Origin of the sequence: Wolbachia endosymbiont (group A) of Portevinia maculata, from assembly GCF_964028525.1 — a bacterium.
Classification (GTDB): domain Bacteria; phylum Pseudomonadota; class Alphaproteobacteria; order Rickettsiales; family Anaplasmataceae; genus Wolbachia.
The window spans coordinates 865,072-1,326,444 of the sequence record NZ_OZ034786.1 but is presented as its reverse complement, the minus strand read 5'-3'; the positions used below and the strand labels follow the sequence as shown (position 1 = coordinate 1,326,444).

The following is a 461,373-nucleotide window of genomic DNA, read 5'->3' as shown; positions in this document are numbered from 1 at the left end:
CACTCATGCTAATCTTTACTTTTACGCCACCTTGAACGATGACCCCTGCGGGCTTGTTTATAGCTAGTATATATTCGTCTTCATATAATATGTTCTCTCTTAGTAGATTCACTAACTTTTCATTATATTTGCGATCAGAATTAGCGTTCTCAATATAATTCAAGTGCTTCAGCGTTATAGTTTGTCCAGAATTTACTCTATCACTAGACTTTGCTTTGCAATCATCAACTTTGATTAACCCTTTCCTTAAAGATTTTTCAATTACAGATTGCTTTAGATCAGGAAAGATTCTTCTGATGTACCTATCCAGCCTAACGTTATCGTCTTTTACTGATATGGTTTTTATATTCTCCATTACTTTATTTGGATGTATGCTAATATCAACTGTTTGCATGACATAAAATAAAGTATAGCACAAGATATAAACCCTTCGGCTACATGTGCTATTTATTTAGTAGATTAAATATGAAGTTTAAAACTCTGCTGTCAACTTCCTGCAAAACTAGTGAAAATCAAACTTGCTTAAAACCACTTAATTAGTTATAGTCATAAGTTTGAGGTACAGTAAAATGACAGCTTTTGTCCCTTTGATTGTTTTTTTAATCTTGTACCTTGGAAGTGGTGCTTATTTTTCTTTTATCGGAACTGATAATCCACTTCATCAGGTTTCACCAGTAATCTGCTTGTTACCAGCACTATTTTTTGCTGTCTCACGTGGTACAAATAAAATTCAGCATAACATCGATACTGTTATCAAGGGCATGGGTGACAAAAATACCCTTACTATGTGTTTAATTTTTTTATTTTCTGGAGCATTTTCTGCGGTTACTCAATCAATTGGTAGCGCAGACACTGTTGCTAATTTAATTCTTAATTTCCTTCCAGCAAGATTAATGCTGCCTGGAGTATTTTTGGCTTCTGCTTTTATTTCAACTGCAATTGGTACATCTATGGGAGTTGTTGCGCTGATGGTACCTATAGCTGTTAATCTGGCAAAAAGTGGAGCTTTTGGCCTTGAAATAGGAACTGCAACTGTAGTAGGTGGTGCCGTGTTTGGTGACAACCTCTCAATGATATCTGATACCACCATTGCATCTGTTTCTTCACAGGGAGCTTCAGCAAAAGATAAACTTAAAATAAACTCTAAGGTTGCATTTACTGCAGGTATTATAACACTCACCTATCTGGCAGTGATTTCAAGTAGTACAAAAATTATTTCTATATCAAATTTAGATTATTATTCTATAATAAAAATTATTCCTTATATTTCTTTAATAATCATGGGGCTGCTTGAAGTCACCACTTTAGTAACAATAACTGTAAACATAATTATTGCTGGTGTGCTAGGAATAGCTTTTTTTGATTATGCCATCGTTCAATTTCCTCATGACGTGTACGACGGTTTCAAAAAAGTAAACGAAATAGTAATATTTGCTCTATTTATCGGTGGGTTGAGCCATATAATGTACAAACAAGGTCAAAAAGCGTTGCATAAACTCATCGATGAAAGCAATATCACAAAAACTAAAGCTGAATTTTTGATAGCAGGAATTGCGTCTATGTTTACTACCTTAGTTGCCAATAATACCATTGCTATTTTACTAAGTGGTGGCATTGCAAAAAGACTCGCACAGAAACACGATATTGTACCATACCGCAGTGCATACTTATTAGATGTTTTTGCTTGTGCTACAAAAGGCATCTTACCTTATGGTTCTCAACTATTGCTGGCAGGTAGCATCGCCTTTGTATCACCTGTTTCTTTATTAACACAGGTATATTACTGCTTTATTTTAGCAGCAGTTACAATAGGCGAAATAATCATCAACAGCAGAAAAGAGAAACATCGTGCGGCTGCAACTTAGAGTTTCTCTTTTTTTTACCCATAAGGAACGGAATTACTTGACAAGCTCCGCCAGCCCCCTTATCATGAAACTGAAGGTATTCAGTTATCTTCATCTGTGCAGATTAAACAGCAAGAAAACAACGTAGTTGGCGTCTTATTTTTAATTTTTTGCACTATGTGCACTCTATGTCTTCACAACATTTCTGGGTTTTTACCTATATAAGCTGAAACGCGCTTATAAGTCGTTTAAGACAGTATAGTACGCCAATTTGCAGGATTAGAGAGTGACAACTAGCTAACACGGGGTTTCTTTTGCCTTTTTTTCTGCTTAGTAAATTTCTTAAACATTTGCAGCGTAGGTTAGTTGCAATTAAAAGCAGCTAAATTGCAGTGTTTAAGACTTAAAAAACGCCAAATACTGAAAATAGACAATGACTAGGGCTTCTTTTGCCTTTTTTTTTCATTTGGTAAATTTCTTAAATATTTATGGCTAAACGACAACCGTCATCCCGCTACGTGTTAGCGGGATCTCTTGTTAGCGGCTGAGATACCGCGAATGAATCGCGGTATGACGGTTAAGTAGGGTGTCATCCCAGTCTGGAATCTAGTCTTGATTATGCAGCCACTTATTTAAAGTTAAGTTTCCTGGATCCCAGTGTCTGGGCACTGGGATGACGAGAAAGGAGCACTGGGATGACAGAAGAAGGAGGCTACTTACATGACATCATTCTTTTTCCTGGATCCAAGTAGTCTGGGCACTGGGATGACATCATAGAGGCGCTGGCCCTGACAATCGTCATCCCGCTACACGTGTTAGCGCCGCGGCGGTATAACGGTTAAGTAGGGTGTCATTCCAGTGCTTGACACAGTTGTCTAAGTGAGGAAAGTCACCAGTGGTTATATTATTGCTATATTTCTCACTTACCCAACAAACTTAGATTTTACACTAAACTGTGCTGCCACTAACTTTGCAACCGGTACTCTATAGGGTGAGCATGAAACATAATCCACCCCTGATTCGATGAGAAACTCTATAGATTTTGGATCTGCTCCATGCTCTCCACATATACCTAGTTTTATTTCTTTTCGGGTTTTTTTGCCTCTTTCAATGGCTATCTTGATTAACTCCCCTACCCCTTCGATGTCCAGCACTTCAAATGGATCATTGTCAAATATATTGCTTTCCTTATAAGAATCGAGGAAATTAACTGAATCATCTCTTGAAAGTCCCATGGTTGTTTGCGTTAAATCATTAGTGCCAAAACTAAAAAACTCTGCATGTTTTGCTAACTTATCAGCAATCAGTGCTGCTCTCGGTAGTTCTATCATCGTTCCAATTGAATAAGCCTTGTCTGATGTCATTCCAGCGCGTGACGCTGGAATCTGCGTCTGGATTCCAGCTGAGATGACAGAGGATTCTTTCTTTGCTAGCTCGCATATCAGAATAAATTCTTTCTCATTCATTATAAAAGGGATCATGATCTCAGGCTTGATTTCTACACTTTTTTCCTTTTTTAGCTCATTTGCAGCACTAAGTATTGCCCTAATCTGCATGCTATATATTTCAGGATGAGAAATGGCAAGTCTACAACCTCGATGGCCAAGCATTGGGTTCTTTTCTGACAACTGTGCTATTTTATTTTTTACTGATTCAACTGACTTACTAAGTGATTTGGCGATTTTTTCTATAGTAGACTGATTATTGGGTAAAAATTCATGTAAGGGTGGATCAAGCAACCGTATAGTGACTTCCCTACCCTCCATAATAGAAAATATTTCTTTGAAATCAGACTTCTGCATTTCTTCCAGTTTAATGAGCGCATTTGCCCTTTCATTTTCATCGTCAGCTATTATCAACTTTTGAATGAATTCGATTCTATCACTAGCGAAAAACATATGTTCTGTGCGACATAAGCCTATACCTTCTGCACCGAATTCTTTTGCAATTTTTGCATCTTTTGGAGTATCAGCGTTCGCTCTCACTTTGACCGTTTTGATTTCATCTATCCAGTTGATTATCGTTTTGAATTCTTGCGATAATTCAGGTGAAATTGTAGGAAGAATGCCAAGCATAACCTCCCCTGTTCCTCCGTTGATGGTAATTGGTTCACCTTTATTTACTTTTGTATCCCCCACAGAAAAGAAAGTTCCATCTTTATCGATATAAAGTCCACTTACACTGCAAATGCATGGCTTACCCATTCCACGGGTTACAACAGCAGCATGCGAGGTCATCCCTCCCCGTGCTGTTACTATGCCACTTGCAGCATTCATTCCATTAATATCTTCAGGACTCGTTTCTGACCTTACTAAAATCACTTTTTTACCCTGCTCTGCAGCTTTTTCAGCATCACTTGCACTAAACACTACATATCCAGAAGCAACCCCTGGAGAAGCCGGCAGTCCCTTCCCTATTACTTTTTGGTCACTCTTAACGTCAAGAACTGGATGCAATAAATTGTCAAAAGTTTTTGGATCAATTCTCAATATTCCTTCTTCTTTTGTAATCGTTCCTTCGTTTACCATATCAACTATTATGCGAATAGCAGCTTCAGCCGTGCGCTTGCCAGACCTAGTCTGCAAAATCCATAACTTACCGTCCTGCACAGTAAATTCGATATCCTGCATGTCTTTATAATGCCTTTCAAGTTTTTCACATACCACACATAATTCTCGGTAGACACTTGGCAGCAACTTCTCCATGGTGTTTTCTTGCTCTCCGTCAATTGGCATAGGAGTATAAACACCAGAAACCACATCCTCACCCTGAGCATTAACCAAAAACTCACCAAAAAGCTTTTTTTCTCCAGTTGAAGGATTTCGTGTAAATATCACACCAGTTGCAGAATTATCATTTAAATTACCGAAAACCATTGCTTGCACGTTGACCGCTGTTCCAAGGTTTTCAGGAATGTTATGTATTCTTCTATAGGAAACAGCCCTATCATTTTTCCAAGAGGTAAATACTGCATTAACTGAGTTTAACAATTGCTCTTCAACGTTCTGCGGAAAATGTTTTCCTGTTTTTTCATGTACTATCCTTTTGAAATTGTTAACAATTCTCTTTAAAACATCAACATCAAGATCAGCTAAGCTTTTTGCTCCACTCTTTTGCTGCTTATTATCAACAACATCTTGAAATAGGTGATGGTCAAGCTGTAGTACAACATTGGAGTACATCATAATGAAGCGGCAGTAGCTATCGTAAGCAAAACGTTCGCCACTTTTTTTTGCAAGCCCAACAACGGTTTCATCATTTAGACCAACATTTAAAATAGTATCAAGCATGCCCGGCATTGAACTAACACTACCAGAGCGTATTGAAACTAATAAGGGATTATTTAAATCCCCAAACTTACAACCGATGTCATTTTCGAGCATCGCCATGTAGTTTTTGATTTCACTACATATGTCATTCCAGTGCGTGACCACATTTTTTTCTGGATCCGAGTAGTCAGCTACTTGGATGACAGAAGATCTATTGTCTTGATAATAGACTTTGCAAGCAGAGGTGGAAATTGTGAAACCAGGTGGAACAGGAATGCCAACATTGCACATTTCTGCTAAATTTGCCCCCTTTCCTCCCAGCAGATTTTTCATTTCTGCATTGCCTTCGCATTTACCCTGGCTAAAGTAATGTATTAACTTTTCCCCCATCATTTTCTCCGGATTTTCACTGATAAACACATTGTACATATAGTTCCAATAAACCTGTGAAGACTTGAAACCTTAGGATAATAAATTTTACAAAATTTTGCAACAACGTTCCTTCTGGCAACATCAGTAAAGTTAACAAAAAAGATGACAAATTATTGAATTATTATCAATAAGAATATATAATATAAAGATACATTTAAAAATTTTTTTATGGCTCTTTCTAAATTTCTCGACCCCAAGAATGATGTTGCGTTCCGGCGTATTTTTGGTACTGAAAAAAATAAAGACATCCTCATTCACTTTCTCAATGATATTTTGGGGTTCACTGGCAAAGATGAAATAAAAGAAATAGAATTCCTCAGCACTATTCAAGATGCTGAAATTGCCTCTAAAAAACAAAGTATCGTTGATGTACTCTGCAGGGATGAAAATGGGGTGCAAGTAATAGTCGAAATGCAAGTTGCCAAAACTAAAGGCTTTGAAAAACGCGCTCAATATTACGCTGCTAAAGCTTATTCAAGGCAAGCTGATAAAGGTGATCAATATCATAATCTTAAAGAAATTATCTTTATTGCTATTGCTGATTGTATTCTCTTTCCTAATAAATCTGAGTATAAGTCAGATCATGTAATGTTAGACAAAGATAGCTATGAACATGATTTAAAAGATTTTTATTTTACATTTATTGAGTTACCAAAATTTCCTAAAACTAAAGAAGACCAATTGGAGAGTATAGTTGAAAAATGGATCTATTATTTTAAATATGCAGATGAAACTAGCGAAGAAGAATTGGAAAAGATAATAGGTAGTGATGTAATAATTAAAAAGGCATATGAAGAACTAAATAGATTCAACTGGTCAGAGAAAGAATTTATTGCCTACGAACAGGAAATAAAACGTATTCGTGATGAACGGGCTGTTCTTGAACAAAAACTTGATGATGCTAAAAAGGAAGGAAAAATTGAAGTTGCAAAAACAATGCTGGCTAATAATGTTGATGTCACCACTATTGTTAAGTTTACTGGCCTCTCCATGAGTGAGATCAAAGAATTGCAGAATTAAGTGGACCCGCAAACGGTTACACGAAATAATGCTGCAGCCTGACCAGGTGATAAGTACATTTAGCCTATTTATCTTTATACTTTCATGCCAATTTTATAAATCAAATTTATTTCTGTGAATAGCTACAATTTAAAGACCTTGCTTCATCAATGTAATGGAACAAAACCTTTTTAGTAAGTTCAAAACCTTCTAAAGTCTCTCCTTCGCATCTTGCTGTAATGCAGTTTTGCGTATTTGATACCCTAAGAAGCCACCAACCTTTATTATCGGTTACTTTAACACCATCAAGATCTGAAAATACAATATTTTGCTTCTCCAGTATTTTCTTTATTGATTCAATTATTTGAAATTTTTTCTCATCTTTCACTACAATCTTTACTTCATGAGTGATATATAACCTCGGTAAATCCTCAATTACCTGAGATAGGCTTTGGTTTTTCTTAAGCAAAATGTCAACTGCTTTAACAGCAGAATATAGCCCATCATCAAAACCTAGCTCAGAAAAGAAGAAGTGCCCGCTTAATTCACCAGCAAACTTTGCCTCTTCCTCTACCATCTTCTTCTTAACTAGTGAATGTCCAGTAGCGCAGGTAATAACTTGCCCTCCTAACTTACTAACAAAATCATGCACTTTCATACTCATTTTTACGTTGGCAATAACTTTGCTTTCTGGATATTCCTCCAACACTTCACGTGCAAAAATTATAAATAAATGGTCATTGGAAACAACACTGCCTTTATTATCAATTAAGCGCACCCTATCGCTATCGCCATCTAGCGCAATGCCAAGATCACATCCATATTCCTTCACAATGTCAATTAATTGAGCGAGATTTTTTTCCTCTATGGGATCTGGATCATGCAGTGGAAATGCCCCATCTATAGAGTTATTGGTTACGATGTGTGTATGACCAGGCAAGATCTTTTCAATATACCTTATAATTCCACTTGCTGGACTATTTCCACAATCCCAGGCTATTTTTAATTTCTGTGTAGTATCGTTCTTCACTGCACTTTTTAATATGCGAATGTACTCACTATATATATTTATGTTAATTAAGCTTCCAATCCTTGTACTGTCTTTAATTGGATTGCTTATAATTTCCTTTATCTCTTGATCTGAGAAGACTTTTTTATTACTAAAAAATTTAAAGCCATTGTATTCACTTGGGTTATGAGAAGCGGTTATTACAATACCAAGATCCGCCTGCGTGATTTGTGTTGCAGCGTAGAGCATAGGTGAAGAGCATAGTCCAACGCGTATAACATTTGCACCGGATAAAGTTAAGCCCCTAATTAATTCTCTTTCTATACCTGGTGAATCTATTCTGCTGTCGTAGCCGACACAAACACTAGCTACGGTTTGGCCAAACTTTCTACCTATCTCGTACCCATCATTAATCTGCAAATCTTTGCCTACTATACCTCTAATATCGTATTTTCTTATAATGGTATTGTCCATACTGCACTGCTTAAGGAGTAACTACTATATAACATAATGGACAAGTGCTCAAGTTTATTTACTCAACGATTAGTTGATTTTTTAAAAAAATCTGTTAATATTATAGTATACTTTTTAAAGATGCAAAATTATGCCACAGGAAAACGAAAATGTATTTATAGCTGAGAATCAAAGTCTAAATGTAGATGAACAGAAGAAAAATGATATTCTAAGTGTCATTGAATCTTGCAACGATCTTCAGGATTTTATTAAAAGACTGGAGGAAGAAAATTTAATCTGGTACTTTATTGGTCCTTTACGCAAAGATGAGGACATTACAGGACAGATAAATTTAAAGTGGGAAAAGGAGTTCCAAAAATTTGAGCAATCAATAAACACAATGCATAAAGAACTTAAGTCGTCTCTGCCTGGTCAAAATTTCTTAGCGTATTCAACAAAAGATAACGACTTCAAAATTAGATTTGAAAATGAAGAAAAACCAATAGAAATTAGCAATATTTTAAGAGCCAGCAGAGAAGGTAAGGTTTATAACATATCTTTAGAGAAAGATAGTCAAATAACTGCGACCAAAAAAGGCAGCGAAAGGCACTATGATTTTACTGGTTCAAGCTCATGTGAAATGACCATTAACTGGCAGGCTAAAGATTCTGAAGGTAACAGCATAGACTGTAGCATGATCGTAAAATTGGATTCTAGTGGTATACAAAGTGTCATTGGTGAGCCAAAGTTTGGTGATTTAAAGTTCACACCAGAGGAAATAAAAGATAAAATATTAAAATTAGTTGAGCAGAATAAAGAAGTTTTTATCAATGGAAAAACTCTGCATCAAGCTTTTACTGACATGTCCAGGAGTGTAGACGATCAGCAAGTACCAGCAGAGGAAATATTTACAAAAGATCCACATATATCACCACAGTCACCTACACCAAGCAGCAGTGGGTATTCCTCTCCTAGCACACCTTCTTCACGTAGAAGTTCTTTCTCTAGTGTTAGTGAATTTAGTGATGAAGATGAAATACTTGAGGATGATATGTCTAGTGATGAAGAAGAGCATGAACAAGAAGGAGCAAAAGGTGAAGTAGACGAAATTGAGGAATTAGAGAAAGAAAAAGAAACATTTGCTAAATATTTTGCAGCGCAGGCAAAGCAGCTTGAGGATCTAAGATTAGAACGTGACTTCTTGAGAGATGAAGTTAATGAACAACGGCAAGTTATATCTGAAAAAAATCAAAGAATAAAGGAACAAGGTACTTTAATTGAGTCGCTTATGAGTAAAGAGCAATTAAAGAATCAAGAGTTAGTTAAGGAATTAAATCAACTGTACAAAGAAAAAGAAGATTTAGAAATGGCAATTCAGCAATCTGGTATAGGTAAAAAGTCTCTTGCAGATGAGATAGAAGAAGTGGAGAAAAATGAGAAAATAGAGAGTTTGAGAAAAGAAATTAAGCAGAAAGATGAAAAGATACAGCAGATAGTAAGAGAGAGCCAGAAATTAGAAGGAAAGCTTCAAGATTTAAGGGCAAAGTATTCGGAAGTAAAAAACGAAGATAGTGAGTATATTGAAAATTTAACCCGTAAACTAAAACAAGCTGAGATTGAATTTATCGATAATAAAGATAAGCTGACTGAGCAAATAGAAAAATTGGCAGAAGAAAAGGAAAATTTATTTAGACAATTAAGAGCAAAAAGTACAGATTCAACATCGTTCAGAAAGCAACAATCAGAAATAGATAAGCTTAAACAACAGCTTAAGGAAAAGGAAGGGATGTTAACGTGTACACAGGAAGAGCTGGCATCTGTCAAAGAGAGTCTAGAGCAACTGCAGAACATATTACAGCAGGAAAAAGGTCAGGCAACTCAAACTGAAGTTGAATATGAAAGTAGAGGAACAAGCATGCAGCAGCAAGACCAAGGTACACAAGCTGTAAACAACAACTCAAGCAGAATAGCTAGTGGGTTAAGACAAGAAAACAAAAAATTGACTAGAGACAAACTAACTATATCTGAACAATTAAAACAAAAAATAAGAGAGATTGACGAGTTAAAGAAAAATTTAAAGCAATTACAAGAAGAAAATAAACAACTAAAACAAGAAGTTACTAAAAATGCAGGAGTTGATACACCATCTTCAACAGGTCAAAAAGAAGCTAAAGAAGCAGAAGTTATACCGCAAAACATTATGGATTGGCCTGTTCCAATTCCAGACGATAAACCGGAAGAGCAGAAAACTCCATTAGAGCCAATCAAGGTAAATACAGAATTATCAGATCCAAAATCAATCCCCGCTGAGGATCCAGAAAAATCTCCTCCTCTTTCAAAAGGATGAGTTTTGCTTCTATTGTTAACTATAGCTAAGACGTCATACCGCCACGGCGCTAACGAGTAGCGGAATGACGAGGTTATCGTCATTCCGCCGCGAACCGTCACACTGCCGCGGTATCTCACATAGATCCCGCTAACAAGCAGCGGGATGACAGCAATCCTACGTCATACAGCGATTCATTCGCGGTATCTCATCCGCTAACACGTAGCAGGATGACGATTGTCAAGGTGTCATCCGAGTAGCTTGACTACTTGGATCCAGAAAACTTAACTTTAAATAAGTGGCTGCATAATAAAGACTAGATTCCAGCGTCACGCGCTGGAATGACACCATTTTCGGTCTCTTAAATTGCTTTAGCTACAAACATTAAGAAATTTACCAAGCGGAAAAAAAGGCAAAAGAAGCCCCGTGGTGCGAGTTTTGACTCTATATTACTGTAAGTGGCGCTGTAATAATGTGCTAACGCTTAAAATAAGCGCGATTTGGCTGAATGTAGAAAAAATAAAAAAGACATGCAGCCGCTATAATTTTATGTAATCCGCCAATAAATACCTGAGTTTTTTACTGAATTTTGTCATTGAGCCTGCAGGTCAAAAACAAGTTTTGAGTCATAAATACCCTTATTGTCATAATAAGGGGGCTGGCGGAGTTTGTCAAGTAAGTTTTTTCGTTTCTATGGGTTAGTTGGTACGCGCTTTGCGTTTTAACAGATGTAAAAGCACAATTATTACGAACAACATTCCACCAATAACTGATATAGCTCCACCCGCAATAAAACAAGCACGTGCCAACATTGATGAAATACTTGGCAGATCTGCAACTTTTCTTAAGGCACCATATCCACCAAGCCATACAAGTCCAGTAATATGGAGAAAATACCCCACACTGTAAGCATAAATCTGTAATCTTACCATGGAACTTTTTACCTCTTTAAAGTTTAATTTAGGTAACAGCCAATAAATGAAATTCATAAAAGCTATAGTGATCCCAACTACAGAACCATGATAATGAGCGGGAATGGTGACATTTCCTTCAATAGTCAGCACTCCAAGCACATCTCCATAAATGAACAATAAAAATGAATGTAATAAATAGTTGCTTTTATCATTAGTAAAAGTCCTGATGTTGCAGCACACTAATATTATCAAAAAGCACGGCAAAACTGCTCCAGCAATTCTCATATGCCAAGTAAAAAACTGTATTAACTTGGCGCTATCAATTGGATAAACAAAATATATAAACGATGCACCCATAGCCAAAATTGTGTTTATAAATAGTGGTAAAATAGTAATTTTATTGCTTGAAGCTAAACTAGCATCGCTTAACATTATTAAATAGACTAAAAACATTCCTTGAGTAAAAGCAAACTGCAATAAATGTCCGCCTCCCCAAAAGAGATATTCGTAAAACAAATTCTTATCTGAGTGATATAGACCTGGAGGCATATTTTGATATGCTAAAACAAAGCAAAGAAATGACGAAACAAGTGTAATAACCAACCCAACTTGCCCCACAGAGAGAAATGAAACCTCTTTTTTTGATGTGTATGCTAGCATTGCATTTACTAATATACTGGTGGTAAACAAACCAAGACCAAATAAGAATAATTTGTTTTGTAACACGGGAATATAGTTACTTTTGATAACTTCAGTGTTTGGAACGAATGCAGATACAAACATCAGCAGCATCGAAAGGGTTGATAGAACCCATGAAAAGTTAAACCAACTATTGGTATTTTGTAGGTTTATGATAAAGAGCAGAGATATTATAGAGCACATCCACACCAAAATTGACAAATTCACGTGTATCACCAGCGCATTATCAAAGATATATTGTGCAGAAGGAACGAGAGAGGAGATAAAAGGCAATCGTAAAAAAATAACAATTATTGACAGTAACCCAGAGCAAGCAAGAGCACATACTGCTAAGAATATCCACTGTTTGCAAAGTGTAGCGTTATTTTGTATGTTGAGCACGGTCATTTTCTCTTTTTATTTTTGATTGATAAAGTATTATAATATAAAGCGCTATAAATTTTTCAAATTAATTGGCATTGATGAATAATATCACAGCAAAGCAGGTCATATCCTTATGGAATGCGCAAGTTGGTGGGTTTTTGCCGGACAAAAGAGAAATGGAGATTGTATAATATCTTCTTAATCTAATGCTTCAATGTTTCCGACATAGGAAAAGTATCATCTTTATTTTCTATAGAGGAAGGCACACTATTTTGATTATCACTATCAATTGGAGTAGTAGGGTGCATTAAAGCAACTTTCATAACTTCATCAATATTCTTAGCAAAAACTACGTTGATCCCCTCTTTGATGCTTGCCGGAATCTCTTGCATATCTTTCTCATTTTCACTTGGTATAATCACAGTTTTGATTGATCCTCTGAGCGCTGCAAGCAATTTTTCTCTTAAGCCCCCAATAGCTAAAACTCTACCACGCAATGTCACTTCGCCTGTCATAGCAACATTTTTGTTAACTGGTATATTCGTCATAAGAGAAACAATAGACGTACATACCGCGCCGCCAGCAGAAGGGCCATCTTTTGGTACCGCACCCTCAGGTACATGTAAATGTATATCATTATTTTGGAATTTTTCGGGCTTTATACCAAAAAACAAACAATTTGATCGAATATAACTATACGCAGCTTTTATAGATTCTTGCATAACCTCTCCAAGCTTTCCTGTGTATTTTATTTCTCCCTTGCCCGGAATTAGGACTGATTCTATCATCAAAATATCACCACCTGTTTCAGTATAGGCAAGCCCAGTTACTACTCCCACTAAACTCTCATTTTCTGCAATACCAAAGGTATATTTACGTACCCCTAAATAATCTTGTAAATTGTCAACCCCTACGGATATTTTCTTATTTTTATCAGTCAATATTTCTTTAACTGCCTTTCTCATGAGCTTTGCAAGCTCCCTTTCCATACTCCGCACACCACTTTCACGTGTATATAAACGTATCAACTTGTATAACGCCTCATTAGTTATGTCCCATTCCTTCTGATACAAACCATGCTCCTTCTTTAACTTCGGAATAAGGTGGTGTGTAGCAATACTGATTTTTTCATCTTCAGTATACCCGGACAATTGTATAATTTCCATCCTATCACGCAAAGGATGTGGCAAATTTAAGCTGTTTGCCGTAGCTACAAACATTACACTTGAAAGATCAAACTCAACTTCCAAGTAATGATCCGTAAAGTGTTTATTGTGCTCAGTATCTAAAACCTCAAGTAATGCAGATGCAGGATCGCCACGCGAATCAGAACCCATCTTATCTATTTCATCAAGCAGAAAAAGCGGGTTGCATGAATTAGCTTTTTTCATATGTTGAATAATTTTACCAGGCATTGAGCCAATATAAGTTTTCCTATGCCCTCGTATCTCGGACTCATCACGCACACCACCAAGAGCTATGCGAACAAAATCTCTTCCTACTGCTCCTGCCATAGACTTAGCTAAAGAAGTTTTACCAACACCTGGCGGTCCAACCAAGCAAAGTATAGGACCTTTTATCTCTTTTACTCTTTTTAATACTGCTAAAAATTCTATTATCCTATCTTTTACTTTCTCTATGCCATAATGATTTTCATCTAAGATTTTCTTAGCTGCATTTAAGTTAATTTTTGCATCTTTGTACTTTCCCCACGGCAAATCAAGTAACCAATGCAAGTAACTAGATATAACTGTAGCTTCAGGAGAAATGGGATTCATTTTCTTGTATCTCTTCAAATCAGTTATAGCTTTCTCTCTTGCTTCCTGAGAAAGCTTTGTTTCATTTATCTTTTTTTCAAATTCATTGAGTATATTCCCTTCATCACCATTCTCAAATTCGTCTAATTCTTTCTGTATAGCTTTCAATTGCTCGTTAAGGTAGTAAACTTTCTGAGTGCTTTCAACTTGCGATTTAATTGTCTTATATAAACGGTTTTGTGCGTTCAAAATACTTATTTCTCCCTCAATAAAAGCAAAAGCTTTTTTTAAACGCTCTTTTGGGTCATAAGCCTCAAGTATGCTTTGTTTATCCGATACTTTTATATTTAAATGTGAAGCTACCGTGTCTACAAGTTGATCAACTTCTTTGATTTGATCAATGGGGTTAATGGCAACTTCAGGCTGATTTTTCTTGTTTAGCTTACACCAGCTATCGAACGCGTCTATAACAGATCGCCTTAAAGCTTCTAAATCAATATTGTCTTCATCTTCTTTATAATGATTGTCTAACTCTACCCTGGCTTGTAATAAAGTATGAGAGCTAATATATTCTACAACTCTTCCCCTTCTTATCCCCCGGATTATAACTTTTACTGCATTGTCAGGCAATTTTATTAATGGTTGTATAATGTTTGCTAACACACCTACTTCATAAAGATCTTCAGGCTCTGGATTATCAACAGAGCCATCTTTCTGTGCTACAAGAAAAATCTCATTTTGGTGACTACTACTACTTGTTGCATATTCTAGTGCATTAACAGATTTTTCTCTGCCTATGAATAAAGGCACCATTATATTTGGAAAAATTACTACATCTCTTAAAGGTAATACTGGCAATGCAGTAAAACTAGAGCTCACAGCACGTTCAATGTTCATAATATATGCCTCAAATTAATCATTAACCGTTATAACATTGCCATTATTATTATGATTAACCGTTGCTTTTCCTAATTCTACCATTTTCTTAGTGATTACTATAGTGCTACCTTCAAAATCTCCGTTTCCAGCTGTATACATAACGTCAAGCAAAAGTGACTCCAAGATAGCACGTAACATTCTTGCACCTGTTTTATAGCTTATAGCCTTTTTAGCAATAGCTGATATTGCTTCATCTGAAAACTCAAGGTTTACTTTGCTAAACGCAAGCAATGCTTTGTACTGTTTTATTAGTGCATTCCTTGGCTCTGTCAACACATGTATTAAATCTTCATGATCCAACTCATCTAAAACAGCAGTTATTGGAACCCGCCCTACAAATTCGGGTATTAAACCGAATTTGATTAAATCTTCAGGTTGAACATCATGTAAAGCATTCTTTTTCTTTTGCTCTTTAGACTGACTTATATCTGCTCCAAAGCCAACTGACGTTCCCTTTTTTCTCGCTTCAATAATCTTATCGAGGCCTTCAAAAGCTCCTCCACAAATAAATAGTATGTTACTAGTATCCACTTGTATAAACTCTTGTTGTGGGTGTTTTCGCCCTCCTTGTGGCGGAACATAAGCAACTGTACCCTCCATAATCTTAAGCAGAGCTTGCTGGACCCCTTCACCTGAAACGTCACGGGTTATTGAAGTGCTTTCAGATTTTCTTGTAATCTTGTCTATTTCATCTATAAACACTATACCACGCTGTGCTTTTGCAACGTCATAATTTGCAGCTTGTAATAAACGCGACAACACGCTTTCTACATCATCACCCACATAACCTGCCTCAGTTAAAGTTGTCGCATCAGCCATGGCAAATGGCACATCTGAAACTTTAGCAAGTGTTTTGGCTAGCAAAGTCTTACCAGAACCAGTGGGACCAATAAGCATTATATTTGACTTCTCGATTTCAATATCACTTATAGCATGAAATTGTACCATGGATTGACAATGGTTATACATAGCTACAGATAAAACGTGTTGCGCGTGTTCTTGACCTACAACATGCTTGCTGAGAAAATTTTTTATATCCTCAGGTTTCTTTAGTAATAGCTTCATATCAGATATACGATCTGAATTAAAAGATCTATCTTTCTTTTGACTTATTGCTTTATGGGATAATTCTATGCACTCATTACAAATAAACACCTTTAAACCATCCGAGGAGTTAGTAATCAATTTATCTACTTCATCTTGCACCTTGTTGCAAAAAGAACAGTAGTGTAAATCATTATTGTTATCCATTAACCCACCTTTTGTTTAACTTTAATATTTTCAATTTCAATATCTGTACGCTCAGCTATCACCCTATCAATTAAGCCAATTTTCCTTGCTTCTTCAGGATCCATGAATTTATCTCTTTCCATCATTCCTTCAATTTTCTTCAGTGAATTTCCAGTATGTTTTTCATAAATTTGATTTAGTTTTTTCTTAACTCGCAAAATTTCATTAGCATGTATTTCTATATCAGTTGCTTGACCATGATAACCACCAGATGGCTGATGTATCATAATTCTTGAATGAGGTAGAGAGTAGCGCTTACCTTTTGTACCAGATGCAAGCAATAAGGAACCCATAGACGCAGCTTGACCTATACATAAAGTTGAAACGTCTGGGTTTATATACTGCATTGTATCGTAGATCGACAAACCAGCAGTTACAATACCACCTGGTGAGTTGATGTACATACAAATGTCTTTATCGGGATTTTCCGATTCTAAAAATAAAAGCTGTGCTACTATTACACTGGCCATGTTGTCCTCAATAGGACCTGTTACGAAAATTATTCTTTCTTTCACTAGTCTTGAATATATGTCATAAGCGCGCTCACCGCGACTAGTTTGTTCAACTACAATTGGTATAAGAGTCATACCTTTTCCTATTAAATATTACCAAACAATTCCTTTAATTCTTTCACAGAAATAATCTGCTCTTCTTTACTAACTTTTTCTATTATATAATCTGTCACTTTATACTCAAGCGCTTGCCCTCTAACTAATTCTTGAAATTGTTTATTTGATTCAAAATGCTTAAGTACTCTGTCAAACGGTACATCCTTACTGACATATTGATTTACAATAACATTCAAAACATCATTTTGAGTTAATGATATTTTATTTTCTGCACTAAATTTCATAAATAACATAGCAAGCTTTACACGTTTTTCAGCTTCTTTACAAGAATCATTTTGAGCACCCAGTTCTCCTTCCATTCTTTGTTGCTCCTGTTTTACTATGTCTGTGGGTAAATCAAAACTATAATTAGCATCCAAATAATCAAATAGCTCCTTTTTAATTAAGAGATTTCTCATTTCGGTGCACTGATCACCAATCATTTTTTTTGCATGACTTATTAGCAAAGAATAATCTTTAAAACCAATACTCCTAGCTATTTCATCATCATTTTCAAAATCTTTGGCAATTTGAATCTCATTAACTCGCACAGAAAAATCAGCTTCCTGTCCTGCAAGTGAAATGGCTTGGTAATTTTCAGAAAATTGCAACTTAAAGTCCTTTGTTTCTCCCTTTTTCATACCAGTTAATTGATCTTCAAAACCATTAATAAATGTGCCAGACCCTAAATTAACGGCAAAATTTTTGCTACTTCCACCCTGAAAGAGCTTATTCCTAATCCGCCCTTCAAAATCAATTATCAATTTATCCCCATCTTTCGCTTGATAAGAAGCATCATCAACAGAGGCGAAATTGGGGAACTTTGTTTTAATAGAATCAATAAATTCTTTTATATCTTCCTCTTCAATCTTTGCTTCAATTTTCTTTAAGTTTATTTTGTCAAGATCTATCATCGGTACTTCAGGCATCGACTCAAAAGATAGCTTGTATACAAAATTGCCCTCCTCATTTTCTTTGCCCAGATCTGGTAATGATATAACATCAACCTTAGGATAAATGTGAGACTTGACTTCAATTTTTTTCATCAAATCACTTGAGCAATAATCAATTGTATTATTTATCACATATTCCAAAGCTTCGTTTTTATAATTTGCAACAACAAGGTCATAGGGCATCTTTCCAGCCCTAAACCCAGGTGATTTTGCATTTTCTGCTATCTCTTGCAACCTGGAATTTACCTTTTGTTTTATATAATCACTACCAACTGTGATTTCATACTCATACTTTAGTTTATCTATACTAAGCTCTTTGTAGGTATATACGCTACTTACTTCGACTGTATTTTGAGGTATATTATTAGACATCATAATTCATTTATTAACATTTTAATTCATATCTTAATAGAGTCATTTTACCAGAATTTAAGTTAAACACAATCCTTAAGAACAGGTTTTTATACAAACAAAAGTGTATTCAGTGATTATAAATTTTCCCTTAAAACCTAAGTTACATGACTTTAAAGTGCGGATAGAGGGACTTGAACCCCCACGAGCAAGCTCACCAGGACCTAAACCTGGCACGTCTACCAATTCCGCCATATCCGCAAGAAATTTTCAGTACCCTATTATAGGTATTCCATTAAAAATATTCAAGGTTTAAAGTCTTACTTAATTTATAGTATTTACACAATCAAAAAAGCTTATTAACATTTCTTAATGAAAGCTCTAAATCCTGAAAATCAATAATGAGATTAATAACAAGCTTCTTACTTGCAATTTTTTTGATTACACAAAGTGGTTGCACAACCCTTATAATAGGTGGTGTGGTGGCTACAGCGACAGCAACAGCAATAACAATGCAGGACAAATCCTTGGGAAATATCATTGATGATACGACTATGGTCATCAGAATTAATAAGGGGCTCTTAAAACATGGGCTATTTTCATCCATAAAAGTTAAAGTAAGTGAAGGAAGAGTATTGCTCATTGGAAGTGTTGACACTCCTGAAAAACAACTTACAGCAGAAAAAATAGCTTGGCAGCAAAAAGAAATTAAAGAAGTGATAAATGAAATAAGAGTAATACCAATTCAAATGGCTTCCATGCTAGACACTACTGTAGATGGCATGATAACAGCGGAAATAAGAACAAGACTTCTGGGGAAAAGAAATATTAAATCAATTAATTATAGCGTTAATACGGTTGATAGAGTTGTTTATTTGATGGGTATAGCCCAAAATAAAGCGGAATTAAAAGCTGTAATATCAATTGCAAGAAAAGTAAAGGGAGTAAAACAAGTTGTAAGTTATGTACGATATAAGTACAGTAAATTACGCCATTAGGCAAAAATCGCCTTCAAATTATAACATTTGTACAGTTGTGACAATAGGTAGAGAACATAAATGAAAGTTGCCTTTCAGATGGATGAAAATATAAATTTTGAAACTGACACTACATTCGTGCTAATAAAGGAAGCACAAAGGAGGAAGCACGAAGTTTTTGTCTATGCTCCTAACAATTTAGCACTAAAGCTAAACCATCCAATTGCTCTTGCTCAGAAAGTCAGCGTTGATGATTTTAGTTTTATCTCTAAAGAGGATGTAGCAATCAACTTGAATGAAATGGACATCATATTTATCAGACAGGATCCACCCTTTGATATGCGCTACATTACAACAACCTATATCTTAGAAAAAACCAGCGCATTGGTAATTAACAATCCAACAGAAATAAGAAATTGTCCTGAAAAATTGATAACTTCATTATTTCCAGAGCTAATTCCGCCGACTTTGATCACTGAAAATATATCGATGATTAGAGATTTCTACCACAACTATCAAGATATTATTCTGAAGCCGTTGTATAGTTATGGAGGAAACGATGTAATAAGAATACGAGATGAAAACAGCATTCAAGTGGTAGTGGATCTCATGATAGCAAAATATGAATGTCCTGTAATTGCGCAATCATTTTGTAAAAACATAGATAAAGATAAAAGAATATTGCTACTTTATGGTCAACCAATTGGAGTAATGAAACGAGTTCCAAAAATCAGTGGAGAGATCAGAACAAACATGCGACTTGGAGCAAGTTTTGAGCCCGCTCAAATGAACGATAGAGACAATGAAATATGTAACAAAATTGGTCCTGAATTAAAGAAAAGGGGGCTAATATTTGTTGGTATTGATATTATAGATGACTTCCTGCTCGAAATTAACACAACTTCACCCACGGGAGTGGTTTATATCAATAAATTATATAATATATCGCTAGAAAAAGACCTTTGGGATGTGTTTGAAGAAAAAGCAAGCAGCCATCAACTAAACCTGTGAACAATTACCTTAACAAACTCAGTAGTCCCATTGGGAGTGTTAAATAAACTGTGTCAAACCGAAAAAAAAGTAATAAATTGATATAAAAAAATGGAGGTTTGACAATGAGTCAGAAAGTAGTAAACAGAACTACCGGTTTGGTAGATTATAAAGAATTAGAAACAAATATCCTGTCGTCTATACGAGAAGGAAGACCGTTGACAGGAAGAGATGGAGCATTAACACCGTTTATAAAAAAGTTGCTGGAGGTAAGCCTGGAAGGTGAAATAGAAAACCACTTGTCGGCTGAAAGCGAAGAGAATAATCGAAGAAATGGGAGGAATGCAAAGACTTTACGTACAAGCGCAGGGTCATTTGAGCTTTTGACGCCAAGAGATAGGGAAGGAAGTTTCGAACCACAAATAGTCAAAAAAAGGCAAACAAACTTACATCCAGAGCTTGAAACGAAGATTTTGAGCACATTTGCCAGTGGTATGGGCTATAGAGATATAGTGTCACATGTTGAGGAAATTTATGATCACAAAATATCGGTGGCAGAGATATCAAGTATTACTGACAAATTGCTACCAGTAATCAACGAATGGCGTAGTCGCCTGCTGCAGTCTGTATATCCGATAGTTTTCATGGTTTTTTAAAGTCAAAGAGGACGGGCATTGCGTAAGTAAATGCATGTATAACATATTAGGCATAGATCAAAATGGCAAAAAAGAAGTATTAGGTTTTTATTTGGCTGAAAGTGAAGGAGCTAACTTCTGGTTGGGAGTGCTAAATGACCTCAAAGAAAGAGGAGTAGAAGATATCCTTATTGCCTGCGTTGATGGGCTGAAAAGCTTTCCTGCAGCTATAAACAGTGTCTTTCCTAATGCGGAAGTGCAGATGTGTATAGTGCATCAGATACGCAACTCACTGAAGTATGTGGCCAGTAAAGATGCGAAGAGTTTTTTGAGCGATTTAAAGAAGGTATATCAAGCTTCAAGCAAGGAAATTGCCGAGAATTATCTGTTGGAATTGGATGAAAAATGGGGCACAAAGTACCCTATGGTTATAAAATCTTGGCAGAATAATTGGGAAAACTTGTCTGGTTATTTTAAGTATTCTGGTCCAGTTAGGAGGATAATCTACACCACCAATCCCATAGAGGGGCTACATAGGCAAATTAGGAAATTCACTAAGACCAAAGGCTCATTTACCAGCATAAATGCCTTGTATAAGCAGGTATATTGTGCTATAAAGAAGGCAGAGGAAAAGTGGACGATGCCTGTACATGATTGGGCATTAACTATCTCTCAACTTGATGTTTTCTTTCCTGGCAGATTGAAAATTGAGTTGAACTAAAAATGCGGTTTGACACAGTTTATTTAACACTCCCGTCCCATTCTTTATCCCTGTTTTTTTTGTATTATTGGTCATATCACGCAATTTTTGAGAATTATTTAATAGATCAAATAGTACCTCTGTTAGATTTTTTTTTGCTTCACTATTCTGCTCAACTATTACAGCTGCTCCCGAATCTTCAATATATTTTGCGTTATAAAATTGGTGATTATCTTTTGAGTCAGGGTAAGGAATGTATATAGCAGCGCGCCTAGCAAGAGTGATCTCTGCTATTGAAGTTGCTCCTGCTCTGCTAATTACCAAGTGAGCATTGGCCAATCTATTTTCCATATCATCAAAAAATTCACTCAATTCACAATCGATCTTTTCACTTTTGTATAGACTCTTGACCTTGTTTACATTTTTCTTCGTACATTGCTGCGTCACTCTAATTTTCTTTTTCATTTTAATAGGCAAATTACAAATTACGCTGCTTACTACATCATCAAAAAAATTTGCACCTTGGCTACCTGCTATGACTAATATGTTTAGGACTTTCTCAGTGCTAGAATGGCTCTGTGCTTTTATATCAATAAAATTTCCTGTAAAAATACATTTATTACCTTCTGTATATTTAGTCTCCGGAAAGCTGGTTGCAATTAATTTTGCACTCTTAAAAAAGAATCTATTTACTCTTCCTAAAACTGTATTTTGTTCATGTAAAATTATAGGTATAGAAAGAACCCTTGCTGCAAGAAGAGTTGGAAAAGAAGCATAGCTACCAAAACCAATTACTAATCTTGGCTTCAATTTTCTGATTTTATATATTGCTAGCACACAACTATACATTAATAAAAGAAAAAATTTAAATTTGTTGCCGCTTGGTCTACGTAATGGTAAAATATAGCTTTCTATGTCGATATTTTTATTTGTTTTTTTATCAGTGAATAATATGCAATTGTATCCTTGTGTCTTTAGTGCTTTTGCTAAGGCTATGGCCGGAAAGATATGCCCACCTGTGCCACCTGTTGCTAAAATAATATCCATCTGTAAATAACAAATTAACACTAGATTGTTAACTGTTATTTAATAATTTGCACGTAGAATTTTATTAAGCTTTATGATAGTTGAGTTAAAAATGCCTAAAAGTAATAGTAAAAAAGAACCTAATGAGAAAAATAAACCTCAAGAACAAAGAGAAGGCAGAAGCGGAGGTTTTTTAGAACTGCTAAAAAATATAATAAAAATTCTTTTCAATTCGGTTGTTGACCTACCTGAGCACGAGCAGCATAATAAAATGAAAAGCACTAATCTACAACAAGGTTTGGATACTAAAGGAAAAGGCCCAGAAGATCTTCATCCAAAGGCAAAGCTTAAAGTTAAAGAAGCAGCTAAGGGATTGAAAGAAGAGTTACAGAATTCTGATGCTGGTGGTAATCAATCTATTGAAACTAAAGTGCCTAATCAAACTACTACCCAAGACATTGACAACTCTAAAACGATGGAACGTTAGTTCAACTATTTAACGACTCATCATCTGCAGCAAGCACTGATTCGTGTATCATCTCTGAAATGGTTGGATGAGGAAAAATCGTAGATTTTATGTCGAAGTCTGTTCCTTCTAGTTGCTTTGCAAGAGCAAAATTGCTAATTAACTCCGTTACTTCTGCACCTATCATGTGGCTACCCAGAAGTTCGCCTGTCTTTTTGTCTATAATTGTTTTCACTAACCCTTCAGTTTCACTGAGTGCAATAGACTTACCATTAAAGTTAGAGTGAAATTTTCCTATTTTTACATCATACCCACCTCTTATTGCCTGTTCCTCAGTAAGGCCGATGCTCGCTATTTGTGGATGAGAATAAGTGCAATTTGGTATGCATTCTTTTTTTAACGCATGAGCACTTTTACCAGCAATCTTTTCAACGCAGATCACAGCTTCATGGCTCGCTTTATGTGCTAAACATGGTGGGCCAGCTACATCACCTATTGCATACACATTTGATTCACTAGTTTCATACCATTCATTCATTTCAATAAAACCAGAAGGGCTTAATTTAATTTTTGTATTTTCTAAATCTATATTTTCAATATTTGCTTGAATTCCAACCGCAACAATCACCCTATCAAATTCTTTGCTCTCGCCACTACTTAGTAGCACTTGAGCAGAGTCTTTACTTTTAGTAAGAGCTTTTACGCTACTGTTTGTATATATTTTTATCCCCTGTTTTGTGAATATTTCTTCTGCTAGGCCTGAAATGTCTTTATCTTCCAGCGGCAAAATAGTGCTCTTTATCTCTATGATTGTTACATCAACCCCCAAAGTACTATAAAAACTTGCAAATTCTATTCCAATTGCACCAGACCCTATGATTAGTAGTGATTTTGGTAATCTCTCTGGAGTCATAGCGTGCTGCGCATTCCATATTAAATCTCCATCTGCCTCTATTCCAGGCAGATTCCGTGCTCTCACGCCTGTTGCTAAAATGATATGTTTGGAAACAATTTCTTGTTCTTCCTTATCGCCAGCAACTTTTATAGTACTATTGCCTGCAAGTTTACCAAAGCCTTGATGAACTTTGATGTTATTTTTTTTCATCAAATATGCAACACCGCTTGACAATTTATCAACAACGTTTCTTGAGTATTTCACTATTGATTGTATATCAAAACTCGCTCCCTTTACTTCTATACCAAACTCTTTTGATCTTTTTATTAGCCTATAAACCTCAGATGCTCTAAGTAGTGATTTTGTTGGTATACATCCCCAATTTAAGCATATACCGCCTAAATTTTTTTCTTTTTCTACAATTGCAGTTTTAAACCCAAGCTGTGCCGCCCTAATTGCTGCTATATAACCACCAGGACCGCTACCTATAACCGTAATATCATACTCATTCATCAGTTTTCTTCGTATTCAAAAAGATTATATATAACAGATGGAACCCGTATGATCAATATTCAGGTAGCTGACAACATAGAAACGAAAAAACTTGCTTGACAAACTCCGCCAGCCCCCTTATCATGACAATAAGGGTATTTATGACTCAAAACTTGTTTTTGACCTGCAGGCTCAATGACAAAATTCAGTAAAAAACTCAGGTATTTATTGGCGGATTACATAAAATTATAGCGGCTGCATGTCTTTTTTATTTTTTCTACATTCAGCCAAATCGCGCTTATTTTAAGCGTTAGCACATTATTACAGCGCCACTTACAGTAATATAGAGTCAAAACTCGCACCACGGGGCTTCTTTTGCCTTTTTTTTCGCTTGGTAAATTTCTTAATGTTTATAGCTAAAGTAACTTAAGAGACCGAAAATGGTGTCATTCCAGCGTGTGACGCTGGAATCTAGTCTTTATTATGCAGCCACTTATTTAAAGTTAAGTTTTCTGGATCCAAGTAGTCAAGCTACTCGGATGACACCTTGACAATCGTCATCCTGCTACGTGTTAGCGGATGAGATACCGCGAATGAATCGCTGTATGACGTAGGATTGCTGTCATCCCGCTGCTTGTTAGCGGGATCTATGTGAGATACCGCGGCGGTATGACGGTTCGCGGTGGCATGACGATAACCTCGTCATCCTGCTACGTGTTAGCGGATGAGATACCGCGAATGAATCGCGGTATGACGTAGGATTGCTGTCATCTCGCTGCTTGTTAGCGGGATCTATGTGAGATACCGCGGCGGTATGACGGTTCGCGGTGGCATGACGATAACCTCGTCATCCCGCTACGTATTAGCGGATGAGATACCGCGAATGAATCGCGGTATGACGTAGGATTGCTGTCATCCCACTGCTTGTTAGCAGGATCTATGTGAGATACCGCGGCGGTATGACGGTTCGCGGTGGCATGACGATAACCTCGTCATCCCGCTACGTGTTAGCGGATGAGATACCGCGAATGAATCGCGGTATGACGTAGAAGCTATACTTTTATACTCACCAACTCAGTATCCAATCTGGATCCAAGTGTCAGCTACTTGAATGACACAGTTTTTGCTTAAACCCGTAACGTTCGTACATTTTGCTAAAAGTTCAAATATCAACATCATGCACGTTGAGTGCATTACTATTAATAAAATCACGGCGTGGTTCAACTATATCACCCATTAATATTGAAAATATGGAATCAGCTTCTTCACAATCTCTTATTTCAACCTTCAATAAAGTTCTAGCCTCAGGATTTAACGTAGTATCCCATAGCTGATCAGCATTCATTTCACCAAGACCTTTAAATCTCTGCAGAGTTAAACCTTTTTTACCATAGTCCATTATTATTTTTGCAAGCGTACTTGGAGAAGTGATTTTTATTTCAGTTTCTTGTGACTTTAAAAATGAATCACCATTAAATAAATTACTTATACCATCAAGCAAACTTAATATGTTTTGCATATCTTTGCCTTCAAGCATACTAAGTGCAAATATATATTTGTCTGCCAATCCTTGAAATAATTTAGAGATGTGAATTTCTTTTTCTTCATCCTTTATTTCTACTTCCCAAGTATATTCACTGTACATTAATTTTAAATACTTTAATATCTCATCAGCCGATGATAGAGCATTCTTTTTGCTTAAAATTAGCAATGACTCTAAGAGATTTTGTGGTATTTCTCTATCATAATTTTTGCTAATATTAGAAATGCTAACGCATTTATTCAAAATAAGGCGCAAGTCGTTAAATTCTGTAGCTGTACCACTTAGTGTTAATCTTTTAACTGCTGAGTTTATTATATACTCTTCAAAAGTTTCGTCATCTTTAATATAAGTGTCTTTAGCATTCTTTGTAACTTTATAAAGGGGTGGCTGTGCTATGTATAAGTAGCCTTTTTCAATAACTTCACGCATATGTCTAAAAAAGAAAGTTAGAATCAAAGTTCTTATATGTGAACCATCAACATCTGCATCTGTCATGATGATAATTTTATGATATCTAGCTTTTTCAATATTGAAGTGTTCACTCCCTATTCCAGCACCAATTGCAGTAATTAAAGAGCCTATTTCTGCAGATGAAAAAATACGATCTAAACTTACACGTTCTACGTTTAGAATTTTTCCTCTTAAGGCAAGCACTGCTTGTGTTTTACGATTACGCCCCTGCTTTGCAGTACCACCTGCTGAATTACCCTCTACTATAAATAATTCCGATAACTCAGGGGCTTTTTCCTGGCAATCAGCAAGCTTTCCTGGCAGAGTTGCAATATCAATATTGTTTTTGCTTTTAACTAACTCTCGTGCTTTTCTTGCGGCTTCTCTTCCTTTTGCTGATCTGATTGCTCTTTCTACTATATTTGCTGCCAATTTGGGATCAGTTTCAAGGATTGTGCTCAATTTATCAGAAACTATGCTCTCCACAACTGTACGCGCTTCAGAACTAACTAGTTTATCTTTTGTTTGTGAAGAAAACTTAGGATCAGGCATCTTGAGAGATAAAACACAAGTTAAACCTTCTCTAACGTCCTCTCCAGTTAAATTTACTTTTGCTTTCTTTAAAAACCCTTCATTAGTTGCATAGTTATTGATACATCTAGTTAGTGCAGATCTAAATCCTGCCAAATGCGTACCACCATCTCGTTGCCTTATATTATTCGTGAAGCATAACATATGTTCATAGTAGGAATCATTCCATTCCATCGATATTTCCAAGCTGATGCCAAGATCTTCTGCATCTCCTTTCATACTGGCAATTTTAGTTACATGTGTCTTATTCTTATCTAAGTACCGCACAAAATTCGCTGTACCAAAATTGTCTTTAGATTGATTGCTCTGATTGAAATGAGATTCTGTATATGGTTCATTGCGCAGATCACGTAAAGTAATGTCGATATTTGAATTTAAAAATGCTAATTCTCTTATACGACTTTCAAGCGTTGAGTAACTGAAATTAATGCCATTAAAAGTCTCTGTTGATGGCATGAACGTGACTTTAGTTCCTCTTTTGTTTGTATTTTCGTTGACTACCTTTAAAGGTTCAATAGACTCACCATCTTCAAAGCGCATAAAGTGTTCTTTCTTATTGCGCCAAATAGTTAATTCCAACCAGCTTGATAATGCATTCACAACTGAGATTCCAACACCATGTAATCCCCCAGAAACTTTATAGGTATTACTGTCAAATTTACCACCAGCATGGAGTTGAGTCATTATTACCTCTGCTGCTGATATTCCTTCTTCTTCATGAAGGTCAGTTGGAATGCCACGACCATTATCAGTTACAGATACTGAACCATCTTTATTTATGCTAACTTCAATTTTATCACAATATCCAGCTAAAGATTCATCTATTGCGTTGTCAACAACCTCATATACCATGTGGTGCAAGCCAGATCCATCGTCAGTGTCACCAATGTACATACCTGGACGTTTCCTTACAGCATCAAGACCCCTTAAGATTTTTATTGCATCGGCATTATAACTATTTTCCATTAGATTGCTTCGTTTATGAATGTTAATTAATATTACATCCAGATATACTAGTTAGCAACATTTTTAAACTGATAACCCATGTTAAAAGCACAACTTTACGAATGCTTATTTTTGAAGACAGCAAATAGTGTCATTCCAATGCGTCTTCCATAACTGTACGAACATTCATTTTTGAAGGTAAATTGCACAACAGATGATGTCATTCCTGTCTGGAATCCAGAAATTTTGCTTATAACTGAGCTGATGAGCTAAAGGTAGTTGTCTTACGCTAAAACAAACGTTTTTAATTAAGTTGCATAGAAGCTGGATCCCAGTGTCTGGGCACTGAGATGACACCTCACTGGTGGGAATTGCTCCCAAACTACAACGTTCGTACAGTTGTGTATGTCTTCCCATGGAGATTGCTCTCAAATCATAATGCTCATGCAGTTGCGTGCTCGACTAATTAACAGAAAAATCTATAATTCAGTTTACGTATTTTCTTATCTCAGCCAAAATCTTATCAGATTGACTTTCGTCTGAATTTAAATCAGCTGCAAAGTGTGTAACATATTTTCCTCCAGGGCCAATAAGATATATTATCGAAGAATGGTTGATTTCTTCTTCTCCGTCTACTTTGCTTGCATATACTTTATATTTCGCAACTACTTCGTCTATTTTTTCTCTTTCACCAGTTAACATTTGTATTCTATGGTCAAATTGCTGCTGAAATTCTTTAAGTCTTTCCGTGCTATCGCGCTCAGGATCAACTGTGATGAAGAATGTTTGTAGCTTGTTGTTAGTTTTCTCATCTAACTTTGCAAGTGTTTCTGAAATTATCCCAAGGTTCATAGGACAAATTCTTTTACATGAGGAAAATCCAAAGAAAATCATCATGTATTTATCTTTAAAATCACTACTGCGCAGAATCTGTCCGTCCTGATTAATTAAAGAAAAATCTCCGCCTATCTTAACTTCCGCGTTGTGAATCGCTGCCGGGGCAAATATGCCTTTTTTAGTGAAATAACAATAACCTAAAAAAACAACTGCTAATGCTGCTAGCACATTAGATAACAATCTTATAAACCTTACCATTAGAATGCTCTCAGTAAAATCAAATTGTATCTTTATTGGTTAACCTATTCAATATATTTATCCCAAAGTGTATTGTTAATTTTGTCTAACAGTTTCTTATGTTCATCAATTTCTTCACTATTTGGTGAATGTTCTCTGGGAGTTAGATTACGCACTTTATGCTGAACGAATGTAGAGTTACTGTCCTGATTGCATTCATTATCAAACAGAAAGGTTTGTAACCCTCCTGTAAGTTCAACATATACCTTTGCAAGCAATTGAGCATCAACTAGTGCTCCGTGCAATTCTCTATTCTCTAGCGATATATCAAAACGCTTACATAATGCATTCAAAGAAGCAGGTGATCCTACGAATTTTTTCCTCGCAAGAGGTAATGTATCTAGCACTCTATCTGAGGAAATTAACCCAGCATTCAGCTTGCTCAACTCCATGTTAAGGAACTTAACATCGAATTCAGCGTTGTGAATTACCAAAATATCATTAGATATAAAGTCAAGAAATTCAAGTGCAACATCTGAGAATAATGGTTTATCTTCTAAAAATTCTTCACTAATACCGTGAATCTTAAACGAGTGATAAGGTATATCTCTTTCTGGGTTAAGGTACCGATGGAGTACTTTACCTGTTGGAATACGATTAATTAATTCCACACACCCTATTTCAATAATTCGATGACCAGATCCAGTGTCAAGACCTGTCGTTTCAGTGTCAAGTACTATTTCGCGCAGCTTGCTTTCCATGGTTAACTCTAAATAAAACTAATCTTACTTGTCATTTGTCTTATCGTTATTTGTCTTTTTATAGTTAATAGAAACAAGCAACCAGCTTGGGTCTGATGAATTAACATTTTTTTTGAATTGCCATACATCCTCAACTTTATTAATGGTGGATGTGCTACCTGATATTATATTTTCTGAGCTATCTTTAATAAAGTTAATTTGCTCTGAAAGGAAATATACTGCAATAAACACTGTGTTTTTTACTAGCTTTATTTCTAAAATCTTTTGTGAAACGATAGAAACAATTATAGACTCGTGCACCTCTTTACGATGTTTAATCTTCTCTGCAAAATTATCATATAAGTCTTTATCGAGAAGTGGTTTTAACTGAGACAAATTTCCTTGATTGAAATACTTTATTATTAATTCAAAAGCTATGCTTGAACCTTCTATAAAGTGGGAAATAGAAAAATCTTTGTTTTTTTTTAATATTTGTTCATAAGTAACTTTTATTGAATTTTCATCGTTGCTATCAATGTAACCCTCAATGTTTTCTACTACATCTTCTTTACTTCGGCTTACATCCAACACACTAGTTAGCTTTTTTAGATTGAGATTGGCTGACCTTCCTAAAGAATTATACAAACGTGAAAAAATGAACGCCGCTAATAAAGTATATATTACAAGCTCTATCATAGTAACTCAACTCCTTGGCATATAAAGTATCCGAACATTATTAATTATTAATGAAAATATGTTTTTCATATCAACTTATAATCAGGTTTGCTATTCGTTTGTAAATGAATATATTATATAAGAAAGTATTAAATATCTCAACTTAATTAAAGGAGACGTAAGAAATGCCACAACAAAAAATGAGAATTCACGGTCAATATGTTAAAGATCTATCGTTTGAGAATCCGAATTCGCCATTCCTTTCTTCAAATAAAGCTCCCGATATTAATGTAATGGTTAATATCAATTCAGCGAAATTAGAAGGAATGGAAAACAAAGAAGGAGTAAATGAAGAAAAATCTTTCCATGAAATTACTTTACATATAGAAGTCAGAGCAACGATAAAAGATGAAGGTATAAAAGATGGCGTAGCTTTCATTTGTGAGACAAAATATTGTGGCATTTTTTCAATAGAAAATTTTAAAGAGTTGAGTGAGGAAGAGGTAAGACAAGCTTTGTTTATTGGCGGACCTACTTTTCTTTTCCCTTTTGCAAGAGAAATAATTGCAAGAGTTACAAGTAGTGGTGGATTTCCCCCACTAATGCTAGATCCCATAGATTTTGAAACTATGTACGAGCAGCAAAGTCAACAACAAAGAAGTAACGGTAGTAATTCCAATTTTAACTAATATGATGTAACCTGATGAATAATTCTTTAAACGCAAAAACGACTTTAAACATTGACGGGAAGTCATACAACTATTTTAGCCTAAATAGTGCTAGTGAATTTTTAGGAATAGATGTAACTAAATTGCCCTGCTCACTTAAGGTTCTGCTTGAAAATTTATTGCGCAATGAAGATGGAGTAAACGTAAAGCTGGATGATATAAAAATACTAGCAAGTTGCGTTAATAAACACGCTAATCATGAAATTAGCTACAAGCCAGCAAGGGTGTTGATGCAAGATTTTACAGGGGTTCCTGCTGTCGTCGATTTAGCTTCTATGCGGAGTTATGTCAAGAAAAATGGAGGCGATCCAAGCAGCATAAATCCGTCTGTGCCCGTTGATCTTGTGATCGACCATTCTGTTCAAGTAGATAGTTATGGAAGTGTTTCCGCATTCAGTAAGAATGTTGAGCTAGAAGTAAAAAGAAATTTGGAGAGATATCAATTCTTAAAGTGGGGAGAATCATCCTTCACAAATTTTAGAGTAGTACCGCCAGGTACTGGAATTTGCCACCAAGTGAATCTTGAGTATTTAGCGCAAGTTGTATGTAATAAGGATGGGGTTTTGTATCCTGATACTTTGGTTGGTACGGATAGCCATACTACGATGGTTAACGGGTTATCAGTCCTTGGTTGGGGTGTTGGAGGCATAGAAGCTGAGTCTGTGATGCTTGGTCAACCAATTAGTATGGTGATTCCAGAAGTAGTTGGATTTAAATTAATTGGCAGACTGCCGGAAGGAGTAACTGCGACTGATTTAGTGCTGACGGTTACCAATATCCTAAGAACAAAGGGTGTTGTTGGTACGTTTGTAGAATTTTATGGTGATGGTTTAGATTATTTATCTTTGGCAGATAGGGCAACTATAGCAAACATGGCCCCAGAGTATGGCGCAACTTGTGGATTTTTTCCAATTGATCAGAAAACGCTAGATTATTTAAGCTTAACCGGAAGGCCAGAAAAGCTAGTTGAGGCTTATGCGAAAGAGCAAGGATTGTGGCGTGGCAATAATGAGTTAGCATTTTTTGACATACTAGAGCTTGATTTATCAAGCGTGAAGCCAGTAATGGCTGGTCCCAAAAGACCACAAGATAAGGTTTTTCTTTCACAAGTGGCAGAGTCTTTTTCTAAATCATTTTCAGTTAACGAATTAAAGGAAAGTGATAAGCTTCAAGATGGATGTGTAGTTATTGCAGCAATAACAAGCTGCACTAACACCTCAAATCCAAGTGTAATGATTGCTGCAGGTCTTGTAGCTCGTAATGCAATTAAACTTGGATTAAAATCAAAGCCTTGGGTTAAAACTTCTCTTGCTCCAGGGTCACAAGTTGTAACAGAATATTTAGAAAAGTCTGGATTGCAGGTAGATCTAAATGCTTTGGGTTTTAATCTAGTTGGATATGGTTGCACAACTTGCATTGGGAATTCTGGTCCACTTAATAAAGATATAGAAGATGGCATTAAAAACAAAAATTTAACTGTTGCTGCAGTTTTATCCGGTAATCGTAACTTTGAAGGAAGAATTCATCCGTTAGTCAAAGCTAATTACTTGGCATCTCCTCCACTTGTTGTTGCATATGCACTTGCTGGTACTGTGCAAACTGATTTGACAAAAGATTCAATATGCAAAGATAAGAATGGAAATGATGTCTATCTCAAAGATATATGGCCAACAAACAATGAAATCGAAGATTGTGTTAAAAATGTGGTAACACGTGAGATGTTTATACAAAAGTATAAGGATGTTTTTTCTGGTGATGAACATTGGCGAAAGATAAAGTGTGAAAAAAGTGAAATCTATAATTGGGATGCAAACAGCACTTACATACAAGATCCGCCCTATTTTGATAATTTATCACCTAAAAATAATAAAGATAAAACAATCGATATAAAAGGTGCACAAATATTGGCAATGTTTGGCGATAGCGTAACCACTGATCACATTTCCCCTGCTGGAAATATTGCCTCAAGTAGTCCTGCAGGTATATATTTAAAAAATCTTGGAATTGAGCCACAGGACTTTAATTCGTATGGGTCTCGTCGTGGTAACCACAATGTAATGATGCGTGGGACTTTTGCTAACATTAGAATAAAAAATGAAATGGTAAGCATCGAAGGCGGCTATACAAAATATATTCCTTCTCAAGAAACTATGTCGATTTTTGATGCAGCAATGCGCTACAAGGAAACTCTCATCATTGTGGCAGGAAAGGAGTATGGCACAGGTTCAAGTAGGGATTGGGCAGCAAAAGGTACTTTATTGTTGGGGATTAAAGTTGTAATTGCAGAAAGCTTTGAGCGTATACATAGGTCCAACTTGGTCGGCATGGGTGTTCTTCCACTTATATTCCAAAATGGAATAACCAGAAAGATATTTGATGGTAGTGAGGTAATAAGCATAAAAGGTGAAATAGTGCCAGGTGGAAATCTAGAATGTATCATCAAAAGAAAGGATAATTCAAAGCAATCAATTCAACTCAAATGCTGTGTACAAACCGCAACTGAGATTAAATACTTAATGCATGGCGGAGTGTTAAGCTACATACTTGCACAATCCTTTTAAAGTTATTGCATGGACTTCTTTTAGCCAGCCCTGATCCCTTTATAAATAACAATTTGCTCTGTGCAAAGTTATGATATAATTTTACCTTACATATAGTAAAGGTGTTTTATAAATAATTATGATTACCTCTATACAAGAACCTAACGAATTGAGAAAACGTTTACAAGGATTTTATCGTGCTGATGAGAAAAGTTATGTACGCCGCCTTATAGAAAAAACAGAGCTTTCAGCTGATTCAAAAAGTAGAATTTATAATATTGCAAAACAAGTTATTGAAAAAATCAAACACAATAAATTAAGTATTGTAGATTCCTTTATGCAGCAATACTCGCTTTCCAATGATGAAGGAATAGCATTGATGTGCCTTGCTGAATCGCTACTTAGAATACCAGATGATTATACAATAGACGAAATAATCAAAGATAAAATTGCCAATCAGGAATGGAATAAATATTTAGGGCACTCTTCTTCGTTGTTTGTCAATGCTTCCACATGGAGCTTGATGATAGGTAGCAGTATATTGAGAGATAATGAAGGCGATTCGAAGTTCTATTACGCAATTTCTAAGTTACTTAAGAATTTAGGAGAACCGATCATTCGCAAAGCAGTAAAACAAGCAATGTCTATGCTTGGTAATCATTTTGTTGTTGGAGAAACCACAGAAGAAGCTTTAAGGTATGCAAAACTAGATGACAATAGTAAGTTTTTATACTCTTTTGATATGCTTGGCGAAGCTGCTCACACAGCTGAAGATGCAGAAGAGTATTTTAATTCATACATGCACTCAATAAAAGCTATAGGTGAATCCACTGAAATAAATGATTGTTTTAAATCGCATGGAATTTCAATCAAATTGTCTGCGTTACATCCACGTTATGAATTTGGTCAATTCGATAATATAGCTGAAGAGTTGAGAGCTAAACTGCTAGAGCTTTGTCATGAAGCAAAAAAATACAACATTTCATTATGCATAGATGCAGAAGAAACAGAAAGGCTTGAAATGTCCTTAATCTTGTTTGAACAATTACGGCTTGATGAATCACTTTCTGAGTGGGAAGGGCTTGGCTTGGCTGTACAAGCATATCAAAAACGTGCTTTATCTGTTCTTGACTTTGTAGAGGATGTTGCTATTCGATCAAATCATAAAATTATGGTCAGACTTGTAAAAGGTGCATATTGGGATTCAGAAATCAAGCGTACGCAAGAATTGGGATTAAATGATTACTCAGTATTTACAAGAAAAAGCTATACTGACGTATCTTACCTCGCGTGCGCACAGAAACTTTTGAGTAAACCAAACAGCTTTTACCCATGCTTTGGAACTCATAACGCCTATACTTTTGCTTCTATCATGGAACTTGCTGATAAAAACCACCCTGGATTTGAATTTCAACGCTTACATGGAATGGCAAAAGACTTATATGATTATGCAATGTCAGAGCTTGCAACAAATGTTAGCTGTCGTGTCTACGCACCCGTTGGGGAACATAGTGACTTGTTGCCTTATCTTATAAGATGCCTTCTTGAAAATGGAGCTAATAGTTCATTTGTTAATCAAATAAATGATTCTAACGTTAAAATTGATGAGTTAATTTCAGATCCACTGGAAAAAGCTATAAATTTTAATTATGAACCTCATCCAGGCATTCCGTTACCACAAGATATTTTGGGACCAGAAAGAAAAAATTCTTTGGGAATGGATATTAGTGACTCGGTGATAGTCTCACAATTTGCAGATGATATAAAGAGCTTTAGTGAAAAAAAATGGCAAGTTGGGCCGATAATTGACGGACAGTCACTTTTTGATGATGCCAAATTTACTGAAGTGGTGAATCCTGCACATTTAGAAAATGTAATTGGAGAAGTGTCAAATACAACAAGTGCTCAAGTTTTAAACGCTCTTGAAATAGCACATAATGCTTTTACTGAATGGCAGAATGTTTCAGCAGAAAAGCGCGCTAAATGCCTTGAAAAAGCTGCAGATTTGCTTGAAGAAAGGATGAAAGAGTTGATTTACATTCTGATCGTAGAAGCAGGAAAAATTTTATCTGATGCAATAGCGGAAGTAAGAGAGGCAGTGGATTTCTTACGTTACTACGCAACGATAGCAAAAAATGAACTGAGCGACTGGAAAAAATTGCCAGGTCCAACGGGTGAAGATAACTTCATCTTTTTTGAAGGCAGAGGAGTTTTCCTGTGTATATCACCATGGAATTTTCCACTTGCTATCTTCATTGGGCAGGTTTCAGCTGCACTTGCAGCAGGTAATGCGGTGCTGGCAAAACCGGCAGAGCAAACGCCGATTATTGCCTACGAAGCTGTTAAGATACTACATGAAGCTGGGATACCAAAAAATGTGTTACACCTCATTCCTGGGGATGGTGGATATTTAGGCAAAATATTAGTTCCAGACAATAGAATTGCTGGAGTAGCTTTTACTGGCTCAACACAAACTGCTCAAATAATTAATAAAATGCTTGCGGATAGGGATGGTCCTATTGTACCGCTTATTGCTGAAACAGGAGGGCTCAATGCTATGATTGTTGATAGCTCCGCTCTCTTAGAGCAAGTGACTACAGATGTTGTACTTTCTGCGTTTCGCAGTGCCGGCCAACGCTGTTCTGCACTTAGAGTGCTGTTTATTCAAGAGGACATAGCAGAGAAGCAGATAAAAATGATATGTGGTGCAGCGCAAGAACTCAAGATTGGTGACCCAATACAACTTAGTACTGATATTGGTCCAATAATTGACAAAGCATCTATCGATATGCTAACTCAACATACACAAAAAATGTCAGAGGACGAAGATTCAAATCTGTTATTTAAAGTACCCATGGATACAAATTCTCATAATGGTTATTTCTTTCCTCCATATATTTATGAGATACAAAAAATTTCGCAATTAAAGCAAGAAGTATTTGGTCCTATTTTGCATATCATACGTTTTAACAAGTCACAATTAAATGAAGTTATAAGTGATATAAACAATACAGGATATGGGCTTACATTTTCTTTGCAGAGCCGTATACAAAATCAGATCGATTTAATAAGCAAAAAAATATCAGTTGGAAATGTCTACATCAACCGTAACCAGATAGGTGCAGCAGCTGGGATACAACCATTTGGTGGTAGAGGACTATCTGGCACTGGGCCAAAAGCTGGTGGTCCTCATTATTTACAGCGTTTTTCTACAGAAAAAGTTGTAAGTGTTAACACTACAGCATTCGGTGGTAACACTACACTTATGTGTTTGGATTAATTTGCGGGCCCTAATTTTTCTCCTATCTTACCCCTAAACTAGACGTTCGTGCAGACAGCGCTAAAATCAGAAAAGGACCAGTTCATGCACTAGACTTCTTGCATAACCTAAACTAAGCAGAAAAAAGGTGTCATCCGAGTAGCCCCTTCGGTTTCATCTCAGTGCCTCTATGATGTCATCCCAGTGCCCTGACTACTTGGATCCAGGAAAAAGAATGATGTCATGAAAGTAGCCCCTATGATGTCATTCCAGTGCTCCTTTCTCGTCATCCCAGTAGCCTCCTTTTTTTGTCATCCCAATACCCCCCTCTTGTCATCCCAGTGCCCAGACACTGGGATCTCATTTTACTTTATGATAATGTCATGAAAGTAGCCTCCTTCTTGTATCTTGTCAAAAGCATCTAATGTTTTAAGCTTAAGCATTAGGTGGAGAAGGGAGGAACTCTGTGCTTCTTCTTAGATATAAAATCTGTAGAGGAGATAAGAATTCCCTTCTCAAAAGTATAGGCTGGACGGTATCGTAGAAAGACCTGAATGGTTCTAATTCTGTATTCACAAGACTAGCCTTACTTTTCATTTTTAATGGTAACGTATGGGGTTATATATGATCAACAACTTTTTGGGCATAGATATATCAAAAGATCGCTTTGATGTTTTTCTCTCATTTATAAGCAAAAAAGGAAAGCGTGAAACTAGAAAAAGAAGCTTTAAGAACGATGGTTTCAAAGTCTACTGAATTTTCTACACAAACATAATGTAGAAAAAGTAAAAACCTGCATGGAATCTACTGGTTGTTATAGCGAAGCACTGGCTGAATTTCTACACAATGCTGGACATTTTGTAAGTGTTGTAAATCCTTATTGCATAAAATCTTATGCAAGGAGTAAGCTGATACGACAAAAGAATGATCAGACCGATGCAGAAGTTATTGCTGATTATTGCCAAAGACAGGAACCTTCTAGTTGGACACCACCTTCTCCTGAAATGAAAAAATTAAAACATCTTTATCGTTGCTCAGTTGCGTTAAAAGATGAGTTAACATTAGTAAATAACCACTTAGAAAAAAAAGAGAGACTGCCTAAAGAAGTTGCAAATGCTTGGGAAGACCTTGCAATGAATATAGCTCAAAAAATAGAAACAATAAAAAACTCCGTACGTGAACTATTAAATCAACACAAAGAATTGTTGGAAAATTTTCAACTTCTATTGACTATTCCAGGCATAGGAGAAGAATCAGCAATAGCTATTTTAGCTGAAGTTTCTGATATAGAGGTTTTTAGAGATGCCAGGCAATTGGCAGCATATACAGGAGTTATACCACGAAATATGACGTCAGGTTCCTCTGTATATGCCAAACCCAGATTAAGTAAATCCGGTTCACAAACATTACGTAAGGCACTTTTCTTTCCTGCCATAGTAGCTAAGAATCACAATCCTATCATTATGAGCTTTTGCCAAAGATTAAAGGAAAAGGGTAAGCATAATATGGCCATCGTTGGTGCTGCAATGCGTAAGCTACTCCATATCATTTTCGGTATTCTGACATCCAAAAGTGCTTTTGATCCTAACCATATCAAAAACTACAGGGCTAGGAGGTTGACTGAAGGTTTAGTACTTTAAAATCAAAAATGCTTCCTATCTATCTTATGTAAAGTGGTATCTTACACAAATTTATTGAATGTTGTTGGTTAGTGGATATGTTGATAAGTAAACTTCATCTGTTTTGTGCGTATAAAACTAATTTACTTATCAACATATCCACTAACTATAATCTGTGTACTGTTACACAATTGGAAGTATTTTTTGATTTTATGATGCAACTTGGGAAATTTTTATAATTTTTTTGTTGACTAACAAGACGGTATCTCCTCTTTCTTTGAGGTCATTTAGCACTCCCAACCAGAAGTTAGCTCCTTCACTTTCAGCCAAATAAAAACCTAATACTTCTTTTTTGCCATTTTGATCTATGCCTAATATGTTATACATGCATTTACTTACGCAATGCCCGTCCTCTTTGACTTTAAAAAACCATGAAAACTATCGGATATACAGACTGCAGCGGGCGACTACGCCATTCGTTGATTACTGGTAGCAATTTGTCAGTAATACTTGATATCTCTGCCACCGATATTTTGTGATCATAAATTTCCTCAACATGTGACACTATATCTCTATAGCCCATACCACTGGCAAATGTGCTCAAAATCTTCGTTTCAAGCTCTGGATGTAAGTTTGTTTGCCTTTTTTTGACTATTTGTGGTTCGAAACTTCCTTCCCTATCTCTTGGCGTCAAAAGCTCAAATGACCCTGCGCTTGTACGTAAAGTCTTTGCATTCCTCCCATTTCTTCGATTATTCTCTTCGCTTTCAGCCGACAAGTGGTTTTCTATTTCACCTTCCAGGCTTACCTCCAGCAACTTTTTTATAAACGGTGTTAATGCTCCATCTCTTCCTGTCAACGGTCTTCCTTCTCGTATAGACGACAGGATATTTGTTTCTAATTCTTTATAATCTACCAAACCGGTAGTTCTGTTTACTACTTTCTGACTCATTGTCAAATCTCCATTTTTTTATATCAATTTATTACTTTTTTTTCGGTTTGACACAGTTTATTTAACACTCCCTTCACTAAGGTTATCTTGAATGTTCTAACTTGTATTTTTCTATGGAAGGCATTTTTATTGAGTGAGCAAGTGTCTTTCTAATATTGAATTCCTCATTTTTTTCATTTCGTTGCAGTAAGTTAATGTTATTTATTTTATTTACTAAATCTTTCCCTTTCTCCAGAGTCTTTAAATCACTTTCGTTAATGTGATGTTCATTGTAAAATTCTGCAACAATTTCTTTTCTTTTCGGGTGAGTATTTAAAAATTCCGACACCTGATGTTTAGCAACAGCTTGAATAAATTTCTTATTAAATCTTGAATCGTTATATAGATTTTCCAAACTTTTGTCATAATGTTTTGCTTCGTTTATAGTGAGTTTTATTATCTCTTCTATACCACTTAGAAGTTCCCTATACAATTTGTCATATCTATTGCCTGACACATGTGTAGCGAATGTTTGTTCAATGTATTTTGTTATGTAATTTTGCAGTGTGTTGTCTATTGTGCTTATGTTCATCAACCTACCTCAATGTTATATTAACTATTTTACATGTAGAAAGGTTAATATTGAGTTAATAGGGTACTTCTGAAGTCAAATTTTACTGAAAATTATAGTATTTAATATATAATTGTTAGCATGAAATAAAAACATAAATAAAATGGATCTTGTAACAAAAGTGAAGCTCAAGATAAAGATGAATAAGGGCAAAATCATAAATATACTTGTCATTTGTGGTGTAATTTTTTTCATATACCTTATTCATGAGCCAGTTGTAGATATGGTAGAAAAAATTATAAGTAAAATAAAAGGTCTCTTTTAAAAATAGAAAAAGTGAACTTTTTCCATCATCCAAACTTGAACCTGGAAAATTTAGTTAATGCATAAACTACTTATGTTGGCTATGAGTTCAACTGTATAAAATTCCGGTAAATTAAAATAAGTATTCATAAAAATATTGTTTTCTATAAACAGAGTATCTATAATACTAGCTTTGGGGTAAAGTACTGCAGAGGAATTTTTTAATCTGGTTGTTGGCGTCACTGTTTTATGCGTACCAATATATATTACGCGTAATTCCAAACATAATTGCGCCTGGATTGATAATAAAATTTAACATAAGTATTACAGATGTTGGCCAGTTTGGTGGGTTATACTATGTAGGCTATACGCTAGCTCATATACCTGTTGGTCTTTTCCTTGATAGATTTGGGCCAAAATTTGTTTTGCCTGCTTGTATTGTTTTAACATTTACCGGAACATTACCGCTTATATGTTTTGATGAGTGGTATTATTCAATACTTGGCAGAATAGTCGTTGGAATTGGGTCGTCCGCTTCAGCAATTGGGCTTTTTAAAGTTGCAAGCATGTATTTTGCGCAAGAAAAATCAGCAAGAATGGCTAGTTTATCCATAATTATAGGAACTTTGGGGGGGATATGTGGCGGATTACCGTTAGACTTCTTACTCAATAAATTTGGCTGGAATTATGTTATCTATACCTTCTCAGCATTCGGGTGTTTACTTGCTCTGTTACTGTTCTTAGTAACGCCTGAAAGCAATGCTCAACAGGAAAAAGTTAGCATTAGAGACTTGAAAAACATACTTTTCAACAAGCATATTATTCTAATTAGCTTTTTTGGTGGACTCATGGTCGGTCCAATGCAAGGTTTTGCTGATGGTTGGGCGAAAGCATTCTTTTTTGAAGTATATGAAATGAATGAAGGCTTGGCATCTTCTCTCTCTTCCGTAATATTGATAGGAATGTTAACAGGATCATTCTCTTTGGCTTATTTATTGGAAAAGTATAAAAATAAGCATTATGAAGTAATAATTTCATGCTCATTTGCAATGATCGCCGGTTTTCTATTACTTTTTACTCAGATTGGTGGCTTGTATGTTGTATTACCTACGCTTTTTATTATCGGCTTTGCATCTGGATATCAAGTAGTTACAATTTATAAAGCACTAAGTTATGTAAATAATAACTTAGTAGGCTTAGCTACAGCTGTGTCAAACATGATAGTCATGGGTTTTGGCTATTTTTTTCACACTGGAATCGCAAAAATAATAAATTTGTGTTGGGATAGAACAGTAATACAAGGAAATCCTGTGTATAGTGCTGAATTGCTGATAAAAGCAACATCTATTATTCCTGTATGTTTGCTAATAGCTGTTTTTGGGCTCTTATGGTTAAAAAAGCAGGATAAGTAGTCTTAAAATTGCTTGTGCATCTTAAAATTAAAGCGAGGTTTGATCTATGATGAGTGTTTTAAAAAAAATCTGTGGCTCTAAAAATAGTTTAAAGTCTTTTGATAACGAGGTTTATCAGTTTATAGAAAAAGAGTTACAACGTCAAAAGTCACAATTGCAATTAATTGCATCAGAGAATTTTGCAAGTAAAGCAGTAATGGAAGCACAAGGCTCTTTTCTGACTAATAAATATGCAGAAGGCTATCCAGGCAAAAGGTATTACTGTGGTTGTGAGCATGTGGACAAAGTTGAAAGTCTAGCTATAGAAAGACTTTGTAAGCTGTTCGGTGTTAAATTTGCAAACGTTCAACCTCACTCTGGTTCTCAGGCAAATCAGGCGGTATTTGCTTCACTGCTTACTCCAGGCGATACAATACTTGGATTATCACTGAGTTGCGGTGGACATCTAACTCATGGTGCGGCACCAAGCTTTTCTGGTAAATGGTTTAAGTCAATTCAGTATACAGTTAACAAAGACACTTATCTGCTCAATATGGATGAGATAGAAAAGCTGGCGCTGGAGCATAAACCAAAATTGATCATAGCTGGTGCTTCTGCTTATCCGAGAAAAATGGACTTCAAACGCTTTCGCGAAATTGCAGATAAAGTTGGTGCTTATTTGCTTGCAGACATTGCTCACTATGCAGGGCTTATTGCAGCGGGCGAATATCCATCTCCTGCTGAATATGCACATGTTATGACTTCCACGACTCACAAAACTTTGCGTGGTCCTCGTGGTGGAATAGTGATGACCAATGATGAAATATTACACAAAAAAATTCAATCTGCAGTTTTTCCAGGATTGCAGGGCGGGCCACTTATGCATGTAATAGCTGCAAAAGCTGTTGCATTTAAAGAAGCATTAGCGCCAGAGTTTAAGACTTATAGCAAGAAAATCGTGGAAAATGCGAAAGTACTAGCTCAAGAATTGCAAAAGCATGGACTCGACATTATAACCGGTGGCACTGACTCTCATATAGTGCTAGTTGACTTAAGATCGCAGAAATTAACTGGAAAAGACGTTGTAGATAGCCTTGAGAGGGCTGGCATTACCTGCAATAAAAACTCTGTACCATTTGATACAGAAAAGCCAACCATCACTTCAGGGCTCCGTTTTGGCACCGCTGCTGAGACAACACGCGGACTTGAGGCAGAAAATTTTAAAGAGATAGCCAGCCTAGTAAATGAAGTGGTTCAGGGATTAATCAGCGGAAATAGCTCAAGTGTCGAAAAAGCAGTAAAAACTAAAGTTGAAAAGATTTGTAGTAATTTTCCTATTTATTAATTTATGTGGTGTCATCCAAGTAGCTGGTAGAAACGAAAAAACTTACTTGACAAACTCCGCCAGCCCCCTTATTATGACGATAAGGGTATTTATGACTCAAAACTTGTTTTTGACCTGCAGGCTCAATGACAAAATTCAGTAAAAAACTCAGGGTATTTTTTGGCGGATTACATAAAATTATAGCGGCTGCATGTCTTTTAAATTTTTTCTACATTCAGCCAAACCGCGCTTATTTTAAGCGTTAGCACATTATTACAGCGCCACTTACAGTAATATAGAGTCAAAACTCGCACCACGGGAGTTCTTTGCCTTTTTTTTCATTTGGTAAATTTCTTAATGTTTATAGCTAAAAGAGCCCAAGAGAGGTGTCATCCCGCTGCTTGTTAGCGGGATCTATGTGAGATACCGCGGCGGTATGACGGTTAATTATTCCGCGCGGGATGACAAGAAAGGAGCAGCAGGATGACACCTCACCATGTCATTCCAGCGCGTGGCACACATCTGTACGAACATTGTTATAATAAGAGTTCATGAAAGATGTCATCTGGAATCTTGTTCCAATGTTAAACAACACAAAGTTGAAAAAGTAGAGCAAGAATTACTTACAATTCAATAATTCTCCAAAATCAATTATGTTTGAAAAGTAATCACTATCTATAACGTCATCACTCACACCGTTAACGTGAATAAGGACTGGACGACATGAAAAGCCTTTTGGACGCTTTAGTGTATCTATTTTCTTTTGTACTTCTTGTATTATTGAATGACCGATTTTATTTTTTGAAAATTTGATTTCGCAAATGTAGAGAGTGTTAAACCTTGTTTGAATCATGTAATCAATTTGACAACCAGCACCTGTCTTCCTCTGAAAAAATGGATTTTCGCTTACTATTCCATCAATTCTCAAGATATTATGTATGCTCTTTCTATTGTTAAGCACCAAATTTTCAAACTGAAGTCCAATAATTGTATGCCACTCTGGTAGAGATGTAAGTAACCCTATAGAGTAGGTGTCGCGATTAATTTTTCCTAGATTTTTTTCAATATATTTTAGATAAAACCTTAAATAATTATCTTGAAGTCTGTACTTCCTGAGTCGTGAATCAGTACCCGTTTTTATATCCCAAGTGTGATCCTTTGCAATAAAACCGGCAAGCTCGAGCTCATATAGATACTCAGAAATGCGTCCGTGTCTTGCAATGTTTAAAGCAGTACAAATTTCTTCCTGTTCTTTAGCTCCAGTAGAAAGAGCTCTCACTACTTGCTTATAAAAAGCTGTTTTTCGCATGAATAGATCTGAAAATATTTGGTCAAACTCCTCAACTAAAAACCCACCTTTTGTAAAACAAAGCTTTTTAATATTTTCTTCAGTACCATGTTTAAAATTTACCTCTTCTAAATATTTTGGAATTCCACCGGTTACTGCAAGCACCTTAAACTTTTCGTATGCTGAAATATTTTTTGGCCAAAATTCATTGCAATCAGAAAGTGATAACTCCCCGAGTGTTAAAGTCAACGATATTCTTCCTACAAAACCAGTACTACTAAGTATATTTTTTTCAATCCAGGATGAAGCTGATCCACAGACAACAAAAATTAGCTTGTTATTATTTTTTAGCTGTGTATCCCAAAAATTCTTTATTTTGCCTAAAAAAGTTGGATCTTTTGAGCCCATCCAAGAAATTTCATCAAGGAGCAATAATATTTTGCCAGATAGTAAACGTTCACCAACTGCCCATAGTAAGTCACTCCAGTCGTCATATCTAGCAAAAGATGTATTAAATTGTCTAGCAACTTGTCTAGAAAATTCATTAAGTTGGTGGGATGTTGTAGTATGCTTTTCTGGTGGCAAACCTGCAAATGAGTAATGTTGTTCGAAATGTTTACCAAACTCTTGAATTAAACGACTTTTTCCTATACGACGCCTTCCTTTGACTACTACAAAAGATGCAGTGTTTTTTTCCGTAAGCTCCAGCAGTTGCTTCAACTCGGTTTGCCTACCAATAAATGATGGAGACATAAAATACAAAATATAAATCTTTGTCTCCATTATACACAATGAAATTGGAGACGTAAATAAGTAAATTTCGATCTTTGTCTCTATAGTGCTATAGCTAAACTGACTTACGACAATTTGAAAAACCGTCATTCCGCTACGTGTTAGCGGAATCTATGCTGGGATACCGCGAATGAATCGCGGTATGACGGTTCGTGGCGGTATGACGGTTCGCGGTGGTATAGTAACTCGTCATTCCGCTACGTGTTAGCGCCGCGGCGGTATAGCTATAAATTGTTGATATCTTTTTTATATCACATTTTTAACTTACAATAGTTAGCCAGCGTTTCTTACATTAACCAAATCTTTCGAATTCTGCACTCACCACTACCTATAACTCACTTTCACGCAATATTGATCGTTCTTAAAAAGCAATCTAACATTTTTTATTCCTTGATTGCGAAGCTTTGATGCAGCTGATTTAGCAGCCTGAGCACTTTTAAAAAATGCAACATATCCCTTACTTTCTGCACTGTCTTGTTTCGGGTGACGTTTCTGCATTTCTTTTTCATATTGCTTTCTGTAATGCGGAGTATTTTGTATCAATTGTTCTGACATCTTTCTTAGGTATTGGACTTTTACCTTTGCAAGCCCTACTTTATGAAATCCTAAGACTTGAGCTGCTTTTTCTGATAAGTCTATTATTCTGCCTTCAATAAAAGGCCCTCTATCGTTAATCCTTACAACAAGCTTTCTTCCATTTTCTAAATTAGTGACAAGAGCAAAGCAGGGTAGGGGCAAAGTCTTATGCGCTGCAGAGATCAAGTGACGGTTAAACACTTCACCATTTGCTGTAAGCGTGCCATGATCTTCTATTCCATACCACGACGCTATCCCTATCTCTTCATAGTGTTTACAGTTTTTTGGATAATAAGTTATACCATTTATTGTGTAGCTGCAGCCAATTTTATAATGACCTGCAGTGCAATTAAACCTGTTGCTAAAACTGCAACTACTTATCAAAACAAATATTAGACATAGGAAGGCTAGGTTTTTTATCATTGTATTCGGTAAGAGGGTTCGATACTATGAGGATTTTAAATTATACTATAATAAATTTAGTAATGAGTAAACATCTACTGCTAAATATTAACAAAACTCAAAAAAGAATAATACATATAATTGGTATAGGTGGAATCGGAATGAGTGCCATTGCTGAAATTCTTCATAATTCCAATTACAAAGTTCAAGGCAGTGATGCACAATCAAACAACAATGTAGATAGATTACAAAGGCTGGGCATAGAGGTTTTTATTGGTCACAATGCTAATAATATAAGCCAAGCTCAAATAGTTGTACATTCTTCTGCGATAGAATCTGATAATGTGGAGTTAGTAACAGCGAGAAATAACAATAAAACCATTTTGCATAGATCAGACATACTTGCTGAAATTATGAAAGATAAATATGTGATAGCAGTTTCAGGTTCAAGTGGAAAGACGACAACAACGGCTATGATTGCTTCTATTTTTGATCATTCTGGCATTGATGCGACTGTAATTGTAGGAGGAATACTAAATTCGTATCAGAGTAATTCAAGACTTGGAAAGAGTGACATTTTTTTAATCGAAGCTGATGAGTCTGATGGAACCATGCTAAAAATTCCTGCAAATATTGCTGTCATAACGAGTATTAACGACGATCATATGGATCATTATGGTACATTCGACGATATTAAAAATGCGTTTTCTCAGTTTATAAGCAAAGCAGGTTTTGCAGTTTTGCCTGATTCTGTAGGCATTAATTATGATGCGAGTAATTCTATAACGTTTGGGTTTGAGAATGGTAGCATAAGAGCCAGCAACATTAAACAGCATGCTAACAGCATAGAATTTGACGTGTTGAACAACTGGATTCCAGCATCAGCTACTTGCATGACAAAAAAGCAGGTGTCATCCCATCACCTTCTGTCATCCCATCACCCTCTGTCATCCCAGTGCGTGACACTGGGATCCAGCCCTTTAAAAAACATAGTACTATCAAACGCAATAGGTATTCACAAAATGAGTAACGCCTTGGCTGCAATATCAGTTGCGATAAAGCTCGGGATTAGCAATGCAGAGATTAAAAAAGGCCTTTTGGAATTTCAAGGAGTAGCAAGAAGATTCTCTTTGATTGCCAATATTAAAGGTGTTAAGTTAATTGAGGATTATGCCCATCATCCAAATGAAATATATGCAACTTTAACGGCTGCACGTTCGATTACTAAAGGAAAAGTAATAGGAATTATCGAACCACTTCGTTTTGCTCGCGTTCGTAATTTTTTTGGTGAATTCATAAGGATCTTTATGATGTTTGACTATGTAATCCTTACTCCTATTCATCCCCCAGAAGACAAGCCTATTCCTGGTTGTGGGATTGATGATATACAAAAAGCTTTAATCAGTAATGGGTTTAATGATGTAAAGATTATGAATGATGCTCTACTCATTTCACATTTTATTAGTGATTCGACAAGTCCAGGTGATATAGTATTATTTATTGGTGCTGGTAGTAATATAGCTAAATTGGCAAAGGAAACTGCAGCACTTATTGCGGAAGTTAAGGTTTAATGCGATGAATAAGATAATCAACAACGTATTTGCAAGAGAAATTTTAGATAGCAGGGGTTACCCCACTGTTGAGGTGGAAATTGAACTCTGTGATGGAGCAATAGGTAGGGCCTCTGTACCTTCTGGAGCTTCAACTGGTAAATTAGAAGCCTTGGAACTCAGAGACCAAGATGAGAAAAGGTATTGTGGTAAAGGAGTGCTGAAAGCTGTTCAAGCTGTAAATGGAGTGATAGCAAATGAAATCATTGGCATGGATGCAACAAACCAAAGTGCAATTGATAAAGCATTAATTGAACTAGATGGAACAAAAAATAAATCTAAACTTGGAGCAAATGCAACTTTGGGTGTGTCTCTTGCGGTTGCAAAAGCAGCAGCAAACAGTTTCAAAATACCGTTGTATAGATATTTGGGAGGAGAGCAGATGCCGGTTCCACTCATTAACATAATTAATGGTGGAGTACATGCAGACAATAAGCTCGATTTCCAAGAATTCATGATTCTTCCGGTCGGTGCTGAGACTTTCAGTGAAGCAATCAGAATATCTGCGGAGGTGTTCCACAACTTACGTAGCATTCTTAAGAAAAAGGGTTATAGCACAAACGTAGGAGATGAAGGCGGTTTTGCACCAAATATTGAAAGTACTGAAGAAGCACTTGACTTGATCATATACGCTATAGAATCAGCAGGTTATTCAGCGCAAAGTGATTTTGCACTAGGCCTTGATGTTGCTTCATCTACTTTTTATGAAGATGGAATTTACAAATTTGAAAATAAAGAGCTTACTTCAAAAGAATTGACCGAATATTATTGTAGTCTTGTGGAAAGATATCCAATAATTTCTATAGAAGATGCAATGAGTGAAGACGATTACGAAGGTTGGAAATTACTTACTGCAAAATTGGGGAGTAAAATTCAATTGGTTGGGGATGATTTATTTGTTACAAATTGTGAACTAATAGGCAAAGGAATAGAAGAAAAAATGGCAAATGCTGTACTGATCAAGCCAAATCAAATAGGGACGTTAACAGAAACTTTTGCTGCTATTGAAATGGCAAAATCAAACAACTACAAAGCTGTTATTTCTCACCGCTCAGGTGAAACAGAAGACACAACAATATCTCATATAGCAGTTGCATCAAATTGCGGGCAAATAAAAACCGGGTCGCTGTCGCGTTCTGATAGGCTCGCGAAGTATAACGAGCTAATGAGAATAGAAGGCACATTAGGAAAAGATGCTAAATATTATCATGGGTTAGCATGGGTTTTATAGACGAAGTAAAATTGTACTTAAAAGCCGGTGATGGTGGTGACGGTTGTGCAAGTTTTCGTCGAGAAAAGTTCGTTGAATTTGGTGGTCCAAATGGTGGTAATGGAGGAAAGGGTGGAAACATAGTTTTCATCAGCGACGCTAATCTCAACACTTTGCTTCATTTTCGTTATAGAAGACACATTAAAGCAGATAATGGGAAAAATGGTGCAGGCAGGGATAGATCTGGCACAGCAGGGAAAGACGTTATACTTCGAGTTCCAGTCGGTGCACAAATAATTGATGAAGAAAGTGAAGAGATAATAGTAGATCTTGACAAGCCTGGTATGGAATTTCAAGTAGCACAGGGTGGAAAAGGTGGACTTGGAAATACTAATTTTAAATCTTCTACTAATAAGGCACCAAGACATTTTACTTACGGTCAGCCTGGCGAAGAAAAACATGTATTATTAAAACTAAAAGTTTTATCAGATGTTGGAATTATTGGCATGCCAAACGCAGGTAAATCAAAATTTTTGACTCGCTGCTCAAATTCCGATACAAAAGTAGGCGATTATCCATTTACCACCGTAAGACCCCACTTAGGTGTGACAAAAGTGGATGATAGCGAAGTTGTAATAGCAGATATTCCTGGAATAATTACTGATGCTCACCTTGGAGTTGGGCTCGGGCATAAATTTTTAAAGCACATAGAAAGGTGTCAAATTTTACTTCATTTAATCGATGTAACTCACGATGACGTTGTTTCGGCTTATAGTTGTATCCATAATGAATTGGAACTTTACAATAGTGATCTTGTTGAAAAAGAAGAGATTGTAGTATTAAACAAATGCGACTTATTGAGGGAAGCAGAAATTCTGGAAAAGAAGAATCACCTAGCTAATTATCTCAATAAAGAAGTGCTGTGCTTATCAATTAATGGTGATTTACAGCCTATTTTAAGATTATTAAGTGAAAAATTGAAAAAGAGTAATTCTAAGGAAATCGATGTATATGATCCTTTTAAGATGTGAATTTCATTTAGATAATTGATGTTTTTCATTTATTTTATCATATAACTAGAATATATGTGTACGAACGTTTGTTTTTGAAGGTGATTTGCACAGTAAATGGTCAGCGCGTGACGCACTGCCCAGTTCATGTTAGCTATAAATATTTAAGAAATTTACCAAACGAAAAAAAAGGCAAAAGAAGCCCTAGTCATTGTCTATTTTCAGTATTGGCGTTTTTTTATGTTTTAAATGTCTAATAACCGCGACTCAGCTGCTTTTTAATGCAACTAACCTTAGTTTAAATGTTTAAGAAATTTACTAAGCAGAAAAAAAGGCAAAAGAAATCCCGTGTTAGCTAGTTGTCACTCTCTAATCCTGCAAATTGGCGTACTATACTGTCTTAAACGACTTATAAGCGCGTTTCAGCTTATATAGGTAAAAACCCAGAAATGTTGTGAAGACATAAGGTGCACATAGTGCAAAAAATTAAAAATAAGACGCCAACTACGTTGTTTTCTTGCTGTTTAATCTGCACAGATGAAGATAACTGAATACCTTCACTATCATGATAAGGGGGCTGGCGGAGTTTGTCAAGGAATTTTTGCATTTAATTCGTTTCTGCGAGCTACCTGGTTTTCCTACTGAAATTTTGAAAAATGTAATCTACTTCTATATTCAAATATATCAAGCAGTAATTCAAAATTAGCCATTGCGCCTTTTGCGTTATTATACGCGAGATTGAGCAGCTCTTTGTCCTGATATAAATCAGCAAATTTAAATTCCATACATCCTGATTGTTTTGTGCCTAAAATATCTCCACTGCCTCTTAGCATCATATCCCTTTCAGCAATGTAAAATCCGTCCTGTGACTCACACATGATCTTTAACTTTGAAGATGAGCTTTTACTTAAATTATCGTATAATAATACACAAAAAGATGGCTTGTTTCCTCGCCCTACTCTGCCTCTTAACTGATGTAATTGCGATAACCCAAATTGCTCTGCATTTTCTATAATCATAATGGTTGCATCTGGCACATCTATACCAACTTCTATCACAGTGGTTGCAACAAGCAAAGAAAATTCATTTCTTTTGAAGGAAAACATAACTTGATCTTTCTGCTCCTGAGTCAATTTTCCGTGTATTATCCCGACTCTATCAAAAAATGTTTTTTGTAATTCCTGAAAACGCATCTCTGCTGCAGCAATATTGGTCTCTTCGTTTTCTTCTATATATGGACAAATCCAATATGCTTTTTCGCCCCTGTTTATAGCACCTTTTAGCTTTTCAATAACATCTGGCACCCTACTAATGTTCATAGTTACAGTTTTTATTGGCAATCTGGATTTTGGTTTTTCTCTCAAAATTGAACATTCAACGTCACCATACATAGCTTGCTGCAAGGTTCTTGGAATGGGAGTTGCAGTAACGAAAAGTATATCGGCATTTTCTCCTTTTCCTACCAAGCGATTTCTCTGCATCACTCCAAATCGCTGTTGCTCGTCTATGACTGCAAGCCCTAAATTTTTAAATGTAACGTTAGCTTGAAATAACGCGTGGGTGCCAATCACTATATTTAAAACACCACTTGCAAGTTCGTTCATGATAATCTTTCTTTCCTTGCGCGAAGTTTTACCAGTAAGCAGCGCAACTTTTATATCGGTACAGGATAAAACTTCCTCAATCCAATTATAATGTTGCTCCGCCAAGATAGTAGTCGGTGCCATTAGAGCTACCTGCATGTTGTTTTCTACCACATTTAGCATCGCAAAAAGTGCAACTACGGTTTTGCCACTACCAACATCACCTTGCAGCAAGCTCATCATGCGATACTTGGATTTTTGCCTCTCTGAAATTTCATCTATTGCACGAATTTGATCGTTTGTTAATTGAAACGATAATTCATTTAAAACTTGCTCTTTATATTTATTCAATACTATAAATTCTCTTCCCCTTTTTTTTACATGATTTTCTCTTGCAAGTTTCAGTGCTAGCTGATACGCAAACAATTCATCATAAGCAAGCCTTTTTCTACAAACCTCGGCTTCCGCCAATGAGCTTGGTCTGTGCAACTTTATGATGCTTTCCCTCCAACTTAGCCATTTTTTTTGCTTGATTAATGTATCATCTATCCACTCTGGCAAATCAGGCAATTCTTTCAGGTTAGAGCTTATTATGTTCCCTATGCTCTTATTGGTAATGCCACAGCATAATTGGTAGACTGGCTCTATGCGAGCTATTTCTTTAAATTGGTTGATGTCAAGCGACACGTAATCTGGATGAGTAATCTGCCAATGCTCAGCAAATTTTTCGAGTTTGCCACTGATGATTACATAGGCTCCAACTGGAAATAGTTTATATAAATACTTAACTGAGTGATTAAAAAAGACTATGAATATATACTGACTCTCACTTTCAACAACTATTTTATATGGTCTACCTCTAAAAGTGGGCGACTGATGCTCATAAACTTTTGCCATGAAAGTTGTAAATTCTCCAACTTGAGTATCAAGTAGTGACTTACTTCTATCTATATAACCAAGCGGCCTATAAAACAGCAGGTCCACCACTTTGTTCCCACCACAGAGTTTAGGTAATATTGCGGAATGGAACTTAAGCATATTTTCCAGCTTGCCATTTAGAAAAGCCAGCACATCTAATTGCTCATTGAGATTCATACATGTGTAAAAACTGTTTATCAATAATAGAGCCTTTTTAAAATCTTGTCACCTTATGGTCAGGTATGCACTATAGCTAGCACAGCTCTCTAACATCATACCACCGCGGTGCTAACAAGCAGCGGGATGACGTTTGTCGGTAAGCCTAAGTTACCCCTAACTATATTTGCTATCATAGGGCTTATAGCAGGTATTTTATTGAATTATTAATAATTTGTGATATAATTAATTATGATGTTAATAGGTCTATGATAGAAATGAATAGTACCAATCCAGTAGTTACATTAAGGGCTCAAGCAGAAGAGTTTGATTTTGGCAAATTAAGAGCTGGTAAAGATAATGCTGAAGCAAACTCTGGTGAACAGATGTATAAAGACATCAATAGAATGGATTTTGTTATTAATGGTAAAAGTATAGACCAAACTTTAACTAGTGCGTTGATGGAAGGAGCTAAGCAACGTGAATTCGATAAAATTTGGAGCGAATATTGTGAAAATGACAATACTCCTGATCATAAAAAAACTGACCAGTATGAAAAGGAATTTGAGAGATTTTACAATTTAGGCAAGGAGTATGCTCACCTATTACCAAAGGAAGAAGCCAGAAATTATCGCCCGTTTGCAAAAGAAGTTTTTAAGGAAATGTTTAAATATGCTGAAGCAAAAGTTCCAAGTGATTCTATTCTAGAAGAGCTAATTACTAATTGTAATCAAGCAGGGTATGAAGGCACTTTATTCACTGATGTTCTCTTTCAAGCATTTCGCCAGTCCGAATTTACGCTACTAAGTCCTCAAAAAACAATAGTTATTGATTGCACTGATCCAAATCATGTAAAAGTCAAATCTGATACCAATTCCCACTATGTAAAGAACAGATAGACAATAATGGGAAAGAAGTGATACTAAAGTAGATAAAATAGAGAGGTATAAATGGCATTAAGGTCAAAACTATTAGACGAAAAAGTTGTAAATTTGGCGAAAGAAATGTTAAAAAAGGTCAGAAATAACGCATATGTTTCAAAAAAGTTACAAGCGGTGATAGTAGGAAAAGAAAGTAGTATAAGCGCTGTGGCAAGAATATGTAAAATTTCAAGGACTGCTTTGACTGAATGGATAAAGCATCTAAAATTTGGTAGAGTAGAAAGATTATTTGCCCCGTCTCAACGGCGAAGGAAAAGCAAATTAAACAAAAATCAACGTGAGCAAATTGAAATATGGGTAGAAAGAAATCCAAATATTACTATTAAGGAAGTGCAAATAAAAATCTCAGAGGAATTTGGCCTAAACATTAGCAAATCAACAGTGCACCGTGAGATACAAAGGATGAAATTTTCTTACATAACACCGAGGCCAATTCACCATAAACAAGATAAAAAAAAGCAAGAAGAGTTTAAAAAATACTTCAATAAAATAGTCAATTCCCACCCTGAAAAGGAGGTATTTTTTTGATGAATCACGATTTGGAACTCATTCAAAAATCGGACACGGATGGTTTAAAAAAGGGGTCAGAACGCAGGTTAAAATGAAAATTGGTAGACAAAATTTCTATATCTACAGTGCAGTAAATCCAAGAAGTGGTAAGAAAATTAGCCTACTTGCTCCATATGTAAACACTGATTGTATGAATATATTTCTGGAGCAGATGTCGAAAGATTTAGGCACGAAAAAAGTCTTTCTTGTAATGGATTGTGCAGGTTGGCATAGATCAAAAAGTTTGAAATTTCAGGAAAACATTACCATTATATACTTGCCTCCTTATTCACCGGAACTGAATCCTGTTGAGAGGCTGTGGCAATATATCAAACACAATACTTTACGCAACAGAGTCTACGATACCATAGGCTTACTTGAAGATGTTCTGTGTAATTTTATTGTCAGTATTTCCAGCACTACTATTAAACGAGTTTGTAATGTTTCTTATTTGTTCGATTAGTAATGGAATTTGGTATGAGATGGCAGTGCCTACGGTAAAATCTGATAATCCAGAAGAAGAAGTTTGTCAGATAAATAGCTCATTAGAGTTTACACTTGCATTCCAAGATGAGAAAAATGATGTAACATATAAAGATGGTAAATTGTTACTTACTGCTCCTCGAGAACTGAAAAATTACAAAATTGATGGCAAAAATTTATTTGATATTATTAAAGAGTATTTCCAGAAATTTTGCGAGAAGTTAGGATTTAAGTTTGAAGCAGAGATAGAACATAGTTTAGGTAATCCACTAGAAGTAAACAGCCATCTGGAAAATATGGAACCGCCCATTCATAGCAATGAGCATGGAAATACACCTGGAAACTAACAATTAAAATATTTCAAGCGCTGTTAGCTCATTTGCACAATCAATTACTTCAGAACTTGGGAACTGGTTTTTAAACCAAGTGTACTGGCGTTTTGCGTAGTGTCTTGTGTTTGTTTGAGCAATCTGTATCGCTTCGTCTAAAGTAATCTCACCTTTCAAATACTTTACAATTTCTGGCACTCCATGTGCTTTCATAGCTGGCAAATGTGGAGCTAAGTTCATACTAAGTAGCTTTTTTACTTCATCAATTGCTCCATTTTCGATCATTTTGATAAAACGAGAATTTATTTTTTGGTATACATCCTCACGTTTAGGCAAAATTGTATATATCTTAAAATTATCGAATAAAGGAGGCTGTCTATTTTCTTGCCATACAAAGATTGTCTTACCAGTTTCAGTGATAACTTCAAGTGCCCTTGAAAGGCGGTGCGAGTCATTCATGAATACTTTACCTTGAATCCTTGGATCTTTGCTTAGCACTAATTTGTAAAACTCCTCTTTACTTAAATTTTTCCTTAATTCGCTTACATTTTTCCTTACTTTCTGACTTATTTGTGGCATTGATGATAAGCCTTTGATTAAACTGCTGATGTAAAGCCCGCTTCCTCCAGTGATGATAGGTATTTGAGCATTTTCTAATGCGTGATTAACTTCTTTTTCTAAATCCTCTAACCATAGACCCACGGAATAATTTTCTTTTGCTGAAACATAACCATATAATTTATAAAATTCTTCTTGCTTTAGTGGTTGAGCAGTAATTATGGGAATTTCTTCATATACCTGCTTTGAATCACAATTTATTATGCTGATATTATTATATTTTTTTATCAGGTTATCACACAATTCTGATTTACCTGAAGCTGTAATTCCTGTAATAATTACTATATTATTTTTCATTTATATTAATTTAATTAACATATGATAGAGTGTAGTAAAAATTTGGGTCCTACAATCTAAAGTTTGGAGATTTTTATGGCAGAAAACAACGACAATAATTCATTTATTAAGCGTTTCACAAACAGGACTCCTGGCGGTACAGGGGAAGGTTTTTCCAGTAAGTATTCGTCTCAAAACACCAAAGAACGGGCATTAGGGGAAAAAGGGGGAATTTCTGAATTAGCAAACAAAAAAACCGAATCCAAGGAAGCTTTTTCTGAAAGTGGCGGCATAAAAAGTAAAAGCAGAACTGTCAATGAAAGATCTTTTGCTGATGCAACAAAAAGAAGTAGGTCAGATCTTATATATTTAGTCCGTGGTAAAGATCGTGGAAAATCAGCGTGGCATTATGTATTAGTTGATAAAGAGAAAAGAGAAATGTTTCTAGCAAAAAGCAGAACTGGCTCTATAGATGTTGCAGACTATGGAGAGATTTTGTATTCAGGATGGGGAGAGGATCCACCACAGGCAATAGTTGATAAAGTCAATGAAGAGTTTGGGTTGTAGCAAGTCTGCATAACAAATGGTAAGCTGCGTTGCATTGCGTTCACAAAAACTAGCAGTTACTATATAAGATACAATGCAACAAAACTGATCTAGTTGTTATGAATAAGTTTTTAGCTATATGGTATCTAAAATAATAAATGCAATACAGAACAACTTGTTAGTGTGTTTTCCAACAGAAACAGTGTATGCTCTTGCTTGTAATGCATTAAATAATGAATCTATAGGAAAAATATATCAGATAAAGAAACGCTCTCAAAATAAACCACTGTCTATATTTGTTAGTGATATTTGCAGCTTGATGAGAATAGCAAAGCTAGAGAAAAAGTATATTGGTTTAGTAAATCACTTTTCTCCTGGACCGATTACCTATATTTTACCACTTAAAAACAATAATATATTGCCAAACGAATTCTTTAAAGATAGTATAGGCATCAGAATCCCTGAGCATCCTATTGCAATTTCAATACTAAACAAACTGAAAGTTCCAATAGTTGCAACTAGTATAAATATTTCAGGAGAAAAAAGTGTATGTAAGGCAGACGATATACCACAATCCATTAAGCAACATTTATCTGCAGTGATTGAAGATGATGAATTAGTTTCTGGTATAGAATCTACTATTATTGACTTAACCGAAGATAAGATTAAGGTTTTAAGGGAAGGTGCAATTTTATTACAAACAGTAACCAATGCATTTTCAAACTAAGATCTATAGGAGAAAGAATGAAAAAAGTAATAGGTCACAACCAGGCCAAAAAAAAATTAATGAACAACTTATCTGTTCAGTCTTGGCTGATCTGTGGTAAAAAAGGTATAGGAAAAGCAACACTTGCAAAATCCTTCTCCAATTGGTTACTCATAAAAAGCTATAATGAAGTAGCATTGGACTTACACATTGTTGAAGGTGATACTATCGGAATAGAAAAAGTCAGAGAAATGAAAAACTTTCTACACTTAAGTCCCATTCAATCAGAACACAAAATAGCTATAATAGATAGCTTAGAGGCAATGACTAATAACGCTAAAAACGCAATATTGAAAATATTAGAAGAGCCGCCAAAAAATTCTAAGATATTTATAATTAGCCATAAGCCATATGATATACAAACTACTATCCAGTGTAGGTGCTTTCAGCTAAATTTACTTCCATTAACTTATGACGAAACAAAGCAAGTTGCTTCATCTCAATGTAAATTTGATGATCAAACGTTTGACGAAATGATTACTTTATTTCCTGAAATGCCAGGAATGATAATAAATGCAATAAGTAGTGATGCTTATGAAGCATACAAATGCTTTTATAAATTTCTTCATGATTTAAAGAATCCCAATATGATTAATAAAGTAATTAATAGCGAAATCGAACTAGAACTAGCATCATATATAATTCAGGCCTTCATTTTAGAAAGCATAAAGAGAGAGGTAAATGGTGTTGAAATTTTACTAGGTCAGTGGAAAAAAATAGATGAACTTTTCGTTGTTGCTAAGCAACTTCACTTAGATAAAAAGCATGTTTTAGCTAATGTAGTTAATATCATGACATAAGTTTACAAAGTATAATACTTTTAACATAAATTCATGATAAAATTCTGTTAATTTAATACTCGAAGTATATAATTTGACTGATAATAAATTAACTGTATGGCAATCAATAGAAGTTTTGACGAAAGCCATACTAAACATGCAGAAAGAATTAAGTTCAATCAAGAATATAGCTTTAGACCAGGACGTCACCTTAGAAAAAGGAAAGGAGTTGTTAAGCGGCATTTATGAAGCAAATTTTAAGCTAAACAAGGCAATCAATATAGCTACTTTGCCAAAAATTGGCTATCATATGCTAAATGGTGAGCTTGTTGTACGTAATCATATCACGGAAGAGGAAGTAAAGATTCCTAGAGATTTTCATTACCTTAAAGTCGTTAAATCCGATCATGATGATTATAAATTAACGTTTTGTAATTTTTTAGGTAATGAGTTCTTTGAATATAAAAAGTATGATCCACAATATTCTGGCGTTTCAGATGAATATAAGTTTGTGGATTTTGGTAGTGTAAAAAAGACTCATAATCTAAAATTTAAGGAATACGTTGGTCATGCACCTAAGTTTTTTGCTGCAGAAGGGCCTATTGAGCCTGGATCTCAAAACCATGCAATTGATCTATTTGAGCTAGTCAAAAGTGGTAAAGGTAGCAAAGTGGGAACCCTCGCTGATGAATTTGGTTATTTTGATGATCAAAATAAATTACATTATTATAATTATCACAAAAGTGCTGAAAGTAATATTTACAATCCTGAAAATTTCAGTGTAAAAATGATCAATGTAGATGTGAGCAAAATCGATAAATTCTACCTTATTGCGGAACAAGGTGATATAATCATTCATCCTATTTTGGAAAATTTAGACATATTTTAAAGTTTTTTAGAGTATCTAATCTTATTGTTATTATAATTGGGTTTGGTAGCATTGTGTTATGGAAGATAAATTGCTTGAATCAGTAAAAAACAAAAGTTATTTCAGTAAAGCAGTCGAATGGTACTGCCATAGGTATCTGTTTTGTGTAGCAGAAAGATCTTGGATGGCATTAATAGTATCGCTTCTCCTAGTATGCTTATGTTTATTAATATTAAACATATACCTGTTATTTCCTGTTAAAAAAGATTTAAATTTTGTGAAGTACATGAACCACACAGAAGATGAGTTCTCTGCAATGCATAAGCTTAGTTTCAGTAAAAAGGAAGATGAATACACTTCCACAGCGAGGTACTTAATAAGTAAATACATTGAAATATACGAGTCCATTAAGATCGTTGAACCGAAGTACCAAGAAAATTTTATAAGAAACAATTCTATACATAAAATCTATCAAGGCTTTCAGGAAAAAACGAACAATGAAGCTGTTAGTTCACCTTCATCCAAAAGAAAAACTGCCAACATAAATGTAATAACATTATCTATTGATCGATCGACCAAGGACTTAGTTACATTTGCTGGAAATGCTACTGTAGTTTTTACAACCGAGCAAAATAAGGAGGTGAAAGATCATACTGTGGAGATTAGCTTCACTTTGTCGAGTATAAAAGCAACTCTGGCTGGTATAATACCATTTAAATTTATTGTTAATGGTTATAAATACAGATTTTAAAATATTACTTGGTAGCTAAAAAAAATAACTAAAGTGCATGTAGCAGTAATAACTGGAGGTAAAACTAGAAGAATTGGCGTTTTTTTAATAAAGTAATTCTGAGAAGGTTTTAAGAAAAAGGCATTGTAAATTATCGGTAAAAAGTACAGAGCGTTAAGTATAGTACTAACAATTAACACTAGAGTTACAAACACAGAAAGTATTACATTGCCAGAGTTGAAAACAGCTTGAAAAATGAGAAATTTACCCCAAAAAGTCGGAGCAGGCGGCACCCCTATCATAGACAATGCACCTATAGCAAATGCTGTCATGTTAATTGGCATACTGCGTCCTATACCGTGAATCTTATCTATATATTTCTCACCTGTTTTCGTTATTATTGCTCCGGCAATGAAAAACAAAGTGATTTTTGCAAATGCGTGGCAAACTAATTGAAAAATTGCAACCCTCATGCTGAGCTCACTAAAAATTGAAGCAAATAATATAATATACGACAATTGAGAGATGGTAGAGTAAGCAAGCAATTTCTTTAATTCTTTTTGCTTTAATGCAATCAATGATGCAGTAATAATAGTAAATCCAGCAGCGTACGGAAGCCACCCTCCAGCAAACCAATTTTGCTGCACAAAACGTTGTATGTTATCGACGCCGAAAGTGTATAATATAACTTTTATGATGATGAAAACTCCGGATTTCACAACAGCAACAGCATGTAATAGTGCACTCACAGGAGTTGGTGCAACCATTGCTTTTGGTAACCAAAAATGCATTGGCATTAATGCAGCTTTTCCTATTCCATAAATCAGCATAGCAAAACACACTGCAATGAAAGTGATGAGTGAAGTATCAAATTTGAATATTCCACCACTTACAAAGTCTAAAGTATGAAATTCACTATATAAAAGGCCTATTGCAGGAAAAAATAATACTAAAGAAGAGAAAAATAGCACGCCAAAGTAATAGCGCCCTGCAATCATTGATTCATTTGTTGAGTTGTAAGTAACCAGAGGGTATGTACTAATAGTTAGAAGCTCATAAAAAACAAATGTAGTGAGCAAATCTCCAGAAAAAGCAATAAACATTGCACAGCTAATCGATATTGAAAAAAAGCATAGAAAACTTGAGTGATTGCCATCAGCATAGTTATTCCGCATATAACATATTGCATATATACTGGTTAGTATCCATAAAAACGATATTAATAAACTGAATATTACTCCGGTAGACTCTAGCTTTAAACTAATGTGCAAATTATTACCAAAATCCATGAGAATAAATTGAGAATGATCACCATATACCCAATATAAAGTGCACAGACACGTATACGTAAACAGAAGTACAGAAGAAATGACAGTAATACTATTGTTCACTCCGGGCCATTTACCAGTAAAAAAGATAACAAAAGCACTTAAAAGCGGAATCAACGCAGTAATTAATAAGTAATTCTCAGTAATTGAAAATGGTAAGGAAAGATACATTAAGATATAGTCCATTAAATTTTCTGTTTAGGTAAAGCTAGAATTATACTCAAATCATAGAAAAACCGCCATGTTTTTTTGGCAAACTAGTTGTTTGTGTATGCTATAGCTATACCGCCGCGGTATCTCTAGATCCCGCTAACACGTAGCGGGATGACGAATTTGTCGTTACGTCATCCCGCGATTCATTCGCGGTATCTCATCCGCTAACTAGTAGCGGGATATGAGGTTATCGTCATACCGCTGCGAACCGTCATACCGTGATTTATTCACGGTATCTCTTAGCATAGATCCCGCTAACACGTAGCGGGATGACGAACTTGTCGTTACGTCATACCGCGATTCATTCGCGGCATCTCATCCGCTAACACGTAGCGGGATGACAAGCTTATCGTCATGCCACCGCGAACCGTCATACCGCCGCGGCGCTAACTAGTAGCGGAATGACGGTTTTTCAAATTGTCGGTAAACCTAAGTCAGTTTAGCTATATAGATAGCATAAAGTCAACTGCATAAATTGAAACAATATCTGCTAGACGCAAATTATAACAAATGCAGTAGCGTAATCTCCATCGTCACTCAGAGAAAGATGAATCTTGTAGTCCTTTGAGATGAAATCCTTTCTGACAGCAATATATGGTTTTCCTCTTACATCGCTGTATATTTCTATATCTTTCATTATAATGCCCTGGCTAAATCCAGTACCTCGTGCTTTAACAAAAGCTTCTTTTGCTGCAAAGCGTTTGGCAAAATACCTTGCTCGCATTTCTTGACTATTATACTTTCTACTTAGCTCTATTTCTTTTTCAGTGTAGATTCTATTGAGAAATTTTTCCCCGTATTTTTGTAATATTCTCAATACTCTTGGTATATATACTATGTCAGTGCCGATACCGCGTATCATTTTGTGCTAAAGCGATTTATTGCTTCCTCAATCTGCATTTCTTTTACCTCTCCAGTTGCTCTATTTTTTACTTCAACTATATTTTCATCTATTGCCTTTTTTCCAACAATTATTTGCCACGGCAAGCCTATCAGATCCATTCTAGAAAATTTTACTCCTATACTTCTTTCCGTATCATCGTAAAGCACTTCATCACTTTTCAAAGCTTTGTATATTTTATCTGCAGCCTCCGTTACTTTCGTTTGTAAATTGATTAAACCAATTCTGAAAGGAGCTACCGCTTCTGGCCAGATAATTCCCTTATCATCATGAAAAGCTTCTATTATTGCACCGACAAGCCTTGAAACCCCAATGCCATACGAACCCATATGCATGTTGACATTTTTTCCATCTTGAGAAGTAACACTTGCCTTCATAGGCTTTGAGTATTTGTCGCCAAAATAAAAAATATGCCCTATTTCAATACCTTTACTAACATTTAACTGCTCTTGCGGCACAAGGCAAGTTTTAGGGTCGTGCATATCATCTGCAACTGCATATATATTCTTCAAACTTTCAACATCTTCACTTTCCAGTAGTTCAGAAAATTTATTGTCATAATATAAAGTGCTCTCACCAGTGTTTGCCAATATATGAAACTCGTGGCTCAAATTTCCTCCAATTGGCCCAGTGTCCGCTCTCACTCCAATTGGAGTAAGTCCCATGCGTTTGAAGATTTTTATGTAAGTTTTGTACATCAAATTATATGAATTCAGTGCACCTTCGTAATCTACATCAAAACTGTATGCATCCTTCATCAGAAATTCCCTACCCCTCATAACACCATAACGTGGTCTTACCTCATCACGGAATTTCCACTGGATATGATACAAACAAAGTGGCAAATCTTTGTAACTTTTTACCACATCTCTAATTAGATCAGTTGCTACCTCCTCATGCGTTGGACCGAAAAGCATATCTTCCTCATGCCTATCCCTTATACGTAGCATTTCCTTACCGTAATCATCGTAACGTCCCGATTCTCGCCAAAGATTTGCTGGTTGCACACAAGGCATTAATGCTTCAATTGCACCAGATTTATCCATTTCATCTCTGATAATATCTTCAATATTCTTAAGCACGCGCAGACCAAGCGGCAACCACGTATAGATGCCAGATGCTATCTGCTTTATTAAACCTGCACGTAAAGAATATTGATGGGAGATAATTTTAGCATGGGTAGGCTTTTCCTTTAGAGTTGGTAGGTAATATTTGGATAAACGCATATAATAGACCTGATTGTATTAAGTAATCTTAATACAATCAGACCTGTAGGTAAACTTATTTTGAAAAAGAAGGGAAGTGTGTGGTACTTCCCTTGATAATTTTATAGCTACCGTGGTCTTGGTACAACATTTTCATCCCGCTAACAAGTAGCGGGATGACGATTGTCAGGGTGTCATCCCAGCGCCCCTATGATGTCATCCCAGTGCCCAGACACCTTAGACGGGAGTGTTAAATAAACTGTGTCAAACCGCATTTTTAGTTCAACTCAATTTTCAATCTGCCAGGAAAGAAAACATCAAGTTGAGAGATAGTTAATGCCCAATCATGTACAGGCATCGTCCACTTTTCCTCTGCCTTCTTTATAGCACAATATACCTGCTTATACAAGGCATTTATGCTGGTAAATGAGCCTTTGGTCTTAGTGAATTTCCTAATTTGCCTATGTAGCCCCTCTATGGGATTGGTGGTGTAGATTATCCTCCTAACTGGACCAGAATACTTAAAATAACCAGACAAGTTTTCCCAATTATTCTGCCAAGATTTTATAACCATAGGGTACTTTGTGCCCCATTTTTCATCCAATTCCAACAGATAATTCTCGGCAATTTCCTTGCTTGAAGCTTGATATACCTTCTTTAAATCGCTCAAAAAACTCTTCGCATCTTTACTGGCCACATACTTCAGTGAGTTGCGTATCTGATGCACTATACACATCTGCACTTCCGCATTAGGAAAGACACTGTTTATAGCTGCAGGAAAGCTTTTCAGCCCATCAACGCAGGCAATAAGGATATCTTCTACTCCTCTTTCTTTGAGGTCATTTAGCACTCCCAACCAGAAGTTAGCTCCTTCACTTTCAGCCAAATAAAAACCTAATACTTCTTTTTTGCCATTTTGATCTATGCCTAATATGTTATACATGCATTTACTTACGCAATGCCCGTCCTCTTTGACTTTAAAAAACCATGAAAACTATCGGATATACAGACTGCAGCAGGCGACTACGCCATTCGTTGATTACTGGTAGCAATTTGTCAGTAATACTTGATATCTCTGCCACCGATATTTTGTGATCATAAATTTCCTCAACATGTGACACTATATCTCTATAGCCCATACCACTGGCAAATGTGCTCAAAATCTTCGTTTCAAGCTCTGGATGTAAGTTTGTTTGCCTTTTTTTGACTATTTGTGGTTCGAAACTTCCTTCCCTATCTCTTGGCGTCAAAAGCTCAAATGACCCTGCGCTTGTACGTAAAGTCTTTGCATTCCTCCCATTTCTTCGATTATTCTCTTCGCTTTCAGCCGACAAGTGGTTTTCTATTTCACCTTCCAGGCTTACCTCCAGCAACTTTTTTATAAACGGTGTTAATGCTCCATCTCTTCCTGTCAACGGTCTTCCTTCTCGTATAGACGACAGGATATTTGTTTCTAATTCTTTATAATCTACCAAACCGGTAGTTCTGTTTACTACTTTCTGACTCATTGTCAAACCTCCATTTTTTTATATCAATTTATTACTTTTTTTTCGGTTTGACACAGTTTATTTAACACTCCCGAGCTTGGACCAGTATTCAATTCATCAGAAGACTCAGCTACTAAATTAGAGGCTTGAGATTCATGTATATCATGATTAATTGACCTACTTTCACTTCTTTCTTTATTAGTTTTCTTTTCTTGATTCTCCTGAAATCGTCTCATTAGCTCTTGTATTAACTCTTTTTGGCCCTCCATTAACTCTTTTTTAAAATCTTCCTTGTCTTGCTTCATTTGATTCATCCCTTCTTGATGTCTTTCCTCTGCTCTTTTCCTTTCTTGCTTCATTTGATTCATCTCTTCTTGATGTCTTGTCTCCGCTTCTTTTTTTGCTTTAGACATCTCTCTTATTAACTCTTTTAAGTTCTCTTGTTCAACTTTAGAATTCTCTCTTTCCTTTTTATACCTTTTTTCATCTTCCTCCGCTTGCTTCATTAAATCTTTTATCCCTTGTTCTAATTCATTAATCAACGCTTGATTCCTTCCCCCTGTTTCCTCCCCTTTTTTAACTGCTTCTTTCAACAGCTTTTGCAACCTTTCTGTTTCCTTTTGCAACTTCTCTCTTTCCTCCATAGACTTTTCTCTCTCCTCTTTAGATTTGTTAATTGATTCATTAAGTTTGTCTGTTAGATTTTTGTTTTCTTGTTTTATTGCTGCGATTGCAGAATTACACTCCTCTTTAACTTCTGTCAATTGTTTCTCAAAACTTTCTAACATTTGCTTATTCTCAGCTTCTAATTTTGATATCATTTCTTCCTTCTGAGATATGGTATTATTTTGCACAGCTATAGCGTTATCCTTCTCAGCTACAACATCCTCTAGTGTAGCTATAGTATTATCTCTCTCAGCTATAGCTCGATTTCCAGTAGCACTACCAACAATACCACCTAACACCACCAATAGCACTACCAACTGCAGCACCAGCAACTCCAGCAGCAATAACTGCAGTATCCACTCCAAACATATAACCTCCTCTTAAAATAAAAATTATTATGTATAACAAAATTGATTAGTAAGTCAACTACCTTTTCAAAAAATACTTTCAATAAAAATGTAAGTCAATTAGCACCACAAAAAATCTAATTATTGACTTTTTCTAAAATTGCAAAAAAGTACCTACCTTTGTGAGAACTTATTGGGTAAAAATAGGGTTGTGCAAATAAAGGTGTGAAATTTTTGCAATAAAGCTAGGTACGTTAGTTCGCACCTAAATATCACAAAAATAGGCTAATATAGCTGATTTTACGATATAGTAGAATTATTATATAGAAAAGTTCGCACAGAACAAGCGGTAGACCAATACATTCCAAAAAGAACTCTTCTCTCACTAGCTGGTTTTTAGTGATGGAGATGGTTATATTATTTAATTCATTAGCGATATATAATATTAAATTAATAGTAATTCATTTAACAATAAGTATTAAGATAAACTTATAAAAAACAGAATTTAAAATAAACAAAGTGTCATGTATCTCTCATATTAAGAGGCTTTTGTTGAGAGTTATTCAAGTCTAAAAAATTTTTCAAGTTGATGATTGACAAAACTTTAGATAATGGGATATTTTACTCGAAATGGTATCAAGTTACTATAGTGTATGTTAGACGTAACAGTTTCCATGTTTTTCCATTTATAGAGGGGTGATTATGCTGCATTCAGATATTCCAAAAGTTTTATTTTCGTCTATTAAAGAGGATGATCCCTATAGAGCGTCTAAGCTTTTTCAAATTGAACGCTGGTGCTATGCAAATTGGCGTTTACACCAAAAAAGTGGCAAGAAAGGACGTAATTTTCTTGCACAGGTATTGTCTAGTGAGGATTGTTGGAAAAAAGTAGACAATTTACATGAAGTTAAGCTTGATAGGCAAGTGGTAGGCAAAAAGTTAATTGCGCCAGATTCAGGTAATCTCTTTGATAAGTATGCTATTGCCTGTCAGTACTGTCTAGAAGAAGATATTATTGCTTTATTTGAGGAAAGAAAAGAGGAATTATCAGCTCAAGGTAAGAGTAGTCTATTGGAGTATGAGCACTTAGTTAGGTGTTGCGGGTCGGGTCTTTTAGCGCAGTTTTGGTCACATTTTATCAGTGGTTACATCTCTAAACTAAATTTAGATGGCTGTCATCCATATGAGTACGGGCTTAAATGTGCTATGAGTTTTAAGCAAGAGCAGGCAGTGGAATTCTTCTGGAATAAAATAAAATCATTACCTGAAGATGAAATGAACGCACAGAAAAAGGATGAGATCTTGATGAAAACAGCGGTATATGCAGCAGGTAGTCGTTGTAATAGTTATCCTGAAATATTCGAATTTTGTTTTAGCCAAATAAGTCCTGATAAATATCCAGAACTTCTAAAAAGAGATTTAGCTGAAAATGGTTATTATGGTAGTCTAAACACGCTACAAGGTGCACTTCGCTTTGATCAGTTTCAAAAATTGTTTGACTATTTGAAACCAAGTAATGTTTCAGAAGATAAATATCATGTCTGGCTACACCATATAAAAACAGAGAACAGCTCATATTATGCTGGTGAAGGTGCGAAGCTTTTTATGCATATGTGGACAAAGGAGGGATTTGATAGCCATCGTACTTGTGTGCTGAAGGAAGAAGTTTGTAGTAGATCTTGCTTTCTTGTTACAAGTTTATTAGTACCTTGGGTAAATCAAAATTACATGGAACCGGTGTGGGCAATATTAGATAAGGCTAATCCTGATCAAATCAAAGAATTTATGGATTCTAGACAAGCGGAGTATATACGATCTGTATTAGAGAAAAGAGATATTGATTCACTAAATAAATTTTTATCATACGGTAAGTCTATAGCTGAAGAGCTTACCAGCTTAACTGAGGTTAAATTAAGCAAAGCATGTGAGCAATTAGGGTTGAGTAATTAAGGTATTATAAGGTAATTCTATAAAGTAGGTGGTGATTTCTTGTCACTACTTTAGCTTGTTTAGCTTTCATTAAAAAGGTGTTGCATTACAATACAGATGTTATATATTCAAGTTGGTATGCAGGTAAAAATAGCTTATATTGTTGATATCTCTGATAATAAATAGTGGGTTTGGTATAATGTAATGAAGGGGGCTCTATGTTTAAGACACAATATCTAACAGATCATCTAGGCATTAATTCAAAGATTACTGAATCATCGGATGAGATACAATATATAGAGCAAGCTAAAGAAATTCCTCATTTCAAGCGTTATCGGAGATCTGATGTTGATTCCGAAAGTGGAAGTCGGATTAAGAGAATCGATGTTCCAGGAGACGGTAGCTGCTTGTTTTGGTCTGTTACTATGGCTTACTTAATACCTGTCAGAAACGACGATGCTTTATTTCGACAAAGGTATGAAGTACTATTTGGAAATGAAGGAGCTGTAATTCAAAATTTAGATCGTATTAGGAATTTGGTAAGGAATTTAAGTACTGCCAATTATGATGATACATTTGCAAACTTAGTAAGAAATGTATTTCACAATCGAGTAGTTGATCACATAAGTTCTCATGAAAGCGAGTTTAGAAATTTTGTTGAAGGTGAAAGTGGACTAAGTTTCAAAGATTACTTAGAAAACATGAGAAAACTTAATACTTGGGGAGGTGAACCTGAAATAAGAGCAATGAGTGGAATGCTTAGTGCAACAATTAGTGTTTCTGGTGAGGTTGAAACTCAATATGGTGATGGAAATATTCAAATACAGTTATTTCATGTTGGTGCTCCAGGCAACCGAAACCATTATAACTTTGGTCTTGAAAGGAATATTATCTCTAATAATAAAGAGCTTGCGAAAGGTTTAAAAAAAGTCATGGGTAAGGGAAGGCCACAAGATTTTGAATTAATACAGTTATTAATAGAGGAAGCAGATAAAGAAGTTGATATAAGCAGGCAAGATGAGGATTTTGAATCTTTTGAAACGAGATTTCAGTCATTTGTGGATCAGATTCCATCTTATTTACACTCTGTAGAAAAAGCAGGGTTTTTTACGCACTTCTTCCTAGGTAGTTTTTCTACTTTGCCGGATACAAAGATTGCAGAAAAGTTAAATATTAAAAAGATTTATTTTAGTTTTGATACTTCGAAAACTTTAAAAGTAGCTATTGTTAAAAATGGTCAAATTGGGAATGCTGAAGACGCTATTAATAATATAGATTTATTTTCCATTTCAGAAGGCAAACGTGGCCATCAGTTTACTGTTAATGAATTGGAGAACATATTAAGAAATAATATAGATAGGAGTAAGGTTAGAGATCGGGACGTTGAGAATGAGATCCTAAATATTAAGAATGAAATTCAAGATAGAATAAAATCCAGATTAGTACAGATCTATAAAGGAAAGGATGGTATTTTTGTTGATATGGAAACTAAAGGGATACTTGATTCTGCTACTAGCAAAGAATTTCATGAAATAAAAAAAGTAATATGGAATAATCCTGAAGGTGATATAGCGAAGCTATCTGATTCTGATGCGCAAACAGTTAGCATGTCTTTAAAAAAAGTTCTTGAAAAAATTAATAACGTTCATTCTGAGTATGTAGGATCAGTAGTCTATGATAATAGTGCACGTGAAGCAGCACATCATGGATTTATGGTAGGCGTTTTCATGAATTTCCACTATAGGTATAATCTTAGAGTTTATCCAGAGCAATTTGCAGGAAGGGGTTATGCAGATATTATCCTGCTAGCTTGTGGTCCTGATCGTGCATTAGACTCTATTCCTATCATTATTGAGCTAAAAGCAGGAGGAGGTCCTAATGTTACTCCAGATAAGGCTTTGCAGCAAGCAAAAAAGTATGCACAAGGGTTTCAACCAAATGTTCAGCGAGTTTTAACTACTGCAGATAACATTTTATGTGTTGGTGTCAATCTTGATAATCCATCTCCTATCTCTGATATTAAAGTATCAAATCGTGGAGAAGAAATAATCCCTCTTTTTCAAGATATGCTAAAATCTGCTGATGACTGGGATACGCAAAGGATTGGAACAATAGAATTAAAAGGACAGGTGAAAGATAATTTAGAGCGTATTTATCATACATTTCCTGGTACACCGGAGAAGGGAGATAATCATTATTTTAGCAGGTTTTTACTGGGGCAATCACTACTGTTAAATAGAATTGAAGATTTAAAAACTGGTTTCAAAAAATACATTTTTATCTATGGAAACAATATACCTACCGAGGTACATCCTAATCTTCGTGGGCCTGGACGTCTAGCAGCTCAAAGAAGCAGAGAAGCATTATCAACTAACCTTGATGCAAGCCACGCAGTTGTAACAATGGTGCTCATTCCAGAAAATACAAAGAAGTTGGTTTATGTGATAAATATTGTTGAAGCTAACAGAAAAGATGTTTTGAACGGGCTGAATGAAGAGCTCCCTCTTGATAGATTAAATAGAGAAATAGGGAATAGGCAAATAGTCGAATTAAATCTTAATTTTGATACTAGATACAAGTCAGATTTTAAAAGATATCTTACTATTTGGACTGAAAAATACAATTCTTTACAGGAATACAACAACGGAGCTGAGAGATTTCAAGGTACTTTCAAAGAAGTTCCTTATTCTAGTAAGTTAAAAGAAACATTTGATCAAGCATTAGATGCTCAGTCTTTATCAATAGACGAATATAATAAATTGTTAGAAAAAATTGGAGAAGGAATATTCCCTTTTAAGAGTCTCGTTAATAAAGAAGCTCATTTCCAAGGAATATTGAATGGAGTGTTTAGTTATTATAGCGACCTAAAATTACAAGAATCACCAGAAACTAGAGCGTTAGTTTTAACTGAGTTTCAAACTGGTAGAGGGGAACGTATTGATATGCTAGTTCATGGTATTAAGTTTGTAGCTCAAGGTGGAAATGCTGAGGAGTACACACCAATAAGGTTGGAACTTAAGACATCAAGGCAGGGCAAAGGAGCTCAAGCTTTATTGAGGGAAGCAAATGATCAAATAAATGAAGAATACAAAGAAGGTGTTACCTATAAAACACTAACAGATGGTGATGAGGTAAAATTTATCGGTGTTGTTTTTGATAAAGGGTCTGATGATCCGCGTAAACTGATTTTAACAAGCAGAACGAATAAGGAAGGGTTTATTTCTCTTAAAGTAGGTCATAGCTCTCATATTTTACGCCCTCATTTAAGGCAGTGTTCTAAAAGAGAATCTTCATCACCGGAATATCCACCAAGTAAAAAACCAAGAAGAGAAAGAAGTGTAAATATGGCCTGCATGGATTCATTTGATGAAGAAAAGATTACAGAGGAGGAAAAAGAACAGCGTATCAAAGAGTTATTCAATGCTGACAAGGTAGCAGAAAGAGTAAAGAATATTGAGTTTTATGATCAGCTTTTCAAGGTTTCTCAGAAGATATCTGAAGGTGAAATTATAGATAAAAATGTTGAAGAAGCATTTGTAGCAAAGATTAAAGATATAGATCTAGGTTCAATAGATCCAGAGATTAGGGATATTGTGAAAGAAATGAAGGATAATATAGAGAACAAAGAAGAAGTGAAAAATATTCTGAGAAGATCCGGAGTAGCAGAAAAAATAGGAAAAGTAGCAGAAGGTGCAGGTCTTGCCTTTACAGCATTTTTAGTTGGTAAGCATATAGCAAATGGAGACATAGAGGGATTAGGCTACGATGCATTAAATCTCTGGGTAATGCCAAAAATTGGTGAAAAAATCTCTGGAAAGATATTAGAGTTGGGAACAAAGCTTGATTCTCAGATGTTGAAGGGGTTTGCTCCAGTTATGGGGCGTGCTATAAGTAATTTTGCGGCATTTTTAGGGTTAGCGGAATCAATAAAAGCTCGTCAGAGTGCGACAGATCCTATAGATATGAAGATTGCTGACCTAAACATCGCAACTAATTCCATTTTTATAGCTGCAGATGTACCTGCAATTGTTACAGAAACAATGTCAGTAGCAGGTCTAGAAACTGGAGTAGTAGGAGAATTTGCTGGTCCAGTTGGTGCTGCTGTCTCAGTTGCTGTTATTGTCATATCACAGTTTATAGAAGCAGGGCTTGAGGTAGAAAAATTAGAAGAACAAATGAACCTTACAGATCAGGAAAAACATGATCTTTATTGGGATTTATTCTTGGGTAAAAAAGTACCTCATTATATAGAAGATAATATGGAAGTAAAAGAGATATATAAACAATATATATATCGAAGATTGTAGATAAGTTTAAGAATGATTATTCCAGGATAGCTATATCCTTACCTCCCATTTCAGTTAAGAAAATAGAGTATGCTACTAATAATCAGCTTCGTCAAAAGAAAAGAGGTGTAGTGGATGACATAGATAATTAAATGAAACATTTATTCGATGCTTGCCGCATTAGAACAAAGGTTGTTGATAGGGAATTTGATTTTAACTTTACTGCTGCTGTGTCTTCATCTAATACAGGATACACTGATCACTATTCTAGAATAGTTCCTCACTCTCTTGAAAACTATAATATTGTTTGTGGGTCACGTGGTGATAATATAAAAGAACAAGAAGTATCTAGGGAAACCTGGCATAAATTACCAAGTGAAGCATTATGCGATGATTCTTCACCACATAAAGGTAAAGTATTAAGTACAGTAAAAGAGAAATGGTCTTTACAAGAATATCCACCTCACTGCCAAAACGTAGTTGTGTATAAGAACGAGAGTCCTCACAAGTATAAAACTGATATGTATTACATAAAATCTTTATATACCGATATACATATAAGTGAAGAAGATAGCCTTAATCTTATTTTTTGGGGAACTCATGTATCTATTGCTGATTCAAGTAAAAAAGGAAGTGATAAAGTGGAAAATAGGTACTATTTTATGAGTCCGTTGGAGAGCTGTGATGTACAGAAATCAGGTAACAACTTCTTTTACATAGAGGATGATAGGCTTTCTTGTAACTTAGGAATAAATGGACAAAAAAACATAGTTGTAGTAAAAGGTGATTTTATAGATTCAAAAAATATACACTCTGTCATTGGCAGTAACGAAGCTAATCATATAGAAGTTTCTCATGCAGGTTACGTTGATGGTAAGGGTGGAAATGATGTAATAACAGCAAAAAACTTTACTACAATAAAGGGTTATTTTGGTGATTCCATTCATGGAAAAGGTTTAGTATTATTACCGATAAATTTTAATGATATAGATAACATAACCCACGTTAATAACATAACAACCATCTATAATAAAAGTGGGGCTTTTATAAGTGTAGATAAACAAACATCGGTAAAAACAGCAGATGGTTTATTTGTAACACCAACGAAAATAGATGATAAGACTGGCGTAGTAACAAACTTGCATGTGACAAAAAGCTTGAGAGGTGATATTGTGTTAGATGATGAATTAGATAATTTAAGAAAGATAGAAAATTCAAACTTTAATATTACAAAGCAATTATCAAGTGCCAATTATCATAGCACTATAGGTAGCTCCAGTAATCATATTTTTTATCCTGATAAAGAGCACCATAATTTTTACTGGGAAGCTCCAAGTAATATAAGTCATCTTTATCTTTTCGATAACAGAAACGCTAATATTACGATTGCTCAAGCAAATGGTATATTGGATTTTAGCCAATTAAATTGTACATTAGATGATATGCCATTTACAGAGAATAATGAAGGGGAAATAAAGATTAATAAAAATGGCCTAAATGTAACCCTGTTGCCGAATTATAAAGATGTTACAGTTACATTTGATGGGCAAGAATATTATAAATTTCAGGATGGGGAACTAGAGCGAGATTATTGCTCTCATAGCTTAAAAGTAGATGGAAGGTTTAGTGTTAATGGTACTGACTTGTTAAATCATCATAATTGTTTTACATTTGACTCAGATAAAGTGCTTTTTTTGAAACTAAATAATGATTTGTTATTGTTATCAGATAGAGGGGCATTATCAATATCAGATTACTATTCTTCTGTTCACAAAAGTTGGGATTTATCTATAGAGCTGAGTAACAAAATTATGGAACCAGGAGAATTTGGAGAAAGAGCTAATGGCTTTAGTTCTTTCAGGTATTATAAACCAGATGAACAAGGGTTACAGATTTATCATAATCAGCCTATTAATAATAATGATATTGGTTTGGTTGATTTGAAAGGTAAGTCTATATTAGATTTCGATATGAAAGTTATGAATGATACCTTATTGCTATCACATAAAAATAACACTCTTGTAAAAGTAGAGAACTGGAATACTTATCAACCGGCAAGAGAAATGATGTTCGGTTTTAGTGATGCAACAGTTTCTAACTCAAAGTGTATAGTTTCTACTTGTAAATCAGAAGATATTGTAGTAGAGTTTAACAGAGAAAAAGAGCAAACACAGTTAGATAAAGAACTGTCAGATGCAGTACAAAGTAATAGTTTTAGTAAAGTTAAAAGTCTTGTAAGTCGAGGTGCTAATATTAATGCTAAAGATAATGATGGTAACACTCTTCTACATAATGCTGCTAGGGAAAATCGCTTAGATGCAGTAAAGTGTCTTATAGATAATGGTGCTAACATAAATGTTAAAAATAATAGAAATTTGACCCCCTCTACAAGTTGTAGGTTCTAATAGTAATATAGAAAGGGTTTTGAGGCAAGCACACTTGGATAAAGAATTGTTACTTACTGTGAAAAGTGAAGAGGTTCTAAAGACAATTAATAATCTTATTGTAAAAGGTATTAACGGAGGCGAAGATAGACATGGTGCGTACTATTTTGCTTGGGCTGGTGACTTGGGTACAGTCAAGTTTATTGTTCAGAACGAGGGTGGTGTTAATGTTACTGATAAATATGGCTGTACACTATTACATTGGGCTGCATTGAAAGGTCATTCAGATATTGCTAAGTTTTTAGTTGATAAGGGAGCTAATGTGAATGCTAAGGACATACTTGGCAGAACTCCTATGCACTTTGCTGTTATGAATAATCACTTAGGCTTAGTAAGGTTATTTACAAATGCAAGGGCTGATATCAATGCTAAAGACAATAATGATCAAACACCTCTGTGCGTAGCTATTCAATATAATAGGTTGGATATAATTAACTTTCTGTTAGGTAAAGATACTAATATTGAAGCAAGTGACTTTAATGATAATACAGTGCTTAAGCTAGCCTATTGTATAAAGGAACTGATGGAGAAAACAAATAATAATCTACCGTTTGATATTGAAGAATTAAAAAATAAATTACCGGAATCAGTGAAGAATTTGGTGTTTGCATCAAAAGTATGTATTACAAATGTTCTTTTTAATGAATACTTATATGCTACTTATGGTTTGTATGATCAAGATAGGAGGACTGTATATACTTGGGTTCCATCAAGCAGTAATCTTTCGGGCTCATGTGGTGATGATAAGCAAGGTATGTGGAAGATTCAACCCTATGGTGATTACGTTTGTATTACAAATGTTCTTTTTAATGAATACTTATATGCTACTTATGGTTTGTATGATCAAGATAGGAGGACTGTATATACTTGGGTTCCATCAAGCAGTAATCTTTCGGGCTCATGTGGTGATGATAAGCAAGGTATGTGGAAGATTCAACCCTATGGTGATTACGTTTGTATTACAAATGTTCTTTTTAATGAATACTTATATGCTACTTATGGTTTGTATGATCAAGATAGGAGGACTGTATATACTTGGGTTCCATCAAGCAGAAGTGATCCTCCAGGTTCATGCGGTAATGATAAACAAGGTATGTGGAGGATTAAGGATTGCAGTTCTGTTCAAAAGAAACGTGATACACAAGAATTAGATAGTAAAGTAAGTTTAGATTCTGACTCCCTCGAAGCTATAAGGGCTGGAAACAAATCAAATGGCTCTCAGATCTTAGCGTTACCAGACAGGTTAGGTGATCACTTGCTAGGTGGCTCTAATCAAACTGGAGTTGGGGAGTTTGTGAGTCAAGTAGCTAATACTAAAGGTAATAAGGAAAAACCTTTACAACGCAGACGCCGTCATCACCATGGAGATCATGCTCGTTATCATATGTTGAGAAAACCACTTGCTATAGACCAACCTAAGATAGCAGCAAGCAGTGGCACAAGACCATCTTCATGGATAAATGTATTTGATTGGACAAGAAGGTCTGTGAGTGGGTTATTAGGTTCTAAACCTGTTCTGCCTGAAGGAGCATCAAGTACTACAAGTCCAACCTTACAAGTTGATGCACCAATTGATGTAAATGGTACAATAATGTTACTTGACTTATTGATTAGAAGATTTACAGGTCAGAAGTATATTTCTACTGTAGATCAGTCTATATCTTCACTAGAAGCACAGGGCTATGCACTCAATATTAAAAAGGGATTTGAGAAAGTAGTAGAGCAAGCTGGATTAAAAAGTGGTGTATCAATGCATCGATTAAATATTGATTATATGGGAATGCAGAAAGAGATTATTAGAAAAGTCATGAGAGGTCAATTTAATGAGATTTCGGGAGTTTTAAGCTCGTATTTAGAGAAAGCATGTCCTAGTAGAGAAGCAGGATGTCCTGGTAAGTTAAGTTCGAAGAAGTTTGACAAGTTTATGGTAGAGTTTCATAGCGGGCTGCTAAATCAATCAATAGAGCAGATATTACACAATGGAGATGGTAGATTAGAAGTTGATGGTGCAAAGCAAATGAGTTTAGAGCTTCAAAGTTATTTAAGTAATGCTTCCGTTCAAGGCCATTCAAAGAACAAAGTATCAACTTGTCTTTCTGATATAGGAGTAACTAAGCTTGTGAATAACCTCAGTAGGTAGACTAAAATATGAGAGATGGAGGTATAATATGCAAAATAGGGGAAAGTTTACAATAGGATTTAAAGTAAAGGTAGCTAAAATAATTAGGGAAACCAGTAGCAAGTTTGATGGTCCTAATACTAAAATGGATGAAATAGACATTAAATGCTAAGTGGTTAATGTGTTTTCCATATTGAACTTACAGCACGTAGCTTTGATATGGAAGTTTGGGTAACGTTATGATAGTAATTTATATAATTCTATGTGCAATCTTTATAGCTATTTTAGACAGTTCACTAGATTCTTAATTAGGGGATATGTCTAACTTAGAGAAGGTTTTCATAAATGTTAAAGTGAATAATTATGTTTTTTCTTTGAGTTGTGAAATTTCAGAATGAGAGAGGCCAGTAATTTGAGCTATAACATCAATAGAGACACCAGCCTTGAGTGAGTTTTTTGCAACTTCAATTTTACCTTCAATTTTACCTTTTTCATGGCCGATTTGGATGCCTTCTTGTCTACCTTCTAGTCTACCTTTTTCTTGACCTACTTTAAGACCCTCATCAAATTTTTGAGCTAAAGCAGCTATCTCATCCATTATGCGTTTTTTCATTTGTTCATATGCTAGTAACTCTTCTTCCGACCAATTAAACTTATTCATCTCTTCATAAGCTCGTTTTATGATGACGTCACTACCAACTATTTTATCTAGGTCTTCTTCGTTTGTTTCTGCTGCATATCGGAAAAAATAACACCATTTTTCTACTATATTTTCTAGTTGATCTTCTTTTGTCTTTGTAAATTTAGGTAGTTCTATGAATACGAAGTAAAAATCCTTTAAGTCATGTTCAAAGCTATTTTGATCTAAAATGACATGATTAGATTTGTACTCAGCCTTATCTGGAAAAATAATACAATCAGCAACAGCTATGAAGATAATTTCCTTGAGATTATGATAATTATCACCTTGATCAGCTTGACTTGAGTAGGCTTTAGCAGCATAATACTGAGCACGCTTTTCGAAGCCTTTGGTCTTAGTAAACTGCATTTCTATGATGTATCTTGAACCTTGAGAGTCTTTACAAAGAACATCGACAATACTTTGCTTTTTAGCGGCAATCTCAGGATCCAAAATGGTAGCTAAGAATTCAACATCGTGAATAGCAGCTAAGCCAGTAAAGCCTAAAATATCGTTCAAGAAATGAATGAGAATATCTTTATTCTTCTCGGTGCCAAATATTCTTTTAAAGGCATAATCATTGCGTGCATCAAGAAATTTAGAAAAAGCCATGATAAATTAACCTAAAAAGCATTAATAGTTATACACAATTCTGAAGAAATATTCAACTAAAATTCAAACATAGAAAGAAGCATCCCTTTTGTATATCTTTATTTGGTAGTATTAACCTATATAATATCTATTTTTGTATGGCAAAGCATACTACTGTTTCCATAAGGTACCAAATAGCACAAAAAGTAAGAAGCTGGAGGTTAAAACGAAAGTATACTCTGAAAGACTTAGTAGACAAAACAAGCATAAATTACCACACGTTGCTAAGATACGAGCAAGGAACATGTGGCATTCCAATTGAAAGGCTAAAAGTGATAGCAAATGCATTATCAATTCCTATTAAAAATCTCTTTCCTAGACGAAAAGTACTAAAAGAGAGCAGTTGTTTTGACGAATCTAGGAGCCAGGAAATGTATAGTTTCATAGAAAAAACAGGAGGAAGCAAAACAATTTATGCATTAACCAAATCTGTCCGAGCTGAGGAAGAAAGTAATATAAAAGCAGCAAGAATAAGAATTGCAAAGAATCTAGTTAAGGCAGGGTTTGATAATGACATTATCTATCGAGCAACGGGCTTATCAACTGAGGAATATGCTGATAAAGAGAGATACGAGCCAAACGGAGGACAAGAGATAAAAAAGTGGAGAATAATAAGAGGATATGCACAAGAAGAGTTAGCAAAAAAGCTTAATGTAGGACCCTCACAGATACATCACTATGAACAAGGTAGTGTCACCATTTTCAGTGAAAGGTTGTGGGAAATAGCAAAAGAATTATCAGTGAATGCTGAAGATCTGATAAAGGAATACAAAGAGAATGATTGCGAAGGAGAAAATGAATTATTAAGTTTGGCAAGAGAATATAGAAAAATTGACAATCAAGAATCACGAGATGAGCTAAATATATGGGTAGAATTTTTATTGCAAAGAAAGCAAATTTACAAAGAGAAGATTGATAAAATAGAGGGAATGAAAGTTGCAAATAATTTACTTCAGTTAGGTTTTTCTACTGATGTTATTTCTAAAATAATTGATTAATAACAATTTTTTTTACATAAAGAATTAATTTTCAATTAGATAAAATAAGTATCTATTAATATCTTTACCTATTGATGAAAAAATAAGTAAAAAAGATTGAAAAATTGATTTGACTTCACTCGAAAGCTATGGCTCTATGCCAATGCTGATAAAAAACAGCAGTAAATAATTAAAAACAATTTGTTATTAACGAGGAGTATATTTTATGAATAATGGTAAAAAACTTACAGAAGAAATAGAGAGAGTATTACAGAGTGGAGGAGGAAGTGCTCTGTTTGATCGTGAAATAATGGCAGTGCTTCTAGGAGCAGTTCATGACAGAAAGCAAGCACAAGATGTTACTAAAACTCTAATGGATAACTGCCCAGGAATAGGAGAAATTTTGGGACGAGAAATCGATGATCTAAAAATGATAGAAGGAATGACCGAACATGCAGCTGCAGCAATTGAATGTGTAAAAGAAGCTTATAAAAGAGCACTCAGAGAAGGATTAAAGAGAGGCCCAGTAATGGATAGCCAAGAAAAGCTGATAGAGTATGTAAGGGTAAATATAGGCTTTTCAGCAAAAGAAGCTGTCCAGATAATATATTTGGATAAACAGAACCGTTTGATAAGAGACGAAGTGTATTTTGGTACAATAGACGAAGTACACCTGTCTGAAAGAAAAGTGGTAAAAAAGGCGTTATCAATGGAAGCAGCATCGATAATATTATCTCACAATCATCCAGGAGGAAGTTTGGAACCGTCAGAAGATGATAAAGTAATGACTAGAGAGTTAGTATCAGCATGTCAAGGAGTGGGAATTGAGTTAGAGGATCACATTATTATGACAGACAAAGGATATTGCAGTTTTAAGGAAAGAGAGCTGTTATAAACCAAATTTCAATTGCTTGAGAAGTTTGGCTACTACACAGTAGCAAAAAAACTTAGTCAAGAATCTGAAGAGCAAGAACTGCACAATATAAAAGATCTTTGTATAGCTTGTATATTAAGTCGTGATTAAAGAATAAAAGTCCTAAAAAATCTATTCTTTTATTATAAATAGTTGCAAGATATACAAGATCTTTTTATAATTTGCGTATTCAGTTAATCATAAAGCAATAAATTGCTCTATAGACTTAAATAATATGCTTAATATAGGAGGGTATATGACTACTAAAAAAACAGTATCATTTGATGATACAGATGGAAATACTTATGAGTTAATCATTGATTCTAAAAAGTTACCAAAAGGACTATATAGTGCTATTGAAGGTATAAGGCGTACTGGCAAAAAAAATCAGCAGCCTATATTTGTAGACGAGACTGATCCGAAAATATTTGATGATAAAAGCAGGTTTGAGAAGCCTGAAGGTGTGCCTTCCCCTAGCGATGTTTCTGAAAAATCAATCAATCTTGGAGAAGGACGTGAGGTTTATAAAAAAAAATCTTCAAATCGTCAAAATCCGTTTATTCCATCTTTAAGCAAGATAGAGCCAAGTGCAAGTGAAAATGCAGAATTGAGGTGGTTTAAAAGTAGAGTGGTAAAGGCAAAAAGCGTAGAAGAACTGAACAAGACTATAGACCAAGCACTAAGTGCTGGAATCAGGATAAATGCGTATAGCGAAGGGCAGAAGAGTTTTGCTGATACAGTAATATCGAAAATGCCTTTGATCAAATGCAAAGAAAATGAGAAGGAAGACATAATATGTGAATTGATGCTAAATGGAGCAATATTCAGTTACGATCTATTGCAGGATAAGGGAATAAGTGAAATGTATAACAAACTGTATCAAGAGATTCGTCCACAGATAGATGAATGGCTTAAAGAACTGAGAGAAATCGGTGAAAGTGCTATTGAAAATGAAGGAATCATAGAAGATGTGGAAATAGACAATCAGACATTTTTTATGAAATTTTCTGAAAATAGTAAGGTAAATATTGCAAGAGTATTGGAAGGTACAAAAAATTTAGGGTTAACCACAGGAGAGGTAAAATTAGGAGGTGATGTTATAGAAATGGGAAATAGTAAGGTTGAGGTTAGAAGTGAAAAAGAAGGTGAGAGGAATTACGTTGATGTGTCTGACAATAGTGCTTTTGAGATAACATTTCCTACAAGTATTGGTAGCCTAAAAATTGTAGTATACCATAATGCGGAAAATGACAGTCAAGTAGAGGTCAGAGTAGCAGATAAAGAAATGTGGTCTGAACTACAAAAGAGAGGGGAAGTTATAGGAAAAGGTTGCTTTTTTGGAGGAATGACAGTCACAGAAGCGGTAGAAAAAGGAAGTTTCCCTAGGAGTGGTAAGTGGAGTAAAGAAAAGGCAAAAGAAGAAATAAGGGCGATTAGTAATAATGAAACATTATCATGGGTTAATAGGATATATGGAGGTAGTAAAGAGACCTCTCGGAAACTTTAAACAATGAGAAAGCTTCCCTTCTTACTTACAGCCATAAAATTGCAAACTCTTTATAAGCTAAATTTAGGTTATAGCAAACTAACAGATGTTTATTTCGGTAAAATTGTTACGATATGGTAAATATCTCTATAAGATACAAAATAGCACAAAAAGTAAGAAGCTGGAGGCTAAAACAAAAGTATACCCTAAAAGATTTAGTAGATAAAACCGGCATAAAATATCATACATTGCTAAGATATGAGCAAGGGATATGTGGTATTCCAACTAAAAAATTAAAAGTCATAGCGGAAGCATTATCAGTCCAAGTTGGTAGCTTATTTCCTAGACAAAAAGTACTGAGAGAAAATTGTTCTTTTAACAAAGAATGGATGATAGCAAAAATAAAGGGACAAGAGTCATGCAAGTTGATTCGCGATTTGACTGGGTTTATTCAAGCTGAAGAGGAAAATAATGTAAAAGCTGCAAGGGTAAACATGGCCAAGAACTTAGCGAAAGTGGGGTTTGATAATGATATTATCTATCGAGCAACTGGTTTATCAACTGATGAATATGATGAGAAAAAAGGCTCTGAGCATCAAAACGAGGGACAAGAGATAAAAAAATGGAGAATAATAAGGGGGTATACTCAAGAGGATTTAGCAAGAGAGCTAGACATAGGACCTTCACAAATACATCACTATGAACAAGGGAGTGCTACCATTTTAAGTGAAAGATTATGGGAAATAGCAGAAAAGTTATCAGTTAATCCTGAAGATCTGATGAAGAAATATGAAGAAGATAATTATAAAGCAGAAAACGAGCTATTAAGTTGGGTGAGAGAGTCTAAAAAGATTGACAATCAAGAATCACGAGATGAACTGGATATATGGGTAGAATTTTTATCGCAAAGAAAGCAAATTTACAAAGAAAAGATTTATAAAGCAGAGGCAATAAAAGTTGCGAATAATTTACGTATGTTGGACGTTTCTATTGATGCTATTTCTAAAATAACAGATTTATCGATTGATGAGCTTGAAAATTATGCTTTTAAAACTTAGCCTGGTTTAAAAACTGCAGTAGCTTACTGACTCATAAATAATACATTAAAATATCAATAAAATAGTTGTATATTTAATATATCTAAATTACTGAATGAAATTCTTGTGCTTCTGTATTTAATATATAATGTTCAAATAGATTGAAGTGAATTATAGCTTTTTTCACAATAATCCGAACGGACCGTAATATGCTACTGGCCTGCTATAGCCATAAACACATATCTTATCACATTCAGACTATTACAAGAAAGGCTATAACTAAATTAGGTACTAGAAATTTGCTTAATGTAATTCATTGGTATCACAAATGATTATCTTGAGTATGCCAATTTTTCTAAAAATATTGACGGTACTAAAAAAATAAGTTATCCTTTTAACAGATTTATTAAGAAGGTGTGTATGGTTAGTCATGAAAGGAAACATACAGTAGCATTTTGCATTTCAGCTATTGCGTTTTGTGTTGGCATCTCATTAATTGCAGCAGTACTTACAACAATAGCACCTTTAATTGCCATAATTGTTTCAACTATAATAGGGGCAATAACTATTTTGTCTGCTTGCCAAGCTATTGAAAGCTACTCAGTCATAAAAAATAGCAATAAGGTAACAAGTAGTTTGCATGAAATAAAAGAAGCTTTTACAGGAAAGGAAAGCGAGCTTTTTATTGAAAAGGTTTTTAACCATTTATGTGGATTTTTTAGTAGTGAAAAAGAAAGTAGTACACAAAGATAATAAGATTTCTCAACAAGGGGGAATGTTCAAAAAAGTGTTTCAAACCGAGAAATAAAATATAATTGAGATAAAAATGGAGGTTTGACATGAGTCAAAGAATAGCAAATAGAACTACTGGTTTGGTAGATTATAAAGAATTAGAAACAAATATCTTGTCGTCTATACGAGAAGGTAGACCATTAATGGGAAAAGAAGGTGCATTAACGCCATTTGTAAAAAGGCTACTTGAAGCAAGCTTGGAGGGTGAAATAGAACATCATTTATCTACTGAAAGCGAAGAAAACAATCCTAGAAACGGAAGGAATGGAAAAACTTTGAAGACAAGTGCAGGTTCATTTGAACTATTGACACCAAGAGACAGAGAGGGAAGTTTTGAACCACAGATAGTGAAAAAAAGGCAAACAAGCCTGCATCCAGAACTTGAAACAAAGGTCTTGAACATGTTTGCAAGTGGTGTGGGATACAGAGATATAGCATCATATGTGGAAGAAATTTATGACCATAAAATATCTGCAGCAGAGATATCTGGAATTACAGATAAATTACTACCTATAATCAATGAATGGCGTAGTCGTCCACTGCAATCAGTGTATCCAATAGTATTTATGGATGGGATGTTTTTTAAGGTAAAAGAAGACGGTCGCTGTGTAAGTAAGTGCATGTATAACATATTAGGAATAGACCAAAATGGCAGAAAAGAAGTACTGGGTTTTTACTTAGCAGAAAGCGAGGGAGCTAGCTTCTGGTTAGGCGTATTAAATGACTTGAAAGAGAGAGGAATAGAAGACATTTTGATAGCTTGTGTCGATGGCCTAAAAAGCTTTCCTGCAGCTATAAATAGCGTATTTCCTAATGTGGAAGTACAGCTATGTGTAGTGCATCAAATAAGGAACTCTCTGAAATACGTATCGAGCAAAGATGTAAAAGTTTTCATGAATAATTTGAAAAAAATATACCGTGCTACAAGTAAAGAAATTGCAGAAAATTATTTGCTTGAGCTAGAGGAAAAATGGGGCGAAAAGTATCCATTAGTTGTGAAATCTTGGCAGAACAATTGGGAAAGTTTATCTGGTTACTTCAAGTATTCAGGTCCTGTTAGAAGGCTAATTTATACCACTAATCCCATCGAGGGGCTACACAGGCAAATTAGGAAATTTACCAAGACCAAAGGCGCATTCACCAGCATAAATGCCTTGTACAAGCTGGTATATTGTGCTATAAGAAAGGTGGAAGAAAAATGGACGATGCCTGTACATGATTGGGCATTATCTATATCTCAACTCGATATTTTTTTCCCTAGTAGATTAAAAATTGAGTTGAACTAAAAATTCGGTTTGACACACTTTTTTGAACATCCTCTAAAGTTTATGATACTACTGTACAGAATTTATCTATTGCTTTTTGATTACATTCAATCATCGTTTGTGCTTCTTTTTTTAAACACTTGATATTTTCGTATGTTGTATTGTCCATCTCCGTTGATGCTACTTTTAGCTGCGATTGAATTCTGATATAGCTATTGTTAATAATCTGGTCTAACTGATAATTTACACAATCTAGTCCAGAGGCAAACATTACGTTTATCAATGGCTTAATCCAGGATATTTTGCCAAATCTTTTCGATCTGAGGTATTTAATGAAATGAGACGATCTGCCAGTACCGATGGAAAGAAGTACTACATCATCGTTAGGAAATAGCTTTCTGCTGCTTGCATAGCTATATGCTGCTGGATTATTGGCAAAAACTCCTCCATCTATTAATACCATTTCCTTTTGGTTGACTTTTAAATATTTAGGTGCAAAGTAAGTAGGTGCTGCAGTTGCTGCTCTCAATACATCCCTTAATTTAATAAAATTTCTATCCTCTTTCCAGCTTTTGAAGAAAAATGGGCAGTTATTGTGAATATCGTAACTCGTAATCAACACATTACTTAAAGTGTTTTTAAGGATATCATCGCCAAAATATTTATGAAGTACATACTCAATATTTTTACTGGGGTATTGTGCACCGTTAATCCAAGAAAATATTGATCTTCTTAGAAATGAAGACTTAAAAATATAAGGTCCGTACTCCTGATAAAGATTAACCAAGTCATCAGCTGAATATTGTAGCTTTCCTTTGCTATCTTTTTTACATAGTCCTGCTACAATAGTAGCACCAGTTGAAGTACCCACCAATAAATCAAAAATTTGAGAAATAGGTTTACCCGTTTTTTGCTCTATTCTGGATAATATCATTGCTGGAATAATTCCTCTTATTCCACCACCATCAATTGAGAGAATATATTTTGTCATTTGTACTAAACTTTAGATGTTTTTGAGTATCTTTATTACCTGGTTACTCAAAATTGCTGCTTGTTTTATAAGAGATAGATTCGCTGAACGTATAACTGATACCAAATTCCATTACTAATCGAACAAATAAGAAACATTACAAACTCGTTTAATAGTAGTGCTGGAAATACTGACAATAAAATTACACAGAACATCTTCAAGTAAGCCTATGGTATCGTAGACTCTGTTGCGTAAAGTATTGTGTTTGATATATTGCCACAGCCTCTCAACAGGATTCAGTTCCGGTGAATAAGGAGGCAAGTATATAATGGTAATGTTTTCCTGAAATTTCAAACTTTTTGATCTATGCCAACCTGCACAATCCATTACAAGAAAGACTTTTTTCGTGCCTAAATCTTTCGACATCTGCTCCAGAAATATATTCATACAATCAGTGTTTACATATGGAGCAAGTAGGCTAATTTTCTTACCACTTCTTGGATTTACTGCACTGTAGATATAGAAATTTTGTCTACCAATTTTCATTTTAACCTGCGTTCTGACCCCTTTTTTAAACCATCCGTGTCCGATTTTTGAATGAGTTCCAAATCGTGATTCATCAAAAAAATACCTCCTTTTCAGGGTGGGAATTGACTATTTTATTGAAGTATTTTTTAAACTCTTCTTGCTTTTTTTTATCTTGTTTATGGTGAATTGGCCTCGGTGTTATGTAAGAAAATTTCATCCTTTGTATCTCACGGTGCACTGTTGATTTGCTAATGTTTAGGCCAAATTCCTCTGAGATTTTTATTTGCACTTCCTTAATAGTAATATTTGGATTTCTTTCTACCCATATTTCAATTTGCTCACGTTGATTTTTGTTTAATTTGCTTTTCCTTCGCCGTTGAGACGGGGCAAATAATCTTTCTACTCTACCAAATTTTAGATGCTTTATCCATTCAGTCAAAGCAGTCCTTGAAATTTTACATATTCTTGCCACAGCGCTTATACTACTTTCTTTTCCTACTATCACCGCTTGTAACTTTTTTGAAACATATGCGTTATTTCTGACCTTTTTTAACATTTCTTTCGCCAAATTTACAACTTTTTCGTCTAATAGTTTTGACCTTAATGCCATTTATACCTCTCTATTTTATCTACTTTAGTATCACTTCTTTCCCATTATTGTCTATCTGTTCTTTACATAGTGGGAATTGGTATGATGCACTGCCTCTCACATTGACTTTAATAGAGTTGCTTAGTAACTTTGTAAAACAATTCTCATAAAACTAAGAAGGCACAGTAAAAAATTAGTGTAACTGTTTATAAGTACGCCACACAAACTGAAAGTACTTATAAACAGTTACACTAATTTATAGAAGGTATCAGCCTAAATTAAAACTTTTTGTTATTTTTTATTCTTTTTAGCTAAATAATTTGTTGACAATAAAGACGGTATCTGGTGAGCAGTAGATTACTCGCAACATCGGCCATAGTGCTTTCACCAAAGTATTTGTTGAGAATAAATTCCATATTTTTATATGAGTACTGAGAACCGCTGAGCCAAGAAGCGATTGATTTTCTCCAAAGTGATGATTGAAAGATATATGCTCCATACTCTTGGTAAAGTTCAACCAAATCATTGGCAGAGTATTGAAGTTTATTGCTTTTACAAAGTCCAGCAACAATAATTCCACCGGTTGAGGTGCCTGCCATTAAGTCAAAAATCTGGGAAATTGGCTTTTTTGTCCTAGATTCAATTTCTGCTAGAATAATGGCAGGAATTATTCCTCTAATGCCACCTCCATCTACAGATAAAATGTACTTTGTCACTGTAAAATTTATTTGTGTTTGTGAATAGCTTCAAGTTCGTTGACTTCTTCAGTGAGGTTTTTCACTCTCTCTTCAAGTCGATAGACTATTTCGATTAGTCCTTGGTTTTTTTCTATAAATTTATCATGGATGTGTACACGTAAGTCAAGTTTTGCCAACCACCATATGAATCCTACAGTCTGTAGAACTATTGTTATTATTACCGCTATTGGGATTTTTTGCTTTTTCATGTGAAAATATTAACTTGTTATGGACAGTTTTAGAAGTTTATATACAGATTATAGAAAACTTACAGCTTTAGCGATTACTTTTTGTTGATTCGTATCGGTCCTCTGCTTCTGCAAGTAGCTTTATTATTTGATCATAGGGCTTGTCTTTATTGTGTCGTGACCTTAGTGCGGCAATTCCTCTTGGTGTCTTTCCGTTATTATCTATGGTATTAGGGTTTGCTCCTTTCTCTAATAAAAACTCGATAACCTCTAAGTTTCCCGAGTGTGTAGCATTATGTAGTGCTGTACTTCCATACTTACTAGTAACATGTATATTTGCTTCTTTATCCACTAAAAATTTTACAACTTTTAGACATCCTGAATTTGATGCATAGCCAAGAGGTGTTAAACCAGAAGACCCTATTTCATCAACATATACTACATTTTTTCCTACCAAAAGCTCAATAACCTCATAACTGCAGCTTTCAGCCGCTGTCTGTAATATTTTCCTATAATAGGAGTTAGCTCTAGATTTTTGATAGCAATATGTAATAATAACACATACCATTAATATTATAAACCATACAAAATGTATTTTTTCTTTTTCATTACATTTCAGTTGACTCATATTCAGTAGTTTCTTTACATTGAATAGACTATATACTTATTTTTCCTTAACGTTACTTACTCAAAGATGCTGATAACATAGTAAGGTAGCCTGAGCTATTTAGAGTATGCTCCGCTCTATTAATTATCCATTCACCATCTACCGCTTGATTAAAACCTAGAAGATTAAGTTTAGCTTCTGCGAATAACTCTGGATTACCTGGTATTGTCATCTCTAAAGTCTCATTATTACGCTGCAGTTGCTTAAATCTGGCTTTTGCTGCACTAATTGCTGATTCTGCATTTGGATAAATTGTCTGTATGGCGTAACTTGGTTCACCGCTGCCTACTGTTTCTGATATTTGCTCTCCCTTTTCATAACTATACCATTTTGCTATCACTGAGTTGTATTTATTACGTACAGTAAAATGTACTTTCCAATTGATTGTGTCTTCAGGTCTGATAGTCGTTGTTCCTAAAACCTTTCCTGTTGCTGATTTTGCTGCACCTTTTGGAATAAATAATATATACCCACCAGCTAATTTTGCCATTGCTTCGCTTTCTATTGCTATTTTAGTTAACAAGCTGATATCACTTTCATCTATTTGGTTGATGTGGGGTATCAATATATCCTTAAATTCCTCAGCGACTTTGTATCCATATCCATATTTTTGAGCTATTTCTTTTACTAAGTTTTCTATGGTAATTTGGTGCCATTCTTTTGATACTTTTGCCTTCAAAGATATTCTTAAATTTGTTGCATGAGCTTTTATTAGTAGGGTCTTAGGTGGGCCTTGTATCGTAACTTCATTGACTGTATATACACCCATTGGAAAGATTCCCGTTTCCTTATAACCTAGTGCTATGTTCAATTCATTTGGAACTTCTACATTTTCATTGCCATAATCAACACATACCTCTGCGACATCATCTATAGTACCAGATTCATCAGTAAGATGCACCGATATTACATGATCTTTTATTCCTTCAATGCTAAATTCAGGTTTCATTTATTCCCACACTTTTAACTTCGATTTTTTTAATTGCTTTTGTATTGTAGGTAACTTGATCTTTAATCCTGTAGGCAAAAAACTTCCATACTCTGCAAGACCAGGATTAGCCTCCAATACTATTTCTACTGCTCCAGAACTATATCCATAGTGCTTAAAACATATGTAATCTAACATTTCATTTTCTCGGGTTATATAATGTACTGTCATACATAACTCCTTAAACTTAAGCTAAATTCAACCTTTTTTGGTAATCCACAGGGAAAATACGACGTTTGCTTTTCTTCTAACCGCACAATAACAAATCTTCCCAAAACATTCCCTAAATTGTCTACTAAGATACTTGGTTCATGATTTTTCTCAGCTTCTTTCATGCTTTTTAATTGATTTAAATCATTGAGATTATGGAAATAAATTACTCCTTCTAAGTCTATATTTTCTGCACCTTGACCAATATTTTGTAATGAAGGTATTTTACCAATACACTCAATTGTACTCCAACGATTTTCTTTACTATACCTTACACTTGTTGGAGAAAGCTTATGTTGACCAAGTGATAGCATTAGTAAATTGGTTCTATTGAATCAAATAGAACGTCTCGCGATTTTTCTCTTATTCTTTTTATCACTGCATCGGCAAGACTACGTACGTCTTGGTTAGATTCTGCTTTTATACTTATATTAAATGTAAAAGTTTGATTGAAAATTTTTTGTTCACACTTTTCACAGTCTTTTAAAACTTTCTCTGAATTATCTGCTACAGAACTTTTTTCCGTAATCACACTTTCAATAATATTCGTTCTACTATTTGAAACTCCACTAAAAGCATTATTATTCAATAAAGGATTTCCTTTACTAAAAACATTTCTATTTTCACTAGTTGCACTGCCTATTTTTGCTTCTACTGGTGTCTCTAATGCTTTTATTGGATTATCATTAAACAATTTTCCTATACCAATCCAATTTTCTATAGGTTTTGTAATTGATTTCCAGATACTTGAGAAAAAGTCCTTTACCTTTTGCCAATTAGCGATTACAAGTGCTGCACCAACTGATAGTCCAGCAATAGCAGCTCCTATAGGATTGGTTAGCGTTAAAGCTTTCAGTCCCATGATTACTGCTGGAATTACTCGTGCTGATAACGAAGTTAATACTGGCAAAAGTGTTCCATGCAAAATAGCATTGAAAGTTAATAGTCCACCTCCAGCCAATGCAAATGCATAACCAAAACCTACCACTGCAATCTTGCCAATAATAAGAGCTGAAATTATGCTCATAACTCCTGTAGTCAAAATTGGACACTTCTCTGCGAACCAAGCTATACCTGTAGATATAGACCTCAAAATCTTACTTATCCAATTTAAAGTAGGTAGCATAACTGACCCTAAGTTCATTCCTAGCTCTGCTATTGTATTTTTAAGTAGCTGCAAGTTATTTGCTGTAGTGCTTGCACGGTTATTAAATTCCTTTTGCATAGATTTGTTATACTTTTCTTTATCAGCCACAAAATCTATTGCTTTTTTATATTCTTCCAAACTCCCAACTATCAATGCAATATCATCTTGATATTCTTGACCAAAGAGATTGAGAAGGATTTGTGAACGTTCCTGTCTATCTACTTTTTCTAAAGTTTCAAAAAAATGAAGTAGAGCGTTTTGCCCGTTTTCAGCAACCTTTTGTGACATTTCCTCTGCAGTGATACCTATCGATTCCAATGCTGCTTTGAACTCTTTTCCTTGCCCTTCAGCAGTTTGAAGTTTAGAAAGCAGAGCATTGACAGCAGTTGCTGCTTTTTCAGGTTGTTTACCTAAACTAATGAAGGCATTTACTAAACTACTTGTCTGATTAATATCTAAACCAAATTGTTTTGCATTACCACCCACTCTAGCAAGTGCTTCAATCATATCGTTTGCCTTAGCTGCAGTATTATCTGATAGGTAATTTATAACATCACCAACTCCTTCCATCTTCTCTACTGCAATTCCATAAATGTTAGCGAGTTTAGCTATGGAATCACCAGCTTGTTCGGCAGACATATCAAATGCTGTGGCCATTTTAGCTACTGTTGTGGTAAATTCAAGTAGCTTACCTTTGTTGATACCAAGCTGTCCACCACTTGCAGCTATTTGTGCTAACTCTGCAGCTGATAATGGTATTTCACGGGATAATTTCTTCAATTTTTGAGCAAATTCTTCAGCTTCATTTGTACCAGAAGTAAAGTCTACGACCTTTTTAATATCAGCCATGGCACTTTCAAAATCAATCGCAACTTTAATTGGAGCTGCAAGTGAAAGACCTAGTCCTATAGTCTCCATTGCTTGTGACCTATAATGAGCTTTTTTTGCCAAAGCATTTTGCTGTTTTTGTATTACAGATCCTAATTTACTGTATTTTCCTTTTAGTATTTCAATAGATGAACCAAGTTTAGTTTGATCCCTCACTAAAGATTTAATATCCTTTCCACTTTTTCTGATTTCTTCATTTAATGTATGAAGTGCATCTCTCTTTTTAACATAAACCTCTTTTGCCTTTGATGCCGATGCTTTCAATTTTTCAAATTCATTTTTCAGTGCTTTGCTTGGTTCGTTTTTTTCCTTTTTTTCTTTAGTAATTGCTGCAGCTGATTCTTTTGCTTTCTTCTCCGCTTCCTTCCAATTCTTCATAGCTTCAAGGGCATCATGACTTAGTTGCTTAAATTTGGAAACAGATTTCATTGACGAATCAAGCTGCTTTATACTATCACCCAACTTAGAAAGCTTTGCTGCACTACCTTTCATTGCACTATTAAAACTGCCATCTAACGTTGCACCGATCTTTATTGAAAGCATTGACATTTTTTTGCTACTCCTTTACTTATTTCTATCCAGGATAAAAATTCATTTACATCCATATTAGTAATCTGCTCAATTCCACTTCCTGTTATTGAACTAAGTTTTAAAATATTGAATCTTAAGTCCTCTGTTCTAAAGGCGACAAAAAATCTTTTAGCACCTTTTGTATTTCTACATAATCTTTAATACATAAATCTTCAACTGCTTCTTTTGGTACAGATGCTAGATTAGCAATTAAAGCTACCTCTTTCAAAGCTTCGCCTTCTATGCGTTCTATAGCAAGTAAATCTCTTACTTTAGGTTCACGCATCGATAACTCTGAGACAGAGATACTATCAACTGTTATTGATTCACTAAGTGTAATTGTTTTCATATTTTCCTCTAAAAAAATAAAATTTCAAATAAGTTTTCATATTCCTAAAACCGTTTGTAGCAAGGCCATCTGATCAACACCATTTATCTTTCTTATCATATTTTCAGCATCGATTTCTATTAACTCATTACCACCTATAGTAAGTTTATAGTAATGAGCAGCTACAGTACACTTCAGCGTTGCTTTTTCAGCAGGTTTCCAGCTACCAAAATCAAATTCTTTAAAAATGCCTCTTAAATTGATTATTACTGCTTCAATATCATTGCTACCACTACCTTGCATTCCTCCACGGAGCGTTAAAGATACTGAGTTTCCATCTATCAAGCCAAAAAGTCTAAATAGTTCTGAATCATACTGGCTTTGTTGCATCGCTAGCTATGATGGATTAAAGATAAAAAAGATGGAGAATATCAGTAGCTTATTATTCTGGTATTTATAACAAGAACGGTCAGTGAATACCTAAATTTGAGTAAAAGAAATTTCACTACCACTCACTAATCCGGCTAAAATTCAAGAATTTCAATGCTTTAGCTATTTTCAATAGAATTAAGTTTATTAATATAAATAATAAATTACTATTCTTAAATTTGATCAGATTGATTGCAAAAAAACAAGATTTTCAATAGGTTGCTTATAATCCTAGCTATAGTTAGCCTTTCATAAGTAGCGATGCAACAAAGCCAATCATACTCAGCGAAAGTAAAGTCTGCTTCAAGCTTTTCCATGCCCATATCAATATTTATTGGAATATCCATACCACCAGCACGATACTCTTCTGTTTTTATGGTAAGTTTTGGTAGGGTAATTTCATCTATTTTTCCTGCATAACCCCGGCCATCTACGAATACATTAAAATTCTTTAAAATCTTTGGTAACATCTTTTCCCCTTTGTAAAATTTACAATATTTCGCTATTCACGAGATGTGACCTGAAAGTAATCTGCTCTGCTGGATATGGTGGCGTGAACTCAAAATCAAAAGACACTTTCCCGCTTGCAATATTTGCCGGTGTATTGAGTTCGGGAGTTGCATAACATTTTCCACTGATAATTGCTCCTTGGGCTTTTAAACTTGCAAGGTAAGAATTCACCCCCTCAATCACATCATCTATATAAGTTTTTGTGATATTGCGATCAACTGCCCATAAATGAGCTCGAAGTAGACTATCGTTAATTAAATCTGCAGTCCTTCTCACTGATAGAAAAGCCCATTTTGAGTCATTTGAACATGTTCTATTTCCCCAAAGCCTATAGCCATTTTGATGAATTATCGTTGTTACTTCATTTTCATTTAAATGGTTTGCTCTACAATTTGTATTACCGAGCGTAAAATCAATAGGCCTGCTTGTTCCAACAATACCATTTATCTCTTTGTTTGAAGGCGAATGCCAAAATCCTTGTTCGCTATCTACTTTTGCTATTAAACCAGCTACAAATGGGCTAGATGGCAAAGTTTCTTCTTTTCCTGCAATAAATACCTTAACCCACGGATCAACAACATAAACTCTTGAGCTGCCTACACTTTTTCTCCATTTTATTGCTTCTTCATCATTGGTATTTGGACCATCTGCTACTATTATAGCTCTTAATTTTTCTGCTATAGAAATTAATGCTGCAACTACTGGATTTTTGCCATCTTCTGGTAGTTGGTGAGTAAATTGAGGTGCAATGAGTATTCTTGGAGCAACATGAACTATACTTTCACTACTAAGAAATGCCTCAATTCCCTTATATTCTCCGGTTTCTTTATCAACTCCACCAATTATATTCTTCAGCGTCTCTTCTTCTTTTAATTTTGGATCACTTTCTTCAACTCGAATAACTACTACTGTTGCACCAATTTGGGAAAATACTCCATTTACTGCTGAAAAAAGAGTACCCTTTTTGCCAAGTTTTACCGCTTCTTTTAAGCTTCCTGCTATCAGTACTGGCTTATTCAGTGGAAATTTTTGCCCATCTGCTTCAGGTGCAGTACCAATTACACCTATCACTGATGATTTAGCTGTGCGTACTACCTTGGCCCCTGAGGTTACCTCAATAACATTTACACCATGTAAAAATTGCTCTGTCATTTTTTTTGCATTCTTTGTTTAAAATCATTGAGCAAAGCCTGTAGCTCTACTTCACTTTTAGCTTCTTCAATTTTCCTCTTCGCCATGTCTTCCAACTCCTCGCATTTCATTATTGCTTTTACTGCTTTCTTTACTTTTTCCTCAATTATTCTTGCCATTTCAATAACCGTAATACCACGGACTTTTGCTAGAGGTTCAATAACTTCTACATCTTTATCATTTAGGCGTGCTTCTTTAGTTGCTAAAATATTCTCCGCGGCTTTCGCTTGTATTGCATACGATCTAGATTTCTGATGAGAAGATCCTGCGTATTTGTTAGCATAATTATTAAAATAAACACGGATGCTATCAAGTGCAGAAAGCTTCGCATTTTCCAATAATTCCAGCTCAATATCTTCCTTATTCCTTTCAACAATTTTCTCTCCTTCTGTTAAACAATAACTTTTTTGCCAGTCAAAATTCTTTGGTGCTTCATACCAATCATTTCCTGTTGGCTTGTTTTCAAGTGTTGTTGTTTCAATCTGCTTGTGGTTTTCAAAACGTATATAAATAGTCATAAATTCCTCCTCATTGCCATATTTGATTAGTTCGTTCTAACCCTGGACATTGCCAAGCCCTTAGCGTTCTCTCTACATCTATCTCAAGCCCTGTAGTTAGAACATTGCTACGTATGTTATAAATCCCCCACTGAATAAATTGACCATAGTTGTGTACATAATTTGATGCAAGCATACCTTGACTAACTTGTGTTCTGGAATACAGATAAGATGATGTGTAAAGTAATATTGCAACTGTTTTTCCTGCTGTAATCTCCACATTACCAGATCCAGCTAATTTGCTATCAGAACTCGTGTATTGGTAAACATTTTTCCATATTATTCTTGAAATACTTGATTTATTAGAATTAGTATTATCAGGAGTTCCCACAAATAATCCTGCTCCCCCATACTCCGTACTCGAATACGATGATCCAACAAATTCTATTGCTTTATTTATGTTCACATTGGTTGTATTTTTTACAAATACTACTCCAAGTGCAGCATATGGGTAATAGTATATCTCATCATAACTACCCGAAAAGCTTTTTGTGCATAACTCTCCGTAAATAAATGTTCCCTTGCTTCCCTCTATAAAACTTAGTTGTCTTGGCCGATAAAAACTAACGTAGTCTGTATTGTACGTATGGCTACCTGCTAGTAGTTGTAACATATAGTCAGTTTTTGTTATATCACTACTCCACTTTCCAAGCTCTGTCGTAAAAGTTCCGTGGCCAAAATAATTATTTTTTCTGCCAAGTACACCAAATAAGAAAGGTAATGACCCTGGTTCAACCATGTTGCGCTTTCTTATTTCATTTATAAGAGACGCTTTTAACTGTTCATCCCGAGTTTTTACCTCATTAAGGATGTTTTCAATTCGAGTTTCTATTTCCCTAATAATTGATGAGCCACTTGGCACATCATTAACAGTACGGAAGTTATTCACTAAACCTTTAAGACCATCTTTATGACTGTTACTAATGCTATTTATTGCTGCAATATTGGCATTCTTTCTCGTATCAAGTAGCGATAAATTTGTTGTTCCTTTTTCATCAATTCTCTTTAATAACTGCTTCTCTGATTCAGAGATCACTGCTAAAGAACTAGCTTTTTTATTATCCAGATCAGTTAAGTGTTTTTTTGCACTATCAAGAAGTTCTTTTAGCTTACCATCAGTCATCTGTACAATTTCAGAAACTGCACTTTTGTCGACTATTGATTCCAATGCTTTAGTAAGATATGCTAATTGATCTGGTGTACTGTTTTCTGCTAAATCCTTAAGCCTCTTTTGTAGTGCATCAATTATCTCTTTTACCTCAGTCATCTGCACAATGTCAGCAATAGCTTTTTTATCTGCTATCAATTCCAGCGATTTTGCAAGATATGCCAGTTGATCAGGTGTGCTATTTGCTGCTAAATCCTTTATCCTTTGGTATATTGCTTCTTTCATTTCCAAAAATTTAAAAAAGTCTCAAAATTAAACCGCTCAAAATTACTCTTAAGTTGATTATGCTCATCTTCTCTTTCGGTAATATCTTCATCTATTTTCTCAATTGTGGTACGGATACGAACAACATCCTGCACAGCAATATTTTCTGGATGTGGTAGTGTATATCCTCGTTTGCTTTGGTCATTTGGCATTGATTCAAGTAATAATCACTCGCAAATTTTTGACTTTAGGACGATAGACAACTGTTCCACTTAAAACCAATTTTATCCTTGTCTCATTGCCATTAAAGTTTGTCAGTATGTGGACTCTCTCTACCCAATTTTCTCCAATTGGTTTTCCTGATGTTAAATTTACTAATTGCCAATCTACATTTTTTTGCACATATGCTTTTACATCTGCAGTGCCAGGTATTAGCGCATCATATGTTATGGTAATCTTAGTGTTAGCTCCTGCTGTAATGCTCCTAGTTACATAATCTCCTTTTTCCCCTATATTACCCATAACTAACTGTAACCCAGGATATAGCACTGGACTTTTTTCTCGCCCTCCTTTTAGGCTTGCTTTTACCGTTAATTCCCCATTTATTCTTTCACGCAGTGCAAGCGGCAAATTATCAGACAAAAAGTTTTCTCTTCCCTCTTCATCTGTTAAGATAAATTCTACATTGGTATCAAATGCTACTTTTTCGACGTTCGTCAAAACAATTAAATCTGATACATTATTTACAGTAACTTTGCCCAGATCAACAACATGAGAAACTTCACTAAATTTTGCAGCTAGTAGTCGAAACGTTAAATCTAAATTTTGATGTGGTGTCCAAGTACTTGCGTTGCTAGATGAAAGTAATACTCCTACTTGATATGGCTGACTTGTTACCCAACGGCTATTTACTGCATCATATTTGCCAAGTTCTGCTATCTTTACTGCAGTACCAGGATCATCAGTAAGCAGTACTATTGCATACTCCTCTCCTGCATGGCAAAACACTGGTGACCACTCTATACGTGTTGCTGTGCCATCTATCTTTATATCTTTTGGCTCAATATAACTTTCAGCAATGACAGTCTGCGAGGGCATTCCCACTGCTGTTTCTCTAATCTGCACAACAACACGTTTTTTGCCTTTATTTACAAACCATAGCTCCACGCCTCCTATGTGCCTACTTTCATTTAGCGTAAATGTTTGCGCTAAAGGATCAACTCTTCTTGCTGCGATAACTCTTCTTCTTTCCTCTATGGTAATTGTTTTTTTACCAGTATAAGTTGCTTCTCCATAACTGCCTTTATCACCGAAGAACTGCACTAACTTAGTCCCAGCAGGAATGTTTCTTGGTACAGTAAATCTTCCTTTTATTTTTCCTCTGTTATCAGCAATAAATGTTGCGATCATGTTTTTCTTTCAAATATTTTCTATGCTTTAGGTTGAATAAAAATTCCATCAAACTTTATCTCTTTAAGCTTCTCACTTGGCTCAAAACCTTCGATCTCAAAATTCTGTACTGCTTCTCTCATAAATTCAGTTTCGTATGAAGTACTTGACAGCAGCTCTGTCGTTTCTTTAACATTAAATACTCTGGTTACTGGACTTTTCCAATTTGTTTTTACCTCCGTCCAGTGATCAATGTTTTTATTTAGAGTAATTTGTGCCGGGACTGGATCAAAAGCTTGATATGGATTGATCTTTTCTCCTTTAGTCTGTAAAAGCTGCTCCAGTACCGGTTCAAGTTTATAAGGCAAAAGATATCTTTCCCCACCTTTTTCAATATCTGCAACTTCTACATCTATTGGCAGAACTAGCTCTCTATTTACTATTGCTGCAGACTGCGAAATTCCTTGATCACGCATATCATCATCAAAGAATGGGTCAACAAATACTCCTTTTTTGGTGGTAGGTTCTCTTGAATTTGCATCACTGCGTAGACGTTCCTGTGCAACCAGCGCATAAAGATCATTTATTCCTTTTTTCATTGCTTCAAGCTCATTCATCGGTACAGCATGAATAGCATTATTCACTATTTTTACCCCTTCGCCTTTTTTCCACGTCTGATGAATGTAGCAGAGCAAAAGTTGTCCGCTAGGCGCTTTTGGCATCGATGGTCTCCAAGAGTGGGAAATTCCTTTTATTCTTCTTACCACCCCTTTGCTATCGATAGTAATTAAATCAAAGCGTGGCATTTTCCAGCTATAATCTATCAAAACCAAGCTGTTATCAACTGCTCCTTTTACTTTACATCCCTTTTCATTTATATCTTCAGGGCTTACATGAGTGCGGCAGCGATAGGTTATTAGGTAACTACTCCCAGGAGCTGGCTCTTTACCAGGTAATGACCAATCGACGTTTCCTGCGTTTAACTTATAGTCTATACTATTTTCATAAATAACATTACCTTGTTTAACTTGAATAATCTCAAGTACTGCAGAATCAGGTATCGGATCAATAGCTCCAGAATATGAACCGTGAGTAACAGTAATGGTTTTCTGAACAGTTATATCTACTTTTTTAATTTCACTTATTGGAAAATCATTAACCTTCAGTTCCATTACTCTTTGGCTATTTGGCTGAAAAGTATGTGGTTCTGATTCAACTGATTTTATATCCGGATCTTCATCAAAAGAAACACGAATACTGTGAGGAAGTTCAATCTCATAGCCATCAACATGAGCTTTGCCCTCATTAATCACAAATATTTTTTTTCCTCCTTCTCCCTCTTCCTTTTGCAGGAACATTACTTCAAGACCATTTACGACGTAGGAACCATTTGCTTCTTTGTCATAACGAGCAAGAGCAGTAGTTACTATGTTTGCTTGTGGTGGCGGTGAATGTTCTATTAATACTCCATTTTCAATATTGTAAATTGGATAAAACTCTCCTTCAGAAAAACGTGGAGAAAGACCTTCATATTGATAACCCCAAATGGTGGAAACTTTAAGCCTTGCAGCTCCTACTTCCTGATAGTTTCTTCTACCAATAGCAGGATCACGAAGGTTTTCATCCTCAAGTTCTGTAATCGTAGATTCTACATAATAAACACCTATGCGAACTGTGGTACTCAGTGGAATAACAAATTCTTCTTTTTCAACTTTTCTAACTGCACCGCGCAGATAGATTTTTCCTGATTCAAGCGTAACTTTACCAGTTTCTCTATCTATAATACACTTGCTTCCTGTTATAACATCACCATCACGAAATATTGCATCACCTATGCCTTTAAGCTTAGAGAGAGCATACTCCTGAGTCTCGTTTAGTTCTGCTGACTGTAGACCTCTTCCTGCAAGAAACAAGCTTTTTTCGTATTCTTTATCAGGATTAAAGCGGTTGTAATAGCTGCTTAAGGTCATTAATTAACCTCTGCCTTATAAGGTATTATCACCATAATCTCCTCTATTTTATCTGCATTAGTTGCTTTTATAACCCAATCACTTTCTAGCTGAGTTACGGTTACTTTATGGGTATTTCTATCCCAAATATTACTACCAAGTTTTATATCCACCTGACTTTCATCTGAGATCTTTGGTATGAGGTAAACACCGTTATAACTTAAATCAATTTCTGGGTTTTTAATCTCTGCGGGAAAAGTAGGTTTAAACTTAAGCTCTGATGATTGTTTAAATTTTTTCCACTCTTCTTGATCAAACTCGCTTAACTTCACTGCCAGCATATCATAATAGTACTTCAGTTTTGGCAGAGCTTTTACTTTATTACTTAATTCTTTTCCACCGTTAAATGCTGTGTAATCAAGATGAATAATTACATCAGAAACCTTTTTAGCATTTGGTAGCTCTAAAATCCAATCAGATACCGCCCCTGTACCTTCAAATGGTAGATAACGTTCATCATTGAAGTTTAATTCAAATAATCCACTGTCTGCTTGGTTTCCTTTTGATATTGCTATCTGTTGACCTGTTTTCCAATTTACCCTTATCGACTCATTTGATTCATCATTTTCACCAAGTAATGATTTTATTGCCTCAATATCAGGTTTAAGTACTACTCTGTTGCCTGTTTGCTGCAAAGTAGCATGAATATCCTGATAAGGAGCAACTTCTGCTCTAATAGTGATCCTTATACTCTTGATCTTACGGCAATAATGACCTGGAAAGTCAAGATCAAACATCTTTTCTGTTAATGCAAACTTACAGCTTCCTTTTGTTTTTAAGTCATTGATTGCAATAGGACTTAAAGGCATTGTTTTAGTAATCTCCAAAGCTCTCTCATTATTATCAAGATACTCTTTAGTCATCTGCTCAAGAGCAAATTTTAAACTATGACCTGCAAGTAATCCTTCTTTTAAGCTATTCCAAGAGCTTGCTGTAATAAATACTCTATCATTATTCAACTCATACTGATAAGTTTTTTCCACCTGTTTTACCATCTCCAAGGCCATCTTATAAGCTTGGAAATATATTATCGCTATTTGTCCTTTCATCCAGTCATAGAGCTCTTTACTTGTAAACTTACTTTCGAAGAATTCTCTTTTTTCCTGGTTTTGCTTGATTGACTCTTGATGTACTTTTAATTCTTGCTCAGCAATAGCTTGGTTAATTTGATTAGCCTCTATTGTATGATTAATCTGCTTCACATCACAGGTAGCTAGCTTTTTCTGTAAATCCCAATCCTCAGCACGTCTTTGATAACTTGCCATAATATTACATAACTCAGCACTTTCTCTTATGGTATCTGCTGTAGTAGTGAAAGAGCTTGCTCCTGCTTCCACAGAAAAACCAGGGTGAAAGCCACCATTAGAAAAACCAAATATTGTAGGTGACCAATGGGTTAATGCTGCAGCTCCAAATATACCGGACGCTCCTGCACGAGCTGCAATTGCTCCAGCGTGTAAATCCACTCCCTTATATTCAAGAGACGACAAACCAGTCAACGATCCACCAGAAAGTAAATCACCAATAAATTGGAAAAAGTCAAATGCACTAGAATTCATTAAATTGTCATAATGTAATCTACACTCCTCAGCATTATTTAAACTTGCACTTAGTGCATCTTTTTCTTTCTTTAAGGCTTCTATGGTCCTTTCTTTAATCGATGAGATTAAATTACTGATTATTCCTTCTTGTTTGTTGTAAAAAATAGTTAATGATTCAGCATCTCTCTTTTCCAAAACATCTAGTAACTCTGAGCCAAATTGCATCACAGTTTCAACTATTGATTTTGCATAACTCACCATCTGACTGAATCGATAATGTGGTAGGTGTATTTGTGGTAATTCTACAGAATGGCCTCCAGTTACTGCTGATAGTTGCTTAGGATTAAGCGGTGGCTGGAATAAAGGCGGTACTGCTTTTTTGCCTCCCATATTTAAACAATGTCTTATCTTGTATAAACGATCTTCAACTTTATCCCAAAGACCAATAAAGCTCTTGTTTTCAGGCGTGCAGAAGTAATTGCTGTATTTGATAAGATCATGAGCTTCATCAGATTGAACTTCAGGTTGTGAACCAGAGGGTAGTTCTGTTTCCAGTTGCAATAAATCATGCTGTTTTAATTCATTGAAGGATTGAGGCTGAACTGAAAAATTTCCTTTTTTAATAGGTTTTGGGCCAAGTAAATCCCAAGCTCTAATGTATAACATCGTAGCTTGATTTAATGCTTCCCATGATCCTTTAGCAAAGAGCATATCTCCCCAATCGATGAGATTGTTTACGTAAGATATGATGATGTACTTTTCAAATGAAGTTACATGTTGTTTTGCAATGGTGTATGGGTCAAATGGATCAATTGCTAATTCTATAGCAGTTTGTGTATCACTTAGCGACTCAACAATATTATCACCATTATGTGCTTCAAAAGGCAAAAACTGCCATGCTTTATCATTGGTAGGGTTGAAGATATATTGATACCATTTTCTTGCTGTAGCAAAATCTTGCTCTTTGTGCAAATGCCAAGCAACCAGCATTGGAATGTGGAAGAATATCTCCCACAGATAAAGACCATAGGCACCACTAAAATCTAAAAGATCACTTGGACAATGAACAACACTATTCGTTGGGTTAAATCTTTTGAATTTAAGTTGTTCTATTTTCTGTGATTTTAGAGTTAAAATACTTTTTGGCCCTCCAGCATAAGCTTTTTGACGTAAATCACGCACATTGCCAGTGATGTTTAATCTGATGAAGGAAAATTTCGTATCTTGAAAGCTAGATTTTTGAGTTTCGCCAATATATTCAAACTCAAGTTTATCCTTATTTATCTTATAAGTTGATTGCTCACTAATTGCAGATAAGTTGTAATCTTTAGGTAAAAGCAAGAAAGATTCACGAATATTTTCACGCTCTAAGTTACCTTCAACAATAAACCATCCTGGCTTATTTATTACTTGGTGTGCTAGGGATTTTTTAAAATCATCTAACAATATTAATTGCTTAGTAGAGTCATTTTCATATAAAAGTGTAGCATTACCATCTTTATTGGTAACATTGGTCTCAAAGATGTTTTTGGTTTCTCCTAAATTAAGCTTACTATCACTATCCTTAATTGCATCATAAGATGAATACTGGATCTTATCTACTAGTATTTCATACTTTAACATATTTTTGTTTTCATCAGAGCCAATGAACGTTAATTTATTGCCTTGAATAATATGGCTATACAAATGTTTAACTTTAGTAGTTCTAGCTGTCCATGTATCAGTTTCGTCATCATAAATATCTATTCTTGAAGCATCAAATTTGTTAAAGAAAATAGCCTTCTGCCCACTACTACACTTTTTTGGAAGGTTGTGCTCTCTTGGCCACCGTCACGGGTTGCCCAACTTTTGGTTTCATCATTATAGATATCTATTTTTTTAGAACCTAAACCTAAACCCCCAAAGAAAATAGCTTTCTTGCCCACTACTGCTACCGCTACATATGTTCGTTTTTTACTAATGGTATGAGTAGTCCACTCTTTACCTTTATCAGCCTCGTCATCATAAATGTCTATTTGTGATGGATGATCATAAACACTAATATCACCTGCATCACCACTAAAGAAAATAGCTTTTTTACCGACTACTGCAACTGCTACCATATATCGTGCTTTACTGGCAGTACTAGTTGTCCACTGTTTTTTCTCATCATCATAAATATCTATCTGTGCAGAATATCCACGTTTCCCCATACCCCCAAAGAAAATAGCCTTCTTGCCGACTACTGCTACTGCCGCCTCTTTTCTTGCTTCACTAGTAATATGAGGTGCCCACCCTCCTGTTTCAGCGTCATAGATATCTACTTTTGGAGAGAGGTTATAAAATTTCTCACCCCCAAAGAAAATAGCCTTCTTGCCAACCACTGCAATTGCTGGATTGTGCCGTGCTTCACTGGCAGTATGAGTTGTCCACTTTTCACCAATTGCTTCATCATCATAGATATCTATTTGTGGAGAGCCACTGTCACAAAAGAAAATGGCTTTCTTGCCGACTATTGCAACATCTGATCTATACCCTGGCCTGCCTTTCATAAGGCAACTTGTCCATCCTTTAGTTTCGTCATCATAAATATCTATTTGTGCGGATTGACCATTACCTTTATCACCTCCAAAGAAAATAGCTTTCTTGCCGACTACTGCTACTGGTACAAAAATTCGCCCTTCACCAACAGTATGGGGTGACCATTCTCCTGTTTCATTGTCATAAATATTTACTTGTGAAGAGTATTGATCATCATCAATTTTACCCCCGAAGAAAATAACTTTATTACCAATGACAGCTTTTGATGAAAAAGGTAAAGGATCGAATTTTTTCTTTAAGTCAACAGTACAAGTTTTATAAGTAAAGTTATTAATAAACATTCCTTGCGGGCTTTTATTAGCAACTAAATCTTCATCAAGAGTAAATAGATTAGACGGGCTTTCACTATCAAACTTTGTTTCACCTATAATAACTACAATCCGTCTTTCTTCTCCACCTTGTTCTTTTAGATAAAAAACTGCTACTTTCTTCCAGTATAATTTTTTTGCTTCATCAACTGGATCTATTTTAATATCACTTGCAAGCTTTTGTGGTGCTGTCCAACTACCACTTGGCTTTTGAAAGATATAATTAATCGTTGCATCAACTCTTTTTTCGTTATCTTTCCCTTTTTCAATTTGCTGGACCCAAAATATAAATAATCTGTTGAACGCATATATTGGAGTAACTGTCTCAACTGGAATCGATGCTTCTATTTTCTCCCAGGCAGTCCAGTAGAGGATATTTTGGTTTTCTTCATCAAATATTGCTGTGCGGTAATAATAATCATAGGGTTGGGCAAGGGTGCGACCAATAACATATAAAGTATTTTTTCCTTCTACTCTTTCAAAACAACTATCAACTATCTTTAAGCTAGTCACTTGTTCAAAATCTTCAAAATACTTCATGTATGCATCACTTACTCCTTCATCAGTGATATTTCCCTGCATTAAGGTATTTTGTAGCTTTTTGTACTCTGGAGTTATAACTTTACGTAAAGTTGGGTTTAAGTAGTTTTCTGGATATAATTTTATCTTATTACTTGCTTCCCATTCTCGATAACTAGATAGCCATTTCCATTTTTCTTCAGTAAAGTCTTTATCAACCTCTACACCTTCTTCTATCTTCATCATAGCACGATGAATGTATAGCTGAATACTATTTAGTGCTGCTTTAATCGGCGAAATCTTTGAACATTCACTCATTTCAACATCTATCAGCAAGAACCCATAGAGATCCCTCATGTTTTTTAGGTCTGGATTGATATGTATCATGTACCTTGCAAGAATATCCCGTTTTTCACTTGCTAAATGCCCTTCATCTTTTTCAGTAATGAGCTCTAAATCTCCAGCAACATCTGTATATTTATTCCATTCATCTGCTGTTAAATTATATAAATCCTTGAGCTTTAGTAGAACTTTGACGTTGATTCCTGTGATATCCATAACAGATTTAATTCTCATCAAAGAATTCACTGGATCTTGCTTGCCAAAGCATTGCTTAAATACTTCGACTTTTTTAATAGCTTCGAGTGTATCTTCATTCCAACCAGTTAGCTGAACCATTTTTTCTATTATTTTGTCACTTTTGTAGTCATTTCCATATAGCCAGCTTATGTATTCTGGCAACTTAGAATATAATCCCTTTAGTGTTCTATAGTTTGCTAAAGTCTTGATTTGCTCAATTGACCAGGTTCCTTGTCCTCCATAGGCGCTTTTGTAACTTGTAATACCCTCTACTTCAAATTTTAGCGTTGAAAATACATCTACGTTATGAAGGAACTTTTCTAAAAATCCTCTGTCTGAAAATGATTGCGGATTCTCTGGATCAGCAGTAAATGTATAAATAGCATCTAGTATTTCAGGTTGAATATTACCTACAAACTTATACACCTCGTTATAGAAACTTTGCTGATCTTTTACTCCTTGTACTGAATTGTGCAATTGTTCTGCAAGTTGCTTACTTGAAGCAGGATTAATTAATCTGATTATTTGTTCAGTGGTAATTGTATGTTTCTTTAGCCAATCGTTAAATTCAACTACCTTCTCTTGATTTACTCCTTCTATCTTTAATTGTGACAAGAGTTCTGATATTGGTATGTTTATTAGTCTTGCAAGCAGAACTTCTTTGTATACTTCTAAAATTTCTTCCTTGAATACTTTTGTACCGTTGTGGTAGTTAATCAAAGAAGTTAATTCATTACTATTTACTCCTAAAATATTTTGTAATGCACTATAATTACTTGCTGTGGCAGCTAAATCTTTGAGGCTTTTTTGATTTAGAAGTGCTTTAAATTCTGGTAGGTTGTCAATTTTATTTGACACGCTCTCTGGTAAATTGTCAGCGCACAATGCAAATATTTTAGCTAAAGGTTGTTGAAATTTTTCATGTAGATTTTTAATCTTTGCTATTTTTTTCTGATCAATTTTACCCTCACTTAGTGCTTGAGTTAACTCGTCAAATGACCAGTTGAGTTTGTTTGCTAAACGAATAAAGCGATGTAGAAAGCTTAGTGCTTGGTTATCAAGGTTATCTATAATTTGTTTTTTGTGCTCATCTATAGTTTGTTCTATAACGGCAAGTATTATTGAACCTTTAATTTTATTATAGCTATCAAGTAATGACTGAAGTTTATCGTGTTCTATACCTGTTTGTACGATAAACTTATCAACATTGTTCAATTGATTTATTTCTGTTATTCCATATACTTCTTTTAAATAAGCTTCTGTTTCATTATCAGACGTAATTACTTCATATTCTTCTGGAGAAAGACCTAAAAACTCTGCATCAGTGTCAGCATTTTCAATGAGCATTTTATATATCTCTGCTAAGCTCGTCTTATGTTTCTTAAGGTAAGCACGTATACTCATTAGCGGAAAATTTGCTGGAAGATTAAAAGGATATTTGGCAGTTGCAAGTTTACTTAGAACATCATCTCCAAGATCATGCTTTAGCTTTTCCTCTATTATCTCATTTACGATTTCAAGATATAACTTCTCTTTGTTAGTATTGTCGCAATCTAGTTTTATGTCGTAGAGATCTGGACGACGTTTTTTAAGTAATTCAGGTGGGCAAATATATTTATTAACTATTTCCAATAACTTAACCAGATAAGCTGCTGGACTTAGTACTGATTGGCAACTTTCACACTGATTGTAATCATCAGTATTAAAGATTTTTGGTATATGCATGTTCTCCCCTATAAATTTTAATGTATGTTGCAGCAGCGTTGAGCTCGATAGTGAGGCTCAGAAATTTTCTTAGCATTTGCTACATAAACTGAAATAAACTTCTTTCTGGTTACAGCTTTTTGGTAGATATCCCGTGCCGTGCTTTCTAAAAATGTATCTTTTACTACTTCAACAAACCTATTCTCGGATAAGTCAGTAATTTTAAACACTGAGTCATATAAGAAGTTTTCATCGTCTTTAAAACTCAGTAGCTGCTCAGCAGTGGAATCATCAAGTCCCATCTTCTGTAAACGAATAAGCGCATCATTTGTCATTTCTTTTTCTCCTTTCATAAATTTTTTAAAATGTTACTACAAAGGCAAATGTTTCCCGGGTTGCTGCAGTTCTGATAAGTGGTACGGTGTGTTCTAAAACTAATAAGATTCCAGGATTTTCCACGTCTTTTGGTTCAAAATATCTCTGTCCTATAGGTTTTACTTTAGTACCAACCATAACCCCTAATTCCCTTATCACTTGATTTGCTGCGTCCGTGAAATCGAAAGTGAATTTGAGAAAAAGATTATTGGTTGGTACATTTGAGGGTCTAAACCTTCCAGAAGGGGTCAAAAGCTCTCCATTCTCATCACCTGTGCAGAATAGCACTTCGTCTGCAGTACATCTGCCAAGTTCATTGAGTAGTTTTTGAGAAGTAATAGGCTCCGGTGGTGTGCTTTGAACGTACTCTATAGTAACTGTACTACTCTCTACAATAGAGCTGTTTTCTGTACGCTGAATAACACCAGTACTGCTATCAACTATATAATCTATACTTGGCTGATAAGTTGTTTGTCCTGTAAAAACCCTTACATCTTTAATAGTGTGGTGATCTAGAGCTATTTCACCCTCAACAAAAACTTTTTCGACCTGATGGCTATTTCCAGAGCTTGAATCACCTGTTCCCCAAGCAAGATGGATAGATTGCTTTTTTATGCTGGCTGCTATTGCTGCTCTTCCTGATTGTGTAAGAATTGACACCTGTGATGAGTTTGAAAGGCTTATATAATATATATTCAGGATTTGGAAAATTTTTGTCCAAAAAAAATGAATTTTTGCCTAATTTTTTGTTGCAGTATTATTTAAAAATCGAACTGTATTATTCTCGAAAAAAAACAATAGAATATCAATAGGTTAAAAATTGCATCTGTATTATTTATTTTTGCTCCTGTCCTACAAAGTGCACCTATAAGTTCTCATCCTTAAAGCATTAATTGTTTTAGGGAAAAGTTATGAAACTAAAAACTGCCATAGTTGTTCAAAATATACGTTATCAAGCTAAGAGATTAAAACTTTTTGAATGCTTTGCTCATGAAACTCATGAAGATCTTGAGCAAGAACTTTTCTGTGAAATTTGGACTTATCTTGATAGATATGATGAAAGTAAAGGTAGCTTTAACACTTTTGTAGCAAGATTAACTGAACGTCGTGCCAATAACTTATTGGAGAAACAACTATGTATGAAGCGCAATATTAATAACTATGTCAATATTGAGAAAACAGAAGCTTTTGAAGATGAAGTAGCGAAACGTACTGATGTAGATTACATGATTTCAACGCTACCAAGAAAGATGCAAAAGATATGCGAACAACTCAAGTACTTTAACTTATATGAAGTTGCTAAGATGAACAACATATCAAGAACTACTTTAAATACTATGGTAAGAAAAATACGTATAAAACTCTCTTCCATCTACTACAAGAGCAAAAAGAAAAATTGAACATAAATTCTACCTTTCCTGAATATATAACATATACCATTGAGGTGAATAAATGACTTTTAAAATTTTAAACAATAATGAAAGATTGAAAACAACTACAGGCATAAAAGTAGTAATTTTTGGTCCTTACGGTATTGGTAAAACCAGTCTCTTAAAGACTATAAGTGAACCAACACTATGTCTTGACTTTGAAGCAGGTCTGCTTGCTGTTCAAGATTGGCAGGGAGATTCAATTAGTGTTCGTACTTGGAATCAAGCTCGGGATATTGCCTGCCTAATTGGTGGTCCGAACCCTGCACTAAAATCTGATCAAGCGTATAGCCAAAGACACTATGAGCACGTATCAAGTAAATACAATGAAGAGTTTTCTAAATATCGATGTATTTTTATTGATAGCATCACTGTAGCATCACGTCTTTGTCTCTTATGGGCAAAAATGCAACCGGAAGCTTTTTCTGAGAGAAGTGGAAAGCAAGACATGAGAGCTGCTTACGGAATACTTGCGCAAGAGATGATGGCATGGCTCAATCAATTTCAACACATCGGAGATAAAGACATCATCATAGTTGGCACATTAGGCCAATATCTTGATGATTGCAATCGCTCAACCTGGCTTCCTCAATGTGAAGGAGCAAAAACTGCTAGTGAAATTCCAGGTATTGTTGATGAAGTAATTAGTATGGTTGGAATCAAGAAAGATGATGGTACAGAGAAACGTTTATTTGTCTGTCAAACTATTAACTCTTGGGGATATCCAGCTAAAGATCGAAGTGGCTGCCTGAATATGGTTGAAGAACCGCATCTTGGTAAATTGCTTGCGAAAATTAAAGCCAAAACTTTGGCTCCTATTGCTTAATTAAAAATTGGAGAATAATTATTATGGAACAAAGCTTTTTCAATATCGGTCAAAAAATTCCCTTTTTCAGTGTGAAAGAATACTTGAATGATCAATCGCCAATACCAGAAGATATAATCTCACCAAGAATTTTAACAAAAAGAGGCTTATTGGTACTGGGTGGCCCTCCTAAGATTGGCAAAAGCGACTTTTTGATCTCTTGGCTTGTTTACATGGCTGCTGGTAGATCATTTCTTGGTATGACACCAAGTAGACCTTTGAAAATTTTCTACATGCAAACTGAAATTGAGTATGAATATATGAAAGAACGGTTGCAACAACTTCAACTGGATAACGAACTTTTGAATGTAGCTGCCAATAACTTAATTATCACGCCAAGAGTGCAATTATCATTTAGTAGTGAAGAAATAGATGAAATTAAAAATGTTGTCAAAGAGCGTTTCAAACCTGATATTATCGCCGTCGATCCTCTTCGCAACATCTTCAACTCAAGTGAATATGGTAATGAAAATGACAACAGCGCTATGCTATTCTTTTTGCAAAAAACGCTTGAAAGACTGAGGAACATTATTAATCCAGATGCAGGTATAATCCTCACTCACCACACAAAAAAACTTTCCAAAAAGATGCTGGAAGAAGATCCATTTCAAGGCCTAAGCGGTGCTGGATCTTTACGTGGATTTTATAGCACTGGCATGGTGATGTTTGCTCATGATGAGGAAAGCACTGTCCGTCAAATAGTATTTGAGCTTCGTAATGGTGAACGTGTAGCAAGTAAGCTTGTTGATAAGATAAATGGTCGTTGGAAACTTGTAGACCAATGGAGTTGATTCTTTTTTTACTTAATTTATAGGGAACAATATGCTAACAGATTTTTTAACTGATTTTAATACTGCAAAATTACAAAGTAATTTAATACCAAAAGGTACAATAGTCAAGGTAAAAATGGCAATTAAACCAGGAGGTTATGAAAATTGGTTCACTAAAAGCTACACTACTGGCAGCATCTATTTAAACGTTGAATTTACTGTCACTGAAGGTCCATATGCAAAACGCAAGATTTTTCAAGTAATTGGTATTAAAAGTGGCAAAGCAAGAGTTGAAGGAGAAGATACTTGGGGAGAATCTGGTCGTTCTATGCTTAGAAGTATTTTAGAGTCAGCACGGAACATTCATGCAAATGACACTTCAGAAAAAGCAGTGATTGCTAGAAAAATCAACTCTATAGCTGATTTTAACGGGTTAGAGTTTACTGCAAAAGTTGGTATTGAAGCCGACAGTAGATACGGAGATAGAAACAGAATTGCTACAGTTGTTACTCCAGAACAAAACAATGGTATTGAATCTGACTGGTTACCATTTTGAAGTACGACGAAGGAAAGTTATGGGCTGCTGTTATTACTAGAGCTCTTCAGGATGCAGCAGGAAGGAACCTAAAACTTAAAAAAGAGGCTTGTAAATGGATTCGATCACGATCCTTTGAAACTGTTTGTGAACTCGCCAATCTGGACTCTAAACGTTTAAAGAATATGTTGATTAAAAAGGAGGGAAATTTTATGGGTTTTTCATCTCAAAAAGAGATTAAATCATTGTTAATTGATAACATAAAAGAATGTGTATCTTACTTACTTCCGGGTGGAGAATTTTATCAAGATAGGTTCTATCTGGCAAATTTAGGTAAAGATAAGATAATAGTTGAAATAAAAGGAGAGAAAGCAGGAAATTGGAATGACATTTATAAAGAAAAGAAGGGAGACATACTCAGTCTTTGGACTTTAGTTGAAGGTAACATAGATTCTGCCAAAAAGTGGTTGAACGCTAAAAAAAATTCCACGTTACAAAACAATGGAGAAAAAGCATTTTCTGTAAGACACTACTTAAATGATAAATCACCAATGCCAAAAGATATAATAGGGCCAAGAATATTAACTCCAGGCGGTCTTTTGGTCATAGGTGGAACTCCCAAAATCGGAAAAAGTAATTTTCTTCTTTCCATGTTAGTACATTTAGCTGCTGGAGTATCATTTCTTGGTATGAAGCCTGCAAAGCCACTTAAGATATTCTATCTACAGAATGAAATGGAATATGATTACATAAGAGAGCGCTTACAGAAGCTAAGAATCAGAAAGAAAACCCTTGATGCAGGGACAGAAAACTTAGTCATCACTCAAAAAATAAAACTAACCTTGAATGTGGAAGAAATAAAAGAAATTATGTACGAAAATCTCGATGTAAAAACAGTTGACGTTATAGTGATAGATTCTCTTTTTGATTATAGGAGTATGATCTCTTTTCTGAAAAATGATGTTGATAAACTACGTTCTATAACTAATCCTATGGCCGGAGTAATCTTTACACATTATACCAAAAAAGTATCCACAACTACGTTAAAAAAGAATCCATTTCAAGCATTGAGTGGTGATAATGTTTTAAGAAGTTTATATACATCTGGAGTAGTAATATTTAAACCTAGTCAGCATAGAAATGTTCTGCAAGTAATGTATGAACTCAAAAATGGAAGACCCATACCAACAAAATTCATCAGTGAAGTTAACGGACACTGGAAAACAGCTTAGTTGAATTTCATAAGTTAAATTTTAAATATATTGGGGAATTTTATGGATATCTATTGTGATTTTAATACAGCAGCACCACATGGACATTACAAACCGTTAGTAGAAAAAGAACAGCTAAAAGCTCAGCTTTTGTTAAATATCAGATCATGCCTTTCATATCTATTACCAAGAGGGATATTTCGTGGTGATAAGTTTTATGTAGGCAATGTACAAGGTGATAAAGGAAAGAGTCTAGTAGTAGAATTAAGTGGTAGTGAAGCTGGACTATGGCACGATTTTGCAACAAAAGAAGGTGGAGATATAATTGATCTTTGGGCAGAAGTGCATAGAAAAAGTACGAGAACAGAGTTTACTGAAGTAATGGACTCTATAGCTGAATGGCTTGGTCATTTTAAAAAGCTCAAAACTGACAAAACTGCAGGTAATCCAACTGCATATTGGGATTATTACGATGAAAACGGCCAAGCTATTGTTAGAGTATATCGTCATGATGATGATAGTAGAAAGAGATATCTTCCTTTTGATATCAAAAAATCCACCTTTAGTGTACCAGAGATAAGGCCACTATATAATATTCCAGGTATTTTAAAGTCCGATAAAATTATTCTTGTAGAAGGGGAAAAGTGTGCAAATGCTCTCATAGAGCAAGGTATTACTGCCACAACTGCAATGTCTGGAGCAAATGCAGACCCAAATAAAACAGATTGGACACCACTCAAAGGTAAACATGTTATTATTTGGCCAGATAATGATGAACCAGGTAAGAAATACGCTGAAAAATCTGCTATGAAACTTACTTGTCTTGGAGTTGAAGAACTTTGCATTTTGGAAATACCTAAAGATAAACCAAAGGGTTGGGACGCTGCTGATTGCGTGAAAGAAGGTATAAATGTTGAAGAGTTCATCCTTAGTACAAAAAAGGCTCCTTCAAAAAAATCGTTGAGAATAGATACCAGAGCTTGGGCTAATATTGCTCCAGAAAGAGAATGGATTGTTAAAGATTGGCTTCCTATTGGAAGTGTTACGGCTCTCTACGGTGATGGTGGTATGGGAAAGTCTCTACTTGCTCAACAACTAATGACAGCAGCGAGCACAGGTAAATCTTGGTTGGGAATGGAAATTGAGCAGATGAAGACATATGGTGTATTTTGTGAAGATGATACAGAAGAGCTGTGGCGAAGACAGTGTGCTATAAATAGATTATATCAGTTAGATATGGAATCCTGTGACTTTCATGATAATATTGGCTTTTTATCGAGAGTGTGGAAAGATAATCTACTCATGGTATTTGATAACAAAGATATAGGTAAATTAACTCATTGCTTTGAAGAATTACTTGAAGATATTAAATTGTTTCAACCAAAGCTAGTAGTTTTAGATACAGCAGCAGACTTATTTGGTGGCAATGAAAACAATCGCTCTCATGTGAGACAATTTATTCAAAGTTGTTGTGGAAAAATAGTGAAAGTAATAAAAGGAGCTGTATTATTATGTGCTCATCCTTCTGATTCAGGAATAATACGTAAAACAGGTACAGGTGGTTCAACTGCGTGGAATAATACAGTAAGATCTCGTTGGTACTTGTCAAAGCCAGATAAAGCTGATGCTTCTGGTAATGAACGAGTACTTTGCCGTAAGAAGTCAAATTATTCTGCATCTAACGAAGAAAAGATTTCATTTTATTGGCATAACGGTGCGTTTTTACAATCTGATGATACATTAAATTCAGAAAGAATAGTAAGGTCTAGCTATAATACTAAATTGGATTTAGAACGTCTAAGAAGATGTGATATAATTTTAGAGTTAATCTCTAATGAAGCGTATAGAGGAGAAGTATATACTGCAGCTAGCTTTGCAAAGTGTTTTGAAGGAAAGTTCGGACTTGGTAGTGATCGTAGCATTCGTGAAAGAATTAGTAATCTTGCAATGATAGGTCATATAAAATTTTTCAAGAAGTGTGATGAATATGGATTATCAAACACAAGATCGAAGCATGGTTACCTATGTGTAAAAGACATGGAGCTAAAAATTGCTGAAAATCAGTATGTATTGGTAAAACCAGATTACTATCTTGTACCAAACAATGGAGCGACTCTACCTGTGGAAAATAGGGATGTATGGGTCTTACATAACTCTGAGAAATAATATGGGAAAGATAATATACAATGTTAATTATTATTAGTATAATGAAAATATAATGTTACTCAATCTTCATTATAGATAACATCTATAGGAAAGCTAAAGAAGCAAATAGCCTCTTTATAGATAGCAAACAAATTAGGGGTCTGAAACAAAAATTTTTTGGAAGTAAATACCCATTCAACAAAATAGCAAAGTAAATACAAATGCTAAAAAGATAATTATAGAACAGATATAAACATGTCTGGCAAGCCTTTTAAAAATATCTGAAAATTTGAATATAGTAGGACTAAGGAATTAAAGAGAGGAGAGAAAATACTATTTCAATGAGCTGCTTGAGAAAGATCAGGACCTAGGAGCACAGATTATACCAAAAATTTCCAAATTATTATCTTTTACCAAATGCAGTTAACAGCTAAAAACCAAGAAATGTATAACATTGCAAAAGGAGATAGTAGAATTATATATTAAGTTGGCAAGTTGGCAAACTGAAGAATCTGCCATTCTACCAACTTAAAATTGATAAAAATATAAGAAAATCAGTAGCTTAGAAAAAGTAATAAGTTGGTAGAATGGCAGAAAGTTGCCAACTTGAAATATGTTCCAAAGTTCCCTTCTATGGCTGATTTGAGCAAGTTGGCAGAATGGCAGATTCCTTTATATATATAATATATTACATATTAGTAGTATGTAATATATCTATTGTGATTAGATGTCACTTAGCACAGAAGCAGTTGAAGAAAAATTCATCTTGATAACAGTCTATTTTTTTAATTCCTATTTTTAATGCTTTTTAAAGTAATTATACCACTTGGTGGACCCAAATATAGGTTTAACCCAAAGAACTCTTGTAAACTACATTAAAAACCCAATGAGGGGCATGTGTAGCTTAACTCAATAGAAAACCTTGTGCAGCTATATCACGTTTTATTTTAGCTGTAAAGACTTAAGAAAAAACAAAAGCCTGAAAGAGACAAAAAACATACCTTATCTACAATAGGTGAATACTGTTTTTAGCAGGCTTGCATGTTTGGAAATCTCAACGAGTGAATCTTCTTTGAAGGAAAAAATTTGTCAATGCAAGGCAATATGAAGAGCAGTTAAAGCACCTATGCTGCAGGTGATATAAAACCAAAAGCTACTAGCCCTGCTCCAACTGTAAAATGGGAAACTATTTATAGGTGATTTGAACCGGAGAGACTTTAATCTACTTAACGAACTACTTTTATCAGCACAGTAAAAGGGTTAATACGGTAACCATAATCTTTACGCGATGATCCAGGCCAACCAACTGTTTGAATCACATCATTACGTTCGATGTTTAGTCCTAACTTTTTAGCTAAGGTGGTTTTTATTGTTCTTTGGATTGTGTTTAGTGGTTTTCTGATGTGATGTTCTGGATCTGCTTCTGGATCGAGATTTAGGCGCTTTTCTATTTCAGTTATGCTAAGCAACATGTGTTTTTCAGGAGGTAATTCTTTTTTACAATCATGCAAAAATTGTTCAAATAATATGCGAAAAACTTTCATACATGCTACAGCTTTCTTATTTAGAATCTCTATATTGTTTACGTAAAGTGAGCCCTCTATCAATTGCAACTCTAGTAATTCCTTCTCTTTAGGAGGTTCAATTAGATTAAGTGAAGTATGCAAAATTTGCATTGAAGTATTTGGTATTAACTCTGGTACTCCTCTTTGTACTGCTTCTTGAAATACTTCAATTAAAGTCTGATGCTGAAAGAAAAGGTCAACCATTTTTACTATGGGCAAATCAAGAGGTATGTTTGATGGATTTTTTCTCAGTATTATTAATATAGTTGGATTAGCTTTAAGCTTATCTATCGTTAAGAATGTTGGATTGGTGCAAAAATCAAGAACAATGAGATTTACAAATTGACCTTGGTCACCAGCATGATAAACTCCTCTTTCCACTTTTTGCCACATGAAATGCGTATTACTTAGCTGACCTTCAAACCAATTCATAAATTTCTCTGGGTTTAAATATGCAGATAAGCGGTGAAATCTTTGCTTCTTGTAGGTATTAGGTAAAATATCACGGTTGCAATTTTCACAAATTATATTATCGCATGCTTCGTTAAAGTCCTCATCAATGAAAATCTCATTGTTACAGTATGGATCAACTATATTTGGCCAATCTAATTTATCTTGTCTACGAGAGCAGATAATGTAAGACCTCTCTTGCATCTTAATTAATTCAAGATCTGACAAATACCTTGCTGCTTCGATGTAATTTTGATTTGGATTAATCCAAGAGCTGCCAGAATTAAGAAGATCAGAGATTTGCTCTTGGCAAGATTGTAAGACCATAAAATTGTTTTATGTATGCTTTAAAATCCTCTCTTTCCCTTTTATTCAGAGGATGTTCAGAGTAGTAAATTGCTATGTACTCATTACTTCGCTTGAAAAATAAGCCTATCTTTTTGCCTTGAAATATTACTTTAATCGATTCTATAAATGGCACTATTTCTCCTACAAATGGCTTTAAAACATGCAATTCCAGTGCAATAGGATCATATGGAGCAACAGTCAAAGTGATATTAGTATAGCTGTAATTGAAACGATTTGACTGAAACTTTAACTCAAAAACACGAATATTTGAATCAGATTCATTAATACAAGTTTCTATAAATTTATGCACCTGTTCCGCGAAATTTTTATCCTGCACATCTACAAAAATACATTCGCAACCAAAGTAACAACTTGCAATGCTATTTGCTATTTCTATAGCTTGATCAATGTTTCTAGCACCAAGATCTACCTGAGTGCCATTTAGTAGAAAATCCAAAATCATCCACTCTGCCTTATGGCCATGAATGACTTTGTTTGAATTTAACAACAAATCTATATCGCTAGCTTTGCGTATTAACACATATAAACGATTCTGATGATAGAAGAAACCTTGTAGTTGATTCTCGAAACTGTCATTTCTCTTAATGTTATCTTCTTTCAGTATTTGTTGTATGATTTCCTCTGAGATAAAGTCTTTAAATGGAGTACTTGGTCGTCTTGGTATTTTTTGTAAGGCAAAAGACATGAAACTCTTTCTTTGTATTTTTTCAAAGTGATAGACAGACTTTAAAAGATTGTAATCTGCATGAAACAGTAGAAACAGCAAAGACTTCTTATCATATTTATTATTATTTTTTACAAGGTAGGATTTCATGAGTTCTGTAGTTAATGCAGATCTTGCAATTTCACTGACAGTAACTTCTAGTTTTGCACGGTCAAAACAGGTAATCAAGTAGTAAGTAACGAGAGAATCGGAATAATTAGCAATCACTTTACGTTTGTATTGTACAGATGTATTATCGTAACTTTCATCATCAAAGAGTTGAGCATTTAATTTATCTTTAAAGGAGTTTTGAAAAATAATATTTAATTGCTTACCAGAAAGTGAATCTATCCAAGACTGACGTATTTTTGTATTGTGAAAACGATCAAGCAAATGGTTAACAGGGACTTCTAAATCATCTTCCCAAAATTTACGATTTGGATAAATGTTCATAAGAAACTAACCACACCATAATAACATAATAGACTACTTAAATAGTTAAGATAGAAATCTGAAAGTCTTGACCAATAATTATGCAAGGGCTGTTTACTGATTTTTAACCAAGTTTTTTCTAAAAAGTTTGCTTAAGAAGAAGATTTTTTGGACAAAAATTTTTCAAATCCTGAATATATATTATATAGCACTCTAGCGAAACAAATTCTGAATATAAATGTCAATCCTAACACTGGACCTTGGCAAGCAAACGGGCTGGGCAATTCTAACAGATGGAGTAATTGAAAGTGGAAGCAAAAGCTTTCATGGTAGCCGTTTCAGTGGAGGCGGTATGTGCTTCTTAAACTTTCGTAATTGGCTTAATTCTTTGAAGGACATTTCTGCAGTGTATTTTGAGGAAGTAAGAAGACATCTAGGAACTGATGCAGCGCATTGCTATGGTGGTTTTCTTGCAGTGTTGTCTGCTTGGTGTGAAGAACATCATGTGCCGTACAAAGGTGTTAATGTTAAAACTATAAAACGCTTTATAACAGGCAAAGGCAATGCAAGTAAGAGTGAAGTTATTGAAGCGATACGTGAAAAAAGTTTTTCACCTAGAGATGATAATGAGGCCGATGCTTTGGCATTAATGTTCTACGTTATGAATTTCAGTAAAGATTTTAACATATCAAAAATACCGTAAAAGTGGGTCCTTTCGGCCATAATGGCGGGTTTGATGGGTCAGACCCCAGGCCTTCTTTAGCGTCAGATATATTTTGAATATTAACTTTTTAATTATTAAGAATTTAAATTATATGAATTTAGCAATCCACTATTATCCTACTCGAAACCTAGTTGAATATGAGCGTAATCCGCGTAAAAATGACGATGTAGTCAACAGAATGTGTGCTTCAATCAGGGAATTCGGCTTTCGTATACCAATAGTTGCAAAAAGTGATGGCACTGTGGTTGATGGTCATTTAAGACTTAAAGCAGCAAGAAAACTTGGTATGGAGAGTATACCAGTTGTTTTAAGTGATAATTTAAATGAACCACAAACTAAAGCTTTTCGATTACTTGCCAATCAATCAGCTAACTGGGCAAAGTGGGATGATGATCTTTTGAAGGTGGAAATTCAAGAGCTAGAAGATCTGCAGTTTGACCTTAAAATGACTGGATTTGAATTGGAAAAAGTTCAACGATTTCTCGATGATTTTGATGGTGAAAAAGAAGATCTTTCTGACTTAGCTGGTGATGATAAAAAAGTAGAAGTAACAAAACCAGGGAATTTATGGATTTTAGGAAATCATCGAATCTATTGTGGTGATAGCTCTGTAATTGAATCATATAAAGCGCTGTTAGATGATAAAATGGTAGACATTACTGTTTGTGATCCTCCATATAACGTTGATTATGGTAATAGCCAAGACAAAAAGATATTAAACGATAATCAAGGTGAAAAGTATGAGCTTTTTCTCTATGATATTTGCAGTCATATTTTAGCATACACCAAAGGTGCGATTTATATCTGTGCATCATCATCAGAGTTTTCAACGTTGCAAAAAGCATTTGAGGAAGCGGGAGGAAAATGGTCAACATTTATCATTTGGGCAAAGAATCATTTTACACTAGGCAGATCTGATTATCAGAGACAATATGAAGCAATGCTCTATGGATGGAAAAGCGGCAATAAACGTGAGTGGCATGGAGGTAGAAATCAAAGTGATCTGTGGTTTTATGATAAGCCAACACATAACTCATTACATCCAACAATGAAGCCAGTAGAGCTAATGGAAAGAGCAATAGTTAATAGCAGTAGATCAGGAGATATCGTACTTGATCCATTTAGCGGCTCTGGAAGTACACTGATTGCATGTGAGAGAACAGGAAGAATTTGCAGGACAATAGAGCTAGATTCAAAATTTGTAGATGTAACCATAAAACGTTGGCAAATATATACCGGAAGAGATGCCCTTTTAGCCAGTACTGGTAAAACTTTTGCAGAAATTCAAGAAGAAAATTCGTAAAAAGGAGCAAAGGAGGAAAAGAGTGGAAAAAATCACGCAGACGGAATGGGCAAGAGAGATAGGAGTATCAAAGCAATATGTCTGTTATTTAGTAAAAAAAGGAATAGTTAAGTTGGAGGATGGTTTGATCGACCGAGAACAAGCAAATGAAGCAGTAGCGGCAATAAGAGATCCAAGTCAGCCACTGAGGAGGAAAAATCCAGAAAACGAAAATACAAGTAACCTTTCCACGATGTTGCTAAAAACTAGAATAAAAAATGAAATGGAACGAGGTAAACTTCTTGAGGCAAAGGCAAAAGCTGAGATTGGTGAACTTGTAGCAGTAGAGGAAGTAAAGCGCGAAGCATTTAATGTAGCAAGAGTTGTCCGTAATAATTTGCTTAATATTCCAAATAGAGTTTCAGCACTACTTGCATCACTGAGTGACACTGAAAAGATTCATATGGCGCTAACTGAAGAGATTACAAACTCATTACAAGAATTATCTAATACTAAATTTCAAATATAAAAAAGATTTTGAATATAAAATGGCTAAGTTTGGAGTTAATAAAGTGTCTCATCAATCAACCTGGATTAGATGTTAATGTTAGAGGATTAAATGGAAAGACACCACTACATTGTGCTATAGAATTTGATGAATTAAGCATGGTGGATTTGTTACTCACGAAGAAGAATATTAATCCTTTTGTGGAAGATAATGAAGGTAAAACATCTCTTGATTACGCCAAAGAAGGGAAAAAAGCAGAAATATTACAAGCGCTAATTAATAACAAATACGGATCAGAACAAGATAGTTTACTTCATTTAGCTGCAATGATAGGTGAAGTTAATGCAGTTAAGTATTTGATAGGAAAAGGTATTGACGTTAATGTACGAAATACTTTGCATCATACTCCATTACATCTAGCAGCAGGAATAGGACATGCAGAAGTTGTAAAGATCTTGATAAGAGAAGGAAAAGCTGAAATAGATGTCTTTGATGCACGAAATCAAACACCAATGCATTACGCAGTTAATAATAAAAAACTGGAAATAGTAAAGTTATTACTCGAGCTCGGAGTAGATGTAAATAGCACGCGCATAGGACAAAACTCAATGAAATTGTCACCTGTGCATATAGCTGTAAGTAATACTAATTATGATGAAAGGGATTTATGTCTTGATATTCTCAAATGCTTAATAAAGGAGCCTAATGCTCAAGTTAATTTACAAGACTACGAAAACAAAACACCACTACATTACGCTGAAAGACTTAAAACAATAGAGGTTTTACTAACTCGAGAGGATATAGATCCTTTAATCAGGGATGATAATGGTAAGACACCATTTGATTACGCTAAACCTGAGATAAAGAAGGCTTTGATGAGTAATAAATACGGTTCTGAGAAGAATAGTCTACTCCATTTAGCTGCACAAAAAGGAGAAGTTGAGCTTGTAGAATCTATTTTAAAGGAAGAAATTGATATTGATATTTCAAATAATAAGGGTCTATCACCGATTTACCTTGCTGCAGAAAAAGGGCATTTACATGTAGTAAAGTTATTGCTGAAAAAAGGAGCAAACTATACACCTGTTCTGCACTTAGCAATCAAGTCAAATAATTTAGAATTGCTAAAAACTTTATTTAAAGAAAAGAGTATCAAATTACCAGATGAGATAGGCAGATCTGTACCAATTTATTATAGGTGTATGGAGCATAGAGATGCAAAAGTAAGAAAATACAATAATGTAATCTGTGTTTCTACCTCAGTAAGTGCAGTAGCAATAGCGGTATATATAGGGTTAACAGCAATAACAATAAGCAATGCAATCATTTTTGCAACAATAACAGGGATATTTGCGCTTGTTATAGCAATAATGATAAGTGAGGTGAGCAAAAGATATATAGAAAAGGAATTTCAGAAAAAGATGCTTATGGAATTGGAGGAGTGTGGAGGAATAAACTCTACTGTTAATAATATTGAGATAGAACCAATTATGAGTAGATGCAGACAATGATATACGCCACATCTTTTTCTGAAGGTTTAAAACCAGATCCAGAGCTTAAAGTATCAGAGTGGGCGAATGAGTATCGAGTTCTAGCAGCAACTGCAGCATCAGAGCCAGGTAAATGGAGAACAGAAAGAACTCCTTATTTAAAAGAAATAATGGATTCACTATCACCATCTTCACCTGCAGAAAAAGTAGTATTCATGAAAGGAGCGCAGATTGGGGGAACAGAAGCTGGCAACAATTGGATAGGCTATATCATCGATCAAACACCAGGTCCAATGTTAGTTGTGCAGCCAACAGTTGAAATGGGAAAACGTTGGTCAAAAGGAAGATTTGCACCGTTAATAGAGAGTACGCCATGTTTAAAAAGTAAAGTAAAAGACCCAAGGTCAAGAGACTCAGGAAATACTGTGCAAAGTAAGGAATTTCCAGGTGGAATAGTAGTAATAACTGGAGCAAATAGCAGTGTAGGACTTAGATCTATGCCAGTAAAATATCTCTTTCTTGATGAAATAGATGCGTATCCAGGAGATTCAGGAGGAGAAGGAGATCCAGTTTTACTCAGCATAGCTCGTACCAATACATTTGCACGGCGAAAGATTTTTTTAGTATCAACGCCAACGATTCATGGAATAAGCAGAATTGAGAAGGAATTTGAAGCAACAGATAAGAGATATTTTTTTGTACCATGTCCGCATTGTAATTACTATCAAGTTCTAAAATGGTCACAAATAAAATGGGAAGATAAAAATCCAAATACAGCACACTATATATGTATAGAATGTGGTGAAAAGATAGAAAATCATCAAAAAACAGAGATGCTTGAACGTGGAGAATGGAGAGCTACTAATCCAATGAAAGGTGAGAAAAAAGGATTTCATCTTTCAAGTCTTTATAGTCCAGTTGGCTGGTATAGTTGGACTCAAGCAGTAGAAGATTTTCTCCATGCAAAAGAAAGTGAACAATTACTAAAAGTTTGGATAAATACCACTTTAGGAGAAACTTGGGTAGATAAAGGAGAAGTACCAGACTGGAAGCAATTATTTAACAGAAGAGAATTTTTTCAGATTGGCACAGTACCAAAAGGCGAAGTAGTTCTCACAGCAGGAGTTGATGTCCAAAAAGATCGTTTAGAAGTAGAAGTTGTAGCATGGGGAAAAAGCCGCGAAAGTTGGTCAATAGACTACCGAGTATTTGAAGGTGATACTGGAGGAGGAGAAGTATGGGGAAAACTTTCGGAGCTTCTGAGTCATCATTTTATCGGTGAAAATGGGCTTGAATACATGATAAGCATGATGGCAGTTGATGCAGGGTATGCAACGCAAGAAGTATATAACTGGGTGAGAAGTCATCAAGGGTCTGGAAGAGTAATGGCAGTGAAAGGTGTAAATAAAGCACTAGTGCCGCTGAGTAGCCCAAGCAGAGTAGATATAACAGTTGGTGGTCAAAAACTAAAGAGAGGAATAAAGCTGTGGCCAGTAGGAGTATCGATATTAAAGTCAGAGCTTTTTCAACTACTTAATGTTTTAAAAGAAGAAGAGAAAGTGCCAGCAGGATACTGTCATTTTCCCGAGTATGCACCTGAATATTTTAAGCAGCTAACAGCAGAGCAATTAGTCAGCAAAGTAGTGAAAGGATATACCAAACAAGAGTGGCAAAAGGTAAGAGAAAGAAATGAAGTACTAGATTGCCGAATTTATGCGAGAGCAGCATCTATTGCACTTGGAATTGATCGTTGGCCAGAGAGTAAATGGAATAGTTTGAGTGGAAAAATAGAAAGTAAAAAACCTAAAAAAGTAAGACAGAGTAAGTGGTTGGAAAATGTATAACGAAGAGTATTTAGTTCAAGTCGAAGAAGCGATAAAGAAGCTGCAAAACGGAGAGCGAGTAGTATCAATTGCATATGGTGATCATGTTGTGCGGTACGGGGAAGTTCAAATAAAGGATTTATTGAATTTAAGACAACGAATTAAGGCTGAGTTAAAAGTTGCAGGTATGAACCCAAAGAGGAAAATTGTTTTTTCAACGAGTAAAGGAATTTTATAAATGCTGCTAAAAACCTTCAAGCAATTGTTTAACAAACCAAAAATCAAAAGTTCTGCATGGGATGCGTCAGGCTCAGGAAGAAGAGTGATGTATTGGCAAGGAGAAACAGGAAGCATAAATAATTTACTTTCTCAGAGCCTTGGGCACTTACGTAGCCGCTCTCGGGATATGGTGAGAAAAAATCCATATGCAGCAAATATCATTGATACAATAGTAAGTAACTCTATTGGAATAGGAATAAAGCCGCAATCAAAAGCAAGAGATGGAGAATTTCGAAAGAAGGTGCAAGAATTATGGCTAAGATGGACAGATGAAGCAGATAGTAACGGAGTAAGTGATTTTTATGGATTACAAGCTCTGGTATGTAGGAGCATGATAGAAGGTGGAGAGTGTTTTGTACGCCTCCGACATCGTAAACTCGAAGATGGATTTTCTGTACCATTGCAACTTCAAGTATTGGAATCAGAGCATTTGGACAATAAGAGCAATCAAACACTAGCCAATGGTAATGTAATAAGAAACGGGATTGAGTTTAACAGGCTTGGGCAAAGAGAGGCATATTACTTATTTAGAGAACATCCAGGAGAAGGCTCGTTTGGTGAATCAGTGAGAGTGCCAGCAAATGATGTTTTACATATTTATAGACCATTAAGACCTGGGCAAATCAGAGGGGAGCCATGGCTTTCTAATATACTGCTAAAGCTTTATGAGCTTGATCAATATGATGATGCAGAATTAGTGAGAAAAAAGACAGCAGCGATGTTTGCAGGGTTTATTACGAGACTTGATCCAGAAGCAAATATCATGGGAGAAGGTGAAGCAAGTGAGCAAGGAGTAGCACTATCTGGATTGGAACCTGGAACAATGCAGCTTTTAGACCCAGGAGAGGACATAAAATTTTCAGAGCCATCAGATGTTGGAGGAAGTTATGAAGCATTCATGAGACAGCAACTGAGGGCAATAGCAATAGGCACAGGAATAACATATGAGCAGCTAACAGGAGATTTAACAAGCGTTAATTATTCATCCATTCGGGCAGGGTTGATAGAGTTTCGCAGAAGGTGCGCAATGTTACAGCATAACGTGATAGTATTCCAGTTTTGTCGGCCTATTTGGAATAGATGGCTAGAGTTAGCAGTACTTTGTGGAGAACTGAGTATAGATGAAAAAGTAGTAAAAGCAGCGAAAGAAGAAGTAAAATGGATACCACAGGGATTTGATTGGGTGGATCCTTTAAAAGACCAGCAAGCACAACAAATGGCAGTAAGAAATGGCTTCAAAAGTCGAGCAGAAGTAGTATCAGAAATGGGTTACGATGTAGAAGAAATTGACCAAGAAATAGCAGAAGATAATAAACGCGCCAATAGTCTCAATTTAATATTTGATTCTGATGTCGGGGGAAACAATGTTTCTAAGTAAACCATTAATGCTTGAACCAAAAAGTTTTGAACTACTATCGCTTTACAATCAAAAACATCCCATGTTTAAAAACATAAAGCACTCTATAAAAAGTAACGTAGAAAGAACTGCAATTATACCAATTCATGGAATTCTGACTAAAAAACCAGGAGCTTTTGACGTCTTTCTGGGAATGACATCATATGAGCAAATAGAAGCGCAAGTAAAGCAAGAATTAGCAGATAGTAGTATAGAGACTATTTTACTGGACATAGATAGTCCCGGAGGAGAGGTAAACGGTATATTTGACCTAGCTGACTTTATTTATGAATCAAGAGCAAAAAAGAGGATAATAGCGATAGCAAATGATGATGCATATTCTGCTGCGTACGCTATAGCCTCTAGCGCTGAAAAGGTATTTGTGAGCAGAACCTCAGGAGTAGGAAGCATAGGGGTAATTGCAAGTCATATAGATCAAAGTGGGTTTGACGAAAAACAGGGAGTAAAATATACAACAGTATTTGCAGGAAGTAGAAAAAATGATTTAAATCCACATGAGCCAATGACGTCTGAAAGTCTGGAAAGCTTACAAAAAGAAGTAGACCGACTATATGAAATGTTTGTGCAGCTGATAGCAAGGAACAGAGGTCTTTCAATTGAAAAGATTCGATCAACAGAGGCAGGGCTATATTTTGGGGAGAAAGCAGTAGAAATAGGCCTTGCAGACGGAATGACAATTCTTTCATCTATTAATAAAAACAGGAGTATTACTATGAATGAACAAACTACAACTGACCTAGAAACTGATAATTTAACTAATAAAATCAAGAATGACAGTTATCATGCTGAAGTTCTTGAATTAATACGTTTATGCAACTTATCACGAATGCCAGAGAAAATAGGAGAATTTATAGAGCAGAATGTTAGCAGCAAACAAGCACAAGAAATATTAATGTCGATACTTGCAGAACGAACAATGAAGACTGAAATTTTAAGCACATTACCACAGAATTCGTCAGAAGATTTAATGATGCAGGTAGCAAGAAGTCGTGCACAATCTGGCATTTAGAATATTCGTAGTATAACAAAAGTAGAAAATAAAGGAGAAAAGCAAAATGAGTACTATAACAGAACAAAATAACCTTGGGGATCTTCTGAAATACGAAGTTTCAAATCTATATTCAAGAGACCAAATAACAGTGGCAAAAGGGCAAAATCTTAAACTTGGTACGGTTGTTGGTCGTGATGAAGATGATCTAATTAAGATTGTAAACCCAACTGCAACAGATGGTACACAAACGGCGATAGGTGTAATAACAAGCGATGTAAATGCAAAGGAAAATACTAAAGGAGTAATTATTACTCGTGGTGGAATACTAGCAGACCATGCAGTTGTGTGGCCAGCAAATATCACTGAAGAACAGAAAGCTGCAGCAATAAAGCAACTTGAAGCACGAGGGATCATTATCCGCAAGGGAGTTTAACTAAAATTAATAAGGAGAAAAAGAATGCAAAATCCATTTACAAATACAGCATTTAGCATGACGGCGCTAACAAATGCGATAAATATATTGCCGATAAATTATGGACGTGTTGAAAATTTAAACTTGTTTCCAAGTAGGTCAGTAAGATTTAGACATATTACCATAGAAGAACACAACGGAGTTTTAAGTCTACTACCAACACAAGTGCCAGGAGCACCAGCAACAGTAGGAAAACGCGGCAAAAGAAAGGTAAGAACATTTACGATTCCACATATTCCACATGATGATGTAGTGTTATCAGAGGAAGTACAGGGAATAAGGGCATTTGGATCAGAAAGTGAACTGAAAGCGCTGGCAGACGTAATAACTGACCATTTACAGCTAATGAGAAACAAACACGCAATAACATTAGAGCATTTACGAATGGGAGCGCTGAAGGGAATTATTCTTGATGCTGACGGGTCAGAATTATTAAATCTGTACAACGAATTTGAAATCACGCCAAAAGTAGTAAATTTTGCACTAGGAACAGCAACAACAGATGTCAAGCGTAAGTGTCTGGAAGTACTCCGGCATATAGAAGATAATCTAAGTGGTGAATATATGACCGGAATTCATGCCTTGGTAAGCCCTGAGTTTTTTGATGCATTAACTTCGCATAGTAAAGTGAAAGAAGCATATGAAAGATGGCAAGAAGGAGCAGCGCTAAGGAACGATATGAGGTCAGGATTTACGTTCTGCGGAATCACATTTGAGGAATATAGAGGGCAAGCAACTGATCCTGAAGGAACGGTTAGAAGATTTATTGAGAAAGATACAGGGCATTGTTTTCCACTAGGAACAGCGAGCACATTTACAACATATTTTGCACCAGCAGACTTTAATGAGACAGTAAATACCCTTGGACAGCCACTATATGCAAAACAAGAGCCAAGAAGATTTGATAGAGGGACTGATTTGCATACGCAGTCAAACCCTCTGCCAATGTGCCATCGTCCGGCCGTTTTAGCGAAAATAGTAACAACATAGTAGGGTTGTATATTAAATCAAAGTCGCAAGACTATGACAAGCAAGGAGTGATACTGTCAACTGGGTTGATTGGTAAAAATCGTAGGGACCTTAGTACACTCCTAGCTTAAAATAATGTAGTACGAACGGTAGAAGGATCTAAAAGATCGAATTACAACCCTGTATAGCATTTACGTTATTATTTGATTATATTTATAGGTATAAAAATGGCTAGAATAGTTTTTATGGGTATTGATGTTTCAAAAAAAACACTTGATATCTCAATCGACAATAAACATCAGCGTATAGAGAATGCAGAAAGGGCTATATCTGAGTTTATAAGATCAAGAATGACTAACAATATATTTGTTAAGTTATGTGCAGTAGAATCAACAGGCGGTTACGAAAAACTTGTCATAAAATTGTTGCGAGAACATAACATAGCTGTTCATAGAGCTCACCCAAACCGGGTATATGCGTTCGCAAAAGCCTGCAACCACTTTGCAAAAACAGACAAATTAGATGCAAAATTGCTAGAAAAGTATGCCGAATTTATCACGAAAAATGATGAGGTAGTAGAATGCATAGTTTCACAAAAGCAAGAAGAACTAAAAGAATTAAGGGCAGTTGAGCGCAACCTAAACGACGATGTTCACGCAAATATGTGTCGTTTACATAAGGTTACAGGGAAAGCTAGGGAATATATAGAAAAACAGGTAGAATTTGCCAAAAAACAATTAGAGCAAATTAGACAGGATATAGAAGGTATAATAAACTCTGACCCTGATTTGAAGGAAAAAAGCAAACTGCTAACTAGCTATAAAGGTGTTGGACGAAAAATAGCAAGTATCCTACTCATAGAGGTACCTGAGCTTGGCAGGCTAGATAATAAGGAAATAGCTTGTCTAATTGGAGTTGCACCAAAAACCAATGAAAGCGGAAGGAAAGTGAGTAAAGCTCAAATCATAGGTGGCAGATTTTATGCTCGAAAAGCATTATACATGTCTGCCGTGGTTGCTATTCGTCATAATAGGAAAATGAAAGCACTTTACCAGCGTTTGGTTGACTCTGGTAAAGCCACTAAGGTTGCATTAGTTGCTGTGATGAGAAAAATCGTCGTTTGTTTAAATGCCATGATAAAAAACAACAATTTTTATCTTGATGCTTAAGACGGTAGGTCCCCACATAGAAAACTCTATTTATGACCTTTAAAATATACCATAAAAATATAAGATATGCAATATGTTTAAAATAATATGTAAAGACTTTTAGAAAAAATGGTATGCAGGAAAATATAAAGAGATTATTTAAAGATTGTTTTGCCCATTTAGGAGAAGTGGCTTTGTATAAATCAAAGGATAAGTCATATATGGTACAGGTATTAAAGCAACAGCCAGATAAATTATACGAGATTGGTGAAGGACAATTTGTAGGAGAAACTTTAGCGTTAGAAGTAAGTGCGTTTGATGTGTTAAAGCCAATAGTAGGAGATGTTTTTGTTATAGGTGATCGAAGATACAAAATACACACGCCACCACTTAGGGATAAGTCTGGAATGATCTGGAGAATCGAAGCATCTGGGGTGTAAAATGTCTGTGCATATAGAAGTTGAGGTAATAGAAAGTGTAAATGCTAAAAGAAAAAAAATAGAATTAGCAATAGTGAGAGCATTAAACAAAACAGCACTATGGTTAAAAGCGCAAGCAGCTAAGGAAATCAGTGAGGAAAAGAAGGTAAAATTAAGTTTGATAAGAAAGAGATTAAGAATTTTTAAGGCGAAAACTAGCAGATTAGAAGTGTTAATTAGAGCAAATCTCTATGACATTAGAGCATCGACAATTGGCAAAATACAAAAAACAAGAAGAGGATCGAAAGTAGGAAAGCATGAGTTTATAGGAGGATTTGCAGCAGTTATGCCAAAAGGAAATAGCGGTATTTTTAAACGTGAAGGAAGGGCAGCATTGCCAATAAAGGAAGTTAAGTTGCCACTGAAACCTGAGGCTTCAAGGATAATAGGGAATCTTGTTAATTATGAAGTTGAAAAGGTATTTGAAAAATATTTTATACATTACATGAGTTAAATTATATGCATGACAAAGTTCTGGAAAGATTTACATCAAGCAATTTGCAGCACACTGAAGGAAGAAATACCGGCTATACAGACATGTGAAATTTATCCAGCAATAAGAAAAGAATTATTAGCGCCAGCGGTATTTGTGGAACTTAGTGGCTTTGAAAAAGGACATGATCCAGGAACAGAAGAATTAGCGCTGAAAGCAAGATTTGAGGCGAGGATTGTAGTTGATGGAACAGTAGAGGATTCCTCGGTAGTTGTTAGAACATTAGCTGCTGAGGTTGCGAGAGTAGTAAATAAGAATACTTGGAATATGAAAAATATTTCACCAGGTGAATTTATATCTGCAGAAATTGACGGATTTAGGCCAGAATTGGATGCTTATCTTGTGTGGCTAGTTGAATGGTTTCATGAGGTACGCGTGGGTAAATCAGTATGGTCAACTGGCATAATGCCACATGTTATTGAGATAGGTGAAGTGCATGTTAGACCATAGTTTTGCAATTTCAGAGCTAAATAGAAAATTAGCGAATATTATCCGTATTGGATTGGTGAAAGAAGTAGATTATGAAAAAGCAAAAGTAAGAGTGAAAATAGGAGATATTGTAACAGATTATCTGCCATGGATAACAAGCAAAGCAGGAAAAGATAGAGATTGGTCTCCTCCAGATATCGATGAACAAGTAATGGTATTTTCTCCTCTTGGTGAACTATCATTAGGAGTGGTATTAGGAGGAATATATCAGGAAAAATACTCTGCACCAGAGAATAAAAAAGAAATAAATAGTGTGAAGTTTCAGGATGGAACAAGATTATTATATGATAAAGAGAAGCATCATTTAGAGATTGAAGTAGTAGACAAAATAACACTGAAAGCTGGGGAATCGAGCATAGAGATGACGAAGAGCGAAATAAAACTGAAAGCAGATAGAATAAACCTTAATTAAATGAATAAATCGGTTGTACGAGTAGGAGATTATTGTGTAGAAGTAACACCGCATTTTTGCATTAGTGGGAGTAACAATGTTTTTGTAAATGGTAAGCCAATGTGCAGACAAGGAGACAGTTTTAGTGAAGGAAGAGCATTAACTGAAGGATCAAAAACAGTTTTTTCAAATGGTCTTGGTATAGGAAGAGTAGGAGATATAGTTTCATGTGGGTTTAAAGTAATAAAAGGCAGTGAAAACGTGTTTGCAGGCTAAAAATGAAAGGGATGGACTCCAAAACAGGAAAAGAATTAGAAGGAATAGAACATCTGAAACAATCAATAATTGATATACTGACCACTCCTATTAACAGTAGAATAATGAGGAGAGATTATGGGTCAAGACTATTTGAATTAGTAGATAAGCCAATAAATAGAGATTTAACTTTGGAAATCTATTCAGCAGTAGCAGAAGCTCTACAAAGGTGGGAGGAAAGATTTAAGCTAGAAAAAGTAAAAATGACAGAGGTGAAAGAAGGAAAAGTAACGCTTGATCTAGAAGGATTATACTTACCAAGCGGGAAAAACATTCATTTTGATGAAATTGTAGTTTAAAGATGAAGCAGCTAAATATTGTAGAAAAGCTGAGTTATGAAGAAATCTTTTCGAGAATGAAAGAAGAGTTAGTCCGTAGAGATGAAACCTTTTCAGGATTAGTAGAATCGGATCCAGCAATGAAGGTATTAGAAGTAGCAGCATGGAGAGAGTTGTTACTCAGACAAAGGATAAACGAAGCTGTAAAGGGTAATTTACTAAAATTTGCAACGGGAGAAGATCTTGATAATTTAGCTGAGTTTTATGGAGTGGAGAGGCAAAAAGAAGAAGATGATGAACGATTTAGAAAAAGAATTAAAGCAAAGATAGTAGGCTCAAGCACGTGTGGAAGCAAGGAGTATTATAGGTATCATGCACTGTCGGCAGATAGTAGAGTAAAAGATGCATTAGTAGAATCACCTATACCAGGAAAAGTACAAATTTCAATCTTATCAACACAATTATCCACAACTGGCATAGTGTCAGAAGAGCTACTAGAAATTGTAAAAAAGCAGGTTACTAGAGATGATATAAGGGTTTTAACCGATACAGTAACAGTAATTGGTTGCAATATTACGGAAATAGATATTCACAGCAGAATGAGCATAAGTCCTGTAATATCGAAGGAGGAAATCAAGAAGCAGTTCATTAAGAAGTTTGAAGCAAATAGAAGGCTGGGATGGAATGTTACAAGATCTTGGATAATAGCAAATTTGTTTGTAGAGGGTGTAGAGAATGTAGAATTAATAGAACCAAAAGAGGATGTTGTGGTACTGGGGAATGAGTGTGCGGTGCTTAGCTACGTCAAGTTAGATAGGATTTAAAACGTATTTTTTGCTTTGTGGAATCATACCAGTGAGAGGATTACGTGCAATAAGTGGTTTAAGGTTTACTGGAAAAAATGACCAATGTTATGCAGACGAAAAGATTCTCCTTCTCCTAGCTGTTGCAACTTATTTTTTAAGGTATTAACAATATAGTCAAATATCAAAGAAAGTATTTTTAATACCGAGAATATCTTTGTTTTTTATCAGTTCTGCAATGATCTCTTGCTTACTCATAAGCTACCTAAATAAAGGAAATTAAAGCAACTTGAAAGAAAAGACAAATGAAAAGTTTATTACCGCCAAACGCAACAAAGCAAGAAAAAGCGCTAGTAGAAACAATCGACTATAAAGTTAATCCAAGTTGCATAAGAGGGTTTAAATTTAGATTGGAAGAAGAAACATTGCCGTGGATAATAGAAGAATATGGTTTAGAAGAAATACTACGCTGGGTAAAAGATAGAAGAAAAGCAGTAGTAGAAGGAGTAAAATTTCAAAGACTGCGAGGAACACCTAAATCACTTAAAATAGCACTCAAGTGGGCAAATATAGAAGACATTACAATCATCGAAGAACCACCCGGTAAACACTTTTTTGAGTTGCAAGTAGGGATAAAAGAGGTACCAAATGACTTCTTCGTAGATGCAGTAGTAGAGCTGGCAAAACTATCACTGCCTGTAAGATCCAGATTGATGAGGATTTTTAACGATTATTATAATGTGCAGAGATTTATATTGGATGAGAGTTTATTTGGAGATCTTCTTTCTGATTATTCAGGGGTAAAAATAGAAAAAGATGGACCAGTGTTATCATTTGGAAGAGTAAATTTTTTCAGGTCTAGTGGTCCAGTTATTAGGATTATAGAAAACTATCTACGCGATCATTATGAACGAGCTTTAAGCAATGATATATATCGCCTAGATGTAGCAATCCTTGGAGAAACCGAGCCTCACACAAGGGATTATAAAGGCATCTATGAAAGAGATCATTTGTGGTACAACTTAAAAGCACTATATCCATTACCACAGAGTTTATTACCATCGATTAAATTTGCAAAAGCGCAGATAGTATTATCAGACAGTTGGGATTTAGGAGACATAAATACGTGCTTTCCAGTTAGTAGCGTAGAAGAAAGAGGAAATAAATTTGTATTGGGAAGCGATAAACTTTCAGGGCAATATTGGAATTTAAAACACAAGCCAATTTTAGAAAGATTTAGCGTTACTCACAACTATAAAGTAGAAAATTATACAGATCAGAAGGTCAGAAAATATGTTTTAGCAGAACACAACGTTTACTATAAAAATGATTTAGAGCAAAAAGACTCAATACACGAATTAGAAAAGCACATTTTAGTATTTTACCCGGGAGTACTGAAGTGGCATGAACATCGACATTTGCACAGAAGTTGGAAAAATAGTCAAGTTATATCTATAATAAGCTAAGTACTTATATTTAGATCCTCATATATTATATTAATAATAGGTAAAAGTGTATGAAATAAAAAGAAAAAGACTTGCTTTCTTATGCTAAAACGGACATGACTTGAATAGCGGCAGGTAAATATAAGAAATTTGTCTGGCGCTAGAAAAGCTAATTTTGTGAGGTATGAAATGAGTTTTAGCAAGAGTAAGTTTTTTAAAGAAGTATCAAGTAACGGGTTTAAAAACATTAATAAAAGAAATGAAGAAGGAGAGACGATCTTGCATCAAGCAGTAGAAATCTCTGATTACAAAACAGTGAGATTATTAATAAAAAAAGGAGCAGAGGTAAATGCAAGAGATAAAAATGGTTATACACCTCTACACTGTGCAGTATTCGCAAAGAGTTTAGAAAATGTAAAAGTGCTGCTAAGGGAAGGAGCGGAAGTAAATGCCACTCAATATGTCACTGGATGTACGCCACTCCACTCTGCGTGCAAAATAGGAGGAGCAGGAGTTGAAATAATAAAAGAGCTAGTAAAAGCAGGGGCTGAGGTTAATCAACTGAATAAATATGGTGCAACACCAATGTATTACATATGGGAAAGTGAAAAGTATTGTCTGTGTGATAGCGAAGAGAGTAAAAAGGCAAGTAAATTTTTGAGAGAAAAAGGAGGAATAACAAAAAGTAGAAAACTGACGTGCTATGGAATAGAGAGGCTAGTGGGAGAAATAGCAGACATGTTGAATAGGAGTTATTTACCGGAGTTAAAAATAATAGAGATAGAAGAAATAAGGAAGAGAGACAAATCACTAATAAAGGAAGAATGTGAAAATTTAGCAAGCAAAATAATGAGCCAAGTGAATGAAATGATAGATGAGGTAGTGAGAAAGAAGGCTTAGGGATTTAAATGTAAAGAAAAAGTGGGGTAAGTTATGGTAAAGCTCGGTAAAAAAGAGGAGTCACTATTAGAGAACTCGTTTAAAAATATTTATGAAAGAGATGAAAAGGGAAGAACAGTTCTACATTATGCAGTAGACGCAAAAACAGTGAGTTTATTAGTTGAAAAAGGAGTGAATGTGAATGCAGCAGATGTGGAAGGACATACAGCACTGCACCTAGCAATAACGGAGAAACGTTTAGAAACAGTTAGAGAATTGATAAAATCAGGAGGGAATGTAAATGCTGAAGAGTATGGCAGTAAATGCACACCGCTGCACCTTGCATGTATGGTAGGAGAAAAAGAAATAGTGGAGGAGCTAGTAAAAGCAGGGGCTGAAATAGAGCAAGCAGATAAATTTGGAATGACAGCAATGGATTATGCGAAAAATAGCAAAGAAATAGCCGAGGTATTAAAGAAAGAAACAGACAGAATTGAAAAGCTATTTATGAAGGGCTAAAAATATGGAGGAAGAAACAGAAAAGAAAGTAATGAATTTAGAGAAAAAAACGTTAGAAGAGCTAAGGAGAATGTGGAAGAAGGTATTTGGGGAAGAGGCACCTAAACATTCAAAGAAATATCTGATACCGAGGCTAGCATATAGAATACAGGAGGAAGTATATGGAGAAATGTCAAGAAAAGGAGCAAAAAGACTAGAGTATCTGGCAGATCGGCTAGAGAAGGGAAAAAGAATAAGTAGCGATAAATTACCAGTAGAAGGGACAGAATTAATACTAGAGAGAGGTGAAGAGACACATGCGGTAATGGTAACAGATAAGGGTTTAATCTATAGAGAAGAGTTTTATACGTCATTATCAGCAGTAGCGGGAAAAATAATGGGAATGAGCTACAACGGACCTTTATTATTCGGGATGCGTGATAAAAGTGGAAATTGAGGAGAGAGAATGCTAAAAGAGGTAAGATGTGCGATATATACAAGAAAATCAAATGAAGATGGACTAGAACAAAAGTTTAATAGTCTTGATGCGCAGCGAGTAGCATGTGAAAAGTATATAAAGAGTCGAGAAGGGTGGGTAGCATTAGCAAAAAAGTACGATGATGGAGGGTTCTCAGGGAGTAATTTAAATAGACCAGCGATAAAGGAACTATTCGAGGATGTCAAAGCCGGAGAAGTGGACTGTGTGGTAGTTATATACATTAGATAGACTATCAAGGGAAACAAAAGATAGTATAGAAGTGACATCATTTTTTAGGAGGCATCGAGTAAATTTTATAGCAGTAACACAAATATTTGATAATAACACACCAATGGGAAAATTTGTACAAACAGTGTTATCAGGAGCAGCACAACTAGAAAGAGAAATGATCGTAGAAAGAGTAAAAAACAAAATAGCAACATCAAAAGAGCAGGGATTATGGATGGGTGGAACTGTGCCGCTTGGGTATGATGTAAAAGATAAAGAGTTAATAATAAATGAAAAAGAAGCAAAAGTAGTAAAGTACATATTTGCAAGGTATATGGAGCTAAAATCAATGGCAGAATTGGCAAGAGAGTTAAATAGTCAAGGTTACCGTACGAAAGGAAAATCAGATATCTTTAAAAAAGCGACGGTAAGGAGAATAGTAACAAATCCAATATATGTGGGAAAAATACGGCATTATGAGAAAGAGTATGAAGGAAAACATGAAGCAATAATAGAAGAGGAAAAGTGGAAAAAAGCACAAGAATTGATAAAGAATCAGCCGTATAGAAAAGCAAAATATGAAGAGGCGCTACTAAAGGGAATAATAAAGTGCAAGAGCTGTGGTGTAAATATGACGCTGACATACTCAAAAAAAGAGAATAAAAGGTATCGATACTATGTATGTAACAATCATCTAGGAGGGAAAAATTGCGAATCAGTAAATCGGACTATAGTAGCTGGAGAAATAGAAAAAGAAGTAATGAAAAAAGCAGAGCAGCTATGTGAAAAATGGGAAGAAAAAGCAGAAGAATGGAAAAATTTAAGTTTTGGAAAGCAGAAAGAAATAGTGAAAAAGTTAATAAAAACAGTATTAGTGAAAGAAGATGGAATAGAAATGAGTTCAGAGGATAAGGTGGAATTTATACCAATAAAAAAGAAAGGAAACAAATGCACAGTAGTAGAACCAGAAGCAAAAACAAACAATGCGCTACTGAAAGCAGTGGTAAGAGCCCATTCCTGGAAACGGCAACTAGAAGAGGGAAAATATAGAAGTATGAAAGAGCTGAGTAAGAAAATAAACGTAGGTACAAGACGTATACAGCAAATTTTGAGGCTGAATTATTTAGCTCCGAAGATTAAAGAGGATATAGTAAATGGAAGGCAGCCAAGGGGTTTGAAGCTAGCTGATTTAAGAGAAATACCGGTGTTGTGGAGTGAGCAGATGGAAAAATTTTACGGCTCAGCGTCGTAACGTTTATAAAAACAACAATATGAAAAAACATCGAAAAAAGTATGTGCCAGAAAATTAAAAAAGGTTATTGCAAAAGGAGCTACTACAAAGGGCCACACAAAAAGATGTTGAAATTGATATAGAAGAGCAAATAAATGTTACAAAATCAATTATGTAAAAATATCAATATAAATGATGAAGATTTTAGCATATTAGATACAACAGTGATAGAAAATGTATCCAATTTTAGCTGCATATTTTAATATTAGACCTGGAGTGTAAAAGGCAGCTCAGCCAATTGTATGTTCCATATCCTCATTTTGTAGCCAGCTTAAAAACAATATAAGAGTATTCTTAGAAGACATTGGTACAATTTCCTTAATCTATAAATTATAGTAGTTTATATTTAAATAATAATCTTTAACCTTTATGGCAAATTAATCTACCTAGAAACTTCTCTCTTAGGATCAGAAGTCCTTCTTAACTCTTCACGTTCTGTCCATTTGTTGTTAGACTCGCTTATTACTTCAGGACGCATTAATCCACCAGATCTTTCAAAATATCCCTGTTCAATAGCATCGTAGACCCAGTAGTTACCAAGCTCGCAATCATTGCCCAACTCTTCTTCGCGACCTTTGAATTTTTCTAATATTTCTTCTCTATCACTCACTTCTACTATAATTTTGCTTTTATTCTGTACGTCAGGATACAGCCTAACGTCTACATTTCCCAAACTAGTATAGAAAGTTAATACTATACTGCTACCTTCTGTAAGATCTGTGTAATTCCTTATGCCATCTTCAGTTTTAATTTCTACTTCACTATTACCGATCTTTACTATATTTCTTCCACACTTTACATCCCCATCTGTTAGACCTAAATCCCTTACCCCATCTGTTATCTTTATAATGTCTATTTTACTATCTTTAGAATATTCTAAGTAAAAAACGGAGTTGTCTACTCTTGCATCTTTTAGCTCGCTATTGGTTGCACTTTTTGCGATTTCAATAAACTTATGAGAATTGCTAATATAATCTCTATAAGCTTTTTTTAGGTTAGTTTTATGCTCTTTAAATTCTGATGTCAGTGTGTTAGCATCAACTGTATTACCAAACACTGCCCCTTTTGATACTAATTGACATATTATACTACTAGCAACTTTAGGATTTTTTTCCAACTCATTGATTTTTTTCATCACATAATCGGTAAAAGTGTACTCATTACCTAAAAAGAAATCTTGTGAAAGAGAATAGTTTAATCGTACACCAGACTTTATAGCATCGTTTACAATCTTTTCAAGTTCAACCATGTTTTGAGCTCGAAATACCTTATCAGAAAACTTATTTAACTTCTCCTTTTGATTTGAAGTTAAATTAACGAGTAATTTACTGGCCTGTCCTTCCTTTTGCTGACGATAAATATTTATACCATAATCTAATGCTCCTGCTTCTAAAAATATCTTTCTTAACTCTTGAATAAGACCTTCATTGTCCCAAGAAAAACGATCAACATACGAAAACACTTTTGATTCACCCATTCCTTGCCGAATATTTAGCACCACTTTTAGGTCTGAATCTCTTTTATGCTTACTTAAAAAGTCCTTTAAATTTTTAGTGCAGTCTGAATCGAGTACAAGTAAGTCATACAATTCCTTATTCATCTTTTTCTGTTTATCAGTTAAAAATAATTCTTCAATATCATAGCAGAGGTTATTAGTTGCTATTTGTTGTGGAGTTCTCCCCTTTCTACTTGTTATATTAGGGTTAGCTCCTTTCAAGAGAAGAGAGTTTGCATTATCGTAATGACCTTTAGCAGCAGCAAGGTATAGTGGTGTTTTTCCTTTATTATCTTGTATGTTAGGATCTGCACCTGCTTCTAAGAGTAAATCTATAGCCTGATTTCCTGTACGACGAAATCCACCAATATTTGCTCCTGCAATTGCATGCAATACTGTTGATTGAGATTCTCCTCTTCTGAGATTAAGAATTACTTTTAAATCTTTATTGTTTTTATTATCATGTAAAAATTCTTCAAGGGGCTCAGTATTATCAAATGAACCACAGTTAGAAGCTAAACATTTTAGAGCACTAAGTAACTTTTTGTTTAAATTTTTTTGACTTGGTGTAAGGTCATGATCTAGAGCAAACCAAACACAAATCTGTTCACTTAATCCAAGTTTGCTATCTATCAAAGATAATGGTTCATTATAGTTTCTGACTGATGGTAAGTCTCCTGAGTACCACATATCATTCATCAGCTCATTTAATAAATGCTCTTTAGATGATAGATGTTCTATAATTGATTCATATTCAAAATCAGATGGCTCTGGTTTGGATTTTGGTTTTAGTAGATTGATAATAGATTTTACTATCCCAGTAGACTCACCCATACTTATCCCTCTAAGCTAAGATATATGATACATTGTATGCGATATGTAACATTAAGTCAATAACCATAATCTTTTTACTACTCACGTCGTTAAGCTTTTGTGAAGTTTTTATGGTGAGTAATATAAGATCTTTAGACAATCAAGCAGTGTAGCATTTACCCTACAGTACGGCTTGTTGTCTGTTTTGAATTTGTTACTATCTCACACCAACTATTTTTTTTCTTTTCATTAGATAAGGTAATTTTTTCAGAAGATTGACGTAGTGTTTCATGTTTTTCAAAATATCCTCGTTTAATCGCATCATGTACTGAATATCCACCAAGTAAGCAATTTTCTCCTATTTCTTCCTTATCTTTTAATTGATCAAGTTTCTTCTTGTCATCGTCACTTATCTTTACTTCAATTTTATTGTTGTCTTTATCACTAGAACGTAGATGAATACTAATCTTTCCTACTTCAGTAGTAAAAGACATTTCAATGCCACCTTCTAAAACGTCTGTATAATTTCTTTTTCCTCCTACATTTTCAACTCTTACTATACTCTTTCCAACATGAAATATATGATGTCTAAAACTTAAATCTTTCACTTTTGGATTATTTATAACTTTTGCAACCTCAACAGTGCTATCTTGCGAATATTTTACATAAAAATATCCATTATCCATTTCTACGTGTAAAGCTTTGCCTTGGGCACTACTGTTTATAATACCTTCATCTGCTACACTTTTTAGCTTGTTATCAATTTCTTCACATTCTGCAAAAATCTCATAACTGAACCCATAAGTTGCATACAATAACTTATCATCATAAAAGGAACTGCATTTTACTCTTCCACCTTTTAATAGTAAATTACTCATGATATTGCGTATAATACCTATATTTTTATCATCTGATACACCCTCGTAGGCAGGAATATCTCTTATTCCCTTAGAAACTAAACTTGTTATAGTCTCACTATCGTCTGATAAACTCTCATAAGGTGGTAATCCCTTATGCTGTCGTATTCTATCAGGGATATTTCTTATTTCCTTAAAAATTAAACTTGTTATAGTATACTTATCATCGTTATATTTTGAATTGAGTCTTATCCCTTTTTGCAAATATTTATTTGTTATGCACTCTATACGCTCTAAAGCAGTGTTTGTAAAATTTTCATGCTTATCCCTATAACCTTGATCATTTTTTGTTACTACATCTTTTAACTCTTTACGAAATTCATCAATTAGACTTCTCTCACTTTCAGTCAGTAGTAGATCTAACTTAATTAAAGCAGAGTCTCTTGGACTAATAGGGTAATTTTTCCAATATAAATCACTATCATCAGTTTCACTCTGATACGACAATGTATGTTTTACACATGTGTCAACAGCCTCCCTAGTTTCATGTCTCTGATCAAGGTCATAACATTCCGAACGATTACTTATTCCTTGAACAAACAAACTATAATCATCTAAATCTGTTATGTCATCTTCAGGCGTTGGTCCCTCATTGCTATTACACTCAATTTTTGAATGCCATGGCTCAGTATTTAATTCCTCTCCTAGCTTTTGTTCACTGATAGATTCTACAACATATTTTACTGACTCTGTAACCATACTACCTCCTAGCCTAAATATAGAATATATTATGTACAATATATAATATTGGTCAAGCTAATTTCAACACAATCTTTTTACTACTCATATTTTTGTTAAGTTTTTATGGTGAGTAACAATGGAGTATATAGAGAGGTTAAAAGTTGCTTATGACTCCAAATTCGAGCTAATTTTACTATAAATCAACATGGTTAAGACCTATACTTGATATCACTACTATAAGAGCATGATGAATTATACTTTAAAGGAGTACGGAAACTGCTGAAGCTTATACAGTAACCTGCGGAGCCACTTCAGCAGAATAAACAAACACATGCCAGTATTAGTAGAGAATTATTTATAAGTCAACTAACTTTTTCAAAAAATATTTTAGTGAAGATACCATGCTAGCTAGTGTTATAAAGAATTGAATTATTGACTCTTCCTAAGATTGCAAAAAGGGTCGTATATTTGTGAGAACAAGCCGCGTAAAAATAAGGTTATAAAAATAGAAGATTTAAATTATTTTTATAAGCTTAGGCAAAATAGTTCGTATGTAGATATGGATGAAATGGGCTAATATGGGTAGTTTTAGCGTATAGTAAAATTATTATATTAAAAAGTTCGTATGGTACACATGGTAGACCACGCGATTCCAAGAAAAAATCTTCTCACGCTAGCTGATTTTTGTTGCTGGAAATGGTTGCATCATTTAAATTTATTAATGTTATACACTACCAAATTAATAGTTGCTCATTTAAGAACCTCCTTCAACTTTACCCAACTCGACACATATACTTTTTGAAACATTGCTGCAAGTAGAAAAAAACAGGTTACCCACCTTAACTTCTTTAAATTTGCTCACAATCTTTACTTGATGCATAAGGTTTTTGTTACACTCCTTTCATCTACCGATTACCTCTACTTACCGCCTTTACCTTTGCTAAGGTCAGAAACACGACTAGCTTCAGGACCTTCTAAACTCGACTGTGGCAGGTCACCAAAATTACTGGAATCACTAACACCAAGCGATATAGGTGCTTCTACTAATCCATACCCTCCTCCTACTCTGTGATATCCTAATTCTAGATAAGTACGTAGTAATGGATCAATTTGTTCTCTATTTTGAATGTATGCTTGCAATTGCACATCTTGAAATCCCGGATCATTCCTGAATAATTGTGAAATGCCCACTCTTATGTTCTGAAAGTAATTTCTATCTCTGTTTGGGTGGCCTCTTCCAAGAAAATCGCGTATTATATTTATGATATTCTGCACTTGCCCAACAGGATTTTCGTTTAGAACTCGATTAATATCACTAGCATTTTCTAATGCCCATAAACCACAATTCCAACCATCTGTTTGCTGACTAACAGAAACATTATTAATCCTGATATTATTTCCTAAGTTATTTTGAATGATATCAGTAATACCACCTGGAACAGCAGTAGCAGTTGAATCAGCATAGTACCCAACATAGTTCCCATTTTGACGTTCAATCACTAGTGTAACCCAATGAGTATTATTTAAAGTAATGATTAAAGTTAAACGCTGTTGTTCTTCATTTTCCCTAAATTGATTTAATACTCTAACAATGTGCTCGTTACCGTCATTCCTTGCCAAATTAGCTACTTCAAAAGTGTGATTACCTTCAGTACGAAGCTGATATCGCAATCTTCCAGCGTGAGCTATATCAATTTGTTGAAGCCAGTAATCATAATGTTCATTTCTCGTCGCAAATTCTAGTGTAAGTAGATCATTTACTTCTATCCCTTGATTTCCAAGAATATCTCTTATTTGTCTTCTTATCTCTTGTGCTGTAGGAATGGAATTATCACCTCCCCTTATTCTTGACTTTAATGTTTCTATTACCTGTGCTCTAGTACCTTGCAAGTAACTAAATGGAACGTGCAGATTATCATCTATATCAAGCAAAAAAATAGAGTTCTGTCCTGGTTTTCTTTCCGTGTAAAAGCGCCTGAAATTTTCACGAGTCTGATCTGATAATAGACCCTCTGGTGGATTTTCATCAATAACACTTTCAGGTCCCACTAATCCTCTAGTACTGCGGTCAAGCCTATGTATATATAGTTCTTGTGGAATAGATATAAGATCTTCTACTCTCTGTGCACCTGCATTAAATACAGCAGAAGATAAAACCACCTCATTTCCAGGAGTAATAGGCAAATATCCCCTTTGCTTGTTCATAAGTTCTTTTATTCGATCTTTTGCGTTATTCTCCTTTTGTGCTACTTCTTCTGCATTATCAGCAAATCCTAATACATATACAATCGGGTGAGTATCTGAAGCATTCTCCGTAGATTGTCTTAATAATAAAAGGTCTAATCTCTGTTCTGTAATTCTTGTGAGCATTACCCTTTCTCCTTCTTCTTCCTGCCTCCTTTTCAAACTATATGTTTGACCAATTTTATACATAGCAAGCACTTTATCAGGATCGTCACTAGCATAAAATGTACCATGTAGTATAGAACGAAACTTATCCTCACTATTAACATTTATTGCATCCCTAAGTGGCATCAATGCTCCAGAGATCTCTTGAAATAATCCTCTATGCTGACCTACATTTTTCCAGCCATCATTCATAACCCTTTCTGAAATACCATGTACATTTTCAGCATTAGGTACTTGTACAAGATCACCATCAAGAAAATTATTTGCATTATTATTTTGGTAATCGTGATATAAACCAAGGTCATTTGGTTGATCAATATCTAGCTCAAATTGGTCATTAAGTGTGCATGAAACTTCCCATACATGAACATTATTTCCATTAATATTAAGATTTTCTAAATTGATTGCTCCTTGTTGTTGTGCATCGTGAGCTCTAATATGGAGTATAACTATATCAGAACCTTCAGCATGAAAGACCATAGTCAATGCGCGCTTTCTTAAATTGGGGTCACCATGTATAAATGTGTGCTTTATTATATGTACTTCATCTTCCTCTACACCTTCTAGTTGTAAAGGGTGTATATCAAAAGCACTACTTCCAAAAGTAAAACCAGTTATACAATCAAATACTCTGTTATAATTATCTGCATTTCTTGGTATTTCACCAGGAAGATGTTGAAGCAAGAAATCTCTAATATTCTCTCCAACCTCTTCATCTTCTATATACTCAAACAATCTTTGTACTAAAGGAAATCTATCCTGTTGAAGCCCTACTGTATCAACACTAAAAGGATCTAGATTTAAATTAAAATTTAATCCAACACAAACAGTATGCTCTGATGTGGTATGAATAGGTATAAATGAAGAATTGTGTAACCTTCCAGCGTAGCCTATGGCACAGTTTAATGCAACATCTGACGGTGTGTCAAATATAGCAAGATTAATAACAATAGGAATATTTTCTCTTTCTGCTTGATGACGTACAAGAAAAGCAACATGTGAGTTTCTAGGAGATAAGTCAAGATCGATGCCTATTGTGTAGCGATGACTAAAATTTGCTAAAAAACCTAATAAAAACCCGTGACTCTCAAATTTTTGACTGCGATTTTCAATATTATTTTCTAGCGCTTGTCTGCAATTATCATAGATGTCAGTGATGTATGGCAAAACTTCCCTGTGCATTCTACGTTCTACATTTTGTCTTTGGTTATTTGCTAGTATTCCCATAAAGTTGTCAATCCTTTGTTGACCTTGTGCTACCTGTGCAAACTTGACTGATCTATCAAGTTGTCTGAGCTGATTGTAATTGAGTTGTCTTCCTTTTATTTCCTGAATTGTCAATCCGTGATCTCCTAAGAGTTGTCTAAGAAGACTAATCTCAGATGCTGAATACTTGGCAAATTTATCTCTATCTCTAAAATCCTTTTCACGAATCACCTCGAATACTGTTGCAATTGCCTCTCCCTGACTCTTGCCCTTTCCATGCATGCATACTTTGTATTGCTCAAAATTTAAGTCTTCTTCCCTTAAATTTGGATTTTGCCGTCTAATCTCTCGCACTAGAGCATTTCTCTCCCTTGTACTGAACCTCAACCCATCACTATTAGGACGATCAGAAATACTGTAGCATCTGACAACTTGCTGTCCGTCACGATAAACAGCGACTTTTAGATTTCCTGTATTTCTATTTCTACCACCTGTATCAATACCATGATTATCAAAACGAAAATACACTCTCTCATTTTCATTTAAGATATTAGCATCATGTGCAGTAGAAAACATACTAAAAAAGAATACAGGAAGGAAACGACCTGCACTCACATGATACAAGAAAGATGGACATTGATCTAAAAAAGATTCAAATCCTTGTCTGAATCCTTCAAGATCTCCATCCACCAAACTCCTAATAAATCCATCACCATTACTCATACAAAATACCCCTTATTTACTACGACCAGAAACACCAAGAGTTCATAAGTGGATTACTTATTACCACTAAGCGTAAAGACGCTTTTTTTCTTATAAGAAGAAACACCACTTACACTAGGAGTTCCAAGCTCAGACTGTGGACCATCATCAACTGGCAAAGTTGTTTTCTTACTACCATGAGCTTTAGATCGTGACCGTAAATTATTCCAAGGACCATCACCTACAGGTGGTAAAATTGTTTTCTCTAACTCAGAGAATAATTCTTCCGCAAACAGACCGTAATCTACATTTACTCTTTTACCTTCTCTACCACATAATCTAAGACTTTTTATTATCCTTCCCTTAAAGAACTCAAATCTTTCAGGAAAGCTATTTTTAGCAAATAACATCATATCTAGTATTTCTTTTTTCTCTATTTCTTTTTCCTCATCAGACTTATAAATGTCTTCTCGTTTCCAGTTAATTATTAACCCTGCAAGCATGTCCTGTATAGGAACTATACAATTAGAAATATTAACAGAAATCTTTCTGTATTCAATAAAGCAGTCACATTTCCAAATCTTCATAATAAGAGATCTAGCTTGAACATTTGATTCAGGATTTTTCAACATTACATTTGAAAGTGAGTAAAGAAGGAGGTCATACTCATCCTGTGAGAGTATTTCCTTTGAATGATCACCTCGTGCTGAAGCTTCCTCATAACACCAGCACTGTACCAAATCATGAACCGTATCAAAAAAACATGACTCTATTAATTCAGCAAGAAGAGCATATACTCCCTTATCTTTCTGCAATAATTTCTGTAAAAGAGTATCTTTATCGACTATCTTATTTACACAAAAATCTAAAATAGGAGCATCTTTCTCAACAGATTGAACGCGGGACAGAGCAATAATAGCTTCTATAAGTTTCTTTTCCTTATCTTCTTCTTTTAAATGATTATAAAAATACTCTACTCCTTCACTCCACTTAAGTTTTACAGCACTGTCAAAGCCTTCTACTGCATCATACTTCTTTAATTCCCCAGATTCTCTATCGATCCAGAAGTTGAACACATCACCTTTTCTCTTCATGCTATTTAATAGGGAGTTTCGTATGTATTTATCAGTTATAGGATTACCGCTACCATCAAGTGTGCCAGGAGGAAAACTGTTCTTGTAAAATTCAAATCTTTTTTGAAAGAATGGATGAATTTTATCCACTACACAGTAACTACAAGCCATCTCATATTTGCGAAGTGGATTATCTATTCCACCTATTTTCTCTTCAGTAAACCTTTGACCTAAAGCAGCATTATCCAACCTTACACCTGACCAGCAACCTTCATCTTGGAATACATTGTGCAAAAACTTCAACTTATCACCCTTAAAGTATTTTATGTGCTCCATAAAGTTATCTTGAAGGACTCCCACCCATCTCTTGATAGCTGACTTCCTCCCGGCAGCAACTGTTGGATCTGGATGTTTAATAGCTTCCTGTAATTTTTTGGACATCGTAGCCCGAAGCTCTTTCTGTGTTGGCATTAACCCCTCCTATTAAGTATTTATATAAAAAAGGCATTGTACAGACATTAGAATGGATTGCAATATTAAAATTACTAGAATAGAGGGTTTAATAAAAAAAACGTTATGGCTAAAACTTCTTTTCTTGAATTTTCTCAATATAATCAACAGAAAACCCTGTTATTTCAGCAATAACATCAATAGAAACACCCGCCTTGAGTGAATTTTTAGCCACAGCTATTTTAGCCTGTTTTTCGCCCTCTTCCCTGCTTTTTTCATGTCCGATTTGGATGGCTTCTTTATTTATGAGCTATATTAGCTGTGGTATTGTGTAGCAGATTATCCAACCTGGTGCTTCTCTACCTTTTTCCCACTTAGCAAACCTCATCTTTTCTTTTAGGTAATATTCTCTATAGGCTTCTATTGGATTACTACATTTATATCGATCAGGTAACGCTTGTGTAAAAATTTGTATATCAGCTGATTGAAAAATTAGCAAATCCTTATTATTATCACACCAATCTATAACTTCTTCGGATTTATGCGTTCTTTTGTATCGCAAGCTATACTCTATGCACAATTCTTTTCCATGCTTTATCAACCAATTAAAGTTTCCTTTTGAGTGTCTAGCCCATAGAGAACAAGGGTGGTTTTTGTGAGTAAGTTTATATGGAACTTCTATATTCTGGTCTGTGATGCTGACTAAAGGATTTGGCACTTTTAATGCTATTGAAAAAACATTACTTAATAACTGAGCAGTTTCTAATGGCATTTTTACTATATGCTTATCACATAACATTTGTGCCGCAATTGCTGGGTTTTCATCTAGTACAAAGATGTTCATCTATACACCCAAAGATAGAATTAGCTTAAGTCTTTGACTTCGTTAACTGTAAGACCAGTAGTTTGAGCTATTATATCGATAGAAACCCCTGCTTTAAGTAGGTTTTTTGCGACTTCAATTTCCCTTTCTTTTCTGCCTTTTTCATGACCGATTTGGATGCCTTCTTCTCTGCCTTCTTCTCTGCCTTTTTCAGTAGCATCATCAAGTTTTTGAGCGAGGACAGCCTGTTCATCAAGAATACGTTTTATTTCCTGTTCATAGGCAATAAATTCTTTTTCTGACCAGTTAAATCTATTTAGCTCTTCATAGGCCTTTTTAATTATTACATCACTACCTATTATTTTTTCCAGCTCTTCTTCACTAGTCTCATCTGCATATCGAAAAAAATAAACCCATTTTTCAACTATATTTTCCAACTGATCTTCCTTATTCTTTGGAAATTTTGGCAACTCAATAAATATAAAATAGAAATCTTTTAGATCATGCTCATTAGTGTCTTCATCTCGAATAGTATGCTTTGATTTGTACTCAGATTTATTAGGAAACAGTACACAATCTGCTATAGCAATGAAGATAATTTCCTTAAGGTTATGATACTGGTCACCTTTATCAGCTTGCCTTGAGTAAGCTTTAGCAGCATAGTATTGAGCACGTTTTTCAAATCCTTTAGTTTTAGCGACCTGCATCTCGCAAATGTATTGAGCACCTGTAGAATCTCTACAGAGAACATCAACAATACTTTGCTTTTTAGCGGCGATATCAGGGTCTTGAATAGTACTTAAAAACTCTATATCATTTATTTCATTTTTACCAGTAAAGCCAAGAATATCATTGAGGAAGTGAATAAGGATATCTTTATTTTTTTCAGTACCGAAGATACGCTTAAACGATACATCATTTTTGGGATCAAGAAACTTAGAAAAAGCCATGAGACATTAACCTAAAAAGCATTAATAATTATACACAATTCTGAAGAAATGTTCAAGTTTTTTATTTTTTTAAGTTTTGAATGCGTTGATGAAAAAAAATGTCTCCCATAGATGGCTTTAGAATGCTACTACGCACCTTAGAGGTTTTTGGGGTAGATCTTTTTATAACCCACTCATAAAGCGCCTAAAAACCCCGGCAAATGAATTCATGAGCTATAAAGAGCTTTAAAAACACTTATTTTTGGTGCAAGGGCCTAACAAAAGTGCGAGCGTAAGCCTACCATTAGCTCTCACACCTTTCATAATAAAGAGCTTGAAGTCAACATTTTCATGGTAAATTTATGCTCACCTGTGTAATAATGTGTAGTTTATTTCTGTTAGCGGCATGGCAAAACGTACTACTATCTCCATAAGATACGAAATAGCGCAGAATGTAAGAAGCTGGATATTAAAGCGAAAATATACCCAAAAAGATTTAGCAAATAAAACAGGTATAGAATACTATACGCTGCTAAGGTATGTAAAAGGAAAATGTGGCATTCCAACTGAAAAGTTAAAACGTATAGCAAAGGCATTGTCAGTTCCTATTAGTAATCTACTTCCTCCACCAAGAGAAGACAGTTGTTTTGATAAAGATAAGGCGCAAGAGACGTACGATTTCATGGGAAAATACATGAAAACAAAGGGGAGAGGACCGCGCAAGGCAATTAATGCATTAACCAAATTTATTCGAGCTCAAGAGGAAAGTGATGTAAAAGCAGCAAGAATAAGAATGGCAAAAAATATGCTCGAGTTAGAATTTGATGCTGATATTATCTACCAAGCAACAGGCTTATCAATAGATGAATATAATAACAAAGAGCTAGTTGTCTGTAAGCGTCACAAGGAAGGACAAGAGATGAAGAAATGGAGGATAATAAGGGAATATACTCAAGAGGAATTGGCAAAAGAGCTCGGTGTAGCGCATTCACAAATACATAACTATGAACAAGGAAAGAGTACCTTTTTAAGCGAGGTGGCATGTAAGGTTGCAGAAATATTATCAGTGGATGATAAAGATCTGATAACGGAAGAAGATTACTATGAAGACGAGGAAGCGGAAAATGAGCTATTAAGTTTGACGAGAGAATTCAAAAGAATTGATAATCAGGAATCAAGAGATGAACTGAACATACTAATAGGATTTTTATCCCAAAGAAAGCAGATTTACAAAGAAAAGATCGACAAAGCAGAAGGGATAAAAGTAGCAAATAATCTACTTATACTAGGTATTTCTGTTGATGCTATTTCTTCAATCACTGGCTTATCTAGTGAGAACCAATCCTGAGCTTATTTTTTAAGAGTACGAATACAAAGTGATATCGCTTAAAGAAACCAATAATTATTAATATCTTCTATCTTTTCACAAAAAAAATAAACAAAAAAAATCGAAAAAATTGACTTGACTCCCGCCAAAATAGATGGCTTTATGCCAAAGCTACTAAAAAAGTAGCAGTAAACATTTAAATTTTATAAGAAACTAATTCAAGGTAAATTTTATGAATAATAAGAATAAAGACGAAAATGAATTTATAGAAGAAATAAAGAGAGTAAAACAAAGCGGAGGAGAGGCTCTACTAGATCATGAAATAGTTGTAATGCTTCTAAGTTCAGTTCATGACAAAGCACAAGCTCAAGCTATTGCTGGAAAGCTAATGGATACTTGTAAAGGAATAGGAGGAATTTTGGGTCGAGAAATGTATGAGCTGAAACTAATAGATGGGGTAACTGACTCTGCAGTTGCAGCGATTGAATGTGTTAAGCAAGCTCCAAAGAGGGCACTAAGAGAGGATTTAAAGAAAGGGCCTGTAATGGATAATTACGCAAAACTCGTAGAATATATAAGGGTAAATATAGGTCTATCAGCAAAGGAAGCTGCAATGATAATTTATTTGGATAAGCAGTACCATTTGATAGAAGATGAGGTGCACATGGGTACAATAGATGAAGTATATATTTATGAAAGGGAAGTAATAAAAAAGGCACTAACAATAGAGGCAAAATCAATAATACTGTCGCACAACCATCCAGGAGGAAGTTTAAAGCCATCCAAGGAGGATAAAGCTGTGACGAGTGAATTAGCGGCAGTATGTCAAGGCGTGAGAATGGAGCTAGAGGATCACATTCTTATATCAGGTAAAAAACATTTCAGTTTTAAGAAAAACGATCTGCTTTGCTAAACTTGTATTGAAAAGAGTTGCATAATATAGAATGCTCATTTATAATGTCTATAATATTCACATGATGAATTAATAATAAAGCAACAAATGACAATGTATACTTAGATAATATTTTAATATTGGAGGTTTATATGAATAATAAAGTAATTGTACCTTTTAAAGATAAAGAGGGAAATACGTACGAGTTAACCATAGATCTTGACAGATTGTCGAAAAATGGAATATTGGATGCTATTAGAGGTATGAGTCGTACCATCAAGCAGTCCACAAAGGAAACTGTAAGCAGATTAGCGGGAATATTGGATGCTATTGAAAAGCAAACTGATAAGAAAACCCCGTTGTCTGTCCTTTTAAGCAAAGTCATGAATAAGAAGGCTAAGGATGTAAAGACTGAAGGTATGCCTTCCCCTCGTGACAAGTCAATCAATTTTGGAGAAGGACGTGGATTTTATAACACAAAATCTTTAAATCGTCAAAGTTCAAATCCATTTATTCCAGCTTTAAACAAGATAGAGCCGAGTGCAATTGAAAATGTGCGCCGTGGTACGCATTAAGAAATACTTAGCAGAGCTAAGCGGGGTTCAGAATAAATGGCCTCGAGGTGAACAACTAACTTTAACCCGAAAGGGAAGGAGGACAAGAGCATGTATGTAAAGCGAGAGTTATCTGAAGATGTGTAAGATAACGGCTTGCAACACCTGATCAATATGGTTAAAGCTAAACTGCTTGAATTCTAATCTTCAGGGGTGGGACTTCACATCCATGGGTATCGCATTTAAAACCCCATGTCTACGGTAAGCACAGATTAAACTTTCGTTTGTGTGACATTCTGGCTGTAGAACGATAAGTAGTGAACTTATTTAAGAGGATGAATGGAAAACCTAAGTTGATCTAGAACAGTTCTTAGTGACGGAACATGGGATGACCTAAGGAACGCGAGTTCTATGGTTACGGAGTCATCGTAGTAGTCGTGAAAGTAACGAATCACCGGGGAGCGTGGGAAAGCCACATACAGGGCAAAGGGTGACAGATAATTGAATGTTGAAATTGGGAGGTACGCAAGATGCGGAAAGCTGAAACAATACTTAACATTATACGTGAACGTGGACAAAGAAATTTGCCGGTTAAAAACGTATATCGCCTACTTTATCAGCGTGATCTTTACCTTCGAGCGTATGGCAAACTTTGTCGTAATAAAGGTGCTATGACAGAAGGTGTGACAACTGAAACAGTTGATGGTATGTCTTTGGAGAAAATCGATAAAATCATAGAGGATTTACGCTATGAGCGATATCGGTGGACACCAGTAAAACGTATCTATATTTTAAAGAAGAGTGGTAAACGCAGGCCGTTAGGATTGCCAACATGGTCAAATAAGTTACTTCAAGAAGTAATCCGATTAATATTGGAAGCCTACTATGAGCCTAAATTTAGTGAATGTTCACATGGATTTCGACCAAAGCGTGGATGCCACACTGCATTAAGAGCAGTAATGCAAAAAGGCAGAGGTACAAAATGGTTTATAGAGGGAGATCTCAGTGCATGTTATGACTCAATTGATCATACTATGTTGTTGAAAATACTGAGTGAAAGCTTCCAAGATAACCGTTTTATTCAGCTAATCAATCGACTGCTAAAAGCAGGATATATGGAAAATTGGAAGTACAATAAGAGTCATAGTGGGGTACCACAAGGTTCTATTATTGGTCCAATTTTGAGTAACATATTACTCGATCGGTTAGATAAACATGTGGAACATATACTAATACCAGCAAATAACCGAGGTAAGCGAAGAAAGACAAATCCAAAATATTTAAGGTTAACCATGCAAGTATCGATGATGAGAAAACAAGGGAACTGGGATCAAGCAAAACAACTGCGTCAATTAGTGCAGGGTATGCCATCTAAGGATTCTTGTGATCTAAATTATCGACGTCTTTGGTATGTTAGGTATGCTGATGATATTCTGGTAGGGTTTGCAGGACCAAAAAATGAAGCTGAACAAATTAAAAATGAGATTGCTAAATTCCTCAATGAGGAGCTCAAACTTATGCTTAATGAAGATAAAACGCTTATTACACACGCGTGTGATAGCAAAGCCAATTTTTTAGGTTATAAAATACACGTCTTGCATGCAGATGATAAACATGATCATCGGACACAACGATGTATTAACGGTAGTATTGGGTTACGTGTACCACATCATATAAAGCAGAAAAAGTGTTCTGAATATATGCGTTGTGGAAAGCCTATACATTTACCTCAACGTACACTTGATACAGCTTACAGTATTGTTGCTCAGTATCAAACTGAATATCGAGGAATTGTACAATATTACAAAATGGCCTACAACCTTCACACACTAAGTTATTTGAAGTATGTGATGGAAGTATCATTAGTAAAGACTTTAGCATCTAAATACAAAACAACTTGCAGGAAAATTTATAGAAAATTTGGTGCAATGATTGAAAACGACGAAGGTGAAAAACGAAAAGTCATCCAAGTCAGAGTAGATCGTTTACCATCAAAGATACCATTAATTACACACTTTGGTGCTGTGTCACTAAAATGGAATAAATGGGTAAGTATAAGTGATAACCTTATACCAATATGGAATAAGCGTAGTGAAATAGAGCAAAGACTATTGGCACAAACTTGTGAATTATGTAAATCACAAGAGCAGATTGAAGTACATCACGTACGTAAACTTGCTGATTTGCTAGGTAAACGTAATACTGAGCTACCGAAATGGAAAAAGAGAATGATTGAACGACAGAGGAAGACTCTTGTTGTTTGTCATGAATGCCATAAGAAAATCCAATATGGAAAATATGATGGTGACTCCTTAAAACGTTAGATTATTGGAGAGCCACGTGATACGGAAACGATCATGCGTGGTTCGGAGAGGGGTTGTTGGAAAAGTACTTAACAAGTAACTCGCTGGCTGCCCACTCTACTTCATGCACAGTTCTGTGAGAGGCTGGCGGGGAAGGTCCGCCGGTCTACTCTCCCTATATTTCAGAGTGCTCCTGTTATGAGCTGATGTCCAACTGTCATTTTACAGCTTAGCTTGCTTAGGTAATGCAGAAATAAGAGGTGCCCAATATAAACCAGCCTAAATCAACTTTAATGTCTGGATATCGTACTATTTTACATAACATGCTATTATGAATATATATTTTTATGATTGCGTTATCATTTATTTAACAAAGTATTAGTATAATCTATCTACTGGATTAAATGGAGAAAGTTGAATGAGTAAATTACCGAACAATGCAAAAATAGGTAAATCCCAGGTTACTCAGTGGGAGGTAATAAAAAATTGTGAATATGCTGATAATTGCTTATCAAAAATAGTAACTTTATACGTTATTAGAATAACTCAGCTATCAGATTTTTATACAAATGACGAACCTGAAATTAACACTGTTTTAGCAAGAATAAGCGTGACAAGTGAAAATGTATTTTTAAACAAGGCTACTACTATTGAAGTTATGGAAGGTATTTTTCCGTATAAATTCAACAGCAAGAAGAGAAATAACATACTAAGGTTAGAAGATTTACATAATTATTTATGTTCTATTGTTAACAATAGCCTTCCAAAAGAGATGCTTGAAAGTCTTGTAAGGGAATATAAGGATGCTGTTAACTTATTTAAAGCAATTACTTAACTGAACGTAGTATTTTTAAGATTTTATTTTCTATTTCAGAAATGCCGCTTTCAAGATCTTTATCTATCAGATACATGGTAGAGAAATATGTTTTCTGCTTACTTTCAACATTGATAGTTAAAGTTCCAGGAGTGATTGTAACCGAATTGGCAAATAACGCAATGCTTTCATCATTATGCCCTTTGCATTTTCTTAGGATAATGATTGGCTCAAGCTTAGATTTGAGTCGTAGCACCTTTTTTGTTACATAAACACTTGATAAAATGATTTGGTACATTAACCATGGTATATAACTTACTAACTTATAAAACGACAGTCTACTCGTACCATTTAAAATCTGGCTAAGAGCTCTTTCAGCGTTTATCAACCTTCTAAAGATAAATAATGTGAATATAGAGGAAAACACTCCACAAAAAATAAAAAATGGCTCAAAATAACCAGACAATACAGTCCATAGAGAAAATAAAATTACAAATGATAGAGAAAAAAACTTGATTTTTTGCCTAAGGTTCATGGTTTGCAGTATAACTTAAATGATTTTTTAAGGAAAGATATATTATGAATTAAGTCAAAAACTCTGTAATATATTGAAGCTTAAAGATATCTTTAGATATGGAAGTTATTGCAGAAAATAGGAAAGCAAGGTTTGAATATTTCATCTTAGAAGAATTTGAAGCGGGTATGGTCTTATTAAGCAGTGAAGTTAAATCGCTAAGAGAAAGAAAAGTAAATATTTCCGACGCCTACGTTATCGAAAAGAATAGCGAAATATGGCTGCACAATATGCATATTGCAGAATATAAAGCTGCAAACCGAAAAAATCATAAACCAAAAAGGGAACGTAAACTGCTTTTACATAAAAAAGAGATAAACAAACTAATTGGTCAAATCAAAACCGCTGGGATAACTGTTGTGCCGCTTTCGATCTATTTTAATGATAAAGGATTTGCAAAAACTAAAATTGCCATTGTAAAAGGAAAAAAACTCTACGATAAGAGAGCAACCATAAAACAGAGAGAGTGGGATCGTGAAAAAAGTAGATTGTCTAAGAATAATTTATAGCAAAATATGTCTTTAAATCCAGTAATTTTCAGCATCGGTCCTGTTTCTATATATTGGTATTCCTTAGCTTACGTTTTGGGTATAGTGTCTGCATATTGGTATTTACACAAGCTAGACGACCAAAAAATATTTACTAAGAATTTTTACGATTCGTTATTAACAGCCACTATTGTAGGCATTATCCTTGGAGGTAGACTTGGCTACGTATTGATATATGATCCAGTTCTTTATATAAGCAACCCTATCGAGATATTGAAGACCTGGGAAGGAGGAATGTCATTTCATGGTGGTGCTATAGGAGTTTTGCTTGCAGTAATAATTTCGTGTAAAAGACATAACATTCCTATATTTTATGCACTGGACCTAGTTTCTTGCGGAGTTCCCATAGGTTTATTTTTAGGTCGCATAGGCAATTTTATAAACGGAGAGTTATTTGGCAGAGTTACAACTATGCCATGGGGTATGGTATTTCCAGAAAGTGGTGATAATTTGCTGCGTCATCCAAGCCAGCTTTATGAGGCACTTTTTGAAGGACTGCTACTTTTTGCAGTTGCAAATTCACTGTTTTTCTTGACTAGAATAAGACTGTATCACGGTGCGTTAACTGGTATTGCAGTTATGTGGTATGGAGTAGCACGTTTTTTCGTTGAGTTTTTTCGCGAACCAGACTATCAAATTGGCTATTTGTGGCTTGATTTAACTATGGGGCAGTTGCTTTCTATACCTATGGTTTTGCTAGGAATGCTTGTATATCTAGGCGCATTAAATTTAAAATTTAATACGAAATCTGTTACATAGAGGAAAGGTGAGTTTAATAGAAAAATGTAGCCAGAAACCCTACATCATGCACAATTGTACGAATTTTCTGCGTTGCAGTAGAATGAATGTGAGATCCGGTGTCATTCCAGCGTGTGACGCTAGGCCATAAAACTTGCTTGACAAACTCCGCCAGCCCCCTTATTATGACAATAAGGGTATTTATGACTCAAAACTTGTTTTTGACCTGCAGGCTCAATGACAAAATTCAGTAAAAAACTCAGGGTATTTTTTGGCGGATTACATAAAATTATAGCGGCTGCATGTCTTTTTTATTTTTTCTACATTCAGCCAAATCGCGCTTATTTTAAGCGTTAGCACATTATTACAGCGCCACTTACAGTAATATAGAGTCAAAACTCGCACCACGGGGCTTCTTTTGCCTTTTTTTTCGTTTGGTAAATTTCTTAAATATTTATGGCTAAACGACAACCGTCATCCCGCTGCTTGTTAGCGGGATCTAGAGATACCGCGAATGAATCGCGGTATGACGGTTCGCGGCGGCATGATGATAAGCTCGTCATCCCGCTACGTGTTAGCGGCTAAGAGATACCGCGGCGGTATGACGGTGTAGATAGTAATTCGTCATCCCGCTACGTATTAGCGGGATCTCTTGTTAGCGGCTGAGATACCGCGAATGAATCGCGGTATGACGGTTCGCGGTGGCATGACGATAAGCCTCGTCATCCCGCTACGTGTTAGCGGCTAAGAGATACCGCAGCGGTATGACGGTGTAGATAGTAATTCGTCATACCGCTACGTGTTAGCGGGATCTCTTGTTAGCGGCTGAGATACCGCGAATGAATCGCGGTATGACGGTTAAGTAGGGTGTCATTCCAGTCTGGGATCCAGTCTTTATTATGCAGCCACTTGGTTAAAATTAAGTTTTCTGGATCCCAGTGTCTGGGCACTGGGATGACAAGAAAGAGGCTACTTGGATGACACCCTGACAATCGTCATCCCGCTGCTTGTTAGCGGGATCTATGTGAGATACCGCGGCGGTATGACGTAGGACTGCTGTCATGCAAGTACTAGAATCCAGTAAGCTTATTTATGCATATAAAAGGTTATTATTTTGTAAAGGCAAAGTTGCTTTTGGTTTTAAGTTAAAGTACAATAAATGCAAAGGCTCATATGATGAATTAAACTCGATCCAAGTAGTCAGCTACTCGGATGACATCAGAGAGATGGTAACCGAAGTTCATGCGATACACGCTACCAAAGTGTTTAAATAATTAATTAGGTTAAGGTTTGATATTCAAACAGTCATACATATGCTAGTCAAAATAGGTACCAGAGGAAGCAAGCTTGCAGTTGCCCAGGCTTTGGAAGCAAAACAAAAGTTGCTGGACTCTTTTTCTAACTTATCTATTGAAATTGTTAAGATAAAAACTTCTGGAGATAAGTATGCAAACGCAAATCTTGCTGAAATAGGAGGTAAAGGATTATTCATTAAAGAAATTGAGGCTGAATTGCTCGAAAATAATATAGATATGGCAGTTCATTCGCTAAAGGATGTGCCTGCGTTTTTCTCAGGGGGTTTAACAATTCCTTGTGTTTTAGAAAGGCTAAGTCCATGCGATGCGTTTATTTCTCATAAACACAATAGCCTTGAGTCTTTGCCACAGCAGGCTACTATTGCCACTTCTTCAATAAGAAGAAAAGTTCAGTTGTTAAATGTTAGACCAGATCTAAATATAATATCGCTACGTGGAAATGTAACAACTAGATTGCAAAATCAAAGTTTTGATGGAATAATTCTAGCTGAAGCAGGACTCATAAGATTAGAAAAGAATCACTTAATTACAGAGGTATTGCCACCAAAAGTTATGTTAAGTGCAGTGGGACAGGGAGCGATTTGTATTCAATGTAGAAGGAATGATGTAAAAATTATCGATCTTGTAGAGAAAATTAATAATAATATGTCTTTTATAAGAGTGAAATCAGAGCGCAGTTTTATGAAGACAGTGAATGGTTCATGTTTTACACCACTTGCAGCTTTGGCTGAATATGTGAACGAAAATATGCTACACCTTTGTTGTATGTTAGCAAGTGGAAAAAATATATACTTCACTGAGCGCACTTCATTTATAGAAGATGCGGAGAAAATGGGTATGGATGCAGGACTAGAGTTGAAATCAAAATGCTTATAAGCTTACCTAAAGTACGTGGAATCTATCGTTATGACATCTTAATGTCTAAAGCGACGTGGTTAAACGTCGGTGGACGAGCTGATGTGTTATTTAAACCATGTGATATTGAAGATTTAACATACTTGATTAAAAATACTGAACTGCCAGTTAGCGTTATTGGTGCAACATCCAACATAATAGTACGAGATAGTGGCATTCGAGGAATAACAATAAAATTAGGTAAGGAGTTTGCATATATTAAAAGTAAGGGTAACAACTCCATTGTTGCAGGTGGTGCTGCGCTGCTCAGGAACCTTGCTTACTTTGCAGGAGAGCAACAAATTAGTGGACTCGAGTTTCTAGTTGGAATTCCAGGAACAGTTGGTGGCGGAATAGAAATGAATGCAGGTGCGTATGGTAGTGACATCGCAAGCGTTGTACAATCCATAAAAGCAGTGAACCTAGAGGATGGAAACCTATATGAGTTCTCCAGCAAAGAAATGGGATATTTTTATCGTGGACATAGCTTAAAAGGAAATTGGATTTTTGTTGAAGCTGAGTTTAAAGGAGTAAACTCAGAGCATGAGCTTATATTGCAAAGGTTAAAAGAAATTGTTGAGAAAAAAAATAAAAGCCAGCCAATAAGAGGAAAAACTGCTGGGTGCATATTCAAAAATCCAAAAAACTACCGAGCATGGGAGTTAATTGATAAATCTGGCTGCCTAGGGTTAAATATTGGTGGAGCTAGAATCTCTAAGAAACATTGTAACTTCTTGCTCAATTACGATAATGCAACTGCATCTGACTTGGAAAACCTTGGCAACAGAGTAAAAGATGCAGTGAAGGATAAATTTAATGTTGAACTTGAGTGGGAAATAAGGGTTTTGGGTGGCTATTAAACAGTTTTTATAGCTGCTGTATATTCTAATCTTTCCTAATGACTCAGCATGATCGTAACCTTTCACACTTAATTAAACAGACTAAATTCTGTAATTTTGGGATGTTGAAAAATTTACCTTACGTTGTTATTCCAGCGCATAACGCTGAAATCCAGATTTATAGAAACGAAAAAACTTGCTTGACAAGTTTCGCCGGCCCCCTTATTATGACAATGAAGGTATTCAGTTATCTTCATCTGTGCAGATTAAACAGCAAGAAAACAACGTAGTTGGCGTCTTATTTTTAATTTTTTGCACTATGTGCACCTTATGTCTTCACAACATTTCTAGGTTTTTACCTATATAAGCTGAAACGCGCTTATAAGTCGTTTAAGACAGTATAGTACGCCAATTTGCAGGATTAGGAAGTGAACACTAATTACCACGGGGTTTCTTTTGCCTTTTTTTCCATTTGGTAAGTTTCTTAATGTTTGTAGCTAAACGACAACCGTCATCCCGCTACGTGTTAGCGGCTAAGAGATACCGCGGCGGTATGATGGTTCGCGGCGGTATAGTAACTCGTCATCCCGCTACGTGTTAGCGGCTAAGAGATACCGCGGCGGTATGACGGTTCGCGGCGGTATAGTAACTCGTCATCCCGCTACGTGTTAGCGGCTAAGAGATACCGCGGCGGTATGACGGTTCGCGGCGGTATGACGGTTCGCGGCAGCATGACGATAAGCTCGTCATCCCGCTACTTGGATGACAGCAGATCACCTCTTCACAAAAATTTTATCAGTAATACGCATATCAATAATACTCCAATCGCTGAAAGTAAAATCAGTTGTATTGTGCAAGTGGTTTAAATAGTCCCATGCACTAGAAGGGTTATCTTCAGGCAGTTTCACTGTGGAATCGTTATCAAGTATGATATTCCATCTTCTATTCCCTATATAAGCAAAAGAAGAAATGTGGTTACTTAATTGAGTTTTACTCTCTAACACATCTCTAACAAATTCTAGGTTTGATAACGAGTTTTGTCCTGTAATTACAACAAGATCATCTACTGGATAGTCATCTACGATCACTTTGCCTTCGAAATCAATTACCGAGGTTTTGTTATTATCTTTCCAGAGAGCAAACGGTTTATGCTCATCTATATTAATATGTAGGGTATTGGGCAAAATTCTGTGAACTCCTACGTATTTTATCCATCTGCTTACGGATTGTATGTTACCGGCAAGTTTTGAAAGTGATATATACAGGATAGGTTGCGTTCTATCTGTCAAACTTAGAATGTCCTTTTTGTTTGTAAATTTGTTGCCGCTCACGACTACTTCATCGATTGAAAATCCATTGCTGAGTAATAAACTGGATAGGCACTCATTACACCAAGTAAAGTAGTAATTAAATCGATTTATTATTTTATCAAGTGAACTATAAAGTACTAATGTAAAAAAAAGCGCAGTTATAATAACGAAAGCGCACTTGCGCAAAAAACTCCTTTGGCTTCTAGTAATACTGCTCAACATGACTTAAATCCCTAATATTTTTGTGCTGCAAACTATCTTCAATAATAATTTTAACTAATTCATTAAAATTGATTCCTTTTGCCAATTTTGCAATTTCTGGCACTAACGATAACTCAGTAAAGCCAGGATGTGTATTAATCTCAAGCATTTTTAAAGTGTTATTTTTGGGATTATAACGGAAATCTGAGCGGGAAATAGTTTTACAGCCTAAAAATTGATGAATTTTCAGTGCGTGTTCCAAGGTCATTTTATATATATTGTCAGGAATTTCAGCAGGAAATATATGTTCTGCAAATCCATCTGTATACTTTGCTTCATAATCATAGAATTTATTTTTTGGTCGTATTTCCATAGTGCCAATTGCTTCATCTAGCAATACAGCAGTATGTAACTCTATTCCTGGGACATATTCTTCTATGATCATCAAGTCTCTTGTCATAGAGGTAGCTGACACTGGTTCTTTTTTCTGGATTCCAGTGTCAGCTACTTGAATGACATCAAGTATGATAGCGTCATTTTTAAATTTTAAATGGTCTTCATATGAGGAAACAATATGCACTCCGATGCTAGAACCTTCGTTAATTGGTTTTAAGACGTACGGATAATCGATTTTAATATTATTTTTTAGTAGATCTTCTTGGCTAATTACATAACCTTTTGGAGTGTCGATACTAAGGGATCGAAATATATGCTTTGACATCACTTTATTCATAGCAACAGCAGAAGCCATAACTCCTGAGTGTGTATATTTTATACCTAAGATTTCCAATAAACCTTGAATGCAACCATCTTCACCATAAGGTCCATGCAGAGCAATAAAAGTAAGGCCCGGATTAATCTTTTTAAGCTTTTCAACAATGTTGCTGTCAACATCTATTTCTATTGCATTATATGAAAGGCTATCAAGTGCCTTCTTTACGGCTTTTCCGCTCATAAGCGACACTTCTCTCTCGCAAGAAAATCCACCACTTAAAATTGCTATAGTTGGAATCATGGGCATTCTATGTTTTGCTATATAGCATATAGAAGATACTTTTATCTTCAATAAAAACCTGCTTCTATAGCTAAAAATTTATCAATGAATTAATATTAACTTAGTATTAAATAATATTAAAAACTTAATATTATGATTATTTTCAGCAATAAAAACTAAAGGTTGTGAGAACCGTTCATTTTGGAATCTGTATACCTATCCTCAAAAGATTATGAACAGGTTCTCACGACTATAATTCATCTGGCGAGTGATCAGATAACATCTTGCTCCCTCTAACCCTTTTTCCTGATTAATTTTTGCTAGCGCTACTTGCTAGCCTATTAAGTGATAATCATGATTATAATCATCTAGCGGGTGATCAGTAGTTGTTATAACATCTTGTTGATCAGATTCCTTTAATTCTTTTTCCTGTTTCTCCTGATTAATTGTTGTTTTAGGTCTCTCTTCTGTATTTAACTCTCCTTGATTATCGTCTAATCCAATGTTTTTTAATTCTTCTGCTACATCTCTTATAAATTCGCCTCTTGGGAAAGAAGTGCCGTAATTTTTCTCATTATACAAATTTAGAGTAACATAAATCATTGTTGTCAAATCATTAGCTATAGACTCACTGTGATAATGGTATTCGTGATAATCCGCGGTAATAGAATCATAATCATCGTCAGACAAATTTGCTAAGTTGTTATATGTAAAGCCTTTAACAGTATGATCTGTGTTCATATCTAAATCATATCTCTCTTGGTAGGCATGAAAAATATAATTAGCGTATTTTTCAATCGTAAGGAGATCTTTCTCATCTAATTGATCGTAATGTATTTCATACTTAAATTTTGTTCCTTCAATATTGATTGTTTTTGAGTTTGGTAATACTACTTTATGCTTTGTTGGGTTTATACTCTCTTTAGCGTGATTTTCCATTTTGATGCCTCTAAATTTTATAACACTGTCATCCTACTAAAAGTTATATAATAATTCGTTAATTCTATATTTAACATAATCTTTCGTTGTTTCCAAGTAGATTATTATTAATCTAATATTAAATATTACTAAAAACCTAAATAATGCGACCATTTTCAATAACCAAAGACAAACAGGATAAGATATAAAAGAAGTTTCTTCCTCTTCAGCAGTATTACTCTAAATTTTCATCAAAATAAGCTGTTTTATCCTTTTTTTCCTTATACTCTTCTGCAGTATAGAGAGGTTGCTTTTTAGCTGTAATGTTTGGCCATTTTTGTGAGTATTCTACATTTATATCGTAAAATAACTTGAAAGTTTTTTGTTCGCTGCTCAGTAATTCTTCATCTAATTCTAAAATATCTTTTATGGAATCATCAGTTACAATTGCATCTACTGGACACTCAGGTATGCACACTCCGCAATCAATACATTCATCTGGGTTAATCACGAGCATGTTTTTACCTTCATAGAAGCAGTCAACGGGACATACTTCCACACAGTCCGTATATTTACATTTTATGCATTTATCTGTAACAAAATGCGTCATAAAACACTGTATATTTGTATTATCTTGGGTACACTAAATTGATAAGAAATTCAAGCCTTTTATGAAGATAAATAAATTGAACAACAAAGAATTAGAAGTATGGTTAAGCTTGGCTAGAACTATAGGACCAATAAAGTTTTTTAGTATACTAAGAACACATGGATCGCTAGATGAGGTGCTAAAATATCTCAATAGGGTGGCTAATAATAAGGTGTATGGCATTCAAGATGCACGAGAAGAAATCAATAATGCAGAAAGAATTGGAGCTAAAATTATACCCGCATGTGACCCAGATTACCCTGATCTTTTAAGAAATATCTCTAGTTGTCCTCCTATAATAACTGCGTTTGGTAATATATCATTATTAAGCCGTGAGATAATTGCAATAATCGGTGGGCGCAACTCTTCGATGAATGGAAGAAATTTTGCCAGTAAACTAGCACTTGATTTAAGCGAAGCTGGTTTTGTTATCGTTTCTGGACTTGCAAAAGGAATCGATACCGCAGCAAACAGTGTAATATACAAAAATCATCCCACTATTGCTGTTACAGCAAGCGGAATTGATGTGGTGTATCCAAAAGAGAATTTTGATCTATACAAAAAAATCACTGGGAACGGTGGTTTAGTAATTACTGAGCTTCCATTTGCTACTAAACCAAAGCCTCAGTATTTTCCTCAAAGGAATCGAATTATATCTGGTCTATCGCTGGGTGTTGTAGTGATTGAAGCATCGAAACGTTCTGGCTCTCTAATAACAGCAGATTTTGCTTTAAATCAAGGGAGAGAGGTATTTGCAGTTTCTGGTTTCCCTTTAGATTCACGCTGTAGTGGTAGTAATTATTTAATTAAAAACGGTGCTAAGCTTATCGAGTCCGCTGATGACATAATAGAAAGTGTTAGGTTTAGTTTACCTCCGCAGCAAAAAAACCTATTTAATGTTGAGCACTATGCTGTTAACCAAAAACAAGAAAAATTACAACAGGCAAAATCTGTTATAGTTGATCATATTAACTCTGTACCTGTTGATATAGATGAACTTATATTAGCAAGCGGACTTTCTGCCAACATAGCTCTAATGGCTCTTTTAGAACTAGAGTTGGAAAACAAAATAGAGCGTTCACCGGGGAATAAAATATCGTTAATTTTCTAGATTACTTTAGCTATAGCTAACCCAAGAAAGGTTTTCCTACGTCATACCGCCGCGGTATCTTGGCATAGATTCCGCTAACAAGTAGCGGAATGACGAATTTTTGTTTTTCAAATTATCGGTAAACCTAAGTCACTTTAGCTATAGGTCAGTATGTCGTTTTACTAGATGTTCGTACAGATATATGCTTGACACTGGAATGATGCCATTTGCTATAGGATTCTTAGTTGCTGATTTTAGAATTGATAAGAGAAAACTTTTTTTCAACTTGTTGTATGATTTTATAAAAGTGATCGAAATCTAAGCTTGCACTGCCAATTAAAACTCCTGATAAATTTGAAATATTTAACAAATTTTCTATATTTTCTGAACTGACTGAACCACCATATGTAATGTGTTTTTTACCAGTACACAATTTTATTACCTCTATCACCTCAGCAATTGCATCATTATTTGGCACATGACCTGTGCCTATTGCCCATATTGGCTCATATGCTACGGTATATTCACCGTGTGTTGGCAAACGGTTTTTGCATTGATATTCTATTACTTCTTTTGTTTTTTCATTCTTATAATCTTCTGAATTTTCACCTACACAGATAATTGGGTGTAAGCCTGATTCTATTGCTATTTCCGACTTAAGTTTTATTTCACTATCTGTTTCGTTAGCCCTTTCAGAATGCCCAAGTATTACGTAAGTACACCCTAATTCCTTTAACATTTCTGCGCTAATTTCACCTGTGTAAGAACCAGATTTTTTATAATGGCAATTCTGTGCTCCTATATTAATATTATCGCTCAACTCTATACTGTCTGAAAATGCGGTAAATGGTGGACAAATCACTAGTCTAGAAGTAATCTCATTGTTCTTGTTATTAAGTTTGCCTATAAAGTCAACAAATGAAGACCGTGTTCCATTCATCTTCCAATTTGCTACTATTAAAAAGGACATCAACTTTACTTATATGGGCGAGAGTGCCGGCTGTCGGACTTGAACTGACAACCTACTGATTACAAGTCAGTTGCTCTACCAATTGAGCTAAGCCGGCGTTAAACACATTAATAATATACAATTATCAATGGATTTTAGTCAACTGATTTTTAAAATACTGTATAATGAAAATAATATGAGAAAATTTTTACTGAAGCCAAAAAAGAGTCTAGGGCAAAATTTTATTTTATCGAGTGAGATAATAAAAAGAATAGTCGTTTTAGCTGGCAATCTAGAGAATTTTAACGTCATTGAGATTGGTCCTGGATATGGTGCATTAACAAGAGAAATATTGGTGCATAATCCAAAGTCTCTACTTTCTATAGAAAAAGATAGAGATTTAGTAAAACACCATGACCAACTGCTAAATGAGCATCAAGGAAAGTATAGAATTATAGAAGCGGATGCACTGCATGTTATAGAAGAAGAGCTGATAGAGCGCCCAGTCAAAGTTATTGCTAACTTGCCTTACAATATCTCGGTAGCGTTATTTTTAAATTGGTTAAATAATATAAAATTTTTTACGAACTTGACATTAATGTTTCAAAAAGAGGTAGCAGATCGCATTACGGCAAGACCCAATTCTAAAGATTATGGTTCCTTATCAGTGCTAAGCCAGTTACTATGTGATATAAAAAAGGAATTTGATATTGAACCTAAAGAGTTTTTTCCAAGGCCAAAAGTACATTCTTCAGTAATTACAGTAAATCCTTTGCCTACCCCAAAGTTTGCAGTAAATTTGGAAACCTTAACAAGATTAACACGTGCCGTTTTTGCTCAAAGAAGAAAGATGCTGAGAAATAGCTTGCAAAATATAACGAACCACGCTGAAACTGTCCTTGAAAACGCTAAATTGAGTGGAAACGAACGTCCAGAAAACTTAACTATTGAGCAGTTTTGTTTGCTGGCAAATAATGTAGAATGCTTATTTTGCAAAAGTCCTATTGCAATTTAATTAATTGGCGTATAAGCTTTAAATAAAGCCTATGAAAAAAATGGAAGCTTGTTATTCGTTTGACGATATACTTCTTTTGCCAGCCTATTCTAATATATTGCCTTGCGATGCAGATACAAAAACTTATTTAACAAATAATATAGAACTAAATATCCCTCTCATATCCTCTGCAATGGATACTGTTACTGAATCGGGCTTTGCAATAGCTATTGCCCAACATGGAGGGATAGGTTGCATACATAAGAATTTATCAATAGATGAACAAGTTTTAGAAGTAAGAAGGGTGAAAAAATATGAAAGTTGGATCGTGTATAACCCAATTACGATTTCACCGGATAAAACAGTTGCGGAAGCAATTTCATTAATGAGAGAGCACAATTATTCTGGCATTCCTGTAGTCGATCAACTCAAGTTAGTTGGAATTTTAACTAACCGAGATGTGAGGTTTATTGAAGACCAGAACATGAATGTAAAAGTTTCCGAAGTGATGACAAAAGATAAGTTAGTGACAGTGCGGGAGCAGGGAGTGAATAGTGCCTCAGCAATGAAATTGTTGCATGAAAATAGAATAGAAAAGCTTTTGGTCGTAGATGAAAATTCTTGTTGTATAGGTTTAATTACGGTTAAAGACATTGAAAAATACAATAGATACCCAAATTCATGTAAAGACAGTAAAGGGCGGCTCAGAGTTGCCGCTGCAATTGGCACTGGTAAAAAAGATGGTATAGAAAGATGTGAAGCTTTGATCGGAGAAGAAGTTGATGTAGTTGTTGTGGATACTGCTCACGGTCATTCCGAAAACGTTATCAATACCATTAGGGAAATAAAAAAGATGTATCCTAATACGCAATTAATTGGCGGAAACATTGCAACAAAGGAGGCTGCTGAAGCGTTGATTGATGCGGGTGTTGATGCAGTGAAGGTCGGAATAGGACCAGGATCAATCTGTACAACCAGAATAGTTACAGGTGTTGGTGTGCCACAATTCTCTGCAATCAAGAATGTTGCAGAGACGTGTAGAGCAAGAAACGTCAGACTAATTGCTGATGGTGGGGTAAAATACTCAGGAGATGTTGCAAAAGCTATTGCAGCTGGTGCTGACTCTGTGATGATTGGTTCGATTTTTGCTGGCACTGACGAAAGCCCAGGTGAGATTATCATGTATAAGGGCAGAGCATATAAAGGCTATCGAGGAATGGGATCTATTAGTGCAATGAAACGAGGTTCAGCTAGCCGTTATTTTCAAGATAAAGATTCAAAACTAAAATTAGTTCCACAAGGAGTGGAAGGAAGAGTTCCATTCAAAGGTCCAGCTTCAGGAGTAATCCATCAGTTGATTGGCGGATTGCAAGCTGCAATGGGGTATACTGGTAATAGGAATATAGAAGAGATGAAAAAAAATTGTAAATTTGTTACTATTACTGCATCAGGATTAAGAGAGAGTCATGCTCATGATGTAGTCATTACACAAGAAGCTCCAAATTACGCTTATCAAGCGTCCAATTTGTCAACCGATTCAGAGTAGTGACCGTTTATTATTTTGCACCCCAGTCTTTTTCAAATATTGCTAGCCCTTGGTCAGTAAGTGGGTGATTAATTAATTGTCTAAGTACTTTTGCTGGCACAGTAATTGAATCAGCACCAAGCCTTGCAGCTTCTATTACATGTGCTGGGCTTCTCACTGATGCAACAAGAACTTTAGTATCAAAACCGTAATTAGAATATATAGTACATATATCTTCTATTAGCGATAAGCCATCATAGCTTATATCATCAAGGCGACCAACAAAGGGAGAAATAAAACAAGCACCGGCCTTAGCGGCAAGCAGTGCTTGTCCAGGAGAAAAACATAATGTGATGTTAACAGGTATTTTATGCTCTGTCCACAACTTTTTACAAGAAATTAATCCTTCATATGTAAGGGGCAATTTTACCACAACATTATCAGCGATTTTCGCTAACTTAAGGCCTTCTTTAACCATATCTGCATGGTTATTTGCAACAACTTCAACACTAACAGGCCCCTTGATAATAGAGCATATTTCACGCACTAAATCCTCGTATTTATCTTTACGCCCGGACTTTGCTATTAAAGAAGGATTAGTTGTTATGCCGTCAATGAACTCCTTTAGTTCTTTAATTTCATTTAAATCAACGCTATCAAGAAAAATTTCCATATTAATCTCCCATAAAAAAAATACCCTTGCAAAATCTTGTCATCCAAACGCCCTCCTTTGTCATCCAAGTAGCTGACACTGGGATCCATCTTTTTTTTATTATGAACATTATATGCTCCTAGAATCTATTACCCATTGCATAATTTACAAATATTTTTACACCTAGATCCCAGTGTCACGCACTGGGATGACAAAGATGAATACTGGGATGACAGGGAAGAGAATACTGAATGACAGAAAAAAAAGCACTTGGATGACAAAAGTTGGGCTACTTGGATGACAAGACCGACTTTTTGCCTAAAATAACTAAGAAAGAAATTTCTCATCAAGATAACTTAAATATATACTAATTCTCTTATTTTTAAACGATTTCTCATCATGAATTGCACGATCAAAAACCTGAATTTGACTTGTTATAATGCTACAATTATTATTTGCAACTTCTAATACGCCACTATCAATTACAACCTTCTTTTCTGTTTGGTTACTCATTTTAACAGTAATCATACCAGGCAATAAATAAATTAAGTAAGGAGCATGGTGAGCTAAAATCATAAGCTCCCCTTCGAGCCCAGTTACTGAAAGAGAAACCACTCCACTGAATGAAATTTGATCATCAGGAGAGAAAAATTGCACTTTAAAAGTATTCATAATCTTTAACTTTTATTTAGCTTCAGCTTGTATTAATTCAGCCTTTTTTATTGCTTCATCTATATTCCCCACCATATAAAAAGCAGCCTCTGGTAAGTGATCATATTTACCTTCAACAATCTCTTTAAAACTGGAAACAGTATCAGAAAGTGAAACAAATTTACCAGGCATACCAGTAAATATTTCTGCAACGTGAAAAGGTTGAGAAAGAAATTTCTGAATCTTACGAGCCCTATCAACAATAATTTTATCTTCATCAGATAGCTCATCCATACCAAGTATTGCGATAATATCCTGCAGTGATTTATAAGTTTGCAATATACGTTTCACCTCAGAAGCTACCTTATAATGTTCTTCACCAATGATTTCAGCAGATAAAGACTGAGAAGTTGAATCAAGTGGATCAACAGCAGGGTATATTCCCATTTCAGCTATTTGCCTTGACAACACTGTGGTGGCATCAAGATGAGAGAATGTAGTTGCTGGGGCTGGATCAGTTAAATCGTCCGCAGGAACATATATAGCTTGCACAGAAGTAATAGAGCCAGAAGTTGTTGAAGCTATTCTTTCTTGCATTGCACCCATATCAGTTGCAAGGGTTGGCTGATAACCAACAGCTGACGGTATTCTTCCAAGTAAAGCAGAAATTTCAGAACCAGCTTGTGTAAAACGGAAGATATTATCCACAAAAAATAGAACATCTTGGTTTTCACGGTCACGAAAATACTCTGCCATAGTAAGTGCTGTTAAAGCAACTCTAGCCCTTGCTCCAGGAGGCTCATTCATCTGACCATAAACCAAAACAGCTTGAGATTTTTCATGCTCATTTATATTTATTACATTTGAAGTGATCATCTCGTGGTAAAGATCGTTACCTTCACGCGTTCTCTCCCCTACCCCGGCAAACACAGAAAATCCTTTATGAGCTTTTGCTATATTATTAATTAATTCCATTATCAGGACTGTTTTACCAACACCGGCTCCACCAAATAAGCCAATTTTTCCTCCTTTAAGATAAGGTGCAAGAAGATCTATAACTTTTATTCCCGTAACTAAAACTTCTTCCTGTATTCTCTGTTCAGTAAAACTTGGAGGTGCTCTATGTATAGGCTCTAAGTTATATTTTCCCTTCAGTGGACCACACTCATCTATAAGCTCTCCAACAACATTAAAAATCCTTCCTAAAGTTGAACGCCCAACCGGAACTGATATTGATGCGCCTGTATCAACAAATTCATCCCCCCTTGACATGCCATCTGTGCTATCCATAGCAATACAACGAACTATATTGTCACCTATATGCTGCGAAACTTCTAAAACCAGCTCCTTATCCTTATATTTTAGTTTGCTTTTTAAAGCATTAAATATTTTAGGCAATTCACCTTCAAATTTTATATCAACAACTGCTTGAGTTACCTTAATCGCTCTACCTATATTCATCTCTTTATTTTTATCACCCAACACTATAATTCCATAAAAGAACTTCTAAAGAAAATAAATCTTATATTATTAATAGAAATTTTGCAACATTAAAACGCTTACTAGTTACGCTTCATTACAAACAATGCAAATGCATTTAATAGCCAAGTAATAATAAACAATACTAAACTAAGCGCATAAGCAGCAAGAGTTTGTACACTATTGAAATCCTGATCTCCGGTAAGTAATGTAGCGATCTGCACGGTAATGGTAGTAACTGAATTAAGAGGGTTAAAAGTCAAATTTGCGTTGATTCCCACAGCCATTAGCACAATCATTGTTTCACCTATCACTCTTGAAATTGACAATAAAATTGCACTTAAAATTGTAGGCATTGCATAAGGTATTGTTATATGCCATATAGTTTCCGCTGGAGTTGCGCCAAGTGCCATGAAGCCATAACGCAAGCTTTTTGGAACAGATCTTATGGCATCTTCGAGTAAAGAAATAATAAAAGGAAGAATCATTATCCCAATCGATAAACCGGCAACTAAGGCACTTTCTGAGTGTATACTTAAACCAAAAAAATTTGCTACCTGCTTTATAAAGAAAGACAAGAACACAACCGCAAAATATCCATATACAACCGTAGGAATAGCAGATAAAACTTGCAAAGTTGTATTAACAATATAACGCACTTTCTCACTCGCATATTCACTAATATATATTGCAGAAAATAAACCAAGCGGAACGACAACTAACATTGCTATAATAGTTATAAGTAATGTACCTACTAAAAGCGGCGCTATACCAAAATATCCTATCTTCTCTTCATTGACAGTGACTACATTGTGGCCCCATTTCAAGCAAAACAAGAATTCTGAAATAGCTACTTTATTAAAAAAATTAATGGATTGAATAAAAATAGATAGCATTATAAATAAAGTGATAAAAAATGATATGGCCAAAGCCACAAATAACGAAAGTTTTATTATCTTATTTCTTTTATTTTTAAAGATAAAAGCAAGCATGAAAAAAAGTAACGCTATAGAAATAAAAGTTACAAAACAATTATTATAGAGTACTAACAACCAAGTTAGCATCCATACACAACTAAGATATAGATAAGATTTAACCTTATTTACTTCTTGAAACCTACTAAAACAAAATAAAAGGATTAGTAGGACAGGTATGACTATCACCGAATTCATTTTCCCATGCATCAAATTTTATTCTACGAAAATGTCATACAAGTTCACCATCATTTGACAATAAAGTAAAACAATTTAAAATAAATAATTATATTAATATAAAAACAATGAAGAGAACATTTCAACCAAAAAATTTGATAAGAAAGCGCAGACATGGATTTCGTTCACGTATGGCAACAAGAGCTGGAAGAAAAATCCTTAATAGGCGCCGTTCATTAGGGTGTAACAAATTATGCGCATAGTAAGTATAAAAAAAAAGATTTTTCCTTTGCTTTCAAAAATAAGTTAGCACTCAGCAGTCTTTTTTATCGTGGGCTTTATATATCACTGTACGCCATAAAAGAAAGAGAACCTGAAAAGTACACTCATACTATTAGAGTAGGTCTGGCTATCAGTAAAAAAGCCGGAAAAGCAGCAAAAAGAAATAAAATAAAAAGGCAATTACGAATGCTTGCTAAAATTAGCATTTTAAATATAAGCAATATAGGGCACTACTACATAATACTAACTCATAGAAATATTATGCAAGCAAATTATAAAAACTTACAAAAAGATCTAACTATTTGCTTAAAAAAGATAAAATAAAAAAAAATCTCAATTAAGGTATTTACAACTATATTTTTTATGATAACATAAGTAAAATTTTTAAAATAAATTAACGGGTGTGGGTGTTTAATGGTAGAGAGTAGAAAAGAACAAGATAAAAATCTCAATATAAATACAAATAATGTTAAAGAAGATTTTTATGAATATAAAGAATCTAATTATCGTACACAATGGGAATTAGCATTTGAGCAAAGTCGATACTTAGAGCAGAATAAGAATAGGCCTGACCACAATTATTAGATTTGAATATAGAAGCGACTTCTCGTAATAAAAGAATTATTAAAAGGCGATAAAAAGAAATTTTTATAAACTTGGCGGCGACCTACTCTCCCTTTTCAAGTACCATCAGCGCTAAAAAGTTTCACTTCCGAGTTCGAGATGAGATCGGGTGGTTCATTTTTGCTATAGCCACCAAGTCAATAAAAATTTCTAACTTAACAATTTTAACTTAATATTTAACACTGCATACACACATATAGAAAGCAAATAAATCAATCAGGCTATTAGTACTAGTTAGCTTCACATGTTACCATGCTTCCACACCTAGCCTATCAACGTGGTAGTCTTCCACGGCCTTAATTGGGAAATCTTTTTGAAGAGGGTTTCTTGCTTATATGCTTTCAGCAATTATCCCATCTATACATAGCCACCCAGCGATGCTATTGGCATAACAGCTGGTACACCAGAGGTATATCCATCTCGGTCCTCTCGTACTAGAGTCAGACCTTCTCAAATTTCCTTCACCCACGGCAGATAGAAACCGAACTGTCTCACGACGTTCTAAACCCAACTCACGTATCACTTTAATCGGCGAACAGCCGAACCCTTGGGACCTTCTTCAGCCCCAGGATGTGATGAGTCGACATCGAGGTGCCAAACGGTGTCGTCGCTATGAACGCTCGAACACCATCAGCCTGTTATCCCCGGCGTACCTTTTATCCGTTGAGCGATGACCCTTCCATACAGAATCACCGGATCACTATGACCGACTTTCGTCTCTGCTTGGCTTGTCAGCCTCGCAGTCAGGCAAGCTTATGCCATTATACTATCAAGCTGATTTCCGACCAGCTCTAGCTTACCTTCGCACGCCTCCGTTACTTTTTAGGAGGCGACCGCCCCAGTCAAACTACCCACCATACAATGTCCTAGTTCCAGATAATGAAACATAGTTAGATATCAAAAGTGTAAAGGGTGGTATCTCAAGGTTGACTCCATTATAGCTAGCGCCATAACTTCAAAGTCTCCCACCTATCCTGCACATCACACTTTTAATAGCAATGTAAAGCTATAGTAAAGGTGCACGGGGTCTCTTCGTCTAACCGCGGGTACCCCGCATCTGCACGGGGAATTCAATTTCGCTGAAGTGATGTTGGAGACAGTGGAGAAATCGTTACGCCATTCGTGCGGGTCGGAACTTACCCGACAAGGAATTTCGCTACCTTAGGACCGTCAGTGTTACGGCCGCCGTTTACTGGGGCTTCAATTTAGAGCTTGCACCCCTCCTATTAACCTTCCAGCACCGGGCAGGCGTCAGACCCTATACTTCCACTTACGTGTTTGCAGAGTCCTGTGTTTTTAGTAAACAGTCGCTACTCCCTATTTTGTGCCACCTACTCATAGTTGCCTAAAAGCAGGTTACCCTTCTTCCGAAGTTACAGGTATAATTTGCCGAGTTCCTTCAACATCATTCTTTCAACACCTTAGTATACTCTACTCATCCACCAGTGTCGGTTTGCGGTACGGCCTCATAAATATAAGTGCTATTTCCTGGAGCTTCTTTTAAGCATAGATCAATCCAATAAGATCTATACAAATACGAAACCCGTCACACTTAAGAGGTTTAGGAATATTAACCTAATTGCCATCGACTACTCCTTTACGGACTCGCCTTAGGAACCGACTAACCCTACGCAGATTAACTTAACGTAGGAACCCTTAGATTTTTGGTGAGAGTGTTTTTCACACTCTTTTACGCTACTTATGTCAGCATTCTCACTTCCGATATCTCCAGCAGTTTTCACAAACCACCTTCACAGACTTACGGAACGCTCCGCTACCGCGCCTATTGATCGAAATCAATAAGCACTCACATCTTCGGTATACAGCTTTAGCCCCGGTACATTTTCGGCGCAGAAAAACTTATTTAGACAAGTGAGCTGTTACGCTTTCTTTAAAGGATGGCTGCTTCCAAGCCAACCTCCTAGCTGTAATGGTTTTTCTACTTCCTTCCCCACTTAGCTGTAATTTTGGGACCTTAGATAGTGATCTGGGTTGTTTCCCTTTCCACCACGGACTTAGCACCCGTAGTGTGCCTGCTGTATAATTAATTGTTGGTATTCGGAGTTTAGTTAGATTTGGTAAGACGGTGAATCCCCCTAGTCTATCCAGTGCTCTACCCCCAACAACATACATACAACGCTCTACCTAAATAGATTTCGCGGAGAACCAGCTATTTCCAAGTTTGATTGGCCTTTCACCCCTAATCACAACTCATCCAATAATGTTGCAACATTAACTGGTTCGATCCTCCAGTGTGTTTTACCACACCTTCAATCTGGTCATGACTAGATCACTTGGTTTCGGGTCTAATCCATAAAACTAAAACGCCCTATTCAGACTTGCTTTCGCTACGCCTACACCTAACGGCTTAAGCTTGCTTCATAGATTAACTCGCTGACCCATTATGCAAAAGGTACGCTGTCACTCTAAATATCAATAAATTGATATAGAGCTCCAACTGTTTGTAAGCACTTGATTTCAGATTCTATTTCACTCCCCTCCCGGGGTTCTTTTCACCTTTCCCTCACGGTACTTGTTCACTATCGGTCGTTAAGGAGTATTTAGGCTTGGAGGATGGTCCCCCCATATTCAAACAGGATTTCACGTGCCCCGCTCTACTCAAGGATTTAAAAACTTTCTACTTATACAGGACTATCACCTTCTATGGTTACTATTTCCAGAGTATTCTAATTCTTATTCTTAAATCACTAGCCTTTTCCGCTTTCGCTCGTCACTACTAACAGAATCTCGGTTGATTTCTTTTCCTTTGGCTACTTAGATATTTCAGTTCACCAAGTTTGCTTTACATACTTAGTATGTAATAACTAGCCAAGCTAGTTGGGTTTCCCCATTCGGAAATCTGCGGATCAAAATTTGTTGACAATTCCCCACAGCTTATCGCAGCCTGCCACGTCCTTCATCGCCTCTTAACGCCAAGGCATCCATCAAGTGCTCTTAATAATTTATTTATCCGACTATATGCAGAATATGCAGAGTTAAATATTATTAAAATTGAATTGAGATTAAATTAATCTCTACCATAAAACTTGTCAAACATCTAAAAACTAAATTAATCTTTATATTATAACCTAATAAATAATATGTCAACGCCTTTTTGCACAAAACATTTACTTATATTATCAACAACAATATACTAGCAATCCTAAACAGTACAATCTGAGAAATATGCGGTAAACTTATATATACAGTAAAAATTAATAAAAAAGATATTTTGTAAGATAAAATGTGTTAAAATCAATTGCCTAAAAATGATAATGAACATTCGGAGTATTTCTCATGTATGAAAAGTAATCTCTCTTTTATAAAAAACGTTGCTTTAAATTGTATGTCTAAGCTCATTGGTGTATTAAATATTAAGAAAGTAAAACACTTCATTGTGAATAAATATAATACTCTTCATAAAGAAATGACAGTGCTTCTTAAAAAATCTAAGAACCTGTTAAATACCAACATTGAAATCGGTTTATATCACTTTTATAAAGGTAGCATATCAAATGCAAAGTTACGATTTTGGTTAATTAGCATATTTTACCCCCATTTACCCATAGTCTGGTATAACATCGGAAGGTGTCATTTTGCGGTAGGGAATACTAATAAAGCTTATAATTATTTAACACAGACACTAAAATTAGATAGTGATCACGAGGAGGCATCTTACTATATAAAAAAAATGACAAACTCAGCGCCTATTACAGAATTGCCAAAAAACCTCATAAGACAATATTTTGATTACACAGGTGAATATTTTGTTGAGCATTGGTTGATTGCTAAACAGTATAGAGGGCATGAACTTGTACACATGATAATTACAAAAATCTTCAACAACTCCACTTCTGAGCTCAATATACTTGACCTTGGTTGTGGGACTGGAATATGTGGTCATTTCTTGAAAATAAATAGTACTGGAAGCCACATAACAGGAATTGACATTTCAAGTAGAATGCTAAATATCGCAAGAGGATGCTTTATAAAAGGTAAGCCTGTTTACAATGAATTAATACATATGGAAATGAAAGAGTTTCTTAAACAAAAGAAAAACCAGCAGTATGATGTAATTATCTTTGCTGAAGTGCTACATTATCTACATGACTTTCAAGAAGAATTGGAATTAGCAAAAAGATCTACGAGCAAAAAAGGGGTTATTATATGTTTAATAAGAAGAAAGGAAGGTGAAGGTATTGACTTTGTAAACAAAGGAGACTATTTTCGTCACTCAGAAAGTTATGTTCAACATGTTGCAAAAAAAATAAATATGCAGATAAGTTATATGAGTTACTGTAAAATATATGGCAGTCAGGTTGACGGTATCTTGTTTGCATTACAGCATCAACAAGAAAATCCGAAAAACCTAACTTAAAAATCGCTCAAAGTGGCTTTTAAGTATCTATATATAATAAAAGAATAAAAGGAATTTTATGAATAACATTACTATTAATTACGCAAAGGATAGCAAATTAACCGATTTTGGAAAAGCAGTTCTATCAGACAGGTATTTAATAGAAAATGAAAGTTACCAAGACCTCTTTGCACGTATTGCTAATTACTATTCTGATAACAAAGAACATGCGCAGCGTCTTTATGACTACATGAGCAACTTGTGGTTCATGCCTTCAACACCAATACTCAGCAATGGTGGCACCAAGAGAGGGTTGCCTATCTCTTGCTTTCTTAATGAAACCGAAGACAGCTTGCAGGGAATAGTTGACTTATGGAATGAAAATGTTTGGCTTGCTGCACGTGGAGGAGGCATAGGTAGTTATTGGGGAAATTTACGTTCAATTGGTGAAAGTGTAAAAGGTAGTGGTAAAACATCAGGAATTGTACCATTTATTGTGGTGCAAAATGCTCTAACGCTCGCAATTAGTCAGGGATCCTTAAGGCGAGGAAGTTCAGCAGTCTATCTTCCTGTATCTCATCCGGAGATAGAAGAGTTTCTGGATTTGCGCAAGCCAACAGGCGGTGACCCAAATCGCAAAGCGTTAAATATACATCATGCTGTAATAGTAACAGATAAATTTATGCAGGCTGTTGAGAATGATCAAGAATGGAATTTAATAAGCCCTCACAACAATAAGGTTATTTCAACTGTAAAAGCGCGGGATATATGGATCAAAATATTAACAGCAAGAGTTGAAACTGGAGAACCTTACATTATTTTCCTTGATGCAACAAATAACAATAAGCCAGAATCTTACAAAAAGCTCAACTTAGACATCAAGATGTCAAATCTATGCAGTGAAATAACTTTAACTACAGGTTATGATCACCTGAATAAGTCACGCACTGCTGTGTGTTGTCTATCATCCGTAAACCTTGAGTACTACGAAGAATGGAAAGACAATAAACTCTTCATAGAAGATATAATGCGCTTTCTTGATAATGTATTGGAAGATTTCATAAATAAAGCACCGAATGAAATGCAGCGAGCAAAATATTCCGCAGCCAGAGAACGCAGTATTGGTCTTGGTGTGATGGGTTTTCATTCATTTTTACAAAGCAAAATGGTTCCTTTTGAATCAGTAATAGCACAACAATGGAATAAAAAAATATTTAAGTATTTACGTGAGCAAGCAGATATAGTTTCTAAAAAATTAGCAGAGGAAAAGGGGGCATGTCCTGATGCCAAAGAAGTTGATCTAATGGAAAGGTTTACACACAAGCTCGCTATTGCTCCAACTGCCTCAATCTCCATTATTGCAGGCAATACCTCTCCTGGAATAGAGCCATATGCAGCAAACGTATTCATACAAAAGACACTGACAGGCTCATTTGTAGTGCGAAATAAATTCTTGCAAAAACTATTAGCAGAAAAAAATCAAGACAATGATAAAATATGGTCTTCAATTTCGACAAACGAGGGTTCCGTTCAGCATTTAGATTTTCTTAGTGAGCATGAAAAATTGACATTTAAAACAGCGTACGAGCTTGATCAAAGATGGATTATAGAACATGCAAGTGATAGAACTCCGTATGTTTGTCAGTCTCAATCAGTCAATCTGTTCTTGCCTGCCAACATACACAAACGTTACTTGCATAAAATACACATGCTTGCCTGGAAAAAAGGATTGAAGAGCTTATATTACTGCAGATCACAATCAATGCAGAGAGCTGACAAGGTTTCGCATGACATATTCAAAAAAAGTGAAATATTGCAACACAAAACAGATATTGACTACGATGAATGTTTGTCATGCCAATAGTGACCTTATTCAAAAAAAGTAGAGAGAAAGTTAAGCAAATGGGTAAGGAAATATAATAGACTTCTTGCATAACCATATAACGAACTTTTCTTGGGAATAGAAACGAAAAAACTTCCTTGACAAACTCCGCCAGCCCCCTTATCATGATAGTGAAGGTATTCAGTTATCTTCATCTGTGCAGATTAAACAGCAAGAAAACAACGTAGTTGGCGTCTTATTTTTAATTTTTTGCACTATGTGCACCTTATGTCTTCACAACATTTCTGGGTTTTTACCTATATAAGCTGAAACGCGCTTATAAGTCGTTTAAGACAGTATAGTACGCCAATTTGCAGGATTAGAGAGTGACAACTAGCTAACACGGGGTTTCTTTTGCCTTTTTTTCTGCTTAGTAAATTTCTTAAACATTTAAACTAAGGTGAGTTGCATTTAAAAGCAGCTAAATTGCGGTGTTTAAGACTTAAAAAACGCCAATACTGAAAATAGACAATGACTAGGGCTTCTTTTGCCTTTTTTTTCGTTTGGTAAATTTCTTAAATATTTATAGCTAAACGACAATCTTCATCTCGCTGCTTGTTAGCGGGATCTATGTTAAGAGATACCGCGAATGAATCGCGGTATGACGTAGGAATGAATCGCGGTATGACGTAGGACTGCTGTCATCCCAGTGCCCAGACACTGGGATCCAGTTTTCCATATAATCTCATCGAAAATGTTGTAACCACTTTCTATGCTAGTTTGCTTGCTTACAAGCAAACTTTTCTGGATCCCAGTGTCGGGGCACTGGGATGACAAAAAAGGGACTACTCGGATGACAAAAAAAGAGCACTGGGATGACAGGAGATACCGTCTTGTTAGTCAACAAAAAAATTATAAAAATTTCCCAAGTTGCATCATAAAATCAAAAAATACTTCCAATTGTGTAACAGTACACAGATTATAGTTAGTGGATATGTTGATAAGTAAATTAGTTTTATACGCACAAAACAGATGAAGTTTACTTATCAACATATCCACTAACCAACAACATTCAATAAATTTGTGTAAGATACCACTTTACATAAGATAGATAGGAAGCATTTTTGATTTTAAAGTACTAAACCTTCAGTCAACCTCCTAGCCCTGTAGTTTTTGATATGGTTAGGATCAAAAGCACTTTTGGATGTCAGAATACCGAAAATGATATGGAGTAGCTTACGCATTGCAGCACCAACGATGGCCATATTATGCTTACCCTTTTCCTTTAATCTTTGGCAAAAGCTCATAATGATAGGATTGTGATTCTTAGCTACTATGGCAGGAAAGAAAAGTGCCTTACGTAATGTTTGTGAACCGGATTTACTTAATCTGGGTTTGGCATATACAGAGGAACCTGACGTCATATTTCGTGGTATAACTCCTGTATATGCTGCCAATTGCCTGGCATCTCTAAAAACCTCTATATCAGAAACTTCAGCTAAAATAGCTATTGCTGATTCTTCTCCTATGCCTGGAATAGTCAATAGAAGTTGAAAATTTTCCAACAATTCTTTGTGTTGATTTAATAGTTCACGTACGGAGTTTTTTATTGTTTCTATTTTTTGAGCTATATTCATTGCAAGGTCTTCCCAAGCATTTGCAACTTCTTTAGGCAGTCTCTCTTTTTTTTCTAAGTGGTTATTTACTAATGTTAACTCATCTTTTAACGCAACTGAGCAACGATAAAGATGTTTTAATTTTTTCATTTCAGGAGAAGGTGGTGTCCAACTAGAAGGTTCCTGTCTTTGGCAATAATCAGCAATAACTTCTGCATCGGTCTGATCATTCTTTTGTCGTATCAGCTTACTCCTTGCATAAGATTTTATGCAATAAGGATTTACAACACTTACAAAATGTCCAGCATTGTGTAGAAATTCAGCCAGTGCTTCGCTATAACAACCAGTAGATTCCATGCAGGTTTTTACTTTTTCTACATTATGTTTGTGTAGAAAATTCAGTAGACTTTGAAACCATCGTTCTTAAAGCTTCTTTTTCTAGTTTCACGCTTTCCTTTTTTGCTTATAAATGAGAGAAAAACATCAAAGCGATCTTTTGATATATCTATGCCCAAAAAGTTGTTGATCATATATAACCCCATACGTTACCATTAAAAATGAAAAGTAAGGCTAGTCTTGTGAATACAGAATTAGAACCATTCAGGTCTTTCTACGATACCGTCCAGCCTATACTTTTGAGAAGGGAATTCTTATCTCCTCTACAGATTTTATATCTAAGAAGAAGCACAGAGTTCCTCCCTTCTCCACCTAATGCTTAAGCTTAAAACATTAGATGCTTTTGACAAGATACAAGAAGGGGCTACTCGGATAACAAGAAAGAGGCTACTCGGATAACAAGAAAGAGGCTACTCGGATGACACCCTGACAACCGTCATCCTGCTGCTTGTTAGCGGGATCTATGTTAAGAGATACCGCGAATGAATCGCGGTATGACGTAGGACTGCTGTCATCCCAGTGCCCAGACACTGGGATCCAGTTTTCCATATAATCTCATCGAAAATGTTGTAACCACTTTCTATGCTAGTTTGCTTGCTTACAAGCAAACTTTTCTGGATCCCAGTGTCGGGGCACTGGGATGACAGGAGAAGGAGGCTACTTGCATGACACCATTCTTTTTCCTGAATCCAAGTAGTCAAGCTACTCGGATGACACCATTTACAACCACTCCCCTACCCTTTCTAGCTGTTTATAGCTATTAAATCTCAGGAATTTATCAAAATATGGAGAGGCAATAAAGGGTGTGGAATTACTTAAATAATTAGATAAAAAACCAGGCAGATCATTTTTTAATTCTTGCATTTTGTATCTATAATTTTGTATAGAAATAACTTTTATTTTATCATAATCAAGTTTCCAATAAGCAAGTTCTGAAACTTCTCTTTTTGTTATATGTTCTACCACTAAGGCTTGCAAAATTAACTGTGGAAAAAACCCCGACATCACTTCTTCGTTGGAAGGTGGTGAACCAAGTTTATAGTCTATAATTGCTACTTGCCCACTTGGTAGATACTCAACTCTATCACATCTTGCTGTCAGTAAAATTTCTTGTGGGATCAGATCTCTATTTGTCATCCAAGCAGTTTCATACTGGGATACATCATCACAAGAAATATAGATTCCAGCGTCACGCGCTGGAATATGAAATATCGGACAGGTAAAACTCTTTTCCAACTCAACATAATTGCTTCGAGTTTCATCAAATTCGACAAAAGATTGAATTATCCTTTGCAGTCTTACCCACCACATATTTGAAAAATTAAACTGACTAGTCGAGAATGCTTTTCGTGCAATGCTCATTGGCGACTTTTTGTTGCGTAAATATCTTGCAAGAATGTTGTGCACCATAGTGCCAAATTCCAATATCGATGGCTTAAAATTCAAGTCTCTTAATTGTTTAAGGCCCAGTATATATTCAACGTAAAATGAATAAGGATTACGAATTAGCTTTTCTATTGCACTGCAAGACATCACCTGCATTTTTTCTTTTCTAACTTCGGTTTGAGGTTTTGGCATAGGCTGAGTACATGGAACAGTACATTCAGGCGTATTTAATATCCTCAGCCAATCGCGATACGGCTGTTTCCCCTCCTTGAGCAGAATTTCCAAACGCTGCAATAGAATTGGTTTTCTATGGCTTAGCGATCTTGTAATATAAACCTTACTTGCACAAAACAAATTGTGTAAAGTATAAAAAAAATACCCCTGCTCTTCTTGCGCAGAAGGAAGGTTAAATTTTTCTCTCGTAAGTGCATTCAAAAGCGGACTTTGAAAGCTTGGCGCTTCATTAAATCCAGCGAGTATTACAACTTTGTTGTGATATAAGCTGAATTTATTCAAGTCATTTGCTACAGAGAAAAACTCTTTCTCTAAAAATAAGGTCAGAATTTGGCTATATAACTCTAAGGAGCACTTAATTTCTATACCCTCACATGCATTCAAGAAATTACAGGTGAAATTACCTATTTCACTATTTAGCTCTGAAAAATTTATACCAGATAGCACATTAATACACTGCAAATGAGTTGCCACCACATCAGAAATAGGGCAATTTATAGAGTTAATTAAAAGATTAAGTATAGCCTCTAACCTATTGATAATAAGCAATATATCCTCTTTATGTTTTAGCTTTTTATAGGTATTAATAGCATCTATAATATCTTTAAGGCCATTTGTACTAAAGTTGCGTAATATCTCTATTTCAAATTCAGATAAAATCCGAGTGTACTCTTCTTGAGTGTAACCAAAAGTCACTAGCCTATGTTTAAGGAGCGAAAGTAATGACACACTGCTCCAATTTGAGGTCAAAACTTCGATACTATAAAGTAGGAGTGTTATATAAGGATAATTTTCCGGTATGGCACTGTGTTGCCTTGATAAACATGCTATACGAGCTGCAAGTAATTTATCAAAGACAACCAAAGAAACGTTTTCATAACCTTCATTCTCTATAATTAATGATGTCACTTGTGCTTCTTCCTCTCTGGAATCACAAGTGATGACTTCAATATTGCCAATATGTCCATTACTAACTTTGCTTAGATCGGCAGTTGTATCAAAAATGTAATCTAGATATTCCTCAGGACTTCCTGTTATCCCAGCCCTTTCTTCTGTCATCCCAGTGCTTGACACTGGGATCCAGTTTTCATTATACAGCCACCTGGTGCGCTCATTTAAAGTTAAGTTTTCTGGATCCCAGTGTCTGGGCACTGGAGAACACGCTTCTGGCAGAAAACTCACATCTCTTCTATCTACATTTAAATAATCGAGTAGATCTTTCAGGCAATATTGATAATGTTTTTTATCAAGTGATTGCCAATCTTTCTCTTTAATTTTCAAATTCAGATTAGGAAAAATTATTTTTCCAAACGGCAGGTCATATATAGCCTTAATTAACGACTTATCCTTTCCAATTCCAACAAAGATTATATGTTGGTCTTTTTGTAAAGAGATTATCATATTGTTTATGTAATCACTCTTATGTTCTAATATATCTACTACTCCTAAATCTTTTAAAATTTTATTCCAACTCTCAATGAGTAAGCTTATGAAATTCTCTATTTTTTTTGAATGTTCATCGAATTGATAACAATCCGTTGTTTGGGTAGATTGAATTTTATCAAGCAATGATGGCAGGCTATAAGCTAAATCAATGGGGAAATTATCATTATTTTTTCTATTCCACTCCAATATGAATTGAATGAGTAGCAGCGTCCTCTTTGTTGGATTGATAACTTTAACTCTATCAAGATTTAATATTAAATCCTCTTCATCAATGTTTTCCAGTGAAACTATCTCTGGCAAAATTATGCATTTTTTAGCGTTATAATTCTTGAACGCACTCAGCAGCGCTATTACATCCCTTTTGCAGGGAAGTATGATCTTTATCTCGGGAATTTTTTCTCTTTCATATTCAGAAAATATGTGCTGAACCAATACATTGAAAAAGGACTCATCCACATTAACGGTAAAAACTCTTCCCACTAACAGTAACAATTAATACAATATTTTATTATATAGAAATCACTCAAAATATAAATGTGCTCGCAGTTTCTTATGCTATGATATATTAAAGTCTTTCACAATATTACATGGCAAACATCAGAATAGAAGTTTTAAATAAATGTGAACAAGTTGGCCGCAGAAGGGTAGTTAATGTTTACTTGATTTACATAAGCAAAGAATTACCATCAAAATTACATGAAGAAATTTGTGGGCTATTTTATAATAAAGTCATACAAGACTGCCGTTATTATTCCTACAATGAAAACCTTCAATATGACTTCATAGAACCACAAGCAAAGTGGGGCTTGGAAATAAGCTTTTTACCTGGCATGACTGACAATGTGGGCAACACAGCGAAACAAATTGTTAGAGAGTATTTAATTAGCAAGGGCCACATTGATGAAGGCGTTCATATCAAAGCAAGAAGTTCAAAGCTGATTTTGGGTAAAGGAAGCATGCCAACCGAAGATGATATAAAGCAAGAATTCAACCCTATCACTGAATATTGCACACTTATCTGTAAGAACTATAGCTGGAAATATTATGGTAAATCGAATACAACACCTGGTGTCATCCCAGTGCCCCGACACTGGGATCCAGAAAATTTCAAGCAATTGTATAATGCAAACTGGATTCCAGTGTCAAGCACTGGAATGACAGAAGGTAGGGTTGGGATGACAGAGGATAGTACTAAGTCTGTTGACCTCAATGTGAGTGACCAAGAGCTTGAAAAAATCAGCAGAGATGGAATCGATGGTAATGGCACTTTAGGGCTCTCGCTGGCAGCAATGAAAGCTATAAAGGATTACTTTAAAAAACTCGGTAGAAATCCATATGATATTGAACTTGAGTCTCTGGCACAGACTTGGTCTGAACATTGTAAACACAATATTTTTTGCTCCCCTATTGATGAAATAAAAGACGGTCTATATGCTCATTATATTAAGCGTGCAACGCGTGAGATAAATTCTGACATATGCGTGTCAGTTTTCTCCGACAACGCAGGAGGAATAATTTTTGATGACGATTACTTGATTGTCGATAAAGTTGAAACTCACAATAGCCCTTCAGCTCTTGATCCATTTGGTGGAGCAATGACCGGAGTGCTTGGAGTTAATCGTGATATAGTGGGTTTCGGGAAAGGCGCGGAGCCTATAATGAATACCTATTACTTTTGCTTTGCCAAAGAAGCAAAAGGCAAATTTTATAGGGACAAGGAGCGCACTGATGAGATCTTACCGCCAAAATATATAATGAAAGAAGTGATTCATGGCGTTAATGTTGCTGGTAACTGTTCTGGCATTCCAACGCAACTTGGATCGGTATATTTTGACGATAGATTTTGTGGCAAGCCATTAGTCTTTGTTGGAAGTGTCGGAATTATTCCACGCAATATAAATAATGCACCTTCACACATTAAAGGACCAAAAAATGGCGATAAAATCGTAATTATTGGTGGAAGAGTTGGAAGAGATGGAATTCACGGTGCAACGTTTTCTTCAGAGGCTTTGTCGGGAAACAGCCCTTCAACGATTGTGCAAATTGGTGACCCCATAACACAAAAAAAACTATCCAATGCCGTCATAAAAGCAAGAGATCTTGGTCTTTATAATGCAATAACGGATAATGGAGCAGGCGGTCTATCATCGTCTATTGGTGAAATGGGAAAAGACGGATTTGAAGTTGATTTGAGCAAGGTTCTCCTTAAAAACGATGGTATGGCTCCGTGGGAAATATGGATATCAGAATCACAAGAGAGAATGACTTTAGCAGTGCCAGAAGAAAATTTTCCTGCGTTTAAGCAAATCATGAAAAAACATGATGTGGAGGTTTGTGTGATTGGAGAGTTTAATGAGAGTGGTAAAGCTGTTGTTAAATGTCCTGAAGGGACAGTAATAATGGATATGGAAACTGAATTTTTGCATGACGGTAATCCCAAAGTGCATTTACAAACAAAGCCATGGTCTAAGGAGCCTGCTGTCATTCCGGAACCCTCTCCTGTCATCCCAACACTCTTCCCTGTCATCCCAGTGCTTGACACTGGGATCCAGCAGGCTGAGCCTGCAAACATTTTATGCAAAAACCCATCCAACGGTGGAATTGAATGTGAAATGGATTCCAGTGTCAAGCACTGGAATGACACCTTTGCATTAAAAAAAATGCTAAGCAGACCAAACATATGCAGCAAAGAGTTCATAGTGGTGCAATATGACCATGAGGTTCAGGGGTCGTCAATACTGAAACCACTGCAAGGCAAGGGAAGAGTATGCAGTGAAGCTGTTGTCTCGAGGCCAGTCCTTTCTTCAAACAAAGGTGTTGTAAAATCGCAGGGATTTGGCTCAAGTTATGGAGAAATTGACACTTATCACATGGCAGCATGTGCGATTGACACTGCAATACGCAACTACGTAGCTGCAGGAGGAAATATAAATCATCTAGCGTTGCTCGACAATTTTTGCTGGTGCGATGCTTATAATCCAGAAAGGCTATGGCAGCTAAAGAGAGCTGCAGAGGCTTGTTACGACTTTGCAACTGCATTTAAAACGCCATTCATATCCGGAAAAGACAGTATGTTCAATGACTTCAAGGGATATGACGAAAATGGCGAGAAAGTGATGATATCTGCACCACCTTCATTACTCATTTCAGCAATTGGAGTTATAGAAAATATTGAAAATGCGGTATCGCTTGATGTGAAAATGCCAGGGGACTTGATATATGTGCTTGGTACAACCCACGATGAGCTTGGTAGATCTGAATATCAGTTATATAGTGGAATAGATAATAACAACGTGCCAAAAGTTGATGCAAAGAGCGCTAGGAAGTTGTATGAGCGTTACAACCAGGCAATAAAAGATGGCATAATTGCCTCTGCAATTGCACCAAACTTAGGCGGCTTAATTATTGCTCTGGCAAAATCGCTAATTGCAGGAGACCTTGGTGCTGAAATCGATCTTTCACTAGTACCAATAGGAAAAACACAAAATACAGACATAATAAACAAGATAATAATGTTTTCTGAATCGCAAAGTAGAATTTTGGTTACTATTGCACCACAAAATCAGCAGAGGTTTGAAGCGTTGTTTGAAGATGCGGCTTATTCATGTATTGGCAAAGTAACAGAGAAAAAGGTGCTAAACATAAAGGATGTTTTAAAAGTAAATCTGAAAGATTTGGGAAATAGTTATTATATAGCTAAAGTAACTTAGGTTTACAGACGATTTGATAAACGACAAACTCGTCATCCCGCTGCTTGTTAGCGGCCGCGGCGGTATGACGTAGGAAAACCTTTCTTGGGTAGCTATAGCATGTCAGTTTAAAATGTTTTTTTTCCATTAGGTTAAATAACTCTTTCACTATGTGCAATATTTACTTAAAATAAATGTATGTCATTAAATTTGGGTAGGTAGTTATGTCTATTTTACTGACACTCTTATTTATCAGTCTTTCTTTACTCAACGCTTCAAATAAATTGATGATATGTGCTGCTTTATTTATAGGAGCTGCTTTAGTTGTAAATTCAATGGTTGAATTTTATGGCAAAGAAAAAGCTACGTATAGCTTAATAGTGTGTACAGCGCTATGCTGTATTTTAAAATGGCAAAGTTTTAGTTTGATGATATTGACTTCATATGCTGCAATTTTAGTATCTCTTCTCTCGAGCATAATTGTTTTTGAAAAATTGAAGTCCAAGTTGAATTTTCATATGGCAAATTTCATTACTTTAATTATGGCATCAGTAATTGATAGTGCCGTTGTATGTGTTGGATTACTATACAAATTTTCTGCAGGTAAATGCTTAGCAATATATATTAGAGATTTAATTTTTAAGTTTTCTTATGCGTCAGTATTAAGCATCTGCTTGTTTGTAGGAATGTATTTATTTTGCTTGGCAAACAAGAAGTATTTTAAGATTTCCACATAACCTGTTTTCTGATATAGCTAAACTGACTTTGGGTCCTGGGGATGTATTTGGTGCGTAACAACAGTTTAGAATTTATAGGTAGTAGATTTGCCCTAAGACTCTAACACAAGTTGTACAGCCCTACGTCATACCGCCCGGTATCTCAGCATAGATTCCGCTAACAAGTAGCGGAATGACGATTTACCAAACGCTGCCTAATTTTCCGTAACAGTTGAAAAAATCAATAGAAAATCAACATATCACTGTAAATTCATGTATTTTAAGGCTATAATGGTTAAAATACGTTATATAGTATAATATGGACGATTTTATAAGAGTTAAGGGTGCAAGGGAACATAATCTGCAAGGTATAGATGTCAATATACCGAAAAATAAGCTAGTTGTTATAACTGGGCTAAGTGGTTCTGGTAAATCTAGTCTCGCATTTGATACGATTTATGCAGAAGGCCAACGCCGATACGTTGAAAGCCTATCAGCTTATGCGCGTCAATTTCTCAACATTCAGGATAAACCAGATGTTGAGTCGATTACAGGTCTTTCCCCTGCAATATCTATCAACCAGAAATCGATCTCAAAAAATCCAAGGTCAACAGTTGGAACTGTTACCGAAATTTACGATTACTTGCGCTTAGTATATGCACGAATAGGGGTTCCTTATTCACCTGCAACTGGATTACCGATAACAAAGCAAACTGTATCTCAAATTGTAGATACTATAATTGCGTTACCTTTAGAAACTAAAATATATATACTTGCCCCTGTTGTGCGTGGTAGAAAGGGAGAACATCTCAAAGAGATATTGGAAATTAAAAGACAAGGTTACGTAAGGTTCAAAATAGATGGTGAAGTGTACAATGTAGATGACTTGCCTAAACTTGATAAGAACAAGAAACACGACATTTTTGTGGTTGCAGATAGAATATCAATATTGGGCGATATAGGAAATCGACTGCCAAGTAGTATAGAATCCGCACTAAAACTTGGTAATGGTCTAATGTATGTAGAAGTAGTAAACCTACCTGACAACCATAATTCCGAGTATAAAAATGGTCAAATTCTGACTTTTTCAGAGAATTTTGCATGCCCCGAGTCTGGTTTCACTCTTGAGGAAATAGAACCAAGATTATTTTCTTTTAACAGCCCTTACGGTGCATGTGGTTCGTGTAATGGGCTTGGTAAAAAGCTGGCTGTTGATGTAAAGCTGATAGTGCCAGATGAAACTCTTTCAATATCTGAGGGTGCTTTAAAGCCAGTAGGACCAATGTTCCGTCAAGTGCACACAAGTTATGGATTTCTAAAAAGTGCAATTCTATCACTGGCTGAAAATTGTAAATTTAGCCTTGATGTTCCGTGGAAGAACATAGATCAAGAAGTAAAAGATATGATACTCTTTGGCTCTAATAAATTTCAAGGTTTGATCAGTATCTTGGAGAACCAGATGGATTATGATGAAACGCTTGTTGAGCGATACTGCTCTGTTATTCATTGTAAGGAATGTACTGGCCATAGATTGAGAAAAGAAGCACTCACAGTGAAAATTGATAGCAGACATATAGGTGAAATATCAGGGCTCAGCATCGATAAATCCCTTAAGTGGTTTGAAAATTTGCCAGACAAGCTCACAGAACAACAGAAGCAAATCTCAAGTAAAATATTAAATGAAATAATCAAGAGGCTAGCATTTCTAAAGAATGTAGGGTTGAATTACCTAACGCTCGATCGAGAATCTAGCACTCTCTCTGGCGGTGAGAGTCAGAGGATCAGACTTGCTTCGCAAATTGGCTCTGGTTTAACAGGAGTGCTGTATGTGCTTGATGAACCCTCGATAGGCCTTCATCAATGCGATAATGATCGGTTAATTGCTACACTGAAAGACTTGAGAGACATGGGTAACACTGTAATCGTTGTTGAGCATGATGAAGATACAATAATGGCTGCTGATTATGCGATTGATATTGGTCCTGGAGCTGGCGTAAATGGTGGAAAAGTTATTGCAGAAGGAACACCAGACCAGGTGCAAAGAAATTCAGGGAGCATAACAGGGCAATATTTGAGTGGAGAGAAAAAAATTTTAATTCCAAGGAGAAGAAAGCAAGCAACTCAGTTCATAAAAGTAATAAATGCATGTGAAAATAACTTAAAAAATGTGAACGTTAAATTTCCTATAGGGAATCTTATTTGTGTTACTGGAATATCAGGAGGGGGAAAATCAAGTTTAGTCATAGAAACGTTATATAAATATTCAGCACATAAGATATATCATTCGTCTGCACGGTATGGTCGGTGTGATAGAATAGAAGGCCTTGAATATATAGATAAAGTTATAGAAGTTGATCAGTCGCCAATTGGTAGAACTCCTGCGTCAAATCCAGCAACATATGTCGGTATGTTTACTCATATAAGAAATTGGTTTGCAGGTCTTTCGGAGTCAAAAGCAAGGGGATATAATATAGGCCGGTTTTCATTTAATACCAGAGGGGGAAGGTGTGAGGCTTGTAAAGGTGATGGGCACTTAAAGATAGAGATGCATTTTCTACCGGACGTTTATGTGAAGTGTGAGCAGTGTAAAGGGCGAAGGTATAATCGTGAAACATTGGAAGTTACTTATAAAGGAAAATCAATCTCTGATGTGCTTGATATGACGATAGATCAGGCTTGTGATTTTTTTGAAAACCTTCCAATGGTAAAAGAAAAGTTGGTTTCTTTGCAGGAAGTGGGGCTTGGCTATATAAAACTCGGACAGTCGTCAACAACGTTGTCTGGGGGTGAAGCACAACGAATAAAGCTGTCCAAAGAGCTATCAAAACGATTTACCGGAAGAACATTGTATATTCTTGATGAGCCAACAACTGGATTACACTTTGAAGATATAAATAACTTACTAAAAATACTCCATAGATTAGTCGATCTGGGAAACACTGTTATAGTTATCGAGCACAATTTGCACGTTATAAAAACTGCAGATTATATAATAGACATCGGACCAGAGGGCGGAATAAAAGGCGGAGAAGTGATTGCCACTGGAACTCCAGAAGAAGTGGTAAAAATTCCAGAAAGTGTTACAGGCAGGTATCTTAAAACGTATTTATTATAAACTATTTCTTAATTATATTAGGCTAGGTTGCATATTTATGATTTGGAGAGGGTAATGTCAATATATCAATATTTTAAAAGGTATGCTAAACATGGAATTGTACCTGCTAAGAGAGCAGAAGATTGCACACTAGTTCCAGAAAATAGTTTCTATAAGTCCGTACATTACGTTGATAATGTGCTAGGACCTGTGAAAGATGTAATTTGTGGAGTTGAGAGTAAAGACAATTATAACAAGTATTATAAAAACAATGATAAATGTGAATACGTGGGTTACAGGGCAGAGGAAGTGTTTCCACTTTGTGAACGGGGTGCTTTTCTAGTAGCTAGCATAATATTGCAACCTTTATGTTTGATACTAGCATATTTGTCATACTTCCCAATTAAGTTATTATCAAAAATAACAGGGGACTATTGTTTAAAAGCAAGTACAAAGTCATTAGTTGATCATTCAAATGCATTTTTAAGTGCTGGGCAAGATTGTGCTAGTGCAGTAGCTGAAGTATTTAACAAGATTGTAAGTTATGCTTGCGCTGCTATCATTTGGGCTGCCGCGTCAATGATAACGCCACTTGTGTGGGCTTGCAACAAAGTGCAAAGTAAGTTAAGTGAAATACAGGAGCCAGAAAAACATCAGCTTTTATCTAATAAGTTATAAGTTCTGCTTTTTCAGCAGTGGCTCAGTTTGAATTACATTGAAATGAAATAAAAAGTGAAAGAGTGTAAGCACAAGTTACTTTAGCTATACTATATAAATTTTATAATATATTTAATGAATTGTGAACCTTCTCTTACTAAAAAAAGCTACAAATCTTATATTTCCGAACGTATGCGTAAGTTGCGAATATATCATTGATGAAAATCTTAATCTATGTAGTGAATGCAACAAAAAAATCAATTTTCTAACTAAGCATTACTGCAATGTTTGTGGCGTAGTAATCTCAGACAATATTCATACGTGTGGTAAGTGCATCATCAATCCTCCACTGTTTAAAGTATTAAGATCAGTTTTTGCTTATGATCAACATAGTAAAAACATGATTATAAATTTCAAATTTTTTGATAATTTGAATTACGTAAAAATCTATGCAAAGTGGATACACCAAGCTAATCAGGATACGTTTCAGAACGCAGAGGTCATAATTCCTATACCGTTACATAAAATGCGCTTGTTTAAACGTAAATATAATCAAGCAGCATTGCTTGCAAAAGAGTTGAGTAAGTTGTCCAATTTATCCTATACGCCATTTGCAATAAAACGTCTTCGCCATACTGCGCCTCAAGCTGGTCTTTCACTTAAACAGCGTGAAAAAAATTTGAAAAAGGCTTTTAGCATAACCAACAAGAAAATTATCGAAAATAAAATCGTGATATTAGTTGATGATGTGGTAACAACCGGAGCAACTGTAAGATCTTGCTCTCAAGAAATTTTAAACTCCGGTGCAAGAGAAGTGAGAGTGCTATCACTTGCAAGAACGGTGAATGATTGGACCTCTTGCATAAAAAATTAGCAGTCAGTGTCATCCAAGTAGCTTGACTACTTGGATCTATTTTTTTCTAGATTCCAGTGCCAGCGTTACGCACATAGCTGTACGAACATTGTCTACCAGGAGGATGTCATCCCAGTGTCAAGCACTGGGATGACATCACTTTTGCTTCAATATTCGCACATTAGCCACGTCCCTGAACAGATACGGAGGTAAGCCCATTGTGAAAATCAGTATGTTAAGGCATGATTTTTAATAACCTCAACATCACTGAACTCAAAAGTTTGGCTTCCTACAATTTGGAATTTCTCATGTCCTTTTCCTGCAACTAGCAGAATCATACCCTCGTTATAGGCAATATCTACTCCTTTCTCTATAGCTTCTCTTCTATCTTCTATCTCTAGCGCATTAGGGCAATGTAGTAAAATACCACGACGAATTTCTGCAGGATTCCCATCACGCGGATTGTCATCCGTGATTATCACTTTGTCTGCATATATTTGTGCTACTTTACCCATTTCTGCGCGTTTTGTTTGATCACGATTGCCACCACAACCAAAAACTAGAATTATTTTTTTATTGAAGTGCCATTTTAAAGACAATAGGGCTTGTTTAAGCGCACTTGGAGTATGAGCGTAATCCACAAATGCAAAAGGTTTCACTTTTTCCATTCTTCCTGGTGGAGAAACGAGTTTTCCTACGCATATTTCTCTGTAATTCAGTCCAGACGAGGTAACTATACCCATTGCACACAACAGATTATATGCTTGAAATTGCCCCAGAACCGGAAAAAACGTATCATAAATTTCACCACCAATTTTTATTGTAAGGTGTTGACCATTAGGGGTTGGTGTTTGCTCCAATAAAGTAATATCAGAGCCTGTTTTTCCATAGGTGATAATTTTGTTGCTGCGTTTTTCAGCTATCTTAAGCAACGCGTAGTATTCATCTATATCCGCATTTAAAATCGCTGTTTTTCCTTCTGGTAATACCTCGTAAAATAACCTTTTTTTAGTTTCTAAATATTCACCAAGATTTTTATGGTAATCTAAATGATCTTGCGAGAAATTAGTAAAAGCTGCAGCACTCAACTTTAATCCATGGATTCTATATTGATCAATCCATGACTTGATGCTTCTAACACTAAGTGTTCTACATTTATACCACGCAATGTTGCGTAAAGGTCATCTGCATCTGGAGTGGTAAGACTGTTGCTATTACCTTTTCTACCATTATTGATGCATGTTCCAAGTGTTCCAATAGACGCAGCATTATAGCCAGAGTTTTGCCAGATCTGGCGGCAAAATTCTACTACTGAAGTTTTACCATTCGTACCCGTTACAGCAGCAACATATTTGGGCTGTTTGAATTGATAAAACCTGCTGACTATTTCGCTGTATATTTCTTGAGGATTTGGGTGTTCAAGCACTGCAAAGCTCGAAGTATCTGTCATTCCAGTGCGTGACACTGGAATCCAGTTTTTATTATACAATTGCCTAGTGTGCTCATTTGCAATTAAATTTTCTGGATCCAAGTAGTCAAGCACTGGGATGACATCTTTTTTGGTTCCTTGTATGACAACGTCTACACAGTCGTGTGCGTGATACTGGGATTCAGTAGGAAAAATCTGGATACATGCTGGTTTTCTAGATTCCAGCGTCACGCGCTGGAATGACACCGCAGACACACAAACGAAAAGATAACCTTCCTTGACTCTCTTGGGATTACATGTAACGCCCTTGATTTCAACGTCAAAGTTAACATCAACAATATCATGCAGTAATTCTCTCAGTTTCATGTCCTACTTCATCGTTTTGAAAGTCTAAACATGGTAACCTTTTTAGTGCGTCATTAAGGTCAAAGATTAAATCTTCAGGATCTTCCAGTCCACAAAATATTCGCACGAAACTTCCACCACAATCTGAATTCATTACAGATCTTGACATAGATCTACGATCTACTGGTAATATCAAACTGTCGCACCCTCCCCAAGAAGCACCAATACTAAAAATTTTCATATGATCAACCATGCAGCTTAGTTCTTCACATGAATATTCTCTATCCAGTGCTATACTGAATGTGCCGCTTGCTCCTTTGAAGTAACTTTTCCATAATTCGTGTTGAGGATGGGAGGGAAGTGCTGGATATAAAACCTTTCTAACTTTTTGCTGTGCTTCTAGCCACTTTGCCACTTCCATTGCTGTATTTTGGTGCCTTTTCATACGTGTGTGCAGTGTTCTTAGTCCCCTGTGTGCAAGGTAGCAGTCGTGCGATTGAATGGTTACTCCATAATTTTTATAGCTCTCATAAAGCAATTTAAAAATTTCACCTTCAGCAATAATAGCTCCCATAACTAAATCTGAGTGACCGGCTAGATACTTTGTCACTGAATATAGTGCAACATCAATTCCATAATCAAGCGGCTTAAATAACAAAGGAGTGGCCCATGAATTGTCGCAAACGGTTACGATTCCATGTTCTTTAGCAACTTTTACTATATGCTCTATATTCGAAATCTCAAACATTATAGAACCAGGAGTCTCGATCATTATCAATGAAGTATTACTCTGAATTAAATCAGTTATATCCTGTGTTGGATCATAAAAAGTTACTTCTGTTCCTCTTTTTGGTAGCTCATTTTCTGCAAACCTCCTAAGCCTATAATAACTATTATCTTGAATTAAAACGTGCGAGCCTGCTTTAGTGAAAGTCAAAATAGCAAAAGTAAGTGCAAATAGTCCGGAAGGATAAATAAGCGCTTGTCCACTCCCTTCAATTTCAGCCAGTGCATTTGAAAGATAATGGACAGTAGGAGTACCAACATTACTGTAGCTATAATCCCTTGCAACACCATCGTTGATTACATCGTATATACTTTCTCCATTTGCTGCATTTAAGTAGTCCTTGTAAGTAGGAAATAATATGGTAGAAGAATGATAAACTGGCGGGTTCATAGAACCTTTATAGTCATTAAATTTTCTTCCTGCTTTAACTAATATAGACTCTTCCTTCACATTTTTATTATTTATTTTTTAAATTGTACTCGTTTTGCGTATACAAGTGAAGAGAAATTGCATGTATTAGCTCTATCTCACCCTTCAATAACTCATAAATCAACTTATGTCTTTTTAGAATACTCATTCCAATAAAGCCGTCAGATATTAATATTAATTTAATGTGCGAAGGTAATGTTGAAGATGAAGCAAAATAATGATCAGCATGCTTTGCTGATTCATCGACAATGTTGATATCAATTACATCTATCGAATCGCGTATCTTTTCTTCTATTGTTTTAATAATATCCATAATGGTTTCTTTAAGCAACAACATGCTCCTCTTGTCATCCAAGTAGCTGACACTGGGATGACAGGAAAAGTGATATAACAATACACCCTTATTTATTCTCTTCCTTATTATCTATGTCTTGATAATCAGAATCTACTACTTTTTCTTCTTTATCATTTGGATTCCCTTCTGATGAAAAGCCATTTCCAGCACTATTTTGTTGTGAGGCATTATACATAGCTTCTCCAAGTTTCATAGATAATTGAGAAAGATTAGTAACTTTCTGCTGGATTGAATCAGCGTCATCAATGTTATCAGATTTACTAACTTCTTTTAATTCGTTAACTGCATTTTCAATAGCAGATTTATCTTCTGGTGAAACTTTATCACCATACTCTGTCAGAGACTTTTCTGTAGAATGAACTAAACTATCCGCTTGATTCTTCACTTCAATAAACTTTTTGCGCTTTTCATCTTCTTGCGCTTTTTCTTCAGCTTCTTTTACCATGCGATTTATTTCATCATCAGATAGACCACCTGAAGATTGAATGCGTATTTTTTGCTCTTTTCCAGTAGCTTTATCTTTTGCAGAAACGTGTGCTATTCCATTTGCATCTATGTCAAATGTTACTTCGATCTGAGGAACTCCACGAGGAGCAGGAGGTATCCCTTCCAAACTAAACTGACCAAGTAGCTTGTTATCAACCGCCAATTTTCTTTCACCTTGATGTACCTTAATTGTAACGGCTGTTTGGTTATCTTCTGCAGTTGAAAACACTTGAGATTTTTTAGTAGGAATAGTAGTATTACGTTCAATAAGTGGAGTGAATACTCCTCCTAGAGTCTCAATACCAAGAGAAAGTGGAGTCACGTCAAGTAGTAACACATCTCTTACATCACCTTGAATGATTCCCGCCTGTATTGCAGCTCCAATTGCTACAACTTCATCAGGATTTACTCCTCTATGTGGATCTTTGCCAAAGAATTCTTTAACTTTCTCTATGACTTTTGGCATACGAGTCATGCCACCAACGAGAACCACTTCGCCAATTTGACTAGCAGACAAACCAGCATCCTCAAGAGCTTTTTTACAAGGAGCCATAGTTCTTTCGATTAAACCATTCACTAAGCTTTCAAGTTTTGCTCTCGTTAATTTCATATTTAAGTGTTTTGGACCACTTGCATCAGCTGTAATAAACGGTAGATTTATTTCCGTTTCCATTGCACTTGATAATTCAATTTTCGCTTTTTCAGCAGCTTCTTTGATTCTTTGCATAGCCATTGGATCATTTTTCAAATCAATGCCATTACTTTTCTTGAATTCATCTAGTAAATAACTCACTATTGCGTTATCAAAGTCTTCACCTCCAAGATGAGTGTCACCATTTGTAGCCTTTACTTCAAAAACCCCTTCACCTATTTCAAGTATTGAGACATCAAATGTACCACCACCAAGGTCATATACCACTATTGTGTGCCCATGTTTCTTATCAAGACCATAAGCAAGCGCTGCAGCAGTCGGTTCATTTACTATTCTGAGCACATTTAATCCGGCGATTTTTCCTGCATCTTTTGTTGCTTGACGTTGAGAGTCGTTGAAGTATGCTGGCACTGTTATCACAGCATCTTTTACTTCCTCTCCAAGATAAGCTTCTGCTGCTTCTTTCATGTTTTGTAGTATGAATGCACCAATTTGACTAGGAGAGTATTCTTTATTATCAGTGGTTTTAACCCATGCGTCACCATTTTTTGCTGCAAACACTTTATACGGCACGTTTAGATTTTTCATTTCAGAATCACCGTATTGACGGCCTATTAATCTCTTAGTAGCAAAAAAAGTATTACTTGCATTGGTGGTTGCTTGTCTTTTTGCAGGAGCGCCAATCAACCTTTCTCCTGACGAAGTAAATGCAACTATAGATGGAGTAGTTCTTGCCCCTTCTTTATTTTCTATTACCTTTGTATCCTTGCCCTGCATTATTGCAACACAAGAATTTGTTGTTCCGAGATCTATGCCTATTGCTCTTCCCATAATGAGTACCCCATTGTAAATATTATCTGATATAAGGATATATAAGTATAGGACTTATTAATTACAAGCCCAATTTAGGGTTTCTAATTAGTTATTAGAACTTAAAAAGCGCGAAAGCCATTTAGTCAGCCAAAAATTGCCTCGTAGTTTATTTGAATTATCAACTTCTTCATTGCTGCTATCCTCAATTTGGTATCCAGAGTTCTGTAATGGCTTATAACCGTTTGAATTAACATCATCTCCTTGTTTTAAAACAAATGTATTTACATCTAAACTGTTATCAATACTAATGTTCAATGTAATATTAAACTCTTTTTCGATTGTAGAAACTGTATTCCTTTTATTATTAAAAATATGCGCTATAACCGCACTATGCGCTACTAAATCAAAAGACTTATTTTGGTTCCTATGAGCAATGTGTTGTAAATCCCTTAGTATCGATGCAACAATTACTTCGTTCGATTTTACTCTTCCAATACCCTTGCAGTGTAAACACTCTGTAGTATTAATTTCTTGTATGTTTGGTTTAATTCTTTGTCTTGAAAATACCATTAAACCAAAGTCATTTATGTAGCTAAATTGAACTTTAGCTTTATCGTCTTTAAACGCTTGCTTTATAGCAGACTCAACAGCTCTGCAATACTGATATTTCAACATGTCAATAAAATCGACTACTATTAATCCTGATAGGCCCCTAAGATTCACCTGTCTTGATATTTCAGGTACTGCTTCCATATTGGTTCTATAAGCTGTTTCTTCTATGCTATCTTCTCCTGTCATCTTTCCTGAATTTACGTCTATTGAAACAAACGCCTCAGTTAAAGTTATTACCAAAGACCCACCAGATGGCAACTCTACCCTATTGCTATATAACTCAGAAATTTGATCTTCGATTCCATAGTAAGTAAAGATTGGGATAGAACCTCTATACAATCTGTAACGCAACTTACTACCTTTTAATGCATTTTTAGTATATTGTCTCACTGCTTCAAAAGCTTCCTTCCCAGATACTATGACTTCTATACCATCGCTACAAAAATCACGAACAGATCTCATAATTACATCTGCTTCGTTGTAAATTAATGATGGAGCATTTACAGAGAAGGCATTTTTTTGAATGCTCTGCCATAATGAGGATAAGTAATTGTAATCCTGCTCAATTTCTTTCTTATCTTTTCCTGAACCAACAGTTCTTACTATTAAACCTGATCTTTTTGGCAAGTTTATTGAACTCAGTATATCCTTTAACTGCTTTCTGACATTAGCATCTTCAATTCTGCGAGACACTCCACCTTTACTCATGGAATTTGGCATGAAAACACAGTATCTACCCACTAAAGTTATGTATGTTGTAAATGAAGCTCCTTTATTGCCTCGTTCCTCTTTAGTTAGCTGGACCAATACTTTTTGATTTACTGAAATAACATCTTGTAATTTGTATTTTTTATATAAAGGTACCTCTCTTACAAAACCACTACCTAACTCGTTGACATTCTTACTAGCTGCAGAATCTGAAGAAACATTTGCTGAAGCTTCTTCTGTACAATCGTCATTTGAGTAGCCCTCAAAGATAATTTCCTTTTCTTTTTCTGGAATATTGAAGTAATCTAGAGATATCTCGGAAAAAGATAAAAAACCTTGCTTGTTTTTTCCATATTCAATAAATACGGCTTGCAAAGAAGGCTCTATACGCTTTACATAAGCAACGTATATATTACCTCTTAATTGTTTTTTTTCCTTGAATTCTTGTTCAAATTCTACAACCTTATTATTAACTGATAAGGCAACTCTTACCTCATTAGAACAGGCAGAATTTTCTATCAATAATAACCTTTTGCCACTATTTGCCACTTATTTACCGTTTGCTTTTCATTCTGAAGTTAACTTCATGCTACTTAATACACTGTTGATTGTCAAGAATTTTACGATCTGCATTATTCGGTTGACTTTTAGTGTTTTGCGTAATAAACTCGCATAGAATTTATTATATCATTATAAGTATGGCGAAAAAAAATGCTTCTTTGCTCGTTAAGTTAGTCAGCACTGCAATCAAGATAACAAAAACTGGTGAAGAAAAATCAACTGGCTATTTTTATGTAAAAAAGCGTAATCCAAAAAAGCTCACCAGAAAACTGGAGTTTAGGAAGTATGACCCAGTAGTCAGAAGGCACGTATTATTTAAAGAAGAAAAATTAAAGTAGTTTTTTTATAAGGAATTTTATTATTATGCAAAATTTACAATTAAGTTATCCTATAATAGTAGAGTTGAGGGATGTAAAAGATACAAAACTGAAATTAATAAAGGTCATTGCACAATTAATAAGTAAGAGGTACAAAACACAGAAAAAAGCAGCAAGCGCTCTAAAGATTGATCAACCTAAAGTATCTCAAATCAATAGGTCAAAAATCGAAGGGTTTTCCTTAGAATACTTGCTTAACTTATTGATTGCATTGGACCAAGACATAAACGTAAGAATAAAGCATAATTCTAAACCTGTATAATATGTAAAGGACAAATGGTGATTTAAATGCAGAACAATAAAACAGTAAGTCAGAGGCATTTTAAAAAGAACTTGTTACTCAACAAAACAAGATTTGAAATTTTGTGCAATGCTATTGATTATAGCTAGATATGCATCTTTTCCAGGCTCTATGTCTGATCCAATAGGATCAAGAACTACCATTTTTGCGTCATTAGAAAGAGCATTAGGCTTTATGCTATCTTCTTGTGAATGAGCAAATATACATTTAACGTTTTCTTCCTTCATTATCTTTTTTAGCTTCATTAAACTCTTCATACCTATGTACGAATCCTCTTCTATAGAAAGAATGGCGCTTGGGTGATTTAAACCAAAATATTTTTCAAAATATTGATAAGCATCGTGAGTGACGATGTATTTTTGATTTTTAAAATCATTCAGTTCTTTCACGATTTCTTTTACTTCTTGGTCTATTTTTTTTATGGCTTTTGTTGCATTAGAGTTGTATCGATGGAAATTTTCTTTATCTATGTTAGACAATGTTGCACTTATAAAAAGTACCATGCTCTTTGCATTTTCGGGACTCAGCCAAATGTGTAGGTCTTTTTCATCTTGAGTATTGGTAATTTTTCTAGAAAATGAATGTGGCCGAGCAGGAAGTAGGTTGATTACCTTTGACAATTGCACTAGTTCTTTATTATTTTTGGCGAAAGTTTGAACAAACGTCTCTAAGTTATCGTCAGTGTAAAATATGACATCACTTGATTCCAAATTACTCGCATCAGACGGCTTTAATATATAATTATGCGCAGATGTTGCATAGCCAAGCAATTCCGGTTCTAAAATTCCTTCTGTCACAGAAGCTACAAGTGAGTGGATAGGTTTGATTGTAGCTACAACTTTTAAATTGGATGAAAAGGCAATATTATAGTATAGTGTAAATGAAAGTAATAGAAAAAAAGGCAGTAAATGTCTCATATAAACGTTGAGAAGAAGTTAAATTTTGCCAAAAAGTTAAATAATGTCAATAATCGTGTTCTAAAAATAGAAAATCTTGCTCTCACATATGATGGTAAAAGAATCCTTGACAATATCAATATGTTCATGGAAAGAGGAGACGTAATTACAATACTTGGTCCAAATGGTGGAGGTAAAACCTCTTTAGTGAAAGCAATTGCTGGCATAAATAAAAGCTGTACCGGTAGTATCGTATTTGCTGACAACATAAAAATTGGCTATATGCCGCAAAATTTTAGTATTAGTAATTTGATGCCAATAACAGTTGAATATTTCCTTTTAAATAGCTCCTTGAAAAGACTAAAGAAAAATCAATCCATTATTACAGAAGCGATAGAGTTGGTTGGTATCGGTAACATTTTGAAGAATCAAGTGTTAGAAATTTCTGCAGGGCAAACACAATTATTGCTGCTTGCACGTTGTTTAATTGCAGAACCTGACTTGATCATTCTAGATGAACCAGTCAGTGCAATGGATATTAACGCGCGGGCTAAATTTTATGATATTATAAATAAAATAGCAAAAAAACGATTGGTATCGATTCTTATGACTTCTCATGATCTTAACTCTGCTCTACCATCCTCAGATTACGTAATTTGTATAAATAATACTATCTATTGCCAAGGCAAGCCTGATGAGATTATGAAAAATAGAACCCTAAATGAAATATTTAGCAGTTACGCAGCAAAATGATTCAAAATATTTTGCGTCTTCTGCACATAACTACAGTGCTGACACGTTACAATATATTACCTTATTTACTTCCACCATCAAAGAAATCAATAAATAAAATACAAGGCCATAAGCTAAAGTGTGCTCTTGAAAAATTAGGTCCGGTGTTCATTAAGTTTGGGCAGTCTATCTCATCACGTACTGATGTTTTAAATGAGGATATAACAAATAACTTGTTATTGATATGTGATAGATTGCCATCATTTTCACATAAAATAGCAGTTAAAACTATAGAAAGTGAGTTTAATTGTAAATTGAGCGACATTTTTTCAAGCTTTTCTGAAAAGCCAATTGCAGCAGCATCGATTTCTCAGGTGCATAGAGCGGTTACAACTGAGGGTAAGGAAGTTGCTGTGAAGGTTTTAAGGCCAAATATTGAGAAAACATTCTCAAGGGATATAAAAATGCTTTCTTGGCTTGCAGAAATTGCAGAAAAATTTAGCGAACAATCAAAAAGGCTGAGGCCAATTGAATTAGTCAAAACTTTTGCTGAAATTTGCCGATTAGAGTTAGATCTACGTTTTGAAGCTGCTCACTCTTCAGAACTAAAGGAAAACACAAAAAATGACAGAGGTTTTTATGTACCTGAAATAGATTGGAATAGAACTGCAAAAAAGGTTTTAACATTAGAATGGATAGAAGCAACACCAATATACGAAGTTGAAAAACTGAATAATCGTAAGCAAATAGCTATCAATCTTATAGAATCGTTTTGTAGTCAGGTATACAGGGATTGTTTTTTTCATGCTGATATGCATCCTGGAAATCTAATGGTTGATAGTAATAACAATATTATTGCCCTGGATTGTGGAATCATGGGTAGAATAGATCGTGAGACATGCTATTACGTTATAGAGATACTCAAAGGCTTTTTAAATCGGGATTATGACCACGTTGCAAAAATGCACTTTAAAGCTGGTTACGTTTCATCACAGCATAGAAATTTTGTCACAGCTTGCAGGGCAATAGGTGAACCCATTATTGGGCAGCCTATACAGAAGATTTCATTTGCTAGTTTACTTGCTCAGCTATTAAAAATAACTGGTGATTTTGATATGAAAGTTCAAACACAATTGTTATTGCTGCAGAAAACTATGATTTTACTGGAAGGGACATGTAGAAAGATCTACCCAGAAATCAATATGTGGAAAGTAGTTGAAGCGTGGATAAGCAGTCAACATGAAAGTAAAATAGGGTATAGGGAAAAAATTAGAAATTCTTATCCTGTAAAAACAATCCAAGGGATATTTAGCCTTATAGAAAAATTAAACCTAATAGCTGATAAAAAATTAGAAAACATCCAAGTTAAAAATAAATCAAATGAAAAAGTCTATTTTTTACTGTGGTTTGTAATTATAATTCTAATCGTTAAATTTTTAGGGAGTGTTAAATAAACTGTGTCAAACCCAATTTTTAATTCAACTTAATTTTTAATCTGCAGGAGTCGAGTTGAGAATGTCCAATTTTCCACTTTCTTTATAGCATAACATACTTCAGTCCTGATCCGCCTCTTGCTCCTCTTGAAGCCCAATGGCTCACCACTTATGTGTAAATTAATCGTTAATGTTGTACACGTTCTTTTCTTTTTCTACTCTCTCTTGCTCTTCAATACAATATATAGCAAGCGGATTAGCTTTAAGTCTTTCGACTCCTATTTCTTCTCCTGTTCCATCGCAGTAACCATAAGTGCCTAATTTTATTTTTTCTAACGCCTCCTTAATCTTTTCTTTTCTATCTTTTCGGCGCTTGATTAATTCCTCATTTCCACTATCTCCATCAGAATAGTATGTATCAATACTATTATCTTCTAGTTCTTGTTTCTCCAACTCAGCGAGTATTGATTGTAACTTTAAGCTGAAGTATTCCAGTTGTTTTACGCTCATATATTCTTCATCTTCTGAAGGAGTATAATCCTCTGGTGACTTTATTTTCGGTAACTTTTCCATAATTGCATTATCAAAAAAATAATAAAACCTATATAACTTATGAACAAAAAATTATACTACCCTCAAAGTAAACACTATAATTTATAATAAACATTTAAAAGCCTAGTATGATCGACTTAGTAAAAAAATTAGTAATAGATGGTAAGAACCTTACCTATATAGTATGTATTTTTATTATAATGTTAAGTTTATCTTCATTTACACTTGAAAACAACAATAAACAAGAAGTTATGTTAACATTAACATGGATATGTGCTACATTTGTTTTGCAGATCTCTACAAATAATTTGTTTACATCTGATTATCATGATGGAATATTAGAGCAAATCTTTGTACAGCCACTCTCTTCTAGGCTTATAGTTGCTTATAAAATTTTCGCTCACTGGTTATTATTTGGGCTACCGATTTCAGTGGTTTCTTCCATATTCAGCTTTGCAGTTCTAGGCAATAGTATTGAACACTCAATAGCAGTTGGAGTGTCTTTATTATTTAATACGCTGATAATCATTAATATTTCAGCTACTGGAAATGCATTGATGATTGGTCGAAACAACTTAGCATCAGGAGTATCGCAAATTCTTGTTTTGCCAATGATAATGCCAACCTTTGTGTATTTTAAAATGCTAACTCAATTTGAAAATTTGTCCTTGAATATTTATACACTACTAATCACCATGTTAATTTTTGTCGTTTTGATTGTTAACAGCACTATAACTACTCACATGGCACTAAAATTTGCTGTGGAACAGGATTGAAAAATCTTACTGTTATTCAGTAGGTATCCGTTTAGCAGAGTGGCAAAATAGGTAGACAAGATAAACCAAAAAATCAAGAAAAAGTGAGTTTACAACAAATGGTGTCATGCAAGTAGCTGACAACATAGAAACGAAAAAACTTACTTGACAAACTCCGCCAGCCCCTTATTATGAAACTGAAGCTATTTATTTATCTTCTCTGTACAGATTAAATGACAAAAAAACTCAACGTATTTGGCGTCTCATGTTTAATTTTTTGCACTATGTGCACTCTATGTCTTTATCAAATTTCTAGGTTTTTACCTATACAAGCTGAAATACGCTTATAAAGCATTTAAAACATCAAAAAACGCCAACTTAAAAAATGGATAGTGAATAACTAGCTACCCTAGGGTTTCTTTTGCCTTTTTTTCTGTTTAGTAAATTTCTTAAACATTTATGACTAAAGGTTAGTTGCATTAAAAAGCAGCTAAATCGCGGTTATTAAGCGTTTAGAATAAAAAAACGCCATACTTGAAAGTATAATGTAAGTAATTAGCCAACCACGGGGCTTCTTTTGCCTTTTTTTTTATTTGGTAAATTTCTTAAATTTTATAGCTAATCAGTACTGGGATGACAAGAAAGGAGCACTGCTATTATAGAGTGAAATGAGATCCCAGTGTCAGCTACTCGGATGACATTATAGGGGCTACTGGGATGACATTATAGAGAGGCACTGGGATGACATTATAGGGGCTACTGGGATGACATTATAGAGAGGCACTGGGATGACATTATAGAGAGGCACTGGGATGACACCCTGACAATCGTCATCCCGCTACTTGTTAGCGGGATCTGCTGTGGCGACATAAACTCAAATCATTTCAAATTTCAATCCAAAGAGGTATCATTATGTCAAACAACTTCAATTTTAAAGAATTTTTTAACCACTATGAAACAAATAGTACGTCAGATGATATACAAAGGTATTATTTGCTGTGGAAATCAGTAATAGCGCAGGCAATGACTGATGCAGCAAGTCACTGTAAAAAAACAGAAAGCTTGGTAGAGAAACGTAAGGCGATTTCTTGATTATCGGACTTTAGTCAAGATTTTGCACACACATGTATATTGGCTGATTGTGATCCGGTATACGTAAAAAACAAAATACAGCCAATCTTAAAAAGCCTTACTAGATAAAGCCTTTTTAATGAGGTTTACTCCTTTTACCGAAAAAAATATCATTCAATCTCCTATCTATAGTTGCCTCTATATCTTTGATTAATAGCTGCTTTATTATGTTTACTTTCCGCTTTGCATCTTGAGCGTGATGCTCACTGTTATTGCTGTAATTATTCTTATCACTATAACTACTGCCACTTGGTTTACTACTGTTACTGAACTCACTACCCTTTTTTCTTCTTGTGCTGAGTATCTGCACTATCTTTTCCTTTAAAAAAGACTTCCAGCCTGTGCTAAGGAACAACTTATAGAGAAAATGCGGAGTAAGGAATGCTACTAATATTCGAATAGAAATTCCGTAACCGAGGTCTTCCCTATTTTCATAATACCACTTGCAATATTGAAATAAATGGTAAAACGCATTTTTGAAAGAGCCAAATTCTACAGCATACCAAAAACCATTGCTGAGAAACATGAGCACAATGCTGGATGTGTAAAGATACATTGTGAAGAGAAACAGTTTCACAATTATATCTTTTAGACTACCTAATATATAATTCAATAATCTTAATTTATAGAAAAGTGATATCATTTCACACCCACTTCAATATGGCTGGGGTGGAAGGATTCGAACCTTCGCGTGACGGTATCAAAAACCGCTGCCTTACCACTTGGCTACACCCCAATACTACTTACATCAATAACACTATTAGCCCAATTAGTAAAAGATTTATTTGCTTTTTCTATGGACATCACAGCAATAGCTGGCTGATCATAAGAATGCATTGCTTCGATTTTTTCTACAATTTTATCAACTTGATCATTTTTGCTCTTCATAATTGCTACTACTTCACAACTATTACTAATTTTACCTTCCCATAAATACAGAGAATTCACTTCAGGAAATATATTTACACATACAATTAATTTCTCGTTTAACAATTCCTCAGAAACAGTTTTAGCCTCCTTCAAACTTGAAAAAGTTGTATAAATCAAAACTAAATTATTCATTAGAATCTACGTAAATGCATTTCTACTATACTCCACTTAGGTTTATTCATCAAGAGAAAATAGATTAGATTTTTCTGTCATTCCAGCACTCTCTTCTGTCATTCCAGTGCCTCCTTCCCCTGTCATCCGAGTGCTCTCTTCTGTCATTCCAGTGCTTCCTTCCCATGTCATCCCAGTGCGTGACACTGGGATCTAGGAATTTTGATTGAGCACTAAGTTGGTAAACATGAAAGTGGCTAACATTTTTTAAAACACAGCGTTTTCGATGGGATTGCGTGAAATGGCTAGATCCCAGTGTCACGCACTGGGATGACAAGAGAGGGCGCTGGGATGACAAGAGGGGGTATTGGGATGACAAAAAAAGGAGGCTACTGGGATGGCAAGAAAGGAGGCTACTGGGATGGCAAGAAAGGAGCAGCAGGATGACGCCTCACCATGTCATTCCAGCGCTTGACGCTGGAATCCAGCCTTTTCATAATCATCAAAATGTTGTATTTTAACATAAAACGGCTACTTTTATGCTTCCCAACTTAACAAAATTCCTGGATCCAAGTAGTCAAGGCACTGGGATGACACCTTCCCTAGTGGAGAAATCACAATGTTCATACGTTTGTGCGCATAACGCTGGGATTTTTCTATAGTTTAAAAACAAAAAAAGGATGTTACTCAATGAGTAACATCCTTTGGAGAAAGTGAGTGGTTTTGTTTATGCTACTTACCAGATGTAACTCCTGGCTGCTGTGGTTCAATGTAAACTTCAGACTTACACGTAGAAGGCTGTTCCACCATTTTGCCCAGATAACCTGTTTTTTTTCAGTTCTGCACGAGCTTTACTTAAGTCTTCTAGAGAAGGACTTTTTGGCGTAGAAGAACCAGAACCCATTCTACTATCAGTAGAAGAGCTTCTTGATACCTTTGGTGGAGTAACTGGAATAGGCTGCTTACCAGAAAGTCTTCCTCCTGCTGTTGCAGTTTTACCAGTATTTTCAATGGGAATAGGAGTATCAACGTAAAAAGTGCTCTTTCCTACTTGTCTAGACAACGTGTCTGATTCAGAAAGAACTTGATATTTAACATTAGTAGTTTCTTCTGGTGCTTTTTTACCCCCCAACCATAATGGCACTTTAAATGGAGCAGTTGTTTTCACTTCTTTATGCTTCGCAGGATTGAACAATTCCGCTTCGCTGCTAATAGTACTGTCAGTCCTTACAGAATCTAGTGAACTCATTGAACTGCTTTCTGATAAACTGCTAGTTGATTGTGTAGAGTCTTTTCTTCCTAGTGAAGACAATGATGACGATATAGACCTAGTTAAACTTTTGAAAGAAGGCCTGTTAGCTCTTTTCTCAGCTTTGTTGAACATATTGCTTACGCTTGAATACAAATGACTTTCTTTACATTCTTTAATAACCTCCTTAATTTCATCATAATGGTCAGAGAAAACACTGTCGATGAAATACCTATACTTAGGCAATGACCTTTTTGTTAACAAGCTATACAAACTTTTTTCATTTAAATTATGAATGAATTCTTTCTGTACTTGCCACTTAGGAGTATACTCTTTCCATCCTAATTTTGCTTCCTCTGCCATTTTTAAATCAATTTTTGACAATATTCCAGAAAGTATATTTTTTACTAACCCAGAATTATTTCCTTTGTCAGCAAAAATTGCCTTGAGATCCCCTTTTATTTCTTGAATTTTCTTCTTTTGTGATGAATCAGGAACAAGCTCATCATTTATTCTGTCTGAATAATTCTCGCTACCAGCCGCATTATATAACTTATTTGCCGCTGCCTCAGTCACACGACTTGCTCCTTTCTTTACTTTTTCACCTACGAAGCTAACACCTCTTTCTAGTGAAGCTGCCGAATATTCATAACCCTCTTTTACCTTGTTTTTGGAATATACAGCACCATCTCTAATTTTTCCGCCAATATACTTCGCCCCATCAACTGTCTTTTCTGCAGCATATTTGAAGCCTTCTTTTATTTGTGCTCTATATTTCCACATTGCATAAGAAGCACCAACCAAAACAATAGCTCCTACTACTGCTCCAATTACAATTCCAGCTATTGGTACAGCAGCTGTTCCTGCAGCGACTGTAGCTGTTCCTGTAGTTGAAAAAGCAGAAGCAATTGCTGACCAGTTGGTTGCAACAAGATAAGATATGAAGCCAATTGCTCCCAACCTAAAAATACCACGGTCCAATCGACCCTGCTTTTGTAATGATTTTATTTCTTTCCCCAATGATTCTATTTTTTGTTTTAATAAATCCTCTGAAGAAGGCGTAGAATTATTTTGTTGTTGAAGTTGTTGTATTTCAACAACATTTGAATTTGTTTCATTATTAGGTAACATTTTAAACCTCACTATTAATTAAATATATTCATATTGTACACCCTCGATTCTTAAGTTAGTGTTAATTTGGCTGTTAATGTTCATTTGTCTTTGAATAATTCTGCTTGACGTGTTTTTTGGAAGCGTAGAAAATTAGGTCAAGAAGCCGGAGTATTTATGAGGTGCATAAAAAGGGCACTCATCTTTTTGGCTGTTATAACTTTAATAATAATAGCTTTACTATTTAGGTATAATTCCCATTTTCACGAAGACGTAGTGCACTTAAAGAGTGACAACAAAGAATTCAAAAAAAAGCCAGAAAATTCTATAGAGTCGACCATACTACATAGAGAAAAGGAAGTGTACGATCATGTTTTCCATCCTGATGATTAATTTGTAAATAAAATAGCAATTTATGTTTGCATTTTCTTATTAAAGAAGTAATATTAGCGTATTAATTATAGAATCAATCATTATGTTTGATGAGAATAATCCTTGGAATCTGGGAAAGAAACCGGTAGGGAACAAAACTCCTAATAATGAAGATATTTTAAGTAAAGCTGTATCTGATGTAAGGTTCTTTCTTAATGGATTAACCAGAAACAGGGGCAAAAAACCTTATTTCATTATTTTACTGTTCTATGCTTGCACTGGCTTTTATATTGTCCATCCTAGTGAGGAAAGTATAGAACTTACCTTTGGTAAATATTCTAATACAGAAACACCTGGTTTGCGTTATCACTTCCCCTACCCTATTGGCAAGGTTTTTAAAGTGAATGTTAAGGAAGTAAATCGTGAAGAAATTGGGGTAAGTAATTCTTATGGGCGAGACACAGATCGCGGTGAAGGTGTGATGCTAACTGGAGATGAAAATATAGTCAACGTTAACTTCGAGGTTCAGTGGCACGTTAGAGATGCTAAGGACTATTTATTCAAAGTGCGGGATTACAAACCCGGTTTCAGTGTTAAAAATGCTGCTGAAAGTGCCATGAGAGAAATAATAGGTAAAAACACGATCTCTTTTGCACTTGGTCAAGGCAGACCAGAAATTTCTAGAGATACTAGAATTCTATTGCAGCAGATTCTTGATGGATACCAAATGGGCATAGAGATTTTATCTGTTCAAATGAAAAAAATTGATCCACCAGAAAAAGTAATCAGTTCGTTTAGAGATGTACAAAGTGCTCGTGCAGACAAAGAGCGTACTATAAACGAAGCATACGCTTATAATAATGATATTATACCTCGAGCAAAGGGTGAAGCGATAAAGATAAAATTAGATGCAGAGGCATATGAGAATGAAGTAATAAATGAAGCAAAAGGTAATGCAAATCGCTTTTTATCTCTTTATGAGGAATATAGACAGAATCCTTCTCTCGTTAAGAATCATATTTATCTTGAAACTATGGAAAATATTTTCAGTAAGGTAGACAAAGTTGTTGTAACTGATGATCTGAAAGGTATGTTTTCTTATTTACCTCTTACAAATTTAGGGAAATAACCATGAGTAGTAATATTAAAATTGTTTTTGTTTCTGTATTTGTTGTTTTATTGATTGTTTTATTTAATTCAATATTTGTTGTGCAAGAAACAAAGCAAGCGATAGTTATACAACTCGGTAAAGTTGTAAGAGATGTTAGGGAAAGTGGCTTATATTTTAAGTTACCATTCATAAACAGTGTAGAGTTTCTTGATAAAAGAGTTTTAGATTTAAGTCCTGATAAGATCCCAAGGGAAGTGATAACAGCGGATCAAAAACGTATTATAGTAGATGCGTATGCAAAATATAAAATAACAAATCCTGTTACTTTTTACCAGGCTGTGAGGAATGAATCAGGGCTGGTTAGAAGATTGTATCCGGTTATAGAAGCACACATAAGAGAAAATATAGGCAGATTTTCGTTGATTAGTTTGTTGAACGAAAAAAGATCAGAGGTTATGCAATTGATTCAGCGTGGAGTTTATTCTGAAGCTGAAAAATTTGGCATAGAAATAATAGACGTAAGAATTAAGAGAGCAGATTTACCAGAAGAAAATAGTTCTGCAATATTTCGCCGTATGCAAACTGAAAGGGAAAAAGAAGCAAAAGAAATTAGAGCAGAAGGAGAGCAAGCTGGGCAGGAAGTTAGATCAAAAGCTGATAAATTAAAAAGGGAAATTATCTCCAGTGCAGTAAAAGAATCATATGAAATAAGGGGCCGTGGTTATGCTGAAGCAACTAGAATTTATAATGAGGCATTTAAGGTTGATGAAGAGTTTTTTAACTTTTATCGCTCTATGAGCGCTTACAGTAAATCATTTGCCGAAAATAATACTAAATTTGTACTTTCACCAAACAATAACTTTTTAGATATTTTAAACAAAGGATGGAAATAATTTATGAAAAGTAAGGCATTTATTTTATCTATATTTGCATATTTTCTAATTGCGTTTTCTTCATACGCTAATATGTTTGATTGGAATGCAAAAAAGGTCGTTGATGCTAGCACTACTGCATGTAACTGTAATCAAGGACTTGCCGATTTAGTGGAAGAACTCATTCCTGCGGTTGTAAATATTTCAAGCGAACAAATAATCAAACAAGAAAGTAACAATAGAACTAAAATCCCTTTTATGCCAAGAAATAATTTCTTTGATGATTTTAGAGAATTTTTTGAGCATTTTGATCAGTTTTTTATGGATAGGGGCCCTAGTGTTAACAGAGAGGTGGTGCTGCTTGGTTCTGGGTTTATTATAGATAAAGGTGGAACTATAGTAACCAATTATCACGTTATTAAAAACGCCCAAGATATCACAGTTACTATGAACGATAATACTTATTTCAAAGCAGAAGTTTTAGGCTATGATGCAAGAACTGATCTTGCTGTGCTTAAGGTTCATTCTAATAAAGATCTTCCTTTTGTTGCATTTAGTAATTCTGATACAGCAAGGGTTGGCGATACAGTTATTGCAATAGGTAACCCATTTGGTTTGGGTAGCTCTGTAAGCACAGGAATTATATCTGCAAGGTCCAGAGACATTAGTATCGGCACTATGAATGAATTTATTCAAACTGATGCTGCAATTAATAGAGGCAACTCTGGAGGGCCATTATTTGATTTAAATGGAAAAGTTATAGGCATTAACACCGCTATCTATTCCCCATCTGAGTCTGGCGGTAACGTGGGTATAGGCTTTGCTATACCATCTAATTTAGCTATGTCAATTATTGACACATTAAAAAGTGGCAAAAAAATAAAACATGGTTGGCTTGGTGTGCAAGTTCAGCCTATAACGAAAGAATTTGCTGAGTCTTTGGGTTTAAAAGATACAAAAGGTGCACTGGTTGCAAGTATAGTAAAGGATAGCCCTGCAGAAAAAGGTGGAATTAAGGTGGGTGACATATTATTAGAATTTGATGATAAAAAAATTGATAGAATGACACAACTGCCTCAAATGGTTTCAAGAACTGAACCTGGAAAAAAAGTACAAATTAAGTTACTTAGAAAGGGCAAAGAGGTCAATATTAAGGTTGTGATTGAAGAATCTGCAAATGATGGTCAAGGTAATAATCAAGAAGAAAATAAATCAACATCCGATTACATAACTGGTTTAACTGTTTCAAACCTGCCAAAAGAATCAAAAGAAAGTAATCCTACAAAAGGTGTGATAGTTATTAATGTAGATAGTAACAGTAATGCCACGCTGCGTGGTATTAAAAAAGGAGACATTATTATCCAATTAGATGGAACCGATATAGAAAATACTAATGATTTTCAAAAACAAGTTGATTCAGCAGTAAAGAAAAACGGTAAAGATTCAATAATGTTGCTCATTTACCGCAATGGAAATCAGTTTTTTACTTCAATAAAGTTAAAGAAATAGCACTTTTCGTAGGTTATTTACTAAATTCACAAAGCAGTAGCGTTTGCCATTATAGCTACTTCAATCTTATCAAATAAATCAAATCTACATTAGATTTATTGCATAACCATATATAAAAACCAAAGGATGTCATTCCAGTGTCAGCTACTTGTAAGAACATTTACTAAAATATACACATGAACAAAATCAACTTCCTAAAATTCATTGAACTGTGCTTTCAAACGGTGGTGCCGGGATGTGAGTATAATGATTATCAGTACATAAAAGTCATAGAAGACAGGCTGAAAGCAGCGAATGCTGGCGAAGTAAGGCGCATAATATTCAATATGCCTCCGCGTTCAATGAAGTCCATGTGCATAAGCGTTGCGTGGCCCGCATGGATACTGGGAAATCAGCCAACCGCAAGAATAATAGTTGCAAGTTATTCTCGGCTGCTCAGCGAAAAGCACTCGCTTGACACCAGGTGCGTAATGCAATCGGATTGGTATAAAGAGCTGTTTCCAGAGGTAAAATTATCCAAAGACCAGAACACTAAATATAAATTCCAAACAGTGCAGAGAGGATACAGAATCGCAACATCAGTTGGAGGGACGTTAACAGGTGAAGGTGGTGATCTTATTATTGTGGATGATCCGCTTAACCCTGCTCAAGCTTTGAGTGAAACGTTTAGAAAGCGTGTTACAAACTGGTTCGATCAGACTTTAGTAACGAGACTCAACGATAGAAAAAAAGGAGTAATTGTGCTTGTGATGCATAGGCTCCACCTGGAAGACTTAACTGGGCACCTCTTATCCAAGCCAAAAAACATATGGCATCACATTTGTTTGCCAATGATTTCTGAAAATAAGGAGGTTATTTATTCAATTAATAACCATACTGGTGTCATTCCAACCCCCCCTCCTGTCATCCCAGTGCCCAGACACTGGGATCCAGAAAATTCAACCGCAAAAGACTGGATTCCAGCATCAAGTGCTGGAATGACACTACCTGCAAGAGTATTATACTCAAGAGAAGAGAATGAGTTATTATATCCCCTGGAGGGAGGAAGAGAAGAAGTTGAGATGATAAAAGTTGAACTCGGGAGTTACGCTTTTGCTGCTCAATATCAACAAAACCCCCTGCCGCTTTCAAGCGGTATAATTAAACAAGAGTGGCTAAAGCGCTATAAAAATTTCCCTGATAATCTCTCACATGTAACACAAAGCTGGGACACTGCAGTTTCAACAAACGATTCCAGCGACTTTAGCGTCTGCACCACCTGGGCAAAAATAGATAATAAATTCTATTTACTTGATGTATATCGAGCAAAGCTTGAGTATCCAAAGCTTAAAGAGCAAGTTCTGTCACTAGCTGCAAGATGGGCACCACATGCAATTTTGATCGAAGCAAAAACAAGTGGTCAGCAATTAACACAAGAGCTAAAGGCAAATAGCGATCTACCGATTATTGAAATAGTGCCACACAATGACAAACTCACTCGATTTTATCAAATTGTTCCGACTATAGAGTCTGGCAGGATTTTTCTGCCGCATCAAGCAGTATGGCTCAGCGATTTCGAGTACGAAATTTTAATGTTCCCAGAAGCCCGTTATGATGATCAGGTGGACAGTACGGTACAATATTTACAATGGATGAGAAAAATTAACACCAGTGCTTTCAGGGTCAGGGACTTTGGCCCCAACCCTAATAAAACGCTTAGATGGTTAAGGTATATCTAAAAACCTAAATTTATTTCCCCAAAGCTTCTGACATATGCTTTACCTGTTGCGGATGTTTAAGCTCTGAAGAGACACTTCCCTTATGTGGCACAGCAGGAGAAGCCAATCCAATAGAACAAAAGCCACTATCTCTATTAACTTTTTCAGAACTAAGGTTATCAGATGACGGTAATTGTGCGTTTACACATCGCATTAAGTTCTCTTCTGGACTCTCGAAAGATTTTGTTATCTCGCATTTCCCCGAAGGAGTATGCGTCAAATATAAATGCTGCTCCTCCCCAGGGGAGAAAGAGTTGGAGTCTAGCTTCTTCTGCAGCTCAGGAGAAAGAAATGGGCGTAGTTCCTTCCTCTCATCACTAGTAAGAGGTTTTAGTCCACCTGACGCACCTTCATGCGTAGGAGAAGTCACCCCTGAGGGTGGATTACTTTTTGCTTTTATTCTAGTTGGGAATGAAAAAAATGGCTTAGACACAGATGATTTTTCAGTTACATGATACACAAGATCACTTTTACTTGAACACATCGTATCACGCTCTACGCTACGTCGCTTAAAAGGTGATAACTTTGCTAGTATCGGCATTCCTTTTTTACAGAACAAACCACCCCCATGTTTCTTCGGAGATTCACTCTCTTGTGACTGTGCTTCAGAACACTCATCACTACTTTCTCGATCACTTTTATCAGTAACTTGCTGTTTTTCAGGTTCCACACTAAAAATGCTCTCCTTACCTTTAACACTTGGAGAATCTGCAAAAACCCCAAGACTTGAGGACATTGAATCATTCCTTGTCGTAAGAAAAGAAGTCGATGATGGCAACCACCAAGTACTATTCCCTATTGACGTGCTTTCATTAGCACCTTTCCATGATAAACCACTAAATCCTGGTTCAGTAAATTGCATTGACGATATCCATTTATTTTCGGACGTGCCTTGTGATAAACAAGGGTTCGTTTGCTGAGTCCAAGCACTAGTCCCTGCTGATCCACTTTCAGCAGCACCTACCTCAGCAGCGCCTACATTATGCGGCAGCACCCCTCGCCTGGGAAAACACGACTGTGGCTCCTGTATCTCTTCAAAGGATGATCTTGGATCGCTACTTGAAGAATGTGCAACAGAATCCTTAGGTTTCGGAGGTGAATTACTACCATAACCACTGTCTGTATCTTTTTTCCTTTGGTTGGGCGGTGTTCTTAGTCCACTCGGTCCTGCATGTATAGGAGAATTTACTGTTGAGGAGAATCGACTCGAGCCACGTCTCTTAAAATTTTCAGGATCCACTGCAAATTCAAAACGTCCGTTTCTTTCACTATATGCAATTGGAGACTGCATAATTTCAGGAAGTAACTGAGCAATTCTTTCATTAGAGATAGCATAAATTGGGTTTTCAGAATTAGTAATATCTGGATCTGCAGTCTTGCCTCTGATATCACTTATAAGATTTTGATATTTTATATTAATTTTGTACACATCCTTATGCTTTAAAAATTCAAGCTGACCACTATATCTTTTTGTTAAAGGTACAAGGACAAAATCATTACCATTCTCTATTTTCTTTTTGTCTGTAAAAATATCATAATCATAAGCGTTAATTGATTTCCCTGTCAATTTAAAAATAAAATCGCCAAGAACATCTTTAAAATTTTCGACTTTAGAATCTTCTGTGCCTGGAGTTCTAAAATCAAATGCTACTTCCTTTTTAACATATTCTGTTACACTCTTGATTACCTTATCGCTAACGTTTTTGACGTATAACATATCATCTTTATATTCGTAAAAGTCCGAGCTCTTCAGGCCACAGTTTTCTAACCTTGAGTTAAATTCTTTAATATATGCCTGCTTAAAAAATTCAAAAGTCTCTAAATCATATTCCCTCTCAAGGTATTCATCGCTAAAAGCTATACAGTACAAATAAGGCTTACCTATTGCTCCTGTTTTAACAGTTCCTTCCATCCATTCATATGCTTCTTCCTTAGTTATCCCTACTTCTTTTTGTAGACATGCAACCACTTTCGCTCCCATAGCCCTCTCAAACTCATTAGCAAAATGAACCTTCAAGTTACGAATCACTTCATTATTTGTAGAGCCTGCAAGCTTCACTTTCACTATGCCATTACCTAAATCCTCTTTATCAGGATTAGCACCTAGAACAAATGGGAAACAGTTTAAGTTATAATATCTACTTGCTACCTCAGTTCCACCAAGATAGTGCCGCTTTATTATCTCCTCTCCTATTCCTCGCAGATATTCTTTTGTATCAGTATTACTAGCAAATAAACCAACAATCTTTTTACCTTCTACAGTAAAATTAGTATTGATCTTATTACAAGTATAATTATTTACATTAAACGCTTTAACCAGCTCTTTTATATCCATAACTACCTCTATTAAAAATTGTTAAGAAACAACACTACTTGCTTTTGCCTTTATCTTTACTACTACCGGCACTAGTAGCACTGCTACTACCCAGTTGTGTGTTAGGCTTACTGCTTTCACGTTGCCGCTCGTAGTTTTTATACTTATCAGGACCAATCCATTCTAACCTTTCACTTGGAATCCACGAACCATCAGGTTGAGGTCCTGATTTGCTTTTTTTATCATTTGGCATATTATCCTCCAGTAAAAATATTATGTAACTAATATACTAAAAATAAATTGTAGTGCAAGTACTTTTTTTATATTTTTTAGTATAAATTTTATTCACTCTTTTTTCATAAAACTTAAGTTTTCGAGATTCCGCTAACACGTAGCGGAATGACGAGCTGTCGACATCTATCTATATACCCCTGGATTCCAGTGTCACGCACTGGAATGACAAGTCATTGGCAACCCTAAGTTCCCTACGTCATACCGCGATTCATTCGCGGTATCTCAAGCATAGATTCCGCTAACACGTAGCGGAATGACGAACTGTCGACATCTATCTATATGCCCCTGGATTCCAGTGTCACGCACTGGAATGACATGGTGAGGCGTCATCCAAGTAGCTGATGCTGGTTCCATCCAAGAGGGTGTCATCCCAGTGCCCAGACACTGGGATCCAGTTTTTTTTCCATCAAAAACACTCCCTTCTAACATAAAACCATACACTTATCAAACCTAATGTACATCCTGGATTCCAGCGTCACGGGCTACCCTCCTTTGTCATCACAAATAACCCATAGGTGTCATCCAGTACTGGGATCCGGTGTTCTTTATCACATAAGTAGCTAGCACTAGCTATCTCGATAGTGTATTACCATTTCCTCTTGCTGCACGTTCATTCAATACATCAGTAACTTTTGACTTAGGATTTTCTTTAGCATCACTTGCAGAACTACGCTGAGCAGCACTAGATTTTCCATTATCAGTAGTTCCTGATGGAGCTTGCCAAGTATCAATTGGATAATCGTGTTTAATAGTGGCAGATTCTTTTCTTTGAGTGTTCCTTTCAGCAACTTTTTTTGCAAGCTTAGCGTAAGGGTCATACGTTTCCTGCTTATTAGTAAATTTGATTCCTTCCTTGTTAACACTATTAACATTACCATTTAGACGGCTTTCTGCGCAACTAGCAGACCCGCTTTTCTTCTCTTTATTATTGTTTCCTTGTTCATCAGCGGGCCGTCTAGCAGACTTGTTTTCCTTTCCATTATCAAGCTTGTTTCCTTGTCCATTAGTGGGCGGCGTGGTTCCTCTTCCATTAACACTAGTATTTGGACGCCTTTCTTCAAAATTAACATACTCGCTTGGCTTAGAATCAAGTTTTATCCCACTTGCCACAGGCTTCTTCTCTGGAACTTTCGGTGGACACACCTCTTTCTTCGGTTCCGCTTTTTCCTTTTCTTTGTCCACTTTTTCTGGTTTTTGTGAATTTTCATGAGATTTTCTTTCAAGCTCAGTAATACGCAATAGATGTTTCAAAGGATCTGACACAATTTCAAGTTCTGGCTTGCTCAGAACAACCGGCCTTACAAATCCGGGTGAAACTTCAAAAAGGGAAACTGGCACTTTAGGTTTTTCTCTTTCATCCACTTTTATTTCTTCACGAACTTCTTTATTTTCTTCCTTTAATGATGTTTTTTCTGCTTTTTTATCTTCTGCTTTAGTTGTTTCTTCTGTAGATGCCTCTACTATAGCTGCTAGCTCAACTCCAAAAATCTCTGCGAACATTGTAATAATCCATCCGGTAACGGCGAGCTGTAACTTGAGTTTCAGATCCTGCAAAAATTGTAGATGTTCGAGCACCCTTGCAAGCTCCTCTTCTGATAACTCACCACTGCCCAATTTCTCCTGCAATTCTTTTATCTCTTTGTCCAACCTCTGATCGAAACTTAAATCGCGTGCAAAAATCTTCTTGATTAACTCCTTAAGCTTCTCACGCAAAAACTTCATTATCGCAGCAATCAGGTTTTTTTCTTTCTTCTCCTTGAGCATTTGGTAGATTTTCGGATCATCTACATCTACTTCAAAGAGGTTGAAGAGAGGTTCAAAGAAACTCCAGAAATCTCCGAGTGGTTTTTCACAATCGAAGTAGCCCCCGTCACCATCTTCGATATGTAGCTCTGCTTGAGATGATATTTCATCGATACAACTAGAAGCCTGACGCTCACACTCGAGCCTTCTGAGCAAATCTTGTCTGTCAAGCTTCTCTATGGCTGCTTTCAGTTCATTTAACTTCTGCTCCGCAGAGAAATCTTGCTCCCTGATTTTTCCTTGGAAGATTGAGCTACCGTTTTCGTTATTATCTGAAAAATTTTCCATTATTTTTGTCCCCTCAATAAAATTACTGTCTTTATTGTTACCTGAAAAGCTTTCCATCATTTTTACTCCCTTCATAAAACTTAATAATTTAATTCTACAGTACTAAACATTTAAGAAGTGTTAACGTAAAGATGTCAATAAAATTATTTATATTTTTACACTATGTATATTATATCATACGCCATTTAACCTTTCAATAATATTTTTTATTCTTGCTGCTTTTTCAAGCTCTAGCATGCGCTTTCCTTCTTATTAATGTTCACTTTTGCCTCTACCACCACTTTTTCTTGTAAAGTATTTGATATAAGTTTTATTATACTCTCTAGCATAACTTGTGTAACATATTGTATTCAGAGTGTATTGAACGAGCCTGAAAGGCTGATAAACGAGTATCAACAAAGACTGTCAGAAAGCAAAGATAAAGCTACGTTAGATATATCTTAGCCACTTAAGTAGGGTTGGGCCTGACCCTGAAAGCACTGGTGTTAGTTTTTCTCATCCATTGTAAATATTGTACCGTACTGTCCACCTGATCATCATAACGGGCTTCTGGGAACATTAAAATTTCGTACTCAAAGCCATACCGCTTGGTGCGGCAAAATAACCCTGCCAAATCGGAACAATTTTGAGTGAGCTTATTATTGTGTGGCACAATTTCAATAATGGGTAGATCGCTATTTGCCTTTAGCTCTTGTGTTAATTTGCTGCGAACAAGCTTGCGTAACATCAGTACGTGGAACATCCTTAATAGTCTCGATTGACTCTGTAGGTACATTACCATTTTTCTTAAAACCTTTCTCTTCTATAGCTTCCAGAACACTTTTTCCTCCCAAAAGACAGTTTTCTCCTAAACTTTTCTTCTCAGCTTTTAACTTGTTAAGCCTTTCTTCACTCTCATCATCAATTTCTACTTCTATTTTATTACTATCTTTCTCACTAGGACTTAGATAAATATTAATCTCTCCTGCCTCAGTGGTAAAAGACATTTTAATGCTACTTTCTAAGACATCTGTGTAATTTCTTTTTCCATCTTTTGTACCTTCAACTCTTACTATACTCTCCCCAACTTGAAGTATGCCGACTTTTAAATTTAAATCTTCAGCTTTGTTAAAGATTTTCACAGGTTCAATAATACTGTCTTGTGAATATTTCACATAAAAACATACATTATCTATGTCTACCTCTTCTGGCTCCCCCTTTTGAGCTTGTCTATCTCTGCCTACAATACTTTCATATGCTATACTCTTTAGCTTGTCTTTAGTTTCTTTATATTTCTTAGAGAGATCATTTATATAATTAGATCCATAATTTTGTGCTAGCTCAGTATTACCGGAGAAAAATTTTTGTCTTGCTTTCCCACCTTTTAACAATAACTTGTTAGTGATGCTTTCTATGATGCCTGAAACTTTATCTTCGTTGCCGTCGTCTTGGTCGGCAATACCATCAGACTGCCTTTCACGCGCTCTGGTTTCATCGCGTGGTTTCACACGATTATTAAGAACACCTTCTATTTCTTCAAGTATTAAACTTGTTACAGTTTCTTTATCACCATTGTCATTTTCATTACCATTATTACAACTTGAATTCAACCTTATTCCTTTCTTCAAGTACTCATTTACTATTTTCTCAATACTTTCTAGAATACTTTCTTCAGATTCTTGTTTATTTTGTGCTGTTATACCTCTTATCTTCTCACAAAAATCTTTAATTAGCCCCTCTTCGCTTGTAGTTAATGGTATTTCTAGCTTCATCGAAAGTAAGTCTTCTAGAAAAAGATGATCACTTGAACTACAGCTCGAATCCTCGTCTTTCCGGTCACAATCACTCGGTTCAGTAGAAATTGTTTTATTATCGTCACCGGAGCTATACCCTGGATCATCACGAAGTGTCTGATCATCATTGTGCTTGTTAGGGTAATTACTAGAGTTATTTGTCAAATTCCCTTTATCTTTAGTAGGAACTGTTTTATTATCATCACCGGAGCCATTCCCTTCATTTTTACGAGAATCATCTGAATAATAGCCCTGATCCTTGTCTGGATCCGGATCACTTAATTTAGTACAAGTTGTTTCATCATTAGAACTACAACCTAAATCCTTCAAAGCTTGAAGGCAGTTATGTTCAGTAACATATTCAAATGGAGTCTTTCCACTTTGATCTTGCACATTTCGATCAGCTCCTGCTTTTAAAAGAAATCCTATACCGTCAGTATCGTTACGTTCAGCAACGTAATGTAACAGAGTTTTTCCATCTTGGTTTTGTACATTTGGATTAGCTCCTGCTTGTAGAAGAAACATTATACGTTGAATATAATCATTTAATATACCTCTATCGATTGCTAACCAACCTAAAATATCAGATAATCTTTTATCTAAGTAATGTGACAGAGTTTTTCCATATCGGTTTTGTGTATCTCGATTAGCTCCTGCTCCTAGAAGAAATATTATATGTTGAGCATAATTATCTAATAGACTTCTATCGATTGCTAACTCATTTAAAATGTCACGTAATTTTTCACTTGAGTAATCTGACAGAGTTTTTTCACCTTGGGTTCCTGTTGTATTTGGATCAGCTCCTGCTTGTAGAAGAAACATTATATATCGAGTATAATTGGAATTATCTAATAGATCGCTATTGCTTGCTAACTCATTTAAAATGTCACGTAATTTTTCACTTGAGTAATCTGACAGAGTTTTTTCACCTTGGGTTCCTGTTGTATTTGGATCAGCTCCTGCTCCTAGAAGAAACATTATATGTTGAATATAACCGGGATTATCTAATAGATTGATATCCTGTTCTAACTTATCTAAAATGTCACGTAATTGTTCATTTAATCCCTTGCTTGGTACCCCACCATTCATATTCTATAACCATTACTCACTAATTCTTTAGTGATTACCGTAATACATAGGTAAGTCAATAAAAAAATACACCTTTCCTTCTTCAGTTCTAAGAAATTGTCAAAAGTCTCAAAAAGATGAGTTAAAATAAAAAGAAGAATAGTGGAAGTTTAGTTGTTTACACTTTCATGCTATGCCCATAGCATCATATATTACTTAACCTTGCAATAATTTTTTTATTCTTGCTGCTTCTTCAAACTCTAAATTTTCAGCATGCTCTATCATTTGCTTTCTCAAGTCATCCTTATTAGTATTTACTTTTGGTTCTGCTATTGCCCTCTCCTGTAAGGTGTTTGATATAGGTTTTATTATAGTCTTCGGGACAATATTGTGCAATATATTATGTTCTTCTTGTTTTTTTCTTCTTCTTTCAGTCTCTCTTAATGCACGATCTAAAGAACCAGTGATTTTATCTGCATACAAAATTACTCTACCTTCAGCATTACGTGCAGCACGACCGATCGTTTGAATGAGCGATGTTTCTGATCGCAAAAATCCTTCTTTATCAGCATCTAAAATTGCAACCAAACCACACTCTGGAATATCAAGACCTTCCCTAAGCAAGTTAACACCTACTAAAACGTCAATTTCTTTAGATCTTAATTTACATATAATTTCTATTCTCTCCAGCGCACCAATATCAGAATGCAAATAACTCACTCTCATATTTAATTCACTCATATATTCAGCTAAATTTTCAGCCATTTTTTTTGTCAGTGTAGTGATTAAAACACAAAATCCCTTTCCTATTGTCACTTGTGCCTCATGAATTACATCATCAATTTGACTCTCTATTGGTTTCACAATGCAAATTGGGTCTGTAAGCCCTGTTGGACGGATAACTTGCTCTATAAATACATTATTGGTCTTTGCCAACTCATACTTTCCAGGAGTAGCTGAAATGTAAATAGTCTGCGGCCTAACTTTCTCCCATTCTTCAAATTTTAATGGACGATTATCAAAAGCGGAAGGGAGCCTGAAGCCATAGTCAATCAATTTCTTTTTACGCGCCTCATTACCACTGTACATTGCACCAATCTGAGGAACGGTGACATGACTCTCATCAACAAATAAAATTACGTCTTTGGGTAAATATTCAAACAAAGTAGGCGGTGGATCCCCAGCTTCCATTCCATAGAGATAACGCGAATAATTTTCAATACCTTTACATATTCCTGTTGTCCTCATCATTTCAATATCAAAATTAGTGCGTTGCTCGAGGCGCTTTGCTTCAACAATCTTGTTTTGCAAGTAGTAATAATCCAAGCATTCATGCAGCTCTTTTTTGATTAGCTCAACTGTCTGCAACAGAGTCTCACGTGATGTAATGTGATAGCTGTTTGGAAAAATGGTGATTGTATTTAGGCTTTTGGTAATATTACTCGTTATAGCATCAATTTCAGAAATTTCTTCTATTTTATCACCAAGCAGCGATAAACGCCAAGCTTTATTTTCATAATAGGCAGGAAATATATCGATAATATCGCCACGCACTCTGAAATATCCTCTCTCAAACCTGGTATCAGAGCGCTTGTATTGGAGATCAGCTAAGTTACTCAAGAAATCATTAACATGAATTTTATCTCCAACACTTAAAGATATAGTCATGCTGCGGTAGCTTTCAGGCGAACCAAGACCGTATATGCAAGAAACACTGGCAACTACGATCGTGTCCCTGCGCTCCAAGAGGGAGCAGACGGCAGAATAACGCAGCATGTCAATTCTGTCGTTGATTGCAGAGTCTTTTTCGATATAAGTATCAGTTTGCGGCAAATAAGCTTCGGGCTGATAGTAATCATAATAAGAAATGAAATATCCAACAGCATTATTGGGAAATAATCCTTTCATTTCCTCATAAAGTTGTGCTGCTAAGGTTTTATTGTGTGCCATGATCAGCGCAGGTCTGTTTGTCCTTGCTATAACATTTGCCATAGTGAAAGTTTTCCCAGAACCAGTAACCCCAAGTAAAATTTGGTCTCTTTTATTGCTATTTAGCCCCGCAATTAAACTATCGATTGCCTGCGGTTGATCTCCAGCGGGTTGAAAATGTGTAGTGATTTGAAATTTCATAGACTTTACTTACTATCTTTGATTCATTGCATAGTGAACACTATATTGCTTTTAAGATAAGTTGTATAGCTATAAACTTTCCGTAAAGCCATAAAACATTAACCAACAATAGACTTCTCCTAAGAAACTCACTCAATTAACTCTTCTTGTTGAACTAATATGTAGCCAAATTCGCTCGCTTTTTTGATCAAATTTTTTACAGTTCTATCTTTATAGCGTGTTTCATAGTATTCCATTCCTTTTTCTACATATTCCTGTCCGTATTTGAGCATACTATAAAATATGCATGCCATTTTTCTTGCAGTAGCTGTTATTGCTTTTGGTGCTCCTAGTCGTTTTTTCAATCTTCTGTAGTATGCACCCAACGCACTTTTACTATTTCCTACAGAATGAGCAGCTATTCGCAAAGCATTCGCAGCACGGTTAATGACTTTACGTGTTCTTGTGTTAAACACTTTTTCCCCTGTAACTTTATTAGCAGGACTGAGTCCCAACCACGACGAAAAGTGCTTTTCTGTTGGCCATTTACTATGGTTTATACCAACTTCTGAAATTATGGTTTGTATACTTAATACATCAAATCCAGGAATTTTAGTGAAATCCATACCAGTTATTCGGTGCAGTTCCTCATACAAAGCAAAGCTTGGCTTACTTTTGCTATTTTTATTCTTTTGCTTACTTAGCTGTTTGCTTTCACAAGACTTTGTTTCAAACGTTTTATAATAGGCTTCAATATTTCTATCACATTCTGCTATTTTTTCTTGATAAATATTATATAATTCAAATTCTTGCTTTAGCGTGAATAAGTGTTCCTCTCTATAGTCACCAGCTAACGCTTTTGCAATAGTAGACTGATCATTTTTCATTCGCACGTCCCTGAATTCTGCTAATTTTTCAGAATCTCTTTCGCCTTCAATTATAGCTTCAATGATTTTCATACCAGTTATCCCAGTAATATGACTAATAACCTTGTGTAATTGTATATTCATTTGAATTAATGCCTTCTGCATACGCAGAATATGTGTAGATGCACTTTCAGTGAGATTTTTGCGTTGCCGCACGTAACTGCGCAATACACACATCTGATTATCTGGCCTAAACGATCCATGAAGCAGTCCGTAGCTATGCAGTTGTTGGAGCCATTGGCAATCTTGAACGTCAGACTTCCTACCAGGTACATTCTTTACATGCCGTGCATTTTACCTCGAATTTGTATGACTCAAGTATTTGAAATAAAGGAATCCAGTATACTCCTGTTGATTCCATAGCTACTGTTGTAACTTTACACTTTTTCAACCACTGTGCTAAGTTATGAAGGTCTTCAGTAAAGCAGCCAAATTTCTGAACGCGTTGTTCATCTCTTCCTTCAGGTACACACACATAGTGTACAGCTGAACCAATGTCTATTCCTGCTGCATTAGGATTCACTATTTCTAATTTACTTTTTGCTTTTTTCATGGTAACTCCTACATATAATTTGTAATAGGGAAACGCTTCAGCTTGGAACGGTTGATAGTACAATCTCCTAACCGAGGTAGTCTAAATGACTCCATCAATGATTTGACCGTTCCTTCCAAAACCATGCTTGCATACGGGCACTTAGGCACCATTGAAAATGTCGGTCATAACTGCAGAGGCGCTCCCTGTACAACTATACTTGAAAACTACTAAAAACTTAAATTTGTGTGTTTCTTTCTGATTTGACAGATTTCGTCTGTTCGATGCTTGCATCTTTTGCTTTTATGTACTAGCCTTTACTTGGAGCAGGGTAGACCACTTCCTTACCTCACTTCTTTTTTATAGCTGATCTACCTGCTCAAACATGGAAACCATTTTACCTTTATATAGTAACTTAAGAAGCACGCTAAGAAAGTGGCTATATTGGTAGGAGGAAATCTCCTTTTTGGCTCCTCTATGCTGCAACGATTTTTACTAATATCCCCGGACGGTGGCACATCGGCAAAGGGTTGGATTGGGTATGAAGGTCAGTTCCTCTATCAAATCTTCTTGGCTCTTGTTTTGCATACAATGGCTGACCAAACCGTTTCATTAAAGTCCGCTGGCGCAAAGTAAGTAGTAAATGTGCTTGCTGTTCCTAGTGGAAAACAATGTCCTGTATCTTTTTCTATAAACCTTCTCACAATTCCTTCAGGATCGGTTGCTTGTCCTCTGTACTCCTCAAATGTTATTCCACAGAACGTAAATCCTGATCGTTCGGTAGAAGTCATAGTCCTATCCCCCTTGATTGAGTTTTACTTCTATAACTCCCCCGCAAGAACCTTACTATTACCCATAAATCTAAAAATGGAGAAAAAGCTGCTATTTTACTAATTCAACTTTCTATTATAAATAGATCTATGGTCTAAAAATGGAATATATGATGAAAAGAACTATAAATACCTCAACTGGCGAATGGGCAGAAAGTGAATTTGGAATTGTTAATTTTGGTGATATAAGATTAAGTAAAAGGTTTCTAAAAATAGTTAATAGTTTTGCTGAATCGCCTGAGCGTTCAATAAATCAAGCTTGTGAAGATTGGCATCAAAGTAAAGCAGCTTATAGATTTTTCCAAAACGATGCCATTTCTGAAAGAAAGATATTAGACAGTCATATAATTAAAACTGTTGAAAGAGCTAAAGAATACTCAACTATCTTAGCTATCCAGGACACGAGTTATATTTCATATAAAAATCATAAAAAGACCGAAGGATTAGGGATTATAGCAGCAAGATTAACATCTAAAACAACTAATTTTAAAACCCATGATGCATACAACGTTTGCAGTTACAACAGAAGATAGGATTATTGGATCAAAAAATTAGTACTAGACCTTCCTTAGCTGAAGACCTAAAGGAGTTGAAAAGAAGAAGCCATAATACTGCTCTTCCCATAGAAGAGAAAGAAAGCATACGGTGCACTTAAAGACTCTACTAAACATCCTGGATTAAAGGATGTTAAGGTAGTTACCGTTTGTGATAGAGAAGCAGATATTTATGATTTATTTGAAGTTGCTTCCACTAATCAATCTCTTTTTGTAGTAAGAGGAAATCAAAACAGAACAGTAAACAAGAAGTCGACTTATTCTGAAAAAGGTGGTGAAAGATTGTGGGATTTGATGAATCGCATGTCTTGTCAAGGAGAAATTCAAGTCTGCTCGCGATAACAAACCTCAAAGAACAACAGTTTTAGAAGTAAAGTTTAGTAACTTTGTGATGAATGCATCAAAAAACAACGCTAGACGTAAAACCCAAAAACTTCCTAATTTAAATTTAAATGCTGTCTATGTTATAGAAAAATATCCCCCATTTGGCGAAGAGCCCATGAACTGGATTTTGTTAACAAATATAAATATTAATAATTTTGAAGAAGCAGTAGAAAAAATACAATGGTATTGCTTAAGATGGAGAATAGAGGTTTTTCATAAAATTTTGAAATCCGGTCTTAAAGTTGAAGAATGTAGGCTCCAAACAGCAGATAGATTGATCCGCTTTCTTACAATTATGAGTATAATTGCATGGAGAATATTTTTTATCACATTGGTAGCTAGCGAATCTTTCTTGCACTGTCATACTGACTGATGACGAATGGAAGGTTTTATATACCAAAATGCTTAAGACAAAAAACTATCCTGCACCTATAAGAGAAATTGTGAGGTGGGTGGCCAAGTTAGGAGGGTTTTTAGCTCGCAAAAATGACTTAGCTATAGCTTTGTGGAAGGGATGGAAACGTCTCTTTGATTTAGCAGAAGGATGGAGACTTGCTCATGAATTCTATACTTGTGGGTAATAGTAAGCGCAAGAACCGTGCATGCAGCTTTCCCGCACACGGCTCCACAATATTAGCGTTCACGACATACCTCCTGTGTATACAAGGAAAAACATATTTTTGGTTTTGGTGGTGGATTGACTTGTGTATAATGAATAAATTGCTCCCAATTCATGCTCTTTTTCTGGCTACGTCGGTTTATCCACTTAAACGTTAGTTTCTTTACTGCCCAATTAAACTTATTGAGCCATCGATAATTTCCGCTAATCCCGAAGTAGTTATAGTGTCCTCTTAGTTTGGCTTTGAGTATTTGCCACCAGTCTTTGAGACGAATAAGATGTATGGTTCCAGAGTGTGATGGTGTGGATCTATTATAAATAATTCAGGAGACTTTGTCAACTGAGAACATATAAATTCAAAAGGCGTAAGACCCCTAAGAGCTTTGAGTCTCTTTGCATAATTGTAGGCCATAACAAAGTCATAAAGATGCTCCTTAAGTTGCTGATGCGAACGATAGTAATATTTCTTAACTGTAGCATTCTTTAAAGTTTTATTCATACGTTCAACTTGTCCATTTGTCCAAGAATGGCTAACTTTTGTCAGACGATGTTCAATGTTATTTTCTTCACAAACTCTATCAAATATGTGTTGGAAGGCGTATTTATGGCGCTTCTGATTTGTAAATTGTATGCCATTATCTGTCAAAATAGTGTGGATTTTATACGGTAAAATTCTAATCAGATTACCTAAAAACTCAGCAGCTATGGGTTTTGTAGCACTTTTGTGCAACTCAACGTAGGTGAATTTGATCTATTGCAACAAACAAATACAGCTTTCCTTCTTCTGTTCTAACTTCCGCGATATCAATATGGAAATAGCCTATAGGATATTGTTTGAATTTCTTTCTTGATTTAACTTCACCATCGACATCTGGTAGTCTGCTAATGTTGTGCCTTTGTAAACAACGATGTAAGCTGGAGCGACTCAAATGTGGGATTGAGGTTTGCAAAGCGTAGAGACAGTCATCTAATGGCAATAGAGTATGCTTACGAAATGCAACAATTATAGCCTCCTCTTCTAAAGTTAAAACAGTTGATCTTGGATGCTTTGGACCCATACCAGCATCTTTGGTAAATGAGCGTTTTCTCCACTTAATAATAGTTTTTGGTTTAAGGTTATAACACTTGGAGAGTTTTGCTATGCTCTCTTTACTATTTTGTATTGCTCTACGAATTGTCTCTGTTGTTCTGGCGCACCCATGTAATACTTGTCCCATAATTCCTCCCTTTGATGATATTTTTTTCTCACATTTTATCATACCATCACACTCTGGAACTGTACAACTACTCTCGTAATGTCATTGTCTCTACGTGATATAGCATCTGTAAGTATTGTATGATTTTCTTCCCGACCATCTGAATGTTTTGTGGTCATTTCTTCATTCAGAACTTCCTTTAATAGCTTTTGTTTTTTGGCTTCTTCCAAAAGATCTTTTACAGCTTGATTATTCTTATGACTTATAGCATAATGTAGTAGTGACAACGTCTTGTATCTTGTCAAAAGCATCTAATGTTTTAAGCTTAAGCATTAGGTGGAGAAGGGAGGAACTCTGTGCTTCTTCTTAGATATAAAATCTGTAGAGGAGATAAGAATTCCCTTCTCAAAAGTATAGGCTGGACGGTATCGTAGAAAGACCTGAATGGTTCTAATTCTGTATTCACAAGACTAGCCTTACTTTTCATTTTTAATGGTAACGTATGGGGTTATATATGATCAACAACTTTTTGGGCATAGATATATCAAAAGATCGCTTTGATGTTTTTCTCTCATTTATAAGCAAAAAAGGAAAGCGTGAAACTAGAAAAAGAAGCTTTAAGAACGATGGTTTCAAAGTCTACTGAATTTTCTACACAAACATAATGTAGAAAAAGTAAAAACCTGCATGGAATCTACTGGTTGTTATAGCGAAGCACTGGCTGAATTTCTACACAATGCTGGACATTTTGTAAGTGTTGTAAATCCTTATTGCATAAAATCTTATGCAAGGAGTAAGCTGATACGACAAAAGAATGATCAGACCGATGCAGAAGTTATTGCTGATTATTGCCAAAGACAGGAACCTTCTAGTTGGACACCACCTTCTCCTGAAATGAAAAAATTAAAACATCTTTATCGTTGCTCAGTTGCGTTAAAAGATGAGTTAACATTAGTAAATAACCACTTAGAAAAAAAAGAGAGACTGCCTAAAGAAGTTGCAAATGCTTGGGAAGACCTTGCAATGAATATAGCTCAAAAAATAGAAACAATAAAAAACTCCGTACGTGAACTATTAAATCAACACAAAGAATTGTTGGAAAATTTTCAACTTCTATTGACTATTCCAGGCATAGGAGAAGAATCAGCAATAGCTATTTTAGCTGAAGTTTCTGATATAGAGGTTTTTAGAGATGCCAGGCAATTGGCAGCATATACAGGAGTTATACCACGAAATATGACGTCAGGTTCCTCTGTATATGCCAAACCCAGATTAAGTAAATCCGGTTCACAAACATTACGTAAGGCACTTTTCTTTCCTGCCATAGTAGCTAAGAATCACAATCCTATCATTATGAGCTTTTGCCAAAGATTAAAGGAAAAGGGTAAGCATAATATGGCCATCGTTGGTGCTGCAATGCGTAAGCTACTCCATATCATTTTCGGTATTCTGACATCCAAAAGTGCTTTTGATCCTAACCATATCAAAAACTACAGGGCTAGGAGGTTGACTGAAGGTTTAGTACTTTAAAATCAAAAATGCTTCCTATCTATCTTATGTAAAGTGGTATCTTACACAAATTTATTGAATGTTGTTGGTTAGTGGATATGTTGATAAGTAAACTTCATCTGTTTTGTGCGTATAAAACTAATTTACTTATCAACATATCCACTAACTATAATCTGTGTACTGTTACACAATTGGAAGTATTTTTTGATTTTATGATGCAACTTGGGAAATTTTTATAATTTTTTTGTTGACTAACAAGACGGTATCTCCTGTCATCCCAGTGCTTGACACTGGGATCCAGGAATTTTAATTGTAAGTAATGCATTGGGTTTGGTGAGTATGGGTTTTGCGTTATAAAATGAAGCACTTTTGGTGAATTTGTAAAGAAAACTGGATCCCAGTGTCTGGGCACTGGGATGACATCCTCCTAGTAGAGATCGCTTTTGTAATTGCAACATTCGTGCAATCTTTAGCTATAAATATTTAAGAAATTTACCAAACGAAAAAAAAGGCAAAAGAAGCCCCATGGTGGTTGGCTATTCACTATGTACTAAAATATCGGCGTTTTTTTTATTCTAAAACGCTTGATTAAGAGCGATTTAGCTGCTTTTAACTTGCAACTAACCTACACCGCAAGTGTTTAAGAAATTTACCAAGCAGGAAAAAAGGCAAAGAAACCCCAGGGTAGCTAGTATTCAAATTCTCCCTTGTCTATTTGACGTTTTTTGCTGTCTTAAACGCTTTATAAGCGCGTTTCGGCTTGTATAGGTAGAAACCTAAAGTTTTAAGACATGAGGTGCACATAGTGCAAAAAATTAAGCATGATTTACGCCAAATACATTAAGTTTTTTTGTCATTAATCCACTGTAGAGATTGCGAAGATAAATAAATAGCTTCAGTGTTATGATAAGGGGGCTGGCGGAGTTTGTCAAGTAAGTTTTTCGTTTCTATGTTGTCAGCTACTTGCATGACACCTCTGGGCACTGCCGTCATAAAGGAACCAGTGTTAGCTACTTGGATGACAACCATTGTATTTGAGGCAAAATTGACTATCACTTCTTTTTATAGAGCTTGCTCCAAATTCTATTGTTAGTTAATACAAAAAACACTGTTAAAATTATAAAATACGCCACTACTTTTAATCCAAGTTTATGCCGGCGCTCTAATTCTGGCTCTGCTGCCCATTGTAAAAAATTTATCACATCATACGCCATATTTTCAACTGTGGCTTGTCTTGCACCATCATATTCCACCATTCCTTCAGAAAGTGGTGGCGCCATAGCTAACCTGCCTGTTGAAAAGTAAGGGTTGAAGTATAAATCATTTTCATCGTGCTCGCCGTTTTGATAGCCTGTTAACAGTGAATAGACATAATTTGCACCATCATGCCTTGCTTTAATAATTAACGATAAGTCTGGTGGAACTGCACCATTATTGCTTGCTGCAGCTGCTTCTTTTGTATCAAAAGGTGCAATAAAATAATCCGAAGGTACTCCAGGTCTATCGAACATTTCACCCAAATCGTTCGGACCATCTTTAACTTGATAAGAAGCTGCAATCTGTTTTATATCTTCTTCAGAAAAACCAACATCTTGCAAATTACGAAATGCTATCCTATTCATTGAATGACAAGCAGCACAGACTTCTTTATACACTTTATAGCCTCGTTGAATTGACTCTCTATCGAAAGATCCGGTAATTCCATCAAATTTCCAGTCCATTTTTTTATTTGGTGATGGCTTGAATTCTTCTGCATACACAAAATTAGCAAAAAACAATATGCAAAGTATAGCTAACATACTTCTCATCAGCATTACTTCATCTCCGGCACAGAATCACTTAAGGTTTTTGGTGGTTCTTTTGGCTTTTCATATTTACTAAGCAGTGGTAAAATTATTACAAAATATGCAAAATAATAAAGAGTGGATAGCCTACTCATAGTGATGTAAGGCTCTTTCACCTCTTGTCCTCCAAGCCAGGCAAGAAGTGCAAAATTTATTGCGAAAACCCAAAAAAATTTTTTGAACACTGGGCGATAAGCACCACTTTTAACTTTTGATTTATCAAGCCAAGGTAACAAAAACCAAACTAAAATAGACGCAAACATGGTAAGCACACCAGTAAGTTTATCTGGAATTGAACGTAGCATTGCATAAAAAGGTAAAAAGTACCACTCTGGCACTATATGTACCGGAGTGACCATAGAATCAGCTTCTATATAATTGTCTGGATGTCCAAGATAATTAGGAGCATAGAAAACAAATGCAAACAAAACTACAAAAAACAGACCAAAAGTTATGCAATCCTTAACTATATAATAAGGATAGAGAGGAATGGTATCCTTATCTGATTTTACCTCCACTCCACTTGGGTTACCAGAGCCAAACCTATGCAGAGCTATCACATGAAGCATAGCTAAAGCAATAATAATGAAAGGCAGAAGATAATGCAGAGCAAAAAAACGGTTAAGTGTTGGATTATCAACGGAAAAACCACCCCATAACCATATAACTATTTTATTGCCAATTAAAGGTATAGCTGAAAATAAGTTGGTTATGACTGTTGCACCCCAGAAACTCATTTGTCCCCAAGGCAATACATATCCCATAAAGGCAGTTGCCATCATTGCAAAAAATATAAATATACCAACAAACCACACCATCTCTCGTGGCCTCTTGTAAGATCCGTAATATAATCCACGCATTATATGAACATAGACTACCATAAAGAAGAGCGATGCTCCAACAGCGTGAGTGTAGCGTATTAACCACCCGTAATTCACATCTCGCATTATGCGCTCTACACTATTAAACGCATAATCAACATGCGGAGTGTAGTGCATAGCAAGAAATATACCTGTTATTATTTGTAAAATTAGCGCTATACCAGCCAAAGAGCCAAAGTTCCAAGCATAATTTAAGTTTTTTGGCACTTGGTAAGAAGCAGTGTGTTTCAAAAAAGAAAATATAGGCAATCTATATTCTATCCACCCTAATATGCCTTTTTCTTCTTCTATCGTTGTTTTTTTTTTCTGCATAACTTAAAGCTTTCTCTACCTTTAACTCGTTTTATTGTAGCAACTTATCCTTTACACACAAATAAAAAGTTTAAAGCGATATTAATTACTACCTCTTCAGCAACCTATCACGTGCCGCATTTAATTTCTGTGCAAAATACTCTGAGCCTCCTTTATCTGGATGAACTAATTTCATTAAATTTTGATATGCTTTATTAATTTCATTTTGACTTGCCTCAGGATTCAGCCCCAGTATCTTTAATGCCTCATCTTTGGACATGTTATCACCAGTGTAATTTTCAGTATAACTTCTACTGCTATTAAATTCGTTCAAAAACTTACTCAATATAGAGTTCATCATGAAACTTATGTTATTTTTTTTTGTCAGGAAAAGAAAAAATACAACAACGCTAGGCAAAACAAATGTAACTACTATGAATACTAAAAAAAGAAAAAAGATGAATGACATGTATATTTTTTTATCATTTTATGATTAAATAGTAACAATTATAATTGTCATGGTAAATAACATGTTCATCCAGATTGAAGAAACACCAAATCCAAACACACTGAAATTTCTCCCTGGATTTGCAATTCTAAACGAAGGAGAAACGGCTGATTTTTCAAATGCAGATGAAATAAAAAACTCTAAGCTAGCAGCAAATCTTTTTCAAATAGAACATGTGGTAAGAGTGTTTTTTGGTCATGATTTTATTTCAGTAACAAAATTGGGTGGAATTAATTGGGATACATTAAAAGTAGAAATTTTAACTACAATCATGGATCACTTTACTTCAGGTGGAAGAGCACTAGATAAAGAAGGAGTAAATGATAATAATATACCGGATGAAGAATTTTTTGATAAAAATGATATAGAAATTGTAAATAGAATAAAAGAATTGATGGAAAGTTATATCAAACCTGCAGTTGCTCAAGATGGTGGCGATATCAAATTTCGTGGCTATAAAGACGGGATAGTCTATGTTGAGTTACAAGGAGCTTGCTCTGGATGCCCAAGTGCTGCAATTACTTTAAAGCAAGGAGTGCAGAATATGCTGAGCTACCACATACCAGAGGTTGCAGGTATAGAGACCACACTATGACTAATCAAACGGTTAGAGGAACAAAAGATCTCCTGTTTGATGAATGGTACAAGTTTAAACACATAGAGCAAACAACAAGCAGAATCTCAAGTCTATATGGCTTTTTGCCTGCTCAAACTCCGATATTTGAATATACGGAAGTTTTCACAAAGACTTTAGGTGATAGCTCAGACATCATCACTAAAGAGATGTACACCTTTAATGATAAAGGGGGAAAGAGCATAACTTTACGTCCTGAGTTCACTGCAGCGGTTGTTAGGCTATTAATTGAAAAAAAACTGCAAACGCCGATAAAATTATTTTCAACAGGGCCTGCATTTCGTTACGAAAGACCGCAAAAGGGAAGACAGAGGCAATTTCATCAGATAAATTTTGAGGTTTTTGGTGTAGAAGATTCAAAAGCCGATGTTGAATTGATATCACTCGCTCAGCACTTACTAACTGAATTTAGCATCAATAAAAATGTAAAGCTGGAAATCAACTCTTTAGGTGATAGTGAAACAATAACTAAGTATAGAGAAGCTTTGATCTTATACTTTACAAAGTATCAAAACGATCTATCAGAAGATAGCAAAAATAGGTTGATCAAAAATCCACTCAGAATACTGGATTCTAAGGATGAGAAAGATAGATTAATAATTTCTGATGCGCCTAAAATCAGTGATCACTATACAAAAGAATCTTCATATTTCTTTGACCAGGTGTTAAATGGACTGCAAGCTCTTGGCATACCTTACACTGTAAATAGCAAATTAGTTCGAGGTCTAGACTATTATTGTCACACAGTATTTGAATTTGTCACAGAAGATTTAGGTGCACAAGGGGCAGTTTTTGCCGGTGGAAGATACGATAATTTAGTATCTTCAGTAGGTGGAAAACACACTCCAGCGATAGGATTTGCAGGAGGTATTGAACGCATAATGGAGTTAATCAATTATTCTCCGAAAGAAGAGCGACCTATTTACCTAATTCCGATCGGCAGAGAGGCTGATGAACATGCTCTAACACTTGCGAATGAATTGCGCAGAAATGGTTTATATGTAGTCTACGAATATAGCGGAGCACTTAAAAACCGAATGAAAAAAGCAAATCAAGCAAATGCTAAAGCTGCTTTAATCTTTGGCGATGAAGAATTGAGTAGTAAAACTTTAAAGATCAAAAACATGGATACAGGTGAAGAAAAAATAATTGCTCGCGATAACACAATAGAAAACATCAATTAAGAGCAATGCAAATGTTTTTCTTAGTCAGCTATAGAAGAAAATTCGTCTGCACAAGAATTTTTCATAGCATTCAATGTATCATAATCTGTAAAATCTAATTTTACTGGTGTGATAGTAATAAATCCTTCTTTTATTTTATTTACACTACCACTGCCTGAGTGCTCTCGAGACCAATTTAAGCTAAAAAAGCCATTCGAATTTTCAGTAAAAGTTAAATCCCCATCAATGTTATATTCACCTTGTTCAGCAAATTCTACTCCTTTTACTTTTTCCGTAGCAGGAAAATTTACACTCATCACTATGTTTTTAGGCCAACCAACCTTAACTAGCTTGGCAATAACCTTTGGTGCAAAAACCTTTGTATTGTGCCAGTCTATTTTATCATGATAAACTTGGCTCAGCGCAATAGAAGGTATAGACCTTGCAGCACCTTCCATTACAGCACCAATTGTTCCTGAATAACAAATATCGTCCCCGACATTTGATCCAATATTTACTCCGGACAATATTAAGTCTGGTTTTTTATTCATAACTTTATTTAGCGCAATAATGACACAATCTGCAGGAGTACCAGACACACTAAATTCCCTTTCACTATGTTGGTTTATTCCAATAGATTGTTTCACTGGATAATCAAGAGATCTTGCAGCCCCGCTTCTATCAGTATCTGGTGCCACTATCCATATTTCTGACGCAAAATTCCGTGCAATCTCTTTGAGTAATTTTATTCCTTCACTTCCAAAGCCATCATCGTTTGTTATCAATATTATCATATACAATACTCAGCTATACAGTTCCAAATTATGTAAATCACTGGCTGTAAATAAACTCATGAGGCTTTAAGTTTCTTTGCATAACTATGAACTGTAACAAAGAACCTGCTGTAAATCAATAGATTTCTTGCACAGGCTATAACTGTCATTACAATAGAAACGAAAAAACCTACTTGACAAACTCCGCCAGCCCCCTTATCATGGTACTGAAGGTATTCAGTTATCTTCATCTGTGCAGATTAAACAGCAAGAAAACAACGTAGTTGGCGTCTTATTTTTAATTTTTTGCACTATGTGCACCTTATGTCTTCACAATATTTCTAGGTTTTTACCTATATAAGCTGAAACGCGCTTATAAGTCGTTTAAGACAGTATAGTACGCCAATTTGCAGGATTAGAGAGTGAACACTAATTACCACGGGGTTTCTTTTGCCTTTTTTTCTGCTTAGTAAATTTCTTAAACATTTATGACTAAAGGTTAGTTGCATTAAAAAGCAGCTGAGTCGCGGTTATTAAACGTTTAAAACATAAAAAAACGCCAATACTGAAAATAGACAATGACTAGGGCTTCTTTTGCCTTTTTTTTTGTTTGGTAAATTTCTTAAATATTTATGGCTAAACGACAACCGTCATCCCGCTACGTGTTAGCGGGATCTCTTGTTAGCGGCTGAGATACCGCGAATGAATCGCGGTATGACGGTTAAGTAGGGTGTCATTCCAGTCTGGGATCCAGTCTTTATTATGCAGCCACTTGGTTAAAATTAAGTTTTCTGGATCCCAGTGTCTGGGCACTGGGATGACAAGAAAGAGGCTACTCGGATGACACCCTGACACCCGTCATCCCGCCACGTGTTAGCGGGATCTATGCTAAGAGATACCGCGAATGAATCGCGGTATGACGGTCTGCGGCGATATGACGGTTCGCGGTGGCATGACGATAACTTCGTCATCCCGCCACGTGTTAGCGGGATCTAGAGATACCGCGGCGGTATGACGGTGTAGATAGTAATTCGTCATCCCGCTGCTTGTTAGCGGGATCTCTTGTTAGCGGCTGAGATACCGCGAATGAATCGCGGTATGACATGTTGCTTGGATCAGCTATAGTATTTCTTAAAATTAATAATAAATTTCTTGGCTAGCAAGAAGCTGTAAATTTTTTTGCGAGACCTAAGCCGCTTTTGATATAGCTAAAGGTTTACTGACAATCGTCTCATTCCACTACCTGCTGACTTACTTTCTGCTTAGCATATCCATCAAATCAGATTCTTTGAGTTTACTATGGTCAACTTTACTGAACTTATTTACCACAGAGCTCATTTGATTATACTGCTTAATCAGAAGATTAACTTCAGTTACACTTGTTCCGGACCCCTTAGAAATTCTAAGTCTTCTTTTGCCATTTAAAATATCTGGATTTTGCCTTTCTTTTTCGGTCATTGAGTTTATGATGGCTATATATTTTTTCACTTTATTGTCATCTGGCACACTGCTACTTAGCTTTTTTGTGAATGAACTAGGGATGAATTTCATTATGTTGCTAATGCCATCCATTTTACTCAGAGTTTTTAACATTCCCACTAGGTCGTTTAGGTCGAATTTACCCTTTTTTACTTTCTTTTGTAACTTATCAATTTCTTCCTGACCAACAATCTCAGCAGCTTTTTCAACCAATGAGACAACATCACCCATGCTAAGTATCCTTTTTGCAATTCTATCGGGATAAAAATCATCGAGGTCACTTAATTTTTCACCACAAGCAATAAATTTAATTGGACAATCGGTGATCATTTTCATAGAAAGAGCAGCACCACCACGTGCATCACCATCAACGCGGGTAAGAATAATGCCGGTTACACCTATTACCTCATTGAATGATTTGGCAATGTTGACCGCATCCTGGCCTATCATTGCGTCGGCTACTAAAATAACTTCTGCAGGTGAAGCTATTTCCTTTACGGCTTTCAACTCATTCATCATATTATTGTCAATATGAAGCCTGCCTGCGGTGTCTAGTATTAATACATCATAATTATCGTTCTTTGCTGCTGCCAGTGCCCTTTTTGTAATTGCAATAGGCCCCTCATTTATTACTGTAGGTAAAGTTTGTACGTCTATCTGTTTACCCAGCACCTCAAGTTGTTTTTGGGCAGCCGGCCTATAAATGTCTAAAGAGGCAAGCATCACTTTTTTCTTTTGCTTTTTTAGCTTTAAAGCAAGCTTTCCTGAGGTAGTTGTTTTACCTGCACCTTGTAAGCCCACCATCATAATCACAGCAGGGGGTTTAACTGCTAGATTTAAGTCACTTTTCTCTGATCCGAGAACTGCAACTAAATTATCCTGCACAATTTTAATTATCATTTGTGCTGGAGAAACACTTTTTATGACTTTTTCCCCAATCACTTTATCTTTAATGTCGTTGATGAATTTTTTTGCAACTTCAAGTGAAACGTCAGCTTCAATTAAGGCTATGCGTATTTCACGCATGGCAAGATTAAAATCATCTTCAGAAATGATCGACTTTCCTCTTAGTTTACTAAATACAGAATTTAAACTTTCAGTTAACGATTTAAACATAATAGCGTTAGTAGAATACTCATTAAAAAGAGAGAAGAAGCTGAAACAAAACTCACTGAGTTATAACCCAGCACTTCTTTAAGTTTAGTAATATTATTAAAGTATAAACTAGTAAGTGAATTAGTCAAGTTTTGCACTACGCTGGCAAATATTTCTCTAGTTTTAGAGACTAACTGATTGAACAGCAAGACAATATAGGGTATGAAAGCTCTAAAAGTCCAATCAACATCCATTTTAAAATTTATTCTCGGGTAAAATAACTTGCGTAAAGGAATAAACAATAAAGTGGTACATAATAACAAATTAAATTGCGACAAAATATTTTTTGTGTTGTACACAAAATCGAAAATCGAAGATTTATTGTAAATAGGTAAGTAAGGATTGCCAGTGATTACGCATATAAATGCTAAAATGATCATAGTCATTTTGCTCCCCCTCTCTGCTAAAGGTTTTGACTTACTTTTTGCAATAAATAAGTAATAAAGAAACTTTAGCCCCACGCTTAAATGAAGCAGCAAATTTAGAACCTTATATAAATTTTTATACCCTTTTAAGGCAACAGTGTTCATTTCAATTTCAGCTGTGATATATGATTTACTGATAAATCCAGCGGTTCCAGGAAATGCAGCCATTGTAAGTATTGCGATTATAGCACACATGCCTTCCACTGACATCAGTTTACCTACTCCATTAAAACTAATTGTTTTTGTTCGTGAAATAATCGAATTGCTGACCACAAACAATAATGATTGATAAACAAGAGAGAAGATTATATGCAGTATCAAAATTGGTATTGCCTTTTCCGAAGGGCTGAGTAAACCTCCTGCAATAATCAGCAAGCCCATTTGTCCTACAATATTATAGCATAAAAATCTACGAATATTTTGCTCAAGAGAAGCAAATATAATGCTGTAAATTGCAGTGATGGCGCCTACAAGCGCTAATATTTCAGTACAATCTTGCCATAGGTTATAAGTGTGTAAAAGCATCACTAAAAAAGAGACTTTAGTGGTAAATAAAGAGAGATATGTAGTGCCATGTAGCGATGCAGCAGGATATGCATCAACAACCCAAAACGAAAAAGGGAAACAAGCGCAGTTTATCAATAAACCTAAAATTATCAGGTTAGTACTTTGCAGTGCCAATCCTGCTGTTAATATAACTCCAACGAAAAAGTGTACACAAGCGTACCTTATTGCAGGTCCACTATCTCTACAGCCAGCTGCGATAGTAAAAAATGCACTGACGGTCATTAATTCACAGAATATTATAACCAATATCATATGTTCAGATAAAACTGCATAAAGTGAACTAATAGTGTAAGCAGCAAAAGATAGCATCTCTGAAAAAGTCAAATTTTGTGCTGGTAGAACAGCTAAAAATGCAACTGATAAAAAAGATATTAGTATGATACGAAAAGATAAATCAAAATCTAGAATTGGGAGAGACCAATTTACTGCAATGCTCAAATTTTCAGGTAATTTTAGGACTATAACTATTAATATAGTCAGTAGGAGTAACAGTGACGATTTACAAAGTTGCACAATAATTTAAACCAATATGGTTTATGCTATCTCAATATATGAATAAAATCAATTTGCATATTAACCACTAATTAAACTAATTATCATATAATTATATCAGAGTTTAGAGGGTTATAGAGAAACCGGTCAGATTAGGTTTTTAATCTAATCTGACCGATAGCTTTAATAGTGAGGTAAGCTTTAATATAGCATTCTTAATTCACAATGCTACACTCGTGCATAATTTATTTTTAATTTGTGCACGAGCGTTAGTAAATTATTTACTTTTTGAAATAAAATTTGGCATCACTTTAATATCCAGACTTAGTAAACCTCAGTTGGGCTTCCAGTTGGACCCATAAGAATTACTTGTTCACCTTCTTTAAAACATTTACATAAATTAGTGGAACCGCCAGTTTCAAGCACAATAGTGGAAATAATTCCTTTTTTTTTGTCTACTTCAGTGCCGGTTACGGCTATACCTTCCATAGCAAGGTTCGTATTATTGGCTTTTCTGCTATTGGTTTCAAAATTTTGCAACCTAAAGAATTGTCCAGGTTTAAAATTCTTTGCCGCAAGTGGTGCTTTGATCACTATTTCCACAACTTTGTCTGTTAAATATTGAACTTTTATAACCTTTGCAGTGAATTGCTCTTTGATTTTATTGAAAAATTCTTTGTTAGCCAGATCTTCAACGCTTGACCACGCATTTTTTTTCTGGATCTCAGTGTCAGCTACTTGGATGACATCTTTTTTGGTGAAAGTTACTCTTACATTACAACATTCATACAATTGTGCATATGACTCCGAGATTCTAGCTGGAGTGACAGAAACGAAGCTATTAACTCTATTCAAAAGCTGGGAAATAATAGGGTAGCCGTTCTTAGCACTTGCCATAGCTTTCACGACGCTGCCGCTATACGAAGGATGAAGATCACCAAAAAAGCTAATTGTTTTATTGCCTTGCTTATATACTAATATTCTGTCTTTATTCTGCATCTTAGGAGAAAATATTGGATCTATTTCTTTTCCTGATGAATTCAAATGAGTAAAATACCCATTGCTTAATTTAAAATGCTTTTTATCTTCTGTTGCAATAACTGTATTTGGCTCAGTACCTGCTGCTATAAAAATAGAACGTGCTTTCATGCATTTGATTTCGCCGGATTTTGTGTCTATTAGTTTTATTGATTCAGCATGATTATATTTATCCGTCACAACTTCAACTGGCTCTAAGTTTTCAATAAAGTAAATCCCTTCTGACAGTGCATTTTGCACCTCTTCGCTATTTAATCGATAACTTGGCGAATCTTTTAGCTCTTTTCTATATACAACTTTCACTCCCCCCAAACTCTGCATTAACTCTAATATTTTTATTTCTCTACTCTCTTTTTTTGCTAACTTTTGCTTTTCTCGGATCAATTGTGCGTGCGATATAAACTCATTCGCAATTTCGCGCTCTTCCTCTGTCCAATCTTTTTCAACATAGTCTTTTCCATATTTACCAACCAATACCTCGTAACGAAGAAGAAATTTTTCTACTTGAATTGGATAATACGCTAAAGCTTCAGTAGCAGTGTCAATTGCAGTAAGCCCAGCCCCTATTACAACTATCGGCATACGAACTTGCAGATTTGCTATAGAATCAAATTTAAGAGCGCCAGTCAGTTGTAACGACATAAGAAAGTCAGATGCCATACGCACTCCACGAGCTAGCATATTCTTTATTTTTATCATTCGAGGCTTACCTGAGCCAAGCGCCAAGGCGATGTGATCAAAACCTAGATTGAAGCTATCTTTCACGGTAATTGTGCCACCAAAACGAATGCCGCCATAAATTGCAAAATTTTCACGTCTTTCTAGTAATAACCTGATAATTTTTAAGTAATTTTTATCCCACCTAGAAGTAATGCCATATTCTGCCACTCCACCAAACCCACCTGCCGTGCGTTCACTCAATTTTTCGTGTTCAAAATCTTTAATTAGCTGGAAATTATCGATTAAAGGTTCAATCTTTAGTCCATCAATGGCGATAACGTTATGCCCATCATTCAACAAATGATGAGCTAAATTAAAACCAGCAGGACCAAGGCCTACAACTAGAACGTTTTTTCCGGTGTTTTCTCTTGGCAATGAACGCTGAAAATTTAAAGGATTCCAACGGCTGAGCAGAGAATATATTTCAAATCCGTACGGTAAACTAAGCACATCATCCAAAATCCTTGTTTCAATCATTGGCACATTCACGGGTTCTTGTTTCTGATATATGCACGAGTTCATGCAGTCATTGCATATTCTGTGCCCAGTAGCCGCACATAATGGGTTATCTATCATCACAATTGCAAGGCTTGCTATGCTGTAACCTTCGCTTTTCACCAGATTCATTTCTGATATTTTCTGTTCTAGTGGACAGCCATGCAGCTCAACTTTTAGTGGGGACTGTTTAAAAGTATTGTCGTTATTAATTAGCCCCTTTGAGCAGCTGTCCTTATTTTGCTTATGACAGAATATGCAGTAGTGAGCGTTATCTAATGCTTTGTTCAAACTCACCTTTTTGCTTGTTAGATCAAAACCATATCGTCTTTTTACTTCATTTGAATACAGCACTTCAACTTTGTCTACTTCTTTTTTAGAAAATGGTATGAGATTTTCATGGTCAATTTTCCTATGGATACTAAAGAGTATACTCCGTTTATTTTTTACTCTCCACACTGCATATTGTGCCGCAAGTTCTATTTCTTCTTTGTGATTTTCTTTATCTTCAAACCAATGCATCACCTGCTCGGCAAAATTTTTTTCTGTTGTTGGCAAAGTGAGAAAATGACTTAGTTTGTTAGTAATATCTATATTCGCCACATTAATGTATTTCTTCAATGCGTAGCGTTGGACAAATAACCTTTTGCATTTATATATCACAGCAAAGTCATTGTGTTTTTTCTTTAGCTCTTCTATTTCTTTTTCAATGTTGAAAAGTTTTGCAATAAACTCGTCAAATAAATATGAGAGGTCTATTATTAACTGGCTATCACCAATCTGATTTTTCCTTGCTTCAATTAATGAACAAAACAAGCTTTCATCACATGATTTAATATAATTCAAAAATGTCTCATCCAATTTTATTAATCCACTGCGAGTATATAAATTTGAAAATGAGATATTAAGCTGCATTATACAGTATGCACACTGTCTTTTGTATATTACGTATTTTGTAGCATAGCTAAAATCGTTGCTTCTGCAACCTTTTCTTCACCAACACACGCAATACACTCAAATTTACATGCACTTAAACGTGCGTTTTTAACATTAGCTTGCAGAATCAGTGTGTCCCCTGGAGTGACTGGCTTTCTGAATTTTGCATTTTCAATAGACATAAAGTAAATAGCTTTGTTTTCTATTGTACCTTGACTTTCTTTACCAAGAACACATATAGCAGATGCTTGAGCTAGCGATTCAATTATCAAGACTCCTGGCATTATTGGATGACCAGGGAAATGACCAATAAAAAATGGCTCATTAAAAGTCACATTTTTGATTGCTTTTATACTTTTACCAGGATCACACTCTATAACCCTATCTACTAAAAGAAACGGATAAGAATGTGGTAGTATTTTTATAATATCACTGATATTAAATTGCATAAGCCTACTCAATGCCTTTTAAAGCAAATTCAGGTATTTCCTTGTTTATATTGTTTAATACCATATCCGATAAATCAACTTCATCCATAGAGTATAAAACTTGTTTCTTTTTTGAAATAAATAGTACTAAATCTATGTTGTTTTTTTCTGCCGTTTTTTTAGCAACTTCTTTTATCTTGTTAAAAACACTCTCTACTGCATCTCTATAACTTTCTTCTAAATACAACATTTTTTCAGCGTAAGCATCTCTAGCATTTACAGTATGCTTATTAAACTGTTCTGTCTTTTCCTTTTTTGCTTCTTCTGACAAAAGTTCAAATTCTTCTTTTGATGGCTTAAGTTTTTCTAACTCACTTTCAAATTCTTGTTGTAATCTAGAATTCTGCTCCTTTATTTGTTGTTGTATGTTTCGCAGAGCAAGAGATTCATTGATAACTTTATCACTATCAATAATGGCAGCCTTTGTGTTCTGAGGTTGATATCCTGCAAACTTATACCCCACAAATAAGGAAATAATTAAGGCAATAACTGATATAAATAACTGTATATATTTCATTCAAATCCCCGCTTCAATAGAAAATTTAACATTTGGTGATGGTATTATATCATAAGATTCCTTTACTAAAGGAAACCCAAAATCTAATCTAAGTCTACCAAAAGGAGAAGGCATTGAAAAGCCAAAACCTGGTGACACTCTTATAAGCTTACTATCATTATATGGATCTTTATATTTCTCATTTTTATCATCTAAGCCAAAAAGTGTTGCATAGTCAACAAATAATGAGCCTTTGATACCAGCATAGTCATATAGTTTTGGTAGTGGAAAATCTACTTGCTGTGTTAAATTAAAATAAGTTTTGCCTCCCAATGAGCTTTTATTTTTGTCTTCTGATCTTGGTCCAATGCCGGAAAGGTCAAACCCTCTAATCTCATTACCCCCTTTAAAAAAGTGCTGGCCAATGTTTAGATCTTCATCGGTATAAGAAAAAATATGACCTGCTGCCATCTTAAAGCGTAGTATTATGCTATCGTCAATTTTACTTAATATAGGATGCGTGTAAAAAGACAAGAACTCAGATTTTAGGAAGTTTACATTCCCTCCCAATCCTGAAATATCCTGACTTAAGCGCAGTAAATACCCTTCTTTTGGAGTATAGAGGTTATCCAGTTTATTATACGCTAATGTGTATCCTACTGATGAAATCTGATGTTCACCTTCTTGCCCCTTTATTATATCAGAGATGTCATTGTCTTTTCCATCCTTATTATCCATATGTATACGGTTATACTTGTAAGAGTAGCGAATGGAATTAGTTAAGTTTTCTATAACTTTGTATGATAATTTTGTTGAAAATCCCATGTCACAACTGTCGAAGCTAGTGTGTGGTTTATCTTGTTTTTCATAAAATACGCCCACACCTAGTGATGTATCAGAATCGTTAAAATTATTTTCAACAACCTCTACATTAGTAGAAAGTGAATATTGATTTTTCTCAAGAGCAAAAGAGAGCTCTTTACCACTACCAAATAAATTACGATCTGTGAAATCAGTTTTCACAAATGCTCCACCAGGAAAGGACATACCTCCTGCTAAAGATAATGAAGCAGTTCTTTTTTCTTTAACATTTAAGTCAAGATTTACTGCATTGTCATTAACTGCGTAACTATTTACTTTCACTGTTTCAAAAAAATCACTACTAATTAGTTTTTTACGTGATTTTTGAATCTCAGATATATTGTATGCATCACCTTCTGCTACACTTAGCTTACTTCTGATCACTTTATCTAAAGTGCGATCGTTACCATCAATTGTAATTTGATTTATATAAATCTTTTTACCCGGCAGCACTCTGTAGGTCACATCTACAACATTGTCACGTTGTGCATACTCTGGATTAACTTTTGCAAATATATATCCTTTCTCATTTAAATACTTGTTTATTTTTTCTACTGTATTATTAATTTTAACTCTATTAAATATCTTATCGTTTTCCTCTGTTATAAAGTCCAATATTTCTTCTTTTAGGCTTAAATCCTGAATTTCAGTTTCAATATTAACCTCATTATTTCCAAACAAATATTGCTGTCCTTCGTCAATCAAAAAAGTCAATTCTATCTGATTGTTATTATCAATCTCAACAATCGGTTGAATATTATTTTGAATATATCCCTTAGACGAATAAAAACGATCGAGCAATTCTGTGTTAATCAATAAATATTGTGGTGAATAACGAGTTCCGCCCTTAAACATGGCTCTAAATAACTTACTAAATATGTCATTACTATGCACTTTAATAGCTTGCTCTAGCTCGTTTTCAGAAAAGTTTTTGTTACCTATAAATCTTATATCCTTAATTTTAGAGGTTTTATCTTCTTTTATTTTAAAAATTAGATTGACCCTATTACTATCAAGCTTATTCAGCTCATATGCAACGTTAACACCAACCTTACCGTTATTTCTATAAGTAGTGATTAAATTCATTAAATCGTTTTGCAATTTTGTTTCAGTGAAAATAGTTAGCGATTTTGATTGAATTACATTATTTAGCAGCTCTTTGCTGTTAAATAATTTATTACCCTTTAATATTATCTTGTTAATTAGTGGATTTTCTTGAATTTTTACTACTAAATTTTTTTTATCATCGATATAAGCGTTAACACTAGCAAACAACTTTGTTTTATATAAACCTTTTATAATCGAATCTATATCATCGTCGTCTACATAGCTACCAGGTTCTAACTTTATATAAAACCCTATTGTTTGATTGCTTACTCGCTCATTGCCAATGCATTTGATATCTTTTATCTGTACTTTTTCCTTATTTTCTAAAGCAACAAGTAGAGCGGGAAAGGAGATAAAAATTACTATTAGTATGTAAAATAGCTTTTTCATATTTATTTTAAAAAAGACTCCTAATATCATTCGAAATTGCAATTGCCATCAGCAAGAACAAAATGAAAGCACCAAAGGTAGCCTCATATTTTTGATATTTCAAACTTAAATCTCTACGTATAACTGCTTCTATAATATAACGAAATAAATGCCCACCATCCAGTAGCGGAATTGGTAGCAAGTTAATCGCAGCTAAATTAGCTGAAATAATTGCCATGAGATACACAACCATAATAAATCCTTTTTTGGCTGATTGCCCTGAATATTTTGCAATTTTTATTGGTCCACCTATTTCACTTGCACTTCTCTTACCAACGATAATTTGAAAGATAGCTTTGATCGTTAAGCACATAGTGTGGTAAGTTTCACTTACTGATAAGCTCACAGCCCCAAGAAAAGATGACTGCTTTAATGTATTGACTGAAATAATCCCTATAGTTTCTCTTTCTATTATGTTGCCAAAAACATCTCTACTCTCAATTGTCAATGGAGTCAGGCTAGTTCTACGCTCCTCATTATTTCTGCTATATTTAATTTCCATTCTCGTCTTGGGGTGCGACATTATCACACGTGAAATATCTTCAAAGTATTTTATTTTATGTTCATTGATTTGTGTAATAGTGTCACCTGGTAATAGGCCAGCTTGTTTGGCTGCACTTCCTTCAATTACATCCCTAATCACCGGTGGAGTGCGGTAATAACCTGCCGTGCTAAAAAATATTGTAAAAGCTATAACAGCAAGTATCATATTTGCAAAAGGTCCTGCAAAAACCACTGCTACTTTTTTATACCGCGGTTTTGTATGAAATGAATACAACTTTTCTTCTTCAGTTAATTCTTTTTGATCAGCTGGGACACTCGCTGCATTAGTATCCCCTAACATTTTAACATAACCACCCAATGGAACAGCGCTTAGTTTCCATCTAGTTCCAGACTTATCGTTAAAACCAAAAATTTCAGGACCAAAACCTATAGAAAAAGATTCAACTTTAACTTTGCATGCTTTGGCAACAACATAATGCCCATATTCATGCACAAACACTATAACAGAAATGATTAAGGCAAATGACAAAAAACAATATATTCCATCGCTAAATTGATGAATAAGATTAGAAATTAATTCCACCTGTATATTTAGATCTTAAACAAATGTTAAGTATATTAAAACGCGCCTCGCTTGACAAGTATTTAGTTTAACTTTTAAATTAAAAAAAAGTTTAATTGTAATGACAGATACCTCACTACTCAGAAGAAAATTGATGTATAGAAGCTGGCATAGGGGTTGCAAAGAAACCGATATACTTTTAGGGCATTTCGCATTGAAATATCTTGATAAATTTTCCTTGAGCGAACTAATCGAATACGAAAAAATAGTTGATCTTGATGATTACGAATTATATTGTTACATAACTCGTAAGACAAACCTCCCTCCTGGCTTAAATAGTCAGATAGTCAATTTAATTGCTTGCTTTATTGAAGCTAATCCTTTATGCACTCAAGATTAGTGATAATCTTATTTACCTTATCTAGTACCTCAATATATTCTATTCTTTTCTCGTTTCTATACTTTTCGCGCTCTTGATTTGCTTCATCCAACCGCTTTGTTAATTCTAAAATTTTATCCTCAAGAATTAGCGCTGCAAGTAAGAAATTTAATGCATCCGAACCCTTACCTCCAGTTTTTTGAGATACAGAACCAACTAGCTTGTCAAAACTATTAGCAAGACGTAATAAATGGCTCTTTTTCCCACTTTCGCAAGATATTTTGTATGTGTTATTACGTATAACTATTTCTACTACTTGCATATGGTGCTAAAAATTTCTATCGTACAGTATAAACTCAAACCCCTACTTTCATCTTATTTATGGTATAAATTTTTATTCATTTATCAAATCAGATAATTTTTTACTGCTACGAAAATATGTTTTAAAGTATTGATTCTTTGTAAACTTCTGTAACATTAAATGGCTTGTTTCTTTCAAGTTATAACTTCTAACTGAAAAAGAACCAAACCCCCTAATTTCAACTCTATTATGATGCTTCAATGTGCTTGAAAGTATCCCAAAAAATCTATCAACTATAGCTGCTATAACAATCTTATCTAAAAAAGGATGTCTTTTTGCTACCCTCGCTATTATATCAGACTTTGTTGCCATTTATATGAAGCCAAAATAAGTAAACCTTATCACTTAGCAGATAATACTATGTTATATTCTTCAACACCCAATACTTCAACTTCTATTTTTTCTGATATAGAGAACTTTTTATTTTCCGGTAAATGCTCTTGATCTATTAGAAGGGTTACATCGTTCTCAACTTCAACGACCAGTCCATTATCTTCTCTCTTACCTACAATAACCTGTATTTTATCGCCTACCTTAACTTTCTTTATCAGTTCTTCAAGAGGATCATACTCTATTTGTTTTATTCCAAGATAAATTCTTGCCCGATTCACGTTAGCCCTTATTACTTTTGCTTCTATTTTATCACCTACATTATACTTCTTTATCTCATCTGAGCTATTTTTAGACCAACTTAAATCTTTCACATATATTGTCCCTTCTACGTTCTCATCTATTTCAGAATCATTGAAAGCAACAGATACATATGAGCCGGTATTATTCTTCACTTCACCAAAAACAATAGAACCAGGAGGATATTTCTTGATAAATACTTGCCAAGGGTTGTCTACACACCTTTTCATGCTTAAACTCATCCTACTCTTAGCAATGTCAATACTGAGAATTTTTACATATACTTCTTGTCCCCTTGTTACAAGACTACTAACTGGTAAATTACTCTTAACCCAAGTTATTTCTGACGAGTGCACTAAACCTTCAATTCCAGGTCTAAGCTCAACAAACAATCCATAATCTTCTATGCTTGTTACATAACCCTTATGCACACTATCAACTGGATATTTTGACTCTGCATCTTGCCAAGGGCTATCTTCTAGCTGCTTCACACCCAAGGAAATTTTAGCATTTTCCTTATCTATTTTTATAATTTTAACTTTTATAGTCTGGCCACAAGCAAAAACTGCAGATGGATGACTCACTCTACTCCAAGAGATATCTGTAATATGTAGCAATCCATCTATAACTCCCACTACATCTGATTCATGAATACCGACAAATACACCGTAATGAGTGATGCTTTTTATTTTTCCTTCTATTATATCGCCTTCATTTAAAGATTCTAAAAATTTAATTTTTTCACCAGCGTGCAATTTTTCTAACACCAGCTTTCTTGATACTACAATATTACCTTGCTTCTTATCCATTTTAAGCACGATGAACTTTTGTTCAGTTTCAATAAGGTGCTTCGCGTCTTTTACTTGCTTCAAATCCACATGACTCAGCGGTAAAAAAGCGCTTATTCCGTCACCAAGATCAACAATAAAACCACATTTAATTGAGCGTTTAATAACTCCGCTTACTTCAGCTCTTGTAACTGTATCTTCTTCCAACTTATTCCATTTCTCGTCTCTAATTGCTTTTTCACGGCTAAGAACAACATTACCATGATAATCTTCAATTCTTTCCACATAAACTCTAATTTTCGAGCCAATAATGATCTCATCATTACAACCGAGTTCCTTGATCAGAATTCTCCCGTCAGACTTTAAACCAATATCAACCACAACGTCGTTAGGGTTTATTCTTGTAATTACACCTTCTACCACATCTCCTTCTTTAATTTTGTTAACAAAAGAATCTTCAAACAAGGCATTATCTTGATCCTCAAATTGGCCTTGACATATCTCTTCTATAAACTTGTTTGATGATAGCTTTCTGATAGTAACCGGTAGATTTACAACTGGATCATTATTATTCATGCAATGTGACCTTTAATTTAAACTTTATTAGAACTCATATATTATATAATATTAATAATTATTGACAAGTAATTTTTCGTTAATTCATTTCGAGAATTGTTTAAGCTATATAAAATATAGTGAGAAAATTATATATGTATCAAGAATATGCTATTTAAGAATAGCAAGTGGATTAGATCGTTCTCCAGAAGGTCCAGGTTAAAACCGGATGTTGATGAAATATTGGAAAAATATTCTATTCAAAACAGCAAGGAATCTATAGAGAAGATTGTAAATTCACGAAAAAGAATATGGGTAGAAATAGGCTTTGGCAACGGTGAAAATATGCTTTACCAGGTGCTCAATGAACCTGATCTATTATTTATAGGATGTGAGCCCTACTTAAAGGGGGTTTCTCGCTTGCTAACAAACATAGAAATACAAAACATAAAAAACATTTTAATATGGACAGAAGATGCAAGAGAATTGATTGCAAATTTTCCTGACAACAGTGTTGAAAGATTCTTTATTCTCTTTCCAGATCCATGGCCAAAAAGAAGTCACAATAAAAGACGATTAATTAATACGGAATTTTTAAATTTATTAGCAAAAAAAATACTTATAACAGGGGAAATATTCATTGCAACCGATCATCAGGACTATGCAGAGTGGATAGCATCACATATAAAGCAGTGTAACTCTTTAATCTATAGGGAAGACGATTTCACAAGTTATACTCTTACAAAATACCACAAAAGAGCGCTCAAAGATCAGCGTAAAGTAAGGTTCTTTAAAGTAAGTGTTATTAATAATTTGCAGACTATGGATCAATAGAGTTTTTGCATATCTCTTTTACGTTAACTATAGATTAAAAATAATAAAAAAAGAGGGAGAAATAGAGTAAATTCCTTTAACTACTTCTCCTTATGAAGGAATAGACTTCTTGCATAACCCAAACTAATACCAATTCTCATTGTTGACCAGTCAAATAGGAGACATTGGTATGACTACTTGGATCCAGCCTTTCCATCCAAGACGGCAGTGCCCTGACTACTTGAATCCAGAAAAAAGAATGGTGTCATGAAAGTAGCTGACACTGGCTTCCATCCAAGAGGGTGTCATCCAAGTAGCCCTTTGTTGTCATCCGAGTAGCCCCTTTCTCGTCATGCCGCCGCGAACCGTCATACCGTCACGGTATCTCTTAGCCGCTAACAAGCAGCGGGATGACGAGTTACTATACCGCCGCGGTATCTCTTAGCCGCTAATAAGCAGCGGGATGACGAGCTTATCGTTATGCCGCCGCGAACCGTCATACCGTCACGGTATCTCTTAGCATAGATCCCGCTAACACGTAGCGGGATCTATACCGCCGCGGCGCTAACAAGTAGCGGAATACTTAACCGTCATACCTTAACATAGATCCCGCTAACACGTAGCGGGATGACGAGGCTTATCGTCATACCACCGTGAACTGTCATACCGCGATTCATTCGCGGTATCTCTTAGCATAGATCCCGCTAACACGTAGCGGGATGACGAGCTTATCGTCATGCCGCCACGAACCGTCATACCGCGATTCATTCGCGGTATCTCGGCATAGATTCCGCTAACACGTAGCGGTATGACGGTTGTCGTTTAACTATAAATATTAAGAAATTTACCAAACGAAAAAAAGGCAAAAGAAGCCCTAGTCATTGTCTACTTTCAGTATTGGCGTTTTTTAAGTCTTAAACACTGCAATTTAGCTGCTTTTAAATGCAACTCACCTTTGTTTAAATGTTTAAGAAATTTACTAAGCAGAAAAAAAGGCAAAAGAAACCCCGTGTTAGCTAGTTGTCACTCTCTAATCCTGCAAATTGGCGTACTATACTGTCTTAAACGACTTATAAGCGCGTTTCAGCTTATATAGGTAAAAACCCAGAAATGTTGTGAAGACATAAGGTGCACATAGTGCAAAAAATTAAAAATAAGACGCCAACTACGTTGTTTTCTTGCTGTTTAATCTGCACAGATGAAGATAACTGAATACCTTCACTATCATAATAAGGGGGCTGGCGAAGGGTGTCAAGTAAGTTTTTTCGTTTCTATTCCCAATAAAAGTTCGTTATATGGTTATGCAAGAAGTCTAATAGCAGATTTTTAAGTTTCTCTTTAACTCTTTAACCAGCGGGCTCCCATGAGGAGAGGAGAGTAAAGATCTTTTTTCATAGATATCTTAACACTTTTTTCTTCTTTTGTAGTTGGCGGACGAGTAAGAAAGTGAACCTTTGGTGCACCACTAATTATTGCCATTGGTGTTTGCTCTGCCCCTTCTCCCATAACTAAAACAGCAGATGTTGCCAGTGCATCAAGAAGATTGACTTGTGTTACTTGCAGTGATTGATTATAAAGATCTGGCTTGCCTATATAGGAATAAAGTGGTTCAAATCCACACCAACCAAGAGCAACGCCCGTAATCCCACGACGCATAGGTGTTACATTACTATCTGTAATCAAAATACCAAGATGTTTTATGCAGTGTTTTGTCTTGAGATAATTCCATATTGACAGAGCTGTTTTCTGAACATCTTTTGGATATAGAATATATACCTCATTACCATTTGATTCATCAATACCAGCAGATGGAATTAAGATATTATCTTTAATCGTTAAACAGATACTGTGAGCCACATCAACAACTGCATCAGCTTCCCTTTTGATTAGCTCTTCTTTAGAACAAGCAGTTTTGCAAACCACTTGTTTTTGACAAATGGAAATGATTTTTGATGTGATAGCAAGAACAACTTCCTCTTTTAACAAATTTGAAACATAGCGATCAAGAACTGCTTCTAATAACTCGCCGCATTCAATACGATGGGTGTAAATTGCTTCAAAATGCATATTAACGTGTTAGCCTGCATATAGTATAATCTTTTGTTTGAGCAAGAGCGGTTTTATACCATCCATCAAGAAGTGTTAAGTTGAAATATACATCACCTTTATAAAGTCTGTGAATTTCTGTTATGATAAACTCTGAGATTAGATCATACTCCAAAAAAAGGTGCGCTATTTGTGCTCCACCAATCATAAAGACTTTAGAACTACTTTGGATTGACAAAAACTCTTGCATAGAAGAAATAATAGTGCACTTTATACCTCTATTAAAACAAGAACTTAACTTGTTACGAGAAAAAACAACAGGGATACGATCCTTCAATATGTTTTGGGGTACTATTTCAAATGTTTTTCTTCCCATAACAATAACTTGTTTGTCAGTCACCTGACGAAAATGATCTAACTCACTTGGATAATGCCAGGGCAATCCATTATTTATTCCAATTACCCCCTTGGGATCAACAGCCATAATTCCGATAACTATCATCCCTGTAAAGCAGCTTGAGCTGCAAAAAATCGCATGTGATCACGCACATTATGCACTCGAAGGAAATCAACCTTGTTGTGCAATGCAGATGATAAAGCAATTGTTTCTAAATCTCGGTTAAAGACAGGTTCTGTAGAAAAAGAAGAAATAAATGACTTTCTAGAATGGCCAACCAGAACTTTGCAGCCAAAATTTTGTAACGTTTCTATACTGCGTAAAATCTGGATATTCTGGTACATAGATTTGCCAAAACCAATACCAGGATCAATAATGATCGAGCTTTGATCAAAACCTAGAGCTAGTAATCTATTAATGTTCCTTTCTGCCCAATTATTTATGTTATCAATTGGATCAATGTCACTTGGGATAATGTTGTCTCTATGTGGTGGTATGGAAAGTGAGTGCATAATAACGATGCCACATCCACTGCTAGCAATTGCTTTTAAGGTATTATCATCTAGATCTCCCTTCTGATCGTTTACCCAGGCAATGTTGTAGTGCTCCAAAACGTTCAAAATAACATCTGGCCAGAAACTATCAATGCTGACTTTAATATCGCCAGCTTTCATATAATCGCTAAGATTATCAAGTACTGGCTTTAGACGTGCATACTCTTCCTCTGGGATCTGCATTAAAGATCCAGGTCTTGTTGATTGAGCACCAAGTTCAACTATGCTTGCACCATCTGATAACAGCCGCAGTGCCTGCTTGGTTGCTTGATCTGAATCATAATAAAGACCACCATCTGAAAATGAATCAGGAGTAATATTGACAATACCTACAAGCTCTGGTGAAAGCGTAAAACTCCTTAAAAAGCAATCCTTAATGTTAGGGTTAACAGTACCAAACGTTTTGTTAACTACTGCCATGGGGCTCAGCATTGCCATCAAGTGAAGCAAAAATGGTCTGTTTATCAATTCTGGGTGAGGAATTCTAAGGTAGGGTGTATCGAGCGTTAGATCATCCCATAACAAAATATCCAAATCAATAACGCGAGGTGCCCACTTTTCATAGACCTGCGAACGGCCAATATCACACTCAATTTGTTTTAGACCTTTTAATAGCTCTTCGGGAGAAGAAGAACAACTTCCATAGACAATCATGTTGAGAAATGGCTTATCCCACTCAGGTGGAGCACCGTTTGGTAAAATGGCCTTAGTTTCTAGAATGATCGAAGACTTTAAATCTTTAAAATAGCGTTCCTTTAGTAACTGAGCAGCCCTTTGTAAATGGGAAAAGCGATTTCCTATATTTGAGCCAATAGAAATATAGATCATTAGTTATCTTCCTGTTCTTGTAATGTATTACAATAAGTAAAGAGAACACCTCCATGCACACCGGGAACGGGTGGTGCAACTTTGTGAGTAGTCACTCTTATGGAAGAAATAATATGTTTTTTTTGCACCAAAAGATTATTAATGACTCTGTATATATCATGGGTTAAGTGCTCGATTAAATTGAATTGCTTGCTTTGAACGAGAGATTGAATACTCTGAACTACCTCCAAGTAGCATATAGTATCCTCAAGCCGGTCAGTTGTAAGTCCTAAAGGGGGGGATTTAAAGGTAAAATCAATATTAACACTAACTAATTGAGAATGAAACTTCTCTTCTGCACTACATCCTAAATGAACCCAAAGCCGCAGGTCAGATATAAGAAGATTACATTGCATTTTAATATCACTGAGTTTAATCTACTTACAATTAATGACACACACTAGCGTTCATCATCCCGTCAAGAAAACCCCACAAGAGTTTTGCTCCTTTTTTAGCGCCTTGCATGGCTTTCTCTTGCTCTTCTTCGCTTAAGTCTGCAATAAGATTTGCACATTCCTCAGAATGCCATTCATCAGCATGCATATGAACCGTAAAAAATTGAAGAGAACGCTCATCACTTATTGAATAGTGTTTTTTTAAACCTTCAATTTTAGACTTAGAAACCTCTGGAGTTTGACGTTCATAAGCATAAAGTGCACCCAAACCGGAAGCAAAGTCTGATCGTACAATATCAAAGTAACCATCAACTAACTCCTGTGTCTCTTTAATCTGTGCATCCTTATGGAGATCAGACCGTGTTACACCAAGCCCTTCAGCAAAACGTTTCCATAACTCTGGGTGATTTTCATCACCTTGTTCTTCTTCTATCAAATTACCAAGCAAAACCTGTCGCATTTTTAGATCTGGGCACAAAAAATGTATACCACTGATATAACGAGGAAACGCAGCAACGTGGTGATAATATTCTTTAGCATAGGTTTGTAAAGCTTGCAAGCTTAAGCTTCCTGTATTCCATGATTGGTAGAATGGATGATTTAGTAAGTGCAACTCATCTAACTTATTATTCAAAGATTTAGTAAATTCCATTATTTCCTCTATTATATCAACATATAATTCATATACTATAGTTTTCTCATTGTTACGATCATGCTAAGATCAACACAATGGTGGGATTGGTAGGACTCGAACCTACGACCAATTCGTTATGAGCGAACTGCTCTAACCGACTGAGCTACAATCCCTTTTATCAATATTTATAATACACACAAAAGCAAATTTGTCTATTAGCTTATTTCACTATCAACCCAACTTAGCAAATCATTTGTTGCACCAATTTTGCGTGCAATTTCCTTACCATCTTGAAATATGATTAAAGTGGGTATAGATTGCACTCCATACTTACTTGGCACTTCAGTCCCTTCATCTATGTCGAACTTGCAGATCTTAATCTTGCCTTTTCTGTCTTTAGCCAACTGTTCAATACGCGGCATTAGACTTTTACATGGCCCACACCATTCTGCCCAAAAGTCTATCAGAACAAACCCTTTATAGTCAGTGACTTCAGATTTGAAATTTTGATCATTTACTGATATAATGTCATCACTCATAAAATACCTAAACTTAGAACGATTGCTTGTAAAATATAGCGCATCAATCAACAGTTAATCAACTAAATTCTTCTGAAAAATTGCCCTAAAGTGTCTTGCACAAACAAAAAACTTCTCACAAATGGTTATATCTGATGATTAAAGATATCCACGTTTTCCCAACCCATTAAGTCTAACTCAATGCGAGTAGGAAGAAATTCAAAGCACTTTTGGGCCAATTCTTTTCTATTTTCACGTTCCAACATTAAATCTAGCTTTTCCTTTATCTTATGGAGATACAAAACATCAGATGCAGCATAATTTTTTTGTTTGTCTGTCAAATTTTCATTTCCCCAATCAGAAGATTGCTGCTGCTTATTTAATTTGGTATCAAGTAGTTCTAAGCACAATTCTTTTAAGCTATGATTATCTGTGTAAGTGCGAACTAAACGTGAAGCTATTTTTGTGCAATAGCACGGAAGTGCCCAAATTTCCAAGTAATAACGTATTATGCTTACATCAAATCGCGCGAAGTGAAATATTTTAGTTATATTTTTATCCTCTAATATTTTTCTCAAATTTGGCGCTGTGTAATCGTTCTTGAGTTGAACTAAGTGAACGTTGCCATCATTAAAAGAGAGCTGCACAAGGCATAATCTATCTCTGCTATGAAGTAGCCCCATTGCCTCGGTATCAACAGCTATAGAACTTATATCATCTGGTATTGAACTAGCTGGCAAGTCGTCTTTATATAAAAATATTCCCATAAAATTAATACATTTTTTGGCACAATTGAAAACCTATGATAATCAAAAATGAGCCTTAAGTATACGAAAAGATCATAGAAGGAACCACGCAAATTTATGGGCTCTCACATTTTTCGTGTACACGGGGTTTACAAATCGCTGTATATGCCTATAATTAAGTAAATTTAGGTTAATTTAATTGCGGGAGTAGCTCAGTTGGTAGAGCGCAACCTTGCCAAGGTTGAGGTCGAGGGTTCGAACCCCTTCTCCCGCTCTTTACTTTCAAAATCATTTCGTCAAAAATCCCTTGACATATTTCGCCAGCGCCCTTATTATGACAATAAGGGTATTTATGACTCAAAACTTGTTTTTGACCTGCAGGCTCAATGACAAAATTCAGTAAAAAACTTAGGGTATTTATTGGCGGATTACATAAAATTATAGCGGCTGCATGTCTTTTTTATTTTTTCTACATTCAGCCAAATCGCGCTTATTTTAAGCGTTAGCACATTATTACAGCGCCACTTACAGTAATATAGAGTCAAAACTCGCTACTCGGGGCTTCTTTTGCCTTTTTTTTCATTTGGTAAATTTCTTAATGTTTATAGCTCAAAGAGAGGTGTCATTCCAGCACTTGATGCTGGAATCCAGGAATTTTATCAAGTATAAAAGTTATGTTAAAATGCACCATTTATGGAAAACTAGATCCCAGTGTCTGGGCACTGGGATGACGAGAAAGGAGCACTGGAATGACATCATAGGGGCCGCTGGGATGACATCATAGGGGCGCTGGGATGACACCCTTTCCTAGATGGAGATAAATTACAATGTTTGTACAGTTATGGGATTGCGCAGTGGATGCAGTTTAACATAAAAAGCTTTGCTTTTTGAAATTTTGGGTTATACTTAGCTTAAGATATTCCAGTAGGAGGTTTATTGTGAATAGAAAGGAAGCTTTAAAAATATTAGGCTTTAGTCCAAGTGATAATCCAAGTGAATACGAAATTAGAAAAGCATATAGAAAATTAGCTCTTGAATATCATCCTGATAAACATTCAGGTGAGAGTAAGGATGTGCAAAAACAAAACGAGGAGAAATTTAAAGAATTAGGTGTTGCATATAACCTTTTCACTGGAAAAGATACGGAAGAAGTTACAAAACTGACTGATGAAAATTTAGATGAAATTAATTCTCCTGAAGATTTAAAGTTTTATCTATATGAGGCTATCTCAGAGGGAAATACAGCATTTCTGAAAAAACTTTTTTCCAAGTTCAAGAGCAGTAAAGATGGAAAATTTGGTGATTATATTAATGATAATATATATGCCTATCCAGCACTGATACTTGCTATAAAAGAAGGAGGGAACATTGAAATTATAAAGCTATTCTTGGAAAATGGTGCTAATTGTGACACGCAGGACAAACAAGGTTGTACTGCGTTACACAAGGCCTGTAATAAATGTTATAATGAAATCATAGAATTACTCCTGGAGCGTGGTGCTGACCCTAATAAAAGAGATCAAGAAGGTAAATCACCACTTCATTATGCTATTTATAGTTGTTGTGGCATTGCTCGTCATAAAGCTGTGGAATTACTTTTGGGTAAAGGCGCTCATCTTAATATGCAAGATAATCAAGGTAAGGCACCACTGCACTATTTGTGCAGTGGACATTTTTTCGGCGGTAGCGTTGAAATTGCGAAATTACTTCTAAAAAAAGGGGCTGATCCAGGTTTGAAGGATAAAGATGGCAAAAAACCAGTGGAATGTGTTGCTGGTGCTAGCAGTGATGCTGGAGAAATGTTTGGTGCTATTAATTATGAGAAAGCATTCTGGATTGGGTGTGCTACGCTATTAACTACAGCAGGTAGTATTGCCTTGATTTCTGGGGTTGCAGACGCATACATAGGTAAAGTTTGGTGTTCTACTCTTGCAGTAGGTATGGCTGCTGTTGCATTATGTAGTGCGTGCTGTGCAATAAAAATTATGTTCTTTTCAAGACCCTCAACTGAGTTTACTGAAGCTAGGGCAGAGTTTCTTAATAGTCAATCACCAAATCCAGCAGGTGCAGCTTAATAATTATAGCTAAAGTAATCTAGGTTTACCGTCATTCCGCTACTTGTTAGCGGAATCTATGCTGGGATACCGCGAATGAATCGCGGTATGACGGTTAAGTAATTCGTCATCCCGCTACGTGTTAGCGGCTAAGAGATACCACGGCGGTATGACGTAGAATTGCTGTCATCCCGCTGCTTGTTAGCGGATGAGATACCGTGACAGTATGACGGTTCGCGGCGGTATGACGTAGGATTGCTGTCATTCCGCTACGTGTTAGCGGGATCTAGAGATACCGTGACGGTATGACGTAGGGGTTGCCGAGAACTTGTCATTCCAGTGCTTGACACTGGCATCCAGTTTTCTTTATAATTTCCTTTGTGAAAGAACAAAAGTGCTTATTTGTAACCATAGCTGGCTTACCAAATGCTGGGAAGTCTACATTAATTAACAGCATCATAGGCAAGAAAATTGCAATTGTTACACCCAAAGTGCAAACAACAAGGACGCAAATAAGGGGTATTGCAACATGCAACAACACACAAATTGTCTTTACTGACTCCCCAGGAATTTTCTCAGCAGAAACAAAACTTGAAAAAGCTTTAGTCAAATCTGCATGGTCAGCAATCAAGGGTGATGACATCACTTTGTTACTTGTTGATGTAAGCAATTATTTGAAAAATATAGAAAGAATTAAGACTATATTTACGCGGCTGCAGCGCACAAAAGGCAGATGCATTTTGGTTATCAATAAAACTGATTTGGTAAAAAGGCCAGAACTCAAGATGGCGCATGAGCATCTGAATTTGCTTTATAAATTTGAAAAAGTTTTTACGATATCAGCATTAAAGAATGATGGACTTTCTGATTTGATGAATTACTTGTCTGAAGTTGCACCGGTGAGCCCTTGGTTTTATGAAGAAGATCAAATAACCGATTCCTCGACAAATTTTTTATCAGCAGAAATTACGAGAGAAAAATTATTCTTGAACTTGCGTGAAGAATTGCCATACTCTACAGCTGTTATAACTGAACAATTTGAGGAAAAAAAAGATAAGAGTTTAGTCATCAAACAGATCATATTCGTGTTGAAAGATAGTCATAAAAAAATAGTGCTAGGGAAAGATGGCAGTAATATTAAAAAAATTAATATCGAAGCACGTGCTGAACTAGAAAAATTATTTGAGTGCAAGGTTCACCTCTTTTTGTTCGTAAAAGTGCGACCTTGGATCGACCGTCCTGAGGAGTATATAGGCAATGCTTAATTCTTTGTTAGTATTTGATATTGAAACTATACCAGATGTAAATTCCTGCAAAAATTTACTCAATATTAGTGATGATAGTAGTGTAGAAGAGAAAAGGGATGCATTAACAAAATACCACCTGGAAATAACAAACGGGCAAAACTCTTTTCTGCGTCAGCCCTTCCACCAAATTGTAGTTATCAGTTTTTTACTTTGCAATATAAGCCACCAGAGCGGTTATGAGGTGTTCACACTGCAAGAAATAAGATCTGGAGGCACACTAAATTCCAGTGAAAAGGAGCTAGTGAAAGGATTTTTTAACTACATATCAGAGAAAAAGCCAAGATTAGTTTCGTTCAACGGACGCACTTTTGATATACCAGTACTGAAGTATCGTGCTATGGTCCATGGCATTCAAGCAGAATACTTTCATAAAGCTGGTGATAAGTGGAATAGTTACAATCAGAGATATAGTAGTGATTGGCATTGTGACTTACTTGAAACCCTCTCTGATTTTGGAGCCTCTGCAAGAGTAAAAATGAACGAAGTTTGTGCAGCATTTAACCTTCCTGGCAAGATTGGAGTTGATGGGTCACAAGTTATGGGCTTATATGATAGCGGCAAGATACAAGAGATTCGAGATTATTGTGAAACAGATGTGATTAACACTTATTTGATTTACTTGAGGTTCATGCATCATCAGGGAAGGATTACTACTGAAAGCTACAACAAAAGCGTGGAAGAGCTGCTTTTAGAGTGCGAAAAAAAAGAACATCTAAAAAAATTTAAAGAGGAATGGTTGTGGTGGAAATTTTTATATTGAATTTAAATGAATAGATGTTATGGAGCAATCTAATAATTGCTCCATAGTAATAGTTATAAACTCCTTGCAGTAGACAAGTAATTCTCATATGCTATCTTGCTTTGCACAACTTCTGCTTGTTCAATCTGAGAAGAATTTTTATTTTTTACTTCTTCGAAAAAATTTGACCCACCAAAAATATAATTTACTGCATTGGCAGCGTAATATTGAGCATTACCTAAAACTGCAGAGTTAATTCGATTTAATATCCTAACAGGATAGTAAAAGAGAGATACGTTATTATTTGATCGAAAATCACTTTCATCCATCCTATAAACGGCCTCATGATAACCATCTATTCCATGCAAATAACTTACTAGACTAGAATATCTTTCTGGTGTCGATACTCTTAATTGTGCACCTACGTGAGCATAACCAAACGAACCAGGGCACAATGCTGGCACTGGATCTCACTGATGGTGAGTGACCCTTATGGTTTTTTCCTGAAGAGCATCATTATAAATTTCACTGGCAGTCAGGTCAAAAACCCTTGGATCAGCAAAAGTTGCAACATGAACATCTTCAGCGCCTTCTGTTTTGTTGAGGCATAAAGCAGCTATCTTAGCAATAGCTCCTCCCATACTGTGACCTGTGAGATTGATTTTAAAATCTTTGATTTCTGATCCTTGTTTTTCAGCATGAGATTTCAAAATGCCATAAAGATTAGGCCATGAATCTGTAAATGAATTATAAAAACCACGATGAATTCTTCCACCGTCAGGTAAAAGTTCTGAAGTAGTAAAAGATGCATTTAGATCAGTGATTGCATCATTTAAGCCACGAGTACCGTGGTAAGCTATTGTTATTTCTTCACCTTTTATGAAAACATACCCAGCATCTTCTTCGAAACTATTACCAAATGGAATAATTTTATAACCTTCGCTAAAAAGTTCAGCTCTAGTTTTATACATTTTTTTAAATTCAAAAATAATATCCTCAGAAGGATTAGTTTCTTTGTGCATTCTCCCATCTGCTTCAATAGCTATAAAATCTTCCTCACTTACATTTTTACAAGTTAATATATGATGTTTTTTTTCATCTAACTTATCGTCACTATCACCATAGCTTATTTTACAGAAATTACTCATTTCCAATAATTTCTCTTTATCAAACCCTGCAATTTCTGCGATACTTTCATCTATCTGGTAAGCAGAAGGTAAAGAATGTGGTTCATTTGGGTCAGCAGGATTTATAAATTCATAATCTTCAATGATCTCAAACTCATCATCCACCTTATATTTGCCGTTATCTGCTAAGATGGAGCTTGATTGTTCAACATCACCTAATTGTGAATCTATACTACTTGCACTAGTACCTGTGGTGCTAAATCAATTGCGTAAAAAACTAAAATCCATAACTACCTCAATCTACTATCAGCTAAACAATTTATTTAACTGTAATGTAGATTGATATTATTGTCAATAGTATTTTCTATAATCTTTCTATTGCTAGAATAAAAAAATTTTACTTCCATAGAATAAATAGTAGAGTTATAATGCACTAGCAAGCAAAAAATATTAACCTTTGTGCTAAATTTTGGTTAATATAAACGTTAGGCATATTAAAAAAGTTGTTTTTAAGGTGTTGCACTTTACTTTTGTTTTCGCTATAAGATTGCTTTAAGTTGAATTTTCAACATTTTTATATATTTACATTTAAGACAATGATTTCGAAATTTTTTGGGGGCACTTCATGAAAAAATCTATTTATACTAGAACTGCTCTAGTTTCTTTATTAACTTTATGTTCTTTCAGCAGTTTTGCAGCTGACTTTCCTGATGAGAGTATGAAGGAAATAAAAAAGCAAGAGAGCACAAAAACTTCTGGAAAAACAGAAGTTATGAAAACATCAAATAAAAAACTGAAAGAAAAGATGGACAGAATATGTAATGCTGATCCAAGAAAAAAAGCTGAAGAGCTTAAGAAAAAAGAGGAGCTAAGATTAGCAGCCGAGCAGAAGAAAAAAGAGGAGATCAGGCTAGCAAATGAGAAAAAAGCAAAGCTTATAGAGGATTCAAAAGCGAAAGCTCTAAATGCTAAGAATTCTAATATAGAAAAAGGTAAAGTTTCAAAAACTAAGGCTTCTAAAACTAAGAATGCTAAAATTAAAGCTAAAGATGTAAAGAAGGATGTAAAAGTTGTTAACAAAAATACAGAGGAAAAAGGTAAGGCAAGTCCTGTTGTTTCAGTTGGTGGAGTTGATATTATCGACACCAACCAAGGAAAAGATGGCTTAAGAATAACTTTTGGTGGTGTTGTTGATGCTCAAAGCTATGGCAAAGCAGGGCCAAGTGGTGAAGAGTATAAACGTTACAACGTTATGCCAAACAGATCTATAGAGTATTATACTGCCCCTCAGGATAAGATACAAGGAGCAAATCCCGTATTCCCTAGTGGAATAGGAAATATTGGTGATTACAGCAACGATATGGGTATGACTGCTGATGCGATATTACACCTCAGAGCAGAAAATAAAAATGAAGATTTAGGTCTTCTTTATGGTGCTGACATGCAATTTCACGTCCCAGTTACAGAAGGCAAAGGGGCTTCACAGGGTGTTTACGCTGCAAGGAGCAGGAGTGCACATGTATTTTTAAATTCAAAACATGGTGATCTAAAGCTTGGTTATCAATTTGGTCCTGAGGCTCTGATGAGACTTGATGCAACAAGAATTGCAACTGTTGACGGAGCTGCAGATAGTGACTGGTTCAGAAAAGTGAACTTAGAAGGAAGCGCTGCGAGCTTTCCATTTTATGTAACACCACGTCTTTACACTGAAAGTTTTTCGAGTGAAAGTGAAAAATTCTCTTTCCGCATGGCAGGGAAATACAACAAAGATGTTATGACTACACTGCCATTTAGAGTTGCTTACTACTCACCAAATTATATGGGCGCAAGATTTGGTATCAGCTACTCACCTCGTTATGATAGTAGCTTGTTTACTGTAAAAGAAACAGTTCCTTTCAAGGATAGTACAGATAATGATAAAATAAAACATAAGGAAGAGATAAAACATGTCGGTCCAGACTATGAGCACATAATAAGTGCTGGTGCATCATATGAATATGACTTTGATAAATATAAGGTGAAAGTTAAAACTTCTGCAGTTGGTGAGTATGGTCAAGCGAAAAAACCAAGTAAAGATAAGCATCTTTATAAGGAATTTGTAGAGTACAATGACCTTATGGGTGTTAATTTGGGTGTAAGCGCTGATTATAAGATTAATGAGGATCAAGGCATAAAATTTGCTGCCTCTTTTGCATATCTGGGCAAATCTGGTCAACCAAAAGGTATTGAAATACTGACAAAAGATGCTAATAATAAAATTGAAAAATATGAACTGCTTCCTGATGCTAACAAAAGAATGGAAGGGCTGAAAGCTCAATTTGGTGAAGATAGTATGGACACCATGTATTGGACTGTAGGAGCTGGCTATCAATATGAGAATATCTACACAAGTTTGACGTACTTTGGTAGCAGAATGAATGATGGAGATATGCTTCACGATGGCGCACTTGGCGTTGAATATGATCTATCTCCTGCATGCAGTAAGAGCAAATTTGTTCCTTACGCAGCTCTCCATTATTTTATGACTAACGAGAAACAAAACGCAAATCATAAGATTACAAAAGCAGGTAGTACCACAGAAGAGGCACCTTCTAACCAAGGAATTCTCCTTCTTACTGGTGTGAAGTTTTCTTTCTAACCAGCTAGTACACACCACAATTTAATGTGGTGTGTATCTTATTTGTTAGTGTTTATTTGTCAATCAAATAAACATATAGTGTCCTCTCTCCTGTCATCCCAGTGCGTGACACTGGGATCTAAGTTATATGCAAAATTATTACGTTTACATACTTGCAAGCAAGAATAATCGAACTTTATATACAGGTATAACATCAAATCTGATTAAACGAATCTGGGAACATAAGAGTAAAGTTATTTCTGGCTTTACATCAAAATACAATGTACATAAATTAGTTCATTTTGAAGAATTTCAAGATATAAATTCAGCTCTTAATAGAGAAAGACTGTTAAAAAGTTGGAAAAGAAAATGGAAGACTGATTTGATCGAAAAAGAAAATCCAAATTGGGTAGATTTATATGATAACATAGTCAGGTAAAATTAGATCCCAGTGTCACGCACTGGGATGACACCCTATGGTTACTGGAATGACACCCTATGGTTACTGGGATGACACTCTATAGCTACTCAGATGACGGGAAAAGAACACACTGGCTTATCTACTAGCCGTATAGCTACTTTCAAATTCAATCAATTAAACAGGAGGCCCCTATGCAAACCACACTAAAAAATCATTTAGCTGGAGAATTACTTACCACTGCTACGTGCTGGAAATTAACGCTTGCAGGTGGAGAAGTAATGGGATTCACTGACTATGATGAAGATTTAAATATTAATAATATACTCTATAAATCTTCAAGTGGATTTACAGCCAGTAGTATAATATTAAACAGCGATTTAAAAACTGATAATCTAGAAATTGAAGGGATATTAAATAGTGGTGATATTAAAGAAGAAGATGTTTTATCAGGAAAGTACGACTTTGCAAATATTGAAATATTTCTTGTGAATTATAAAGACTTGACCCAGGGAACAATGAATCTACATTCAGGAACTTTTGGTAAAGTGACATTAAGTAGTGGAAGATTTATTGTTGAAATTAGAGGGCTCTCAGCAAAGCTTGAGAGAAGCATAGCAGAATTATACTCTCCTGCATGCAGAGCACAATTTTGCGATGATAAATGCAAAGCCGATACTAAAAAATTTAGTAAAATAAGTACAATCACTAAAGTAATAGACGAAAGAAGATTTGAAGACACGAATTTAGCTGAGAGTGATGAATATTATAAGCACGGAGTAGTAAAATTCTTTGGCTCAACAGCATTTGAAGGTGTAGTAAAAGAATATAAAAATAAAGTAGTTACGTTGTTTACTTCGCCTCCATACCAAATTTCTGCTGGGGATAAATATTCAATACTCGCAGGTTGCGATAAAACATTTCCAACTTGCAGAAGCAAGTTTAACAATACTGTAAATTTTCGTGGTGAACCCTATATACCAGGTTTTTATATTGTTTAGCAGCACAATTTTCAATATTATAAATATGCATGGAAAGGTGGCTGAGTGGTCTAAAGCACACGCTTGGAAAGCGTGCACATATGAAAATATGTCGGGGGTTCGAATCCCCCCTTTTCCGCATATTACTTCTAGAATGGTATAAAACCCTCGGTCGCGCGCGCAACTCTATTCCTATAGTGAGTAGCTCCCTCTTATCTCATTTATATCATATTTTTAACTTACCCAATAACATAAATTACTTTAGCTATGCTATAGCTAAAGTGACTTAGGTTTACCTACAATTTGAAAAACAACAAATTCGTCATTCCGCTACTAGTTAGCGGCTGAGATACCGCGAATGAATCGCGGTATGACGTAGGGAAACCTTTCTTGGGCTAGCTATATCAATAGCATTGCTTTAAAAAGAGTGCCCATATTTTCAGTCAACCTTAAGAATTCACTAAAGATCCTATTCCTTTGTTCATCACTTGCGCTTTTCATTAAAGCCTGGGTTCTTTCTTTTATGCCAAAAAGATATAAAAATTCTCTTTGAGTTAAAATCTCGCAATCTACGTGTTTTAATGAATCTTTTAATGCTTGAAAGTTCACAAGTGCAGTAATATCACTATTACCAACATTCTCAAGAAAATTAGCATACTTATGTTGTTTTATCGATTGCAAAGTGCTCTTATACGCGGGGTATACATAACCGTAATCTATAATCAAAGCAGCTCCTTTATTATTATGTATCTTCTTCTCAAGTTTTTTTAATATTTCAACCCCAGTTGAACATATTTCCACCACTGTACCATCGAAACTCCCTGTCATGCAAGTAGCTGACACTGGAATCCATGATTCTTTTTTTCTGGATTCCAGTGTCACGCACTGGCATGACACCAAGAGACTGCCATCATCTTGTTTTGTCACCCTATTTTCATACCACCCCTCATCACGATATACAAACTGATCTATCGGAAGAGCGTCAAAGAACTCATTTGCTAAAAAAATGGTTGGTTGTTCTGGTAGGTTGTCAATATCTTTGTGCCAATTAACACCTAAGCCTTTTAATTTTTCCTTTTGTATCTTCCGTAAAGTAGGGCTTATTTCAACTAAGTGGATCAACATTGAATTAAAAAAGCTGCTGTATTTTTTAGTGACTCTTATTATATCGTGAATGAGTGTTCCTTTGCCTGGCCCAAGTTCAACTAGAGAAAATTTTGATGGCTTTCCTAATTTTTCCCATGTATGCATTATCCAAACTGCAATTACTTCACCAAATAATTGGCTGATCTCAGGTGCAGTAGTAAAATCACCATCCTTACCAAGTGGTAATCTACTCGTATAATAGCCGTATTTTTCATGGTACAAAACGGCATTCATGAAATCACTGATGGATATTGATCCTTGACTTTTGTCAATTAATTCGTGTATATAAGTGAGCATGTTATTAATAAATGTTTAACTATAGCGTGCCATAATATAAAATAGTAGAGTATTTATATATATAGTATAAACTTAAGTTTGTAAGTAATAGTGCTTCAGTTATGGACGACAAAAACACCGATTATGTTGCCCTTATACCTCAAGATGATAGTATTGAATACAAATTTGAAGAAGCTGTCAATTTTATAGAAAACAAGGTTATAAATGCTGATGGACTAACTTTAGCGGAAGTGTTTCAAGTGCTAGTTCAAATGCTAGATGGTGATCTAGAATTGGTAAAAAAAGTACTAGCATATGCTAATATTATGGCAAAGCATGGAATGAAGGTAGCAAAAGAGTCGCAATTAAGCAGAGCTGATGTTCGCCGAGCTTTGGAAGGTAAAGAAAGTGTTGTCAATAGACAAGATTTTATAAAGAAACCACCTCTTCCACCTGCTATAAAATCGACCAAAAAGAAAAGTAGAGGTCTTTAGATGGCTGAATCTATAAAAAAATTTACTGTACAATGTGACTTCAAAGGACAAAGTTCACCTTTTGCAATATATATAGGAAATCCAAAAAGTGATGCTCATCCAATTCATCATCAAGATTCCTGGCTTGTAAAAGAACGTGGAGGGAATATCCCTAATAAAGTAAAAGAAAGTCTACAAAAATTATATAAACTATCTCAAGAAAATGGAGTCTCTTTCTCAGAGTTATGTGCGTATGCCATTACTGTGGTTAGTAATAATGATAAAAAAAGTGACGACAAGCAGTGAGATAGTTTAATCCCTCAATATTTCATTTATAGAGGTTTTCGATCTCGTCTTTTCATCCACTTTTTTTACTATAACTGCACAATAGGTTGAAATGTTATTTTTAGATGGAATAGACCCTGGTACCACTACAGAATAAGGTGGCACTTCGCCATAAAATACCTCGCTAGTTTCTCTATCAATAATCTTTGTTGATGCTCCAATAAACACACCCATGCCAAGGACTGATCCTTCTCTCACTACCACACCCTCGGCTACCTCGCTACGTGCTCCAATAAAGCAATTATCTTCTATAATGACAGGTGAAGCTTGAATAGGCTCAAGGACTCCACCTATTCCCACTCCACCGGAAATATGGCAGTTTTTTCCTATTTGCGCACAGCTACCAATCGTTGACCAGGTATCTATCATTGTTCCTGAATTAACATATGCACCAACGTTGATAAAACTTGGCATTAGAACAACATTTGTACCTATATAAGCAGATCGGCGGACAAAACACCCAGGAACTGCTCTAATTTTTAACTGGCGAAATTTCTCCTCATTCCATTCACTAAATTTGTTACCGATCTTGTCAAACCAGCAATTGGTATTGTCTATTATTTTGTTTTCTTCAGTGAGAAAATGTAATAATATTGCCTGCTTTATCCACTTATGTACTACCCATTCTCCACTTGATAGCTTTTCTGCTACTCTAATTTTGCCACTATCAAGGAGCTCAATTACCTCTTTAATTGCTATTCTTGCTGTTTCCTTTAGGTTACAGTCATTAAATTTTTCTCTATTTTTCCAAATATTTTCTATCTCACTTTGTGTTTTTTTTAGTTGCAAACCTTCCATTTGTTATATATATTAATATTAAATTTATAGCTCTGTATCATTTGAGCTTGTTACCACTTTATATGTAAGTGCTATGAAAATACAATGTAATAGTTGTACTAAAACTTACTTAGTATCTTCTGAGCAAATTGGTGCATTTGGAAGAAAGGTAAAGTGTACGAACTGCAATCATATATGGCATGAACATCTAGAAGAAGCGTCAAACAAATCGCACTCTGCTAATATACAGGAAAAAAAAATTAGTGGAAGGAATTTTTTACAAAATCTAGCATTTATCACTCTAGCTTTTGCAACAGCTACAGGGTTATGCGTCGTAATTGCTAATGGCATCTTTCCTAGAGAGATGAACAAAGCATACAAAACGATCAGTTCATATAAGGATTCAATAAGCTATAAATTAGGGTACAAAAAAGAACAAACAGAAAATCCAAATGTAAAAAAACTTGTTGTAAATAAGTTTTATCAAGACTACCTTTTTTTATCTAATTTAAGATCTAGTTAAATAGGCATAAATCATCGCCGATATCGGTATCCAGTTCCTATAGCTACTCAGATGATGCAAATAGTATTAGGGTGACAGAGTCTTAAAAATAAGTTATTTTTTAGTAAAAAACAGCTCATGAGTATTAAAATTGCACCTTCTATACTTTCAGCAGACTTTGCAAAATTAGGAGAAGAAGTAAGAAAAATTAGCGATTTAGGTGTAGATTACATACACATAGACGTTATGGATGGGAATTTCGTTCCAAATATTACAATTGGTCCTAGCGTTGTCTCTGCAATACGTAAATATAGCAATCTTCCTTTTGATGTGCATTTAATGGTCAAATCTCCTGGTAACCACATTGAAAGCTTTATAAATGCTGGTGCTGATATTATCACTGTACATGCAGAAGCAGAGATACACCTTGAGAGGTTGATAAGAAAGATAAAGTCATACAAAAATGTAAACGACGCAAAAAAAACGATTCAAGCTGGAGTCTCAATTGTTCCTTCAACTTCCCCAAGTGTGCTTGAATACATAATACATGAGCTAGATATTGTGCTGATTATGACAGTCAACCCTGGCTTTGGAGGGCAGGAATTTATTCATTCACAGTTGAACAAGATATCTACTATAAAAAAAATGATACAGGAGCGTAATCTTAAAACACAAATTTCAGTAGATGGTGGAATTAACTTTTCTAACGCAACTGATATAATAAAAGCAGGTGCTGATATTTTAGTTGCGGGATCGGCGATATTCAAGGCTGAAGATATTAAGAAGGCCGTAAATGATCTTAAAAATCCATCGTGGTAATCCTATATAGCTAGTGCAGCCCTACGTCATACCGCGATTCATTCGCGGTATCTCAGCCGCTAACACGTAGCGGAATGTTGGCAAACCTAAGATCTTTAGCTAGTTAACACAAATTATTTCTATTATCTACCAATTTGAAAAAGTCTCTGGTCCAAGTAGTCAAGCTACTTGGATGACAAGAGGTAACGCAAGAAGTTTACTTTTAATAAAAGCCTGATGATGAATCATTATTACCAAATTTCGGCTTATTTCTGTTGCTGAAACCAGAACGAGGACGAGAAGGCTTCTTATGGTAACTTCCTCCAGGTTTTCTATTAAATGAATTATTGTAATAATTATCCCTGTCATTTGGACCATCTTTCCTTTCCTCGTTGTAAAGCTCACCTTCAAAAAACTCTCCCGTCTCTTGATCAACTCGACGTCTTGACAACTTTGGACACCCACCTTTTTCGAAGTCAATTACTAGTGCTTTGAAAGTATCATCTTGTTTAAGTATGCTCTCTATAGAATCTATGTGTTCATTAGCTACTTCACTTATGTGCATTTTTCCTTTTCTGCCATTAAGAAATTCAAGCTCTACAATAGACTTCTCTATTTTTACAACTTTGACATCAACTATAGAACCTTGTTCTAGTTCTGTTATTGAATCAATCATCATACTCTTTGCAATTTCAGCTTCAGTGCCACTCATGGCAAAAACAGAAACTTTACCATCATCTCCTATTTCAATTTTTGCATTACTTCTTTCACACACACTGCGTATATTTTTTCCTTTAGCACCAATAGCTGCAGAAATTTTGTCTTTATCTATGTAAAATGATAACATCCTTGGTGCATGGTCTTTGACGTCATCACTGTGTTCTGAAATCACTGCATTCATTTTTTCTAAAATATGTAATCTTCCAGCTTTTGCCTGTTCTAAAGATTTTTCAACAATTTCAAAGCTTATACCAGAAATTTTCATATCCATTTGTAGTGCCGTAACCCCTTCACTAGTTCCTGCTACTTTAAAGTCCATATCACCAAGATAATCTTCATCACCCAATATATCGGAAAGTATCACATACTCGTCTTTATCTTTAATAAGGCCCATAGCAACTCCAGCAACAGGGGCCTTTATTGGCACACCCGTATCCATTAAAGCAAGAGAAGTCCCACAAACTGTTGCCATAGAAGAAGAACCATCAGACTCCAAAATTTCGGACACTACTCTTATTGTATAAGGAAATTCAGATTTATCGGGTAAAACAGGATGAATTGCTTTCCAAGCAAGTTTGCCATGACCGATTTCTCTTCTTCCTGGTGCACGTGCAGCAGAAGTTTCTCCAACAGCAAATGAGGGAAAGTTATAATGCAACATGAAATGCTCACGTCTATCCCCTTCAATATCATCCACAATTTGCTCATCTTGAGTAGTACCAAGAGCAGTAACAACCAATGCCTGAGTGTTGCCTCTTGTAAACAGCGCAGAACCGTGAGTTCTGGACAGAATATCAACTTCAACTTCTATCTGACGTATCTCATCATGCTTACGACCGTCTATCCTTACACCTTTCTTCCTAATTATTTCACGTACTAAAGATCTTTCAAAGTTTTTTACTGCATACGTAATTAACTTTTCATCTTTTCCAGTCTCTTTAAGAGTATTCAATATATTCTCTCTGACCGCTTCTAGAGCTTGAACTCGCTCTTGTTTTACTGTTTGCGAATATGCTTTTTCAAAATCTTTACCGTATTTTTCGAGCTCTTGTGTTATATCTGATGTATCAACAGGAGCAAAGCTTTCAGGCTTATTGCCAACTGTATCAGCAAACTCTTTTATGAGCTTAATGACAGGTTTAAGGTGTTCATGGCCAAATTTTATTGCATTAAAAACATTTTCTTCAGAGAGCTCTTTCACTTCTGACTCAACCATTAAAATCGAATTTTCATCACCAGACAAAAACAGATCCAAGCTGCTTGCTTTCATCTCTTGAACAGAAGGGTTGAGTATATAGTTATTATTTTCATCACAACCAACTATCACTCCAGCTATAGTAAAGTGAAAAGGAACACCAGAAATCGCAAGAGCTGCAACAGCACCAATCAATGCTGGCACTTCAGGAGGATTGACTGTATCATAAGTTAATAGATTACACATCACACTAATTTCATCATGAAATCCTTCTGGAAAGAGTGGCCTTACACTCCTATCTATTACTCTTGAGATTAAAGTTTCTCTATCAGATGGCTTGCCTTCCCTTTTAAAAAAACCACCAGGGATCTTACCCATGGCATAGCTTTTTGCGATAAACTGCACATTTAAAGGTAGGAAATCAACGCTTTCTTCCTTCTTTTTACGTACAACAGTTACTAAAACAGAAGTATCACCGTAATTTACAACTACTGAACCATGAGCTTGGCGTGCTATTTTTCCTGTTTCTAAAGATAAGGTACGACCACCCCACTCTATAGATTTTTTTATAATTTTAAACATACTAAATTCCTCGATTATTTTCTAATGCCTAACTTCTCTATTAATTCCTGGTAGGCTTCATTACCAAATTTACGCTTTATATAATTTAAGTGCTTGCGTCTTCTACCTATCAATATAAGTAAACCACGCTTAGAGTGATGGTCATGCTTGTGCACTTTAAAATGCTCAGTTAAGTTACTGATCCTCTCGGTCAAAATTGCACATTGTACAAAAGATGAACCTGTATCATCCTCTTTAATCGCATATATATTTATCAAACTCTTTTTCTTTTCGGATGTTATCGACATCTAAACCTCATTTTAAATATTAAAAACACGAATAGGTTTCACACAACCATAAATAAAACTGCAGATTGCAATAGGTACACTACCCACTATCGTACAACAAATATCATAATTCTTTAAATTACGCAAGTTATTTAATACAACTTCCTGACCTTTTCTGATTTTCCCCGCATCTTCTGGGGAAATTTCAATTTTGAACATCGATTTTAAAGCCGATTCAATGGGAATGATGAAACTTTTTGCATTACTCCCTGTACCTTCTATTACTCCAGTATCACCTTTTGTTATCGGAGAGTAAGTTATTGTGTTTCTTTCAGCAAGCTGTTCAATTGTCACTGATTCGTTTTCTCTAAAGTCACCTACCATAGTTCTTCTTAATTTCGTAATGTGTCCAAAACAATTTAATGCAATGCCAAGATCCCGAGCAATTGATCTCACATATACACCACTACCGCACATCATAGAAAAATTTGCACTATTATTTATGGTGTCCACAGATATCAATTTCAGCTCATGTATTTTGACTTGTCGGGGTTTTATATTTACCTTTTGCCCACTTCTTGCCAATTTATACGCCCTTGCTCCTTTAATTTTTATTGCTGAAAATTGAGGAGGAGTCTGCTTGATCTCACCAATAAAATTTTTAATTGCACAATTTATTTGATTATATTCGGGTTTTATATCGCTAGTTCTAATGATATCACCACCCAAATCATCCGTTGTTCTTTGTTCGCCCCATTTTATTGTAAAATCGTATGCCTTTAAGTCACAAGATAAATACGGTACAGTTTTTGTTGCCTCGCCAAGAGCAATTGGCAACACACCTGAAGCTAAAGGATCAAGTGTTCCCAGATGACCAGCTTTCTTAATTCCAAAGATCTTTTTAACTTGGGTTACAGCTTGTGCAGAACTAATTCCTATTGGTTTATCGAGATTCAGCCAGCCGTGTATCATATGTGAATTATATACAGCTGATGACAGTTTAGGAAGCAGCTTGAAATATATACTTTAAATAATAATGTAAAAAATAGCTTGACTAACATGCATCTATTAACACATACTTAATCCTTTTAAGGGGACTATTATGACTATAAATACAAATAAAAGCATATTGAAGTGGGAAAACACTGCACATATAACAAAAATGAGTATTGAAGGTTTAGTTGCACTTGCATCTTTAGCGGGAGCAATAACGGCAATATTAATTGCTACTAAAGTAATTGCTGAACCTGCATCTTTAGCACTTGTTGCTAGCCCTGCTGGAATTGCAGTTCTATTTATTGCCGCTGTATATTTTGCCGCAGCAGCTTATGCTTCATATCAGCAAATGCAGAAGAATGAAGAAATAGGAGTGAACGGTACAAATGGTAAGGATGGTAAAGATGCAAACTTTGCTACTCTTGTCAAAGATGTGGTAAAGAGTGGTACGATTGTTGAAGAAACAGTTAAAAAAGACGGCGATAACGATGTTCAGCAATTATTCCTGACACTTCCAATTGCTGATTACAAAGAACTAGCAAAAAATAATGAACCAGTTCACATATTATTAGCAGATGGGAAAGTTGTTAAGCTTGCACACGTAGCTCCTGAAAATAATGCTACTGAATATAAGGTGCAAATAACTAAAGTTGCTGAAAAAACAACTGTTGCTGACATGAAAGCAGAGTTAGGTATGACTACTGATTCTAAGCCATCAAAAGTTGCGGTGAGTAATGAAGCTTTGGAAGCTTTAAAAGGTAAAGTAGCAACTAACTTAGCAGATGTTGCATTAGAAAATGCTATATCAAACGCTAAAAAAGTTTAAAGTTAATGAAAGAAGAGGTAGAGGTGGTTCTGCCTCTTTTTTTTCATTTGAGAAGAGTTACGGTAATCTATCCCACATCTCAACTACATCCTTACTAAACTCTATTATCTCTACTTTTTTAAATTGGTAACAGTTGTTGATGGATTGAATTCCTAAATTCCCTATAAAGGGGATGGCATCATTACCTAAAATTTTACCACTGCGGCAGATTATCAGCCTGTCGATTAAACTATGCTTCAGTAGCTCTGTGATTAACACTCCTCCACCTTCAACTAATAGCCTTGTTATACCAATTTCTGAAACAAGTTTTGATGCCATGTCTTTTAGGCAGACTTTATCGATAATGTCAGGCTCCGATGTCATTCCAGCGCGTGACGCTGGAATCCAGTTTTCATTATGCAATTGCTTGAAGTTTTCTGGATCCCAGTGTCTGGGCACTGGGATGACAGGAGAAGGCGTTAGAATGACAGGAGAGTGTGTTGGGGTGACATCTGGAATAACAGGAGGTTTGTGATTTGAATTGACTATCAAATAATTAATGTTTTTTATTTTTCTCTCTATTTCTCTGTTTGTAATCACCCAAGTTATTACTTTATCTGCAGTCTTTGCAATATTATGCTCTTCCTGCAATTTTTCCTGGCTATCAATAATTAGCCTTATTGGCGATCTACTTCCGAGTTCTGGTAATCTGCAAGTTAAGAGTGGATTATCGTTAATAAGAGTATTGCTGCCAATCATAATTGCATCATATTTTGCTCTGAGCTCATGCACCCAATTTCTCGTATCTTCACTTGTTATCCATTTGCTATCGCCTGTAAATGTTGCGATTTTTCCGTCAAGAGTTGTTGCAATTTTGCAAGCTATAAATGGTCTATGAAATTCTTTAGTGGTGAAAAAACCGACATTCAGTTCTTCTGCCTCTTTTTGCATAATACCTTGCTCAACTTCAATTCCTGCTTCTTTCAGAGCTTTAATGCCTCCACCTGAAACTCTGCTATCTGGGTCAATAGTTGCAATTACTACCCTTTTTATTCCAGCTCTTATGATTTCCGCAGTACATGGTCCTGTAACTCCAAAGTGGCAACATGGCTCGAGCGTGATATACATAGTTGCACCATGGGTTAAACCTTCTGCACTTTGCAAAGCAACCACTTCTGCATGTGGGCGCCCACCTACTCCTGTATATCCCTCACCAATGATTATACCATCTTTTACAATAACACACCCGACAGTAGGATTTGACGCAACATTCCCAAGATTTTTTTCTGCAAGCCTTAATGCAATTGACATGAAATGATCATCAGTCATTAGAAAGAAGTCATTTCATATGAAGTGTCGAATATTCTCCTGTGCTCATGTATAGCAAATCTATCTGTCATTCCCGAGATATAGTCGCATATTACTATTGAACGCTGGGATTCACAAGCAAGTTTGCTCCACTCTGTGGGAAGTAATCTTGGATTTTCATAAAAACATTGAAAAAGTTCCTGTATTATGCGTTTCGCTTTGTTCATCGTTCTACTCAGTTTATAGCTTCTGTATATTTTCTCCATGTTGAATCTTTTCATTTCTTTTGTAGCATTCGCAACTTCTGGTGAAAATGTGACTAGCATTTTATTTAGACTTCTTACGTCTTCTACACTTTTTATTTTATGATCTTCAATATTTCTTTCAGTCTGAGAAACAACATCACTTATCATAGTTCCTATAGTTCCACTCAGTGATTCATGTATGAGTTTGCTCTGAGGTAATTCTGAATATCTGCTCCTTATGTCTTTAAACATTTTTTCAATTAAAGGAACATTCAGCAAATCTTCGATGGTTACTAAATTTGCTCTGAGTGCATCATCAAGATCGTGAACACTGTAAGCAATATCATCGGCAATTGAAGCAACTTGCGCTTCAATGCTTGAAAATTCCTCAAGTTTTAGATCATATTTTTCATTATATTCTAATAACAGCTGATTATTTGTAGAAGACTCCGCGTTTTGACCAAGCAAGGGACCATTATGTTTTGCAACCCCTTCAATCACCTCCCAACTTAGATTCATACCATCAAAATCAGCATGTTTTTGTTCAAGATAAGTTAAAATCCTTATAGCTTGAACATTATGATCAAACTCATACTTCTCACTATCAACTTGAACTAGAGCATCCTCACCTGTGTGACCAAATGGGGGATGACCAAGGTCATGTGCAAGCGCTATGCATTCAGTGATGTCCTCATCTAAGCTGAGCCTGCGTGCGATGGATCTTGCAATTTGTGCAACTTCAAGGCTATGAGTCAGCCGAGTGCGATAGTAATCGTGCTCGTAATTGATAAAAACTTGTGTTTTGTACCCCAATTTCCTAAACGCATTAGAGTGAACAATGCGATCCCTATCACGCTGAAAGCAGCTGCGATTCTCATCTTCTGGCTCTTTGAAGTATCTCCCTTTTGTTTTGCTTGGAAAGCATGCATAACTTAATAGAAAATTATTGTTTGACATGTAAAATTTCTACTATAATAAATTATCAATAATAAACGGTGGTTACTATGTCAACAAATTACAACATCAACTTAACTGATAATGCACTAAAAAAAATCCACTTTCTTGCAGAGCAGGAAGGGGATAAGAGTTCCGTTTTGCGGGTTGCAGTTTCAGGCGGTGGATGTTCTGGCTTCAAATACAATTTTCTTATGGATCAAATGAATAAAAATCTATCTTTGGATGATGAAGATGATGATTACGATGATGAGTTTGATGACGAAGACGAAGATGATGACTATGAAGAAAGCGAGGACTATAGAAGCCACTCCAATTTTAGCGAAAAAGGTAAAGATATAGTAATTAATGATGAAAATGGAAACCCTGTATTAATGGTTGATAATTGTTCAGCAAAATTTTTAAATAACTCAGTTATAGATTATACTGAGGATCTCAGTGGTTCTGGTTTTCAAATAAAGAATACCCTTGCTAAGTCTCAATGTGGTTGTGGTAACAGTTTTTCGGTTTAATTATTACCAAAATTTAGATGCCTTCTGGGTCTTTTAAACATGGGTGATAATGTAGCTCTAGAACTAACTTCTGTAGATAAAAGCTTCAAGGACAATTCTGCTGTTGTAAAAGACATCAACCTAAGTGTCACAAGAGGGCAAGTAGTAGCGCTGATTGGCAATTCAGGTGCAGGAAAAACAACTATATTGCAAATCGCAGGCTTGTTGGACAAGCCAACTTCAGGTATAGTTACGATAGATGGAATAAATTGCACACAAGCCAATAATAAGCATAAAACCCATGTAAGAAGAAATTTTCTTAGTTTTGTTTATCAATTTCACTATTTGTTACAAGAGTTATCGGTGTTGGAAAATATTATGCTTCCTCAACTTATTGCAGGAAAAAGCAAAGCTGAAGCAAAAAAAAATTCGCAAGCAATGTTGGAAAAATTTGGTCTGGAAAACAAAGCAAGTAGCATGGTATCTGAAGTTTCGGGTGGGGAAAGGCAGAGAGTTGCAATTGCAAGAAGCATTGTAAATTCTCCAAAGCTTTTACTTGCAGATGAGCCAACAGGAAATTTAGATCCAACAAATTCTTTTAACGTGTTTTTACTGCTACATTCATACGTAAAGGAAAATAACAGCTCTATGCTTATAGTAACGCACAATCATCTCCTTGCAGAAAAGGCAGACTGCATTTTCCAATTGAGAGATCGATCATTAGTGAAGTTGTGAATAGGAAAAATAGCACAATTTAAAACTACCTATGCCTTATACTTATCTAACCAATGATCATTAACAGAGTACAACTCGCATGAAACGCTTTCATTGCTTTTTATACACGGACTTTTTAACTTACGCTGTTTACTTAGGGAACACCCCGATAACATAAACACAGCTAAAACAAAAAATAATAGCTTTTTAAACATAACAAAACCTTTTCATTTATATTACTACACTCATTTCTCTTGTTTGTAAAGGTTAGGCATATTCTTTTACCCTTACCTCTTTTTTGACCTTTTGAGAAGAAATAGCTGCACTGTTTAAGCGCAGTTTTATATAACCATCTACGATTTGAGTCACTTCCTCTTCTTTATCCCTTAGAAAGTGATTAGTATCGTCTATTATATGGTATTTCATGTGATCACTTTTTACTGAATTTATTAACCTTTTTGCTAATTCTGTTACATCGCTTTCTTCTGAGATTGTATCGTTACTGCTTTGTATTATAAGCCCAGAAACTGGACAGGGAGAAAGAAAAGAAAAATCGTACTTAGTTACCGGAAGAGAAAGAGCAATAAAACCCACTATCTCAGGGCGACGCATTGTTAGCTGCATAGCCACCCATGCTCCAAAAGAAAAACCAGCGATCCAAATTGGAACGTTGCTAGGATTATGTTCCTGAAGCCAATCAATAGCTACCGCAGCGTCAGTTAATTCTCTTATACCCTTATCAAAAGTTCCGGTAGATTTTCCCACACCACGAAAGTTAATTTTCAATGCAGAAAAATTGTTATCGATAAAAGACGTATATATACCATGTACAATTTTACTACCCATATTACCACCATATTGAGGGTGATGATGTAAAACCAGCACAACCGGCGCGTTGGCATCTTTGCTTTGGTGGTATTCACCTTCTATCTTTCTTGTTGCATTATTCAAAAAAACTTCTACCACGGTAACTCCTAATAAAAACCTGCTTGACAGGTATTGATGACATGAATTATTAATTATGTATTAATTTCGCTGTTTTTGCAATAAATTTTTTATCGTGTTAAAGCTAACGTACATAGTTATGGCTATAGTTGATGGTAAACTTATTTAAGTGACAGATGAGTCCATTCTCTTTAGAAAATAGTGGTTACGTATATGCTGATTACAATGCAACTGCTCCAATTAGTGAGAATGTAAAAAAAAGTATATTTGAGGTCTTGTTAAAACAAACGCTCAATCCATCATCACTACATAAAAGAGGACAAGAAGCGAGGAAGATTCTTCAGGATGCAAGAGATAACATACGTGATGCTCTTGGTGTTCCAAGTGATAAAGAAATAGTTTTTACGTCTGGTGCGACTGAAGCGAATAACCTTGTTATGAGAGGAATAGCAGGCTATCTGCATGTAATTTCAGCTATAGAGCATCCTTCAATTCTTAATTCTGCATGTAATCCATATATAATACCCGTTAATCAGGAGGGCATTGTTGACTTTTTAGAGCTAGAAAAAATTCTAAGCGAACTTAAAGGAAACAAAGCAATAGTTTCAGTTATGATGGCAAATAACGAAACCGGAGTTATTCAGCCTGTTAAGGAAATAGCTGAAATAGCACACAAATTTGGAGCAATTTGCCACACTGACACTGCTCAAAGTGTTGGAAAAATTAAAGTTAATATGGAAGATTTAGGAGTGGATTTACTCACTTTATCCGCCCATAAATTTGGCGGTGTAGCAGGCAGTGGAGTTTTAATATTCAATAAAGAACTTGCGATAGAACCTATTATAATAGGTGGTGGACAAGAGAAGGGATTTCGTGGTGGTACGGAAAATATTGTTGCGATTGCAGGCCTTTCTGCTGCACTGCAAAATATTCCAGACCTTCTATTAAAAATGGATGAAGTAAAGGAGCTACGTGATCAATTAGAGTGTGAATTATTAAATCTTGCCAGTGATATAAGAATCTTCGGTAAAAACTCTAAGAGGCTGCCAAACACAAGTTTTATTTATATGCCAGGAGTAAAGAGTGATGTGCAGCTCATGCATTTTGACTTGAATCATATTGCAGTTAGTAATGGTTCTGCATGTTCTTCTGGAAAAGTTGAGCCTTCCCATGTTTTGCTTGCAATGGGGGCAACAAAAGAGCAAGCAGAGTGTTCAATTAGAATCAGTATAGGTCCAGAAACTAAACCACAAGACATAAAAAAAATAGTGGATTGTTGGTATAATATCTACAAGAAGAACACCTTGGTATAGATAATACGTGGTATCATGCAGGGAGCTATAAATTAGATGTAAAAACTTACTTGACACCCTTCGCCAGCCCCCTTATCATAACAGTGAAGCTATTTATTTATCTTCGCAATCTCTGCAGTGGATTAATGACAAAAAACTTAATGTATTTGGCGTAAATCATGCTTAATTTTTGCACTATGTGCACCTCATGTCTTTATAAAACTTCTAGGTTTCTACCTATATAAGCTGAAACGCGCTTATAAAGCGTTTAAGACAGTAAAAGACGTCAAATAGACAAGGGAGAATTTGAATACTAGCTACCCTGGGGTTTTTTTGCCTTTTTTTCCGCTCAGTAAATTTCTTAACGTTTATAATTTAGGTTAATCGCATTTAAAAGCGGCTGAATCGTAGCGTTTAGAATAAAAAACGCCAATATTTTGAAGTACATATAAATAACTAGTCACCAACGGGGCTTCTTTTGCCTTTTTTTTCGTTTGGTAAATTTCTTAATATTTATGGCTTAGGTTAGTTACAAATTAAGAGCAATATTCACGGAAATGGTGTCATTCCAGTGCTTGACACTGGGCACTTTAGACAATGTTACAAAAATAATATCATAGAATTCAATAGGATAATTCCTGGTGTACAGTCCCAGAGTGTGATGGTATGATAAAATATGAGAAAACAATACCATCAAAGGAGGAATTATGGGACCATACACCTAGAGGCTGTATTACAAGAATTTTGGGCGAACTTAGTTATGTGTAATATATTATCGCTTCATATGTGTGATGCACAAGGGCCTTGGAACCCAGATCAAATTACTGAGTATCGTTTAAATTTTTCAGTTTTGTTTGGTGTAATGAGCAGAAACTCTATCAAGTACTTATTGCACCAAAAAACTTTCAAGCCCTTTTTAAGCATGCGTGCTAAAGTTAAAATTCGACCAGGGCAGCCACAATAAGGTAGATAAGCCCAAACGCCATCATGTTTTTAGGAGAGTTTGCTAATGGAGGCTCTTAAGTTGACGCCATTGGCTGAACGGATACCTCTTAACTTGACGCGTATGGTTTATTTAACACTCCCAACGGTTACAAATAATTCACCATTTCTTCTGGTTTCACTATCCTTTCAAACTCCTCCTCAGTGAGCAGTTGAAGTTTTGCTGCTGCTTCTTTTAGAGTGATATTTTCTTTATAAGCAAGCTTCGCTATTTTTGCTGCATTGTCATACCCTATATGCGTATTTAATATAGTGACCAACATTAACGACTGATTCAGTAAATCTTTTATCCTCTCTTCATTTGCCTTAATACCAACTACACATTTTTCTGTAAAATTTAAACTTGCATCAGCTAAAAGTCTTATAGACTGCAAAACATTGTAAATTATCACTGGCTTAAACACATTCAATTCAAAATGACCGTTTGAACCACTAATGGTCACAGCAACATGATTTCCCATAACTTGAGTGCACACCATAGTTACTGCTTCACACTGAGTTGGATTCACTTTACCTGGCATAATTGAAGAACCAGGCTCATTTTCCGGTAACATTATTTCCCCAATTCCACATCTTGGACCAGAACCAAGCAACCTTATATCATTTGCAATTTTCATTAAACTGACTGCTACTGTATTGAGTGTTCCACTGAGCTCAACTAAAGCATCGTTTGCTGCTAGCGCTTCAAATTTATTGCCTGCTGAAGTAAATGGAAGATTAGTAATTTCTGCAACTTTGCTTGAAAAACCTTCAGCAAAACCCTTTTTAGTATTGAGTCCTGTGCCAACCGCAGTGCCACCTTGTGCAAGCTCGTATATACCACTTAAAGTTAATTTTACTCTCTCTATCCCCTTTTTAATCTGGGCTGCATAGCCAGAAAACTCCTGTCCCAGTGTTAGGGGCGTTGCATCTTGTAAGTGAGTACGTCCTACTTTTATTATATTTTTAAATTCCTGAACCTTATTATCCAGCACCTTATGCAATTTTTCAAGATTTGGAATAAGCAAGCAGTTTATTTGCTCTGCTGCTGCTATATGCATTGCTGTTGGAAAGGTGTCATTTGATGACTGACCATAATTCACATGGTCGTTTGGATGTATCGGAGATTTACTACCCAAATTACCACCTAAAATCTCTATTGCACGATTGCTGATCACTTCATTCATATTCATATTAGTCTGCGTTCCGGATCCGGTTTGCCAAACAACAAGCGGAAATTCATTATTAAATTTGCCATCTATTACTTCCCTTGCGGCTGCGCAGATTGCGTCCCCTACCTTATTATCTATGCTACCCTGCTTCATGTTAACACGTGCTGCTGCAAGTTTTACTATTGCTAATGCTTTAATCAGAGGCTCTGGCATTTTTTCTGTGCCAATCTTAAAATTTTCTAAAGAACGTTGAGTCTGCGCTCCCCAGTAATGTTCACTTGGTACTTTTACTTCCCCTAAGCTGTCTGATTCTATTCTCGTTTTTCTATCCATATTTTCCTTCTTAGCGTCATGCAAACTGGTTCACTACATAATTTTTTCATGTCTACTTCTTGGTTAATTAAATCATACTAGATCCAAGTAGTCAAGTGTGACCTTACCCAGAAAAAGTAGAGAGAAAGTTAAGACGTTTTTGGAGTAAAATAAAACGTTTTTTCAAAATATGGCAAATAGTTTATTCTCTTTGTAAAAAACATTCCAAACTTTCTCTCCACTTTTTCTGGGTAAGGTCAGTTCAGCTATAGGCAGCAGTTTTCTGTATTTACTTTAAATTGAAGAAAGCTCAAATGAAAGATCGTGTTTTGCTAAAAATCACAGAATGCAGTCTGGTTACAATTATTTATCACTAGTGCCTAAAGTGATCTCCTTTATCCTCTCATCTGCTAGTATTTTTAATTCCTCACCGTATCTATAATAATTTCGCTTTATAACGTGTAACTCATCAGCAGAAGAAGAATCTAATTTAGGGTAATATTCGTAATCGCAATTTTCTTCGATGTCCTCAATGCTTATAGATGATGCTAAAAGTGGAAATAGAATTAATAGTAAAGTTAGTAGGATTCTTGTACACCACGTCCTGGGTAGCGCATGACCAGAGAAAAAAAGATATGGATCCAAGTAGTCAGGGCACTGGGATGACAGAAGATAGTGCAAGAAATTTCGTAAAAAGCTTTTCATACCAACTATTTAAACTCAATTGTGTTATAAATATATTAATAGCGAAAAAAGAAAAACAAGGTTTAATTTTCTTTTTTATTTGCGATTTATCTATTAATTAACCGTGAAAGGTTACGTGTAATGCTCCTTCACATAATTATCAATAATTACCTTAAATTCTTCAGAGACATTATCACCTTGTAAAGTTTTGAAATATTTGCCGTCTTTGTAGACTGCTGAAACAGGTTTTTCTCCATATCCAGGCAAGCTGATTCCCAAATTTGCGTGTTTGCTTTCTCCAGGACCATTTACTATGCATCCCATAACAGCAATGCTCATATGCTCTACACCTGGATTTTTTTTCTTCCACATCGGCATATGAGTTTTTATATAGCCATTCACCTCTTCAGTTAATATACGAAAACGATCGCTACTCGTGCGCCCACAACCAGGACATGAATTAACCTGAGGGTTAAAGTGTCGCAAGCCTATAGACTGCAATATTTCCTGACACACCACCACTTCATTAGTACGCGATTCACCAGGACGTTGAGTCAAAGAAGCCCGTATTGTATCTCCAATGCCATTTTGCAATAAATAAGTAAGCCCTGCTGCGGTATTTACCACACCTTTATTGCCCATACCAGCCTCAGTTAAACCCAAATGTAGTGCATAATTGGAAGATTTTGCAAGTGCCATATAAACTAAAATTAAATCTTGTACTTTGCTAACTTTACATGAAATGATTATTTTGTTTGAATTTAGACCAATTTCTTCAGCTTTTTTTGCACTATCAAGAGCAGACATTACAAGTGCTTTGCGCAGTATAACGTCAGAAGGCCTTGAATTACTAAGCGAAGAGTTTTCATCCATCAATTTTTGCAAAAGGTATTTATCAAGACTACCCCAATTTACTCCAATTCTAACCGGAAGATTGTGCATTATTGCATACTCTATAACCCTTTCAAACTTCTCATCACGTTTGTCGCCAAAGCCTATATTGCCTGGGTTTATCCTAATTTTACCCAGCATTTTGATGTTGTCTGGATAATCTTGAACTAATTTATCTAGCTCATACTGACCACAGCCTACCAATATTTTACCGTCAAAACCTTCTTTATTTATCTCTTCTACTATATAAGGTATTGCCCTTGCTACTTCCTCTGAATTCAAGGCAATTCGCACCAATTCTGAACCTGTACGCGCTAGTTCTGTTATCTCTTTTGCATAATGTTTTGCGCTACTTTTTATATTATCAGAATCTATATGCACGCCAAGCGCCATAGATTGTACAACTATAGGATTATTTCCACCTATCTTTACTTTTCCAACTTCCACAACATGAGTTTTGTGCCTGGAAATCGGCAATAATTCATATGCATCATCATTCAATATCAGGTCTTTATCTAGCATATTATTAATGGCCAATATTGTGATACTATTTTACTGTGTCAGCTACGCTGCCAAATGAACTCGAACCATTCAAACTATAAGCATCTACGTTATCCAAATTAGCAATAGAATCATGTGAGCACGTTTTTCTTGATGGATTTTCTTTTATAGTGACATTTATAGGAGAAACTTTTTTTTCTCGTGTTGAAGTAACTTTCTTCCCTTCTTGTTGTTCACTTTCATGCTGCTCGCTTTCATACTGGGAAACTGGCTCTTGATCTATAAATACAGCACCCTTTAAACGTGCGATATTAATACCATGCTGATTTATCATAGCGCTCTCTTCATCGTCGACTATGCACGCTTCCATGTCATTTGGCTCATTATCAAGACTAGCAATTTTTTTCTCTTTTAATTTTTTGATTAGATCTTCTTTATTTATAGCTCGATCTTGTGACTTTTTTTTCTTGAACAATTCCCTACGCTTCTCATACAGTTTATATGACTCAGCAAAATCCTCATCTGTATGAAAGTTTGCACCACCAGGGTTACCAGGAGGTATGTATCTCTTACTGAGCTTAGATTTAGCTTCAGCACTATGCACAGTAAAAAAGCTAGAAACCAAAAACATTAATATAAACAAAACTTTAGAAAAAACCCTAAGCATATGGTGCTATAGTAAATATCGTGTTTTAAAAGATAGCAATTAACAAACTTTAAGTAAACCAGAATCTTTACTAACTTTACAATACAAATATTTTTCTAAAAAGTGATATACTTACTATCAAAAACCTACATAGGCTAAGAGAAGAGTAAGGTGCTACAAGTTGCGTAACACCTTCTCAAGAAGAGTGTTATGCAACTTAGTCTGGCATTTGCATATGCTTCTTTTCATTGCCATCGATAGCATCTACATTATTAAGTTTTGCGTCTGGTGTATCTTTAGACAAGTTCTTTTCTTTCTCCCTTTCACACTTAACTCCCTGATAGATACAGAATGCAACAAAAGAAGTTATCGCTATTGCGGCAACAGCACTGACTATGGCACAAATTAGTAGTGTTTTTTCTTGATCTGCTACTGCTTCTGTGAGTGTTTCCACTTTTTCTTCTAAACCTGTGAAGTTTTCTTGCAAGCCTGTAAACTTTTCTTGCAAACCATTGAATTTATCTGATAGATCTGTTGACAAACCGTCAAATTTACCTGACAACTCTGTAAATCTTTCTGATAAACCACCGAATTTATCTGACAGTTCTGTTACTTGTTCTGGCAAACCTTTGAAGTTTCCTAATAGCTTCTCTAGTTCTTCTACTTGTTCCTGCAATTTTGTTATGTCTGTTATGTCATTGCCAGACAAACTATACCAAGCATTACTCAAAATATTTGACATTTTTACCCCCTAATTAATTAATATATTACTATTGTACGTTCTCAGTACTTAAATTAGTATTAAATCAATTGTCATTATGTATTGATCTTTTAATAATTTTGTTTTACTTGCTTTTTGAAAGTGCAAAAACTTAAGTTAATGTATTACAAGGTTGCTATTCAACCAATATCTCTCTCTTTCCTGAGTAATTTGGAGAGCTGACAATTCCTTCTTTTTCCATTCTTTCAACAATATTTGCAGCTCTGTTATAGCCTATTCTAAGTTGTCGCTGAATGTAACTGGTTGAAACTTTTTGATCTCTTTGAATGATGGCCACTGCTTGATTGTAGAGGTCGTTTTCTTCATCCTCTGTTTCACCTTCTGATTCCACAGAAGAATTTTCATCTTCTTTGGTGATTTCCTCCATATAATTTGGCTCACCTTGCATTTTTAGATGATCAACTATATCTTGCACCTCATTATCACTTACAAATGGGCCGTGAACTCGAATGATCTTACCACCAGAGGCCATATAGAGCATATCACCCATACCGAGCAATTGTTCAGCTCCTTGTTCGCCAAGTATTGTACGGCTATCTATCTTAGAAGTAACAGCAAAACTGATTCTCGTTGGAAAGTTCGCCTTTATCACACCTGTGATCACATCCACAGATGGGCGTTGTGTTGCCATTATGATGTGTATTCCTGCAGCACGAGCCATCTGAGCTAAACGTTGAATAGAGCACTCTATCTCTTTGCCAGCAACAAGCATCAAATCTGCCATTTCATCCACGATCACTACAATATACGGAAATGTCTCCATCTTGATTGGTATTTTTTCAAACAAAGGTTTGCCTGTTGTTGAGTTAAAGCCAATCTGCACAACGCGCTCCAATTCTATTCCACTATTCATCGCTTCTGTGATTTTTTGGTTATAGTTTATTACATTGCGTACATTTAAATACGACATCATGCGATAGCGATTTTCCATTTCTTTCACTATCCACTTAAGAGCGATAACAGCCTTTTTTGGCTCTGTTACTACTGGCGCCATTAGGTGCGGTATTGCATCATATATTGAAAGCTCAAGCATTTTTGGGTCGATCATTATCATCTTACATTCATCAGGACTTAATCGATAAACGAGCGAAAGAATCATAGTGTTAATCGCAACTGATTTACCCGACCCTGTGGTTCCAGCAACGAGCAAGTGGGGCATTTTAGTCAGATCTGCAATAACTGGTTTTCCACTTATTTCTTTGCCAAGGGCAATTGGGAGATTTAAGTTTGCATTCTGGTATTCTGGTGATTCAAGCAAATCACGCAGCATTACAATTTCTCGTTCCTTGTTCGGCAACTCTATTCCCATAGCATTTTGCCCACGAATTATTGAAATACGTGCAGAGAGTGCACTCATCGAACGTGCAATGTCATCTGCAAGGCCAATTACTCTTGCAGATTTCGTACCAGCTTGTGGTTCAAGTTTGTATAAAGTCACAACCGGCCCATAGCATACACTGATAATTTTTCCTTGCACGCCAAAATCACTCAGGACTTGTTCCAGCAGAGATAAATTTTTATTGCTCTCCATTTCATTCAGCTGCTTTCTCTGCAAAGACTCCTCTGCTTTAGAAAGTAAATGAATGCTTGGAAACTCGAACTCACTGGAAGGTTTAAAAATTTCTTCGGTAGCTTTTTTCTGTCTTTCTTTTGGTTGTTGTTTAGTAGTGATTTTAGTTCTATGTTTTTCTTCTACTACTAATGGTGCAACTGAATATTCAGCAGTTTTATGTGATCTGAAGAATGGAACATTTACAAATAAGCAAGCTATTTTTTTACATAAGAAGAATAGAGAGTAAATTGCTCTCTTCCAACCAACCGATCCTACAAGACCTATTGATGTTACTATCACAAATACATAAAATGGGCAGTTATTAACGAGTGCATTCCCTATTATTCCACTGTGTCTGTACCTTGCAGTGATGCCTAGCGAAAGTTGTGGTAATATAGCACATACCCCTAAATTGATTAATATTAAATAGAGAATTTTCAGCAGTATTTTTGCTGGCCTGAAGATCAACAAGTAAACTATGGTTGTAGCTATTGTAACACTAGTTAATCCAAGAAATTGAACCAATATATCAGCTAAATATGAACCTACTATTCCACCTAAATTTGTCACTTCCTTATTTGTAGCCGTGTTTAAGGAAGGATCTTTATAGTTGTAGCTAAAAACTGATATATATACATATATTAAAAGGGATAGATATATTGCTGATTTTAGATATTTTTTTAACATCTACCTAAAGTAGTAAGCTACTGTATATTTTACAAAGTGAATTGTTATTAGCAATATCATTATAGATAAATCTAATCCATTGAACGGTGGTATATATCTTCTAATAATCTTTAGTGGTGGATATGTCAATTGGTTCAAGATGTGCATTATGCTACTGACAGTTTCATTATATATGTTCACCATATTAAGTTTAACCAGCCAGTTTAAGACAACCCAACATATTAGAATGAAGCTATAAAGATCAAGTAACGTGTTGAGTAGATATATAATTGGATGCATGCATATCTATTACACGAAAGTTATAATAAAGACAAGTATTTAGCCTTTTCAAACTCAAAATGTTGTTTTTGCTGAACCAAAAAAAACTTCATTTTTTGAGCTGCACCTAAGGTAGGAGGAAGGAGGGCTGTATAAAATATATTTAATGTTTCAGTAGGTCCAATATTGCCTGCTTGTAAATATTGTCCCTGTGTCCTATTGAAACAATAATTACTATACGTTTTGCAGTATTTACACGATAGACAATACGGTAATCATCAGCAACTTTTATTCTTCTATGTCCCTTTAATCTCTTGCGTAGCAACACACCGTTACCAATAGGATCAATCTCAAGATACTTTTTTATTGCGTCTTTAATACTTGGCTTTACATCTTTCGGCAAGAAAGGCAAATTTCTTTTAAGAACATGCTTTAGATATTTAATGGTGTATCGCTTATTTCCAGATGTCTTCACTATCCTCTACTTCTTCTGCATCATCAGCATTTAACTCCCTAATAATTTTGGAAAATGCAATATCTTCCGCTTCAAGTTCGATTGCTTCCTTGACTAGCTTTTCTGTTAATTTTTGAACAGACTGCTTAGTGGCTCTAGCTAGTTCAACAAGATGCTGCGAAGTTTTTGGGTCAAAAGTTATACTAATTCCTGAATCTGCCATAAGTTTTACCGAAGCCTACTACCACAACTATTTTACAACATTTTTCTGAATTTTTCAATAAAGAAAGTTGATGATATGTAAGAAAAATTTTGCCACCTGCGTTAATAAACAATTAAAGATTTAGCATATTTGTCTACGATAGTATTCCTCTATTCTATTACTTAAGTTAGACCACTTTTTTCTATTAATATTTTTTGTTTACAAAGATGAGCAATTACTCATCACGCAGTTGATCTATGGATATAATACTACCGTTTGATAATTTTTCAGTACATTTTTCACTTTTGTATTCTTTATCAGAATCGATACTGATTTTGTCAAATATTAAAACATCTCCTGAAATTTTATCACGAAACTCACTAATAGCAAAAAACGGTATAGTAATTCGCTCTTGTTTTCCTTGAAAACTCAAACTGACGCTAAATTTATCCTCAGAAACTTTTAAATCATAGAATTGATGCTGTAATATAATAAGCATTTGAGTGGGGTATGACTTTTTCAAATGATCTGGCATGGTTACACCATTAAAATATGTGAAAAATAATATTTCTAAATGAGGGATAAAACCATTACCTGATATAACATCTAAAGTCTTTTTGATAACTTGAAACTTAGCAGAATTAAGCAATTTTTTGTAATCTGTTTGCTCCATATAACTTTCACATACATAAATTTTTGGGGAACTTCTGTTACCCGGCGTTCCCTGAACCGTGCTTATAGCAATGAAGTTATAGTGCTTAAATTAAGCAGCTATTGCAACATTGTCTTCAGCAGCAAAATTATCGTTTGCATTTAAATTATGAACTCTTAGCGGTGGTGTCTAACCGAGCAAAACTACCATCTTTACTATGCATGTCGATCCTTATTCGCCCCCATATAAATTAAAAATATGGTGGAGGCGCCGAGTACTGCCCTCGGGTCCAATACACCTATTACAGGGTGATTTTATTGCTATAGTACACAAAATGTACATAGCTATTATATAGCAACATTAAATAAATGTCAAGATATTATGACCTTAAGTTGATTTATTGCTAAGACAAAATTAAGATTTCCAGTAAAAAATTCTGTGACCTTACCCAGAAAAAGTGGAGAGAAAGTTAAGAAAATTTTTTACAAAAAGAATAATGAATCACAATGTTCAGGAATGCAATAATTAATAGCAGAATGCCTACGCTGTTTTTTGTAAAAATTTCTATGTATTCAAATATAGCAGTTCTAGCTTGTTGAACAGAGTGCTTAGGTCCAAAGTGTGATGGTATGATACATAAGAAATTGCCATCGAAGGAGGAATTATGGTTACACCTTTACAACTTTGTTATATTACGCAAAAAGACTCAAAACTCTCAAAACCTTATGAATTTATATGTAACCAGTGGACACAAGCATCCTGAATTATTTATACTAAATCCATACCATCACACTTTGGACCTAGTTCCTTATTCATTCTCACAATCCGTGAACGGTTACAAATACTGGAGTTTACCCTTTTTCTTGTTATTTTTTTAATCTATAGTTAGCATTCAAAACCATATTCGAAAAGTATCTCATATATTTCCAGATTTTTTCAATGCTGTTTATTTCATCCTCAACATTGTCTCTACCTTTATGAACTAAGTTACAATTTAGCAGCATTAAAAATTATAACGTATTCCTACCTCCAGAGTTGCATCTGGTATTTGTAATGCTTTTATACCACTTAGTTGCCCGCCTGCAGCAATACCAACTGCACCAACTATCTGTGGAGCAATTTCATAATCAACACCGACCTTCAGTTTATAGGAAATAGAACCCAGTATTTTATCTACTACAGATGCCTCCTCTGCAGCAGCTCCAGTAACCTCACCTGCACTCGAAGTAGTGGTAGCTCCTGGATCTTGAGGTTTTGAATCTTTGCTTTTACCACCTTCACCAAAGCCAAAAGGTATTACTTGTAAGTATCCTCCTAAACCTCCACTGACATATAGTTTAACGGGATCAATATCAAGGTCAGGGTAATAACGATAATTTGCCAATAAGCTAGCCCCTATTTTCCTTGTATCCTTATTAGCAATATCACTCATGTTAGCAAGAACCTCAAGTTCAAACTTAGAGTTTTTGTCATGATGATAACCAAAAACAACGCTAGGTTTCATTACAAAGCCACCACCCCATCCAGCACCAAAGTTTAAACCTGCATAGTACTGATCTTCTGACTTACTTGCACTATTATTAGCTGCACCTGCTAGAGATGAAGTAAGCAACACAGCCAAAACGCATAATCTCTTCATTTTCATATAACTCCTCATACAAAAAAATATATAATGCATAAGTATATATCCTTTATATTAAAAAAGATATAACCGCATGTCAAAAAAAGTATACCTACAAAGTAAAGGATGTGCTACTCGGATGTATCCGTTCAGCAGAATGGCAAAATAGGTAGACAAGCTAACGTATTTGTTAAGTTATGTGTAAACAGGAGGTTATGAGAAACTTGTAATAAAGTTGTATAACATAGCTGTTCATAGAGCTCACCCAAATCGGGCATATGCATTTGCAAAAGCCTGCAATCACTTTGCAAAAACCGATAAATTAGATGCAAAACTGTTGGAAAAATATGCTGAATTCATCGCAAAAAACGATGGGGTAAAAGACTTACTATTACCCACAAATAAAAACATAGTATTGTATTTACTCAAATAATTTAATTTTATTAACCTGAAAGCTTATTGGATTAAAATTATTAAACTAAGAGTTATAATTTTAGCAACTAAAAGCTGTAAATTGCACCATATAAACAGTTATTTCAAGCAAAAGTTATGCCATTAAGAGCTATGCAACAAACATTTATATTTGTGGGTAATAGTAAGATCTAAATCCGATAGAGCATTGTTGGCACACCATCAAAAGTCGCCTCAGACCTCTAATGCATCAATGTACAGACTTACACCTTTTAGTTGGTAATACCATTTTAGACGTTTATCATTCGTTTTAGAAAATACTATAGAATCCAGAAAAAAACATGCCTAGACGAGCTATTTGAATGACATTAGTTGTTAGTTATGCAGCTAACAGCTTCACTATTACAACATTTGTTTACTGTTATGTCTGTAAGATACCCTACTATACCACCTAATGCTGCACCTGCAATTCCTAATAATACAGCAGTTGCAACTACTCCAATAGCAACAATCTCAGGTATAATTCCTATTGCAGCTAGTGTGGCTCCTACAGCACCAAATAATAATGCTAAGCCTATAACTCTTGGGGAAATTCCTGAAGCTTGTTTTTGTGGAGAATGATGATTCTTATTATCTGTTATAGGTGGCTGAGCACTTTGCTTTTCCACTGTATGTAAGTTATTGTTAGTTGCTTTTTCTTTGTGTTCATTAAATAATTTTACAAGCTTACTTTTCTTTTTAAAGTCGGCCCAACATGATGCACTGGCGTTTGACTCCCCCTTTTCTTCTTGACCACAAAATTTAGGGTCAGCGTCTGCCTTCAATAGTAATTTTGCAATTTCAATATCATGATCAGTTTCCACACTATCACTGTAAGCAATACATTGTAACATCTTACTTTTTTGCCTATTAGATGCATACGGTAAAAGCATTTCTACTGTACTCTGACTATATTTTGTAATATTGCCGATAATTAACTTTTCTTCTACAGAACCTACACCAATTTCAGCACCGTGTTCAAACAGTACCTTAACAACATCATTTTTGCTTTTTTCTAGAGCATAATACAGCGGTGTAAATTCAGATACACTACATGTATTAGGATCTGCTCCATGCTTTAGAAGCATACTTATGACATCAAGATTACCTAGATCACATGCAATATATAAAGGGGTGCCAATACCTTCCATCAAAATATTAACATCTATTGCGTTAAGTTGTGAGCATAGCTCGACACTGCTATTATGAGCTGATATTGAATTGTTAGCGCTATACTTTGATAAAACTTCTTCAAGTAGCTCTATCCAACCTGATTCAAAATTGCTGCAGGAATTTTTTACAATGTAGTGCAATATTGACTCCCCAGTCCATGAATCAAAAGGTCTGGTTTGTGAATTGATATTTTTGACTTTTTCTAACAAAATTTTTGTCTTGGCTAGATCTTTATCATCAAGAGCCTTAAATAAATCAACCTCTTCTTCACTTAGATGTGAGCCGTAGCGCTCTCTAAGAAATTCTTTTGCCCAGTTTTCAAAATATTCAGCCAAGTTGTCAATCCAATCATCATTAGGCTGTTTGCTAATGAATTCTTCAGTCATCTCGCCTATTGATATTTTATATGCTACTGATATTTCTTTAAACTTTTCTGTTGCTGTCTTTTGCTCTTCTTGGCTTTTATCTGACCATTTGTCGGGATGCCATTTCAATGCAAGCTTGCAATATGCCTTCCTAATCTCTTTTGTGCTTGCACTCTCTGACAATCCTAATACTTTGAATGCCTCTTTACGTATTTTTGGAATCATACTCACTCCCCCAATCAAATTAATTTAGTATAATACTATACCAGTTTAATCCAAAAAAATCAAACGAATATTTTCAAAACAGTGCTAAACTTAGGCTGCTATGACAAGAACAGTTGATGTATTACTACCACTTCCAATTGATCAGTTATTTTCGTATGCAATTGAGGAAAATACTGAGATTTTACTTGGAGATTACGTAGTGGTGCCATTTGGCAAAAAACGCTTGATCGGAATAGTTTGGAAATATAGTGACAAGAGTGGTCGAGCATTAAAATTTATTGAGCAAAAAATCGATTTACCAAATATTAGACCAAAATTGATTACATTTGCAGAGTGGGTTGCGCAATACAACTTAATACCTATTGGTATGCTTGCCAAAGTGATAATGGGAGGAGTGTTAAAAGTAAACCAAATAGATAAATTGGTTTGTGCTAAGCAGAAGCAGGAAATAAGTGAAATAAGTTGCCAATTAAACCCTGAACAGCAGATAGCTAGCGATAAAATAATAAGCAGTTTGAATGAGTATTCAGTGACTTTGCTTGACGGTGAGACAGGATCTGGAAAAACGGAAGTTTACTTATCCGCAATTGCAAAATTGGTAGAAACTGTAAACAGTGCACAAATTTTAATCCTCTTGCCTGAAATTGTTTTAACTTCACAATTGGTAAATCGTGTTCGCGGTCAGATATCAAAAAACTTAGCTGAATGGCACTCAGGGCTCACTCCAAAAACTCGCCGGAATAATTGGCTCAATATAGCAAGTGGAAATGCGCAGATAATTATTGGTGCACGGTCAGCGCTTTTTTTGCCTTATAAAAACCTAAAATTGATTATCATTGATGAAGAGCACGACTCATCTTTTAAACAAGAACAGGGAATTATATATAATGCTCGAGATATGGCGATAATCTTAGCCAAATTTGAAAATATTCCGATTATTTTATCATCAGCAACTCCACTGCTTGAAACGATTCATCATGTTAAAAGCGGGAATTATAATCATGTAAAGCTAACCAAGCGATTCGGTGGTGCAGAATTGCCACTCATTAAAGTAGTAGATATGAGGAACAACAAGCAATGGATCTCCTCTGAGCTTTTTGAAAGCATCAAACAAACCATAGAGAAAAAACAGCAGGTTATGCTCTTTTTAAACCGCCGAGGGTATGCACAACTGGCAGTTTGTAAAAAGTGTGGATATAAAATTTCCTGCTTAAATTGTGCTGTTTGGCTTACATATCACAAGAAAAAAAATGCTCTTTTGTGCCATCATTGCTCTTATCAATTAAAACTCCCAGAAAAATGCTCTGATTGCCAGAGTGAACAGTCATTTTCCCTTTATGGCGTAGGAATTGAAAGGTTACTTGAAGAAATGGTGAAATTAATACCAAACGCAAAAACTGCGATGATAAGCAGCGATCAGAAGTCGGTTAGTAACGTAATTGACTTGGTACTGAAAGAAGAGGTGAACATTATAATCGGCACACAAATAATTGCTAAGGGGCACAATTTTCCTAAATTAACTTTGGTTGGAGTAATGAATGCAGATTTGAGTCTCGAAAATTCTGATTTAAGAGCAGCAGAAAAGACGTATCAATTGTTGCACCAAGTTGCAGGCAGGTCAGGAAGGTTCAATGAAAAAGGAATGGTAATAGTGCAAACCAATAATCCTGAAAGTTCAATAATAAAAGCATTGCTACATCAAAAAAGGGACTCATTTTATGAAATTGAACTTAAGTCAAGACGCGAAGCCAAAATGCCACCATTTAGCAGATTAATAGCGCTTATAATTTGTGGTAAGAATCAGATTGCGACACAAAAAGCAGCGAATGAAATAGTAAAATCTCTTCTCTGTCATACAAGTAGCTCAACTACTTGTATTCAGGAAAAAAATGTAAGTGCAGACAAAAAGGAATTTGAAATTCTTGGTCCATCACCAGCAGCAATAAATTTCTTAAATAATAAGTATCGGTATAGGGTGTTGCTAAAAATACACAATAAGCACAGTCTATCTATACAAAAGAAGCTGAAATGTTGGATTAAAAATTGTAACTTGAATTCGAGTATTGCAGTGATAATAGATGTTGATCCTGTGAGTTTTTTTTAACGAGTTCCGTTAAGCCTTCTTGCCAATTACCACAACATTCTCACTGGGAAAAAAATAATCAGGTACAACCATATTTTTTGGTGCAGGTCCCCCAATTACTCGGCCTGATGTGTCATAATATGAACCGTGGCAAGGGCAGAACCAACCGTTACCATCTTTTGTAGCGTGATCAATCGGCACACACCCAAGATGTGTACATATTCCGATCATGATTAACCATTCATCTTTTCCTTCGTATACTCTCTGCTCATCTAATTGAGGATCCCTCAAGCTCTTCACATTCACAGCTCTTGCAGCCTCAATTTCTTGCTTTGTGCGTCTACGAATGAATACTGGTTTACCTTGCCACTTTACTTTTACTCCGTGTCCTTCCTGAATTCCAGACAAATTCACCTCCACTGTGGAAGTTGCTAAAACTTCAGCAGAAGGATTCATAGACTTAACCAGTGGCCAAAGTCCACTTGCAGCTCCTATACCTGCCATAGCGCATGTAGTTAATGTTATAAAATCTCTCCTACTCTTATTTTTAGTAAGATCTTTAACAGGAGGTGTTTTTTTATCCTCTTTATTTGCCAGTGGTTTTTTATTTTTAGTTAAATTTTTGTCCATTGATCTCTACTTAGCCATAAGTATATATTTTAAATTAAATACTGCGTATTAATCAACAAAAACTTGCGCTTTTTGTTTAACCTGTACTACAGTTGAGAAGAGATAGAGTTTTCAACTTCAGAAATACTATCTTCAGTGGAATCAGGATCTTCAATTTTCGCTACTGACACCACCTTTTCTCTACTCTCTGTTTTAAACAGAGTGACTCCTTGAGTGCTACGTCCTGCAATTCTGATATCATTTACTGAAATACGAATTAACTTTCCTTTATCTGTAATAAGCATGATATTATCACCCTGCTCAACTGGAAAACTAGCAACAACATTACCGTTTCTGTTGGTAGTAAGAATATTGGTGATACCAACACCACCCCTGTTAGTTATTCTATACTCATACGCAGAAGTTCTTTTACCAAAGCCATTTTCGGTAATAGTTAATATAAACTCCTCATTCACTGCAAGTTTTAAGAACAATTCGTTATCTATTCCTAAATCATTCAAAGTCTTTTCCAATTTAGAATCAATGGAGTTATTAATTGCAGTCCCCAGTCTTTTTGCAAGTGGAACTTTTAAGTAAAGTTCTTTTGTTTCTGTTGCTACACCTATCCCATTTAATATGGTCATGGATATCACGCTGTCATTCTTTGCAAGTTTGATACCTCTTACGCCATCTGAATTGCGACTTTTAAATTGACGCACATCACTTACAACAAATCTGATACTTTTGCCGAATCTTGTTGAAAGAAAAACATGATCAATTTCATTGCATACTTTAACTGATATTAACTTATCTCCTTCATCGAGCTTGATTGCTATTTTTCCATTGCTTGGAATATAGTGAAAATCCGCTAAAGAGTTGCGCCTTATGTTCCCATGAGCAGTAGCAAAAACTATGTTTTGATTTTCGTCATTTTCACTTGGTAATGGCATTATATTAGTTATAGTTTCACCATCGCTAAGCGGGAATATATTAACAAGTGCTCTTCCACGTGCAGTTGGCTCTGCAAGAGGTAACTTATAAACTTTTAATCTATAAACTCGGCCAATATTAGAAAAGAATAAAAGGCTAGTGTGGGTATTCCCAACAAATAATTTTGTGGTTACATCCTCTTCTTTTAATCCTTGTCCTAGCTTTCCTTTTCCACCACGACGCTGAGTTCTATAATGAGAAAGCTTCACACGCTTGATATAACCATTCATAGTTACGGTTATCACCATATCCTCTTGTGGAATTAGATCTTCAGCTTCAATGTCCGTATCTGATTCCTCTATTGAAGTTTTTCGCGGCACAGCAAATCTGTTCTTTATTTCTTGTAGATTGTTTTTTATTTCTTTCATCAACTTCTCTCCTGAGCCAAGAAAAGCGATATATTCTTTTATCAGGTTGATCATTGAACTTAGCTCAGCTTCTAATTTGTCTTTTTCAAGGCCTGTTAAACGTTGCAATTTCATGTCAAGAATAGCTTTCGTTTGCAGCTCAGTTAATCTATACACTCCGTCTTTCAAAAAGCTTGTGCTGTCTGAGATTAATCCAATAATTGTGTTTATCTCAGCTGAAGTTTTCCATTCTTTATTTAAAAGTTCTCTACTTGCTTCCGCAGGATCTTTTGCACCACGGATGATTTTTATCACTTCATCTATGCTCAAGACCGCAATGTAGAGCCCTATATATATATGAGCTTTTTCCCTCGTTTTTCTTAGACGAAATTCTGTTCTCCTGATTAATACTTCTTTTCTAAAATCAACAAAAGCAGCTATGATTTCTTTTAATGACATCAAAGCAGGCCTGTTGTTGTTGAGGACTAAAGTGTTAACACTAAAACTACTTCTTAGTGGAGTTAGTCCCAATATTTGATTAAGTATAAAACTTGCTTCAGCATTTCTTCTGAGGTCAATTACTACTCTAATACCAGACTTATCAGACTCATCCCTAATTTCTGTTATGCCATCAATTCTTTTTTCTTTTACAAGCTCACCTATCTTCTCAATTAATTTTACTTTATTTACCTGGTAAGGTATTTCATCAATCACTATTGCTTGCCTATCTTGTGGCAGGTCTTCCATGTGAGTCTTGCCTTGCACAACAATTGATCCACGACCCGTTGCAAATGCTGATCTTATTCCAGACCTTCCAAGAATCGTTCCCCCAGTTGGGAAATCCGGCCCTGGCATCACTTCAAGTAACTCATCCAAAGTAACTTCAGGATTATCTATATATAACATACAAGCATCTATTATTTCTCCAAGGTTATGAGAAGGAATATTGGTTGCCATACCAACTGCAACACCGCTTGCACCATTTACCAATAGATTCGGAAATTCTGCAGGCAGTACAACAGGCTCTGTTTCATTTCCATCATAGTTTGGCCTAAAATCAACTGTATCTTCGTCAATATCATTTAGTAAGAAGTGCGACACTTTGTGAAGCCTTGCTTCTGTATATCGCATCGAAGCGGGTGGATCTCCGTCTATCGAACCAAAGTTACCTTGTCCATCAACAAGTGGTAAAAGAAGAGAGAAATCTTGGGCCATTCTAACCAAGGAATCGTAAATAGCTGCATCACCATGTGGGTGATATTTCCCCATTACATCCCCTACTATACGAGCCGCCTTTTTATATGGCTTACCAGCATCGTATCCAGCCCTTGACATTGCATATAATATGCGCCTATGAACAGGTTTAAATCCATCTCGCACGTCAGGTATAGCCCGGCTTATGATAACGCTCATTGCGTAGGAGAGATAAGAATCTTCCAGCTCTTTTACTATTGAGATTGGTACTATATTATCCTGCATTTTCTATATTTTGATTGAAGTAATTAATAATATTAACATTCAGTTAAGCAAATGGGCAATGACAGACTTGAACTGCCGACCTCCTCGGTGTAAACGAGATGCTCTACCAGCTGAGCTAATTGCCCCTTTAGATGTAATTCTATAGCTCAATATTATTATTGTAAACAAAAATAGCGATAAATTAGATTTAGGTAAGCTATAAGCTTTTATGAAATCTTTGGGTGCGTGCTGTGGAGTTTTATAAATTTTAGTCTTGCTGTCACTTTGTATAAAGGTATTTTTTCACTCACATCTTTCGAAGTTGTAGCCATGTTCAACAACTTTAAGTAGAATATTGTAGCATTTTTAAAATCTGAAAGTTTATCTAGAATAACAGCTAAATTATAGGTATAAAAAATATTGTTTTCATCAAGGGAAATAGCAGTTGTTATATACTCTTTACCTTTTACATAATCCTCCTTTTTCATATAAATCAGACCTAAATTTGCTAATAAAGGAGCATAATTTTTATGTATATCATACAATTTCAACATTTCACTCAATGCCAGATCAGGATCATATTGTGAGATTATCGTCAGAAAATTTTTTAATATGTAAGGGTTACTAGGGTATTCTTTTAACAGTCTTGTGTAAATCTCTACAGCTTTTTTGTATTCTTTATTAGCGTAATAAATATTTCCCAATCCAATTAAAGCATTTTTATGATAAGGAAACTTTGTGATGATCTGATTAAGGAGAGAAATAGCTGTTTCATTATCTCCTGACTCAAAGGAATCTTTTGCTTTTTTTAAAGTAGAGTATATGTCAAAACTCTTGCCAGAATTCTGCGCAATTTTGATATTAAATTTGTCACTTTTTCTCTCAATAACATCAAGATCTTTATACTTTTTATCAGCTTTTATATGCTTGACAACACTATCAAAGGCCTTCTGTATCTCCAAATTTTCACTAGCATAGGTAACAGAAGACCTCCATAAAATCACAACGCAAATTAACATGCAGACAAACATAGATCCTAGTGTTGTGGCATTGGCTGCAGCGTGTAACCAGTAAACCTTATTTCTTTGAGCTATGCGTAACACATTACAAATTCATAAATGCTAAATTACCTATCTCATACAATAATAAAGATATTATTAATTAGCGATGCTGCGTAGAATGCACTTATCTTTTGTCTTCCATATTTCGCTCTATTAGACTTCTTGCATAACCCAAACTTAAGTAGAAAAAAGGCAAATAGTTATTATGGCTCTAAGTTTACCGACGATAAGAACCGTCATTCAAGTAGCTCCTCCCTGCCATCTAAGTAGCCTTCTACTTGTATCTTGTCAAAAGCATCTAATGTTTTAAGCTTAAGCATTAGGTGGAGAAGGGAGGAACTCTGTGCTTCTTCTTAGATATAAAATCTGTAGAGGAGATAAGAATTCCCTTCTCAAAAGTATAGGCTGGACGGTATCGTAGAAAGACCTGAATGGTTCTAATTCTGTATTCACAAGACTAGCCTTACTTTTCATTTTTAATGGTAACGTATGGGGTTATATATGATCAACAACTTTTTGGGCATAGATATATCAAAAGATCGCTTTGATGTTTTTCTCTCATTTATAAGCAAAAAAGGAAAGCGTGAAACTAGAAAAAGAAGCTTTAAGAACGATGGTTTCAAAGTCTACTGAATTTTCTACACAAACATAATGTAGAAAAAGTAAAAACCTGCATGGAATCTACTGGTTGTTATAGCGAAGCACTGGCTGAATTTCTACACAATGCTGGACATTTTGTAAGTGTTGTAAATCCTTATTGCATAAAATCTTATGCAAGGAGTAAGCTGATACGACAAAAGAATGATCAGACCGATGCAGAAGTTATTGCTGATTATTGCCAAAGACAGGAACCTTCTAGTTGGACACCACCTTCTCCTGAAATGAAAAAATTAAAACATCTTTATCGTTGCTCAGTTGCGTTAAAAGATGAGTTAACATTAGTAAATAACCACTTAGAAAAAAAAGAGAGACTGCCTAAAGAAGTTGCAAATGCTTGGGAAGACCTTGCAATGAATATAGCTCAAAAAATAGAAACAATAAAAAACTCCGTACGTGAACTATTAAATCAACACAAAGAATTGTTGGAAAATTTTCAACTTCTATTGACTATTCCAGGCATAGGAGATACCGTCTTGTTAGTCAACAAAAAAATTATAAAAATTTCCCAAGTTGCATCATAAAATCAAAAAATACTTCCAATTGTGTAACAGTACACAGATTATAGTTAGTGGATATGTTGATAAGTAAATTAGTTTTATACGCACAAAACAGATGAAGTTTACTTATCAACATATCCACTAACCAACAACATTCAATAAATTTGTGTAAGATACCACTTTACATAAGATAGATAGGAAGCATTTTTGATTTTAAAGTACTAAACCTTCAGTCAACCTCCTAGCCCTGTAGTTTTTGATATGGTTAGGATCAAAAGCACTTTTGGATGTCAGAATACCGAAAATGATATGGAGTAGCTTACGCATTGCAGCACCAACGATGGCCATATTATGCTTACCCTTTTCCTTTAATCTTTGGCAAAAGCTCATAATGATAGGATTGTGATTCTTAGCTACTATGGCAGGAAAGAAAAGTGCCTTACGTAATGTTTGTGAACCGGATTTACTTAATCTGGGTTTGGCATATACAGAGGAACCTGACGTCATATTTCGTGGTATAACTCCTGTATATGCTGCCAATTGCCTGGCATCTCTAAAAACCTCTATATCAGAAACTTCAGCTAAAATAGCTATTGCTGATTCTTCTCCTATGCCTGGAATAGTCAATAGAAGTTGAAAATTTTCCAACAATTCTTTGTGTTGATTTAATAGTTCACGTACGGAGTTTTTTATTGTTTCTATTTTTTGAGCTATATTCATTGCAAGGTCTTCCCAAGCATTTGCAACTTCTTTAGGCAGTCTCTCTTTTTTTTCTAAGTGGTTATTTACTAATGTTAACTCATCTTTTAACGCAACTGAGCAACGATAAAGATGTTTTAATTTTTTCATTTCAGGAGAAGGTGGTGTCCAACTAGAAGGTTCCTGTCTTTGGCAATAATCAGCAATAACTTCTGCATCGGTCTGATCATTCTTTTGTCGTATCAGCTTACTCCTTGCATAAGATTTTATGCAATAAGGATTTACAACACTTACAAAATGTCCAGCATTGTGTAGAAATTCAGCCAGTGCTTCGCTATAACAACCAGTAGATTCCATGCAGGTTTTTACTTTTTCTACATTATGTTTGTGTAGAAAATTCAGTAGACTTTGAAACCATCGTTCTTAAAGCTTCTTTTTCTAGTTTCACGCTTTCCTTTTTTGCTTATAAATGAGAGAAAAACATCAAAGCGATCTTTTGATATATCTATGCCCAAAAAGTTGTTGATCATATATAACCCCATACGTTACCATTAAAAATGAAAAGTAAGGCTAGTCTTGTGAATACAGAATTAGAACCATTCAGGTCTTTCTACGATACCGTCCAGCCTATACTTTTGAGAAGGGAATTCTTATCTCCTCTACAGATTTTATATCTAAGAAGAAGCACAGAGTTCCTCCCTTCTCCACCTAATGCTTAAGCTTAAAACATTAGATGCTTTTGACAAGATACAAGTAGAAGATATCCTTATTGCCTGCGTTGATGGGCTGAAAAGCTTTCCTGCAGCTATAAACAGTGTCTTTCCTAATGCGGAAGTGCAGATGTGTATAGTGCATCAGATACGCAACTCACTGAAGTATGTGGCCAGTAAAGATGCGAAGAGTTTTTTGAGCGATTTAAAGAAGGTATATCAAGCTTCAAGCAAGGAAATTGCCGAGAATTATCTGTTGGAATTGGATGAAAAATGGGGCACAAAGTACCCTATGGTTATAAAATCTTGGCAGAATAATTGGGAAAACTTGTCTGGTTATTTTAAGTATTCTGGTCCAGTTAGGAGGATAATCTACACCACCAATCCCATAGAGGGGCTACATAGGCAAATTAGGAAATTCACTAAGACCAAAGGCTCATTTACCAGCATAAATGCCTTGTATAAGCAGGTATATTGTGCTATAAAGAAGGCAGAGGAAAAGTGGACGATGCCTGTACATGATTGGGCATTAACTATCTCTCAACTTGATGTTTTCTTTCCTGGCAGATTGAAAATTGAGTTGAACTAAAAATGCGGTTTGACACAGTTTATTTAACACTCCCTTAGTGAATATTTTTGACGCGGTGAAATGGGTAATTTATGGATAGTCTATTTCATTTTAACTCCTGGCACGCTTTAGTAATACTATCACATCCAATTTCTAATTGTTCCTGAGAGGTTGCATAAGAAATTCTGATAAAATTTTCTAGACCAAACGCAATTCCTGGAACCACAGCAACTAAATGATCCTCTAGCAGGTATTCAGTGAAATCAAGATCATTATTTATTACTTTACCACTTTTTGTACTCTTACTGAGCAATCCTTCACACGAGACAAATAAATAAAATGCGCCTTGCGGAATGGATGCTGATAATCCCGGAGCAGAATTTAGCTTTTTCACCATAAAATCTCTACGACTCTTAAAAATCCTTGTTCTTTCTTTCAAAAAACTATGGTCACCGTTTAATGCTGCTGCTGCTGCTGCTTGTGCTATCGAATTTGGGTTAGAAGTGCTCTGAGACTGCAGCGTAGAGATAGCTTTTACTACATCACTTCTACCTGCAATATACCCTATTCTCCAGCCTGTCATTGCATAGGCTTTTGACACTCCATTGACTACAAAAACTCTGTTGTAAAGCTTTGGCTCAACCTGAGTGATAGTAAAAAACTTTTCGTCGTATATTATATGCTCATAAATATCATCTGTAACGACATTCACATGTGGATATTCAAGCAATATTTGTGCTATGTCTTTCAATTCATCATATGTGTACACAACTCCTGCAGGATTGTTCGGTGAGTTAAGAATTAACCATTTAGTTTTTTTAGTTATCCTGCTTTTCAATAATTCCGCTGTCAGTTTAAAATTTTGTTTGCATTCCACTACAACTGGTAAGCCCCCAAAAAGGTTTACCATATCAACATATGAAACCCAATAAGGAGCTGGAATAATAACTTCATCTCCAGAGTTAATTGTTGCCATAAACAAATTGAATAACACCTGCTTAGCGCCAGTACCAACACAGATTTGGTTAAACGTGTACTCGAGGTTATTATCCCTTCTTAACTTATTAATTATTGCTTCTTTCAGCTCACGCGTTCCATCAACAGCAGTATACTTAGTTTTACCTTCACTTATTGCTTGAATAGCTGCTTTTTTTATATGATCTGGAGTATCAAAATCCGGTTCTCCTGCAGCTAAAACACAGATCTTTTTTCCTTTATTTTTCAACTTATTTGCCTTATCAGTTACAGCAATCGTAGGTGATGGTTTTATTAGGGACATTCTTTTTGCAAGGTCTGACATATCTTACTGAAGCTAAATTCAAATGATAAACCCTGTACAGCAAAAAAGCTAGGAATTTTGTGTATTGTATTAGTAGCTTTTTACCAAATTCACCAACGCAGTGATATTTTCAACTGGAGTATCAGGGAGTACTCCATGTCCGAGATTAAATATGAAGGGTGAATCTCTAAAGCAATCTATTATACGTTTTGCTTCTTTTATTGCTTCCGTTTTATTATAGGCTAAAAGATTAGGATCAAGATTTCCTTGTAGAGGGATTTTTAGATTCGCTTTTGCCCATTCTATTGGGACATTATAATCTATACTTACTGCAGATACACCTGTTTGTTCGCAGTAATCCTTATAAAGATTTCCAGCAGACCTTGGAAATCCTATTATTGGAAAATCAGAAAATCTATCCTTTATTGCCAAGGTAATTCTCTTTGTTGGTTCGATAACATATTCTTTAAACAATGGTTCCGATAATGCACCAGCATTACTGTCAAATAGCTGAATAACATCTGCTCCAAATTCTATCTGTTTAATTAGATAAATAATCGTTGCTTCCGTTATTCGTTCAATTATTTCCTTCAAATACGAAGGGTAAAAATTTAATACTTTGGAAAAAGTTTTGCTGCTTCCACCTTCTATGATATATGAAGCTACTGTCCATGGGCCACCAGCAAATCCTATAAGAGACTTTTTTTTTGATAGCTGACTTCTGACTTTCTTTATAGCGTTTAGAATTGGTAAAATTTTAGCTTCAATGTCTTGTGGACTTTTCAATTCTTTAGGATTCTTTATAGGTTTTATTCTCGGGCCCACATTGCGCAGGAAATTCACGTCACAACCCAAAACATCAGCTATTATTAAAATGTCTGAAAAAATTATCGCCGCATCCACGTCAAATCTTGTCACTGGCTGTAACGTCAATTCTGTCACTAAATCTGTGTTGTAGCATATCTCCATAAAATTATTCATATTTTCCACTGCTTTGCGGTACTCAGGAAGAGATCTGCCAGCCTGACGCATTAGCCAAATAGGCACTCTTTCACCTGGCTCATTTTGTTTGATAACTTCTACTATTGTTGTTTTGCTGCTTTCCAATCTATTTTATCTATTTTTCTGTATACTAAAGTATAGTAGTAATAATAGTTCTATCAACAACTTGTTACTAACTTAAAATTCAGTAAAAATTGGCGTTGTTTAATTTGTGGATAAATATGTTAACAACTTCTATATGCTATTGATTTTCTGTTATGATTTATGTGTATAAGTAAGATGTTCAGAGTGTTAGTAATTTTCTTTTATGGAAAACATTTTACCATCATGCATTGTTACATAACTATGTATATGTCGTTGAAAAAACTGTTGATCAATTGTTGGTATTTTATATCAACAAATAATTCACAAATTAATTTGACATTATTCACATGCTTATTAAACATTTAATAACAGTTTTCTTGATAAATCTGATCTGAAAACGTTTTTGCCATTACAGGGAATAAATTGAGTAAAAAAGGAACCTTAGTAGAAAAAATAGCATATAGAATTTTTCTCTTCCTTTTCAAAAAAGCTTCTGTGTTGAAAAAGTGTGCGACTGAAGCATTAATGAAAGATCTGCCAGACCTTAATATATTTAATGGTCTATTAAAATTCCGCGATTGTGGTATAATGGATATAATGACTCCACGTACAGAGATATGCGCAGTAGACATTGAGTCAAGCGAGCGTGAAATAATAAAGAAGATAAAAAACACTTGCCACACTAAAATACCAATTTATAGAAATAACTTTGATAACGTAATAGGCTTTTTTTATGTAAAAGATGTTATTTTTAATAGGGATAAAAATTTTAATCTGAGAAATATTATACAAAGCGTAATATTTGTTCCGCCCTCGATGAAGACAACTAATCTTTTTGTTAGGATGAAATCTTCTAAGTCATACTTAGCTATTGTATTGGATGAATATGGTGGAACTGATGGTTTAATTTCAATGACCGATCTTATAGAGGAGCTAATACCAAACATTGATAGTGAGAACGAAATAAATTCAGAATATACCATTACTGAATTGTCTCAAAATAAGTTTGAAGTGTCAGTAAGGGTTCTTATAAAGGATATAGAAGAGGATCTAAAAATAGAATTACGTGACCCTGAAGAAGACTATGTTACACTTGGTGGTTTGATTCTTTCGATTGCTGGTAAAGTGCCTTCTGTAGATGAAGTCATTAAATATAAAAATGGTATGAAGTTTATCATCAAAGATGGAAATGAGCGCTACATTAATAAAATAGTACTAGACTTAAGTGATTACAAAAATTAGATTTGGTACCCCTTGTCGGGGAATGTCTTGCCTTGAAACGAAGAAAAAGTTGTAATAACCAAATATGCAACTCAAGGTATAGTTAAACCTATCTCCAGCAAATTATTTTCGCAAGTACAATGCATTTCAGTTTTATAGTACTCTAATAATAAAGAGGTCATATAGATATTAATATCTTTTGTATTTAAATTAGTGTCATTTTTTTTGATTAATTTGTCTACTAATGATTTGCTTATTGGTTTGTGTTCATTTAGAATTTTTATAGTTAATAGCATTTTATCTTCTGTTTGACTCAGTAAAACAGACACTAGTTCAACTTCCGCCACTGCGCTGGCTATAATTAGCACCATATTAGAAATTATCTTATTTATCTTTTCAATTAAATCTTCCTTATTTTTTGCAGAGTATGCGTCTATTTTCCACGTAAGCTTTACTTTTTTTTTAATAAATAATTTTCGATATTAGATTTGGTCTGATCAAAGCTGTAATTATCTGCTGAAGAAGAATATGCCTGCTTCATAACTTTATGTTTATATATTAAATCATCGGAGCTTTCTTTAAGAAACGACAACGCTTCCTTCTGCGCATCAGCATCGTTCTTATCTATTACTTCAAGCTCTTCTAAGCCAAACATTATTCCATTCATAGAGTTAGCAAAGTCATGAAGCAGCCGTCCTGATAGCAGCTCCGTTATTAACAGTATGTTTTTGATGTTTTTGTTCATTGGATAATTATAAATGATTTAAGTTACCCTATATTGGTAAACATATAATAGTCAATTAAGAGAAAGTTTCGTTGCACTTTTTATATCAAGGCATTAATATAGTATTAACAATTTTAAAATTTATAGAAGGATTATGAATACTTATATCAGATCAGGAATAGATCTTGAACTATATAATAAGTTAATAAAAGAAGTCAAGCCTATTGCTCAAGAAACTACTAGAGAAGAAGTAATCAGCGAAATAGGTTCATTTTCTGCGTTGTTTGATTTTGCTGCACTAAGTAAGAAATATGACCATCCAGTACTTGTTTCCTCAACTGATGGAGTAGGTACGAAACTATTGATAGCTCAAGAAGTGAATAGGCATGATACTATAGGTATAGATTTAGTTGCAATGTGTGTAAATGACTTACTTGCACAAGGAGCAACGCCTTTATTTTTCCTTGATTACTTTGCAACAGGTGTTTTGAGCAAGGACGTTTTATTATCTGTGGTCCAAGGCATTGCAAAGGGGTGCAAGCAAGCTAAAATAGCATTGGTTGGTGGGGAAACTGCAGAAATGCCTGGAATGTATGATAATAATCACTATGACCTTGCAGGGTTTGTGGTTGGTGTAGTTGATCGAAAGCAAATTCTTCCAAACTGTAGCATGATGAAAGTAGGTGATTATATAGTTGGCTTAGAGTCAAGTGGAATTCACTCAAATGGGTTTTCTTTGGTGCGCCATATTTTCAAAGGCTTAGGTATAAATTATAACGACTCATCTCCATGGAATAATCAGCTTTGGAAAGAAGTGTTGCTCGAACCAACAAAAATATATGTTGATTCTTTGTTGCCTATTATGCCAAAGGTAAAAGGCATTGCACATATAACAGGTGGTGGCTTGATAGATAATATTCCGCGGATTCTTCCAAAAAACTTATTTGCAAACATAGACATTAATTCCTGGAAATGGCCAGATATATTTTTATGGCTAACAAAGGAGGGTAAAATAGAGAAGAAAGAAATGCTAAAAACATTTAATTGTGGTATTGGCATGGTATTGATCGTAAGTCCTGAGAATATGCAAAACGTGAAAAATCATTTCCAAAAACGTGGAGAAAAAATTGAAATTATTGGAAAACTTGATGAGGCATGTAACCCTCCACTTGATAGAGTAGTATTTAGTTAGTCTAACTTTACTGACAGTCTTTTTGCAACTTCTAGGTACGCTTCCTTTAAATCTCCTAAATTCAAACGAAAGACGTCTTTATCTAGCTTTTTATAAGTATTTTTATCCCATAACCTGCAGTTATCAGGGCTGATTTCATCGGCTAAAATGATTTTAGTACTGTCATTTATTAATCTGCCAAATTCTAACTTGAGATCAACTAAATATATACTTGCATTTGAAAATAGGTGGACTAAGATTTCGTTGATTTTTAAAGTTGTAGTTTTAACTTCATCCATTTCTTTGCTAGATAGCCAATCAAAATACAGTATGTGATTTTCATTCACCATTGGGTCGGCTAGGTCATCATTTTTGTAAAAAAACTCGATTATAGGAGATGTAAGTGCCTCACCTTCTTTGATATTAAAACGTTTGCAAAAGCTGCCAGCTGCAACATTTCTAACTACCACCTCAAGAGGTATTATCTTGAGCTTTTTGACTAGCTGTTCTCTTTCGTTTAGAGTTTTTATAAAGTGCGTGCTAGTTCCTGCTTCTTCAAGCTTTTCCATGATAAAAGCACTAACATGATTATTAATTATTCCTTTGCCCTCAATAATTTCATATTTTTTCTTATTGAATGCTGTAACATCATCTTTAAAGTGCTGTATAACAGTTGATGAGTCTTCAGTTTCAATAATGGCTTTCGCTTTACCTTCGTATATTGTTTTATTCAGTGACATGCTTAATTTAACTATATATTATATCAATTTACTGTTCTTAGAGTATAGCTCCAAATAACTTAAAATAAACCTTAATGGCATTCAATGTTACAATATTAACCATATTTCCAGAAATGTTCCCCGGGTTTTTGAACTATTCTCTTGCCGGAAAAGCGTTAGAAAAAAAAATATGGAACCTTGAAGTAATAAATATTCGTTCTTTTGCGAAAGATAAACATTCAACTGTGGATGATGTTCCATATGGAGGTGGAGCAGGAATGGTTATGCGTTCTGATGTAGTTGGTGATGCAGTAGATAGTATGCTCTCTGTTCATAAAAACACTAAGTTTATTTACATGACTCCATCTGGAACTAAGTTTAATCAGAATATTGCCAGAGAATTATTAGAGTTTCCTCATATAACAATATTGTGTGGTCGATTTGAAGGTATTGACCAAAGGATAATTGATGCGTATACTCCTTATGAATTAAGTATCGGAGATTATATACTTTCAGGAGGTGAGCCAGCTGCGATGGTGGTTCTCGATGCATGCATTAGACTTCTTCCAGGTGTAGTAAATAATTCCGATAGTATTATTGAAGAAAGTTTTAGTTATGATGGTGGTATGCTTGAATATCCTCAATATACTAGACCTGAGCAGTGGAAGGGATATAAAGTACCTGAGGTTTTGTTATCTGGCAATCACAAAAAAATAAGTGATTGGAGGCAGAAGCAGTCTCATGTTATAACAAAAAAGCGTAGGCCTGAATTATTGAATGGAGAGATAAATGACAAATTTACTTAAAAAATTTAACGAACAGCAAATGCAAGTGTTAGCTAAAGAAATACCAGAATTTCGTCCTGGTGATGATTTGAAGGTCACTTTTAAAGTAGTTGACGGTGCAAGTGAACGTATACAGATATTTGGAGGTGTATGTATATCAAAAAGGAACCGCGGGTTGCATTCTTCTTTTGCAGTCAGAAAAGTGAGCCATGGAGAAAGTATAGTGTCTCAATTTTTTGTTTATTCTCCTGCACTGGTTTCAGTGCAAGTGACAAGAAAAGGAAAGGTTCGTAGAGCAAAACTGTATTATCTATGCAAACTATTTGGAAAAGCTGCAAGGATCAAAGAGCGTACTACTTATGTTAAAAAGAAATCTAAGTAGATACAATAGGGAGTGATGTCAATTGTGTCATCCCAGCACTTCCCCAGTGTCATCCAAGTAGCTGATACTGGGATCTACCTTATTCTATATCATGGATGTTATTTTTAGCATGGAGTCTGTTACCAATTGCCTGATTTGTAAATATTTTTATAACTGGATTCCAGTGTCAAGCACTGGAATGACATCAACGTTTATTAAACTGGACGTTTGTACAGCTGTGGGCTTGACGATAGGATCCAGGGAAAATAAATGAGTATAAAGAAAAAATTCCTTAAATTACTTCAGTCAAGGCGTGTACATGCTCGTATAAAAAGGAAAAATAAAAAGAACAGAGCGTTACGCTTTTGCTCTTTCACGGCACTAGTTATTTCACTTGGCTGTCCTGTGTGTATATTGTTGAGTATATTAGTTAACTCTTACAGTGCCTTAACAGTAACGAAAATTTTATTGCCAATTGAAATAAGTGCTGATCTTACTTTAACAAATAATCCTAGTGATTTGCGGTATAAGTCCATTGGCTTACTCAACGATTCTTTACGTAAGGTGTTTAAAGGAACTGATTTTAAAGACAGTGACGAAATTTTAAGTCGTAATTCTTACAAAGAACTAGAGAAATTTTTTCGTAAGAAAGTAAAAGATAGTGGTGAATATGAGATCTGGTTTACCGCGTCAAGTATAATTAATTCAATAAATAAAGATAAACATTTGAATGATCGTTATGCTAAATTACTTGATTGGCTAAAAGAAAAGAGGAGAGTGAAAAAATTTTTTAATAAGTCTTTATTCCTTAAATCTGACTCTCGTGAACCTGAGAATGCAGGGATTTTAGGGGCATTTATCGGTTCATTAATGACAATTATAGTGTGCCTAGCATTAGCATTACCAATAGGAATTATGTCGGGCATCTGTCTTTACGAATTTATTCCTAAAAATAGGCTAATGACTAATATTGTAGAAATTAGCATGAATAATCTTGCTGCAGTGCCTTCAATAATATTTGGTGTAGTGGGCTTAACTCTCTATCTTGGCATATTTGGGCTACCGCGCTCTTCACCACTTGTTGGTGGAATGACTCTTTCATTTATGATGTTACCTAATATTATAATTGCAACAAAAAATGCCTTTGCGAATGTTCCTATTACGATAAAAGATGCAGCGTTTGCGCTCGGTGCGCCTCACATCAAGGTGATATTAGATCACTCTTTACCGATTGCGTTACCAAGAATAATACATGGTACTGTGCTTGCAATTGCAAGGATTTTAGGTGAATCTTCCCCTTTACTTATGATAGGTATGGTGGCATTTATTGCTGATACACCTACGTCCTTTTTCGATCCGGCGACTGTTCTGCCTGTGCAAATATACATATGGTCAAGTAGTCCTGAAATTGCATTTATTGAACTTGCTGCTATTGCAATTATAGCTTTATTATTGGTGTTATTTGCGTTAAATTTAGTAGCAAATTTTGTAAAAAAGAAATTCGAATTTTTTAATTTTTAGCAATTCATGAAAATCACAGTCCTATCTGGTTATGGCTTAAATTGCGAAAAAGAAACCGCATTTGCATTTATGGAATGCAGCAGAAAACTTGGTATTAGTAATATTGAAGTAAAAATCGTTCACATTAATGATATCATAGATAATCCAAGTGAACTGAAATTAAGCAATATACTTGCAATTCCAGGAGGTTTTTCCTATGGTGATAACACTGGTGCTGGTAATGCGTTTGCTTTACGTATTAAAAACAACTTGTTGGATGAGTTTCAAGAGTTTTTATCTCAGGACAAGCTGATTATAGGAATATGTAATGGTTGTCAGATATTAGTAAAATTAATTCCAGAGTTCTCTAGTCTAGCTTTAATCCATAATGATATAGGCAATTATCAATGCCGTTGGATTAGAGTGGGAGTTAATCCGCAGAGTAATTCTGTTTGGCTACGGGGCCTGAGTGAACTATATCTCCCTATTGCTCATGGGGAAGGCAAATTTTTTATGGATCAAGATATTTTGAACCAATTGATTGAGAGCAATTCCACCGCATTACGTTACATTGATGAAAATGGCAACTATGCTAACCTACAATTTCCTTACAATCCGAACGGATCTACATACGACCTAGCAGCTTTATCAGATAAAAGTGGAAGAGTGCTAGCTTTAATGCCCCATCCAGAGAGGGGAATATTTTTTACTCAGCAAGATAATTGGCCTCTTGAAAAAGAAAAGAGCAAGCGTTTAGGTATTGCTGTGCCAAAATATGGTGATGGAATGCTTATATTTGAAAATGCACTAAAGTATTTTTGTTAAAATTTATTGGTAGGGGTTTATGGTCGAAATTATCCCCTGATATTGCAAAAAATTACTTTACAAGTTTCGCCAGTCCCCTTATTATGATAATAAGGGTATTTATGACTCAAAACTTGTTTTTGACCTGCAGGCTCAATGACAAAATTCAGTAAAAAACTCAGGGTATTTATTGGCGGATTACATAAAATTATAGCGGCTGCATGTCTTTTTTATTTTTTCTACATTCAGCCAAATCGCGCTTATTTTAAGCGTTAGCACATTATTACAGCGCCACTTACAGTAATATAGAGTCAAAACTCGCACCACGGGAGTTCTTTGCCTTTTTTTTTATTTGGTAAATTTCTTAATGTTTGTAGCTAAAGCAACTTAAGAGACCGAAAATGGTGTCATTCCAGCGCGTGACGCTGGAATCTAGTCTTTATTATGCAGCCACTTATTTAAAGTTAAGTTTTCTGGATCCAAGTAGTCAGGGCACTGGGATGACACCTTGACGATTTGAAGAATCGTCATCCCGCTACTTGTTAGCGGCTAAGAGATACCGCGGCGGTATGACGTAGGGACTCCGCCAACAATATTGGAAGAAATCTGAAACTTGAGAAAACTATTTCCCGAAAGCTTCTACAAAAAGAACAGAGAGTTGAATTTATTTATAGAGCTAGTGATCAAATAACCATATGTCTCGATGAATAATAAATGGGAGAGCTAATGGGCAACAAGAAATTAATAGTTTGTATTCGTTGTAGTTATGAAGTGAATAGATTAGCAGAGTTGTATCTATTAGATGCATATGAAAAATTAGTGTTAAGTAAACCAATAAAAGTGAGCAAAAAGGAAGAAAACTCTGAATGTAAGAAAGTAGATTTGAGGAGGGTTAAATGGTAACAGTTAGATTATATGCAAGAGTTTCTTCAGGGAGACAAGCACAAGAAGGTACAATAGCAAGTCAAATTGCTGCTATAGAGAATCAAATTAGTATGGACGGACATAAATTATTAAATGAATATAAATTTATTGATAATGGTTCTAATATAATCCGTCCTGGTTTAGAAAAATTACGTGATAAAATAGCAGAAGGTAGCATTGATAAGGTTTATATTCATTCTCCTGATCGTTTATCTCGCAAGTATGCATATCAGATGGTATTACTTGAAGAGTTCAAGAAACTAGGAGTAGAAGTCATTTTTTTTAATTAGCGATAATCCAGAATGGCTTTGTTGCATAGCTAGAGTATTTTAGGGTGGTAATGGAGGTAGAAAAGTTCTTTTAAATATATGGTTACCAACAGATTTTAGTAAAATAAGCATTTTAATGGGAACATGTCGCAAAAAATGAGAGTAAGCAATCATGGTGAATATAATAAGTTTCTTCAAGAAAGAGGAAATATTTTTCATTTTGTTAACGAAGCTATAGAAAATTGGTATGAAAATACTCCAAGAGTTTCGGGTGGCAATAACATTTATAGTGATAAAGTTGTGATTTTAATACATATAATAGTTCATCTTTTTAGAATTGGTCTAAGGCAAGCTGTAGGTTTTGTGAAAGGTTATATGATGCAAATAGGCAAAAACCTTAAGGTTATCAGCTATACACAAGCTTCCAGAAGATTCAAAAAGCTTAACTTGAAAATTGATGATTGTAGAATTGACAAATGTGATCGGAAAAATATTGAAATTGCTATAGATAGCACAAGAGTTAGCATCTACAATAACAACGGTGGCCATAGTAAAATTAATGTTCGAGAAAGGAAATACAATCGTTATGATCAAGTAAGAAAACTACACGTTGTTTTAAACATAAACAATAAGAAAGCAATAAGCATAAAGTACACTAATGGCGTTTTTCCGGACTATTTATCGGTCTGTGATATGTTAAAGGAAATCAGCAATAAGTATAACATTCATTCTATTCGAGCAGATGCAGCTTATGATATAAGAGGTGTGTATAGAGAATGTAGAAAATACAATATTATCCCTATTATTCGACCTAGAAAAGATACTAAAATTTGTTTAGCTGACTATTTATTAGCAAGAAACAGGTACATTAGTAAAATTAGATCATATGAGAGCTACGAGGATGGTATTAATGAGTGGAAGAAGAAAGTTAAGTATGGAGCACGATCTTATATTGAAGCATTTTTCTATAGGTTAAAGCAAATATTTGGGTTTAGCTTGAAAAACAAATCAGAGATAAATCGTGAAAAAGAGCTGTTTATTAAGTGCTATTTGCTTAATGTATTTACTAACATAGGTATGGCCAAGTTTAAATTAGCTACATGAATTTACTGTAATTTGTATGCCTATAAGTGCTATGCAACAAAGCCATCCAGAATCTCAATTACTATTACAAATGCAAGGTATGATAGCAGAATATGAACGTGCAAAAATCATGGAAGGAAGCTGCCGAGGAAAGATTTATGCAGCCAATAAGGGTTATATAAGTGTAATGAGAGCTGCTCCTTATGGCTATCATTATATAAATAAAAATACAGAGACAGGACAAGCCTTATTTGAAATTTATGAAGAAGAAGCTGAAGTTGTGCGTAAAGTATTTTTTTGGGTAGGAAGAGAAAGAGCGAGTATAGGAGAAGTATGTCGTGGGCTAAGTGCTATGTCCGTTATGACGCGAACAGGAAAAGAATATTGGGATAGGGCTGTAGTTTTGAGTATGTTAAAAAACTCTGCTTATAGAGGACAAGCAGCTTTTGGTAAAACAAGGTTAGGCGTAAAATTAAAACATATAAGACCAAAAAAAACTCCTGCGAGCAACCAAAAGATAATTATTCTACTTATCCTGTTCCAAAAGAGGATTGGATTTATATTAAAGTACCTAGTATAGTAAACGAAGATTTATTTGATATAGTTCAAGAACAATTAGCAGAGAATAGAAAAATAGCAAGAACAAGACAAAGAGGAGCAAGATATTTATTGCAAGGTTTAGTAGTATGTAAGCTTTGTAATTATGCATATTATGGTACTAGCACTGCAAGGAATAAGGAGGGAAAAAAACTAATAATCAGGTGTATTATCGTTGTATTGGCACGCCGTTTTGGTGGTAATAAAATGTGTAACAACAAATTAATTCGTACAGATACATTAGACATAGCTGTGTGGGAAGAAGTAAAGCATCTATTAAAAAATCCGAATAGAATATTAGAGGAGTATAAACGAAGACTTTCAGAACTTACCACTAGATCAAAAAAGCGCTTTGCTTGAAGCACAAGAAGATAAATTAAAACGTGGTATTGCAAGGTTAATTGATAGTGATGCTCAAGAATATATTGATCAAGAAGAATTTGAGCCAAGAATTAAAGCAATGAAACAAAACTTAAAAATGGTTGAAGAACAAAAGAAAAAAACATTTGATCAGAAAAAACTCACACAAGAGTTCACTCTAGTAGTAACAAATTTAGAGGGATTTTCCTCTAGTATTAACTCAAGTCTTGATAATGCAGACTGGCTAACTAAACGTGATATTATTAGAACGTTAGTTAAGCGAATTGAGATTAATTTTGAGGATGTGAACATCGTGTTTAGAGTGAAAGAGCTTCCAGACTCTTCTCATGGGGAGAAAAATCAATACTTGCAATGTTGTTGTAGGGGTAGTCATCCCGCTACTTGTTAGCGGGATCTAGAGATACTGCGGCGGTATGACGTCTCGCTTGGGTCAGCTATACCTTTTTTCTACTTAGTTTGGGTTATGCAAGAAGTCTATTATAATCAGGCTTTAAGTGTGCGGAAGTAATTTTTTGCATTAGAGTAAAAAATTTTTTCTATAGCTAATCAAAGTGGGATCAAGAGAAACTTACCACTTTCTTTACAAAGGGTTTGATGTTACCATTTGATGAACTATTCTGAATTTATTGAATGAACATTAACATAAAGAATCTAGTTCATGCTTTTTCTAAATTGCCAAGTTTAGGACCATCATCATCACGCAGGTTGGTTATACATTTACTCCAAAACAAAGAGAAAGTTATGCTACCACTTGTATCTTTGATTAAAGAGCTAGCAGATCTTATAGTAGAATGTGAGATTTGCGGAAATCTAGATACTAAATCACCTTGTTCTATTTGTACTAACCCAAAACGTGACACTAAGTTACTGTGTGTAGTAGAAGAATTGGGTGATCTATGGGCGTTTGAAAAAGGAAATATATATTCAGGTTTATACCATGTTTTGGGGGGCAGATTGTCTGCAATAAACGGCATAGGTCCAAAAGAACTGAACCTTGATACTATTCTGGAAAGAGTGACAAAATCTAAAGTTGAAGAGATAATTATTGCAATTAATCCGACATTAGAGGGTCAAGTTACTGCACAATATATAATTGAATTGCTAAAAAATTTGGATGTGAAAATATCACGTCTTGCTTGCGGCATACCAATGGGCGGAGAAATTGACTATCTAGATGAAGGAACGTTAAAAGCAGCCCTCACTTCAAGACAAGAATATGAGTTAAATATAAAATAAGGTATGTGCTTAAAAAAACTTGCATCGTTAATAACGTTCAAGAAGAAAGAAACAGCGCCACCACTTCAAGTGGCGGCTTGGGAAAATGACCGTCTAAACTATAAGCAATTTTCAGGCAAATTCAACACTATAATTAAAACGATTGATCAGTTTTTTACAATAATATCTTTAGAAGGATATGACGGATGGGGTAAGACGTTTTTTCTGAAAGAGTGGGTAAAAGAGTTAAAACAGCAAAATGAAATTGCAGCTTACTATAACGCATGGGATATCAATGCACTGGATCAACCACTTCCTTCTTTTTTAAATTTTCTATTTGAAGATTTATTTGCATCGTATGAAGTAAAAAGAAGCGTTATACAACAGTTCAAGAACATAAATCAAGAACTATTTTCTCTAAACACACTAGGAAAGCTGATTAGTAAATCTCCACTTGCTATGCTTTCCGTATTGCTTGACGCTACAAAAGAGGCTGATAGGAAAGATATTGGTTCTGTACTGAGAGAGTTGAATACTCTTCAAAGAAGAGAAGAAAACATTAAGGATTTTAAAACACAATTGGCAAAAGTAGTTAATAGAATTAGAAAAGACAAAAACATTTATATAATGGTGGATAATCTTGATGTGTGCCGCCCTAAATTCGTTGTCGATTTTTTGGAATCTATAAAGTATATGCTTGATGTGGAGGGGCTGGTTTTCATTATTTCTGTAAGTAAAGATAAGAGCAATGTGCATAAAGCCATTAGCACGATACTTGGACCAAATTTTGACCTAAAATCTTTTACTGATCTCTCTTTACATTTACCGAAGCAACCGATAGAAAAATTTACAAAAGAACTATTTGAAAATATTAAATTACCGAAAAAGTCAAAAAATTTGATTGTAGATAGTTTTATATTTTATGCAGAAAGCCTTTTACTATCGTTAAAAACAATAGAATACTGCGTAAAAAAAATAAAGCTGTGTCTTCTGAATTACACAAGAGAAGAATTACCTGCTCCAAATTTGTTTTCGTTTTTGGTAATACTGCAATCAGTAAATACTGATTTGTATGAGGAGTTAGATTCCTCATGTCAAAGAGCATTGGAAAAAATTGAAAATGAATATAAATCTTTAATTCTAAATGGTCAAGAGGAATGGGAAAAACTTAAAACCTCTCTAGAAGCTGCTTTTGCAGAGAAGGAATCAAAAATTAACAAAGCTATAAAGGATATAATATTTTGAAAAGATACCCTACCTTTGCATATACAAAGATAGGGTAATATTTGATTAACGCCCCTTTACTATGTTATTACCTTGTTCAAACTTTCTGATTAATTCGCTTACGTTGACATTAGATAATTTTTTACCTGCAGATTTGTCATTATGTGAAGCATCAGGTTTACGAAGGTCTTCCTTACTGTTACTCCTAGTAATATTATACCAAATTCCATTACTAATCGAACAAATAAGAAACATTACAAACTCGTTTAATAGTAGTGCTGGAAATACTGACAATAAAATTACACAGAACATCTTCAAGTAAGCCTATGGTATCGTAGACTCTGTTGCGTAAAGTATTGTGTTTGATATATTGCCACAGCCTCTCAACAGGATTCAGTTCCGGTGAATAAGGAGGCAAGTATATAATGGTAATGTTTTCCTGAAATTTCAAACTTTTTGATCTATGCCAACCTGCACAATCCATTACAAGAAAGACTTTTTTCGTGCCTAAATCTTTCGACATCTGCTCCAGAAATATATTCATACAATCAGTGTTTACATATGGAGCAAGTAGGCTAATTTTCTTACCACTTCTTGGATTTACTGCACTGTAGATATAGAAATTTTGTCTACCAATTTTCATTTTAACCTGCGTTCTGACCCCTTTTTTAAACCATCCGTGTCCGATTTTTGAATGAGTTCCAAATCGTGATTCATCAAAAAAATACCTCCTTTTCAGGGTGGGAATTGACTATTTTATTGAAGTATTTTTTAAACTCTTCTTGCTTTTTTTTATCTTGTTTATGGTGAATTGGCCTCGGTGTTATGTAAGAAAATTTCATCCTTTGTATCTCACGGTGCACTGTTGATTTGCTAATGTTTAGGCCAAATTCCTCTGAGATTTTTATTTGCACTTCCTTAATAGTAATATTTGGATTTCTTTCTACCCATATTTCAATTTGCTCACGTTGATTTTTGTTTAATTTGCTTTTCCTTCGCCGTTGAGACGGGGCAAATAATCTTTCTACTCTACCAAATTTTAGATGCTTTATCCATTCAGTCAAAGCAGTCCTTGAAATTTTACATATTCTTGCCACAGCGCTTATACTACTTTCTTTTCCTACTATCACCGCTTGTAACTTTTTTGAAACATATGCGTTATTTCTGACCTTTTTTAACATTTCTTTCGCCAAATTTACAACTTTTTCGTCTAATAGTTTTGACCTTAATGCCATTTATACCTCTCTATTTTATCTACTTTAGTATCACTTCTTTCCCATTATTGTCTATCTGTTCTTTACATAGTGGGAATTGGTATAACATCACTGATACCACTATCCCCTGAATCACGGCGTTGTTTGTTAGAAGTGCTATGAATATTGTCTTTCATGAGTTTTTGCATTGTTGGGCCAAATGTTCTTCCAAGATTGCTACTTACTGTTTTATTACTATCATTTGCTTGGGAATGAGATGCATTTCGCTCAAAAATCGCTTTTATTCCAGCAAATTTAGCTTGGGAAGATTTCGGAGGAACAGGTGGAGCAACTTTCTTAAGCTTTACTATTTTTTCTAACTCATTCTGCGACGATAACTTGGTCTCTGGTGCTCTTGGTGGTACCGGTGGGGCAACCATGCCTTTTGAGTTAATCTTTCCTTCATTTTTAGGAAAAATTTTTGGATTATTTTTTTCTACTGTAGTATTCATTTTTTTACCTCTAAGCCTATTAACTAGTAGAATTATAAACTTAGAGGTATTAATTTTGTAATAACGATGCTAATAGGTTTCAAATAAGCATCGCCAGAGGACTCTCTATATAATGCTTAAAGGCATTTAAAAATTTTGCTCCTAATGCTCCATCAACTGCTCTATGGTCAACAGAAAGTGTTACTGTCATTATTTCTGCTATCTCTATTTTCTCATTCATAACAATTGGTTGTTTTTTGGATGCACCAACTGCCATAATGCAAGATTGCGGCGGATTGATTATAGCACTGAAGGCTTTTATACCAAACATTCCTAAATTGGAAATAGTAAACCCACCTCCTTGAAATTCTTCTGGCCTTAATTTTCCAGATCTTGCTCTGCTTACTAAATCTTTCACTTCTTTTGATATAGATAAAATACCCTTTTTATCAGCATTTTTTACTATAGGAGTAATTAGCCCATCTTCAAGTGCCACAGCGATTGAAATGTCTACATTCGAGTATTTAAGTATTTTATTATCTATCCACGAAGAATTTATATCAGGAAATTTTTTCATGCTGAAAGCTGCAGCTTTTATGATTAGGTCATTAATTGTTACTTTGTTATTTTCATCTGCTGAGCTAATCTCGTTTTTTAACGATATTAACTTATCAACCTGGCAGTCTACAGTTAAATAAAAATGTGGAACATTCTGTTTGGATTCAGTTAAGCGCTGTGCTATCACTTGGCGCATATTGCTTACTTCAACCATGGTATCTTCCTCGGGCCTTTCACGACTTTCAATGCGTGTACCACTACCTAAAGACTCCAACACATCAGCCTTAATTATGCGACCATATGGTCCTGTACCTTTTAATTGCTGCACATTAACCCCTTCATTTTGAGCTATTTTCTTAGCTAATGGGCTTATTTTTATTCTACCTTCTACATAACCCTCTGTCATCTGAGTAGCTGACACTGGTTCTTTTCTTCTGGATTCCAGCGTCACGCGCTGGAATGACACCGAAGAATGACTTGTTGGCTTTCCGTTTAAATCTTGGTGTTCTGATTTTTGATTATCAACAGCACTTTTTGTCACTTCCTTTTTAACTGCACTATTGATGGAAGTTGAAGTATAGTTGTTAAGTGCACTTTCATCTTCTCCTTCTTCCAGCATTAAAGCTATTGGTTGATTTACAGGCACGCCACTTGTTCCTTCTGTTACTAAAATTTTTGCTAAAACTCCTTCATCTATAGATTCAAACTCCATTATGGCTTTATCAGTCTCTATCTCAGCAATTACGTCGCCTACTTCAACTTTGTCTTGTTCTTTTTTATGCCACTTGACAATTTTTCCTCCAGTTTTGCTCATTGTCGGTGAAAGAGCAGGCATTAATATTTCTATAGGCATTGATTTTGCATTTAAAGATCTATTCAATTTTTAATTTACTCTTTATCTTATGTCAATCTAATCGTGAATTATGATGAATAAGTCTGTTACACTATCCCTCACGTCATCCCAGTGCGTGACACTGGGATCTTGGTTCAGTACTATTATCCTATTGTTTTTATTATTTAGTCATAGCTTGTTTGCTAATAACTTTGTTTCAACAAAGTCAAACAAAATCAACATGAGAACAGGGCCAGGGTTTCACTATCCTGTAAAATGGATATACACTTGCAAAAATCTGCCCCTGAAAGTGATAGAAGAGTTTGAGAGTTGGAAAAAGGTCTGCGATATAGATGAAGACTGCGGATGGATAAAAGGCAATCTGCTTAGTGGTAAGCACCACGCAATGATAAAAGAAGATACTTATGGATATCAAAAACAGAGTGTAGACAGCAAGATTACTATGAAAATAGACAAGTTCGTTGTAATGAAAATAGAAAAATGCAACGAAGAATGGTGCTTTCTTTCCACCCCAAAACGTAAAGCATGGGTACAAAAAAAACATATATATGGGGTTGATTAGGTTGATAAAGGATCTGGATTAACACTAGTTTCCGGACCTTCTGTAGCAGACTCTTCAGATGAAGCAGGAGTTGCACTAACTTCTTGAGGTTCTGGAGAATTATTTTGCCATATAGTGCTGTCACAAAAACTCTGTAACATCTCCTCAGCAGATGAGTTTAAAATTTGTACAATAGACTTTTCACTTTGTTCTCTTAGCGATTGATCCATTCTAGAAATCAACTTAAGAAACTCACTACCTGATTTTTCAGCTTCACTTTTTATTTTGCTTTCTATGCTTGCAATATTACCTTGATCAATTTCTTCTTTTGTTATGTTGAATGAATTTGCAACATCTTAATATCCAATTTTGCAATTTCCACAACCAATTATGCAAAAAGCAATAGAATTAGATATTTCATTTGCAGCCCACTTATGTATAGTGGTAGCCAAATAATTGTCATGGTATTTAATGCTAAATTGTTGTTCTATTAGCTCAGAAATTTTATTCTTTAGAGACATAAAGCACCCTCCTACATTCGTTATACCTTTTTGTTAAGATACACCATTTACTACATGCTTTACTTTAATTAATTATTAAAACGAGAGCATAATTTTCAGAGTTATATCTTTTTACCTTAACAATTCTTTTTTGATTTCCTCTTCAACTTTCTCTCTTATATTCACATTAAGGTCCTTCGTCGAAAAATCAGTCATAGCTTCAAGATCATATAGATCTCTTGTCACTTTTTCAATAGCATCATTTATTTCTTCTTTGTCAAATTCCTTTATAATAGGTCTAATCTTCACATACCCTGGAGAGCCTTTACCATAAATTTCTTTGCTTTTATAAATGCAACCACCTGCACCAGGTTTACTGCTTCTCAAACCACTTCCACACTCTATTATTTCATACTTGACTTGACCATCTTCTATATATGTTATTTTATTATCTTCAGTAGACTTCAATGCACTTGCTGGTATGACTGTTTTTTCTAACTCTAAACTCGGTTCATGAATTATTGTGTCCCGATAACTTGTACGTTCAGGACCATATGTTCTATACATACCTCCACCTGCAACAGTGATTAATGGCTTGCAATCTTGTTTGTCTGAACGACACATTTTTATAAAAATAGGTCCTCCGTCCTTATCTGAGGAGTTATTTTCCTGGTTACCCCCTCCCTCTGTAACTTTCACCTTAATTACAGGATAATTAGGGTCAATTTTCAGTTTAGCTTTAATATAATCGCCTGGCATTCCTGCTCTACTTTCAGTGGAACATACAGAAGATTCGCAGTTAATAGGTGTATCTTTTATATGACCTGCTTCACCACTTCCCCACGCTTCTATTTCAACACGATCAAATTTTATTGATAAGTCATCTGTATAAACATCTTTATTTTCATGATCATAGGATTTTTCATTATTTTTTTCAAGATCTGGTTTCTTATTTTTCAGCTGTTCCTTGATTATCTCTTTTAATTTTTCTTTTAATTTCTTTTTGAGACCTTCTAAATCGAACCTACACAATTTATCAGCGTAAAAGACCTCTGTTCTATCTGCTTTAATCAGTTGATCTTTTAATTGTGTACACTTTTGTACTTCATTTTTTTCATCTCTTAATACTTTATCATCCTTATCTTTACAATCCACTTCCTCATACCTTAAGTAGAATGGCTTATCATTTTCATTTTTATTCAAATATTGTTTTGAACGGCTGCATTTTCCATCAGAGCAGATGCAACCATCATCACCTTGATTACATTTTTCTCTATGCTCTACATCCGTCAATTTGTATACTACTTTCAGTCCTTTACCAGATTTAAATGCCTTGTCTATCTCATCATTTCTTTTTACACAGTAACTGCATTTCCCCTTTTCCTGTTTATTGTCGTCAGGGAAGAAAACATACCCTTGCTTATTAAATATTATTTTATCCAACTGATCTTGAAGTCTTTTTATTTTTAAGAGGTCGACTGTTTCCCTTTCCTTGCTTGGAAGATAATAGAACCGATTTGATTCCTTTGAATAAACAGCATTGTATTTAATATATTTTGTTCCCATTAATTTTAGTGGTATTATTTTATTTTCTCTTTCAAGAACAAACTCTTCTGGTTCTGGCTGCCATCCAGAAAGACAAAGCATTCTACTGTTAGAATTTTCTTTATATTTTATTTCTACTTCTGGTTGTCCTAAGCTGTTCAATTTGCATTTATTTCCTTGAAACTCTTTACATTCTGTTTCAATATCAGGAACATAGTCATATTCTTTCAGAACTTTAAATTGTTGCGGATTACTTTCTAATATACCTTCTATAATATTATCAATATAACTTTTTTCGTTATTACTATCAGTTGTTTTTTTAACTATTCTCGGTTTTACTACCTTTAAAGATAGAGGGCCAATGTTTGTAGAAGAACCAGCATTAACATTAAAAGTACATAAACCATTGCTGTAGGTTCCACGTGCTTCATAAGTACAAGTGTTCTCACTCATCTTCATTCTTATCTTTAACGTGTTACTCTGTTTTCCAGGCGTGTTACTTTTTACTATCTCTACTACTTCAGGCTCTGGAGTAGGTGGTGCCGGGAAACAGCGGACGAACTGTGGATTTTTTTCATCTATACTTTGAGTTCCAAGGTATTCAGCGCAGAGCTTATCTTTTTCTCTATAAGTTTTGAAGTAGTACGTGATGCCATCTTTGTCTAAAATAGAGCGCCACTCAGCTTTATCTTCTCCATACCCTTTAGGGAAATCTAATTTTTCTCCAATCTCTCCGTCTCCTCCTTTCAGATCACCAATGATTACCTTAACTTTAGGGTTAAAGTAATCATTGTCTTCATCTGTTATAGGAACAATTCTAACTTGTGGAGGTGACATCGCAAGTTGCTCACAGAACGGAGGGGGGCCAGGTGCAAGTGGCACAGGGGCACATTTTACTTTTTCCTGATAGCAAGTATCACAAACATTTTCCATTTCTCCAGGGCGAAAGATATTTTCCCCTGAAAAAACTCTAGAACCCCATGCAGAAATACCTGATATACAAGCACCCTTTTGACTGCAAGCGCATATTTTAGGAGAGTTAGCGAATCTTCTTTTTTCCTCATCAGTAACACCATCTGCCCATTCCCACTCAAGACCCCGTGTCACCTGTCCATGAATTTTTCCACCATTCAGCATTTTATCCCCTCCCCAGTCAATAAAAGCTGCAGCAGAAACACCCCCACCTGTACTTTGTGTTCCATATATTTGGCGGCAGGATTCCCCGCTTTGTAAGTCATAACAATAACTTTTTCCATCATAAGCACATACTCTAATTTTAGGATTAAAATAGCCATCAACTCCTTGATCTTTTATTGCTTGTACTTTAATTTCTTTTACCCAATCTCCGCTAACTATTGCTTCGAACCAAGTATTACTCGTTACAAAATTCGGACAATCAGCATATCCTTGATACGAAAGACCAAGTATCAAAAAGAACATCAATAAGAAATTAAGCTTTACACTTCTCATAAAACACCGGTAACCACTCATTAACTTCTTCTCCTTTTTCCTTTATTGCCTCGTACATATACTTTATCGTCTCTTTGTTAGCTGAAAGTACATGTATTTCTTGCATATTCTTTAAATCTAAATTTGAAGTTACTAACCCTTTATACTGCTTTATCAAAAATAAACCTTCCTGTGTTGGCGTCTGCAGAATTATATTCAGCTCCTCTTTCGATAAAGAAAATGCTTTCATGTATAACCTATTTGCATTGACGTTTGGCATCAAGATCCTTGTATCAACATGTTTATCTAAATATTGAGTAAATTTGCTAGCAAATGCGAGGTTTAAGTTTTCAGTACTTAGGATTACTACAACATTTAGTTCCGTCATTCTTTGCATCCAGTTATCAAACTCTTTCTCTGTAGGAAAGATATTACTTATCTCCCATGCTTCATCCAAAACAAGTATTGCAGGCGAGCCATCACATTTTGCCTCAAAAGAATATAAAAAATAGTAAAGTATCACGGACATACATTCTTTTCGTTTTGTGAGGTTTGCGGTGTTGAGAGATATAATTTTTGTTTCCCAGTCAATATCTGATTCATTACCATCTTGAAATAAGTAAGCAAACTCACCACCGTCACACCATCTACTTATTTTACCCCCGAGGAGCAAAAGCACCTCAGAAATTTGCGCAATAGAACGTGACTCCTTGGGTATAGCAAATATAGAATCCACAATTTTTCTTATCTTTTCTTCTACGTCCACCAAGCTCGTATCGGCTACCATTCTTTTGATCAGTTCAACCAACATATTGCGATTAGAAGCACTATCTTCAATGTTTAGTGGATTAAATTTTAGGCTTTTGTCCTTATACTTCGGATCGATTATATAATATTTACCACTCACTGCTTTAGTAAAAATTATCGACTTTCCAGTGTTATCCAATATGACAATTCTTGGGTTAAACTTTCTTGATTCTGATAATAGGAAATTAATGAGTGAAGTTCTGCCTGAATTTGGAGCTCCAAGTATCGTAGTATGGCCATTATTTCTTTTTCCATAGAAATTAAAGAAGTAAGGATTTCCTTCTTTTGAGAAAAAAACTGTTACCGCTTCTTTCCACCTTCCTCCTTTTAATGTACCTGACGTAAAATCATGCAGCATAGCAAAACTGCAAGCATATTTTGCTAATATATTTTTCGGTTGTGTAATAAAGGTAAAATTGCCCGGAAGTTGTGCCCAAAAATGACTTTCCATATGTAGATCAGTTCTAAATATCATGAAGCCAATTAATGACATTATAGAAGATAAATCACTAATATTTTCGGCTAACTTATTCCTATCGTCTGCAAATATTGTAAAAATAATTTTCTGTTGGCAGAAGTCTAGACTAGAGGTCTTTTCAAGCTCTATTATTTCTTCAATTCCTGAGCTTTTAAGTAAGGTATTATCCTCACTAATTTGCAGCATGTTAATTTGTTTATTAAATTCTTTTATTGCCTTACTATTACTAGTAAATATCATTATTTCTGTAATGATAAATTCAGATTCAAGCTGCAAGCACCTATCTATATTGCCTAAGGAGATTTCTCGGTATTCCTTTATGCTGAAAACAGAGCCAAATTTCTGTTGATTTTCAAAGATTGTCTGAAACGTATTGAAACCAAAAGCTATTTTAAAATTTCTAATATATTGCGACAGGTCCCTTTCATGTATTGGATAATCTTTGTGCGTTAATGTAACAATATAGTGGAGAAATTCTATCATTTCAGAATATATTTTACCTTCACTAAATCTTAGACCCAGTTTTTTAGCTCCAAAAGGTCCTAAATCATCGTGAATTAAGTCAGTTATCTTTTGCAACTCCTGGTGGCTTTCTTGTAAAGACAGCTTATGCTTATTCTTTATTCTATTAAAAAAAAATGAATTATTAGTATGCTTACCAAAATCGCTAAACAATATTACAATATATAATTCATTTATATACTGTAATTTACTATCAGTGAGTTTATCAAACCGCGCTGAATGTAGCTTATCAGAGAAGTCTTCAGTTTTATTCCATTTTAAGCTCAATTTATTGCGCTTTCGGACAGTATGAATCCAAACGGTAAAATATAGGCTATTAATATTTTTTGATATGCTTTTTCTAATTTCAGTTCTAAGGTCGCTGTAATTATCAACAGAAGAATAATCTTCTAACTTGATTATTTTTAACAACTCTCCCTGTTTTGTTAGTATAGTTTCTTCATTGTAATGACAAGCATAAGGAATGAAATCTAAATCAATGCTCTCTAGTAATGCTAAGTTGTTCTTTTTTTCAAACTTAGAGTTAATTGCTTGTACTTTTAGCTGCATATGCGTATTCAATAAAGATAATTAAAAAAGATAAAAATACTATCTTAATTTTTATCTTTTTTTTCGCTATCGGATTGTAATTTTATATCTTTTGCAAAATTAAATTTTTCTTTTAAGTAGTCTGTTGCCTTTTCTGTACTACCAAACATCATGATCAGTACACCAAACATTATCATAAAAAAGATTAGACCTCTGAACACTACTGCAAGTATCACCGCAGCTATACATAACCCTATGATTGTTGAAGGACTCATATTTTCTACAGTATCTTTAATTGAAAATGAAGAAATAAAATCTTTTACTGTTTCTTGTACATCCTTTAATTCATCACTCACCGAAGCTTCGCTAGAATATGATGCAAAAATGAAACTTAATAAGGCTATAAAAACCAAAACTTTATTCAATTGAATGCGCATCAACTAAATACCCTTTAAATATTCCTCAAATATAACAACTTTTATATCAATAGGCAAGAACTGAATTCACTTATCCACTACAAGTAACACATATTTAATTTTTACAGATGTGAACATGCTGTAAGCTTTTTATCATCAACAAGAGGTTCCACATTAATGGATGTTAATTTACTTGATAGGAAGTTTGAATGCAATTCAGCTACTGCTGCTATAGCAAACACTGCAGCCATAGCAAGTAGTCCTGCTCCTACCAGTCCTGATGTCATTGCTCCTGCAACAATGCACCCTATTGTAGAGAGAGCACAACCTGCTACAAGTGCAACGTGAAGATTTCTGTTATTGGGTTGTTTAAGTGGAGTATCTTCACCCTTTTTCTCATTCACAGGAGGTTTCTGCATGGTTGTAATGGTATTTTTTTGTCCTTTTGTTCTTCAGATTTCACTGGCTGACTACCTGTCCTCTGAGTAGCCTGACCACTTGGGTCCATATTTTCTTTTTTTTTGGATCCCAGTGTCACGCACTGGTATGACACCTGAGCTGGCTTTTTTTCTGTGGTCTGTTCTAGCAGCACTTTATTTTCAGTTTCTGCTTTTTGTGGATTACTATCTTCTTCAGTAGAGCTTATACTGCTCCTTACTGGTAATTCCAAACTTTCTTCACTCTTTCTAGGTGAATCTATTCTACTATCTGAATCATTATCATTACTGAGTTCAGAAGTCTGCTTATGCTCCTTTATTTCTTCCACAACCTTGCTATCTTTTTCAAGTATTTCTTCTGTAATACCTAAATTACTAAGTATTTTATTATCACCACTTTTTTTCTCAGCTATATTCAAGGGTGTTTCTTGTGTGTTGTTTTGCTCTTCAATATGTCCTAGCTGCATTTGATCTTCAATATTTTCTTTAACAGCACTTGGTATTGAGCTTACACTGCTGCTCTTGCTAACAACATCTAAAGTTATTAGTTCCATAATTATTTTTTCTATTTCCGTTCTTTTTGCTGTAGTTAGTTTTTTTGAGTTTGTTATTTCTACTTCCAATGCTGGAAGAAATTTCTCGGTGTAATAATTATAGTATTTTTGATATTTTTCTTGCTCTCTCAGTGATTTTTCTAATTGAATTAATACGTTAGGGTCAGCTCCTTTGTTGAACAACTCTATGCATTTTGCGATAGTTCCATCTCCATTTTTTTTTGGACTTTGATTACTATGTGTTTTTTTTGTTACCTTTTTGTATATAGTGTCGCGCAATTGTTGGTTAATATCTTTTTTAGAACTTGGCATAGACTTCTCCATACATAATAAAATGTATAGATACCTTTTTAGCGTTAATTTTACATTAAAACTGGGCAATTATGCCGTATTATGGATAATTATTTGCTCTTCTACTTCTACATTTCAATATAATTGTTTGCCTGTTGAATTAATATGTCTATCACTTCTTTTACAGGCTTTTCCCTATCAACCATGCCAACACTTTGACCGGCCATTAAAGATCCCGTTTCAACATCTCCATCAATTACTGCTCTTCTTAAAGCTCCAGCCCAGAACTTTTCTATTTCAAGCTGCCCATCTTCTTTTGAGATCTGTCCCTTTTGGTATTCATCAATAACTTTTTTTTGATGCTTCATAAAATCATCACTTGCTTTGTTGGCTATAGCTCTTACTGGAATTACAGGAAAATCAGCACTTATCTGTACAGAAGGTATTGCATTACGTGCGGCTGATTTAATAAACACTTTCTTAAAATTTTTGTGGGCAATTGACTCATTAGTGCAGACAAATAATGTACCTATTTGACAGCCACTTGCCCCCATTTCTAAGTAATTAACTATCATTTCACCTCTTCCTATTCCACCTGCAACAAACACTGGTATTTGTTCATTTTTAAAATGAGGCAATATCTCTTGTGCGAGAACAGAAGTGCTAACTGGCCCTATGTGCCCGCCTGCTTCCATTCCCTCTATTATTAACGCATCTACTCCCATTTTTACTAACCTTTTCGCAAGGCTTAATGCTGGTGCAAAGCACATAACTTTAATGCCTGCACTCTTGATTTTTTCTATATTAGGCTTCGTTGGTAATCCGCCAGCAAGCACTATATGGCTCACTTTCGTTTCAATGCACACATCTATCAACTCACTCAACTTTGGGTGCATAGTAATTAGGTTTACACCAAATGATTTGTTAGTTAATTTCTGTGTCTCTATGATTTCTTTTTTCAATAGGTCTGGAAACATTGCACCACATGCAATTACACCAAAACCACCAGCGTTTGAGATTGCCGAAACCAAGTTTCTCTCTGAAACCCAGCTCATAGCACCACCCATTATCGCAAACTCACTACCAAGAAAATCTGTTCCTTTTTTCCAGAGGCTACTTAACATATAACCTATATCATACGTTTAAAAATGTTTTGCTTATCTATAAATGTGTGTTTCAAAGCGCCAAGTATATGCAAGATTATAAAGAGTACCATAAAACATGCAAGCATCGAATGTAGCTGATTAGCCGTGTTAGCTAGATCTTTGTTTTGATTAATCAACAAAGGGATATGAAAAAAATACTTGATCTTTTTGCCAGAAGCAGAAGACATAACATAGCCAGATAGTGGCATTAGCACCATTAAAGAATATAAACCAAAGTGTACTGTTTTACTTGCATTGATTACAAATCGAGAAAAATTTGCTGGAAGTCGTGGAACATAAGTAAAGACGCGAAAAAATATGCGTACTATGATTAGTCCAAGAATAGTGATACCGCAAGCCTTATGAATAGCGTATATGTTGAACTTAATCTCATTGCTAAGTGGTAAGCTTTTCATATAAAGTCCAGAGCAAAGCATACCAATAATAAAAACAGCCATCAACCAATGGATAACTCTTAAACCTAGGCTATATTTATCGTCTTCCATTTTGATTACCCTAAAGTAGCATTTATATAATAGAAAAACTATTTTTCAATCAAAATTATTAAAGCAATTTAGATTTACCGACAATGTAGCTATACAAATTCGACCCAGCCGGGAGTCAAGTAGCTGGCCGGCACCTAAGCCATAAACGGATTAAATGCAAAACTTCCTTGACAAACTCCGCCAACCCCCTTATTGTAGTATTAAGGGTATTTCTGACTCAAAACTTGTTTTTGACCTGCAGGCTCAATGACAAAATTCAGTAAAAAACTTAGGGTATTTTTTGGCGGATTACATAAAATTATAGCGGCTGCATGTCTTTTAAATTTTTTCTACATTCAGCCAAATCGCGCTTATTTTAAGCGTTAGCACATTATTACAGCGCCACTTACAGTAATATAGAGTCAAAACTCGCACCACGGGGCTTCTTTTGCCTTTTTTTTCGTTTGGTAAATTTCTTAATGTTTGTAGCTAAAAGAGCCCAAGAGAGGTGTCATCCCGCTGCTTGTTAGCGGGATCTATGTTAAGAGATACCGCGAATGAATCGCGGTATGACGTAGGACTGCTGTCATCCCAGTGCCCCTATGATGTCATTCCAGTCTGGGATCTAGCCTTTATTATTTGGTTGAAATTAAGTCTTCTGGATCCCAGTGTCAGTTACTTTCATGACATCATCATAAAGTAAAATGAGATCCCAGTGTCACGCACTGGGATGACACCCTGACAATCGTCATCCCGCTGCTTGTTAGCGGGATCTAGAGATACCGCGGCGGTATGACGTAGAGCTCGCGTTAGCTATGCTTTTATACTCACCAACTTAGTGTCCAATCTGGATCCCAGTGTCTGGGCACTGGGATGACATCATAGAGGCGCTGGGATGACACCCTGACAATCGTCATCCCGCTGCTTGTTAGCGGGATCTAGAGATACCGCGGCGGTATGACGTAGAGCTCGCATTAGCTATGCTTTTATACTCACCAACTTAGTGTCCAATCTGGATCCCAGTGTATGGGCACTGGGATGACATTATAGAGAGGCGCTGGGATGACACCCTGACAATCGTCATCCCGCTGCTTGTTAGCGGGATCTAGAGATACCATGGCGGTATGGCGTAGAGCTCGCGTTAGCTATGCTTTTATACTCACCAAATAAGTTTGCTTGCTTACAAGCAAACTTTCCTAGATTCCAGCGTCACGCGCTGGAATGACATTGTGGGGTGTTAGGTGTTATCCAAGTAGCGTGACTACTTGCTGTATTACCAAGTCCAATTAAGTGCAGCATCATCACTTGGTGGAATGTCAAAGGACGGTTGTGACATTTCCTCTTGCACAGCTTCTTTAAATTCTGGACTTTTTATATTTATCGCTGCTATATGCTTTTGTAAGGCTTGATCAGCAGCTATTTCAGCAGCTGATGGACTTGTTCCATCTTTACCATCTTTTCCTGGATCCCCTTTCTCTCCTTGTAGGCCTTTCTCTCCTTTCTCTCCTTGTGGGCCTTTCTCTCCTTTCTCTCCTTGTGGGCCTTTCTCTCCTTTCTCTCCTTGTGGGCCTTTCTCTCCTTTCTCTCCTTGTGGGCCTTTCTCTCCTTTCTCTCCTTGTGGGCCTTGAACTCCATCTTTACCATCTTTTCCTGGATCCCCTTTCTCTCCTTGTAGGCCTTTCTCTCCTTTCTCTCCTTTTGGGCCTTGAGCTCCATCTTTTCCTGGATCCCCTTTCTCTCCTTGTAGGCCTTTCTCTCCTTTCTCTCCTTGTGGGCCTTGAGCTCCATCTTTTCCTGGATCCCCTTTCTCTCCTTGTAGGCCTTTCTCTCCTTTCTCTCCTTGTGGGCCTTGAACTCCATCTTTACCATCTTTTCCTGGATCCCCTTTCTCTCCTTGTAGGCCTTTCTCTCCTTTCTCTCCTTTTGGGCCTTGAGCTCCATCTGCTCCTTGTAGCCCTTTACCTCCTAAGAACGCCTTTGCTGTTTGGTCATTTGTACCATCATACTTTGCTTTGTCTGAGCTACCAAGAAATTCTCCTAATGTACCCACTAGAACTGATTTATTATTATCTTTTGTACTAAGTAAACTTCCAAGAGCTGTTGCTAAACCATCTACCTTGTACTCTACTGCAGGTTTTTTATCTGGTGTATATTCCAATTTAAGATCATCTCCTGTTACGTCTAAAGTATATTTATTACCCTTCTTATCTGCTAAAGTTATAATTTTAACATGACTTAAATCTGTTGCTGCTGTTCCTACAGCGCTTTCAAATTTTAAACTAGCCGACATATCACCCTCCATTAATTACAAAAACCATAGCATGCATGAAAATAGTATAATTTTCGTTAATGCTAGATTTTACATAAGATTTCCTTGAAACTTTTCATTTTAGAATTCTTCTCTTGTCATCCCACTCCCCTCTCCTGTCATCCCAGTGCATGACACTGGGATCCATTTTTCCATCATCAGAAACGTTGTACTTTAATATAAAACGGCTACTTTTATGCTCATCAACTTAACTAGATCCCAGTGTCTGGGCACTGGGATGACACCGAAGGGGCTACTCGCATGACACCGAAGGGGCTACTTGGATGACAGCTAGCCTGACAACCGTCATCCCGCTACTTGTTAGCGGGATCTAGAGATACCGCTGCGGTATGACGGTTCGCGGTGGTATGACGTAGGACTGCTGTCATCCCGCTACTTGTTAGCGGCTAAGAGATACCGCGAATGAATCGCGGTATGACGGTTAAGTATCCCGCTACTTGTTAGCGGCTGAGATACCGCGAATGAATCGCGGTATGACGGTTAAGTATCCCGCTACTTGTTAGCGGCTAAGAGATACCGCGAATGAATCGCGGTATGACGTGTTGCTTGGGTCAGCTATACTTGCCTCCTTGTATGTATTAGATGTAGGCTGAGTTGTGGTCGTGATAAATGTGGTCGCTTGTGTAATCAAACATTTTCACAAAGCCATTCTCTAGATAAAGATTATATTCGTGATGTTGATCTGATAATACAATATTATCTTGCTCCCCTAAATTGAAATGACTTGAATCTGACAGCAATTCGTAATTTGGATTATCTATTTTACTAATGCTGCTTATTACTTTGCCATTACCACTTGATATAGCTAAACTATAACTATCACCATCCTTCATTATTTTGATGGACACCTTATCTTCAGGTAACACTATAAGCTTCTTTGTGCCACTATCGTGGATTACGAATTTGCCTTTTTCAAAATAGTATTTGTCTTCCGGCAAAGCACCAACCTTATATCCTGATTCAGCCAATTTGTGCCAAAACTTTAACACAGATTGCTTTTCTGCTCCTTCCGCTCTATCATACAAGGCTTTCACATCATTATAATCTATGGTTACATTTGCCTTGTGCTTCCCTTCTGAGTCCTGCTCGCGACTCTTTTCTATTTTGAGAATTGTGTCTTTTAATACTACCTGTTCTTGCTCTTTCTCCTCCACTGAAGCTGTTCTTTTCGTTCTTGTTAAACTTTGTGATGGAATTGGCTGATCAGACTGCATTTCACTATTGTCGTTTGATACAGTTCTCTCTTCAGCAGCTTGTGCAACAACATTAGTAGTATTGTGACTTATGTGTGATGTATCAACTTCTGTCTTAGTTTCACTTACTTGCCCTTTTGGACTTTCGGTTTGTTTCTCTTTTGTGAATATTCTCTGATAGTCCGTGTAGCCTCTATTAGTGTCACCGATATCACCATCACCTTGATCGAAAGTTATTTTTTTACTTCCATTCCCCATGTCCTCAATTTCAACTTGAGGAGAAACAGATGCGAGGAAGTCGTTATAACTGTAGTTATAATCAGCAGAAAAGAATATTTTCCCTTTGAAGTTATGGAAATTATTAGATAACATTCCAATTTCTTCATCAGTATCACCATCAAATAGTTTTACTTTAGTGAAATATGCTTGATCTTTTATTCTAACTATTTCACCGCTAGAGTTTCTTTGTATTTGGTAATCATTTGGATCGTACTTTATAGCAAAAAGTTTGCCAGAGCCATATTTCTCTAAGTTTATAAGGCCCACATTTACATGTTTATGGGAATAATCTCTCTTCTCATATTCATGTGCAAATATTGGATCTATATATCTATATTCATCTGGTATGCCATTATACTCTCTCCCTTCAGAATCAGATGGTGCTAACTTATATTGTCCATCCTTTTGCACTAACTTTAGATGAGTAACTTTTTCAGGTAACTCATAGCGCACATTTTTTCCGTGATCATGAATGAACAAGTTACTTCCATTTGTAATTTCACCTCTTTCATTTTTCACCTCTTCGGTAATATAAAAGCCCATATTTTTGAATTCATGTAAGCGCTCGTCTCCTTGCTTTACAACCGCTTCGTATACATCGTCGTCTGTCCTATCTGTTCCCTTATTATCCAGTAATTTTCCTTTTTCCACGATTACTCCATTTGCCTTTTGCTCATCAGAATATTGTGCATGCTTTGAATCCTGATGATTCAAAATTTTGGTACCTCTAAGGAGCAGAGAATCTAAATCTTTTTGGATGTGTCCAGTGCTAGGATGCAACAATTCATTTTCATGTAAATGTGCTTCATCAAAGTATTCATCGCGTTCAACTGTTCTGCCATCTATCAGAGAAGCTTTATAATGACCATTTTCTTTTGTAACCGCCATATAAGCACCACCATCATATTGAACATTTAAGTTGTGCAATATGTCCTCAAAAACAAAAGTTTCTTTAGTTTGGCCTTCAACTTGCTTAAAAAATCCTGATTCGCTCAATAATTCTCCAAGCTTTGTATTTCCGTCATATATAGACAGTGCACCCATATCTCCTTGACCATGAGCTTGCATAGAAAAAATCTTACCTTCTTGTAGATTAATGTGAGTACCTCTGATTAAGTTTGGATCGATATTGATCATCTCTTCTAACATCTTTTCTACATCGATGTTCTTAGTCGCTTTTACTTGTTCTAAGCCAGTGTTTATGGTTTTATCAAGCAAGGTACTTTTTAAATTTTCATACTTATCTAGTATTGCATCTTTCAGTTGTGTATATTTGTCTTGTGTAGCACTATATAATCTCTTATCTTCATTACAATAATTAGTGCTGGCTGAATTGCATTTTTCTACAAATTTCTCATAAGAGATCTCTCCTCTTTTGTGTTGCTCGTATGCATCATGATGCTGTGTTTCTTCCTGTTCACGCAGGCCTTTCAACACATCATCATATTCTATATCCTTCTGCTTATCTAAGTCTTCTAGCTCGCTCGCACGTATTTTTTCTAAGTCTTCTTTCCCATTAGAGTAAGATTTTCTTAGATCTTCACCATATTTTGATAGCATCCTTAAAGCTTGCATTTTATACTCTTGACTGTTTTGATATTCATTACCTTGTTGGTCAGAGTAAGTCAGCTTAACCTGCCCATCAGCAGTTTTTACTGCCTTTAAGAAATGATATTCCTTTGATATATCGAGGTTATCATTTGTTGCCCTATTAACAGCACGAGCATAATCATAAAACGACACATGTTCTACAGGAGAAAAACTTCCAACGTTTTCTCCATCTATTTTTTCTATATTTGCTTTATAGTAGGATATGTTTTTAATTTCTCCACCAACTATTTCTTGACCAGTTGCTATAAAATCTCCTTTTGTAACTTGTAGGGCATTAATTTCTTCCATAGCAGTTTCTGTATCATTCTCAGCAAGCCAACTTTTGAAGTCAGCATCATGTCCTTTTATGTCTTTCAAGAAACTTTTTGACTCATCTGAGTTACCTTGACGTAAAGCATCTAGGTAGTCTCTTAATAAACTAGGATCTTTTTCCTGTAAGTACATTATCAACGCATGACCTGTTTTATAAACCAGGCTATTTGCTTCGCTGTCCTTTGAATATTCTAAACTTAAAATTTTATCTAAATCCAAATTTGCAGCTTCAGTTTTATCGATACTTGATCCTTGAGAATTGAATTTATGATCTGAATGATGCTCAAAGTAATCTGCAATTCCTTCCATTAATACTGTAGGTAGGTGCTTACCTCCTGTAGCCAAGTAAGTTAAACCATGTGCAAATTCATGCTGAAGGTTATGAACGCCACCTTGCTGATAGACATACATTTCAGCAAAAACATCAGCTTCCCCTTTGTAGTAACATTTACCACCCTCATCTCCAAGGTAAGAACCGAAACGCTCGCTTCCGCTAAGGTGAGTGTAATCATCCTTGTCATCAAACATATAAATTTTAAATGTTTGTTCTGAGTTGCTGTGTTCTAACTTGAATGTATCTTTAAAACTAGTAGCTGTTTCTTTTATCTCACTTTCAATTGTTGCAATTTTACTTGCTCTTAAATTATGAGAATAAACTTCTACTTTAATATTTAAATCTTTAACTTCTACAACATGTGGCGAATTAAACCCTTTGCCGTTATTGTTAAAGTATTCTTCTTTAGTTATATTTTTATTTATTTGTTGATTGATTGTCATAATTCTAACCTCTAATTTATTAACTCTTCAAATATAAGGTGATCTCTACTAAAAAAGTGTGAATTTTCATATTGGTATAATCTATATCTTAGTGAAGAAATATAAGTAATTAATTTAATATGAACAATATAAGATATAGCTATAACTAAAGCAATTTAGATTTACCGATAATTTGGTAAGCTATGAACTCGTCATTCCGCTACGTGTTAGCGGAATCTATGCTGAGATACCGCGAATGAATCGCGGTATGACGTAGGAAAACCTGACCTGCACTAGCTATAGGCTCTATAGCTTGACCACAAAAAAAATCTAAATTCTAACGTTACATTAGGATAGGGTAAGAATTTAAAAGCAAATTGACTTTCATTCCACCAAAGCACTATACTAAAACCATGATGGGTAATTAGCTCAGTTGGTAGAGCACTTGCTTGACGTGCAAGCGGTCGCTGGTTCGAACCCAGTGTTACCCACGTTTTTGTTCATGAAAAGATTTTATATGACAGCAGTGCATAACGGCAAACACTCAGCAGCACAGTCCAAGCGCTTAATCTATTCCATAATAATAGTTGCGATAACAATGTTTATGGAAATAGTAGGTGGAATAATTTCACATTCGCTTGCTCTACTATCAGATGCAGGGCATATGCTCACTGACCTCTTTGCCTTAGTTTTAAGCTGGTTAGCACACAAATTTTCAGCTAAGAAATCTGATTTGCAAAGATCATACGGGTATCATCGGTTGCAGATAATTGCAGCATTTGTTAATGGTTTAACTTTATTCTTCATTGCAGTAATCATTATAATTGAGTCAATAAAAAGATTTATTTTTCCGGTAAATGTTGAGTGGAAAGTAATGTTAGTAATTGCTACACTTGGCCTGATCTCTAATATTATAGTCTTTTTTATATTACATAGTAAATGCGAGAGCAATATAAACATAAAAAGTGCTGTACTACACGTTATAGGAGATATTTTAGGTTCTGTAGCTGCTATACTTGCATCCATAATTATCATGTTTACTGGATGGCAAATGGTGGATCCGATTTTATCGGTATTTGTCAGTATAATCATTTTGAATAGTGGCTACAAAATTCTAAAGAATTCTTGCCACATACTTCTTGAAGGCACACCTGAAGGGATATCTACTGAGGAAATAAAAAGTAAGATCACATCAGAATTATCTGAAGTGATAGATGTGCACCACATACATGCATGGTCACTGTCTGATAATTATTTTATAATTACCATGCATGCCAAAGTAAAGCAAGATGCACAACACACTGATATTTTGTATGAGATAAAAAAAATACTACTAAATAGGTTCGAGATAGCACACTCTACAGTCGAGATCGAATACGATGAGTGTGCGGATAATAAGATACTTAAACATTGACGTTTTAAATTACTATGCTATTACTAGAGCGTAATGATGTTGAAGGTAAGCTATGATAGGTATCTCTCAAATACAATTTCCTCGCAGTGGTTCCAGTAAAGTTAGAATTGCTCTCTATTTATCTTTTTATTATGCGTTAACTATAGTAACCATTCCTACTTCGATAATAGCTAGCTTAGTATCTATTCTATATGATACAGAAATTAAAACATTTCTTGGATATAAAAAAATAAAAGGTGGGGAAAAAATAAGTAATAAAGAATATTGGAAAATATTTGGTCAAGGTAACATAATCAAGTCAATCGCAGTTTCATGTATTGCTGGGCTAACAATTTATTATTTTTTCTCTAAGTCTTTAATATTAGCTTGGCTGCTGGCGCCGATACCATTGGCAATTGGAATAATCCTATTGCAGCCCGAAACAAGGCCAGCAACACTTAACCCTATAGCCTTACTTAAAGCTTCATTAAAGCTACTTTCCGATGGTTTGTATGAGAATTTAGTTGGTACAAAAAATGTAATAAATGCTATGAAAGAACATATGATGCCTCATATGGCAAATGATAGCATTATTGACAGTATTAATACACTAAAAGATAAATATGGTGAGAAGATACCAAAACCTAATGGTGTTATACATAATGATGAATTTGTTAAGTTTATTAAGTTCGTAGAAGGGGAAAAAGAGCTTGGAAACAATAATAAAAAAGAATTTATTAACTTTCTTAATGAATGGTGCAATAATGATGAACAAGTTCATGTTTCTGGACTCATGGGGGGGCAAATTTTATATTTGGTTCTAAAGGCTTGTAATAGTGGAGATAGTGAATCAGTTGCAGTAAAAAGGCAAGAGTTAGTAAAGTCTTTAATGTATGCCATGAACTATGCTAAAGGAACAATTGTTCCTGAAACCTGCTTTACTGGTATTATTGGTGCAATGTTAAAGTCATTAGAAGGAATACACCCTGGTATTAGAGTAGAATACCTTGTAGAAGATAGAATTGGAATATGTGCAGAAGATGAGGCATGTGAGTTTATTAAGAAAGAGCTGCAAAAAAAGAAGAATCATAAAGAAATCCTCAATGCCTGGGATAAGTCAGATGATAGCAGTAACCAAATAACTTCTAATTTTATTCAAGAAATCAAGATACCTTTAATGAGAAATTTGTTTAGCTTGGATTGTAGTGAACAGAATGTAGTAGATACAATAGAAAATCTTGAATATATTAATCCAGGAAAATTAACCGACCCAAACATCGATAATATAAGAAGCAACAGGGTCAGCACATGAATTATAAAAATTTATGTTCCTTGCCTTGCAGAAGATTCATAATATTCTTGTAGTGCTTGAGAAAAACTAGTGTTCCTATAACTAGTAATGTTAAGAACAAATTCCTCTGAAAAAAAAAGGACCATGCTACAACCGTTGAAGTAGCAGTCAAAGAAGCAAGAGAAGAGTATCTAAAGATAAAAAATACCACTATCCAGGCAAATATAAACACTAATGCCACAGGTATGTTAAACGCTATCAACACTCCCAGAGTTGTTGCAACTCCTTTACCTCCTTTAAATTTTAGCCAAATAGGAAACATGTGCCCTAAAACTGCTAAAATTGCAGATACATATATATAAAAATCGTTATTATCACAAAATTGTTGTGCTATATAAACTGCGATGAATCCTTTTAAGGAATCCAGAAGTAATGCCAGAGCAGCAAGACATTTATTTCCTGTTCTTGCAACGTTTGTAGCGCCAATGTTTCCTGAACCTACTTCTCTTAAGTTTATCCCTTTTATTTTTGTAATGATTAAGCTAAACGGTATTGAACCTAATATGTAGGATAGTATAAGGACTACATGCTTTTCCATTATACCAAGAACCTAATTAATTTTATTATTCCTCAGCCTTTTTAGGTAGCACTGAACTTCATCGTTAATCTGATTACTAAACAGTATAAGCGCTGTCATATTGATGAGAGCTAAACAAGAGAACAAAGTTCCACCGATATTGGCAATAGCCATTATATCTTTAGAAAGAGCAGAAAAAAACGCTACAATTATTACTGCTATGCGATATATCACTATACTTTTTGCACCGAATAAATATAGCCACCCCATTTCACAACAATATACAAACGAAATTACTGAAGAAAATGCAAACAAAAGTGCAGCTATGGTTAAAAGTATAGGAAACCATGAAGAAACAGTTTCAAATGCCTTTTGAGTGATTAATATCCCTTCACCAACACTAGTCTGGTATGCACCTGTTATTACTATCGTTATTCCAGTTAAACAGCAAGTGAGCATTGTATCAAAACACGGTTCTATCATAGCAACAAGCCCAGTTCTTACTGGTTCTTCATCTTTAGTTGTTGCATGAGTAATTGCAGCAGAGCCGACACCAGCTTCGCTGGCAAAAATTGCTCTTTGAATTCCAGCAACAAATGCTCCTACCATCCCTCCGCCAACAGCATTAAAATCTATCATGCTGGAAAATAATATCTTAAATGTGTGACCAAGATTGTGGATATTAAATCCAATAATAATAAGGCAGCTACATATATATATGAGTGACATAATAGGCACTAGTGCAGAAGATACTCTAGCTATCCTTTTAATTCCGCCAATAATCACTAGAGCAAGCAGCGCAGAGATTATGGAAGAAAGAAACCAAGAGTGACCATCTACCCAACTTGAATAGCCAGATAATATTGAAACCATTTGGTTGGTTTGAAACGCTACACTTCCACCAAGACCTGATAATACAAAGAATACTGCATATATTGCAGCTAAAACAATACCAAGTTTTTTAAATCCAAATTCCTCCAGACCATTCCTTATATACTGAAAGGGACCACTAAACAATTGCTCCTGATCTTCTGTTCTATGTCTAAATGCTAAAGTCACTTCGGCAAATTTTGCTGACATACCAAAAAAACCTGTAATCATCATCCAAGGCACCGCTCCTGGCCCTCCCATTGAAACTGCAATTGCGACTCCAGCAACAGTTCCAAGGCCTACTGTGCTTGAAAGTGCAGTCATAAATGCCTGAAAATGCGTAATATGACCATCATGGTGATTCGTGTCATATTTTCCACATAAAATAGCAAACGCATGCTTAAACATTCTTATGTTGAGAAATCCAAAACGTAATGTTAGAAACACATAACCAAAAGCTAGTAGAAAGATTATAAATGGCACGTAAAGGATTTTGAAAAACAGCACTTCATTCATGAAGTTATTTATTCCATTCAACACAGCATCATAACTTTCATAAAAACCTGAAGCAGCGTACACATCATTAAACAATAGGCAAAATAACACCATACAAAGTAATCTATAAATCATGTTAATACCCTTTAGAATTGTAATAAGAATCTATTGTATTCAAAACTTCCCTTCTTAGTAGATATATTGCAACAGCATTTGGAATCATAAGGCACATGAACAAACTGTCGCCTAGGTAAGATATAAATTCTATATTTTTTGACATACAACTGATATATACTGAAACCACTATAAGAATTTGGAACGGTATCAGTATTTTTTTATTACCAAATAAATACAGCAGAGCAACTTCACAGTAGTAACAATAAGCTATTATTGTAGAAAATGCAAAGGAAAACATCATTAGCGGAAAAACTAACTTGCTGAACAAGGGCAAAACTGTTGAAAATACCGAACTAATTAGTGTAATATCACCCACGTTATCAGTGCTATGCATACCAGTAATAATTATCACGATACCAGTCAAAAATGAGATTAGTATTGTGTCTATAAGTGGTGCAATCATTGCAACGCATCCAACTTTAATTGGATCTTCTTCTTTTACAGCTGAATGTGCTATAGCTGCTGTTCCGGTACCTGCTTCGTTAGCAAACACTGATCTTCTCACTCCTGCTATTAATCCGCTCAATACTCCGCCTCCTATAGCTGATTTATTGAAGATGTCTTGGAATATTATGGATAGAGCATTCAGCAAATTACTTCTGTTTACATAAATTAAATATATACACATACCCATATATAGCACTATCATAATTGGTGCTAAGCTCGTTGAAACGAAAGCAATGCGCTTTATTCCTCCCAATATTACAATAAAGACAAGCAGGGATATAATAATAGATGCGTTGTATTCGAAGAGGTTATTTGACAATGCTGCTATCTGATTCGCTTGAAATGGTATACCGCCCAAAATCATTGCAATAAGTAGCATAATCGCATAAGTAAAGGCAAGAAATCTACCAGTTTTTGCAAATCCAATTTTTGCAAGCCCGTACTTCATGTAATAAAAAGCCCCGCCAGTTGCATTTTCAGAGCGATAGGTGAATGCAAGCACCACCTCGGCAAACTTTATCGACATACCAAGTATTCCGGTAATTACCATCCAAAAAACTGCACTTGGGCCCCCTATTGTGATAGCTATTGCAACTCCTGATATTGTTCCAAGACCAACTGTTCCTGAAATTACTGTTGCAAACGCTTGAATATGAGTGATTATGCCATTGTTATTGTTATTACACTTTAGATTGAATAGCGTCTGTATTCCATGCTTGAACAATCTAAAGTTAGTGAATTTGAATTGGATGGTACAAAAAACCCCAGTTGCAATTACCCAAATAATTATAAATGGAATGTTGAATATCTTTATGTACAGAAATGAATTTAACAGTTCACTTATTTTTACAATCATGCTGCTCACTACTTTTTATTACAACTTATAGCTAACGAGCTTTATACGAGTAATATATATAAAGCCCAGTGCTTACTGGAATAGTAAGTACATACACTACACCTAAAATTGGTAGCGTCATCCAGGGCTTACTGATGAAAAATATAATAAGTACTCCAAAAAATGACACAAATATATAGGATAGGCTTTTGGGAACATAAATATATTTTGCAGAGAAGGTTGGAATGTGACTTATCGAAAAAAATGAAATGGCCAGAAAGTAACAAGCTACGTTTCTTGTGTTAAAAAATCGCTCTATGAGAAGTAAGTATTCACTCTCATGAGATTGAAAGGTAATAATTATTGGTAACAAAGAAAGTAAAGCACACACTGGAGCTGGAACACCAGAAAAGAAAAATTTTTCCCAGTGTGATTGTTCTGAGTGTAGCGAAACATTAAATCTTGCAAGTCTTATTGATATGCAGATTACGTATATCATTACTAAAATCCAACCTATGACTTTGATTTCGTTTAGCTTCCAAAAATACAAAAGAAATGCAGGCGCTGCACCAAAATTTAGAAAATCTGCAAAAGAATCAAGCTGGGCTCCAAAATCGCTAGTTGATTTTAGAATTCTAGCTATTCTGCCATCCATTCCATCTATTATTGCTGCAATGATGATAAAAATTACTGAGAATTCCCATTGTTCATTAAATGTAAATTTAAGTGAAGTGAGACCAGAACATAAACCCAATAAAGTTATAAAGTTTGGGAATAATTTAGTAATAGGTAAGAATCTACTGTTACTTCCATCGTTATTCATATAACGTCAAAAGTAAGCTTCTCTTGAACGTTTTCCTTATTTAAGTTTGCTATAATTGTTTCACCACCAATAACAGTTTGCCCTTCTGAAACTCTGACTTCTATATCAGCAGGAACATAAATATTCACTCTACTACCAAATCTTATAATTCCAAACCTTTCACCTGCTTTCACATTCTGGGATACTCCTAAATTACAAACGATACGACGTGCAATTAATCCAGCTATTTGCTCCACAATAATTTCTTTTCCCTTTTCGTATTCAATCACAATAACCTGCTTTTCATTTTCATTACTAGACCTATTGCTCATTGCGGATACAAACTTGCCTTTTTTATAATTCATTTCCTTTATCGTACCAGATATTGGTATACGGTTCACATGGACGTTCAAAACACTTAAAAATATGCTAACAAGCGTGAACTTCTTCTCTTCTCCATTTTCTGCCGATAAAGGATAATTAACTTCTTCAATTTTTGAAATCACACCATCAGCAGGACTTAATATAAGATCCTTGTTGTTTGGCACAGCTCTTGTTGGATCGCGAAAGAAATAAGTACACAATAATGTCGGAAACAAGCACGTAACACCAAACCCCCAAGATATAGAGAATGCTATACACGTTACTATAAAGGCAACGACTATAAATAAATAACCTTCCCTGTTTATATTGGGTAAACTAAAACACATAATCTTATTCACAATAACCTATTGTTAACAATTTATCATTTATAATTTCTCATGAAAAGCTTTTTTTAACTGCTTCAGCAAAGTCCTCTTGATACAAGGTAACATTACAGATTAGCACACACCGTCATACTGTAACAACCCATCCAACACAAACTAAGTTTAGATCAGAACACTGATTCTTCTAAAAGTTGCTCACTATCCTCGTCTATTATAATAGAATTATCATGATTTCTGAGTAAATCTCTGATTTTCATTTCTATTTCATTTGCGACTTCTTTGTTTGTTTTTAGGTAAGTTTTTACATTCTCTCTTCCTTGTCCAAGACGTGTATTGTTATATGAATAGTAAGCACCTGCTTTTTCAAGCACACCAAGCTTTGCTCCCATATCTATTATTTCTCCGAGTTTTGATATACCTTCATTGTACATTATATCAAATTTCGCTTCTCTAAATGGAGGAGCAACTTTATTTTTTACAACTTTAACTCTTGTTTCATTGCCTGTAATATTTTCTTTGTCTTTTATTACACCAACTTTTCTTATGTCAAGCCTTACAGAAGTATAGAATTTTAATGCATTTCCACCCGTGGTAGTTTCAGGATTTCCATACACTACTCCTATTTTCATACGAATTTGATTAATAAATATCAATATACAGTTCGCTTTTGAAACGGCAGAGGTTAGCTTTCGTAGCCCGTGACTTAGAAGCCTTGCTTGCAGCCCCATATGTTGATCACCCATATCACCTTCAATTTCAGCTCTTGGAGTTAACGCTGCAACAGAGTCAATAACTATCACATCAACCGCACCAGAACACACTAAGTACTCAACAATGTGTAATGCTTGTTCCCCAGTGTCTGGTTGCGAAATTACTAAATCATCAGTGCTTACCCCAAGTTTACGAGCATATAAGACATCCAATGCATGTTCTGCATCGATAAATGCGCATGATCCTCCTTTTTTTTGTGCTTCAGCAATCACGTGCAAGGCAAGAGTGGTTTTACCAGAACTCTCGGGACCAAATATTTCAATTATACGTCCTTTTGGCAGACCTCCAACACCTAGAGCCGAATCAAGCGCAATTGATCCTGTGGATATTGTGTCTATTTTCTCTACAGGGTTTTGCTTCAACTTCATTATTGCACCTTTACCAAATGCTTTTTCAATCTGGCTTATTGCATTATCTAATGCTTTTTGCTTATCATTATTTCTTTCTTCTGAGTTGTTTGCCATGGATCATTTATTAACTTGTATAACTTCCATGATAATCAAACGTGAACAACCTGCCAAGGGTTTTTTAATAACGAAGAACGTTATCGTAGAAAAATTAGCTACCTAAATTATATTAAGATAGAAAGTTAGATAGACTCTGCAGTGCGATACAAAATAACGATAGAATACAATGGTAGTAGTTTCTCTGGCTGGCAGAAGCAGCAACATTCTGCTAATTCAATCCAGGAAGCCATAGAAAATGCTATATTTAATTTTAGTGGTGAGAAAGTTACTTTGTACTGCGGTGGCAGGACTGATGCAGGGGTTCATGCTTTAGGACAAATTGCTCATTTTGATATGGAAAAGGAATTTGAGCTTTATAGAATAAGAAACGCAATAAATTATCATTTAAAATCAATTCCCATAGTTGTACTGAATGCAGAAGTTGTAGATGATGCGTTTCACGCACGGTTTTCAGCAAAAAAAAGATATTACGAATACAGAATAGTTAATCGCTATGCTCCTGCCGCTCTGGAGACAGGTTATGTATGGCAAGTGTTTAACCCACTTGATGTAAATATTATGCGTGAAGCTGCTAAACATCTACTTGGAAAACATGACTTTTCAAGTTTTCGTTCAAAAGATTGTCAAGCCGCAAATCCGATGAGAACAATTGATGATATCGATATAATACAAAATGGGAATCATATACACATCAAAATATCTGCTATTTCCTTTTTACATAACCAAGTGAGGATCATTGTGGGTACTTTAGTTGAATTTGGAAAAAATAGAACTAATCCACAAGAAATGCTAAATATATTAAACCAATGCAAAAGAAATGCAGCTGGAGTTACTGCACCACCTTTTGGCTTATATTTGGTAAAGATAGATTACTAATTTAATAAAAAGTAATGTTCTTAGTGAAATAAGTGTCATACCGCCACGGTATCTCCAGATCCTGCTAACAAGAAGCGGGATGACAAGTTTAAGTTCTCATTGGCATCACTACATATAATACACTTGAATCGTCTTCATCAGTGATAATTGTAGCACTATTACCATCGGCTAAGCTAAACTTACATTTATTTTTTATGCAGGATAGAACATCAAGTAAATAACGCGAGTTAAACCCTATTTCTATAGGGGCTTCATTGTAGTCCACTTCTATGGATTCAGTTGCATCATTGCACTCTTGAGAGTTTGAATGCAGAGTCAGCAGCTTTTCTTGTAGTGAGAATTTAATGGATTTTACTTTATCAGATACAACAACGGAAACTCGATCTATAACATCTGAAAGTTTTTTACTTTCAATAATCATATGCTTATCTTGAGATGCTGGAATAACTGCTTTATAATTTGGAAAAGTCCCATCTATTAATTTTGATATTAGAATATATTCACCGCATGTAAACTTGATTTTTCTGTCTGAGAGTTTTACATTAATTTCATTACAGTCGTCCAATATTTTTAACAGCTCCATAACAGTTTTACGTGGAATGATCACACCAAATTCGCCATTGATGTTCCCAGGCTTTGGTCTCTTTATACATGATAAACGGTGACCATCAGTTGCAACGCAGTACAGAAACTGCTCGTCTGTATGTAGATATATTCCATTTAAATTATACCTTGTATCATCTAGTGATACAGCAAATTTTGTTTTAGTTAATAAGTCTATCAGGTCCGTATTTAGTAGAATAAAATCATGTTTATAATTGTCTTCTTCAAGAGCAGGAAAGCTGCTTGAAACTACATTCGGTAAAGAAAAGTTTGCATTTCCGCAAGACATCAATAATTTTCTTTGGTTGTTTACTTCAAAATTGACATCCAAATCAGCGGGTAACTTCTTCACTATGTCATGTAAAGTATGCGCTGAAATTTTTACTTCTCCTTCTGTTAATACGGTTGCAGCAAGTGAGGCAAACATTGAAATGTCAAGATCAGTTGCCATTAATTTTATGCTGCCGTGTTGTGCTTTGATATTTATACATGCCAAAACATCTATTGCATTACGCCTTTCAACCACTCCACTTACTCTGGATAATGTATTTAAAAGACTTGTACGGCTCACGCTAAAACGCATCTGCTCGCACACAGAATTTTGCTTTTTGATTTCTGTATCTACACCTGCAACCTCTGACATTGCTAACTCTCAAAAATATATTTTAAATGATATCCACATCCTATATAAAGTAAAGTGCTATTTATATTTCCATTGAAAGAGTAGTCCAGTTTATACTATAGCTGGGTATTTTGTTACAATGATTTACTTTGTATGACATAAATCATGCATTTTTTGATACGCTTTTTGAAAACCAAGTAGGGAATAAGTATCATCAATGGTCACTGTTTTTGTTTTTCCATTAACTACCATTGATAATCCCTGCTTCATTTTTAGAATGAGATCTTGATCTATTTTTGTATGCTCTGCCCACGCAAAACTTCCCTGTATTATAGGCAGTGTATATTTAATTTTTTTGTCGATATTGAGAGCTACAGGCTCCTTATCATACTGAAAACCAGAGGTAACGCTTACCTCATCTGCTTTTTTATCAACATAACTGACCATTACATACGGCTTGCGATTGGTTGTATAATGCTCGCTTTTTGTCTTAGGGTAAGATACAATGTAACACACTTTCTCTCCATCTTCTGATGCAGTATATACAAGCCAGTCTTTGTATTTTTCCTTCAATTGCACATCACTAACCGATGCAAAAGCGCCTATTGAAAAAAATATTAGAAATATAAAAAAACTACGCATGCAAACCAAATTTCAAACTTTCTGATTGTATATATTGTTTTACCTTAGCCATCGCCTGCTCAGCCAACTGTCTTATTCTTTCTCTTGAAACACAATATTTTTTACTAAGTTCATCTAGAGTTTGAGTGTTTTCAGACAAATATCTACTGATAAAAATGTCTCTTGCCCTTTCGTTAAGGCTTGCTAGTGCATTGTTTAAAATTGTTTCTTTTAATTCTTTTTCTTCATGATTCTGATAGGTTACTTCTTGACTGACCAAGTTACATGGGATCATATCTTGCAACTCCCTTTTAGAGTCATCACCTATTTTTATGCAATCGTTTAGCGACTGATCCTTACAAGCCAAACGGTAATTCATCTGCAGAACATCTCCTTCGGATACAGAAAGCTCATTAGATATTGCTTTTATTTCTTCATTGCTTAAAGTCTCTCTGTTTGTATACTGTAAAATTCTTTTTTTTATTTTACGTAAACTAAAAAATAATCTTCTTTGTGCTTGCGTTGTGCCTATTTTCACGAACGACCAAGATTTCAATATAAAGTCTTTTATTGAAGCTTCAATCCACCACACTGCATAAGTTGAAAAACGAAACCCTAAATCAGGATTAAACTTTTTTACTGCATGCATTAAACCCATATTCCCTTCCATGACCAGGTCCATCAACAATAGTCCATAATTTTTGAATTTCATTGCAATTTTCACTACCAAATTCAAATGGCTGGTAATCAATTTATGAGCAGAAGAAATATCCTTATATTGGTTCCAATTTTTTGCTAATCGTACCTCTTCCTCTTGAGACAGCATAGGAAATTTTTGCACTCTAGCAATATATTGCATGAGATTGGTTCTGCTATCAACACATAAGCTTGCCATTGGGGTCAACATAACAACTTAAATTAAAACTTCATATATATAATATATTGATTTTCAAGCAAAAATTCAAGCTTTGATTTGAAAAAAGTATAAACCTTCTATCTAATTGGGATCTTAAAGACGATAAGCCCCAGCACAGCTACCTGGGTAACACTATATATGACATCCTGCCAGCGTGTAATGATGAACATTATAGTTTAAATACTTAGTAAGTGGTGTTATTCCAGTGCCTTGACACTGGAATCCACATTTCTTTTTTCTAGATCCCAGTGGGCTTTGTTGCATAGCAACGTAAGTTTTTTCCAGAGTAAATAATTTTATGCGACTATTTCAAATTTAGGCATACCAATTGCAGTAAATTTGTTCATTAAGTAGCATTTAATAAGCAGTTTCTTCTCTCTATTTGTCTCAGATTTATTCTTAAAACTAAACCCAAATATTCGCTTCAACCTTGAGAAAAATCCTTCAATATACGATCTTTTTCCGTAATTTACTTCTTCTTTCCATCTTTTTATACCATTCTCACCATGTAATTTCATTAACTGAATAGCGGCATTTCTATCAAGCATATAATCCAATTTTGGATGCTCTGCTGCGTTGTTTTTCGGAGGAATTTTCGTTTTTATGCCATATTGATTACACAGCTTATAGAGCTTTTATAGCATATTTAACATCAAATTTCCCCAATGCTCCATAGTGATCAGAGTAAACGCCATTACTGTATTTTGTAGCTATGACTTGTTTGCTCAACATTATGTGCAATTTTCTTACTTGTTTATAGCCGCGGTACTCTCTATCTTTGCTATTCTCTTTGCTGTGTGTTGTTGTATATACTAATTCCTGTACTGTCTATAGCAATTTCGATATCTTCCATGTTATTTTTATCAACTCTGCAATCATTGATCTTAATATCAAGTTTCTTTTGATGCTTGTGAATAGCTGCAAATTTTTTCCTATTTGTTCAATGTATCCCTCTAAAAATCCCACTCAAACCTATTCTGAATAGATGGGTTATTATATGTATCAAAATTACCACTTTGTTGCTGTAAATATTGTTGCCACCCTACATTTTTGGCCCAATTTCATACCAATTTTCTATGGCTTCGTTGATATAATGAAAAATATTTCCTCTTTTTTCTAGAAATTTGTTATATTCTCTATGGTTACAGACTCTCATTTTTTGTGGCATATTTATCCTTAAATCGTCATTTTATAATGAATTTAGTCAGTAATCACTAGCTTTTCTGCTGCTATGCAACAAAGCCCACTGGGATCCAGATTGGATACTGAGTTGGTGAGTATAAAAGTATAGCTAACGTGAGCTCTGCGTCATGCCGCCACGGTATCTCAGCAGATCCCGCTAACAAGCAGCGGGATGACGATTGTCAGGGTGTCATCCCAGTGCCTCTTTTTTGTCATCCAAGTAGCCCCTTTTTTTGTCATCCCAGTGCCCAGACACTGGTTCACTCTATAATGGCAGTGCCTCTATGATGTAAGGAATCCAGTTTTTATGCAATCTCATCAAGAACGTTGTGTTTTAACGTAAGGTTGGCTACTGTTTACACTCACTAACTTAGCTGGATCTCAGTGTCTGGGCACTGGGATGACAGCAGTCCTACGTCATACCGCGATTCATTCCTACGTCATACCGCGATTCATTCGCGGTATCTCTTAACATAGATCCCGCTAACAAGCAGCGGGATGACACCTCTCTTGGGCTCTTTTAGCTACAAACGTTAAGAAATTTACCAAACGAAAAAAAAGGCAAAAGAAGCCCTGGTCATTGTCTATTTTCTGTATTGGCGTTTTTTTAAGTCTTAAACACTGCAATTTAGCTGCTTTTAAGTGCAGCTCACCTTAGTTCAAATGTTTAAGAAATTTACTAAGCAGAAAAAAAGGCAAAAGAAATCCCGTGTTAGCTAGTTGTCACTCTCTAATCCTGCAAATTGGCGTACTATACTGTCTTAAACGACTTATAAGCGCGTTTCAGCTTATATAGGTAAAAACCCAGAAATGTTGTGAAGACATAAGGTGCACATAGTGCAAAAAATTAAAAATAAGACGCCAACTACGTTGTTTTCTTGCTGTTTAATCTGCACAGATGAAGATAACTGAATACCTTCACTATCATAATAAGGGGGCTGGCGGAGTTTGTCAAGTAGTTTTGCATTGTGAAAACAACGATCACAAAAATCCTATATCACCGGTCATGAATACGTTATTTGCCCATTCGATTAATAACTTACCTCCTGGTAAATCTACTGAAGTCTGTTGGGCAGTCAGATATCCACGTAGTGTGGATGCAACAAGTGCTGCACAGGCTGCACTACCGCATGATGCAGTAATGCCTGTACCTCTTTCCCAAACTCTTAAAGCTATTTCTCCAGACTTTTCAACTTGTGCAATACTAATATTAATTTTCTGAGGAAATAGTACGTGATTTTCTAGCTTTGGTCCTAAATTTCGCAATGGTATTTCACTTATGTTATCAACAAAAAAAACTATATGAGGGTTACCAATATTTACTGCAACAGGATCTTTTAGCATTTCAAGCTCTATAGGTAAGTGAAGAGTGTCACACTCAGTAGACAAGGGAATTTCATGCCATTTTAGCAAAGGTTTACCCATGTTAACCTTTATGGATTTATCACCAACTTTAAAACACTCTAAAATGCGTTTGTTTACCAGCTCAATAGTGATATACTCAGTACCTTTTTCTGACATTATCAAATATCCAACACAGCGTGCTGCGTTTCCGCACATTTCAGCTCGACTACCATCAGCATTATAGATATGTATAAAGCAGTCTGCAGCATTAGACATTGTTATAATTATCACTTGATCACAACTGCTTTGATCAGCAATTTGTCTATAGTTCCAGTCTAAATTGTTTGTTGAACGTGAGTCTATGATAACAAAATTATTGCCAGTACCGTGCATCTTGATAAAATTTTTAGGACCTTGGCCACTCATCATAAAAAAATATTTCTTCTATTGGTCTTCTTTTTTTCTTACTTGTTTCAGCACCCTCTTCTTCGTAACCAACCGCTATCACTGACATTACATTAAAATCATCGGATATGTTGAATCTTTCTACTATTTTATCTCTATCAAATCCACCCATTTGATGAGCCATTAAGTTCACAGATGCAGCCTGTAGCATAAGTGCATAATTTGCTGCACCAGTATCATGACTAGCCCAAAGATTTTCTCCTTTACCTCGTTTACGGAAGTTTTTAGCACTGAAAGATATGATTAACACTTGTGCATCTTTTGCCCATTTTTGATTAGATTCATCAAGACAATTTAGCAGCTTTTCCCATGCGCTTTGATTGTTCTGTTTGTTGCATATCACATATCTCCAAGGTTCATCACCAAAACATGAGGGAGTCAGCCTTACAGCTTCCATTAAAATATCCATGTCTTCCTGAGATATTGCTCTTGTAGTATCGTATGAACGTCCGCTGTGTCTTGCTTTCATCAACGATAATAGATCTTGTTTACTTATCATTTTTAATTTAATAGTGCATAAATAATTCATTGTAGCACAATATAAGCAAAATTTAAATTGCAAAACCTCTTATATATATTATATTTTATAAGTTATTTTTATTGGGAAGGTATGTTTATAACACAATCTAGCAGTAGATCAACACTGGCTGAAATATTGTCTTGCGTTTTACTTTTATTCTTGATGGCTCAAATAAGCGTACCATTGCAGCCTGTGCCTATCACATTGCAAACTTTAGGAGTAATGCTTATTGGGCTTAAATTTAACCGCAGAACAGCATTCTATTCTGTGCTTACATATCTATCACTTGGTGCAGCAGGATTTCCTGTTTTTGCGAATTTTTCTGGTGGTTATCACATTTTTCTCGGACCAACAGGTGGATATTTAATTGGCTTTTTAGCTGCTGTCATAGTGATGGGTGAAGTAAATGAACTCTTAAGCCTTAAATGTGAATTACTCGCGCGCAATTCTTTAAGTTGTCTGGCTGGTACAGTTGTAATCTTTATTTGTGGTGTTAGTTGGCTTGCTGTTTACTTGGGTCTGGGACAAGCAATAATGGTGGGTGTTTTACCATTTATCCTTCCTGGTTTAGTAAAAATTTTTCTACTCGTAGCGGTTTTGCAGTATTTGAAAAAGTGATAAGGTTTCGTCCTCATCATTTCATGTGCACCCTCGCGTTTCGGAGATATGGGTATTCTCAGGGTTTTGTAGAAAATTATAAAAAGATAGCAAGCAAAGTAATGAGTGATCCTAACACTCAAATCAAAGTAGTTGGCAATCTTGATAGTATTTGTAGTGCTTGCCCAAACCAGACTAAACAAGGTAAATGCACCGAACAAGCTAAAGTTTTAGAGCTAGATAGAAGGCATATGGGAATTTTAGGAATAAAAATTGGCGAGACTTTAACTTGGAATGAGGCGGTAAAAAAGATTAGAGAGAAAATGTCTTTAAAGAAATTTGATTACGCATGTGAGGGGTGCAACTGGCAGCCATATGGAATATGTAAAAATGCCCTTTTAAATTGTCGTTCCTATAAAGGTAGTTGACAAAATGTTAAGATAAATTGAAGCATTTTTGTGGAAATAGACTTCTTGCACTACCTCCCAAGCCACAACTGTCATTCAGTAGAAAAAAAACTTGCTTGACAAACTCCGCCAGCCCCCTTATTATAATAATAAGGGTATTCATGATTCAAAACTTGTTTTTGACCTGCAGGCTCAATGACAAAATTCAGTAAAAACTCAGGGTATTTATTGGCGGATTACATAAAATTATAGCGGCTGCATGTCTTTTTTATTTTTTCTACATTCAGCCAAATCGCGCTTATTTTAAGCGTTAGCACATTATTACAGCGCCACTTACAGTAATATAGAGTCAAAACTCGCACCACGGGGCTTCTTTTGCCTTTTTTTCCGCTTGGTAAATTTCTTAAATATCTTCTTAAATTTTATAGCTAATCAGTACTGGGATGACAAGAAAGGAGCACTGCTATTATAGAGTGAAATGAGATCCCAGTGTTACGCACTGGGATGACATTATAGGAGCACTGGGATGACATTATAGGAGAGCACTGGGATGACATTATAGGAGCACTGGGATGACATTATAGGAGCACTGGGATGACATTATAGGGGCGCTGGAATGACACCCTGACAATCGTCATCCCGCTACTTGTTAGCGGGATCTAGAGATACCGCGGCGGTATGATGCAGGAAAACCTAGCCAGCGTTAGCCATAACACAACACTTTTATACTCACCAAACCCAATGCATTACTTGCAATTAAGTTTCCTGGATTCCAGACTAGAATGACACCGTCATAAAAGAACCAGTGTCAGCTACTTGCATGACACCTTCCTGATAGACAATGTTCGTACAGTGTCAGCTACTCAGATAACAGGAAGAAGGTGCTGGGATGACAGGAGATACCGTCTTGTTAGTCAACAAAAAAATTATAAAAATTTCCCAAGTTGCATCATAAAATCAAAAAATACTTCCAATTGTGTAACAGTACACAGATTATAGTTAGTGGATATGTTGATAAGTAAATTAGTTTTATACGCACAAAACAGATGAAGTTTACTTATCAACATATCCACTAACCAACAACATTCAATAAATTTGTGTAAGATACCACTTTACATAAGATAGATAGGAAGCATTTTTGATTTTAAAGTACTAAACCTTCAGTCAACCTCCTAGCCCTGTAGTTTTTGATATGGTTAGGATCAAAAGCACTTTTGGATGTCAGAATACCGAAAATGATATGGAGTAGCTTACGCATTGCAGCACCAACGATGGCCATATTATGCTTACCCTTTTCCTTTAATCTTTGGCAAAAGCTCATAATGATAGGATTGTGATTCTTAGCTACTATGGCAGGAAAGAAAAGTGCCTTACGTAATGTTTGTGAACCGGATTTACTTAATCTGGGTTTGGCATATACAGAGGAACCTGACGTCATATTTCGTGGTATAACTCCTGTATATGCTGCCAATTGCCTGGCATCTCTAAAAACCTCTATATCAGAAACTTCAGCTAAAATAGCTATTGCTGATTCTTCTCCTATGCCTGGAATAGTCAATAGAAGTTGAAAATTTTCCAACAATTCTTTGTGTTGATTTAATAGTTCACGTACGGAGTTTTTTATTGTTTCTATTTTTTGAGCTATATTCATTGCAAGGTCTTCCCAAGCATTTGCAACTTCTTTAGGCAGTCTCTCTTTTTTTTCTAAGTGGTTATTTACTAATGTTAACTCATCTTTTAACGCAACTGAGCAACGATAAAGATGTTTTAATTTTTTCATTTCAGGAGAAGGTGGTGTCCAACTAGAAGGTTCCTGTCTTTGGCAATAATCAGCAATAACTTCTGCATCGGTCTGATCATTCTTTTGTCGTATCAGCTTACTCCTTGCATAAGATTTTATGCAATAAGGATTTACAACACTTACAAAATGTCCAGCATTGTGTAGAAATTCAGCCAGTGCTTCGCTATAACAACCAGTAGATTCCATGCAGGTTTTTACTTTTTCTACATTATGTTTGTGTAGAAAATTCAGTAGACTTTGAAACCATCGTTCTTAAAGCTTCTTTTTCTAGTTTCACGCTTTCCTTTTTTGCTTATAAATGAGAGAAAAACATCAAAGCGATCTTTTGATATATCTATGCCCAAAAAGTTGTTGATCATATATAACCCCATACGTTACCATTAAAAATGAAAAGTAAGGCTAGTCTTGTGAATACAGAATTAGAACCATTCAGGTCTTTCTACGATACCGTCCAGCCTATACTTTTGAGAAGGGAATTCTTATCTCCTCTACAGATTTTATATCTAAGAAGAAGCACAGAGTTCCTCCCTTCTCCACCTAATGCTTAAGCTTAAAACATTAGATGCTTTTGACAAGATACAAGTAGAAGATATCCTTATTGCCTGCGTTGATGGGCTGAAAAGCTTTCCTGCAGCTATAAACAGTGTCTTTCCTAATGCGGAAGTGCAGATGTGTATAGTGCATCAGATACGCAACTCACTGAAGTATGTGGCCAGTAAAGATGCGAAGAGTTTTTTGAGCGATTTAAAGAAGGTATATCAAGCTTCAAGCAAGGAAATTGCCGAGAATTATCTGTTGGAATTGGATGAAAAATGGGGCACAAAGTACCCTATGGTTATAAAATCTTGGCAGAATAATTGGGAAAACTTGTCTGGTTATTTTAAGTATTCTGGTCCAGTTAGGAGGATAATCTACACCACCAATCCCATAGAGGGGCTACATAGGCAAATTAGGAAATTCACTAAGACCAAAGGCTCATTTACCAGCATAAATGCCTTGTATAAGCAGGTATATTGTGCTATAAAGAAGGCAGAGGAAAAGTGGACGATGCCTGTACATGATTGGGCATTAACTATCTCTCAACTTGATGTTTTCTTTCCTGGCAGATTGAAAATTGAGTTGAACTAAAAATGCGGTTTGACACAGTTTATTTAATACTCCCTTCACGTATCGAGAGTTTTTTCCTTAGGCTCAAAAAAACATTTGGTTTTAGTTTTAAGAATAAATCTGAGGTAAATTGCTCTCAAGAGGTGCTTTTAAAATGCTATTTGATTAACAACTTTACTGATATAGGTATGCCTATTTTCGAATTTGCCTCGTAAATTCCTTCCATTAATCCTTCTCATTCCTAGCCATGCAACAAAGCCAGCAGTATCTGTGTTTTTAACACTTTGAGCATCAATTATACAGAAACTGTTTCCGACCATTGTTGATACGGATCTCTCTAACTAATTTTTTTTAAAACTAATTCCAATAAACTTGGTTCTTCTCCATTCTTTTTATTCCACATTTGAAAATAGTAATATACGCTTTCCCACCTTGGAAAATCTTTTGCTCCACTGGCAACCACTTTTTAGGACGTATAACACTGTACGAAATACATCATACAAATCAAGTTTTCTTGGTCTCGTTTTCTTCCTGCCACTCTCTAGTATTGGTCTGATTTTTTCAAATTGCTCTCGACTTATATCACTTGGATAATTTTTACGCATAGATATACCTCATTCTTAATCTACGCCTATTTTACCTCATCTCTCCGAGATTTTAAACAGGTTCTTACATTTTATCATACCATCACACTCTGGGACCATACATCTAACATAACTTTGGTTTAAATCTACGATTTTATACAAATTTAGAAAAATTATCATTGTATACTACAAAAAAATTAGTATACTTACAGTATATAGTTGTTGTGAAGTCTATCATATATAAAAGGTATTTTAAATTTATTTTTTTATGTTTAGCAATTGCTGCCTTTGCTATCTTGATTTCTTATCTTGTGTTGTATTTATCTTTCGGTAGCGGTATCTCTTTAGTACCTATCGTTCTGGAGTCTTTTGTAAAAACATCCACAGTATTGTTCACTGTGTTTTCTTTTGTATCTTTACTTCTTGTTTTTGGCTTAATGATGGCACAAGCGAAACCCAAACAACCAGAAAAGGGAAGTGAAACATTTGATGATATTATATTAGAAGAAGGAGTTGAAAAAGTGCTGAAGCAAATTTCCAATGATATAAAGGATATGGCAATTGATCCAGCACCAGGATATATTTTCTATGGACCACCAGGGAATGGTAAAACCTTCGCTGCCCGTATAATTGCAAATGAGTCTGGTGTTTCATTTTTCAATTATTCTGCATCTGATATTATCAGTAATGTTCCTTCTATGACTGCAGTAAACCTGCGTAAGATTTTTGAAGATGCGAGGAAGCACTCTCCTTGTATAGTTTTTATAGATGAAATAGATGGTCTTCTTACTAGCAAAGGCATTTTTGGTGCGTTGACTGGTAGATCGGCTGAGGAAGCTGAATTATTGTATCAAATGGATGGCTTTAATTCCAATAAGCGTGTGATAGTAATTGGTGCAACTAACAATCCAGGAGTTTTTAAAGGAGCATTGTCTAGACCTGGTCGTTTCTCTGAAAAAATTCGATTTTCTCCACCAGAAACTCCTCAGTTATAGAAGAAGATATTGGAAAGTCATATGAAGAAAGAGGATTTATCATTTGAAGGAGTAGATGTTGATAAAATTTTAGGAAAAACTCAAGGTTTTTCAGGGGCAGGACTGAAAGATTTGGTACGTGCTACACATGCTGGTTCCATACGTCGTGGCAGTGGCAAGAGCATTACAACTGCTGATTTTATAACAAGAATTGCAGAAATCAAATCCAATGATGATGGCTTTAACAAAGAATGTGATCCACTGTTGTCTGACCCAATGTCTCAATTTACGGGAATTTTTTCTCAGTTCAGCAAAGTGGCAGAATCAGGTGGTAAGGTGATCTAAAAAGATAATCATAGAGAAAACATTAGGTAACATGGTAAATCTTTTAGAACTTTGCAGAGATTTACAGCAAAAATAGAAAGGTTGGAAGCAAGGATAGAGGAGCTAGAAGCAGAAAATAAGGCTTTAAAGATAGAGAACGCTGAGTTAAAGGAAAGGCTTAGTTTAAACTCGAAAAATTCATCTCTACCAAGCTCAAAACAATTATACAAAAAGGAAAAGCGAAAGAAAGATTGGTGGTCAAGTTGGGCATAAAGGTAATTATCGCGCTAAAATGGAAGCAGATGAGGTGATAAAGATAGAGTTGTCATCTGCTTGCGAATGCGGAGAGAATATAGTAATATGCGAAAAACCTTATATCCATCAGAAAGTAGATCTTCCGGAGATCAAGGCTTATGTAATGGAATATCATACCAAGTCTCATTAATAATAAGACAAATTAAAAATAGCCCTTTTGCCTGTAATTGCGGAGTTTAAGCAAATTTATAATATGTCCTATTTGTCTTCCCAATAACGAAGTTTGGTATCAGATGGAACATGGCCGTTGTCGAAAATGTGGAAAAAGAAAAAGCAGCAAATTATCAGAAGGTGTTACGTCAAATACATTTGGTCGAAAAGTTAAATCGATAATTGCAGCGTTCAGCGGATTTTATAAAAACTCAAAGCGCGAAGTAGCTATAGCTAACCCAAGAAAGGTTTACCTAAACACTAAAAGACAAAATCAATAGCAGAATTAATATCTGGCCAAAAGTTTGGCAGAGCTTTTCTTATGGAGCGTTTAATAGGGAACCAAAATTTCTCAATTGGATTCAAATCAGGCGAATATGGTGGCAAAAATAAGATTTTACACTTCCCACTTTCTATTAATTTCCTTGTTTTTTTTGGACTTATGAAAACTTGCGTTGTCAAGAATTACTAAACCCCCTGTGAAACAAGTGGAAGCGGGTTGTCCGATAAAATCGGTAAGAAATCCCAAACCCAAAAGATGTTAAAACCCATGCCTCAAATTCACAATACCTGCAATAATATTAAATCTCATGTTATATTTTTTCTGAAAATTACGGTAAACATGCGACATAATCTTAAATATCTTTATCTCACGGATCTTATTTTCTACTCTCATTCTAAATGATGCTAATCTTCTATTATGCTCTTTCTGCTCTGGAGTTAATGGCTTTTTACGATACTTTTTATATGGAATTATGACATTGCTCTGCAGCTTTTGCCAGCCCTGATAGCCAGAATCGGCGTATTTTATGCTATCCGTGGGAAGAAGTTTTTCCTTTTTCCTTATCTTAAAATCGTGCTCGATGCAACTTTGAAATCGACAAAATTTGCCCATTTTCTTCGATCACAATTTCGGTTTTTATCGTGGTCGTTTTCTTTTTTCCGGAATAACTTTTCTTGCGTTTTTTGTTGTCTTTCGGACGCTGCACAGGCTGCTCTGTTACATCTGCTAAAATCTTCAAAATCCCGTCTGTAGTCATCGTTCTATCCTTTTTTATAGTAATTTTTTTGGCCAATAATGGCTCCATTTTCTTCAAAAGTCGGCAAATATTTGAGTTGTGCAAATTAAACAAAAAGCCCAAAAATGGGTGCGTTATGTATGTTCGACAATAAATTAATATACATAAAATCTTGTCTTCTAACGTCTCAATGTGCGATTTTCTTCCTTGGCATTTCTTTTGTTTTTCAACTTTTTTCCATTCTGGCCTAACTTTTTCTACTGTTTTTTCAAATTCTTCTTTTGTCAGACCAGTTAATTGCCTCAAAACATACGGGGTTTTTGCAACTTTTGCGTAACTTATTGCCATTGCCAAATTTGCTATTTTATACACTTTTTAGTGTTTTTTATCCATTTTTTACCTTTTCGCAGGGAGTCTAATGTTTGTCCAGGTCTTAGATGTATGGTCCCAGAGTGTGGTGGTGTTGGTTTAGTATAAATAATTCTGGAGACTGTGTCCACTGATAACATATAAATTCATAAGGAGTAAGACCCTTAAGAGTTTTGAGTCTCTTTGCATAATTATAAGCGATAACAAAGTTATAAAGGTGTTCTTTAAGTTGCTGATGCGATTGATAGTAATACTTCTTAACTGTAGTATCCTTTAAAGTTTTATTCATACGTTCAACTTGCCCATTTGTTCAAGGATAGCTAACTTTTGTCAAACGATGTTCAATAACATTCTCTTCGCAAACTCTATCAAATATGTGTTGGAAAGCATACTTATGACGCTTCTGGTTTGTAAATTGTATACCGTTATCTGTCAAAATAGTATGGATTTTATACGGTAAAATTCTAATTAAATTACGTAAGAACTCAGCAGCTATGGGTTTTGTAGCACTGTTATGCAACTCAACATAGGTGAATTTGGATGTCCTATCAATAGCAACAAACAAATGTAATTTGCCCTCCTCAGTTCTAACTTCAGCAATATCAATATGAAAGTAACCGATAGGATATTGTTTGAATTTCTTTTTTGACTTAACTTCTCCATCAACAGTTGGTAATCTGCTAATGTTGTGTCTTTGTAAACAACGATGCAAGCTAGAGCGAGTCAAATGCGGAATTGTAGACTGCAGAGCGTAAAGGCAATCATCTAGTGGCAGTAGTGTATACTTGCGAAATGTAACTATTATAGCTTCCTCTTCTAGCGTTAAAACAGTCGATCTTGGATGCTTTGGACCCATATCAGCATCTTTCGTAAATGAACGTTTTCTCCACCTTAATAATAGTTTTTGGATTAAGGTTATAATGCTTGGAGAGTTTTGCTATGCTCTCTTTTCTATTTTGTATTGCTCTACGAATCGTCTGTGTTGTTTTGGCGCACCCATGTAACCATAACTCCTCCTTTGATGGTATTTTTTTCTCATATTTTATCATACCATCACACTCTGGGACCATACATAGGTCAAAAATGGAAAGAAACGAGGAGCCAAGTGCTTGTATAGTGGATAGCCAATCTATAAAGACAACAGAAAAAGGGGGTCAAAGGTTACGATGGAGGCAAGAAAGTCAAAGGTAGAAAGAGGCATATAATCACAGATACTCAAGGGTTTATACTCAGTTGCTATGTCGGAGCTGCCAATGAAAATGACAGAGATGGCGTGAAAATAGCATTAGATAACATGAAGAAAAAATATAGTAAAATTAGAAAAATGTGGGCTGATATGGGGTATCAAGAAAAAGATTTAAAGGATCATATAAAGAAAGAATATGGAATAGACATTGAAATTGTTAAGAGGCCTCCGTGCAGATTTTGGGTGCATCAAGACACGCCACCAGAACTATTGCCTCAACGAGATCCAGGATTTAAAGTGCAGCCCAGAAGGTGGGTTGTAGAAAGAACTTTTGCTTGGATCAATAGGAATAGAAGGCTATCAAAGGAGTATGATTTGCTTACAACATCTACTGAAAATTTTATATATTTAGCTATGAGTAAGGTTATGTTGCAGAGGGAATATTCTTGAATTTACTGGTTTGCGGACAAGTTCTTATACCAAACTTCGTTATTGGGAAGACAAATAGAATATACGATAAATTCACTTAAACCTCCATTTATAGGCGGAAAGCACTCTTTTTCATTTGTCTCATTATTATTGAGAATTGGTATTATACAGCTCGACAAGACTAATTAACAGTTGAAACATCTAGCTCTACAATTGCTACCAAATATTTTGCATTATTATCACTTTAATATATTCTTTCACTTATTTTTTTTCTTTGCCACTTCCCTTAACGGATACATTTTTCTTCGCTGTTTCCTGACGAATCAATGTTAATTTAGCATTGAATACTACTAAAAACTTAAATAATACAACCATTTTCAGCAACAAAAATCAGCTAGCGTGAGGGGTGTTCGTTTTGGAATCGGTTGGTCTACCTGCTAACCGACAGCTAACATTAACTACCAATATCGTATCTGAAGAAGCCCCCTGGCCATTCTAAAAAATTTAATGCTGAGTACACCTTACTTTTGGCTTCCTCTATAGTGCTCCCTTCTGCTACTATATTTAGCACTCTTCCGCCATCTGAAACCCAATTACCACTCTCATCTAATTTAGTACCAGCGTGAAATACCAATATACCAGGAATGCTTTCAATTTTATCTAATCCCTTAATTACTTCTCCCTTTTGATAATCACCCGGATAGCCTTTACTTGCAACAACTACACAAACTGTAGATTTGTTGTTAAGTTCCACCATTTTGACATTTAACTTTCCTTCTGCAACTGACAACATCAATTTTAACAAATCGCAATTTGAATCAAATCTAGGTAATATAGATTGCGTTTCTGGATCACCGAATCTAACGTTATACTCGAGAAGTTTTGGGCCATCTCTGCAAATCATTAAACCAGCAAAGAGTACTCCCTTATAAGGCGTACCCATGTTAACCAATGCTTGAGCTGTAGGGTATATTATTTTTTGGATGATTTTTTGCTCCATGTCCTTACTTATAATTGAAGGTGATGAGTACGATCCCATACCCCCAGTATTTTGGCCTTCATTATTTTCATTCACTCTCTTATAATCTTTTGCGCACCCAAGAGTTACTACTTTCAACCCATCAACAAGAGCAAAAAAGCTTACTTCTTCTCCAATTAAAAATTCTTCTATGATTATTTCTTCACCTGATTCACCAAATTCTTTCTCCACTAGCATTGAATCTATTGCTGAAAAAGCTTCGTTTTCTGCGCAACATATCATCACGCCTTTCCCTGCCGCAATTCCATTTGCTTTCACTACAAGTGGAAATTTTATTTTATTGCTACGTACAAAATCTTTAGCTAATCCTTCATCAACAAAACACTCGTACTTGGCAGTTGGTATGCCATATCGCTTGCATAGTCCTTTGGTGAAAGACTTTGATCCCTCAAGTTTTGCAGTTGCTTGACTCGGAGCAAAAACATTTATTCCCTCTGCAACTAAATCATCAGCAAGTCCATCAATTATTGGTTGTTCTGGACCAATAACAACCAACTCTATATTTTCTCTCTTGCAAAATTGTGTAACATCCACTGAATTTTGAATATTTACATCCACAAGAGTTCCAAGATCTTTCATAGCTTGGCGACCAGGAGTTACATATAACTCAGTCAAGATAGGAGATTTTTTTAGAGCCCAAAGTAGAGCGTGCTCACGTCCACCAGAACCTATAACCAGAACCTTCATCTTTATTTCCTCGCTTTTCTATATGTCAAAATTATTATTTGCTTATAACAGTATCATTACTCATGTATTTTTGCAACACGTTTGGTATTGCAATCGACCCGTCAGAATTTTGATGATTCTCCATTATGGCAACAATCGTTCTTCCTATAGCTAAAGCTGAGCCGTTTAAAGTGTGAACATATTTTTTTATCTTTTTATCAGTTTCTGAAGAGTATTTAGCGTTCATCCTTCTTGCTTGAAATGCACCACAATTTGAGCAGCTTGATATTTCTCTATATTTATTTTGCTCAGGTAACCATACCTCTATGTCATAAGTCCTTTGTGCAGCAAAACCCATATCACCACTACACAGTAGCATTACTCTATACGGTAATTCTAGTTTTTTTAATATCTCTTCAACAACACTCGTCATGCGCTCAAGTTCATCATTTGATTGGTCTTCAGTTGTAATACTCACCAACTCCACTTTACCAAATTGGTGTTGCCTTATCATGCCTCTCGTGTCTCGCCCTGCGCTGCCTGCTTCTTTACGAAAACACTCTGAATACGCAGTAAAACGAATAGGCAGTTCTTTTTCCTCTACTATTTTATCAGCAACCAAATTTGTTAAAAACACTTCACTTGTGGGAATCAACCTCAATTCGTCGGTAGTTAAATACGAATCGTCAGAAAATTTTGGTAGCTGACCAATGTTATACATAGCTTCGTTTTTCACCAAAGCTGGGTGGTACACCTCAGTATAGCCAAATTCATTAACATGCATTTCAAGCATAAAATTTATTAGCGCTCGTCCAAGCTTAGCTAACTGTCCTTTTAATATCGCAAATCTTGATCCGGAAATTTTCGCCGCTTGTTCGAAGTCCATTAAACCTAATTTTTCTCCGAGTTCATAATGAGATTCTGGTACAAAATCAAACTGTCTTTTTCCTCCATATCTTCTCACCTCTAAATTAGAGTTCTCATCTGCGCCTATTGGCACATCTTGCGCAGGAATATTCGGCAAGTTAGATAAAACATTCACTAACTTATCCTTTTCTGCTTGTTCCTTTAAGCTAATTGCCTCTATCTCATTCGTGATGTCTTTTGACAACTCTATTTGCTCTTCACAAGGGCTCTTGCTCATTTTAAGCTTCTTTATTTCCTCTGTGATTTCATTGCGCTGCCTATTTAAATCTTGCAATTTAGTGGTTAATGACCTTTTCTCGTGATCAATTTCTAATATCTCTTTTGCAGTAAACTCTCTTATCCCCCTGCTTTTCATTGCCTTTTCAAATCCTTCAGGGTTTTTGCGTATATATTCTATATCGTGCATATATTGTGCTATTACTAACACTGTTACTGTACTTCAAAAGCTCTTAATATTCAATATTTTCTCATACTACTAAAATTATTATGGTTGATTTTTTTGTTAGAATTTGTTAAAATTTAATTAACTTAGCATTCATAGGATGTAGTATGGGCATCACAGAAAAATATAATCAATTTAAAGAGAGCACTTACTTTGCTGGTGGGAAATTCGTTATCTACGCTACTTGCGTATGCCTAGCAGCCACATTTGCTGTTGGCTGTTTGGGGTTGATAATAGGATTTCCTCTATTGACCTTTCCACTTGCTATGCTAATTTCTCATCCTGTGATTTGGATTATAATGGGAGTAGTCCTTACAGCAGCATACAAAATGATTGTTAAACCTTTATTTCACTTGGTAAAAGGTTATGTTAATGGAAAAGGAGCAGGTCAAGGTGAGCAAAAAACTCAAGATGGAGATAGTGGTGTTGTACCAGGCAGTGAACCCGATTCAAGGAACAGTAGTCGTAGAAGCTCTTTGGATAGTGGTTTGGGTGGTAAAGAGTTTCATGAAAATTTGGACACTCTTGTGCATCAAACAAATAGAAAGAATTACGCTTACTGGTTGCAGCAACATGATATTGCTAATATTGCAAGAATTAAATATAAGTATTCAGAAGATTTTACGGATGGTGTATTCTTCTGTATTCCTGGTAATCTTGAAACCTTGAGTGAAAGGTTGGGAGAATATAAAAATAAAGCAGAACGAGAGAGTTCGAAAAGGATATTTACTTCAGTTATTAATTTGGGTGGTAATCATTGGGTAACGCTAGTTGTTGCATACAACTCGGATAATAAACAATTTAGAGCTTATTATTGTGATTCTTTTAGTGCTGATTTACCAAGTCCTGGTAGTCAACGTAAGAAAATAGAACTTGCAAATGCAATTAAAGAATTGGTTACACCTCTTACTGATCAAGCTAGTGAGTTGAATGCGCAAGGAAAAAAAGAAATGAGTAAAGATGTCAAAGAGACAGCACAAACGTGTCGGAACAAGAAAAATGAATTAATTAATGTCCCAATAAATACTGATAATATAGTGAGCGCACTGGAAGCAGTTTTGGAAATAGAGAACTGTAATATAAGAAGCTCCGGAGCCAAACAACAAAGCGATGGACATAATTGTGGAATATTTGCATTGGAAAACGCTCATAGGATTACGCAAATGCTCAACGAAGGTAAATCATTTGATGAAATTGACGCAGAGTTATCGGAATACAAGCCTAATCCAGAACAATTGCAAAAGAAAAGAAGAGAGTTTACAAAAGCGCTTATGGAAGATGAAAAATGGAAGGAAGATCTAGAAAACGGGCTTTTATGCGATCTTCCACCAGGAACGGACACCTCTCTTACCTCAAGGGTGCAGAATACAGCTCAGTTTGCTATATAGTTTACAATGAAGGATTACCATTAACCTTATGCCCCTCCAAATAGGAAGTTTGACGATTGATTCTTCAGTTATTTTAGCTCCAATGTCAGGGGTAACTGATTATCCGTTTAGAAGTATTGTAAAGAAGCTAGGTGCAAGTTTGTTAGTTTCAGAAATGATTGCAAGCAGAGCCATGATTATGCAAACTCGCCAGAGTCTGCAAAAAGCAAAAGTCGATGAATTAACTGCTGTGCAGCTTGCTGGATGCGAGCCGGATGTAATGGCAGAGGCTGCAAAGCTCAACGAGGATATGGGTGCAAAAATAATAGATATAAATTTCGGTTGTCCTGTTAAAAAAGTTGTAAACGGTTATGCAGGATCAGCACTAATGCGCGATGAGAAAAAAGCCGCTGAGATAATTGAGGCCGTGGTCAAAGCAGTGAATGTGCCAGTTACGGTAAAAATGCGCACTGGATGGAACGATGAAAATCGCAATGCACCGAGGCTTGCGAAAATTGCCGAAGACTTAGGAGCAAAAATGATCACTGTGCATGGAAGAACGAGGGCACAGCTCTATAACGGCCAAGCAGATTGGAAATTCGTTAGAAATGTTAAGGAGCAAGTGAAAATTCCAGTTATAGTAAATGGCGATATTAAAAATTTAAATGATATTCAGAATGCTCTCAAAGAATCTGGAGCAGACGGAGTGATGATAGGTCGTGGTGCCTACGGTAAACCTTGGCTGATTAATCAAGCAATGAACTTTCTCAGTGGAAGTGAAACTTCTGAGCCAACAGCTTCAGAGAGATTAAGCATCATACTCGAGCATTACGACAATATTCTTGAGTACTATGGAAATAACACAGGAATAAAGATGGCCCGCAAACACATAGGTTGGTACAGTAGCGGGCTTCAAAGCTCATCTGAATTTCGCATGAGAGTAAATAACATGACAGATAGCACAGAAGTGAAAGAAAATATTATTGGCTTTTTTGGTCAAGAGACACACTAGCTGTACTCAATTCGACTGATCATATGCCACTACGCTCTCTTCCTCACCAGAGTGTAAATGACAATTATTATCCATAAACCATTTCTCGTCATAAGTTTCAATATCAAAATATTTTTCATATTTATCTATATTATCACAAAGTGAAAGTGCTCTGATCTTATTCATAATCAAACCTGTACCAGCAGGAATTAATCTTCCTACTATAACATTTTCTTTTAATCCACTTAAAGGATCACTCTTCCCGCAGAATGCTGCTTCTGTAAGTACTTTTGTTGTCTCTTGGAAAGAAGCAGCAGAAATAAAGGAGCTAGTTTCAAGACTTGCCCTAGTAATCCCCTGCAGAATAGGAAGATAATGAGCAGGCCGTTTGCCAGAGTTACTCATAGCATCATTTTCCCTATCAACTTCCAGCTTGTCAATGCTTTCGCCAACCAAGTACATAGTATCACCAGGATCAGTAATTTCCACTTTTTGTAGCATTTGTTTTAAGATCACCTCTAAATGCTTGTTGTCTATACGAACACCCTGCAATCTATAAACTTGCTGTATTTCAGAAATCATATAGTGCGCTAAAGCTTCTAACCCAAGCACACGTAAAATATCATGGAGATCAGGGTCACCATCCATCAATAGATCACCTTTACGTACAAAATCACCTTCATTGACTATTACATGCTTACTTCTTGATACCAAATATTCAACTGGAGAAATTTGTTCATCTACAGGTTTAATTAATATACTGCGTTTTCCTCTACGGTCTTTTTCAGAAAACGCTACATAGCCATCTATCTCACTAACAATAGCATGCTCTTTAGGACGACGTGCTTCAAATAACTCTATAACCCTCGGTAAACCACCAGTAATATCACGAGTTTTAACTGACTCTCTTGGTGTTCTTGTAATAACATCACCTGCATGAACCTTCTGGCCATTTTGTACATTGAGCACTGCACCAATTGGTATAAAATAACATGCTTCAACGCCACTTGCGAGTGTCATTACTTTACCATTATCGTCAAGCAGCACAATACGAGGACGTAAACTAGCTCCACCAGAATGCAATTTCCAGTCTTTTACTACTTTGCTTGATATTCCTGTAGATTCATCCATCACTTCAGTGATCGAAATTCCATCTTTTAAGTCCTGATAAGACACTGTACCAGTCTTCTCCGTGATAATAGGCAATGTATAAGGATCCCATTCCGCAACTTTATCGCCAATTTTTACTGACCCACTCTCATCCACATAAAGTTTAGCACCGTAAGGTACACTATGCTTCAACTTCTCACTACCAAGGCTATCAACCAACACGACTTCACAGGAACGGCTTATCACAATTTTATTTCCGTTTCTATCTATAATTATATTACTATTGTTTAACTTTATTTTAGCACTAATAGAAGCTATAATATTTGAGGATTCAACGCCTCTAGTCATTACCCCACCTATATGGAAAGTACGCATCGTTAACTGAGTACCTGGCTCTCCAACAGATTGAGCAGCTATAACACCAACTGCTTCACCTATTGAAACAATTTTACCAGTTGCAAGGTCTCTTCCATAACACAAAGAACACACACCAGGACTTATTTCACAAGTTAAAGGCGATCTAATTTTTACAGCATCAAGACCTGCAATGCTGATTTGCTTTACTTTATCCTCATCAATTAATTCCCCTGCTTTTACTAATAATTCTTTTGTCACTGGGTTATATATACCATTTGCAGATGTTCTACCCAGCACAACACTCTCTAGAGATGCAACTATAGTACTTCCTTCAACTGTAGCTCTCACAACAAGACCATTTTTTGTTTTACAGTCATGCTTTGTAACTATGCAATTTTGAGACACATCAACTAAACGACGAGTTAAGTATCCAGAGTTTGCAGTTTTAAGCGCAGTGTCAGCTAAACCTTTACGCGCACCGTGAGTAGAATTAAAGTATTCAAATACGTTCAATCCTTCACGGAAATTAGAAATTATAGGTGTTTCTATAATCTCACCAGAAGGTTTGGTCATGAGCCCTCGCATTCCTGCTAGCTGTTTCATCTGTGAAGTAGAACCCCTTGCACCAGAGTTAACCATCATATACACTGAGTTGTACTTACTATTTCCATCATATATAGATATTGCTTTTAACATATCATTAGCTATCATATCCGTACACTTAGACCATTCATCTATAACCTTGTTATACCTCTCACTTCTAGTTATTAGCCCATCTTGATATTGCATAGAGAATTTCTTAATTTCACCCCTCGCGTGATCAACATGTGTAGCTTTAGTTTCAGGTATAACCAGATCACAACGACCAAAAGAAACACCAGAAAATGTGGCATACTCAAAGCCAAGTACCATTAATTTATCAGAAAATGCCACTGTAGCACTTTGACCACAGTTACGATATACTAAATCAACTATACCAGTTATTTCCTTGACTGTTAATATCTGATTTATTAGATCGAAGCCTAGATTCTCATGCTTAGGAAAAATTTGCCATAATATTAAACGGCCAGGAGTTGTACAAACAGTTTTATAGTGAGTTTCACCGCTGCTATTAATATACTCCATCCTATACTTTATACTAGAATGAATATGTAAAGTACCATCACTCAAAGAATGCTCAACTTCACAAAAAGCACCAAAAGATGGTAAATTATCTTCCTTAGGTTCTTGTAAAGTCAGATAATATATACCAAGTACTATATCTTTACTAGGAACTATAATCGGTCTGCCATTAGAAGGACTTAAAACGTTATTAGTGGACATCATCAACACCCTAGCTTCAAGCTGAGCTTCCAATGAAATTGGCACATGCACTGCCATTTGGTCACCATCAAAATCAGCATTAAACGCCGTACAGACAAGCGGATGAAGCTGTATTGCTTTGCCTTCAATAAGGATTGGCTCAAAAGCCTGAATACCAAGTCTATGTAGCGTAGGCGCTCTATTCAACAAAACAGGATGCTCTTTTATTACCTCTTCAAGCATATCCCAAACTTCTGGTTTTTCTGCTCTTATCAACTTACTAGCAAACTTAATAGTTGGAGCCATACCATACATCTTAAGCTTTGAGTAAACAAAAGGTTTGAATAGTTCAAGAGCCATTCTTTTTGGTAATCCACACTGATTTAGTTTCAAAGTTGGACCAACAACTATTACAGAACGTCCAGAGTAGTCTACCCTTTTTCCTAAGAGGTTCTGGCGAAAACGACCCTGTTTTCCTTTTAACATATCACTAATGGACTTTTTATATCCAACAGCACCAGCTTTGTTTACCAAAGTATTACGACGACTATTATCAAAAAGAGAATCAACTGCTTCTTGTAACATCCTTTTTTCATTACGAATCATAATCTCAGGAGGATTTAAGCTCAACAATTTCCTCAACCTGTTATTTCTATTAATAATAGTCCTATAATGATGATTCAGATCAGAAACTGCAGGACGACCACTTTCAAGCGATACCAAAGGACGCAAATCAGGTGGTAAAATAGGTATAGTTGTAAGTATCATCCACTCAGGCCTATTTCCAGATTTAATGAAGTTTTCAATAATACGCAATCTCTTTATAATTTTCTTTCTTCTTATCTCAGAAGCAACAGACTCTAATTCTAGTCTTAAATCCTTCCTAATTTCATGTAAATCAAGGCGCGTTAGCAACTCTCTTATAGCTTCAACACCTTGCATAGCTACAAAACTATCGATCCCATAGCTATCTTTAGCTTCATTATAAGCTTTTTCACTAATAATCTCACCTTTTTCAAAAGGCGAAACAAGAGGATCTATCACGATATAATTATCGCTATATAAAATATTCTCAATATCTCTGAGAGACATATCCAATAATGCTCCAATTCTTGAAGGAAGCGATTTCAAAAACCATATATGAGCAACAGGAGATGCAAGCTCTATATGACCCATCCTTTCTCTTCTTACTTTAGAAGATGTAACTTCTACTCCGCATTTTTCACATATGCGACCTCTGTGTCTTCTTTTTTTGTATTTTCCACATAAACATTCATCGTCATTGACAGGGCCAAAAACCTTAGGGCAAAATAATCCACCTTTCTCAACTTTGAACGTACGATAATTTGCAGTTGAAACATCTTCTATCTCACCACAAGATATACGCTTAATACTTTCAGGGCTAGCAATCGATATGCTAACCTCATTAAAAGGTTGTGCAATGTTAGTGTGAGATATATCTTCAATCACTACATCATTTTGCTTTAAATCTACATTTAAACATAAAGAACGTAGTTCTTTTATCATCACATTAAAGGATTCAGGAATTCCACATTCAAAATTACTGTCACCTTTTATTATCGATTCGTAAATCTTAACTCTACCATTAATATCATCAGACTTCACAGTTAACATTTCCTGCAAAGTATAAGCAGCACCATAGGCTTGTAATGCCCAACATTCCATTTCACCAAAACGCTGACCACCAAAATGAGATTTTCCTCCTAGAGGTTGTTGAGTAACCAAACTATAAGGCCCTACTGAACGTGCATGAATTTTACCATCAACCAAGTGGTGCAACTTAAGCATGTACATGTAACCAACTGTAACCTTGCGGTCGAATTTTTCACCACTGCAACCGTCATATAATACAGCTTGTCCAGAGTTATCCAAACCAGCAAGTTCAAATAATTTTGCTATTTGTTCATCTTTTGGACCCTCAAATACAGGTGCAGCAACAGGAACGCCATCACGTAATTTACGTGCAAATTCAATGAGATTATTATCACTAATATTACGAATATCATTACAGATAGATACGTTACTACCATAGCTATAAACCTCAATCAGGAAATTACGTAAATTGCTGTATGAACTTTTACAAGAGTTCAAATAGTTCTCTACTAACGCATTCAACTCGTCATTTAGTGCATTTTTATTAGGTGTATTTAAAACAGAAGCCATTATTTCATCATCATCAATATTTTCAATTTTTTTATTGTCAAGGTATGCTACTGCAAATTGTGTAAAATTATCATCGTTAAGGGACCTAATTCCCTTGCAAAAAGCACTTTTGATTTTATTGATCTCATCGAGAATATTACTTACCCTTTCCCCTAATTTTCTACAAGCCCAACCTACATGCGTTTCCAGTATTTGCCCTACATTCATTCGTGAAGGAACACCAAGAGGGTTAAGAATAATATCAACAGGAGTACCATCTTCCAAATAAGGCATATCTTCCACTGGCACAACTCGAGAGATCACACCTTTATTCCCATGTCTACCAGCCATTTTATCCCCTGGTTGCAGACTATGTTTCACAGCAATGAAAACTTTTACTGACATCGACACACCTTGAGGCAGGTCATAACCTTCATGTAATTTTTCTACTTTTCGCTTAAACTGTGCTATTGCATGTGATACTTTTTCATCAAAATCTTTTTTTAAGCTCTTAACTTGCTCAGAAATGGGTTGGTTTTTTAATCCTATACCCCACCATTGCTCACGTTCAATAGAGTCAAATTTTTCTCGATCTTGAGAACCAGAATTAATAAGAAGTTTCTTCAGTTCATCATAGAAATATTCACTAGTAACATTGATTATATAATCTCGCTCTTCCTCAAAGTCATTTACCTCTTTTTGTTTGATGAGTAATGCCCTTTCATTTTCTTCAACCCCCCTGCGTGTAAAGACTTGTACATCAATTACTGTCCCTTCAACATCTGGAGATGTATATAAAGAGGAATCTGCACAATCGAATGACTTTTCACCAAAAATTGTCATTAATAACTTCGTTTCAGGAGGCAATGAAAGAGAAGGTTTAGGTGTAACTTTACCTACCAGAATATAGCCTGGACCAACTCTTGTACCAATTTTCACTATACCACTATCATCCAAGTGATATAGATTTTCTTCATTAACACCAGGTATAGCACGAGTTATTTTTTCTGATCCTAAAGGGGTATCATGTACAACACAGTCAAATTCTTCTATATGAATAGAAGTAAAGAGATCTTTTTTAACAACTTCACTAGAAATAATAATAGAGTCTTCAAAATTATAACCTTGCCAAGACATAAAAGCGACTAGCAAATTTTTACCAAGCGCCAACTCACCACTGTTAATTGCAGGACCATCAGCTATTACATCACCCTTTTTAACATAATCACCTACGCACACTAGCGGTCTTTGATTAATACAAGTATTATGGTTAGAACGCTGAAATTTCCTTAGATGATAAATATCTACGTCCAAGTAGTTAACCCTTTCTTTATCAAAAGCACGTATAACTATAGAGTTACTATCAGAACTATCAACTATGCCATCGCGTTTTGCTAAAACTACAGCACCAGAGCCAGAAGCTACAAAAGACTCCATACCAGTAGCAACCAGAGGAGCGGTAGGCTTCAATAAAGGTACGGCCTGACGTTGCATATTTGAGCCCATTAATGCTCTATTAGCATCATCATTTTCTAAAAATGGAATCAAGGAAGCCGCAACTGATATTACCTGCTTAGGAGATACGTCAATGTAACTCACCTGATCACTACTTACCATAATGAAACTACTAGCATATCTACAGTATAGCATATCATCAACAAAGCAATTATTTTCATCGAGCTTTGCGCTGGTATCAGCTATATAATATAAACCTTCATCTATGGCAGACAGATACTCAATTTGATCAGTAACAACCCTATTAACTACTTTTCTATAAGGACTTTCAATGAAACCATATTTATTAATACGCGCGTATATAGCTAAACTGTTGATTAACCCTATGTTTTGCCCTTCAGGAGTCTCAATAGGGCAAATTCTTCCATAATGAGTTGGATGAACATCACGCACTTCAAATCCTGCCCGTTCTCTTGTTAAACCGCCAGGACCTAACGCGGACAACCTTCTTTTATGTGTTATTTCAGATAACGGATTAGTCTGATCCATAAATTGAGATAATTGAGAAGAATTGAAGAAATCTCTTAAGACATTAGTTAACACTTTTGGATTAATAAAATCAGATGGAGAAACTTTATCTAAACTAGAAGTGGACATAGAATCAACTATTGCGCGTTCCAATTTCAACAACCCAGTTCTAAATTGATTTTCTATAAACTCTCCAACTGATCTTACTCTTCTGTTTCCTAAATGATCAATATCATCTACAGATCCTTGACCGTCACGTAACAATACTATTTTTTTTACAATTTCAATAATATCTTCATACGTTAAAACAGTTAAATCCTCATCATAATTTAATCCAAGGTAAGAGTTAAGCTTCAACCTACCAATGTTAGACAAATCATAATATTCCGGACTGAAGAAAAGATTACGGAAAAACTCCTCTACTATCTCTAAAACAGGAACTTCACCAGGACGCAAAACTCTATATATTTCATATAGCGCATCCTGATAAGACATGTTTTCGTCTAAGAAAAGCGTATTTAATATATAAGGTCCAACAGATACATTATCTATGTTCAATACTGATATTTCATCCACAGACAATAACTCAAGCTTCTTTATGTCTTCCAGCTTTATAGATTCACCAGCAGATAAAATTTTCGTAGAGCTAGCACTATCCATTAAATCTTCTGCGAGGAATAAACCACATATAGAATTAAAAGGAACCAGATACTCTTTCAATTCATTATCATATAGCTTTTTAGCTAGTCTTGAGGTGATACGAACGTTAGCTTTAAGCAGCACATTACCTTCAATATCCATTAAGTCGAAAGGCAACCTCACTCCTTTAAATTTATCAGGAACAAAAGGCACTTTCCAACCATCTTTATGTTTTACATACTTTATTTTCTCATAAAATCTATCGAGTATATCATTATTTGATAGACCTAACGCCTTTAACAAAACTGAGATTGGCAATTTTCTTTTTCTATCAACACGAAAATACAAATGGTCTTTAACATCAAATTCAATATCAAGCCAAGAACCCCTATAAGGAATAATTCTAGCAGAATAGATCAATTTACCAGAATTGTAAGTTTTTCCCTTATCGCTATCAAAAAATACACCAGGAGACCTATGCATTTGTGAGACAATAACTTTTTCTACACCATTAATGATGAAAGTGCCCTTATCAGTCATCATAGGCAACCCACAAAAGTGGACTTCCTGCTCTTCTATAGATTTTACAACGGTTGCAAGTTTAGAATGATCTTCACTCTCTTTAATCGATTTATATTCATCAAGAGAAATACCATCCTGCATAACAACAAGACGTATAGAAGCAATAACCTGAGCAGAAAAAGTTACACCACGCTTTATACACTCAGATTCATCATACTTAGGATCATCTACCCTACAACTTATAAACTCAATAGTAGCCCTACGCAAAGGATCATTTATTGGAAAGATTGTATGAAAGATAACTTCAAGTCTTTCATTACCCTTATTCTTAGGAGCAAATGAATCATACGATTCTTTTTGAACCTTAACCAAATCCAATAAAGAATCTTTTAAATCAATCGACCTAGAATAAGAAACTCTAGGGACAAAAGCACCAGAAGCGTACATATAAGAAGAATCAACCATTAAAATACCCCAAACTAATTAAAAGAGCTATATCAATATAAAATTAATACATTAAATATTATTCAAGCTCCACTTTAGTTGCTCCTGCTTCAATAAGTTTTTGCTTGATTTTTTCTGCTTCGTCTTTAGGAATATTAGCAGTTAAATCTTTAGGTAAAGATTCAACCAACTCTTTTGCTTCTTTTAAACCCAATGTAGAATTAACTTCTCTCACAGCTTTAATAACTCCTATTTTTTTACTCGCATCAATTTCTTTAATCACAACTTTATACTCAGCTTTTTCTTGAGCAGCAGGAGCAGCAGCATTATCACTAATAGGCGCCCCAGCACCAACAGCCCCACCAAGAAAAGAACCAGCAGGCAACCCTATTTTCTCTTCTAGAACTTTTACAAGTTCAGAAGCCTCTAATAGGTTTAAAGATAATATTTTATCAACCAAATCACTTGTTACATTACTCATAATTACCACCTTACTTAACAACAAATTTATTTTTTAGAACTATAATAATCCAAAACTCTCATAAGCCTCATAGAAGATGAATTAATAGACAACGCCAATCGAGCAGGAATATCATAAGATATTAAACGCATAATTTTAACACGCAACTCATCCAAAGAAGGCAACTTAGCCAGTTTATTAACATCTTCCACTGTTAACAATTCATTTATATGAGCCGCGCAAATCACAGACATTTTTTCTTTGTTAGCATTAATAAAATCAACTATTAACTTTGCAGCTTCTACTATGCCACTAGAGTATATAATAGCAACAGAACCAGAAAATTTGCCTGATAAATAAGAAAATTTACCAGTCCTTTCCAAAGCCAAGCGCGCTAGAGTGTTTTTAACTACTAATACCCCACCTGCTATAGACTTCAGGCTATTCCTCAGAGTTAATGAATCATTAGCATTTATAGATTTAAAATTTACTAATATCAAGAAATCATTATTTACAAATACGTTTATTGTGCTCTGTATAAATTCATCCTTATTTTTACGCTTCACGGTATCACTCCCTTAAATTATATCTTCCACTTTGCTTATCTTATAAGCTTCACCCATAGTTGAATTTAAAAAAACACCCTTAAAGTAAATTCCTTTCGCAGAAATAGGTTTATTATCTTTAATTACTTTAAGAAAGGCTTTTAAATTTTCTAGCAAGTCATCAATATCAAATTTAATATTTCCTAATTTACCATGAATAACACCATTTTTATCTGTTCTAAATTTTATCTGACCAGACTTAATGGTTTTAATAGCTTCTGCAATGTTAGAAGTCACAGTACCAAATTTAGGGTTAGGCATCAGCCCTTTAGTACCCAATATTTTTGCAATAGGAGTGATTTTTGCCATAAAATCAGGAGTAGTAATGCACCAATCAACATCTAATTTTCTACCCTTTTTTATTTCTTCAACTAAATCCTCTCCTCCTGCAATATCAGCACCAGCTTTTTCAGCTTCTAATAAATGTTTATCTTGAGCGAAAACAGCTACTTTAATATTCTTCCCGATACCTTTAGGCAAAACTACTGTACCACGCACCTGCTCTTCAGATTTACGTGAATCTACGCCTAAATTGACTGCAATATCAACTGATTCATTAAATTTTGCTGAAGCAGACTCAATAATCTTCTTCAAACACTGCTTAGGATTATCATTATATGTATTCATTTACCTAACCTTCCACAACTTCTATACCCATAGATTTTGCAGTGCCTACAACCATTTTCACTGCTGAATCTTCATTATCCACTTTCATATCAACCATCTTGCACTTTGCCACTTTAATTATAGCAGACATAGGTAATTTAGCCACTAATTCTTTACCAGGATTACCAGAACTTTTACTTAATTTAGCCTCCTGCTTAAGTAAATAAGCCACAGGTGGACCGCTGACAGTAAAATCATGAGAGCGATCATCCTTTATGGAAATTCGCACTGTTACTAAATCGCCTACTTTATAATTAGCGTTAGCAGCGCTAGTAACTTTATTAAAAGCTTCACAAAACTTAGGAACAGGTATACCACGTGGACCAAGTACTGAAGCAATTTTCGGTCCTGGAATTGCTTTCCCAGCTTCCATAAGTAAGTTAATCTTAGCAACTATAACACTCATAATTAATCCTCTATTTTCTCTACTTGAGCCAGATCAAGCTCTATTATTGTCGGCTTACCTAAAATTGATACTTCCACATTAATAATTTTTTTCTCATCGTTTACCATATTTACCTTACCAGTAAAATTTTGAAAAAGACCATCATTAATTTTCACTTTTTCACCTTTTTCATAACCATAACCTAACTTCTTTGTCTCTTGAGCATTATAAAGTGCATTACACATTGAGTGAATCTCATCATCCAAAATCACCTTTGGAATATTACCATTTTTCAAAAATCCATAAACCTTAAGAGATTTTGGTATATTATTGATAAAATTCAATACTTCATCGCATAAATTCACGTATAAAAAGACATAACCAGGAAAGCATTTCCTTCGTGTAGCAATTTTCTTAGATTTCAACTCTACTTCACTTAGCTCTTCATATGGAATAAAAACTTCCTTAAAGTAACCATTAACACTCAATCTCATAGAATTTTCCAATATATGTTGGCGCACTTTCTCTTCACAATTGGAAGCAACTCTCAAGATATACCATTTATATCTATTAAATTCTTTACACTTTAAACTTATCTCATCATCTGAAATCATCTCAAAATCACCAGATTCGCCACTGCAGAATCCAGGCGTTTGATTCAAAATATTTTTGCTTTCATCACATAGATGCATATATACATACACTTCACATAACTCTTTTATATCAGACTTTGAATTACATACCGTTTGATAAGGAATAAACACTTCCTTAAAATAAACAGCATTACTTACCAATTCGCGTATATTTTGCTCATATCCATAATCAACTCTAATGATATACCATTTATATTCACATTCCATAAATAATTCCAAATAAAGCCTTAATTACGTAAAGAGACATAAAATCCACAAAACAGAAGAAAATCGAAAAGCATAATATAACAATCATCACAACAAATAGAGATGATAACACCTCCTGTTTCTTTACCCAAGCAATTCTTCGTATTTCTTGCTTTATATCATAGAAAAAAACACACAAACTTTTTAACATTTTCACCACAACATTAATGCAGGAGCGATAGGAATTGAACCTACAACCTCTGGTTTTGGAGACCAGCGCTCTACCAATTGAGCTACACTCCTATAACTCAAACTCTCACTCCAAAATTTCAGAAACAACACCAGAACCAACAGTTCTACCGCCTTCTCTTATCGCAAAACGCAATCCCTTATCCATTGCTATCGGTACTTGCAATTCTACTTCTACACTCACATTATCTCCTGGCATTACCATCTCCTTCCCATCTAGCAATTTTATGCTCCCAGTTACATCCGTTGTCCTTAAATAAAACTGTGGCTGGTAATTCGCAAAAAATGGTGTATGCCTTCCTCCTTCCTCTTTCTTTAATATATAAACCTCCGCCCTAAACTTTCTATGCGGCGTTATCGTCCCCGGTTTTGCTAATACTTGCCCTCTCTCCACTTCTTCTCTTTTTGTTCCTCTTAACAATATTCCTACATTGAGTCCTGCACTCCCCTTATCCAGCAACTTCTTAAACATTTCTACACCTGTGCATATCGTCTTTTGCGTCGCTTTCAGACCTATTATCTCTATCTCTTCTCCCGTCTTTATCTCTCCCTTCTCTATCCTTCCTGTTACCACCGTTCCTCGCCCCGATATCGAAAATACATCCTCGATTGGCAATAAAAATGGTAAATCCACAGGCCTTGGTGGAACCGCCACATACTCATCTAACTTTTCCATCAATTTATCTATTGATTTCTTTCCATATTTGCTACTGTCATCCTCCAGCGCTTTCAATGCAGACCCCACTACCACAGGCACTTCATCCCCTGGAAATCCGTATTTATTCAGCAATTCCCTCACTTCCATTTCTACCAAATCTATCATATCAGCATCAGCAACATCAGCTTTATTTATATACACCACGATATATCCAACACCTACCTGCTTCGCTAGCAATATATGCTCTCTCGTTTGTGGCATTGGCCCATCAACCCCCGACACTACCAATATCGCCGCATCCATCTGTGCTGCACCTACTATCATGTTCTTTACATAGTCAGCATGTCCAGGACAATCAACGTGTGCATAATGCCTTTTTTCCGTCTGATACTCAACATGCGCTGTTGCTATCGTTATCCCCCTTTTCCTTTCTTCTGGCGCCTTATCTATCTGATCGTACGCTACAAAATTTCCATAATGCTTTGTTATCGCCGCTGTTAACGTTGTCTTCCCATGATCCACATGTCCTATTGTTCCCACATTTACATGCGGCTTTCCAAATGCTTCCACTACTGCTGTCATAATTATTACCCTTAATTATACTTTAACTTTAACTCATCAACCACATATTGTGGTACTTGTTCATAATAAGAAAAATGCATACTATACTGAGCTCTTCCCTGAGATATAGAACGCAAAACATTTATATAACCAAACATATTCGCAAGAGGTACGAAAGCAAGAATTATAGTGCTACTATTATGCGTTTCCATACTTGAAACTTGCCCCCTTCTGCTATTTACATCGCCCATGATATCGCCCATATACTCTTCAGGCGTAATGATTTCAACTTTTATTATAGGTTCTAACATTTTTGGACCAGCTTTATTTGCCATCTCTTTAAAAGCACCTTTAGCAGCAAGTTCAAAAGCTAAAGGACTAGAATCAACTTCATGAAAAGCACCATCAATAAGGGTAGCCTTAAAATCAATAACCGGAAAACCAGAGATCATGCCTCCTTCTTTTATCAACTCTAAACCATTTTGTACACCAGGAATATATTCTTTTGGAATTGCACCACCTACAATTTTACTTTCAAATTGAAACCCAGAACCAGGCTCAAGAGGTTCAAATATAATCTTTACTTTTGCAAATTGGCCAGCACCGCCGGACTGTTTTTTATGAGTATAATCAATTTCAACAGATTTAGTGATAGTTTCACGATATGCAACTTGAGGCGCACCGACGTTAGCTTCAACGTTAAACTCGCGCTTCATTCTATCAACAATAATCTCAAGATGCAGCTCACCCATGCCTTTCAATATAGTCTGTCCACTCTCCGCATTTACTGACATTCTTAAAGAAGGATCTTCTGCAACCAATCTATTTAAAGCAACACCTAATTTTTCCTGATCTGAAGTAGTTTTAGGTTCCACAGCAATTTCAATAACAGGCTCAGGAAATTCCATACGCTCTAATAATATAGGAAAATCAGGTGAACATAAAGTGTCACCAGTAATTGTTCTCTTTAATCCAACTAAGGCAACTATATCGCCAACTTTAGCTTCGTTTATATCTTCTCTGTTATTTGCATGCATAAGCAGCATTCTGCCAATTCCTTCAGTCTCATTTTTTCCCGCATTTAACACAGCGGATTTGGATTTTAACTTACCGGAATAAATACGAATAAACGTCAAGCTGCCTACAAACTTATCCGTCATCACTTTAAACGCAAGAGCAACGAATTTCTCTTTTTCTGAAGGTTTGATCTCAATTTTCTTTTCTGAATCTTTAGGATCAGTTCCAACAATTACATCAACATCAATAGGAGAAGGTAAAAAGTCAACCACACCATCTAAAAGTGGTTGTACGCCTTTATTTTTAAAAGCTGATCCACATAATACAGGAACAAATTTTCCTTTGATGGTTCCATTTCTCACGCATTTTTTCAGTAAATCTACTGGCAGATCATTAGACTCAAAGTAAGTATTCATCGCTTCATCATCCATCTCAGCTGCAGCATCTAATAAAAGATTTCGATATTCTTGAGCCTTGTCAAGCAAATCAGAAGGAATATCTTCATAAGAAAATTTAGCACCCAACGTTTCTTCTTGCCATATAATGGCTTTCATAGAAATAAGGTCAATTATACCTTTGAAATCTTTCTCACTTCCTATTGGCAACTGAATGACTAAAGGTGCTGCACCAAGCTTCGTCTTTATCATATCAACACATCGATAAAAATTTGCCCCTATTCTATCCATCTTATTAACAAAGCAGATACGAGGAACGCTATATTTATCAGCTTGACGCCAAACTGTTTCAGATTGAGGTTCAACTCCAGCAACTCCATCAAATACAGCAACTGCACCATCCAAAACCCTTAAAGATCTCTCAACTTCAATAGTGAAATCAACGTGACCTGGAGTGTCTATTATATTGACCCTATGATCATTCCAAAAACATGTTGTTGCAGCAGATGTGATTGTAATACCACGCTCTTTTTCCTGCTCCATCCAATCCATAGAAGCTGCCCCATCGTGCACTTCACCAATTCTATTTTGCTTACCAGTATAAAATAAAATACGCTCTGTTGTGGTAGTCTTACCAGCATCTATGTGAGCCATTATTCCTATATTTCTGTATTTAGATATCCCAATTTCCATATCACAATTAATTAGCTAACATTAAAAACGAAGATGAGAAAATGCCTTATTAGCCTCAGCCATTTTATATTTTTCTTCGCACATCTTAAACGCACCACCGCGTTTATTATAAGCATCCAGTATTTCAGATTGCAAACAATCAACAGTGGTTTTTCCACTCTTTTTTCGAGCAGCAGAAGTTGCTTTAGCAATCCACCTTAACGCTAAAGAAATCGCTCTATCTTGTCGAACTTCAACAGGCACTTGATAAGTTGCACCACCAATGCGTCGAGAACGCACTTCTATAGAAGGAGTAACATTTCCTACCGCTGTTTCAAAAATTGATAACCCACCTTCGCCTATTTTCTTTTCAGCTAAAGACAAAGCGTCATAGATAATCTTTTCTGCAGTAGATTTTTTACCACATTTCATGATTGTATTAATGAAACGCATCAGCAAAACACTGCCATAACGCGAATCAGGACTTATTTCTCTTTTTTTTGCTTTATTCCGACGAGCCATAAATTTTAACCAGATTTCTTTACACCATATTTTGAACGAGCTTTCTTTCGATTTTGCACGCCACGCAGATCAAGGGCACCTCTTATTATGTGATAACGCACACCTGGCAAATCTTTAACCCGCCCACCACGTATCAAAACAACAGAATGCTCTTGTAAATTATGACCTTCACCAGGTATATAAGCTGTCACTTCACCATACCCACTAATTTTTACTCTGGCTACTTTACGGAGTGCTGAGTTAGGCTTCCTAGGAGTTGTAGTATACACCTTAGTGCAAACACCCCTCCTTTGAGGGTTGCTTTCTCCCAAAGCTGGTACCTTTTTCTTATGGGTCAATCCTAATCTACCCTTACGTATTAATTGATTTATCGTAGGCATATGTTATAAATTCAAGCTCATTAAAATAACTAAGTTTTTAGTTATAAAATAATAAACCTCAATAGTCAATATAAAAATAAACATTACTACTCTAATAATTAAGCTCAACTGCTTTGAAAGCCATCAGTAGACTTCTTGCACTACCTCCCAAGCCACAACTGTCATTCAGTAGAAACAAAAAACTTCCTTGACAAACTCCGCCAGCCCCCTTATTATGATAGTAAGGGTATTCATGACTCAAAACTTGTTTTTGACCTGCAGGCTCAATGACAAAATTCAGTAAAAAACTTAGGGTATTTTTTGGCGGATTACATAAAATTATAGCGGCTGCATGTCTTTTTTATTTTTTCTACATTCAGCCAAATCGCGCTTATTTTAAGCGTTAGCACATTATTACAGCGCCAGTTTAAATTATTATAGGGTCAAAACTCGCACCACGGGAGTTCTTTGCCTTTTTTTTCTGCCTGGTAAATTTCTTAAATATTTATAACTAAACGACAACCGTCATCCCTGTAAAGGTCAAGTATCCCGCTACGTGTTAGCGGGATCTATGCTAAGAGATACCGCGAATGAATCGCGGTATGACGGTTCGTGGCGGTATGACGGTTCGCGGTGGCATGACGATAACCTCGTCATCCCGCTGCTTGTTAGCGGGATCTATGCTAAGAGATACCGCGGCGGTATGACGTAGGGGTTGCCAAGAACTTGTCATTCCAGTGCTTGACACTGGAATAGGTGTGTGTATTTGTGAAAAAAAATCTCCATGAAATTTGTGAAGCAATGTGGTGGGACTAGTGCGATTCGAACGCACGACCTTCGGATTAGGAGTCCAACGCTCTATCCTGCTGAGCTATAGTCCCGTGTTTCCTACCATTTATGTAAAGTTATAGCAAAAAATCCTTCTCTTTTCTAGATTTCTTGCATAACCAATTTATGACGACAAGAAACATTTCTGTACTTCTTGAGTATAATGCTATTATATTTAATAACATGGTTTAAGTAAGATTAATGCTAGTTAACAACATTGGTTATTTCTATAACAATCAAGACGACTTTGCTTTAAGCAATATAAACATTAAAGTAAAAAAAGGAAGTGTTGCATGTTTATTGGGGCATTCTGGCTGTGGCAAGTCAACAATTTTGAAATTAATTGCAGGGATAGAAAATCCAAAATCTGGAACTATTTTTATAAATGATAGGTTAGTTGCAAGCAATAAGGCATCAGTCGCTATAGAGCATAGAAATATCGGATTGATTTTTCAGCATTCTGCATTATTTCCTCACAAAACAGTAGTAGAAAATATAACCTTTGCTATCCGCAGCTCTTCCAAGAGAGAAAAGCACCTAATTGCATTGGAAATCTTGAAGTTACTCAATATAGAAAAATATGAAAATATGTACCCTAACGCCTTATCTGGAGGACAGCAACAATTAGTTGCAATAGCAAGAGTGATGGCACAAAACCCTGATGTTGTGTTGTTAGATGAACCATTTTCTAATTTGGATATACTGCTCAAGTGCCGAATAAGACAACATATATTGTCCCTTTTTAGAAGTAAAAATATCCCTGTGCTAATGGTAACTCATGACCCGCAAGAAGCATTGAAAGTTGCAGATTTTATCTACGTAATGAAAAATGGTAAAATTATTCAATCAGGAGTTTCTAGCGATATATACCATAGGCCTAAAGATGATACGCTAGCAAAGTTTTTTAGTGAGCTCTCCTCTACTCTATAGTTAAGCGAAAAGTTTCCACTTATTCGCTGCAAGAAAACAATCTAATTTGGAATTGTTATAAAATAATTAAAAAACCTTGATTTATAATTAAATAAAGGTGATATAATCTATGTGTTACTTGACTTCAGTCAAGTTTTAATATTTAAAGGTCAATATTTTAAATGGAGGTGAAAATGAGTTTAGGACCATGGCAATTGTTTCTAGTCTTAATAATAATTTTAGTTCTGTTTGGTGCAGGCAGATTACCGCAAGTTATGGGTGATTTAGGAAAAGGCATCAAAAACCTTAAACAGGAGCTTAAGGACTCAGAAAAATTATCGTCTAATGAACCAGATCGTTAGCGTCCTCATACTTCGTGACACGCACTAAGGTGCGTGTTACTCACTTAAAGCATCAATTATTTTTCAATCTTTCCGCTTAAGCTGTTGCGTCTGCTTCACCTTCCTCTGAATTCATAATTTTTCTAATATTGTTAAAATGCTTTATAGAAATTTTCGCGGTCACTTTATATAGCATACAAACAAGTCTTGTAGTGAAAATTTAAAAATACAATCATTATTATTAATAAATTTTTATACATACTATACTGATAATGTAAGAGTAAATTTATTTAAATAGTGAGGTACGAAAATGAGTAAAAATAACAATCAACAATACAAAAACTATTCTGAAGATTATAATGGTAAAATAGGTATTAACACTAATGGACAAAAGTTTCAATTAATCAAAAATAACTCAAATCCTGTATACAATTATGAAGTTCGTGATATGGATGGGAATCATATATATAACATTAGAGAACAATGTATACCAAAATTCTTTAATAAGATATATAAGCCTTCAGAGTCAAAGATCTTTGACAAAGCACCAGAAACTATAGAGGAAGTATTACCAAAAGTATTTTCATTCCAAGATGAAGGTATAAAATATAATATAAGGTATGATGACATGTCATCACAAGAGAAGTTCCAAATTCAAAAGGACATTCATGCTGCTTATGAAAATTTTAAAAAATTGTTTGATGTAAACAAACCTGAAACAACTTTAAATTTAGAAGTTAATGTTTTTAACAACAAGAATGATTACCAGAAATATAATGAATTAGCTGGCATTGACGCAGATAATGCTTATGGTGCAACTGATGGTAAAGCGATAGTAGTATACAAATTTGCCGGTATGGACTTTGTTTTAGGTCATGAGCTGGGCCATGTGTTCCAAAATGAGCTATTAACAAGTATGAAGAATTCATTAGACCCTGAATTAGTTGGAAATTTAATTGGGAGTCAAGTAGAAAAAGAAAACAAAAAAGATATAGATAGTGGAGAGATAAAAGAATATCAAACTGAAGAATATGAAAATCCAGCTCATAACAAGGCATTAGAGCTTAGAGAAAGCAATGAAGATGATAAAAAAACAAATATAGTGGAGGAAGAGGAAACAGAAGGAGATACACTATATAATAACAAAGAACTCTATAGAGAAAAAAGAGAAGTGCAAAAAGAAACCGCTAAGCTAGATGATAACACAGAAGAAAGTCAATCTACACAAACGAGTGAACCTGGTGTATTTTCATCTATTGCATCTATTTTTAGAAGTTTTATATCATGGATATGGGGCACAGAAGAAGAAAGTGAATCTATCGAATTATCACAGAGTTCATTGTATTCTGATCCATTAAGTGACGAAAGTCATTATTCACAGTCAGATACTAATGATATACTATAACTTTTTTTTATAGGTAGTTTAACCCTTGCGTGTAACCCAAAAAACACGCAAGGGAAAACTGTATTGCATTGATGCTGTAACAAACAACTTCATTTGCACCAACTGCAAGTATAATGACAAAATTACGATTGTACTTTAACTCTAACAATTAACAATAATAAATGTATATTGAAATACAGCAATAATTACGTTAGTTTAAAAGGAATAGTTTGATTAAAGGATAATTGTGCAAAAAAGTGAGAAACTAACTAAAGATAAAAAACTAGCTTCTGATATTCTAAAAGAGGTTGCAGATACCAATAACAATGATAGCGATAAAGTAACTTTGTTTGACATTAAAACAGCTTTGCATGAGCGCGGTTTTGGTATTTTAATAATCATCTTCTCCTTGCCGCTATCGGTGCCTATACCGGTTCCACCTGGTTATACAACTATTCTTTCTATACCTTTAATCTTATTCTCACTGCAGCTTCTATTTGGATTTGATTCTCCTTGGATGCCCAGTTGGCTAGAAAGAAGGTCTTTTCAGCGTTCAACACTAGCTCTTGTGGTAGAGAAAACTTCCCCTGTATTAGAAAAAATAGAAAAATTCATGAAGCCAAGACTATCTTTCATTTTCTATGGGCCTGGTGAGAAGATTCTGGCTTTTATGATGTTGCTTTGTGCAATAATAATAGCTCTTCCATTACCTTTTACTCACTTCCTTCCTGCAATTGGCACAACTCTTATTTCACTTGGTATTATGAGTAAAGACGGGTTTCTATCCATATTGGGAGTTTTAGTGTCATTGTGTGCGTTGTTGCTTACTCTTGTTGTAATAGTCAAAGGACCACAACTTATAACCGGAGCACTTTCTCTTCTTAAAAGCTTTACAACACTTTAACAAAAGAATGAAGTACTAGCGCGAAATGAATATGCATATTGAAATAAAACAATAATTGTGTTAAGAATTACTTTTATCAAGGGTTTTTCGTGTCACAAAATGATAAGTTGACTAAAAGTGATAAACTAGCTTCTGATATTCTAAAAGAGGTTGCAGATACCAATAACAATGATAGCGATAAAGTAACTTTGTTCGATATTAAAACAGCTTTGCATGAGCGCGGTTTTGGTATTTTAATAATCATCTTCTCCTTGCCACTATCGGTGCCTATACCGGTTCCACCTGGTTATACAACTATTCTTTCTATACCTTTAATCTTATTCTCACTGCAGCTTCTATTTGGATTTGATTCTCCTTGGATGCCCAGTTGGCTAGAAAGAAGATCTTTTCAACGTTCAACACTAGCTCTTGTGGTGGAGAAAACTTCTCCAGCATTAAGAAAAATAGAAAAATTCATGAAGCCAAGAATGTCTTTTATTTTCTATGGGCCTGGCGAAAAAATTTTAGCTTTTGTAATGTTGCTTTGTGCATTATCAATAGCTCTTCCATTACCTCTTACCAACTTTATTCCTGCAATTGGTACGACTCTTATTTCACTTGGTATTATGAGTAAAGATGGGTTTCTATCCATATTGGGAGTTTTAATATCATTGTGCGGACTATTGCTTACTCTTGTTGTAGTAGTCAAAGGGCCACAACTTATCATTGGGGCATTTTCTTTTCTCAAAAGCTTCGTATATGGTTAGGCTTTACAACACCTTAACAAAAAAAAAGGAACTTTTTACACCAATCGATAAAGATCATGTGAAAATGTATGTTTGCGGACCAACAGTATATGACACAGCACATATAGGCAATGCACGGTCTGTTGTTGTGTATGATGTGTTATTTCAGCTACTTAAGTTTTGTTATGGCAAAGTTACCTATGTGCGTAACATAACCGACATTGATGATAAGATAATCAATGCAGCAAGTGAGAAAAATAGCAACATAGAAAGTATAACCACATATTACATTAAAGCTTTTCATGATGATATGGAAAGCATAAATTGTAAAGAGCCAACACACGAACCAAAAGCAACGGAAAACGTAGATTATATTATAGAATTAATTGAACATTTACTGCAATCAGGCCACGCTTACGAGTCTGACAAACACGTGTATTTTAATATAGAATCTTACCATGAATATGGTGCTTTATCAGGAAAAAAAACTGATGAATTGGTTCCAGGTAGCAGAGTTGAAGTTAATGAAAATAAAAAGCACCCTGGAGATTTTGTACTGTGGAAGCCTGCAAGTGATATTGACTACAAACTTTCAAGTTATTGGAATAGCCCATGGGGAGAGGGCAGGCCTGGATGGCATATAGAATGCTCAGCAATGTCATATGCTTATCTTGGCAAAGATTTTGATATTCATGGTGGCGGCATAGATTTACAATTTCCTCACCATGAAAATGAAATTGCACAGAGTAAGTCTGCATTTGCTGGATCAATGTTTGCAAAATACTGGATACATAACGGCTTTCTTACAGTAAGTGAAGAAAAAATGAGCAAGTCCTTATTTAATATAGTCAAAGTAAGAGATTTGCTAGATAGTGGAATAAAGGGTGAAGTAATACGCTATGCACTGCTCAAAACTCACTACAGAAAACCACTTGATTGGACAGAAAACGTTATTTCTGATGCACAGGAAACCTTAAATAAATTTTATCGGTTATTACGTGGCTTAGATACAACGAATATTGATGAAAGTAACGCAGAGATTTCTAAAGATTTTATAGACGCTTTAAAAAACGACTTAAACATTCCTGAAGCTCTAGCTATACTGCATGAAATGGCTGCAAAAATTAACAAAATGAGTAATGAAAGTGAAAAGCTTAAATTAACTGAGAGTTTTGTTAAGAGTGCCAGATTTATTGGTCTTCTTGAGTCAAGTTATCAAGAGTGGTTTGCTGTGGATGTAAATCATCAAGAAATAGAAAGGTTGATAGACTTAAGAAAAATTGCAAAAAAAAATAAAAATTACGATACTGCAGACAAAATAAGGGATCAGTTGAAACAAATGGGGGTTACAATTTCTGACAATGAAGATGGTACAACAACTTGGTAAACTTATATGGAAGATTACTTTCTGCTGTTTAAAGATAGCCTATTATCATCGTTAATCTTGCCTATACACCAAGGCTTTATGTTTGAAGCTATGCTGTACTTTAGATCACATCACAATCTACTACTTATGTTATTTTTTGGAGTACTAGGATCAAGCCTTGGTGGAATAGTTAACTGGTATTTAGGTAGAATAACAATCTTAATGCGAGAATCATACCACAAATTAGAAAACGAATATACAATGCCAAAAGTTACAAAAAATTTGCTAATTTTTGCAACTTTATTACTTTCATGGGTGCCAGCACTTGGAAGTGTGATTCAAATTTTATCAGGTTATTTCAAGTTAAACCTTTATATCCTTGCCCCTTTAATCATTCTATCTAATTTCTTCTATTTGTTATATCTAATACTTACTTTTGGAGTATAACAGCTATAGTACTACAGCTATTAAAGCCCACTTCTGTCATCCTATGCCCTGATAGAAGCGGAGCTATAAATTAAATGCAAAATTTCTAGTAGTCATAGGATGCACCATGAGCTAAAAGCAATTCCACAAGCTCTTGGTGGTCATCAGCGGCATAACCTAATACTTTCATTCCCCAATTATTTCTAGCATTAACATTTGCATTGTGTTTTAGTAATACCATAGCTATATCAACTTTTCCCATCAGAACAGCATGATGTAGTGGTGTTTTGCCATCTTTATCCTTAGCGTTGACATTGGCACCTTTTTCGATAATGTACTTCACCACCTCCAAGTTTTTTCCTATAATAGCATAGTGTAACACTGTTGCTCCCTCATCATTTTCAGCATTAATATCTGCATTGTGTTCTAGTAGCACTTTAGCTATATTAACTTTTTCTCTGATAGCAGCAAGATGTAATGGAGTATTGCCAGCTTTGTTCTTGATGTTAGCGTTAGCACCTTTGTCCGCAAGATATTCCACTACCTCCAACTTTCCACAAAAAGTTGCCATATATAATGGAGTATTACCAATACTATTCCTAGCGTTAATGTCAGCACCTTTGTTAACGAAGTACTTAACTATATCCAAGTTACCATTCTCAGCAGCAACGTGTAATAGAGTCATACCATCTTTATCCTCAGCACTTAAATAAGCTCCTCTTTTAACGAGATATTCCACTACTTCCAAGTTTCCACCTTTAGCAGCCATATGTAATGAAGTCCCACTGTAAAATATTCCTTTAGCCTCAGCATTAATATCTGCACCTCTTACAACAAGATATTCCACTATCTCCAAATTTCCATACAAAGCAGCCATATGTAATGGCGTACTACCACATCCATCTTTAACGTTCACATCAATACCTTTCTCAATGAAGTACTTTACTGCTTCTAAGTTTTCATACTCAGCAGCCACGTGTAATGGAATTAAACCGTCTTTATCTTTAGCGTTGATATCTGCGTTTTTTTCAACAAGATATTCTATTACATTCAAGTTTCCACCATAAACAGCTGAATGTAATGGGGTAATATTATACTTATTCTTAGCATTAAGAACACAACTAAATCTATCTGAATGTTTTTCTTTTATATGCGTTAGTATTCCTTGAATTGCTTCACAGTCACTATTTTCAGCTAGTAAATGTAATATAGTACTTTTGTGCTCACAATAAATAGAACTAAAATAAAAATCATCAATCAACCTACTGTGCTTACTTGCATGTCCCCAAATAGATGCAACATGAATAAAATTATCTATTACTAAATCACTGCCGTTTATCAATTCCAGAACTTTTCTTAAGGTATCTTCTCCTAAGAAACTCACTCAACTAACTCTTCTTGTTGAACTAATATGTAGCCAAATTCGCTCGCTTTTTTGATCAAATTTTTTACAGTTCTATCTTTATAGCGTGTTTCATAGTATTCCATTCCTTTTTCTACATATTCCTGTCCGTATTTGAGCATACTATAAAATATGCATGCCATTTTTCTTGCAGTAGCTGTTATTGCTTTTGGTGCTCCTAGTCGTTTTTTCAATCTTCTGTAGTATGCACCCAACGCACTTTTACTATTTCCTACAGAATGAGCAGCTATTCGCAAAGCATTCGCAGCACGGTTAATGACTTTACGTGTTCTTGTGTTAAACACTTTTTCCCCTGTAACTTTATTAGCAGGACTGAGTCCCAACCACGACGAAAAGTGCTTTTCTGTTGGCCATTTACTATGGTTTATACCAACTTCTGAAATTATGGTTTGTATACTTAATACATCAAATCCAGGAATTTTAGTGAAATCCATACCAGTTATTCGGTGCAGTTCCTCATACAAAGCAAAGCTTGGCTTACTTTTGCTATTTTTATTCTTTTGCTTACTTAGCTGTTTGCTTTCACAAGACTTTGTTTCAAACGTTTTATAATAGGCTTCAATATTTCTATCACATTCTGCTATTTTTTCTTGATAAATATTATATAATTCAAATTCTTGCTTTAGCGTGAATAAGTGTTCCTCTCTATAGTCACCAGCTAACGCTTTTGCAATAGTAGACTGATCATTTTTCATTCGCACGTCCCTGAATTCTGCTAATTTTTCAGAATCTCTTTCGCCTTCAATTATAGCTTCAATGATTTTCATACCAGTTATCCCAGTAATATGACTAATAACCTTGTGTAATTGTATATTCATTTGAATTAATGCCTTCTGCATACGCAGAATATGTGTAGATGCACTTTCAGTGAGATTTTTGCGTTGCCGCACGTAACTGCGCAATACACACATCTGATTATCTGGCCTAAACGATCCATGAAGCAGTCCGTAGCTATGCAGTTGTTGGAGCCATTGGCAATCTTGAACGTCAGACTTCCTACCAGGTACATTCTTTACATGCCGTGCATTTTACCTCGAATTTGTATGACTCAAGTATTTGAAATAAAGGAATCCAGTATACTCCTGTTGATTCCATAGCTACTGTTGTAACTTTACACTTTTTCAACCACTGTGCTAAGTTATGAAGGTCTTCAGTAAAGCAGCCAAATTTCTGAACGCGTTGTTCATCTCTTCCTTCAGGTACACACACATAGTGTACAGCTGAACCAATGTCTATTCCTGCTGCATTAGGATTCACTATTTCTAATTTACTTTTTGCTTTTTTCATGGTAACTCCTACATATAATTTGTAATAGGGAAACGCTTCAGCTTGGAACGGTTGATAGTACAATCTCCTAACCGAGGTAGTCTAAATGACTCCATCAATGATTTGACCGTTCCTTCCAAAACCATGCTTGCATACGGGCACTTAGGCACCATTGAAAATGTCGGTCATAACTGCAGAGGCGCTCCCTGTACAACTATACTTGAAAACTACTAAAAACTTAAATTTGTGTGTTTCTTTCTGATTTGACAGATTTCGTCTGTTCGATGCTTGTATCCATGCTTCAACTTGTTCAAGTTGGCTTTGGTTCAATATAGTTTTTCTACGGCGTTGAGGTGGAGCAAATAATTTTTCTTCTCTGCCAAATTTTAGGTCATGCAGTAAGTGCCTTTCTTGAAATGCAACATATTTTTGCTACGGCTGTTATACTATGCTTTTTTGCTGCAATTACAGCATTTAGTTTTTTTGCAACATATGCATTATTTCTTACTTTCTTCAGCATTTCTTTTGCTCACTTTTTCATCCAATAATTTTGATCTTAATGCCATTTAAACCTCGCTATTTTACTTACTCCAGTATGGCTTTTTTCCATTATTGTCTATCCGTTACTTGTATAGCGGGAATTGGTATTAGGAGATTTATTTGACTTTCTTTTTGGTAGTTCTAAAGCTAATCGCCAATTTGAAAATAATATCGGAGTACAAAAAGAATTGTATGGTCGGTACAATAAATTCATGGATAGTCTTGGGGGCTTAGGAAAAGATGGTCCAGGAGGATTTATTAATCAAATAGCATCGCAATATCAAGGCAATCCTTACCAGCAGTTTATTAGCAATCAAATGATTGGCAACCAATTAAGAGCAAGTAGGCTTGATCAATCAAGCTATGGTCTATCTAAAGTTGCAAGTTTAAACTCTGAACTTGCGTCGCGTGGCTTGAATGACTTTATCGGTTCATCTTTAGGAGGGCTGCAAAGTCTTATCGGAGCACATGGACTTGGTGCACAAATTGGTCAAAATCTAGGTGGTGGTTACACTTCTTACGGAAAATCTTTAAATGATCGTTGGATAGCTATGAATCAAATGTTAGATAATTTTGGTCAGGTTGCGGGTAAGGCTGCAATATAGCCAACTACAGCATTTTATTTTTTCAATAAAGAAAAGAATGTACTTATCTCTTGTAAATAGTATCTCTATGTCCTATCTCTGTGATAACCACTGTACGTTCTGATTGATCTACCCTGTAGACCACGCGATAGTCACCTACTCTTAACCTTCTGAGCCCTTTTAAGCTATGATGTAGTGGTTCACCAAGATTTATTGGATCGACTGTAAGTCGTTCTTTTATAGCCTTTTGAACTCTTAGCCTTATTGTCTTTGGAAGATTTGGTAAATCCCTTTCAGTAACGCTCTTTAGAGACTTAATTTTATAACGTTCTAGTCCCACTTAATATCTTCAAAATCAACTGTTTCTGCGCCTTCAACATCACGCTCATCAGAAATTTTAGACACTAAAAAATCCTCGATTTCAAGCTCAATTGCTTCTTTGAGTAGTTTCTCTGCTAATTCTTGAGCAGGCTGCTTAGTGAGCTCAGCTAGCTCGGCAAGGTGCAGTAAAGTTTCTTTACTGAGAACTATATTAGCGTTTAAGTCTGCCATAAGTTTTACCAAAATCTACTACTGTAACAATTTTACAACATTTTTTTTAATTTTTCAATAAATTAGTGTATGCTGGAATTAGTTTAAAGGATGAAAAATGCTATCTCAGGAGGATATTATTTTATGCCGCAAAGATTTTGGTTTCTTTGCGTTTCAAGGCATGCTGCGAGTGTTTAATATCAGATTAAATTTAAAAAGAAAAGATGGCAGCAAAAACTATTTGTGGGTGCTGTTCAGCAGCATTAATCGCTTGGTGTTTGAAAAAGCACACAGTCAATGGTGGAACATACCACCACGCTGTGCTAAGACAACACTGGGTTTTATATTTCATGTGGCGTTTGCCCTCGGTAATAATCCAAGGGCAAAGTTTATGTATATTACGCACCAAAGAGATTTGATGCGTGAAAAAATCAATGAACTGCACATTGTCCTTGAGTCTCCATTTTACCGTCAAGTCTTTCCAAACGTAAAAGTAGTTGGTCGCAAAAGTACGTGAGTAATTAGAACTAAAGAAGGAGGTTTTGTTAATGGCTTTTCAATATCAGGGCATGTAACAGGTACAGGAGCTGGGGATAGTTCTCTTGATTTTGATGAAGGTCGAAAGTACGGTGGTTGCATTATCCTTGATGATTTACATGATGCAAGCTGCGCTTATAGTCGGGTATCGCTGATCAGTGCCTGTCAAAAGTTTGAACAATGCATAACTTCAAGGCGTAATACTGCTGATACGCCATTTTTAGTGATTGGTCAAAGGATCAGTGTTTACGACATATTTGGTTATTTAGAGAAAAAATCAGAGCGACAGTTTGAGAAGATCATAATACCTGCAGTACTTGAAGATGGCACGAGTATTGATGAGAATAGATTGCCAATGCAGGAACTTAGGATCAAGGAAAAAGCAGATACCGTCACGGAATAATTAACCGTCATACCGCGATTCATTCGCGGTATCTCTTAGCATAGATCCCGCTAACACGTAGCGGGATGACGATTGTCGATGAACCTAAGTTACTTTAGCTATAAACATTAAGAAATTTACTAAACGAAGAAAAAAGGCAAAAGAAACCCCGTTGGTGGTTGGCTATTTACTATGTACTAAAATATCGGCATTTTTTTATTCTAAAACGCTTGATTAAGAGCGATTTAGCTGCTTTTAACTTGCAACTAACCTAAATTATAAACGTTAATAAATTTACTGAGCGGAAAAAAAGGCAAAGAAACCCCGTAGTAGCTAGCATTCAAATTCTCCCTTGTCAATTTGACGTTTTTTGCTGTCTTAAACGCTTTGTAAGCGCGTTTCGGCTTTTATAGGTAAAAACCCAGAAATTTTTAAAGACATGCGATGCACGTAGTGCGAAAAATTAAACATGAGACGCCAAATACCCTAAGTTTTTTGTCATTAACCTGCACAGATTGCGAAGATAAATAAATAGCTTCAGTTTCATGATAAGGGGGCTGGCGGAGTTTGTAAAGTAATTTTTCGTAGCTCTCATGACTTAAAAAGCTGGATTCCAGCTTCACGCGCTGAAATGACAGATTACTGTTACCTTATCTAGATACAGAAAAAAAAATCTTAATACTTAACACATTTTTCATAGTACACACCGTATGATTGATAAATAAAATAATGAATAGATTTACATAATGTTTGGAGGCTACCAATGGTCAACGACAAGATTACTTTGAACTTTGAGATAGAAAAAGGCGAACCTATAGATCGATACTACTTTTCTGCACGTATGAGGCTTACAGATGAAAGCAAAAATCTTTTGCGTGAGAAGCTTGGCAGTACAATTCAATAACCTAGATGATCACTTCAATCTTAACCATGAGAATTTTTATATCTACTACAATAAATATAGTGAGCACAATGGTAGAAGTGAGCTATACGTTAGGGATGATAACGGTAGATATTTAACTTCCAATCTTCCACTTAATCACTATGGATTCTCAATGGAACTATCATCTGATGGGGCGTCAATAGCAGATTATGGCTTTTATCCTCTTTATGCAATCTATAACCCAAATCACTATGATAAGGCAAAGGAAAAAGTATTTGATGATCACGGTGAATTGTCACCAATTGCATCAAATATGTTAGATAATTTTTTAAGCAACACAAATAGCTTAACCACACAAGAGATGTTTTTACAGTTGCAAAATGGAGCTACTGAAAAAGAGGAGAAATTGATAAGAGAGAAAAGACAAGCAGAAGAAGAATTAGATCAAAAGAATGAGAAATTAAAGGAGTTCATAGAAAAAGGTGAAATTACCTTGTTTAAAGTGGTAAAAGGTAATGACGTAGGTAACGGGCGTTCAGAAGTAGTTTTACAGTTTACTGCAGAAGGTAAGGGGACAAATGAAATTACCCTTGATTCCGAAAAATTCTATATAGCAGATTATGAAGATAGTGAATTCTTGCATTGTGTTAGCTCTGATTATGACATGCTACTTGATTATGAAAATTTATTTTTCGCGCTCAATCAAAGCTTCTACTCAGACTTTGAAAGTGGGTTTTATTCAGCAGACAGCACTGATCCCTATAATTACGCTAAATATTCAAAGGAACCATATTTGAGTGGTGATCAGCTATCTGAAAAATTATCTCATGAGTTGGAGAAAGATAGTAACCAGATAGATGCAGAAGTTATGTTTAGTGATCAACCTATGAACGAAGAAGTTACAGTGAAAAGTGAAGTCAAATCTAGAAAGAAAAGGGCAGTTGAAGAAGATAATGCAGAAGATACTATAGGAAACATAAATGAAACAAATGAGGTAACCGGTGCGACGCGTTTGCACTCTGCTTCTTTATCAGGGGATTTGAATGAAGTTATCGAACTTGTAGAACATAGCGCAAATATTGACGCGAAAGATAAAGCCGGACAAACACCGCTACATCATGCTATTAAATCAGGAAATACAGAAATAGCAAAATATCTTATCGATCAAGGTGCAAATCTCAATTCTCAAGATATTTATTACGAAGGAACTGATTACTCTTGTTTTAAGACACCTTTGCACTATGCCATAAAATCGGGAAACATGGAAATAGTTGAATACTTAGTGGAACATGGTGCAAATCCTAATATTCCAGATGCTCACAATCTCAGGCCGCTCGACTATGCTATAAAGAACACAGCTTTAGTAAAATATCTTGTGGACAATGGTGCAGATATTAATGTACGTAATCCGATATTCCATTTTGTTAAGCTAGGTGACCTGGATATGGTGGAATATTTAGCTCAACATGGTGCAGATCTTAATGTCAAAAACACCTCTGCTCAAACACTACTACATTATGCTATTGAACTCAAACATACAGAGATAGCTAAATACTTAATAGATCACAATGTAGATATTAATACTCGAGATATTAGTTCTGGTAAATCTCCATTACATTTTGCTATGAGTATAAAAAACATGGAAGTGGCTAAATATCTAATAAAGCATGGTGCAGATGTTAATGTTAAAGATAGTTACGGTTTAGCACCTTTACACTTTGCTGTTAATTTAGGAAATCAAGAGATATTAGAATATTTAATAAAGAATAATGCAAATATTGAGGTTCGAGATAGTGAAGGCTGGACACCACTTATTCATGCAGTAAGGCATGGGCAATTGGACAAAGTAAAGTACCTGATAGAGAATGGAGCTGATGTTGATATTTGTGGTAATGAAGGATGGACGCTATTTGAGCATGCTGAACAATGGATAGATGATAGAAGAATATTAAAGGATGTAATCAATAATGATAGAAAATATGCAGATGCTGCAAGTTGGGAAAAGACTGGAAAAGATATGCTTGATTACCTTAAGGGAGTTACAAAAAATACTATACAGGAAGAAGAATCTAACTATATAGATCAAATGCAAGCAGATGATAGCAGCAGTTATGTTGAAGATCAACCAGCTTTGCAAAGCAATCGTGACGGTTATGCTGACATGGAAAAAGCTCTGCAGGAGAAATTGCATGGAGATGAAATACGCAAGCAAAGTAATGAGAAAGCTCAAAAAGATATGGAAACAAGAAAAGTCACTGTGGAAACTGACAGTAGCAATAATAAAATTGAAAAACAAGCAAAACCAATAGAAGACGAACAAGAAACTGTTATGGCAAGTGTGATAGAAAATATGGATAAAAATTCTGATAGTGAAGCAGAAGATTCTAACAGTATTGCAAATGCACAACATCCCTTAAAAATAAGGACAGGAAGTCCTCTTGAGGTGGGAAAGTATGAGGTGGAGCTGCAAGTGACATATGATGATATAAAGAATTTTTATGATACCGCACGTGGTAAATATCATGCTGGTGATGGATATAACTACGAGCAAGTAATGGTTTTATATAATGAAATTGTTAGGCCAGCATCGCAGCATTATGATAAACCATTTACCCTGCCTAAGGCATACATAACAGATGGTCATCTATTTGTTCAAAATAAAGATTTTGGAACTTTGGATGATTTTAATGAGATGTTCTATAGAAGTGATGAGTTAATGTGATGTAAAAAGCAAGATTCAATTTGGTGAACGAGAGTTAACTGACAGAGGAGATTGACACGTATGCCTTTATCTTTAAGATTGTTTATCAAGTATAGACATCAGCTCGTCCCATTCTCTTTTACCAATATTACTTTCTTCTCTAGTAACGTTTTCCCCTTTAATTAATTTGCGAATTATTTCTAGACCAGTTCTTGAAATACAAGCTGATTCTAGGCAATATTCAACAAAGGCATTGTAGGCCAATGGGACCCATTTTTTTATTATATCCAGCATAACTTCTGCATAAACTCTGATTTCATATTGGGCATGCTTATCAGCTCTAAGCTTCAAAAAATGAAGGAGGTTATGCAGATCTATTTTCCAATAAAATTGCGTGTAGTAATTAAGCGTTAGATTAGTTCGGGCAATTTCTCTTGCAAGCCCCTGCTCAATAAATTTTTCATAATGAGAATATACTAAATTAGAGTCGTTTGTTAGAGAATCTATTATTTCCTTTGAGGTATCCGGATCAAAAGCTTCACCGCTACCTTGTTTATTATTATCAGATTGTTTTGCAATCTGTTCTGGTTTTGGTATATAAAATTCATTGTCAAGTATTGAATATCTTGCCGAATATTCATTCACATTTGCAGTTCTATGCCTTATCCATTGCCTTGCAACAAAAATTGGAAGTTTCACGTGAAACTTAATTTCACACATTTCAAATGGAGTTGTATGATGATGTCTCATTAAATACTTTATAAGTGCTTCATCCTGACTTATCTGTTTTGTTCCCTTGCCATAAGAAACACGAGCAGCTTGAACTATAGCGCTATCAGAGCCCATATAATCCACTACTCGAATAAATCCATGGTCTAATACCTTATGTTCTTCATATAAGATTTCATCTATTTCTTTTACTGTAGTTCGTTTAGTTGCTTCATTCATAAAATATCCTCAAGATGAAATGGAAATATCAGCTCCACATGAATTGAGTTTTTCGTGCATTGCTTCATATCCTCTCCATAAATGATGCGAATTATTTATTGTAGTTTCTCCACCAGCTACCAAAGAAGCAAGTACCAAAGCTGCTGTTGACCTTAAGTCAGTGGCACACAGATTAGCTCCAGATAAGCTTTTTATTCCACTTATAGTAGCTTTGCTTTTCTCGATGCTGATATTAGCGCCTAACTTTCTCAATTCATCTGCATGTGCAAATCTGTTTTCAAAAATGTTCTCTTCAATTACTGATATCCCATCAGCGATGCACATTGCAGACATCAGTTGTGGTTGCATATCACTGGGAAAGTTGGGGTATGGATCTGTTGCAATGTTAGCAGACCTAATAGAGCAATTTTTTCTGGAAATCATAACCCCCTCATTATATAGTTCAACATTAGCCCCTATAGCCTTCAATTCATTCACAATACATCTTATATCAGATAGACTTATTCCTTCTAACTCCAACTTACCACCGGTTATTATAGCAGCTAGTGCATAGGTGCCTGCTTCTATGCGATCTGGTATTATTTTATGAACACATCCATTTAATTCTTCAACTCCTGTTATTGTGATCCTTGTATCACTAATCTCAATATTAGCACCCATTTTCTTTAGGAACTCTATTAAATCAAGAACTTCCGGCTCCGTTGCAGCATTGTTTATTATTGTCACTCCTTCTGCAAGTGTTGCTGCCATTATTACATTTTCTGTTGCACCAACGCTTATTTTCTCAAGTATAACTTCTTTTCCTTGTAGCTTTCCTTTCACTGTTGCAATTATATTACAGCCTTCAACTTCAATTTTAGCTCCCATTTCTTCTAATGCTTTGATATGCATATCAACGGGACGCTTTCCGATATTGCATCCACCAGGAAAGACTGTTGTGATTTTACCAAATCTACTGAGAATTGGACCTAGCATTAAAAGAGATGCTCGCAGCTTACTTGCAGTTTCGTGTGACATTACGTGATTGTTGATATTACTGCAATCAATTTCCAAAGTATGATTTGCTTTATAATCTTTATTGCGTGTAAAATTCACTTTCGCTCCAAGACTCTCAAGCAGCTTAGACATTAGATGCACATCAATTAAATCAGGTACATTATGCAAAATTACCGAGAAGCTACTCAATAGACTTGCTGCCATTATTGGTAAAACAGCATTTTTTGAGCCATTAATCTTGATTTTTCCGACCAGAAGTTTATGGTTACTACTTACTAATATTTTGTGCATTTAATTAAGCTAGATCTTACCAAATAAGTATAGTAAATCGACAGTAAAAGGCAAATTACAGATAATATAGCTATCACAGATCATAATGTTCGTACATTTTAGCTATTTAGCAGCAAAATTGATTACACTTGTCCAAAGATGAGCGATGCATTAGTGCCACCAAAACCAAACGAATTAGAAAGTGCATATTGAATTTTATGCTCCTGAGCTTTAAACGGTACAAAATTTAAATCACATCCTTCTGAAGGTTTATGTAAATTTAAGGTTGGCGGAATAATTCCATTATTTAACGCAAGAATACTGAATATTGCTTCAACGCTCCCTGCAGCACCAAGTAAATGTCCTATAGAAGATTTAGTTGAAGAAACAGGTATTTTATAAACGTAGTCACCAAATAACTGTTTCATTGCTATTACTTCAATTTTATCTCCAAGTGGCGTTGAAGTTCCATGTGCATTGATATATCCTACTTGATTTGGATTAATTTGCGCACTTTTTAAGGCAAGCTGCATTGCCTTAAATGCGCCTCTTCCTTCTGGATGTGGTGCTGTAATGTGGTGCGCATCTCCTGTGAGTCCGTACCCAACCAGTTCTGCATGTATTTTTGCCCCCCTTTTTTTTGCATGTTCGTATTCCTCCAGCACCAATATACCTGCTCCTTCACCCATAACAAAACCATCGCGTTCTGCATCCCATGGCCTTGAAGCTTCTTCCGGTTTATCATTGAATTTAGTTGATAATGCCTTCATAGACGCAAAACCTGCAATTCCAACTCTACACAGTGCACTTTCTGCTCCACCTGCAATCATAATATCCGCTTCACCAAGTTTTATAGTTCTTGCTGAATTTATGATTGCATGCGCACCTGTTGCACATGCGGTTACTGCTGAATCGTTTGGACCTGTAAATTCGTATTTAATAGAAATATGGCCAGATATCAAATTTATTAGACTTGCAGGGACAAAAAATGGACTGACACGTCTGGGCCCTTTTTCCTGCATGGTAATAACATTTTCCTGAATTGACGGAAGACCACCTATACCAGAGCCAATAGTTACGCCAACACGTTCTCTATCTACTTTTGAATCTTCTAAAGATGAATCTTCCACAGCTTGAATCGCTGCTGCAATGCCGTAATGAATAAAACGATCCGTTCTTTTTAGATCTTTTTCAAAAATATAACCTACAGGATTAAAGTAATTCTCAATGTTATCGGATTGCACAGGCACCTGCCCTGCAACCTTGCAAGCAAGATCAGAAGAGTCAAATCTATCTGTATTGATTGCTTTTATGCCAGACTCGCCTTTTATCAGCCTTGACCAAGTGTTGTCAACATCTGCCGCTAGTGGAGTGATTAAACCAACACCAGTGACTACTACTCTTCTGCTCATTTAACACTAACTATTAGCCTTTTTTACTATTAATGTACTCAACTATTTGCTCCATAGTTTCCATTTTTTGTGCGTCTTCATCTGGAATTTCTATTCCGAACTCTTCTTCTGCTGCCATGATGATTTCAACTGCATCTAAACTGTCTGCACCATGCTCCGAAAGCTTTGAAGAGCTGTTGAATTTCTCTACATCCTTACTAATGTGCTCTAGTATAATCTTTTTCACTTTCTCTTCTATGTCTTCTCTAGTGCTCTTTGCTAGTTCGCTATTCACATTTCTTACCAAAAAAATAACCTATTCTTTGATGTTATAAAAAATTTTTATGTTTGCAATATCTTTTATAACTGGTAAACTACAGCAAAGTTTTCTACTGCCCTAGCTGGCTAGCGTTACGTGCTAAACAATTAACAATTCAAAAATGCTAGACGAAACAACAAAAAATTTGCTTATTGTAGAAGTAAATAAACTTTTACCAGAAAATAGCGAGAATAAGCTTATATCAGCTATGCGTTATATACTCCTTGCTCCTGCAAAACATATACGCTCCTTTTTAGTCGTAGCTTCATCGCGAGTGTTTAACGCGGAAGCTAAAAAAGTAATATCAGTTGCTGCAGCAATTGAATTTGTTCATGCTTACTCTCTAATTCACGATGATTTACCGTGCATGGACAACAGTGATACTCGCAGAAGCCAGCTAAGCTGCCATAAAAAATTTGATGAAGCAACAGCAGTGCTTGCCGGAGATGCACTACTTACTCTGGCTTTTGAGGTATTATCTTCGTTAAATGAGAAATGCTGTGAAATCATGAAAGTTCTTTCTCAGGCAATAGGAATTAGGGGAATGGTAGGAGGACAGATTTTAGATATTGGTGCAGATTTTAACAAAATAAAAGAAATTCATTTGATGAAAACCGCAAAACTATTTGCAGCTTCATGTGAAATAGGTGCTATAATAGGGAATGCTACAGATAAGCAACGTAAAGCGTTATATAACTACGGGATAAACCTAGGGCTTATCTTTCAAGCTAAGGATGATATTGAAGATTACGAACAAGATAAAACAAATAATCTAATGTCTGTACTTGGTAAAAGTGAAGTAGAGGACTATATAGACGCCCTCTTTAAACAAGGCTTGGATAATTTGAGTGCGCTTTCAGGGGATACTAATTATTTATATGATTTATTGAATCAAGTAAAGAAAGATGGTTAGAAAAATTATATTACAAATGCTTATTTCCATAGTAATGATTCTCACTTTAACCTCTGCTTTTATGTTTACTATTGTCTATATAAACAAAGGTAAACCGGGAAAAAAGGACAAGCTTTATGAGATAAGTGCCATGCATGGTGGTTTGATACAGACAATAGCACATTATCTAGTGAAGCCAATACTTGAATCAGCACTCGACCGCTATATTGAAAAGCATGGGCTAACAGAATATTTAGAAGAAATGACGCAGCAAAAGGAAGAAGATTCGATAAATTTTTATGAAATTACTGAAGGCAGTGGCAGCAAGGCTTTCTGTGGCATGGAAGTCCTATTGCAAATATATAAAATTTCTAATAATAACTCAGCAATACTCCCTAGAAAAGTTTCTGATGTTACTTTGAAAATAGGTCAAGATGACCTAAAAGAAGTGGGTTTAGGGGTGATAGGTATGAAAGAAGGCGGAGAGCGTGTAGTTACTATTGCCAATGATAACAAAATGAATTTTAATTCTTATTACGTCAAACTGATCGAAGTAAAGGATAAATATCCCGACTCAGTGAATAATCTGATGGTTTTTAATGACTTAATTAACAAGACTGGAAAACAAGTAAGGTGCGGTGATGAGATATCAGTTAAATATAGCGTAAAGGAGCATAATGGGGAATATATAGTCAAAGATCAAACAGTGCAATTTAGGGTTGGCGATAAAAAAATACCACTTGCTATAGAGCTTGGAGTTGTGGGAATGAGAGCTGGTAATAAAAGAACTATTCTTTCTCCGCCTGACCTTTTGACTATTACTGACGATATGTTAATAAAAGACATAGATTATGATGAAGAAAATATCTCAATAATTGACTTAAGCTTAGATATTAAGCAAGAGGTCGCAGCACACCATTCTACTGTTGAAAAACAGCCTAAAGAATATAGCTGAAATTTTAGGCTTACTGGCTGACCTTCTGAACACTCTCTATACTACTTAAAGTAGGCTTTTTGTTTTTCCTAAAGTATAAACTTAGATAAATCAAGCTGCTTCGAAATTGACTCAAGTTTATCTTTTACATACTTGCTGTCTATAATGAATTTTTCGCTATTTTTCTCAGAAGCAATGAAACTTATTTCATCTAAAAGCTTCTCCATGATAGTGTGAAGCCTTCTTGCGCCTATATTTTCCACTTGCCTATTAACTGTAAACGCTATTTCAGCTATGGTTTTTATACCATCATCAGTGAACTCAAGCATCACATTTTCTGTTTTCATTAAAGCTATGTACTGCTTTAACAAACTAGATTCTGGTTCCTTTAATATTCTTATTAAATCCTCTTGAGTAAGTGCCTTAAGTTCTACCCTGATCGGTAATCTGCCCTGTAATTCCGGTAAGAGGTCAGATGGTTTAGACTGATGAAAAGCACCAGATGCAATAAATAATATATAGTCTGTTTTTACATGGCCATACTTAGTTGTAACAGTTGTTCCTTCAAGTAGTGGTAACAGATCGCGTTGCACTCCTTCTCTGTTTACTTCACCTTTTACTTCTGTACGCGCTGCAATTTTGTCTATTTCATCCAAAAATACTATACCGTCATTACTAACAAGATCAATGGCTTCTTTGATTATCTTATCTTCATCGATTAGCCTTTCACTTTCTTCATTAATTAATATTTCACGCGCTTCTTTTACCTTCACCGTAATAGTTTTTGTTTTTTTGCTCCCGTTAAACATCTTGCCCACTATTTCTGTTACATTCATCACACCAACTTGCCCACCTGGCATGCCTGGTATATCGAAAGTAGGTAACATACTCTTGCTCTCTCTGACGTTAATAGAAACTTCTCCGTCCTCAAACTCTTTATTCCTCAACCTTTCTCTAAAAATTTTTTTACTCTCTTCGGTTGCATTTTCGCCTACCATAGAGTTTACTATTGTTTTCTCAGCTAAAATTAAAGCCTTGTTAGCTAAGGCTTTACGGGCTTTCTCTTTAACTAAAACTATTGCTGCATCAACTAAATCGCGTATTATCGAATCAACGTCACGTCCAACGTATCCTATTTCAGTAAACTTCGTTGCCTCAATTTTTATGAACGGTGCACCGGCAAGTTTTGCTAAGCGGCGAGCTATTTCAGTTTTACCAACCCCTGTATGACCGATCATCAATATATTCTTAGGTATGATTTCATCACGCAATGGAAATGGAACCTGATTGCGACGCCAACGATTTCTGAGCGCAATAGCAACAGCACGCTTTGCATCATCCTGTCCGATTATGAATCTATCTAATTCTTTAACTATCTTCTGTGGTGGCAGGTCATCTAACAAAACTTGAGTACTGTCATTAACTTGAATATCGCTGTCATTTGAATCAAAACCACTCTTAGTATCTTTATAGAGGTCATTTTTTTCATCATAGGTGTCACTACTACAAGGCCGCCCTTCTGAAAGGGTTATAGGCTGATTGGAAAAATTAGTGCACAAAGTTTTTTGCTTGGAAGACATATCACTCCTCTATCTTTTCAATAACTACATTATGATTTGTATAAACACATATATCGCCAGCTATCTTCATAGCCTTTTTTGCAATCTCTTCTATTGATATTCCTTTAATGTCAATTAAAGCTCTTGCTGCAGATAGAGCAAAATTTCCCCCAGAGCCAATAGCTGCGATTCCATCTTCAGGTTCAAGAACATCACCTGTTCCCGTAATTACTAATGAAATAGATTTATCTGCAACAATCATCATAGCCTCTAATTTTCTTAGATATTTATCCATTCTCCAGTCTTTTGCAAGTTCAACACATGCTCTCATTAATTGCCCTGGGTGCTTGTCAAGTTTAGATTCTAGTCTTTCAAAGAGAGTAAATGCATCGGCTGTTGCTCCAGCAAAACCGGCAATTACAGAATCACCAGAAAGACGCCTAACTTTTTTTGCTCCGGATTTTATAACAGTGTGGCCCAGTGAAACCTGTCCATCACCTATTACTACTACGCTTTTATCTTTTCTAATTGACAGTATAGTAGTTCCATACATTTTATTGTTATCGTGTTGAATCATTTTTCTATTACTTTAAATAAGAATCTCATTATACTTTAATCTTTACTTTAATCTTTAGTCAAATTTGCTAAATATGTTTAATTATAGCTTATAATATAATACCTTCCTTATAACATTTAAAGTGTAGATGCAAAACATAATTCACCCAGATTTGGAAAAAAGTATAAATAATTGGTTTGAGGCAAAATTTAACGGCCTTACATTGCCATTTTATAGCTCTATAGATCTTAGAAACTCCAGCTACAAAATTGCCCCAGTGGACGCTAATTTATTTCCTGCAGGGTTCAACAATCTAAGTGAGACATCAAGAGCAACAGCAGCAAAACTAATAAAAAGTTATTTTGAAACAAAACAATATAAAAAGACTCTTATAATACCGGAGAATTACACACGAAATAAAATGTATATAGAAAACGTATTTGTTATAGAGAAAGTACTGCAGCTCGCAGGTTTTGAAACTAGAATTGGCCTCTTTCACAACGAAGCATATAATTTAATAGAACCATATGAAACTATCGTGAAAGAAAACTCTCTGCTAAAGACAACTTCAGGATTTGTGCCTGATGTTATTATACTGAATCGTGATATGACGAGCCACATTCCAGACACGCTAAAAGACGTAAAGCAAGATATAGTACCAAGCCCACTATACGGTTGGCATAGCAGACAGAAATTTAAGTATTTTGAAATCTATCAAGAATTAGCGTCCGAATTTTGTAGCGAATTTAAAATGGACCCATGGCTTATTTCTGTGCTTACAGAAAGCTGTAATGGAGTTGACTTTAATGATGATTCATCACTAGGAGCAGTAGCGACTAAAGTTGACCAAATATTATCTCTAGTGCAAAAAAAGTATGAGGAATATGAAATAAAAACACAACCTTACGTTTTTATCAAAGCAAGCAATGGCACATATGGGATGGGCATTATAACAGCAACAAGTGGAGAGGAAATATTAAATCTCAATAAAAAAAAGCGTCATAAAATGAAAAAGATAAAAGAAGGAATAGCAATCAATAGCGTTATTATACAAGAAGGTGTACCAACCATTGACATATTTAAAAGCAGTTCTGCAGAACCGCTGATATACTATATAGGAGATACTCCAACATGTTACTTATACCGATGTAATAGCAGGAAAGATGTATATTCTAGCTTGAATGCCACTGACTGTGAGTTTCATGATGTTAGCCAGGTTGTGGAAGGTAAAATTCTGTCACTTTGGAGTATTGTTGGCAAATTAGCAGTACTAGCGTTGGCAGTAGAAATAAAATCTTTTCACCTCTAACCCTTACATTCCCACAGCGTTGCCATCGGGCAGATCATTATCATCATTACCGGGCTGAATATGGTTATGGCCAGCATTATCAAGTTCAGTGGAAGGATCATCATTGACAGGTTGTTGAAACAATTTGTCAAGCTGAACTGCCAGAAATACTGCACTATATATTATGCTAACTGTTACGCTTAAGTTGAAATTATAGATTATACCATTACCTAAGTTTATTGGTATGGTTGCAGTCTCCATTCTTTTTAATATGAAGTTTAACAAACCTAATGACAAAGTTAATGTGCTGATAATAAGGTCCTTCTTACACTTAGCAGACTTTTCAGGATCCTTATTATCTAGGTATTTTCTCCATGAATAATAGTAGCTTATAGGTTCTGAAATAAACAGAAATAGGATCGTTGATGTTAAGTGAATGTGACTTATTACGTCTCCATTACCCCTAGTAAAAAAATGGATGACTTTCAACATCATCAATGCTTCTATGATGCTGCTTGCAAGATTAGCCGATTTACCCACAACTTTTGCCAGCTCTTTTTTACTCTCAGGGTTTCTGTAATCCTTAATTAGATCCTGTAGAGTAAATGCAGAATGGGCAATATATAGAATAGATGTCGGAAACTTTACTAGTCGAGCAACATTCCGTATAAGAAAGATATTGGATCTATTATTGTCAATGAACTCGCAGCAAAATTGCAGTGAAATCTTACACAATAGGGCTGTTAAACCTGTTGTGATGCAGATTACCTTCCTGAAATCATGATCATAAATATCATGCACCTTTTGTGCGAGTATGTTAGATTTCTTTTTTAGCTTGTTTGGCATGAAATAGTTAACAAAATAATAACTCCCTTTTATTCCATCACATAAAAGCCTTGAAGAAAAGCCCTATAAATCAGGACTTTAAGGGTGATTTATGCATAAATCGGCTAAGCATTTTATAAACAAGGAATCAATACTGAGAGTTGGTACGCGAAAATAATATCCATCCTTGATAATTGCTTTATATTCTATATCAAGTTCAACTAGAGTTTCTGAATGCTCAGAAACAAAAGATATAGGTGATAAAACTACAGGTACACCATCAGCTTTTGTACGTGATAGCTCACTTTCAGTGCTTGGCTCTAGCCATTTTACAGGACCAATCTTACTCTGATAACATATTGACCAATCTAAGTTATTGATAGCTAACTTTTCTACTATTAACTCTACGCTTCTTTCTACCTGTGAAGCGTAAGGGTCGCCTTTTTTAATAACGCTAAGGGGCAAGCTATGAGCTGAAAATAGGACTCTTGGCTTACCAATCCTGCTGGCTAATTTGTAGTACTTGGCTATCAAGTTAGTATGAGCCTCAATAAAGTTTTCATTGTCATAATAATGATGAATTATTTTTGTATTGCATTTTAGGCCATGCTTTTTAGCATTTTTTTGCCAATTTTCGATGGATGACAAGGTTGTGGTAGTTGAATATTGAGGGTATAGTGGCAGCAAAATTACTTCATCAGGATCAAACTGTTTTACACTTTTAACAACTTCGTCAGCAAATGGATGCCAATAGCGCATGCAAATGAATACCTTGTGTACATGGTTTCTATCTTCATTTAATTTTAGTTCTAAAGCATTAGCTTGCATTTTTGTATTCTCCAGAATTGGCGATTTACCTCCGATTTCCTCGTATATTTTTCGTGCAGTATTTTCTCGTTTCGCAGATATAAACTTTACTAAAAGAAACCGAAAGGGATTCGGTAGATTGATTATTCTCCTGTCATAAAAAAGGTTGAATAAAAAAGGACGGACCGCATTTAGTGAATCAGGCCCGCCAAGATTAAATAAGATAACTGCCTTTTTCACCTACGCACTACTACAACAAGTTACTTCTGGGGTGCCTATAAAATTAGCTACACACTCATCAAATTTAGTTATAGGCACTAAATTTCTTACACTGGCATACAATAAGTGGCCTGATCTCTTCAGGTTACTCTTGGTGGATGTGAAGTTCCAATCGAAAAATGTATCGACAAAAAGACTTGGTACCGTTTCAAGAAGTTCAACAGCAGCTAAAGATAGCATTATACAACTTTGCAGGACATTCAGAAGAACCTTGAGGGGAAAAAGTAAAACTTTAACGAAAAGAGAGGTGCTACTTGTTTCATCCAGTGGTCGCCCTGAGTTAGGCGAATTATACTCAATATGCTTTCTATTTTGATCAAAGATAGGAAATTTTATAGTATCTTTCTTAAATTGCCCATCTATTTCTTGTGTACTATGTTTGGTCCATTTTTCTAGTGACCACTCACGCACGTGAAAAGTTCTTACAAAAAAGCATGTTGTAACCATCAATGCAGCACATATAAGCGCACACTGCATAAGACTTATACTACCTACCATAGCTGGCAGCGCAAAACAAACAAATGGCACTATGATAGCCATTTCAAGAAATGGAATAGTGTTTCTTTTCATTGCAAAGGCAGCGCCTTTTTTTAGCTCCGTGTATTGATTATTACTTTTTCCTTGCTTTTGTAGAATATGGTCACACATACCATATTCTAAATAACTTAAAAAAGCCAAATTAAAAGTTAAAAACCCTTTTGCTCCACAAAAAATTGACGATTTCAAGTTATTGACCAATTTTTTAGCAGTAGATTCAGTTTCAACCAGTTGTTTGGTAGTAGATTCAGGTTTTTCATTAGTTTTTTTACAACAAGTATGCATACAATACTCCCTTGATGGTTTATTCTTAACTATAAATAAAAAACTGCTTTTATCAAATCAAAATTTACAATAAAATAAATCTATAAATATACTATTTTATATAAGGAGATAATATGGCAATTGAGAGAACACTTTCGATATTAAAACCTGATGCAGTAAAAAATAATATTACAGGCAAGATAAATTCATACATTGAAAGCTCTGGGCTCAAAATTATAGCACAAAAAATGATGTTACTGACAAAAAAACAAGCAGAGCTGTTTTATGAAATTCATAAAGATAGGTCTTTTTTTGGGGAATTGGTAGAGTTTATGACTTCTGGTTCTGTGATAGTTCAAGTTTTAGTTGGTGAAAATGCAGTAAGTAAATACAGACAAATCATGGGAGCTACCGATCCAAAGCAGGCAGATAAAGGTACAATCAGGGGTGATTTTGCTGATGACATTAGTGAAAATAGAGTTCACGGCTCGGATAGTCTAGAAAATGCTCGTAAGGAGATAGCTTTCTTTTTTGCTGAACGTGAGTTGGTGTAGTCAAATCAGATTTTCCTATATATAACTAAATTTTCTGGATCCTATGTCAAGCATACATCTGTACGAACGTTGTAATTAACAGGTGGCAAATCCAAGTAGCTGACAACATAGAAACGAAAAAATTCCTTGACAAACTCCGCCAGCCCTCTTATCATGGTACTGAAGGTATTCAGTTATCTTCATCTGTGCAGATTAAACAGCAAAAAAACAACGTAGTTGGCGTCTTATTTTTAATTTTTTGCACTATGTGCATCCTATGTCTTCACAACATTTCTAGGTTTTTGCCTATATAAGCTGAAACGCGCTTATAAGTCGTTTAAGACAGTATAGTACGCCAATTTGCAGGATTAGGGAGTGAACACTAATTACCACGGGGTTTCTTTGCCTTTTTTTTCGTTTGGTAAATTTCTTAAATATTTATAGCTAAACGACAACCGTCATCCCGCTACTTGTTAGCGGCTGAGATACCGCGGCGGTATGACGGTTCGCGGCAGCATGACGACAAATTCATCATTCCGCTGCTTGTTAGCGGCTAAGAGATACCGCGAATGAATCGCGGTATGACGGTTCGCGGTGGCATCTCGTCATCCCGCTACTTGTTAGCGGGATCTAGAGATACCGCGGCGTTATGACGTAGAAGCTATACTTTTATACTCACCAACTCAGTTTGCTTGCTTACAAGTAAACTGCAACCCTAAATGTTGGAGCACTGTCGTACACTAAGCGCTGTAATGACAATTTTAGTCGCTTCATACACTTATCATGCTAGTCATAACAGAAATAATTTTTACCAGAGATATTTATGAAATAATTGACATAGTTTGGAAATATGTATATTATAGAACATTAATAGTTAGTTAATTTGTAGGTGTAATATGGCTAGAAAGATTTTGAATGAAAATGAGTATCACGCTTTTAAGCGGTTGTTTTTAATGTTTGGTATTCAGAAGAAGGATGTGGTAAATTCTGGCATTGAGAATATTAATAAAAAGTTTAGTGAACAATATCGTAAATTATCGTTAAAATATCACCCAGATAAAAACCCAAACAATAAAGAAGCGGAGGAGAAATTTAAGGTTATTGCATTAAATAAGCCATTTTTTGAAGAATTTATAATAGAGCCGTTGGAGAAAGGTCTCAATAAAAGAAATAATTTAATAAAAGAATTACGCGGTAAGTTGTGAAGTCGCAGTTATGAAGAATTGCAAAAATACTTAGATGATAAGCACAGAAATAAACTCTATAATAAGCAGCAGTCAATTAACAATAATGTAACTGCTTATTCAAAATATTCTTCTTATTCACATCTCTTAGGAAGTCTTTTAGTATTCTTCACATCAATTGCATTTTTAATCATTAATGGTATTTCTTGTAATGTACCAATAGCAGTAGGTTTTCTTGCTCCCTTGTTAGCAGGATTTATTTTGAGTTCAGCTATCAAGAGCATTTATACTAGAAATGGAAAAGAGTTTAATAATCAGACTAATATTTTATTATTGTTTTACTTTGACCAAGAATGCGAAAATTTTTCAAAGAGTGATAGGACTAAATTAAAGTGGCTAAAAAATTCATTTATTTTGAGCAACATAATCTGTACATCTTTAATGTTTTTCGGTGTGGGATTAGATTTAGTTGCCAACGGCTTTGGTATAACTAACTCTATGATGTTATCCGGCTTATTACTTTCATTACCATTCAAGCTTTTAATTGTTACTTCACCTGTTTTCAATGCTGCAAGTAATTATATTCTCAAAAAGACGACTATAAATTCAATTGAGGAGCAATTTAAAGGTGATGGTCCACTTGTAGAAGTTGATGACGAACAACCAAGCAGTACTATGAGCAATCAAAGTTATTTCCACATCGGTCAGTTAATGCTCACATATCATCAAAGTTAGTTATTCTCCATAGCGAAGTCTCTAGCTAGGAACAATGAGCCACAGATTAGTATGGTTTTGATGTTTTGGATAGAGGCTTTTAATATGTGATTTGATATTGCATCGCCAATTGATTCACATTCAACTGCTTTTATTCCTATGTTATTGGCTTTTTCCCTAATCAAATTTGTATTTGTTGCTTTAGGTTCAGACTTAACACAAACCGCACATAGTAGCTTGATATATGGCTTTAAGTGCTCTAAGAACTCTGCCACATTTCTGTTACGAGTAACACCAAAAATTATATAGATACCTTCAGCAAAATTATCTTTTACCCACTGAGATAGCACTCTAGCACCGTCATTATTGTGCGCACCATCTAAAAATAATTGCCAATCTTTCGGTAGTAGGGAAATTAAATTACCCTCTTTTATTAGCTCTAGTCGTGCAGGCCAGTAGGTACGCTGTAAACCTGAAGTGATATCCTCTTCTCCAATATCAAATCCATATTTTCCACTTAAAATACTACATGCTGCAATGGCGTTTCCTGCATTGATTATTTGGTGTTCACCCTTCAGAGATGGCAAAGGAAATTCTATTGATTGAATAGCTGATTGGAAAACCATTTTGTTGTTCTTTTTTTTGCAATTCCATTCAAGACCTCCTCTATATAGAGGAGATTTCTTATTTATTGCATGGAATTCTAGTGTACTCATCACAGACTTTTCTTGTGGTGCTATTACGCAAGGAACATTAGGTTTCATTATTCCAGCCTTTTCACCTGCTATAATTTCTACAGTAGGGCCAAGATATTCTGTATGATCAAGGGCAATGGAAGTAATTATTGTTAAAATCGGACTATCTATAACATTTGTTGCATCAAGTCTTCCGCCCATACCTACTTCAACTAAAGTAATATCGGCTTTATGACGAGAAAAAGCTAAAAAAGCTGCAATAGTTGCAGCTTCAAACAGAGTGATAGGTTGTTCTGCAATCACGGCACGGCATTCTTCTAATAAGCTATATAATTCATTATCGTCGATATAACTGCCTGCAATAACTATTCTTTCATTAAAATTCACCAAATGTGGAGAAGTGTATGCATGGACCTTATACCCTGCTGCTTGCATTATATATCTTATAAATGCTAGTGTTGAGCCTTTCCCGTTAGTCCCAGCTATATAAATTACGGGAGGCATTTTTTTCTCAGGATTGTCCAATTTATTTAGAAAGCTTTTTATGCGATCAAGAGAAAAATCCTTTGGTCTACTACCAAGCGGTTTAGGCCAATGAGGCATATATATCATGGATTGTTATTGCATTTTAATTCAGCTATAACGCTTGCTATGCCATGCGTGTCGATTTTTTCACTAAATTGAGAACGTTGATTAATAGCAATACTTATTCCACTCATTACAACATCACTTATCAAGAAAGAACTGTTATTTTTAGTAACTTTAAAATCAATATTTGTAAATTCTTCATCACCGTAAGAAAATCTTGTACCAATTAAGCAAGTTTCATCGTCAACTGCTTTTGTACTCATTATGATCATTTCACTATCATGCATGTATTTATATAAAATTTTAACGCACAAACGCGTAAGATACACTTCATACTCTCTTAAAAAATCTTCTTTTTCTTTTTGTTTAACTAAAGCCCAATGTTTTCCTATAACGAATTGCGATATTCCTTTGAGGTTAACATTATTCTGAATGACCTCCTGAAGCTTTTCGTGTACATGCCCTAGGTTTTTTCTATTTCCTTTTGTAGATATACCATCCACTTGTTGCTTCATAGTATGCACAAAAATTTTGTGATCTGTACAACTAGTGTAAGCTCTTGAAGAAATTGCAATAAAAACAATAATGATTAAAACTTTAGTAATGTTCATAAGATAAACTATAATACTTAAAATGCAAAATTTAATAAAGATTAAATAATAATCGCTGACTTTAATATACCTATAGACATGCCCTGTGTAAATCATCTATAATTCAAGTAAGGGTCTGTGCTATGCGTTATGAGTTAAGTTAAATTTCCCGAGCGATAATTTCTAGAGAAGGGAATTGCCTCTGCTGGTTTCGTTGAAACTAATATGCGATGCCCACCTTAACTTCAGGTCTCAGGAATCTACTAAGGCTGACGATAGATACGGATCCTTTTTTGATTGGTACTAAATTTATGCTTCATCAATGCAGAGAACAAGGTACCTTCCTATGTTCGCCTAATGAAGTACTCCAAATTGTAATTGATGTTGAAAGGTATCCTGATTTTGTTCCTTGGTGCAAAGCCGTTTATATAAAAGAAAAAATTGACAACCAAATGGTTGTGGATCTTCTCGCAGTTTTTCATGGAATTAAAGGAAAGTACACATCAGAAGTAACCTTTCTTTCTCCAAGTGGAACAAATGAAGGTTGGATAAAAGCTGTATCATCAAATGGAATATTTAAACATCTATACAATGAATGGCAATTCATTCCCATAGATGAAAATAAAACTATGGTAAAGTTTTATATAGAGTTTAAGTTTAAGTCCAACTCATTTTCCACTTTATTAAACTCAGTATATAAATATACACAGAGTAAAATAATTGCTGCATTTAAAGATAGGGCTGAAAGCCTTGCTAAACAAAAGTTATCTTGACATTATTAATATAAATATGTAATTTTTTTAGTAAGTTAAGTGTTTGTATTGTAATGATTTTCAGACTATTGTTTTTACTAATTCTTATGAGTGTTAATTCTTATGCAGTTGTTAAATCCAGTAACCAACATATTCAAAAAGAAACTAATGAAATAACATCAAAGGAGTTACTATCACTATTACCTGATGATAAATTATTAGGAGATCCAAAAGCACCAATTCTAATGATAGAATATGCTTCATTAACTTGCTATCACTGCTCTCTTTTTCATAAGAATGTTTTTCCTAAAATTAAAGAGAAATATATAGACACAGGTAAGATGTTATATATATTTCGTCATTTTCCTTTGGATTACAGAGGGCTAAAGGCTGCAATGCTAAGTCATTGCTACGAAAAACAAGAAGACTACTTTAATTTTAACAAAGCTGTTTTTAACTCAATAGATTCGTGGAATTACTACAATTTAAGTGATTTGACTTTACTACAAAGAATTGCTGCACTAAGCAACTTAAAGCAAGATGCATTTAACCAATGCATTAATGATAAGAAAATTATGGATAAAATCGTAAATGATAAATCACTGGCAATCAATAAACTTGGTATCACAGCCACTCCAATATTTTTCATCAAGCTTAACGATGATGGTAAGTCATATATAGAGCATAATAAAGTTAAACATGAAGGGTATAAAGAGCTGAAATATCTTACTGATGTGATAGATAAATTATATGGAAAAGCTATAGTGAAGTAATACCACTGTAGCTTACCATATAAAAGACTCTATGCTGAGTCATTGTTTTTCACTACTGTTTGTTGTTTTTTACGCTCAAACTCTCTTTTTTTACTGTGCCAAGTGTAGTAATACATAGCGATTTTATTCTCTATTAATACTATTGTCCCATCATAAAACTGAACCATATCCATAACTTTTCTCTGAGCTTCATTAAAACGTTCTTTATACTTTTCACGATAAGCTGGATTATGTAGTAACATAACCCCTTCATTCTTGTTAGATTTTTTGTTTAACGTTTCAACTTCACTAGCAATAGTATAAGACATATAACCCCCTCTAATTGATTATAAAAATTATATTTTAAAAAGAGAAATGCGCATAAACAATCCCTTTAATTCTAGTATAATAATCGATTGTTTATTATACTAGTTAACCATAGTACGATATATAATAATTTTTGTCACTTAAAATTTTATACTATGAAATAATAACTTAAAATAAATGTTTTTATTATTTTAAACTATATTATTATATTTATAAACTGTGTATGAATTAAGCTTCCCTAATTTATAATATAAAACGTAATGCGTAATAATTTTAGTATAAAATTATCATATATAAGAAATCTATTTGCAAAAGAATATAAAAAAATAGAAGAATATTGTATTCTTGAAAAAAAGCAACATATTCAGATTGGCCCTGAAGAAGGAAAGCTATTAAGTTTATTTATAAAAATCCATAAAATCAAAAGTATTGTTGAGATTGGCACGTTATACGGTTATTCGTCGATTTGCATGGCAAAAGCTCTACTGAAAGACGGTCATATATATACAATAGAAAATAATCCTCAACACTCAAGAATAGCAAAAAAAAATTTTAGTGCTTTTAATCTAAGTGATAAAATTACTCTAATAGAAGGTGATGCACTGGAAAAAATTAATGAATTATCAGCAAAGGCACCATTTGACATGATATTCATCGATGCTGACAAAAGTAGTTATCCTAAGTATTTAGATTGGGCAGAGTCATACATTAAACAAGATGGGCTAATCGTTGCAGATAACACTCTATTATTTAATACAGTATTTTTAGAATCGCCTCCAAAAGAAGTATCAGAAAAATCATGGCATGCTATGAGGGAGTTTAATAATAGATTATCAGATGAAAAGAAATATTTCTCTATATTGATTCCAACTGATGAAGGAATGACTGTAGCTTTAAAGCTAACATAAGTTAAAAATCAAGGTCAGCGTAATGTTTAGGAGGGGTTAAACCGGAAACTCTCTCTAATAATATCTCACGAAAACAAGGCTTTGATTTAACAATGGAGTACCATTCTTTTAAAATTTTACTTTTTTCCCATGGAAAACTACTTATATAATCCATTACGGAAATATGCGATGCTAAAGCAATATCAGCCAAAGTGAACTTATCAGTTGCAAGCCAAACGTTCTTGTTAATTAAGTGTTCGATGTATTCCATATGGCAAGGCAGGTTATGCTGAGCTGCATGAAGAAATCTAGAGTCAGGGCTGCGGTTAGTAATTACTTTTTCATTCATAATATACTTAGTAACTTCATTGTAAAATTTGTTGTCGAACCAATTGATTAGAGCGCGTATTTTAGACTTAATAATAGTGGATGAACCAAGTAATTTGACGTCGCTATTGTAAGTCTCTTCTATATATTCACAAATGGCATTACTATCCGCTATTACAAAGTTATTATCTATTAATACTGGTACTTGCCCAGTTGGATTGATCTCCATAAATTCATTCCGTTTTTCCCACGGATTTTCATACACTAGATCGCAGCCTAATTTTTTTTCTTTTAGAAAAGTTCTAACTTTTCGTGAAAATGGACAAAGAGGAAAATGATATAAAATCATAATATTCCTCTTTTGTTATCCCAGTACCTATAGGTTGTTATTCCAGTGTGTGACACTGAAATCCACATCTTTTTTCTCTGGATCCAAGTTGGAATGACAAGAGAAGAGTATTTTAGGTAACAGTTGTTTACTCCAAAGTAATGTTGCAAAAGGTCTAACATATAAATTATAAGACTAATATAGGATATACCTTGCTAAATAAAAAAAAAAGTATAATATTTTATAAGGTATGCAGGCAAAAACTCTGTAATTTGGTCAGATCAGAAATGAAGCAGCCATATCAGAACCTTTTTGGGTTGCATACCTATTTCTTATTTGTTTTATCAGAGGCTATGAATATAGCATTAAAACATCGTCCTAGTAGCTTTAAAGATCTAGTAGGTCAAGATATATTAGTGCGTGTATTAGAAAATGCTTTTATTTTAAACAAAATCCCACAGTCTATACTGCTCTCTGGTAGTAGTGGAGTTGGTAAAACCACCACTGCAAGGATAATAGCTTTATGTTTGAATTGTTCCCTGGGGCCAATTTTTGAACCTTGCGGATCATGTGAAAATTGTCTAGCAATAAAAAATTCAAGCCATCCAGATGTGATTGAAATTGATGCAGCAAGTCACACTAGCATTGACGATGTTAAAGTAATCCTGGGAGATATTTGCTATTCACCTATAAGCTCTAAATTCAAAGTCTACATTATAGATGAAGTACACATGTTATCCAGCAGTGCATTTAACGCATTACTTAAAACCCTAGAAGAGCCACCCTCTAGTGTAAAATTCATTTTAGCAACTACAGAAATAAAAAAGATACCAATAACTATTATTGCACGTTGTCAAAGATTTGATTTACACAACATTCCTGTAGCTAAAATAGTAGAACGTTTAAATGATGTTGCACAAAAAGAGAGTTATTCCATTGAAAAGGGGGCATTAGAGTTAATTGCACGACATTCTGGAAATTCAATGCGTAACGCCTTGTTTTTGATGAATCAAGCAGTGCTATATAGCAAAGATGGTGCAATATCCACTAAAAATGTGATAGACATACTTGGCCTAGTGGATAAAGATATTATATTCGATCTATTAGGAGCAATATTAGAAGGTGATTTACAGAAAGCTCTATCAGTGTTTGACAAGGCAATAAAAACAGCAAACCCACTTAGTATTTTTGAAGGTCTATTGCAAACAATTCAGTTAGTATGCCGTTTTTTGATTACAAAAGAAATTGATAATGCAGTTACAGAGTATGAAAAGAACAGGATAAAAGATTTAAGTATAAAGAAGTCTTTAATATTTTTTTCGAGATTGTGGAAGGTGTTGCTTAAAGGTATTCAAGATATAAAAACTTCAACATGCAACGATGTTGCTGCTGAAATGATGTTAATTAGCCTCTGTTATCTTTCTGATCTGCCTTCTCCGGAACAAGTGGTCAAAAAAATTCTTTCGCAGAATGCACAGCAGGGAAATACGCATAGTATAGGAAATGAACAGCAACAAAATTATGATTTTGACAAAGTTTTGCAACTATTAAGGCGGAGTAACCAAATTTATCTTTACAAACAACTGTGTAATAATCTACAATTAATAGATTGTAAACCTGGATATTTAAAATTAAAAGCTGTATCTAAGTTGGATAGTAATTTTTGCAATGATTTAAAAAATTACTTAAACCAGGTGACTCAGCAGGAGTGGGTTATTACAGTTGATACGGGTTATATAAATAGGGAAGTGAGTAATTTAAATTATGCACCTGCAGTTAAGGATATACTTGATACATTTAAAGGTGCAAAAGTAGTTAATATAGAAAATAAGGAGTAAGTTGTGGATTTTAGTCAAATAATCAAACAAGCGCAAGAGATGCAAAAAAAGCTTGCAGAAGCTCAAGAAAAATATGTTGGGAAAGAGTTTCAAGGTATTTCTGGTGGTGGCAAAGTTTCTGTATTAGTGGAAGTCATAAAAATAGGTAGCTATAAAGCTAAAAAGGTGAACATAGACTTAGAACTTATGAGAAATGAGGAAAAAGATATAGTAGAGGATTTAGTAACAGCAGCGTTTAATGATGCCGTTAAAAAAGCAGAAGAAGATATGGCAAATGCAACTTCTGATCTTGCAGGTATGATGGGTTTACCACCTGGGTTTAAACTTCCTTTTTGAATTTACTACTGAAGTTTCTTTTAGTGTAAGTATTTCTTTTTTAATATTTCTAACGCCAGTACTTCTTCATATAATGCACCTATAGCTAGCACAGCCCTACGTCATACCGCGGTTCATTCGCGGTATCTCATCCGCTAACATGTAGCGGGATGATGAGGTTATCGTCTGCTGCCATGAACCGTCATACCGCGATTCATTCGCGGTATCTCAGCCGCTAACACGTGGCGAAATGACAGCAGTCCTACGTCATACCGTCACGGTATCTCTAGATCCCGCTAACACGTAGCGGGATGACGGTTGTCAGGCTAGTACCTTCCCCTGTCATTCCAGTGCCCTGACTACTTGGATCCAGGAAACTTAACTTTAATGAACGTGTCAAGTAGGCTGCATAATAAGGACTAGATTCCAGTGTCAAGCACTGGAATGACATGGTGAGGCGTCATCCTGCTGCTCCTTTCTTGTCATCCCGCGCGGAATAATTAACCGTCATACCGCGATTCATTCGCGGTATCTCAGCCGCTAACACGTAGCGGAATGACAGCAAGTCCTACGTCATACCGTCACGGTATCTCTAGATCCCGCTAACACGTGGCGGAATGACAGCAGTCCTACGTCATACCGTCACGGTATCTCATCCGCTAACAAGCAGCGGAATGACGAGGTCTTTCGATAGTAAATCTTACCTATGTTAGCTATACCAAAAAATCAAAAGTCGTGTAACTCTATTTATTCATTAATAAAATCTTTGTCTTCTCCTAAAAATTAGTTAAAATGTAGAATATTTTGTGTTATTAAGTTAGCACTTGACTTAACTTTAGTTGTTACTTAGACTGCTAAAGTGGAATTTTAATTTTTTTTTACGAGGACAATTATGCATTATAAAAAGTTTTTTTCAGCAGCCGCTTTAGCAACGTTGCTAAGTTTATCAAACTCTGCTTTCTCAGATCCTGTTGGTCCAATAAGTGATGAAGAAACTAGCTACTACGTTCGTTTGCAATACAACGGTGAAATTTTACCTCTTTTCACAAAAGTTGATGGTATTGCACATAAATCAGGCAAAGACAATAATAGTCCCTTAAAAGCATCTTTTATAGCTGGCGGTGGTGCGTTTGGTTATAAAATGGACGACATCAGGGTTGACGTTGAAGGACTTTACTCATGGTTGAATAAAGATGCAGATGTAGTAGGTGATACAGTTGCAGAAAGCTTAACAGCAATTTCAGGATTAGTTAACGTTTATTACGATGTAGCGATTGAAGACATGCCTATCACTCCATATGTTGGTGTTGGTGTTGGTGCAGCGTATATTAGCACACCTTTGGCAACTGCTGTGAGTAGTCAAAATGGTAAATTTGCTTTTGCTGGTCAAGCAAGAGCTGGTGTTAGTTACGATGTAACTCCAGAAGTCAAACTTTACGCTGGAGCTCACTATTTCGGTTCTTATGGTGCTAACTTTGATAAAACTGACAAAGACGGCAAAGGGGAACTCAAAGTTCTTTACAGCACTGTTGGTGCAGAAGCTGGAGTAGCGTTTAATTTCTAGTCTATCTCAATCTTGTTATCCCAGTGGGTTTTTTCTTGTCATTCAAGTAGCATGACACTGGGGTGGCTTTGTTGCATAGCGTTCAGAAAAACTAGTGATTACTGACTAAATTCATTATAAAATGACGATTTAAGGATAAATATGCCACAAAAAATGAGAGTCAGTAACCAAAACGAATATAACAAGTTTCTAGAAAAAAGAGGAAATATTTTTCATGATATCAACGAAGCCATAGAAAATTGGTATGAAATTGGGCCAAAATGCAGGGTGGCAACAATATTTACAGCAACAAAGTGGTAATTTTGATACATATAATAACCCATCTGTTCAGAATAGGTTTGAGACAAACAGTCGGGTTTATAAAATGATATTTGCAACGTAATTGGTATGCCTAAATTTGAAATAGTCGCATAAAATTATTTACTCTGGAAAAAACTTACGTTGCTATGCAACAAAGCCATCCCAGTGTCTGCTGCTTGCATAGCATTTATCTACCAAAACAATGGTCATGCAAGAGACTTTGCTTGGATGTGTGATATAATTTAAATTGTAAGGTCTAAAAAATACTAGCATGAATGAAGTGATAACATTTGGTTGTCGTCTAAATTTTTACGAGAGTGAGTTAATCAAAGAAGCATTAAAAAAAGCAGAAAGAAAAAATGTTGTTGTGGTACATAGCTGTGCAGTGACAAACGAAGCAGAACGCCAAGTAAAGCAAAAAATACGTAAGATCTATAAAAACGACCCAAGTAAAGAAATTATCGTAGTTGGTTGTGCTGTTCAGTTGGATCCAGAAGTTTACAGTAGCATTCCTGGTGTAAGTAAAGTGCTCGGTAATCAAGATAAGCTAAAAGCTGAAAATTACTTACTAAATGACGATAAAATCTTAGTCAGTGATAACCAAGTAAACAAATCAGAACCTGTTCTAATTAATGGATTTGAAGATAAATCAAGGGCATTTATTGAAATTCAAAATGGTTGTAATCATAGCTGCACATTTTGCTCAATTACTGAGGCAAGAGGGAATAATCAATCTGTGCCAATAAACAGTATTATAGAGCAAATTAGGATCTTTGTAGAAAATGGATATCAAGAAGTAGTGTTTACAGGTGTTGATATTACTGACTTTGGTACAGATTTGTTTGCCAAGCCATCACTTGGTTCAATGATTAGGAGAGTTTTAAAAGATATACCAGAGTTGAAGAGGCTAAGACTTTCCTCTATCGATGTTGCTGAAGTTGACGACGAATTAATGGATTTAATAGCTAATGAGTCAAGACTTATGCCTCATTTACATTTGAGTCTACAATCTGGTAATAATTTAATACTAAAGAGAATGAAGCGTCGTCACAACAGAGAACAAGTAATAGAATTTTGTCATAAAATGAAGAGCTTGAGGCCTAATATAGCATTTGGCGCTGATATTATTGCTGGATTTCCAACAGAAACTGATGAAATGTTTCAGGATACAGTTGATTTACTGAAAAAAACAAATATAGTTTACCTACATGCTTTTCCATATTCAGAGCGGAAGAATACACCTGCTGCACGAATGCCACAAGTACCAGAGAATGTGCGTAAAGAACGAGTAAAAAATTTAAGAGAAATGAATAGAGAAATGATGAGTAGCTTTTATCAATCTTTGATAGGCACTGAACAAAGTGTTCTGGTTGAGCAAAATAATGTCGGTAGAACAGAAAATTTTGCATTAGTAAAGCTTGAATCAAAAGCTCAAGCCAAGAGTATTGTGAAAGTTAATGTTAAAGGAGTGGAAAATAATTATCTAATTGGAAATATTCTTTCTTAATTTTTGTACATTAAAGAAATATATGATATAGTAGTTATACTATAAATGATAATTATGGGTTCATTTGTGATAACTAAAATATCTATTACTTTATTTTTGATTTTCATTCCATGTGTCTATTTTTTTATTACTTATATTAGTAATACACACATTGAGCAAGTACAACTCTTAAAACTAGAAACGGACAATAATGAAGATGTAATGCATTCTGAAGAGGTTACTGAGAAAAAAATACTAATAAATGATTTAAAATATCAAGAACTTGAAAGTAGTCCTACTGAACAACCTTCTATTCTCCAAGTAGCTGATCAGAAAAATATGTGGTCACGTATTGCAGATCAAGCTGATAATGAGCAGCCTACAAAAGAAAAATCAAAAAAACTTGATTTTTATGTTAGTGCTAACGGTGGTAAGGTATACCATGATAATTCAGAAACATTTGTAAAGGGTATAAAGGCAATAGGGGAGAGAGTCCTAACTTTAGTTGAAAGTCATTATGGTTTTATGATAAAAAATATAGTGGCAAATGAAATTAAAAGCATAAAAGAATTTAATGGTAAAATTGATTTCCAATGGGTTAACAGCATATCTTTAGGTTACTATGCTGGAGAAAATGGCCGAGTTGATTTTGAAGCCATGTATTCTAGAGCCAATATTGAAAATAGTAATTCTCCTCTGGTATTTGATAAATCAGCAAGTATATTTGCGTTTTTGTTAAACTTATATTATAATCCCAGCTTTCAGGATACGCAATTTGCTCCATACATCGGCCTTGGTATAGGATCAACAGTTTTTAGATTAAAAAGAATTAATGGATCACCCCAAAGTTCAATGCCACTTAATGTTCCTTGGTTTGCTTATCAAATAAAGCTTGGTATTAACTATTCAATAATCCCAGAAGTCAAAACCTTTCTCGGCTATCGTTACTTTAGCGTTCCGATACCTGTTGCAGATGACATATCCACTCATAATATTGAAGTTGGTTTGATATTTAATTTTTAGTAGTGATTTAATATATATATAAATTCTTATCTTTTCTATCTAACAAACCAAATGTTGGTACGATTGTTGCTTTTAAAAAAATGACAGTTTCTACTGTTCTAATGTTATTCGCTAGCCTTTTTGACTTCTGATGTAATGTAGCTTTAAAGCTTTGCTTATCTTCCCTATGTTCTATAAGCCCGCCGATTACCATAATTTCACCGCTCTTAATTTTTAACATAGAGTTCATTTCTCTGATTTCAACAATTGGAATGTCGCTATTTAATTTCATTTTACTCTGCTGTGCGATGTACTCTATATCTGGATCTTTAATGTAGCCGTTAATTCTTGATAAAGTTGGATGTATATCCATGAATATTTCACTAGTATCAATGTTAATGCTTGGGTGGATTATTAGCACAACACCTATTGGAACACTATTCATCTTGGTAATTAAGGTCTGATTAGAATTTCTAGTATCTTTTTGTATGTCGGAAGTAAAATAAATATGGTTTTTAGTAAATGAAATCATCGCTTGCTGATTATTTATAGCATGTACTCTGGGGCTTGAAATTACAGTTGAAGTGCCAAATTTGTCTAAATTTCTTACTAAATCTCCTAGATCACTCGCACCAAAGTTCATTGCTAGGTTAATAATGGAGTTATCTTGATTTATTATAGACTTAGTTCCATCGCGTAAGTCATTTAAGTTTATACCAGAAAGATATTTGTCATCTAACACAACTTCAACTATTTTTGCCTCTATCATTACTTGAGAAGACGCTAATTTCTTAACCTTATTAATATATTCTTCAACAGCTTTATGGATATCTTTTCTAGCATTCAAAATAATAACACCAGCTTCTCTGTTGGATGAAAGGAATTCGCCATCATCCACCCCGTTAACATCCATTATTGCATTCAAGCCTTTTTCTAATGAATTCCATAAGTCACTACTGTATTGAGACTTCATAACATTGTTATAGTCCCTATCAGTGTGACTTCCATCACTGTTAGTAATATTGTTACTAATGACGAAACTGCTTTGAGCAGAATGTTGAATATTAATGAAGTCTGCGTAATAATTTTGCGCGTATGGCAAGTCCTGCTCAATTCTAATTACACCATTGCTTGTTGAGTAACGCAATTTGGCGCTATTTGCTATACTCTGAATTACTTCATTTATATTCTTATCTTTTAGCTTTAAAATAATATTACCTGATATTTTTGGGTCTATATCCAAGTTAACGTCAGAAAGTTTTCCTATCTCAATCAGCAAATCTTTTACTGATACTTCTTCACTAACATTAATAGAAATAAGCTGATTACTGATTGTGAGATCGGGAAACTCTATTGGTAAAGGCATAATTTCTGGTATTGCCGGTTCATTAATCTCCAAAGAGGTGTTGTATTGCTGCAACGAATAATCGTGCTCACCTATATCATGATGATCTTCGTTGCCTATATTAGTGAGATGTTGCTTAGTAGGCAGGTGTGTGCAAGAAATAATGAAGAGGAGTATTAAGCATTTAAAAATAGCCATTAGAACAGCATATAGATCTATACTAATAGATTTCTATAAAAATATTAAAAATGTATTTAATTTCGTTTTCATCGAGCAGATAATTGTCATATATTAGCTTGACCTACACTGGCTATAGCTAAACTGACTTAGATTTACCGACGATTTGAAAAACCGTCATCCCGCTACGTGTTAGCGGGATCTAGAGATACCGTGACGGTATGACGGTTCGCGGCGGTATAGTAACTCGTCATTCCGCTACTCGTTAGCGCCGTGGCGGTATAGCTATATATGTTTTTTTGTACGCCCCTCTTGTACTTAAATGTAGAGTAAGTTTTCCAGCATAGCCTTAGTTTTTTTATATATTTTACTTCTTTCTCTATATTTAATAATAGGCTTAAAAATAAATGGTAAGCCTATAATTGTTAAGCTTAGAGCTAGGGTTGAAAGTATACAACAGGCTTTGTGTTTACTATGTAGCTCTTTCAGGTAAAGCATCAAAAATCTACAAAATTTTTTGTAATTTTCTTCGATGTTTTTTTTGCTATGAGCCTTGCTAATGAATATATCTATTGCGGTATGACCGTTATTACACTTAATGTTAAGGTCTGCACCTTTTTCTGTTAACAGCTGAGCTATATCAAAATAATCCTTTTGAACAGCAAGATGTAGAGGTGCAAAACCTTGTTGCTCACAAATGTTCATATTGGCTCTAACTTCCAATAACATTTTCACAATTTTTGTATGGCCTTTTTTAACTGCCAGTAGCAAGGGAGTTCTGTTACATTTAGTAACAGCATTAATGTTTACCTTAAGCTTCAATAAGAGCTTAACTGTTTTAGTGTTACCATTATGGCTAGCTTTATGCAGCCTGGCGTTGCCATTAAAATCTTGATCATTTGCATCTATTCCTTTTCATACAAGAAATGTTACCATTTTTCTATTATTATGCTCAATAGCGCAATCTAATGCATCAAAACCATGGTTGTTTTTTGTGCAAAAAAACTCTTTAAGTTTAATTTCATCGTTACTTGCTTGCTGTCTTTTTGCAATAAGTTTAACTATTTGCATTTTGTTGTTATACGCTGCTAGGAAAAGCGTAGTGTTATTTTCTGCATCTTTGGCTTCTATATTTGCACCTTTCTTTATCAGATATTCTATAATTTCTGCTCTGCTGTCATAATGTGCAGTGCATTGATAGATAGTTAAAAACAAAGGAGTGCGAAAATTGTTATCTTCACATTCGAGATTTGCTCCGCTATTAATTAAAATTTGGACGCTTTTTTTAGAACCGTATAGTGAAGCTATATGAAGAGGAGTATAGCCCTCTTTGGCGTCTTTTTCATTAATTTTTGCGCCTTTTGTTATCAAAAAATCTATTAATTCCATGTCATCTTGTAGTGCAGCAAGGTGCAGTGGAGTGAATCCATTTTTATCCTTGGAATTGATTGTCAGTTGATTAACAAAAAGTTTAGCAATTTTCTTGTGTCCATGCATAATGGCGTAATGCAGTGGGTTTCTATTTTCGTTGTCTACGACATTAAAATCAGCTTCGTGCTCTAGCAATGATTTTACTCCAACTAAATCGCCTTCTTTTGTGAACTTATGCAAGAGAGTGATTCCACTTGCATCTTTTGAGTTAATATCAAATCCATTTTCTACTAATTGGTTTATATCTTCCTCACGCGCCATATCACTTAAGTCTCTAATTGAACCCTTTTCGCGTTAATAATACTCCTACTTGATTAAGTTTAAATGAATCTGTGAGAAATGGCTAGGATACTATGCATTCTTGCATAACAAACTTTTGGCAGCGCGTTGGATGAAACAAAAAAACCACTTGACAAACTCCTCCAGCCCCCTTATTATGACAATAAGGGTATTTATGACTCAAAACTTGTTTTTGACCTGCAGGCTCAATGACAAAATTCAGTAAAAAACTTAGGGTATTTTTTGGCAGATTACATAAAATTATAGCGGTTGCATGTCTTTTAAATTTTTTCTACATTCAGCCAAACCGCGCTTAAACTAAGCGTCAGCACATTATTACAGCGCCACTTACAGTAATATAGAGTCAAAACTCGCTACTCGGGGCTTCTTTTGCCTTTTTTTTCATTTGGTAAATTTCTTAAATATTTGTAGCTAAAAGAGCCCAAGAGAGGTGTCATTCCAGTGCTCCTTTTTTTGTCATCCCAGTGCCCAGACATTGGGATCTAGCTAAGTTGGTGAGTATAAAAGTAGCCGTTTTATGTTAAAATACAACGTTTTGATGATTATGAAAAGGCTGGATTCCAGTGTCACGCACTGGAATGACAAAAAAAGGAGCACTGGAATGACAAGAAAGGAGCTACTCGGATGACAGGAGAAAGGGGCACTGGAATGATACTATTATAGAGTGAACCAGTGTCTGGGCACTGCCGTCATAAAGGAACCAGTGTCAGCTACTTGGATGACACCATCCTTTTTTCTGGATCCCAGTGGGCTTTGTTGTATAGCTACTTATGAAGAGGGCAAATGGAAGAAATTCATTTGCCCTCAAACTGTGCCTTGCGATCCTTAAAAGGAAGAGTAGATGGATCTTTCACCTCACTATTCACCTCAGTCACTGTTGTTGCAGGAGGAGCTTGAGGTCCTGTTTGTAAATTAGCAGGCTTAGGAGGTATTGGTGGCTTTTCTGTATTTGGTTGGTGGCTTGGCAAAGCTGCAATTTTAGGATATTGTTGATCCACATCATCAGACCTATAACCACTCTCGGGAGTGCTTGTTCCTTTTTCATCGTCTGATTGGTGGTTTGGAGGTGTTTGATGTTCATCTTCCCATTCACTATTAAGTGTACGATTTTGATCGTCATCTTCGTCATCACTATCACTCGAATAATTTGCTTTAAATCGAGACTGAAGCTTTTTGGACAAAACATCTATAAGATTTTTTGGTTGCACATCTTCCAGTTTATTTAACCTCTCTTTCTCCCTCTTGTCAGACTCTTTCTTGTTCATGAGTTTTGTTCCTTTTTTTATTGCCTTAAGCAAATCATTATTAGCTTTAGGCATACTAGGACCACCAGTTTCCTTTAGTTTTACATTCTTTATCCCTGCGAACATATCATCATCCTTGGTTTGCATCGTAAGCTTGGGAGCTGGTGCACCACTTGCTTGATTCAATTGCTCAGGAGTTGGCATAGGAGAAGGTGGTGGTGGTGGAGTACCAGTTAATGGAGGAATTGCTACACCAAGTGTTAGCTGATGTTGTGAAAGAGTAGGCGTACTTGACTTATTCTTCAGATCAGTACCATTTTCACACACAGATTTTTTTGTTGGTTCTGGAAATTCAGTATGTTGTTGGTCAGACTGATCAAATTCTTTTCCACTCAGATCTATTTTTTTCTCATTACCAGCTATAGAAATGGCCCGTTTAATAAGATATATCACTGAAGCCAATGCAACAACCGTAGAAACAGCAAAAATTGCTAAAGGAACTGCTGCAATGGCACCAGAACCAGAAATTGCTGTAATAACATAAGGAAGATATTGACCAGCTGTGAAACTAAATGCAGATAATGATAAAACAGCAATTAAAGGACCAAGATTTGATGTACGCATTTTTTACTTCACTTGTTAATGATAATTTAATAATAACTAGATTATCATCATTCGTCAATAGTTTATGACTAAATTAATGTTTATATTAAGATAATACACGACAAGTAATAGCCATAATATTTATAGTTACTTTTCAAGCATGTATTGAAATATCTCATTAGCCATAGCAACATCTTGGCGCGGGGCTTTGCCGTGTTCTATAAACACAGAGATTGCGTAGCGCGGGTTATGGTAAGGACCATAAGCGATAAATAACTTATGACTTTCACCCTTAGAGTTTATCTCTGGTGTACCGGTTTTGCCGGCAATTTGTATGCTGCTTAGCCCTTTTCTATAGTTAGAATTCACCACGTCAAACATAGCTTTTCGAATTATGCTAAAATGCTCATAATCTACATCAATGTCAGGGAAATTTTGCACTGTATTACTCATTTCAATGTGGGGAATTACCTCTTTTCCTGTTGCAATCCTCGCTGCAAGAACTGCAAGCTGCAGTGGTGTTGTAAGCAAATACCCTTGTCCTATAACTAAGTTGATAGTGTCACCTAAATACCACTGCGAATATAGTTTTCGTGCGCGCCAATCTCTATCGGGCAACAATCCCGGAGCTTCTTCCTTAAACGTTCCAATCAGCGACCCACCGCCAATACCAAATTTTCTGGCCATTTCCACCAGAGAGTCTACACTTATTTTTTTTCCTATGTTATAAAAGTAAGTGTTGCATGATAATGCCATTGCCTCATTTAAAGATACATACCCATGGACTTTGCTTTTCAGGCAACGAAATTTCCGCTCACCTATTTTCATATAGCCCTTACACGAGAATTTCTCTTCTGGTATTATTATCCCGTCTTTTAAACCCGCAAGCGCAACTATTACTTTAAATATTGAACCAGGTGGAATTTGATACGACAATGCACGATTCACAAGTGGTAATGAAGGAGTATTCAAGCTTTCCCAAGTCTCATTTGATAGTCTGCTAGCAAAAAGATTATTATCGTAAGAAGGTGAATTATATAGTGCTAAAATTTCTCCGTTACTTACATCAATTACCACTGCGGAGCCTTGGTGATCTTTAAATACCTTTGCGATTTTCTCTTGCAGATTAATATCAATTGTTAGCTGTATATCTTGTCCGTCTTGTTGTGGTATGCTTGATAATTCTTTTATGACGCGTTTTTTAGAATTTATTTCCTGCTCAGATTTTCCTGACTTGCCTTTCAATATATGATCATATGTATATTCAATACCGCTGATTCCTACTTCGTTTATGCCTTGCTGTCTTTTTGTATATCCAATTACATGAGAACATATTGAACCAAACGGGTAATAACGTTTATAAAGAGCAGTTACTTTTGTTTCTGACGATCTTGCTATTTTAGACTCGACTTCTGATAATGTTTGCAAATCGACCTCCTCACCAGAAGTTTTTTGCCCATCAAACAGAACAACATACGAAATTTTGTTTACCGCAAGTTCAGTGCTATTCCTATCTAAAATTTTGCCCCGCTGAGGCATAATAGTAGCGACTCTTATTCTATTACTATTAGATAGTGCTTCGTACTTTTGTCTGTTTCGTATTTGTAAATTATATAACCTATAGCTAAAAATAGCGGAAATGGTAAGCTGAATACCACCTAATATGAATGCTCTGCGGTTAAAGACTTTGTTTTTTGTCCACATAACATTCCTTCAAAACGCACTTTTTCCCCCTCTTTTATTGTTACACTTCTGGCTTTTACCGTATTACAAACCCTTTCCTCCCACTCACTTAAGGTAACAAACTTGTAACCCGATTTTTTTAGTATTTTAATAATATGAGGTAAAGCTTCAATTGTGTTTGATCTGTTATTGTGATCATGAAACAGTATAACTGCTCCATTATGTACATTACTTAAAACTCTTTCAACTAAAGCTTCTGGTTTATCACCTTGCCAATCTAGCGAATCAACTGTCCATAATATTGAATACATATTTAATTGATCAGTATTTTCAATCAGATTATCGTCATGACATCCATATGGCGGGCGAAACCATTTTACATCTTGTTTTATTGCATTTTTAATTGCTGTATTTGTCTTTTCCAATTCTTGCAATTGTTCCTCACTTGAAAGTGATGTCAACTTCCTATGCGACCAAGAGTGATTGCCTAACTCATGACCTGCTTCATGGATTTTCTTTACTATCTCATATGTTTTTTTATTTATACGTTCACCAAGCACAAAAAACGTTGCTTTTGCTTCATAGCTTTCCAGAACATTAATAATATCGTTTACTCTATTGTTGGAAGGCCCATCATCAAACGTAAGCGCAACAAACTTATCGTCGTTATTCAACAATTTTTTTATATTACTTAAATTTCTATATGATAGATCCAGATTACAACTGAGCCCACAGTATGGTAAATTAAAATTACAATCACCACAGAAAACCGCGCTTGAGTATAGCAAAAGAAAAGTTATTATCCTTATAAACATTTTGTAATCAGCAAAGTGATAGGATACTATGCACTTTTTTGCTAAGTTAAGCCATCTTTAATTGCTGTAGCCTTTACTTCATCACTTCTTTAATATATTATATTAACAATTTTATATAATATATTATGATTGCAAATATAAATACCGTTGCGCTTCAGGGAATTAGCACAGTAAATGTCAATGCACAAATTCATATGGCAAATGGTATTCCAGCTTTTAATATTGTTGGATTGCCGGATAAAACTGTTGCGGAATCCAAAGAGCGCATCAGAGCAGCGTTAAATTCAATCAATCTACTACTACCTCCAAAAAGAATTACAGTTAATCTCTCCCCTGCGGATTTGCTGAAAGAAGGCAGTCATTATGACTTGGCTATCGCTATTGGACTACTTGTTGTAATGAATGTGATACCAGTTGAAAAAGTTCAGTCTTATATAATCATGGGTGAACTGGCTCTTGATGGCAGAGTTATTCCAGTTTCAGGAGTGCTGCCAACAGCAATTAATGCAAAAAAGGCAAATAAAGGAGTAATTTGCCCAAGGGGAAATGGAGTAGAGGCTTCATGGGTAAAGAATGTTTCAATTCTAGCTATAGAGAAATTAACTGATATTATCAGACACTTTAAGGGTGAGCAATTAATTCAGCCAGTAATTTTTAATTATAGTGATGCACCCAAAGAAAAAAGATTGGTTCCCGATATGAAGGATATCAAAGGCCAAGTTGTTGCAAAAAGAGCAGCTGAAATTGCAGCAGCAGGTGGGCATAATATGCTTCTTGTTGGCCCTCCTGGTACTGGAAAATCAATGCTTGCTAAGCGCTTTATAGGATTGCTGCCTGATTTGACCGAACAGGAGATGATTGATGTTAATATTATTTCCAGCATAACAAAAACTGGTAATGAAATATTCAAAGTAACTCGCCCCTTTCGTGAACCTCATCATTCATGCTCTATGCCAGCAATGATAGGGGGAGGAAAGAATGCAAAACCTGGAGAAATCACTATGGCTCACAATGGCGTGTTATTCCTTGATGAGCTACCTGAATTTCCAAGACTTGTGCTTGATTCTCTGCGCCAACCACTTGAAGATAGAAAAGTTACCGTTGCAAGGGCAAATGCTCACATAACCTACCCTGCAAATTTTCAACTGATTGCTGCGATGAACCCCTGCAGATGTGGTTACTTGGGGGATGCAAGTAGATCGTGCAACAAAGCTCCAAAGTGTGGCACAGATTACAAAAACAAAATATCAGGACCATTGCTTGATAGAATAGACATATGCATTGAAATGCCAAACGTTAGCATACTCTCTCCTGAAATCTCTGTGGAGGGAGAAAGTACTAAAATCATAAGAGAAAGAGTGATAGCAGCAAGAAAAGTTCAAACTGAGCGTTATAGTAAATTGAATGTTCGTTGTAACGCAGAAGTAAGCGGTGAAGCATTTAATAAATTTACTGAACCAGATCAGGCAGGGTTAGAATTGCTAAAATACGTACTGAAAGAAAATTACATTTCCAATCGAGGCTACACACGCGTATTAAAAGTTGCAAGAACCATTGCAGATCTTGCAAAAAGTGAAGAAGTAAAAAGAGCACACATTGCTGAAGCGCTGAATTACAGAATAAGGATATATTAAAAAATTAGTTTACTTGACAGACAATTTGTTTCATTATATACTGCCCTTAATGAAATTTTAACATTCTATTTAAGGAGTAGAGTTATGGCATTAACAGAATATAATTACGAACAAGAACATAGTGTTTTTCACGCTATTTCAGAGGGATATAAAAACCCTGATAATGGACACTGGGGAGTTACAGGTGCTGCTGGTGGGCTTGGTCAGTATATTAAGGATAATAAGTTAAGAACAGCATTATTTCCGGTTGCAGTTGCAAGTGTTGTCTTTACAGCAATGCATATGAAAGCAGGCTTTGTTAGTGCAGCAGAAGCTTCTGGGTTTCTTGCTAAGACTGCCAGCTACTTTGTTGGGACAAATCAAGCAATAGCTGCTTCATTACCTGGATTTATCGGAACAGGTGTTGCTGGTCAGATAGTTGCAGGTGCCATAATGACAATTGCTGCAGCTGCTGTTCTTTATGGAACATATCAAGTTGCCTCAAAATTAAAAGATGTTGTGGTTGAAGCATCGAACAAAGCAGAAAAAGGTGTATAATAACTTCAACAAAACAAAAAGGGATAGGTCTCTGTCCCTTTTTATAAACATTTTTTATTTTTTTGAAGTAATATCATCCAAAAATCTAGTAATTATAAAATAGCACTTATTAGTATAAATATTAAGAATAAGTAAATCCCGTTTACTGTTTACGCCTATAGAAGTGAAAAGTATTTGCATATTATTAAAAAAGCGGTAACTTACTATCAAGTGAATTCGCTAAATTTGAGTAATTTAAATGTCTATTGATCTTAGTCTGCCGGAGTTACCTATATTACACCCAAGGATTACCGTTGTGGGAGTGGGTGGTGCTGGTGGAAATGCTGTGAATAACATGATCCAATCTAATTTGCAAGGAGTGAATTTTGTTGTCGCAAATACCGACGCTCAAGCACTAGAAAAGTCGTTATGTGATAAAAAAATTCAGCTTGGCATTAATTTAACTAAGGGTCTTGGTGCTGGTGCTTTGCCTGATGTTGGGAAAGGTGCAGCAGAAGAATCAATCGATGAAATTATGGAGCATATAAAAGATAGTCATATGCTTTTCATCACAGCAGGAATGGGCGGTGGTACCGGAACCGGTGCAGCACCGGTAATTGCAAAAGCAGCCAGAGAAGCAAGAGCTGCAGTTAAGGATAGAGCGCCAAAAGAAAAAAAGATATTGACTGTTGGAGTTGTAACTAAACCGTTCGGTTTTGAAGGTGTGCGCCGCATGCGCATTGCAGAGCTTGGACTTGAAGAACTGCAAAAATACGTGGATACACTTATTGTCATTCCAAATCAGAATTTATTTAGAATTGCAAATGAAAAAACTACATTTTCTGATGCATTTAAACTTGCTGATAATGTTCTGCATATTGGCATCAGAGGAGTAACTGACTTGATGGTCATGCCAGGGCTTATTAATCTTGACTTCGCTGATATAGAAACAGTAATGAGCGAGATGGGCAAAGCGATGATCGGCACCGGAGAGGCAGAAGGAGAAGATAGAGCAATTAGTGCTGCGGAAGCTGCAATATCCAATCCATTGCTTGACAATGTATCAATGAAAGGTGCGCAAGGAATATTAATTAACATTACTGGTGGCGGAGATATGACTCTGTTTGAAGTTGATGCTGCAGCCAATAGAGTGCGTGAAGAAGTAGATGAAAATGCAAATATAATATTTGGTGCTACTTTTGATCAAGCGATGGAGGGAAGAGTTAGAGTTTCTGTTCTTGCAACTGGCATTGATGGTCGCAATAATAAGTCAGAAACTTCACCTATAAGTCAGAGCGAAGACTCAGAGAAAGAGAAATTTAAGTGGCCCTATAGTCACAGTGAAAGTACGCAAGACAAAACACTGGAAACAAAACCAACTGAACAGGTAAGCGAAGGAGCTAAATGGGGCAGCAATGTTTATGATATACCGGCTTATTTAAGAAGAAAAAAATAATGCAACTTTGGCTACTCAAGTCAGAGCCAAGTGAATATTCATGGCAAAAAATGGAAAAGGAGCAGGTAGTTGAGTGGGATGGCGTGCGCAATTATCAAGCTCAAAATTACATGAAAATTATGAAAGTAAGCGATCTTGCGTTTTTTTATCATACAGGTAAAGAGAAAGCAATACTTGGAATCGTTGAAGTATTTAAAGAGTATTATCATATTAATGATCCCAAGTTCGGATTAGTGAATGTAAAGTTTTTGAAACCTTTAAATAACCAAGTAACGTTAAATAATATAAAACAAAACCCACTTTTGAAAAATATGTCTATATTAAAACAACCACGTTTATCAATTGCCCCAGTTTCGGAAATTGAATGGAATGAAGTAATAAGGATGAGTGAATGTTAGAAGTAAATATTCTTGACAAGAAATGGTGCAGCATTATAGAAAATCCTAAAAATTTTGTATTAGGTGTCATCAATGCTTCTCTAAAAGAATTAAAAATAGACCACTATAAACCAAATATATCAATAGCTCTGGCTGATGATGATTTGCTACATCAACTTAATTTAAAATTTAGAGAAATGGATAAGCCAACTAACGTACTATCATTTCCGTGTGAACAATTGTCTAATGAGTGCGATTTAGGAGACATAGCAATTTCAATAGACACAATAAAAAGAGAATCGCATGAGTATTGTATACCTATTCTTGCTCACATTGCACACATGTTAGTGCATGGATTACTGCATTTACTTGGTCATGATCACCAAAAAAAAGATGAAGAAATTATAATGAAAAATCTAGAAAGAGAAATTTTAGCTTCGCTTGGCTACAATATGTGCGCGATTTAAAAGGAATTTAATAAAAATATAGTAGATGATAATAAAATATGTTATCTACAAAGGGTTTTAGCTATAAACAATAAAAGGTAAGTGATATGGTTCAGTTTTCTTTGCCAAAGAATTCTAAAATTAATCAAAAGGGCAAAATTTATCCTATTCCTGCTAGAGCAAAAAACATCAGAAGATTTCAAATTTACCGTTGGTCTGCTGATGACGAGAAAAACCCTAGAATAGACACATTTTTTATTGATATGGATAGTTGTGGCCCTATGGTACTTGATGCATTAATAAAAATAAAGGATGAAATAGATTCGACTTTAACTTTCAGACGTTCTTGTAGAGAAGGCATATGTGGATCTTGTGCCATGAATATTGACGGAACCAATACTCTTGCATGTACTAGATCTATACACGATATAAAAGGTGATGTAAAAATATATCCATTACCTCACATGTATGTGATAAAGGACCTAGTCTCGGACTTGAGCCAATTTTATGAGCAATACAAATCAATTAAACCTTGGTTACAAGCAGATAAGCCTGCCCTACCAAATAAAGAATACTCTCAATCTCCTGAAGATAGAAAAAAATTAGATGGCTTGTCCGACTGTATATTATGTGCTTGCTGTTCGACTGGTTGCCCAAGCTACTGGTGGAATAGTGATAAATTTTTAGGACCAGCAATACTATTACAAGCCTACAGATGGATTGCTGACAGCCGTGATAATAAGACAGGTGAAAGACTTGATGTTTTAAACGACCCATTCAAGTTGTATCGTTGTCATACAATAATGAATTGCACAAAAACTTGTCCTAAAGGACTTAATCCAGCAAGAGCAATAGCGAAAGTAAAACAGCTCATGGTAGAGAAAGAAGGAGTTTAAGTATCATCTTTTGCATTCTTCGTAAGAGAACAGCAAACCTTCCGAAGCGTAGGGTATTGTTAATACCCTGAACGCTTTTCCATTCGTGAAATGCATCGTATCATCATACGATGCAAATAATTTTTTGAATAACTCATGTCTTTGGTTACTAATAGTTTGAAAATCCTCTTTTTCTAAAAGCTTTTTAGATTCGAAGAGGTAAAGCATAACTTCATGATAAGTTGGGTAAGATGCCAAAAATTTTGGGTCAAATTGAAAGGTTTTTATGAAAGCATTATTATAAAATTTTAGCTTTTGATTCTTACTATATATTACTATAGCAACCGGCAACCTCTCAAGCAAATTTTTCTGTGTAGCTAAATAACTGTTTAATTCAGTATATAATTTCTCTGCATCACTAACATCTTTCCCATACATTACTATGCTACCAGAACCTTGTATTGGAATTTTAACAAAATCGAAAACCTTAGGTTCGTTCTTGTAAGTTACGACATGCCTTCCTGGTTTTGTGCTATGAGCGCTACTGGTAATAGCAAATTTCTTAGAGCCATCTACATATTTATCATAAAACAAATTATAAAATTCTACCTTTCTATTCTTGTTATATTTTAGTATTGGAAATGGTAAAGAGTTGAAAACATTTTTATAGCTCTCCACTTCTTGTGTAAGCTTACTATTTTCTAGCTCAAGTCCGTGAGCTTTTATTTTACAGTCTGAGACATTCCTTATCCATAACAGCACACCAATCACATTGTTAGAATCATCTATTATGCTTCTACCATAACATATGCAATAAACCTCACTGTCTTTTGACTTTAAATCTAGAGTAAAAGATTTATTTATTTCCTTTGCCTCAGCAAAATTTTTAATTAAACTTTCTGATTGCTCAAAAAAATTCACAAACTCATTAAATGAGTAAAAAACAGTATTAAGCAAAATTAGTAAGTTGGGAGAGAACTTTTCTATACGCTTTTTTGCATCCCAAATATAAAACCCATCATTCACAGTATCAATTAAATTATTTATGATAACATTTCGATGTTGTAAGTTCTTAATCTTATTACTAATTTTTAATTTAGAATAAGAGAGAAAGAATAATATTAGAATCAATATTAAAACCACTTCATACAAAAAAAACATAGCACTTCTAAAACAGATGTAAAAACTTGTAACCGCTCAGAATTATGCTGAAGAGTTATATAAGTAAAGATTGCCTAACATCTGAAAGCCCAATCTCTTATAAAGGTTTACAGAAGGTTTCATACAATGTGCTACTATATATTTGCATTCAAGCTGTTTAGCTATCTTTATTCTTTCTAAAACCATTTGGGTACCTATTCCACGATTCCTGTAAATTGGTAAAACTCCATCACTATAAAAACCAGCTACACTGTCTTGAACATAAAGACCGCATGTCCCAATAATTTCACTATTTAGTGTTACAAGAAAAAATCTTAATCTTGAGTTTTTATCATCATAATTTGATAATCCGCGAAAAAATGTGCTGACAATTCCAACGCCATGATAAAAAATTTTAGAAGTGTGTAAATCTAACTGTTCTAAGAGGTCGCTACCATTTACAGCATTTAACCTCAAATTTGGAATAACATCAGCAGGTAAAAAGTAATTTTTCATATTAAGTAAAGCTTTTTTTGGTGTGCTAACGTGTTTTATTTCACACTTTTCTAAAATATCTCTTATTTTCATATGTGAATTTATTACCCATGTTGCTTCTATATCTCTTGTTCTGAGATAATCTAGAGTTTTTTGTATAGAAAGCTCGGTACATTGATCTCCACAGAACACAAAATTAAATAATGACTCCCTAGTACCATTTATTGTAAATGTAACGTTATCAAATTCATCGTGTACTTCCCACTCAGATAAATTCGCTGTGTACAGTATATAATCCTTTAAATTTTGAACAATTAAGCTTGAATAATAAATTTTTTTATCCTGCATACATCAACAATAAACAATAAAAGGCTCCTATAAGAACACAGGCTAAAATTGCAGCTATAATGTCATCTAGCATAACACCTAAAGGACCTTTGGTATTTTTATCGATCAAATTTATAGGCCACGTTTTTATTATATCAAAAAACCTAAAAGAAAAAAAGCACAACAACAATGAAGAGCAATTCATCTCTTGGCTTAACAATATCGAAACTAAAAGTATTGTCAGCAATTGACCAACTACTTCGTCAATTACTACCTCTTTTGGATCACATGAAGTCTTGTAGTGTTTTATATAATTGCCTATAGACCATAGTCCAATCAAAAATAAAAAAAAAATAATTGCTGCACCTAAAATTCTGTCACTCAGTATCACAGGAACAATTGGATAAGAAGCTAAGCTGCCTATGGTACCTGGCATTTTTTTTACTGTGCCAGACAGCCACCATGTTGATATCAATTTATATAAAAATTTCACAATACACCAAAGTACAAAACTAATTTACAAGAACAGAAATAGTATCCTCTATAGAGGCGCTTTCATACAATAATCTATAGACCGCTTCACATATAGGCATTTTTATCTTTAGCTTTCTTGCTAAATTAAATATGGGCTCAGCAGTGCTAAAACCTTCAATCACTGACTTGCCTTCTGACAAAATCTGCTGAACATTAAAGCCATTGTCACTATTACCTATTTTAAACCCAAAAGATAGGTTTCTTGAATTCAAGGATGTGCATGTCATAATTAGGTCACCCAGACATGCCGGTCCAAGTAGTGTATTTATATCCACATTACCGTTACCAACTTTTGCTGAGTATAAAGCCTTAATTTCGCTTACACTTTTCGTAATCAATGCTGCATGAGCATTAAACCCAAGTTTACTACCTAGAACAATCCCACACGCTATAGCAAAAACGTTCTTTAACGCTGCACAAACCTGTATCCCTATAACATCGCTACTAAGGCGTAATTTAACATTTTCTTGCTGTAGTTCTGATACTAGCTTTGAACCCAATATGTTATTTCGGCATGCAAGAACCATTGAATAGGGCAATTTTCTTGCAACTTCTACAGCAAAACTAGGGCCTGAAAAAATAGCAATAGGATTGTTAGGTAAAACTTCATTTACTATTTCACTAGGTAATTTTAATGTAGACTTTTCTATTCCCTTACAAGCTAAAATTATTGCTACATCTTTTTTCAGATTACAATTATGCAATTGCTGACATACCTCCCTCAGAGATTGAGTGGGAACAGCGAGGATTGTTACTGAAGCATTAATTGTGTCTTCAATAGCCAATTTTACTGACACATTATCAGAAATTCGACAACCGGGTAGCTTGTCACTTTCTCTTTTCCCGTTGATTGATTCAAATGTAGTTTCATTGCGAGTCCACAAAATCACATCTTTCTTACTACTGAGTGAAATTGCGATTGCTGTACCCCATGCACCAGCACCTAAAATTGATATTGCCACACAATATTCCTGAAAGTATTACTTATACTTTAAAACAGTAGGATAAGTAAATTAAAAATATAACACAGACATATAGAATAGTTAAATATTTATTAACCGAAGTATTCTTTTAATAATAGTAACTTTAATTCAATATTTACTAAAAATATTATTACTACCATGGTATATCTATTATATTTTAGATCTATTTATATAACTTTGGAACAATATATTTATTATTAATTAATAAGTGTAATTTTGATCATTTGTTAATAAAGATTTGATTTATTACTTTCCTTAGTTATATATATTACTAAAATTATAAATTATTTATGGGGTGTAAAATATGCGTATATTATTAATCGAAGATGATCAAGTAAGTGCAAAGACTGTGGTTAATGCCTTAACTTCTGATGGACACTTCTGTGACGTTGTTACTTCTGCACAAGATTATAACAATAATATGGTTTCCTCAAACGGAGATTACTATGACCTAGTTATTTTAGATATACACTTGCCTGGTGATATTGACGGATATGATATATTGTTAAGACTAAGAAGTGCAAAAATCAAAGTTCCTGTCTTAATACTTTCATGTATATCCGCTGTCAATCACAAAGCTAAAGGGCTTGGGTATGGTGCAGATGATTACTTAACCAAGCCATTTCATAAAAGCGAGTTATTAGCTCGAATTAAGGCCATAGTGCGTCGTACTAAAGGCCATCCTGAATCGGTGATAAAGATTGGTAATATAAATATCAATTTTGATCACAGGATTGTTGAGGTGAAAGGTAAAACGGTTCACCTTACTAATAAAGAGTATTCTATGATAGAATTGCTAGCACTGCGTAAAGGAACAGTACTAACAAAAGAAATGTTCTTAAATCATCTTTACAATGGCTTGGATGAACCTTCAGATAACAAGATAGTTGATGTTTTTATGTGCAAATTACGTAAGAAACTTGAAAGTGCAAATGATGGAAAAAGCCACATAGAAACCGTTTGGGGCAGAGGGTATGTTCTGAAAGAGTATATTGATGATGAAGAATATTCTAATGTTAATGTAGGCGAAAGTAGTGATGGCTATCAAGCAGAACAAGTGAAGGACAACGCATGAAATGCCTACACTTAAATATAGCATGGCTTATATCGCACGTATCATGTGACGCCTAGGTGAAATATAAGCCGAGTTCTGTTTATGTAGCTATTTATCTGGAGTAAATGTTACCATTTACCTCATGCGATTTACCCGAGTAGATATGAGAAAAACATAAAATCTACTTCTATTTAATCTTGCTCCTAGTGTTGGTTACTCGACTACCAATGTTGCCATTGCCATGGTGTGCTCTTACCACACCTTTTCACCCTTACCTAAAATATTTTAGGCGGTAATTTTCTGTAGCCCTATAACTGGAGTTACCTCCGGCGGGCGTTACCCGTCACTATTTTTCCTTGGAGCCCGGACTTTCCTCTGCTATGTTTATCACACAACAGCAGCTACTTATTTCACCCAGGAATTATACTTTAACATGAAAATCACAAAAGCAAAAGACAATTTCCTAACAGTCTACATATTAAAAACATTCAGACAAATAGCTAAAGGTGATATTCCGGCACATCATCGCTATCCCAAGATAAGCTTTTTTCACTTTTAGACTCCGCTTCAGTCAGTCAAGAGCTTGGTCCACCGCCTGAAGACGATGAGCTACTTCTTGACCTACTACTACTTTCTACCGATATACTGTCTAGCATTGTTTCAGATTGATACGTAGTTTGTATAGATATGTTATTATCACTGCTTGTTCTGCTATGGGTGAAAAAAATTTCTTCATTGCTGCTATTTGAATGCGATTCCAAATCAGCTAATTCTAACACATGAGCAGCATTATAATAACCGTGATATTTCTTAATACATTTATATGCTATAAATCCTATAATTCCAGCAATACCTATTGTTCCAATCAAAGATCCTCCTATCATTCCTGCCCTATTAGACCCTATAGCAAGTTGAGTAGGCTGTGGTGAAGAAGTAGGTTGAGGAAGTAAAGTCGTGGTAAATATAGGAGTTGTTGACTCTTTTGTTCTAGTACTTGGTATACTAAATACTGTTTGTATAGTTTTCTCTGAGTTTATTATTGGCACACTAGTTGACGTTGTAGCAACCGTGGTCACTTGTGAAGTAGTAGTTGTTTTTGCTACTGTTGTTGGCTTCACTGTTACTGTACTTGTTTGAGTCGTTGACTCCGTTGAAGGTTTATTCATTGTAGAAGTAGGTGTAACGGCTTCTGTTGTTGGCTCCATTGTTACTGTACTTGTTCGAGTCGTTGAAGGTTTACTCATTGTAGAAGTAGGTGTAACGGCTTCTGTTGTTGGCTCCACTGTTACTGTACTTGTTTGAGTCGTTGACTCCGTTGAAGGTTTATTCATTGTAGAAGTAGGTGCAACGGCTTCTGTTGTTGGCTCCACTGTTACTGTACTTGTTTGAGTCGTTGACTCTGTTGAAGGTTTACTTATTGTAGAAGTAGGTGCAACGGTAGTTGATGCTTCTGTTGTTAATTTGGTAGTCTTTACAGTGTCGGTTTCTGTTGTGCTAGTAATTGCAGCAGTCAGCGTTTTCTTAGAAGTCACAACCGTTTCTGTAATAGTTACAGGAGCCACGGTACTACTAGAAATGATATCAGGTGTCAATCGACCGTTAATGATATCAACAAAATCACTGAGAGTTTTGATACTACTTGCCGGTATTATTGTTACCTTAGAAGGTTTTTCAAATCTTTGATGATTGAAAATTGCGATGTTTTCTTCACTTATTGCAGTTACAATAAAACTGTCTTGACCATTGTCTTTAACGTACAATTGCTCTATAGAATCTGCAAATTCGCAAATAGTAAAGTTCGATTTTGATCCATTCTTAACAAGACTTGTTAAATGTAACGTTTGTTTATCAGACAACCGGTCTTCTGCAAGAAAGGCAACTAGATCATTGCCTTCAGTTCGTTTCACATACTGTAAAAAGCTTATTTCATATTCTCTGGAAAGAGATAGTGCTTTATTATCTATCTGACATCTCTTACTAAGCAAACATTCATCTTTCTTGCCACTTTTTAGATCCTTAACCACTTTAGCCATATCGAACTTAAAAATATTTGTTCTTACTTCTTGATTTTCAATACTATTTTTTCTCACTTGCGAATAAAGTATCGTATTTTCATCTAGTACTAATTGCCCTGGATTATCAAATTTGAATAATTTTCTTTCTATAAGACCGTTTTTTTCACGCAAAACCTTAAATTTTCCATTTGTGTCTGATTGTAAATACCAAGAAACTAAAGTTTGATCCTTTAAGTTATGAGCAATTACAATAACATTACCATTACCAACTTTTACTGCTTTTGGTTGAAAGTAGCTATTGTCTTCATTTGCAAGACTATCTCTATTAATGTTCTTGTATAATTTTACTTTTCCTACGTATTCAACTAAGGGAACATTAATTGAATGCTTGATTTCGTAAGTGTTGAATGTTAAGCCTTTGATGCATTTTTCTTTTTTGTTAATTTCTTCTGTAGGAAAGATAACTCCAACTTTATCTGTTTCAGCTGAATCTTCTATTAATGTGAGAGACAATTGATCTTTGAATTCATTTACTACGCTGACATTTGTACCCCATTCGTATGTTTTTGATTGATATAATGGACTAATAAGTAATTTTACTTTACTGCTCCCATTACCATTATCTTGATAGCTAAGTCCATAAGCGACTCCATCTCCTTCAATCAACCCTACGTTTGCTGGGTTAAAACCTACCGCTTCTTTAACTTCCGGTGTATTTGAGTTGATCCCGAGCAATCTTCCTAATATAGACATAATTTTATTTAAAATATTAATAAAATGCTATTATGATTACTCCTGTGTGTTAATGTCAATGAAAATTTTAACTAAAATTAAAAAATTAACGTCTTTATTTTATACTAAAAAGTAAGTATAGGCTCGAAAATGGCTAAGAAGTTTTATAGATGAAAGGAAGGTAGAGTTCTCAAAACCCTATAATCTATATTTAAAGGTAAATTTTTATTCGTTATGTCTTATGCAGATTCCGCTAACAAGTAGCGGAATCTTAAGTTTTGGCTAAATTTCTTTTTTACTCCCTAATAGGGCTTCTGCCTTTAGCTCATCTATAATTGTTTGAACCTCAGGAAGCTCCTTATGTTTTTCGTGATCTGATACATATTCTCCCTTTTTGTTGGAGGCTTTATATTCATGTTCTTGATAAAGTGAGTATAGAAATCCAACTCCAAAGATAACAATTGCTGCAAGTGCCATGTATTCAAGTGGTTTTTGCACTTTTTCTCTTAGATCGAAATATCGAGATAGCAGAATGAGAGCACAAGATCCTATTACTACTGCACCAGAACCAATTTTGTTGTACATGAAATACTTTTCATTGTAACTTTGTTCGTAATTTCTGTAAATAGTTGTGGCATGCTTTTGAAGATTTTCTTTATCTAGTGATGTGAGAAAATTTTTAAATTTCTCTTCACCAGTTTCTTTTATCCATAAATTTAATTGTTTACTCATAGTTTAACCTCATATTAATAAATATAGTTTATCATACACAACATTTATAATAAATGTCAAGGATAGTGTATTTATAAATAATATACTATAATTTCTTAAGCATTTTTTTAAAGTAGTTAGCTGTAGCTAAAATAATTGAGATTTACTAAAACAAACTTATGAAACAATTGAAGTTAGCGCATGATCAGATTTTTTAACTAGATCCTATGGCCAAGCCAAAAGAATTTACAAGTTGGGCAGTATGGGTAGTATGATACTGCAAAATGCTATTTCTCAAAAAACCAACAATTGCAATCATTGGTTCTACAGGTATAATCTGTAAAGTTTACACGAGTCTCATGAATGATAGAAAAAAAAGAGCAGTTTAGTTTTACATCAGAAAACCTTAAGAAAGCGGAAAAGTTTATAGAGATGTATCCCAAAGGTAGAGAAGGTAGTGCTGTCATGCCTTTACTATACCTGGTTCAAGAGCAATGCGGATGGGTTTCTGAATCTGCTATGCGTTATGTTGCTGATATGCTGCATATTCCACATATTCGTGTATATGAAGTGGCAAATTTTTACACCATGTATAATTTAAAACCAGTAGGCAAATATCTAATACAAATTTGTAGAACAACTCCTTGCTGGTTGTGCAATAGTGAAGAAGTTTTAAATACCTTTAAAAAAAAACTTGGAATCAATATCGGTGAGACTACTAAAGATAATTTGTTCACTTTAAAAGAAGTTGAATGCCTAGGTGCATGCGTTAATGCTCCCGTTGTGCAGATCAATAATGACTTCTATGAAAATCTTACTCCTGAGAAAGTAGAAAACATCATAACAGAACTTTCAGGCAAATAGATGAAAGAAGAATTTGCATTCAAGATAATCAAGCAATCAGGTTCTGCAAAAGTTGGAACAATTAAAACTCCAAATGGAAGCGTAGAAACACCAGCTTTTATATTCTGTGCAACAAAAGCTGCAATTAAAGCTGCAGATATCGAGAGAATTAGTGAAGCAGGTACTCAGATAATACTTTCCAACACCTATCACCTAATGCTCCAACCAGGGGAAGATACCGTAGCAAAACTTGGTGGTTTGCACAAGATGATGGGATGGAGTGGACCAATGCTCACTGATTCTGGTGGATACCAGATATTTAGCTTAGGGCACGGATCAGTTTCGGAAGAGATAAAAGGAATAAGAAAAAAACAAAAAACTCTGATCAAAATTAATGAGGATGGGGCAATTTTTCGTTCTTACATTAATGGTAAAACTTATTGCTTGACTCCTGAAAAGTCTATACAAATTCAACAGAAACTAGGTGCAGATTTAGTCTTAGATGAATGTACTCCATTTCACATAAGCAAAGAATACACAGCAAAATCAATGCTCATGAGCCACAAATGGGCTGAACGTTCTTTAAATGAATTTGAAAAAAACAATAATGGCAAGCAGGCACTGTATGGAATTAGTCAAGGCGGAGTATATCAAGATTTACGTAGAGAAAGTTGTAATTTTATTAACGATTTGCCATTTTTTGGTCAAGCAATAGGTGGATCACTTGGTCAAAGTAAAGAGCAGATGTACGATGTAGTTTCTTTCACTATGGACCATCTGAAAAAAGATAGGCCTACTCATTTGCTTGGTATTGGTGGAATTGTGGACATCTTTCGCGGAGTTAGTCTTGGAATTGATACGTTTGATTGCGTGCATCCAACCCGTTTAGCAAGGCATGGTGGTGCGCTTATTAAAGTAAAAAATAGAGATTCTATTTCTTCAAAGTGCAAAGAGCATATTAATTTGCGAAATCAACAATTCGAGCTGGACAATAACCCAATTGAAAGTGACTGCTTATGTTTTACCTGCAGAAAGCATTCAAGAGCTTATATACACCATTTACTGAAAGCTAAAGAGCTCCTGGCTTACACACTCGTTACCATTCATAACGTTTTCTTCATGAATAAGTTAATGGCATCTATAAGGCAGGCAATATTGGATGATAGGCTAGATCAAGAGAAAAATAATTGGATTAGTGAAATACCATTGCACTTTGATTTGGCCTCTCTTTAAGTCTTTTCTTTATGCCGTTGATTTTTACTTCTTGTTATATTTACTTTATTTATCACACTATTAATTAGAAAGGTTATAATAAATAATTAATCTATTAATGTTAGTCTCTACCCATATGATTTGTAAGGATTAGAGGTGAAGATATGGCTAAAGGAAATAATACCCTATTAATATTTGATTTTGATAACACTATTACTAATGGACACATGCATAATATTTTCTCCGGTAAACACTCCGGGTTCAAAAAAAGTGATTTCAATTCTGGTGCAGAATATGCAGTGAACGATACTGATATAGGAAATTTTCTAAAGAATACAGACGGAGTAAAAAATAAGGAGACATTAAAATCTGTGTTGCAATCTGCATTTTCAAATGGAGTGAAAGTTAATATCGCATCGTATACAGGATATTCAGACGCTGTGAGAAGGGTTGTAGAGAATCATTTGGGTTTATCTAAAGAACAAGCAGGCGGTATTTCTGTATTTGGTGGGTTTCCAGGAGATTATGATAATGAGCTTCCAAAAGGTCTCAAAGAACAAAAAAATCAAGTTGGAAAAAATTTACACATCTGTAAGGCAATTGTGGAGTATAAGGATAAACATGGTGAGTTGCCAAAAACTGTCATGCTAGTTGATGATGATGTAAAAAATATTCAAAAGATTAATGAGTTTGTTGCATCAATGAGTAAAAGAGAGGAATGGCTTGAAAAAAATGGGCTGAGTATTGAAGAGATACAAAAAATCAAATTTGAAGGTGTGCGAGTACCTAAAGAGGATAAAAATGTTGGTTATCTAGGAAAGGTACAAAAGTTTATCAATACCAGTTTGATACAAGAACCAAATTATGAAAACTCAAGGGAACAAGAATCGCTATATGCTAAGATTAATAAAAGCACTGTTTCCTTAGAGAAAGAAATGGAGACAATTAAGTCTGTTCTTATTAACAATGGTTATAAATTAAGGAAAGAAGTACATAGTGTTCAAGACTTATTTAAAGAGGAGGCGATAAGGGCACTCAAAGAGCAAGGCTATGGTGTGAGCAATAAGGACAGAAAAGAAATTGTTGTCAAAGGGAGTAAGCAAATAGATATTCAAAAGGTTCAGGAGATAATAAAAGATGCTTCGGATCGAGTAATAGAGGGATTTAAGGCATCAAAAATAGTGCCAGAGGAAAGTATATACCAAAATTTTGAAGATATTAAGAGTGCATTAAAAGTGCAAGCAAAGCCTATACATAAGAGTGCATCACCATCACTTCCTCAAAAAAGGAAATCAAGTGATGGTATGGTTACTGATGGTGAGAATAAAAAACAAGTATACACTGAGACTATCTCCTTAGCACAGGAATTTAAAGCAATCAAAGCTTTTTTTAAAGATTGTATTCAAGAGGTAATAAATGCTATTTGCAATTTATTTAGAAGAGAAGTGGCAACAAAAATTGAAGGGCAGGGCTATAATGTAAGTAGTAAGCAAGGAAGTAGTGAAATTACTGTCAAAGGAAGTAAGCCAATAGATGCTTCAAGAATAAACAAAGATATTATTGTCGAGTCCTTAGCTCAAATAATCGAGAAAAAAGAGAAAATCAAAGATCTTAACAATAATTATAAAGGTGATCAGCTAGGGCGAGAGATATCGAAATTATTGAACGCTGGTTTGCAAAAGGAAAATATAAACTCAAACTATAATGATGGAGAGCCTATATTCCAGACTCATGAAGAGGCATCGAATTATCCTCCGCAAAAGAAAGACATAAACTCAAACTCTGTGAGAGGAAACTATAATGATGGAGAACCTACACATCAAACCGTTCAAGAAGCATGGAACTATCATCAGCAAAAGAAAAATAAAAACTTGAATCCTGCAAGCAGCACTACACCTCAAGGTCAAGCATCATCATCTCCTTCTAGAAGCAATATAAAAGAAGCGTGTAGTTCACAGCACATTGCTTCAATTGTAAAGCAGCCAAATCAATATAACAGAATACACTAAGCTTTAAGCAGGGAGTGTTAAATAAACTGTGTCAAACCGCATTTTTAGTTCAACTCAATTTTCAATCTGCCAGGAAAGAAAACATCAAGTTGAGAGATAGTTAATGCCCAATCATGTACAGGCATCGTCCACTTTTCCTCTGCCTTCTTTATAGCACAATATACCTGCTTATACAAGGCATTTATGCTGGTAAATGAGCCTTTGGTCTTAGTGAATTTCCTAATTTGCCTATGTAGCCCCTCTATGGGATTGGTGGTGTAGATTATCCTCCTAACTGGACCAGAATACTTAAAATAACCAGACAAGTTTTCCCAATTATTCTGCCAAGATTTTATAACCATAGGGTACTTTGTGCCCCATTTTTCATCCAATTCCAACAGATAATTCTCGGCAATTTCCTTGCTTGAAGCTTGATATACCTTCTTTAAATCGCTCAAAAAACTCTTCGCATCTTTACTGGCCACATACTTCAGTGAGTTGCGTATCTGATGCACTATACACATCTGCACTTCCGCATTAGGAAAGACACTGTTTATAGCTGCAGGAAAGCTTTTCAGCCCATCAACGCAGGCAATAAGGATATCTTCTACTCCTCTTTCTTTGAGGTCATTTAGCACTCCCAACCAGAAGTTAGCTCCTTCACTTTCAGCCAAATAAAAACCTAATACTTCTTTTTTGCCATTTTGATCTATGCCTAATATGTTATACATGCATTTACTTACGCAATGCCCGTCCTCTTTGACTTTAAAAAACCATGAAAACTATCGGATATACAGACTGCAGCAGGCGACTACGCCATTCGTTGATTACTGGTAGCAATTTGTCAGTAATACTTGATATCTCTGCCACCGATATTTTGTGATCATAAATTTCCTCAACATGTGACACTATATCTCTATAGCCCATACCACTGGCAAATGTGCTCAAAATCTTCGTTTCAAGCTCTGGATGTAAGTTTGTTTGCCTTTTTTTGACTATTTGTGGTTCGAAACTTCCTTCCCTATCTCTTGGCGTCAAAAGCTCAAATGACCCTGCGCTTGTACGTAAAGTCTTTGCATTCCTCCCATTTCTTCGATTATTCTCTTCGCTTTCAGCCGACAAGTGGTTTTCTATTTCACCTTCCAGGCTTACCTCCAGCAACTTTTTTATAAACGGTGTTAATGCTCCATCTCTTCCTGTCAACGGTCTTCCTTCTCGTATAGACGACAGGATATTTGTTTCTAATTCTTTATAATCTACCAAACCGGTAGTTCTGTTTACTACTTTCTGACTCATTGTCAAACCTCCATTTTTTTATATCAATTTATTACTTTTTTTTCGGTTTGACACAGTTTATTTAACACTCCCGTTTATTCTCAAAAAGAGCCACCAATATTTTCTAGAAAACAAAAAATTGCAATTGCTGTTGGTATTGTTGCTGCACTAGCAACAGCTTTGGTCTGTTATTCAGTTCAACTACCCATTTTGGCAATAGTTGTATCTGCGTTAATAGTGGGAGCTGGTGCTTACATGATATCAAGCAAGCTCTATGAAGTTGTTGTCAATAATGGCGCTAGCCAGCAGCCTAGCTTTTAGTGACTTTATGTAAAGTATCAATAACTTGAGATACAACTGGTTTTCCTACAAAAGTTCGTGGTATAGGTTTTTGTTCTTTTAACCTATCAAGATTTCTCCCCAATTGCTCTAAAAGGTTGGTTGTAATAGAGTCCTGCAGTATATTACTTACCTCTTTCTTAGAACAAATACCTGAATTAACAGGAGCACGGTTGACTTCTCCTCTTTTGCCTGCCTCTTTTACCGCTGATATAGAAGTATCCAAAGCTGAAGATATGATTGGGCCAGCATATTTAATTATACGTTGTTCAGCTTCTTTACAAAGTCGTGATTTCCACAGATTTATCACTTCTCGCTCAAAATTCTGATATTCTACTTCATCATGATTACCTTCAATAGCAGCATGACCTTGTAACCTAGCATCTATTTGCCTTTGCATATAATTAAAAAACCAATTTACTGTTGGTTGTTCAAGCTCAGAATAGGAATTAATTAACCCAATCATACCTGAACCATGAGTGTGTTGTGGTTCTCCTGTTGTATATTGATAGTTATCAGTTAAGTGATCTATCATTTTTTTTGCTTCATCTCTTCCTAACGCATCATAGCCTGCTCGTAAACTTTGAGAAACTCCATGATTTCTTAGCTCTTTCATGATTTTTGACGAAACATCAGCTCTTATGTTTGTGCGTGATCCTGCAACAAGTGCTTCTACATTTATATCAACTGCCTTACTACTTAAACCAAGCATTATCCCTTCTGTAGTACAACTTATAATATTATTTATAACTCTTTTTCCATATTTTACCTTCTGAATATTTTGTCCAACACTAACTGTCTTGCCAATTTGAAGCCCTAATTTAGTACCTAATGTTCCTACGCCAATTAATAGCGCTGCTGAAGCCATACTATAAATCTTATTTTGTCTGTAGTCTTCCCAACTAAAACGACCAGAACAAAGAGCACGAGCTGCAAAGACAATATCACTTATGCCATCATTAATAACACCAGAAGCAACACAGTGTGCAAAACCTGATGAATATACTTCCATTGCACTTCCTATAGCAACCTGAGTTACACCAATAGCAAGGGCCATCGAAGTTTCAGCAAGCATTTCCCTTGTCCATTTCTTCTCATCTAATTTAATCAGTGTATCCAAGCCATTGAAAAAGACAGTGCTTAATTCCTCTATATTTGCCCAACTTGTTATAGGCTCCTCAATTATGGACTTTAAAGAGCTATCAGGAACTTTTAAAGCCTTCAACGGACTTTTTAGCTGTTCTAAAGCTTGAACAATGGAATTTACTGTTACTTCTTTTACTTCTCCTTCTTGTTGTTCAGTGGTTATTTTGTTATATATATTCCCTACCTTTTCTTTTAAACCTTTAGCCTTAGCATTAACCCTTACAGGCTTAATAATTCTTTGCCTTACTAATTCCCACATTAATTCCCTATGTGGCTTAGTTGCTATGCGTAGACGAATAGGGTAGCTGCTATTTCTTACTTGATCTTCAAGATTCTCTAAGGCCAACTTATAGATAAAGCATGATGACAATGATTTCGTAACCGCTTTTTCATAAACAGGAAACCTCATATTTTCAATATTCTGACCCACTAACTGATACTTATTGTCATCAGCTAATCTAAGGACTCCTTTATTGACTAGATCTTCCAGAACCTTCTTAGCTTCATCTTCACTTATACTACTCTTACTAATGAAATCTTCTAAGGTAATGGAGTTATATTCAGGCAAAGTTACAGAGCTAATTCTATCTCCTTTGATATATGCTGCTCTATTAAATGACAGTACACCCTTTCTTTCTAATTCTGCATATCTATTTTCATCTATAGCTTTTATGAATTCACCTTTTTCAAATGTATAACTATTGTCATTATCCTGTGTTAGGTTTAAAAAAGCCATTCCTTGAGTATTAAAATCTAAAACCTTATTCTGGAGCTCACCTCTTTCTACTTTTTTACTAAGCTCTACGAATAACGTAGGATTGATAACTTCCAATTTTGTCTTATTAACTACAACATACTTTATTTCTTCATCTAAAGCTCCCTCTTTAACCAAATGCTTCCAAAACGCCTCTTTACTTGGTAACGGTATATTTTTCTTCAATTTCTTTTGAAATTCTTTTTCATCGATTTCTTTCCCTTGAAACTTAGAAAGAAATTTTGTCAGTACTTCAACTGGTATTCCATAGCCTAAACTAATGTTTTTTAACTCTTCTTCAGAAATATTTTTCTTTACCTTTGATTTCTTTAAAATACCTTCTGTAAGCAATTTTTCATGCAATTCTTCAGCCAGCTCTTTCGTGATGTCAAAATTCATTAAGGATTGTGAAGTTACAGGACGGCTTAATATATCATCTACAGACTGTGAGAAGGCATTATAAAGCTTACTTAATTCTTCCTTTTGCTTTCTATAAGATTCGTTTTGAATGATTCTCTTTCCTCCATTGATGTCTTCTTCTATCTTATCAACGATAGCTGATGCAGCTGCAAAAAACTTACTACGATCACTAAACAGCTTTTCAGCTTCTCGTAATTCGGCCTTTAATTCCCTTAAAGCTTCTTTGTTCTCCCCTTCTGACTTCTTCTTTGCCCAATCAATCTTTTTGACTAAGGTAAATGCTTTATAGTAATGTGCTGCTTCAGAGAATAGTGGTTCTTCATTAATTACTTTATTGAATAAACTGATAGCGTTGTCATACTTCTCAATTTCTGCAAAATACTTTGCAAGTTTAATAATTTGAACAGGATCATGAACCCAAGCTGGCCAATTTCTAGGGCTCAAATTATTTAAGCTTGATATAAATTCTTTACACTGTTTTATTACTTCCTCTTTAGTCTTTGTTTCAATCCCTTTTCCGTTTCTGTCTAACCAGAAAGCCCATTTATCTAAGCAACTTTCCAACAAAATCTCTCTAACTTTTTCAGGAGTACCATCGTCTATGAGGCTTCTATTTAATTTTTTATATTGCTCAGAGAACATTTTAAAGCATTCTTCCTCTTTTTGAATCTTATTTGCATAATGGCTCTGAATTTTTGACATGCGTACTACTTCTTCGTTATCGCGTATATTCTTAAGCTCCATTATTTCATGTTCCCCTTTTGATGGATCTATAATTATCAAATTACCAGAACCTGGATCTCCACTTCTTGCTGCTCGCCCGCATGCTTGATCTTCTACTCGCAAGCTATCAGGTAGATAAGCTAAACAAACATGTAACCCACCTACATCCCTCAACTCATTTGTAAGTTTTATATCAGTACCACGTCCGGCTAAATTTGTTGCAATAATTATCTCCCCCTGCTTCAACTTTCTACTGCCTTGAACGACATCAAATGGTTCATAGTCACGTGTATAAGCGTGCACATTGGGTGCACCTTTAAAAGCTTCCTTTAAAGTCTCTGCATCATTTACTGAATTACAAACAATTAAAACTGATCGCTCTTCATCTTGAGTCAATCTTTTTGCTTCACTGCGTATTTTCCCAATCCATTCATGTATTCCACTACAAAGATGAGCTTCTTCTTCTACAAACCGTTTTGGCTTAGATGTAGGAACAGTTATAAAATCAACGTTATGTACCTCTTTTAACAATTCTCTTTCTACCTTCGACCCTAATGTACCGGTTAATCCATATAATTTGTCATATTCTTGTAAAAAAGAAACGTTGGAAATAAAAACAGCTTTTAAACTTTGTGTAGATAACTTACAGCAATGCTTTAATTCTACAAACTGATGCAGCCCTTCTTGCCATTTTGTATTTTTTAAATCTACTCCTGTATCTCTATCAGTAATTATAACCTGAAAGTCACGATTAGGAGAATTGCCAGTTCTGTCTCTATCTACTTGATAATCATAGCCTTCATGCACATCAAACCTAGCTCTCTTAGCACTCTTAATCCAGGCTTCTAAATTCTGCTCAACAAAAGGCTTAAGGTAGTTAGGAACATATACTTGCTTTTCCCTTTTTGCTTGCTCATTTAACAAGTAATTAATACGATCTTTATAGCCATCAAATCCAGAATCGCTATCAATACTTTGTTTTAACAATTTACCTTGAGAATCAAGCACATTAGCTTCGATTAAATTTTTCCAAATTTCGTCTATTTGCTCAGTATTCAACTCAGAATGGCTTTGTTGCATAGCACTTATAGGCATACAAATTACAGTAAATTCATGTAGCTAATTTAAACTTGGCCATACCTATGTTAGTAAATACATTAAGCAAATAGCACTTAATAAACAGCTCTTTTTCACGATTTATCTCTGATTTGTTTTTCAAGCTAAACCCAAATATTTGCTTTAACCTATAGAAAAATGCTTCAATATAAGATCGTGCTCCATACTTAACTTTCTTCTTCCACTCATTAATACCATCCTCGTAGCTCTCATATGATCTAATTTTACTAATGTACCTGTTTCTTGCTAATAAATAGTCAGCTAAACAAATTTTAGTATCTTTTCTAGGTCGAATAATAGGGATAATATTGTATTTTCTACATTCTCTATACACACCTCTTATATCATAAGCTGCATCTGCTCGAATAGAATGAATGTTATACTTATTGCTGATTTCCTTTAACATATCACAGACCGATAAATAGTCCGGAAAAACGCCATTAGTGTACTTTATGCTTATTGCTTTCTTATTGTTTATGTTTAAAACAACGTGTAGTTTTCTTACTTGATCATAACGATTGTATTTCCTTTCTCGAACATTAATTTTACTATGGCCACCGTTGTTATTGTAGATGCTAACTCTTGTGCTATCTATAGCAATTTCAATATTTTTCCGATCACATTTGTCAATTCTACAATCATCAATTTTCAAGTTAAGCTTTTTGAATCTTCTGGAAGCTTGTGTATAGCTGATAACCTTAAGGTTTTTGCCTATTTGCATCATATAACCTTTCACAAAACCTACAGCTTGCCTTAGACCAATTCTAAAAAGATGAACTATTATATGTATTAAAATCACAACTTTATCACTATAAATGTTATTGCCACCCGAAACTCTTGGAGTATTTTCATACCAATTTTCTATAGCTTCGTTAACAAAATGAAAAATATTTCCTCTTTCTTGAAGAAACTTATTATATTCACCATGATTGCTTACTCTCATTTTTTGCGACATGTTCCCATTAAAATGCTTATTTTACTAAAATCTGTTGGTAACCATATATTTAAAAGAACTTTTCTACCTCCATTACCACCCTAAAATACTCTAGCTATGCAACAAAGCCATCCAGAATTCGCGTTTATAGTAGAATTGTTATATAGGAAAATTCAAACAAGTCACGTGGTAAATTAAATTTTAAAAAATAAAACTGGTTATTTAAAAAGAAAATAGATACACTCAAAAGGCTTTTCATGCCGTCCAGTCCTTATTCACGTTAATGGTGCGAGTGTGATTACTTTTCAAACATAATTGATTTTGGAGAATTATTGAATTGTAAGTGATACCTTTTAATTTACCAAAAAATTACGTTTTAAAGCGATTTCTAGTATCCATTGTACCTTTTTAGCGCCTGTAATGCCCTTTAAAATTTGAATAAAAGGCATCTTTAACAATTCTATTCGTGAACCAAAAAGTAATTGCTGTTTTCAGAAACTTTTCATTTTTACA

General features: G+C 35.3%; 383 protein-coding genes, 10 tRNA genes, 2 rRNA genes, 4 other RNA genes and 35 pseudogenes (1 of these 434 only partly in view). 196 read left to right on the top strand and 238 right to left on the bottom strand.

The window, feature by feature from the left end; all coding sequences use genetic code 11:
- Positions 1-394: the start of an RluA family pseudouridine synthase gene (locus tag ABWU36_RS06470; RefSeq protein WP_253309474.1), read on the bottom strand. The gene continues 566 nt to the left of window position 1, outside the view; 394 of the gene's 960 nt are visible here — the first part of the coding sequence; the start codon lies at positions 392-394; its stop codon lies beyond the left edge, outside the window.
- Positions 395-569: 175 nt separating this feature from the next.
- Between ABWU36_RS06470 and ABWU36_RS06465 the strand changes: the two genes are divergently transcribed.
- A complete protein-coding gene (locus tag ABWU36_RS06465; protein ID WP_265016436.1) occupies positions 570-1,865 on the top strand; it encodes a Na+/H+ antiporter NhaC family protein in 1,296 nt (431 codons plus the stop codon).
- 902 nt (positions 1,866-2,767) lie between these two features.
- Here the strand turns inward: ABWU36_RS06465 and ppdK are convergent.
- Entirely contained in the window at positions 2,768-5,503 is a 2,736-nt protein-coding gene (gene ppdK / locus ABWU36_RS06455; protein WP_265017382.1) for a pyruvate, phosphate dikinase, read from the bottom strand.
- A 210-nt stretch (positions 5,504-5,713) separates the two neighbouring features.
- On the opposite strand from ppdK, the gene ABWU36_RS06450 reads away from it, so the two are divergent.
- Complete coding sequence (locus ABWU36_RS06450) at positions 5,714-6,565, top strand: Rpn family recombination-promoting nuclease/putative transposase (RefSeq protein WP_253309476.1); 852 nt, start codon at positions 5,714-5,716, stop codon at positions 6,563-6,565.
- Between the two features lie 106 nt (positions 6,566-6,671).
- Here the strand turns inward: ABWU36_RS06450 and ABWU36_RS06445 are convergent, their stop codons facing one another.
- Positions 6,672-8,027: a phosphomannomutase/phosphoglucomutase gene (locus ABWU36_RS06445; RefSeq protein WP_253309477.1), complete on the bottom strand. Its 1,356-nt coding sequence runs from the start codon at positions 8,025-8,027 to the stop codon at positions 6,672-6,674.
- Between the two features lie 130 nt (positions 8,028-8,157).
- Here ABWU36_RS06445 and ABWU36_RS06440 point away from each other — a divergent pair, with 130 nt between their 5' ends.
- Positions 8,158-10,353 carry a hypothetical protein gene (locus tag ABWU36_RS06440; protein ID WP_265016437.1) on the top strand — a complete coding sequence of 732 codons (2,196 nt, stop codon included), beginning with the start codon at positions 8,158-8,160 and terminating at the stop codon, positions 10,351-10,353.
- A 677-nt stretch (positions 10,354-11,030) separates the two neighbouring features.
- On the opposite strand, the gene ABWU36_RS06435 is transcribed toward ABWU36_RS06440, so the two are convergent.
- The 6 genes from ABWU36_RS06435 to ABWU36_RS06410 all read right to left on the bottom strand — a co-directional run bounded on the left by ABWU36_RS06435 (position 11,031) and on the right by ABWU36_RS06410 (position 18,467).
- A complete protein-coding gene (locus tag ABWU36_RS06435) occupies positions 11,031-12,326 on the bottom strand; it encodes a cbb3-type cytochrome c oxidase subunit I (protein ID WP_353273185.1) in 1,296 nt (431 codons plus the stop codon).
- A 185-nt stretch (positions 12,327-12,511) separates the two neighbouring features.
- Positions 12,512-14,962, bottom strand: coding sequence for an endopeptidase La (gene lon, locus ABWU36_RS06430; protein ID WP_265016438.1), 2,451 nt, complete (start codon positions 14,960-14,962; stop codon positions 12,512-12,514).
- Positions 14,963-14,977: 15 nt separating this feature from the next.
- Entirely contained in the window at positions 14,978-16,255 is a 1,278-nt protein-coding gene (gene clpX, locus ABWU36_RS06425) for an ATP-dependent Clp protease ATP-binding subunit ClpX (RefSeq protein WP_353273184.1), read from the bottom strand.
- On the bottom strand, positions 16,255-16,881 hold the full coding sequence (clpP, locus tag ABWU36_RS06420) for an ATP-dependent Clp endopeptidase proteolytic subunit ClpP (RefSeq protein ID WP_253309482.1): 627 nt from the start codon (positions 16,879-16,881) through the stop codon (positions 16,255-16,257). The genes clpX and clpP overlap by 1 nt, the downstream gene beginning before the upstream one ends.
- An 11-nt stretch (positions 16,882-16,892) precedes the next feature.
- The gene (gene tig / locus ABWU36_RS06415) at positions 16,893-18,227 is read right to left on the bottom strand and encodes a trigger factor (RefSeq protein ID WP_353273225.1); all 1,335 of its coding nucleotides are present in this window, start codon (positions 18,225-18,227) and stop codon (positions 16,893-16,895) included.
- A 158-nt stretch (positions 18,228-18,385) separates the two neighbouring features.
- A tRNA-Leu gene (locus ABWU36_RS06410) sits at positions 18,386-18,467 on the bottom strand.
- Between the two features lie 140 nt (positions 18,468-18,607).
- Here ABWU36_RS06410 and ABWU36_RS06405 point away from each other — a divergent pair.
- The 3 genes and pseudogenes from ABWU36_RS06405 (at position 18,608) to ABWU36_RS06395 (ending at position 21,529) form a co-directional block, all read left to right on the top strand.
- On the top strand, positions 18,608-19,204 hold the full coding sequence (locus ABWU36_RS06405; protein ID WP_064124795.1) for a BON domain-containing protein: 597 nt from the start codon (positions 18,608-18,610) through the stop codon (positions 19,202-19,204).
- 60 nt (positions 19,205-19,264) lie between these two features.
- Positions 19,265-20,194 carry a glutathione synthase gene (gene gshB / locus ABWU36_RS06400; protein ID WP_264688409.1) on the top strand — a complete coding sequence of 310 codons (930 nt, stop codon included), beginning with the start codon at positions 19,265-19,267 and terminating at the stop codon, positions 20,192-20,194.
- 104 nt (positions 20,195-20,298) lie between these two features.
- Positions 20,299-21,529 (top strand): annotated as a pseudogene (locus ABWU36_RS06395) (IS256-like element ISWpi15 family transposase).
- Here ABWU36_RS06395 and murG read toward each other — a convergent pair.
- Positions 21,470-22,555 carry an undecaprenyldiphospho-muramoylpentapeptide beta-N-acetylglucosaminyltransferase gene (gene murG / locus ABWU36_RS06390; protein WP_253309512.1) on the bottom strand — a complete coding sequence of 362 codons (1,086 nt, stop codon included), beginning with the start codon at positions 22,553-22,555 and terminating at the stop codon, positions 21,470-21,472. The pseudogene ABWU36_RS06395 and the gene murG sit on opposite strands and share 60 nt — an antisense overlap.
- 73 nt (positions 22,556-22,628) lie before the next feature.
- On the opposite strand from murG, the gene ABWU36_RS06385 reads away from it, so the two are divergent.
- Positions 22,629-23,021, top strand: a complete 393-nt coding sequence (locus tag ABWU36_RS06385) for a hypothetical protein (protein ID WP_264688321.1) — start codon at positions 22,629-22,631, stop codon at positions 23,019-23,021.
- Between the two features lies 1 nt (position 23,022).
- On the opposite strand, the gene lpdA is transcribed toward ABWU36_RS06385, so the two are convergent.
- From lpdA to ABWU36_RS06355, 6 genes are all read right to left on the bottom strand, one after another.
- Positions 23,023-24,408 carry a dihydrolipoyl dehydrogenase gene (lpdA, locus tag ABWU36_RS06380; RefSeq protein WP_353273183.1) on the bottom strand — a complete coding sequence of 462 codons (1,386 nt, stop codon included), beginning with the start codon at positions 24,406-24,408 and terminating at the stop codon, positions 23,023-23,025.
- 1,141 nt (positions 24,409-25,549) lie between these two features.
- A complete protein-coding gene (gyrB, locus tag ABWU36_RS06375; protein ID WP_353273182.1) occupies positions 25,550-27,937 on the bottom strand; it encodes a DNA topoisomerase (ATP-hydrolyzing) subunit B in 2,388 nt (795 codons plus the stop codon).
- Positions 27,938-28,102: 165 nt separating this feature from the next.
- The gene (locus tag ABWU36_RS06370) at positions 28,103-28,333 is read right to left on the bottom strand and encodes a hypothetical protein (protein WP_264688326.1); all 231 of its coding nucleotides are present in this window, start codon (positions 28,331-28,333) and stop codon (positions 28,103-28,105) included.
- Between the two features lie 69 nt (positions 28,334-28,402).
- Positions 28,403-29,011, bottom strand: coding sequence for an SCO family protein (locus ABWU36_RS06365; protein WP_253309508.1), 609 nt, complete (start codon positions 29,009-29,011; stop codon positions 28,403-28,405).
- 44 nt (positions 29,012-29,055) lie between these two features.
- Entirely contained in the window at positions 29,056-29,751 is a 696-nt protein-coding gene (dnaQ, locus tag ABWU36_RS06360) for a DNA polymerase III subunit epsilon (RefSeq protein WP_253309507.1), read from the bottom strand.
- Between the two features lie 24 nt (positions 29,752-29,775).
- Positions 29,776-30,426: a Tim44/TimA family putative adaptor protein gene (locus ABWU36_RS06355; RefSeq protein ID WP_264688327.1), complete on the bottom strand. Its 651-nt coding sequence runs from the start codon at positions 30,424-30,426 to the stop codon at positions 29,776-29,778.
- Between the two features lie 164 nt (positions 30,427-30,590).
- Between ABWU36_RS06355 and secB the strand changes: the two genes are divergently transcribed.
- From secB to ABWU36_RS06335, 4 genes and pseudogenes are all read left to right on the top strand, one after another.
- Positions 30,591-31,094, top strand: coding sequence for a protein-export chaperone SecB (gene secB, locus ABWU36_RS06350; RefSeq protein WP_253309505.1), 504 nt, complete (start codon positions 30,591-30,593; stop codon positions 31,092-31,094).
- Positions 31,095-31,108: 14 nt separating this feature from the next.
- Positions 31,109-33,694: an aconitate hydratase AcnA gene (acnA, locus tag ABWU36_RS06345; RefSeq protein ID WP_353273181.1), complete on the top strand. Its 2,586-nt coding sequence runs from the start codon at positions 31,109-31,111 to the stop codon at positions 33,692-33,694.
- Positions 33,695-33,812: 118 nt separating this feature from the next.
- The gene (gene putA, locus ABWU36_RS06340; RefSeq protein ID WP_353273180.1) at positions 33,813-36,953 is read left to right on the top strand and encodes a bifunctional proline dehydrogenase/L-glutamate gamma-semialdehyde dehydrogenase PutA; all 3,141 of its coding nucleotides are present in this window, start codon (positions 33,813-33,815) and stop codon (positions 36,951-36,953) included.
- 603 nt (positions 36,954-37,556) lie between these two features.
- Positions 37,557-38,572: pseudogene (locus ABWU36_RS06335) on the top strand (IS110 family transposase).
- Positions 38,573-38,800: 228 nt separating this feature from the next.
- Here ABWU36_RS06335 and ABWU36_RS06330 read toward each other — a convergent pair.
- Both ABWU36_RS06330 and ABWU36_RS06325 read right to left on the bottom strand, forming a co-directional pair.
- Positions 38,801-39,503: pseudogene (locus ABWU36_RS06330) on the bottom strand (transposase); the annotation flags it as partial.
- Between the two features lie 82 nt (positions 39,504-39,585).
- Positions 39,586-40,074, bottom strand: coding sequence for a hypothetical protein (locus ABWU36_RS06325; RefSeq protein WP_253309502.1), 489 nt, complete (start codon positions 40,072-40,074; stop codon positions 39,586-39,588).
- 488 nt (positions 40,075-40,562) lie between these two features.
- On the opposite strand from ABWU36_RS06325, the gene ABWU36_RS06320 reads away from it, so the two are divergent.
- Together ABWU36_RS06320 and glyA are read left to right on the top strand one after the other, a co-directional pair.
- Entirely contained in the window at positions 40,563-41,768 is a 1,206-nt protein-coding gene (locus ABWU36_RS06320; protein WP_353273224.1) for an MFS transporter, read from the top strand.
- Between the two features lie 46 nt (positions 41,769-41,814).
- Positions 41,815-43,092: a serine hydroxymethyltransferase gene (glyA, locus tag ABWU36_RS06315; RefSeq protein WP_264688225.1), complete on the top strand. Its 1,278-nt coding sequence runs from the start codon at positions 41,815-41,817 to the stop codon at positions 43,090-43,092.
- A gap of 598 nt (positions 43,093-43,690) precedes the next feature.
- On the opposite strand, the gene ABWU36_RS06310 is transcribed toward glyA, so the two are convergent.
- Together ABWU36_RS06310 and ABWU36_RS06305 are read right to left on the bottom strand one after the other, a co-directional pair.
- A complete protein-coding gene (locus ABWU36_RS06310; RefSeq protein ID WP_253309500.1) occupies positions 43,691-45,112 on the bottom strand; it encodes an AAA family ATPase in 1,422 nt (473 codons plus the stop codon).
- Between the two features lie 363 nt (positions 45,113-45,475).
- Positions 45,476-46,150: a septal ring lytic transglycosylase RlpA family protein gene (locus ABWU36_RS06305; protein ID WP_253309498.1), complete on the bottom strand. Its 675-nt coding sequence runs from the start codon at positions 46,148-46,150 to the stop codon at positions 45,476-45,478.
- 26 nt (positions 46,151-46,176) lie between these two features.
- Here ABWU36_RS06305 and murC point away from each other — a divergent pair, with 26 nt between their 5' ends.
- From murC to cgtA, 3 genes are read left to right on the top strand one after another with little or no spacing between them, the layout of a single operon-like run.
- Positions 46,177-47,700 (top strand): UDP-N-acetylmuramate--L-alanine ligase, encoded by a 1,524-nt coding sequence (gene murC / locus ABWU36_RS06300; RefSeq protein WP_265016471.1) that lies wholly within the window; start codon positions 46,177-46,179, stop codon positions 47,698-47,700.
- Positions 47,701-47,704: 4 nt separating this feature from the next.
- Entirely contained in the window at positions 47,705-48,970 is a 1,266-nt protein-coding gene (eno, locus tag ABWU36_RS06295; RefSeq protein ID WP_253309496.1) for a phosphopyruvate hydratase, read from the top strand.
- Positions 48,958-49,980 carry an Obg family GTPase CgtA gene (gene cgtA, locus ABWU36_RS06290; protein ID WP_264688220.1) on the top strand — a complete coding sequence of 341 codons (1,023 nt, stop codon included), beginning with the start codon at positions 48,958-48,960 and terminating at the stop codon, positions 49,978-49,980. The genes eno and cgtA overlap by 13 nt, the downstream gene beginning before the upstream one ends.
- 617 nt (positions 49,981-50,597) lie before the next feature.
- Here cgtA and recG read toward each other — a convergent pair.
- Complete coding sequence (gene recG / locus ABWU36_RS06285; RefSeq protein WP_353273179.1) at positions 50,598-52,637, bottom strand: ATP-dependent DNA helicase RecG; 2,040 nt, start codon at positions 52,635-52,637, stop codon at positions 50,598-50,600.
- Between the two features lie 257 nt (positions 52,638-52,894).
- Here recG and ABWU36_RS06280 point away from each other — a divergent pair, with 257 nt between their 5' ends.
- From ABWU36_RS06280 to ABWU36_RS06270, 3 genes and pseudogenes are all read left to right on the top strand, one after another.
- Entirely contained in the window at positions 52,895-53,515 is a 621-nt protein-coding gene (locus ABWU36_RS06280) for a hypothetical protein (protein ID WP_353273178.1), read from the top strand.
- Positions 53,516-53,566: 51 nt separating this feature from the next.
- A protein-coding gene (locus tag ABWU36_RS06275) for an IS630 family transposase (protein WP_353272868.1) occupies positions 53,567-54,569 on the top strand; the annotation gives its coding sequence in 2 pieces (ribosomal slippage) (positions 53,567-54,076 and positions 54,078-54,569; 1,002 coding nt in all).
- Between the two features lie 49 nt (positions 54,570-54,618).
- Positions 54,619-54,936, top strand: a pseudogene (locus ABWU36_RS06270) (hypothetical protein); the annotation flags it as partial.
- 3 nt (positions 54,937-54,939) lie between these two features.
- On the opposite strand, the gene miaA reads toward ABWU36_RS06270, so the two are convergent.
- Positions 54,940-55,833: a tRNA (adenosine(37)-N6)-dimethylallyltransferase MiaA gene (gene miaA, locus ABWU36_RS06265; RefSeq protein WP_253309493.1), complete on the bottom strand. Its 894-nt coding sequence runs from the start codon at positions 55,831-55,833 to the stop codon at positions 54,940-54,942.
- Positions 55,834-55,908: 75 nt separating this feature from the next.
- On the opposite strand from miaA, the gene ABWU36_RS06260 reads away from it, so the two are divergent.
- The 5 genes from ABWU36_RS06260 to ABWU36_RS06240 all read left to right on the top strand — a co-directional run bounded on the left by ABWU36_RS06260 (position 55,909) and on the right by ABWU36_RS06240 (position 59,522).
- The gene (locus ABWU36_RS06260) at positions 55,909-56,379 is read left to right on the top strand and encodes a hypothetical protein (RefSeq protein WP_264688217.1); all 471 of its coding nucleotides are present in this window, start codon (positions 55,909-55,911) and stop codon (positions 56,377-56,379) included.
- 118 nt (positions 56,380-56,497) lie between these two features.
- Positions 56,498-57,085: an L-threonylcarbamoyladenylate synthase gene (locus tag ABWU36_RS06255; protein ID WP_253309491.1), complete on the top strand. Its 588-nt coding sequence runs from the start codon at positions 56,498-56,500 to the stop codon at positions 57,083-57,085.
- Positions 57,086-57,144: 59 nt separating this feature from the next.
- Positions 57,145-57,924, top strand: a complete 780-nt coding sequence (locus tag ABWU36_RS06250) for a DNA polymerase III subunit delta' (RefSeq protein ID WP_410541966.1) — start codon at positions 57,145-57,147, stop codon at positions 57,922-57,924.
- A 73-nt stretch (positions 57,925-57,997) separates the two neighbouring features.
- Positions 57,998-58,792 (top strand): hypothetical protein, encoded by a 795-nt coding sequence (locus tag ABWU36_RS06245; protein ID WP_253309489.1) that lies wholly within the window; start codon positions 57,998-58,000, stop codon positions 58,790-58,792.
- Positions 58,793-58,850: 58 nt separating this feature from the next.
- On the top strand, positions 58,851-59,522 hold the full coding sequence (locus ABWU36_RS06240) for a VirB8/TrbF family protein (protein WP_253309488.1): 672 nt from the start codon (positions 58,851-58,853) through the stop codon (positions 59,520-59,522).
- On the opposite strand, the gene ABWU36_RS06235 is transcribed toward ABWU36_RS06240, so the two are convergent.
- The 5 genes and pseudogenes from ABWU36_RS06235 to ABWU36_RS06215 form a co-directional block, all read right to left on the bottom strand.
- The gene (locus ABWU36_RS06235) at positions 59,519-61,015 is read right to left on the bottom strand and encodes a proton-conducting transporter membrane subunit (RefSeq protein WP_353273176.1); all 1,497 of its coding nucleotides are present in this window, start codon (positions 61,013-61,015) and stop codon (positions 59,519-59,521) included. The genes ABWU36_RS06240 and ABWU36_RS06235 overlap by 4 nt on opposite strands.
- 517 nt (positions 61,016-61,532) lie before the next feature.
- Positions 61,533-61,904 carry a holo-[acyl-carrier-protein] synthase gene (locus tag ABWU36_RS06230; RefSeq protein ID WP_253309486.1) on the bottom strand — a complete coding sequence of 124 codons (372 nt, stop codon included), beginning with the start codon at positions 61,902-61,904 and terminating at the stop codon, positions 61,533-61,535.
- Entirely contained in the window at positions 61,901-63,169 is a 1,269-nt protein-coding gene (gene proS / locus ABWU36_RS06225; RefSeq protein WP_264688213.1) for a proline--tRNA ligase, read from the bottom strand. Before proS ends, ABWU36_RS06230 begins: the two co-directional genes overlap by 4 nt.
- Positions 63,170-63,425: 256 nt before the next feature.
- A pseudogene (locus ABWU36_RS06220) lies at positions 63,426-64,656 on the bottom strand (IS256-like element ISWpi15 family transposase).
- Between the two features lie 23 nt (positions 64,657-64,679).
- Positions 64,680-65,603 carry a hypothetical protein gene (locus ABWU36_RS06215; RefSeq protein WP_353273175.1) on the bottom strand — a complete coding sequence of 308 codons (924 nt, stop codon included), beginning with the start codon at positions 65,601-65,603 and terminating at the stop codon, positions 64,680-64,682.
- Between the two features lie 747 nt (positions 65,604-66,350).
- Between ABWU36_RS06215 and ABWU36_RS06210 the strand changes: the two genes are divergently transcribed.
- From ABWU36_RS06210 to ABWU36_RS06190, 5 genes are all read left to right on the top strand, one after another.
- Entirely contained in the window at positions 66,351-67,598 is a 1,248-nt protein-coding gene (locus ABWU36_RS06210) for a hypothetical protein (RefSeq protein WP_353273174.1), read from the top strand.
- Positions 67,599-67,795: 197 nt separating this feature from the next.
- Complete coding sequence (locus ABWU36_RS06205; protein WP_353273173.1) at positions 67,796-71,884, top strand: OTU domain-containing protein; 4,089 nt, start codon at positions 67,796-67,798, stop codon at positions 71,882-71,884.
- A gap of 131 nt (positions 71,885-72,015) precedes the next feature.
- On the top strand, positions 72,016-74,268 hold the full coding sequence (locus tag ABWU36_RS06200; protein WP_353273172.1) for an ankyrin repeat domain-containing protein: 2,253 nt from the start codon (positions 72,016-72,018) through the stop codon (positions 74,266-74,268).
- A 19-nt stretch (positions 74,269-74,287) separates the two neighbouring features.
- Complete coding sequence (locus ABWU36_RS06195; RefSeq protein WP_353273171.1) at positions 74,288-76,447, top strand: ankyrin repeat domain-containing protein; 2,160 nt, start codon at positions 74,288-74,290, stop codon at positions 76,445-76,447.
- A gap of 28 nt (positions 76,448-76,475) precedes the next feature.
- Positions 76,476-76,598 (top strand): hypothetical protein, encoded by a 123-nt coding sequence (locus ABWU36_RS06190; protein WP_353273170.1) that lies wholly within the window; start codon positions 76,476-76,478, stop codon positions 76,596-76,598.
- 189 nt (positions 76,599-76,787) lie between these two features.
- Here ABWU36_RS06190 and ABWU36_RS06185 read toward each other — a convergent pair whose 3' ends face one another.
- Positions 76,788-77,717 (bottom strand): Rpn family recombination-promoting nuclease/putative transposase, encoded by a 930-nt coding sequence (locus tag ABWU36_RS06185; RefSeq protein WP_338481964.1) that lies wholly within the window; start codon positions 77,715-77,717, stop codon positions 76,788-76,790.
- 137 nt (positions 77,718-77,854) lie between these two features.
- Between ABWU36_RS06185 and ABWU36_RS06180 the strand changes: the two genes are divergently transcribed.
- From ABWU36_RS06180 to ABWU36_RS06155, 6 genes are all read left to right on the top strand, one after another.
- Positions 77,855-78,754 carry a helix-turn-helix domain-containing protein gene (locus ABWU36_RS06180; RefSeq protein WP_353273169.1) on the top strand — a complete coding sequence of 300 codons (900 nt, stop codon included), beginning with the start codon at positions 77,855-77,857 and terminating at the stop codon, positions 78,752-78,754.
- Between the two features lie 205 nt (positions 78,755-78,959).
- Entirely contained in the window at positions 78,960-79,628 is a 669-nt protein-coding gene (locus ABWU36_RS06175) for a RadC family protein (protein WP_353273168.1), read from the top strand.
- Positions 79,629-79,902: 274 nt separating this feature from the next.
- Positions 79,903-81,153, top strand: a complete 1,251-nt coding sequence (locus ABWU36_RS06170) for a hypothetical protein (RefSeq protein ID WP_353273167.1) — start codon at positions 79,903-79,905, stop codon at positions 81,151-81,153.
- Between the two features lie 113 nt (positions 81,154-81,266).
- Positions 81,267-82,190 carry a helix-turn-helix domain-containing protein gene (locus ABWU36_RS06165; protein WP_353273166.1) on the top strand — a complete coding sequence of 308 codons (924 nt, stop codon included), beginning with the start codon at positions 81,267-81,269 and terminating at the stop codon, positions 82,188-82,190.
- Positions 82,191-82,589: 399 nt separating this feature from the next.
- A complete protein-coding gene (locus ABWU36_RS06160; RefSeq protein WP_007301898.1) occupies positions 82,590-82,922 on the top strand; it encodes a hypothetical protein in 333 nt (110 codons plus the stop codon).
- 86 nt (positions 82,923-83,008) lie between these two features.
- Positions 83,009-84,247, top strand: a complete 1,239-nt coding sequence (locus tag ABWU36_RS06155; RefSeq protein ID WP_353273165.1) for an IS256 family transposase — start codon at positions 83,009-83,011, stop codon at positions 84,245-84,247.
- A 40-nt stretch (positions 84,248-84,287) separates the two neighbouring features.
- Here the strand turns inward: ABWU36_RS06155 and ABWU36_RS06150 are convergent, their stop codons facing one another.
- From ABWU36_RS06150 to ABWU36_RS06045, 22 genes and pseudogenes are all read right to left on the bottom strand, one after another.
- A complete protein-coding gene (locus ABWU36_RS06150; RefSeq protein WP_353273164.1) occupies positions 84,288-85,217 on the bottom strand; it encodes a patatin-like phospholipase family protein in 930 nt (309 codons plus the stop codon).
- 114 nt (positions 85,218-85,331) lie between these two features.
- Positions 85,332-86,334 (bottom strand): IS630 family transposase gene (locus ABWU36_RS06145; protein WP_353272868.1). Its coding sequence is split into 2 segments (ribosomal slippage): positions 85,332-85,823 and positions 85,825-86,334, totalling 1,002 coding nucleotides; the frame shifts between segments, so codons are not numbered across the junction.
- A 308-nt stretch (positions 86,335-86,642) separates the two neighbouring features.
- Positions 86,643-87,029, bottom strand: a pseudogene (locus ABWU36_RS06140) (patatin-like phospholipase family protein); the annotation flags it as partial.
- Between the two features lie 8 nt (positions 87,030-87,037).
- On the bottom strand, positions 87,038-87,259 hold the full coding sequence (locus ABWU36_RS06135) for a hypothetical protein (protein WP_015589022.1): 222 nt from the start codon (positions 87,257-87,259) through the stop codon (positions 87,038-87,040).
- Between the two features lie 67 nt (positions 87,260-87,326).
- Positions 87,327-87,866 carry an ankyrin repeat domain-containing protein gene (locus ABWU36_RS06130; RefSeq protein ID WP_353273163.1) on the bottom strand — a complete coding sequence of 180 codons (540 nt, stop codon included), beginning with the start codon at positions 87,864-87,866 and terminating at the stop codon, positions 87,327-87,329.
- A 52-nt stretch (positions 87,867-87,918) separates the two neighbouring features.
- A complete protein-coding gene (locus ABWU36_RS06125; protein WP_353273162.1) occupies positions 87,919-88,854 on the bottom strand; it encodes a phage late control D family protein in 936 nt (311 codons plus the stop codon).
- Positions 88,855-89,064: a tail protein X gene (locus tag ABWU36_RS06120; protein ID WP_264723594.1), complete on the bottom strand. Its 210-nt coding sequence runs from the start codon at positions 89,062-89,064 to the stop codon at positions 88,855-88,857.
- Complete coding sequence (locus tag ABWU36_RS06115) at positions 89,061-89,417, bottom strand: phage tail protein (protein ID WP_353273161.1); 357 nt, start codon at positions 89,415-89,417, stop codon at positions 89,061-89,063. The genes ABWU36_RS06120 and ABWU36_RS06115 overlap by 4 nt, the downstream gene beginning before the upstream one ends.
- On the bottom strand, positions 89,417-91,687 hold the full coding sequence (locus ABWU36_RS06110; protein WP_353273160.1) for a phage tail tape measure protein: 2,271 nt from the start codon (positions 91,685-91,687) through the stop codon (positions 89,417-89,419). The genes ABWU36_RS06115 and ABWU36_RS06110 overlap by 1 nt, the downstream gene beginning before the upstream one ends.
- 115 nt (positions 91,688-91,802) lie before the next feature.
- The gene (locus ABWU36_RS06105; protein ID WP_264374861.1) at positions 91,803-92,057 is read right to left on the bottom strand and encodes a phage tail assembly protein; all 255 of its coding nucleotides are present in this window, start codon (positions 92,055-92,057) and stop codon (positions 91,803-91,805) included.
- Positions 92,058-92,093: 36 nt separating this feature from the next.
- Positions 92,094-92,417 (bottom strand): annotated as a pseudogene (locus tag ABWU36_RS06100) (phage major tail tube protein); the annotation flags it as partial.
- 221 nt (positions 92,418-92,638) lie between these two features.
- Positions 92,639-92,935: a phage major tail tube protein gene (locus ABWU36_RS06095; RefSeq protein WP_410541965.1), complete on the bottom strand. Its 297-nt coding sequence runs from the start codon at positions 92,933-92,935 to the stop codon at positions 92,639-92,641.
- A 19-nt stretch (positions 92,936-92,954) separates the two neighbouring features.
- The gene (locus tag ABWU36_RS06090; RefSeq protein WP_353273159.1) at positions 92,955-94,127 is read right to left on the bottom strand and encodes a phage tail sheath subtilisin-like domain-containing protein; all 1,173 of its coding nucleotides are present in this window, start codon (positions 94,125-94,127) and stop codon (positions 92,955-92,957) included.
- On the bottom strand, positions 94,124-94,684 hold the full coding sequence (locus ABWU36_RS06085) for a hypothetical protein (RefSeq protein ID WP_353273158.1): 561 nt from the start codon (positions 94,682-94,684) through the stop codon (positions 94,124-94,126). The genes ABWU36_RS06090 and ABWU36_RS06085 overlap by 4 nt, the downstream gene beginning before the upstream one ends.
- Before the next feature lie 10 nt (positions 94,685-94,694).
- Positions 94,695-96,116 (bottom strand): hypothetical protein, encoded by a 1,422-nt coding sequence (locus ABWU36_RS06080; protein ID WP_353273157.1) that lies wholly within the window; start codon positions 96,114-96,116, stop codon positions 94,695-94,697.
- Entirely contained in the window at positions 96,113-96,307 is a 195-nt protein-coding gene (locus ABWU36_RS06075) for a hypothetical protein (RefSeq protein WP_065094988.1), read from the bottom strand. The genes ABWU36_RS06080 and ABWU36_RS06075 overlap by 4 nt, the downstream gene beginning before the upstream one ends.
- 4 nt (positions 96,308-96,311) lie before the next feature.
- Complete coding sequence (locus ABWU36_RS06070) at positions 96,312-97,505, bottom strand: hypothetical protein (RefSeq protein ID WP_353273156.1); 1,194 nt, start codon at positions 97,503-97,505, stop codon at positions 96,312-96,314.
- Between the two features lie 20 nt (positions 97,506-97,525).
- Positions 97,526-99,454 carry a DUF4815 domain-containing protein gene (locus ABWU36_RS06065; protein WP_353273155.1) on the bottom strand — a complete coding sequence of 643 codons (1,929 nt, stop codon included), beginning with the start codon at positions 99,452-99,454 and terminating at the stop codon, positions 97,526-97,528.
- Complete coding sequence (locus tag ABWU36_RS06060) at positions 99,454-102,720, bottom strand: hypothetical protein (RefSeq protein WP_353273154.1); 3,267 nt, start codon at positions 102,718-102,720, stop codon at positions 99,454-99,456. The genes ABWU36_RS06065 and ABWU36_RS06060 overlap by 1 nt, the downstream gene beginning before the upstream one ends.
- A 56-nt stretch (positions 102,721-102,776) precedes the next feature.
- Positions 102,777-106,745, bottom strand: a complete 3,969-nt coding sequence (locus tag ABWU36_RS06055) for a neuraminidase-like domain-containing protein (protein WP_353273153.1) — start codon at positions 106,743-106,745, stop codon at positions 102,777-102,779.
- 17 nt (positions 106,746-106,762) lie between these two features.
- The gene (locus ABWU36_RS06050; protein WP_353273152.1) at positions 106,763-107,077 is read right to left on the bottom strand and encodes a hypothetical protein; all 315 of its coding nucleotides are present in this window, start codon (positions 107,075-107,077) and stop codon (positions 106,763-106,765) included.
- A 7-nt stretch (positions 107,078-107,084) separates the two neighbouring features.
- Positions 107,085-107,759 carry a hypothetical protein gene (locus ABWU36_RS06045; protein ID WP_353273151.1) on the bottom strand — a complete coding sequence of 225 codons (675 nt, stop codon included), beginning with the start codon at positions 107,757-107,759 and terminating at the stop codon, positions 107,085-107,087.
- A 251-nt stretch (positions 107,760-108,010) separates the two neighbouring features.
- On the opposite strand from ABWU36_RS06045, the gene ABWU36_RS06040 reads away from it, so the two are divergent.
- The 6 genes from ABWU36_RS06040 to ABWU36_RS06015 are packed head-to-tail and all read left to right on the top strand — an operon-like array spanning position 108,011 to position 114,076.
- Positions 108,011-108,499: a sigma-70 family RNA polymerase sigma factor gene (locus ABWU36_RS06040; RefSeq protein WP_017532023.1), complete on the top strand. Its 489-nt coding sequence runs from the start codon at positions 108,011-108,013 to the stop codon at positions 108,497-108,499.
- A 52-nt stretch (positions 108,500-108,551) separates the two neighbouring features.
- Positions 108,552-109,355, top strand: coding sequence for an ATP-binding protein (locus tag ABWU36_RS06035; RefSeq protein WP_353273150.1), 804 nt, complete (start codon positions 108,552-108,554; stop codon positions 109,353-109,355).
- Between the two features lie 23 nt (positions 109,356-109,378).
- Positions 109,379-110,185, top strand: coding sequence for an AAA family ATPase (locus tag ABWU36_RS06030; RefSeq protein ID WP_353273149.1), 807 nt, complete (start codon positions 109,379-109,381; stop codon positions 110,183-110,185).
- Positions 110,186-110,216: 31 nt separating this feature from the next.
- On the top strand, positions 110,217-110,720 hold the full coding sequence (locus tag ABWU36_RS06025) for a hypothetical protein (protein ID WP_353273148.1): 504 nt from the start codon (positions 110,217-110,219) through the stop codon (positions 110,718-110,720).
- A complete protein-coding gene (locus ABWU36_RS06020; RefSeq protein ID WP_353273147.1) occupies positions 110,717-111,931 on the top strand; it encodes an AAA family ATPase in 1,215 nt (404 codons plus the stop codon). Before ABWU36_RS06025 ends, ABWU36_RS06020 begins: the two co-directional genes overlap by 4 nt.
- A gap of 42 nt (positions 111,932-111,973) precedes the next feature.
- Positions 111,974-114,076, top strand: a complete 2,103-nt coding sequence (locus ABWU36_RS06015; protein WP_353273146.1) for an AAA family ATPase — start codon at positions 111,974-111,976, stop codon at positions 114,074-114,076.
- A gap of 1,205 nt (positions 114,077-115,281) precedes the next feature.
- Here ABWU36_RS06015 and ABWU36_RS06010 read toward each other — a convergent pair.
- Entirely contained in the window at positions 115,282-116,397 is a 1,116-nt protein-coding gene (locus ABWU36_RS06010; protein ID WP_353273145.1) for a hypothetical protein, read from the bottom strand.
- Positions 116,363-117,595, bottom strand: a complete 1,233-nt coding sequence (locus ABWU36_RS06005) for a hypothetical protein (protein WP_353273144.1) — start codon at positions 117,593-117,595, stop codon at positions 116,363-116,365. Before ABWU36_RS06005 ends, ABWU36_RS06010 begins: the two co-directional genes overlap by 35 nt.
- 217 nt (positions 117,596-117,812) lie before the next feature.
- Here ABWU36_RS06005 and ABWU36_RS06000 point away from each other — a divergent pair, with 217 nt between their 5' ends.
- The 23 genes and pseudogenes from ABWU36_RS06000 (at position 117,813) to ABWU36_RS05890 (ending at position 136,705) form a co-directional block, all read left to right on the top strand.
- On the top strand, positions 117,813-118,277 hold the full coding sequence (locus ABWU36_RS06000) for a crossover junction endodeoxyribonuclease RuvC (protein ID WP_353273143.1): 465 nt from the start codon (positions 117,813-117,815) through the stop codon (positions 118,275-118,277).
- Positions 118,278-118,389: 112 nt separating this feature from the next.
- A complete protein-coding gene (locus ABWU36_RS05995) occupies positions 118,390-119,601 on the top strand; it encodes a DNA modification methylase (RefSeq protein ID WP_353273142.1) in 1,212 nt (403 codons plus the stop codon).
- 22 nt (positions 119,602-119,623) lie between these two features.
- Entirely contained in the window at positions 119,624-120,109 is a 486-nt protein-coding gene (locus ABWU36_RS05990; RefSeq protein ID WP_353273141.1) for a hypothetical protein, read from the top strand.
- 14 nt (positions 120,110-120,123) lie between these two features.
- Entirely contained in the window at positions 120,124-121,599 is a 1,476-nt protein-coding gene (locus tag ABWU36_RS05985) for an ankyrin repeat domain-containing protein (RefSeq protein WP_410541971.1), read from the top strand.
- Positions 121,596-123,422, top strand: coding sequence for a phage terminase large subunit family protein (locus ABWU36_RS05980; protein WP_353273139.1), 1,827 nt, complete (start codon positions 121,596-121,598; stop codon positions 123,420-123,422). The genes ABWU36_RS05985 and ABWU36_RS05980 overlap by 4 nt, the downstream gene beginning before the upstream one ends.
- Positions 123,415-123,639 (top strand): gpW family head-tail joining protein, encoded by a 225-nt coding sequence (locus ABWU36_RS05975; RefSeq protein ID WP_353273138.1) that lies wholly within the window; start codon positions 123,415-123,417, stop codon positions 123,637-123,639. The genes ABWU36_RS05980 and ABWU36_RS05975 overlap by 8 nt, the downstream gene beginning before the upstream one ends.
- Positions 123,640-125,058 (top strand): phage portal protein, encoded by a 1,419-nt coding sequence (locus ABWU36_RS05970; protein ID WP_353273137.1) that lies wholly within the window; start codon positions 123,640-123,642, stop codon positions 125,056-125,058. It abuts the gene before it with no gap.
- Positions 125,045-126,106, top strand: coding sequence for a S49 family peptidase (locus tag ABWU36_RS05965; RefSeq protein ID WP_353273136.1), 1,062 nt, complete (start codon positions 125,045-125,047; stop codon positions 126,104-126,106). Before ABWU36_RS05970 ends, ABWU36_RS05965 begins: the two co-directional genes overlap by 14 nt.
- Before the next feature lie 46 nt (positions 126,107-126,152).
- A complete protein-coding gene (locus ABWU36_RS05960; protein WP_353273135.1) occupies positions 126,153-126,521 on the top strand; it encodes a head decoration protein in 369 nt (122 codons plus the stop codon).
- 24 nt (positions 126,522-126,545) lie between these two features.
- The gene (locus tag ABWU36_RS05955) at positions 126,546-127,550 is read left to right on the top strand and encodes a major capsid protein (protein WP_353273134.1); all 1,005 of its coding nucleotides are present in this window, start codon (positions 126,546-126,548) and stop codon (positions 127,548-127,550) included.
- Between the two features lie 206 nt (positions 127,551-127,756).
- Positions 127,757-128,698, top strand: a complete 942-nt coding sequence (locus ABWU36_RS05950) for an IS110 family transposase (RefSeq protein ID WP_114517251.1) — start codon at positions 127,757-127,759, stop codon at positions 128,696-128,698.
- 113 nt (positions 128,699-128,811) lie between these two features.
- Positions 128,812-129,117, top strand: a complete 306-nt coding sequence (locus ABWU36_RS05945) for a hypothetical protein (RefSeq protein ID WP_264707177.1) — start codon at positions 128,812-128,814, stop codon at positions 129,115-129,117.
- Position 129,118: 1 nt separating this feature from the next.
- Positions 129,119-129,610 (top strand): phage tail protein, encoded by a 492-nt coding sequence (locus ABWU36_RS05940; protein WP_353272981.1) that lies wholly within the window; start codon positions 129,119-129,121, stop codon positions 129,608-129,610.
- A 9-nt stretch (positions 129,611-129,619) separates the two neighbouring features.
- Positions 129,620-130,099: a hypothetical protein gene (locus tag ABWU36_RS05935; RefSeq protein ID WP_264687795.1), complete on the top strand. Its 480-nt coding sequence runs from the start codon at positions 129,620-129,622 to the stop codon at positions 130,097-130,099.
- Positions 130,086-130,550 (top strand): phage baseplate assembly protein V, encoded by a 465-nt coding sequence (locus tag ABWU36_RS05930; RefSeq protein ID WP_065095149.1) that lies wholly within the window; start codon positions 130,086-130,088, stop codon positions 130,548-130,550. The genes ABWU36_RS05935 and ABWU36_RS05930 overlap by 14 nt, the downstream gene beginning before the upstream one ends.
- Positions 130,551-130,805 (top strand): PAAR domain-containing protein, encoded by a 255-nt coding sequence (locus tag ABWU36_RS05925; RefSeq protein WP_253303343.1) that lies wholly within the window; start codon positions 130,551-130,553, stop codon positions 130,803-130,805.
- Positions 130,806-130,807: 2 nt separating this feature from the next.
- On the top strand, positions 130,808-131,143 hold the full coding sequence (locus ABWU36_RS05920; RefSeq protein ID WP_065095147.1) for a GPW/gp25 family protein: 336 nt from the start codon (positions 130,808-130,810) through the stop codon (positions 131,141-131,143).
- A 2-nt stretch (positions 131,144-131,145) separates the two neighbouring features.
- Positions 131,146-131,946 (top strand): baseplate J/gp47 family protein, encoded by an 801-nt coding sequence (locus ABWU36_RS05915; RefSeq protein WP_353272982.1) that lies wholly within the window; start codon positions 131,146-131,148, stop codon positions 131,944-131,946.
- Positions 131,947-132,230: 284 nt separating this feature from the next.
- Positions 132,231-133,391: a phage tail protein gene (locus ABWU36_RS05910; RefSeq protein WP_353272983.1), complete on the top strand. Its 1,161-nt coding sequence runs from the start codon at positions 132,231-132,233 to the stop codon at positions 133,389-133,391.
- A 168-nt stretch (positions 133,392-133,559) separates the two neighbouring features.
- Positions 133,560-134,270, top strand: coding sequence for an ankyrin repeat domain-containing protein (locus tag ABWU36_RS05905; RefSeq protein ID WP_353273133.1), 711 nt, complete (start codon positions 133,560-133,562; stop codon positions 134,268-134,270).
- A 33-nt stretch (positions 134,271-134,303) separates the two neighbouring features.
- Positions 134,304-134,768, top strand: coding sequence for an ankyrin repeat domain-containing protein (locus ABWU36_RS05900; RefSeq protein WP_353273132.1), 465 nt, complete (start codon positions 134,304-134,306; stop codon positions 134,766-134,768).
- Between the two features lie 4 nt (positions 134,769-134,772).
- Positions 134,773-135,204, top strand: coding sequence for a DUF2924 domain-containing protein (locus ABWU36_RS05895; protein WP_353273131.1), 432 nt, complete (start codon positions 134,773-134,775; stop codon positions 135,202-135,204).
- 9 nt (positions 135,205-135,213) lie between these two features.
- Positions 135,214-136,705 (top strand): annotated as a pseudogene (locus ABWU36_RS05890) (recombinase family protein).
- A gap of 421 nt (positions 136,706-137,126) precedes the next feature.
- On the opposite strand, the gene ABWU36_RS05885 reads toward ABWU36_RS05890, so the two are convergent.
- The 6 genes from ABWU36_RS05885 to ABWU36_RS05860 all read right to left on the bottom strand — a co-directional run bounded on the left by ABWU36_RS05885 (position 137,127) and on the right by ABWU36_RS05860 (position 148,263).
- Positions 137,127-139,073, bottom strand: a complete 1,947-nt coding sequence (locus tag ABWU36_RS05885; RefSeq protein WP_353273130.1) for an ankyrin repeat domain-containing protein — start codon at positions 139,071-139,073, stop codon at positions 137,127-137,129.
- A 155-nt stretch (positions 139,074-139,228) separates the two neighbouring features.
- Positions 139,229-140,668, bottom strand: coding sequence for a hypothetical protein (locus tag ABWU36_RS05880; protein WP_264720027.1), 1,440 nt, complete (start codon positions 140,666-140,668; stop codon positions 139,229-139,231).
- 900 nt (positions 140,669-141,568) lie between these two features.
- Positions 141,569-144,988, bottom strand: a complete 3,420-nt coding sequence (locus ABWU36_RS05875) for a cytoplasmic incompatibility factor CifB (protein ID WP_353273129.1) — start codon at positions 144,986-144,988, stop codon at positions 141,569-141,571.
- Positions 144,989-145,041: 53 nt separating this feature from the next.
- A complete protein-coding gene (locus ABWU36_RS05870; protein WP_353273128.1) occupies positions 145,042-146,511 on the bottom strand; it encodes a cytoplasmic incompatibility factor CifA in 1,470 nt (489 codons plus the stop codon).
- 289 nt (positions 146,512-146,800) lie between these two features.
- Complete coding sequence (locus ABWU36_RS05865; RefSeq protein WP_253307348.1) at positions 146,801-147,334, bottom strand: pyrimidine dimer DNA glycosylase/endonuclease V; 534 nt, start codon at positions 147,332-147,334, stop codon at positions 146,801-146,803.
- 20 nt (positions 147,335-147,354) lie between these two features.
- Positions 147,355-148,263 carry an Rpn family recombination-promoting nuclease/putative transposase gene (locus ABWU36_RS05860; protein ID WP_264688169.1) on the bottom strand — a complete coding sequence of 303 codons (909 nt, stop codon included), beginning with the start codon at positions 148,261-148,263 and terminating at the stop codon, positions 147,355-147,357.
- 385 nt (positions 148,264-148,648) lie between these two features.
- Here ABWU36_RS05860 and ABWU36_RS05855 point away from each other — a divergent pair, with 385 nt between their 5' ends.
- From ABWU36_RS05855 to ABWU36_RS05835, 5 genes are all read left to right on the top strand, one after another.
- Positions 148,649-149,590: a helix-turn-helix domain-containing protein gene (locus tag ABWU36_RS05855; protein WP_353273127.1), complete on the top strand. Its 942-nt coding sequence runs from the start codon at positions 148,649-148,651 to the stop codon at positions 149,588-149,590.
- 211 nt (positions 149,591-149,801) lie between these two features.
- Positions 149,802-150,482 (top strand): RadC family protein, encoded by a 681-nt coding sequence (locus ABWU36_RS05850; protein ID WP_265016463.1) that lies wholly within the window; start codon positions 149,802-149,804, stop codon positions 150,480-150,482.
- Positions 150,483-150,613: 131 nt separating this feature from the next.
- Positions 150,614-151,036: a hypothetical protein gene (locus tag ABWU36_RS05845; protein WP_353273126.1), complete on the top strand. Its 423-nt coding sequence runs from the start codon at positions 150,614-150,616 to the stop codon at positions 151,034-151,036.
- 509 nt (positions 151,037-151,545) lie between these two features.
- Positions 151,546-153,339: a reverse transcriptase/maturase family protein gene (locus ABWU36_RS05840; protein WP_253309139.1), complete on the top strand. Its 1,794-nt coding sequence runs from the start codon at positions 151,546-151,548 to the stop codon at positions 153,337-153,339.
- A gap of 397 nt (positions 153,340-153,736) precedes the next feature.
- Positions 153,737-154,153: a hypothetical protein gene (locus tag ABWU36_RS05835; protein ID WP_253309572.1), complete on the top strand. Its 417-nt coding sequence runs from the start codon at positions 153,737-153,739 to the stop codon at positions 154,151-154,153.
- On the opposite strand, the gene ABWU36_RS05830 is transcribed toward ABWU36_RS05835, so the two are convergent.
- A complete protein-coding gene (locus tag ABWU36_RS05830; RefSeq protein WP_253302098.1) occupies positions 154,146-154,667 on the bottom strand; it encodes a Na+/H+ antiporter subunit E in 522 nt (173 codons plus the stop codon). The two genes, ABWU36_RS05835 and ABWU36_RS05830, sit on opposite strands and share 8 nt — an antisense overlap.
- Before the next feature lie 98 nt (positions 154,668-154,765).
- Between ABWU36_RS05830 and smpB the strand changes: the two genes are divergently transcribed.
- The 5 genes from smpB (at position 154,766) to murB (ending at position 159,062) form a co-directional block, all read left to right on the top strand.
- Positions 154,766-155,215: an SsrA-binding protein SmpB gene (gene smpB, locus ABWU36_RS05825; protein WP_253309571.1), complete on the top strand. Its 450-nt coding sequence runs from the start codon at positions 154,766-154,768 to the stop codon at positions 155,213-155,215.
- A gap of 6 nt (positions 155,216-155,221) precedes the next feature.
- Positions 155,222-156,013 (top strand): prolipoprotein diacylglyceryl transferase, encoded by a 792-nt coding sequence (gene lgt, locus ABWU36_RS05820; RefSeq protein WP_253309570.1) that lies wholly within the window; start codon positions 155,222-155,224, stop codon positions 156,011-156,013.
- Positions 156,014-157,053: 1,040 nt separating this feature from the next.
- The gene (locus ABWU36_RS05810; protein WP_253309142.1) at positions 157,054-157,266 is read left to right on the top strand and encodes a hypothetical protein; all 213 of its coding nucleotides are present in this window, start codon (positions 157,054-157,056) and stop codon (positions 157,264-157,266) included.
- Positions 157,267-157,305: 39 nt separating this feature from the next.
- Complete coding sequence (hemC, locus tag ABWU36_RS05805; protein ID WP_353273125.1) at positions 157,306-158,184, top strand: hydroxymethylbilane synthase; 879 nt, start codon at positions 157,306-157,308, stop codon at positions 158,182-158,184.
- Complete coding sequence (murB, locus tag ABWU36_RS05800) at positions 158,175-159,062, top strand: UDP-N-acetylmuramate dehydrogenase (protein ID WP_253309144.1); 888 nt, start codon at positions 158,175-158,177, stop codon at positions 159,060-159,062. Before hemC ends, murB begins: the two co-directional genes overlap by 10 nt.
- A 752-nt stretch (positions 159,063-159,814) precedes the next feature.
- On the opposite strand, the gene ABWU36_RS05795 is transcribed toward murB, so the two are convergent.
- The 4 genes from ABWU36_RS05795 to ABWU36_RS05780 form a co-directional block, all read right to left on the bottom strand.
- A complete protein-coding gene (locus ABWU36_RS05795) occupies positions 159,815-160,573 on the bottom strand; it encodes a cell division protein FtsQ/DivIB (protein ID WP_253309145.1) in 759 nt (252 codons plus the stop codon).
- Positions 160,554-161,573: a D-alanine--D-alanine ligase gene (locus ABWU36_RS05790; RefSeq protein WP_253309944.1), complete on the bottom strand. Its 1,020-nt coding sequence runs from the start codon at positions 161,571-161,573 to the stop codon at positions 160,554-160,556. Before ABWU36_RS05790 ends, ABWU36_RS05795 begins: the two co-directional genes overlap by 20 nt.
- A gap of 306 nt (positions 161,574-161,879) precedes the next feature.
- Entirely contained in the window at positions 161,880-162,485 is a 606-nt protein-coding gene (locus ABWU36_RS05785) for a hypothetical protein (RefSeq protein ID WP_253309146.1), read from the bottom strand.
- A 214-nt stretch (positions 162,486-162,699) separates the two neighbouring features.
- Positions 162,700-163,074, bottom strand: coding sequence for a ferredoxin family protein (locus tag ABWU36_RS05780; protein WP_010082601.1), 375 nt, complete (start codon positions 163,072-163,074; stop codon positions 162,700-162,702).
- 61 nt (positions 163,075-163,135) lie between these two features.
- Here ABWU36_RS05780 and dprA point away from each other — a divergent pair, with 61 nt between their 5' ends.
- Positions 163,136-164,224 (top strand): DNA-processing protein DprA, encoded by a 1,089-nt coding sequence (dprA, locus tag ABWU36_RS05775; RefSeq protein WP_253309148.1) that lies wholly within the window; start codon positions 163,136-163,138, stop codon positions 164,222-164,224.
- Positions 164,225-164,444: 220 nt separating this feature from the next.
- On the opposite strand, the gene ABWU36_RS05770 is transcribed toward dprA, so the two are convergent.
- Both ABWU36_RS05770 and ABWU36_RS05765 read right to left on the bottom strand, forming a co-directional pair.
- On the bottom strand, positions 164,445-165,173 hold the full coding sequence (locus ABWU36_RS05770; RefSeq protein WP_265016707.1) for a triosephosphate isomerase: 729 nt from the start codon (positions 165,171-165,173) through the stop codon (positions 164,445-164,447).
- A gap of 24 nt (positions 165,174-165,197) precedes the next feature.
- Positions 165,198-165,270: transfer RNA gene (locus ABWU36_RS05765), tRNA-Thr, on the bottom strand.
- A gap of 78 nt (positions 165,271-165,348) precedes the next feature.
- On the opposite strand from ABWU36_RS05765, the gene rsmA reads away from it, so the two are divergent.
- Complete coding sequence (gene rsmA / locus ABWU36_RS05760; RefSeq protein ID WP_253309945.1) at positions 165,349-166,167, top strand: 16S rRNA (adenine(1518)-N(6)/adenine(1519)-N(6))-dimethyltransferase RsmA; 819 nt, start codon at positions 165,349-165,351, stop codon at positions 166,165-166,167.
- A 31-nt stretch (positions 166,168-166,198) separates the two neighbouring features.
- Positions 166,199-167,692 (top strand): IMP dehydrogenase, encoded by a 1,494-nt coding sequence (gene guaB, locus ABWU36_RS05755; protein WP_253309150.1) that lies wholly within the window; start codon positions 166,199-166,201, stop codon positions 167,690-167,692.
- Between the two features lie 10 nt (positions 167,693-167,702).
- On the opposite strand, the gene fsa is transcribed toward guaB, so the two are convergent.
- The 4 genes from fsa to pstC all read right to left on the bottom strand — a co-directional run bounded on the left by fsa (position 167,703) and on the right by pstC (position 171,625).
- Positions 167,703-168,344 (bottom strand): fructose-6-phosphate aldolase, encoded by a 642-nt coding sequence (gene fsa / locus ABWU36_RS05750; protein WP_253309151.1) that lies wholly within the window; start codon positions 168,342-168,344, stop codon positions 167,703-167,705.
- A 306-nt stretch (positions 168,345-168,650) separates the two neighbouring features.
- Positions 168,651-168,995, bottom strand: a complete 345-nt coding sequence (locus tag ABWU36_RS05740) for a F0F1 ATP synthase subunit epsilon (protein WP_006279902.1) — start codon at positions 168,993-168,995, stop codon at positions 168,651-168,653.
- Between the two features lie 12 nt (positions 168,996-169,007).
- A complete protein-coding gene (gene atpD, locus ABWU36_RS05735) occupies positions 169,008-170,435 on the bottom strand; it encodes a F0F1 ATP synthase subunit beta (protein WP_353273124.1) in 1,428 nt (475 codons plus the stop codon).
- A 101-nt stretch (positions 170,436-170,536) separates the two neighbouring features.
- Complete coding sequence (gene pstC, locus ABWU36_RS05730) at positions 170,537-171,625, bottom strand: phosphate ABC transporter permease subunit PstC (RefSeq protein ID WP_264688474.1); 1,089 nt, start codon at positions 171,623-171,625, stop codon at positions 170,537-170,539.
- Positions 171,626-171,732: 107 nt separating this feature from the next.
- On the opposite strand from pstC, the gene rpmH reads away from it, so the two are divergent.
- From rpmH to ABWU36_RS05715, 3 genes and pseudogenes are all read left to right on the top strand, one after another.
- A complete protein-coding gene (rpmH, locus tag ABWU36_RS05725; protein WP_006279898.1) occupies positions 171,733-171,867 on the top strand; it encodes a 50S ribosomal protein L34 in 135 nt (44 codons plus the stop codon).
- 67 nt (positions 171,868-171,934) lie between these two features.
- A pseudogene (gene rnpA / locus ABWU36_RS05720) lies at positions 171,935-172,210 on the top strand (ribonuclease P protein component); the annotation flags it as partial.
- A gap of 90 nt (positions 172,211-172,300) precedes the next feature.
- On the top strand, positions 172,301-172,471 hold the full coding sequence (locus ABWU36_RS05715; RefSeq protein ID WP_353273123.1) for a hypothetical protein: 171 nt from the start codon (positions 172,301-172,303) through the stop codon (positions 172,469-172,471).
- A gap of 69 nt (positions 172,472-172,540) precedes the next feature.
- Here the strand turns inward: ABWU36_RS05715 and rrf are convergent.
- A 5S ribosomal RNA gene (gene rrf, locus ABWU36_RS05710) occupies positions 172,541-172,647 on the bottom strand.
- A gap of 66 nt (positions 172,648-172,713) precedes the next feature.
- Positions 172,714-175,479, bottom strand: a 23S ribosomal RNA gene (locus ABWU36_RS05705).
- Positions 175,480-175,811: 332 nt separating this feature from the next.
- Here ABWU36_RS05705 and ABWU36_RS05700 point away from each other — a divergent pair.
- Positions 175,812-176,888 (top strand): methyltransferase domain-containing protein, encoded by a 1,077-nt coding sequence (locus ABWU36_RS05700; RefSeq protein ID WP_353273223.1) that lies wholly within the window; start codon positions 175,812-175,814, stop codon positions 176,886-176,888.
- Positions 176,889-176,946: 58 nt separating this feature from the next.
- A complete protein-coding gene (locus ABWU36_RS05695) occupies positions 176,947-178,731 on the top strand; it encodes a ribonucleoside-diphosphate reductase subunit alpha (RefSeq protein WP_253309154.1) in 1,785 nt (594 codons plus the stop codon).
- Between the two features lie 591 nt (positions 178,732-179,322).
- On the opposite strand, the gene ABWU36_RS05690 is transcribed toward ABWU36_RS05695, so the two are convergent.
- From ABWU36_RS05690 to ABWU36_RS05675, 4 genes and pseudogenes are all read right to left on the bottom strand, one after another.
- Entirely contained in the window at positions 179,323-179,526 is a 204-nt protein-coding gene (locus ABWU36_RS05690; protein ID WP_309166368.1) for a hypothetical protein, read from the bottom strand.
- Between the two features lie 293 nt (positions 179,527-179,819).
- A pseudogene (locus tag ABWU36_RS05685) lies at positions 179,820-180,835 on the bottom strand (IS110 family transposase).
- Between the two features lie 327 nt (positions 180,836-181,162).
- Positions 181,163-181,402 carry a hypothetical protein gene (locus tag ABWU36_RS05680; protein ID WP_353273122.1) on the bottom strand — a complete coding sequence of 80 codons (240 nt, stop codon included), beginning with the start codon at positions 181,400-181,402 and terminating at the stop codon, positions 181,163-181,165.
- A gap of 19 nt (positions 181,403-181,421) precedes the next feature.
- The gene (locus ABWU36_RS05675) at positions 181,422-184,247 is read right to left on the bottom strand and encodes a WPE palindromic element domain-containing protein (protein WP_353273121.1); all 2,826 of its coding nucleotides are present in this window, start codon (positions 184,245-184,247) and stop codon (positions 181,422-181,424) included.
- Between the two features lie 107 nt (positions 184,248-184,354).
- Between ABWU36_RS05675 and ABWU36_RS05670 the strand changes: the two genes are divergently transcribed.
- The 5 genes from ABWU36_RS05670 (at position 184,355) to ABWU36_RS05650 (ending at position 192,797) form a co-directional block, all read left to right on the top strand.
- Positions 184,355-187,477, top strand: coding sequence for an AIR synthase-related protein (locus tag ABWU36_RS05670; protein ID WP_265045173.1), 3,123 nt, complete (start codon positions 184,355-184,357; stop codon positions 187,475-187,477).
- Between the two features lie 203 nt (positions 187,478-187,680).
- Entirely contained in the window at positions 187,681-188,193 is a 513-nt protein-coding gene (locus tag ABWU36_RS05665; RefSeq protein WP_253309619.1) for a hypothetical protein, read from the top strand.
- A gap of 298 nt (positions 188,194-188,491) precedes the next feature.
- Positions 188,492-191,287, top strand: coding sequence for an excinuclease ABC subunit UvrA (uvrA, locus tag ABWU36_RS05660; protein ID WP_253309618.1), 2,796 nt, complete (start codon positions 188,492-188,494; stop codon positions 191,285-191,287).
- 54 nt (positions 191,288-191,341) lie between these two features.
- Positions 191,342-191,944 carry a hypothetical protein gene (locus tag ABWU36_RS05655; RefSeq protein ID WP_253309617.1) on the top strand — a complete coding sequence of 201 codons (603 nt, stop codon included), beginning with the start codon at positions 191,342-191,344 and terminating at the stop codon, positions 191,942-191,944.
- A 121-nt stretch (positions 191,945-192,065) separates the two neighbouring features.
- Entirely contained in the window at positions 192,066-192,797 is a 732-nt protein-coding gene (locus ABWU36_RS05650) for a ComF family protein (RefSeq protein WP_353273120.1), read from the top strand.
- A 206-nt stretch (positions 192,798-193,003) separates the two neighbouring features.
- Here ABWU36_RS05650 and ABWU36_RS05645 read toward each other — a convergent pair.
- The 5 genes and pseudogenes from ABWU36_RS05645 to ABWU36_RS05625 all read right to left on the bottom strand — a co-directional run bounded on the left by ABWU36_RS05645 (position 193,004) and on the right by ABWU36_RS05625 (position 199,941).
- Positions 193,004-194,571 (bottom strand): annotated as a pseudogene (locus ABWU36_RS05645) (UDP-N-acetylmuramoyl-L-alanyl-D-glutamate--2,6-diaminopimelate ligase).
- Positions 194,546-195,787 (bottom strand): cystathionine beta-lyase, encoded by a 1,242-nt coding sequence (metC, locus tag ABWU36_RS05640; RefSeq protein ID WP_264687837.1) that lies wholly within the window; start codon positions 195,785-195,787, stop codon positions 194,546-194,548. The pseudogene ABWU36_RS05645 and the gene metC overlap by 26 nt, the downstream one beginning before the upstream one ends.
- A gap of 7 nt (positions 195,788-195,794) precedes the next feature.
- Complete coding sequence (locus ABWU36_RS05635; protein ID WP_253309613.1) at positions 195,795-196,079, bottom strand: BolA family protein; 285 nt, start codon at positions 196,077-196,079, stop codon at positions 195,795-195,797.
- An 88-nt stretch (positions 196,080-196,167) separates the two neighbouring features.
- A complete protein-coding gene (gene dnaK / locus ABWU36_RS05630) occupies positions 196,168-198,090 on the bottom strand; it encodes a molecular chaperone DnaK (protein ID WP_264731144.1) in 1,923 nt (640 codons plus the stop codon).
- An 87-nt stretch (positions 198,091-198,177) separates the two neighbouring features.
- On the bottom strand, positions 198,178-199,941 hold the full coding sequence (locus tag ABWU36_RS05625; protein WP_264736208.1) for a ribonuclease E/G: 1,764 nt from the start codon (positions 199,939-199,941) through the stop codon (positions 198,178-198,180).
- Positions 199,942-200,090: 149 nt separating this feature from the next.
- On the opposite strand from ABWU36_RS05625, the gene rpmG reads away from it, so the two are divergent.
- Positions 200,091-200,291: a 50S ribosomal protein L33 gene (gene rpmG / locus ABWU36_RS05620; RefSeq protein ID WP_064124823.1), complete on the top strand. Its 201-nt coding sequence runs from the start codon at positions 200,091-200,093 to the stop codon at positions 200,289-200,291.
- Positions 200,292-200,316: 25 nt separating this feature from the next.
- A complete protein-coding gene (locus ABWU36_RS05615) occupies positions 200,317-200,592 on the top strand; it encodes a helix-turn-helix domain-containing protein (RefSeq protein WP_353273119.1) in 276 nt (91 codons plus the stop codon).
- 74 nt (positions 200,593-200,666) lie between these two features.
- On the opposite strand, the gene ABWU36_RS05610 is transcribed toward ABWU36_RS05615, so the two are convergent.
- Positions 200,667-201,548 (bottom strand): zinc ABC transporter substrate-binding protein, encoded by an 882-nt coding sequence (locus ABWU36_RS05610; RefSeq protein ID WP_253309609.1) that lies wholly within the window; start codon positions 201,546-201,548, stop codon positions 200,667-200,669.
- Here ABWU36_RS05610 and ABWU36_RS05605 point away from each other — a divergent pair.
- Complete coding sequence (locus ABWU36_RS05605; protein ID WP_064124826.1) at positions 201,540-202,280, top strand: metal ABC transporter ATP-binding protein; 741 nt, start codon at positions 201,540-201,542, stop codon at positions 202,278-202,280. The two genes, ABWU36_RS05610 and ABWU36_RS05605, sit on opposite strands and share 9 nt — an antisense overlap.
- A complete protein-coding gene (gene ubiB / locus ABWU36_RS05600) occupies positions 202,277-203,713 on the top strand; it encodes a 2-polyprenylphenol 6-hydroxylase (protein ID WP_353273118.1) in 1,437 nt (478 codons plus the stop codon). Before ABWU36_RS05605 ends, ubiB begins: the two co-directional genes overlap by 4 nt.
- Before the next feature lie 159 nt (positions 203,714-203,872).
- On the opposite strand, the gene ABWU36_RS05595 is transcribed toward ubiB, so the two are convergent.
- Complete coding sequence (locus tag ABWU36_RS05595) at positions 203,873-204,265, bottom strand: TraR/DksA family transcriptional regulator (protein WP_253302608.1); 393 nt, start codon at positions 204,263-204,265, stop codon at positions 203,873-203,875.
- Between the two features lie 107 nt (positions 204,266-204,372).
- Here ABWU36_RS05595 and ABWU36_RS05590 point away from each other — a divergent pair, with 107 nt between their 5' ends.
- Positions 204,373-205,020, top strand: a complete 648-nt coding sequence (locus ABWU36_RS05590; protein WP_253309720.1) for a heme exporter protein CcmB — start codon at positions 204,373-204,375, stop codon at positions 205,018-205,020.
- Between the two features lie 891 nt (positions 205,021-205,911).
- Positions 205,912-206,091, top strand: a complete 180-nt coding sequence (locus ABWU36_RS05585) for a hypothetical protein (protein ID WP_353273117.1) — start codon at positions 205,912-205,914, stop codon at positions 206,089-206,091.
- Between the two features lie 115 nt (positions 206,092-206,206).
- Here ABWU36_RS05585 and ABWU36_RS05580 read toward each other — a convergent pair whose 3' ends face one another.
- From ABWU36_RS05580 to ABWU36_RS05565, 4 genes are all read right to left on the bottom strand, one after another.
- Positions 206,207-206,773, bottom strand: a complete 567-nt coding sequence (locus tag ABWU36_RS05580; protein WP_265016699.1) for a hypothetical protein — start codon at positions 206,771-206,773, stop codon at positions 206,207-206,209.
- An 18-nt stretch (positions 206,774-206,791) separates the two neighbouring features.
- Positions 206,792-206,866: transfer RNA gene (locus tag ABWU36_RS05575), tRNA-Gln, on the bottom strand.
- Complete coding sequence (gene cutA / locus ABWU36_RS05570) at positions 206,857-207,192, bottom strand: divalent-cation tolerance protein CutA (RefSeq protein WP_253309717.1); 336 nt, start codon at positions 207,190-207,192, stop codon at positions 206,857-206,859. The genes ABWU36_RS05575 and cutA overlap by 10 nt, the downstream gene beginning before the upstream one ends.
- Before the next feature lie 42 nt (positions 207,193-207,234).
- A complete protein-coding gene (locus ABWU36_RS05565; protein ID WP_265045170.1) occupies positions 207,235-207,378 on the bottom strand; it encodes a hypothetical protein in 144 nt (47 codons plus the stop codon).
- A gap of 89 nt (positions 207,379-207,467) precedes the next feature.
- Here ABWU36_RS05565 and ABWU36_RS05560 point away from each other — a divergent pair, with 89 nt between their 5' ends.
- On the top strand, positions 207,468-207,692 hold the full coding sequence (locus ABWU36_RS05560) for a hypothetical protein (protein WP_353273116.1): 225 nt from the start codon (positions 207,468-207,470) through the stop codon (positions 207,690-207,692).
- Between the two features lie 263 nt (positions 207,693-207,955).
- Here the strand turns inward: ABWU36_RS05560 and ABWU36_RS05555 are convergent, their stop codons facing one another.
- Complete coding sequence (locus ABWU36_RS05555) at positions 207,956-209,551, bottom strand: hypothetical protein (RefSeq protein ID WP_353273115.1); 1,596 nt, start codon at positions 209,549-209,551, stop codon at positions 207,956-207,958.
- A 156-nt stretch (positions 209,552-209,707) separates the two neighbouring features.
- Between ABWU36_RS05555 and ABWU36_RS05550 the strand changes: the two genes are divergently transcribed.
- From ABWU36_RS05550 to terL, 5 genes are all read left to right on the top strand, one after another.
- The gene (locus ABWU36_RS05550; RefSeq protein ID WP_264687826.1) at positions 209,708-209,923 is read left to right on the top strand and encodes a hypothetical protein; all 216 of its coding nucleotides are present in this window, start codon (positions 209,708-209,710) and stop codon (positions 209,921-209,923) included.
- Between the two features lie 82 nt (positions 209,924-210,005).
- Positions 210,006-211,031 carry an FtsH protease activity modulator HflK gene (gene hflK / locus ABWU36_RS05545; protein ID WP_353273114.1) on the top strand — a complete coding sequence of 342 codons (1,026 nt, stop codon included), beginning with the start codon at positions 210,006-210,008 and terminating at the stop codon, positions 211,029-211,031.
- A 2-nt stretch (positions 211,032-211,033) separates the two neighbouring features.
- A complete protein-coding gene (hflC, locus tag ABWU36_RS05540) occupies positions 211,034-211,906 on the top strand; it encodes a protease modulator HflC (RefSeq protein WP_010962867.1) in 873 nt (290 codons plus the stop codon).
- Positions 211,907-211,909: 3 nt separating this feature from the next.
- Positions 211,910-213,394 (top strand): DegQ family serine endoprotease, encoded by a 1,485-nt coding sequence (locus ABWU36_RS05535; protein ID WP_253309713.1) that lies wholly within the window; start codon positions 211,910-211,912, stop codon positions 213,392-213,394.
- A 176-nt stretch (positions 213,395-213,570) separates the two neighbouring features.
- Positions 213,571-215,112, top strand: a complete 1,542-nt coding sequence (gene terL / locus ABWU36_RS05530) for a phage terminase large subunit (RefSeq protein ID WP_265017484.1) — start codon at positions 213,571-213,573, stop codon at positions 215,110-215,112.
- A 10-nt stretch (positions 215,113-215,122) separates the two neighbouring features.
- Here the strand turns inward: terL and ABWU36_RS05525 are convergent, their stop codons facing one another.
- From ABWU36_RS05525 to ABWU36_RS05485, 8 genes and pseudogenes are all read right to left on the bottom strand, one after another.
- On the bottom strand, positions 215,123-217,486 hold the full coding sequence (locus tag ABWU36_RS05525) for a hypothetical protein (RefSeq protein ID WP_353273113.1): 2,364 nt from the start codon (positions 217,484-217,486) through the stop codon (positions 215,123-215,125).
- A gap of 34 nt (positions 217,487-217,520) precedes the next feature.
- Positions 217,521-217,718: a hypothetical protein gene (locus tag ABWU36_RS05520; protein ID WP_253309710.1), complete on the bottom strand. Its 198-nt coding sequence runs from the start codon at positions 217,716-217,718 to the stop codon at positions 217,521-217,523.
- 263 nt (positions 217,719-217,981) lie between these two features.
- Positions 217,982-218,200 carry a hypothetical protein gene (locus tag ABWU36_RS05515; protein ID WP_265017482.1) on the bottom strand — a complete coding sequence of 73 codons (219 nt, stop codon included), beginning with the start codon at positions 218,198-218,200 and terminating at the stop codon, positions 217,982-217,984.
- Between the two features lie 129 nt (positions 218,201-218,329).
- Entirely contained in the window at positions 218,330-219,910 is a 1,581-nt protein-coding gene (locus ABWU36_RS05510) for a hypothetical protein (RefSeq protein WP_353273112.1), read from the bottom strand.
- A 614-nt stretch (positions 219,911-220,524) separates the two neighbouring features.
- A complete protein-coding gene (locus tag ABWU36_RS05500; RefSeq protein ID WP_265016692.1) occupies positions 220,525-222,711 on the bottom strand; it encodes an ankyrin repeat domain-containing protein in 2,187 nt (728 codons plus the stop codon).
- Between the two features lie 195 nt (positions 222,712-222,906).
- Complete coding sequence (uvrB, locus tag ABWU36_RS05495; RefSeq protein WP_353273111.1) at positions 222,907-224,820, bottom strand: excinuclease ABC subunit UvrB; 1,914 nt, start codon at positions 224,818-224,820, stop codon at positions 222,907-222,909.
- Between the two features lie 128 nt (positions 224,821-224,948).
- Positions 224,949-226,278 (bottom strand): annotated as a pseudogene (locus ABWU36_RS05490) (IS110 family transposase).
- A 454-nt stretch (positions 226,279-226,732) separates the two neighbouring features.
- Positions 226,733-227,033 (bottom strand): annotated as a pseudogene (locus ABWU36_RS05485) (major capsid protein); the annotation flags it as partial.
- A 164-nt stretch (positions 227,034-227,197) separates the two neighbouring features.
- Between ABWU36_RS05485 and ABWU36_RS05480 the strand changes: the two are divergent.
- Positions 227,198-228,606 (top strand): annotated as a pseudogene (locus ABWU36_RS05480) (IS4 family transposase).
- Between the two features lie 270 nt (positions 228,607-228,876).
- Here the strand turns inward: ABWU36_RS05480 and ABWU36_RS05475 are convergent.
- Together ABWU36_RS05475 and ABWU36_RS05470 are read right to left on the bottom strand one after the other, a co-directional pair.
- Positions 228,877-229,861 (bottom strand): annotated as a pseudogene (locus ABWU36_RS05475) (IS481 family transposase).
- Positions 229,862-229,899: 38 nt separating this feature from the next.
- Positions 229,900-230,145 carry a hypothetical protein gene (locus ABWU36_RS05470; RefSeq protein WP_253309706.1) on the bottom strand — a complete coding sequence of 82 codons (246 nt, stop codon included), beginning with the start codon at positions 230,143-230,145 and terminating at the stop codon, positions 229,900-229,902.
- 209 nt (positions 230,146-230,354) lie between these two features.
- On the opposite strand from ABWU36_RS05470, the pseudogene ABWU36_RS05465 reads away from it, so the two are divergent.
- Positions 230,355-231,370, top strand: a pseudogene (locus ABWU36_RS05465) (IS110 family transposase).
- Between the two features lie 251 nt (positions 231,371-231,621).
- Here ABWU36_RS05465 and ABWU36_RS05460 read toward each other — a convergent pair.
- The 4 genes from ABWU36_RS05460 to ABWU36_RS05445 form a co-directional block, all read right to left on the bottom strand.
- Positions 231,622-231,807, bottom strand: coding sequence for a hypothetical protein (locus ABWU36_RS05460; RefSeq protein WP_265017479.1), 186 nt, complete (start codon positions 231,805-231,807; stop codon positions 231,622-231,624).
- 594 nt (positions 231,808-232,401) lie between these two features.
- The gene (locus tag ABWU36_RS05455; protein ID WP_373457563.1) at positions 232,402-233,157 is read right to left on the bottom strand and encodes a cytochrome c1; all 756 of its coding nucleotides are present in this window, start codon (positions 233,155-233,157) and stop codon (positions 232,402-232,404) included.
- 5 nt (positions 233,158-233,162) lie between these two features.
- Positions 233,163-234,386 (bottom strand): cytochrome b, encoded by a 1,224-nt coding sequence (locus ABWU36_RS05450; RefSeq protein ID WP_265016691.1) that lies wholly within the window; start codon positions 234,384-234,386, stop codon positions 233,163-233,165.
- Positions 234,387-234,474: 88 nt separating this feature from the next.
- On the bottom strand, positions 234,475-234,726 hold the full coding sequence (locus ABWU36_RS05445; protein WP_264329184.1) for a DnaJ domain-containing protein: 252 nt from the start codon (positions 234,724-234,726) through the stop codon (positions 234,475-234,477).
- A gap of 169 nt (positions 234,727-234,895) precedes the next feature.
- On the opposite strand from ABWU36_RS05445, the gene ABWU36_RS05440 reads away from it, so the two are divergent.
- Both ABWU36_RS05440 and hisS read left to right on the top strand, forming a co-directional pair.
- Positions 234,896-235,468, top strand: a complete 573-nt coding sequence (locus ABWU36_RS05440; protein WP_253309984.1) for a NifU family protein — start codon at positions 234,896-234,898, stop codon at positions 235,466-235,468.
- On the top strand, positions 235,465-236,691 hold the full coding sequence (hisS, locus tag ABWU36_RS05435; protein WP_253309703.1) for a histidine--tRNA ligase: 1,227 nt from the start codon (positions 235,465-235,467) through the stop codon (positions 236,689-236,691). The genes ABWU36_RS05440 and hisS overlap by 4 nt, the downstream gene beginning before the upstream one ends.
- 20 nt (positions 236,692-236,711) lie before the next feature.
- On the opposite strand, the gene surE is transcribed toward hisS, so the two are convergent.
- The 8 genes from surE to rseP all read right to left on the bottom strand — a co-directional run bounded on the left by surE (position 236,712) and on the right by rseP (position 249,218).
- Positions 236,712-237,464 (bottom strand): 5'/3'-nucleotidase SurE, encoded by a 753-nt coding sequence (gene surE, locus ABWU36_RS05430; RefSeq protein WP_253309702.1) that lies wholly within the window; start codon positions 237,462-237,464, stop codon positions 236,712-236,714.
- Between the two features lie 1,230 nt (positions 237,465-238,694).
- Positions 238,695-240,038 carry a signal recognition particle protein gene (gene ffh / locus ABWU36_RS05420; RefSeq protein WP_253309603.1) on the bottom strand — a complete coding sequence of 448 codons (1,344 nt, stop codon included), beginning with the start codon at positions 240,036-240,038 and terminating at the stop codon, positions 238,695-238,697.
- On the bottom strand, positions 240,023-241,582 hold the full coding sequence (locus tag ABWU36_RS05415; RefSeq protein ID WP_265016690.1) for a proton-conducting transporter membrane subunit: 1,560 nt from the start codon (positions 241,580-241,582) through the stop codon (positions 240,023-240,025). Before ABWU36_RS05415 ends, ffh begins: the two co-directional genes overlap by 16 nt.
- 303 nt (positions 241,583-241,885) lie before the next feature.
- Complete coding sequence (locus ABWU36_RS05410; RefSeq protein ID WP_265017471.1) at positions 241,886-244,729, bottom strand: FAD-dependent oxidoreductase; 2,844 nt, start codon at positions 244,727-244,729, stop codon at positions 241,886-241,888.
- A 29-nt stretch (positions 244,730-244,758) separates the two neighbouring features.
- The gene (fabZ, locus tag ABWU36_RS05405) at positions 244,759-245,199 is read right to left on the bottom strand and encodes a 3-hydroxyacyl-ACP dehydratase FabZ (RefSeq protein ID WP_253309601.1); all 441 of its coding nucleotides are present in this window, start codon (positions 245,197-245,199) and stop codon (positions 244,759-244,761) included.
- A gap of 4 nt (positions 245,200-245,203) precedes the next feature.
- Positions 245,204-245,755, bottom strand: coding sequence for an OmpH family outer membrane protein (locus ABWU36_RS05400; protein WP_253309600.1), 552 nt, complete (start codon positions 245,753-245,755; stop codon positions 245,204-245,206).
- Entirely contained in the window at positions 245,756-248,092 is a 2,337-nt protein-coding gene (gene bamA, locus ABWU36_RS05395; RefSeq protein WP_353273110.1) for an outer membrane protein assembly factor BamA, read from the bottom strand. It abuts the gene before it with no gap.
- A 7-nt stretch (positions 248,093-248,099) separates the two neighbouring features.
- Positions 248,100-249,218, bottom strand: a complete 1,119-nt coding sequence (rseP, locus tag ABWU36_RS05390) for an RIP metalloprotease RseP (protein ID WP_353273109.1) — start codon at positions 249,216-249,218, stop codon at positions 248,100-248,102.
- 100 nt (positions 249,219-249,318) lie between these two features.
- Here rseP and ABWU36_RS05385 point away from each other — a divergent pair, with 100 nt between their 5' ends.
- A complete protein-coding gene (locus ABWU36_RS05385; protein ID WP_182158663.1) occupies positions 249,319-249,597 on the top strand; it encodes a succinate dehydrogenase assembly factor 2 in 279 nt (92 codons plus the stop codon).
- Here the strand turns inward: ABWU36_RS05385 and ABWU36_RS05380 are convergent.
- From ABWU36_RS05380 to ABWU36_RS05370, 3 genes are all read right to left on the bottom strand, one after another.
- Positions 249,572-249,898 carry a cell division protein ZapA gene (locus tag ABWU36_RS05380; protein WP_182183710.1) on the bottom strand — a complete coding sequence of 109 codons (327 nt, stop codon included), beginning with the start codon at positions 249,896-249,898 and terminating at the stop codon, positions 249,572-249,574. The genes ABWU36_RS05385 and ABWU36_RS05380 overlap by 26 nt on opposite strands.
- Positions 249,899-249,970: 72 nt before the next feature.
- Complete coding sequence (locus ABWU36_RS05375) at positions 249,971-250,249, bottom strand: HU family DNA-binding protein (protein ID WP_010963035.1); 279 nt, start codon at positions 250,247-250,249, stop codon at positions 249,971-249,973.
- Positions 250,250-250,278: 29 nt separating this feature from the next.
- Positions 250,279-251,931 (bottom strand): 30S ribosomal protein S1, encoded by a 1,653-nt coding sequence (locus tag ABWU36_RS05370; protein WP_353273108.1) that lies wholly within the window; start codon positions 251,929-251,931, stop codon positions 250,279-250,281.
- Positions 251,932-252,078: 147 nt separating this feature from the next.
- Between ABWU36_RS05370 and trmB the strand changes: the two genes are divergently transcribed.
- On the top strand, positions 252,079-252,744 hold the full coding sequence (trmB, locus tag ABWU36_RS05365) for a tRNA (guanosine(46)-N7)-methyltransferase TrmB (protein ID WP_253309594.1): 666 nt from the start codon (positions 252,079-252,081) through the stop codon (positions 252,742-252,744).
- Between the two features lie 1,317 nt (positions 252,745-254,061).
- On the opposite strand, the gene ABWU36_RS05360 is transcribed toward trmB, so the two are convergent.
- The 8 genes from ABWU36_RS05360 to ABWU36_RS05325 all read right to left on the bottom strand — a co-directional run bounded on the left by ABWU36_RS05360 (position 254,062) and on the right by ABWU36_RS05325 (position 258,901).
- Entirely contained in the window at positions 254,062-254,790 is a 729-nt protein-coding gene (locus tag ABWU36_RS05360) for a putative folate metabolism gamma-glutamate ligase (protein ID WP_353273107.1), read from the bottom strand.
- Between the two features lies 1 nt (position 254,791).
- Positions 254,792-255,271 carry a dihydrofolate reductase gene (locus ABWU36_RS05355; protein WP_264687902.1) on the bottom strand — a complete coding sequence of 160 codons (480 nt, stop codon included), beginning with the start codon at positions 255,269-255,271 and terminating at the stop codon, positions 254,792-254,794.
- The gene (gene folP, locus ABWU36_RS05350) at positions 255,268-256,548 is read right to left on the bottom strand and encodes a dihydropteroate synthase (RefSeq protein ID WP_253309582.1); all 1,281 of its coding nucleotides are present in this window, start codon (positions 256,546-256,548) and stop codon (positions 255,268-255,270) included. Before folP ends, ABWU36_RS05355 begins: the two co-directional genes overlap by 4 nt.
- Positions 256,548-256,943 (bottom strand): dihydroneopterin aldolase, encoded by a 396-nt coding sequence (locus ABWU36_RS05345; RefSeq protein ID WP_353273106.1) that lies wholly within the window; start codon positions 256,941-256,943, stop codon positions 256,548-256,550. The genes folP and ABWU36_RS05345 overlap by 1 nt, the downstream gene beginning before the upstream one ends.
- 31 nt (positions 256,944-256,974) lie before the next feature.
- The gene (locus ABWU36_RS05340; RefSeq protein WP_253309584.1) at positions 256,975-257,634 is read right to left on the bottom strand and encodes a CADD family putative folate metabolism protein; all 660 of its coding nucleotides are present in this window, start codon (positions 257,632-257,634) and stop codon (positions 256,975-256,977) included.
- Positions 257,635-257,712: 78 nt separating this feature from the next.
- Positions 257,713-257,789 (bottom strand) — tRNA-Ile (locus tag ABWU36_RS05335).
- A gap of 42 nt (positions 257,790-257,831) precedes the next feature.
- A complete protein-coding gene (trxA, locus tag ABWU36_RS05330; RefSeq protein ID WP_253309585.1) occupies positions 257,832-258,155 on the bottom strand; it encodes a thioredoxin in 324 nt (107 codons plus the stop codon).
- 125 nt (positions 258,156-258,280) lie between these two features.
- Complete coding sequence (locus ABWU36_RS05325; RefSeq protein ID WP_264687899.1) at positions 258,281-258,901, bottom strand: ribonuclease D; 621 nt, start codon at positions 258,899-258,901, stop codon at positions 258,281-258,283.
- Positions 258,902-259,081: 180 nt separating this feature from the next.
- Between ABWU36_RS05325 and ABWU36_RS05320 the strand changes: the two genes are divergently transcribed.
- From ABWU36_RS05320 to ABWU36_RS05300, 5 genes and pseudogenes are all read left to right on the top strand, one after another.
- A tRNA-Gly gene (locus ABWU36_RS05320) sits at positions 259,082-259,154 on the top strand.
- Between the two features lie 324 nt (positions 259,155-259,478).
- Complete coding sequence (locus tag ABWU36_RS05315) at positions 259,479-259,664, top strand: hypothetical protein (RefSeq protein WP_265017467.1); 186 nt, start codon at positions 259,479-259,481, stop codon at positions 259,662-259,664.
- Positions 259,665-259,818: 154 nt separating this feature from the next.
- Positions 259,819-260,955, top strand: a complete 1,137-nt coding sequence (locus tag ABWU36_RS05310; RefSeq protein ID WP_353273105.1) for an ankyrin repeat domain-containing protein — start codon at positions 259,819-259,821, stop codon at positions 260,953-260,955.
- Positions 260,956-261,314: 359 nt separating this feature from the next.
- Complete coding sequence (era, locus tag ABWU36_RS05305; protein ID WP_253309588.1) at positions 261,315-262,199, top strand: GTPase Era; 885 nt, start codon at positions 261,315-261,317, stop codon at positions 262,197-262,199.
- A pseudogene (locus ABWU36_RS05300) lies at positions 262,192-263,011 on the top strand (3'-5' exonuclease). Before era ends, ABWU36_RS05300 begins: the two are co-directional and overlap by 8 nt.
- Before the next feature lie 43 nt (positions 263,012-263,054).
- Here the strand turns inward: ABWU36_RS05300 and ABWU36_RS05295 are convergent.
- Both ABWU36_RS05295 and ABWU36_RS05290 read right to left on the bottom strand, forming a co-directional pair.
- Positions 263,055-263,444: a hypothetical protein gene (locus ABWU36_RS05295; protein WP_253309589.1), complete on the bottom strand. Its 390-nt coding sequence runs from the start codon at positions 263,442-263,444 to the stop codon at positions 263,055-263,057.
- 6 nt (positions 263,445-263,450) lie between these two features.
- Positions 263,451-264,272: a lipase family protein gene (locus ABWU36_RS05290; protein WP_353273104.1), complete on the bottom strand. Its 822-nt coding sequence runs from the start codon at positions 264,270-264,272 to the stop codon at positions 263,451-263,453.
- A gap of 460 nt (positions 264,273-264,732) precedes the next feature.
- Here ABWU36_RS05290 and ABWU36_RS05285 point away from each other — a divergent pair, with 460 nt between their 5' ends.
- The 4 genes from ABWU36_RS05285 (at position 264,733) to ABWU36_RS05270 (ending at position 268,261) form a co-directional block, all read left to right on the top strand.
- The gene (locus ABWU36_RS05285; protein ID WP_353273103.1) at positions 264,733-266,745 is read left to right on the top strand and encodes a porin; all 2,013 of its coding nucleotides are present in this window, start codon (positions 264,733-264,735) and stop codon (positions 266,743-266,745) included.
- Positions 266,746-266,872: 127 nt separating this feature from the next.
- Positions 266,873-267,163 (top strand): GIY-YIG nuclease family protein, encoded by a 291-nt coding sequence (locus tag ABWU36_RS05280; protein ID WP_253309591.1) that lies wholly within the window; start codon positions 266,873-266,875, stop codon positions 267,161-267,163.
- 173 nt (positions 267,164-267,336) lie between these two features.
- Entirely contained in the window at positions 267,337-268,143 is an 807-nt protein-coding gene (locus ABWU36_RS05275) for a DUF2163 domain-containing protein (protein ID WP_264687893.1), read from the top strand.
- 31 nt (positions 268,144-268,174) lie between these two features.
- Positions 268,175-268,261 (top strand) — tRNA-Ser (locus ABWU36_RS05270).
- A gap of 260 nt (positions 268,262-268,521) precedes the next feature.
- Here the strand turns inward: ABWU36_RS05270 and ABWU36_RS05265 are convergent.
- Entirely contained in the window at positions 268,522-269,565 is a 1,044-nt protein-coding gene (locus ABWU36_RS05265) for a class I SAM-dependent methyltransferase (protein WP_353273102.1), read from the bottom strand.
- Between the two features lie 101 nt (positions 269,566-269,666).
- Between ABWU36_RS05265 and ABWU36_RS05260 the strand changes: the two genes are divergently transcribed.
- Both ABWU36_RS05260 and ABWU36_RS05255 read left to right on the top strand, forming a co-directional pair.
- Positions 269,667-270,038, top strand: a complete 372-nt coding sequence (locus ABWU36_RS05260) for a hypothetical protein (RefSeq protein WP_353273101.1) — start codon at positions 269,667-269,669, stop codon at positions 270,036-270,038.
- On the top strand, positions 270,039-270,323 hold the full coding sequence (locus ABWU36_RS05255) for a DUF2610 domain-containing protein (RefSeq protein ID WP_007549418.1): 285 nt from the start codon (positions 270,039-270,041) through the stop codon (positions 270,321-270,323).
- A gap of 6 nt (positions 270,324-270,329) precedes the next feature.
- Here the strand turns inward: ABWU36_RS05255 and dapD are convergent, their stop codons facing one another.
- On the bottom strand, positions 270,330-271,160 hold the full coding sequence (gene dapD / locus ABWU36_RS05250) for a 2,3,4,5-tetrahydropyridine-2,6-dicarboxylate N-succinyltransferase (RefSeq protein WP_353273100.1): 831 nt from the start codon (positions 271,158-271,160) through the stop codon (positions 270,330-270,332).
- Positions 271,161-271,233: 73 nt separating this feature from the next.
- On the opposite strand from dapD, the gene ABWU36_RS05245 reads away from it, so the two are divergent.
- Both ABWU36_RS05245 and rpe read left to right on the top strand, forming a co-directional pair.
- The gene (locus ABWU36_RS05245; protein ID WP_353273099.1) at positions 271,234-271,662 is read left to right on the top strand and encodes a zinc-ribbon domain-containing protein; all 429 of its coding nucleotides are present in this window, start codon (positions 271,234-271,236) and stop codon (positions 271,660-271,662) included.
- A 117-nt stretch (positions 271,663-271,779) separates the two neighbouring features.
- Positions 271,780-272,460, top strand: a complete 681-nt coding sequence (gene rpe, locus ABWU36_RS05240) for a ribulose-phosphate 3-epimerase (RefSeq protein WP_253309921.1) — start codon at positions 271,780-271,782, stop codon at positions 272,458-272,460.
- A 202-nt stretch (positions 272,461-272,662) separates the two neighbouring features.
- Here rpe and pnp read toward each other — a convergent pair whose 3' ends face one another.
- Genes pnp through truB form a run of 3 tightly spaced genes read right to left on the bottom strand, consistent with a single transcriptional unit; the run spans position 272,663 to position 276,171 of the window.
- Positions 272,663-274,936, bottom strand: a complete 2,274-nt coding sequence (gene pnp / locus ABWU36_RS05235; RefSeq protein WP_353273098.1) for a polyribonucleotide nucleotidyltransferase — start codon at positions 274,934-274,936, stop codon at positions 272,663-272,665.
- Positions 274,937-274,950: 14 nt separating this feature from the next.
- Positions 274,951-275,223 carry a 30S ribosomal protein S15 gene (gene rpsO / locus ABWU36_RS05230; protein WP_006279944.1) on the bottom strand — a complete coding sequence of 91 codons (273 nt, stop codon included), beginning with the start codon at positions 275,221-275,223 and terminating at the stop codon, positions 274,951-274,953.
- A gap of 12 nt (positions 275,224-275,235) precedes the next feature.
- Positions 275,236-276,171: a tRNA pseudouridine(55) synthase TruB gene (gene truB, locus ABWU36_RS05225; RefSeq protein WP_264688464.1), complete on the bottom strand. Its 936-nt coding sequence runs from the start codon at positions 276,169-276,171 to the stop codon at positions 275,236-275,238.
- A gap of 133 nt (positions 276,172-276,304) precedes the next feature.
- Between truB and ABWU36_RS05220 the strand changes: the two genes are divergently transcribed.
- Positions 276,305-277,024, top strand: a complete 720-nt coding sequence (locus ABWU36_RS05220) for a hypothetical protein (RefSeq protein ID WP_353273097.1) — start codon at positions 276,305-276,307, stop codon at positions 277,022-277,024.
- A gap of 57 nt (positions 277,025-277,081) precedes the next feature.
- Here ABWU36_RS05220 and ribD read toward each other — a convergent pair whose 3' ends face one another.
- Together ribD and ABWU36_RS05210 are read right to left on the bottom strand one after the other, a co-directional pair.
- Positions 277,082-278,332 carry a bifunctional diaminohydroxyphosphoribosylaminopyrimidine deaminase/5-amino-6-(5-phosphoribosylamino)uracil reductase RibD gene (gene ribD, locus ABWU36_RS05215; protein WP_264687884.1) on the bottom strand — a complete coding sequence of 417 codons (1,251 nt, stop codon included), beginning with the start codon at positions 278,330-278,332 and terminating at the stop codon, positions 277,082-277,084.
- Positions 278,332-279,513, bottom strand: a complete 1,182-nt coding sequence (locus ABWU36_RS05210; protein WP_264687883.1) for a deoxyguanosinetriphosphate triphosphohydrolase — start codon at positions 279,511-279,513, stop codon at positions 278,332-278,334. The genes ribD and ABWU36_RS05210 overlap by 1 nt, the downstream gene beginning before the upstream one ends.
- Before the next feature lie 47 nt (positions 279,514-279,560).
- Between ABWU36_RS05210 and ABWU36_RS05205 the strand changes: the two genes are divergently transcribed.
- Positions 279,561-280,022 carry a HesB/IscA family protein gene (locus ABWU36_RS05205; protein WP_253309915.1) on the top strand — a complete coding sequence of 154 codons (462 nt, stop codon included), beginning with the start codon at positions 279,561-279,563 and terminating at the stop codon, positions 280,020-280,022.
- A 39-nt stretch (positions 280,023-280,061) separates the two neighbouring features.
- A complete protein-coding gene (locus ABWU36_RS05200) occupies positions 280,062-280,736 on the top strand; it encodes an ABC transporter ATP-binding protein (RefSeq protein ID WP_253309781.1) in 675 nt (224 codons plus the stop codon).
- Positions 280,737-280,982: 246 nt separating this feature from the next.
- Here the strand turns inward: ABWU36_RS05200 and ABWU36_RS05190 are convergent, their stop codons facing one another.
- Positions 280,983-281,681 (bottom strand): alpha/beta hydrolase, encoded by a 699-nt coding sequence (locus tag ABWU36_RS05190; protein WP_353273096.1) that lies wholly within the window; start codon positions 281,679-281,681, stop codon positions 280,983-280,985.
- Between the two features lie 155 nt (positions 281,682-281,836).
- On the opposite strand from ABWU36_RS05190, the gene ABWU36_RS05185 reads away from it, so the two are divergent.
- A complete protein-coding gene (locus ABWU36_RS05185; protein WP_253309913.1) occupies positions 281,837-282,973 on the top strand; it encodes a cysteine desulfurase family protein in 1,137 nt (378 codons plus the stop codon).
- 697 nt (positions 282,974-283,670) lie between these two features.
- Positions 283,671-283,962, top strand: a pseudogene (locus ABWU36_RS05180) (IS4 family transposase); the annotation flags it as partial.
- Positions 283,963-284,043: 81 nt separating this feature from the next.
- On the opposite strand, the gene fumC reads toward ABWU36_RS05180, so the two are convergent.
- The 11 genes from fumC to ssrA all read right to left on the bottom strand — a co-directional run bounded on the left by fumC (position 284,044) and on the right by ssrA (position 293,104).
- On the bottom strand, positions 284,044-285,438 hold the full coding sequence (gene fumC, locus ABWU36_RS05175; RefSeq protein ID WP_253309912.1) for a class II fumarate hydratase: 1,395 nt from the start codon (positions 285,436-285,438) through the stop codon (positions 284,044-284,046).
- Positions 285,439-285,780: 342 nt separating this feature from the next.
- Positions 285,781-286,122: a hypothetical protein gene (locus ABWU36_RS05170; RefSeq protein WP_264687880.1), complete on the bottom strand. Its 342-nt coding sequence runs from the start codon at positions 286,120-286,122 to the stop codon at positions 285,781-285,783.
- A 111-nt stretch (positions 286,123-286,233) separates the two neighbouring features.
- Positions 286,234-287,514 carry a flavodoxin-dependent (E)-4-hydroxy-3-methylbut-2-enyl-diphosphate synthase gene (gene ispG, locus ABWU36_RS05165; RefSeq protein WP_264687879.1) on the bottom strand — a complete coding sequence of 427 codons (1,281 nt, stop codon included), beginning with the start codon at positions 287,512-287,514 and terminating at the stop codon, positions 286,234-286,236.
- A gap of 25 nt (positions 287,515-287,539) precedes the next feature.
- On the bottom strand, positions 287,540-288,160 hold the full coding sequence (locus tag ABWU36_RS05160) for a TRP75-related protein (RefSeq protein WP_353273095.1): 621 nt from the start codon (positions 288,158-288,160) through the stop codon (positions 287,540-287,542).
- Positions 288,161-288,356: 196 nt separating this feature from the next.
- Positions 288,357-288,881 (bottom strand): GAS domain-containing protein, encoded by a 525-nt coding sequence (locus ABWU36_RS05155; RefSeq protein WP_253309908.1) that lies wholly within the window; start codon positions 288,879-288,881, stop codon positions 288,357-288,359.
- A gap of 154 nt (positions 288,882-289,035) precedes the next feature.
- Positions 289,036-291,159: an FtsK/SpoIIIE family DNA translocase gene (locus ABWU36_RS05150; RefSeq protein ID WP_253309907.1), complete on the bottom strand. Its 2,124-nt coding sequence runs from the start codon at positions 291,157-291,159 to the stop codon at positions 289,036-289,038.
- On the bottom strand, positions 291,160-291,438 hold the full coding sequence (locus ABWU36_RS05145; protein ID WP_006279515.1) for a YggT family protein: 279 nt from the start codon (positions 291,436-291,438) through the stop codon (positions 291,160-291,162).
- A gap of 142 nt (positions 291,439-291,580) precedes the next feature.
- A complete protein-coding gene (locus ABWU36_RS05140) occupies positions 291,581-291,892 on the bottom strand; it encodes a type II toxin-antitoxin system RelE family toxin (protein ID WP_264687877.1) in 312 nt (103 codons plus the stop codon).
- Positions 291,873-292,094 carry a hypothetical protein gene (locus ABWU36_RS05135; protein WP_253309905.1) on the bottom strand — a complete coding sequence of 74 codons (222 nt, stop codon included), beginning with the start codon at positions 292,092-292,094 and terminating at the stop codon, positions 291,873-291,875. The genes ABWU36_RS05140 and ABWU36_RS05135 overlap by 20 nt, the downstream gene beginning before the upstream one ends.
- Positions 292,095-292,308: 214 nt before the next feature.
- Entirely contained in the window at positions 292,309-292,746 is a 438-nt protein-coding gene (locus ABWU36_RS05130) for a ClpXP protease specificity-enhancing factor SspB (RefSeq protein ID WP_265016675.1), read from the bottom strand.
- A gap of 22 nt (positions 292,747-292,768) precedes the next feature.
- Positions 292,769-293,104, bottom strand: a transfer-messenger RNA (tmRNA) gene (ssrA, locus tag ABWU36_RS05125).
- A gap of 311 nt (positions 293,105-293,415) precedes the next feature.
- Between ssrA and ABWU36_RS06840 the strand changes: the two are divergent.
- Positions 293,416-293,603: pseudogene (locus ABWU36_RS06840) on the top strand (hypothetical protein); the annotation flags it as partial.
- A 125-nt stretch (positions 293,604-293,728) separates the two neighbouring features.
- Here the strand turns inward: ABWU36_RS06840 and ABWU36_RS05120 are convergent.
- Positions 293,729-294,370, bottom strand: a complete 642-nt coding sequence (locus tag ABWU36_RS05120) for a hypothetical protein (protein ID WP_264687874.1) — start codon at positions 294,368-294,370, stop codon at positions 293,729-293,731.
- Positions 294,371-294,581: 211 nt separating this feature from the next.
- Here ABWU36_RS05120 and ABWU36_RS05115 point away from each other — a divergent pair, with 211 nt between their 5' ends.
- On the top strand, positions 294,582-294,779 hold the full coding sequence (locus tag ABWU36_RS05115; protein WP_253309883.1) for a hypothetical protein: 198 nt from the start codon (positions 294,582-294,584) through the stop codon (positions 294,777-294,779).
- A gap of 346 nt (positions 294,780-295,125) precedes the next feature.
- Here the strand turns inward: ABWU36_RS05115 and ABWU36_RS05110 are convergent, their stop codons facing one another.
- The gene (locus ABWU36_RS05110; RefSeq protein WP_353273094.1) at positions 295,126-296,559 is read right to left on the bottom strand and encodes an ankyrin repeat domain-containing protein; all 1,434 of its coding nucleotides are present in this window, start codon (positions 296,557-296,559) and stop codon (positions 295,126-295,128) included.
- Between the two features lie 100 nt (positions 296,560-296,659).
- Between ABWU36_RS05110 and priA the strand changes: the two genes are divergently transcribed.
- Entirely contained in the window at positions 296,660-298,663 is a 2,004-nt protein-coding gene (gene priA, locus ABWU36_RS05105) for a primosomal protein N' (protein WP_253309901.1), read from the top strand.
- A 9-nt stretch (positions 298,664-298,672) separates the two neighbouring features.
- Here priA and petA read toward each other — a convergent pair whose 3' ends face one another.
- The 4 genes from petA to ABWU36_RS05085 all read right to left on the bottom strand — a co-directional run bounded on the left by petA (position 298,673) and on the right by ABWU36_RS05085 (position 303,149).
- Positions 298,673-299,272 carry a ubiquinol-cytochrome c reductase iron-sulfur subunit gene (petA, locus tag ABWU36_RS05100; protein ID WP_253309900.1) on the bottom strand — a complete coding sequence of 200 codons (600 nt, stop codon included), beginning with the start codon at positions 299,270-299,272 and terminating at the stop codon, positions 298,673-298,675.
- Between the two features lie 86 nt (positions 299,273-299,358).
- Positions 299,359-302,067 (bottom strand): DNA gyrase subunit A, encoded by a 2,709-nt coding sequence (gene gyrA, locus ABWU36_RS05095; protein ID WP_253309899.1) that lies wholly within the window; start codon positions 302,065-302,067, stop codon positions 299,359-299,361.
- Positions 302,068-302,119: 52 nt separating this feature from the next.
- Positions 302,120-302,192, bottom strand: a tRNA-Val gene (locus tag ABWU36_RS05090).
- A gap of 81 nt (positions 302,193-302,273) precedes the next feature.
- Positions 302,274-303,149, bottom strand: a complete 876-nt coding sequence (locus ABWU36_RS05085; protein ID WP_353273093.1) for a tetratricopeptide repeat protein — start codon at positions 303,147-303,149, stop codon at positions 302,274-302,276.
- Positions 303,150-303,608: 459 nt separating this feature from the next.
- Between ABWU36_RS05085 and ABWU36_RS05080 the strand changes: the two are divergent.
- Positions 303,609-304,234: pseudogene (locus ABWU36_RS05080) on the top strand (IS110 family transposase); the annotation flags it as partial.
- Positions 304,235-304,477: 243 nt separating this feature from the next.
- Here the strand turns inward: ABWU36_RS05080 and ABWU36_RS05075 are convergent.
- Positions 304,478-305,493, bottom strand: a pseudogene (locus ABWU36_RS05075) (IS110 family transposase).
- Between the two features lie 223 nt (positions 305,494-305,716).
- On the opposite strand from ABWU36_RS05075, the pseudogene ABWU36_RS05070 reads away from it, so the two are divergent.
- Positions 305,717-306,262, top strand: a pseudogene (locus tag ABWU36_RS05070) (IS256-like element ISWpi15 family transposase); the annotation flags it as partial.
- Positions 306,263-306,347: 85 nt separating this feature from the next.
- Here ABWU36_RS05070 and ABWU36_RS05065 read toward each other — a convergent pair.
- Positions 306,348-307,541, bottom strand: a complete 1,194-nt coding sequence (locus ABWU36_RS05065; protein ID WP_264687845.1) for a pyridoxal phosphate-dependent aminotransferase — start codon at positions 307,539-307,541, stop codon at positions 306,348-306,350.
- 69 nt (positions 307,542-307,610) lie between these two features.
- Positions 307,611-308,627 (bottom strand): uroporphyrinogen decarboxylase, encoded by a 1,017-nt coding sequence (gene hemE, locus ABWU36_RS05060; RefSeq protein ID WP_264687846.1) that lies wholly within the window; start codon positions 308,625-308,627, stop codon positions 307,611-307,613.
- A gap of 402 nt (positions 308,628-309,029) precedes the next feature.
- On the opposite strand from hemE, the gene ABWU36_RS05055 reads away from it, so the two are divergent.
- Complete coding sequence (locus ABWU36_RS05055) at positions 309,030-309,848, top strand: transporter associated domain-containing protein (protein ID WP_353273092.1); 819 nt, start codon at positions 309,030-309,032, stop codon at positions 309,846-309,848.
- 71 nt (positions 309,849-309,919) lie between these two features.
- Here ABWU36_RS05055 and ABWU36_RS05050 read toward each other — a convergent pair whose 3' ends face one another.
- Positions 309,920-310,264 (bottom strand): hypothetical protein, encoded by a 345-nt coding sequence (locus tag ABWU36_RS05050; RefSeq protein WP_353273222.1) that lies wholly within the window; start codon positions 310,262-310,264, stop codon positions 309,920-309,922.
- Positions 310,265-310,278: 14 nt separating this feature from the next.
- Entirely contained in the window at positions 310,279-310,572 is a 294-nt protein-coding gene (locus ABWU36_RS05045) for a hypothetical protein (RefSeq protein ID WP_253307226.1), read from the bottom strand.
- Between the two features lie 133 nt (positions 310,573-310,705).
- Here ABWU36_RS05045 and purM point away from each other — a divergent pair, with 133 nt between their 5' ends.
- Positions 310,706-311,743: a phosphoribosylformylglycinamidine cyclo-ligase gene (gene purM / locus ABWU36_RS05040; RefSeq protein WP_253307225.1), complete on the top strand. Its 1,038-nt coding sequence runs from the start codon at positions 310,706-310,708 to the stop codon at positions 311,741-311,743.
- Here the strand turns inward: purM and purC are convergent.
- Positions 311,740-312,462 (bottom strand): phosphoribosylaminoimidazolesuccinocarboxamide synthase, encoded by a 723-nt coding sequence (gene purC / locus ABWU36_RS05035; protein ID WP_253307224.1) that lies wholly within the window; start codon positions 312,460-312,462, stop codon positions 311,740-311,742. The genes purM and purC overlap by 4 nt on opposite strands.
- Positions 312,463-312,536: 74 nt before the next feature.
- Here purC and trmD point away from each other — a divergent pair, with 74 nt between their 5' ends.
- The 12 genes from trmD to ABWU36_RS04975 all read left to right on the top strand — a co-directional run bounded on the left by trmD (position 312,537) and on the right by ABWU36_RS04975 (position 321,605).
- Positions 312,537-313,247: a tRNA (guanosine(37)-N1)-methyltransferase TrmD gene (trmD, locus tag ABWU36_RS05030; protein ID WP_264328690.1), complete on the top strand. Its 711-nt coding sequence runs from the start codon at positions 312,537-312,539 to the stop codon at positions 313,245-313,247.
- Entirely contained in the window at positions 313,231-313,608 is a 378-nt protein-coding gene (gene rplS / locus ABWU36_RS05025; protein ID WP_253307222.1) for a 50S ribosomal protein L19, read from the top strand. Before trmD ends, rplS begins: the two co-directional genes overlap by 17 nt.
- A gap of 249 nt (positions 313,609-313,857) precedes the next feature.
- Positions 313,858-315,108, top strand: coding sequence for a PstA family ABC transporter permease (locus tag ABWU36_RS05020; RefSeq protein ID WP_353273091.1), 1,251 nt, complete (start codon positions 313,858-313,860; stop codon positions 315,106-315,108).
- Positions 315,109-315,114: 6 nt separating this feature from the next.
- Complete coding sequence (locus tag ABWU36_RS05015; protein WP_264687850.1) at positions 315,115-315,912, top strand: phosphoribosylformylglycinamidine synthase subunit PurQ; 798 nt, start codon at positions 315,115-315,117, stop codon at positions 315,910-315,912.
- Between the two features lie 705 nt (positions 315,913-316,617).
- Positions 316,618-316,794, top strand: coding sequence for a hypothetical protein (locus ABWU36_RS05010; RefSeq protein ID WP_264687851.1), 177 nt, complete (start codon positions 316,618-316,620; stop codon positions 316,792-316,794).
- Positions 316,788-317,105, top strand: coding sequence for a recombinase family protein (locus ABWU36_RS05005; protein ID WP_264687852.1), 318 nt, complete (start codon positions 316,788-316,790; stop codon positions 317,103-317,105). Before ABWU36_RS05010 ends, ABWU36_RS05005 begins: the two co-directional genes overlap by 7 nt.
- A gap of 123 nt (positions 317,106-317,228) precedes the next feature.
- On the top strand, positions 317,229-318,188 hold the full coding sequence (locus tag ABWU36_RS05000; protein ID WP_353273051.1) for an IS5 family transposase: 960 nt from the start codon (positions 317,229-317,231) through the stop codon (positions 318,186-318,188).
- A 16-nt stretch (positions 318,189-318,204) separates the two neighbouring features.
- The gene (locus tag ABWU36_RS04995; RefSeq protein ID WP_353273090.1) at positions 318,205-318,747 is read left to right on the top strand and encodes a recombinase family protein; all 543 of its coding nucleotides are present in this window, start codon (positions 318,205-318,207) and stop codon (positions 318,745-318,747) included.
- A gap of 89 nt (positions 318,748-318,836) precedes the next feature.
- Positions 318,837-319,124: a zinc ribbon domain-containing protein gene (locus tag ABWU36_RS04990; protein ID WP_253307215.1), complete on the top strand. Its 288-nt coding sequence runs from the start codon at positions 318,837-318,839 to the stop codon at positions 319,122-319,124.
- Entirely contained in the window at positions 319,117-319,533 is a 417-nt protein-coding gene (locus ABWU36_RS04985) for a hypothetical protein (RefSeq protein ID WP_253307214.1), read from the top strand. The genes ABWU36_RS04990 and ABWU36_RS04985 overlap by 8 nt, the downstream gene beginning before the upstream one ends.
- A gap of 248 nt (positions 319,534-319,781) precedes the next feature.
- Entirely contained in the window at positions 319,782-320,381 is a 600-nt protein-coding gene (gene recR, locus ABWU36_RS04980) for a recombination mediator RecR (protein WP_253310001.1), read from the top strand.
- 3 nt (positions 320,382-320,384) lie between these two features.
- The gene (locus tag ABWU36_RS04975) at positions 320,385-321,605 is read left to right on the top strand and encodes a P-loop NTPase fold protein (protein ID WP_253307213.1); all 1,221 of its coding nucleotides are present in this window, start codon (positions 320,385-320,387) and stop codon (positions 321,603-321,605) included.
- A gap of 45 nt (positions 321,606-321,650) precedes the next feature.
- Here the strand turns inward: ABWU36_RS04975 and ABWU36_RS04970 are convergent, their stop codons facing one another.
- The 4 genes from ABWU36_RS04970 to ABWU36_RS04955 all read right to left on the bottom strand — a co-directional run bounded on the left by ABWU36_RS04970 (position 321,651) and on the right by ABWU36_RS04955 (position 324,679).
- A complete protein-coding gene (locus tag ABWU36_RS04970) occupies positions 321,651-321,839 on the bottom strand; it encodes a hypothetical protein (protein ID WP_353273089.1) in 189 nt (62 codons plus the stop codon).
- A protein-coding gene (locus ABWU36_RS04965; RefSeq protein WP_353272868.1) for an IS630 family transposase occupies positions 321,817-322,819 on the bottom strand; the annotation gives its coding sequence in 2 pieces (ribosomal slippage) (positions 321,817-322,308 and positions 322,310-322,819; 1,002 coding nt in all). The genes ABWU36_RS04970 and ABWU36_RS04965 overlap by 23 nt, the downstream gene beginning before the upstream one ends.
- A gap of 62 nt (positions 322,820-322,881) precedes the next feature.
- A complete protein-coding gene (locus tag ABWU36_RS04960; RefSeq protein ID WP_353273088.1) occupies positions 322,882-323,289 on the bottom strand; it encodes a hypothetical protein in 408 nt (135 codons plus the stop codon).
- Positions 323,290-323,368: 79 nt separating this feature from the next.
- Entirely contained in the window at positions 323,369-324,679 is a 1,311-nt protein-coding gene (locus ABWU36_RS04955) for a pyruvate dehydrogenase complex dihydrolipoamide acetyltransferase (RefSeq protein ID WP_253310000.1), read from the bottom strand.
- 70 nt (positions 324,680-324,749) lie between these two features.
- Between ABWU36_RS04955 and ABWU36_RS04950 the strand changes: the two genes are divergently transcribed.
- The gene (locus tag ABWU36_RS04950) at positions 324,750-325,241 is read left to right on the top strand and encodes an SH3 domain-containing protein (RefSeq protein ID WP_353273087.1); all 492 of its coding nucleotides are present in this window, start codon (positions 324,750-324,752) and stop codon (positions 325,239-325,241) included.
- Here ABWU36_RS04950 and ABWU36_RS04945 read toward each other — a convergent pair.
- From ABWU36_RS04945 to ABWU36_RS04910, 8 genes and pseudogenes are all read right to left on the bottom strand, one after another.
- Positions 325,238-325,450 (bottom strand): hypothetical protein, encoded by a 213-nt coding sequence (locus ABWU36_RS04945; protein WP_253307210.1) that lies wholly within the window; start codon positions 325,448-325,450, stop codon positions 325,238-325,240. The two genes, ABWU36_RS04950 and ABWU36_RS04945, sit on opposite strands and share 4 nt — an antisense overlap.
- Before the next feature lie 126 nt (positions 325,451-325,576).
- On the bottom strand, positions 325,577-325,741 hold the full coding sequence (locus tag ABWU36_RS04940) for a hypothetical protein (protein ID WP_265016560.1): 165 nt from the start codon (positions 325,739-325,741) through the stop codon (positions 325,577-325,579).
- Between the two features lie 111 nt (positions 325,742-325,852).
- Positions 325,853-328,735 carry a hypothetical protein gene (locus ABWU36_RS04935; RefSeq protein WP_353273086.1) on the bottom strand — a complete coding sequence of 961 codons (2,883 nt, stop codon included), beginning with the start codon at positions 328,733-328,735 and terminating at the stop codon, positions 325,853-325,855.
- The gene (locus ABWU36_RS04930) at positions 328,716-331,070 is read right to left on the bottom strand and encodes a type VI secretion protein (protein ID WP_353273085.1); all 2,355 of its coding nucleotides are present in this window, start codon (positions 331,068-331,070) and stop codon (positions 328,716-328,718) included. The genes ABWU36_RS04935 and ABWU36_RS04930 overlap by 20 nt, the downstream gene beginning before the upstream one ends.
- A 44-nt stretch (positions 331,071-331,114) precedes the next feature.
- Positions 331,115-331,486, bottom strand: coding sequence for a hypothetical protein (locus ABWU36_RS04925; protein WP_187297371.1), 372 nt, complete (start codon positions 331,484-331,486; stop codon positions 331,115-331,117).
- Positions 331,487-331,587: 101 nt separating this feature from the next.
- Positions 331,588-332,768, bottom strand: a pseudogene (locus ABWU36_RS04920) (hypothetical protein).
- Positions 332,769-332,875: 107 nt separating this feature from the next.
- Positions 332,876-333,871 (bottom strand): NAD(P)H-dependent flavin oxidoreductase, encoded by a 996-nt coding sequence (locus ABWU36_RS04915; RefSeq protein ID WP_253307206.1) that lies wholly within the window; start codon positions 333,869-333,871, stop codon positions 332,876-332,878.
- Between the two features lie 5 nt (positions 333,872-333,876).
- A complete protein-coding gene (locus ABWU36_RS04910; protein ID WP_253307207.1) occupies positions 333,877-334,398 on the bottom strand; it encodes a cytochrome b in 522 nt (173 codons plus the stop codon).
- Between the two features lie 517 nt (positions 334,399-334,915).
- On the opposite strand from ABWU36_RS04910, the gene ABWU36_RS04905 reads away from it, so the two are divergent.
- The gene (locus tag ABWU36_RS04905) at positions 334,916-335,080 is read left to right on the top strand and encodes a hypothetical protein (protein WP_264687858.1); all 165 of its coding nucleotides are present in this window, start codon (positions 334,916-334,918) and stop codon (positions 335,078-335,080) included.
- A 289-nt stretch (positions 335,081-335,369) separates the two neighbouring features.
- On the opposite strand, the gene ABWU36_RS04900 is transcribed toward ABWU36_RS04905, so the two are convergent.
- The 3 genes from ABWU36_RS04900 to ABWU36_RS04890 form a co-directional block, all read right to left on the bottom strand.
- Positions 335,370-335,495, bottom strand: a complete 126-nt coding sequence (locus tag ABWU36_RS04900) for a hypothetical protein (RefSeq protein WP_353273084.1) — start codon at positions 335,493-335,495, stop codon at positions 335,370-335,372.
- A gap of 155 nt (positions 335,496-335,650) precedes the next feature.
- Positions 335,651-336,667, bottom strand: coding sequence for a hypothetical protein (locus tag ABWU36_RS04895; RefSeq protein WP_353273083.1), 1,017 nt, complete (start codon positions 336,665-336,667; stop codon positions 335,651-335,653).
- A 617-nt stretch (positions 336,668-337,284) separates the two neighbouring features.
- Positions 337,285-340,878: a peptidase M2 gene (locus ABWU36_RS04890; RefSeq protein ID WP_353273082.1), complete on the bottom strand. Its 3,594-nt coding sequence runs from the start codon at positions 340,876-340,878 to the stop codon at positions 337,285-337,287.
- 397 nt (positions 340,879-341,275) lie between these two features.
- Between ABWU36_RS04890 and ABWU36_RS04885 the strand changes: the two genes are divergently transcribed.
- The 3 genes from ABWU36_RS04885 (at position 341,276) to ABWU36_RS04875 (ending at position 343,562) form a co-directional block, all read left to right on the top strand.
- A tRNA-Val gene (locus ABWU36_RS04885) sits at positions 341,276-341,348 on the top strand.
- Between the two features lie 26 nt (positions 341,349-341,374).
- On the top strand, positions 341,375-342,271 hold the full coding sequence (locus ABWU36_RS04880; protein ID WP_264687861.1) for a cation diffusion facilitator family transporter: 897 nt from the start codon (positions 341,375-341,377) through the stop codon (positions 342,269-342,271).
- A gap of 52 nt (positions 342,272-342,323) precedes the next feature.
- Entirely contained in the window at positions 342,324-343,562 is a 1,239-nt protein-coding gene (locus tag ABWU36_RS04875) for a hypothetical protein (RefSeq protein WP_353273081.1), read from the top strand.
- Between the two features lies 1 nt (position 343,563).
- Here ABWU36_RS04875 and plsY read toward each other — a convergent pair whose 3' ends face one another.
- From plsY to recA, 6 genes are all read right to left on the bottom strand, one after another.
- Positions 343,564-344,139: a glycerol-3-phosphate 1-O-acyltransferase PlsY gene (gene plsY, locus ABWU36_RS04870; RefSeq protein WP_253309423.1), complete on the bottom strand. Its 576-nt coding sequence runs from the start codon at positions 344,137-344,139 to the stop codon at positions 343,564-343,566.
- A 12-nt stretch (positions 344,140-344,151) separates the two neighbouring features.
- Entirely contained in the window at positions 344,152-345,618 is a 1,467-nt protein-coding gene (locus tag ABWU36_RS04865; protein WP_353273080.1) for an alanine/glycine:cation symporter family protein, read from the bottom strand.
- A gap of 1 nt (position 345,619) precedes the next feature.
- Positions 345,620-346,963 (bottom strand): alanine/glycine:cation symporter family protein, encoded by a 1,344-nt coding sequence (locus tag ABWU36_RS04860; protein WP_253309421.1) that lies wholly within the window; start codon positions 346,961-346,963, stop codon positions 345,620-345,622.
- Between the two features lie 31 nt (positions 346,964-346,994).
- Positions 346,995-347,765: a CDP-alcohol phosphatidyltransferase family protein gene (locus tag ABWU36_RS04855; RefSeq protein WP_182183504.1), complete on the bottom strand. Its 771-nt coding sequence runs from the start codon at positions 347,763-347,765 to the stop codon at positions 346,995-346,997.
- Complete coding sequence (locus ABWU36_RS04850) at positions 347,762-348,454, bottom strand: phosphatidylserine decarboxylase (RefSeq protein ID WP_253309960.1); 693 nt, start codon at positions 348,452-348,454, stop codon at positions 347,762-347,764. The genes ABWU36_RS04855 and ABWU36_RS04850 overlap by 4 nt, the downstream gene beginning before the upstream one ends.
- 164 nt (positions 348,455-348,618) lie before the next feature.
- Entirely contained in the window at positions 348,619-349,686 is a 1,068-nt protein-coding gene (gene recA, locus ABWU36_RS04845; protein ID WP_264687864.1) for a recombinase RecA, read from the bottom strand.
- A gap of 141 nt (positions 349,687-349,827) precedes the next feature.
- Between recA and truA the strand changes: the two genes are divergently transcribed.
- The gene (gene truA / locus ABWU36_RS04840) at positions 349,828-350,565 is read left to right on the top strand and encodes a tRNA pseudouridine(38-40) synthase TruA (RefSeq protein WP_096617503.1); all 738 of its coding nucleotides are present in this window, start codon (positions 349,828-349,830) and stop codon (positions 350,563-350,565) included.
- 88 nt (positions 350,566-350,653) lie between these two features.
- Here truA and dnaN read toward each other — a convergent pair whose 3' ends face one another.
- From dnaN to ABWU36_RS04800, 8 genes are all read right to left on the bottom strand, one after another.
- Positions 350,654-351,811, bottom strand: a complete 1,158-nt coding sequence (dnaN, locus tag ABWU36_RS04835; protein ID WP_253309419.1) for a DNA polymerase III subunit beta — start codon at positions 351,809-351,811, stop codon at positions 350,654-350,656.
- A gap of 123 nt (positions 351,812-351,934) precedes the next feature.
- Positions 351,935-352,432: an invasion associated locus B family protein gene (locus ABWU36_RS04830; protein WP_164225010.1), complete on the bottom strand. Its 498-nt coding sequence runs from the start codon at positions 352,430-352,432 to the stop codon at positions 351,935-351,937.
- Positions 352,425-353,318: an RNA polymerase factor sigma-32 gene (locus ABWU36_RS04825; protein ID WP_253309418.1), complete on the bottom strand. Its 894-nt coding sequence runs from the start codon at positions 353,316-353,318 to the stop codon at positions 352,425-352,427. The genes ABWU36_RS04830 and ABWU36_RS04825 overlap by 8 nt, the downstream gene beginning before the upstream one ends.
- Before the next feature lie 141 nt (positions 353,319-353,459).
- Positions 353,460-353,591: a hypothetical protein gene (locus ABWU36_RS04820; protein ID WP_353273079.1), complete on the bottom strand. Its 132-nt coding sequence runs from the start codon at positions 353,589-353,591 to the stop codon at positions 353,460-353,462.
- 32 nt (positions 353,592-353,623) lie between these two features.
- Positions 353,624-353,875 carry a hypothetical protein gene (locus ABWU36_RS04815; RefSeq protein WP_253309417.1) on the bottom strand — a complete coding sequence of 84 codons (252 nt, stop codon included), beginning with the start codon at positions 353,873-353,875 and terminating at the stop codon, positions 353,624-353,626.
- 494 nt (positions 353,876-354,369) lie between these two features.
- Positions 354,370-354,495: a hypothetical protein gene (locus tag ABWU36_RS04810; RefSeq protein WP_353273078.1), complete on the bottom strand. Its 126-nt coding sequence runs from the start codon at positions 354,493-354,495 to the stop codon at positions 354,370-354,372.
- Positions 354,496-355,490: 995 nt separating this feature from the next.
- Positions 355,491-356,279 carry a diaminopimelate epimerase gene (gene dapF, locus ABWU36_RS04805; RefSeq protein WP_253309959.1) on the bottom strand — a complete coding sequence of 263 codons (789 nt, stop codon included), beginning with the start codon at positions 356,277-356,279 and terminating at the stop codon, positions 355,491-355,493.
- Complete coding sequence (locus ABWU36_RS04800; RefSeq protein WP_253309416.1) at positions 356,260-356,847, bottom strand: nitroreductase family protein; 588 nt, start codon at positions 356,845-356,847, stop codon at positions 356,260-356,262. The genes dapF and ABWU36_RS04800 overlap by 20 nt, the downstream gene beginning before the upstream one ends.
- Before the next feature lie 81 nt (positions 356,848-356,928).
- Here ABWU36_RS04800 and ABWU36_RS04795 point away from each other — a divergent pair, with 81 nt between their 5' ends.
- Positions 356,929-357,456 (top strand): biotin transporter BioY, encoded by a 528-nt coding sequence (locus tag ABWU36_RS04795; protein WP_264687867.1) that lies wholly within the window; start codon positions 356,929-356,931, stop codon positions 357,454-357,456.
- Positions 357,453-357,863, top strand: a complete 411-nt coding sequence (locus ABWU36_RS04790; protein ID WP_353273077.1) for a DUF1284 domain-containing protein — start codon at positions 357,453-357,455, stop codon at positions 357,861-357,863. The genes ABWU36_RS04795 and ABWU36_RS04790 overlap by 4 nt, the downstream gene beginning before the upstream one ends.
- Positions 357,864-358,270: 407 nt before the next feature.
- On the opposite strand, the gene ABWU36_RS04785 is transcribed toward ABWU36_RS04790, so the two are convergent.
- Complete coding sequence (locus tag ABWU36_RS04785; RefSeq protein WP_353273076.1) at positions 358,271-358,399, bottom strand: hypothetical protein; 129 nt, start codon at positions 358,397-358,399, stop codon at positions 358,271-358,273.
- Positions 358,400-358,986: 587 nt separating this feature from the next.
- Positions 358,987-360,002: pseudogene (locus ABWU36_RS04780) on the bottom strand (IS110 family transposase).
- A 223-nt stretch (positions 360,003-360,225) separates the two neighbouring features.
- Here ABWU36_RS04780 and ABWU36_RS04775 point away from each other — a divergent pair.
- A pseudogene (locus ABWU36_RS04775) lies at positions 360,226-360,771 on the top strand (IS256-like element ISWpi15 family transposase); the annotation flags it as partial.
- 200 nt (positions 360,772-360,971) lie between these two features.
- Here ABWU36_RS04775 and ABWU36_RS04770 read toward each other — a convergent pair.
- Positions 360,972-361,355 (bottom strand): annotated as a pseudogene (locus tag ABWU36_RS04770) (transposase); the annotation flags it as partial.
- 203 nt (positions 361,356-361,558) lie between these two features.
- Here ABWU36_RS04770 and ABWU36_RS04765 point away from each other — a divergent pair.
- The 3 genes and pseudogenes from ABWU36_RS04765 to ABWU36_RS06835 all read left to right on the top strand — a co-directional run.
- Positions 361,559-362,329: an AAA family ATPase gene (locus tag ABWU36_RS04765; RefSeq protein ID WP_265016759.1), complete on the top strand. Its 771-nt coding sequence runs from the start codon at positions 361,559-361,561 to the stop codon at positions 362,327-362,329.
- A gap of 21 nt (positions 362,330-362,350) precedes the next feature.
- Positions 362,351-362,653: a hypothetical protein gene (locus tag ABWU36_RS04760; protein ID WP_264687725.1), complete on the top strand. Its 303-nt coding sequence runs from the start codon at positions 362,351-362,353 to the stop codon at positions 362,651-362,653.
- Between the two features lie 31 nt (positions 362,654-362,684).
- Positions 362,685-363,327: pseudogene (locus ABWU36_RS06835) on the top strand (hypothetical protein); the annotation flags it as partial.
- Positions 363,328-363,358: 31 nt separating this feature from the next.
- On the opposite strand, the pseudogene ABWU36_RS04745 reads toward ABWU36_RS06835, so the two are convergent.
- From ABWU36_RS04745 to ABWU36_RS04735, 3 pseudogenes are all read right to left on the bottom strand, one after another.
- Positions 363,359-363,578, bottom strand: a pseudogene (locus ABWU36_RS04745) (transposase); the annotation flags it as partial.
- A gap of 60 nt (positions 363,579-363,638) precedes the next feature.
- Positions 363,639-364,464: pseudogene (locus ABWU36_RS04740) on the bottom strand (transposase family protein).
- 85 nt (positions 364,465-364,549) lie between these two features.
- Positions 364,550-365,534: pseudogene (locus ABWU36_RS04735) on the bottom strand (IS481 family transposase).
- 25 nt (positions 365,535-365,559) lie between these two features.
- Between ABWU36_RS04735 and ABWU36_RS04730 the strand changes: the two are divergent.
- Positions 365,560-366,121 (top strand): annotated as a pseudogene (locus ABWU36_RS04730) (IS5 family transposase); the annotation flags it as partial.
- 433 nt (positions 366,122-366,554) lie between these two features.
- Here the strand turns inward: ABWU36_RS04730 and purD are convergent.
- Together purD and serS are read right to left on the bottom strand one after the other, a co-directional pair.
- The gene (gene purD / locus ABWU36_RS04725) at positions 366,555-367,826 is read right to left on the bottom strand and encodes a phosphoribosylamine--glycine ligase (protein ID WP_253307305.1); all 1,272 of its coding nucleotides are present in this window, start codon (positions 367,824-367,826) and stop codon (positions 366,555-366,557) included.
- Between the two features lie 34 nt (positions 367,827-367,860).
- Positions 367,861-369,138 carry a serine--tRNA ligase gene (serS, locus tag ABWU36_RS04720; protein ID WP_353273075.1) on the bottom strand — a complete coding sequence of 426 codons (1,278 nt, stop codon included), beginning with the start codon at positions 369,136-369,138 and terminating at the stop codon, positions 367,861-367,863.
- Between the two features lie 143 nt (positions 369,139-369,281).
- Here serS and ABWU36_RS04715 point away from each other — a divergent pair, with 143 nt between their 5' ends.
- Both ABWU36_RS04715 and dusB read left to right on the top strand, forming a co-directional pair.
- Positions 369,282-370,562: a hypothetical protein gene (locus ABWU36_RS04715; RefSeq protein WP_265045400.1), complete on the top strand. Its 1,281-nt coding sequence runs from the start codon at positions 369,282-369,284 to the stop codon at positions 370,560-370,562.
- A gap of 28 nt (positions 370,563-370,590) precedes the next feature.
- On the top strand, positions 370,591-371,553 hold the full coding sequence (dusB, locus tag ABWU36_RS04710) for a tRNA dihydrouridine synthase DusB (RefSeq protein WP_264735904.1): 963 nt from the start codon (positions 370,591-370,593) through the stop codon (positions 371,551-371,553).
- Between the two features lie 6 nt (positions 371,554-371,559).
- Here the strand turns inward: dusB and ABWU36_RS04705 are convergent, their stop codons facing one another.
- The 13 genes from ABWU36_RS04705 to ABWU36_RS04645 form a co-directional block, all read right to left on the bottom strand.
- Positions 371,560-380,073, bottom strand: coding sequence for a DNA-directed RNA polymerase subunit beta/beta' (locus tag ABWU36_RS04705; protein WP_353273074.1), 8,514 nt, complete (start codon positions 380,071-380,073; stop codon positions 371,560-371,562).
- A gap of 58 nt (positions 380,074-380,131) precedes the next feature.
- A complete protein-coding gene (gene rplL / locus ABWU36_RS04700) occupies positions 380,132-380,533 on the bottom strand; it encodes a 50S ribosomal protein L7/L12 (protein ID WP_253302490.1) in 402 nt (133 codons plus the stop codon).
- A gap of 26 nt (positions 380,534-380,559) precedes the next feature.
- Positions 380,560-381,078 (bottom strand): 50S ribosomal protein L10, encoded by a 519-nt coding sequence (rplJ, locus tag ABWU36_RS04695; protein ID WP_253307300.1) that lies wholly within the window; start codon positions 381,076-381,078, stop codon positions 380,560-380,562.
- A 12-nt stretch (positions 381,079-381,090) separates the two neighbouring features.
- Positions 381,091-381,744, bottom strand: coding sequence for a 50S ribosomal protein L1 (gene rplA / locus ABWU36_RS04690; RefSeq protein ID WP_353273073.1), 654 nt, complete (start codon positions 381,742-381,744; stop codon positions 381,091-381,093).
- A gap of 4 nt (positions 381,745-381,748) precedes the next feature.
- The gene (locus ABWU36_RS04685) at positions 381,749-382,189 is read right to left on the bottom strand and encodes a 50S ribosomal protein L11 (RefSeq protein WP_253307298.1); all 441 of its coding nucleotides are present in this window, start codon (positions 382,187-382,189) and stop codon (positions 381,749-381,751) included.
- A 2-nt stretch (positions 382,190-382,191) separates the two neighbouring features.
- Entirely contained in the window at positions 382,192-383,028 is an 837-nt protein-coding gene (gene nusG / locus ABWU36_RS04680; protein ID WP_309166466.1) for a transcription termination/antitermination protein NusG, read from the bottom strand.
- Positions 383,018-383,218, bottom strand: a complete 201-nt coding sequence (secE, locus tag ABWU36_RS04675) for a preprotein translocase subunit SecE (RefSeq protein WP_205517846.1) — start codon at positions 383,216-383,218, stop codon at positions 383,018-383,020. Before secE ends, nusG begins: the two co-directional genes overlap by 11 nt.
- Positions 383,219-383,237: 19 nt before the next feature.
- A tRNA-Trp gene (locus ABWU36_RS04670) sits at positions 383,238-383,310 on the bottom strand.
- 13 nt (positions 383,311-383,323) lie between these two features.
- A complete protein-coding gene (gene tuf / locus ABWU36_RS04665; RefSeq protein ID WP_353273072.1) occupies positions 383,324-384,496 on the bottom strand; it encodes an elongation factor Tu in 1,173 nt (390 codons plus the stop codon).
- An 11-nt stretch (positions 384,497-384,507) separates the two neighbouring features.
- A complete protein-coding gene (fusA, locus tag ABWU36_RS04660) occupies positions 384,508-386,580 on the bottom strand; it encodes an elongation factor G (RefSeq protein ID WP_353273071.1) in 2,073 nt (690 codons plus the stop codon).
- Between the two features lie 21 nt (positions 386,581-386,601).
- Positions 386,602-387,081 (bottom strand): 30S ribosomal protein S7, encoded by a 480-nt coding sequence (gene rpsG / locus ABWU36_RS04655; protein WP_253307294.1) that lies wholly within the window; start codon positions 387,079-387,081, stop codon positions 386,602-386,604.
- Between the two features lie 5 nt (positions 387,082-387,086).
- Positions 387,087-387,461 (bottom strand): 30S ribosomal protein S12, encoded by a 375-nt coding sequence (gene rpsL / locus ABWU36_RS04650; RefSeq protein ID WP_006279787.1) that lies wholly within the window; start codon positions 387,459-387,461, stop codon positions 387,087-387,089.
- 783 nt (positions 387,462-388,244) lie between these two features.
- A tRNA-Arg gene (locus ABWU36_RS04645) sits at positions 388,245-388,321 on the bottom strand.
- A gap of 148 nt (positions 388,322-388,469) precedes the next feature.
- Here ABWU36_RS04645 and ABWU36_RS04640 point away from each other — a divergent pair.
- The 7 genes from ABWU36_RS04640 to ABWU36_RS04610 all read left to right on the top strand — a co-directional run bounded on the left by ABWU36_RS04640 (position 388,470) and on the right by ABWU36_RS04610 (position 394,344).
- On the top strand, positions 388,470-389,198 hold the full coding sequence (locus ABWU36_RS04640) for an ABC transporter ATP-binding protein (RefSeq protein WP_253309408.1): 729 nt from the start codon (positions 388,470-388,472) through the stop codon (positions 389,196-389,198).
- Positions 389,199-389,371: 173 nt separating this feature from the next.
- Entirely contained in the window at positions 389,372-389,539 is a 168-nt protein-coding gene (locus ABWU36_RS04635) for a twin-arginine translocase TatA/TatE family subunit (RefSeq protein WP_006013840.1), read from the top strand.
- A gap of 289 nt (positions 389,540-389,828) precedes the next feature.
- Positions 389,829-390,923 (top strand): hypothetical protein, encoded by a 1,095-nt coding sequence (locus tag ABWU36_RS04630; RefSeq protein ID WP_253309409.1) that lies wholly within the window; start codon positions 389,829-389,831, stop codon positions 390,921-390,923.
- Positions 390,924-391,149: 226 nt separating this feature from the next.
- The gene (locus ABWU36_RS04625) at positions 391,150-391,806 is read left to right on the top strand and encodes an exopolysaccharide biosynthesis protein (RefSeq protein ID WP_264735898.1); all 657 of its coding nucleotides are present in this window, start codon (positions 391,150-391,152) and stop codon (positions 391,804-391,806) included.
- Between the two features lie 89 nt (positions 391,807-391,895).
- Complete coding sequence (locus tag ABWU36_RS04620; RefSeq protein ID WP_264687737.1) at positions 391,896-392,552, top strand: exopolysaccharide biosynthesis protein; 657 nt, start codon at positions 391,896-391,898, stop codon at positions 392,550-392,552.
- The gene (cysS, locus tag ABWU36_RS04615) at positions 392,545-393,918 is read left to right on the top strand and encodes a cysteine--tRNA ligase (RefSeq protein ID WP_253309411.1); all 1,374 of its coding nucleotides are present in this window, start codon (positions 392,545-392,547) and stop codon (positions 393,916-393,918) included. The genes ABWU36_RS04620 and cysS overlap by 8 nt, the downstream gene beginning before the upstream one ends.
- Before the next feature lie 6 nt (positions 393,919-393,924).
- Positions 393,925-394,344, top strand: a complete 420-nt coding sequence (locus ABWU36_RS04610; RefSeq protein ID WP_253309412.1) for a DedA family protein — start codon at positions 393,925-393,927, stop codon at positions 394,342-394,344.
- A gap of 85 nt (positions 394,345-394,429) precedes the next feature.
- Here the strand turns inward: ABWU36_RS04610 and ABWU36_RS04605 are convergent, their stop codons facing one another.
- From ABWU36_RS04605 to ABWU36_RS04595, 3 genes and pseudogenes are all read right to left on the bottom strand, one after another.
- Positions 394,430-395,707: an ankyrin repeat domain-containing protein gene (locus ABWU36_RS04605; protein WP_353273070.1), complete on the bottom strand. Its 1,278-nt coding sequence runs from the start codon at positions 395,705-395,707 to the stop codon at positions 394,430-394,432.
- Positions 395,704-397,033, bottom strand: a pseudogene (locus ABWU36_RS04600) (IS110 family transposase). Before ABWU36_RS04600 ends, ABWU36_RS04605 begins: the two are co-directional and overlap by 4 nt.
- Before the next feature lie 267 nt (positions 397,034-397,300).
- Positions 397,301-397,578, bottom strand: a pseudogene (locus tag ABWU36_RS04595) (IS630 family transposase); the annotation flags it as partial.
- A gap of 75 nt (positions 397,579-397,653) precedes the next feature.
- Here ABWU36_RS04595 and ABWU36_RS04590 point away from each other — a divergent pair.
- Positions 397,654-398,157 (top strand): hypothetical protein, encoded by a 504-nt coding sequence (locus ABWU36_RS04590; RefSeq protein WP_253309214.1) that lies wholly within the window; start codon positions 397,654-397,656, stop codon positions 398,155-398,157.
- A gap of 43 nt (positions 398,158-398,200) precedes the next feature.
- Here the strand turns inward: ABWU36_RS04590 and ABWU36_RS04585 are convergent, their stop codons facing one another.
- Both ABWU36_RS04585 and ABWU36_RS04580 read right to left on the bottom strand, forming a co-directional pair.
- The gene (locus tag ABWU36_RS04585) at positions 398,201-398,476 is read right to left on the bottom strand and encodes a type II toxin-antitoxin system RelE family toxin (RefSeq protein ID WP_264687741.1); all 276 of its coding nucleotides are present in this window, start codon (positions 398,474-398,476) and stop codon (positions 398,201-398,203) included.
- A complete protein-coding gene (locus ABWU36_RS04580) occupies positions 398,467-398,688 on the bottom strand; it encodes a hypothetical protein (RefSeq protein ID WP_253309216.1) in 222 nt (73 codons plus the stop codon). Before ABWU36_RS04580 ends, ABWU36_RS04585 begins: the two co-directional genes overlap by 10 nt.
- A gap of 97 nt (positions 398,689-398,785) precedes the next feature.
- On the opposite strand from ABWU36_RS04580, the gene ABWU36_RS04575 reads away from it, so the two are divergent.
- The 4 genes from ABWU36_RS04575 to ABWU36_RS04560 all read left to right on the top strand — a co-directional run bounded on the left by ABWU36_RS04575 (position 398,786) and on the right by ABWU36_RS04560 (position 403,191).
- Positions 398,786-399,184: a hypothetical protein gene (locus tag ABWU36_RS04575; protein WP_353273069.1), complete on the top strand. Its 399-nt coding sequence runs from the start codon at positions 398,786-398,788 to the stop codon at positions 399,182-399,184.
- Positions 399,185-399,427: 243 nt separating this feature from the next.
- Positions 399,428-399,607, top strand: coding sequence for a hypothetical protein (locus ABWU36_RS04570; RefSeq protein WP_353273068.1), 180 nt, complete (start codon positions 399,428-399,430; stop codon positions 399,605-399,607).
- Positions 399,608-400,349: 742 nt separating this feature from the next.
- Positions 400,350-400,490: a hypothetical protein gene (locus ABWU36_RS04565; RefSeq protein ID WP_353273067.1), complete on the top strand. Its 141-nt coding sequence runs from the start codon at positions 400,350-400,352 to the stop codon at positions 400,488-400,490.
- The gene (locus ABWU36_RS04560) at positions 400,441-403,191 is read left to right on the top strand and encodes an ankyrin repeat domain-containing protein (RefSeq protein WP_353273066.1); all 2,751 of its coding nucleotides are present in this window, start codon (positions 400,441-400,443) and stop codon (positions 403,189-403,191) included. Before ABWU36_RS04565 ends, ABWU36_RS04560 begins: the two co-directional genes overlap by 50 nt.
- Before the next feature lie 72 nt (positions 403,192-403,263).
- Here ABWU36_RS04560 and thyX read toward each other — a convergent pair whose 3' ends face one another.
- From thyX to acpP, 4 genes are all read right to left on the bottom strand, one after another.
- Entirely contained in the window at positions 403,264-404,118 is an 855-nt protein-coding gene (gene thyX / locus ABWU36_RS04555) for an FAD-dependent thymidylate synthase (RefSeq protein WP_265017404.1), read from the bottom strand.
- A gap of 9 nt (positions 404,119-404,127) precedes the next feature.
- On the bottom strand, positions 404,128-405,405 hold the full coding sequence (murA, locus tag ABWU36_RS04550; protein ID WP_353273065.1) for a UDP-N-acetylglucosamine 1-carboxyvinyltransferase: 1,278 nt from the start codon (positions 405,403-405,405) through the stop codon (positions 404,128-404,130).
- Between the two features lie 122 nt (positions 405,406-405,527).
- Positions 405,528-406,796: a beta-ketoacyl-ACP synthase II gene (fabF, locus tag ABWU36_RS04545; protein ID WP_253309221.1), complete on the bottom strand. Its 1,269-nt coding sequence runs from the start codon at positions 406,794-406,796 to the stop codon at positions 405,528-405,530.
- A 13-nt stretch (positions 406,797-406,809) separates the two neighbouring features.
- Positions 406,810-407,070 carry an acyl carrier protein gene (acpP, locus tag ABWU36_RS04540; RefSeq protein ID WP_341811841.1) on the bottom strand — a complete coding sequence of 87 codons (261 nt, stop codon included), beginning with the start codon at positions 407,068-407,070 and terminating at the stop codon, positions 406,810-406,812.
- Positions 407,071-407,215: 145 nt separating this feature from the next.
- Between acpP and ABWU36_RS04535 the strand changes: the two genes are divergently transcribed.
- Positions 407,216-408,007 (top strand): polyprenyl synthetase family protein, encoded by a 792-nt coding sequence (locus ABWU36_RS04535; protein WP_253309222.1) that lies wholly within the window; start codon positions 407,216-407,218, stop codon positions 408,005-408,007.
- On the top strand, positions 408,000-408,941 hold the full coding sequence (locus tag ABWU36_RS04530; RefSeq protein WP_353273064.1) for an FKBP-type peptidyl-prolyl cis-trans isomerase: 942 nt from the start codon (positions 408,000-408,002) through the stop codon (positions 408,939-408,941). Before ABWU36_RS04535 ends, ABWU36_RS04530 begins: the two co-directional genes overlap by 8 nt.
- A 68-nt stretch (positions 408,942-409,009) precedes the next feature.
- Here ABWU36_RS04530 and hslU read toward each other — a convergent pair whose 3' ends face one another.
- Together hslU and hslV are read right to left on the bottom strand one after the other, a co-directional pair.
- Positions 409,010-410,500: an ATP-dependent protease ATPase subunit HslU gene (gene hslU, locus ABWU36_RS04525; RefSeq protein ID WP_253309224.1), complete on the bottom strand. Its 1,491-nt coding sequence runs from the start codon at positions 410,498-410,500 to the stop codon at positions 409,010-409,012.
- Position 410,501: 1 nt separating this feature from the next.
- Complete coding sequence (gene hslV, locus ABWU36_RS04520; RefSeq protein ID WP_096617344.1) at positions 410,502-411,056, bottom strand: ATP-dependent protease subunit HslV; 555 nt, start codon at positions 411,054-411,056, stop codon at positions 410,502-410,504.
- Between the two features lie 127 nt (positions 411,057-411,183).
- Between hslV and gshA the strand changes: the two genes are divergently transcribed.
- Entirely contained in the window at positions 411,184-412,344 is a 1,161-nt protein-coding gene (gene gshA / locus ABWU36_RS04515; RefSeq protein ID WP_253309225.1) for a glutamate--cysteine ligase, read from the top strand.
- A gap of 3 nt (positions 412,345-412,347) precedes the next feature.
- Here the strand turns inward: gshA and ABWU36_RS04510 are convergent, their stop codons facing one another.
- The 3 genes from ABWU36_RS04510 to ABWU36_RS04500 form a co-directional block, all read right to left on the bottom strand.
- Complete coding sequence (locus ABWU36_RS04510) at positions 412,348-413,169, bottom strand: hypothetical protein (RefSeq protein ID WP_253309226.1); 822 nt, start codon at positions 413,167-413,169, stop codon at positions 412,348-412,350.
- Between the two features lie 78 nt (positions 413,170-413,247).
- On the bottom strand, positions 413,248-414,195 hold the full coding sequence (gene hemH / locus ABWU36_RS04505) for a ferrochelatase (protein WP_353273063.1): 948 nt from the start codon (positions 414,193-414,195) through the stop codon (positions 413,248-413,250).
- Entirely contained in the window at positions 414,196-415,056 is an 861-nt protein-coding gene (locus ABWU36_RS04500; protein ID WP_264687749.1) for a hypothetical protein, read from the bottom strand. It abuts the gene before it with no gap.
- A gap of 113 nt (positions 415,057-415,169) precedes the next feature.
- On the opposite strand from ABWU36_RS04500, the gene ndk reads away from it, so the two are divergent.
- The 3 genes and pseudogenes from ndk (at position 415,170) to ABWU36_RS04485 (ending at position 417,487) form a co-directional block, all read left to right on the top strand.
- Positions 415,170-415,589 (top strand): nucleoside-diphosphate kinase, encoded by a 420-nt coding sequence (gene ndk, locus ABWU36_RS04495; protein ID WP_353273062.1) that lies wholly within the window; start codon positions 415,170-415,172, stop codon positions 415,587-415,589.
- A 932-nt stretch (positions 415,590-416,521) separates the two neighbouring features.
- Positions 416,522-416,671, top strand: a pseudogene (locus ABWU36_RS06830) (DnaJ domain-containing protein); the annotation flags it as partial.
- 120 nt (positions 416,672-416,791) lie between these two features.
- Complete coding sequence (locus ABWU36_RS04485; RefSeq protein ID WP_353273061.1) at positions 416,792-417,487, top strand: J domain-containing protein; 696 nt, start codon at positions 416,792-416,794, stop codon at positions 417,485-417,487.
- On the opposite strand, the gene ABWU36_RS04480 is transcribed toward ABWU36_RS04485, so the two are convergent.
- Both ABWU36_RS04480 and ABWU36_RS04475 read right to left on the bottom strand, forming a co-directional pair.
- Positions 417,484-418,773, bottom strand: coding sequence for a bifunctional folylpolyglutamate synthase/dihydrofolate synthase (locus ABWU36_RS04480; protein WP_253309231.1), 1,290 nt, complete (start codon positions 418,771-418,773; stop codon positions 417,484-417,486). The genes ABWU36_RS04485 and ABWU36_RS04480 overlap by 4 nt on opposite strands.
- Positions 418,770-419,360, bottom strand: a complete 591-nt coding sequence (locus tag ABWU36_RS04475; RefSeq protein WP_253309232.1) for a phospholipid-binding protein MlaC — start codon at positions 419,358-419,360, stop codon at positions 418,770-418,772. The genes ABWU36_RS04480 and ABWU36_RS04475 overlap by 4 nt, the downstream gene beginning before the upstream one ends.
- A gap of 109 nt (positions 419,361-419,469) precedes the next feature.
- Here ABWU36_RS04475 and ssrS point away from each other — a divergent pair.
- From ssrS to ABWU36_RS04460, 3 genes are all read left to right on the top strand, one after another.
- Positions 419,470-419,631, top strand: a non-coding RNA gene (gene ssrS, locus ABWU36_RS04470) — 6S RNA.
- Between the two features lie 19 nt (positions 419,632-419,650).
- Entirely contained in the window at positions 419,651-420,112 is a 462-nt protein-coding gene (locus tag ABWU36_RS04465) for a type II toxin-antitoxin system RatA family toxin (RefSeq protein WP_353273060.1), read from the top strand.
- Positions 420,113-420,165: 53 nt separating this feature from the next.
- The gene (locus ABWU36_RS04460) at positions 420,166-420,864 is read left to right on the top strand and encodes a DsbA family protein (RefSeq protein WP_253309234.1); all 699 of its coding nucleotides are present in this window, start codon (positions 420,166-420,168) and stop codon (positions 420,862-420,864) included.
- Positions 420,865-420,893: 29 nt separating this feature from the next.
- Here the strand turns inward: ABWU36_RS04460 and ABWU36_RS04455 are convergent, their stop codons facing one another.
- Positions 420,894-421,172, bottom strand: a complete 279-nt coding sequence (locus ABWU36_RS04455; protein ID WP_253309235.1) for a DUF2671 domain-containing protein — start codon at positions 421,170-421,172, stop codon at positions 420,894-420,896.
- A gap of 258 nt (positions 421,173-421,430) precedes the next feature.
- Here ABWU36_RS04455 and ABWU36_RS04450 point away from each other — a divergent pair, with 258 nt between their 5' ends.
- Positions 421,431-422,078: an O-methyltransferase gene (locus ABWU36_RS04450; RefSeq protein WP_253309236.1), complete on the top strand. Its 648-nt coding sequence runs from the start codon at positions 421,431-421,433 to the stop codon at positions 422,076-422,078.
- A gap of 1 nt (position 422,079) precedes the next feature.
- Here ABWU36_RS04450 and ABWU36_RS04445 read toward each other — a convergent pair whose 3' ends face one another.
- Entirely contained in the window at positions 422,080-422,733 is a 654-nt protein-coding gene (locus tag ABWU36_RS04445) for a glutathione S-transferase family protein (protein WP_353273059.1), read from the bottom strand.
- 222 nt (positions 422,734-422,955) lie between these two features.
- On the opposite strand from ABWU36_RS04445, the gene ffs reads away from it, so the two are divergent.
- The 3 genes from ffs to ABWU36_RS04430 all read left to right on the top strand — a co-directional run bounded on the left by ffs (position 422,956) and on the right by ABWU36_RS04430 (position 424,886).
- An RNA gene (gene ffs, locus ABWU36_RS04440) (signal recognition particle sRNA small type) lies at positions 422,956-423,045 on the top strand.
- A 20-nt stretch (positions 423,046-423,065) separates the two neighbouring features.
- Entirely contained in the window at positions 423,066-424,550 is a 1,485-nt protein-coding gene (gene dnaX / locus ABWU36_RS04435; RefSeq protein ID WP_265016627.1) for a DNA polymerase III subunit gamma/tau, read from the top strand.
- A gap of 3 nt (positions 424,551-424,553) precedes the next feature.
- On the top strand, positions 424,554-424,886 hold the full coding sequence (locus ABWU36_RS04430) for a YbaB/EbfC family nucleoid-associated protein (protein WP_353273058.1): 333 nt from the start codon (positions 424,554-424,556) through the stop codon (positions 424,884-424,886).
- A gap of 265 nt (positions 424,887-425,151) precedes the next feature.
- On the opposite strand, the gene ABWU36_RS04425 is transcribed toward ABWU36_RS04430, so the two are convergent.
- Positions 425,152-425,316, bottom strand: coding sequence for a hypothetical protein (locus tag ABWU36_RS04425; RefSeq protein ID WP_264687755.1), 165 nt, complete (start codon positions 425,314-425,316; stop codon positions 425,152-425,154).
- Positions 425,317-425,757: 441 nt separating this feature from the next.
- On the opposite strand from ABWU36_RS04425, the gene ABWU36_RS04420 reads away from it, so the two are divergent.
- The 4 genes from ABWU36_RS04420 to ABWU36_RS04405 all read left to right on the top strand — a co-directional run bounded on the left by ABWU36_RS04420 (position 425,758) and on the right by ABWU36_RS04405 (position 429,238).
- Positions 425,758-426,429, top strand: coding sequence for a P44/Msp2 family outer membrane protein (locus ABWU36_RS04420; protein ID WP_353273057.1), 672 nt, complete (start codon positions 425,758-425,760; stop codon positions 426,427-426,429).
- Between the two features lie 141 nt (positions 426,430-426,570).
- Entirely contained in the window at positions 426,571-426,729 is a 159-nt protein-coding gene (locus ABWU36_RS04415) for a hypothetical protein (protein ID WP_253309240.1), read from the top strand.
- Between the two features lie 271 nt (positions 426,730-427,000).
- Positions 427,001-428,236 carry a tRNA (N(6)-L-threonylcarbamoyladenosine(37)-C(2))-methylthiotransferase MtaB gene (gene mtaB, locus ABWU36_RS04410; RefSeq protein WP_253309241.1) on the top strand — a complete coding sequence of 412 codons (1,236 nt, stop codon included), beginning with the start codon at positions 427,001-427,003 and terminating at the stop codon, positions 428,234-428,236.
- 66 nt (positions 428,237-428,302) lie between these two features.
- Entirely contained in the window at positions 428,303-429,238 is a 936-nt protein-coding gene (locus ABWU36_RS04405) for a P44/Msp2 family outer membrane protein (protein WP_353273056.1), read from the top strand.
- 7 nt (positions 429,239-429,245) lie between these two features.
- Here the strand turns inward: ABWU36_RS04405 and ABWU36_RS04400 are convergent, their stop codons facing one another.
- From ABWU36_RS04400 to ABWU36_RS04375, 6 genes are all read right to left on the bottom strand, one after another.
- On the bottom strand, positions 429,246-430,760 hold the full coding sequence (locus ABWU36_RS04400; RefSeq protein ID WP_253309243.1) for a secretion system protein: 1,515 nt from the start codon (positions 430,758-430,760) through the stop codon (positions 429,246-429,248).
- Between the two features lie 297 nt (positions 430,761-431,057).
- Positions 431,058-431,648, bottom strand: a complete 591-nt coding sequence (locus ABWU36_RS04395) for an ankyrin repeat domain-containing protein (RefSeq protein ID WP_353273221.1) — start codon at positions 431,646-431,648, stop codon at positions 431,058-431,060.
- A 6-nt stretch (positions 431,649-431,654) separates the two neighbouring features.
- Entirely contained in the window at positions 431,655-432,431 is a 777-nt protein-coding gene (locus tag ABWU36_RS04390) for an ankyrin repeat domain-containing protein (protein WP_353273055.1), read from the bottom strand.
- Positions 432,432-433,264: 833 nt separating this feature from the next.
- Positions 433,265-434,338, bottom strand: a complete 1,074-nt coding sequence (locus ABWU36_RS04385; RefSeq protein ID WP_353273054.1) for a hypothetical protein — start codon at positions 434,336-434,338, stop codon at positions 433,265-433,267.
- A gap of 126 nt (positions 434,339-434,464) precedes the next feature.
- Positions 434,465-436,021 carry a penicillin-binding transpeptidase domain-containing protein gene (locus ABWU36_RS04380; protein ID WP_264687761.1) on the bottom strand — a complete coding sequence of 519 codons (1,557 nt, stop codon included), beginning with the start codon at positions 436,019-436,021 and terminating at the stop codon, positions 434,465-434,467.
- Positions 435,976-436,815 (bottom strand): polysaccharide deacetylase family protein, encoded by an 840-nt coding sequence (locus ABWU36_RS04375; protein WP_265016630.1) that lies wholly within the window; start codon positions 436,813-436,815, stop codon positions 435,976-435,978. Before ABWU36_RS04375 ends, ABWU36_RS04380 begins: the two co-directional genes overlap by 46 nt.
- Before the next feature lie 125 nt (positions 436,816-436,940).
- Between ABWU36_RS04375 and ABWU36_RS04370 the strand changes: the two genes are divergently transcribed.
- The 6 genes from ABWU36_RS04370 to ABWU36_RS04345 all read left to right on the top strand — a co-directional run bounded on the left by ABWU36_RS04370 (position 436,941) and on the right by ABWU36_RS04345 (position 442,140).
- Positions 436,941-438,449: a YifB family Mg chelatase-like AAA ATPase gene (locus tag ABWU36_RS04370; RefSeq protein ID WP_264731608.1), complete on the top strand. Its 1,509-nt coding sequence runs from the start codon at positions 436,941-436,943 to the stop codon at positions 438,447-438,449.
- An 84-nt stretch (positions 438,450-438,533) separates the two neighbouring features.
- A complete protein-coding gene (locus ABWU36_RS04365) occupies positions 438,534-438,986 on the top strand; it encodes a hypothetical protein (protein ID WP_264687995.1) in 453 nt (150 codons plus the stop codon).
- 238 nt (positions 438,987-439,224) lie between these two features.
- Positions 439,225-440,421, top strand: a complete 1,197-nt coding sequence (gene ftsZ, locus ABWU36_RS04360; protein WP_253309308.1) for a cell division protein FtsZ — start codon at positions 439,225-439,227, stop codon at positions 440,419-440,421.
- Positions 440,421-440,819 (top strand): EVE domain-containing protein, encoded by a 399-nt coding sequence (locus ABWU36_RS04355; protein WP_253309309.1) that lies wholly within the window; start codon positions 440,421-440,423, stop codon positions 440,817-440,819. The genes ftsZ and ABWU36_RS04355 overlap by 1 nt, the downstream gene beginning before the upstream one ends.
- Positions 440,813-441,265 carry an rRNA maturation RNase YbeY gene (ybeY, locus tag ABWU36_RS04350; protein ID WP_253309310.1) on the top strand — a complete coding sequence of 151 codons (453 nt, stop codon included), beginning with the start codon at positions 440,813-440,815 and terminating at the stop codon, positions 441,263-441,265. Before ABWU36_RS04355 ends, ybeY begins: the two co-directional genes overlap by 7 nt.
- Before the next feature lie 86 nt (positions 441,266-441,351).
- The gene (locus ABWU36_RS04345) at positions 441,352-442,140 is read left to right on the top strand and encodes a succinate dehydrogenase iron-sulfur subunit (protein ID WP_253309311.1); all 789 of its coding nucleotides are present in this window, start codon (positions 441,352-441,354) and stop codon (positions 442,138-442,140) included.
- Between the two features lie 3 nt (positions 442,141-442,143).
- Here ABWU36_RS04345 and ABWU36_RS04340 read toward each other — a convergent pair whose 3' ends face one another.
- The 4 genes from ABWU36_RS04340 to ABWU36_RS04325 are packed head-to-tail and all read right to left on the bottom strand — an operon-like array spanning position 442,144 to position 445,577.
- Positions 442,144-443,280, bottom strand: a complete 1,137-nt coding sequence (locus ABWU36_RS04340; RefSeq protein WP_187297077.1) for a hypothetical protein — start codon at positions 443,278-443,280, stop codon at positions 442,144-442,146.
- Between the two features lie 42 nt (positions 443,281-443,322).
- Positions 443,323-444,102, bottom strand: coding sequence for a GNAT family N-acetyltransferase (locus ABWU36_RS04335; RefSeq protein ID WP_253309312.1), 780 nt, complete (start codon positions 444,100-444,102; stop codon positions 443,323-443,325).
- Positions 444,092-444,574, bottom strand: a complete 483-nt coding sequence (locus ABWU36_RS04330) for a phosphatidylglycerophosphatase A (protein ID WP_265016633.1) — start codon at positions 444,572-444,574, stop codon at positions 444,092-444,094. Before ABWU36_RS04330 ends, ABWU36_RS04335 begins: the two co-directional genes overlap by 11 nt.
- A 19-nt stretch (positions 444,575-444,593) precedes the next feature.
- Complete coding sequence (locus ABWU36_RS04325; protein WP_253309313.1) at positions 444,594-445,577, bottom strand: NAD(P)H-dependent glycerol-3-phosphate dehydrogenase; 984 nt, start codon at positions 445,575-445,577, stop codon at positions 444,594-444,596.
- A 325-nt stretch (positions 445,578-445,902) separates the two neighbouring features.
- On the opposite strand from ABWU36_RS04325, the gene ABWU36_RS04320 reads away from it, so the two are divergent.
- Complete coding sequence (locus ABWU36_RS04320) at positions 445,903-446,673, top strand: response regulator transcription factor (RefSeq protein WP_096616586.1); 771 nt, start codon at positions 445,903-445,905, stop codon at positions 446,671-446,673.
- 48 nt (positions 446,674-446,721) lie between these two features.
- Here ABWU36_RS04320 and rnpB read toward each other — a convergent pair.
- The 3 genes from rnpB to ABWU36_RS04305 all read right to left on the bottom strand — a co-directional run bounded on the left by rnpB (position 446,722) and on the right by ABWU36_RS04305 (position 450,131).
- Positions 446,722-447,070: RNase P RNA component class A (gene rnpB, locus ABWU36_RS04315), an RNA gene on the bottom strand.
- A gap of 157 nt (positions 447,071-447,227) precedes the next feature.
- Positions 447,228-449,420, bottom strand: coding sequence for a hypothetical protein (locus tag ABWU36_RS04310; protein ID WP_265016634.1), 2,193 nt, complete (start codon positions 449,418-449,420; stop codon positions 447,228-447,230).
- A 261-nt stretch (positions 449,421-449,681) separates the two neighbouring features.
- On the bottom strand, positions 449,682-450,131 hold the full coding sequence (locus ABWU36_RS04305) for a hypothetical protein (protein WP_265016635.1): 450 nt from the start codon (positions 450,129-450,131) through the stop codon (positions 449,682-449,684).
- 342 nt (positions 450,132-450,473) lie between these two features.
- On the opposite strand from ABWU36_RS04305, the gene nuoE reads away from it, so the two are divergent.
- The 3 genes from nuoE to ABWU36_RS04290 all read left to right on the top strand — a co-directional run bounded on the left by nuoE (position 450,474) and on the right by ABWU36_RS04290 (position 454,174).
- Positions 450,474-450,974 (top strand): NADH-quinone oxidoreductase subunit NuoE, encoded by a 501-nt coding sequence (gene nuoE, locus ABWU36_RS04300; RefSeq protein ID WP_253309317.1) that lies wholly within the window; start codon positions 450,474-450,476, stop codon positions 450,972-450,974.
- On the top strand, positions 450,975-452,186 hold the full coding sequence (tgt, locus tag ABWU36_RS04295) for a tRNA guanosine(34) transglycosylase Tgt (protein WP_253309318.1): 1,212 nt from the start codon (positions 450,975-450,977) through the stop codon (positions 452,184-452,186). It begins immediately after the preceding gene.
- 143 nt (positions 452,187-452,329) lie between these two features.
- Positions 452,330-454,174: a hypothetical protein gene (locus ABWU36_RS04290; protein WP_353273053.1), complete on the top strand. Its 1,845-nt coding sequence runs from the start codon at positions 452,330-452,332 to the stop codon at positions 454,172-454,174.
- Positions 454,175-454,218: 44 nt separating this feature from the next.
- On the opposite strand, the pseudogene ABWU36_RS04285 reads toward ABWU36_RS04290, so the two are convergent.
- The 3 genes and pseudogenes from ABWU36_RS04285 to ABWU36_RS04275 form a co-directional block, all read right to left on the bottom strand.
- Positions 454,219-455,449: pseudogene (locus ABWU36_RS04285) on the bottom strand (IS256-like element ISWpi15 family transposase).
- Between the two features lie 289 nt (positions 455,450-455,738).
- On the bottom strand, positions 455,739-459,890 hold the full coding sequence (locus tag ABWU36_RS04280; RefSeq protein ID WP_353273052.1) for a helicase-related protein: 4,152 nt from the start codon (positions 459,888-459,890) through the stop codon (positions 455,739-455,741).
- A gap of 31 nt (positions 459,891-459,921) precedes the next feature.
- Complete coding sequence (locus ABWU36_RS04275; protein WP_353273051.1) at positions 459,922-460,881, bottom strand: IS5 family transposase; 960 nt, start codon at positions 460,879-460,881, stop codon at positions 459,922-459,924.
- Positions 460,882-461,373: the final 492 nt, after the last annotated feature.

Excerpts from the sequence above, each read along its gene's own strand:
- ABWU36_RS05110 (WP_353273094.1), bottom strand. The coding sequence starts at position 296,559 with ATGATTCCAAAAATACGTAAAGAGGCATTCAAAGTATTAGGATTGTCA.
- cutA (WP_253309717.1), bottom strand. The coding sequence starts at position 207,192 with ATGAATAATTTAGTTTTGATTTATACAACTTTTTCAAGTTTGAAGGAG.
- dprA (WP_253309148.1), top strand. The coding sequence starts at position 163,136 with ATGAAGATAAATAAATTGAACAACAAAGAATTAGAAGTATGGTTAAGC.
- ABWU36_RS05615 (WP_353273119.1), top strand. The coding sequence starts at position 200,317 with ATGCAAAATTTACAATTAAGTTATCCTATAATAGTAGAGTTGAGGGAT.
- ABWU36_RS05790 (WP_253309944.1), bottom strand. The coding sequence starts at position 161,573 with ATGCCCATGATTCCAACTATAGCAATTTTAAGTGGTGGATTTTCTTGC.
- fabF (WP_253309221.1), bottom strand. The coding sequence starts at position 406,796 with ATGAGCAGAAGAGTAGTAGTCACTGGTGTTGGTTTAATCACTCCACTA.
- ABWU36_RS05715 (WP_353273123.1), top strand. The coding sequence starts at position 172,301 with ATGGTAGAGAGTAGAAAAGAACAAGATAAAAATCTCAATATAAATACA.
- ABWU36_RS06055 (WP_353273153.1), bottom strand. The coding sequence starts at position 106,745 with ATGCATATACCAAAAATCTTTAATACTGATGATTACAATCAGTGTGAA.
- trmB (WP_253309594.1), top strand. The coding sequence starts at position 252,079 with ATGCTATTTAAGAATAGCAAGTGGATTAGATCGTTCTCCAGAAGGTCC.
- hemC (WP_353273125.1), top strand. The coding sequence starts at position 157,306 with ATGCTAGTCAAAATAGGTACCAGAGGAAGCAAGCTTGCAGTTGCCCAG.
- ppdK (WP_265017382.1), bottom strand. The coding sequence starts at position 5,503 with ATGGGGGAAAAGTTAATACATTACTTTAGCCAGGGTAAATGCGAAGGC.
- ABWU36_RS04705 (WP_353273074.1), bottom strand. The coding sequence starts at position 380,073 with ATGGTTGATTCTTCTTATATGTACGCTTCTGGTGCTTTTGTCCCTAGA.
- ABWU36_RS05015 (WP_264687850.1), top strand. The coding sequence starts at position 315,115 with ATGAAAATCACAGTCCTATCTGGTTATGGCTTAAATTGCGAAAAAGAA.
- ABWU36_RS04630 (WP_253309409.1), top strand. The coding sequence starts at position 389,829 with ATGAGTAAAAATAACAATCAACAATACAAAAACTATTCTGAAGATTAT.
- ABWU36_RS06080 (WP_353273157.1), bottom strand. The coding sequence starts at position 96,116 with ATGAAAGAAGCAATATACCAAAGGATAAAGGATTTAGCAGCAAATAGC.
- ABWU36_RS05930 (WP_065095149.1), top strand. The coding sequence starts at position 130,086 with ATGTTAGACCATAGTTTTGCAATTTCAGAGCTAAATAGAAAATTAGCG.
- bamA (WP_353273110.1), bottom strand. The coding sequence starts at position 248,092 with ATGAAAAAGCTATTTTACATACTAATAGTAATTTTTATCTCCTTTCCC.
- ABWU36_RS04280 (WP_353273052.1), bottom strand. The coding sequence starts at position 459,890 with ATGCAACAAAGCCATTCTGAGTTGAATACTGAGCAAATAGACGAAATT.
- ABWU36_RS04935 (WP_353273086.1), bottom strand. The coding sequence starts at position 328,735 with ATGAGAAGTGTAAAGCTTAATTTCTTATTGATGTTCTTTTTGATACTT.
- ABWU36_RS06015 (WP_353273146.1), top strand. The coding sequence starts at position 111,974 with ATGGATATCTATTGTGATTTTAATACAGCAGCACCACATGGACATTAC.
- ABWU36_RS04560 (WP_353273066.1), top strand. The coding sequence starts at position 400,441 with ATGAAAGCAAAAATCTTTTGCGTGAGAAGCTTGGCAGTACAATTCAAT.
- ABWU36_RS04380 (WP_264687761.1), bottom strand. The coding sequence starts at position 436,021 with ATGTGGACAAAAAACAAAGTCTTTAACCGCAGAGCATTCATATTAGGT.
- ABWU36_RS06065 (WP_353273155.1), bottom strand. The coding sequence starts at position 99,454 with ATGACCTTAAGCAGCTATTACAACCGCTTTAATCCTGATAAAGAATAC.
- murA (WP_353273065.1), bottom strand. The coding sequence starts at position 405,405 with ATGCACAAAATATTAGTAAGTAGTAACCATAAACTTCTGGTCGGAAAA.
- rpmH (WP_006279898.1), top strand. The coding sequence starts at position 171,733 with ATGAAGAGAACATTTCAACCAAAAAATTTGATAAGAAAGCGCAGACAT.
- ABWU36_RS06130 (WP_353273163.1), bottom strand. The coding sequence starts at position 87,866 with ATGAGTCAACTGAAATGTAATGAAAAAGAAAAAATACATTTTGTATGG.
- ABWU36_RS05980 (WP_353273139.1), top strand. The coding sequence starts at position 121,596 with ATGATATACGCCACATCTTTTTCTGAAGGTTTAAAACCAGATCCAGAG.
- ABWU36_RS04995 (WP_353273090.1), top strand. The coding sequence starts at position 318,205 with ATGCCTATAAGTGCTATGCAACAAAGCCATCCAGAATCTCAATTACTA.
- dapF (WP_253309959.1), bottom strand. The coding sequence starts at position 356,279 with ATGAGTGGCCAAGGTCCTAAAAATTTTATCAAGATGCACGGTACTGGC.
- ABWU36_RS05020 (WP_353273091.1), top strand. The coding sequence starts at position 313,858 with ATGAGTATAAAGAAAAAATTCCTTAAATTACTTCAGTCAAGGCGTGTA.
- ABWU36_RS04875 (WP_353273081.1), top strand. The coding sequence starts at position 342,324 with ATGATAGGTATCTCTCAAATACAATTTCCTCGCAGTGGTTCCAGTAAA.
- ABWU36_RS05785 (WP_253309146.1), bottom strand. The coding sequence starts at position 162,485 with ATGGAAAATCACGCTAAAGAGAGTATAAACCCAACAAAGCATAAAGTA.
- ABWU36_RS05905 (WP_353273133.1), top strand. The coding sequence starts at position 133,560 with ATGAGTTTTAGCAAGAGTAAGTTTTTTAAAGAAGTATCAAGTAACGGG.
- rplL (WP_253302490.1), bottom strand. The coding sequence starts at position 380,533 with ATGAGTAATGTAACAAGTGATTTGGTTGATAAAATATTATCTTTAAAC.
- ABWU36_RS06095 (WP_410541965.1), bottom strand. The coding sequence starts at position 92,935 with ATGTTACCAAAGATTTTAAAGAATTTTAATGTATTCGTAGATGGCCGG.
- ABWU36_RS04340 (WP_187297077.1), bottom strand. The coding sequence starts at position 443,280 with ATGTTTTTTTTGTATGAAGTGGTTTTAATATTGATTCTAATATTATTC.
- ABWU36_RS04800 (WP_253309416.1), bottom strand. The coding sequence starts at position 356,847 with ATGAATTATTTATGCACTATTAAATTAAAAATGATAAGTAAACAAGAT.
- ABWU36_RS05865 (WP_253307348.1), bottom strand. The coding sequence starts at position 147,334 with ATGAACATCTTTGTACTAGATGAAAACCCAGCAATTGCGGCACAAATG.
- gshB (WP_264688409.1), top strand. The coding sequence starts at position 19,265 with ATGAAAGTTGCCTTTCAGATGGATGAAAATATAAATTTTGAAACTGAC.
- ABWU36_RS05200 (WP_253309781.1), top strand. The coding sequence starts at position 280,062 with ATGGGTGATAATGTAGCTCTAGAACTAACTTCTGTAGATAAAAGCTTC.
- ABWU36_RS04915 (WP_253307206.1), bottom strand. The coding sequence starts at position 333,871 with ATGTTAAGTAGCCTCTGGAAAAAAGGAACAGATTTTCTTGGTAGTGAG.
- hisS (WP_253309703.1), top strand. The coding sequence starts at position 235,465 with ATGACTAATCAAACGGTTAGAGGAACAAAAGATCTCCTGTTTGATGAA.
- trxA (WP_253309585.1), bottom strand. The coding sequence starts at position 258,155 with ATGAGTGATGACATTATATCAGTAAATGATCAAAATTTCAAATCTGAA.
- nuoE (WP_253309317.1), top strand. The coding sequence starts at position 450,474 with ATGATAGAAAAAAAAGAGCAGTTTAGTTTTACATCAGAAAACCTTAAG.
- ABWU36_RS06240 (WP_253309488.1), top strand. The coding sequence starts at position 58,851 with ATGGAAGATAAATTGCTTGAATCAGTAAAAAACAAAAGTTATTTCAGT.
- ABWU36_RS05870 (WP_353273128.1), bottom strand. The coding sequence starts at position 146,511 with ATGCCAACACAGAAAGAGCTTCGGGCTACGATGTCCAAAAAATTACAG.
- ABWU36_RS06005 (WP_353273144.1), bottom strand. The coding sequence starts at position 117,595 with ATGAACATTTATCCAAATCGTAAATTTTGGGAAGATGATTTAGAAGTC.
- ABWU36_RS06185 (WP_338481964.1), bottom strand. The coding sequence starts at position 77,717 with ATGGCTTTTTCTAAATTTCTTGATGCACGCAATGATTATGCCTTTAAA.
- ABWU36_RS04335 (WP_253309312.1), bottom strand. The coding sequence starts at position 444,102 with ATGCAGGATAAAAAAATTTATTATTCAAGCTTAATTGTTCAAAATTTA.
- ABWU36_RS05605 (WP_064124826.1), top strand. The coding sequence starts at position 201,540 with ATGTCTCATATAAACGTTGAGAAGAAGTTAAATTTTGCCAAAAAGTTA.
- ABWU36_RS04365 (WP_264687995.1), top strand. The coding sequence starts at position 438,534 with ATGGCATTAACAGAATATAATTACGAACAAGAACATAGTGTTTTTCAC.
- hslV (WP_096617344.1), bottom strand. The coding sequence starts at position 411,056 with ATGATTCAACACGATAACAATAAAATGTATGGAACTACTATACTGTCA.
- ybeY (WP_253309310.1), top strand. The coding sequence starts at position 440,813 with ATGTTAGAAGTAAATATTCTTGACAAGAAATGGTGCAGCATTATAGAA.
- ABWU36_RS04375 (WP_265016630.1), bottom strand. The coding sequence starts at position 436,815 with ATGTTTATAAGGATAATAACTTTTCTTTTGCTATACTCAAGCGCGGTT.
- ABWU36_RS05950 (WP_114517251.1), top strand. The coding sequence starts at position 127,757 with ATGGCTAGAATAGTTTTTATGGGTATTGATGTTTCAAAAAAAACACTT.
- guaB (WP_253309150.1), top strand. The coding sequence starts at position 166,199 with ATGAAAAAAATGGAAGCTTGTTATTCGTTTGACGATATACTTCTTTTG.
- ABWU36_RS06445 (WP_253309477.1), bottom strand. The coding sequence starts at position 8,027 with ATGGACAATACCATTATAAGAAAATACGATATTAGAGGTATAGTAGGC.
- ABWU36_RS05005 (WP_264687852.1), top strand. The coding sequence starts at position 316,788 with ATGGTAACAGTTAGATTATATGCAAGAGTTTCTTCAGGGAGACAAGCA.
- ABWU36_RS06155 (WP_353273165.1), top strand. The coding sequence starts at position 83,009 with ATGAGTCAAAGAATAGCAAATAGAACTACTGGTTTGGTAGATTATAAA.
- ABWU36_RS06260 (WP_264688217.1), top strand. The coding sequence starts at position 55,909 with ATGGCAGAAAACAACGACAATAATTCATTTATTAAGCGTTTCACAAAC.
- clpP (WP_253309482.1), bottom strand. The coding sequence starts at position 16,881 with ATGACTCTTATACCAATTGTAGTTGAACAAACTAGTCGCGGTGAGCGC.
- ABWU36_RS06205 (WP_353273173.1), top strand. The coding sequence starts at position 67,796 with ATGTTTAAGACACAATATCTAACAGATCATCTAGGCATTAATTCAAAG.
- hflC (WP_010962867.1), top strand. The coding sequence starts at position 211,034 with ATGAGTAGTAATATTAAAATTGTTTTTGTTTCTGTATTTGTTGTTTTA.
- ABWU36_RS05850 (WP_265016463.1), top strand. The coding sequence starts at position 149,802 with ATGAATAATAAGAATAAAGACGAAAATGAATTTATAGAAGAAATAAAG.
- ABWU36_RS05410 (WP_265017471.1), bottom strand. The coding sequence starts at position 244,729 with ATGCAGCTTAATATCTCATTTTCAAATTTATATACTCGCAGTGGATTA.
- ABWU36_RS04955 (WP_253310000.1), bottom strand. The coding sequence starts at position 324,679 with ATGCCTATAGAAATATTAATGCCTGCTCTTTCACCGACAATGAGCAAA.
- secE (WP_205517846.1), bottom strand. The coding sequence starts at position 383,218 with ATGTTAAAAAGTTTGTGTGTTTTTTTCTATGATATAAAGCAAGAAATA.
- ABWU36_RS05670 (WP_265045173.1), top strand. The coding sequence starts at position 184,355 with ATGGCAAACATCAGAATAGAAGTTTTAAATAAATGTGAACAAGTTGGC.
- ABWU36_RS05510 (WP_353273112.1), bottom strand. The coding sequence starts at position 219,910 with ATGATGGAAAGCTTTTCAGGTAACAATAAAGACAGTAATTTTATTGAG.
- ABWU36_RS04320 (WP_096616586.1), top strand. The coding sequence starts at position 445,903 with ATGCGTATATTATTAATCGAAGATGATCAAGTAAGTGCAAAGACTGTG.
- ABWU36_RS04535 (WP_253309222.1), top strand. The coding sequence starts at position 407,216 with ATGCTAGACGAAACAACAAAAAATTTGCTTATTGTAGAAGTAAATAAA.
- ABWU36_RS06105 (WP_264374861.1), bottom strand. The coding sequence starts at position 92,057 with ATGAAAACAATTACACTTAGTGAATCAATAACAGTTGATAGTATCTCT.
- ABWU36_RS06150 (WP_353273164.1), bottom strand. The coding sequence starts at position 85,217 with ATGACAAAATATATTCTCTCAATTGATGGTGGTGGAATAAGAGGAATT.
- plsY (WP_253309423.1), bottom strand. The coding sequence starts at position 344,139 with ATGGAAAAGCATGTAGTCCTTATACTATCCTACATATTAGGTTCAATA.
- ABWU36_RS06160 (WP_007301898.1), top strand. The coding sequence starts at position 82,590 with ATGGTTAGTCATGAAAGGAAACATACAGTAGCATTTTGCATTTCAGCT.
- ABWU36_RS05880 (WP_264720027.1), bottom strand. The coding sequence starts at position 140,668 with ATGGTTACAGAGTCAGTAAAATATGTTGTAGAATCTATCAGTGAACAA.
- ABWU36_RS05655 (WP_253309617.1), top strand. The coding sequence starts at position 191,342 with ATGTCAATATATCAATATTTTAAAAGGTATGCTAAACATGGAATTGTA.
- ABWU36_RS04305 (WP_265016635.1), bottom strand. The coding sequence starts at position 450,131 with ATGAGTAAACAATTAAATTTATGGATAAAAGAAACTGGTGAAGAGAAA.
- ABWU36_RS04850 (WP_253309960.1), bottom strand. The coding sequence starts at position 348,454 with ATGTGTTTTAGTTTACCCAATATAAACAGGGAAGGTTATTTATTTATA.
- fumC (WP_253309912.1), bottom strand. The coding sequence starts at position 285,438 with ATGGATAGAAAAACGAGAATAGAATCAGACAGCTTAGGGGAAGTAAAA.
- ndk (WP_353273062.1), top strand. The coding sequence starts at position 415,170 with ATGGCAATTGAGAGAACACTTTCGATATTAAAACCTGATGCAGTAAAA.
- ABWU36_RS05960 (WP_353273135.1), top strand. The coding sequence starts at position 126,153 with ATGAGTACTATAACAGAACAAAATAACCTTGGGGATCTTCTGAAATAC.
- ABWU36_RS05045 (WP_253307226.1), bottom strand. The coding sequence starts at position 310,572 with ATGAACAAAAACATCAAAAACATACTGTTAATAACGGAGCTGCTATCA.
- dapD (WP_353273100.1), bottom strand. The coding sequence starts at position 271,160 with ATGGAAGGTTTGCAACTAAAAAAAACACAAAGTGAGATAGAAAATATT.
- ABWU36_RS04415 (WP_253309240.1), top strand. The coding sequence starts at position 426,571 with ATGCCACAAAAAATGAGAGTCAGTAACCAAAACGAATATAACAAGTTT.
- cgtA (WP_264688220.1), top strand. The coding sequence starts at position 48,958 with ATGGGTTTTATAGACGAAGTAAAATTGTACTTAAAAGCCGGTGATGGT.
- ABWU36_RS06440 (WP_265016437.1), top strand. The coding sequence starts at position 8,158 with ATGCCACAGGAAAACGAAAATGTATTTATAGCTGAGAATCAAAGTCTA.
- ABWU36_RS04455 (WP_253309235.1), bottom strand. The coding sequence starts at position 421,172 with ATGTCTTATACTATTGCTAGTGAAGTTGAAACGTTAAACAAAAAATCT.
- purD (WP_253307305.1), bottom strand. The coding sequence starts at position 367,826 with ATGAAGGTTCTGGTTATAGGTTCTGGTGGACGTGAGCACGCTCTACTT.
- ABWU36_RS05995 (WP_353273142.1), top strand. The coding sequence starts at position 118,390 with ATGAATTTAGCAATCCACTATTATCCTACTCGAAACCTAGTTGAATAT.
- ABWU36_RS04465 (WP_353273060.1), top strand. The coding sequence starts at position 419,651 with ATGCTTCATCAATGCAGAGAACAAGGTACCTTCCTATGTTCGCCTAAT.
- petA (WP_253309900.1), bottom strand. The coding sequence starts at position 299,272 with ATGGACAAAAATTTAACTAAAAATAAAAAACCACTGGCAAATAAAGAG.
- ABWU36_RS04825 (WP_253309418.1), bottom strand. The coding sequence starts at position 353,318 with ATGTTGACCCCAATGGCAAGCTTATGTGTTGATAGCAGAACCAATCTC.
- ABWU36_RS06115 (WP_353273161.1), bottom strand. The coding sequence starts at position 89,417 with ATGCTATCACTTGGTCAACATAAGCTTTCTCCAACAAGTGTAAGGTAT.
- ABWU36_RS05360 (WP_353273107.1), bottom strand. The coding sequence starts at position 254,790 with ATGCATTTTGAAGCAATTTACACCCATCGTATTGAATGCGGCGAGTTA.
- ABWU36_RS05970 (WP_353273137.1), top strand. The coding sequence starts at position 123,640 with ATGCTGCTAAAAACCTTCAAGCAATTGTTTAACAAACCAAAAATCAAA.
- rpsO (WP_006279944.1), bottom strand. The coding sequence starts at position 275,223 with ATGTCGATAACATCCGAAAAGAAAAAGAGTTTGATAAATATATATGCG.
- ABWU36_RS05585 (WP_353273117.1), top strand. The coding sequence starts at position 205,912 with ATGTCAAACAACTTCAATTTTAAAGAATTTTTTAACCACTATGAAACA.
- dnaK (WP_264731144.1), bottom strand. The coding sequence starts at position 198,090 with ATGGGAAGAGCAATAGGCATAGATCTCGGAACAACAAATTCTTGTGTT.
- ABWU36_RS04900 (WP_353273084.1), bottom strand. The coding sequence starts at position 335,495 with ATGGTATCTCTAGATCCCGCTAACAAGCAGCGGGATGACGATTGTCAG.
- ABWU36_RS05150 (WP_253309907.1), bottom strand. The coding sequence starts at position 291,159 with ATGTTAAAAAAATATCTAAAATCAGCAATATATCTATCCCTTTTAATA.
- ABWU36_RS05845 (WP_353273126.1), top strand. The coding sequence starts at position 150,614 with ATGAATAATAAAGTAATTGTACCTTTTAAAGATAAAGAGGGAAATACG.
- ABWU36_RS05665 (WP_253309619.1), top strand. The coding sequence starts at position 187,681 with ATGTCTATTTTACTGACACTCTTATTTATCAGTCTTTCTTTACTCAAC.
- ABWU36_RS06125 (WP_353273162.1), bottom strand. The coding sequence starts at position 88,854 with ATGAAACCTGAATTTAGCATTGAAGGAATAAAAGATCATGTAATATCG.
- ABWU36_RS05345 (WP_353273106.1), bottom strand. The coding sequence starts at position 256,943 with ATGCAATGTAATCTTCTTATATCTGACCTGCGGCTTTGGGTTCATTTA.
- ABWU36_RS06030 (WP_353273149.1), top strand. The coding sequence starts at position 109,379 with ATGGAACAAAGCTTTTTCAATATCGGTCAAAAAATTCCCTTTTTCAGT.
- ABWU36_RS06235 (WP_353273176.1), bottom strand. The coding sequence starts at position 61,015 with ATGGACTATATCTTAATGTATCTTTCCTTACCATTTTCAATTACTGAG.
- ABWU36_RS05185 (WP_253309913.1), top strand. The coding sequence starts at position 281,837 with ATGAGTCCATTCTCTTTAGAAAATAGTGGTTACGTATATGCTGATTAC.
- ABWU36_RS05160 (WP_353273095.1), bottom strand. The coding sequence starts at position 288,160 with ATGCTTAGGGTTTTTTCTAAAGTTTTGTTTATATTAATGTTTTTGGTT.
- ABWU36_RS04810 (WP_353273078.1), bottom strand. The coding sequence starts at position 354,495 with ATGCCACAAAAAATGAGAGTCTGTAACCATAGAGAATATAACAAATTT.
- ABWU36_RS05355 (WP_264687902.1), bottom strand. The coding sequence starts at position 255,271 with ATGATAGTTATCGGAATTATGGCTGTTGATCCCAAGGGGGTAATTGGA.
- ribD (WP_264687884.1), bottom strand. The coding sequence starts at position 278,332 with ATGACTGATGATCATTTCATGTCAATTGCATTAAGGCTTGCAGAAAAA.
- ABWU36_RS05885 (WP_353273130.1), bottom strand. The coding sequence starts at position 139,073 with ATGGGTGAGTCTACTGGGATAGTAAAATCTATTATCAATCTACTAAAA.
- ABWU36_RS05830 (WP_253302098.1), bottom strand. The coding sequence starts at position 154,667 with ATGAACCTTAGGCAAAAAATCAAGTTTTTTTCTCTATCATTTGTAATT.
- ABWU36_RS06075 (WP_065094988.1), bottom strand. The coding sequence starts at position 96,307 with ATGCCAAATGACCAAAGCAAACGAGGATATACACTACCACATCCAGAA.
- ABWU36_RS06050 (WP_353273152.1), bottom strand. The coding sequence starts at position 107,077 with ATGAAAGGAGAAAAAGAAATGACAAATGATGCGCTTATTCGTTTACAG.
- ABWU36_RS05220 (WP_353273097.1), top strand. The coding sequence starts at position 276,305 with ATGACTATAAATACAAATAAAAGCATATTGAAGTGGGAAAACACTGCA.
- ABWU36_RS05915 (WP_353272982.1), top strand. The coding sequence starts at position 131,146 with ATGAAGCAGCTAAATATTGTAGAAAAGCTGAGTTATGAAGAAATCTTT.
- ABWU36_RS05455 (WP_373457563.1), bottom strand. The coding sequence starts at position 233,157 with ATGAGAAGTATGTTAGCTATACTTTGCATATTGTTTTTTGCTAATTTT.
- ABWU36_RS06035 (WP_353273150.1), top strand. The coding sequence starts at position 108,552 with ATGACTTTTAAAATTTTAAACAATAATGAAAGATTGAAAACAACTACA.
- eno (WP_253309496.1), top strand. The coding sequence starts at position 47,705 with ATGAATAAGATAATCAACAACGTATTTGCAAGAGAAATTTTAGATAGC.
- mtaB (WP_253309241.1), top strand. The coding sequence starts at position 427,001 with ATGAATGAAGTGATAACATTTGGTTGTCGTCTAAATTTTTACGAGAGT.
- ftsZ (WP_253309308.1), top strand. The coding sequence starts at position 439,225 with ATGTCTATTGATCTTAGTCTGCCGGAGTTACCTATATTACACCCAAGG.
- ABWU36_RS06040 (WP_017532023.1), top strand. The coding sequence starts at position 108,011 with ATGAAACTAAAAACTGCCATAGTTGTTCAAAATATACGTTATCAAGCT.
- ABWU36_RS05855 (WP_353273127.1), top strand. The coding sequence starts at position 148,649 with ATGGCAAAACGTACTACTATCTCCATAAGATACGAAATAGCGCAGAAT.
- rpsL (WP_006279787.1), bottom strand. The coding sequence starts at position 387,461 with ATGCCTACGATAAATCAATTAATACGTAAGGGTAGATTAGGATTGACC.
- ABWU36_RS05205 (WP_253309915.1), top strand. The coding sequence starts at position 279,561 with ATGTCAACAAATTACAACATCAACTTAACTGATAATGCACTAAAAAAA.
- ABWU36_RS05940 (WP_353272981.1), top strand. The coding sequence starts at position 129,119 with ATGTCTGTGCATATAGAAGTTGAGGTAATAGAAAGTGTAAATGCTAAA.
- ABWU36_RS06230 (WP_253309486.1), bottom strand. The coding sequence starts at position 61,904 with ATGATACGCGGTATCGGCACTGACATAGTATATATACCAAGAGTATTG.
- ABWU36_RS05385 (WP_182158663.1), top strand. The coding sequence starts at position 249,319 with ATGACAGATACCTCACTACTCAGAAGAAAATTGATGTATAGAAGCTGG.
- terL (WP_265017484.1), top strand. The coding sequence starts at position 213,571 with ATGAACAAAATCAACTTCCTAAAATTCATTGAACTGTGCTTTCAAACG.
- ABWU36_RS04950 (WP_353273087.1), top strand. The coding sequence starts at position 324,750 with ATGATGAATAAGTCTGTTACACTATCCCTCACGTCATCCCAGTGCGTG.
- ABWU36_RS05340 (WP_253309584.1), bottom strand. The coding sequence starts at position 257,634 with ATGGAATTTACTAAATCTTTGAATAATAAGTTAGATGAGTTGCACTTA.
- ABWU36_RS05955 (WP_353273134.1), top strand. The coding sequence starts at position 126,546 with ATGCAAAATCCATTTACAAATACAGCATTTAGCATGACGGCGCTAACA.
- ABWU36_RS05595 (WP_253302608.1), bottom strand. The coding sequence starts at position 204,265 with ATGGAAAAGTTACCGAAAATAAAGTCACCAGAGGATTATACTCCTTCA.
- ABWU36_RS06190 (WP_353273170.1), top strand. The coding sequence starts at position 76,476 with ATGCAAAATAGGGGAAAGTTTACAATAGGATTTAAAGTAAAGGTAGCT.
- hflK (WP_353273114.1), top strand. The coding sequence starts at position 210,006 with ATGTTTGATGAGAATAATCCTTGGAATCTGGGAAAGAAACCGGTAGGG.
- ABWU36_RS05380 (WP_182183710.1), bottom strand. The coding sequence starts at position 249,898 with ATGCAAGTAGTAGAAATAGTTATACGTAATAACACATACAAAATATCT.
- cysS (WP_253309411.1), top strand. The coding sequence starts at position 392,545 with ATGGTTAGGCTTTACAACACCTTAACAAAAAAAAAGGAACTTTTTACA.
- rsmA (WP_253309945.1), top strand. The coding sequence starts at position 165,349 with ATGAGAAAATTTTTACTGAAGCCAAAAAAGAGTCTAGGGCAAAATTTT.
- dnaN (WP_253309419.1), bottom strand. The coding sequence starts at position 351,811 with ATGTCAGAGGTTGCAGGTGTAGATACAGAAATCAAAAAGCAAAATTCT.
- ABWU36_RS05260 (WP_353273101.1), top strand. The coding sequence starts at position 269,667 with ATGGACGACAAAAACACCGATTATGTTGCCCTTATACCTCAAGATGAT.
- ABWU36_RS05795 (WP_253309145.1), bottom strand. The coding sequence starts at position 160,573 with ATGTTGAGCAGTATTACTAGAAGCCAAAGGAGTTTTTTGCGCAAGTGC.
- ABWU36_RS05780 (WP_010082601.1), bottom strand. The coding sequence starts at position 163,074 with ATGACGCATTTTGTTACAGATAAATGCATAAAATGTAAATATACGGAC.
- ABWU36_RS05965 (WP_353273136.1), top strand. The coding sequence starts at position 125,045 with ATGTTTCTAAGTAAACCATTAATGCTTGAACCAAAAAGTTTTGAACTA.
- ABWU36_RS05550 (WP_264687826.1), top strand. The coding sequence starts at position 209,708 with ATGAGGTGCATAAAAAGGGCACTCATCTTTTTGGCTGTTATAACTTTA.
- purM (WP_253307225.1), top strand. The coding sequence starts at position 310,706 with ATGAATACTTATATCAGATCAGGAATAGATCTTGAACTATATAATAAG.
- ABWU36_RS04610 (WP_253309412.1), top strand. The coding sequence starts at position 393,925 with ATGGAAGATTACTTTCTGCTGTTTAAAGATAGCCTATTATCATCGTTA.
- ABWU36_RS04575 (WP_353273069.1), top strand. The coding sequence starts at position 398,786 with ATGCTATCTCAGGAGGATATTATTTTATGCCGCAAAGATTTTGGTTTC.
- ABWU36_RS05325 (WP_264687899.1), bottom strand. The coding sequence starts at position 258,901 with ATGGGAATATTTTTATATAAAGACGACTTGCCAGCTAGTTCAATACCA.
- ABWU36_RS06120 (WP_264723594.1), bottom strand. The coding sequence starts at position 89,064 with ATGACAGTACATTATATAACCCGAGAAAATGAAATGTTAGATTACATA.
- murG (WP_253309512.1), bottom strand. The coding sequence starts at position 22,555 with ATGGATATTATTTTAGCAACAGGTGGCACAGGTGGGCATATCTTTCCG.
- ABWU36_RS05900 (WP_353273132.1), top strand. The coding sequence starts at position 134,304 with ATGGTAAAGCTCGGTAAAAAAGAGGAGTCACTATTAGAGAACTCGTTT.
- ABWU36_RS04880 (WP_264687861.1), top strand. The coding sequence starts at position 341,375 with ATGACAGCAGTGCATAACGGCAAACACTCAGCAGCACAGTCCAAGCGC.
- ABWU36_RS04445 (WP_353273059.1), bottom strand. The coding sequence starts at position 422,733 with ATGATTTTATATCATTTTCCTCTTTGTCCATTTTCACGAAAAGTTAGA.
- ABWU36_RS05635 (WP_253309613.1), bottom strand. The coding sequence starts at position 196,079 with ATGGATATTATTAAAACAATAGAAGAAAAGATACGCGATTCGATAGAT.
- ABWU36_RS04390 (WP_353273055.1), bottom strand. The coding sequence starts at position 432,431 with ATGGCGCGTGAGGAAGATATAAACCAATTAGTAGAAAATGGATTTGAT.
- nusG (WP_309166466.1), bottom strand. The coding sequence starts at position 383,028 with ATGGAATGTGAATATAAATGGTATATCATTAGAGTTGATTATGGATAT.
- ABWU36_RS05945 (WP_264707177.1), top strand. The coding sequence starts at position 128,812 with ATGCAGGAAAATATAAAGAGATTATTTAAAGATTGTTTTGCCCATTTA.
- ABWU36_RS05210 (WP_264687883.1), bottom strand. The coding sequence starts at position 279,513 with ATGTCAAACAATAATTTTCTATTAAGTTATGCATGCTTTCCAAGCAAA.
- ABWU36_RS06200 (WP_353273172.1), top strand. The coding sequence starts at position 72,016 with ATGAAACATTTATTCGATGCTTGCCGCATTAGAACAAAGGTTGTTGAT.
- ABWU36_RS04910 (WP_253307207.1), bottom strand. The coding sequence starts at position 334,398 with ATGGAAGACGATAAATATAGCCTAGGTTTAAGAGTTATCCATTGGTTG.
- dnaQ (WP_253309507.1), bottom strand. The coding sequence starts at position 29,751 with ATGGAAAGCAAGCTGCGCGAAATAGTACTTGACACTGAAACGACAGGT.
- ABWU36_RS06110 (WP_353273160.1), bottom strand. The coding sequence starts at position 91,687 with ATGTCAATGCTTTCAATAAAGATCGGTGCAACGTTAGATGGCAGTTTT.
- ABWU36_RS05400 (WP_253309600.1), bottom strand. The coding sequence starts at position 245,755 with ATGAAATATATACAGTTATTTATATCAGTTATTGCCTTAATTATTTCC.
- ABWU36_RS06450 (WP_253309476.1), top strand. The coding sequence starts at position 5,714 with ATGGCTCTTTCTAAATTTCTCGACCCCAAGAATGATGTTGCGTTCCGG.
- ABWU36_RS05145 (WP_006279515.1), bottom strand. The coding sequence starts at position 291,438 with ATGCATCCAATTATATATCTACTCAACACGTTACTTGATCTTTATAGC.
- ABWU36_RS04815 (WP_253309417.1), bottom strand. The coding sequence starts at position 353,875 with ATGCTTGATAGAAATGCCGCTATTCAGTTAATGAAATTACATGGTGAG.
- ABWU36_RS04450 (WP_253309236.1), top strand. The coding sequence starts at position 421,431 with ATGCGTAATAATTTTAGTATAAAATTATCATATATAAGAAATCTATTT.
- ABWU36_RS05170 (WP_264687880.1), bottom strand. The coding sequence starts at position 286,122 with ATGAAAAGCTTTTTACGAAATTTCTTGCACTATCTTCTGTCATCCCAG.
- ABWU36_RS05895 (WP_353273131.1), top strand. The coding sequence starts at position 134,773 with ATGGAGGAAGAAACAGAAAAGAAAGTAATGAATTTAGAGAAAAAAACG.
- pstC (WP_264688474.1), bottom strand. The coding sequence starts at position 171,625 with ATGAATTCGGTGATAGTCATACCTGTCCTACTAATCCTTTTATTTTGT.
- ABWU36_RS05245 (WP_353273099.1), top strand. The coding sequence starts at position 271,234 with ATGAAAATACAATGTAATAGTTGTACTAAAACTTACTTAGTATCTTCT.
- dnaX (WP_265016627.1), top strand. The coding sequence starts at position 423,066 with ATGAATATAGCATTAAAACATCGTCCTAGTAGCTTTAAAGATCTAGTA.
- ABWU36_RS05315 (WP_265017467.1), top strand. The coding sequence starts at position 259,479 with ATGTTTATAGCTCAAAGAGAGGTGTCATTCCAGCACTTGATGCTGGAA.
- ABWU36_RS05135 (WP_253309905.1), bottom strand. The coding sequence starts at position 292,094 with ATGGCAGATTCAGGAATTAGTATAACTTTTGACCCAAAAACTTCGCAG.
- ABWU36_RS04970 (WP_353273089.1), bottom strand. The coding sequence starts at position 321,839 with ATGTTTCTTATTTGTTCGATTAGTAATGGAATTTGGTATAATATTACT.
- ABWU36_RS04420 (WP_353273057.1), top strand. The coding sequence starts at position 425,758 with ATGCATTATAAAAAGTTTTTTTCAGCAGCCGCTTTAGCAACGTTGCTA.
- ABWU36_RS05010 (WP_264687851.1), top strand. The coding sequence starts at position 316,618 with ATGGGCAACAAGAAATTAATAGTTTGTATTCGTTGTAGTTATGAAGTG.
- smpB (WP_253309571.1), top strand. The coding sequence starts at position 154,766 with ATGGAAGTTATTGCAGAAAATAGGAAAGCAAGGTTTGAATATTTCATC.
- ABWU36_RS05810 (WP_253309142.1), top strand. The coding sequence starts at position 157,054 with ATGCAAGTACTAGAATCCAGTAAGCTTATTTATGCATATAAAAGGTTA.
- ABWU36_RS04370 (WP_264731608.1), top strand. The coding sequence starts at position 436,941 with ATGATTGCAAATATAAATACCGTTGCGCTTCAGGGAATTAGCACAGTA.
- dusB (WP_264735904.1), top strand. The coding sequence starts at position 370,591 with ATGCCCCTCCAAATAGGAAGTTTGACGATTGATTCTTCAGTTATTTTA.
- ABWU36_RS06355 (WP_264688327.1), bottom strand. The coding sequence starts at position 30,426 with ATGATAGAGCTTGTAATATATACTTTATTAGCGGCGTTCATTTTTTCA.
- ABWU36_RS05500 (WP_265016692.1), bottom strand. The coding sequence starts at position 222,711 with ATGAATGGTGGGGTACCAAGCAAGGGATTAAATGAACAATTACGTGAC.
- tig (WP_353273225.1), bottom strand. The coding sequence starts at position 18,227 with ATGTCTAATAATATACCTCAAAATACAGTCGAAGTAAGTAGCGTATAT.
- ABWU36_RS04860 (WP_253309421.1), bottom strand. The coding sequence starts at position 346,963 with ATGATTGTAAAAATAAGTGAACTGTTAAATTCATTTCTGTACATAAAG.
- ABWU36_RS06250 (WP_410541966.1), top strand. The coding sequence starts at position 57,145 with ATGAACAACTTATCTGTTCAGTCTTGGCTGATCTGTGGTAAAAAAGGT.
- serS (WP_353273075.1), bottom strand. The coding sequence starts at position 369,138 with ATGCACGATATAGAATATATACGCAAAAACCCTGAAGGATTTGAAAAG.
- ABWU36_RS05370 (WP_353273108.1), bottom strand. The coding sequence starts at position 251,931 with ATGAATAATAATGATCCAGTTGTAAATCTACCGGTTACTATCAGAAAG.
- ABWU36_RS04355 (WP_253309309.1), top strand. The coding sequence starts at position 440,421 with ATGCAACTTTGGCTACTCAAGTCAGAGCCAAGTGAATATTCATGGCAA.
- putA (WP_353273180.1), top strand. The coding sequence starts at position 33,813 with ATGATTACCTCTATACAAGAACCTAACGAATTGAGAAAACGTTTACAA.
- ABWU36_RS06085 (WP_353273158.1), bottom strand. The coding sequence starts at position 94,684 with ATGACTATTTATATACGTTTTGAAAACCACAAGCAGATTGAAACAACA.
- ABWU36_RS04940 (WP_265016560.1), bottom strand. The coding sequence starts at position 325,741 with ATGTCTCTAAAGAATAAAATTTCTGAGCTAATAGAACAACAATTTAGC.
- ABWU36_RS04480 (WP_253309231.1), bottom strand. The coding sequence starts at position 418,773 with ATGATATATATGCCTCATTGGCCTAAACCGCTTGGTAGTAGACCAAAG.
- ABWU36_RS06405 (WP_064124795.1), top strand. The coding sequence starts at position 18,608 with ATGAGATTAATAACAAGCTTCTTACTTGCAATTTTTTTGATTACACAA.
- lgt (WP_253309570.1), top strand. The coding sequence starts at position 155,222 with ATGTCTTTAAATCCAGTAATTTTCAGCATCGGTCCTGTTTCTATATAT.
- ABWU36_RS05835 (WP_253309572.1), top strand. The coding sequence starts at position 153,737 with ATGAGTAAATTACCGAACAATGCAAAAATAGGTAAATCCCAGGTTACT.
- ABWU36_RS04715 (WP_265045400.1), top strand. The coding sequence starts at position 369,282 with ATGGGCATCACAGAAAAATATAATCAATTTAAAGAGAGCACTTACTTT.
- ABWU36_RS06180 (WP_353273169.1), top strand. The coding sequence starts at position 77,855 with ATGGCAAAGCATACTACTGTTTCCATAAGGTACCAAATAGCACAAAAA.
- ABWU36_RS05840 (WP_253309139.1), top strand. The coding sequence starts at position 151,546 with ATGCGGAAAGCTGAAACAATACTTAACATTATACGTGAACGTGGACAA.
- ABWU36_RS06165 (WP_353273166.1), top strand. The coding sequence starts at position 81,267 with ATGGTAAATATCTCTATAAGATACAAAATAGCACAAAAAGTAAGAAGC.
- priA (WP_253309901.1), top strand. The coding sequence starts at position 296,660 with ATGACAAGAACAGTTGATGTATTACTACCACTTCCAATTGATCAGTTA.
- glyA (WP_264688225.1), top strand. The coding sequence starts at position 41,815 with ATGATGAGTGTTTTAAAAAAAATCTGTGGCTCTAAAAATAGTTTAAAG.
- ABWU36_RS04345 (WP_253309311.1), top strand. The coding sequence starts at position 441,352 with ATGGTTCAGTTTTCTTTGCCAAAGAATTCTAAAATTAATCAAAAGGGC.
- murB (WP_253309144.1), top strand. The coding sequence starts at position 158,175 with ATGCTTATAAGCTTACCTAAAGTACGTGGAATCTATCGTTATGACATC.
- uvrA (WP_253309618.1), top strand. The coding sequence starts at position 188,492 with ATGGACGATTTTATAAGAGTTAAGGGTGCAAGGGAACATAATCTGCAA.
- ABWU36_RS06090 (WP_353273159.1), bottom strand. The coding sequence starts at position 94,127 with ATGACAGAGCAATTTTTACATGGTGTAAATGTTATTGAGGTAACCTCA.
- atpD (WP_353273124.1), bottom strand. The coding sequence starts at position 170,435 with ATGAATATAGGTAGAGCGATTAAGGTAACTCAAGCAGTTGTTGATATA.
- ABWU36_RS04890 (WP_353273082.1), bottom strand. The coding sequence starts at position 340,878 with ATGACAATCAATCAACAAATAAATAAAAATATAACTAAAGAAGAATAC.
- ubiB (WP_353273118.1), top strand. The coding sequence starts at position 202,277 with ATGATTCAAAATATTTTGCGTCTTCTGCACATAACTACAGTGCTGACA.
- ABWU36_RS05525 (WP_353273113.1), bottom strand. The coding sequence starts at position 217,486 with ATGGATATAAAAGAGCTGGTTAAAGCGTTTAATGTAAATAATTATACT.
- ABWU36_RS05375 (WP_010963035.1), bottom strand. The coding sequence starts at position 250,249 with ATGGCAACAAAGTCTGATATAATAGCGAGGGTAGCAAAAAGACATCCT.
- ABWU36_RS05935 (WP_264687795.1), top strand. The coding sequence starts at position 129,620 with ATGACAAAGTTCTGGAAAGATTTACATCAAGCAATTTGCAGCACACTG.
- ABWU36_RS05440 (WP_253309984.1), top strand. The coding sequence starts at position 234,896 with ATGTTCATCCAGATTGAAGAAACACCAAATCCAAACACACTGAAATTT.
- ABWU36_RS06465 (WP_265016436.1), top strand. The coding sequence starts at position 570 with ATGACAGCTTTTGTCCCTTTGATTGTTTTTTTAATCTTGTACCTTGGA.
- ABWU36_RS04925 (WP_187297371.1), bottom strand. The coding sequence starts at position 331,486 with ATGCGCATTCAATTGAATAAAGTTTTGGTTTTTATAGCCTTATTAAGT.
- ABWU36_RS05580 (WP_265016699.1), bottom strand. The coding sequence starts at position 206,773 with ATGATATCACTTTTCTATAAATTAAGATTATTGAATTATATATTAGGT.
- ABWU36_RS04385 (WP_353273054.1), bottom strand. The coding sequence starts at position 434,338 with ATGCGTACATCAAATCTTGGTCCTTTAATTGCTGTTTTATCATTATCT.
- ABWU36_RS06025 (WP_353273148.1), top strand. The coding sequence starts at position 110,217 with ATGCTAACAGATTTTTTAACTGATTTTAATACTGCAAAATTACAAAGT.
- ABWU36_RS04400 (WP_253309243.1), bottom strand. The coding sequence starts at position 430,760 with ATGGCTATTTTTAAATGCTTAATACTCCTCTTCATTATTTCTTGCACA.
- gyrB (WP_353273182.1), bottom strand. The coding sequence starts at position 27,937 with ATGGAAAATAGTTATAATGCCGATGCAATAAAAATCTTAAGGGGTCTT.
- ABWU36_RS04425 (WP_264687755.1), bottom strand. The coding sequence starts at position 425,316 with ATGTCATTCCAGTGCTTGACACTGGAATCTAGTCCTTATTATGCAGCC.
- miaA (WP_253309493.1), bottom strand. The coding sequence starts at position 55,833 with ATGAAAAATAATATAGTAATTATTACAGGAATTACAGCTTCAGGTAAA.
- ABWU36_RS04855 (WP_182183504.1), bottom strand. The coding sequence starts at position 347,765 with ATGAATAACGATGGAAGTAACAGTAGATTCTTACCTATTACTAAATTA.
- rplS (WP_253307222.1), top strand. The coding sequence starts at position 313,231 with ATGACAAATTTACTTAAAAAATTTAACGAACAGCAAATGCAAGTGTTA.
- ABWU36_RS06255 (WP_253309491.1), top strand. The coding sequence starts at position 56,498 with ATGGTATCTAAAATAATAAATGCAATACAGAACAACTTGTTAGTGTGT.
- ABWU36_RS04975 (WP_253307213.1), top strand. The coding sequence starts at position 320,385 with ATGTGCTTAAAAAAACTTGCATCGTTAATAACGTTCAAGAAGAAAGAA.
- tuf (WP_353273072.1), bottom strand. The coding sequence starts at position 384,496 with ATGACAGCAGTAGTGGAAGCATTTGGAAAGCCGCATGTAAATGTGGGA.
- ABWU36_RS04785 (WP_353273076.1), bottom strand. The coding sequence starts at position 358,399 with ATGTCATCCCAGTGCTCTCCTATAATGTCATCCCAGTGCTCCTATAAT.
- ABWU36_RS04760 (WP_264687725.1), top strand. The coding sequence starts at position 362,351 with ATGAAGAAAGAGGATTTATCATTTGAAGGAGTAGATGTTGATAAAATT.
- ABWU36_RS06070 (WP_353273156.1), bottom strand. The coding sequence starts at position 97,505 with ATGATCGCAACATTTATTGCTGATAACAGAGGAAAAATAAAAGGAAGA.
- ABWU36_RS04640 (WP_253309408.1), top strand. The coding sequence starts at position 388,470 with ATGCTAGTTAACAACATTGGTTATTTCTATAACAATCAAGACGACTTT.
- ABWU36_RS05910 (WP_353272983.1), top strand. The coding sequence starts at position 132,231 with ATGAAAAGTTTATTACCGCCAAACGCAACAAAGCAAGAAAAAGCGCTA.
- murC (WP_265016471.1), top strand. The coding sequence starts at position 46,177 with ATGAGGATTTTAAATTATACTATAATAAATTTAGTAATGAGTAAACAT.
- uvrB (WP_353273111.1), bottom strand. The coding sequence starts at position 224,820 with ATGAAATTTCAAATCACTACACATTTTCAACCCGCTGGAGATCAACCG.
- ABWU36_RS05450 (WP_265016691.1), bottom strand. The coding sequence starts at position 234,386 with ATGCAGAAAAAAAAAACAACGATAGAAGAAGAAAAAGGCATATTAGGG.
- pnp (WP_353273098.1), bottom strand. The coding sequence starts at position 274,936 with ATGTTTAAAATTATAAAAAAATCTATAGAGTGGGGTGGTCGTACCTTA.
- ABWU36_RS06365 (WP_253309508.1), bottom strand. The coding sequence starts at position 29,011 with ATGGTAAGGTTTATAAGATTGTTATCTAATGTGCTAGCAGCATTAGCA.
- hslU (WP_253309224.1), bottom strand. The coding sequence starts at position 410,500 with ATGTCTTCCAAGCAAAAAACTTTGTGCACTAATTTTTCCAATCAGCCT.
- ABWU36_RS04530 (WP_353273064.1), top strand. The coding sequence starts at position 408,000 with ATGGTTAGAAAAATTATATTACAAATGCTTATTTCCATAGTAATGATT.
- ABWU36_RS04960 (WP_353273088.1), bottom strand. The coding sequence starts at position 323,289 with ATGAATACTACAGTAGAAAAAAATAATCCAAAAATTTTTCCTAAAAAT.
- ABWU36_RS04930 (WP_353273085.1), bottom strand. The coding sequence starts at position 331,070 with ATGCAGCTAAAAGTACAAGCAATTAACTCTAAGTTTGAAAAAAAGAAC.
- ABWU36_RS05860 (WP_264688169.1), bottom strand. The coding sequence starts at position 148,263 with ATGGCTTTTTCTAAGTTTCTTGATCCCAAAAATGATGTATCGTTTAAG.
- lon (WP_265016438.1), bottom strand. The coding sequence starts at position 14,962 with ATGAACATTGAACGTGCTGTGAGCTCTAGTTTTACTGCATTGCCAGTA.
- ABWU36_RS05520 (WP_253309710.1), bottom strand. The coding sequence starts at position 217,718 with ATGCCAAATGATAAAAAAAGCAAATCAGGACCTCAACCTGATGGTTCG.
- ABWU36_RS04565 (WP_353273067.1), top strand. The coding sequence starts at position 400,350 with ATGGTCAACGACAAGATTACTTTGAACTTTGAGATAGAAAAAGGCGAA.
- ffh (WP_253309603.1), bottom strand. The coding sequence starts at position 240,038 with ATGTTTAAATCGTTAACTGAAAGTTTAAATTCTGTATTTAGTAAACTA.
- lpdA (WP_353273183.1), bottom strand. The coding sequence starts at position 24,408 with ATGAATGAGTATGATATTACGGTTATAGGTAGCGGTCCTGGTGGTTAT.
- ABWU36_RS05700 (WP_353273223.1), top strand. The coding sequence starts at position 175,812 with ATGAAAAGTAATCTCTCTTTTATAAAAAACGTTGCTTTAAATTGTATG.
- acnA (WP_353273181.1), top strand. The coding sequence starts at position 31,109 with ATGAATAATTCTTTAAACGCAAAAACGACTTTAAACATTGACGGGAAG.
- fabZ (WP_253309601.1), bottom strand. The coding sequence starts at position 245,199 with ATGCAATTTAATATCAGTGATATTATAAAAATACTACCACATTCTTAT.
- ispG (WP_264687879.1), bottom strand. The coding sequence starts at position 287,514 with ATGCTAGATAAAGACCTGATATTGAATGATGATGCATATGAATTATTG.
- recA (WP_264687864.1), bottom strand. The coding sequence starts at position 349,686 with ATGGCAAACAACTCAGAAGAAAGAAATAATGATAAGCAAAAAGCATTA.
- ABWU36_RS05460 (WP_265017479.1), bottom strand. The coding sequence starts at position 231,807 with ATGTTGCAATTACAAAAGCGATCTCTACTAGGAGGATGTCATCCCAGT.
- ABWU36_RS04290 (WP_353273053.1), top strand. The coding sequence starts at position 452,330 with ATGGCTAAAGGAAATAATACCCTATTAATATTTGATTTTGATAACACT.
- ABWU36_RS05000 (WP_353273051.1), top strand. The coding sequence starts at position 317,229 with ATGTCGCAAAAAATGAGAGTAAGCAATCATGGTGAATATAATAAGTTT.
- ABWU36_RS05120 (WP_264687874.1), bottom strand. The coding sequence starts at position 294,370 with ATGAAAATGAAGAGATTATGCGTTTTGGCTGTGTTGCTTACTTCATCT.
- purC (WP_253307224.1), bottom strand. The coding sequence starts at position 312,462 with ATGTCACTGAATAAAACAATATACGAAGGTAAAGCGAAAGCCATTATT.
- ABWU36_RS05770 (WP_265016707.1), bottom strand. The coding sequence starts at position 165,173 with ATGTCCTTTTTAATAGTAGCAAATTGGAAGATGAATGGAACACGGTCT.
- ABWU36_RS04275 (WP_353273051.1), bottom strand. The coding sequence starts at position 460,881 with ATGTCGCAAAAAATGAGAGTAAGCAATCATGGTGAATATAATAAGTTT.
- ABWU36_RS05130 (WP_265016675.1), bottom strand. The coding sequence starts at position 292,746 with ATGGAGCAAACAGATTACAAAAAATTGCTTAATTCTGCTAAGTTTCAA.
- ABWU36_RS04820 (WP_353273079.1), bottom strand. The coding sequence starts at position 353,591 with ATGCAACAAAGCCCACTGGGATCTAGAAAAAAGAAATGTGGATTCCAG.
- fsa (WP_253309151.1), bottom strand. The coding sequence starts at position 168,344 with ATGGAAATTTTTCTTGATAGCGTTGATTTAAATGAAATTAAAGAACTA.
- ABWU36_RS06385 (WP_264688321.1), top strand. The coding sequence starts at position 22,629 with ATGATAGTTGAGTTAAAAATGCCTAAAAGTAATAGTAAAAAAGAACCT.
- ABWU36_RS06370 (WP_264688326.1), bottom strand. The coding sequence starts at position 28,333 with ATGGGAAGACATACACAACTGTACGAACGTTGTAGTTTGGGAGCAATT.
- ABWU36_RS05265 (WP_353273102.1), bottom strand. The coding sequence starts at position 269,565 with ATGCTCACTTATATACACGAATTAATTGACAAAAGTCAAGGATCAATA.
- rpsG (WP_253307294.1), bottom strand. The coding sequence starts at position 387,081 with ATGGCTCGTCGGAATAAAGCAAAAAAAAGAGAAATAAGTCCTGATTCG.
- proS (WP_264688213.1), bottom strand. The coding sequence starts at position 63,169 with ATGCGTTTATCCAAATATTACCTACCAACTCTAAAGGAAAAGCCTACC.
- ABWU36_RS05740 (WP_006279902.1), bottom strand. The coding sequence starts at position 168,995 with ATGAATACTTTTAAAGTGCAATTTTTCTCTCCTGATGATCAAATTTCA.
- ABWU36_RS06135 (WP_015589022.1), bottom strand. The coding sequence starts at position 87,259 with ATGAAAAAGCAAAAAATCCCAATAGCGGTAATAATAACAATAGTTCTA.
- ABWU36_RS06010 (WP_353273145.1), bottom strand. The coding sequence starts at position 116,397 with ATGGTCTTACAATCTTGCCAAGAGCAAATCTCTGATCTTCTTAATTCT.
- ABWU36_RS05280 (WP_253309591.1), top strand. The coding sequence starts at position 266,873 with ATGCAAAATTATTACGTTTACATACTTGCAAGCAAGAATAATCGAACT.
- rpe (WP_253309921.1), top strand. The coding sequence starts at position 271,780 with ATGAGTATTAAAATTGCACCTTCTATACTTTCAGCAGACTTTGCAAAA.
- recG (WP_353273179.1), bottom strand. The coding sequence starts at position 52,637 with ATGAATCTCAATGAGCAATTAGATGTGCTGGCTTTTCTAAATGGCAAG.
- ABWU36_RS05590 (WP_253309720.1), top strand. The coding sequence starts at position 204,373 with ATGATCGACTTAGTAAAAAAATTAGTAATAGATGGTAAGAACCTTACC.
- ABWU36_RS05065 (WP_264687845.1), bottom strand. The coding sequence starts at position 307,541 with ATGTCAGACCTTGCAAAAAGAATGTCCCTAATAAAACCATCACCTACG.
- ABWU36_RS05610 (WP_253309609.1), bottom strand. The coding sequence starts at position 201,548 with ATGAGACATTTACTGCCTTTTTTTCTATTACTTTCATTTACACTATAC.
- rplA (WP_353273073.1), bottom strand. The coding sequence starts at position 381,744 with ATGAATACATATAATGATAATCCTAAGCAGTGTTTGAAGAAGATTATT.
- ABWU36_RS04830 (WP_164225010.1), bottom strand. The coding sequence starts at position 352,432 with ATGCGTAGTTTTTTTATATTTCTAATATTTTTTTCAATAGGCGCTTTT.
- ABWU36_RS06325 (WP_253309502.1), bottom strand. The coding sequence starts at position 40,074 with ATGAACATAAGCACAATAGACAACACACTGCAAAATTACATAACAAAA.
- ABWU36_RS05445 (WP_264329184.1), bottom strand. The coding sequence starts at position 234,726 with ATGATGAACTCTATATTGAGTAAGTTTTTGAACGAATTTAATAGCAGT.
- ABWU36_RS04310 (WP_265016634.1), bottom strand. The coding sequence starts at position 449,420 with ATGTCTATATTAGGAAGATTGCTCGGGATCAACTCAAATACACCGGAA.
- ABWU36_RS06310 (WP_253309500.1), bottom strand. The coding sequence starts at position 45,112 with ATGTCTCCATCATTTATTGGTAGGCAAACCGAGTTGAAGCAACTGCTG.
- folP (WP_253309582.1), bottom strand. The coding sequence starts at position 256,548 with ATGATCTATATTTCTATTGGCTCAAATATAGGAAATCGCTTTTCCCAT.
- ABWU36_RS05255 (WP_007549418.1), top strand. The coding sequence starts at position 270,039 with ATGGCTGAATCTATAAAAAAATTTACTGTACAATGTGACTTCAAAGGA.
- secB (WP_253309505.1), top strand. The coding sequence starts at position 30,591 with ATGCCACAACAAAAAATGAGAATTCACGGTCAATATGTTAAAGATCTA.
- ABWU36_RS06210 (WP_353273174.1), top strand. The coding sequence starts at position 66,351 with ATGCTGCATTCAGATATTCCAAAAGTTTTATTTTCGTCTATTAAAGAG.
- ABWU36_RS04865 (WP_353273080.1), bottom strand. The coding sequence starts at position 345,618 with ATGATTTATAGATTACTTTGTATGGTGTTATTTTGCCTATTGTTTAAT.
- ABWU36_RS06280 (WP_353273178.1), top strand. The coding sequence starts at position 52,895 with ATGAATAGTACCAATCCAGTAGTTACATTAAGGGCTCAAGCAGAAGAG.
- ABWU36_RS05555 (WP_353273115.1), bottom strand. The coding sequence starts at position 209,551 with ATGTTACCTAATAATGAAACAAATTCAAATGTTGTTGAAATACAACAA.
- tgt (WP_253309318.1), top strand. The coding sequence starts at position 450,975 with ATGAAAGAAGAATTTGCATTCAAGATAATCAAGCAATCAGGTTCTGCA.
- ABWU36_RS06000 (WP_353273143.1), top strand. The coding sequence starts at position 117,813 with ATGTCAATCCTAACACTGGACCTTGGCAAGCAAACGGGCTGGGCAATT.
- thyX (WP_265017404.1), bottom strand. The coding sequence starts at position 404,118 with ATGAATGAAGCAACTAAACGAACTACAGTAAAAGAAATAGATGAAATC.
- ABWU36_RS04475 (WP_253309232.1), bottom strand. The coding sequence starts at position 419,360 with ATGAACATTACTAAAGTTTTAATCATTATTGTTTTTATTGCAATTTCT.
- ABWU36_RS04945 (WP_253307210.1), bottom strand. The coding sequence starts at position 325,450 with ATGGATCAATCGCTAAGAGAACAAAGTGAAAAGTCTATTGTACAAATT.
- ABWU36_RS05975 (WP_353273138.1), top strand. The coding sequence starts at position 123,415 with ATGTATAACGAAGAGTATTTAGTTCAAGTCGAAGAAGCGATAAAGAAG.
- ABWU36_RS04635 (WP_006013840.1), top strand. The coding sequence starts at position 389,372 with ATGAGTTTAGGACCATGGCAATTGTTTCTAGTCTTAATAATAATTTTA.
- ABWU36_RS04510 (WP_253309226.1), bottom strand. The coding sequence starts at position 413,169 with ATGCCAAACAAGCTAAAAAAGAAATCTAACATACTCGCACAAAAGGTG.
- ABWU36_RS05695 (WP_253309154.1), top strand. The coding sequence starts at position 176,947 with ATGAATAACATTACTATTAATTACGCAAAGGATAGCAAATTAACCGAT.
- ABWU36_RS04795 (WP_264687867.1), top strand. The coding sequence starts at position 356,929 with ATGTTTATAACACAATCTAGCAGTAGATCAACACTGGCTGAAATATTG.
- rpmG (WP_064124823.1), top strand. The coding sequence starts at position 200,091 with ATGGCGAAAAAAAATGCTTCTTTGCTCGTTAAGTTAGTCAGCACTGCA.
- ABWU36_RS04580 (WP_253309216.1), bottom strand. The coding sequence starts at position 398,688 with ATGGCAGACTTAAACGCTAATATAGTTCTCAGTAAAGAAACTTTACTG.
- ABWU36_RS04905 (WP_264687858.1), top strand. The coding sequence starts at position 334,916 with ATGTTAAGAGATACCGCGAATGAATCGCGGTATGACGTAGGACTGCTG.
- ABWU36_RS04685 (WP_253307298.1), bottom strand. The coding sequence starts at position 382,189 with ATGAGTGTTATAGTTGCTAAGATTAACTTACTTATGGAAGCTGGGAAA.
- gyrA (WP_253309899.1), bottom strand. The coding sequence starts at position 302,067 with ATGCAGGATAATATAGTACCAATCTCAATAGTAAAAGAGCTGGAAGAT.
- ABWU36_RS04460 (WP_253309234.1), top strand. The coding sequence starts at position 420,166 with ATGATTTTCAGACTATTGTTTTTACTAATTCTTATGAGTGTTAATTCT.
- ABWU36_RS06170 (WP_353273167.1), top strand. The coding sequence starts at position 79,903 with ATGACTACTAAAAAAACAGTATCATTTGATGATACAGATGGAAATACT.
- surE (WP_253309702.1), bottom strand. The coding sequence starts at position 237,464 with ATGATAATATTGATAACAAACGATGATGGCTTTGGAAGTGAAGGAATA.
- ABWU36_RS04500 (WP_264687749.1), bottom strand. The coding sequence starts at position 415,056 with ATGCATACTTGTTGTAAAAAAACTAATGAAAAACCTGAATCTACTACC.
- ABWU36_RS05155 (WP_253309908.1), bottom strand. The coding sequence starts at position 288,881 with ATGTCAAATATTTTGAGTAATGCTTGGTATAGTTTGTCTGGCAATGAC.
- ABWU36_RS04895 (WP_353273083.1), bottom strand. The coding sequence starts at position 336,667 with ATGTCGGCTAGTTTAAAATTTGAAAGCGCTGTAGGAACAGCAGCAACA.
- clpX (WP_353273184.1), bottom strand. The coding sequence starts at position 16,255 with ATGGATAACAATAATGATTTACACTACTGTTCTTTTTGCAACAAGGTG.
- ABWU36_RS05535 (WP_253309713.1), top strand. The coding sequence starts at position 211,910 with ATGAAAAGTAAGGCATTTATTTTATCTATATTTGCATATTTTCTAATT.
- ABWU36_RS06305 (WP_253309498.1), bottom strand. The coding sequence starts at position 46,150 with ATGATAAAAAACCTAGCCTTCCTATGTCTAATATTTGTTTTGATAAGT.
- trmD (WP_264328690.1), top strand. The coding sequence starts at position 312,537 with ATGGCATTCAATGTTACAATATTAACCATATTTCCAGAAATGTTCCCC.
- gshA (WP_253309225.1), top strand. The coding sequence starts at position 411,184 with ATGCAAAACATAATTCACCCAGATTTGGAAAAAAGTATAAATAATTGG.
- ABWU36_RS05275 (WP_264687893.1), top strand. The coding sequence starts at position 267,337 with ATGCAAACCACACTAAAAAATCATTTAGCTGGAGAATTACTTACCACT.
- ABWU36_RS05925 (WP_253303343.1), top strand. The coding sequence starts at position 130,551 with ATGAATAAATCGGTTGTACGAGTAGGAGATTATTGTGTAGAAGTAACA.
- ABWU36_RS05285 (WP_353273103.1), top strand. The coding sequence starts at position 264,733 with ATGAAAAAATCTATTTATACTAGAACTGCTCTAGTTTCTTTATTAACT.
- fusA (WP_353273071.1), bottom strand. The coding sequence starts at position 386,580 with ATGGAAATTGGGATATCTAAATACAGAAATATAGGAATAATGGCTCAC.
- ABWU36_RS05920 (WP_065095147.1), top strand. The coding sequence starts at position 130,808 with ATGAAAGGGATGGACTCCAAAACAGGAAAAGAATTAGAAGGAATAGAA.
- ABWU36_RS06175 (WP_353273168.1), top strand. The coding sequence starts at position 78,960 with ATGAATAATGGTAAAAAACTTACAGAAGAAATAGAGAGAGTATTACAG.
- ABWU36_RS05875 (WP_353273129.1), bottom strand. The coding sequence starts at position 144,988 with ATGAGTAATGGTGATGGATTTATTAGGAGTTTGGTGGATGGAGATCTT.